Source organism: Priestia sp. 179-F W1.4 NHS, assembly GCF_045369295.1.
Taxonomy (GTDB): Bacteria; Bacillota; Bacilli; order Bacillales; family Bacillaceae_H; genus Priestia; species Priestia zanthoxyli.
Genome location: NZ_JBIQFF010000003.1, coordinates 115343 through 576715 on the forward strand (window position 1 = coordinate 115343; position 461373 = coordinate 576715).

At 37.8% G+C, this 461373-nt stretch carries 457 protein-coding genes, 3 tRNA genes, 1 other RNA gene, 8 pseudogenes, 5 riboswitches and 1 other annotated feature (1 of these 475 running past the window's edge); of the genes and pseudogenes, 349 read left to right on the plus strand and 120 right to left on the minus strand.

From position 1 onward, the window contains the following. Positions 1 to 95 precede the first annotated feature (95 nt). From ACH0CI_RS15790 to ACH0CI_RS15815, 6 genes and pseudogenes are all read left to right on the plus strand, one after another. A pseudogene (locus ACH0CI_RS15790) lies at positions 96 to 590 on the plus strand (toprim domain-containing protein); the annotation flags it as partial. Between the two features lie 216 nt (positions 591 to 806). Then, a complete protein-coding gene (locus tag ACH0CI_RS15795; protein ID WP_406901846.1) occupies positions 807 to 2159 on the plus strand; it encodes a site-specific integrase in 1353 nt (450 codons plus the stop codon). After that, complete coding sequence (locus tag ACH0CI_RS15800; RefSeq protein ID WP_406901848.1) at positions 2134 to 4647, plus strand: hypothetical protein; 2514 nt, start codon at positions 2134 to 2136, stop codon at positions 4645 to 4647. Before ACH0CI_RS15795 ends, ACH0CI_RS15800 begins: the two co-directional genes overlap by 26 nt. A gap of 10 nt (positions 4648 to 4657) precedes the next feature. Next, positions 4658 to 6346: a site-specific integrase gene (locus ACH0CI_RS15805; RefSeq protein ID WP_406901850.1), complete on the plus strand. Its 1689-nt coding sequence runs from the start codon at positions 4658 to 4660 to the stop codon at positions 6344 to 6346. After that, positions 6339 to 7049, plus strand: coding sequence for a hypothetical protein (locus ACH0CI_RS15810; RefSeq protein WP_406901852.1), 711 nt, complete (start codon positions 6339 to 6341; stop codon positions 7047 to 7049). Before ACH0CI_RS15805 ends, ACH0CI_RS15810 begins: the two co-directional genes overlap by 8 nt. 221 nt (positions 7050 to 7270) lie before the next feature. After that, positions 7271 to 9781 (plus strand): DEAD/DEAH box helicase family protein, encoded by a 2511-nt coding sequence (locus ACH0CI_RS15815; protein ID WP_406901853.1) that lies wholly within the window; start codon positions 7271 to 7273, stop codon positions 9779 to 9781. Between the two features lie 139 nt (positions 9782 to 9920). Here ACH0CI_RS15815 and ACH0CI_RS15820 read toward each other — a convergent pair whose 3' ends face one another. From ACH0CI_RS15820 to ACH0CI_RS15830, 3 genes are all read right to left on the minus strand, one after another. Continuing rightward, complete coding sequence (locus ACH0CI_RS15820; RefSeq protein ID WP_406901855.1) at positions 9921 to 10901, minus strand: hypothetical protein; 981 nt, start codon at positions 10899 to 10901, stop codon at positions 9921 to 9923. 214 nt (positions 10902 to 11115) lie between these two features. Beyond that, positions 11116 to 12858, minus strand: a complete 1743-nt coding sequence (locus ACH0CI_RS15825) for an ATP-dependent nuclease (RefSeq protein ID WP_406901856.1) — start codon at positions 12856 to 12858, stop codon at positions 11116 to 11118. A 364-nt stretch (positions 12859 to 13222) separates the two neighbouring features. Further along, positions 13223 to 13453, minus strand: coding sequence for a helix-turn-helix domain-containing protein (locus ACH0CI_RS15830; RefSeq protein ID WP_406901857.1), 231 nt, complete (start codon positions 13451 to 13453; stop codon positions 13223 to 13225). 122 nt (positions 13454 to 13575) lie between these two features. On the opposite strand from ACH0CI_RS15830, the gene ACH0CI_RS15835 reads away from it, so the two are divergent. The 9 genes and pseudogenes from ACH0CI_RS15835 to ACH0CI_RS15875 all read left to right on the plus strand — a co-directional run bounded on the left by ACH0CI_RS15835 (position 13576) and on the right by ACH0CI_RS15875 (position 25469). Continuing rightward, the gene (locus ACH0CI_RS15835; protein WP_406901858.1) at positions 13576 to 14868 is read left to right on the plus strand and encodes a GIY-YIG nuclease family protein; all 1293 of its coding nucleotides are present in this window, start codon (positions 13576 to 13578) and stop codon (positions 14866 to 14868) included. 116 nt (positions 14869 to 14984) lie between these two features. After that, positions 14985 to 17141 (plus strand): type IA DNA topoisomerase, encoded by a 2157-nt coding sequence (locus ACH0CI_RS15840; protein WP_406901859.1) that lies wholly within the window; start codon positions 14985 to 14987, stop codon positions 17139 to 17141. A gap of 720 nt (positions 17142 to 17861) precedes the next feature. After that, complete coding sequence (locus tag ACH0CI_RS15845) at positions 17862 to 18716, plus strand: ParA family protein (RefSeq protein WP_406901861.1); 855 nt, start codon at positions 17862 to 17864, stop codon at positions 18714 to 18716. 33 nt (positions 18717 to 18749) lie between these two features. Further along, a complete protein-coding gene (locus ACH0CI_RS15850) occupies positions 18750 to 20201 on the plus strand; it encodes a diadenylate cyclase (protein ID WP_406901863.1) in 1452 nt (483 codons plus the stop codon). A 720-nt stretch (positions 20202 to 20921) separates the two neighbouring features. Then, the gene (locus ACH0CI_RS15855) at positions 20922 to 21782 is read left to right on the plus strand and encodes a ParA family protein (RefSeq protein WP_406901865.1); all 861 of its coding nucleotides are present in this window, start codon (positions 20922 to 20924) and stop codon (positions 21780 to 21782) included. After that, complete coding sequence (locus ACH0CI_RS15860) at positions 21779 to 22327, plus strand: hypothetical protein (RefSeq protein ID WP_406901867.1); 549 nt, start codon at positions 21779 to 21781, stop codon at positions 22325 to 22327. The genes ACH0CI_RS15855 and ACH0CI_RS15860 overlap by 4 nt, the downstream gene beginning before the upstream one ends. After that, on the plus strand, positions 22328 to 23053 hold the full coding sequence (locus ACH0CI_RS15865; protein ID WP_406901868.1) for a hypothetical protein: 726 nt from the start codon (positions 22328 to 22330) through the stop codon (positions 23051 to 23053). It begins immediately after the preceding gene. Between the two features lie 236 nt (positions 23054 to 23289). Then, a pseudogene (locus ACH0CI_RS15870) lies at positions 23290 to 24957 on the plus strand (type IA DNA topoisomerase); the annotation flags it as partial. A gap of 113 nt (positions 24958 to 25070) precedes the next feature. Further along, positions 25071 to 25469, plus strand: a complete 399-nt coding sequence (locus tag ACH0CI_RS15875; protein ID WP_098626762.1) for a PaaI family thioesterase — start codon at positions 25071 to 25073, stop codon at positions 25467 to 25469. A gap of 4 nt (positions 25470 to 25473) precedes the next feature. Here the strand turns inward: ACH0CI_RS15875 and ACH0CI_RS15880 are convergent, their stop codons facing one another. Continuing rightward, positions 25474 to 26103: an NUDIX hydrolase gene (locus ACH0CI_RS15880; protein ID WP_406901870.1), complete on the minus strand. Its 630-nt coding sequence runs from the start codon at positions 26101 to 26103 to the stop codon at positions 25474 to 25476. A gap of 136 nt (positions 26104 to 26239) precedes the next feature. Between ACH0CI_RS15880 and ACH0CI_RS15885 the strand changes: the two genes are divergently transcribed. Then, positions 26240 to 26929, plus strand: coding sequence for a DUF421 domain-containing protein (locus ACH0CI_RS15885; RefSeq protein ID WP_228123063.1), 690 nt, complete (start codon positions 26240 to 26242; stop codon positions 26927 to 26929). Between the two features lie 119 nt (positions 26930 to 27048). Next, positions 27049 to 27228 (plus strand): hypothetical protein, encoded by a 180-nt coding sequence (locus ACH0CI_RS15890; RefSeq protein WP_081732878.1) that lies wholly within the window; start codon positions 27049 to 27051, stop codon positions 27226 to 27228. Between the two features lie 23 nt (positions 27229 to 27251). On the opposite strand, the gene ACH0CI_RS15895 is transcribed toward ACH0CI_RS15890, so the two are convergent. Next, a complete protein-coding gene (locus tag ACH0CI_RS15895) occupies positions 27252 to 28769 on the minus strand; it encodes an alpha/beta hydrolase (RefSeq protein WP_406901872.1) in 1518 nt (505 codons plus the stop codon). 256 nt (positions 28770 to 29025) lie between these two features. Between ACH0CI_RS15895 and ACH0CI_RS15900 the strand changes: the two genes are divergently transcribed. The 4 genes from ACH0CI_RS15900 (at position 29026) to ACH0CI_RS15915 (ending at position 34252) form a co-directional block, all read left to right on the plus strand. Next, complete coding sequence (locus ACH0CI_RS15900) at positions 29026 to 29937, plus strand: AEC family transporter (protein WP_028413669.1); 912 nt, start codon at positions 29026 to 29028, stop codon at positions 29935 to 29937. A gap of 125 nt (positions 29938 to 30062) precedes the next feature. Further along, complete coding sequence (gene zwf, locus ACH0CI_RS15905) at positions 30063 to 31562, plus strand: glucose-6-phosphate dehydrogenase (protein ID WP_335708022.1); 1500 nt, start codon at positions 30063 to 30065, stop codon at positions 31560 to 31562. 149 nt (positions 31563 to 31711) lie between these two features. Further along, on the plus strand, positions 31712 to 32767 hold the full coding sequence (locus ACH0CI_RS15910; protein ID WP_028413668.1) for a tartrate dehydrogenase: 1056 nt from the start codon (positions 31712 to 31714) through the stop codon (positions 32765 to 32767). A gap of 273 nt (positions 32768 to 33040) precedes the next feature. Further along, positions 33041 to 34252, plus strand: coding sequence for an MFS transporter (locus ACH0CI_RS15915; RefSeq protein WP_098626766.1), 1212 nt, complete (start codon positions 33041 to 33043; stop codon positions 34250 to 34252). A gap of 118 nt (positions 34253 to 34370) precedes the next feature. Here the strand turns inward: ACH0CI_RS15915 and ACH0CI_RS15920 are convergent, their stop codons facing one another. After that, entirely contained in the window at positions 34371 to 34694 is a 324-nt protein-coding gene (locus ACH0CI_RS15920) for a winged helix-turn-helix transcriptional regulator (protein WP_014460492.1), read from the minus strand. A 356-nt stretch (positions 34695 to 35050) separates the two neighbouring features. Here ACH0CI_RS15920 and ACH0CI_RS15925 point away from each other — a divergent pair, with 356 nt between their 5' ends. From ACH0CI_RS15925 to ACH0CI_RS15935, 3 genes are all read left to right on the plus strand, one after another. Next, on the plus strand, positions 35051 to 35800 hold the full coding sequence (locus ACH0CI_RS15925; RefSeq protein WP_028413666.1) for a GTP cyclohydrolase II: 750 nt from the start codon (positions 35051 to 35053) through the stop codon (positions 35798 to 35800). After that, positions 35797 to 36888: a bifunctional diaminohydroxyphosphoribosylaminopyrimidine deaminase/5-amino-6-(5-phosphoribosylamino)uracil reductase RibD gene (gene ribD / locus ACH0CI_RS15930; RefSeq protein ID WP_406901876.1), complete on the plus strand. Its 1092-nt coding sequence runs from the start codon at positions 35797 to 35799 to the stop codon at positions 36886 to 36888. The genes ACH0CI_RS15925 and ribD overlap by 4 nt, the downstream gene beginning before the upstream one ends. Positions 36889 to 37136: 248 nt before the next feature. Continuing rightward, positions 37137 to 38012 carry a helix-turn-helix domain-containing protein gene (locus ACH0CI_RS15935; protein ID WP_014460489.1) on the plus strand — a complete coding sequence of 292 codons (876 nt, stop codon included), beginning with the start codon at positions 37137 to 37139 and terminating at the stop codon, positions 38010 to 38012. A 302-nt stretch (positions 38013 to 38314) separates the two neighbouring features. On the opposite strand, the gene ACH0CI_RS15940 is transcribed toward ACH0CI_RS15935, so the two are convergent. Next, positions 38315 to 38461: a hypothetical protein gene (locus tag ACH0CI_RS15940; RefSeq protein ID WP_013056671.1), complete on the minus strand. Its 147-nt coding sequence runs from the start codon at positions 38459 to 38461 to the stop codon at positions 38315 to 38317. Positions 38462 to 38473: 12 nt separating this feature from the next. Beyond that, positions 38474 to 38698: a DUF3892 domain-containing protein gene (locus ACH0CI_RS15945; RefSeq protein WP_013056672.1), complete on the minus strand. Its 225-nt coding sequence runs from the start codon at positions 38696 to 38698 to the stop codon at positions 38474 to 38476. Between the two features lie 104 nt (positions 38699 to 38802). Here ACH0CI_RS15945 and ACH0CI_RS15950 point away from each other — a divergent pair, with 104 nt between their 5' ends. The 4 genes from ACH0CI_RS15950 to ACH0CI_RS15965 all read left to right on the plus strand — a co-directional run bounded on the left by ACH0CI_RS15950 (position 38803) and on the right by ACH0CI_RS15965 (position 41102). Beyond that, positions 38803 to 39483 (plus strand): class I SAM-dependent methyltransferase, encoded by a 681-nt coding sequence (locus ACH0CI_RS15950; protein WP_029714870.1) that lies wholly within the window; start codon positions 38803 to 38805, stop codon positions 39481 to 39483. Positions 39484 to 39548: 65 nt separating this feature from the next. Then, a complete protein-coding gene (locus ACH0CI_RS15955) occupies positions 39549 to 39677 on the plus strand; it encodes a YuzL family protein (protein WP_013056674.1) in 129 nt (42 codons plus the stop codon). Between the two features lie 366 nt (positions 39678 to 40043). Further along, positions 40044 to 40322, plus strand: coding sequence for a CD3324 family protein (locus tag ACH0CI_RS15960; protein WP_285843091.1), 279 nt, complete (start codon positions 40044 to 40046; stop codon positions 40320 to 40322). A 135-nt stretch (positions 40323 to 40457) separates the two neighbouring features. Then, entirely contained in the window at positions 40458 to 41102 is a 645-nt protein-coding gene (locus ACH0CI_RS15965) for a FusB/FusC family EF-G-binding protein (RefSeq protein ID WP_406901878.1), read from the plus strand. Positions 41103 to 41177: 75 nt separating this feature from the next. Here ACH0CI_RS15965 and ACH0CI_RS15970 read toward each other — a convergent pair whose 3' ends face one another. Continuing rightward, positions 41178 to 42020, minus strand: coding sequence for a sulfurtransferase (locus tag ACH0CI_RS15970; protein ID WP_335706694.1), 843 nt, complete (start codon positions 42018 to 42020; stop codon positions 41178 to 41180). A 245-nt stretch (positions 42021 to 42265) separates the two neighbouring features. Here ACH0CI_RS15970 and ACH0CI_RS15975 point away from each other — a divergent pair, with 245 nt between their 5' ends. Together ACH0CI_RS15975 and ACH0CI_RS15980 are read left to right on the plus strand one after the other, a co-directional pair. After that, entirely contained in the window at positions 42266 to 43015 is a 750-nt protein-coding gene (locus ACH0CI_RS15975; RefSeq protein ID WP_335706695.1) for a Cof-type HAD-IIB family hydrolase, read from the plus strand. A 135-nt stretch (positions 43016 to 43150) separates the two neighbouring features. After that, positions 43151 to 43846: a peptidoglycan-binding protein gene (locus tag ACH0CI_RS15980; RefSeq protein WP_335706696.1), complete on the plus strand. Its 696-nt coding sequence runs from the start codon at positions 43151 to 43153 to the stop codon at positions 43844 to 43846. A gap of 123 nt (positions 43847 to 43969) precedes the next feature. Here ACH0CI_RS15980 and ACH0CI_RS15985 read toward each other — a convergent pair whose 3' ends face one another. Further along, the gene (locus ACH0CI_RS15985) at positions 43970 to 44134 is read right to left on the minus strand and encodes a hypothetical protein (protein ID WP_165802501.1); all 165 of its coding nucleotides are present in this window, start codon (positions 44132 to 44134) and stop codon (positions 43970 to 43972) included. A gap of 465 nt (positions 44135 to 44599) precedes the next feature. Beyond that, on the minus strand, positions 44600 to 45331 hold the full coding sequence (locus ACH0CI_RS15990) for a polysaccharide deacetylase family protein (RefSeq protein WP_033578758.1): 732 nt from the start codon (positions 45329 to 45331) through the stop codon (positions 44600 to 44602). A gap of 160 nt (positions 45332 to 45491) precedes the next feature. Between ACH0CI_RS15990 and ACH0CI_RS15995 the strand changes: the two genes are divergently transcribed. From ACH0CI_RS15995 to ACH0CI_RS16010, 4 genes are all read left to right on the plus strand, one after another. After that, positions 45492 to 45902, plus strand: coding sequence for a hypothetical protein (locus tag ACH0CI_RS15995; protein WP_028408813.1), 411 nt, complete (start codon positions 45492 to 45494; stop codon positions 45900 to 45902). Positions 45903 to 45986: 84 nt separating this feature from the next. Next, positions 45987 to 46175: a hypothetical protein gene (locus ACH0CI_RS16000; protein ID WP_014460480.1), complete on the plus strand. Its 189-nt coding sequence runs from the start codon at positions 45987 to 45989 to the stop codon at positions 46173 to 46175. 634 nt (positions 46176 to 46809) lie between these two features. After that, positions 46810 to 47010 carry a hypothetical protein gene (locus tag ACH0CI_RS16005; protein WP_223260161.1) on the plus strand — a complete coding sequence of 67 codons (201 nt, stop codon included), beginning with the start codon at positions 46810 to 46812 and terminating at the stop codon, positions 47008 to 47010. A gap of 575 nt (positions 47011 to 47585) precedes the next feature. Continuing rightward, complete coding sequence (locus ACH0CI_RS16010; protein ID WP_034268305.1) at positions 47586 to 47783, plus strand: hypothetical protein; 198 nt, start codon at positions 47586 to 47588, stop codon at positions 47781 to 47783. Positions 47784 to 47793: 10 nt separating this feature from the next. On the opposite strand, the gene ACH0CI_RS16015 is transcribed toward ACH0CI_RS16010, so the two are convergent. Further along, positions 47794 to 48039, minus strand: coding sequence for a hypothetical protein (locus ACH0CI_RS16015; RefSeq protein ID WP_335706697.1), 246 nt, complete (start codon positions 48037 to 48039; stop codon positions 47794 to 47796). Positions 48040 to 48142: 103 nt separating this feature from the next. On the opposite strand from ACH0CI_RS16015, the gene ACH0CI_RS16020 reads away from it, so the two are divergent. Beyond that, complete coding sequence (locus ACH0CI_RS16020; RefSeq protein ID WP_335706698.1) at positions 48143 to 48868, plus strand: hypothetical protein; 726 nt, start codon at positions 48143 to 48145, stop codon at positions 48866 to 48868. 205 nt (positions 48869 to 49073) lie between these two features. Here the strand turns inward: ACH0CI_RS16020 and metA are convergent, their stop codons facing one another. Next, complete coding sequence (gene metA / locus ACH0CI_RS16025) at positions 49074 to 49985, minus strand: homoserine O-acetyltransferase MetA (protein WP_013056685.1); 912 nt, start codon at positions 49983 to 49985, stop codon at positions 49074 to 49076. 351 nt (positions 49986 to 50336) lie between these two features. Here metA and ACH0CI_RS16030 point away from each other — a divergent pair, with 351 nt between their 5' ends. The 6 genes from ACH0CI_RS16030 to ACH0CI_RS16055 all read left to right on the plus strand — a co-directional run bounded on the left by ACH0CI_RS16030 (position 50337) and on the right by ACH0CI_RS16055 (position 57057). Next, positions 50337 to 52025 carry a formate--tetrahydrofolate ligase gene (locus ACH0CI_RS16030; protein WP_406901879.1) on the plus strand — a complete coding sequence of 563 codons (1689 nt, stop codon included), beginning with the start codon at positions 50337 to 50339 and terminating at the stop codon, positions 52023 to 52025. A 130-nt stretch (positions 52026 to 52155) separates the two neighbouring features. Beyond that, on the plus strand, positions 52156 to 52674 hold the full coding sequence (locus ACH0CI_RS16035) for a hypothetical protein (RefSeq protein ID WP_033578762.1): 519 nt from the start codon (positions 52156 to 52158) through the stop codon (positions 52672 to 52674). Positions 52675 to 52735: 61 nt separating this feature from the next. Next, a complete protein-coding gene (locus tag ACH0CI_RS16040) occupies positions 52736 to 53212 on the plus strand; it encodes a glutathione peroxidase (RefSeq protein ID WP_014460472.1) in 477 nt (158 codons plus the stop codon). Positions 53213 to 53336: 124 nt separating this feature from the next. Further along, the gene (locus tag ACH0CI_RS16045; protein ID WP_406901880.1) at positions 53337 to 53990 is read left to right on the plus strand and encodes an HD domain-containing protein; all 654 of its coding nucleotides are present in this window, start codon (positions 53337 to 53339) and stop codon (positions 53988 to 53990) included. After that, positions 53971 to 55869: an ABC-F family ATP-binding cassette domain-containing protein gene (locus ACH0CI_RS16050; protein ID WP_033578764.1), complete on the plus strand. Its 1899-nt coding sequence runs from the start codon at positions 53971 to 53973 to the stop codon at positions 55867 to 55869. Before ACH0CI_RS16045 ends, ACH0CI_RS16050 begins: the two co-directional genes overlap by 20 nt. Positions 55870 to 55932: 63 nt before the next feature. After that, positions 55933 to 57057, plus strand: a complete 1125-nt coding sequence (locus ACH0CI_RS16055; protein ID WP_406901881.1) for a conserved virulence factor C family protein — start codon at positions 55933 to 55935, stop codon at positions 57055 to 57057. 30 nt (positions 57058 to 57087) lie between these two features. On the opposite strand, the gene ACH0CI_RS16060 is transcribed toward ACH0CI_RS16055, so the two are convergent. Next, the gene (locus ACH0CI_RS16060) at positions 57088 to 57972 is read right to left on the minus strand and encodes a polysaccharide deacetylase family protein (RefSeq protein WP_335706701.1); all 885 of its coding nucleotides are present in this window, start codon (positions 57970 to 57972) and stop codon (positions 57088 to 57090) included. Between the two features lie 240 nt (positions 57973 to 58212). On the opposite strand from ACH0CI_RS16060, the gene ACH0CI_RS16065 reads away from it, so the two are divergent. The 14 genes from ACH0CI_RS16065 to rarD all read left to right on the plus strand — a co-directional run bounded on the left by ACH0CI_RS16065 (position 58213) and on the right by rarD (position 69152). Then, the gene (locus ACH0CI_RS16065; RefSeq protein WP_013056693.1) at positions 58213 to 58650 is read left to right on the plus strand and encodes a BrxA/BrxB family bacilliredoxin; all 438 of its coding nucleotides are present in this window, start codon (positions 58213 to 58215) and stop codon (positions 58648 to 58650) included. Positions 58651 to 58778: 128 nt separating this feature from the next. Continuing rightward, positions 58779 to 59564 carry a class I SAM-dependent methyltransferase gene (locus ACH0CI_RS16070; RefSeq protein WP_335706702.1) on the plus strand — a complete coding sequence of 262 codons (786 nt, stop codon included), beginning with the start codon at positions 58779 to 58781 and terminating at the stop codon, positions 59562 to 59564. 380 nt (positions 59565 to 59944) lie between these two features. After that, the gene (locus tag ACH0CI_RS16075; RefSeq protein WP_028413645.1) at positions 59945 to 60547 is read left to right on the plus strand and encodes a YpjP family protein; all 603 of its coding nucleotides are present in this window, start codon (positions 59945 to 59947) and stop codon (positions 60545 to 60547) included. Positions 60548 to 60735: 188 nt separating this feature from the next. After that, positions 60736 to 61050 (plus strand): thioredoxin family protein, encoded by a 315-nt coding sequence (locus ACH0CI_RS16080; protein WP_406901882.1) that lies wholly within the window; start codon positions 60736 to 60738, stop codon positions 61048 to 61050. A 90-nt stretch (positions 61051 to 61140) separates the two neighbouring features. Next, positions 61141 to 61273: riboswitch (cobalamin riboswitch) on the plus strand. Positions 61274 to 61532: 259 nt separating this feature from the next. Next, positions 61533 to 62492 (plus strand): ABC transporter substrate-binding protein, encoded by a 960-nt coding sequence (locus tag ACH0CI_RS16085; RefSeq protein ID WP_406901883.1) that lies wholly within the window; start codon positions 61533 to 61535, stop codon positions 62490 to 62492. An 88-nt stretch (positions 62493 to 62580) separates the two neighbouring features. Further along, positions 62581 to 63189 carry an adenosylcobinamide amidohydrolase gene (locus ACH0CI_RS16090; RefSeq protein ID WP_028413643.1) on the plus strand — a complete coding sequence of 203 codons (609 nt, stop codon included), beginning with the start codon at positions 62581 to 62583 and terminating at the stop codon, positions 63187 to 63189. Positions 63190 to 63193: 4 nt separating this feature from the next. Further along, complete coding sequence (gene cbiB / locus ACH0CI_RS16095) at positions 63194 to 64180, plus strand: adenosylcobinamide-phosphate synthase CbiB (protein ID WP_406901884.1); 987 nt, start codon at positions 63194 to 63196, stop codon at positions 64178 to 64180. After that, positions 64155 to 65234 (plus strand): threonine-phosphate decarboxylase CobD, encoded by a 1080-nt coding sequence (cobD, locus tag ACH0CI_RS16100; protein ID WP_028413641.1) that lies wholly within the window; start codon positions 64155 to 64157, stop codon positions 65232 to 65234. The genes cbiB and cobD overlap by 26 nt, the downstream gene beginning before the upstream one ends. Further along, the gene (locus ACH0CI_RS16105) at positions 65231 to 65791 is read left to right on the plus strand and encodes a bifunctional adenosylcobinamide kinase/adenosylcobinamide-phosphate guanylyltransferase (RefSeq protein ID WP_028413640.1); all 561 of its coding nucleotides are present in this window, start codon (positions 65231 to 65233) and stop codon (positions 65789 to 65791) included. Before cobD ends, ACH0CI_RS16105 begins: the two co-directional genes overlap by 4 nt. Next, entirely contained in the window at positions 65788 to 66561 is a 774-nt protein-coding gene (gene cobS / locus ACH0CI_RS16110) for an adenosylcobinamide-GDP ribazoletransferase (RefSeq protein WP_028413639.1), read from the plus strand. Before ACH0CI_RS16105 ends, cobS begins: the two co-directional genes overlap by 4 nt. Further along, positions 66519 to 67133: a histidine phosphatase family protein gene (locus ACH0CI_RS16115; RefSeq protein WP_406901885.1), complete on the plus strand. Its 615-nt coding sequence runs from the start codon at positions 66519 to 66521 to the stop codon at positions 67131 to 67133. The genes cobS and ACH0CI_RS16115 overlap by 43 nt, the downstream gene beginning before the upstream one ends. Further along, on the plus strand, positions 67085 to 67510 hold the full coding sequence (locus tag ACH0CI_RS16120) for a bifunctional adenosylcobinamide kinase/adenosylcobinamide-phosphate guanylyltransferase (RefSeq protein ID WP_328174802.1): 426 nt from the start codon (positions 67085 to 67087) through the stop codon (positions 67508 to 67510). The genes ACH0CI_RS16115 and ACH0CI_RS16120 overlap by 49 nt, the downstream gene beginning before the upstream one ends. Next, positions 67507 to 68076: a cob(I)yrinic acid a,c-diamide adenosyltransferase gene (locus tag ACH0CI_RS16125; protein WP_406901886.1), complete on the plus strand. Its 570-nt coding sequence runs from the start codon at positions 67507 to 67509 to the stop codon at positions 68074 to 68076. The genes ACH0CI_RS16120 and ACH0CI_RS16125 overlap by 4 nt, the downstream gene beginning before the upstream one ends. 149 nt (positions 68077 to 68225) lie before the next feature. Next, positions 68226 to 69152: an EamA family transporter RarD gene (gene rarD / locus ACH0CI_RS16130; protein WP_028413635.1), complete on the plus strand. Its 927-nt coding sequence runs from the start codon at positions 68226 to 68228 to the stop codon at positions 69150 to 69152. Positions 69153 to 69243: 91 nt separating this feature from the next. Here the strand turns inward: rarD and ACH0CI_RS16135 are convergent, their stop codons facing one another. Continuing rightward, complete coding sequence (locus ACH0CI_RS16135) at positions 69244 to 69570, minus strand: MerR family transcriptional regulator (RefSeq protein ID WP_013082852.1); 327 nt, start codon at positions 69568 to 69570, stop codon at positions 69244 to 69246. Between the two features lie 294 nt (positions 69571 to 69864). On the opposite strand from ACH0CI_RS16135, the gene ACH0CI_RS16140 reads away from it, so the two are divergent. Then, a complete protein-coding gene (locus ACH0CI_RS16140; protein ID WP_013056708.1) occupies positions 69865 to 70023 on the plus strand; it encodes a hypothetical protein in 159 nt (52 codons plus the stop codon). Positions 70024 to 70055: 32 nt separating this feature from the next. Here the strand turns inward: ACH0CI_RS16140 and ACH0CI_RS16145 are convergent, their stop codons facing one another. Beyond that, positions 70056 to 70976: a CobW family GTP-binding protein gene (locus tag ACH0CI_RS16145; RefSeq protein ID WP_406901887.1), complete on the minus strand. Its 921-nt coding sequence runs from the start codon at positions 70974 to 70976 to the stop codon at positions 70056 to 70058. A gap of 251 nt (positions 70977 to 71227) precedes the next feature. Here ACH0CI_RS16145 and panE point away from each other — a divergent pair, with 251 nt between their 5' ends. Beyond that, a complete protein-coding gene (gene panE / locus ACH0CI_RS16150; protein ID WP_028413634.1) occupies positions 71228 to 72157 on the plus strand; it encodes a 2-dehydropantoate 2-reductase in 930 nt (309 codons plus the stop codon). Beyond that, positions 72157 to 72957: a GIY-YIG nuclease family protein gene (locus ACH0CI_RS16155; protein WP_335706708.1), complete on the plus strand. Its 801-nt coding sequence runs from the start codon at positions 72157 to 72159 to the stop codon at positions 72955 to 72957. The genes panE and ACH0CI_RS16155 overlap by 1 nt, the downstream gene beginning before the upstream one ends. A gap of 50 nt (positions 72958 to 73007) precedes the next feature. On the opposite strand, the gene ACH0CI_RS16160 is transcribed toward ACH0CI_RS16155, so the two are convergent. Continuing rightward, complete coding sequence (locus ACH0CI_RS16160; protein ID WP_016763842.1) at positions 73008 to 73319, minus strand: hypothetical protein; 312 nt, start codon at positions 73317 to 73319, stop codon at positions 73008 to 73010. Between the two features lie 243 nt (positions 73320 to 73562). On the opposite strand from ACH0CI_RS16160, the gene ACH0CI_RS16165 reads away from it, so the two are divergent. Genes ACH0CI_RS16165 through proC (ACH0CI_RS16180) form a run of 4 tightly spaced genes read left to right on the plus strand, consistent with a single transcriptional unit; the run spans position 73563 to position 76337 of the window. Beyond that, positions 73563 to 74450, plus strand: coding sequence for a 5'-3' exonuclease (locus ACH0CI_RS16165; RefSeq protein WP_049164233.1), 888 nt, complete (start codon positions 73563 to 73565; stop codon positions 74448 to 74450). A 46-nt stretch (positions 74451 to 74496) separates the two neighbouring features. Next, positions 74497 to 74844: a YojF family protein gene (locus ACH0CI_RS16170; protein ID WP_013056714.1), complete on the plus strand. Its 348-nt coding sequence runs from the start codon at positions 74497 to 74499 to the stop codon at positions 74842 to 74844. Positions 74845 to 74867: 23 nt separating this feature from the next. Further along, positions 74868 to 75530, plus strand: coding sequence for a bacillithiol biosynthesis deacetylase BshB2 (bshB2, locus tag ACH0CI_RS16175; protein ID WP_013056715.1), 663 nt, complete (start codon positions 74868 to 74870; stop codon positions 75528 to 75530). A gap of 3 nt (positions 75531 to 75533) precedes the next feature. Next, positions 75534 to 76337, plus strand: coding sequence for a pyrroline-5-carboxylate reductase (proC, locus tag ACH0CI_RS16180; protein ID WP_335706709.1), 804 nt, complete (start codon positions 75534 to 75536; stop codon positions 76335 to 76337). A 170-nt stretch (positions 76338 to 76507) separates the two neighbouring features. On the opposite strand, the gene ACH0CI_RS16185 is transcribed toward proC (ACH0CI_RS16180), so the two are convergent. Beyond that, complete coding sequence (locus ACH0CI_RS16185) at positions 76508 to 76906, minus strand: thiol-disulfide oxidoreductase DCC family protein (protein WP_406901888.1); 399 nt, start codon at positions 76904 to 76906, stop codon at positions 76508 to 76510. 149 nt (positions 76907 to 77055) lie between these two features. On the opposite strand from ACH0CI_RS16185, the gene ACH0CI_RS16190 reads away from it, so the two are divergent. Together ACH0CI_RS16190 and ACH0CI_RS16195 are read left to right on the plus strand one after the other, a co-directional pair. Next, on the plus strand, positions 77056 to 77622 hold the full coding sequence (locus tag ACH0CI_RS16190; protein ID WP_025752052.1) for an RNA polymerase sigma factor: 567 nt from the start codon (positions 77056 to 77058) through the stop codon (positions 77620 to 77622). Then, on the plus strand, positions 77619 to 78380 hold the full coding sequence (locus tag ACH0CI_RS16195) for an anti-sigma factor (RefSeq protein ID WP_406901889.1): 762 nt from the start codon (positions 77619 to 77621) through the stop codon (positions 78378 to 78380). Before ACH0CI_RS16190 ends, ACH0CI_RS16195 begins: the two co-directional genes overlap by 4 nt. A gap of 42 nt (positions 78381 to 78422) precedes the next feature. Here the strand turns inward: ACH0CI_RS16195 and ACH0CI_RS16200 are convergent, their stop codons facing one another. Continuing rightward, positions 78423 to 78857 (minus strand): Hsp20/alpha crystallin family protein, encoded by a 435-nt coding sequence (locus ACH0CI_RS16200; RefSeq protein WP_013082862.1) that lies wholly within the window; start codon positions 78855 to 78857, stop codon positions 78423 to 78425. A gap of 229 nt (positions 78858 to 79086) precedes the next feature. On the opposite strand from ACH0CI_RS16200, the gene ACH0CI_RS16205 reads away from it, so the two are divergent. Both ACH0CI_RS16205 and ACH0CI_RS16210 read left to right on the plus strand, forming a co-directional pair. Further along, positions 79087 to 79467: a replication termination protein gene (locus ACH0CI_RS16205; protein ID WP_013056721.1), complete on the plus strand. Its 381-nt coding sequence runs from the start codon at positions 79087 to 79089 to the stop codon at positions 79465 to 79467. A 374-nt stretch (positions 79468 to 79841) separates the two neighbouring features. Next, positions 79842 to 80120, plus strand: coding sequence for an AbrB/MazE/SpoVT family DNA-binding domain-containing protein (locus tag ACH0CI_RS16210; protein ID WP_025752053.1), 279 nt, complete (start codon positions 79842 to 79844; stop codon positions 80118 to 80120). An 86-nt stretch (positions 80121 to 80206) separates the two neighbouring features. Here the strand turns inward: ACH0CI_RS16210 and ACH0CI_RS16215 are convergent, their stop codons facing one another. Further along, the gene (locus tag ACH0CI_RS16215) at positions 80207 to 81580 is read right to left on the minus strand and encodes an MATE family efflux transporter (protein WP_028413627.1); all 1374 of its coding nucleotides are present in this window, start codon (positions 81578 to 81580) and stop codon (positions 80207 to 80209) included. 219 nt (positions 81581 to 81799) lie between these two features. Here ACH0CI_RS16215 and ACH0CI_RS16220 point away from each other — a divergent pair, with 219 nt between their 5' ends. Continuing rightward, complete coding sequence (locus ACH0CI_RS16220) at positions 81800 to 82552, plus strand: SDR family NAD(P)-dependent oxidoreductase (RefSeq protein WP_028413626.1); 753 nt, start codon at positions 81800 to 81802, stop codon at positions 82550 to 82552. 31 nt (positions 82553 to 82583) lie between these two features. On the opposite strand, the gene ACH0CI_RS16225 is transcribed toward ACH0CI_RS16220, so the two are convergent. Continuing rightward, a complete protein-coding gene (locus ACH0CI_RS16225; protein ID WP_028413625.1) occupies positions 82584 to 84095 on the minus strand; it encodes a phytoene desaturase family protein in 1512 nt (503 codons plus the stop codon). Between the two features lie 136 nt (positions 84096 to 84231). Here ACH0CI_RS16225 and ACH0CI_RS16230 point away from each other — a divergent pair, with 136 nt between their 5' ends. Together ACH0CI_RS16230 and ACH0CI_RS16235 are read left to right on the plus strand one after the other, a co-directional pair. Beyond that, complete coding sequence (locus ACH0CI_RS16230) at positions 84232 to 85335, plus strand: glycosyltransferase family 2 protein (protein WP_034269311.1); 1104 nt, start codon at positions 84232 to 84234, stop codon at positions 85333 to 85335. Beyond that, positions 85278 to 85796 (plus strand): glycosyl-4,4'-diaponeurosporenoate acyltransferase CrtO family protein, encoded by a 519-nt coding sequence (locus ACH0CI_RS16235; RefSeq protein ID WP_335706712.1) that lies wholly within the window; start codon positions 85278 to 85280, stop codon positions 85794 to 85796. Before ACH0CI_RS16230 ends, ACH0CI_RS16235 begins: the two co-directional genes overlap by 58 nt. Here ACH0CI_RS16235 and ACH0CI_RS16240 read toward each other — a convergent pair. Further along, positions 85793 to 86245 (minus strand): hypothetical protein, encoded by a 453-nt coding sequence (locus ACH0CI_RS16240; protein ID WP_013056728.1) that lies wholly within the window; start codon positions 86243 to 86245, stop codon positions 85793 to 85795. The genes ACH0CI_RS16235 and ACH0CI_RS16240 overlap by 4 nt on opposite strands. A gap of 669 nt (positions 86246 to 86914) precedes the next feature. Between ACH0CI_RS16240 and ltaS the strand changes: the two genes are divergently transcribed. The 3 genes from ltaS (at position 86915) to ACH0CI_RS16255 (ending at position 90832) form a co-directional block, all read left to right on the plus strand. Further along, entirely contained in the window at positions 86915 to 88852 is a 1938-nt protein-coding gene (gene ltaS, locus ACH0CI_RS16245) for a lipoteichoic acid synthase (protein WP_406901890.1), read from the plus strand. A 165-nt stretch (positions 88853 to 89017) separates the two neighbouring features. Then, positions 89018 to 89662 (plus strand): 5-bromo-4-chloroindolyl phosphate hydrolysis family protein, encoded by a 645-nt coding sequence (locus ACH0CI_RS16250; protein ID WP_028413622.1) that lies wholly within the window; start codon positions 89018 to 89020, stop codon positions 89660 to 89662. A 24-nt stretch (positions 89663 to 89686) separates the two neighbouring features. After that, positions 89687 to 90832 carry a toxic anion resistance protein gene (locus tag ACH0CI_RS16255; protein ID WP_098626775.1) on the plus strand — a complete coding sequence of 382 codons (1146 nt, stop codon included), beginning with the start codon at positions 89687 to 89689 and terminating at the stop codon, positions 90830 to 90832. Positions 90833 to 90878: 46 nt separating this feature from the next. Here ACH0CI_RS16255 and ACH0CI_RS16260 read toward each other — a convergent pair whose 3' ends face one another. Together ACH0CI_RS16260 and ACH0CI_RS16265 are read right to left on the minus strand one after the other, a co-directional pair. After that, positions 90879 to 91454, minus strand: a complete 576-nt coding sequence (locus ACH0CI_RS16260; RefSeq protein ID WP_406901891.1) for a hypothetical protein — start codon at positions 91452 to 91454, stop codon at positions 90879 to 90881. A 21-nt stretch (positions 91455 to 91475) separates the two neighbouring features. Further along, positions 91476 to 91985, minus strand: coding sequence for a hypothetical protein (locus ACH0CI_RS16265; protein WP_406901892.1), 510 nt, complete (start codon positions 91983 to 91985; stop codon positions 91476 to 91478). Positions 91986 to 92124: 139 nt separating this feature from the next. On the opposite strand from ACH0CI_RS16265, the gene ACH0CI_RS16270 reads away from it, so the two are divergent. Together ACH0CI_RS16270 and ACH0CI_RS16275 are read left to right on the plus strand one after the other, a co-directional pair. Beyond that, the gene (locus ACH0CI_RS16270; RefSeq protein ID WP_013056734.1) at positions 92125 to 92268 is read left to right on the plus strand and encodes a hypothetical protein; all 144 of its coding nucleotides are present in this window, start codon (positions 92125 to 92127) and stop codon (positions 92266 to 92268) included. Beyond that, positions 92269 to 93036: a polysaccharide deacetylase family protein gene (locus tag ACH0CI_RS16275; protein WP_033578783.1), complete on the plus strand. Its 768-nt coding sequence runs from the start codon at positions 92269 to 92271 to the stop codon at positions 93034 to 93036. A 39-nt stretch (positions 93037 to 93075) separates the two neighbouring features. On the opposite strand, the gene ACH0CI_RS16280 is transcribed toward ACH0CI_RS16275, so the two are convergent. After that, on the minus strand, positions 93076 to 94554 hold the full coding sequence (locus ACH0CI_RS16280) for a potassium/proton antiporter (protein ID WP_335707385.1): 1479 nt from the start codon (positions 94552 to 94554) through the stop codon (positions 93076 to 93078). Positions 94555 to 94718: 164 nt separating this feature from the next. Further along, positions 94719 to 96095 carry a M28 family peptidase gene (locus ACH0CI_RS16285; RefSeq protein WP_406901893.1) on the minus strand — a complete coding sequence of 459 codons (1377 nt, stop codon included), beginning with the start codon at positions 96093 to 96095 and terminating at the stop codon, positions 94719 to 94721. Positions 96096 to 96420: 325 nt separating this feature from the next. Here ACH0CI_RS16285 and ACH0CI_RS16290 point away from each other — a divergent pair, with 325 nt between their 5' ends. From ACH0CI_RS16290 to ACH0CI_RS16320, 7 genes are all read left to right on the plus strand, one after another. Then, a complete protein-coding gene (locus ACH0CI_RS16290) occupies positions 96421 to 97713 on the plus strand; it encodes an ATP-binding protein (protein WP_406901894.1) in 1293 nt (430 codons plus the stop codon). 104 nt (positions 97714 to 97817) lie between these two features. Then, complete coding sequence (locus ACH0CI_RS16295) at positions 97818 to 98186, plus strand: hypothetical protein (RefSeq protein WP_013056739.1); 369 nt, start codon at positions 97818 to 97820, stop codon at positions 98184 to 98186. Positions 98187 to 98438: 252 nt separating this feature from the next. Next, positions 98439 to 99833, plus strand: a complete 1395-nt coding sequence (locus tag ACH0CI_RS16300) for an L-cystine transporter (RefSeq protein WP_335708248.1) — start codon at positions 98439 to 98441, stop codon at positions 99831 to 99833. A 175-nt stretch (positions 99834 to 100008) separates the two neighbouring features. Then, positions 100009 to 102894, plus strand: a complete 2886-nt coding sequence (gene pulA / locus ACH0CI_RS16305; RefSeq protein WP_406902067.1) for a type I pullulanase — start codon at positions 100009 to 100011, stop codon at positions 102892 to 102894. A 128-nt stretch (positions 102895 to 103022) separates the two neighbouring features. After that, entirely contained in the window at positions 103023 to 104516 is a 1494-nt protein-coding gene (locus ACH0CI_RS16310; RefSeq protein WP_013082880.1) for an aldehyde dehydrogenase family protein, read from the plus strand. 107 nt (positions 104517 to 104623) lie between these two features. After that, positions 104624 to 105910, plus strand: a complete 1287-nt coding sequence (locus ACH0CI_RS16315; RefSeq protein WP_080963438.1) for a cytochrome P450 — start codon at positions 104624 to 104626, stop codon at positions 105908 to 105910. Between the two features lie 119 nt (positions 105911 to 106029). After that, complete coding sequence (locus tag ACH0CI_RS16320; protein WP_028413611.1) at positions 106030 to 106689, plus strand: serine/threonine-protein kinase; 660 nt, start codon at positions 106030 to 106032, stop codon at positions 106687 to 106689. A gap of 13 nt (positions 106690 to 106702) precedes the next feature. Here ACH0CI_RS16320 and ACH0CI_RS16325 read toward each other — a convergent pair whose 3' ends face one another. Next, the gene (locus tag ACH0CI_RS16325; RefSeq protein WP_014460422.1) at positions 106703 to 106981 is read right to left on the minus strand and encodes a hypothetical protein; all 279 of its coding nucleotides are present in this window, start codon (positions 106979 to 106981) and stop codon (positions 106703 to 106705) included. A 140-nt stretch (positions 106982 to 107121) separates the two neighbouring features. On the opposite strand from ACH0CI_RS16325, the gene ACH0CI_RS16330 reads away from it, so the two are divergent. The 3 genes from ACH0CI_RS16330 (at position 107122) to motB (ending at position 109015) form a co-directional block, all read left to right on the plus strand. Further along, on the plus strand, positions 107122 to 107265 hold the full coding sequence (locus tag ACH0CI_RS16330) for a hypothetical protein (protein WP_014460421.1): 144 nt from the start codon (positions 107122 to 107124) through the stop codon (positions 107263 to 107265). A gap of 129 nt (positions 107266 to 107394) precedes the next feature. Continuing rightward, positions 107395 to 108189 carry a flagellar motor stator protein MotA gene (gene motA, locus ACH0CI_RS16335; protein WP_033578789.1) on the plus strand — a complete coding sequence of 265 codons (795 nt, stop codon included), beginning with the start codon at positions 107395 to 107397 and terminating at the stop codon, positions 108187 to 108189. Then, positions 108182 to 109015, plus strand: a complete 834-nt coding sequence (gene motB / locus ACH0CI_RS16340) for a flagellar motor protein MotB (RefSeq protein ID WP_025752068.1) — start codon at positions 108182 to 108184, stop codon at positions 109013 to 109015. The genes motA and motB overlap by 8 nt, the downstream gene beginning before the upstream one ends. A gap of 35 nt (positions 109016 to 109050) precedes the next feature. Here motB and ACH0CI_RS16345 read toward each other — a convergent pair whose 3' ends face one another. Next, positions 109051 to 109383 carry a hypothetical protein gene (locus ACH0CI_RS16345; RefSeq protein WP_033578790.1) on the minus strand — a complete coding sequence of 111 codons (333 nt, stop codon included), beginning with the start codon at positions 109381 to 109383 and terminating at the stop codon, positions 109051 to 109053. Positions 109384 to 109582: 199 nt separating this feature from the next. Between ACH0CI_RS16345 and ACH0CI_RS16350 the strand changes: the two genes are divergently transcribed. Both ACH0CI_RS16350 and ACH0CI_RS16355 read left to right on the plus strand, forming a co-directional pair. Continuing rightward, positions 109583 to 110536, plus strand: coding sequence for an NAD(P)/FAD-dependent oxidoreductase (locus ACH0CI_RS16350; RefSeq protein ID WP_176344157.1), 954 nt, complete (start codon positions 109583 to 109585; stop codon positions 110534 to 110536). Positions 110537 to 110555: 19 nt separating this feature from the next. Beyond that, positions 110556 to 111251, plus strand: a complete 696-nt coding sequence (locus ACH0CI_RS16355; RefSeq protein ID WP_028413608.1) for a YqjF family protein — start codon at positions 110556 to 110558, stop codon at positions 111249 to 111251. A gap of 3 nt (positions 111252 to 111254) precedes the next feature. Here the strand turns inward: ACH0CI_RS16355 and msrA are convergent, their stop codons facing one another. Then, a complete protein-coding gene (gene msrA, locus ACH0CI_RS16360; RefSeq protein WP_406901896.1) occupies positions 111255 to 112160 on the minus strand; it encodes a peptide-methionine (S)-S-oxide reductase MsrA in 906 nt (301 codons plus the stop codon). 323 nt (positions 112161 to 112483) lie between these two features. Between msrA and nhaC the strand changes: the two genes are divergently transcribed. After that, positions 112484 to 113890: a Na+/H+ antiporter NhaC gene (nhaC, locus tag ACH0CI_RS16365; RefSeq protein ID WP_406901897.1), complete on the plus strand. Its 1407-nt coding sequence runs from the start codon at positions 112484 to 112486 to the stop codon at positions 113888 to 113890. Between the two features lie 164 nt (positions 113891 to 114054). Here nhaC and ACH0CI_RS16370 read toward each other — a convergent pair whose 3' ends face one another. After that, entirely contained in the window at positions 114055 to 114708 is a 654-nt protein-coding gene (locus ACH0CI_RS16370) for a GntR family transcriptional regulator (RefSeq protein ID WP_335706900.1), read from the minus strand. A gap of 363 nt (positions 114709 to 115071) precedes the next feature. Here ACH0CI_RS16370 and ACH0CI_RS16375 point away from each other — a divergent pair, with 363 nt between their 5' ends. From ACH0CI_RS16375 to ACH0CI_RS16410, 8 genes are all read left to right on the plus strand, one after another. Then, positions 115072 to 116484, plus strand: coding sequence for an amino acid permease (locus ACH0CI_RS16375; RefSeq protein ID WP_034269273.1), 1413 nt, complete (start codon positions 115072 to 115074; stop codon positions 116482 to 116484). 297 nt (positions 116485 to 116781) lie between these two features. After that, the gene (locus ACH0CI_RS16380) at positions 116782 to 117783 is read left to right on the plus strand and encodes an acyltransferase family protein (protein ID WP_033578795.1); all 1002 of its coding nucleotides are present in this window, start codon (positions 116782 to 116784) and stop codon (positions 117781 to 117783) included. A gap of 25 nt (positions 117784 to 117808) precedes the next feature. Next, entirely contained in the window at positions 117809 to 118684 is an 876-nt protein-coding gene (locus ACH0CI_RS16385) for a peptidylprolyl isomerase (RefSeq protein WP_048021256.1), read from the plus strand. Positions 118685 to 118714: 30 nt separating this feature from the next. After that, positions 118715 to 118873: a hypothetical protein gene (locus ACH0CI_RS16390; RefSeq protein ID WP_155017217.1), complete on the plus strand. Its 159-nt coding sequence runs from the start codon at positions 118715 to 118717 to the stop codon at positions 118871 to 118873. A 178-nt stretch (positions 118874 to 119051) separates the two neighbouring features. Then, positions 119052 to 119726: a response regulator transcription factor gene (locus tag ACH0CI_RS16395; RefSeq protein ID WP_028413601.1), complete on the plus strand. Its 675-nt coding sequence runs from the start codon at positions 119052 to 119054 to the stop codon at positions 119724 to 119726. Then, entirely contained in the window at positions 119716 to 121143 is a 1428-nt protein-coding gene (locus ACH0CI_RS16400; RefSeq protein ID WP_028413600.1) for a sensor histidine kinase, read from the plus strand. The genes ACH0CI_RS16395 and ACH0CI_RS16400 overlap by 11 nt, the downstream gene beginning before the upstream one ends. 376 nt (positions 121144 to 121519) lie before the next feature. Continuing rightward, positions 121520 to 122884, plus strand: a complete 1365-nt coding sequence (locus ACH0CI_RS16405; RefSeq protein WP_406901901.1) for an allantoinase — start codon at positions 121520 to 121522, stop codon at positions 122882 to 122884. A gap of 528 nt (positions 122885 to 123412) precedes the next feature. Further along, on the plus strand, positions 123413 to 124903 hold the full coding sequence (locus ACH0CI_RS16410; RefSeq protein WP_048021250.1) for a peptide MFS transporter: 1491 nt from the start codon (positions 123413 to 123415) through the stop codon (positions 124901 to 124903). Positions 124904 to 124930: 27 nt separating this feature from the next. Here the strand turns inward: ACH0CI_RS16410 and ACH0CI_RS16415 are convergent, their stop codons facing one another. Then, positions 124931 to 125335 carry a hypothetical protein gene (locus tag ACH0CI_RS16415; protein ID WP_047751106.1) on the minus strand — a complete coding sequence of 135 codons (405 nt, stop codon included), beginning with the start codon at positions 125333 to 125335 and terminating at the stop codon, positions 124931 to 124933. A gap of 498 nt (positions 125336 to 125833) precedes the next feature. Here ACH0CI_RS16415 and ACH0CI_RS16420 point away from each other — a divergent pair, with 498 nt between their 5' ends. Together ACH0CI_RS16420 and ACH0CI_RS16425 are read left to right on the plus strand one after the other, a co-directional pair. Next, on the plus strand, positions 125834 to 127543 hold the full coding sequence (locus ACH0CI_RS16420) for an NAD-dependent malic enzyme (RefSeq protein ID WP_034269256.1): 1710 nt from the start codon (positions 125834 to 125836) through the stop codon (positions 127541 to 127543). 143 nt (positions 127544 to 127686) lie between these two features. Continuing rightward, positions 127687 to 129030 (plus strand): 2-hydroxycarboxylate transporter family protein, encoded by a 1344-nt coding sequence (locus tag ACH0CI_RS16425; protein WP_028413595.1) that lies wholly within the window; start codon positions 127687 to 127689, stop codon positions 129028 to 129030. Positions 129031 to 129078: 48 nt separating this feature from the next. Here the strand turns inward: ACH0CI_RS16425 and ACH0CI_RS16430 are convergent, their stop codons facing one another. Together ACH0CI_RS16430 and ACH0CI_RS16435 are read right to left on the minus strand one after the other, a co-directional pair. Continuing rightward, positions 129079 to 129900: a Cof-type HAD-IIB family hydrolase gene (locus ACH0CI_RS16430; protein ID WP_013082899.1), complete on the minus strand. Its 822-nt coding sequence runs from the start codon at positions 129898 to 129900 to the stop codon at positions 129079 to 129081. 305 nt (positions 129901 to 130205) lie between these two features. Next, entirely contained in the window at positions 130206 to 131231 is a 1026-nt protein-coding gene (locus ACH0CI_RS16435) for an LLM class flavin-dependent oxidoreductase (RefSeq protein WP_034265631.1), read from the minus strand. A gap of 327 nt (positions 131232 to 131558) precedes the next feature. Between ACH0CI_RS16435 and ACH0CI_RS16440 the strand changes: the two genes are divergently transcribed. From ACH0CI_RS16440 to ACH0CI_RS16495, 12 genes are all read left to right on the plus strand, one after another. Next, a complete protein-coding gene (locus tag ACH0CI_RS16440; RefSeq protein WP_406901904.1) occupies positions 131559 to 132089 on the plus strand; it encodes a hypothetical protein in 531 nt (176 codons plus the stop codon). Between the two features lie 10 nt (positions 132090 to 132099). After that, complete coding sequence (locus ACH0CI_RS16445; protein ID WP_033578802.1) at positions 132100 to 132624, plus strand: GNAT family N-acetyltransferase; 525 nt, start codon at positions 132100 to 132102, stop codon at positions 132622 to 132624. A gap of 26 nt (positions 132625 to 132650) precedes the next feature. Then, entirely contained in the window at positions 132651 to 132917 is a 267-nt protein-coding gene (locus ACH0CI_RS16450) for a glutaredoxin family protein (protein WP_028413591.1), read from the plus strand. A 69-nt stretch (positions 132918 to 132986) separates the two neighbouring features. Next, on the plus strand, positions 132987 to 133808 hold the full coding sequence (locus tag ACH0CI_RS16455; RefSeq protein WP_406901905.1) for an amino acid ABC transporter substrate-binding protein: 822 nt from the start codon (positions 132987 to 132989) through the stop codon (positions 133806 to 133808). Between the two features lie 74 nt (positions 133809 to 133882). After that, positions 133883 to 134581: an amino acid ABC transporter permease gene (locus tag ACH0CI_RS16460; RefSeq protein ID WP_335706581.1), complete on the plus strand. Its 699-nt coding sequence runs from the start codon at positions 133883 to 133885 to the stop codon at positions 134579 to 134581. 27 nt (positions 134582 to 134608) lie between these two features. Beyond that, the gene (locus ACH0CI_RS16465; RefSeq protein ID WP_014460395.1) at positions 134609 to 135319 is read left to right on the plus strand and encodes an amino acid ABC transporter permease; all 711 of its coding nucleotides are present in this window, start codon (positions 134609 to 134611) and stop codon (positions 135317 to 135319) included. Then, the gene (locus ACH0CI_RS16470; protein ID WP_034265635.1) at positions 135316 to 136089 is read left to right on the plus strand and encodes an amino acid ABC transporter ATP-binding protein; all 774 of its coding nucleotides are present in this window, start codon (positions 135316 to 135318) and stop codon (positions 136087 to 136089) included. Before ACH0CI_RS16465 ends, ACH0CI_RS16470 begins: the two co-directional genes overlap by 4 nt. Before the next feature lie 165 nt (positions 136090 to 136254). Further along, on the plus strand, positions 136255 to 136977 hold the full coding sequence (locus tag ACH0CI_RS16475; RefSeq protein WP_047751101.1) for a riboflavin kinase: 723 nt from the start codon (positions 136255 to 136257) through the stop codon (positions 136975 to 136977). A gap of 1 nt (position 136978) precedes the next feature. After that, complete coding sequence (locus ACH0CI_RS16480) at positions 136979 to 138301, plus strand: LLM class flavin-dependent oxidoreductase (RefSeq protein WP_406901906.1); 1323 nt, start codon at positions 136979 to 136981, stop codon at positions 138299 to 138301. Positions 138302 to 138469: 168 nt separating this feature from the next. Then, on the plus strand, positions 138470 to 138973 hold the full coding sequence (locus tag ACH0CI_RS16485) for a hypothetical protein (RefSeq protein WP_230624621.1): 504 nt from the start codon (positions 138470 to 138472) through the stop codon (positions 138971 to 138973). Positions 138974 to 139069: 96 nt separating this feature from the next. Next, positions 139070 to 140071, plus strand: a complete 1002-nt coding sequence (locus tag ACH0CI_RS16490) for an N-acetylmuramoyl-L-alanine amidase family protein (protein ID WP_406901908.1) — start codon at positions 139070 to 139072, stop codon at positions 140069 to 140071. Positions 140072 to 140168: 97 nt separating this feature from the next. After that, positions 140169 to 140348 carry a DUF8096 family protein gene (locus ACH0CI_RS16495; RefSeq protein WP_025752091.1) on the plus strand — a complete coding sequence of 60 codons (180 nt, stop codon included), beginning with the start codon at positions 140169 to 140171 and terminating at the stop codon, positions 140346 to 140348. Between the two features lie 56 nt (positions 140349 to 140404). Here the strand turns inward: ACH0CI_RS16495 and ACH0CI_RS16500 are convergent, their stop codons facing one another. Continuing rightward, entirely contained in the window at positions 140405 to 140785 is a 381-nt protein-coding gene (locus tag ACH0CI_RS16500) for a plasmid mobilization protein (protein WP_406901909.1), read from the minus strand. A gap of 471 nt (positions 140786 to 141256) precedes the next feature. On the opposite strand from ACH0CI_RS16500, the gene ACH0CI_RS16505 reads away from it, so the two are divergent. Together ACH0CI_RS16505 and ACH0CI_RS16510 are read left to right on the plus strand one after the other, a co-directional pair. Beyond that, positions 141257 to 143116, plus strand: a complete 1860-nt coding sequence (locus ACH0CI_RS16505) for an N-acetylmuramoyl-L-alanine amidase (RefSeq protein WP_406901910.1) — start codon at positions 141257 to 141259, stop codon at positions 143114 to 143116. A gap of 155 nt (positions 143117 to 143271) precedes the next feature. After that, positions 143272 to 144174 (plus strand): GNAT family N-acetyltransferase, encoded by a 903-nt coding sequence (locus tag ACH0CI_RS16510; protein ID WP_406901911.1) that lies wholly within the window; start codon positions 143272 to 143274, stop codon positions 144172 to 144174. A 20-nt stretch (positions 144175 to 144194) separates the two neighbouring features. On the opposite strand, the gene ACH0CI_RS16515 is transcribed toward ACH0CI_RS16510, so the two are convergent. Together ACH0CI_RS16515 and ACH0CI_RS16520 are read right to left on the minus strand one after the other, a co-directional pair. Continuing rightward, positions 144195 to 144740 (minus strand): DUF4825 domain-containing protein, encoded by a 546-nt coding sequence (locus tag ACH0CI_RS16515; protein ID WP_406901912.1) that lies wholly within the window; start codon positions 144738 to 144740, stop codon positions 144195 to 144197. Positions 144741 to 144823: 83 nt separating this feature from the next. Continuing rightward, on the minus strand, positions 144824 to 145555 hold the full coding sequence (locus ACH0CI_RS16520) for a ZIP family metal transporter (protein ID WP_406901913.1): 732 nt from the start codon (positions 145553 to 145555) through the stop codon (positions 144824 to 144826). Between the two features lie 285 nt (positions 145556 to 145840). Here ACH0CI_RS16520 and ACH0CI_RS16525 point away from each other — a divergent pair, with 285 nt between their 5' ends. Further along, on the plus strand, positions 145841 to 147052 hold the full coding sequence (locus ACH0CI_RS16525; RefSeq protein WP_033578821.1) for a cytochrome P450: 1212 nt from the start codon (positions 145841 to 145843) through the stop codon (positions 147050 to 147052). A gap of 29 nt (positions 147053 to 147081) precedes the next feature. On the opposite strand, the gene ACH0CI_RS16530 is transcribed toward ACH0CI_RS16525, so the two are convergent. Continuing rightward, positions 147082 to 147660, minus strand: coding sequence for an LOG family protein (locus tag ACH0CI_RS16530; RefSeq protein ID WP_028413576.1), 579 nt, complete (start codon positions 147658 to 147660; stop codon positions 147082 to 147084). Positions 147661 to 147968: 308 nt separating this feature from the next. Between ACH0CI_RS16530 and ACH0CI_RS16535 the strand changes: the two genes are divergently transcribed. The 3 genes from ACH0CI_RS16535 (at position 147969) to ACH0CI_RS16545 (ending at position 151300) form a co-directional block, all read left to right on the plus strand. Beyond that, entirely contained in the window at positions 147969 to 149300 is a 1332-nt protein-coding gene (locus ACH0CI_RS16535; protein WP_406901914.1) for an NAD-dependent malic enzyme, read from the plus strand. Between the two features lie 142 nt (positions 149301 to 149442). Then, on the plus strand, positions 149443 to 149925 hold the full coding sequence (locus ACH0CI_RS16540; RefSeq protein ID WP_013056785.1) for a PH domain-containing protein: 483 nt from the start codon (positions 149443 to 149445) through the stop codon (positions 149923 to 149925). Beyond that, positions 149918 to 151300 (plus strand): PH domain-containing protein, encoded by a 1383-nt coding sequence (locus ACH0CI_RS16545; protein ID WP_224357898.1) that lies wholly within the window; start codon positions 149918 to 149920, stop codon positions 151298 to 151300. The genes ACH0CI_RS16540 and ACH0CI_RS16545 overlap by 8 nt, the downstream gene beginning before the upstream one ends. Positions 151301 to 151331: 31 nt before the next feature. Here ACH0CI_RS16545 and ACH0CI_RS16550 read toward each other — a convergent pair whose 3' ends face one another. After that, positions 151332 to 152690, minus strand: a complete 1359-nt coding sequence (locus tag ACH0CI_RS16550) for a D-serine ammonia-lyase (RefSeq protein WP_335708281.1) — start codon at positions 152688 to 152690, stop codon at positions 151332 to 151334. Positions 152691 to 152852: 162 nt separating this feature from the next. Here ACH0CI_RS16550 and ACH0CI_RS16555 point away from each other — a divergent pair, with 162 nt between their 5' ends. Together ACH0CI_RS16555 and ACH0CI_RS16560 are read left to right on the plus strand one after the other, a co-directional pair. Further along, positions 152853 to 153062 (plus strand): cysteine-rich CWC family protein, encoded by a 210-nt coding sequence (locus tag ACH0CI_RS16555; protein ID WP_335708280.1) that lies wholly within the window; start codon positions 152853 to 152855, stop codon positions 153060 to 153062. A 1-nt stretch (position 153063) separates the two neighbouring features. Next, complete coding sequence (locus tag ACH0CI_RS16560) at positions 153064 to 154002, plus strand: carbohydrate kinase family protein (protein ID WP_335708279.1); 939 nt, start codon at positions 153064 to 153066, stop codon at positions 154000 to 154002. Between the two features lie 24 nt (positions 154003 to 154026). On the opposite strand, the gene cyoE is transcribed toward ACH0CI_RS16560, so the two are convergent. Beyond that, positions 154027 to 154944 (minus strand): heme o synthase, encoded by a 918-nt coding sequence (gene cyoE, locus ACH0CI_RS16565; RefSeq protein ID WP_013056789.1) that lies wholly within the window; start codon positions 154942 to 154944, stop codon positions 154027 to 154029. Positions 154945 to 155335: 391 nt separating this feature from the next. Between cyoE and ACH0CI_RS16570 the strand changes: the two genes are divergently transcribed. From ACH0CI_RS16570 to ACH0CI_RS16585, 4 genes are all read left to right on the plus strand, one after another. Continuing rightward, positions 155336 to 155950 carry a poly-gamma-glutamate hydrolase family protein gene (locus ACH0CI_RS16570; RefSeq protein ID WP_228123050.1) on the plus strand — a complete coding sequence of 205 codons (615 nt, stop codon included), beginning with the start codon at positions 155336 to 155338 and terminating at the stop codon, positions 155948 to 155950. A gap of 95 nt (positions 155951 to 156045) precedes the next feature. Next, complete coding sequence (locus ACH0CI_RS16575) at positions 156046 to 156222, plus strand: hypothetical protein (protein WP_165573411.1); 177 nt, start codon at positions 156046 to 156048, stop codon at positions 156220 to 156222. Positions 156223 to 156290: 68 nt separating this feature from the next. Continuing rightward, a complete protein-coding gene (locus tag ACH0CI_RS16580) occupies positions 156291 to 156899 on the plus strand; it encodes a methyltransferase (protein ID WP_335707391.1) in 609 nt (202 codons plus the stop codon). 524 nt (positions 156900 to 157423) lie between these two features. After that, positions 157424 to 157858 carry a MerR family transcriptional regulator gene (locus tag ACH0CI_RS16585; RefSeq protein ID WP_033578828.1) on the plus strand — a complete coding sequence of 145 codons (435 nt, stop codon included), beginning with the start codon at positions 157424 to 157426 and terminating at the stop codon, positions 157856 to 157858. Positions 157859 to 157918: 60 nt separating this feature from the next. Here ACH0CI_RS16585 and ACH0CI_RS16590 read toward each other — a convergent pair whose 3' ends face one another. The 3 genes from ACH0CI_RS16590 to ACH0CI_RS16600 form a co-directional block, all read right to left on the minus strand. Further along, positions 157919 to 158131, minus strand: a complete 213-nt coding sequence (locus ACH0CI_RS16590) for a hypothetical protein (protein WP_028413567.1) — start codon at positions 158129 to 158131, stop codon at positions 157919 to 157921. A gap of 129 nt (positions 158132 to 158260) precedes the next feature. Beyond that, on the minus strand, positions 158261 to 158407 hold the full coding sequence (locus tag ACH0CI_RS16595) for a hypothetical protein (protein WP_335707390.1): 147 nt from the start codon (positions 158405 to 158407) through the stop codon (positions 158261 to 158263). A 140-nt stretch (positions 158408 to 158547) separates the two neighbouring features. Next, the gene (locus ACH0CI_RS16600) at positions 158548 to 158856 is read right to left on the minus strand and encodes a flagellar hook-associated protein FlgK (RefSeq protein ID WP_013056797.1); all 309 of its coding nucleotides are present in this window, start codon (positions 158854 to 158856) and stop codon (positions 158548 to 158550) included. Positions 158857 to 159077: 221 nt separating this feature from the next. On the opposite strand from ACH0CI_RS16600, the gene ACH0CI_RS16605 reads away from it, so the two are divergent. Further along, on the plus strand, positions 159078 to 159437 hold the full coding sequence (locus ACH0CI_RS16605) for a hypothetical protein (RefSeq protein ID WP_028413565.1): 360 nt from the start codon (positions 159078 to 159080) through the stop codon (positions 159435 to 159437). 77 nt (positions 159438 to 159514) lie between these two features. Further along, on the plus strand, positions 159515 to 159694 hold the full coding sequence (locus ACH0CI_RS16610) for a small acid-soluble spore protein H (RefSeq protein WP_028413564.1): 180 nt from the start codon (positions 159515 to 159517) through the stop codon (positions 159692 to 159694). A 72-nt stretch (positions 159695 to 159766) separates the two neighbouring features. On the opposite strand, the gene ACH0CI_RS16615 is transcribed toward ACH0CI_RS16610, so the two are convergent. Next, positions 159767 to 160837 carry a DUF3900 domain-containing protein gene (locus ACH0CI_RS16615; RefSeq protein ID WP_033578829.1) on the minus strand — a complete coding sequence of 357 codons (1071 nt, stop codon included), beginning with the start codon at positions 160835 to 160837 and terminating at the stop codon, positions 159767 to 159769. A gap of 160 nt (positions 160838 to 160997) precedes the next feature. Further along, positions 160998 to 161900 (minus strand): glutamate biosynthesis transcriptional regulator GltC, encoded by a 903-nt coding sequence (gene gltC, locus ACH0CI_RS16620; RefSeq protein ID WP_013056801.1) that lies wholly within the window; start codon positions 161898 to 161900, stop codon positions 160998 to 161000. 134 nt (positions 161901 to 162034) lie between these two features. Between gltC and gltB the strand changes: the two genes are divergently transcribed. Together gltB and gltD are read left to right on the plus strand one after the other, a co-directional pair. Next, positions 162035 to 166588, plus strand: a complete 4554-nt coding sequence (gltB, locus tag ACH0CI_RS16625; RefSeq protein ID WP_033578830.1) for a glutamate synthase large subunit — start codon at positions 162035 to 162037, stop codon at positions 166586 to 166588. A gap of 16 nt (positions 166589 to 166604) precedes the next feature. After that, positions 166605 to 168086: a glutamate synthase small subunit gene (gene gltD / locus ACH0CI_RS16630; RefSeq protein ID WP_013082931.1), complete on the plus strand. Its 1482-nt coding sequence runs from the start codon at positions 166605 to 166607 to the stop codon at positions 168084 to 168086. A gap of 33 nt (positions 168087 to 168119) precedes the next feature. Here the strand turns inward: gltD and ACH0CI_RS16635 are convergent, their stop codons facing one another. Both ACH0CI_RS16635 and ACH0CI_RS16640 read right to left on the minus strand, forming a co-directional pair. Further along, positions 168120 to 168599, minus strand: a complete 480-nt coding sequence (locus ACH0CI_RS16635; RefSeq protein ID WP_034265689.1) for a hypothetical protein — start codon at positions 168597 to 168599, stop codon at positions 168120 to 168122. Between the two features lie 52 nt (positions 168600 to 168651). Then, entirely contained in the window at positions 168652 to 169122 is a 471-nt protein-coding gene (locus tag ACH0CI_RS16640; protein ID WP_028413560.1) for a staygreen family protein, read from the minus strand. 202 nt (positions 169123 to 169324) lie between these two features. Here ACH0CI_RS16640 and ACH0CI_RS16645 point away from each other — a divergent pair, with 202 nt between their 5' ends. From ACH0CI_RS16645 to ACH0CI_RS16655, 3 genes are all read left to right on the plus strand, one after another. Then, positions 169325 to 170725: an alpha/beta hydrolase gene (locus ACH0CI_RS16645; protein WP_335707387.1), complete on the plus strand. Its 1401-nt coding sequence runs from the start codon at positions 169325 to 169327 to the stop codon at positions 170723 to 170725. Positions 170726 to 170973: 248 nt separating this feature from the next. Next, positions 170974 to 171828 carry a bifunctional methylenetetrahydrofolate dehydrogenase/methenyltetrahydrofolate cyclohydrolase FolD gene (folD, locus tag ACH0CI_RS16650; protein ID WP_028408722.1) on the plus strand — a complete coding sequence of 285 codons (855 nt, stop codon included), beginning with the start codon at positions 170974 to 170976 and terminating at the stop codon, positions 171826 to 171828. Between the two features lie 110 nt (positions 171829 to 171938). Next, positions 171939 to 172538: a DUF3298 and DUF4163 domain-containing protein gene (locus tag ACH0CI_RS16655; protein ID WP_406901915.1), complete on the plus strand. Its 600-nt coding sequence runs from the start codon at positions 171939 to 171941 to the stop codon at positions 172536 to 172538. 2 nt (positions 172539 to 172540) lie between these two features. Here ACH0CI_RS16655 and ACH0CI_RS16660 read toward each other — a convergent pair whose 3' ends face one another. Continuing rightward, the gene (locus tag ACH0CI_RS16660) at positions 172541 to 172807 is read right to left on the minus strand and encodes a hypothetical protein (protein WP_028413557.1); all 267 of its coding nucleotides are present in this window, start codon (positions 172805 to 172807) and stop codon (positions 172541 to 172543) included. Positions 172808 to 172979: 172 nt separating this feature from the next. Here ACH0CI_RS16660 and ACH0CI_RS16665 point away from each other — a divergent pair, with 172 nt between their 5' ends. Together ACH0CI_RS16665 and ACH0CI_RS16670 are read left to right on the plus strand one after the other, a co-directional pair. Then, on the plus strand, positions 172980 to 174404 hold the full coding sequence (locus ACH0CI_RS16665; protein WP_406901917.1) for a phospholipase D-like domain-containing protein: 1425 nt from the start codon (positions 172980 to 172982) through the stop codon (positions 174402 to 174404). Between the two features lie 218 nt (positions 174405 to 174622). Further along, the gene (locus ACH0CI_RS16670) at positions 174623 to 175102 is read left to right on the plus strand and encodes a GNAT family N-acetyltransferase (RefSeq protein WP_335706724.1); all 480 of its coding nucleotides are present in this window, start codon (positions 174623 to 174625) and stop codon (positions 175100 to 175102) included. 36 nt (positions 175103 to 175138) lie between these two features. Here ACH0CI_RS16670 and ACH0CI_RS16675 read toward each other — a convergent pair whose 3' ends face one another. Both ACH0CI_RS16675 and ACH0CI_RS16680 read right to left on the minus strand, forming a co-directional pair. After that, positions 175139 to 175426, minus strand: coding sequence for a phospholipase (locus tag ACH0CI_RS16675; RefSeq protein WP_328264046.1), 288 nt, complete (start codon positions 175424 to 175426; stop codon positions 175139 to 175141). A 99-nt stretch (positions 175427 to 175525) separates the two neighbouring features. After that, positions 175526 to 175957 (minus strand): MarR family winged helix-turn-helix transcriptional regulator, encoded by a 432-nt coding sequence (locus ACH0CI_RS16680; protein WP_028413554.1) that lies wholly within the window; start codon positions 175955 to 175957, stop codon positions 175526 to 175528. 190 nt (positions 175958 to 176147) lie between these two features. Between ACH0CI_RS16680 and ACH0CI_RS16685 the strand changes: the two genes are divergently transcribed. From ACH0CI_RS16685 to ACH0CI_RS16695, 3 genes are all read left to right on the plus strand, one after another. Beyond that, on the plus strand, positions 176148 to 176552 hold the full coding sequence (locus ACH0CI_RS16685) for a CidA/LrgA family holin-like protein (protein ID WP_406901919.1): 405 nt from the start codon (positions 176148 to 176150) through the stop codon (positions 176550 to 176552). 29 nt (positions 176553 to 176581) lie between these two features. Then, positions 176582 to 177214 (plus strand): LrgB family protein, encoded by a 633-nt coding sequence (locus ACH0CI_RS16690; protein ID WP_240962161.1) that lies wholly within the window; start codon positions 176582 to 176584, stop codon positions 177212 to 177214. 393 nt (positions 177215 to 177607) lie between these two features. Then, complete coding sequence (locus tag ACH0CI_RS16695) at positions 177608 to 178480, plus strand: STAS domain-containing protein (protein ID WP_033578835.1); 873 nt, start codon at positions 177608 to 177610, stop codon at positions 178478 to 178480. A gap of 82 nt (positions 178481 to 178562) precedes the next feature. Here ACH0CI_RS16695 and ACH0CI_RS16700 read toward each other — a convergent pair whose 3' ends face one another. After that, positions 178563 to 178745 (minus strand): hypothetical protein, encoded by a 183-nt coding sequence (locus ACH0CI_RS16700; protein ID WP_335706715.1) that lies wholly within the window; start codon positions 178743 to 178745, stop codon positions 178563 to 178565. Positions 178746 to 178816: 71 nt separating this feature from the next. Next, positions 178817 to 179389 carry a GNAT family N-acetyltransferase gene (locus ACH0CI_RS16705; RefSeq protein WP_406901920.1) on the minus strand — a complete coding sequence of 191 codons (573 nt, stop codon included), beginning with the start codon at positions 179387 to 179389 and terminating at the stop codon, positions 178817 to 178819. Between the two features lie 241 nt (positions 179390 to 179630). Between ACH0CI_RS16705 and ACH0CI_RS16710 the strand changes: the two genes are divergently transcribed. The 13 genes from ACH0CI_RS16710 to ACH0CI_RS16770 all read left to right on the plus strand — a co-directional run bounded on the left by ACH0CI_RS16710 (position 179631) and on the right by ACH0CI_RS16770 (position 192698). Beyond that, entirely contained in the window at positions 179631 to 181877 is a 2247-nt protein-coding gene (locus ACH0CI_RS16710) for a glycosyltransferase family 39 protein (protein ID WP_406901921.1), read from the plus strand. Between the two features lie 13 nt (positions 181878 to 181890). Further along, positions 181891 to 182856, plus strand: coding sequence for a glycosyltransferase family 2 protein (locus ACH0CI_RS16715; RefSeq protein WP_033578836.1), 966 nt, complete (start codon positions 181891 to 181893; stop codon positions 182854 to 182856). Continuing rightward, positions 182849 to 183253: a GtrA family protein gene (locus ACH0CI_RS16720; protein ID WP_406901922.1), complete on the plus strand. Its 405-nt coding sequence runs from the start codon at positions 182849 to 182851 to the stop codon at positions 183251 to 183253. The genes ACH0CI_RS16715 and ACH0CI_RS16720 overlap by 8 nt, the downstream gene beginning before the upstream one ends. Then, on the plus strand, positions 183250 to 184137 hold the full coding sequence (gene galU / locus ACH0CI_RS16725; RefSeq protein ID WP_335706719.1) for a UTP--glucose-1-phosphate uridylyltransferase GalU: 888 nt from the start codon (positions 183250 to 183252) through the stop codon (positions 184135 to 184137). The genes ACH0CI_RS16720 and galU overlap by 4 nt, the downstream gene beginning before the upstream one ends. Before the next feature lie 144 nt (positions 184138 to 184281). Beyond that, positions 184282 to 184956: a response regulator transcription factor gene (locus ACH0CI_RS16730; protein ID WP_013056822.1), complete on the plus strand. Its 675-nt coding sequence runs from the start codon at positions 184282 to 184284 to the stop codon at positions 184954 to 184956. A 1-nt stretch (position 184957) separates the two neighbouring features. Further along, complete coding sequence (locus ACH0CI_RS16735; protein ID WP_335706720.1) at positions 184958 to 186337, plus strand: sensor histidine kinase; 1380 nt, start codon at positions 184958 to 184960, stop codon at positions 186335 to 186337. 372 nt (positions 186338 to 186709) lie between these two features. Then, positions 186710 to 186874, plus strand: coding sequence for a YezD family protein (locus ACH0CI_RS16740; RefSeq protein ID WP_013056824.1), 165 nt, complete (start codon positions 186710 to 186712; stop codon positions 186872 to 186874). A 347-nt stretch (positions 186875 to 187221) separates the two neighbouring features. Continuing rightward, positions 187222 to 187374, plus strand: a complete 153-nt coding sequence (locus ACH0CI_RS16745) for a Fur-regulated basic protein FbpA (RefSeq protein WP_335706721.1) — start codon at positions 187222 to 187224, stop codon at positions 187372 to 187374. Positions 187375 to 187626: 252 nt separating this feature from the next. Continuing rightward, positions 187627 to 188691, plus strand: a complete 1065-nt coding sequence (locus ACH0CI_RS16750) for a sulfate ABC transporter substrate-binding protein (protein ID WP_115653740.1) — start codon at positions 187627 to 187629, stop codon at positions 188689 to 188691. A 94-nt stretch (positions 188692 to 188785) separates the two neighbouring features. Further along, complete coding sequence (gene cysT / locus ACH0CI_RS16755; protein ID WP_033578840.1) at positions 188786 to 189622, plus strand: sulfate ABC transporter permease subunit CysT; 837 nt, start codon at positions 188786 to 188788, stop codon at positions 189620 to 189622. A 12-nt stretch (positions 189623 to 189634) separates the two neighbouring features. Then, positions 189635 to 190501 (plus strand): sulfate ABC transporter permease subunit CysW, encoded by an 867-nt coding sequence (gene cysW / locus ACH0CI_RS16760; RefSeq protein WP_108674642.1) that lies wholly within the window; start codon positions 189635 to 189637, stop codon positions 190499 to 190501. 19 nt (positions 190502 to 190520) lie between these two features. Then, complete coding sequence (locus ACH0CI_RS16765; protein ID WP_335706722.1) at positions 190521 to 191594, plus strand: sulfate/molybdate ABC transporter ATP-binding protein; 1074 nt, start codon at positions 190521 to 190523, stop codon at positions 191592 to 191594. Positions 191595 to 191702: 108 nt separating this feature from the next. After that, positions 191703 to 192698: a ketoacyl-ACP synthase III gene (locus ACH0CI_RS16770; protein WP_335706723.1), complete on the plus strand. Its 996-nt coding sequence runs from the start codon at positions 191703 to 191705 to the stop codon at positions 192696 to 192698. Positions 192699 to 192847: 149 nt separating this feature from the next. Here ACH0CI_RS16770 and ACH0CI_RS16775 read toward each other — a convergent pair whose 3' ends face one another. Further along, positions 192848 to 193687 (minus strand): YitT family protein, encoded by an 840-nt coding sequence (locus tag ACH0CI_RS16775; protein WP_028413534.1) that lies wholly within the window; start codon positions 193685 to 193687, stop codon positions 192848 to 192850. A 248-nt stretch (positions 193688 to 193935) separates the two neighbouring features. Between ACH0CI_RS16775 and ACH0CI_RS16780 the strand changes: the two genes are divergently transcribed. From ACH0CI_RS16780 to ACH0CI_RS16820, 9 genes are all read left to right on the plus strand, one after another. Beyond that, positions 193936 to 194289: a YolD-like family protein gene (locus tag ACH0CI_RS16780; protein ID WP_033578844.1), complete on the plus strand. Its 354-nt coding sequence runs from the start codon at positions 193936 to 193938 to the stop codon at positions 194287 to 194289. A 121-nt stretch (positions 194290 to 194410) separates the two neighbouring features. After that, on the plus strand, positions 194411 to 194551 hold the full coding sequence (locus tag ACH0CI_RS16785; RefSeq protein WP_013056833.1) for a hypothetical protein: 141 nt from the start codon (positions 194411 to 194413) through the stop codon (positions 194549 to 194551). A 382-nt stretch (positions 194552 to 194933) separates the two neighbouring features. Beyond that, a complete protein-coding gene (locus tag ACH0CI_RS16790; RefSeq protein WP_028413532.1) occupies positions 194934 to 195686 on the plus strand; it encodes a DeoR/GlpR family DNA-binding transcription regulator in 753 nt (250 codons plus the stop codon). After that, a complete protein-coding gene (pfkB, locus tag ACH0CI_RS16795; RefSeq protein ID WP_028413531.1) occupies positions 195683 to 196597 on the plus strand; it encodes a 1-phosphofructokinase in 915 nt (304 codons plus the stop codon). Before ACH0CI_RS16790 ends, pfkB begins: the two co-directional genes overlap by 4 nt. Before the next feature lie 12 nt (positions 196598 to 196609). Further along, positions 196610 to 198481, plus strand: a complete 1872-nt coding sequence (locus ACH0CI_RS16800; RefSeq protein WP_028413530.1) for a PTS fructose transporter subunit IIABC — start codon at positions 196610 to 196612, stop codon at positions 198479 to 198481. A 196-nt stretch (positions 198482 to 198677) separates the two neighbouring features. Further along, the gene (locus ACH0CI_RS16805) at positions 198678 to 200060 is read left to right on the plus strand and encodes an aspartate kinase (RefSeq protein WP_406901923.1); all 1383 of its coding nucleotides are present in this window, start codon (positions 198678 to 198680) and stop codon (positions 200058 to 200060) included. A gap of 116 nt (positions 200061 to 200176) precedes the next feature. Then, positions 200177 to 200662, plus strand: a complete 486-nt coding sequence (locus tag ACH0CI_RS16810; RefSeq protein ID WP_028413528.1) for a YusW family protein — start codon at positions 200177 to 200179, stop codon at positions 200660 to 200662. Positions 200663 to 200850: 188 nt separating this feature from the next. Then, the gene (locus ACH0CI_RS16815) at positions 200851 to 201441 is read left to right on the plus strand and encodes a superoxide dismutase family protein (RefSeq protein WP_406901924.1); all 591 of its coding nucleotides are present in this window, start codon (positions 200851 to 200853) and stop codon (positions 201439 to 201441) included. Positions 201442 to 201557: 116 nt separating this feature from the next. Further along, a complete protein-coding gene (locus ACH0CI_RS16820; RefSeq protein WP_063248091.1) occupies positions 201558 to 203045 on the plus strand; it encodes a phytoene desaturase family protein in 1488 nt (495 codons plus the stop codon). 74 nt (positions 203046 to 203119) lie between these two features. Here ACH0CI_RS16820 and ACH0CI_RS16825 read toward each other — a convergent pair whose 3' ends face one another. Next, on the minus strand, positions 203120 to 204385 hold the full coding sequence (locus tag ACH0CI_RS16825; protein ID WP_406901925.1) for a helix-turn-helix domain-containing protein: 1266 nt from the start codon (positions 204383 to 204385) through the stop codon (positions 203120 to 203122). Between the two features lie 308 nt (positions 204386 to 204693). On the opposite strand from ACH0CI_RS16825, the gene ACH0CI_RS16830 reads away from it, so the two are divergent. Genes ACH0CI_RS16830 through ACH0CI_RS16840 form a run of 3 tightly spaced genes read left to right on the plus strand, consistent with a single transcriptional unit; the run spans position 204694 to position 207202 of the window. After that, positions 204694 to 205473: an SDR family NAD(P)-dependent oxidoreductase gene (locus tag ACH0CI_RS16830; RefSeq protein ID WP_335707282.1), complete on the plus strand. Its 780-nt coding sequence runs from the start codon at positions 204694 to 204696 to the stop codon at positions 205471 to 205473. Between the two features lie 12 nt (positions 205474 to 205485). Beyond that, positions 205486 to 205788 carry an ArsR/SmtB family transcription factor gene (locus ACH0CI_RS16835; RefSeq protein WP_033578848.1) on the plus strand — a complete coding sequence of 101 codons (303 nt, stop codon included), beginning with the start codon at positions 205486 to 205488 and terminating at the stop codon, positions 205786 to 205788. 13 nt (positions 205789 to 205801) lie between these two features. Further along, a complete protein-coding gene (locus tag ACH0CI_RS16840; protein WP_108674647.1) occupies positions 205802 to 207202 on the plus strand; it encodes an aldehyde dehydrogenase in 1401 nt (466 codons plus the stop codon). Between the two features lie 63 nt (positions 207203 to 207265). On the opposite strand, the gene tenA is transcribed toward ACH0CI_RS16840, so the two are convergent. Beyond that, entirely contained in the window at positions 207266 to 207919 is a 654-nt protein-coding gene (gene tenA / locus ACH0CI_RS16845; protein WP_406901926.1) for a thiaminase II, read from the minus strand. Between the two features lie 95 nt (positions 207920 to 208014). Next, a riboswitch (TPP riboswitch) is annotated at positions 208015 to 208113 on the minus strand. 226 nt (positions 208114 to 208339) lie between these two features. Here tenA and ACH0CI_RS16850 point away from each other — a divergent pair. The 3 genes from ACH0CI_RS16850 (at position 208340) to ACH0CI_RS16860 (ending at position 211081) form a co-directional block, all read left to right on the plus strand. Continuing rightward, positions 208340 to 209086 carry a TspO/MBR family protein gene (locus tag ACH0CI_RS16850; RefSeq protein WP_335707283.1) on the plus strand — a complete coding sequence of 249 codons (747 nt, stop codon included), beginning with the start codon at positions 208340 to 208342 and terminating at the stop codon, positions 209084 to 209086. A gap of 301 nt (positions 209087 to 209387) precedes the next feature. Further along, a complete protein-coding gene (locus ACH0CI_RS16855) occupies positions 209388 to 209570 on the plus strand; it encodes a hypothetical protein (protein ID WP_335707284.1) in 183 nt (60 codons plus the stop codon). 176 nt (positions 209571 to 209746) lie between these two features. Beyond that, positions 209747 to 211081 carry a sodium-dependent transporter gene (locus tag ACH0CI_RS16860; protein WP_071274965.1) on the plus strand — a complete coding sequence of 445 codons (1335 nt, stop codon included), beginning with the start codon at positions 209747 to 209749 and terminating at the stop codon, positions 211079 to 211081. A 29-nt stretch (positions 211082 to 211110) separates the two neighbouring features. Here ACH0CI_RS16860 and ACH0CI_RS16865 read toward each other — a convergent pair whose 3' ends face one another. Then, positions 211111 to 211686 carry a cell wall hydrolase gene (locus ACH0CI_RS16865; protein ID WP_406901927.1) on the minus strand — a complete coding sequence of 192 codons (576 nt, stop codon included), beginning with the start codon at positions 211684 to 211686 and terminating at the stop codon, positions 211111 to 211113. Positions 211687 to 211936: 250 nt separating this feature from the next. On the opposite strand from ACH0CI_RS16865, the gene ACH0CI_RS16870 reads away from it, so the two are divergent. The 5 genes from ACH0CI_RS16870 to ACH0CI_RS16890 all read left to right on the plus strand — a co-directional run bounded on the left by ACH0CI_RS16870 (position 211937) and on the right by ACH0CI_RS16890 (position 216828). Beyond that, positions 211937 to 212968, plus strand: a complete 1032-nt coding sequence (locus ACH0CI_RS16870) for a LacI family DNA-binding transcriptional regulator (protein WP_406901928.1) — start codon at positions 211937 to 211939, stop codon at positions 212966 to 212968. A gap of 89 nt (positions 212969 to 213057) precedes the next feature. Further along, on the plus strand, positions 213058 to 213783 hold the full coding sequence (locus ACH0CI_RS16875) for a ThuA domain-containing protein (protein ID WP_406901929.1): 726 nt from the start codon (positions 213058 to 213060) through the stop codon (positions 213781 to 213783). 32 nt (positions 213784 to 213815) lie between these two features. Then, a complete protein-coding gene (locus ACH0CI_RS16880) occupies positions 213816 to 214841 on the plus strand; it encodes a Gfo/Idh/MocA family protein (protein ID WP_033578851.1) in 1026 nt (341 codons plus the stop codon). A gap of 12 nt (positions 214842 to 214853) precedes the next feature. Further along, a complete protein-coding gene (locus ACH0CI_RS16885) occupies positions 214854 to 215858 on the plus strand; it encodes a Gfo/Idh/MocA family protein (RefSeq protein WP_098626801.1) in 1005 nt (334 codons plus the stop codon). Position 215859: 1 nt separating this feature from the next. Continuing rightward, positions 215860 to 216828 (plus strand): sugar phosphate isomerase/epimerase family protein, encoded by a 969-nt coding sequence (locus ACH0CI_RS16890; protein WP_335707287.1) that lies wholly within the window; start codon positions 215860 to 215862, stop codon positions 216826 to 216828. A 67-nt stretch (positions 216829 to 216895) separates the two neighbouring features. Here ACH0CI_RS16890 and ACH0CI_RS16895 read toward each other — a convergent pair whose 3' ends face one another. Then, positions 216896 to 217504 carry a DNA-3-methyladenine glycosylase gene (locus tag ACH0CI_RS16895; RefSeq protein ID WP_335707288.1) on the minus strand — a complete coding sequence of 203 codons (609 nt, stop codon included), beginning with the start codon at positions 217502 to 217504 and terminating at the stop codon, positions 216896 to 216898. Positions 217505 to 217961: 457 nt separating this feature from the next. Here ACH0CI_RS16895 and ACH0CI_RS16900 point away from each other — a divergent pair, with 457 nt between their 5' ends. After that, positions 217962 to 219461, plus strand: coding sequence for a UDP-N-acetylmuramoyl-L-alanyl-D-glutamate--2,6-diaminopimelate ligase (locus tag ACH0CI_RS16900; RefSeq protein WP_335707289.1), 1500 nt, complete (start codon positions 217962 to 217964; stop codon positions 219459 to 219461). A gap of 97 nt (positions 219462 to 219558) precedes the next feature. On the opposite strand, the gene ACH0CI_RS16905 is transcribed toward ACH0CI_RS16900, so the two are convergent. After that, positions 219559 to 220065 carry a hypothetical protein gene (locus ACH0CI_RS16905; RefSeq protein WP_013082979.1) on the minus strand — a complete coding sequence of 169 codons (507 nt, stop codon included), beginning with the start codon at positions 220063 to 220065 and terminating at the stop codon, positions 219559 to 219561. A gap of 170 nt (positions 220066 to 220235) precedes the next feature. Here ACH0CI_RS16905 and ACH0CI_RS16910 point away from each other — a divergent pair. The 5 genes and pseudogenes from ACH0CI_RS16910 (at position 220236) to thiE (ending at position 224714) form a co-directional block, all read left to right on the plus strand. Beyond that, positions 220236 to 220699: pseudogene (locus ACH0CI_RS16910) on the plus strand (GNAT family N-acetyltransferase). 261 nt (positions 220700 to 220960) lie between these two features. Further along, the gene (locus ACH0CI_RS16915) at positions 220961 to 221560 is read left to right on the plus strand and encodes a TetR/AcrR family transcriptional regulator (protein WP_335707290.1); all 600 of its coding nucleotides are present in this window, start codon (positions 220961 to 220963) and stop codon (positions 221558 to 221560) included. Positions 221561 to 221656: 96 nt separating this feature from the next. Beyond that, the gene (locus ACH0CI_RS16920) at positions 221657 to 222874 is read left to right on the plus strand and encodes an MFS transporter (protein WP_406901930.1); all 1218 of its coding nucleotides are present in this window, start codon (positions 221657 to 221659) and stop codon (positions 222872 to 222874) included. A 191-nt stretch (positions 222875 to 223065) separates the two neighbouring features. After that, positions 223066 to 223174: riboswitch (TPP riboswitch) on the plus strand. A 75-nt stretch (positions 223175 to 223249) separates the two neighbouring features. Then, positions 223250 to 224056, plus strand: coding sequence for a hydroxyethylthiazole kinase (gene thiM / locus ACH0CI_RS16925; RefSeq protein WP_335707291.1), 807 nt, complete (start codon positions 223250 to 223252; stop codon positions 224054 to 224056). A 13-nt stretch (positions 224057 to 224069) separates the two neighbouring features. Beyond that, complete coding sequence (thiE, locus tag ACH0CI_RS16930; RefSeq protein WP_335707292.1) at positions 224070 to 224714, plus strand: thiamine phosphate synthase; 645 nt, start codon at positions 224070 to 224072, stop codon at positions 224712 to 224714. 28 nt (positions 224715 to 224742) lie between these two features. Here the strand turns inward: thiE and ACH0CI_RS16935 are convergent, their stop codons facing one another. The 3 genes from ACH0CI_RS16935 to ACH0CI_RS16945 form a co-directional block, all read right to left on the minus strand. Then, the gene (locus ACH0CI_RS16935) at positions 224743 to 225171 is read right to left on the minus strand and encodes a pyridoxamine 5'-phosphate oxidase family protein (protein WP_013082985.1); all 429 of its coding nucleotides are present in this window, start codon (positions 225169 to 225171) and stop codon (positions 224743 to 224745) included. A gap of 147 nt (positions 225172 to 225318) precedes the next feature. Continuing rightward, positions 225319 to 225496, minus strand: a non-coding RNA gene (ssrS, locus tag ACH0CI_RS16940) — 6S RNA. Between the two features lie 109 nt (positions 225497 to 225605). Beyond that, the gene (locus tag ACH0CI_RS16945; RefSeq protein ID WP_406901931.1) at positions 225606 to 226226 is read right to left on the minus strand and encodes a hypothetical protein; all 621 of its coding nucleotides are present in this window, start codon (positions 226224 to 226226) and stop codon (positions 225606 to 225608) included. Positions 226227 to 226379: 153 nt separating this feature from the next. Here ACH0CI_RS16945 and ACH0CI_RS16950 point away from each other — a divergent pair, with 153 nt between their 5' ends. Next, entirely contained in the window at positions 226380 to 226832 is a 453-nt protein-coding gene (locus ACH0CI_RS16950; protein ID WP_014460286.1) for a helix-turn-helix transcriptional regulator, read from the plus strand. A gap of 27 nt (positions 226833 to 226859) precedes the next feature. On the opposite strand, the gene ACH0CI_RS16955 is transcribed toward ACH0CI_RS16950, so the two are convergent. Both ACH0CI_RS16955 and ACH0CI_RS16960 read right to left on the minus strand, forming a co-directional pair. Next, a complete protein-coding gene (locus tag ACH0CI_RS16955) occupies positions 226860 to 228050 on the minus strand; it encodes an anti-sigma factor (RefSeq protein ID WP_406901932.1) in 1191 nt (396 codons plus the stop codon). Continuing rightward, positions 228047 to 228541, minus strand: coding sequence for an RNA polymerase sigma factor (locus tag ACH0CI_RS16960; RefSeq protein ID WP_013056868.1), 495 nt, complete (start codon positions 228539 to 228541; stop codon positions 228047 to 228049). The genes ACH0CI_RS16955 and ACH0CI_RS16960 overlap by 4 nt, the downstream gene beginning before the upstream one ends. Positions 228542 to 228963: 422 nt before the next feature. On the opposite strand from ACH0CI_RS16960, the gene ACH0CI_RS16965 reads away from it, so the two are divergent. From ACH0CI_RS16965 to ACH0CI_RS16980, 4 genes are all read left to right on the plus strand, one after another. After that, a complete protein-coding gene (locus ACH0CI_RS16965; RefSeq protein ID WP_013056869.1) occupies positions 228964 to 229194 on the plus strand; it encodes a YkvS family protein in 231 nt (76 codons plus the stop codon). A gap of 156 nt (positions 229195 to 229350) precedes the next feature. After that, the gene (locus ACH0CI_RS16970; protein ID WP_014460283.1) at positions 229351 to 230241 is read left to right on the plus strand and encodes an ATP-binding protein; all 891 of its coding nucleotides are present in this window, start codon (positions 229351 to 229353) and stop codon (positions 230239 to 230241) included. Positions 230242 to 230252: 11 nt separating this feature from the next. Further along, entirely contained in the window at positions 230253 to 232169 is a 1917-nt protein-coding gene (locus ACH0CI_RS16975; RefSeq protein ID WP_034265743.1) for a vWA domain-containing protein, read from the plus strand. A gap of 98 nt (positions 232170 to 232267) precedes the next feature. Then, a complete protein-coding gene (locus tag ACH0CI_RS16980; protein WP_033578861.1) occupies positions 232268 to 233179 on the plus strand; it encodes an EamA family transporter in 912 nt (303 codons plus the stop codon). A 36-nt stretch (positions 233180 to 233215) separates the two neighbouring features. On the opposite strand, the gene lacZ is transcribed toward ACH0CI_RS16980, so the two are convergent. Then, positions 233216 to 236320, minus strand: coding sequence for a beta-galactosidase, LacZ type (lacZ, locus tag ACH0CI_RS16985; protein WP_406901933.1), 3105 nt, complete (start codon positions 236318 to 236320; stop codon positions 233216 to 233218). A gap of 138 nt (positions 236321 to 236458) precedes the next feature. Between lacZ and ACH0CI_RS16990 the strand changes: the two genes are divergently transcribed. The 4 genes from ACH0CI_RS16990 (at position 236459) to ACH0CI_RS17005 (ending at position 239345) form a co-directional block, all read left to right on the plus strand. Then, on the plus strand, positions 236459 to 237277 hold the full coding sequence (locus ACH0CI_RS16990) for an AraC family transcriptional regulator (RefSeq protein ID WP_224980575.1): 819 nt from the start codon (positions 236459 to 236461) through the stop codon (positions 237275 to 237277). A 147-nt stretch (positions 237278 to 237424) separates the two neighbouring features. Beyond that, positions 237425 to 237901 carry a site-2 protease family protein gene (locus ACH0CI_RS16995; RefSeq protein WP_028413498.1) on the plus strand — a complete coding sequence of 159 codons (477 nt, stop codon included), beginning with the start codon at positions 237425 to 237427 and terminating at the stop codon, positions 237899 to 237901. Between the two features lie 157 nt (positions 237902 to 238058). Beyond that, complete coding sequence (locus tag ACH0CI_RS17000; RefSeq protein WP_047751057.1) at positions 238059 to 238541, plus strand: GNAT family N-acetyltransferase; 483 nt, start codon at positions 238059 to 238061, stop codon at positions 238539 to 238541. A gap of 18 nt (positions 238542 to 238559) precedes the next feature. Beyond that, positions 238560 to 239345 (plus strand): ABC transporter ATP-binding protein, encoded by a 786-nt coding sequence (locus ACH0CI_RS17005; protein WP_335707296.1) that lies wholly within the window; start codon positions 238560 to 238562, stop codon positions 239343 to 239345. A 1-nt stretch (position 239346) separates the two neighbouring features. On the opposite strand, the gene ACH0CI_RS17010 is transcribed toward ACH0CI_RS17005, so the two are convergent. The 3 genes from ACH0CI_RS17010 to ACH0CI_RS17020 form a co-directional block, all read right to left on the minus strand. Further along, positions 239347 to 239541 (minus strand): hypothetical protein, encoded by a 195-nt coding sequence (locus ACH0CI_RS17010; RefSeq protein ID WP_013056879.1) that lies wholly within the window; start codon positions 239539 to 239541, stop codon positions 239347 to 239349. Positions 239542 to 239642: 101 nt separating this feature from the next. After that, positions 239643 to 240185 (minus strand): GNAT family N-acetyltransferase, encoded by a 543-nt coding sequence (locus tag ACH0CI_RS17015; RefSeq protein WP_028413495.1) that lies wholly within the window; start codon positions 240183 to 240185, stop codon positions 239643 to 239645. A gap of 347 nt (positions 240186 to 240532) precedes the next feature. Next, the gene (locus ACH0CI_RS17020; protein WP_116738227.1) at positions 240533 to 242410 is read right to left on the minus strand and encodes a terpene cyclase/mutase family protein; all 1878 of its coding nucleotides are present in this window, start codon (positions 242408 to 242410) and stop codon (positions 240533 to 240535) included. Positions 242411 to 242552: 142 nt separating this feature from the next. Here ACH0CI_RS17020 and ACH0CI_RS17025 point away from each other — a divergent pair, with 142 nt between their 5' ends. From ACH0CI_RS17025 to ACH0CI_RS17035, 3 genes are all read left to right on the plus strand, one after another. Next, the gene (locus ACH0CI_RS17025; protein ID WP_335707297.1) at positions 242553 to 243593 is read left to right on the plus strand and encodes a C45 family autoproteolytic acyltransferase/hydrolase; all 1041 of its coding nucleotides are present in this window, start codon (positions 242553 to 242555) and stop codon (positions 243591 to 243593) included. Between the two features lie 11 nt (positions 243594 to 243604). Next, positions 243605 to 245107 carry an NAD(P)H-hydrate dehydratase gene (locus tag ACH0CI_RS17030; protein WP_335707298.1) on the plus strand — a complete coding sequence of 501 codons (1503 nt, stop codon included), beginning with the start codon at positions 243605 to 243607 and terminating at the stop codon, positions 245105 to 245107. Positions 245108 to 245220: 113 nt separating this feature from the next. Further along, positions 245221 to 245499, plus strand: a complete 279-nt coding sequence (locus ACH0CI_RS17035) for a hypothetical protein (RefSeq protein WP_223260155.1) — start codon at positions 245221 to 245223, stop codon at positions 245497 to 245499. A 67-nt stretch (positions 245500 to 245566) separates the two neighbouring features. Here ACH0CI_RS17035 and ACH0CI_RS17040 read toward each other — a convergent pair whose 3' ends face one another. Both ACH0CI_RS17040 and ACH0CI_RS17045 read right to left on the minus strand, forming a co-directional pair. Beyond that, on the minus strand, positions 245567 to 246232 hold the full coding sequence (locus ACH0CI_RS17040) for a hypothetical protein (RefSeq protein WP_228307703.1): 666 nt from the start codon (positions 246230 to 246232) through the stop codon (positions 245567 to 245569). 163 nt (positions 246233 to 246395) lie between these two features. Then, on the minus strand, positions 246396 to 247169 hold the full coding sequence (locus ACH0CI_RS17045; protein WP_013056888.1) for a sulfite exporter TauE/SafE family protein: 774 nt from the start codon (positions 247167 to 247169) through the stop codon (positions 246396 to 246398). Between the two features lie 126 nt (positions 247170 to 247295). Between ACH0CI_RS17045 and ACH0CI_RS17050 the strand changes: the two genes are divergently transcribed. Then, positions 247296 to 248063: a TrmB family transcriptional regulator gene (locus ACH0CI_RS17050; RefSeq protein ID WP_034265773.1), complete on the plus strand. Its 768-nt coding sequence runs from the start codon at positions 247296 to 247298 to the stop codon at positions 248061 to 248063. A gap of 79 nt (positions 248064 to 248142) precedes the next feature. Here ACH0CI_RS17050 and ACH0CI_RS17055 read toward each other — a convergent pair whose 3' ends face one another. Together ACH0CI_RS17055 and ACH0CI_RS17060 are read right to left on the minus strand one after the other, a co-directional pair. Next, entirely contained in the window at positions 248143 to 248355 is a 213-nt protein-coding gene (locus tag ACH0CI_RS17055; protein WP_335707311.1) for a hypothetical protein, read from the minus strand. 66 nt (positions 248356 to 248421) lie between these two features. Beyond that, positions 248422 to 249048 (minus strand): FMN-dependent NADH-azoreductase, encoded by a 627-nt coding sequence (locus ACH0CI_RS17060; RefSeq protein ID WP_406901935.1) that lies wholly within the window; start codon positions 249046 to 249048, stop codon positions 248422 to 248424. A 197-nt stretch (positions 249049 to 249245) separates the two neighbouring features. On the opposite strand from ACH0CI_RS17060, the gene ACH0CI_RS17065 reads away from it, so the two are divergent. From ACH0CI_RS17065 to ACH0CI_RS17085, 5 genes and pseudogenes are all read left to right on the plus strand, one after another. Continuing rightward, positions 249246 to 249971: an SDR family NAD(P)-dependent oxidoreductase gene (locus tag ACH0CI_RS17065; RefSeq protein WP_406901936.1), complete on the plus strand. Its 726-nt coding sequence runs from the start codon at positions 249246 to 249248 to the stop codon at positions 249969 to 249971. Between the two features lie 139 nt (positions 249972 to 250110). Continuing rightward, positions 250111 to 250290: a hypothetical protein gene (locus ACH0CI_RS17070; protein ID WP_080963388.1), complete on the plus strand. Its 180-nt coding sequence runs from the start codon at positions 250111 to 250113 to the stop codon at positions 250288 to 250290. 127 nt (positions 250291 to 250417) lie between these two features. Then, positions 250418 to 250981: pseudogene (locus tag ACH0CI_RS17075) on the plus strand (class I SAM-dependent methyltransferase). 11 nt (positions 250982 to 250992) lie between these two features. After that, positions 250993 to 251673 (plus strand): response regulator transcription factor, encoded by a 681-nt coding sequence (locus ACH0CI_RS17080; RefSeq protein WP_116738221.1) that lies wholly within the window; start codon positions 250993 to 250995, stop codon positions 251671 to 251673. Continuing rightward, positions 251670 to 252747, plus strand: a pseudogene (locus ACH0CI_RS17085) (HAMP domain-containing sensor histidine kinase). The gene ACH0CI_RS17080 and the pseudogene ACH0CI_RS17085 overlap by 4 nt, the downstream one beginning before the upstream one ends. On the opposite strand, the gene ACH0CI_RS17090 reads toward ACH0CI_RS17085, so the two are convergent. Continuing rightward, positions 252738 to 254180 carry an aminotransferase-like domain-containing protein gene (locus ACH0CI_RS17090; protein WP_335707306.1) on the minus strand — a complete coding sequence of 481 codons (1443 nt, stop codon included), beginning with the start codon at positions 254178 to 254180 and terminating at the stop codon, positions 252738 to 252740. The pseudogene ACH0CI_RS17085 and the gene ACH0CI_RS17090 overlap by 10 nt on opposite strands. 103 nt (positions 254181 to 254283) lie before the next feature. On the opposite strand from ACH0CI_RS17090, the gene ACH0CI_RS17095 reads away from it, so the two are divergent. From ACH0CI_RS17095 to ACH0CI_RS17110, 4 genes are all read left to right on the plus strand, one after another. Further along, positions 254284 to 254895, plus strand: a complete 612-nt coding sequence (locus ACH0CI_RS17095; RefSeq protein WP_034265797.1) for a LysE/ArgO family amino acid transporter — start codon at positions 254284 to 254286, stop codon at positions 254893 to 254895. 47 nt (positions 254896 to 254942) lie between these two features. Then, a complete protein-coding gene (gene fosB / locus ACH0CI_RS17100) occupies positions 254943 to 255371 on the plus strand; it encodes a metallothiol transferase FosB (protein WP_335707308.1) in 429 nt (142 codons plus the stop codon). Between the two features lie 115 nt (positions 255372 to 255486). Then, a complete protein-coding gene (locus ACH0CI_RS17105) occupies positions 255487 to 255684 on the plus strand; it encodes a hypothetical protein (protein WP_335707309.1) in 198 nt (65 codons plus the stop codon). Between the two features lie 468 nt (positions 255685 to 256152). Then, on the plus strand, positions 256153 to 256995 hold the full coding sequence (locus tag ACH0CI_RS17110; RefSeq protein WP_406901937.1) for a hypothetical protein: 843 nt from the start codon (positions 256153 to 256155) through the stop codon (positions 256993 to 256995). Between the two features lie 70 nt (positions 256996 to 257065). Here the strand turns inward: ACH0CI_RS17110 and ACH0CI_RS17115 are convergent, their stop codons facing one another. Further along, entirely contained in the window at positions 257066 to 257221 is a 156-nt protein-coding gene (locus tag ACH0CI_RS17115; RefSeq protein WP_406901938.1) for a hypothetical protein, read from the minus strand. Between the two features lie 421 nt (positions 257222 to 257642). On the opposite strand from ACH0CI_RS17115, the gene ACH0CI_RS17120 reads away from it, so the two are divergent. Continuing rightward, the gene (locus tag ACH0CI_RS17120; protein ID WP_406901939.1) at positions 257643 to 257840 is read left to right on the plus strand and encodes a hypothetical protein; all 198 of its coding nucleotides are present in this window, start codon (positions 257643 to 257645) and stop codon (positions 257838 to 257840) included. Between the two features lie 64 nt (positions 257841 to 257904). On the opposite strand, the gene ACH0CI_RS17125 is transcribed toward ACH0CI_RS17120, so the two are convergent. The 3 genes from ACH0CI_RS17125 to ACH0CI_RS17135 form a co-directional block, all read right to left on the minus strand. Beyond that, positions 257905 to 258690: a nucleotidyltransferase domain-containing protein gene (locus ACH0CI_RS17125; RefSeq protein WP_406901940.1), complete on the minus strand. Its 786-nt coding sequence runs from the start codon at positions 258688 to 258690 to the stop codon at positions 257905 to 257907. A 292-nt stretch (positions 258691 to 258982) separates the two neighbouring features. Next, entirely contained in the window at positions 258983 to 259297 is a 315-nt protein-coding gene (locus ACH0CI_RS17130; protein ID WP_406901941.1) for a hypothetical protein, read from the minus strand. A gap of 15 nt (positions 259298 to 259312) precedes the next feature. Beyond that, on the minus strand, positions 259313 to 260866 hold the full coding sequence (locus ACH0CI_RS17135; protein WP_406901942.1) for an alpha/beta hydrolase: 1554 nt from the start codon (positions 260864 to 260866) through the stop codon (positions 259313 to 259315). Between the two features lie 232 nt (positions 260867 to 261098). On the opposite strand from ACH0CI_RS17135, the gene ACH0CI_RS17140 reads away from it, so the two are divergent. Together ACH0CI_RS17140 and ACH0CI_RS17145 are read left to right on the plus strand one after the other, a co-directional pair. Beyond that, a complete protein-coding gene (locus ACH0CI_RS17140; RefSeq protein ID WP_335708147.1) occupies positions 261099 to 261224 on the plus strand; it encodes an anti-repressor SinI family protein in 126 nt (41 codons plus the stop codon). A 203-nt stretch (positions 261225 to 261427) separates the two neighbouring features. Further along, entirely contained in the window at positions 261428 to 261763 is a 336-nt protein-coding gene (locus ACH0CI_RS17145) for a helix-turn-helix domain-containing protein (RefSeq protein ID WP_335708146.1), read from the plus strand. Between the two features lie 105 nt (positions 261764 to 261868). On the opposite strand, the gene ACH0CI_RS17150 is transcribed toward ACH0CI_RS17145, so the two are convergent. Then, on the minus strand, positions 261869 to 262957 hold the full coding sequence (locus ACH0CI_RS17150) for an FAD-dependent monooxygenase (RefSeq protein WP_335708145.1): 1089 nt from the start codon (positions 262955 to 262957) through the stop codon (positions 261869 to 261871). A 331-nt stretch (positions 262958 to 263288) separates the two neighbouring features. Here ACH0CI_RS17150 and ACH0CI_RS17155 point away from each other — a divergent pair, with 331 nt between their 5' ends. The 8 genes from ACH0CI_RS17155 to ACH0CI_RS17190 all read left to right on the plus strand — a co-directional run bounded on the left by ACH0CI_RS17155 (position 263289) and on the right by ACH0CI_RS17190 (position 272121). Next, on the plus strand, positions 263289 to 263684 hold the full coding sequence (locus ACH0CI_RS17155) for a CDI toxin immunity protein (protein ID WP_014460246.1): 396 nt from the start codon (positions 263289 to 263291) through the stop codon (positions 263682 to 263684). A gap of 222 nt (positions 263685 to 263906) precedes the next feature. Continuing rightward, positions 263907 to 264683: an NUDIX domain-containing protein gene (locus ACH0CI_RS17160; RefSeq protein WP_028413475.1), complete on the plus strand. Its 777-nt coding sequence runs from the start codon at positions 263907 to 263909 to the stop codon at positions 264681 to 264683. Between the two features lie 72 nt (positions 264684 to 264755). Next, the gene (locus tag ACH0CI_RS17165) at positions 264756 to 265304 is read left to right on the plus strand and encodes a cysteine hydrolase family protein (RefSeq protein ID WP_406901943.1); all 549 of its coding nucleotides are present in this window, start codon (positions 264756 to 264758) and stop codon (positions 265302 to 265304) included. Positions 265305 to 265327: 23 nt separating this feature from the next. Beyond that, a complete protein-coding gene (locus tag ACH0CI_RS17170) occupies positions 265328 to 266797 on the plus strand; it encodes a nicotinate phosphoribosyltransferase (RefSeq protein WP_028413473.1) in 1470 nt (489 codons plus the stop codon). Between the two features lie 15 nt (positions 266798 to 266812). Further along, a complete protein-coding gene (nadD, locus tag ACH0CI_RS17175) occupies positions 266813 to 267493 on the plus strand; it encodes a nicotinate (nicotinamide) nucleotide adenylyltransferase (RefSeq protein WP_098627175.1) in 681 nt (226 codons plus the stop codon). Between the two features lie 34 nt (positions 267494 to 267527). Continuing rightward, entirely contained in the window at positions 267528 to 268352 is an 825-nt protein-coding gene (nadE, locus tag ACH0CI_RS17180) for an ammonia-dependent NAD(+) synthetase (RefSeq protein ID WP_406901944.1), read from the plus strand. A gap of 179 nt (positions 268353 to 268531) precedes the next feature. Continuing rightward, on the plus strand, positions 268532 to 268969 hold the full coding sequence (locus tag ACH0CI_RS17185) for a S1 domain-containing RNA-binding protein (protein ID WP_013056909.1): 438 nt from the start codon (positions 268532 to 268534) through the stop codon (positions 268967 to 268969). Between the two features lie 740 nt (positions 268970 to 269709). Continuing rightward, a complete protein-coding gene (locus tag ACH0CI_RS17190) occupies positions 269710 to 272121 on the plus strand; it encodes a S8 family serine peptidase (RefSeq protein WP_406901945.1) in 2412 nt (803 codons plus the stop codon). 37 nt (positions 272122 to 272158) lie between these two features. Here ACH0CI_RS17190 and ACH0CI_RS17195 read toward each other — a convergent pair whose 3' ends face one another. Together ACH0CI_RS17195 and ACH0CI_RS17200 are read right to left on the minus strand one after the other, a co-directional pair. Continuing rightward, positions 272159 to 272935: a 3-hydroxybutyrate dehydrogenase gene (locus ACH0CI_RS17195; RefSeq protein ID WP_013056911.1), complete on the minus strand. Its 777-nt coding sequence runs from the start codon at positions 272933 to 272935 to the stop codon at positions 272159 to 272161. Between the two features lie 83 nt (positions 272936 to 273018). After that, on the minus strand, positions 273019 to 273300 hold the full coding sequence (locus ACH0CI_RS17200; protein WP_013083031.1) for an acylphosphatase: 282 nt from the start codon (positions 273298 to 273300) through the stop codon (positions 273019 to 273021). A 140-nt stretch (positions 273301 to 273440) separates the two neighbouring features. Between ACH0CI_RS17200 and ACH0CI_RS17205 the strand changes: the two genes are divergently transcribed. The 5 genes from ACH0CI_RS17205 to ACH0CI_RS17225 all read left to right on the plus strand — a co-directional run bounded on the left by ACH0CI_RS17205 (position 273441) and on the right by ACH0CI_RS17225 (position 278183). Further along, positions 273441 to 274658, plus strand: coding sequence for an MFS transporter (locus ACH0CI_RS17205; protein ID WP_406901946.1), 1218 nt, complete (start codon positions 273441 to 273443; stop codon positions 274656 to 274658). A 131-nt stretch (positions 274659 to 274789) separates the two neighbouring features. Next, complete coding sequence (locus ACH0CI_RS17210; protein WP_406901947.1) at positions 274790 to 275800, plus strand: LLM class flavin-dependent oxidoreductase; 1011 nt, start codon at positions 274790 to 274792, stop codon at positions 275798 to 275800. A 60-nt stretch (positions 275801 to 275860) separates the two neighbouring features. Beyond that, entirely contained in the window at positions 275861 to 276490 is a 630-nt protein-coding gene (locus ACH0CI_RS17215) for an alpha/beta hydrolase (RefSeq protein WP_406901948.1), read from the plus strand. 27 nt (positions 276491 to 276517) lie between these two features. After that, positions 276518 to 277234: a helix-turn-helix transcriptional regulator gene (locus ACH0CI_RS17220; RefSeq protein WP_406901949.1), complete on the plus strand. Its 717-nt coding sequence runs from the start codon at positions 276518 to 276520 to the stop codon at positions 277232 to 277234. A 64-nt stretch (positions 277235 to 277298) separates the two neighbouring features. After that, positions 277299 to 278183 (plus strand): DMT family transporter, encoded by an 885-nt coding sequence (locus tag ACH0CI_RS17225; RefSeq protein WP_406901950.1) that lies wholly within the window; start codon positions 277299 to 277301, stop codon positions 278181 to 278183. A gap of 39 nt (positions 278184 to 278222) precedes the next feature. Here the strand turns inward: ACH0CI_RS17225 and ACH0CI_RS17230 are convergent, their stop codons facing one another. Both ACH0CI_RS17230 and ACH0CI_RS17235 read right to left on the minus strand, forming a co-directional pair. After that, entirely contained in the window at positions 278223 to 279842 is a 1620-nt protein-coding gene (locus tag ACH0CI_RS17230) for an ABC-F family ATP-binding cassette domain-containing protein (RefSeq protein ID WP_013083037.1), read from the minus strand. A gap of 364 nt (positions 279843 to 280206) precedes the next feature. Then, a complete protein-coding gene (locus ACH0CI_RS17235) occupies positions 280207 to 280647 on the minus strand; it encodes a YtoQ family protein (protein WP_025752263.1) in 441 nt (146 codons plus the stop codon). Positions 280648 to 280817: 170 nt separating this feature from the next. On the opposite strand from ACH0CI_RS17235, the gene ACH0CI_RS17240 reads away from it, so the two are divergent. The 3 genes from ACH0CI_RS17240 to ACH0CI_RS17250 all read left to right on the plus strand — a co-directional run bounded on the left by ACH0CI_RS17240 (position 280818) and on the right by ACH0CI_RS17250 (position 284093). Continuing rightward, positions 280818 to 281729 carry an ABC transporter ATP-binding protein gene (locus tag ACH0CI_RS17240; protein ID WP_034265850.1) on the plus strand — a complete coding sequence of 304 codons (912 nt, stop codon included), beginning with the start codon at positions 280818 to 280820 and terminating at the stop codon, positions 281727 to 281729. Next, positions 281722 to 282489: an ABC transporter permease gene (locus ACH0CI_RS17245; protein WP_335387716.1), complete on the plus strand. Its 768-nt coding sequence runs from the start codon at positions 281722 to 281724 to the stop codon at positions 282487 to 282489. The genes ACH0CI_RS17240 and ACH0CI_RS17245 overlap by 8 nt, the downstream gene beginning before the upstream one ends. Before the next feature lie 101 nt (positions 282490 to 282590). Then, positions 282591 to 282697, plus strand: a riboswitch (SAM riboswitch). Positions 282698 to 282782: 85 nt separating this feature from the next. Beyond that, positions 282783 to 284093, plus strand: coding sequence for a Na+/H+ antiporter NhaC family protein (locus ACH0CI_RS17250; RefSeq protein ID WP_257042513.1), 1311 nt, complete (start codon positions 282783 to 282785; stop codon positions 284091 to 284093). Positions 284094 to 284132: 39 nt separating this feature from the next. Here the strand turns inward: ACH0CI_RS17250 and ACH0CI_RS17255 are convergent, their stop codons facing one another. Further along, positions 284133 to 284261 carry a hypothetical protein gene (locus ACH0CI_RS17255; RefSeq protein ID WP_255219815.1) on the minus strand — a complete coding sequence of 43 codons (129 nt, stop codon included), beginning with the start codon at positions 284259 to 284261 and terminating at the stop codon, positions 284133 to 284135. Positions 284262 to 284385: 124 nt separating this feature from the next. Here ACH0CI_RS17255 and ACH0CI_RS17260 point away from each other — a divergent pair, with 124 nt between their 5' ends. The 9 genes from ACH0CI_RS17260 (at position 284386) to ACH0CI_RS17300 (ending at position 293887) form a co-directional block, all read left to right on the plus strand. Further along, positions 284386 to 285345: a LacI family DNA-binding transcriptional regulator gene (locus tag ACH0CI_RS17260; RefSeq protein WP_033578898.1), complete on the plus strand. Its 960-nt coding sequence runs from the start codon at positions 284386 to 284388 to the stop codon at positions 285343 to 285345. Positions 285346 to 285430: 85 nt separating this feature from the next. Further along, complete coding sequence (locus tag ACH0CI_RS17265; RefSeq protein ID WP_033578899.1) at positions 285431 to 285679, plus strand: transcriptional regulator SplA domain-containing protein; 249 nt, start codon at positions 285431 to 285433, stop codon at positions 285677 to 285679. A gap of 112 nt (positions 285680 to 285791) precedes the next feature. Next, a complete protein-coding gene (gene splB / locus ACH0CI_RS17270) occupies positions 285792 to 286820 on the plus strand; it encodes a spore photoproduct lyase (protein WP_025752275.1) in 1029 nt (342 codons plus the stop codon). Between the two features lie 151 nt (positions 286821 to 286971). Then, a complete protein-coding gene (locus ACH0CI_RS17275) occupies positions 286972 to 287415 on the plus strand; it encodes a hypothetical protein (protein WP_033578900.1) in 444 nt (147 codons plus the stop codon). 101 nt (positions 287416 to 287516) lie between these two features. Then, on the plus strand, positions 287517 to 287753 hold the full coding sequence (locus ACH0CI_RS17280; RefSeq protein ID WP_013056931.1) for a hypothetical protein: 237 nt from the start codon (positions 287517 to 287519) through the stop codon (positions 287751 to 287753). A gap of 173 nt (positions 287754 to 287926) precedes the next feature. Further along, a complete protein-coding gene (locus ACH0CI_RS17285) occupies positions 287927 to 289582 on the plus strand; it encodes a DUF2339 domain-containing protein (protein WP_335387721.1) in 1656 nt (551 codons plus the stop codon). 127 nt (positions 289583 to 289709) lie between these two features. After that, on the plus strand, positions 289710 to 291791 hold the full coding sequence (locus ACH0CI_RS17290; protein WP_406901951.1) for a DNA topoisomerase III: 2082 nt from the start codon (positions 289710 to 289712) through the stop codon (positions 291789 to 291791). Positions 291792 to 291874: 83 nt separating this feature from the next. Next, complete coding sequence (locus ACH0CI_RS17295) at positions 291875 to 292312, plus strand: YrvL family regulatory protein (protein WP_335387723.1); 438 nt, start codon at positions 291875 to 291877, stop codon at positions 292310 to 292312. 240 nt (positions 292313 to 292552) lie between these two features. Next, on the plus strand, positions 292553 to 293887 hold the full coding sequence (locus tag ACH0CI_RS17300; protein WP_406901952.1) for an FAD-dependent oxidoreductase: 1335 nt from the start codon (positions 292553 to 292555) through the stop codon (positions 293885 to 293887). Positions 293888 to 293912: 25 nt separating this feature from the next. On the opposite strand, the gene ACH0CI_RS17305 is transcribed toward ACH0CI_RS17300, so the two are convergent. The 4 genes from ACH0CI_RS17305 to ACH0CI_RS17320 form a co-directional block, all read right to left on the minus strand. Then, positions 293913 to 295040 (minus strand): GerAB/ArcD/ProY family transporter, encoded by a 1128-nt coding sequence (locus ACH0CI_RS17305; RefSeq protein ID WP_335387727.1) that lies wholly within the window; start codon positions 295038 to 295040, stop codon positions 293913 to 293915. A gap of 25 nt (positions 295041 to 295065) precedes the next feature. Further along, the gene (locus ACH0CI_RS17310; RefSeq protein ID WP_033578905.1) at positions 295066 to 295299 is read right to left on the minus strand and encodes a hypothetical protein; all 234 of its coding nucleotides are present in this window, start codon (positions 295297 to 295299) and stop codon (positions 295066 to 295068) included. 96 nt (positions 295300 to 295395) lie between these two features. Next, positions 295396 to 296517 (minus strand): GerAB/ArcD/ProY family transporter, encoded by a 1122-nt coding sequence (locus ACH0CI_RS17315; RefSeq protein ID WP_335387730.1) that lies wholly within the window; start codon positions 296515 to 296517, stop codon positions 295396 to 295398. A 22-nt stretch (positions 296518 to 296539) separates the two neighbouring features. Further along, positions 296540 to 296725 carry a hypothetical protein gene (locus ACH0CI_RS17320; RefSeq protein ID WP_335387732.1) on the minus strand — a complete coding sequence of 62 codons (186 nt, stop codon included), beginning with the start codon at positions 296723 to 296725 and terminating at the stop codon, positions 296540 to 296542. Between the two features lie 296 nt (positions 296726 to 297021). On the opposite strand from ACH0CI_RS17320, the gene ACH0CI_RS17325 reads away from it, so the two are divergent. From ACH0CI_RS17325 to ACH0CI_RS17350, 6 genes are all read left to right on the plus strand, one after another. Next, positions 297022 to 297291: a hypothetical protein gene (locus tag ACH0CI_RS17325; RefSeq protein ID WP_335387735.1), complete on the plus strand. Its 270-nt coding sequence runs from the start codon at positions 297022 to 297024 to the stop codon at positions 297289 to 297291. Between the two features lie 315 nt (positions 297292 to 297606). Continuing rightward, on the plus strand, positions 297607 to 299001 hold the full coding sequence (locus tag ACH0CI_RS17330; protein ID WP_406902068.1) for a phospholipase D-like domain-containing protein: 1395 nt from the start codon (positions 297607 to 297609) through the stop codon (positions 298999 to 299001). A 239-nt stretch (positions 299002 to 299240) separates the two neighbouring features. Continuing rightward, positions 299241 to 299314, plus strand: a tRNA-Trp gene (locus ACH0CI_RS17335). Positions 299315 to 299340: 26 nt separating this feature from the next. Beyond that, a tRNA-Leu gene (locus ACH0CI_RS17340) sits at positions 299341 to 299422 on the plus strand. A gap of 20 nt (positions 299423 to 299442) precedes the next feature. Next, positions 299443 to 299514, plus strand: a tRNA-Gly gene (locus ACH0CI_RS17345). A 216-nt stretch (positions 299515 to 299730) separates the two neighbouring features. Beyond that, the gene (locus tag ACH0CI_RS17350; RefSeq protein WP_028413444.1) at positions 299731 to 301131 is read left to right on the plus strand and encodes a Na+/H+ antiporter NhaC family protein; all 1401 of its coding nucleotides are present in this window, start codon (positions 299731 to 299733) and stop codon (positions 301129 to 301131) included. Positions 301132 to 301329: 198 nt separating this feature from the next. Here the strand turns inward: ACH0CI_RS17350 and ACH0CI_RS17355 are convergent, their stop codons facing one another. The 3 genes from ACH0CI_RS17355 to ACH0CI_RS17365 are packed head-to-tail and all read right to left on the minus strand — an operon-like array spanning position 301330 to position 305286. Next, a complete protein-coding gene (locus tag ACH0CI_RS17355) occupies positions 301330 to 302430 on the minus strand; it encodes a GerAB/ArcD/ProY family transporter (protein ID WP_335387739.1) in 1101 nt (366 codons plus the stop codon). Positions 302431 to 302450: 20 nt separating this feature from the next. Then, positions 302451 to 303674 carry a Ger(x)C family spore germination protein gene (locus tag ACH0CI_RS17360; protein WP_406901953.1) on the minus strand — a complete coding sequence of 408 codons (1224 nt, stop codon included), beginning with the start codon at positions 303672 to 303674 and terminating at the stop codon, positions 302451 to 302453. After that, positions 303664 to 305286 carry a spore germination protein gene (locus ACH0CI_RS17365; RefSeq protein WP_406901954.1) on the minus strand — a complete coding sequence of 541 codons (1623 nt, stop codon included), beginning with the start codon at positions 305284 to 305286 and terminating at the stop codon, positions 303664 to 303666. The genes ACH0CI_RS17360 and ACH0CI_RS17365 overlap by 11 nt, the downstream gene beginning before the upstream one ends. Positions 305287 to 305431: 145 nt before the next feature. Here ACH0CI_RS17365 and ACH0CI_RS17370 point away from each other — a divergent pair, with 145 nt between their 5' ends. From ACH0CI_RS17370 to ACH0CI_RS17380, 3 genes are all read left to right on the plus strand, one after another. Beyond that, a complete protein-coding gene (locus tag ACH0CI_RS17370) occupies positions 305432 to 305656 on the plus strand; it encodes a YczF family membrane protein (protein ID WP_335387747.1) in 225 nt (74 codons plus the stop codon). Between the two features lie 82 nt (positions 305657 to 305738). After that, a complete protein-coding gene (locus tag ACH0CI_RS17375; protein WP_335387749.1) occupies positions 305739 to 306251 on the plus strand; it encodes a GNAT family N-acetyltransferase in 513 nt (170 codons plus the stop codon). A gap of 188 nt (positions 306252 to 306439) precedes the next feature. Next, positions 306440 to 306562, plus strand: coding sequence for a YjcZ family sporulation protein (locus ACH0CI_RS17380; RefSeq protein ID WP_013056948.1), 123 nt, complete (start codon positions 306440 to 306442; stop codon positions 306560 to 306562). Between the two features lie 73 nt (positions 306563 to 306635). Here ACH0CI_RS17380 and ACH0CI_RS17385 read toward each other — a convergent pair whose 3' ends face one another. Beyond that, the gene (locus ACH0CI_RS17385) at positions 306636 to 307574 is read right to left on the minus strand and encodes a VanW family protein (RefSeq protein WP_406901955.1); all 939 of its coding nucleotides are present in this window, start codon (positions 307572 to 307574) and stop codon (positions 306636 to 306638) included. Positions 307575 to 307752: 178 nt separating this feature from the next. Here ACH0CI_RS17385 and ACH0CI_RS17390 point away from each other — a divergent pair, with 178 nt between their 5' ends. Further along, the gene (locus ACH0CI_RS17390; RefSeq protein ID WP_034265927.1) at positions 307753 to 308568 is read left to right on the plus strand and encodes a hypothetical protein; all 816 of its coding nucleotides are present in this window, start codon (positions 307753 to 307755) and stop codon (positions 308566 to 308568) included. A 298-nt stretch (positions 308569 to 308866) separates the two neighbouring features. After that, the gene (locus tag ACH0CI_RS17395; RefSeq protein WP_406901956.1) at positions 308867 to 310933 is read left to right on the plus strand and encodes an FUSC family protein; all 2067 of its coding nucleotides are present in this window, start codon (positions 308867 to 308869) and stop codon (positions 310931 to 310933) included. Between the two features lie 26 nt (positions 310934 to 310959). Here ACH0CI_RS17395 and ACH0CI_RS17400 read toward each other — a convergent pair whose 3' ends face one another. The 5 genes from ACH0CI_RS17400 to ACH0CI_RS17420 all read right to left on the minus strand — a co-directional run bounded on the left by ACH0CI_RS17400 (position 310960) and on the right by ACH0CI_RS17420 (position 313598). Beyond that, entirely contained in the window at positions 310960 to 311253 is a 294-nt protein-coding gene (locus ACH0CI_RS17400) for a hypothetical protein (RefSeq protein WP_406901957.1), read from the minus strand. Between the two features lie 64 nt (positions 311254 to 311317). After that, positions 311318 to 311872: a DUF3231 family protein gene (locus ACH0CI_RS17405; protein WP_335387758.1), complete on the minus strand. Its 555-nt coding sequence runs from the start codon at positions 311870 to 311872 to the stop codon at positions 311318 to 311320. A gap of 265 nt (positions 311873 to 312137) precedes the next feature. Next, positions 312138 to 312395 carry a hypothetical protein gene (locus tag ACH0CI_RS17410; RefSeq protein ID WP_335387760.1) on the minus strand — a complete coding sequence of 86 codons (258 nt, stop codon included), beginning with the start codon at positions 312393 to 312395 and terminating at the stop codon, positions 312138 to 312140. Between the two features lie 120 nt (positions 312396 to 312515). Further along, on the minus strand, positions 312516 to 312842 hold the full coding sequence (locus tag ACH0CI_RS17415) for a YflT domain-containing protein (protein ID WP_013056955.1): 327 nt from the start codon (positions 312840 to 312842) through the stop codon (positions 312516 to 312518). A 336-nt stretch (positions 312843 to 313178) separates the two neighbouring features. Further along, positions 313179 to 313598, minus strand: coding sequence for a hypothetical protein (locus tag ACH0CI_RS17420; protein ID WP_033578925.1), 420 nt, complete (start codon positions 313596 to 313598; stop codon positions 313179 to 313181). A gap of 270 nt (positions 313599 to 313868) precedes the next feature. Here ACH0CI_RS17420 and recQ point away from each other — a divergent pair, with 270 nt between their 5' ends. The 6 genes from recQ to ACH0CI_RS17450 all read left to right on the plus strand — a co-directional run bounded on the left by recQ (position 313869) and on the right by ACH0CI_RS17450 (position 323057). Beyond that, positions 313869 to 316004, plus strand: coding sequence for a DNA helicase RecQ (gene recQ, locus ACH0CI_RS17425; protein ID WP_335387761.1), 2136 nt, complete (start codon positions 313869 to 313871; stop codon positions 316002 to 316004). A 108-nt stretch (positions 316005 to 316112) separates the two neighbouring features. Continuing rightward, positions 316113 to 317495: a sigma-54 interaction domain-containing protein gene (locus tag ACH0CI_RS17430; RefSeq protein WP_406901958.1), complete on the plus strand. Its 1383-nt coding sequence runs from the start codon at positions 316113 to 316115 to the stop codon at positions 317493 to 317495. 217 nt (positions 317496 to 317712) lie between these two features. Further along, entirely contained in the window at positions 317713 to 318696 is a 984-nt protein-coding gene (gene speB / locus ACH0CI_RS17435) for an agmatinase (RefSeq protein WP_406901959.1), read from the plus strand. A 208-nt stretch (positions 318697 to 318904) separates the two neighbouring features. Then, positions 318905 to 321517, plus strand: a complete 2613-nt coding sequence (locus tag ACH0CI_RS17440; protein ID WP_406901960.1) for a helicase-related protein — start codon at positions 318905 to 318907, stop codon at positions 321515 to 321517. Positions 321518 to 321662: 145 nt separating this feature from the next. Continuing rightward, complete coding sequence (locus tag ACH0CI_RS17445; RefSeq protein WP_034265993.1) at positions 321663 to 321878, plus strand: hypothetical protein; 216 nt, start codon at positions 321663 to 321665, stop codon at positions 321876 to 321878. Positions 321879 to 322136: 258 nt separating this feature from the next. Further along, positions 322137 to 323057, plus strand: a complete 921-nt coding sequence (locus ACH0CI_RS17450) for a 1,4-dihydroxy-2-naphthoate polyprenyltransferase (protein ID WP_025752322.1) — start codon at positions 322137 to 322139, stop codon at positions 323055 to 323057. A gap of 41 nt (positions 323058 to 323098) precedes the next feature. Here the strand turns inward: ACH0CI_RS17450 and ACH0CI_RS17455 are convergent, their stop codons facing one another. Further along, positions 323099 to 324274, minus strand: coding sequence for an alanyl-tRNA editing protein (locus ACH0CI_RS17455; protein WP_406901961.1), 1176 nt, complete (start codon positions 324272 to 324274; stop codon positions 323099 to 323101). Between the two features lie 110 nt (positions 324275 to 324384). On the opposite strand from ACH0CI_RS17455, the gene ACH0CI_RS17460 reads away from it, so the two are divergent. The 4 genes from ACH0CI_RS17460 to ACH0CI_RS17475 all read left to right on the plus strand — a co-directional run bounded on the left by ACH0CI_RS17460 (position 324385) and on the right by ACH0CI_RS17475 (position 328720). Next, positions 324385 to 326532 (plus strand): YhgE/Pip domain-containing protein, encoded by a 2148-nt coding sequence (locus ACH0CI_RS17460; protein ID WP_406901962.1) that lies wholly within the window; start codon positions 324385 to 324387, stop codon positions 326530 to 326532. 64 nt (positions 326533 to 326596) lie between these two features. After that, entirely contained in the window at positions 326597 to 326974 is a 378-nt protein-coding gene (locus ACH0CI_RS17465) for a PH domain-containing protein (protein ID WP_014460184.1), read from the plus strand. A 219-nt stretch (positions 326975 to 327193) separates the two neighbouring features. Next, positions 327194 to 328393: an MFS transporter gene (locus tag ACH0CI_RS17470; RefSeq protein WP_047751009.1), complete on the plus strand. Its 1200-nt coding sequence runs from the start codon at positions 327194 to 327196 to the stop codon at positions 328391 to 328393. Positions 328394 to 328513: 120 nt separating this feature from the next. Continuing rightward, positions 328514 to 328720, plus strand: coding sequence for a hypothetical protein (locus ACH0CI_RS17475; RefSeq protein ID WP_406902073.1), 207 nt, complete (start codon positions 328514 to 328516; stop codon positions 328718 to 328720). A gap of 35 nt (positions 328721 to 328755) precedes the next feature. Here ACH0CI_RS17475 and ACH0CI_RS17480 read toward each other — a convergent pair whose 3' ends face one another. Then, positions 328756 to 329628 carry a selenium metabolism-associated LysR family transcriptional regulator gene (locus ACH0CI_RS17480; RefSeq protein ID WP_013083080.1) on the minus strand — a complete coding sequence of 291 codons (873 nt, stop codon included), beginning with the start codon at positions 329626 to 329628 and terminating at the stop codon, positions 328756 to 328758. A 345-nt stretch (positions 329629 to 329973) separates the two neighbouring features. On the opposite strand from ACH0CI_RS17480, the gene ACH0CI_RS17485 reads away from it, so the two are divergent. Genes ACH0CI_RS17485 through ACH0CI_RS17500 form a run of 4 tightly spaced genes read left to right on the plus strand, consistent with a single transcriptional unit; the run spans position 329974 to position 333735 of the window. Then, positions 329974 to 330363: a GntR family transcriptional regulator gene (locus ACH0CI_RS17485; RefSeq protein WP_335387778.1), complete on the plus strand. Its 390-nt coding sequence runs from the start codon at positions 329974 to 329976 to the stop codon at positions 330361 to 330363. Continuing rightward, positions 330356 to 331255 (plus strand): ABC transporter ATP-binding protein, encoded by a 900-nt coding sequence (locus tag ACH0CI_RS17490; RefSeq protein ID WP_335387780.1) that lies wholly within the window; start codon positions 330356 to 330358, stop codon positions 331253 to 331255. Before ACH0CI_RS17485 ends, ACH0CI_RS17490 begins: the two co-directional genes overlap by 8 nt. Continuing rightward, positions 331230 to 333239, plus strand: a complete 2010-nt coding sequence (locus ACH0CI_RS17495) for a DUF6449 domain-containing protein (RefSeq protein ID WP_335387782.1) — start codon at positions 331230 to 331232, stop codon at positions 333237 to 333239. The genes ACH0CI_RS17490 and ACH0CI_RS17495 overlap by 26 nt, the downstream gene beginning before the upstream one ends. A 16-nt stretch (positions 333240 to 333255) precedes the next feature. Beyond that, positions 333256 to 333735: an RNA polymerase sigma factor gene (locus tag ACH0CI_RS17500; RefSeq protein ID WP_028413409.1), complete on the plus strand. Its 480-nt coding sequence runs from the start codon at positions 333256 to 333258 to the stop codon at positions 333733 to 333735. A gap of 48 nt (positions 333736 to 333783) precedes the next feature. On the opposite strand, the gene ACH0CI_RS17505 is transcribed toward ACH0CI_RS17500, so the two are convergent. Beyond that, on the minus strand, positions 333784 to 334362 hold the full coding sequence (locus ACH0CI_RS17505; protein WP_098626391.1) for a DedA family protein: 579 nt from the start codon (positions 334360 to 334362) through the stop codon (positions 333784 to 333786). Between the two features lie 164 nt (positions 334363 to 334526). Between ACH0CI_RS17505 and ACH0CI_RS17510 the strand changes: the two genes are divergently transcribed. Both ACH0CI_RS17510 and ACH0CI_RS17515 read left to right on the plus strand, forming a co-directional pair. Further along, on the plus strand, positions 334527 to 335735 hold the full coding sequence (locus ACH0CI_RS17510; protein WP_406901964.1) for a DNA polymerase IV: 1209 nt from the start codon (positions 334527 to 334529) through the stop codon (positions 335733 to 335735). A gap of 156 nt (positions 335736 to 335891) precedes the next feature. After that, positions 335892 to 336311 carry an organic hydroperoxide resistance protein gene (locus ACH0CI_RS17515; RefSeq protein WP_016764045.1) on the plus strand — a complete coding sequence of 140 codons (420 nt, stop codon included), beginning with the start codon at positions 335892 to 335894 and terminating at the stop codon, positions 336309 to 336311. A 63-nt stretch (positions 336312 to 336374) separates the two neighbouring features. On the opposite strand, the gene ACH0CI_RS17520 is transcribed toward ACH0CI_RS17515, so the two are convergent. Continuing rightward, positions 336375 to 336824, minus strand: coding sequence for a MarR family winged helix-turn-helix transcriptional regulator (locus tag ACH0CI_RS17520; protein ID WP_014460175.1), 450 nt, complete (start codon positions 336822 to 336824; stop codon positions 336375 to 336377). Positions 336825 to 336968: 144 nt separating this feature from the next. Here ACH0CI_RS17520 and ACH0CI_RS17525 point away from each other — a divergent pair, with 144 nt between their 5' ends. The 4 genes and pseudogenes from ACH0CI_RS17525 (at position 336969) to ACH0CI_RS17540 (ending at position 339151) form a co-directional block, all read left to right on the plus strand. Then, positions 336969 to 337178, plus strand: coding sequence for a cold-inducible protein YdjO-related protein (locus ACH0CI_RS17525; RefSeq protein WP_014460174.1), 210 nt, complete (start codon positions 336969 to 336971; stop codon positions 337176 to 337178). Between the two features lie 290 nt (positions 337179 to 337468). Further along, on the plus strand, positions 337469 to 338290 hold the full coding sequence (locus ACH0CI_RS17530) for an MBL fold metallo-hydrolase (protein ID WP_335387784.1): 822 nt from the start codon (positions 337469 to 337471) through the stop codon (positions 338288 to 338290). A 175-nt stretch (positions 338291 to 338465) separates the two neighbouring features. Continuing rightward, positions 338466 to 338672: pseudogene (locus tag ACH0CI_RS17535) on the plus strand (zinc ribbon domain-containing protein). A 2-nt stretch (positions 338673 to 338674) separates the two neighbouring features. Then, positions 338675 to 339151, plus strand: a complete 477-nt coding sequence (locus tag ACH0CI_RS17540) for a GNAT family N-acetyltransferase (RefSeq protein ID WP_034266012.1) — start codon at positions 338675 to 338677, stop codon at positions 339149 to 339151. Positions 339152 to 339171: 20 nt separating this feature from the next. On the opposite strand, the gene ACH0CI_RS17545 is transcribed toward ACH0CI_RS17540, so the two are convergent. Further along, a complete protein-coding gene (locus ACH0CI_RS17545) occupies positions 339172 to 340209 on the minus strand; it encodes a LysM peptidoglycan-binding and 3D domain-containing protein (protein WP_406901965.1) in 1038 nt (345 codons plus the stop codon). A 301-nt stretch (positions 340210 to 340510) separates the two neighbouring features. On the opposite strand from ACH0CI_RS17545, the gene ACH0CI_RS17550 reads away from it, so the two are divergent. Genes ACH0CI_RS17550 through ACH0CI_RS17560 form a run of 3 tightly spaced genes read left to right on the plus strand, consistent with a single transcriptional unit; the run spans position 340511 to position 344363 of the window. Continuing rightward, positions 340511 to 343045 (plus strand): AAA domain-containing protein, encoded by a 2535-nt coding sequence (locus ACH0CI_RS17550; RefSeq protein WP_406901966.1) that lies wholly within the window; start codon positions 340511 to 340513, stop codon positions 343043 to 343045. A 23-nt stretch (positions 343046 to 343068) separates the two neighbouring features. Beyond that, positions 343069 to 343746: a cobalamin B12-binding domain-containing protein gene (locus tag ACH0CI_RS17555; protein ID WP_335387802.1), complete on the plus strand. Its 678-nt coding sequence runs from the start codon at positions 343069 to 343071 to the stop codon at positions 343744 to 343746. Then, positions 343743 to 344363 carry a hypothetical protein gene (locus tag ACH0CI_RS17560; RefSeq protein ID WP_335387797.1) on the plus strand — a complete coding sequence of 207 codons (621 nt, stop codon included), beginning with the start codon at positions 343743 to 343745 and terminating at the stop codon, positions 344361 to 344363. The genes ACH0CI_RS17555 and ACH0CI_RS17560 overlap by 4 nt, the downstream gene beginning before the upstream one ends. Here ACH0CI_RS17560 and ACH0CI_RS17565 read toward each other — a convergent pair. Beyond that, positions 344360 to 347920, minus strand: a complete 3561-nt coding sequence (locus ACH0CI_RS17565; RefSeq protein WP_335387800.1) for a CheR family methyltransferase — start codon at positions 347918 to 347920, stop codon at positions 344360 to 344362. The two genes, ACH0CI_RS17560 and ACH0CI_RS17565, sit on opposite strands and share 4 nt — an antisense overlap. 451 nt (positions 347921 to 348371) lie before the next feature. Between ACH0CI_RS17565 and proC (ACH0CI_RS17570) the strand changes: the two genes are divergently transcribed. The 5 genes from proC (ACH0CI_RS17570) to ACH0CI_RS17590 all read left to right on the plus strand — a co-directional run bounded on the left by proC (ACH0CI_RS17570) (position 348372) and on the right by ACH0CI_RS17590 (position 352740). Further along, entirely contained in the window at positions 348372 to 349214 is an 843-nt protein-coding gene (proC, locus tag ACH0CI_RS17570; RefSeq protein ID WP_028413399.1) for a pyrroline-5-carboxylate reductase, read from the plus strand. Positions 349215 to 349301: 87 nt separating this feature from the next. Continuing rightward, positions 349302 to 350408, plus strand: coding sequence for a glutamate 5-kinase (proB, locus tag ACH0CI_RS17575; protein ID WP_028413398.1), 1107 nt, complete (start codon positions 349302 to 349304; stop codon positions 350406 to 350408). A gap of 114 nt (positions 350409 to 350522) precedes the next feature. After that, a complete protein-coding gene (locus ACH0CI_RS17580) occupies positions 350523 to 351785 on the plus strand; it encodes a glutamate-5-semialdehyde dehydrogenase (protein WP_335707059.1) in 1263 nt (420 codons plus the stop codon). A 357-nt stretch (positions 351786 to 352142) separates the two neighbouring features. Then, on the plus strand, positions 352143 to 352340 hold the full coding sequence (locus ACH0CI_RS17585; RefSeq protein ID WP_013056990.1) for a cold-shock protein: 198 nt from the start codon (positions 352143 to 352145) through the stop codon (positions 352338 to 352340). A gap of 37 nt (positions 352341 to 352377) precedes the next feature. Next, positions 352378 to 352740 carry a VOC family protein gene (locus ACH0CI_RS17590; protein WP_013056991.1) on the plus strand — a complete coding sequence of 121 codons (363 nt, stop codon included), beginning with the start codon at positions 352378 to 352380 and terminating at the stop codon, positions 352738 to 352740. 22 nt (positions 352741 to 352762) lie between these two features. Here ACH0CI_RS17590 and ACH0CI_RS17595 read toward each other — a convergent pair whose 3' ends face one another. Next, the gene (locus ACH0CI_RS17595; RefSeq protein ID WP_335707060.1) at positions 352763 to 353368 is read right to left on the minus strand and encodes an RraA family protein; all 606 of its coding nucleotides are present in this window, start codon (positions 353366 to 353368) and stop codon (positions 352763 to 352765) included. A gap of 550 nt (positions 353369 to 353918) precedes the next feature. Here ACH0CI_RS17595 and ACH0CI_RS17600 point away from each other — a divergent pair. Both ACH0CI_RS17600 and ACH0CI_RS17605 read left to right on the plus strand, forming a co-directional pair. Continuing rightward, a complete protein-coding gene (locus ACH0CI_RS17600) occupies positions 353919 to 354374 on the plus strand; it encodes a hypothetical protein (RefSeq protein ID WP_335707061.1) in 456 nt (151 codons plus the stop codon). Then, complete coding sequence (locus ACH0CI_RS17605) at positions 354362 to 354661, plus strand: YxcD family protein (RefSeq protein WP_014460159.1); 300 nt, start codon at positions 354362 to 354364, stop codon at positions 354659 to 354661. The genes ACH0CI_RS17600 and ACH0CI_RS17605 overlap by 13 nt, the downstream gene beginning before the upstream one ends. 45 nt (positions 354662 to 354706) lie before the next feature. On the opposite strand, the gene ACH0CI_RS17610 is transcribed toward ACH0CI_RS17605, so the two are convergent. After that, the gene (locus tag ACH0CI_RS17610) at positions 354707 to 356878 is read right to left on the minus strand and encodes an MMPL family transporter (RefSeq protein ID WP_406901967.1); all 2172 of its coding nucleotides are present in this window, start codon (positions 356876 to 356878) and stop codon (positions 354707 to 354709) included. Positions 356879 to 357085: 207 nt separating this feature from the next. On the opposite strand from ACH0CI_RS17610, the gene ACH0CI_RS17615 reads away from it, so the two are divergent. From ACH0CI_RS17615 to ACH0CI_RS17625, 3 genes are all read left to right on the plus strand, one after another. Continuing rightward, positions 357086 to 357946: a dimethylarginine dimethylaminohydrolase family protein gene (locus ACH0CI_RS17615; RefSeq protein ID WP_406901968.1), complete on the plus strand. Its 861-nt coding sequence runs from the start codon at positions 357086 to 357088 to the stop codon at positions 357944 to 357946. A gap of 127 nt (positions 357947 to 358073) precedes the next feature. Further along, positions 358074 to 358277: an alpha/beta-type small acid-soluble spore protein gene (locus ACH0CI_RS17620; RefSeq protein ID WP_013056997.1), complete on the plus strand. Its 204-nt coding sequence runs from the start codon at positions 358074 to 358076 to the stop codon at positions 358275 to 358277. A 189-nt stretch (positions 358278 to 358466) separates the two neighbouring features. After that, positions 358467 to 359315 (plus strand): YihY/virulence factor BrkB family protein, encoded by an 849-nt coding sequence (locus tag ACH0CI_RS17625; RefSeq protein ID WP_033578946.1) that lies wholly within the window; start codon positions 358467 to 358469, stop codon positions 359313 to 359315. A gap of 33 nt (positions 359316 to 359348) precedes the next feature. Here the strand turns inward: ACH0CI_RS17625 and ACH0CI_RS17630 are convergent, their stop codons facing one another. Further along, positions 359349 to 359624, minus strand: coding sequence for a hypothetical protein (locus ACH0CI_RS17630; RefSeq protein WP_406901969.1), 276 nt, complete (start codon positions 359622 to 359624; stop codon positions 359349 to 359351). Positions 359625 to 359824: 200 nt separating this feature from the next. Between ACH0CI_RS17630 and ACH0CI_RS17635 the strand changes: the two genes are divergently transcribed. Further along, positions 359825 to 360757: an alpha/beta hydrolase gene (locus tag ACH0CI_RS17635; RefSeq protein WP_274863875.1), complete on the plus strand. Its 933-nt coding sequence runs from the start codon at positions 359825 to 359827 to the stop codon at positions 360755 to 360757. 194 nt (positions 360758 to 360951) lie between these two features. After that, positions 360952 to 361845 (plus strand): helix-turn-helix domain-containing protein, encoded by an 894-nt coding sequence (locus tag ACH0CI_RS17640; protein WP_406901970.1) that lies wholly within the window; start codon positions 360952 to 360954, stop codon positions 361843 to 361845. A 369-nt stretch (positions 361846 to 362214) separates the two neighbouring features. Here the strand turns inward: ACH0CI_RS17640 and ACH0CI_RS17645 are convergent, their stop codons facing one another. Continuing rightward, positions 362215 to 362748 carry a PIN domain-containing protein gene (locus ACH0CI_RS17645; RefSeq protein ID WP_047750993.1) on the minus strand — a complete coding sequence of 178 codons (534 nt, stop codon included), beginning with the start codon at positions 362746 to 362748 and terminating at the stop codon, positions 362215 to 362217. 7 nt (positions 362749 to 362755) lie between these two features. Then, the gene (locus tag ACH0CI_RS17650; protein WP_335707064.1) at positions 362756 to 363112 is read right to left on the minus strand and encodes a hypothetical protein; all 357 of its coding nucleotides are present in this window, start codon (positions 363110 to 363112) and stop codon (positions 362756 to 362758) included. 430 nt (positions 363113 to 363542) lie between these two features. Here ACH0CI_RS17650 and ACH0CI_RS17655 point away from each other — a divergent pair, with 430 nt between their 5' ends. Further along, positions 363543 to 364520, plus strand: coding sequence for a ring-cleaving dioxygenase (locus ACH0CI_RS17655; protein ID WP_335707065.1), 978 nt, complete (start codon positions 363543 to 363545; stop codon positions 364518 to 364520). A 98-nt stretch (positions 364521 to 364618) separates the two neighbouring features. Here the strand turns inward: ACH0CI_RS17655 and ACH0CI_RS17660 are convergent, their stop codons facing one another. Beyond that, the gene (locus ACH0CI_RS17660) at positions 364619 to 365125 is read right to left on the minus strand and encodes a PCYCGC motif-containing (lipo)protein (protein ID WP_335707066.1); all 507 of its coding nucleotides are present in this window, start codon (positions 365123 to 365125) and stop codon (positions 364619 to 364621) included. Between the two features lie 234 nt (positions 365126 to 365359). Between ACH0CI_RS17660 and ACH0CI_RS17665 the strand changes: the two genes are divergently transcribed. The 4 genes from ACH0CI_RS17665 (at position 365360) to ACH0CI_RS17680 (ending at position 368620) form a co-directional block, all read left to right on the plus strand. Further along, complete coding sequence (locus ACH0CI_RS17665) at positions 365360 to 366214, plus strand: STAS domain-containing protein (RefSeq protein ID WP_335707067.1); 855 nt, start codon at positions 365360 to 365362, stop codon at positions 366212 to 366214. Between the two features lie 321 nt (positions 366215 to 366535). Then, entirely contained in the window at positions 366536 to 366736 is a 201-nt protein-coding gene (locus ACH0CI_RS17670) for a DUF3311 domain-containing protein (protein WP_033578956.1), read from the plus strand. Beyond that, positions 366733 to 368226, plus strand: a complete 1494-nt coding sequence (locus ACH0CI_RS17675) for a sodium:solute symporter family transporter (RefSeq protein ID WP_028413379.1) — start codon at positions 366733 to 366735, stop codon at positions 368224 to 368226. Before ACH0CI_RS17670 ends, ACH0CI_RS17675 begins: the two co-directional genes overlap by 4 nt. A gap of 226 nt (positions 368227 to 368452) precedes the next feature. Continuing rightward, positions 368453 to 368620, plus strand: a complete 168-nt coding sequence (locus ACH0CI_RS17680; protein ID WP_080754423.1) for a Fur-regulated basic protein FbpA — start codon at positions 368453 to 368455, stop codon at positions 368618 to 368620. A gap of 220 nt (positions 368621 to 368840) precedes the next feature. On the opposite strand, the gene ACH0CI_RS17685 is transcribed toward ACH0CI_RS17680, so the two are convergent. Beyond that, positions 368841 to 369434 (minus strand): exonuclease domain-containing protein, encoded by a 594-nt coding sequence (locus tag ACH0CI_RS17685; RefSeq protein ID WP_195693981.1) that lies wholly within the window; start codon positions 369432 to 369434, stop codon positions 368841 to 368843. 233 nt (positions 369435 to 369667) lie between these two features. Between ACH0CI_RS17685 and ACH0CI_RS17690 the strand changes: the two genes are divergently transcribed. The 14 genes and pseudogenes from ACH0CI_RS17690 (at position 369668) to ACH0CI_RS17755 (ending at position 383864) form a co-directional block, all read left to right on the plus strand. After that, positions 369668 to 369964: a hypothetical protein gene (locus ACH0CI_RS17690; RefSeq protein WP_028413377.1), complete on the plus strand. Its 297-nt coding sequence runs from the start codon at positions 369668 to 369670 to the stop codon at positions 369962 to 369964. A 381-nt stretch (positions 369965 to 370345) separates the two neighbouring features. After that, positions 370346 to 372697: an immune inhibitor A domain-containing protein gene (locus tag ACH0CI_RS17695; RefSeq protein ID WP_406901971.1), complete on the plus strand. Its 2352-nt coding sequence runs from the start codon at positions 370346 to 370348 to the stop codon at positions 372695 to 372697. Positions 372698 to 372918: 221 nt separating this feature from the next. After that, positions 372919 to 374298, plus strand: a complete 1380-nt coding sequence (fumC, locus tag ACH0CI_RS17700; RefSeq protein WP_034266080.1) for a class II fumarate hydratase — start codon at positions 372919 to 372921, stop codon at positions 374296 to 374298. 175 nt (positions 374299 to 374473) lie between these two features. Beyond that, positions 374474 to 374692 (plus strand): hypothetical protein, encoded by a 219-nt coding sequence (locus tag ACH0CI_RS17705; protein WP_108674720.1) that lies wholly within the window; start codon positions 374474 to 374476, stop codon positions 374690 to 374692. A 46-nt stretch (positions 374693 to 374738) separates the two neighbouring features. After that, a complete protein-coding gene (locus tag ACH0CI_RS17710; RefSeq protein WP_406901972.1) occupies positions 374739 to 375635 on the plus strand; it encodes a GH25 family lysozyme in 897 nt (298 codons plus the stop codon). Between the two features lie 61 nt (positions 375636 to 375696). Next, positions 375697 to 375963, plus strand: a complete 267-nt coding sequence (locus ACH0CI_RS17715; RefSeq protein ID WP_028413373.1) for a hypothetical protein — start codon at positions 375697 to 375699, stop codon at positions 375961 to 375963. 136 nt (positions 375964 to 376099) lie between these two features. After that, positions 376100 to 378187 (plus strand): PAS domain S-box protein, encoded by a 2088-nt coding sequence (locus ACH0CI_RS17720; protein WP_406901973.1) that lies wholly within the window; start codon positions 376100 to 376102, stop codon positions 378185 to 378187. A gap of 89 nt (positions 378188 to 378276) precedes the next feature. Next, positions 378277 to 378489: a hypothetical protein gene (locus tag ACH0CI_RS17725; RefSeq protein ID WP_013083131.1), complete on the plus strand. Its 213-nt coding sequence runs from the start codon at positions 378277 to 378279 to the stop codon at positions 378487 to 378489. A gap of 260 nt (positions 378490 to 378749) precedes the next feature. Then, the gene (locus ACH0CI_RS17730; RefSeq protein ID WP_033578960.1) at positions 378750 to 378881 is read left to right on the plus strand and encodes a YjcZ family sporulation protein; all 132 of its coding nucleotides are present in this window, start codon (positions 378750 to 378752) and stop codon (positions 378879 to 378881) included. A 606-nt stretch (positions 378882 to 379487) separates the two neighbouring features. Further along, a pseudogene (locus ACH0CI_RS17735) lies at positions 379488 to 381086 on the plus strand (M4 family metallopeptidase); the annotation flags it as partial. 307 nt (positions 381087 to 381393) lie between these two features. After that, positions 381394 to 382134 carry a metallophosphoesterase family protein gene (locus tag ACH0CI_RS17740; protein WP_028413369.1) on the plus strand — a complete coding sequence of 247 codons (741 nt, stop codon included), beginning with the start codon at positions 381394 to 381396 and terminating at the stop codon, positions 382132 to 382134. Positions 382135 to 382409: 275 nt separating this feature from the next. Further along, on the plus strand, positions 382410 to 383078 hold the full coding sequence (gene fsa / locus ACH0CI_RS17745; protein ID WP_028413368.1) for a fructose-6-phosphate aldolase: 669 nt from the start codon (positions 382410 to 382412) through the stop codon (positions 383076 to 383078). A 164-nt stretch (positions 383079 to 383242) separates the two neighbouring features. After that, positions 383243 to 383461 (plus strand): spore germination protein, encoded by a 219-nt coding sequence (locus tag ACH0CI_RS17750; RefSeq protein WP_033578963.1) that lies wholly within the window; start codon positions 383243 to 383245, stop codon positions 383459 to 383461. Between the two features lie 115 nt (positions 383462 to 383576). After that, a complete protein-coding gene (locus ACH0CI_RS17755; RefSeq protein WP_028413366.1) occupies positions 383577 to 383864 on the plus strand; it encodes a hypothetical protein in 288 nt (95 codons plus the stop codon). Between the two features lie 29 nt (positions 383865 to 383893). Here ACH0CI_RS17755 and ACH0CI_RS17760 read toward each other — a convergent pair whose 3' ends face one another. The 3 genes from ACH0CI_RS17760 to ACH0CI_RS17770 all read right to left on the minus strand — a co-directional run bounded on the left by ACH0CI_RS17760 (position 383894) and on the right by ACH0CI_RS17770 (position 385951). Next, positions 383894 to 384565 (minus strand): NAD(P)H-dependent oxidoreductase, encoded by a 672-nt coding sequence (locus ACH0CI_RS17760; protein ID WP_406901974.1) that lies wholly within the window; start codon positions 384563 to 384565, stop codon positions 383894 to 383896. Positions 384566 to 384864: 299 nt separating this feature from the next. Continuing rightward, positions 384865 to 385005 (minus strand): small, acid-soluble spore protein L, encoded by a 141-nt coding sequence (sspL, locus tag ACH0CI_RS17765; RefSeq protein WP_406901975.1) that lies wholly within the window; start codon positions 385003 to 385005, stop codon positions 384865 to 384867. Between the two features lie 175 nt (positions 385006 to 385180). Next, positions 385181 to 385951, minus strand: coding sequence for an SDR family NAD(P)-dependent oxidoreductase (locus ACH0CI_RS17770; RefSeq protein ID WP_335707816.1), 771 nt, complete (start codon positions 385949 to 385951; stop codon positions 385181 to 385183). A 359-nt stretch (positions 385952 to 386310) separates the two neighbouring features. Here ACH0CI_RS17770 and ACH0CI_RS17775 point away from each other — a divergent pair, with 359 nt between their 5' ends. The 3 genes from ACH0CI_RS17775 to ACH0CI_RS17785 all read left to right on the plus strand — a co-directional run bounded on the left by ACH0CI_RS17775 (position 386311) and on the right by ACH0CI_RS17785 (position 389981). After that, positions 386311 to 387771 carry a sensor histidine kinase gene (locus tag ACH0CI_RS17775; protein ID WP_328156951.1) on the plus strand — a complete coding sequence of 487 codons (1461 nt, stop codon included), beginning with the start codon at positions 386311 to 386313 and terminating at the stop codon, positions 387769 to 387771. Then, positions 387768 to 388475, plus strand: a complete 708-nt coding sequence (locus ACH0CI_RS17780; RefSeq protein ID WP_034266104.1) for a response regulator — start codon at positions 387768 to 387770, stop codon at positions 388473 to 388475. Before ACH0CI_RS17775 ends, ACH0CI_RS17780 begins: the two co-directional genes overlap by 4 nt. Positions 388476 to 388673: 198 nt before the next feature. After that, a complete protein-coding gene (locus tag ACH0CI_RS17785; RefSeq protein WP_034266108.1) occupies positions 388674 to 389981 on the plus strand; it encodes a CitMHS family transporter in 1308 nt (435 codons plus the stop codon). Positions 389982 to 390022: 41 nt separating this feature from the next. Here ACH0CI_RS17785 and ACH0CI_RS17790 read toward each other — a convergent pair whose 3' ends face one another. Continuing rightward, complete coding sequence (locus tag ACH0CI_RS17790; protein WP_014460120.1) at positions 390023 to 390622, minus strand: DedA family protein; 600 nt, start codon at positions 390620 to 390622, stop codon at positions 390023 to 390025. A gap of 337 nt (positions 390623 to 390959) precedes the next feature. Here ACH0CI_RS17790 and ACH0CI_RS17795 point away from each other — a divergent pair, with 337 nt between their 5' ends. The 6 genes from ACH0CI_RS17795 to ACH0CI_RS17820 all read left to right on the plus strand — a co-directional run bounded on the left by ACH0CI_RS17795 (position 390960) and on the right by ACH0CI_RS17820 (position 397100). Continuing rightward, on the plus strand, positions 390960 to 392240 hold the full coding sequence (locus ACH0CI_RS17795; RefSeq protein ID WP_014460118.1) for a GntP family permease: 1281 nt from the start codon (positions 390960 to 390962) through the stop codon (positions 392238 to 392240). Positions 392241 to 392259: 19 nt separating this feature from the next. After that, a complete protein-coding gene (locus tag ACH0CI_RS17800) occupies positions 392260 to 393036 on the plus strand; it encodes a 3-hydroxybutyrate dehydrogenase (protein ID WP_028413363.1) in 777 nt (258 codons plus the stop codon). 196 nt (positions 393037 to 393232) lie between these two features. Beyond that, a complete protein-coding gene (locus ACH0CI_RS17805) occupies positions 393233 to 394693 on the plus strand; it encodes an aminoacyl-histidine dipeptidase (protein ID WP_406901976.1) in 1461 nt (486 codons plus the stop codon). A 244-nt stretch (positions 394694 to 394937) separates the two neighbouring features. Beyond that, positions 394938 to 395411 (plus strand): hypothetical protein, encoded by a 474-nt coding sequence (locus ACH0CI_RS17810; protein ID WP_033578967.1) that lies wholly within the window; start codon positions 394938 to 394940, stop codon positions 395409 to 395411. Between the two features lie 175 nt (positions 395412 to 395586). Beyond that, positions 395587 to 396162: a GNAT family N-acetyltransferase gene (locus ACH0CI_RS17815; RefSeq protein ID WP_335707812.1), complete on the plus strand. Its 576-nt coding sequence runs from the start codon at positions 395587 to 395589 to the stop codon at positions 396160 to 396162. A gap of 251 nt (positions 396163 to 396413) precedes the next feature. Then, positions 396414 to 397100: an O-methyltransferase gene (locus ACH0CI_RS17820; RefSeq protein WP_335707811.1), complete on the plus strand. Its 687-nt coding sequence runs from the start codon at positions 396414 to 396416 to the stop codon at positions 397098 to 397100. A gap of 200 nt (positions 397101 to 397300) precedes the next feature. Here ACH0CI_RS17820 and ACH0CI_RS17825 read toward each other — a convergent pair whose 3' ends face one another. The 6 genes from ACH0CI_RS17825 to ACH0CI_RS17850 all read right to left on the minus strand — a co-directional run bounded on the left by ACH0CI_RS17825 (position 397301) and on the right by ACH0CI_RS17850 (position 402500). Further along, positions 397301 to 398212 (minus strand): LysR family transcriptional regulator, encoded by a 912-nt coding sequence (locus tag ACH0CI_RS17825; RefSeq protein ID WP_028413358.1) that lies wholly within the window; start codon positions 398210 to 398212, stop codon positions 397301 to 397303. Positions 398213 to 398344: 132 nt separating this feature from the next. Continuing rightward, on the minus strand, positions 398345 to 398530 hold the full coding sequence (locus tag ACH0CI_RS17830) for a hypothetical protein (RefSeq protein ID WP_028413357.1): 186 nt from the start codon (positions 398528 to 398530) through the stop codon (positions 398345 to 398347). A gap of 155 nt (positions 398531 to 398685) precedes the next feature. After that, a complete protein-coding gene (locus ACH0CI_RS17835; RefSeq protein WP_013057043.1) occupies positions 398686 to 398820 on the minus strand; it encodes a hypothetical protein in 135 nt (44 codons plus the stop codon). A gap of 138 nt (positions 398821 to 398958) precedes the next feature. Next, a complete protein-coding gene (locus ACH0CI_RS17840) occupies positions 398959 to 400221 on the minus strand; it encodes a dicarboxylate/amino acid:cation symporter (protein WP_033578970.1) in 1263 nt (420 codons plus the stop codon). A 50-nt stretch (positions 400222 to 400271) separates the two neighbouring features. Next, on the minus strand, positions 400272 to 401600 hold the full coding sequence (lysA, locus tag ACH0CI_RS17845; protein WP_014460106.1) for a diaminopimelate decarboxylase: 1329 nt from the start codon (positions 401598 to 401600) through the stop codon (positions 400272 to 400274). A gap of 138 nt (positions 401601 to 401738) precedes the next feature. Then, positions 401739 to 401921: riboswitch (Lysine riboswitch) on the minus strand. Between the two features lie 66 nt (positions 401922 to 401987). Beyond that, positions 401988 to 402500 carry a CBO0543 family protein gene (locus ACH0CI_RS17850; RefSeq protein ID WP_335577010.1) on the minus strand — a complete coding sequence of 171 codons (513 nt, stop codon included), beginning with the start codon at positions 402498 to 402500 and terminating at the stop codon, positions 401988 to 401990. A 338-nt stretch (positions 402501 to 402838) separates the two neighbouring features. On the opposite strand from ACH0CI_RS17850, the gene ACH0CI_RS17855 reads away from it, so the two are divergent. From ACH0CI_RS17855 to thrS, 42 genes and pseudogenes are all read left to right on the plus strand, one after another. Beyond that, a complete protein-coding gene (locus ACH0CI_RS17855; protein ID WP_406901978.1) occupies positions 402839 to 403957 on the plus strand; it encodes an NAD(P)/FAD-dependent oxidoreductase in 1119 nt (372 codons plus the stop codon). A gap of 73 nt (positions 403958 to 404030) precedes the next feature. Next, positions 404031 to 404345, plus strand: a complete 315-nt coding sequence (locus tag ACH0CI_RS17860) for a YckD family protein (RefSeq protein ID WP_028413353.1) — start codon at positions 404031 to 404033, stop codon at positions 404343 to 404345. A 161-nt stretch (positions 404346 to 404506) separates the two neighbouring features. Further along, positions 404507 to 406231, plus strand: a complete 1725-nt coding sequence (locus ACH0CI_RS17865; RefSeq protein WP_335707808.1) for a PAS domain-containing sensor histidine kinase — start codon at positions 404507 to 404509, stop codon at positions 406229 to 406231. An 86-nt stretch (positions 406232 to 406317) separates the two neighbouring features. Continuing rightward, entirely contained in the window at positions 406318 to 406581 is a 264-nt protein-coding gene (locus tag ACH0CI_RS17870) for a DUF1292 domain-containing protein (protein ID WP_013057050.1), read from the plus strand. A gap of 151 nt (positions 406582 to 406732) precedes the next feature. Then, positions 406733 to 407977: an acyl-CoA dehydrogenase gene (locus ACH0CI_RS17875; RefSeq protein WP_406901979.1), complete on the plus strand. Its 1245-nt coding sequence runs from the start codon at positions 406733 to 406735 to the stop codon at positions 407975 to 407977. Beyond that, positions 407955 to 408728, plus strand: a complete 774-nt coding sequence (locus ACH0CI_RS17880; protein ID WP_033578975.1) for an SDR family oxidoreductase — start codon at positions 407955 to 407957, stop codon at positions 408726 to 408728. The genes ACH0CI_RS17875 and ACH0CI_RS17880 overlap by 23 nt, the downstream gene beginning before the upstream one ends. 19 nt (positions 408729 to 408747) lie before the next feature. Continuing rightward, positions 408748 to 410364 (plus strand): long-chain-fatty-acid--CoA ligase, encoded by a 1617-nt coding sequence (locus ACH0CI_RS17885; RefSeq protein ID WP_406901982.1) that lies wholly within the window; start codon positions 408748 to 408750, stop codon positions 410362 to 410364. Positions 410365 to 410454: 90 nt separating this feature from the next. Beyond that, a complete protein-coding gene (locus ACH0CI_RS17890; RefSeq protein WP_028413348.1) occupies positions 410455 to 411021 on the plus strand; it encodes a TetR/AcrR family transcriptional regulator in 567 nt (188 codons plus the stop codon). Between the two features lie 80 nt (positions 411022 to 411101). Next, complete coding sequence (locus ACH0CI_RS17895; RefSeq protein ID WP_406901984.1) at positions 411102 to 411986, plus strand: 3-hydroxyacyl-CoA dehydrogenase family protein; 885 nt, start codon at positions 411102 to 411104, stop codon at positions 411984 to 411986. Further along, the gene (locus ACH0CI_RS17900; protein ID WP_335707912.1) at positions 411983 to 412765 is read left to right on the plus strand and encodes an enoyl-CoA hydratase; all 783 of its coding nucleotides are present in this window, start codon (positions 411983 to 411985) and stop codon (positions 412763 to 412765) included. Before ACH0CI_RS17895 ends, ACH0CI_RS17900 begins: the two co-directional genes overlap by 4 nt. A gap of 14 nt (positions 412766 to 412779) precedes the next feature. After that, positions 412780 to 413181: an acyl-CoA thioesterase gene (locus tag ACH0CI_RS17905; protein WP_013057057.1), complete on the plus strand. Its 402-nt coding sequence runs from the start codon at positions 412780 to 412782 to the stop codon at positions 413179 to 413181. A gap of 25 nt (positions 413182 to 413206) precedes the next feature. Then, positions 413207 to 414265: a phosphotransferase family protein gene (locus ACH0CI_RS17910; protein WP_406901987.1), complete on the plus strand. Its 1059-nt coding sequence runs from the start codon at positions 413207 to 413209 to the stop codon at positions 414263 to 414265. Next, a complete protein-coding gene (locus ACH0CI_RS17915) occupies positions 414262 to 415005 on the plus strand; it encodes a 2-phosphosulfolactate phosphatase (protein WP_406901988.1) in 744 nt (247 codons plus the stop codon). Before ACH0CI_RS17910 ends, ACH0CI_RS17915 begins: the two co-directional genes overlap by 4 nt. After that, positions 414993 to 416771: an acyl-CoA dehydrogenase family protein gene (locus ACH0CI_RS17920; protein WP_335707909.1), complete on the plus strand. Its 1779-nt coding sequence runs from the start codon at positions 414993 to 414995 to the stop codon at positions 416769 to 416771. The genes ACH0CI_RS17915 and ACH0CI_RS17920 overlap by 13 nt, the downstream gene beginning before the upstream one ends. Positions 416772 to 416785: 14 nt before the next feature. Beyond that, positions 416786 to 417547, plus strand: a complete 762-nt coding sequence (locus ACH0CI_RS17925; RefSeq protein ID WP_335707915.1) for an SDR family NAD(P)-dependent oxidoreductase — start codon at positions 416786 to 416788, stop codon at positions 417545 to 417547. A gap of 29 nt (positions 417548 to 417576) precedes the next feature. Then, entirely contained in the window at positions 417577 to 418350 is a 774-nt protein-coding gene (locus ACH0CI_RS17930; protein ID WP_028413341.1) for an enoyl-CoA hydratase/isomerase family protein, read from the plus strand. Between the two features lie 16 nt (positions 418351 to 418366). Beyond that, complete coding sequence (locus tag ACH0CI_RS17935; RefSeq protein WP_335707908.1) at positions 418367 to 419350, plus strand: quinone oxidoreductase family protein; 984 nt, start codon at positions 418367 to 418369, stop codon at positions 419348 to 419350. A gap of 193 nt (positions 419351 to 419543) precedes the next feature. Beyond that, on the plus strand, positions 419544 to 420428 hold the full coding sequence (gene pdxS / locus ACH0CI_RS17940) for a pyridoxal 5'-phosphate synthase lyase subunit PdxS (protein ID WP_014460089.1): 885 nt from the start codon (positions 419544 to 419546) through the stop codon (positions 420426 to 420428). A 44-nt stretch (positions 420429 to 420472) separates the two neighbouring features. After that, positions 420473 to 420721 carry a ferredoxin gene (locus tag ACH0CI_RS17945; protein ID WP_013057065.1) on the plus strand — a complete coding sequence of 83 codons (249 nt, stop codon included), beginning with the start codon at positions 420473 to 420475 and terminating at the stop codon, positions 420719 to 420721. 214 nt (positions 420722 to 420935) lie between these two features. After that, positions 420936 to 421265, plus strand: coding sequence for a DUF3870 domain-containing protein (locus ACH0CI_RS17950; RefSeq protein ID WP_013057066.1), 330 nt, complete (start codon positions 420936 to 420938; stop codon positions 421263 to 421265). A gap of 179 nt (positions 421266 to 421444) precedes the next feature. Then, the gene (locus tag ACH0CI_RS17955; protein ID WP_406901991.1) at positions 421445 to 422101 is read left to right on the plus strand and encodes a CoA transferase subunit A; all 657 of its coding nucleotides are present in this window, start codon (positions 421445 to 421447) and stop codon (positions 422099 to 422101) included. 1 nt (position 422102) lies between these two features. Continuing rightward, on the plus strand, positions 422103 to 422765 hold the full coding sequence (locus tag ACH0CI_RS17960; protein ID WP_047750963.1) for a CoA transferase subunit B: 663 nt from the start codon (positions 422103 to 422105) through the stop codon (positions 422763 to 422765). After that, a complete protein-coding gene (locus ACH0CI_RS17965; RefSeq protein ID WP_221817446.1) occupies positions 422765 to 423946 on the plus strand; it encodes a thiolase family protein in 1182 nt (393 codons plus the stop codon). The genes ACH0CI_RS17960 and ACH0CI_RS17965 overlap by 1 nt, the downstream gene beginning before the upstream one ends. Further along, the gene (locus ACH0CI_RS17970) at positions 423934 to 425319 is read left to right on the plus strand and encodes an aminotransferase class III-fold pyridoxal phosphate-dependent enzyme (RefSeq protein WP_034266163.1); all 1386 of its coding nucleotides are present in this window, start codon (positions 423934 to 423936) and stop codon (positions 425317 to 425319) included. The genes ACH0CI_RS17965 and ACH0CI_RS17970 overlap by 13 nt, the downstream gene beginning before the upstream one ends. Beyond that, on the plus strand, positions 425303 to 426598 hold the full coding sequence (locus ACH0CI_RS17975; RefSeq protein WP_034266166.1) for an aminotransferase class III-fold pyridoxal phosphate-dependent enzyme: 1296 nt from the start codon (positions 425303 to 425305) through the stop codon (positions 426596 to 426598). The genes ACH0CI_RS17970 and ACH0CI_RS17975 overlap by 17 nt, the downstream gene beginning before the upstream one ends. Before the next feature lie 28 nt (positions 426599 to 426626). Then, the gene (locus ACH0CI_RS17980; protein WP_154991337.1) at positions 426627 to 428084 is read left to right on the plus strand and encodes an aldehyde dehydrogenase family protein; all 1458 of its coding nucleotides are present in this window, start codon (positions 426627 to 426629) and stop codon (positions 428082 to 428084) included. Between the two features lie 29 nt (positions 428085 to 428113). Then, positions 428114 to 429634, plus strand: a complete 1521-nt coding sequence (locus tag ACH0CI_RS17985; protein WP_406901994.1) for a M81 family metallopeptidase — start codon at positions 428114 to 428116, stop codon at positions 429632 to 429634. Further along, a complete protein-coding gene (locus ACH0CI_RS17990) occupies positions 429622 to 430101 on the plus strand; it encodes a GNAT family N-acetyltransferase (RefSeq protein WP_406901996.1) in 480 nt (159 codons plus the stop codon). Before ACH0CI_RS17985 ends, ACH0CI_RS17990 begins: the two co-directional genes overlap by 13 nt. Positions 430102 to 430143: 42 nt before the next feature. Continuing rightward, positions 430144 to 431553, plus strand: coding sequence for a lysine 2,3-aminomutase (kamA, locus tag ACH0CI_RS17995; RefSeq protein ID WP_028408513.1), 1410 nt, complete (start codon positions 430144 to 430146; stop codon positions 431551 to 431553). Between the two features lie 2 nt (positions 431554 to 431555). Then, a complete protein-coding gene (locus ACH0CI_RS18000) occupies positions 431556 to 431834 on the plus strand; it encodes a YokU family protein (RefSeq protein ID WP_013057076.1) in 279 nt (92 codons plus the stop codon). 101 nt (positions 431835 to 431935) lie between these two features. Then, a complete protein-coding gene (locus tag ACH0CI_RS18005) occupies positions 431936 to 433417 on the plus strand; it encodes an amino acid permease (protein ID WP_098525049.1) in 1482 nt (493 codons plus the stop codon). A gap of 239 nt (positions 433418 to 433656) precedes the next feature. Next, a complete protein-coding gene (locus ACH0CI_RS18010) occupies positions 433657 to 434403 on the plus strand; it encodes an MBL fold metallo-hydrolase (protein WP_028408511.1) in 747 nt (248 codons plus the stop codon). An 18-nt stretch (positions 434404 to 434421) separates the two neighbouring features. After that, a complete protein-coding gene (locus ACH0CI_RS18015) occupies positions 434422 to 434679 on the plus strand; it encodes a SunI/YnzG family protein (RefSeq protein WP_335707901.1) in 258 nt (85 codons plus the stop codon). 39 nt (positions 434680 to 434718) lie between these two features. Further along, complete coding sequence (locus tag ACH0CI_RS18020; RefSeq protein WP_335707900.1) at positions 434719 to 435180, plus strand: GNAT family N-acetyltransferase; 462 nt, start codon at positions 434719 to 434721, stop codon at positions 435178 to 435180. A 190-nt stretch (positions 435181 to 435370) separates the two neighbouring features. Next, the gene (locus tag ACH0CI_RS18025) at positions 435371 to 436543 is read left to right on the plus strand and encodes an iron-containing alcohol dehydrogenase (protein ID WP_335707899.1); all 1173 of its coding nucleotides are present in this window, start codon (positions 435371 to 435373) and stop codon (positions 436541 to 436543) included. A gap of 178 nt (positions 436544 to 436721) precedes the next feature. Next, entirely contained in the window at positions 436722 to 437927 is a 1206-nt protein-coding gene (locus ACH0CI_RS18030; protein WP_406902000.1) for an MFS transporter, read from the plus strand. Positions 437928 to 438069: 142 nt separating this feature from the next. Beyond that, the gene (locus tag ACH0CI_RS18035; protein ID WP_335707897.1) at positions 438070 to 438918 is read left to right on the plus strand and encodes a helix-turn-helix domain-containing protein; all 849 of its coding nucleotides are present in this window, start codon (positions 438070 to 438072) and stop codon (positions 438916 to 438918) included. Positions 438919 to 439047: 129 nt separating this feature from the next. Then, a complete protein-coding gene (locus tag ACH0CI_RS18040; protein WP_335707896.1) occupies positions 439048 to 439632 on the plus strand; it encodes an NAD(P)H-dependent oxidoreductase in 585 nt (194 codons plus the stop codon). A gap of 311 nt (positions 439633 to 439943) precedes the next feature. Continuing rightward, complete coding sequence (locus tag ACH0CI_RS18045) at positions 439944 to 441206, plus strand: ATP-grasp domain-containing protein (protein ID WP_335707895.1); 1263 nt, start codon at positions 439944 to 439946, stop codon at positions 441204 to 441206. A 200-nt stretch (positions 441207 to 441406) separates the two neighbouring features. Then, the gene (locus tag ACH0CI_RS18050) at positions 441407 to 441865 is read left to right on the plus strand and encodes a cell wall hydrolase (RefSeq protein WP_033579000.1); all 459 of its coding nucleotides are present in this window, start codon (positions 441407 to 441409) and stop codon (positions 441863 to 441865) included. Positions 441866 to 442371: 506 nt separating this feature from the next. Continuing rightward, positions 442372 to 444114 (plus strand): annotated as a pseudogene (locus ACH0CI_RS18055) (sulfatase family protein). Positions 444115 to 444779: 665 nt separating this feature from the next. Then, positions 444780 to 445008 (plus strand) — a binding site (T-box leader). A gap of 53 nt (positions 445009 to 445061) precedes the next feature. Then, on the plus strand, positions 445062 to 446279 hold the full coding sequence (gene thrS / locus ACH0CI_RS18060) for a threonine--tRNA ligase (protein ID WP_155008113.1): 1218 nt from the start codon (positions 445062 to 445064) through the stop codon (positions 446277 to 446279). A gap of 171 nt (positions 446280 to 446450) precedes the next feature. Here the strand turns inward: thrS and ACH0CI_RS18065 are convergent, their stop codons facing one another. Next, a complete protein-coding gene (locus ACH0CI_RS18065; RefSeq protein WP_240962068.1) occupies positions 446451 to 446654 on the minus strand; it encodes a hypothetical protein in 204 nt (67 codons plus the stop codon). A gap of 386 nt (positions 446655 to 447040) precedes the next feature. Between ACH0CI_RS18065 and ACH0CI_RS18070 the strand changes: the two genes are divergently transcribed. Continuing rightward, positions 447041 to 448441: an amino acid permease gene (locus tag ACH0CI_RS18070; protein WP_406902005.1), complete on the plus strand. Its 1401-nt coding sequence runs from the start codon at positions 447041 to 447043 to the stop codon at positions 448439 to 448441. Positions 448442 to 448507: 66 nt separating this feature from the next. Here ACH0CI_RS18070 and ACH0CI_RS18075 read toward each other — a convergent pair whose 3' ends face one another. Further along, positions 448508 to 449716 (minus strand): MFS transporter, encoded by a 1209-nt coding sequence (locus tag ACH0CI_RS18075; protein ID WP_274863909.1) that lies wholly within the window; start codon positions 449714 to 449716, stop codon positions 448508 to 448510. 256 nt (positions 449717 to 449972) lie between these two features. Between ACH0CI_RS18075 and ACH0CI_RS18080 the strand changes: the two genes are divergently transcribed. The 8 genes from ACH0CI_RS18080 to ACH0CI_RS18115 all read left to right on the plus strand — a co-directional run bounded on the left by ACH0CI_RS18080 (position 449973) and on the right by ACH0CI_RS18115 (position 458813). After that, positions 449973 to 450434 (plus strand): MarR family winged helix-turn-helix transcriptional regulator, encoded by a 462-nt coding sequence (locus ACH0CI_RS18080; protein WP_033579007.1) that lies wholly within the window; start codon positions 449973 to 449975, stop codon positions 450432 to 450434. After that, positions 450431 to 453097 carry an MMPL family transporter gene (locus tag ACH0CI_RS18085; RefSeq protein WP_406902008.1) on the plus strand — a complete coding sequence of 889 codons (2667 nt, stop codon included), beginning with the start codon at positions 450431 to 450433 and terminating at the stop codon, positions 453095 to 453097. The genes ACH0CI_RS18080 and ACH0CI_RS18085 overlap by 4 nt, the downstream gene beginning before the upstream one ends. Positions 453098 to 453358: 261 nt before the next feature. Then, entirely contained in the window at positions 453359 to 453523 is a 165-nt protein-coding gene (locus tag ACH0CI_RS18090; protein WP_170836768.1) for a hypothetical protein, read from the plus strand. Positions 453524 to 453784: 261 nt separating this feature from the next. Continuing rightward, entirely contained in the window at positions 453785 to 454771 is a 987-nt protein-coding gene (locus tag ACH0CI_RS18095; protein ID WP_071274445.1) for an SIS domain-containing protein, read from the plus strand. 116 nt (positions 454772 to 454887) lie between these two features. Beyond that, complete coding sequence (locus ACH0CI_RS18100; protein ID WP_335708001.1) at positions 454888 to 456174, plus strand: ABC transporter substrate-binding protein; 1287 nt, start codon at positions 454888 to 454890, stop codon at positions 456172 to 456174. A gap of 15 nt (positions 456175 to 456189) precedes the next feature. Beyond that, complete coding sequence (locus ACH0CI_RS18105; protein WP_406902011.1) at positions 456190 to 457071, plus strand: carbohydrate ABC transporter permease; 882 nt, start codon at positions 456190 to 456192, stop codon at positions 457069 to 457071. Then, a complete protein-coding gene (locus tag ACH0CI_RS18110; RefSeq protein ID WP_071274436.1) occupies positions 457071 to 457955 on the plus strand; it encodes a carbohydrate ABC transporter permease in 885 nt (294 codons plus the stop codon). The genes ACH0CI_RS18105 and ACH0CI_RS18110 overlap by 1 nt, the downstream gene beginning before the upstream one ends. Before the next feature lie 15 nt (positions 457956 to 457970). After that, positions 457971 to 458813 carry a PfkB family carbohydrate kinase gene (locus ACH0CI_RS18115; protein ID WP_406902013.1) on the plus strand — a complete coding sequence of 281 codons (843 nt, stop codon included), beginning with the start codon at positions 457971 to 457973 and terminating at the stop codon, positions 458811 to 458813. 42 nt (positions 458814 to 458855) lie between these two features. Here ACH0CI_RS18115 and ACH0CI_RS18120 read toward each other — a convergent pair whose 3' ends face one another. Continuing rightward, a complete protein-coding gene (locus ACH0CI_RS18120; RefSeq protein WP_406902015.1) occupies positions 458856 to 459587 on the minus strand; it encodes a GntR family transcriptional regulator in 732 nt (243 codons plus the stop codon). A gap of 294 nt (positions 459588 to 459881) precedes the next feature. Here ACH0CI_RS18120 and ACH0CI_RS18125 point away from each other — a divergent pair, with 294 nt between their 5' ends. Together ACH0CI_RS18125 and ACH0CI_RS18130 are read left to right on the plus strand one after the other, a co-directional pair. After that, positions 459882 to 460901, plus strand: coding sequence for an STAS domain-containing protein (locus ACH0CI_RS18125; protein WP_045294104.1), 1020 nt, complete (start codon positions 459882 to 459884; stop codon positions 460899 to 460901). Positions 460902 to 461089: 188 nt separating this feature from the next. Further along, positions 461090 to 461373, plus strand: partial view of an SRPBCC family protein gene (locus ACH0CI_RS18130; protein ID WP_406902017.1) — the 5' portion only. 145 nt of this gene lie beyond the right edge of the window; only the first 284 of its 429 coding nucleotides appear in the window; the start codon lies at positions 461090 to 461092; its stop codon lies off the right edge, out of view.

The following is a 461373-nucleotide window of genomic DNA, read 5'->3' on the forward strand; positions in this document are numbered from 1 at the left end:
TCTCCCCATTCATACTCCAACAGCTCTTTCTATGATAAAATAATAAAACTGACTAAGTTTCACATGGAAATTTGAAATGTAAGGTGATTAAATACATGAAGTTAATTATTGCAGAAAAGCCGGATCAAGGATCGACGCTCGCTTCACAGTTCAAGCCGAAGCGTCACGACGGCTATTTAGAGATTCCACCGAATGAAGTGTTTACAGACGGAGCATATGTAACGTGGGCAGTGGGGCATTTATGTCAGCTTGTGAGCCCGGAAGATTATAAGCCGGAGTGGAAAAAGTGGTCAATTGACACGCTGCCGATGATTCCAGACCGTTTTCAATATGAAGTGACGCGCTCAAAAGAAAAGCAGTTTCAAGTGGTAAAAAAATTGCTTAAAAAGCCGACGGTCACAGAAATTATACATGCGGGAGATGCGGGACGCGAAGGAGAATTAATCGTCCGCAATATCATTCAGCTGTCAGGTGTGCATAAGCCGATGAAACGATTGTGGATTTCTTCGTTAACGCCAAAAGCCATTTATGATGGGTTTCAACAGTTAAAAGACGAAAGCGACACGCGCAACCTTTATTATTATGCGTACGATATTGGGTTTATAGTTCAATATGTGATTTTTTTGCTCAAGAAACCTTTACATATAAGGATTTTTGGGTTATTTTATTTGCCCAAATAATAAGTAGTGTGGTAAAAATAAAAAATTTGGAAAATTATTTATAATCTGATTTAATAGAAAGGACAATAGTAAATAACCTCTGAAAATATAATCTGCTTTGAGAATAAGGGTGGGAGCTGAAGAAAAGTGAGAAAACTAATTAATTATAGATTTAAGGTAAAGGAGACCGAAGTTTTAGAAGATTATAATGGAATGCTTAAACCTAGCCGAGTAATTACAATTGTAATAGAAGATGAAAATACAGGTATCGAGATACCACATCCTTTAACAGATTTTATTAAACTTTACTTTGAAAACAACGGGGTAAGTTTAAATACTCAAAAAGCTCCAGCACGTGTAATGTGTAACTTTTTGAATTTTATATATACACAAATTGATGAAGGAAATAGTGATTTTATAAACCTTCGCTATGAGGGGATTAAAGGAATAAATCTCATTCATGGTAGTAAATATTTATCTTATTTGACGGCAAAAAATTTGAAGAGAAAAACAGTAAAGTATCATGATTTCTATCTAACTAAATTTTATAAGTTTTTAAAAGATCAGTCTTTACTTAAGGAAAGCATAGAGATAAAAGAGTTAAATAACAATTATGGTAGAGAAACAACGGAATCAATATTTAATAAAGCCTCTTTAGGCACAGTATATCCATCTAGAAGGAAAAGTGGTACTCATAACTACAAAATAAAAGATTTTGGAGAAAATCGATACCTTCTAGTCTCGGAGTTCTTGGAAGAAGTTAAACAAATAGCTCCTGAAATTGCATTTGGGGTAGCTTTGCAGTTCTTTGGAGGATTACGTAGAGGAGAAGTAGTTAACCTTTCAAGAGCAGACTTAAAAGTTAAATATCGACAATCCTTACATGTGCATATAAGGGATAATAGGGAATTGTTATTTTCTAGGTTAAGGGATACAAGTAAAGAATACGCTAAAAGATTAAATTACTTAGGGTTACATTTAACACAACAAGTAATTTTGGACAATGATTTTTTGTGGGACCTATATGATAATCATATGAAGGATTTAGATATTAAAATAAGGGATCGACGAATTAAGACTTCTGCCTTAATCTTTTATGATAGAGATGGCTACCCTATGTCCGGGACAGTATATGAGAGGAGGTTTAATAAAGTAAAGAGAGTCTTCCTAAATAAATTAAAAAATACAAAGGGACGTTATGAAGACTATGAACATTTAAGTTCAGGTAGTTGGGGGACTCATATCGGTAGAGGTATCTTTACAAATTTTCTAATTGATATGAACCTAAGTTTATTACAAATAGCTATTGCTCGAGGTGATAGGAATGTCGACTCGGCCTTAGCGTACATTGATGAAAAAATGACAAAAAAAACACTAAGACATGTAATAGATGAACTTCATAAAACCGAGGATGAACGATTGGGGAATATTGAAAGAACAATAATTAATAATCGATGGAAAGGAGAGGGGATGAGTGGGAGATCACGTTATCGATATTAGGGAGATTGAAGATAATTTTTATGAATTAGCTGAAGCAGTTAAGGTTTTAACAGCTCATAGGGCTGTAGTTACAAAACCACGTAGGTACAAAGAAAATATACTTAACTTAGCAAAAGAAGCACAGTTTAAAGTAATTGTATTTCAGGAACAATATTATTTTTATAAACAAGATATAGACGTTTTTTTGGAGGAACACATATCCTACTGTAAAGCTACTGAAATGTTAAAGACGTCTGATTCTTCATTTTACTATTTAATTAAAAGTCATAATATTAAGAAGTACCAATTGAGTCATAAACATAAATTTTATGCACGTAAAGAGTTAATTCCACTAATTGAACAAGTTAATCAAAGGGTACTAATAGATTCAAAAAAAAATAATGAAAAAAGTCTTAGGTTTAATACCGAAGGTTACTATCCTACACCAGAAGCTCAAAAAAAATTGAATTTGTATTTAAAACAATGGGACAAATTACGAGAAGAATATAATTTAAAAGAAGTAAGGTTCGGGGGAAGGTCTTTTTACTCTAAAAAAGAAATAGACGGACTCATTAAAAAACAGATTGAAGATAAAGATAAATACTATTGTCTAGAAGATTTAGAAAAACTATTAAATTTAAATAAAGAAACCATTACAAAAAGGTTTAAAGGTTTTAAAAGAAACGTGCCTTCTTATCTTCGAAATCGATTTCCACGTTCATTCTGCCTTTTTGTAAAAAGTGAAGTAGAACCAATGATAAATGAACACTGTCAGAGTGAAGTATTTGCAACCTTGACTGACCCATTGGATATGTTCAATTACAAATATAATTTGTATTTTCGAGATGTTGAATTTAATTATAATTCAAATACTGTAAACTTATGGTTAGAGTTCGCTAAGAATAACTTAATTAATGCGAGGGGAAGTTCACCAAAGTATATCTCTGATGCAGTTAATAATTATATCCAATGCACTAAGCACGTATACAAGTTCACCTCTACGAAAGAGATTTATGAATTTACTTCAAACGAAATTAATTTTAATCTCTTGCACACTTCTATTCCTAGGCTTCAAAGACTCCACATGCATAAATTTATATGTAAAATTTATGATTTCTACTTATCAAACTATAATAAAAAAATCTTTAAATTGGAAAGAATAATTAGACCTAAAAACCTTAGCACACAAGTTTTAAAAAAAGAGATATATTCCTTTGATGAATATAAAACACTTTTTGATTTTTGCAATCAAACCATCTTTCACAAAACAAAAGCAATTGAGGACGTCAAATCTTTATTTCTAGATAAAGAGTATTTCAATTACGATTCTTCTTGGCTCTATAACATAATTCATTTAAATAATGCTTGGAGACATAGTGATGTAGTCAAATTTCCACGAATAGAATTTGAAGGCACCAAAATAGAGGGGCTTGAATGGTTAGAAAATCACGATATAAATTTTGAAGATGCTCAAAAAATAGTTAGACAAGTTATGAGAAAAGATTTAAAAGTCTCCAAAACTAATGCTACAAACAACTTTTTCTGTTCACAGGATTTGTGTATTTCGTTCGCTACGGCTGCGGTTATATGTGAACTTAGAACACGTAGGGTAGCTCCTCTTAGTGATTTTATAATTGATTTTGGAGTCAGAAATAATAATTTTTCTCAGAAATCTAAAACTCTATTTTATAAATGTTTACCTATTAAATTTAAATTTCAAAGTTTAAAAATGAATAGATCACTTCTATCCTACACATATTCACTTCTAGTTCAGAAAGGGAAATATAACGCTGCTTTAGAAGTAGCACAAAGGTTAAGAGCACATTATGATTACGAAACAACCAATATTTATATAGTCATACCAGATGAAGAGCTGGACTATCTAACCAAACAATTATTTAGCAGAGAACATTTTGGCTTTATACCAAATTTATTAGCAGAAGTTTTATTTGGGGAGAGTAATGTTAATGAAAAGAAACAGCGTACTTCAGAAATAATCAAATTAAAAGAAATATTTGGTGGAGTTTACGGGATTGAACATTTAGCAGCATTTTTAAATAAAGTCCAGACAGAGCGCAAAACTGTAGCAGAAATAATTCTAGCTTCAAGCTTTGAGGAGGTTCAAGAATTATTATTTAATATTTATGCTAATTTACTTCCTAGTAAACAAGAGAATTATCAGTGCCTTTACGGTAGATGTGTTCGACCTAATTTGAAATGTTCAGATAATTGCTCCTTTGCAATACCAAATTTTTATGCGATTGCTTCATTGGCAAAGGACGTAGAAGAACGATTAGATGCCTTTATAGACTCTTTTTATAAAACGACTTTAGAGGCTGAAAAAATTAAAATGGTTAATCGCCTATTGACTGCTTTAAACTGCTGGGGAGAAGCTATTAAAAAATTTGGTAAAGAAGAGGTATATAAGTTTTTGAACAGAGACGAACTAAAGGAGAAGTTACAATTGATTAATGTAGAAGAGATTAGTAATTATATAGCGCATCCATAGGGGGTCCTAGATGAATGAATTAAGGGAAGAAGAGTTTCTTTCAATTTCTGAAGAAAAATTTTCAAGGGAAGAAAGCTTTAGAAATGTTTTGAGGATACTAGAGAGATTTGAAGAACAGTTTATTGCTCATTTTGATGATAATATATGGATTTTTGTAGGTTGGGCAAAGTATAGAAAGATATTTGATTTTAATAAACTTAAACATTATACAGCACTTGAGTACGCCTTAGGAGAAAGCTTAATTGTGACGGTAAAATGCTGGGTGGGAGAGATGCTGCAAGATTTCTCTCTAAGTACAGTAAAATCTAATTATAGTCTTTTATTAGAGGGGTTAGAAAAGACACAAGGGTTTAAAAAAGACAATGTAGATTCTTTTATTGATTATCTAACTAAAGACTCAAGAGATAATACAACAAAGGCCTCTCTAATAAGATCTCTGCTAAATTTCTTTGACTATAGCGATATTGAGTATGGAGAATATTATATAAAACCTTTGATTACCTATAGAAGTAAACTACCTTATATTAAAAAATCAATTTCTTTGCCGCCTTCAAAAGATGTTTTAACTCTCTCTTGGTGTATTGAAAATTACTTTGCAGAACTTTTAAAACAGGAATTAAGTGAAAAAAATTTAGCTATGAGAATCTTATATTATCCTATATTAATATGGTGGAAGTTAAGCAATGTAATTCCTTTACGGGCTGGGGAATTTTGCTGCATTAGTAGAAACTGCTTGTTTAAAAATAATAAAGGGAAACCTTATATCAAATTACCTAGACAGAAGCTTCCACATAACAGCACTGCAGTAGTGGATAAAATAGAAATTAGCGACGATTTATATACTTTAATTTTTAATTATATAAGTATGACAGAAGGTTTCGGTAAAACCCAAGTTCTTTTTTCTTATAGAGCAATCATATGGGCAGATAGTCAAAATAGAATAAATAGAAAATATGATATAAATACGTTTACAAAACAGACTTTAGCAGTGCTGATTAAAAGGTTTTATAAGGATATTGTCAAAAAGAAATATGGGTTAAATATAGAAAAAGAAAATCAAGTTAAACCCAATCAAACTAGACACTTTGCAATTATCTCTTTAGTTATGCAAGGCATCTCTCCAGTAGAAATTGCGAGATTAGCTAACCATAAAACTGTTTCAATGCAATATCATTATGCTCATCATATTGAACATTGGATTGATTGTGAAGTCTTTAATCTAATGAATAAATTTAAGTTTATATCCCAGGCAACTCCATTCTTTATTAATCAAGACAATAACAGTAAAAAAGAGGTGAATATATTACAACATATTCCTGATGAAATTAGGTTGAAAGCATTCCAACCCCCCACTTCTGATGGATGTTATAAACCATTACAGGATATAGGATATTGCTCTGATCAATTACAAAGGTGTGAAACGGATCAGTGTATATTCTGTAGCCATTGGAGAATTGAGCCCCATGAATTAATAGAAAATAACAACGTAATAAAAGAGAAAATAAAAGAAAGAAAGCGTAATATTGGAGAGCTTGCAAATTTCATAGAACAAATACATGAACAAATCTTTGCTGATGAACTATATTCTCAAAATCCATTATCTTTTAACCAACTTCAGACTGCTTCCAATCAAATTAAAGAAGAAATTAATCAAATAGCTGAGTTGAAAATTTTAGAAGGAGTGGGATACCGTGTCTAGAAGGGCTAAATTAAATGAAGAACAAGTGAAAGAGATTATCTATCTTTTTAAAACTAAGAAAAATGTAGCTGGACTGATAAGCTACAGAGATATTTATCTTTTTAATAAAGAGCTTGTTAAAAATAAAGAATTTCCAGTTGCAATGGGTGAAGATTTTTGGCGAAAAAAAGGAAGACTAGGTAGGGAATATATAGACGAAGCAAACAAAGTTTTGTCTAATCAATTAATTACTCTGGAGGAAAAAGAAATAACAATCCCGAATGTAACAGATTTGACCCATAAGTATTATAGCAATAAGGAAAAATTGATTAGTTATTTAATTCCACTAGAGCGTCAACTGTACAGTAGTATGGAGAAAGAATTACACTTGAAGAAAAAAGTCACGGATATGAAAATGGATGTAGAAAATAAAAAAGAGAAAATAAAAGAACTTGAAAATAAAGTAATAACTTTACAAGATACACTTTTTAAAATGCTTCGTTACAGTAACGATAAAGATACACCCATTAAGGATCAATTAAGTACGGGAGTAGACAAAACAAAAAGAGTGAAAAAAGCCATGGAGGAAATCTTTGATACACCTATAGATTTCTATACTTGGTATGAAGATAAAAAGATTGAGGAGTTGAATATAGCTAATCAAAGAATAGTTAGTATCAAAGAAAGGAAAACGCTAGGAGATAAATATGATAAGTTTATATAAATTATTAATACAAAGCCCCCCTAAAAGAGGCTTCTCTATTAGGGGGGCTTTGTGTTGTAGTAATTAACATAAGAACATTATCGTATGTGTTTTATGGTTATAAGAAACTATTTGAAAATCTATTTCTACGCTACAATAAGTTAAATAGCACAATTTAATAGATATAAATGTTAAAATAAAGAAGAAATGTAACTAATTAAAGGTAAGGGAGTGTGTTGTTTATGAACATTTTTGAAAGGAAATTAAAGCAAAGTACCTCTATTGAACAGCCTTTAGACCCAGTTGAGCTTTTCCAAACGTTATTTCACAAGCAAGGTTATGAGTATTTAAGAGGAGTTCAGGAAGAAATCTTAACAGAATGGCACCGACAAAGGGATAAAAGAGATGTTATAGGGAAAATGAATACAGGAGCTGGAAAAACTTTAACGGGGTTACTAATGTTATATTCTAAACTTGTTGAAAAAGTAGGTCCATGTGCTTATTTGTGCCCTGATAATCAATTGGTTGCACAAACTATAAAGCAGGCTCAATTGTATGGAATACCTGTATGTTACTTTGAAAAAAATGGAGACTTTCCCTTGGAGTTTTTGAATAAGCAACATATTCTTATTTGTACATTTGATAAACTTTTTAATGGCAAATCTATTTTTGTTCGTGATGATATACAGATGGGCGCAATATTATTAGACGATGCACATGCTTGTGTGGTTAAAGCCCGCGAAAATGCTTCTATTAAGGTTGGCAGTGATCATGATTTATATAAACGTTTGCTCGCACTTTTTAGTGAAGAGTTAAAGCGTCAGGCACCTGGTACATTTTCTCAGTTAGCTGATGGAGATCCAACCATATATATGAGAGTACCTTATTGGGAATGGATGAGTAAAAACTCTGAAGTGTTAAAAATAATTAGTGAGTATAGGAAAGAAGAAGTTGTAACTTTTACTTGGAACTTCATATCAAATGAGTTGTTACAATACGATTGCTTTTTTACTGGTAAAAGCCTTGAGATTTCACCAATTCATGTACCATACTATCTAAATCCGTCTCTCAATGAGGCAAAACATCGCTACGTTTTATCAGCTACATTTGAAGATGATACAGTCTTACTAAAAGATTTAGGAATAAACGAAGATAGTATTAGGCAGCCTTTGGTACCAAAAGACCGAAAAGACATTGGTGAACGACTTATCTTAGCCCCTAGTAGATATAGTTCTGAGTTACATGATGAAAAGATGCGTCAATATATTACGGCTGTTGCAAAAAAACATAATGTAAATGCAGTAGTTCTAGTACCTTCTGATTATCAAGCAAAACCTTGGTCTGAGCTTGGTGCTGAAGTTGTAAATAGAAAAAATATTGATGTTGCATTGAATAAATTAAAAATTACTAAGGGTAATCTTATGGTTTTTGTTAATCGTTATGATGGTATAGATTTACTAGGGGATATGTGTAGGATTTTAGTTTTAGATGGGAAGCCTTCATTACATTCTTTACGTGATAGATATATGGGATCAGTTAGAAATGGTTCTTCTATTATTAATTCAAAATTAGGTCAAACAATAGAACAGGGGCTAGGGAGGGCAGTACGTTCGGGTAGTGATGATTCTGTTGTATTCGTTCTGAATCCTGAGTTAGTTAGGTTTTTAGGCGTAGATAAGAATCTTCAATACTTTACTACTATCACTAGAGCTCAAATAAATTTAGGATTACAATTACTTGATGGTGAGGATGGTAAGAAACCTTTATCTACAATTAATGATGTAGTAAATCTTTGTTTAAACAAAGACTTGGCTTGGAGAAAATTTCATCAACAAACTATTAATGAATTAAAAAGTGAACCGATTAACAGTATTCAGGAAGAGAAATTAGAGCTGGCAGAAATAGAAAAGGAAGCAGCAAGACTATTTCGTCTTCGCCAATATACCAATGCTGCTCAAGTAATAAGGGAATATATTAACAAAAATCCCAAATGGTTCACAGACAAAGATACAGCTTGGTATTTACAGTTTGCTGCTCAACTTTTATATTTAGGAAACCAAGTTGAGGCTAATGATCTTCAAATTAAATCAGCAGAGATGGCAACGGGAATGTTTCATCCACCTTTAGGAACTGTTTATACAAAAATTACTAAACCTGGTAAACAAGCAGCTTTAGTTAGGCAAAGAATTGCTTCTTTTTCTCGGCCACAAGATGTTGCAGTGCATATAGAGAGTATTTTGGAGTCAGTAAATTTTAATCCTGACATTTCATCAGAAAGGTTTGAAGGAATGATGAATGAAATGGGTGATTTTTTAGGTTTCTCATCTCAACGCCCCGAAAACGAATTAGGAAATGGCCCAGATTTATTGTGGTGTATGACAGATACACATTATTTATTGAAAGAAGCAAAGTCTCAAAAGAAAGGGAAAAATAAAATTAGTCGCTCTGACATTGAGCAATTATACCACTCAGAAAAATGGTTTCAAAAGCAATATGGAGAAGGCACTGTATATTCTTTAGTTACCCTACAACCATCGAATGAAAAGGAAAGAGATGTAACTATCAGTAATAATACATTTGTTATGGACACTGAAGCACTGACAAAACTAAAAAGAAATGTCCGTGGCTTTATTACTGCCTTGTCTCATAAACAAACAGATGCTCATACGGAACGTGAAATAGCCCAACTGTTACGTGAGTATAAACTAACGGCATCTAGTTACAGGTCAGAGTACTTAAAGAAAATAAGATAATCTCTTGGAAATATGTTTTTTATTTAGCAGAAGGAACATTCTTAATAAAATCATTTACTAAGACTGGAGAGAAGAAGAGTGAGTCAAAATAAGAGAACGCATTTATTTACAATAAATGCGTTCTCTTATTTTTAGCTTTTTATTTTTTATGATTTGTTTTTGAAGTCTTGTTTTCTTTCGAAAAACTTTTTCTTTTCGTTTCAATATGTTTCATACTTTGGTTGTATAGATTTCTTGGTTCTTCAAGAATCGCATCTATAATATTAGATAGAGAAGGAGTTACATCCTCAAAAAAACATGAATCTGGGTAATCGTTTATGGTTATAAGCTTGGGCTCAGAAACCATAGGCCATTTTTTGAAATCTACTTTAGGTGTTTTATCCTTTAAATTATAAAAAGGTACTTTGAAGTAAGAAATAAAATATCTTTCTAGAAATATTTGTATATCAATAACTAACTCTCTATTGCTTATTGATTCAATAGGTATAAATTCGAGAATTTTTCGTATACGATTATCAGGCAAAGAAGGAGTAAATTCAAATATATCAAATATATCAATTTCTGCTATGTAGATTCTCTTTTTCACTTCATTATACTTCGAATGGCTTAAAGCCTGAGTAACTTTATGTCCATCTCTAAAACGGTTAACAATGTCATAAGTTCTTCCAATATACAGTAGTTTTTCAACTCTTAGAATATCGTTACCTTTTCTGCAAATATTGTACAGTTTCTCATCTCGAATTTCATCACCCAAAAATTTTATTATATAATCATCGCTTTCTTCCCCATCTTCAAAGTCTTTATAGACAGTTATGAAGTAAAGCGATGGGAAATTCCAAGTGCTTTCTATATTAGAGAGAAGATTTTCTTTATTAAGAACATTATCATAAATATCTGTAAAGTTTTTATGAGCTGATGGATAGCTTAGAAATTCCATTGCATCTAAGTTACCCATTTCATCCGGGAATTTATGGCTAGTAATCCTAGTGCGATAACCTTCAAGTTTAAACTTTGATGAATGATCTGTTGTAGGTGGTTTTAAATCAATTTGTAAGCTTGGATCTAATTCATTAAGCTTCTTTTTGAAATTTTCCAGTTCTAACCAATCCGTGACTGCCATTTGAGTAGCCTCCTAGAAAGTAATATATAAATAACAATTACTTGTTTAATATGACTATATTACCATTTAATTAGTAAAAAAAGAACATTTATATCCAGTAAAGTAATGAAAATTATCTATAAATTGTATTTGGATATACTTTCTATTTTCTATCTTCTAAACAGGCTACTCCAGTATATTGTTAAAGAAAGTATGTAACTTATATCACATGTTATTATTCCTTCCACCAACTCAGTATTTCTTTTATGAGAGGAAATTGTTCAGCTTGTTCTTTAGTCATTTTCGTTGCAACTTCTTTACCAATTGTTACTTTGTTTCGAGTAGATATCTCGGTAATTTCTCCAAAGCCATCATATTCTAACAAATTTTCTTTACCTAATAATTCAAAAAGAATTTCTCTTGGATACATATTCTCAATAGTTCTATATTCTCTTATTAATACACAGTTTAAATCAGCTTGTTTACAAGCTTTCTCATAATTAAGTTTAACTTTTTTTATGTTTCCTCCTTGCTTTTCACTTTTGCTCAAATCACTATCAATTATAACCATACTTTTTTCATGTATTTTTTTGATGTCGACTGGATCAATACCAAATAAATTCTCACCACCAAGTGGAATTAGGAGTATATTTTCTCTATCCATACCGATTCCCACTTTATCTAGTAGAATTGAAAGTACATTTACTTCTGTTTGCCCTTCAACGAATATTATTGCGTTTGCTGCAAGTGTTAATGGTAAGTAAGCACCTAATGCATAAAAAACCTCATCTTTCTTGTGGAGATTTACAGATCTTCCAATAGTGCTTGTTCCATTATGTTCCAATAAATATAACTTATCTTTATCTTTTAATTTTTGCATTATAAAAGGAGAATGTGTAGAGATTATCCATTGTGCGTTAAACTCTTCTGACAATCTTCTTAACAACTTTATGAACCTCAATTGCAATTTAGGGTGTAATCCGTTTTCAGGTTCATCAATAAAAATTACATTCATATGCGTATAACTTCTCAAAAGTTTAGATATTATATAAATAGCATTAGTTATACCAGTTCCACTTCTATGCAAAGGTTGGCGGTGCGCTCTTCCGTTTTTCACCCAAGTTATAAATACATCCTCTTCCATAAAGCTATCCACTGGATTACCTACATCGATACTCTGTAACTCTGGAAATATAATTTTACAATAACTTATAAATTTACTATAGTCTCCGTTTCTTCTTCTTTTCTCTGTTCCAAGATCCTTAAAAAAAGTAACTAATTCAGATACGATGACGGTGTCATTGTTAGGTTTTTCTAAATGATAATTAAACAATTTGTCTCTTGTTTGGCTTGGTATAAATAGAGTAGTAACTTCCCTGGATAATGTTGTTATTTTAATTTCTTTCTCTATTAATTCCCATATATATGTTACAAAGCCATTTAATTCAGCTGTTTTATTAAATTTAAAAAAATTAAAGATGGATGATTCAAAATGATCAAAGTTATGAATTTCATAGAAACGATAAGGGAAATGTGAATCCAAGGAAACCTTAAATATAAGACCAGTATCCATAAAGAATTGTTTAACAGTTTCTTTAGAAAAACTTATTTCTCCACTTTGAAGTGAAGCAAAGTTCTTTTGTACATTACTATCTTTAAAGATATTTTCAACAAACTTATTAATTTCGTAATCGTTAAAGTTTAGTTTTATTGTTGCAAGTTGCTCAGCCTGTAGTTCACCTTTTTCTATATCAAAAAATTTACTTCCTTCAAGTGAACCTAACTTTTGTAGATAGCTGTTTCGATTTAAAGAACCTTCACCTAGGAAGAGTGTAGCTATGTGAGCAGCGATTAGGAAAGAAGTCTTTCCTGAATCGTTTGCGCCTGAAACTATCGTTAAATTTCCTAATTCTATTCTTAAAGGGGGGGTGTCACTAATGGATCGATAATTTTCTACGCTAATACTTTCAATATACATGCTGTAATGCCTCCATTGTTATTTCTTACTAATAAGTTTAATTATAAGATAGTTTGACTTCTATTTACAAAATAAAGAGAATTGAGGGTAAAGATATAAACTTAGTTATTACTATAAAGATATATGAAGTTATTAACTAATTGTTTTATCTTATAGGTTTTAATACAGGGTTTTTAACAACTAGATCAGGTTGAGGAATAAAATAAATTTTGTTGTAAACTAAAATAATTCACAAATAAAAAATCATTCAAAAAAACACCCCAGTGTAATAAGGGGTGTTCTTTTTTTGAAAATTGGTGTTCTGCAAGTTTAATTATATAGAAAAAAGTTTCATAAATAAAATCATTACAATTAATATATTTTTCTATTTTGTATATATAAACACTTCTATATCTTCAATTATTTTATGTGGCTTAACACCTAGTGCTTTTGAAACAGCAAAAAGCGTATTGATTGTTGGTTTTCTTTGTCCTCTTTCTAAAAGGCTTATGAATGTACGATCCAAACCTGCTCCAAAAGCCAATTTCTCCTGACTTATGGAACGCTCTAAACGATATTTCTTTATTACTATCCCAAATGCTTGCTCAATATCCAAGAAACCACGCTCCCGAAAGTCTATAAGACTATTTTTAAAGAGCAGCAAGGTTTATTCTACAGACTATAGTCTACAGCCGTATTTTTTTATAAAATATTCTAAAGTAGAAGGGGGTTAGGATATTGCATCTTTATAGAAAAATGAAAGAAACTATTAAACATTTTCAAGAGAGATATTTAAATGAAAAAAAAAAGAGAGAATTAATTGATAGTGAATTAAGCATTACTCAGAATAGACTTATGAAAATGGAACAAGAGAATAAATGTCTACAGGATTATGCCCATGATATAACTAGAAATTATGAAATTGTAAATAGCAAATTATCTATGTATGAAGTAGAGAAAAAAAAAGTTGTTGATGAAGTACACCGTCTTCAACAACAAAATAACTACTTAAGGAATTTACAACGTTCACAAATAGAGAGAATTAATAATCAAGTTAAAGACTTATCAAGATTAAAAATTCTTACTGAATATTACAGTTCGAGTAAACATGACTTCAAATATGAGCATAGAAGACACATATTAACTATCGCAGAGAAGGTCCTCTTATTAATTAAAAAATTGCTTGTTATGGGAAATCAAAAGGTTAGAAGAATAAAAGTCATTTATGAAATTAAAGAGCACCTAGCTCAATATGAGAGTTGTTTCTATAGGAATAACTTTAAGCTAGACTCAGATGCGAGAAGGATTCTAGAAAAGCTTGACGTTTACCTTGAGCAGTGGCAAAACTTTTATAAGGGATACAAGTGGAATGCAAGGCCTGTTGAAGCGCGAGATGTAAAGTATATTGAAGAGCTTTTACAAGAATTACTTTATCTTAGTCTGTATAAGCGTTTTGAAAAGTATAACGAAAAAATTGTAGAAGTTAATGTTCTTTATCAAATTTTAAAAAATAAAAGAAAACTTCAAAATAACTATTCACTAAAGAGATTTAACAGTGAAATAAAAGTATTAGCTACCCAAAGACATATTAATCTAGAGAAGTATATAATTAATCGAGTTTTTCCAGGCGAAATATATACAGTGCTTAAGTCATTTAATGAAATAAAATATAGTTTTAAAATGATAAAGACTTACGGCATGTACTATTTTCTATATGTGTACGGAGATAGTAATACAGTTAAAGTAGGAGTTACAAAACGAAATTTAAAAAACAGATACATGAAAGCTGAAGAAAGTTTTAAGGAGCATTTCCCTACACATACGCTGCAAGAAATAACAATTATCAAGAGCTTAAACGCTCTTAACCTGGAATCGTATCTAAAAAGGAAATTCAAACAGCAACGTCATCCACTTTTTAATTCTACAGAATGGTTTCTACTTACAAAATCTGAATTGAAGTATTTCACAAATGATGAATATAAAAAAGATGCTGATTTTATGAAGATACTTAATTATAAATTAGATGTGTAACTACCTCACCTAGAGTGCTTTTCTACCCATTTATATTGCTATATGCTTTTATATGATAAAATAATAAAACTGAGTAAGTTTATTTTGGAAATTTTAAACGTAAGGTGATTAATTAAATGAAGTTAATTATTGCAGAAAAGCCATCTGTTTCAAAAAACATTGCAGATGCACTAAAGATAAAAGGTCGACAAGACGGCTACTTTGAGGGAAATGGCTACATTGTTACATGGGCATTCGGACATTTACTTCAATTATATGATGCAAAAGATTATGACGATAAGATGTCCACATGGAAAATGGAAAACTTCCCATTTATCCCGCAAGTATTTAAGTATAAAGTGAAAAGCAATCCTCGTGATAGAGAAAAGCCTGATACAGGTGCTAAAAAACAGCTTAAAATTATCCAAAGTTTGATGAGAAGACCTGATGTTGATGGAATTATTTCCGCTTGTGACTATGATCGTGAAGGCCAAGTCATAGGAGATAGTATTATCTATAATCTGAAGACCGACAAGACTGTTTATAGACTTTTATTAAACGAATGGACACCGGCTGAGGTTATGAATGGGTTAGAAAATATTAAGCTAAATACAGAATTAAGACCTTTGCAGGATGCTGGTGTTAGCCGTCAATGGGCTGATTGGGTTATTGGAATTAATCTGACATCTGTGGCTACTCTTAAATACCAAAAAGGTAAAGGGAAAGCCCTGAACATTGGTCGAGTTTTATTACCAACTTTAAAAATTATTTATGATCGAGATAAAGAAATTGAAAAGTTTGTTCCAGAGAACTATTACAAACTTCAAGCAATTTTTAAAACGAAAGATGAACAAGAGTATGAAGGAACGTATATTGAAGGTAAAGAAGAGAAATTTAAAAGCAAAGAAACTCTAGAAGAGGTCCAGCAAAAACTGATTGACAAATCAGGAATTATAAGCGATAAGCAGGTACAAAAAAAGAAGGAATACCCGCCATTTTTATTCAATCTATCCAATTTGCAAGGGTATATTACGAATAAATACAAGGGGTGGACTTCTGATAAAGTTTTAAAAGTAGCGCAATCTCTGTATGAGAAAAAATTCATCACATATCCACGTACGGCTAGCGTAGCTCTGGAAGAAAGTTTAGTGGGTAAGACGGCAAAGGTTCTAGAAGTTCTAACAGAAAATTTACCATACAAAGACGAAGTGAAATTTGTTAAAACAAAAAGAGTTTTTGATAACTCTAAAGTAGAGAGCCATAGTGCAATTGTACCTACTTATTTAAAACCTAAAAAGCTATCAACTGATGAAGAACAAGTTTATCAAGCCATTAAAAATAGATTCATTATGCAGTTCATGCCTGTAGCTGAGTATGAGGAAACAAGAATTGAAACGAAAATTATTGGTGCAGATTTAAAAGGATTATTTATCTCTAAAGGAAAAGTTCAGCTCGTAGAAGGGTGGAAGAAAGTAGAGAAAGTTCAATCTAAGGATACGATTCTACCTCTTGTACAAGTTAATGATGACGTAGATTTAGTAAAGCATGAAATCACTAAACACGTGACAAAGCCACCTAAGCAGCATACAGAAAGAACGCTGCTTCGAGTTATGGAGACATGTGGAAAGAACTACGATGGAGAAGGTACGGATGAAGAAAGCCTAAATGCGATTTTAAGTGGATTTAGTATCGGTACACCTGCAACAAGAGCTGAAACGATAAAAAAATTGAAAGATGTTGGTTATATAACAACGCAAAATAAGAATTTACTTTGTACGGAGCTTGGAAGAAAGTTAATAGAAACATTCCCTATAAAGGATTTATTTAATCTTGAGTTTACAGGTCGTCTTGAAAAATCATTGAATGATATTGAGAAAAAAAGTTTTACAAAAGATGAGTTCTTACATTTGATTTTTGATTTTACTGCCAAGGCGGTAGAAACAATCAAAAATGAGAAAGAAGTTACAATTAACGAAGTAGCTTCTCAGCGTAAATCGAACGAAATAATGGGTAAATGCCCAGTTTGTGGTCATGCTGTAATTGAGGGTCAAAAAGGATTTGGCTGTAGCAATTGGAAAAATGGCTGCAAGTTTGTTATTTGGAAAAATGACAAGTTCTTAGCAACAATGAAAAAGAAGCCTACTAAGACTATGGTAAAGGCTTTATTAAAGAATGGTACTGCTCCTGTAAAAGGTTTAACTAGTAAAAAAGGTAATAAGTTCGATGCTAATTTAAGATATGAGAAGAATGCTGATAATGAGTATTTCAGTTGGAAGATGGAATTTGAGAAATAGTAAAGTTGGTAGAGAATTTTAATTCAGTTAAATAAATTGGAAGGGTTTCACATCAAGTTCACAGAGGGAGAGGTGCAACTTTTCTGATTTATTTCGTGTCTTTTTATATTTTAACGGGACTATATATTTAGAGCTAAACAACTATAAAGAGTGATTAAATGATAAAATATATTTAGGACTTAAATTTTGAAATGTTCATAACTAGCTAGAGATATTCGAGAGGGGACTCAAATTTTTAAAAAATAAAACTTTTTTAAAGCTCATAAAATCTCTATTATTATAAATAATATAATTTCATTTGCAATTCAAGATAAAAAGATAAGTTTAAATAAAAATTCAAATTCTGTTAATGTTTCTTTGAATAGTACCATTTACGCAGCGTTGAGCAATTTAGCTAATATTAGAGGAGTGATAAGAGAGCAATTAGTAAAGTAAAAGCCAGCTCTCTTAAAATGGTAAAATCACTTGAAATTAAAAACATTAAATCAATTCTGTTGGAACAAATTGATAAAAGGTGCACTCCCATACAGAATTTCAATAATTGTAAATAAGGAGATTTGGTTAAGGATGATTTAGATAATTTATATTGTACTGTATAACTGTAACAATTAATTTTATAGTTGAAGTTAATTGTTACAGTTATACTATTACTATGTGAATTTTTTATTGTTTTTTGGAGAAACTTAACCCTTTAAAATAGTGCTAATAGGATGGTGTTTCATGAGAGTAATTTCATTTCTTAGTTTTAAAGGCGGAGTGGGTAGGACAACGGTAGTATCTAACTTGGCGATGGAACTAGCAATAATGGGGAAAAAGGTATTGATAATTGATTTAGATCCTCAGGCAAATCTAAGTTTAGGGTTTTTAGGAACCGATGAATATATTAAACAAGTTAATAATAAGAATACAATCCTTGAATTTTTGACTAATACTGATTTTGACGCTGTAGAAGCATTAAATGGCGATAAAATTAAAGATATTATATTACATCCTAAGTCAATAAATGAAGATATACAAAATTTTTCAACTTCTTCAAGAATAGACTTAATTATTTCTAGCCTTGAAATGATTTCAACTTCTTTAGAGGAACAGCATATCTTAAAATTATCTAATTTAATGGATAAATTAAAAGGCAGTTACGATGTTATACTAATAGATTGCTCGGCAGTTCTAAACTTTATTAACAAATTAGCAATTTTGGTTAGTGATTGTTACGTCATACCTTCTCATCCTAGCTATATTTCTACTTTAGGGATACCTATTACTATAGACTATATCAGATCTACTTGTACTGATTACTTTAGAGAGCCACCAGTTTTGCTAGGAGTATTATTCAACAGAGTAAACATGTATGGTGGTGAACCTATAGAAAGAGATAAGAAATATATAAAAGATATTCAACAAATGGAAATTCCGATTTTTGATAGTTTTTTACCATCTAGTTTGAAGCTACTTACAGATTTGTATGATACAGGTATACCTCTATTCTTTGATACAAATTCAATGAGATATAGTATGAAGACAACACCAATAAGGGCAGCAGCCCTAGAGATTATTAATAAATCTAAAATATAGTTATCTTGAATAATAGTGGAAAGGTAGAATTGTATGGAGGAAACTAGGACTAGCTTAGCACTAGACGAAAATGAAAAAAAGACTTTTTTGGCTATTGAAACGATGGCTTACAAAATATTCGAGGAGCTGGATTTTAGGCTGGCTCCAAATTTGAATATTGTTAAAGTCTATAAAAACACTAACGAAATCTACATATATCCAGAAAATATTAAAATAGACATGGATTTCATGCAGATTAAACAATTTTCTGAACAGCTTATGGAAGTTACTCAAAGAAGTGAACAAGAATCGTTTTCTAAAGATGAGACAAAGGCAATTTTAAATGCCTTTAACACTAAATTCACAATAATGGACCTTCATAGAGTATACTTTTATTCTTCCCTTGTAGAGGTTAAAAATACATATTTTTTTCTGAGTTTATCATTTGAAAAAGAAATCTATGAATCAAAATATAAGCTCATAAAAACCTATAATAGAGGAGTAATTAATGATAATAACTCCCTATTAAATGCAATAACAAATGAATACTTAAAACAGTGTGTTTACACATTGAAAGATATTCTCAAAGGAGAAGATGAAGATTTCCAAATAGATTTAAACTTAGTTTTTAGAAGAGCATGTGAAAATTTAGTGAAAAGAGTCACTTATTCATTTGTACAAAATAAAGTCCCTTTAAATCTTTTTGAGTCTTTAAATTCTATTTCTGCTTTAAGGTACGAAGGAAATGAAGGAGTAGGAGAATTGGTTCTAACGCCAAAGAATCACCCCAACGTAGAGAGTATTCTATATTTAGATTCGCCTGTAAAATTAACTGATAGTAAGGCTGTAAGGAAGTTGTTAGAAATCTCTAATGAAGATGAATTCCAACTGCTAAGTGATGGTATAGTAGTGTATGGATTTGGAAAGTCAAAAGGTTTGTATAATCCTAATCATGAAGATAGGTTTCTTATAAAATTTAAAACTCATTATACTTGGGAATTGCACCACACAATCCCTATGTTAAAAGTTGTTAATGGGCAACCTAGTATAAAAGATGTACCTATTGAACGCGAGGAATTTATTCAGGTTATTAAACAAGTATTTGAAGAAATCGAAGATGATGTTATCCCTAGATTGTATGCTTTAGTGGAGGCTGCAAAAGGGCAAAAGAAAGGTACTATATTAGTGATATCAGGTGAGGCAGCCGAAGAAGCTAATCGACTTTCTGCACAATGCACCAAGGTGAAGCCAATAGAATTAACACAAGAAATGATGGAAATGGTATCTGTAATAGATGGAGCCGTATTAGTTGATTGTGAAGCACGGGTCCATGCAATAGGCACTATATTAGATGGGATTGCAACATCAAATGGGGATTCAACTAGAGGTTCTCGGTATAATTCAGCAGTAAAATATTCAGACACTCGTAAGGGAAATTGCTTGCTAGTAGTGGTGTCTGAGGACAAGTATGCTAACCTAGTTTTTTATGATGACCAAGTAAATTAAGGCAGTTTATATGGGAGAATAATTTAATTGATACTTTAAACTTATGCTATTACAAAGTTAATAATTTTGATTATAGTAAGTTAAAGTATAACATGTCAAAGGACTTTAAAGTCAAATTCATAAACTAGTTATCAAAAATGAAAAAAGAATAATTCAAAAGATTTACATTTAACGTTATGAATAGCCAAGCTTCGGAACACTACACTATAATTTTAAAAATACTATAACTCCAAAACGGGAAGATAAAACTTGAAAATATATAACTTTTTAGGAGCTGTTAAAATAGTATTACCTTAAGCAAGAAAAAAAGATTCACATCGATAAGTTGATGTGAATCTTTTTTTCTTATTAAGTAGCTTTGTTTCTTAATATAAATGTTAACTTAATTATAGAACTAAAAATATTAAGCAACATGCGAAATTGTAAAAGGGGGTTTTGGGATATTATATTAAATTTAATAATTTTAAAAATACTCTAATTTGGGTTCAGAGTGAAACAAAATTCCAAAAAAATATTAAGAGCACATGTTTATATAATTGTAATCATTAGATGAAGAAGCATTAATAATAGGTTAAAAGAATTATTTTTAGAGAATTTTTATAGTATGTTAGTAAAAAAGATTTATTGTTATGGATTATTTAGTAATTTAAATGCTAAAATAAGTTAAAAAGAATTTTATAAAAAATAAAAATATTTTCTATAATATGAGGAGGAATTTAGATGGATACCAAAGTAATTTCAATACTAAATATGAAGGGCGGAGTGGGGAAGTCAACAGTTACTATTAATTTGGCACATACCCTTTCTTCTTTACATAACAAAAAGGTTTTAGTAGTAGATTTTGATCCACAGGCTAACGCATCTGGTGGACTAGTAAATTATGAAAAATATGCCGATCACCGGAAAACTAAACGGGTAATTTCTGATATATTTACAGATATTAGAAGTATTGTTGGCCCAATCCCTCCCAATTCTAAGGAGAAGAAGTTGTTAGAACTTGAAGACATGACTTGTAGTGTTAAATCGTATGAAACTGGTGCCTTCTTGGATTTAGTTCCATCAGAATTGGAATTATCCTCTGTGTTAGAGAGAACGGGCGGGAGTAATATTGAAGATAGATTAAAGTTAATATTAAAAAATAAGAAAAATAAGTACGATATTATCCTAGTTGATTGTAGTCCAACATATTCTGTATTAACAAATAATGCACTTAAAGCTAGTGATTATGTATTAATTCCAGTTAAACCAGACCCTTTCTCAGCGAGAGGCATCCCAATGCTATTAAATAAAATTGCATCACATAATAATGCCAATTCAGATGAGGATAAAGTACAACCTTTAGGAATTGTCTTTACAATGGTTGATGATAGTATTCAATACGTAACAAGTGTAAAAGCCGAAATTATAAGAGAACATCGGAATGTTTTTAGAAATCAAATATTATATAATGAATATTACTCTAGAGGTATTTTTGGTAATAGTTATATATTGGAAACTGGTGCCACAGCAAAATTCAAAAATAATTTCAAAAATTTCACTGTTGAATTCTTATCAAAACTAAATACGGCGGTGAGTATATGATAGATAATCATAAAAATCACTTAAAAAATATAGTATATGATTTGGAAAAACTAGATAAAAAAATCAATAACCTATCTGTACAAGAAAGGAAGGAATTGAATGAAATACTAGAAAAGGAAAGTATAAAGTATTTTTTAAATGTTAGTTATGTAAAAAATAATAAATCAAAAATAAAGAAAAATGTAATAGAAGATTTTAGTTTCGATGTATTAATGCCGAAATTAAGACATACCATTCTCTACGATGTAAAAGATACTGATAATTTAGTTGAAATTGATTGGTTACTAAAAATAATGATGCTCTCAAAGTCATTATTTAAAACGACAAAAGAGGTTGATATATTTTTATCAAATATTACTGGGTTTATGCATGATACCAAAAGTACTGGAAGAGATAGAATAGTTGATTGGTACTTTAATAAAATTAGGGAATTAAGCTTAAAAGAGCAGAACAAAGTCTATTATGACATTTCCAAATATTTGTTTATAAATATTCCTTCAAATTATAAAGAGTGGAAAAAAATACTTTATAAAGGAGGAAGATAATTGAGTGCGCTTCATAGTCAAAAAATTAAAGATGAAAGAAATGCATTTATTGAAGAAATGTATAATAATTTAGTAAATAAAGAGTTATTAATAAGTGGTGATTTGGAAGTAAATAGTCGTAGGCTACATAAAACTATGCTACCGGTATATATAATGAAACACTATTGTGAAAGTGAATTTAACTCAACTTATATTAATTACATCATGACAAATTTAATTGAATGTGAAATGTTATTAATTCTAGGATTTAAAAATGCTGGAATGACATCATTGCGCGCTGCAATGGAATCTAGTTTTAAGTTCTTATATTATGAATTCCACCCTATTGAGAACACGTTGCATAATAATAATGAGCATAACTTAAATGGTTTACAATATAGGGAATTTCTGTATTCTTTTCCTGGTTTAAAAGAAATAAGTTTTATGCAGAAAGATAGTGTTGAAAGGACATGGAGTGATTTATGTAAATATGTTCACTCAGACATACATTCAGTAGAAACAATAACGTACGTTTCAGAAATATCTTCAGTATTAGAGTTAGAGAGCTCAAAATTTAATACTTTTTTGAGAAACCAAAAAAATATTTTAAAAATAATAATTTCTATATTTTTTGCTGTAGACAAAAATTGGGTTGAAAAGGTTGAAAAAACCTACTTTGATGCAATCTTTGAAATTTTTGAGATTGACGAAAGAAATGAAGTAAAGCAAAGACTTCAAATCTCGTGATAAAATAAGAGTTAAAGGCTATAACTGTTGTTTTTTAAAAATTAGTTTGTTTATATTGAAGTATTGGCCTAAAGTTAGTGAAGATAAGCTAAGATATTTATAAATATCTTAGCTTATCTTTATGAGAAACTTTATACATAATAATGCCCAAGTATAACTGGGCATTATTATGTATAAGATTTCAGTACATACATTTATTGATAAAGCCCGTAAAAAAACGTACCTATAAAGCAGATGAAGCCTATACAAGAGCATGCGCGGATTGGGTCGTTGGGATGAATGCTTCACGCGTGTATAGCATCTTATTGAAAAAGCATGGCATGTCAGATGTTTTTTCTGCAGGGCGCGTGCAGACACCAACGCTTGCTTTAATTGTAAAACGTGAAAAGGAAATTGATAATTTTAAATCAGAGCCTTTTTGGGAAGTGCTTGCTAAGTTTGATATTGAAGGAAAAAAGTATGAAGGCAAATGGCATCAAGACGGAGAGTCGCGTCTTAAAGAAAAAGAAATGGCGTATAAAATTGCTCAGTTTTGCGAAGGAAAAGACGCACAAGTTCATGAACTCGTAACGGAGCGAAAAGAGTTCCAGCCGCCTTTATTATTTAACTTATCATCACTTCAAGCAACGGCGAATAAAGCGTTTAAGTTTTCACCTAAAAAGACGCTTGATGTGCTGCAAGGGCTGTACCAGAAAGGAATTGTTTCTTATCCACGATCAGACTCAAACTACGTAACAGAAGGCGAAGCGGAAACGTTTCCTGAGATTTTAGAAAAGCTGAGTGCTTTTTCTGAATATGAACATTTATTTCCGCTTCCGTATGCTTCAATTTTAGGAAATAAACGCTACGTAAATGCAAAAAAAGTGAGCGATCACTATGCGATCATTCCAACGGAACAAGTGAAGGACCCGAGCAAACTGTCAGGAGACGAACAGAAAATTTACGACTTAGTCGTAAGACGGCTAATTGCGGCACACTACGAAAAAGCGATTTTCGACTACACAACGATTACGACACTTGTGGAAAAGCGAGCAGCTTTTATTTCAAAAGGAAAGCAGCAAATTCAAGAAGGCTGGCGCAAGGTAATTTTTCAAAATGAGAAAGACGACGATGTCATTCTTCCGAATGTTCAAGAAGGCGAAGAAGGTAAAGTTATTAAGGTAGACGTAAAAGAGGGCAAAACACAGCCTCCAAAACGCTACACCGAAGGTCAGTTGATTACACTGATGAAGACAGCGGGTAAGCATTTAGATAACGATGAGCTGGAGAAAATTCTAGCAAAGTCAGAAGGGTTAGGCACAGAAGCTACGCGCGCTGGAATCATTACAATGCTTAAAGATCGTAAATATATTGATGTGAAAAAAAACCAAGTGTTTGCGACTGATAAAGGAAAGGTATTGATTGACGCGATTGGAGATAAAATTTTAGCTTCACCAGAAATGACGGCTAAGTGGGAGCAGCGTTTAGCTGAAATTGGGCAAGGAGCAGCATCGGCCGCTACTTTTATGGAACAAACAAAGAAACTTTCAGCTAAAATTATCGAAGACGCTGTCGAAGCAGAAAGCAAGTGGAATTTCAGCGGATACGACACTGAATCCATTCAGCGAAAAGGTAAGGGAAAAGGTAAAAGTTTTTCCTCTAAATCGTTTGGTCCATGTAAGCTTTGCGACGGAAAAGTAGTCGATAAAGGTTCATTTTACGGATGCTCAAACTATGCAAAAACAAAATGTACATTTACCGTATCGAAAAAGATTTTGGGTAAAACAGTCACGCAGGCTAATTTAAAAAAACTGTTAAGCGAAGGGCAGACAGACTTGATTGAAGACTTTAAAAAAGGTGATAAGACCTTTAATGCGAAGTTAGAATGGAAAGAAAACAAAGTGCAGTTTTTATTTGAAAAGTAGAGAAATAAAAAGCGCTTGCTAAAGAGCAAGCGCTTTTTGCATGCGAAGAAACAGGAATTCTCCAGCTTTTCTAGAAGCTCTTACATAGCTTATTTATGTAAAGGATGAGATTAATGAAACGAACGAGTAAAGGGATGATTCCGTTTTGGGATTATATTGGCATTGAAGAAACGCTGCTTGAAAAAGGATATGCAGAGTTGAAAATTACGATTCAACCGCAGCTTCTGCAAGGAAGAGGAACGGTTCATGGAGGCGTTATTGCCACGCTTATCGACGCGGCTGTTGGTTCGGCTGTGCGTTCTTCTCTTTCTGAGGAGGAAAGTGCCAGTACAGTTGAGTTAAAAGTAAATTACACAAGGCCGGGTATAGGCGAATATTTAGTTGCAAAGTCTACATTGTCTCACCGCGGCAAAACGCTTGCTGTTGGAGAAGTGAAAATTGAAGACAGCAGCGGCAAGCTTGTTGCGCTTGGCAGTGCAACATATATGATTTTTTCAGCAAAAAAAGCTTAGGATTCTAAGCTTTTTCTGCTGAATTCAGCTGCTGACTAATACATGCAATAATTGTTTTATAGTAAGCTTTGGGATGGGGAGCAAATTCACTTTTATGTGCTGTACGGTGAATTGACTCTTTTTCATTTGTTATCCCTTCAATGATCAGTTCTGTTTGATTTCCAAGCCACAGTTCGCAAAAGTGAGAAAACTGAGCTTTTACAAGGCCTGATACTTCTTCTTGCTGCAACGTAAACGCACTAAGAGGGTGAGAGCTGTAGTATAAAAATACATGTGCAAATTCTTTATCAACATAGTGCGGCTGAGATACTTCGTATTTAAAGACATCTAAAGGAAGCAATTCATCAAATGAAATGTTGACGCCGAGCTCTTCGTGAATTTCTCTTACACCGTCCTCAGCGGTTTCTGTATGAAGCAAATGTCCGGCAGCTGTGATATCGAGTGCACCGGGGTAATCTTGCTTTTGCTCGCTGCGAATTTGGAAATAAATATAGTCTATATCATTTTCGCGGCTGACAAACCAGCAGTGAAACGCTTCGTGCCAATAGCCTTTTTCATGAACTTCTTTGCGAGACGCTGTTCCTATGCGCTGCTGTTGGTTGTTAAATATGGTTAACACTTCATCGTTCATCATAAGTCCCCCAATTTGTTTCCTACTTCTTTCTACTCTAACCTGCCGTGAAAGGTATGTAAATAATGGAAGATGAAAATCTGCTTTGATACATACAAATATGCACAAAATAAAAGATACATCAATTTTAGTAAAGAAGGTGCATGCGTTGAATCATTGGATGGAAGTAGTACTTCGTTCGGTGCTGATTTTACTTGGCTTGTTTTTTATTACAAAGCTGTTAGGAAAAAAACAGTTATCCAAACTTTCTTTTTTTGAATATATCGTTGGCATTACGATTGGAGATATTGCGGGAACCATTTCAATGGACGTAGATTTACAGGCAAGTCATGGGGTAGTCGCGATTTTAGTGTGGGCATCGTTTCTTATTTTTGTCTCAAACGTATCGTTAAAAAGTATTAGCTTTCGAAAAGCGGTGGAAGGGACGACGACGATCCTCATTAAAGAAGGAAAAATTCTTGAGGAAAATGTAAAAAAAGAAAAATATACCGTAGATGAGCTCATGGAACAGCTTCGGAAAAAAGACATCTTTTATGTGGAAGACGTAGCTTTTGCCATGCTCGAAACAAACGGCGAATTAAGCGTGCTGTTAAAAAAAGAAAAGCAGAACGTTACGCGTGAAGATTTAGTACTGAAAGAAGAACATACAAGATTACCTCAAACGATTATCATGGATGGAAATATAATGAAAGAAGCGGTTCATGAGCTGGGGTATAGCGTAGCGTGGGTTAAAGAACAGCTCAAAGAGAAAGGTGCTGCAGTCGACAAAGTATTTTTAGGGCAAGCAGACTCAGCGGGTCATCTCTATCTTGATTATTATGAAGACTGAGGCTAGGACAAACGTATTTTAGCCCAAGTGAAAAACGAACCACTAATCAACATGTTGAATAGTGGTTCGTTTTTTTGTGATGGTACATATCGTTTTATCTGTTTCGTTCCCTCTAGCAGTTGATTGGAGGGCAAGGTAAAGGCTCCTGCGGAAAAAGCGGATCAGGTGAGACCCCGCAGGAGCGCAAGCGACGAGGAGGCTCAGCGGCCGCCCGCAGAAAGCGAAGTCTTGCACGGAAATCAACTTCGGTGTCACAAGCAGTCCAGCTCATGTATCTCATTTGTTCGCCTTTAGGCTGAATTCATTTCGTTATGTCTCAGCCTCAGCGGGGATCTACTTCTCGTCCAGATTTTATGTCGATGACTTTAAGGCTGTCTTTTGGTGCTTTAATATCTTTACTTGCAGGCGCTGCTTTTTTATTTTCTACCCAGTCTACTAACAAATCAAAAGATTGATGAGCATATGGAAGCAGGGGCTGAAGCTCTTGATTTGGATCCGTTTGTTTATTCCACACTAAGCTATCAACGTGATTTCCGTTTTTCACAGTATAAAGGCGATGAAGATTTGCCTTGCCAGCTTTTTTAACGAGTTTTTCATAGCCTTCGGCGTGAATAGACGGGAAGATAAGTGAATCGAGAGAGCCAGTCATACTGATAAGAGGCACATCGATATCGCCCGTATTTTCTACTTTTGCTACATTTTCTTTTACGCTTTTTGGACGGGTTTGATAGCGATAGTTTTCAAAGATGTAGTCCCATGAACGGTCGCGCAGGCCTGATGAAGTAAAGTTTAAATAGTTGTGCCAGTTTGTTCTTCCTGGAGCTGTCGGATCAAAGTGGTCACGGTAAATGTTTAAAGTGACCGCCCAGTACACTTGATCATGATAACTCCACAATTTTTCTGATCCTTTCGGAAGGCCGGCTTTATACATTTGTTTAATCGCTTTTTTCTGCTCTTTTCCCGTTCCGTACAGCGCTTCCTCCGCGTTGTTGACAACAGGTGTTAGTGAACTGATTAAATTTGGCGCTTTTGAACTCCACAATACGCCTTCCCAATCGACGCCTCCATCAAATAAACGAGGCTCTTTTGTTTGTTTTGGATCATCGTGCTCAAGTGCGTATCTGACGACGTATCCGCCGTTTGAAATGCCAATTGCATACGTGGGTACTTTATGGTCGTTTCGAATCAAATCGCTTGCAGGATTTTTTCGATTAGCCGGGTTGATTAGCTTGTCTGAATAATGAGTAGTCAAGTATTGCTGAGCTGCTTTTGTCATTTGACGATAGCGCATATTCCATTCTGCCACGCTGTCGTCATCGTTAGCAAGTGCATTTTTTACTTTAGCAAAAGGATCGGTAGGGTCACTTTCTCCTTGTGTTCCTTTATCAATTGCAGCAAACGCATAGCCTTTTTTAAGAACGTAATCGCTGAATAATAAATCGGTGGACGTTTCGTTGCGCGTAGCAGGAATGCCGGCTACCACAAGTTTTCCATTCCAGTTATCAGGAACCCGGATGACGAACTGAGCGTCTTCAAAAATTCCATTTACTTGCGTTCCTTTAACCGCAGCGGGCTGATTGATTCGATACCAGCCTGATTCATTTTCAGCTTTTCCCCAGTTATAAGGAGTAAGCCCGATGTTTCCATAGAGCGTAGCCTGCTGATATTGAGCCGGGTTTTTAGTCGTCAGCCAGTTCCCGTTCGCTCCGTCAAAATAGGTTTCTGCTGACTGATCAGCATTTGGAATGACATCTGTTTTGTTAGCAGCTTCAGCAAGAGATGCTGAAGCGGAAAAACAAAGAGCAGCAGAAAAAGTAAGCGCTATCATTTTTCGTTTCACGTTTCTTCCTCCTCATGAAAATACTCATACCTTTTAAGTAAATTCCATAAAAAAGAAAAATGTCCTGTTTTAAAATTAATTTAGAAGAAAGTTTTTGCGTTTGTTTCTAAGCTGTTTTTGTCTGACAAATAGGTAAACTGCATCCAATTCTCTAGTTTCTTTTTAGGCTGCTTATATTATAATGAAACAAGGATTAAAAAAGACAGGGTAAAACAATCGATTAAATAAGTATAAAAGAAGGTAAGGGAGTAGGTCCATGAGTAGCTTTAACAGTCAGTTTTTGTATTCCATTACAATTATTCTATTAGGATACATACTAAAACGAACAAACCTCCTTCAGCAAAAAGACGGGGAAGCTTTAGCAAGAATTATTTTTAATATTACAATGCCTTGCTTGATTATTGTTACATTCAGCAGTATTAAAATTGATGGATCGCTTATTTTACTATTAGTTATTGGGATTGTCTATGGCTTGCTGTTAGCTGCAGTTGGAATTTTTGTTTTTCGAAAAGATGAGCGAAAGGTGAAAGGCATGCTGACGATGATGATTCCAGGGTTTAATATTGGAATGTTTGCTTATCCGTTAGTAGAAGGCATTTGGGGAAAAGAAGGGCTTAAATACTTTGGTATGTTTGATGTCGGAAATGCTTTTGTTATTTTTGTTTTATGCTATGTAATTGGCAGCTACTATTCAGGGGACGATATTGATATTGAATTTAAAAAGATTTTATACAAAGTATTAAAATCGATGCCGCTTCTGACCTATGTAATCATTTGTCTTCTTGCGATTATAGGCCTTCATTTACCAGCATATGTATTAGACGTCTCAGGTATTATCTCTAAAGCGAATATGCCGCTTTCTCTTTTGCTTTTAGGCGTATATTTAAATTTTTCGTTCCAAAAAAGCTACTTGAAAAAAATCATCATGTTTTTAAGCATTCGCTACGTGATCGGACTTGGCGTAGGAATTGCGCTGTTTTTCTTACTTCCATTCGAAGATATGTTCCGGTACACAATCTTGGTTTGTTTCATTCTACCCGTAGCGGGATCCGTTTTACCTTACGCAGTAGAATTCAAATACGATCAGAAATTTGTCGGAACCGTTTCAAATATGACGATTCTGCTGAGCTTTTTGCTGCTGTGGGGAATGACAAATATTTTAATGTGAATAACAAAGGACGCTCGCACTTGTGAGCGTCCTTTTTGATGAAAAAAGGATATTCACAAATAAACAGAGGTAAGCTAGGAGAAGAGAAAATCCATCATACATACAACCTGACGGGAGGAAAAAAAGTGGAGTCCTTAACTTTTGTTTTATTTGGCGCAACGGGTGATTTAGCAAAAAGAAAAATCTTTCCTGCTCTTTATAATTTATTTACAGACAAAAAGCTCCCTGATGCTATTTCTATTATTGGATCAGGATACGAGCAGCTATCTCATGAGGATTTTAAAGAACGTGTAAAGCAATCTATAAACGATTTTTCAAGACGGAAAATGGAAAGTAACGAGGAAGATTTTTTGTCGCTCTTCCATTACCAAGCAGTAGACGCAAGCAAAACAGAAGATTACAAACAGCTGCTAAAGCTTGTGAATGAGCAAGAAACAACTCATAGAAGTAAAGGAAATCGTTTGTTTTATTTGTCCGTAGCACCAGAATACTTCGATGTAATTGCGCTGCATATAAAAAAAAGCGGCTTAGACCAAACGAGCGGCTGGAAGCGTCTTATGATTGAAAAGCCGTTTGGACATGATCTTGCTTCTGCAAGAAAGCTTAATGAAAAGCTAAGCAGTACGTTTAAAGAAGAAGAAATTTATCGAATTGATCATTATTTAGGTAAACCGATGGTGCAAAATTTAGAAGCGCTTGAATTTACGAATCCCGTACTGCAATCATTGTGGAATAACAAACACATTGCGAATGTCCAAATTACGGCAAGTGAAACAGTCGGTGTTGAAAATCGTGCAGGGTATTATGATCATACGGGAGCCATACGCGACATGATTCAAAATCATATGCTGCAGGTTCTCATGATGACAGCCATGCATCTTCCAAAACGAATTTGCTCAGAAAACATTTTAGAAGAAAAGCAAAAAGTAATGGAGTCACTGAGGAAAATTCCAGCACAAGAAGTAGCTCGCGATGTTGTACGAGGACAATACGGAAGCGGAGAAATTGATCACAAATCTGTTAAAGGATACAAAGAAGAGCCCGGCGTAGAAGCAAACTCTAAAAATGACACGTTTGTAGCCGCTCGCTTATGGATTGATAATCCATTTTGGAAAGGTGTTCCTTTTTATATTCGAACGGGTAAACGAATGAAAGAAAAATCAACTCGTATCGTCATTGAATTTAAAGATTCGTTAAAAGGTCTGTATGAAACTCCTTATGATAAAGTAGCGCCAAACTTATTTATTATTGAAATTAGCCCAAGCGAAAACGTCGCTTTGCAGCTTAATAGCAAAAATCCATTAAAAAATGGTGTGATTGAGCCGGTTCGTATTACGTTTTCAAGAGAAGAAGAAAGTGTGCCGGAGGCATATGAACGAATTATTTACGACGCATTAATCGGCGACTCCACATTTTTTGCCCATTGGAAAGAAGTAGAGCTATCTTGGCAGTGGGTACAGCCAGTATTAGATGCATTTGAAGCTGATATGCTGCCGCTTTATGAATATCCATCTGGTTCACAAGGCCCTGAAGAAGCACAAAAATTAGTTGCACAGGAAGGCTTTAAATGGTGGCTCGATGACGATGAACATGGGGAAGCACCTGGAGTGTTTTTGCCGATTTGAAAAAGACATCTCTTTGAGGGATGTCTTTTTTACAGTTTGTATATTCTGAATTTTCTTGAGATGATTATTTTCCCTGCGTATAATCAAAAGAGTATAATGCATGAAGTATTGTGTATAGATCTATATAAAAAGACGCAGGGGGACTTTTGATGAAAACGTTAAAAATAGCGAATATACCAGGAGATGGAGTAGGGAAAGAAGTTGTTCCAGAGGCAGTTAGAGTTCTTCATACGATTGCAGAGCTTCACGGGGGATTAAAATTTGAATTTACAGAATTTCCTTGGAGCTGTGATTATTATTTGAAGTACGGACAAATGATGCCGGAAGATGGGCTACAGCAGCTTCAAGACTTTGACGGAATTTTTTTAGGAGCCGTAGGAAATTTAAATCTTGTGCCAGACCACGTGTCGTTATGGGGTCTGCTTATTAAGATTCGTCGAGAATTTCAGCAGGTAATTAATATTCGTCCGGCCAAGAGGCTAAAAGGCATCGCATCTCCACTAACGAACCCAAAAGACTTTGATTTAATTGTTGTTCGTGAAAATAGTGAAGGGGAATACAGTGAAGTAGGAGGCCGGATATATCAAGGAGAAGATCAAATTTCGATTCAAAATGCGGTTTTTTCTCGAAAAGGAACAGAACGAGCGATGCGCTATGCTTTTGAATTAGCTTCTAAAAGAAAAGCCAAAGTTACAAGCGCCACGAAGTCAAACGGAATTGTTCATTCCATGCCGTTTTGGGACGAAGTGTTTCAAGATGTTGCAAAGAGTTATCCTCATATTGAAACAGATTCCCAGCACATCGATGCGCTGGCGGCTTTCTTCGTAACAAATCCAAGTCGTTTTGATGTCATTGTGGCAAGCAATTTATTTGGAGATATTTTAACAGATATCGGAGCTGCTATTATGGGGAGTATTGGCGTTGCTCCTGCTGCGAATATTAATGTGAACGGAAAATATCCTTCGATGTTTGAACCGGTGCACGGGTCTGCACCTGATATTGTCGGAAAAGGAATTGCAAATCCAATCGGACAGATTTGGACGGCTAAAATGATGTTGGATCATTTCGGTGAACAAGAATTAGGCAGTCATTTGTTAGAGGTTATTGAGCAAGTGACGGAATCGGGTATCATTACACCAGATGTTGGAGGTAGTGCAACTACTGGTGAAGTAACGGATCAAATTATTTCTCATTTAAAAAAGTGACGCTTCTAAAAGAGGCTGGGATAAAAGTAATGTAGTTGAAGGGAAATCCGAACGATTAATCGTTCGGATTTTTTCATTGTGATGGTGAATGTAGGTTTCATTTATCGATTTGTTTCTATAGAAAAATGAAATCGATAAATACATGTTGACACTTACATATATGAACCCTATAATAGTTTGAGTTGAGATAATTCGTATACATATTATTTATGGACTATGCTTTAGTTTGTTTTAATAAATAGGTACGAATGAAAAGATAAAAGGAGGAAAATCATGCAGAAATCGAAATTATGGACAAAAGATTTTTTAGCGGTTTCACTGACTAGCTTTTTTGTTTTTGTCATTTTTTATATGTTAACTGTCACATTGCCGCTGTTTGCAACGGATGAACTTCATGCAAGTAAGCAAAGCTTAGGGTTAATTGTGACAATTTTTTTAGTCTCCGGCATTGTGTTCAGACCGCTAGCCGGTAAGTGGATGACAACATTAGGACAAAAGAAAGTCCTATTAATAGGTGTCTTCATCTTTTTAATTGGTTCTATTTTATATATGAATATCCACTCATTATCAGCGCTGCTGCTGCTGCGTGTGCTTCATGGTATTGGTTTTGGAATGAGCACAACTGCTACAGGAGCAATTGTTGCAAATGTAATCCCTGAACAGAGAAAAGGAGAAGGGATGGGATACTATGCGACGTTCATGAATTTAGCGATGGTAGTGGGTCCGTTTGTAGGCTTAACGTTAACAAATACTTTGGGTCATACAGTGGTCTTTACCGTTGCGATTGTATCTTCTGTTTTAGCAGCATTATGCAGTTTAGTACTTCGTGTACCTGAGGTGGAGCCAGCTTCTTCTGCAACAAATAAAATACAGCCAGCTAAAGGTCTTGCGGCGTTTTTTGAATACCGTTCGCTGCCTATTTCTGTTGCTGGCCTTGTGGTAGCTTTTTCATATGCAAGTGTTATTTCGTTTGTGTCTATGTATGCAAAAGAAATGGGCTTTACGCAAGCTTCAAGCTTTTTCTTTGTTGTATACGCGGTGTGCTTATTAGCTTCTAGACCTTTTACTGGAAAATGGTTTGATCAATACGGAGAAAACAGCGTGGTATATCCGTCCATTTTATCTCTAGCTATCGGTATCTTTTTGCTTAGCCAAGCGACAACAAGCTGGGTGTTTTTATTAGCTGGAGCATTGATTGGATTAGGATTTGGAACGATTACATCAAGTTTTCAATCCATTGCTGTAAAAAAAGCTTCTCCTCATCGCCGAGGTGTCGCCACGGCTACGTTTTTTGTGTTTTTTGACTCTGGAATGGGGTTAGGGTCCTTTTTATTAGGTATTTTATCTACAGCAGCCGGATATAAAGGAATGTATGTATTCTGTTCCATTGTTGCTCTTTTAGCTATAGCAGTATACCTTGTATTGCACGGCCGAAAAAGCCAGAAACAGCGTATTATTTCTCAAAATGAATCATTAGGAAAATAATATAAATAAAAAAAGGCGTGCTCAAGGGGAGCATGCCTTTTTTATTTATGGAGCTCTAAAGAAAACGACTGTGAGCACATCGATATTGAAGCCTTCCTGATTTCTTTAGAGATTTCTTTTATTCCACTTCTTCTTTTGTAATCCACTCACTGGACCATGTCTGAATTTCCTGAATTACCGGCGCCAGTGCTAATCCTTTGTCGGATAGCGAATACTCGATTCGAACAGGAGTTTCCGGAATAACCGTACGAATGACGATTCCTTCATGCTCTAATTCTTTTAAGCGCTCGGATAAGAGCCTTCCGCTTACTGGAAGTGCTTCTTGCATTTGAGAAAACCGCTGTGAGCCGGAAAGTAGCTGAAAAATGATCAAACTCGTCCAACGTTTCGTTAGTATAGTAACAGCCTTTTCAAAACGCGGGCAGAGTGCTAAACCGTCCATGTTATTACCTCCATTCTCTTCCTATATTATAAAACAAAGTCAGCATTTTATCTAGTGTTGTGTAATTTAATTACTTAAAGAACATAAATTACTTTACGTTTTTATGTTTTAATTATATAATTTATATAATTAAATAAGTTAATTACTAAAAGTAACAAAGAGAACATAAAAGCTTTACAAGATAAATGTATCGTCATATAATACTTTAAGCAAGTAAAGTTACTTACTTTTAGTAATCTAATACATCAATTAAAAAAGATAAATGTAGTGAAGTGCTAGAAAAAATATTTGTTCATGTGAGAGATTGAGCAAAATGTGAAAAGAGTAGATAAGTGAAAGACACATAAGAGGAGGAAATGACTGTGATTAACGAAAAAGTTGTTTCAATTTTAAAAGATAAAATTAATGTAGTAAAAAATGATGATCATTTTATTTATATAGTAGGACCTATCACGCTTCCGGTGAATCTAGATGGAGAGACACAAGTATTTAGTTGGTATTCATGGTTGCGTTCTGATAATGTAAAAGAAGGATCTTTAAGTACGGAAGAGCTTATTGAAAAAATGCAAGGAGCTAATTTAGCTGACATGCAGCAATCGAGTGTTCTTGTGTACGGAGATTTTCAAGAATCGCATGAGGCACTCATTCGTATGCACAGTATCTGCCATACGGGAGACATATTCGGAAGCAAACGCTGCGACTGTGGTTTTCAATTAAAACAATCGATGAAAATGATTGTCGAAAATGGAAGCGGAGCGCTATTTTATTTAGCAAATCATGAAGGACGCGGCATTGGCCTATTCAGCAAAGCAATGGCATACGTTCTTCAAGAAAACGGATTTGATACGGTAGAGGCGAATGAAGGGTTAGGATTTGAAGATGATACTCGCAGCTATAGCGAGGCCATCAGTGTGTTAAAAGTGCTGCGTCAAAAACCTGTTACGCTGATTACGAATAATCCGAAAAAGCTAATCGCACTTGAGAAAAACGGTGCACTTTTATCAGGGCGCGTTCCACTTTGGGGAGATGTATCTCAGTTTAATGAAAAGTATCTAGACACCAAAGTTAAACGTTCAGGACACTTAAAAGAGGAGGTTCTTCTTTGATCAATCACGAATTTTATATGAATATAGCTTTACAAAACGCAAAAGCAACAAAAGGACAAACAGATCCAAATCCGCTTGTAGGATCTGTCATTGTAAACGATAATCGAATCGTTGGAATCGGTACGCATTTAAAAGCGGGAGAGCCTCACGCTGAAATTCATGCGCTGCGAATGGCTGGCGAACAAGCACAAGGAGCGACTGCTTATGTAACGCTAGAGCCTTGTTCACACCACGGACGTACAGGTCCTTGTGCTGAAGCGCTGGTTGAAGCCGGTATAAAAAAAGTGGTCATAGCAACTTTAGACCCCAACCCTTTAGTAGCAGGTAATGGAGTTGAAATTTTAGAAAAAGCAGGCATTGAGGTCATAACAGGTGTATGTGAAGAAGAGTCACGTCAAATGAACGAAGTCTTTAATAAGTATATTGTAACGAAGAAGCCGTTTGTTTCGTTAAAGTCAGCGATTACGTTAGACGGTAAAATAGCTACTGCTTTTTCTCACAGCAAGTGGATTACGTCTGAGGCAGCTCGTTTGGATGTACATCAGCTTCGTCATGAAACGGCGGGTATCTTAGTAGGGGTGAACACGGTCATTAAGGACAACCCCGAGCTGACAACTCGCATCGAAGGCGGCCGAAGCCCGATTCGTATTGTGATGGATTCGAAGTTGCGTATGCCCCTTGATTCCAAGCTAGCAACGGATTCTTTAGCCCCAACATGGGTATTTACAAGTCAGGGCTATTCAAAAGAAAAAAAAGAACAGCTTGAGAAACAAGGCGTCGAAGTATTTGTCACAAGCGGTGAGGACAAAGTAAATCTTGAAGATATGCTTTCTATACTAGGTGAGAAATTTGTGTCGTCTCTTTTAATTGAAGGAGGCGGCGAAGTGAATGCCGCATTTCTAGAAAATCGTTTAATTGATAAATTGGTGCTGTATATGGCTCCAAAGCTTTCAGGAGGAAAAGAAGCTCCTACTTTTCTAGAAGGAAAAGGCGTAGAAAAGATGTGGGATGCAGTGAACGTGGAGCGTCTTTCTGTTATTTCAATCGGTAAAGACTTTAAATTTGTTGGATATCCTGTTTATAAATGAAAATGTAAATGAGGCTGGAACAAAAATATGTTAGTTGAAGGAAAATCCGAACGATTTATCGTTCGGATTTTTTAGAGAAGAAAAATAATACACTATTTTACTCTTATAGATTAATTTGCTATTATAGGGAATGGTCAATTTCGGAACAGTGTATAAATTTTTAACGTGTTTACAGTTGACTATCTAAATAAAAGCACTATATGTTTATAGAGAGAATATATTATGTGAAAGTAAGGGTGAGAAAAGAGATGAGAGAGTATAGAATTGGGAGTGTTATGAGAGATCTTCGCAAAATGGCAGGGTTGACACAACAAGAATTATCAAGAGACATTTGTACACAAGCGCAGATCAGCAAAATTGAAAACGGTGAAGAATATCCATCAAGCATTACCCTCTATAAAATTTCTAAGCGCCTTGGCGTAGATGTTAACTACTTTTTTGATAGTGTAGAATCACCTCGGCTTGATTACGTAGATGCGGTTCAATCGTTAATTCGTCAATATATTCGTCAGAGAGATTATGATGCTATTCATAATATCATTGTAAAAGAAAAAGAAAGTCCCCTGTTTCAAAACCCGCTGAACAAGCAGTTTTTAATGTGGCACGAGGGTATTTGCGTGTATTACATTCATCACAACAAAGAAGATGCGCTGTCTAAAATGTACCAAGCGATCGAGCTTACTAAGCAATCAGCAACGTTTTATAAAGAAAGAGAAATTGAAATTTTAAATAGCATTGGGATTATTCTTTATGAAGAGAAAGAGTATGAACAGGCTCTAGATACATATCAAACAGCACTCAAAAGCTTAAATGAGCTGCCCCAAACAAAAGACGAAAATATAAAAATTAGAATTTTAAATGCACTTGCCAAAACGCTTGGAGATATGAGTAACTATGATGAATCATTGATATATAGCAACCGAGGAATCGATTTGTGCATTAGTAATGAATCAATGTATTTATTTGGAGAACTTCATTACCAAGCAGGAGAGAGCTTAATCAAATTAGGAAAAATTGAACAAGGTAAAGAATATATGGAAAAGTCTATGACCATTTTCACCTTGCAGCGAAACGAGCGATTCGTCAAGCTAGTAGAAAAAGAACTTGAAGCTCTATTTGTTTAAAATATTCCTATCATTATAATTTTTGAGAAATTTCTATCAAAATGGAGGAAATCCATGGTTTTAAGGTGATAAATGCTGATAGAAAGGAATTCATCTACTTTTATCCTGTGATACACTAGAGTCAAATCAAAGAAAGAGGAGGAAAAAATTATGAAAAAAGTATTAGTCGGTATGGCATTAGCGTTTACATTAGTAGCAGGTGTTGCTTCAGTTGGAACAAGCGTCGCAACAGGAGATTTTTCAACATTAGGTCTTCCTAGCCAACATTAATAAAAAAGCCGTGCTAAAAAGCACGGCTTTTTTTATTGTGTTTTACTTGACTGATCTTTGTTGCGTTTGTTTCCCTTTGAATTATCCCCGCTTGAAATTTCTTCACCCATTTCTACAAGGTGGTGCTGTGTTTTTGGATTACTTTGATTAGCGCTTCCTTTGTTATTCTTTTTTGTCATATCCATTCTCCTTTAAAACGATGGCAATGCATCGAGATTATTTGTTTTGTCATGATCAGGAATGCTGCGAATATACGTACCGCCGTCTTTCCCTACAAAGGTACTCACATGCTCAACGTCCCCGGCTTCTACTTTCTTTAACGCTTCTTCATAGGTTAAAACGTCTCCTGAAGCCGTTTGGAATTCTAAGAGGTCACCGTCTGCATTTTTACGTACTGCAACGAAACGTTCTTTCATACACATAAACACCTTCCTTTATATCTATATGGTTGCTGAAATAGTCGTTTTTATTCATTATAAAAAGTGATAAGGTAAAGAAAAGAGTGCAAAGGGGATAAAAAATGACAACATTTAATTGGCATGATCAAGCTCAAGACGAGTGGAATCAAAAAGTATCATTTTGGAATAGCCGAAGTGAAGAAATGTGGAAAAACGGAAGTCGGAAAACAGTGATTCCATTTATTCAAAAACATCTTAAAAAAGGCGCTTTGCTAGCAGACGTCGGCTGTGGTGATGGGTTTGGAACTTCTCTTCTAGCAGCTTCTGGATATAAAGCAATCGGTCTTGATTTATCAGAAGAAATGGTTCAAAAAGCATCTGAGCTGCATAAAAGTGAAAACTTGTCGTTTGCTCAAGCTGATATTATGAAGCTCCCGCTGTCTTCTGAATCAGTAGAAGGGGTTATGGTAATCAACGCTTTAGAATGGACTGAGCACCCGCGATTAGCTCTGAAGGAATTGCACCGAGTTGTAAAACGAGGAGGATATGCATGTGTAGGTATTCTTGGGCCAACTGCTCAGCCACGTACCAATAGTTATCAAAGACTATATGGGGAAGACGTTATTTGCAATACGATGATGCCGTGGGAGTTTGAACAGCTTGCAAAAGAAAATGGATGGGAAGTAATTGATGGCGAAGGTGTATATAAGCGAAATGTTACAGATAAGTTGATTGGACAGCTCCCACAGGAATTAAAACAAGCCTTAACGTTTCTATGGTTATTTATGCTCAAGAAACAATAAAAACAGCATGCGTCTCCTTATATGTAGCTGTACAAAGGGTACACTACAAACTGGAGGTGAGTGACATGAGTAAAATTAAAAAAGACCGCTCAAAATCAGAGCTAGGTTCACCAAATGTAGAAGGACAAGGGACGACCACTTCTGAACAAGGTGTTCAAAGCAGTTCAGCTAACAAAAAACAGAAGCGTTCATAACAAAAATAAAACGAACTTGCAGGGAGAACAACGAGCTCACTGCAAGTTCGTTTTATTTATGGTGTCATCTTTATAAGTAAGAAGGTGTTGTGTGCAAGATTATAGATAGCTTATAATAAAATTTGAGCCAATAATTGTAATTTTCTACAAGCTTGGTTTACATTCGATGTAAAGCGGAGGTGTAATAAATGGTAAATAAAAGATATTTACCGGATACTGCAGCGTCTCATGCAAAGCCTGATATTAGAAAGGCGATACTTTGCATGGGGTGGACGGTTTAGTAAGATACATCGCCTAACCGAGCATATCTCATTTCTAATATATACGGCTTTGCCCCTTATTGTATAAGCAAAATCACATAAGGAGCTGGCAGAAATGACGTATGTAAAAGCAACAAATATTTTACCTGAAGAGCTGATTAGTGAAATTCAAAAATACATTCAAGGAGAAACCATTTATATTCCAAAGCCGCAGAAGGCAAAAAGAAAATGGGGAACTTGCTCTGGTGGAAGAAAGTTGATCGATGAACGAAACGAACGTATTAAGAAGTTGTTTAAAAAAGGAACTTCAATTGAAGAACTAGCCCGTGAATACTTCTTATCAACCGAAACCATCAAAAAAATTGTATACAAAAAGCAACGGTAAAAATCAAGCGCTGGCGGCTGAATGCCCGCGCTTTTTTAGGTAGAGTTTAATTCTGATTTATTTTTTACATTTCGTAAGAGGAGTCCATACGGTAAAGTAAAAAGTAGCTGATTAAATGAAGAAGGAGTGAAGAACGTGGAAACGTTTATAAGAAATGATCAATATAACTTTATCAAAAGCCAAACGCAAATCCTTATCAATGGGCATGGAACAGTGAATAATTCCGATGTACTGCTGGCCTTAAAAGCTCTTGCAAAAGAAAAAGTCTTACATGCGTTTGATGTTCTTAGCGAGGAACAGGAAGAATTGCTGCTACCAGTTGCTGAAGTTAGAACTAAGGAACAAGCAGAAGTGTTTTTAGAAACGATAAAGCCTTACGTGATTCCATTTAAATCGTTTACAGAAGCTGGCGTGAAAAAATTGTTTCCGAAAGTGAAAAAGTTAAAGGTTCCTTCTGCTGATAGCATTGATCTAACGAGCATTTCCTATATTAGCTGGATTGATAAAGGCTCAAACAGAAAGTTGATCGTAGCGCAGGATCTCTATACTCAAAAGCTAAAAGGTATTCAAGGAACGTTTAAGCCTATCAACCAGAAGGGAATATGCACACTTTGTCACAGCTACGAAGAAGTCGGTATGTTCACTGCTGAAATCAAAGGAACTGTTCAAGGAACATTTACCCAACGAGGAAATTATATTTGTCAAGATAGCGAAGCATGTAATCAAAATTTACTTACCTTAGATCGGCTTCATGACTTTATGTTGAGGCTCAGTAAATAGCATGCGGCTAATAAGAAAAATACAAAAAAAGAAGGTTCAGTCTCTATACTTTTGGTGAGACTGAGCCTTCTTTGTCTAGCTGTTTTTCTCAATGGGATTGTCACGATAGCTAATCCAATCGCTCCAGCTGCCGGCATATAATTTTACATTTGGAAAACCGGCTGATTTTAAAGCCAAAACGTTAGGGCAGGCAGATACACCCGATCCGCAGTATACAATGATTTCAGCGTGAGAATCAATAGCTGAAAACATCTCCTTCCACTCTTTATCTGTTTTCCATAAACCTTCTGAAGTTAAGACATCTTGCCAAAAAGAATGAATGGCGCCTGGAATATGTCCTGCTACAAAATCAATGGGTTCTTCTAAGCCGAGATATCTCTTTTTTTCACGAGAGTCGACAAGAACAACATTAGGGTTATGAAGATTTTCTTTTACGTATTCAACTCCTACAAGTCCCCAATCTTGTTGAATGAAAGGTACAAAAGTTTGAGGAGAAGCTGCTGGAACGCTCTTCGTTGTTTCATATCCTGATTGTTTCCAGTTATTAAAACCTCCATTTAGAATTTGGACGTATTTAATTCCTATATATCGCAGTAGCCACCATGCTCTTGAAGCCATCATTCCGTTTTGTTCATCATAAACGACGACTTTTGAATCAGCATTAATTCCTAAGCTGCCGAGCTTCTGAGCTAGCTTTTGAACATCGGGCAGCGGGTGTCTGCCTCCGTGAGAAGTAGCCACAGAGGACAAATCTTTTTCTAAATCCAAATAATGAGCATCCGGGAGGTGCTCATTCTGATAAGCATCTGCGCCTGCCTCAGGCTTTCCAAGGGTAAATCGGCAGTCAAGCAACACAACGGAGTGTTGAGGTTGTTGTAATGCAGTATGTAAGTCAGCCGGTGAAATAATAGTGTTCATAACATTCACATCCTTTTACCAAAATTCTAGTTGAAATAAATAAAAATGAAAAGCGTTAAATATAAATTACGGCAAAGGTATGCTGCTTTCCTTCAATTATTCCCCATAGAATAATTGACCATTTTAGCGCTTATCTGATGCAGAGTGAAATGCTCCTGTGCTACAGTTATAGTAAGAGTTACATAGTATAAGCCAAATGCTCAGGGTAATGTCATACTTACTACTGATGAGAAGGAGAGAGAAAGATGCAAACAAATGAAAAGAAAGAATTTAAACTGATTGCACTAGATATGGATGGAACCCTGCTGAACAATCAGCAAGAAATTTCTGAAGAAAATCGTGCGGCCATTGCTAAAGCTCAAGAACAGGGTGTTCATGTGGTATTAAGCACGGGGCGATCTCTTTTAACATGCCGTGAATACGCGCAATCTCTTCAGCTGTCTTCTTACCTTATTACAGTAAACGGAAGTGAAATTTGGGATGAATCTGGACAGCTTGTAGAACGAAAGTTAATTGATGCTTCACACATTGAGAAAATGTGGAATTTAACGCAAGAGCATAAGCTTAACTTTTGGGCTGTGACTACGGATAAAGTATGGAGAGATGAATTTCCAGAAGATATTGCTTCACAGGAATGGCTGAAGTTTGGCTATGATATTCCAGATGATGCTTTACGAGAAGAAGTGCTGAAACAAATAGCAGGCATTTCAGATTTTGAAATCAGCAACTCTAGTTTAACGAATTTAGAAATTAATGCACTGGGTATTAACAAAGCAAAAGGGATCATGACTGTATGTGACCGTTTGGGCATTTCAATGGATGAAGTCATTGCAATGGGAGACAGCTTAAATGATATGGCTATGATTGAAGCGGCAGGTTGTGGAATAGCCATGGGGAATGCTCAGGAAGCTGTAAAAGAAGCAGCGGACTGGGTGACAGATACAAACGTCAATAATGGAGTAGCGAAGGCTATTAGCCACTGGGTACTGAAATAACAGCAGCTCTACACAGCAGGCGGCACTGTTGCACCACTTAACTACTTTCCGCATAAACTGATACTGGATGCCTCCCTTAGAGTTCGTCTTATACGTATATATAAGGAGAAGCCATCTAGTTAAGGAGTGGGGAGTATGAGCGATTTATCATTAGACAAGCTATTAAAAAAAGCAGAAAATAAGCTGCAGAATGTACATGAAATAGTGCAAGAAAAAGCGTACGAACTCATTAGGCAAGCATATAAAGAAAGTATATTTGTTGTGATCACTGAAGGATTTAGATCGATAGAGCAGCAGCATAAACTATATTCACAAGGCCGAACAACACCAGGAAGTATCGTGACTAATGCCAAAGGCGGCTATTCTTATCATAATTATGGACTAGCTATTGATATTGCGATGCTTGATAACAACGGAGAAGTTGACTGGACCATTGATCGAAGATGGAACAAAGCGGGAGAGGTAGGAAAAAGGATCGGGTTGGAATGGGGAGGAGATTGGAAAAGCTTAAAAGATTATCCTCATTTTCAATATACATTCGGTTTATCTTTGTCGGAGCTTCGAAGTGGAAAAAAACCTGAGAAACAGACGGAAAAAGTTTCAAGAGTGCTAATTGAATACGGAGATCGAGGAAATCAAGTACAGTTAATTCAACGTATGCTTATTCACTTAGGCTATTCTCTTTTTGGAGGAGCAGACGGTATATTCGGGTATTCCACTCTCAAAGCGGTAAAAGCTTTTCAACAAGCGCTTTATCTGCAGGTAGATGGAATAGTTGGACTAAAGACACTCGAAAAACTCTATATCAATTTTAATAAAACTATGTTCTAAATAACCATAAAAATATGAGAACGAGAAAAGGAAGAAAAGAGATGGATGGAAATCGTCTCTTTTCTTCCTTTTCTGTAGTTATGGTAGAAAAACTGAAATTTATAAAGAAATAAAAAGGATTTTCTAAGCGTAAGAAACGTTCATGTGATCTAACTGGATAACATTGCTCAACAACACGATATCTTTATATATTTCACTTTTTACAGAGGCGTTTGAACAGTTTTGATAGTCTTTCAACAAGCGGCCAAGTTCTTTAATAAATAACAACGTCTCTTGTTCATTAATCATAGTCAAAACTCCTTGTTTAGAAATGAATCCAGGTCATTATATAGGAATTCTATCATATCTATACGCACCTGTTGACAAAAAAAGTTCGTCAATTTTTTTGTGAGAAGAAGAAATTTAGGGATATGTGGAATGCGTTCGACTCTCTCATTTTATACATATGCAGCTTGTCTAAAAATATGAGAGTAGTTATAGTAATATTTACTCCTAATCATGCAACTTAAAACCTATTTTAGAGGTTATCCGTAAATTCCCTTTATTGTAGAGTAATGGAACAAAAAAAGAATGCCTCTTTTTGTATCTTTAGTATGACAATGTTTTGAAGAAATAAGGCATATTTTTGAGTTTTAAGATGGATTTGAATTAGATCTTTTGACACGCTCTTTTTGTAGGGGGAGGCATATTTACTTTCTATTAAAGAAAATTGTAAAGCTCCAACGAGTTTCTAAATCAGAAACTCGTTGGAGCTTAATTTTTTGGATAAGGGATGTGCAAAAGTTCTGGGACGGTCACAAAATGATATCCTTCTTGTTTAAGTCTAGGAATGATGGTATCCAGCGACTTTGGGGTGTTGGAAAGATCCATGGTCCAATGGCCGCCGTCGTGCATCAAAACAATTGTTCCAGCGTGCATGTTCTTAAATACATTCTTGGTGATTTCTGCTTCTGGGATTTGCTTCCAGTCTAATGAATCAGAAGACCAGTTAATCGCATAGACATTTTCATTTGGCAGCTCGCTGATCATTTCTTGCGTTAAATTTCCATAGGGAGGACGAAACAGCTGTGTTTCAAACCCGGTAATGTTTTTAATAATAGCCTGAGTTTTGGCAATTTCCCAGTGAAACTTTTCAGTCGATTCTTTTAGTAAGTTGGGGTGCCAATAGGTATGAATCCCAACAGCATGACCTTCAGCTACCATTCTCTTCACCAGCTCAGGATGTTCATGAGCTTTTGCCCCAATAAGAAAAAAGGTTGCTTTAATACCATGCTTTTTCAATTGATCCAATACATGTGGAGTAAAGCGCGGATCCGGTCCATCATCAAATGTTAGGGCGGTTTGCTTTAGGTGGTTATTACCTTGATAAAGCAAACGGTCACGCACAGCTACATTTTTTACTTGTTCCGCTTTACATAGTGCAGGAAGGGCTCCATTAAATAAGAAGCACAGTGTGAACAGCAGTATACTAATTCTCCGTATCATGTACATGCACGCTCCTTTCTAGGGCAAAGTATAACGTTATAATACCCGATTAAAAATTTTGTATGAAGCTGAATTGCCCTTTTGTGTCAAAACGTATGATATGCATGAAACAGCGCACTATAATAAACAGTTACTATTAGGTGAAGAAAGGAAAAAGCAGATGAAAAAAATAATGATTGCCGTAGCATTGATTTTTTCGCTAAGTTTATCTCCCTTAGCTGAATATATTTCCTATCACGACGACTATAACGTAAGTGCAAGGTCGTATCGTTCGGGGAAGCGGTCGTTTAATAGACAGCCAAGCGTTAGACAAAATGAGCCGAGATCTAATTTTTCAAATCGCAGAAATGGAACTGTAAATCGAGGCGTTACCCGTTCAAAACGAGGAGGATTCGCTCGTGGACTGCTGTACGGCGGTCTGGCAGGGATGTTATTTGGCGGTTTGCTTGGTCATATGGGTGCACTGGGCGGGATTTTTGGGTTATTAATTAACATTTTGGCTATTGTGCTTATAATTAATTTAATTCTGCGTTTATTCCGCCCTTCTCGTCGCGACAATAATTGGAGATAGACCGTAATTGCTGTCATAAACTAATAAGAAAGCTCCATATAAATAAGAAAACGCTTTCTATAGTTAATCGAAAGGATGAAACGTATGTCAGCAAACAGACAGCGCAGCAAATACCTGGCGTTTTGCACAGAATGCGGTCTCCCAAACAGGTTAACATTGTTTCTTTTAAGACAGTACGTTGCGACAGACGAATATAGCGGATTTTATTGTGGGAATTGCGGAATTCGAAACGAATTTCCAGATTCGGTCATTGAATATATTAAAGAACTTTAAAGAGGCTGAGACAAACGTATATTAGTTGAAGAAAAATCCGAACGGTGAATCGTTCGGTTTTTTTCATGGATAGGCTGAACGTAGACCTTATGTATGTAGCTGATTCTAGCGATTGGTTGAAGGACAAGATCTAGAAAAGCTAAATAGATAAGAACTCGCCGCAGGAGCGCAAACGGCGAGGAAGCTCAACATCATCCTACAAAAAGTAAGGTATTGCACCGAAATCAACAGCAGTGTCATAGGCGATTCATACTCGATTTTTTATCCCGTTCGTTTCTTCTGGGATTGGATTGATCTCGTGATGTCTCAATCTCTTTTCTTTATTTGATAAAACTATGTTCTAAATACAAACTACAAGACCTGGCCGCTTACAAAGAAGAAGTGATGCCTGAATGCTTCACCTTATTCAGGACGATTAAAAAACTCCCGTTTTAAACTTACTAGGTAGGGGAGTACAAAGGGGTTACGAGAAGAACATATATGAATTTAGTGGCGATAGATTTAACATGTTAATTGCAGAAAATCAATTGAACCATACTTTAAACGGACGCATATACTACATTAAAATTTTAGAAAGCGGAGGAATGGACTAATGCCTGTTTCCGTCATTTTCAACCAAATAAACGTGGTAAGTATGGTGTCCAATTCAGTAATTGCTTCAGGTCAAAATAGCCAGCCAGATTGGAATTCCCAAGGTAAATTTAACTTAGGAAACGGTTTTGCTATAAATTCAGCTATATTGGGCAGCACGAATATCATTAATGATCAGGATGTTTGTGATACGCCAATTACTCAGCCGGAAAATATTAATCCTCAGCCAGTTTCTCAGTTCTAGGAAAAAGAAGATGAAAGAAGTTGAGAAAAGTTGATTATAAAATTTACTAATCTTAATGTTACGTATATTTCTAATAACTCTGGTATTTTCACAGGAGAAAATACTCAATCAGATTGGGAAGTGAATTGGAAAAGTAATACGGGGTTTGGTGAAATAATTGGCTATAATAACTTTGCCTCTCAAATGGTAAATGTTATTAACGATAATGACGTCGTTGATTCCAATTTTTCTGAACACATAGATTTCAACAATGCTCCTGTTACACAAAGTTAAAGAAGTAAAAGTAATTAGGCATTCTATCAATCGGTTATTTTGGCAGAGTGGAGAGGATATATGAGTAACAGGCTTAAACCATCTTTTATACAGATGGTTTTTTTGCTAGCTTATTTTAGAGGAATAACACTCAAGAGTAATGAGAGGAATACTTTTATAGTAAATGGAGTAAATATCATAGAAAAGGCGTAAAAGCTTAAATGATTAAAGAGACGAAGCAGATAAGAATTTAAACATAAGATCATGTATTTGAGTTTTATATGGTATTAACTGAAATAAATTGCTGTCTGTGAGGTGTTTTTATGGCCAATATTCATTATCATTCCATCAAAGTAAATAAAATTCAAAACAGTTCAGGCCTATTTTATGGCGTTAATATTCAATATAAATGGAGTCATAAAAGTCAAATTTCTGACGGTTTTGGAAAAATAGTTGGTCATTCTAATAAAATTTTAAATAATACCACCGTGGCGAAAACTCCTAAAAAAAATGATGAGTAAAATCGTAGAGTTAAGCTTCTTTTGCGGCCTGCTTAAAAGAGTCATTTACATCATCTTCACCAAGAACAAGATGTGTATTGTAGGATAGTTGATTATCATCTCCCGAAATTGTGCCAAAACCTGAATTGCTGCTGCTGATTGTAGTTTCCCAATTTTTTTGTATATTTTTTCCTATAAATACTCCTGCGTTGTTTTTAACGGTATTTACGGTGAGGTCATCAAAAATGATTTGCGGAGAACGGAGATCTATTTTCATAATTCCTCCTGATACATATGAGACATTAATTAAAGTTATCTAATACACTACTATATGTTGTAAATGGGCTAAAAGTGTTAAAACAAATGAGGGGTCAAACTCTATGGATGAAAAGGTGTTGAATATACTCAAAAACATTGAAAAAAGGCTCGCAAGCTTAGAAAAAAACGTAAATGAACTTTCCAATAAAACGGTACATTCTCTGCATGTAGATATAAGGAACGTTCAAACATTGAACTTGGACGAACTATCATATTATTTAGATCATGTTGACGTAAAGGAACTTAGTGGAACTTTGAATATTGGTAATACTTTTCCTGCGCAAACGAATCAATATCAAGCGCGGAGAAAGAAAGGTAAAAAAACAACAAATGACTCTGATGTTAATAGGAAATCGGGTAGTCAGAATAATAAAGCAAAAAATAAAGAAAAGGGTCCTTCTGAAATATCAGTTAAAATTAATGAAAGAAGTGTCCCTTACAAACTAATCCATACAGAAAAAATGAGGGAGTCTAATCAGGCTCTAGAATCAATCTTTAGCATAGGTGACATTCATATTGGTACAATCGAAGATGCTTCAGCTGTAAACTTTGGTAATAACTTTCCGACAAATTTTAGAAGTCATAAAAAAGTGAGTCAGGGATTTGGCAATATTTTGGGAAATCAAAATGATATACATGACATCTTATCCTCTTTAGAGGAAAAAGATGCTTCAGAAGTATACAATGAAAACCAAGGTGAAAAGCCGCCTGAATGGCTGGACACAATGATAGAAGAACAAAAGAAGGAAATGGATGAAACAAAGCTAGACGAGGATGAAGAAGGATGAGGAAGAGAGTAAAAACTTTGGATTCTCAAATCATTGTTGTCGAAGCTGGATTTCTGAAAAAAAGCTTTAATTAGGAAATAAATAAAATAGAAAACCTGCGCTCTAAACGAGCGGCAGGTTTTCTATTTTATTTCTAGGCCGCTGCAGTTTCAACATGAAAAAGAGCATGCGTAATTTAATTGAACACTGGGATAGATCGGTTCTTTCATTCCCACAGATAAGGAGTCTCTTGGTAAACATAATAGTTTAACCAATTCATAAACAGCAGGTTGGCATGAGAACGCCATGTTTTTAAAGGGTTTTTGTCAGGATCATTGTTTGGGAAATAGTGTTCCGGAAGCTTTGGTTCTAGTCCTTTTTCTGTATCTCGAAGAAATTCTTCTTGCAGTGTTTGAACGTCGTACTCTGGGTGGCCTGTCACGAAAACAAACTTTTCGTCTTTAGACATCGCCATATAAACACCAGCTTCTTCAGAGTAGGAAAGAAGCTCAAGGTCAGGATGATTTTTCACTTCATTCATGTCTACATCAGTGTGACGGGAATGAGGAGAATAAAAGACATCATCAAATCCTCGCAGCAGCTTAATGGGCTCTTCACTCGATACAACATGTGTAAATACACCCGTACATTTATCAGAAAGAGGTCGCTTGTCAATCCCAAAGTGATGATAAAGTCCGGCTTGAGCTCCCCAACAGATATGAAGGGTAGAAGTCACATTTGTTTTACACCAATCCATAATTTCTTGAAGTTCTTTCCAGTAGTTTACTTCTTCAAATGGTATATGTTCTACAGGTGCTCCTGTAATAATCATTCCGTCATATTTTCGTTCTTTAATTTGTTCAAACGTTTTATAAAACTGATCTAGGTGATTTTTACTCGTTGTTTTTGCTTTATGGCTTGCCGTGTAAAGAAGTGTAATATGCACTTGCAGCGGTGAGTTCCCGAGTAAACGTAATAATTGCGTTTCAGCTTTTTCTTTTTCCGGCATTAAGTTTAGGATAACAATATTAAGCGGGCGAATTTCTTGGTTAACCGCGCGCACGTCGTCCATGATGAAAATTCTCTCTTTTTCTAAAATTTCTTTTGCCGGAAGATCACGTGGAATATTAATAGGCAATAAAATTCCTCCTATTCGATTTCGAAGTAATGACGCGTATAAATGTTCTTTCTCACGTGAAGATGAGGTTCAACATTTATGTACAATATACTATTATAGGAATATACAGAATATTAAGCAATTGAATTTTGAAAAAAAAGAGCATTAATATGCGTAATGGCTAAAATGAAATGGTACAATAAGGTTAAATTGGAGCATTGCTATGCTTTTTTAGCATGACTGAAACTCAGTAAAATTTATAGAGCAGTCGTGCCTGTATTTATTAAACTTCATATCTCCCCCAGAAAACGGATTTTATCCTTTTTTGATGAAGTGTTTAAAAAGAATTCTCAGCAGAAAAGGGGTTTTTATATGACAACTAAGAAGCAAATAAAAAGTGATTTGCAAATTGCACAAGAGGCAACGATTAAACCGATTAAAGAGATTGCCGAGCAGCTCGATATTTTAGAGGACGAGCTAGAGCCATATGGACATTATAAAGCCAAGCTTTCTTTGTCCGTTATGGAACGTTTACACACAAAACAAGATGGAAAAGTGATTTTAGTTACAGCTATTAATCCAACTCCAGCAGGAGAAGGGAAGTCGACAGTGACGGTTGGCTTAGCTCAGGCATTACATAGATTAGGTAAAAAAGCGATTGTCGCCATGCGTGAACCTTCTCTTGGTCCGGTAATGGGAATTAAAGGAGGTGCCGCTGGAGGTGGCTATGCTCAAGTGCTACCAATGGAGGATATTAATTTACACTTTACTGGAGACCTGCATGCCATCACAACAGCTAATAACGCGCTGGCAGCCATTTTAGATAACCATATACATCAAGGTAATGAACTGCGTATTGATACACGTAAAATTACGTGGAAACGAGTGGTGGATTTAAACGACCGCGCGCTGCGTCAGGTTGTCGTTGGATTAGGTGGTCCGATGCAAGGTGTTCCTCGAGAAGATGGATTTGATATTACGGTTGCGTCAGAAATTATGGCTATTTTCTGCTTAGCGTCAGATTTACAAGACTTAAAGCGTCGCTTAGCGTCCATTGTGGTAGCTTATAACATAGACAATGAGCCTGTAACGGTTGCAGACTTAGGTGCACAAGGAGCGCTTACTCTTCTTTTAAAAGATGCGATTAAACCAAACCTTGTACAGACGTTGGAACATACTCCAGCCCTCATTCACGGAGGTCCTTTTGCTAATATTGCCCACGGCTGCAATAGCGTCATTGCAACAAAAATGGCTGCAAAACTAGGCGACTATGTAGTAACAGAAGCGGGATTTGGGGCAGATTTAGGCGCAGAAAAATTCCTGAATATTAAAGCTCGTATGGCAGATATTAAACCAGAAACGGTGGTAATCGTTGCCACAATTCGCGCTCTGAAAATGCATGGGGGTGTTCCTAAAGAGCGTTTAAATGAAGAAAACATTGAGGCTTTAGAAGCGGGAAGTGAAAATCTTGAAAAACATATTGAAACGATTCAGGCATTCGGCGTTCCTTATGTGGTAGCCGTGAACCGTTTTGTAACAGATTCAAAAGGTGAAGTAGAAGCGCTTATGAATTGGTGCGCTTCAAAGAATGTTCCAGTTGCTTTAACAGAAGTATGGGAAAAAGGTGGAGAAGGCGGCGTCATGCTTGCTGAAAAAATTCTTGAGGTCATGAACGAGACAGAAAGTCAGTTTTCTCCTCTTTATGATGTGTCAGCTTCGATTCCAGAAAAAGTAGAAGCTATTGCTAAAACCGTATACGGAGCACAAGGCATAGATTTTGCTCCAAAAGCGTTAAAGCAAATACAGCAATTTGAAGCAAACGGATGGGATCACCTGCCGATCTGTATGGCCAAAACGCAGTATTCGTTAAGTGACGATCAGACGAAGCTTGGACGACCAACGGATTTTAAGATTACGGTAAGGGAATTCCGTCCTTCACTCGGAGCTGGGTTTCTCGTTGCGCTAACAGGTTCAATTATGACAATGCCTGGACTTCCAAAAAAACCTGCTGCGCTCAATATGGATATTGACGAGAATGGACATGCACTAGGTATTTTTTAAGAGAAAAGCGATGCCTTGGCATCGCTTTTCTTATGAGATAAAACAAAATAACAGGTATGTTATGAATTAATTTGGCAAGAAAGAAGAAGAGCTGACTGTTCGTATTTTATAAAAAAAGGAAGTAGTTGAAATGTTTGATCCAATTGTATTTGATAATTTAAAAGTGGTTGTAGAAGGAGAGATCTATGATCTTGACTTATCTGGGCAAGTATCTGTTACGAATCGCGAAGATTTTGTAGACTTAGCTCAGTTTACTCGAACGTACCGCATTTCTTTTCAACAGCATTTTTGCTGTACCGCGTCGCTAACTTTATCAACCGACTTAGATAATATTCATGCGGAATTAACGCCTTCCCGTGTAGAAAAACCAGGTTGTACAGTTTATATTCATTTTCAGCTGAAAAAACAAAAACCGTTTGAAGAAGCTGAGTTTAGAAACATACAGGAAATGTGTGAAAGGATCTGGGGAACAACAAGAGTGGTTAAGCAGCGTATTACTCATGAAGTTGGAGGAAACGAATATGAAAACAATATTGCGGTAACCTTTAACCGATTCATTTACGAAGATCAAGTAGGAGATTTAATCGAAATGATTGATTATATGCTGCAAACGACTGATCAGCTAAAGGTTCTTTACGACAAATCATAAGAGCGTTTCAGTTGTACTTCAGAAATAAAGTGAATTACAATAGGGAAAAGGAGGCGTTTTAATGAGCGTGTATGAATACTCTGCAAAAACAATTAAAGACGAAGACGTATCACTATCTAACTATCAAGGTGACGTACTGTTGATTGTGAATACAGCTAGCAAATGCGGCTTCACCCCTCAATATAAAGATTTACAGGCGCTGTATGAAGAAGAAAAAGAAAACGGTCTAACGGTTCTAGGTTTTCCTTGCAATCAATTTGGTGGTCAAGAGCCAGGAAGTTCAAATGATATTGAACAATTTTGCGAGTTAAACTACGGCGTTTCGTTTCCGATGTTTGCAAAAGTAGATGTAAAAGGCGAGCATGCACACCCGTTATTTACATACTTAACAGAACAAGCACCGGGTCTGCTAGGTTCCAAAGCGATAAAGTGGAATTTCACAAAGTTTTTAGTGAATCGTCAAGGTGAAGTCGTGAAGCGATACGCACCTCAAACTGCACCAAAAGATATTCAAAAAGATATAAAAGAATTGCTGTAAAAGCAGGTGGATCTCCATCTGTTTTTTATTTTTCAGCAAGGGTTTTCGAAGGGTGCTCAGCTGTCAGTGAGACGAGCGTCTTACTTTGTGCTAAAATAATGGTGGATATAATTGAGGTGAGCAAATGAATAAAATAGCGGAAACGGAAAAGTGGGTTCAAGCAAAGCTTGCGCATGACACGACGGGTCATGACTGGCAGCATATCGATCGCGTGCGTCGAAATGCAGTGCTTTTATATAAAAAAGAAGGCGGCAACCGGGAAGTTATTGAACTAGCCGCGCTTTTACACGATGTGGTAGATGATAAGCTAGTGGAAGATGTTGAAAAAGCGTATGAAGAAGTGCGGGAGTGGCTGAAGAGTCAGCGCGTAGAAGAAGAGAACTGCAGGCATATCGTTCATATTTTACAAACGATGTCATTTAAAGGCGGAAACCGTCCGGCTATGGCCACGCTTGAAGGTCAAGTTGTTCAAGATGCAGATCGCTTAGATGCAATTGGTGCGATTGGTATCGCACGTACATTTATGTATGCAGGTTCTAAAGGCACGGCTCTGTATGACGAAAACATTGCTGTACGAAGTGAGATGACAGAGGAAGAATACAGACAGGGAAAATCAACGGCTATTGCTCATTTTTATGAAAAGTTGTTAAAGCTGACTGCGTTAATGAATACTCAAACAGCACGGTCTCTAGCGCAAGAGCGACATACATATATGAAAGAATTTTTAGTTCAATTTAAGAAAGAGTGGAATTATCATTATGAAAATGCTGACTGTTGAAAACTTAACAAAAACATATGGAGAAAAAGAGCTGTTTCATCAGCTAACGTTTACAATTACGGAAAATGAGCGAATCGGCTTAATTGGTGTAAACGGAACAGGAAAATCGACGCTTCTTAAAATTATCGCAGGTCTAGAGCTGGGAGATGAAGGGGATATTGTTCATGCTAAAGACTACAGCGTGACATATTTACCTCAGCATCCGGATTTTGATGAAGACTTAACGGTTTTAGAGCAAGTTTTCAGCGGAGATACGCCCCTTCTTAATTTATTAAAAAACTATGAGCTGGCTCTATATGCGTTAGAGCAAGATTCTGCAAACGAGAAGAACCAGCAGACACTGTATGATTTACAGCAGAAAATGGATGCGATGAACGCGTGGGAAGCCAATTCTAACGCACAGTCGATCTTAACGAAGCTGGGAATTTCAAATATGAGTGCGAAAATCGGCGAACTTTCAGGTGGACAGAAAAAGCGCGTGTCAATTGCCCAAAGCCTAATTCAAACACCTGATTTATTAATTTTAGATGAGCCCACTAACCACTTGGATTATGAGACGGTTAAATGGCTCGAAGAATATTTATCCAAATATCAAGGAGCCGTATTGCTTGTTACTCATGATCGCTATTTCTTGGATGCTGTTACAAACCGAATTTTTGAATTAGACGGTGGAAATTTATATAGCTATAAAGGAAACTATGCTGCTTTTCTAGAAGGAAAAGCGATTCGAGAAGAGCAGGAAAAAGCAACTCAAGCAAAATTAAGCAACTTATATCGCAATGAATTGGCTTGGATTCGCCGAGGAGCAAAAGCGCGTACGACTAAACAAAAAGCGCGTATTCAGCGATTTGATGAATTAGAAGGAAAACTCGATTCTTCTGAAAAAGAATCATTGGATTTAAGTTTAGCAGGCAGCCGCCTTGGGAAAAAAGTGTTTGAATTAAAAGATGTGTCTAAGACGTATGAAAATAAAATCATTCTTTCAGACTTTACGCACATCGTGAAAAAACAAGACCGAATTGGAATTGTCGGTAAGAACGGAAGCGGAAAGTCTACCCTGCTGAATATGATTGCAGGACGCATTGAGCCGGACAGCGGTGAAATTGACAGAGGACAAACGGTTAAAATTGCTTACTATACTCAAGAAAGCGATGATATGGACTTGAATCAACGCATGCTTGATTATATTAAAGAATCGGCAGAAGTTGTGCATACGACGGATGGGAAAATGATCTCTGCATCGCAAATGCTTGAGAGATTTCTATTTCCTTCACATACGCACGGAACACCGATTCAAAAGTTGTCCGGAGGAGAGCGCCGTCGTTTATATTTATTGAAATTGTTGATGACATCGCCAAATGTTTTACTGCTAGATGAGCCGACTAATGATTTGGATACTCAAACGCTAACGGTGCTTGAAGACTACCTCGAAGAATTTCCAGGCGTTGTTATCACGGTATCACATGATCGCTATTTCTTAGATAAAGTAGCAGATTACTTACTTGTCTTTGAAGGAGAAGGAAACATTTCGACTTATTTTGGCGCTTATACAGATCAATTAGAAGAAGCGGTGAAAAAGAAGCAGGCAATGGCTCAGCAGGCTAAAGTGAAAGAAGAAAAGCCAAAACAGCCGGAGAAAACGAAAAAGCGTCGCTTAACGTATAAAGAACAAAAAGAATGGGAAGAAATCGAAGATCATATTGCAGCAAAAGAAGAAGAAATTGAACGCTTAACAAGTGAAATTGAACAGGTGGGCAGCGATTATACAAAAGCGCATAACCTATCGTTAGAACAAGAAAAAGCAAATGAAGAATTAAATGCACTGCTTGATCGCTGGGCAGAGCTTTCAGAGCTGATTGAAGAAATTGAAAACGCGTAAACAAGTCGTTAGACTGAGTATAAGCCACATGCTACAATTTTAATGAGAGGAGTACGATACGATATGAACATTAAATCAATTGAGCCAACGCCAAGTCCGAATACAATGAAAATTAATTTAGACGAAGTGCTATCAGGCGGAAAAAGCAATAACTATACGGAAAAAAATGCTGAAGCAGCGCCTGAAGTTGTTCAAGACATCTTGAAAGTAGAAGGGGTAAAAGGAGTCTATCACGTAGCGGACTTCTTAGCCGTAGAGCGAAATGCTAAATATGACTGGAAGCAAATTTTGCCGCAAGTTCGTGCAGCGTTTGGTGAAAATTTGCAGAGCAGCAGCGAACAGCACAAAATGAATGAGCATTTTGGTGAGGTCAATGTGTCCGTTCAAATGTTCAAAAACGTACCAATGCAAGTTAAGCTAACGGACGGAAATGAAGAAAAGCGATTTGGTCTGCCTGAACGATTCGCAAAAGCGGTAGCAGAGCTTCAAAGCTTTTCAGATAATGTAGTGTTAGAACGGAAATGGAAAGAACAAGGCGTTCGTTACGGAGAGTTAGCGGCTATCGGAGACGAAGTAGTGGAAGAATTAGCAGCAGCATATCCGCAAGAAAGATTAACTCGCCTTGTAGCCAATGCACAAGAAGAAAAAGAAGGCGGAAAAACGGTACAGCCGCGTAAAACCTATAAAGTTACAGAAGAGATGCTAGAAGACAACGATTGGTCAGTGCGCTATGCCCATTTAGAACAAATGGATCCAACAGAAGCTGATTTAGACGTTTTAAATAAAGCGCTTGATGATGAAAAAGCATCTATTCGCCGCTTAGCTACGGTCTACTTAGGAATGATTGAATCAAAAGCGGTACTGCCTTATTTATACAAAGCATTAAAAGATAAATCAGTCACTGTGCGCCGTACTGCTGGAGACTGCATGTCAGATTTAGGTTTTGAAGAAGGTATTCCGGCAATGTGTGAAGCCCTTGGTGATAAAAACAAGCTTGTGCGCTGGCGTGCAGCGATGTATTTATACGAGGTAGGGGATGAGACGGCTCTTCCTGCATTAAAAGCAGCAGAGAATGACAAAGAATTTGAGGTGGATTTACAAATCAAGCTAGCGATTGAACGTATCGAAGGCGGAGAAGAAGCAAAAGGTTCTGTTTGGAAACAAATGACGGAAAGCAGAAAAGCATAAAAAAAGATCATTCACTTGAATGATCTTTTTTTATGACTGTTTTGCAGCGGGAGTTGGAAACTGCATAGGCTGCATCGTGTTATCAATTTTAATAGGCTGATAACCGGACTGTTTTAAGTAAGTCAAAATAGTCGGCAGAGACTGTGCCGTAAAGGATTTGTCATGAAATAAAATGACGGGTGTTCTTCCGTTGGAGTTAACCCCTTGAATATGAGGTTCAAGGCCCTGAATAATTCTAGGTGCAGAACGAAGTGCCCAGTCTTCACTGTCTACATTCCAGTCCCATAATTTAAAGTGGCTTAGCAACTCTGTACGGTGCGGCTCTTTTAAATAAGGAACGCTGCCGTAAGGAACGCGGATTAACTTACTGTCAACACCGGTTACTTTCTTAACTGTCGCTTGACACTCCTGCATTTCTTTTAACGCGGCGCCGTCTTCACTATACATGACATGAATATCATGAGAGACGCCGTGACAGCCGATGGCATGTCCTTCCTGTGCTACTTTTTTAGCAATTTCAGGGTGAGCGTCAATTTGATGCTTTAACATAAAGAAAGTTGCTTTTACGTTATATTGACGCAAAGCATCTAAAATGTGAAGGGTATCAGGCGTTGGGCCATCGTCAAACGTAAGGTAAACAGGCTGTGTAAGAGCTTGATTTTGATCGTTCACGGTATTTCCTACATACATATTATGGTGAAGTGTATTAAGCAGCTTCTCAGGTTGTGCTGAAGATGCAGCTTCTTTCAGCGGCAATGCAGTAGATGCTAAGACTTGCTGAGATGCAGCGGATTCACTTCCTTTGGCTCCTGTAATAAAAAATAAAGAAGCGACGATCACTAACACTAAAGACAAAAATGCATAAAATCGTTTGTTTGGCTTAAATCGTTTGTTCGGTTTAAATCGCTGGTTCAATTTGAAAATCCTTTCTACTAAACTACTATTTACTACTATAGTACAAAAAATGGAATATTAATAGTAAAAATCGACATTTTTATGGAAAAAAATTAGATGATATGACCCGGTTTTAATCTTTTTTGTCAAATGAAAAAGGAGAACGGGACAGCGATAAGGATTTGAAGAGTGAGTAGCTAGATTTTTCCTGGTTTTTATAGTATGCTTTTAGCGTGAATGATTGTTAGGAGGAATGTTAATATGTCAATGGCATATGAAGAATATATGCGTCAGTTAGTTAAACCAATGCGTCAAGAATTAACTCAAGCTGGTTATGAAGAATTAACAACAGAGGAAGCCGTAGTTGATTTTATGGAAAACGTAGAAGGAACGACTTTTGTTGTCGTTAATTCAGTTTGTGGATGCGCTGCTGGTTTAGCACGTCCTGCAGCAACGCAAGCGTACTTACAGTCTGAGCAAAAACCAGATCAAGTGGTAACTGTTTTTGCCGGTCAAGATAAGGAAGCAACAGCTAAAATGCGTGAATATTTTGGGGACATTGAGCCTTCATCACCGTCTATGGCACTTTTAAAAGGAAAAGAAGTTGTTCATTTTATTCCTCGACATGAAATTGAAGGTCAGCCGTTAGAAGTTATTTTTGAAAACATTTTAAATGGCTTTAAGCAGCACTGTTCATAAAATGTCCTGCTTTTGTCACATCTAGTATATAGATTTTTAAAGAAAAATCGCATATACTTTATAAGAAAAAGGATGTCTATCGGCATCCTTTTTCTTTATGTAAATAGCCAAACAGTGTAGGGGGAGTTATGAAAGTGATTGTTACGACTGCTGGTCGAACAAATGAACAGATGATTGTAAAAGCCAAACAAGTAGCCGCTGATTTAAGTATACCTTTTGTAACAAGAGAGAAGAAATCTGTTGCAGATCTTCAAAATCTTGAAGCGGCAGACGTGCTGGTTGTCGGTAAAAATAGAGTAGAGTTGCACGTTCAAAATGAAGAAGAACCTATTTTTTTTCATCCAAATTCCGCTATGTTTAGAGTGAAGAGATGGCTGCGCGGAGAACGAGATCCGTTTATTGAAGCTGCTGGTTTAGAAAAAGGAATGAGCGTGCTTGACTGTACACTTGGTCTTGCATCGGATAGTATGATGGCGAGCGCAGCGGTAGGGAAAAACGGGAAAGTTGTCGGACTAGAAGGCAACCGCTATGTAGCTTATTTAGTCAAACAAGGACTTTTAAATTGGGAAAGTGACGTACAAGAGTTGAATGATGCAATGAAGCGTATAAACGTGGTTCATCAAAATTTTGAATCGTTTTTGGCGTGTTGTGAAGATAATTCTTTTGATGTTGTCTACTTTGATCCTATGTTTCAAGAACAAATTGAGGAATCGAATGGAATTAACGGTATTAAAGCAATAGCACTGTATACCACGCTGACGCCAATGGCTATACAAGAAGCAAAAAGAGTAGCCAAACAAAAGGTCGTGCTAAAAGATCATTGGAAAAGCAGTCGTTTTAAAGAGCATGGATTTACTGTGCAAAAACGAAAAACATCAAAATTTCATTACGGGACAATTTATATACAAAAATAACCAAAAAAGTAAAATTAATTACGATAATTGAAAATACTTCCAAAACCTTTTAGGAATTAAAAAGTTTTGGAAGTTTTTTTTATGAATTTCATCTAAAGTTCATAAAAGTATGATATATTTTTGAACATAAAAATACTTTTGTGTTTAAGCATCCAGCAAAAAAGGAATATCTTGTATAGGTTTCCGCTCGGTGTGACAACCTCAAACAGAAGAAGGAAGGTGCTAACTGAAAAGTCGTCAAATGCCCGTAGACAGCATAAATGAATAAGCAAATATAGGTAAAAAATTAATAAGTATGTTACAATACCTAGTGAGTTATGATAATGAATTTTACAATATGAAAAGACCATATGGGAAAAGATGAGAAAGGAAAGATACGAATGCCTAGATGGATAAAAAGAATGCTAATTGTATTTATTACAGTATTTACATTTGGGCTTGTCACTCCACCAGAATATTTATACGTTGATGATGCAAAAGCGGACAAGCAACATAAAGCAGGGTATGTAAGAGAAACAACTCCTGTCACAGCTGTTATAGAAGATATTCATTTGCCATATGAAGAACCAAAATATGAAGACGTTTCATCATTTGTTACGTATGCAATGGAATCAGCTGAAAAACAGTCAGTGGAAAAATTCGGAACAAAAATTGGTCCTGTCATTGAAGATGAATTTCGTCAAGCAGTGTTACCTAAAATTGAAGAAGTGCTGACCGACATTGGCACTGAACGTGAACAGTCAATTCAGAATCTCGAGATAAGCGAGCACCCTGCTGCTGGCTACGGTGAAAAGATTTTCCATGTATATGACCGGGAAACCGGTCAGGACTTAATACGGTTTCATGTACGGCGTGAAAATCCTCCAAAAGATGGATACTGGTTTAATTTTCACTATCATGCGGCCGCAGATAATTTTCAAAAGCATTATGATTTAGGGAAAATTTATTGGAACCGAAACATGCCGCCTAAGTGGTTCAGCTGATAATAGACACAACATTCTACAATTTCGAAATGTTAGCTTTTTTAAGCTAGCATTTTTTTACGTCTAAAACCGTTATGGTCTAAATAAGCTGAAACATTAGCACAACGATAAAAAAATCGTTTATAATGAAGTCAGACTTCTTACTATAGAATTGTAGGAAGGAACGAATAGACGCTGGAGGTAACACAATGAAACAATTTACGGAAGAAAAACAATTTCGCCAACAAATTAAGAATGAAACACTAAGCGTTGGGATTTTTACGACAACGTGGTGTCCTGATTGCAAACGTTTGGATATGTTTATTGATGAAATCGTTGACGAAAATACAGATAAAGCATGGTTTAAAATTGACAAGGATGAGTTTGAAGAACTTTCTGCTGAAAACAATGTAATGGGTATTCCTTCTCTTCTTGTATATAAAAACGGTGAAAAAATTGCGCACCTGCACAGTGCAAATGCTAAAACGCCTGAAGCGGTCCGTGAATTTTTAGAAACTCTTTAATTCCCTAAGCTGCGAGAGCATTCTCGCAGCTTTTTTTGTGAGAATGGCTATTTCCATTTTTCGATGAGTGGGGTATACTAGGACAAGTGAATAATCGTAAAGCAATAAGGTCTCAATTTAAAGATTGAGTGAAAAGGGAAGTCTGGTGAAAAACCAGCGCGGTCCCGCCACTGTAAGCGCTTTGTGCGTAAGTCAGGAGACCTGCCTTATTGTTAGCTGTGAAACCTTCGAGGAAGGGTGAAGCAGGGTAATGAACATACATATCAAGTATAGTTAACGGATTCTTTTCCTGCTTATCTTGACGTTACCTGCTTTGCTTTCAATTGAAAGTAAAGCTTTTTTATTTTGAAGCTGCTGCCGAGCAGTATACATAGTCAAAGCGGAAAAAACGGGATAGCGCTGCTTTTTGCATGATCATTTGCTTTTTCTTTAACGTGGAGGTTTCGTATTCACAATGAACAATATATAGGGGGAGTATTTAGATGAAAAAATGGCTTTCGTATTCCATTATTGCGCTGTTAGTCATCGTACTTGCTGCATGCGGTGCAGGCAGCAAAAGCAACAGTGATAAAAAAACGAAGCAAGATACAGAACAAACGTCACAAGCTGCGTTTCCAGTGAAGGTAAAAGACGCGCGTGATAAAGAAATTACGTTGAAAAAACAGCCTAAGAAAATTGTTTCATTAATGCCAAGTAATACGGAGATTGTATATGCCCTTGGCCTTGAAAAAGAGTTAGTCGGTGTCACAAGCAACGATGATTATCCTAAAAGCGTAAAGAAAAAAGCGCAGGTGGGAGATATGAACGTTAATGCAGAAAAAGTTATTGCTTTAAATCCTGATTTAGTACTGGCACACGCTTCAAGTATGGGCGTTTCAGATGAAGTATTTAAACAAATTGAAAGTGCGGGTATTCCGGTATTTGTTGTAAAAGATTCAACAACGTTTGATACGGTTTATGATTCTATTACGCAAATTGGTAAATTAACGGGTAAAACAAAAGAAGCTAATCAAACAATTAAAGACATGAAAGAAAAAGTAGCTTCAATTGAGAAAAAAGCAAAAACGATTTCAAAAGAAGATCGTAAAAAAGTATGGATAGAGGTATCGGGAGCTCCTGAGATTTATACAACAGGAAAAGGTACGTTCATGAACGAAATGCTTACTATGATCGGTGCTGATAACGTAGCGGCTAGTGAAAAGGGTTGGGTTAAGTTTTCTGAAGAGCAAGTTGTTAAGTTAAACCCTGACGTTATTATCGCAACGTATGATGCAGACAAAAATGAGATTATGAAGCGTCCCGCTTGGAGCAGCATGACTGCTGTAAAAGAGGGGAATATTGAAAAGGTTGATCAAAACAAAATCAACCGCTTAGGACCTCGTATTGTAGATGGCTTAGAGGACTTAGCAAAAGCAGTATACCCTGAGGTGTACAATAAATAAAAAGAGGGACCATATTCCAGTTCGAATTGAAAAGGGGATTGGTCCCTTTTCACATCTTAAAATTGAAGAACGGCCTGAGCTTTTAATCATGAAAACCGAGACTTCTTATAAAACATACAGCTCAGGCGTTTTAGGAACAGGCATCACGGAAACGGACACCTTTTACAATCGATTTGTTCATAAAGACTATTATTCAGATACCCCTTCTTTAGAGTATGAGCAATATTTGATGAAAGAAAATGTGCGCCATGAGCAAATCGTAGGGTTGATGACAGCGGTTTGGTTAAAAGAAAGAGCGATTTACTGTTATGAAGGCTACGGAGTAAGAGTAGCTTCCGTGATAACGGCTGGAGTAGGAAACGCAGTGGATATTACAGCTGACGAAGCTGTCCCTTTCTATTCCTCTCCCGGTACAATTAATATGTTTTTTTTCGTGGAAGGCAGGCTTACGGATGCGGCGTTTTTACAGCTTTTTATTGCCGCTACAGAAGCCAAAACAAAAACGCTGTCACAGCTGGGTGTCATAGATCCAGCTACAAAGACGATTGCTACGGGAACATCTACGGACAGTATCTCAGTTGCAGCGTCTCAGCAAGGACCATTATATGAATATGCAGGCTCTATGACCGCTTTAGGTCAAGCGGTAGCCAAGCTGGTAAAAATAAGCTTAGAGCAGGCACTTAAGGAAAAGAGGTGAAGAAATGAGTATTGCACAAGCGATGATTGCACACCTGACAGCCATGACGATTGCTCTACTCATTGACCGAATCATAGGTGACCCAGAAAATTGGCCGCATCCCGTTCGCTGGTTTGGCAAGTGGATTTATTGGATGGATTCCAGATTAAATAAAGGCGCAGGAAAACGATTCAAAGGAGTGCTTCTTGTGATAAGTATGGTGGTGCTCGCAGGAGTTATTCCTTTTTTATTCCTTCATGCTTTGTACGGAGTTCATTTTATGCTAGGTGTTTTAGTAGAGGGCGTAATGATTGCGACTACTATATCCACTCGTTCCTTAAGCGAAGCTGCTTATAAGGTGCAAAAGCCGCTTCAGCTAGGAGATATGGAGAAAGCTAGATATGAAGTAAGCATGATTGTGGGACGAGATACGGATCGTTTATCAGAAGGAGAAATTGCCAGAGCGACGGTAGAGACCGTGGCTGAAAATACAAGTGATGGTATTACAGCTCCGCTTTTTTATGCATTTATAGGAGGAGGAGCCCTAGCCTTTTTTTACCGAGCTATTAACACATGTGATTCAATGGTTGGGTATAAAAATGACCGCTACTTTCTGTTCGGCTATTTTAGTGCAAAAACCGATGACGTATTAAACTATATTCCAAGTCGGTTAACTGCAGTGGTAATGACCGCTGTTAATGTAGCAAAAAGCCAATATTCTCTTTGGCATGTAACGAGTTTGATTAAGCGCGATGCTAAGAAGCATCCAAGTCCAAATAGCGGATACGGGGAAAGTGCAGTGGCTGCCCTTTTAGGTATTCAACTCGGCGGGCTTAATACATATAAAGGCATAGAATCTAATCGTGCAAAAATGGGCGAACCACTGATTCCCCTGCAAGCCGGTCATATTGAACAAGCTGTTTTCATTATGAAAAGGACGGTCTATGCTACGTGGTTATTCTATCTTTTGTTAGGAGGAGTTATTAGTGCTATTACCTACACATGGAGCTAACCCCAATGTCTTTTTAAAAGCAATAGGGGCCGAGAATTTGTCGCATCTAAAAGACTTTAGCGTAAACACAAATCCTTTAGGGGCTCCCCTTGTTCTTCACGAAAAGTGGAACGAATTCAAGGAAGCTGCGTTTAGTTACCCTGATCCTGAAGTAACAGAACTAAAAAATAAACTTGCAGCTCATCATCATGTTTCCGCTGCCCAAGTGCTGCCCACAAATGGGGCCGCTGAAGCGTTTTTCCTTATTGCTTCTTTATTTTCAGGAGAGAAAGCGGGGATTGTACAGCCGACGTTTGTCGAATACGAACAGGCAAGTAAAGCGTATGGATGTGAAGTGACGTACGTTCCTTTAGCTGAAGAAAATGGCTGGAGCTGGGATATAGAGTTGATTATGAGTATTCTTCCGGATATAAAAGTACTATGGATTTGTCACCCAAATAATCCAACGGGCGTTATGTATAGTCACGAGGAATGGATGAAAGTAGTAAAAGCTGCTGCTCATCATGGTACATACTTAATAATTGATGAAGCATTTATTGATTTTGTCGAACATCAGCCTTCATTTGATTCTCTTATTCTAAACTATGAACATCTCATTGTTGTGCGTTCGATGACAAAGATGTTTAATATTGCGGGGCTTCGCCTTGGCTATATTTTGGCAAATGAAAAAATCATTAGCAAGATGTCTAAAAAACAACCTCCTTGGAGTGTAAACGGATTGTCGCAGCAAGTAGGGATGATATGTGTAGATGAAAAAGATTTTGTGAAAAAAACCGTACATTATATTAAACAAGAACGAAAACGGATCTTGAGTCAACTAGAAGAATGGGGGCTTTTGGTTTCTCCGTCTCAAACAAACTATTATCTTTGCAGCGTTCCGTCTTCTATTAAAACGCGCGACTGGCTTATCTATTTAGCAAGCCGCGGTGTGGTAGCTCGGCATACTGAAAACTTCCCATTTTTAAATGGACGCTATATCCGTTTGGCTGTGAAAACGAAAGAAGAAAATGACTATTTACTTAACGTAATCAAACAAGGACTCGATGAAATATGATCATCTTTATTAGCGGAGGGGTTCGAAGCGGCAAATCACGTGCAGCGGAGAACATGGTTCAAACTTTTTGTACAAAGCGCGCTGTTTATATTGCCACAAGCCGGCAAACAGATAGTGAAATGCAAAAACGTATCCAGCTTCATCAAACAGAACGTCAAGCGGCGAACACGCCTTGGGCAACGATCGAGCAGTCTGTAGATTTACAACAAATTCTTCCAAACCTTCGAAGTGATGATACTATACTCTTGGACTGTGTCACAAACTGGCTTGCTAATGAGCTTTTTTTAACCGAAAAAAGGTGGCAAACAAAAGAAGGGAAACAAGAGGTTTTTCGTCAGATGATAGAAGCGCTCGATAAGCTGTTTGCGCAGTCTCAGACGGTCGTGCTAGTATCTAATGAACTGTTTGAAGCGGGCGTGTTAGAGGAGCCGACATATAGCTATATGCATATGTTAGGGAAATTACATCAGTATATTGTAGAAAAAGCAGATGTGGCTATTTGTGTAGAAGCGGGACTTTCCCGTTTTAAAAAAGGAAAGGAATGTGTAAGCAAATGAAAGAATGGATAGCCATACTACGAATCTCTCTTCAGTTTTTTACGATCTTACCACTGGCTAAAACCGTTCAATGGACTGAAAAAAGAACGGCACGCTCACTTTTTGTCCTGCCTTGGATTGGCATATTACTAGGTTTAATGTTTTATAGCTTTTTACAGCTGCTTCACTATTCACCTATCACTGCTATTGTTAGCAGTATTTTAGTTTTGCTTTTGCCCCTTGTTTTAACGGGTGGTCTTCATGTAGACGGGTGGATGGATGTAAGTGATGCGTATTTTTCCCATCAGTCAAAGGAAAAGAAACTGCAGATTTTAAGCGATCCGCACGTTGGGTCTTTTGCTATTCTTTCTCTTATTGTTCTGCTTCTGCTGCGCTTTAGTGCAATCTATGAATTAACGTCTCTTTCTTCTTTATCGGTTTGGGCATGTATAACCGTCTTTACACTTCCGAGAATCGGAGCCGCTTTCTTAGTTATGAGAGATAAGCCCGCTAAAGATACGGGGCTTGCTGCTTATTTTCAAAAAGGAGTCACCAAATGGTCTATTTATGCATTTATCGTCATGAGCCTATTCTTAGTTGCTATTTTCATTGTTTTTATAGACAATAAATTCATTATCTTTTTCTTTGCCGGTTTTTTATGGCTCTGGATACGGTTTTATCGTTCGCAGTTTGGTGGCGTAACAGGAGATGTTATAGGTGCAACCATTGAAGGAGGAGAAACGTTTTTATGGATAATTCTTTGGTTATCACATGTATTCGCCATGGCATGACGCTTGAAAATCAACAAAAAAAATATATAGGGTGGAGTAATCCGCCTTTAAGTATAGAAGGGAAAAATGAATTAAAAGAGCTTTCTCTAGAGCCGGAGCTCGTTATTTCCAGTGACTTAAAAAGAGCGCTAGAAACAAGTTCAATTGTTTTTCCTAAATCTCAGGTGATTAAAAGGGAAAGTTGGCGTGAGCTGCATTTTGGAGATTGGGAAGAGAAGACGTATGAAGATTTAAAAAACATACGGGCATATAGAAATTGGATCGATCACTGGGCAGAACATACGCCTCCGAATGGTGAAAGCTTCTCAGGATTTTCAAACCGAGTTTGGGAAGCTTGGGAAGAAGCGGTCGATTTGGCGGCTAGTCAGCAATTGCATCACATTGCTATTGTTTCACACGGCGGACCACTGCGTTTACTTGCGTCCCATTTTAAACAGACAGCGTCGCTTTGGGATGTTTCTTTTTCTTATGGAGAAGGTTTTTCAGTAACGTGCACATACAAACAGGCAAAGGAGAGAAGAGCATGCATTTCGTATTCGGCGGTGCATTTACCGGCAAAAGAAAATGGGTGAAGCAGCAGTATGCCAGTGAGTCGATAAAATGGCATTGTTTGTATGAAGACTCCGTTTTACCGGCCATTGAGTTTGAAGAAAGTTACATTGTGCTAGAAGGATTTGAGCACTATGTTAAGGAATTAATACATAGCGAGCTGGAGGCTCCGCATCTTGTTGTTAAAAAGGTCATACAGAAGTGGAGAGACAGCGGTGTATGGGAACAGTTAATAGTGATTGGAACTGAAGTCGGCAAAGGCATTGTTCCTTTAGATCCAATAGAGCGGCAGTGGAGAGATGAATGCGGGTATGCGTATCAGCATTTGGCGGCACATGCCCAGAAAGTAGATCACATTTGGTACGGAATTGCTAATCGATTGAAGGAGGAAATACAATGAACATTTACACAAAAACAGGGGACAAAGGGCAGACAAGCTTAATTGGAGGAAGAGTAAATAAAGATGATATTCGAGTGGAAGCATACGGGACGATTGATGAGCTAAATGGCTTTGTAGGTCAAGCGATTTATCAGCTGGATGAAGCAACATTAAAAGATGTAAAAGAAGAGCTAATTACGATTCAGCATGAGCTTTTTGACTGTGGAAGTGATTTAGCATTTGCAAAAGATGATCATCCGTACAAAGTAACGAATGACATGATAGCAGTACTTGAAAAGCGCATTGATGTCTATATGTCAGAAGCGCCGGCCATTGAGCGTTTTATTTTACCTGGAGGCACACCTGCAGCGACAACGCTTCATATTTGTCGGACGATTACACGCCGCGCAGAACGGCTTGTTGTTGGCGTGCAGCGTGAGCATAAAATTAATGTGGCGGTGCTTCAGTATTTAAATCGTTTATCCGATTATTTCTTTGCTGCGGCTCGAATCGCTAACGCGCGAGAAAATGTACAAGACTTAGAGTATATTCGCAGTGCCAAAGTATTTAAACAACCTAAAAAATAATGTATAAAAAACGGTCGAGCTAAAAGCGATCGTTTTTTTTTTTTTTTTTTTTTTTTGAGCTATTTCGATAGGCAAAATAAAGCTATAAAAAAGAGGTAAATGCATCTATAATGATAAGAGACAGAGAGATAAAGAAAAGAGGTTGAGAAATGAATCAAGATTCTAAACGAGCAGGTATTGTTTATACAGCCAGCGCTTACGTTATGTGGGGGCTTTTTCCGCTTTACTGGAAGCTTCTTGGCGAGGTGAATGCGAATGAAATACTCGCTCACCGCGTTATATGGTCATTTATTTTTATGCTTTTACTTTTGCTTGTGACAAAGCAAATGAGTTCTTTAAAGAAGACGCTTGGTTTATTATTTCGTAATACGAAACAAGCGGTCATTTTATTTGTGGCTTCAGTGCTAATCAGCATCAACTGGTTCGTTTACATTTGGGCGGTTAACCATAATCATATTATTGAAACAAGTTTAGGTTACTACATCAATCCGCTCGTTAGTATTTTGCTTGGCATAGTCGTTTTAAAAGAGAAGCTTAATTTTTGGCAAGGTGCTTCTGTTGGATTGGCTGCTATAGGTGTTATCGTTATGACAGTTACATACGGACATATCCCATGGGTATCATTAAGCTTAGCGTTTAGCTTTGGTTTGTACGGTCTTGTAAAAAAGACTATTCAGTTAGAAGCAAAAGTAGGATTAACGATTGAAACGATGATGGTTGCACCTATTGCAGTTATTTATTTTATTTTTCTTTTAGTGAAAGGATCTTCAAGTTTTTCCCTTCAGTCGCTTGATGTGAGTGCTCTTTTAATTGGAGGCGGTGTTGCTACAGCTATGCCACTATTGTATTTCGCTAAAGGAGCCCCGCTTATTCCGCTATCAATGGTCGGTTTTTTGCAGTACATTGCTCCTACCATGACGCTTTTATTAGGGGTATTCGTGTATCACGAACCGTTTTCTAGCGTGGAAATGATTGCCTTTTTGTTCATTTGGGGCGGGTCGGTTATGTTCATTTTATCTAAAACTAAGTTCATGAGCTCTCATCAGCCGAAATTCTTTAAAGGGCGTTCAGCTTAACGGACAAAAAAGCGGATATCTTTAGATATGCGCTTTTTTGTCTGCTGTAAAGAAATAAAAACGGAGACGGAAAAGTCACCGTATGTATACTTTATAGCTTCCGCTTGAAATGAGCGTTCAACTGACCTTGAAGCATTTGGTTTTTTACTTCTTTCATTTTTCTCGCTTCATCTTTTTTAGCCAGTTCTGTGCGTATTTCACTCGTTTGAACTCCTTCTTCTATACGATCGGCAATATCCATTAATCGTTCGACGTCTGAAAACGAATATTTCCGGATACCCGTATTGGTTCGGTCCGGAAAGAGCAGGCTTCTTTTCTCATAGTAGCGAATTTGTCTTTCTGATAAACCGGTTAATTCTTTTACAATCCCAATAGACATGACTTTTTTATCTCGATATGACGCTTCATTCGTAGACAATCTCCCTCACCCCTGAGTACGTAGTAGTATGTTATTATAAAGGAAAAAAATACAAAAAATTATAACATGTAATACATTCTAACATATATATGTTATATTTTTGAATTACTATGTGAGAAAAAGTGACATAAATAATGAAATAGGGAAAAGAGTCCTATAAACTAATGATTAACTCGATCCCAAGTGGTTAACCATACAGGATAAAGCCTTGTGGTTAATCACTTGCTTTCAAAATGATGAATAGAAAATAAATGTGAGAATATACATAAATTCTAAAAGGGAAGGACGTTTTACATGGCTGTGCAACAATTGAAAAAAGAAGAGATTATTGAGCTGGCAAAAGAAATTATTGAACTCGATTTGAAAAGAGATGAAAAATTTGAAGAATTGACAGAGTTAGCCGGAAATCGTGCATATGAAATTTTGCGCAGAGTACAAAATGCCTGTTTATAAGTAATAAAAAAATCCCGCCTAGAGCGGGATTTTTAATGAGATTGTTGTTCAAGATTAAATAATTCTTGTTTCATCTTAGCGTGATCGAGGTTTTCACCTATAAAGACAAGAGTGGTGGGCAGCTTCATCATTTCTTTCATATATAGAGGCATGCCGTATGAATATTGAAACGAATACGTATCATTCGAATGAGTGAAGCGCATATAGCCTTTAATGCGATAAATGGTATCTGGCATTTGGCGAAGCCAATTTTCAAATAATTCAAGATCCACTTTTTTTGTAAACTCATATACAAATGTTTTCAAATGAAGATGATCTTCAACATGAGCCTTATGGTGCGGCTGTTTTTGAGACAGCTGAGCTTTTTGAATCACATCAAGCTTCACGCGGGAAAATGTCGTTAATAATGTCCTTGCACTAGCGTTAATGGATTGAATCTCAAAAAGCAGGGAAGACTTTTCTGACTCAGACAGCATGTCCGTTTTATTTAATAAAATTACATCCCCATGTTTTACTTGTTCTTGAAGAAGTTTTTGAAGTTGAATGCTTAAGGAACCACGTTCTTTCCATCTTGTCGCATCCAGTGTGGTGATAATACTTTTAATCGTAACTTGATGCGCAAAAAGAGGAGACATACAAGCATCTAATACTTCAATGGGATGGGCAACTCCCGTTGTTTCTATATAGATAGCATCCAATGTGTTCTCCTGTAAAAGTGAATGAAGCTGCGTTTCAAATTGACCTTGAATCGTACAGCACACGCAGCCATTTAGCAATTCTTTTAACGGCGTGTCTTCTTCTACTTCATTTGAGTCAATCGAAACTTTGCCAAGCTCATTCATCACAACAGCAATATTGCGATTACGATCTTTTTCTTGCTGAAGCAGCTGTTTAAGCAACGTTGTTTTTCCGCTGCCTAAAAATCCAGATAAAATGTAGATTTCTGTTTTCATTTCAGTCTCTCCTATGTAAATAACATTATTTAAATCGGAATTTTTCCAATTACGGGTTGGTAAATCGTATATCCAAGAGGGGATAAATGTCTAAACGTAAATTTTTATGCTTTTTTGTATTCATTATAACAACTTTAAAAGCGCTATGGCTATCTTTTGTAGAAAACTCAAAATACAATGAAATAAGAATATTATAAAATTTCAAACTAGCTGTGCTACAATAAAAGAAAAAGAAAAGGGGAGCAAAAGTTATGCGAATATTAGTTTTAGGCGCAGGCGGCGTTGGCGGTTATTTTGGAGGCAGGCTTGTGGAAAAAGGAGAAGATGTTACTTTCCTTGTCAGAGAACGCAGAAAAAAAGAGCTGGAACAAAACGGACTTGTGATTAAAAGTGCACACGGTGACTTCACTTCACCTGTACAAGCTATTACAAAATCTGAGGTAAAAGGACCTTATGATGTTATTTTGTTCACAACGAAGGCTTATCATCTTACACAAGCAATTGAAGATGTCCGTCCTTTTGTAGGGAATCAGACCGTTGTAATACCTTTGTTAAACGGTATGGCTCACGTCGCTCCATTGCAGGAAGCTTTTGGGGAAGAGAAAGTCATTGGAGGGCTGTGCTTTATTGAAACTACTTTAAACCAAGATGGAGAGGTCGTCCAGACGAGTCCTGCTCACAGACTTGTATTTGGTGAATTTAAGCAGAAGGACACAGAACGATTACAACTGATTGAGCAAGCGTTCAGTGGTACAAAAGCTTCGTTTGTGAAAAGTTCATATATTGAACAGGATATGTGGCATAAGTATTTGTTTATTACGGTTATGTCAGGCATGACTACTCTTATGCGCGCACCTGTTGGACCAGTGCTAGCGGCAAAAGGCGGGCGTCAATTTGTGCAAGAACTTTTTAAAGAAGTGGAAAATATTATGATGGCCTACGATGCACCATTAGCCGAAGGAATCATTGAACAGCATATGAATACGATGGACAAAATGACGTATGACATGAAGTCATCGATGCAGCGCGACATGGAAAAAAGCTCTCAAATTGAAGGAGACCACCTTCAAGGATATTTGCTGAAGTTAGCTGAAAAATCGTCTATACACGTACCGCTTCTTCAAACTGTACATACGCATCTAAAAGTATATGAAGAAATGTTAAAAGGTTATCAAAAATAATGACAGCAAAAATTGATTTAGCAGTCATGCAAGTATTGCAAAAGCTGCTAAGTACAGCAGAAATGGGACAATTGCCTTCCGCTCCTGGCATTTATTTTTTCTTTGATGAACCAGGCCGGCTTTTGTATATCGGAACCACGACGGGCTCTCTATCAGAAAGAGTAAGAGCTCACGTTGCAGGAAAAGGTGTTAGCAATACAAAAAAATTCCACAAAGAAATTCATGCGGTTGGATATATTGAAGTTCATGGATTAAAAAAAGAATTAGATATGTTGAGAACGATGCTTGTGAATGGTTATTTTCCAAAATACAATAAACAAGATGTAAAAAGAGAAAATGAATACGACATTTACACCGTTCACGGCAGAGTCCTCAGGGATACAGGAGTTAACAAGAAAAAAGTCTCTAAGCGAAAAACGGTGCTAAAGCCAACGTTAAAAGAGATAGAGATTCGTCAAGAAAACAGCGATATTACATATGCACGAGTCGCAAATATGAATGCTGAAGATCGAGTGAAAAAATTGTGGTCTTGTCAAGAAGCAGGAGCGCAGCTACATCTTCCGGAGTCGAAAGTGTTAGCAATAAGTGACCGGCTCTTAAAAGAACAGTATACATTTCAGCGAGATATGAAAAAGAATATGATGTTTACGATGCGGGATTTAGTTGTTATTCAAGTGTTGTTAAATTTAAATCCGACTCATGATTTGAAAAATAGAGAAATAAAGGAAGCCATCAGTTTAGTGCGTAAATTTGGCATAGAAGAAGCTCTTCGCATCTCTGAAAAATTACTCAAAACGTAATAAAATCCATGATCATTGTGATCATGGATTTTATCATTTATCATTCGCGCTTAAGCTAATTCGTCAATAACTTTTGGTAGAGCCATAATGGAAATAACGCAAAGTGAACTGACAACTTGATGCATTTCAAAAATGGCAATGATGAATAACATCAGTGATATATATAATTGAAGGCCTTTTAATCCCCACGGCTTGCGATCGAAAAAAAAGTCGCTAAGTACAAATACAAAGAAAATGAGCGAACTGAACAAAATAATCATGGATGTAGACATGGAACGATCATAAGCAATGATAAATAACAAAGCGAGAAGCGACACAACAGATATAACTTTTAATGTTTTAATCATCGTGTTTTTATTCACTTTTTTCACCTTCATTTGTAGGGTTGATCTTTCATCCTCATTTTATAGGATAGTCAAAAGTTCTAAAAGTCAAACGAATAAATCATAACAACAATTTAACATCTTTATACTACATTTACATTGAGAGAAAAAAATGGGCGGGTTTTGAGCTTTGTGTACTTCATTGACGCGTGCAAAGAACAAGTGCTATAGTATGTTTGCTCTAAAAGCTAAAGGAGCAAAGTTTTCAAAGGACGTGACTATGTGAACGAAACACTATTAGTAATTGATGGATTTAATTTATTAAGCCGCTGTTATTTTGCTACTTCTTATGGAAGAGATGAAGCAGCGTTGACAAGAAACAGTAAGGGCCAATTTACGAATGCCCTGAGAGTAACGATTCAAAAAATGCATACATTGATTCACCAATATGAGCCAAGCCATATTTTCGTCGCTTGGGATGTTAAACGCGAGGATACAAAACGTAAAGATACATACGCTTTATATAAGCAAACAAGAGCAGAGCTGCCTGATCCGCTGATTCAGCAGTACGAAACGTTAAAGCAATTTTTTGATACAGTAGGCATTTATCAAATGTCATTGTCTTCTTATGAAGCAGATGATTTAATTGGAGCACTTGCAAGCAAGTGGAGTAAGGAAAAGCAAAGTCCAGGGTACATCTATAGCAACGACCGAGACTTGCTTCAGCTCCTAGATCAACATATTTCGCAAATTATTGCTAAAAAGCAGGTTGGCGATCTTGTTTATGGCTTTAAGCACTTTCAAGAAGAATATAATATTCATCCTCGTCAATGGGTGGACGTAAAAGCATTGCTTGGTGACAAATCTGATAATATTCCGGGCGTTCCAGGTGTAGGAGAAAAAGCCGCACTGCCTCTTATTCAACAATATGGCTCTATCCATGAAATTTATGCACAAATTGAACAATTAGATCCAGCTTTTAATCGTTACAAAAAAAAGCTAGCAGAAGGAAAAGAACTAGGTATGCTTAGCCGTGAACTCGCTGAGATTATTATAGACATTCAAGAAATCAGTATGTTGAATTGGGAAGAATTAACATTTATGTATGATTATGAACGATGGAATAAAGAAATTCAAAGTCTAGAACTAAACATTAGGATTCGCTCCTGATTTTTAGTACAATACAATTTATGAACATGAGAAAGGAGTAACAAGCGTGCAACCAATTCATAAAGAAACAGTTCAAAAAAAAATACAAACATTTTTAAATAAAGACGTATATGTACACCTTGAAACGACAAACGGTGCATATGCTTCACACGTAAATGAAAAAGTAATGACAGTTGGGGCTTTTATTCGCAATGGTAAAGTCACTATTTCAAACGGAAAGATAACTGGAGAAGGTCCTTATCGTGTAGGTCTTCAAATTGATTTAGGATGGATTTATGCAGAGGGATTAACAGATTGGGAAATTGATGAAGAAGGCAGACTTCTTTTAGCAGGGCATGACTTTGAAGGTCGTTTAGCAGTTGCCCTTCAATTAAGTGAACATCCGTTTTCATAACAGAAAAGAGAGGAGAATAGAACATGGAAGAAAGATTATTAATTGTATTTCCGCATCCTGACGATGAAGCATATGGAGCAGCAGGAATGATCACGCAAGCTAGACAAAAAGGAACGCCCGTTACATATGCTTGTGTTACGCTAGGTGAAATGGGACGAAACATGGGTAGACCGCTGTTTGCTAACCGTGAAACTCTACCTCAAATCCGAAAAAAAGAACTTTTAGATTTAGCAAACGTTTTAGACATTCAAGACTTGCGTATGCTAGGGCTTCGTGATAAAACGCTAGAATTTCTTGATATTGATGTTTTTGCAGATAAAATTGAAGAAATTATTAACGATGTAAAGCCGACTCACATTTTAACGCATTACCCTGGCTTTGCAGTACACCCTGATCACAATGCCACGGGAGCAGCTACGATCCAAGCGGTAAAACGTATGCCAAAAGAAAAGCGTCCGGTTGTTTGGTGTCATGCGTTTTCAAAAGATCGTATTGAACATATTGGAGAACCAGATGTTATTTTTGATGTAACAGCGATGAAAGATAAAAAAATTGAAGCGTTAAAAGCCCATCGTTCTCAAACAGAAGGAATGATGAACGCAATTGACTTCGATCGCTTATCTGACTATCCGCAAATGGAACGTCTATTAACAAGAGAAGAATTCTGGACATATAACTGGGAGTAACAGATGAAAAAACAGCGAATTTTATTTATTGGAGCAGGACGAATGGCTGAAGCCGTAGCGGCTGGCTTGGTTACGAGCAGCGCTGATAGTATTGAGGCAGTGGTGATGTCAAACAACGGAGATATCGGTCGATTACAGCGAGTTGAAAAAACGTACGGCGTACAAACGACGCAAAATTGGCGCCAGGAAGTTGACAATTCGGACGTTATTATTTTAGCGATGCCTCCCGAGGCGCATCCTTCCGTTCTCAAGGAACTTTCGACTCATTTAAATCAGCAATTTGTTGTAACGTTAGCTGCAGGAATTGGTCCGAGTTATTTAGAAAACTACCTTCCTCAGGAAACGCCTGTCGCTTGGATTATGCCAAATACAGCTGCTATGATTGGGCAATCGATGTCCCTGTATACACTTGGAACTTCTGCAACAAAAGAGCATAAAGAAGTGCTTCAAATGATTTTAAAAGGAATTGGTGAAGTACATGAGTGTTCAGAAAAAGAAGTACATGAGCTAACGGCTGTAACTGGCAGTGCACCTGCGTTTTTATATTATTTTGCAGAATCGTTAATTGATGCAACGACTGCTTACGGTGTGGACGAAAAAACAGCCAAAGATTTAGTTATTCAAATGATGTATGGCTCTGTACAAATGCTGCATGAAACCAAAGATCCTGCGTCTTTAAGAGAGCAAGTAACAACTCCAGGCGGCGCTACTGCCGAAGGATTAAAAGTGATGAAAGAACAAGACTTTTTCTTAACAATGAAGCAGGCAATTGAAGCAACGAATAAAAAAGCAATGGGTGGAAGCTAAAAAAGCTCATACAACCATATGTTAGATAAAAAATCCGAACTATAGTTCAGCATTCTTTCATTAGAATGTTGAATCAGTTCGGATTTTTTTATGAATAGACTTTCTTAACATAAAAATATCCCTCTTTGGACCCTCTTTGGAATCGTTTTTTCTCTATGTGCCGAGCTTTTTTAGTCATCGACAAATCGCTTTTTTGTATCAGAAGTTGGGAGCATGCAGTGCTGCTGTTTGCCAAACCACTTATATCGGTTGCGAGCGATCCAGTTGTATACTATATCTCGAATAGGTGCAGGAATGATAATAAGTGCATATAAAAATTTAACGGGTCCATCTAAGCGCTTGGCGATTTTTAAAGCAGCCGTTGATTTTACATATCTTTGGTTTCCATGAATATATACAATGCTGTCTAATTGCTCAGGAAGTAAGCCGTGAGAGACTAGCTGCTGCTTTCCGAAATCTGATTGAAGAGAAGCGAAAGAAAACAAAGCTTGTTCATCATGTTTAATAATATATTGAACACTGCTATTACATAAATTACATATACCATCAAAAAGAATTAAATGTTTCATTGGACGATTTCGCTCCTATTCCATAAAAAAAGTATAATTACTTGTCATTTTTGAAAAATAAAGGTACGTTTAAAAGATGTGAAAGTGATCCAAATTCAAAGGTAATTCGATTATATAATAAGGACTCATAAGAGTTAAAGGAGAAGGGTATGAAAGAGCAAAACGACGTTGTCTTATACAATAGAATAAAAGAACGAGACAAAAAAGCCCTTGAACTGCTGTATGACAAGTATGAGCGAATTCTTTATTCGTTTATATACCGGTTAACAAATAGCTCTGATATTGCTGAAGAAGCTGTTCAAGAAGTGTTTATTAAGCTGTGGAGAGGAAAAGGAGTTTACAGCGATGAAAAAGGGAAGTTTTCATCATGGCTGTTTACGATTACAAGAAACACCGCGATTGATATTGTAAGAAAAAGAAAAAACGATCCTATTTTCTCAGAAGAAATTTTTGATTTTATTGAAGATGATCATCCTCAGATTGACGAGCAGCTTCAGTGGAAAGAAGAACAGCAGAGAGTGCGGCACGCTGTATCAAAATTGTCTGAAGACCAAAAAAAGATTATTCAATCCGTTTATTTTAAGGGATTAACGCAGCAAAAAGTAGCAGAAGAGCAGCAAATCCCATTAGGAACAGTAAAGGGTAGGGTGCGATTAGCGTTGCGGAAATTAAAAACATATTTAGGTACTGATGCAGAAGGGAGAGCTGATTCATGAGTATGTGCAATAAACTAATTGATTACTATAATGATCAGTTGACTTCCCATGAGAGAAAAGAGTTTGAAATGCACTTGAAAAACTGTCAAAGCTGTCAAGAAGAACTAAGAGAGCTGGAGGAAGTTCTTGGAGATCTAACGTATTTGACACCAGAACAATCTCCTCCGCCAGAAATGAAACAGCGAATACTTGCGAATGTATTCGAAGAAGAACAAGGTGAGACAAAGAGAGAACCAATCGCTTTAAAAAATGAAAAACAACATGCTGCGTCTAAGAAATCAAATAAAAAGTCCATCATTATTGGATTAGCTGCGGCACTTCTTTTATCCCTTGCAGGAAACAGCTACTTTCTGTTGAAAGATGGAGACAAAGGCAAACAAGAGCCAAATGTTTCGGTTGCTCCTCAAAATGAACCTCTTACATCTGAGAAAACGATGAAGCTGCAGGCAGAGCCGAATGTTTCTGGTGAAGCAACAGCATCTCTGACGAAAAAAGGTGGAAATTTAAATGTGGTCATTCAAGCGAATAACTTGAAAAATGTAAAAGGGAATGAAGTCTATCAGGTATGGCTCATAAAAGGTGATAAGCCTCACCCGGCAGGTGCTTTTGTAACAGATAAAAATGGAAATGGGACAGTGGTCTATACGATGAGCCAAAAAGAACAGAGTGAAAAGTGGGATGTTATGGCCATTACTTTAGAACCGAACGCGAATAATAAGACGCCAAAAGGAAACGTTGTGTTAAGTTCAGCGCTCTAACAAAAACCCTTCTGCTAGCAGAAGGGTTTTTGTTACGTGCAGTTAATCATCTTCAAACTGTATAGCAATGGTTTGATCATTTTCTATCTTATTCAGTCGAATTTCCAATAAACCATTTTTGTACTTAGCGCGAACTGGTTCGTCCGTGTAGTGAAAAGGAAGTTTGACCGTGCGAGAAAATACGCCTGTATGGCGTTCGTTCAGCTTTAGCTTTTGTTTAGATGCTTCATAAGCATAAGGAACGTTCCCTTCAACTGTTAATATATTTGCGTCCAACTTAATTTGAATGTCGTTAGTGGAATGTAGTCCAGGAACTTCAACGACGATAATGCCTTCTTTATCGGTTTCATATAAATCGACGTTTGGAAATCGCTTTGGCAAGATGTGATTTAAATCGCTCCAAAAGTGATTTCCAAGCATATCTTCTACCTTATGCTGAATTGAACCCCAATCAATCTCTTCATATTTTTTACTCAAAGGAACCCCTCCTTATATTCACGTAAATTCCTTCTATATATATGAAAAAAAGAAAATTCAATGCCTGCTTACAAAGAATGAGAAAAATGCGTAAATAAGTGAAAAAATGTGAGGAAAAAAAGAGATTTTGAGTGAAAAAGAAGGATTATGTAGAATAAAAAAAGTATAATTACGTATAGAGCTTTCTATTATTCTAAATGAAAGCAAGTATGTGAAGGGGGAAGTTGAGATGAGAGAAAAGCGTACATCCAGTGGTTTTCTATTAAAACAACGTGCTTTCTTAAAATTATATATGATTACAATGACGGAGCAAGAGCGTCTGTATGGCCTTCGGTTATTAGATGTGTTGAGAGATGAATTTCGACCTTTTGGATTCAAACCTAATCATTCTGAGGTATACAAAGCTCTTCATGACTTGATTGAAGACGGTGTCCTCAAACAGGTGAAGCGTAAAAAAGAAGGAATGAAGCTTCAAGAAGTGGTTTATTATACATTTACAAATGAGGGAGAAGAGAAAGCTAAATTATATAAAAAACAATTAAAAGTAGAGCTGGAGCGGTGTGAAGCTATGATTCAAAAAGCTATTCGTGACAACTTCGGGTCCAAATGAACGTGTCTTTAGTTAGAAAAGACACGTTTTTTCTATAGCTGATTTTGTCGTCTTATGTCGGAATAAAAGTTATAAAATGGGTACAAAGTAGTGTAAAAGATGGATATATAGTTATATTATGGATAAAATACACACTTTTAACATATATGGATGAATTCGATTTTAAAGATTATGCACTATTCATAAATAGTGTACGAATTGATATGATACAAAGTGTATATAAATCTATTTAATACGTTATTTGCCATATTTTAAGAACTTATAAACCGTTATCAGACCATCATTCAAGCATTTTGGTTTTAGCAACTCTGACGAATTTGACTAGATTTGTATCGAGAAGATATTATTTGTTTACTATGAAAGGAATGGATTTTATGAAGTCTACAGGAATTGTAAGAAAAGTAGATGAATTGGGTCGCGTAGTAATTCCTATTGAATTGCGCCGTATTTTAAATATCAACACAGGTGATCCAGTAGAAATATATGTTGATGAAGATATTATTATTTTACAAAAGTATAGCCCGTATGGTGCTTGCTTAGTAACTGGGGAAATTACGCGTGAAAACTTAACCTTTGGTAATGGAAACGTTGTGTTAAGTAAAAAAGGTGCGGAACAGCTTTTACAAGAGTTAGAGCGTACCTTAAATAAATAAGAAGTTTTAGGTCTTAGTATAAGGAAGAATATCCATCCATCTTTAAACCAAAAAAGAACGTTCTTTTGAGAACGTTCTTTTTTGATTTAAGCCGTTCGAGAAGATTTATCCTCCTCTAGCAGCTGCTTTTTTTGTATTTTTATCAAACGATACGCAAGTCCTGTTGCTCCTGCAGCGAGCCCAGCAATTAGTCCAACCCAATAGCCAAACGCCTGCAAATCGGTGTATTTTGCTAACACAATGCCTAAAGGTAGACCAATTACCCAATAAGATACCAAGGACATTAAAAAGGTTACATTTACATCCTTATATCCTCGCAGCGCACCTTGAATAGGAGCTTGAAGAGCATCAGAAAGCTGAAAGAAAATTGCATAAATCAAAAAGTGAGAAGTTAATGCCAGTACCTCTGCATCTTTTGTATATAAAGATGCTACGGATTCTCGAAGAGTAAATAAAAGACCTGCGCAAACAAAAGCCATGCCAACAGCAATTGTTATACCAATTCTGCTATAGCTTCGTGCATCTTGATTCCGTTTAGCACCCGCTTCAAATCCTACAACGATTGTTAAAGCCATCGAAATACTCAGTGGAATCATATAGAGAAATGAGGCAAAATTAATAGCTGCTTGGTGAGAAGCGATTGTAATGGTATTATATGAGCTCATAAACAGCGTGACAGCTGAAAAAATACTTGTTTCGAAAAATACGGAAAAACCGATAGGTAAACCAATTTTTAATATTTCTTTCCAGGCAGAAAATGAGATACGGTGAAATTTTTTAAATAAACCGAAGCTAGAAAAAGGCTCTTTTTTATGAATAATTAAAATCGATATGACAAGTATGCACCAATATGTGATGGCCGTTGCATAACCAGAGCCTACGCCACCCAAGTGAGGGAAGCCCAGCTTACCGAAGATTAATACATAGTTTAAAGCCACATTAATCGGAAGCCCTAAAATGGTGACCAGCATAGACGTACGAGTTTGCCCTAAAGCATCAATAAAGTTTCGTAAAACCGTATAAATAAAAAGCGGAATAATACCAAAAGATAAAGCGATTAAATACTGTTTGGCAATGCGCATCACGTTTGCTTCTAAATTCATTCCTTTTAAGATAGGACTAACAACAAAAAAGCCGATTAAAATGATAACAGCGGCCATTAAAATGGAGACATAAAGCCCTTGAATGACAGAGAACGGAACTTTTTTCTTTTGATTAGCTCCCACCAGCTGTGCAACAATTGGTGTAATAGACATTAAAATTCCGCTTAGCCCTGTAAAAACAGGCACCCATAAGCTCGAACCAATTGCTACCCCTGCCAAGTCATCTGCACTAACTCTTCCTGACATCATCGTATCAAAGAAAGTCATTGAAAACATTCCAAACTGGGTGACCAATATCGGAAATAAAATAAAAACGAACTGCTTAACTTTTTGAGACGTTGAAAACGTTTGTTGCATTAAAAAACCCCCAATTTGAAAACATTTACACCAAAAAGCATTATATCACGCAAAGGCTTGTTTTTGCTAAGAGTTCTGACAATAAATTCAAAGAATGTATCCATAAAGAACACACTTTGAAAGGAAGTAAAAGGTAAAGTAGTATATGATTTTAATTTTGAGACGCGGTGGGATATGATAGAAAGTATAGTAGTTATCATTTAACGTGGAGGGATACGTGTGGATTTACAGTTGCAAAGTAAAAATGTACTCATTACCGGTGGATCAAAAGGGATTGGGAAAGCTATAGCTGCTTTGTTTATTCAAGAAGGAGCAAACGTTGGAATTGCTGCAAGAGGAGAGGAAGCATTACAGCATGCACAGTCAGAATTAGAAAACGTACGTACATATACAGCAGATCTAACAAACGAAGCGGATAGAGTTGCGTTAATTAAGAAATTCATTAACGACTTTGGGAGTATTGATATTTTAATTAATAACGCTGGAGGAAGTAATGGAAGCACGGCAATGGAAACAGATTTATCTCTTTTTCAGGAAGCAATGGAGCTAAACTACTTTTCAGCTGTCCACTTGAGCAAGCTAGCAGCAGCTCGTATGACAAAAGATGCGGCAATCGTTAATGTTACGTCTATTTTTGGGAGAGAAAGTGGAGGGAAAGTCACGTACAATAACGCAAAAGCAGCGCTTATCAGCTTTACAAAGTCGTTTGCAGATGAAATGATTTCTAAAGGAATTCGTGTAAATGGAGTAGCGCCTGGAAGCATCTTGCATGAAACGGGTAATTGGAAAAAAAGAATGGATGAAAATCCGGAAAAGATTAAGCAGTTTGTTGAAAATGAAATACCCGCAGGGCGCTTTGGAGAGCCAGAAGAAGTGGCAAACGCCGTTGTTTTTTTAGCATCTTCTCAAGCTTCATGGATAGTAGGTGCGACATTAAACGTAGACGGTGGACAGTCAAAAATGAACTTTTAAAAAAAGTGCAGGAATTTCCTGCACTTTTTCATTATCCAATATCTTTTTGCATACGAGGAATTTGAAAATCTTCATTAATCGCGTCCGCTGTAAGCTGACCTGATAATGTCACCATCGGCACGCCGCCTCCAGGGTGTGTAGAGCCTCCTACAAAATAAAGGTTAGAAAGAAGCTGACTTCTTGCCGGAATTTTAAACCCTCCATTTTTCTTACGGTCAGTTGCTACGCCATAAATGGACCCACCGTTAGCGCCGTAAAGCTCTTGGATATCGTTAGGAGTAAACGTATATTCAAACTCAATGCTGGAACGTAAGTCTTCTAATCCCATTGCCTCGAGCTTTTTTAGTACGACATCACGGTAGCGGTCTTTTAATGCAGCCCAGTCGTCGCCTTCTTTTAAAGGAGGTACATGAGTAAGAACGAACAGGTTTTCTTTTCCTTCAGGAGCTTGCGTAGGGTCTGATTTAGACGATACGCCAATGTAAATTGTCGGATCCATGGCTACTTGACCTTTGTTAAAGATTGTATCAAACTCTTCTTTCTGATCCTTTGAGAAGAAGAAATTATGATGTTGAAGCTGTTTGTACTGTTTGTTAACCCCTAATAAAAGAACAAGGCCAGAAACAGTAGGTTCAAATTTTGCAAGCTGCTGAGTTTGCTTAGCTGCTTGCGCATGATTTTTTAATAAATAGCGGTAAGTTGGAATGGCTTCTAGATTAGATACCACAACATCTGCTGATAGGCTTTCACCGTTTTCTAGTGTAATTCCAGTTGCCTTTGCTCCGCTTGTTGTGATTTCTTTTACCGGCGTATTTAGATGCACAGTGACGCCAAGTTCTTGAAGGAGCTTATCCATCGCTTCAGCAATTTTGTACATTCCGCCTTTTACGTAATAAATACCTAATCCTAGCTGAACGTGAGCAAGCTGTGTTAATACAGCCGGTGCATGATAAGGAGAAGAGCCGATGTACATAATTAAAAAATTAAACAATTGACGCAAATGTTTGTTTGAAAAATATTTGCGTGTAGTAGCATCCATAGATCTCATTGGATCCATTTGAAGCAGTTCTTTTACCGTGTGCATCGTTCGTAAATCGTGCAGTCCAGATAAACTTTTTTTATAAAAACTTTTTAAGTTCGATTCGTACATTTTATTTGCATAAGATAAATAGTCAAAAAAACCTTCAATGTCTTCTGGAGCAAGTTCTTGAAGCTGCTGAAGCATGCGAGGAAGGTCACTGGTCAAATCAATTTGTGTTCCATCTTGGAAAAAAGTTCTCCACTGAGGCTCAATTCGTTCTATTGTCAAGTAGTCGTGGATATTGCGGCCTGCACTGTCAAACAGCTGCTCTAGCACCCACGGCATTGTTAAAATAGAAGGTCCCGTATCGAAAGAAAACCCTTTGCCGCTGCGAATATTTAACTTACCGCCAATTCGCTCGCTTTTTTCAACGACTGTTACATCATATCCATCAGCTGACAGACGAATAGCAGCTGACAGACCACCTAAACCTGCGCCTACAACAATTACTTTCTTTTTCATCTTTTTCCTCCTTATAAAACAAAAGCGAGTTGTCAACAATGTGTATAAAATGACTTCACGCAAAATAAAAATAGGTCTACAACTTTTTATTTTGTCCAGTTCGCTAATTTTCATACGTGAAGGAAAGGAGAAAGAGATGTCTTTTTTACTGGTTGCTCTTGTCTTGACAGGTACGCTTGTCATCACTATCCCTACATTTAAACGTGTAAAAATAGTAAGAAACGATATGTCATGTTTATCCATTATTATTCCAGCTAGAAATGAAGAAAAAAACCTTACCTTTTTATTGCAGTCACTCCAGTTACAGAACGCTGACTTTGAAGTGATTGTTGTAGATGACAACTCAACAGATCATACTGAGCGGGTAGCCAAAGCATTTGGCGTGAAAGTAGTGCACCCGGGGACACTTCCAGCTGGATGGTTAGGAAAGTCATGGGCATGCTGGAATGGAGCAAGAGAAGCAAAAGGCTCGGTGCTTTTGTTTTTAGATGCTGATCTTACAGTAGAGAAAGACGGAATTGAAAAAGTATTTTTCTACTATCAACAGCAAGGGGGGGTGCTGTCAGTTCATCCTTATCATCTTGTTAAGAGGCCTTATGAAATGTTTTCTGCTTTATTTCACTATGTTACGTTTGCATCGATTGGCGCTTTTCACCCCTTTAAAAATTGGAAAAGTCCTTCCGTCGGTTTCGGGCAGTGCTTGCTTTGCAGCGCAGCCTCCTACTTTCAAAGCGGAGGCCACGAAGGGATAAAAAAAGAAGTGGTTGAAAATATGGCACTGGTTGAGAAAATGAGCAAACAAGGTGAATTTATTACGTGTATGAGTGGACAAGGAGCTCTTTCCATGCGCATGTATCCAGATGGTATGAAAAGCCTGATAAGAGGGTGGAGTAAAAGCTTTGCTTCAGGTGCGGGGAAAACGGAAGCCATTTATTTATTTCTAGTAAGTTTATGGCTTACTAGCATGATTAATTATGTTCTTTTTTTACCTACTCTATGGAATCAACATGCAGGCTTGGCAATTAGCAGTTATGTTTGCTATGTCAGTCTCTTATTTAATAGCTTAAGAAAAATAGGTTCGTTTACTTTTTTTTCTTTGTGCTTATTTCCTATTCACGTGCTGTTTTTTCTGGGCCTATTCGTATGGTCTTTCATCCAAACAGCGGTGAGAAAGCAAGTTAAATGGAAAGAACGCAGCATATCTATAGAAGAAGAAAAAAAGAAGAAAGTGATAAAATGACAGGCGCTCAGCTCTTAATTAATATCATGGCATGGTTTGTGATTCACATGTTCATCGCCTACAGGTGCACAAAAATTTCTGCCTTTTATTTAAAAAAAGACTTTGCGCTGTTTAAGGTTCACAGCTGGGAAACAGTTGGAATATATAAAAAATTCGGGGTACACCGATGGAAAACGTGGCTTCCTGATGCAGGAAAGCTATTTAAACGAGGGTTTTATAAAAAGAAATGGGAGAGTAGAACGAAGGAATATGCACAGCTTTTTTTAATGGAAACAAATCGAGCAGAGTTAACTCACTGGATCAGCATACTTCCTTCTATTCTTTTTTTTATATGGAACTCTCCTTCTATAGGTGTTTGGATGGTTATTTATGCGATTATTGCAAACGTACCGTTTATTTTGGTTCAACGATATAATCGAATACGGATTCATCAAGTCGCTTTAAAACTCAAACGAAATTAATTAACATGCCTTTGGCTCCGAGTAGGGGCCTCGGTTTTTATCTTTTTCTCCTTATTTGAAGACAATAATTTCTTGGATAAAAGAAAAAAAGAAGCAAAGGCGATATAAATACTAAAAAACACTAAAAATCCCCATAAGCCTGCTATGGCATCATCAAATTCCATGTTGCCTCGAGTGGTAATTCCTTGCTGAATTTCAATAGCAAAAACTAAGACAAGCATAACGGTAAGAGTGTAGATAAAAGAAATAGCTGTAATACTAAATTTCCATTTTGACAATAATTTAAAGATCATATAAACGCTTAAAAACGTGAGCAGTCCAATAATGCCAATAATCCAGAAGTGAAGTTCTTTATCTGAAAGAGAAAATCCTAGTAAATAAAAAATATAAATTAATCCATCGTGCAATACATTAATAATATTTGTAATGAAAACAATACATTCTTTCATTTTTTCTCCTTTATAAAAATGTAAGACGTTTAAACTTCTAGGTATACAAGTATACGTAGCCCGTACTCATTCCAATTTTATATAAAAAATGCACTTTCTAGATCAAATATTAAAGAGATCTGAAATTTCAAATAATATTTATAATTTATATTATAAACAAAAAGGTAAAAAAATAAAAATTTTCGATGCAAACTGACACATTTTTTTCATATTTAAAGAAAGAAATAACTCAGAATATGTGGTTTACTGTAGAAAGAAAAGAAAATAAGAGGCATTGATATAACAAATATTCACAAGTGCTTTTATGCATTCTCTTGTAAAGCAGAAGGAAAACTAAGGCAAGTGTTAAATTTATATGTATAGTGGACAAAATAAAAAATAAATATAAAATAGTGAAACCTAAAGAGAAGCTGTCCGTATTAAATAGTGAGAAGAAAAAAGCGCAGGATATATTTGTGTTTGAAAGCCGATAGAGCTGGGAATAAGAAAGTAGTTATTTTCTCACGTTTGGTGAAAATTATACGTAGCGGTGTTGACAATTTTTTTTAAAGAGTTAAAATGTGAAAGAACAGATTAGCTCTCTTACATTTTTTGTAAGGGAGATTTCTTTTTACATTTACTATAAAAATAAAAGTGAGCTTAAATTTCAATAGAGACAGAGGTGGGAATATGAAACAGCTCATGACAAACGGTAAAAATATTTTTTCGAAACAGCTGCCGTTATTTCTAATTGCAGTTTTGTTGTTTTGGATTAAAACGTATACCGTTTATCGTATCGAATTTAACTTAGGGCTAGATAATTTTATGCAAAAGTTCTTACTTTTCATAAACCCAATTGGTTCGGCAATTTTCTTTTTTGCCATTGCATTACTATTTAAAGGGCGCGGAAAAGTACGAGCACTGCTTGGAATGAATTTTTTACTTTCATTCATCCTGTACGCAAATGTAGTATACTATCGCTTCTTTAATGATTTTATTACTGTTCCTGTATTGACTCAGTCAAACAACTTTGGTCAATTAGGCGGCAGTGCTATGGCTTTAATTAGCCCAACTGATATTTTATACTTCACAGATTTCTTTATTCTTTTAGTTTTAGTATTATGGAAAAAAGTTGACTTACCAGCAACAATTAGTCGACGTACTGTGACAGGTGTATTTTTATCAGGGATTTTATTCTTAAGTGCCAACATCGCACTAGCGGAAATGGATCGTCCTCAACTATTAACAAGAACATTTGACCGCAACTATTTAGTAAAATATTTAGGAACGTATAACTATACGATCTATGACATCATCCAGAGCTCGAAATCTTCAGCACAGCGCGCGCTAGCAGATAGCAGTGATGTGGCTGAGGTAGAGAACTATGCAAAAGCAACGTATGCTGAACCGAACAAAGAATATTTCGGTCAAGCAAAAGGCAAAAACGTTATCTATATTTCATTAGAATCACTTCAGTCATTTATGATTGGTTATAAGTTAAATGGTGAAGAAGTAACGCCATTCTTAAATTCACTATTAAAAGATCAGAACACAATGTATTTCGATAACTTCTTCCATCAAACAGGGCAAGGTAAAACGTCAGATGCTGAATTCATGATGGAGAACTCATTATTCGGCTTACCTCAAGGTTCTGTATTTACAACAAAAGCAAATAACACCTATCAGTCGCTATCTGGTATTCTAGATCAGCAAGGCTATACAACATCTGTGTTCCACGGAAATGGAAAATCGTTCTGGAACCGTGATGAGATGTATAAATCAATGGGTGTAGAAAAATTCTTTGATTCAGCTTATTACAATATGTCAGACGAAGATACGCTGAACTATGGTTTAAAAGATAAACCTTTCTTTAAAGAATCAATGCCGTACCTAAAAGGCTTAAAGCAGCCATTTAGCGCGAAGTTCATTACGTTATCAAACCACTTCCCTTATCCATTAGATAAGGAAGACCAAACGATTGGACCTCATAATACGGGAGATAAGTCAGTTGACCAATACTTCCAAACGGCTCGTTATTTAGATGAATCAATTAAGCAATTCTTTGAGGACTTACAGGCCTCTGGCTTAGCAGACAACACGATGGTTGTGATGTACGGTGACCACTATGGTATTTCTGAAAACCATAAGCGTGCAATGGGCAAAGTAATGGGTAAAAACATCAATGATTTTGAACAAGCTCAACTGCAGCGCGTACCATTATTTATTACTTCACCAGGCCTTAAAGGCGGCGTAAATCATACGTATGGTGGAGATGTAGATGTTCGTCCAACAGTGATGCATTTATTAGGTCTTGATACAAAAGACTATATTGACTTTGGTACAGACTTATTATCAAAAGAACATCAGCAAGTTGTACCTTTCCGTAACGGTGACTTTGTTACACCGAAGGTAACAAAAGTTGATCAGAAAGTGTATGACAACGTAACGGGCAAGCAGCTTTCAGATAAGGAAGCGAAACAGTATGATAAGTATGATGAACTAGTTAAGAAAAAGCTAGAACTATCAGATAAACTTGTTTACGGAGACTTACTCCGCTTTCATACACCAGAAGGGTTCAAACCAATTGAACGTTCGAAGTATGATTACAACAAGCGCGAAGATCAATAAAAAACAGGCAGCTATAAAAGCTGCCTGTTTTTTTGTTTTGTGAAACTTTTAAGGGATTTATCCGTATATAAATTATAACAGTAATCGTTTTAAGAGATGAGAAGACAATGGTATAATATGTATACGTTTAAAAGTTCGGTCACATTTAAGATAGGAGTGAAAGCGATGAAAGTCGTTCGAATCATAAAAAAGATTCTTGCCATTTGGGTAACAGGAGCAGTAGCCGTTCCGGTCAGCTATTTTGGATTCAGTACCACGATGATTCAATCCGTTGGCATTAGTATAGGAGTAATGGTCGTGATGAGCCTGTTTTTTATTATGAGCAGTGCTCGACGTCATTATCAAAATCCATATAGAGAAGAAATTGCATACGTGCGTCATCAAGTAAAAGAGGCAAGAAAGCAATTAAGAACCATTGGAAGCTATCGTTTTAAAATTCGGTCTGTTCATATGTGGACAGAACTTTCTAAACTATACAAAGTAGGCAAAAGCATCATTGAAATGGTAGAAAAAGAGCCCGCACGATATAAAGATGTTCAGCCCTTTTTTACGAACTACTTACAATCAACGGTTACCGTCATTGAAAGGTATATGTTTTTATTATCAAAACCAACGAAAAGCATAGAAGTAAAAGAAAGTCTTCATGAAGCGGAAGACATGCTGCGCGGGTTATCAGGGAAGTATGAGCATTTATTAACAAATGCTCTTTCACAAGATAAGCTGACATTAGATGTAGAGCTTAAAGTGCTAAAGCAAGCATTTGAAGAAGAGCAGCCGTATATACCGACAGCTACTAATCGCACAAAGTAATGTAAATGCAAAGGATGGGATTTTATGATGAAAGAATATGATCAAAATAAATCGTTAGATGCGCTGCTTGATGATCCTTTTGCTTCGCCTACCCCGCAGTTACAACCGGATACTCGCGCTGCAAAAAGAAGCACATACGATGATTTGACACCGGAATATCAGGAAAAAGCACAGAAAATCGCAAATCAAATTGATTATAAAAATCAGCAGGCTATCTTACAGTACGGGGTAGCAGCTCAGTCAGAACTATCTCAGTTTTCCCAATCTGTACTACAGCATGTTCAAACGAAAGATACAGGACCAGTAGGAGACGTTATAGGAGATTTGATGAGTAAGATTCGCCAAGTAAATCCCGATGACTTTTCTTCAAAGAAAAAAGGAGTCATCGGTCGATTGTTTTCAGGAGTCTCTAGACCTATTCAAAATTTATTAACAAAATATCAAAGCATTAATGTTGAAATTGATAAAATTGCAGATAAGTTAGAGCGCTCAAAACAAATGCTGTATCGAGACATTACAATGTTAGATAGCTTATATGATAAAAATAAACAGTTTTATGAGGCGCTTAACGTTTACATTGCAGCGGCAGAATACAAGTTAGTGGGGCTGCAGAATGAAACGCTGCCCCAGCTGCAGCAAACAGCCTCTCAAAAAAATGACTACTTAATGGCTCAGGAGGTCAATGATTTAAATCAATTTATCAATAGGCTAGAAAAACGAGTGCACGATTTAAAGCTGAGCCGTCAAATTGCCATTCAAAGTGCACCGCAGATTCGATTAATTCAAGAAGTCAATCAGACCCTTGTGGAAAAAATTCAAAGCTCTATTTTAACAGCTATTCCACTTTGGAAAAATCAAGTAGTCATCGCAACCACTTTATTGCGCCAAAAGAAAGCAATGGAAGCCCAAAAACAAGTATCTAAGACAACAAACGACTTGCTTACTAAAAATTCAGAGCTGCTCAAGCAGAATACAATTGAAGTAGCTCGTGAAAACGAGGCGGGGATTGTCGATATCGAAACATTGAAAAAAACGCAGTCCGACTTGATTACTACGTTAGAAGAAGTATTAAAGATACAAGAAGAAGGGCGTACGAAGCGTACCGAGGCAGAATCAGAGCTGTATCAAATGGAAAAAGATTTAAAAACTAAACTGTTAGATATGAAATAAAGAAAAAGTCGGTTTACACACTTTGTAAACCGACTTTTTTTCTGTTTTATGCATTTTGAAGTGTTTTCGCCATTTCCAAAAACGGAGTTAAACCCCTTTCGGATTTAGGAGCAAAGATCGTTAATCGGAAAGTAGGGTGTTGATTTTGCTTTCGAACAAGAAAGCCGTATGCATTACTTTTATCATCGGACGCTTTGTACGCAGCTTCTATCTCTAAGCTAGATTGAATGAGGTGCGTGTCAAGGGAAGCCACTTCCGAAAAGCCAGCTCTTAAAATTTCTTTTGTTTCTTTCTTCAGCTCCTCTACACTTTTATTTGAGGGAAACACTTCAATCCGCATCCACAAAGCATCATTTTTTTTATTGTAAATGACATCTTTTCGGGGCTCTTCTTCTGTAAACTCGTATCCTTCTAGTACGTAAAGCGTATAGTTTTGATTACTGCTTCTTTTAAGATAACCTACATCTGTTCTGCTGCTTCCTTTGTAAGGATAGGTGAAGTTTTGCTGGGGCAAGCGTTCTCTTGGAATTTCTTTTTGTGTGTTGATAAGCTCTTCGCGAAAAGCAGTTGAACAGCCACTCATCAAACATATAAAACAAACAAGAAATATCTTTTTTTTCATAGCTGGGTTCCTTATCTATTTTCATTCATGCGTTTTTACTGAGTTAACAATTGAAATTAACTTTTTTTCATCATCGGAATTTTTAGCCGTAACCATCGTGATTTTTAAAGCAGGGTGCCCCTTTGTTTCTCTTAATACATATAGTTTTGCTGTTTCTTTTTTACTCCCAGACATAGATGCAAACACAACGGGTTGAATAAATGGGGATGTAGAAGAAATTTTTAACGATTTTCCAAACTGGTCATCAAACAATTCTTTTGAACGATCTAGATATGGTGTGCTTGTACTTTCTTTCCCGGAAAGGACTTCAATTCGCATCCACGTATAGGGAGTCTTGGTTGAAAAAAGAATATCTTTTCCATCTTCTTCTTTTTGAAGCGTATATTCACCGGGCAATGAAAGAGAATATCCTTGTTCGCTTACGGTGAGCTGGTGATGTTTCTCGTTGCTTTCACTGATTGCTTTAACAGAAGGCAGTATAACCATGGTTCCGCTTATCATTAACAGAAGCGCTAAATAAAATTTTCGCATGTATATATCTCCTATTCAAAACGCTAGACAGCGTGTAATTACTATATAAAAATGTTTTCGCCATGTTAGAACCCGTAGGTTTATTTTTGACTTTTTGGTAAAGCTAAAAACACAATCAATTAGTAATGGAGAGAAGACTATGAAAAACCGTAAATCAACTTCTGCAGCTAATCGCCGTCAACAGCGCGTGTGTTTGGGTGATGAACGATTATTTGCAGTTGGTATTAAAGCGTTTATTGACAATACGCATGAATCACACCTAGACAAAAAAGGAGGTCATTGAGTGAAATGGTGCTTGTCAATTATTATTATTGTTTCCATTAATTTCTACGGTATTCAGGTGGATGCTGCAAAGAAGAGCAGATTTTATTATGAAAGAAAAGGAGATATCGTGTGGGAAGTTCCCATGAAAGATGAGAAGTTAATTGCGCTTACATTTGATGATGGACCAGATCCTAAATATACGCCGACTATTTTAAATTTATTGCAAAAATACGGTGCCAAAGCAACTTTTTTTGTAGTCGGCGATCGAATAACGTCATTTCCCAAGCTTGCTCAAAGAGAAGTTCGTGAAGGTCATGAACTTGCTAATCATACATATAGCCATTTGAAAGTAAGGGGCCAGGAAGTAGAGAGAATTGAACAAGAAATTGAAAAAGCCGATGAACGTATACAAGCTATTACAGGAATAAAACCTTACCTGTTTCGTCCACCTACTGGTTATTATGACGATCGGGTAGTAAAAGCTGCTAAAAATCAGCAGTATACGATTATTCTTTGGTCTTGGCATCAAGATACATTTGATTGGAGAAATCCAGGCGTCGGTAAAATTGTAAGTCAAGTGCTTAACCATGCCAGGTCAGGAGATATTGTATTGTTTCATGATACGGGAGGAGATCGAACTCAAACCATTGAAGCATTAAAACAAATTTTACCGAAGTTAAAGGAAGAGGGGTATAAATTTGTAACGGTCTCAGAACTTTTAAAACATCATCCCAATTATAAATCTCTTTATTTGATGCAACAGCAAAAACAGCACTCCGTTCAATAAGCGGGTGCTGTTTTTCTAGTAAAAGCTTTAGCTAATCTTTTAACTGGTTTTTCCTTCTCTTTCGTCCCCATCAGACGTATTTTTTTGGAAAAATGCTTTTACTTTATCTCGTTTTTTCTTCGAAATAAGAATATATAATGTATCACCTGCAAAAATTTGTGTATTTCCTCTAGGTGTAAGTAATTTATCATCTCGAATAACAGCAGTCACTAAAATGTCTTCAGGGAGGTGAAGTTCTTCAAGCGATTTACCTGATATATCTGCATGTTCCACGAGCTTCAACTCAATCATTTCATTTTTGGTTTTGCCCATCGAAACAAGCTCGAGACTGTGAGGAACCGTCTCTTTTTCACCCTGAGAAAGGTTTAGAAATTTGGCTAAAGGAGCGATTGTTGCTCCTTGAAGAAGAGCGGAAGTTAAGACCACAAAGAAAACGACGTTAAAAATGAGCGTGCTGTTCTCCAAACCTGCCATCATAGGATAAGTAGCCAATACAATTGGAACAGCTCCTTTTAAACCGGCCCAAGAAATAAACAGTTTTTCTTTGGATGAGTATTTAGCAAATATCATCGAAAGAAATACGCCGAGTGGACGAGCGACAAACATAAGTAAAAGAGATAACAGTATACCCTGCCAAATGATATCTAGCAGTTGATTAGGAAAGACAAGAAGGCCGAGTAAAATAAACATTAAAATTTGCATCATCCATGCAAAACCTTCGTTAAAGCGGACAATTGTGTGACGATAAGTTAGATCTGCATTTCCTACTACCACTGCCATTACGTATACAGCAAGTAGACCGCTTGCTTCTACAAATGTGGAAATTCCATAGGTTAAGGCGGCCAATGACAATGTAAGCACAGGGTAAAGCCCTGAAGAATCCAAATTAATTCGATTAATAATCCAAACGGATGCTTTTCCAAGTACTAAACCAAGTACCAGCCCGATTCCCATTTGCCAAAAGAAATTAAGGATTAATGAGAGGATAGGAGAGTCTGGATGTTGAATTAATTCAATAATAGAAACGGTTAAGAAAATGGCCATCGGATCGTTGGAACCAGATTCTGCTTCTAGCGTGGAGTTTAGTTTTTGGCGGATGTTCTGTGTCCCTAGTACAGAGAACACGGCTGCAGCATCTGTAGAGCCAACGATTGCCCCAAATAAAAAGCCTTCAAGCCAAGTAACGCCCAAAATATATTTGGCAAGCACACCCGTTAAAACTGTCGTAATGAGGACTCCGAAAGTAGCTAATGAAACGGAAGGGCGAACAACGCGTTTAACATCTTTCCATTTGGTCTGCACGCCTCCATCAAAAAGAATAATGATAAGCGCTAATATTCCGAATCCTTGTGTTAGAAGAGCATTGTCAAAGTAGATGTAGTGGCTAACAACCATTCCTACAATAATAAAGAGTACAAGCGAAGGGACTCCAAGGCGAGTAGAGAACTTTGCAGTAAGTACCCCTATGACAAGGAGAATAGATAATAAGAGAATTGAATGGTCTACCGTAAAATCCAAAAAATACACCTCTTTTGTTCAAAGTTTTTATGTAAGCAATAAATGAGGTTCCTCTACAGTAATTGTAGCATAATGGATTTAAAATCTTGAGAAATCTGCTTATCAAAAAAAGAGATGCATAAACATCTCTTTTTTGGTCATGTATGAATAACAGGGACAGATTCTTATTTAACATCTTGCTCGTGATAAAGATGAGGAGCTTTAAATGTTGCTTTCTTTTTAACGGAAGAACCTTGTTGGTCTGGACGGGAACGATCGTAAATAGCTGTTCCAACAATCTCAGCCACATCTTGAAGTTTTTCTTTGCTTATTTTATCAAGGGTATCTTCAGGCGTATGATACCAAGGTTCAGACGGACTGTGAATAAATAGAGCAGCCGGTATTCCTGCCTCTGCAAAAGGAACGTGATCACTGCGGCCGCCAGCTTGGAATGGCGTAGGTGATCCATTTAATCTTGTACTTGAAGCTTGAGCTAATTCTGTGACAAGATTTGGTGTTCCATCAGCTGTATTCATCACCAAATCTCCCGCATCTCGACTTCCTACCATGTCTAAATTAAACATTCCAACAATACGATTTATCTCATTTTCAGATAGCTCACTAACATAATGCTCGGATCCTAGTAAGCCTACTTCTTCAGCTCCGAATGTAACAAATCGCAGTTCTGTATCAGTAGGAAGAGTTTTAAATACGCGAGCTAATTCAAGCACCATTGCTGTTCCAGAAGCATCGTCATTTGCCCCAGGTGCTCCGGCCACAGAATCATGATGAGCGCCTACTACAATAATATCATTTGTTCCTTTTTTCTTAAAAGTAGAAGGTTTAGCAGCGGTTACATTATAAGATGTTCGCTCACTTACGACAGCTCCTTCAATTTTTACTGTACCTGAAGGCTTTTCGCCTTTTTGAATAGAAGTAAGAATCTTTTCACCTTCTTCTTTGGTAACAGCAAGAGACGGAATGTAGTTATCATTAGCGCCGCCAAGCGTTCCGTTTAGCTCACCGTCTGTATTATTAAAAATAATGACGGCTGCAGCCCCTTTTTCAGCAGCATTTAATACTTTTTCACCAAAAGTAATAGTGCCTCGCTGAACTAATACAATTTTACCTGTCACATCTTTGTTTGCTAAATTATCTTTTGTACCCAGCCCTCCATCGACAATTTCAGCTGTGACATTTCCATTGGTGCTATAAGTAAAAGTTGTTGGAGAGTAGCCGGTACCGTTTACGCTTAGTGAAAAACTAGCTGCTGGTGTGTAACCGGTAAAGGTAAAAGGTTCCACTTCGCTCTCATAGCCTAGTTTAGACAAACGCTTTTGAACAAATGTAGCAGCTTCGCGTTCAGCTTCAGTTCCTGCCACACGGGGTTTTTTTGAGAGATACGCAATGTCTTGATAAATTTTCTCAGCATTGATTTTTTTAAATATTTTTTGTTCAGAACTTTGATGGTGAGAAGCATTTGCAGAAGTAGAAGCTTGTACACTTGTAAAAGATAAAGTCAAACTTGTTGCTACAGCCAAAGAAATCACGGTTTTTTTCATTGAAATCCCCCTAAATTTATCGATATAGTTGGCACTATTCGAATTTACAATATTAAGAAAATACAAAAAAGAGTATTATTACCTAAATGTTCCAGGATATTCCGTATCTAAATTCCTATTTTAATAGAGAAAATAATTCAAATAAAATGAAAATGCGGAAACAAATAAAGAGGATAAAAGAAACTGTGTCAAAAGTAATAAGAAAAGGTATTAGATAAGAATAAAAAAATAAGGTAAACTAGTTTAAAAGTAAGAAGAATATTCAGAACTTAATTGATGAAACATAGAGAGTATTCACATAAAAAACAAAGGCTGGTGGGAAATATTGATAAAAAATAGGGAGGGTGTACGAAAAGCAGCGGCGGTAGCGGGTCTTCTGCTTTTAGGGGTGTACACCGTCTTTCAAACAATGGCATTTTTTAAAGGAGCATATGCTCTTAGCAGTTTGATAAAAGATAGTTTACTAGTGGGCATAACGGCTGGCACGTTTTATTTACTTCATAAGCGTTCGGTTTATACCCAGGTGTCTGATGAACAGTATCAGCTTGCTACATTAATAAACTCAATGCCAGATTTTATTTGTTTTAAAGATGGAGCTGGCAAATGGGTGGCGGTGAACGATTTTGGAAGAGAACTTTATCATTTAAAGGGTATTGATTACAGGGGTAAAACCGATGCAGAGCTTGGGGAGCTTGTGCCTTTCTTTCAGGCGGCTTTCTTACACTGTATTTCATCGGATGAAGAAGCTTGGAGAAAAAAGGAAAAGGTACGCATGGAAGAAGCATTTGAAATACCAAACGGCGAGGTCAAAACATTTGACGTCATTAAAGTACCTGTGTTTTTTGATGATGGCTCAAGAAAAGCTCTTATTACGATTGGACGAGATATCACTCAGCAAAAGCTTGCAGAAGCGCTTCTGATAAAAAAGGAAAAGCTTTCTGTAGTAGGCGAATTAGCTGCTGGAATTGCCCATGAAATTAGAAATCCGCTTACGAGTATTAAAGGGTTTGTTCAGCTCATGAAAGAAACAGACCGATCCGCGGTAGGGTATGCTAATATCATGCTTGATGAGCTGGAACGAATTAATGGTATTGTTAGTGAAATGCTCCTGTTGTCAAAACCTGAAAGTGAACATTTTCGCGTGTTTTCTCTTACAGAAGCGGCTAAGTATGTAATGAGTCTAACTTCCCATGAAGCTTTATTGAAAAATATTGACTTCTTATACGATGAACAAACAAATAACGCTAGTGTATCTAGTGTATATGGAAATAAAAATCACCTTATCCAAGTATTACTTAATGTTTTTAAAAACGCAATTGAAGCCATGGATAAGCCTGGAAATATTTATATCACAATCAAAACAGCGCAGGATGAACATATTTTTATAGAAGTTAGAGATGAAGGAGTAGGAATTTCTAAAGACCGTCTAGAACATATAGGAGAACCGTTTTTTACTTTAAAAGAAAAAGGAATGGGGCTTGGATTAACAATCAGCTCTAAAATTATTCATGATCATCACGGTACCCTGCAGATTGAGAGTGAACAGAAAAAAGGGACGATTGTTAAAATCCGGCTGCCTCTGTATGTCGAAGATACGGCGGTTTTTGCAAGCAAATGAAATGTTGTAAACGAAAAGTAATGAAAACGTCATCCATTTCTTATTGCTAAACGCAGCTGTACATGATGTAATAAAAGAAACGAACATGTCAGGAAGGTAGCAAAATGAGACGTGCAGATCAAAAAATTATATTACCGTATACACCGGAAAATTTAAGAATGCTATTGCTTCAAGTATGTGATGGAGAAAATCCGTTTTCCCATCAAGACCTTGCGTATTGGTGTGATAAATATACTCTCCATTATTATGAGTATGAAGCGGATGAAACGCAGTGGATGAATGATATGCAGCAGACAGATAATAGGCAAGATCTAGCTAAATCCTATGCCATTGCTAAAGATATTGGCTGGCAGTGGTACTTTTATATGGCTAGAGGAACGACGCTATCTGATATTCAATATGTCGAGCTTCACGAACTAGAATTACCCAGACATTTGTTTGTAAAATGGCTAAATGAATTATATGAAATGTAATCCTATATATGAATTGTAGTACATCCGGTCTGATGAAAGAAAGGCCATATCTGGTAACGGAGCAAAAGACCACTGAAGTACATACAAGCGTAAAATAGAAAGCTAAGGAAAATCCTTAGCTTTTTTATTTTGTCAAAATTATTCAAAAAAACTGTCTTTAGGAAAAAACATAAAACCTAGTTGACTTATTGGTATTGTTGTATTATAAGTAATAGAGACATAAATTATGGAAAAATTACAGGGGGAACATCTATGAATAACTTATTAGTCATTCTAAACATCCTTATTATGCTGGCACTGCTTGCGGGGCTGTTTATGATGCAGAAAAAACATGTATCATTTTCAAAGCGTGTGTTCACGGCGCTTGGCCTAGGGATTATTTTTGGCTTTGCTCTTCAGTGGGTGTATGGTCCGACTCATGAAGTAACGATAGCGACCGCCGATTGGTTTAGCATTGTAGGAAGCGGATATGTGAAGTTTCTTCAAATGATTGTCATGCCGCTTGTATTTGTATCGATTGTAGCGGCATTCACTCGTTTGAAATTGACGAGCAACATTGGAAAGATTAGTAGTTTAATTATTGGGATTTTGCTTGTCACAACAGCGATAGCAGCTGCAATTGGTATTTTTACAACAACGAGCTTTAATTTAGAATCTGTCCAAATCACAAAAGGGGAAGCGGAACTTCAGCGCGGAGAGGACTTGGAAAACAATTTATCTAGTTTAGAAGCAAAAACAATTCCGCAGCAAGTAGTAGAATTATTACCTGCTAACCCGTTTCTTGATTTAACAGGCGCACGATCAACTTCCACGATTGGCGTTGTCATCTTTTCCGCATTTGTTGGAATTGCGTATTTAGGCGTGAAGCGTAAAAAAGCTGAGGAAGCGGCGTTATTTTCAAAAATTATTGATACGCTTTATGCAATTGTCATGCGTGTAGTGACGCTAATTCTTCGTTTAACTCCTTATGGGGTACTTGCAATTATGACCAAAACAGTAGCAACGAGTGATATTGATGCAATTGTTAAACTTGGAAAATTTGTTGTAGCATCATATGTCGCATTGGCAGCTATGTTTATCGTTCACTTAGTTATTCTAACAATCATCGGTGTAAATCCGGTCACATATGTTAAGAAAGTATTTCCTGTATTGGCGTTTGCCTTTACTTCTCGTACGAGTGCTGGAGCATTGCCTTTGAATGTTAACACACAAACAAGACAGTTAGGGGTTCCAGAAGGAATTGCGAATTTTGCAGGTTCATTTGGTCTTACAATCGGTCAAAACGGATGCGCTGGAATATATCCAGCTATGTTAGCCGTTATGATTGCACCAACGGTAGGTATTGATCCTTTAACGCCTTCATTTATTTTCACGTTGATTGCCATTGTAGCCATTAGTTCGTTTGGCGTAGCAGGGGTTGGCGGAGGAGCGACATTTGCGGCTTTACTTGTATTATCTTCTATGAATTTGCCCGTAGCGCTAGCAGGCTTATTAATTTCAGTAGAACCACTGATTGATATGGGACGTACGGCACTTAATGTAAGTGGAAGCATGACAGCCGGAGTCGTAACTAGTAAACTAACAAAAGAGTTAGATACAAACGTATACAACGATCAAACCATCTCACCTGAAACAGCAGAAGTGTAAAAGAGATACGGTATCCATAGTTAACATTGTTAACTATGGATTTTTTTTCTTTATCCGCATAAAATAGGAAAAAATACTTATGATAACGCTTTCAAAAAAGGTTATAGTGAAAAATGTGTACGTACTTTATTTTACGGGAGGGTTTTAATTGAAACGTAGTTGGACTAAATATGCAATGGTACTGACGGCTTTACTCTTACTAGTAAGCTCTTTTTTTAGCCCGTTTATGCAATCGTTTGCATCTGCAGCGGATACCACAAAACTCACGATTCACTATCAGCCTGCTTCAAACGATACAAAAGAATGGGGATTATGGGTTTTTCCTGAAGGAGGAGAAGGGAAGCCTTACGCATTTACAGGGGAAGATCAATTTGGAAAAGTAGCGGAAGTTGAACTACCCGGTACTTATGACAAAGTAGGTTTTATTGTACGAACAGAGTCGTGGGAAAAAGATGGAGGAGACCGCTTCGTTTCAGTGGAGAACGGTGAAGGAGAAGTATGGGTAAAAAGTGGAGATGAACATACATATACGTCTCCTCCTGACGGTGAATATCGAGATTTACCGAAATTTGATAAAGTAAACGTTACCTTAAACTATCATCGGTACGATGGAGATTATAGCGGGTGGAACATTTGGACATGGCCAGGTGATGAAAAAGAAGGCAAGCAAATCGAATTTACGGAAGACACGAATTTTGGGAAGAAAGCAACTTACACAATTAACGGTGGAAGTGGTAATTTATTTGACAAAATTGGTTTTATTGTACGCCATTCTACTAGTGACAGCGATTGGGAAAATAAAGACGGAGGAAACCGCTTTATTACCAAGGTTGGTAAAGATGGGAATGTAGAAGTATGGATTGTTCAAGGGCAAAATCGAATTTATTACGATAGAGCTGGAGTAGATCTCACTCGGAAAATCATGAAGGCGACGATGGATACATTTAATCAAATCACCTTAGAAACAAACGTGCCGTTTGACTCTTCTAAGAGTTTAGGAGACATTGAAATTGACGGAGCTCAAATTGAGAAAGTGACACCTTATAAAGAGGGAGGAGACGCTGTTACTACTAAAATTAAAATCATAACAAAACGGCCTTTGGACGTTACACAAACGTATAGAGTTAAGCAAAAAGGATACGGATCAGCTGATGTAGTCAATGGAAATGTCGTGCGTACGAAAGAATTTGACGAAAAGTATGCATATAGCGGAAACGATTTAGGAAACACATATTCTAAGAAACAAACAAATTTTCGCGTATGGGCTCCAACTGCAAGCGAAGCCAAGCTAGTGACTTATTCGTCATGGAACTTGAAAGCTTTAAAAGAAATTTCTATGACTAAAAGTGAAAAAGGAACGTGGAAAGCGGAGTTAAAAGGAAATCAAGATGAACTAATTTATACGTACAAAGTAAAAATTGGGAACGTCTGGAATGAAGCGGTTGATCCATATGTACGAGCAACAACGGTCAATGGAGATCGCGGAGTCGTCGTAGATTTGGCTAAAACAAATCCGAAAAAGTGGAGTACAAATAAGCCGAAATTTAAAAATCCAGAAGATGCCATTATCTATGAACTGCACGTACGAGATTTATCGTCTCAAAAAGAGAGCGGTATCAAAAACAAAGGAAAATATTTAGGCGTAGCGGAGTGGAATACGAAAGGACCAAATGGAGTAAAAACAGGACTCAGTCATATTAAAGATTTAGGTGTAACGCACGTCCAGTTCCTGCCTATTTACGATTATCGTACGGTGGATGAAACGAAATTAAACGAGCCGCAGTTTAACTGGGGATATGATCCGAAAAATTATAACGTCCCAGAAGGCTCCTATTCAACAAACCCATATAATCCTAAGACTAGAATTATTGAGCTCAAACAAATGATTCAAACGCTTCATGACAAGCAGCTTCGCATGGTAATGGACGTTGTTTATAATCACGTGTATGCAGTGAGTGAGCATAGTTTTGATAAACTAGTTCCAGGCTACTACTTCCGTTATAAAGAAGATGGAACTCTATCCAACGGAACAGGTGTTGGAAACGACACGGCGTCTGAACGGAAAATGGTTCGGAAGTTTATCGTAGATTCTGTTGCGTATTGGGCAAAAGAGTACCACATTGACGGGTTTCGGTTTGATTTAATGGGGATTCACGATACAAAGACAATGAATGAAGTGAGAAAGAAGTTAGATGAACTTGATCCTTCCATTATCGTCTTAGGAGAGGGCTGGGATCTAGGAACCGAGCTTGACGCTAAGCTCAAAGCTAACCAGAAAAACGCTCAGGATATGAAGCGCATCGCTCACTTTAATGACGGTATGCGGGATGGTCTTAAAGGCAGCGTATTTTTTGATCATGACAACGGATTTGTGAATGGAAAGCAAGGACAAGAAAAGCTCATACAGCAAAGTATAGCAGCTGGAATTGATTATGATCGTTCAACTGCCACGTATGAAGATCCAGATCAAGTTGTTACGTATGTAGAAGCGCACGATAACCATACGTTATGGGATAAGCTTCAGCTGACGAACCCTGCTGACACCGAGCAAACGAAAAAGCAAATGCACAAGCTTGCTTCTTCTATTATTTTAACATCTCAAGGAATGAACTTTATACATGCAGGTCAAGAGTTTATGAGAACAAAAGGCGGAGACCATAACAGCTATCAGTCACCCGATTCTGTCAATCAGCTAGATTGGAAGCGCCGAGCAGCTTTCAGACAAGAAGTAAATTACATGAAGGGACTTATTGCGCTTCGAAAGCAATATTCGTCATTTAGAATGACGAGTGCACAGGCTATTCATCAAAATTTACGCTTTGTTGATGCACCAGCAAACGTAGTAGGTTATACGTTAAATGCTAAAGCTAATAAAGATAAAGCAAACGAAATAATGGTGATTCATAATGCAAATAAACAAGCTCAAACGGTTCATTTGCCTTCTAACAGAACGTGGAGATTACTTGTTGACGGCGAGCGGTCCGGAACAAAAACGCTCCGTACGGTGAAAGGAAATACAATAAACGTTTCGCCTCTTTCGACATTTGTACTAGTAAGATAAGTTTTAGATAGCTAGAATGCATGTAGAAAAATTCAGAATATTGTATGCAAAATTGTTGATTTTACTAGATAACATGGTAAAATATTCATTGTTAGCGTTTTCAAAATTCGTGGGGAGGTATGTATTTGATGCAAAATCTTGGAGCGAAAAAAGTTGAAATGAGTCCGAAAGTAGTGGAGTTTTTAAAAGGAGTTAAACAGCTATACATTAATGGCGAATGGGTAGACTCTGTTTCAGGAAAAACGTTTGAAACAGTAAATCCAGCAACGGGTGAAAAGTTGGCAGATGTAGCTGAAGCAAATCCAGAGGATATTGATCGCGCCGTCAGAGCGGCTAGAGAAGCCTTTGATCATGGACCTTGGACAAAGATGTCAGCAGCTGAAAGAAGTCGACTTATTTATAAATTAGCTGATTTAATGGAAACACATCAATTGGAACTTGCGCAGCTTGAAACGCTTGATAACGGAAAACCAATTCGTGAAACATCAAATGCAGACATTCCATTAGCCATCGAACATTTCCGCTACTTTGCAGGGTGGTCAACTAAAATGGTTGGACAAACTATTCCTGTGCAAGGAGCGTATTTTAACTATACGAGATATGAACCAGTAGGAGTTGTTGGCCAAATTATTCCGTGGAACTTCCCGCTTTTAATGGCCGCTTGGAAGCTCGGAGCCGCTTTGGCAACTGGATGTACAATTGTGCTCAAGCCAGCCGAGCAAACGCCTCTTTCTGCACTTTACTTAGCTCGACTAGCCGATGAAGCAGGATTCCCAAAAGGCGTGCTAAACATTGTGCCAGGCTACGGGAAAACAGCAGGTGAACCGCTCGTTCATCATGATCTTGTCGATAAAATTGCTTTTACAGGATCTACTGCTGTCGGAAAAGCAATTATGAAACAAGCTAGCGACTCTTTAAAGCGTGTGACGTTAGAGCTTGGAGGAAAATCACCAAACATTATCCTCCCGGATGCAGACTTAACAAAAGCTGTTCCTGGTGCGCTTTCAGGTATTATGTTTAACCAGGGACAAGTATGTTGTGCTGGAAGTCGTCTGTATGTCCAAAAAAGCTTATATGATAATGTCGTAGCTGATTTAGTTTCTCAAACGAAATCTATTAAACAAGGAAATGGATTAGCTGATGAGACAACAATGGGTCCGCTTGTATCTGCGCAGCAGCAAAAACGAGTGAAAACCTATATTGATAAAGGAATTGAAGAAGGAGCGGAAGTACTCGCAGGAGGAAACATACCGTTTGATCAAGGCTATTTCGTAGAACCAACTATCTTTGCAGATGTCGATCATTCGATGACGATTGCTCGTGAAGAAATCTTTGGTCCGGTTGTAGCTGCTATGCCGTTTGACGATCTTGATGATTTGATTGCCAAAGCAAATGATACAGCATATGGTCTAGCAGCAGGCGTCTGGACACAGGATTTAAAGAAAGCACACTATATTGCTCATGGTATTAAAGCGGGTACAGTTTGGGTGAACTGTTACAACGTATTTGATGCAGCAAGCCCGTTTGGAGGTTATAAGCAGTCGGGAATTGGTCGTGAAATGGGAAGCTATGCGCTTGATAATTACACTGAAGTGAAAAGCGTATGGATCAATATGGAATAATAAGTAAGATTTTTTGTGAAAATCAATAGCATATCTTTGTGTGAAAAAGAGTAGTCTTTAGTGGACTACTCTTTTATTCGTTTAAGTCCCGCATTTTTAGAAAAGGAGTGATAACATTGCCGGTTATACAGGGCCCCTCGTCGTATAAGCTTACCGGTCACCTGCAAAAGTTTAGAGAGAACCCATTGGGTTTTTTGGAAAACTTGACTCAGTATGGAGAAATTGCAACATTTAGAGTTGCGCACAAACGCTTTTATGTAACGAGAGACCCTCAACTTATTAAAGATGTAGTCATTACAAACAGCAAGGCGTTTCAAAAAATTAAACTAACGCATATGTTTAAAACGCTGCTGGGTGAAGAAATGTTATGGACAGATGAAGCATTATACATGAGCCCCATTCAACCCTCACAACTTAAACAACATCTAACTTATAATAAGGAAGCAATCGCAAAAATAATTGAAAAGCATACGGAAACGTGGGAAGAAGGGCAGCTTCGAACGATAGTAAAAGACATAAGACAGATAGTCGTAGCTGTACTCCTTCAACTTGTATTTGGCATTTCGATTGAGGATAAAGACAAAATTCACTATGTTCAAGCGCTTATGAGAAAAAAAGAAAAGTTAGGAAAAATTTATATTCGTCTACCCTTGCACCAGCCTGACTCAGATGAGCAGCTAGAACAACTCCTTTTTGAACGCGTTCAAATGCGTGTTCAAAACAAAACCGAAGGAAATGACTTACTGCAGTGTGTATTAAATTCTCACGGGGAAGACATCGATGAAAGAGAAATATACGAACAGCTAAATTCTATATTCCTTTCGATGTATGAAATGATTACGCACGTATGCAGCTGGTCTATTCATTTACTGTCTCAAAATATTAGGGAGCACCTTCAGCTGCATAAAGAAATTCAAGCCTATGCTAGCGGTGAATCACTTTCAACCAAAAATTTGACCTATATGCGCAAAATAATTGCTGAAAGCATGAGGCTGTATCCGCCTCTTTGGCTATTTGGGCGTCAAGCACGTGAAGATATACAAATAGATGGTTACAGCATTAAAAAAGGGGAGATTATGTTAATTAGCCCTTATATGATGCATCGCCATGAAGATTACTTTTTAGAGCCCAGTGAATTTTTACCTGACCGTTTTGAAAAAGGAGGGTCCATTGATGTCCCAAGCTATATGTATATGCCGCTTGGGATTGAGCATCAAGCGGAAAGAGGCATGGACTATATCACTGAAATAGTAACTATTTTTCTGTCAGAAATGACAAAGCGCTTTTTATTTCAACTGACTAAGCCCGAGCCTATTGCTCCGATGGCGGGCGTTATGCTGAATATGAAAGAAGAACTGGATGTGAATGTTCACAAAGTTCACACGCAGTCTTGAATGAACGGGAATCCTTTCCCTCTTTATATCAGGCTGTCAATTTATTGACACATCCTGCATTGAGATTTATCATAGGATAATATTTGATAGAGATTACTGAAGGATTTTTAGAGGGGACTATGGATAAAACAATTAAACAGTTAGTGTCGCTAGTTGAAACATCATTACTAACGCAAGTTAAGATTCAAAGTGAAAGTGACTATGATCCAGTTGAAGTTACGAACAAAACAAAAGAGTGGGTACTTATTGGTAAAGGAAACTATGCCGGTGTGTTTACGCACGAGAATTATCCTGAATTTGTCGTAAAAGTATACGGAAGAGACGTTTATGGTGTAAAAAAAGAAGCGCAAGTGTATAGAAAGCTGGGCGTTCACCCAGCTTATTCTCAACTTTTTCATGAGGGAAAGACGTACTTGATTTTAAAAAGACTTACAGGTGTTACTTTGTATGATGCTGTACAGCGGGGAATAAAGATTCCAGAACAAGTCATAAAAGATGTGAACAAAGCTTTGGACTATGCAAGAAGCCAGGGGTTAAACCCGTATGATGTGCATGGCAAAAATGTCATGATGAAAGATGGAAGAGGATATGTGGTGGATATTTCTGACTTTTATAAGGAGGGTATTGATAAAAAATGGACAGACCTTGTAAAAGCTTATTACACCTTTTATCCGTTTATTGATAAATACCATATCCGCTTGCCGTATCCGCTTTTAAACGTTATCAGAAAAGCATATCGTCTATATCGTAGAATCAAATCAAAAAGGAGTTTCCGCTAAAGGGAACTCCTTTTTAAGATGAAATACAGCGCAGTACGTGCTGCTGTTCAAAAGTTGGTTTTAATTTGAATAGAATGGTTTGTAGTATTTCAGATTGATAGACAAATTTTAGCGTATGTTTAAGGGAAAGAGGATGTAAGAAAGAACGTATTCTTTTTTCAGCATAACGTATCACCTGTTCTTCATAAAATAAAGTACGTGCGGAGATTTTAGCGTGAATATCTTTTGTTAGTTCGATTGTAAACTGGATAATCATTAAATCAGTGTCTTTACAGTATTTTTCTAGTAGCATAATATCACCTCCATTTTGTCAACTTATTTACATAATCTTAATATAAAATTTACAAATGTCAATAAAACACGGAAAAATAAATGGTAAGACTGCTCTTTTTATATGTTGAATAAACAACAACGTTACAGAGGTGAGTAAAGTTGAATATTAACGTCGGGTTTGCAATTTTAGCTGATATTGATAATAAGATGACGGCTGCTATTTATGTGGAAAATCAAATTGTAGCGATTATAGCTGGACCTTCAGATATTCTGTATGAAAAGTTGAAAAAAGTGTTTTTATAATAGAGAAAAGATGTAATTGTAAATATGATTCATAAAAAGCTTAAAAATTCTATGAAATAGTCGAAATAAAAGATGAGGATAAAATACACAAAAAGAAAGAACAGGAAGTTAAGGATAGGAGAATTACATATGGATAAAACATCTTTTATTGGACTGATTTTAGGAATAGCCTCTCTTATTGTAGGCATGTTTTTCAAAGGGGTTAATCCATCTGTGTTAGGAAATCCGGCTGCTATTTTAATTATTATTGTCGGAACCGTCGGAGCAGTAGTGATTGCATTTCCTTCAAATGAAATCAAAAGAGTCCCAAAACTGTTTGGTGTCCTGTTTAAAGAACAAAAAATGCTGCAGCCCGTTGATTTAGTATCCATGTTTTCAGAATGGGGACAAGTTGTTCGAAAAGAAGGGTTACTATCACTTGAAGCCCAAATTATTGATGTAGATGACCCTTTCTTAAAAAATGGTTTGAATTTAGCTATTGATGGTCAAAGTGCGGATTATATACGAGACGTGTTGTCTGAAGAAATTGATGCTATGGAAGAGAGACATCAAACGGGTGCAAGTATTTTCGCTTTAGCAGGTACATATGCTCCAACTCTGGGTGTACTTGGAGCTGTTATAGGGTTAATTGCTGCGCTTGGGAACATGGAAGATACGGATACGCTAGGACATGCGATCAGCGCGGCGTTTGTTGCTACGCTTCTTGGTATTTTTACTGGGTATGTACTATGGCATCCGTTTGCAAATAAACTGAAGCGTAAATCGAAACATGAAGTAAAGGTAAAGTATATGATGATCGAAGGAGTGCTTTCACTTCTAGAAGGAGAAACACCGAAAGTAATTGAGCAAAAGCTGGCTTCCTATTTGCCAACAGCGGAACGTAAAAAGCTTCTTCAAGAAAGCGAAGTGGGCACAAATGAGTAGACGCAGAAAACGAAAGCATGAAGAGGACCATGTTGACGAAAGCTGGCTGCTTCCTTACTCAGATTTGCTTACACTTTTACTTGCTTTATTCATTGTATTGTTTGCAATGAGCTCAGTGGATGCGCAAAAATTTAAGAACCTTTCCCGCGCATTTAATGAAGCGTTCGTTGGAGGAACGGGCGTGATGGAATTTCAATCTCTGCAGGAATCTGAAGAAGCGGTTCAGCCTTCAAATACTCCTGCAGCTAAAAGTACGGAAAAAACAAATGAAGTAGAGACAGCTCCCAATCAGTCTCCTGCTTCTTCACAATCGTTAACGAGCGAACAAAAGGAGCAAACCATTCGAGAAGCTGATCAAGAAGAGCTTCAGCAAATTCAATCTAAAATTAATGCGTATATTCAAAAGAAAAACTTAACAAATCAATTACAGACTTCGCTAACCGAGGAAGGTCTCTTAATTTCCATTCGAGACAATGTATTGTTTGATTCGGGAAGAGCACAAGTGCGGAGTGAAGATACAAAAATCGCAAATGATATTTCAGAGCTTTTGGTGATTGATCCTCCTCGTAATATTATTATTAGCGGCCACACCGATAACGTACCTATTCGCAACGCTGGTTTTGAATCCAACTGGGAGTTAAGCGTGATGAGAGCAGTTAACTTTATGAAAGTTATCTTAAAAAACGATAAGCTTAATCCAAGCATGTTCAGTGCAAAAGGATTTGGAGAGTTCAAACCGGTGACATCTAACAATACAGCAGAGGGGCAAGCGAAAAATAGAAGGGTTGAAATATTGATTACTCCTCGTACAATTAAACAGCCGTAAAAGCAGTCCTGCTTTTACGGCTGTTTTTCTATGTGTTATAAAGCTAAGAGTCTTCTCTTTTCAAAGTTTCCTCGTACTAACTTGAGGTCCATTCCATCTAAAATCAAATCAATGAGAGCGCCTTTAAAGACATCTGCTGTTTTTTTCTTATCATTGGACTGCAAATATTGCACGCGATACCACTTGCCTTCAACTTGAAAGTACATAAAACGTCCGTGCGTAAAGTCAATCCAAAACTTGGTAGGTTGTCCATTGAGATTTTTATAAACATATCCCCAGCTTCGTCCTTGGTGAGCGTCCTTCATTTTAGGGCGAGCTGTATTAAATACTTCGTAATATACTTTGTGCTTAATATCATAGAGCATCATGTGACAGTCCTCCTATTTATAGACGTGCTAGCAGGTAAAGATATATTTGTATACGACAAGTATACTCAGATGAAAGGAATCGTAGACTATTTTTTTGAGACAAGCAGGAGCAAAGGTAAATGAAAAAGACAGTTTAAATTAGCTCAATCATTCCGCTTTTTTTATACTGTAAATAAATGCGTTAAATAAGGAGGAAAAAATGAGACGAGTAGGCATAGTAGGTGCTGGAATGACGGGCCTTACAGCAGCGGCTGAATTGCAAAAAGAGGGAATAGAGGTCTTTCTTCTTGATAAGGGCAAAAGTGTAGGGGGACGAATGGCTACCCGACGAGTAGGGGATGGAAAAGCAGATCACGGAGCTCAATTTTTTACAGTGAGATCCGATGAATTTCAACAAGACGTAAATAAATGGATAGGTGATAGAAAGGTTAAGAAGTGGTTTGGTGACCATCACCCTCGGTATCAAAGTCCGAATGGCATGAATGCGCTAGCTAAATATTTAGCTGAAGATCTACGCGTATATGTAAATCGAAAAGTTCAAGCCATTGATTTTCAAAACGGAAGGTATCAGTTATATACAGAAGAAAATGAGATTTTTGAAGCTACTGATATCATTCTTACACCGCCGTCTCCTCAGGTTATTGAGATGCTTAATAACAGCAGGTTACAGGTGGACCAATCTATTCTTAAAACACTGAAATTCAGTCCTTGCTTGGTTGCTATCGTGGAGCTTTACACAGAGACGCTGTTTGGTGATCATGGTCAACTCACGAATCCATCTGGCACAATCCAAAGAATCATTAATCATGAGCAAAAAGGAATATCAAAGACGCCCGTTCTTAGCATATATATGAATAAAGACTGGTCAGAAAAACATGTTGATGAACATGAACGTGAGTTGCTGCCGATGATAAAAAATGAAATAAAAGAATGGATAGGTGCAAATCATATTAAAAGCATCCAGATAAAGAAATGGCGCTATGCAGAGGTTGAACAAGTTCTTCATCAGCCCTTTGCTAAAATTATGCCGTCGCTACTGGTGGCAGGAGATGCTTTTTTAAGAAGGGAAGACGAGACGAATCACTCACGGTTAGAGAGCGCATATTTGTCAGGCAAATCGGCAGCCGCTGAATTAATGGAAAAGAACATCTAGAAAAAGGAGGGACCAAGAAGTGAAAAATAATTGGATAATGAAACAAACGTGGAAAGATTTACTGTTTATTCATTGGCCTGTAGATCCGGCATTTTTGGCTTCTTTATTGCCGAGTCAGTTAGAGCCTGACACCTATAATGGTCAAGCGTGGATTGCGCTTGTGCCTTTTACGATGACAGACATTCGATTCAAAGGAACGCCCGCCGTGCCCATCTTTTCACGGCTATATGAGCTAAATGTGCGTACCTATGTTACATATAAAGGGGAAAAAGGCGTTTATTTTTTTAGTTTAGACGCAAGCAATCCACTAGGAGTATGGATTGCTCGTCAGTTTTTTCACTTGCCTTATTACCACGCTGCTATGACATTCAACAAAACTCAGAACTATATTTCTTTTCAGTCAGTTCGAACGCACAGAGACTCAAAAAAAGAGCGAGTAAAGCTTACATATAGAGGTACTTCTCCGTCCTATCGCAGTAGAAAAGGAGAATTAGCTCATTGGCTTACAGAGCGCTATTGCTTATTTACCACTCATCAAGGAAATGTCTACAGAGGAGACCTTTATCATGATCCTTGGGAGCTGCAAAAAGGAGAGTGTGAAATAAGAGATGATTCTATCACTCAGCCTTTTTTGCGTCCGGCGGACTATCATAATTTAACTGTACACTATGCAAAGAAAGTAACTGCTTATTTTTACCCGTTTAAGAAAGTATAGGCATCAAAACAAAATTAAAAAATCTTCATAACCTTCTTCTTTAAGCTTCTCTTTTGGAATAAAGCGAAGAGCCGCAGAATTTACTTGATAGTATTCGCTGTTTTCTTCTGTTAAAAGTAAACCAAGATAGTTATCTCCTTCTTTGCTTTTTAGCGCTGTTGAATGCTGAGCCGGCACTTTTTTTATGTTTCCGTATAAGATAGGACGCTTAAAAATGGGCCAGCCTGTATGAGAAGGAAGCTGATCTGACGTTTTGAACAGTGCTTCTCCAGTTAGAAGGTCAACGTAAATTCCTTTTTTTTTGTTATTCCAATATAAATTTGTAAAAGGGGGTTCGGTTCCGTTTTCCTGCGTAACAAAATATTGCATAGGCGTTAGGAACTTTTTAAGGTAAGAGCGGTCCTTGGGCCAATGCTGCGTCAGAAAATCAGTTCGCCCCGAGCCTTCTTTGTATAATTTATAGTGAAATGCATTTTTTCGATAATAATCCTGCTGCTGTTCTTCTGCTTCGTAAAAAGAAGAAAAAGGTAAAATAGGTGTGACGATAGGGTTCTTAAAACGTCCGCTTTGGGCGAGCTTTCTTTTAGAATCGAGAGCCACTTCTTTTTGCTTTTCGTTATGATAAAAAATAATGGCTCGATACGATGGTCCGCGGTCTGAAAACTGTCTGGCGGAATCCGTAGGGTCAATTTGCTGCCAATACAGGTTAAGCAGCTCTTCAAACGTAATTTGAGAAGGATCCCATACAATTTGCACGGCCTCTACGTACTCGCTTTCCTGTTTAGCTTCAGAAGCGATTTGTTCATCTCTAGCGTAGCCCGAGCGGATACTAATGATGCCTGTAAGCTGATCAAAAGGAGCGACCATGCACCAAAAGCATCCTCCTGCAAACGTTGCATATTCTTTCATGTTACTTTCCTCTTTTCGTTGAATAAAATAAATGAAAATATATTTATATATTAAAATGTATAAACAAACAGAAAGCGCTTTATAACGAGTCTTGTAAGAAAGCACACTCTTATGGTATTATGACCACTGGATAAAAGAAAGATGGCTTATTGTTTACGCGAGTATCCTTATTTTATGTTCTTAAAAAGATGCAGTTTATTGTTTAAGTACTCATAGAAATACATACGTTGGAGCAGTAAGAGGAACAATTAAAAAATAAGGACGTTTTGCTCTTAAACGATACCACATTCCAGAATCTACATACCAGTTTAGGAGGAGCTAGTTTGAACACAACCCGTTTACCATCTATGTGGGAAATAATGATTGTGCTTGCTTTATTTTTAGCTGTTGTTATTTCGTTTGCAACTGTTTTTGATTTACCTATTCAGCTCGCTTTATTTATTTCATGGTTTATTGTTATGGCGCTAGGAGTACGACTTGGGTATATGTATAATCAGCTGCAAGGGGCCATTACAAGAGGAATATCAAACGGCTTAGAAGCTATTTTAATTTTATTAGCCGTCGGTACGTTAATTGGAACATGGATTGCCGGAGGAGTTGTTCCTTCTCTTATTTATTTTGGATTAGAGTTTATTAATCCAACATTCTTTTTACTTGCTACACTGATCATTTGCTCTATTACCTCGATTTCAACAGGAACATCTTGGGGAACGGTTGGTACAGCCGGAATCGCGATGATGGGAATCGGACAAGGCTTAGGTATGCCGCTTCCTTTAGTAGCTGGAGCCGTGATTTCAGGAGCTTATTTTGGAGACAAGCTTTCTCCTCTTTCTGATAGTACCATTTTATCTGCGTCAATGGCCCGAGTGAACGTTATCGATCACGTAAAAGCAATGTTAGTATTGGATATTCCTGCTTATCTCATTACGGCAGTATTATTTACGGTAACAGGGTTTATGTATGGGGGAAAAGATTTTGATGCTGGACGGGTAGAAGAATTAAAATCTTCGCTGTTGGATACATTTCACATCAGCGGGTGGATGCTGATTCCGGCTTTGGCTGTCATTGTCCTTTTAGCATTAAAGAAACCTTCTCTTCCAGCAATTGCGGTTGGTTCATTATTAGGAATTATATGGGCAGTTGTCTTTCAACATATGGATGTGGCGAGCGCATTTAATACGGCTTATGAAGGATTTAAAATTAATACCGACAACACATTTTTAAGTGAGCTATTAAATCGTGGCGGAATTTTAAGCATGGTCGGTTCTATTATTGTCATTATTTTTGGACTAGGATTTGGCGGGTTATTAGATGAGCTCGGCGTCTTAGAAGTCCTGCTATCTAAATTTGAAAAAATTCTTGTCAATTCAGGAAACGTTACGGCTTCTACTATTTTCGTTGGATTATTAGGAAATATATTTGGTTGTGCGATGTATGTTTCATTAATTTTAACACCGAAAATTATGGAGAAAAGTTACGATAAGTTAAGAATACAGCGTCTAGTGCTTGCCCGTAACTCAGAAGTAGGGGGAACCTTAACTTCTGGAATGGTTCCGTGGACGGATAACGGTGTATTTCTAGCTACAACGCTTGGGATTTCTACATTCGCTTATCTGCCGTTTATGTGGCTCAGTTTTGTCTCTATTATTTTGGCGATTGTTTACGGATATACAGGGAAATTCATTTGGTACGTAAAAGAAGAAAAACAGCGTTCTGCTATAGCAAAATAAAAGAGTTTTAGTTGAAGAAAAATCCGAACGATGAATTGAGATTCTTAATGAAGAATCAACTTCGTTCGGATTTTTTCACTGGTATGATAAACGTAGGTTTCATGTATTTCGTTTCTTCTAGCTGTTGATCGAATTGATTTAGTCATGTCTCGAGTTCTTTTTGATCAAATCATTTCTGGGTATTCGATTTTCCAGTGAACATTTTGAAGGTAAAGCTGAACATCCGCCTTTTTTTTCTGCTGCAGAAGTTTTAGAATATGGCGGTGATGTTCATTCATTACGCGTAAAATGGCGTATAGCTCTTTTTTGTCATCGCTAAAGTACGTTTGTCTGATGAATCCATCTTGTAAAGACATAAGCTGTTCTTTTAAGGTCACATTATCGCATCGGTTCAAATATACTCGATGAAAATACGTTTGATATTTTTGATAATCCTGATAATTTTCTGATTCAATCGAAACATCGATTTTTTTAATAAGCTCATCCATCTTCGTAAAATCTTCTTCAGTTAAGTGATCAATCGACAAGGCAGCTGCCAGACCATCTAAAGCACCGACGATTTCAAACACTTCTAGTTTTTTGTGTGTATCAATTTCCTTTACAGTAAACCCTCTGCGCGGTCTGTATTCTAATAGGTTGTCTGAAGCTAATTTAATAAGCGCTTCTCTTACAGGCGTTCGGCTGACATTCAGCTGAGAACAAATACTGGCTTCATTTATTTTGTCGTTAGGCAGCAGTTTACCTTCTTGAATTTGACTTGCTATGTAGTTATATACATGATCTTTTAATGAATGATAAATCATAGGCCCCTTGTTCATTGTTTCCCCCTAAAATAAATATCGCATCAGCCGTTCTTTCTCTTCATGTCATGGTGATGAAAGAGTATAAAAATAGCAAGAAAGAACGTACAGGTGTAAAAATAATCATATCATATCACTTCATTTAATCTTAGTTAGAATATAAAAAAATAGAATTATTGAAATATTTTTTACTATTCATTGTTGTAAAAAATCTGAAAAATGATATAATCGTAAAAAGATTTAAGAAGTGTATATTGTATACAATATACAAAATTCGTACATATCGAAGAAATAGAGCCTATTCCTGAAGAGAAGAGACTATAGAGAATATGTAAAAAAACCAAGTTTTTGGATAGGTTTACTATAAAAAGGAGGTACATAATGGGTGAGAATACAACATCTATGAATCAGTTACAAAGAAAAATGAAAAGCCGTCATTTATTTATGATTTCCCTTGGCGGTGTTATCGGTACGGGGTTGTTTCTTAATTCTGGCTATACAATTAATGCAGCAGGTCCTGGGGGAACGCTCCTTGCTTATTTAATCGGTGGATTAATTATGTATTTAGTCATGATATGTCTAGGGGAACTAAGCGTAGCAATGCCTGTGTCAGGATCATTTCAAGTATACGCTACAAAGTTTATAGGGCCGGGAACTGGTTTTGCGGTGGGTTGGCTCTACTGGCTGACTTGGGTAGTATCTGTCGGTTCGGAGTTTACAGCGTCTGGGCTGCTTATGCAAAGATGGTTTCCTGACGTTTCGGTTTGGATATGGAGCGCGCTGTTTGCTCTTTTATTATTTGGTTTAAATGCAACATCTGTACGTTTTTTCGGCGAAACAGAATTTTGGTTTTCAAGTATTAAAGTATTAACGATTATTGTATTTATTATTTTAGGCGCAGCAGCGATGTTTGGATTCATTCCCCTTAGCGGTCATGAAAAAGCGCCGATGCTTTCTCATTTTACAGGAGAGGGCGGTTTATTTCCAAATGGACTTATGCCTGTATTAATTACGATGGTTTCCGTAAGTTTTGCTTTTTCAGGAACAGAATTAATTGGTATTACGGCGGGAGAAACAGAAGATCCAGAAAAGAACATACCTCGAGCCATTAAAAATATCATTTGGCGTACATTCTTCTTCTTTATCGGCGCCATGTTTGTACTATCTGGGTTGATCTCATGGAAACAAGCAGGAGTGTTAGAAAGTCCTTTTGTGACGGTGTTTGATCAAATAGGTATTCCTTATGCAGCAGATATTATGAACTTGGTTATTTTAACAGCTTTACTATCAAACGCTAATGCAGGCTTATATGCATGCTCGAGAATGCTCTGGTCATTATCCGATCAAAAAATGGTTAGCAGCTGGTTAGGGAAAGTAACGTCTAAAGGAGTTCCATTTAATTCGTTGCTTATCAGCATGGGAGTGGCTTGTCTGTCCTTGCTGTCAAGCGTGGTTGCACCAACTACTGTTTACTTAGTATTAGTTTCTATTTCTGGATTTGCAGTGGTAGCCGTATGGATGGCTATTGCAGCTTCTCATTTTATGTTCAGAAGACGCTATATTAAAGAAGGAAATGATGTATCAAAGCTTGTTTACAAAGCTCCTTTATATCCTCTCGTTCCTATCTTAGCATTCGTTTTATGCTTTGCTGCTTGTGTAGGACTTGCTTTTGATAAGAGTCAGCGTATCGCATTATACTGCGGTATCCCGTTTGTCCTTTTTTGTTATCTGTTTTATTATTTAAAAAGTAAAAAAGAAAACGGAAAAGATGACAGTCAGCCTATAGCAAAATAAAAAGCAGAAGACCTAGGTCTTCTGCTTTTTTTTGCATACAAAAACACCCTATCCATCCGTACTGGTTAAGTGTCCCGCAACAAGCGAAATTGAATTGGATAGGGTGCGTATCTATATAGTAGAGAAAGAGGCGCCATTTGTCAAACTTATTTAGCGGCGCCTTATTTAAAAATAGAAAAAAGAAAAGTTTTCACTGTTTTTTCATTTTCACTATGTATAGTAAGGGATGTAAAGAAAAGATATTCGCAGCAGCACGTCATACAAATCCATAGAACGTAAAAGAAAGGAGGAAGTCAAATGGCTAAGCGGGATGCGTATTTTGATAACGTGAAATTTATCTTAATTGTACTGGTAGTGTTTGGCCATTTGTTAACTCCCTTCATTAATGATGAACAGTGGTTACGAACACTCTACATATTTATTTATACTTTTCATATGCCAGCGTTTATTTTAATAAGCGGATATTTTGCAAAGGGATACCGAAAGAAAGGATATATGTGGAAGATGGCGAAGAAAGTATTACTTCCTTATATTATCTTTCAACTTATCTATGCGGTATATGATTATAAACTGTATGATGAATCGTCATTTGAAGTTTCAGTATTTCAGCCAGCTTGGTCACTGTGGTTTTTACTAAGTTTATTTTGTTGGAATGCGATGCTGTTCATTTTTACAAAGATCAAATATCCTTTAGCCGTCGCGGCAGTTTTAGGAATTATGATTGGCTTATGCGAACCGCTAGAAACAACGTTAAGTCTTTCTAGAACATTTGTATTCTTCCCCTTCTTCTTAGCAGGGTTTTATATGAAAAAAGAACATTTTAAAAAGTTGACGTCTGTTTCTTGTAAGAAAATAGCTGGAGGCACATTGCTCATTATTGCTCTGTGGATCCAGTACGTAGCACCGGATTTTGAGAAGGAGTGGCTATTTGGTTCAAAATCTTATGCCTCCTTAGGTGTAAATCAAGTAGAGGGAATGATCATTCGTACACTATTTTATAGCATCAGCTTAGCAATGACGGTTTCCTTTTTAGCTTTGATCCCTACACAGACGATGTCTTTTACATCTCGAGGTGCTCAAACCTTTTATGTGTATTTGCTACATGGATTTCTGATTAAATATATTCGCTTATCTTCTTTTGGAGACTGGATAGAAAGTGTACAAGGATACAGCATTCTTTTGATTGGAGCTTGTGGAGTGGCGTGGCTGTTGTCGAGTAAATACGTATCTACGATTGCAAGGCCTTTAATTGAGCTTAAACCGTTACCAACGCGCAAAAGTTTAAGTTTAGGTAAGTAATGAGAAATGGAAAAGGAGTTTAATGATGTCTAAAAACAAAATAATTATGATTATCGCAGCCGTTGTCATTATTGCTGCAGTAGCTATTGGTGCCGTAGCAATGAATAAATCAAAGGTAGTTGCTACCGTTGGTGATGAAAAGATCACAAAAGATCAGCTGTATGATGCTCTTCTTGCTCAAGGAGGATCAAGCGTCCTTGATTCACTAATCGAACAAAAAGTCATTTCAAAAGAAGCAGCTAAACAAAATATTAAAGTAACCGATAAAGAAATTAATGCTGAATTAGAAAACCTTAAAAGTCAGTACGGTGGAGAAGATGCACTAAATCAAGCATTAGCATCTAGCGGTGTAAAATTGTCAGAGCTGAAAAAAGATTTAAAGACGAATATTGAAGCAAAAAAAATGGTCGAGTCGACTATTAATATTAAAGATAGTGAAATGAAATCGTACTTTAATCAAAATAAAGATTCACTAGCTACAGAAGCACAGGTAAAAGCTAGTCATATCTTAGTAGCAGACGAAAAAACAGCAAAAGAAGTAAAGGAAAAGCTTGATAAAGGAGAAGATTTTGCAAAGCTAGCAAAAGAATATTCAACGGATACAGCTTCTAAATCAGATGGCGGAAACCTTGGATACTTCAAAAAAGGCGATATGGTCGAAGCTTTTGCCAACAAAGCATTTTCAATGAAGGTAAATGAAGTAAGTGATCCTGTTAAAACAGAATACGGTTACCATATTATTAAAGTAACAGGCAAAAAAGAAGCGCAAAAAGCAACATATGAAAACAGCAAAGCAAAAATCAAGCAAACGCTGCTTGATCAAAAATACCAAACAGAGTATCCAACATGGTTACAAAAGCTAAAGAAAAAGTATGATATTACAAACAAACTTGATTCATAAATAATACCTTAACGAAATGAGGGGATGGATATGAAACAAACAGCGTCTTATAGCAAATTAGAAAAAATCGTCGAACAATTGAAGCACAGAGGTGTACGAGCTGAAATATGCCGGCGTGTTGTAAAGGTCACAGAAACTGTTAATGGATCAAATCCTTCATATTCAAATCAAATCGTTAGTCATTCATAAAAGTACAAAAGACGCGAACGGCTGAACAGCAGTTTGCTCTCGTTCTTAATACAGGTAGGGAAAATTAAAATGAAAAGAGATCAGTAGAGGCAGCTTGTTTCTGCTGATTCTTTTTGTATAATAAAGTAAACAAAAGGATGCAGGGAAATGTATCAAACGAAGGAAGGAGTTACGCAGAATGAACGTACTGCTAGCAGAAGATGATTTGCAGCTAGGTGAATTAGTTAGTTATATGCTGAAGAAAAAAGGAGGCTATAACGTCGAATGGGTGACGGAAGGGAATGATGCATATGACTATGCATCTGAAGCACATTATGATGTGTTAATTCTTGACTGGATGATGCCCAATGGAGACGGAATCGATGTATGTAAACGTCTAAGAAAAGAAGGATACGCCGGGGCCATTCTTATGTTAACAGCAAAAGATGCGGTTCAAGATCGTATACAAGGCTTAGATGCGGGAGCGGATGATTACGTTATTAAGCCATTTGAAATTGACGAGCTGCTTGCAAGGCTTCGCGCTTTGGCTCGTCGTAATTATGCACCAATTTTAGAAGAAGAAGTAGAGATTGCCAGCATGATATTAAAAAGAGCAAGTCAAACCGTGCAGTTTGACGAGGAGTTTATTCAATTAAGTCCTCGTGAATTTCAACTGCTAGATTTTTTAGTAAAAAACAAAGGACAAGTTCTTTCACGGGATATTATTTTAGACAGGGTATGGGGATATGAATCAGATGTTTCGATTAAAACGATTGATGCGACGGTTAAACTTTTGCGAAAAAAACTAGAGAAATTTAACAAACAAGATCTTATTCAAAGCATTCGCGGAGTAGGCTACAAAATTGAAAGCTAAACTTCTTACGAGGGCTAAACAGAAAGTAAAACAAAAAGTAAAGCAAGATTTATTCAGCCAGACGCAAAATCGTTTAACATTCCGATACAGCGCATTGCTAATGCTGTTTCTGCTTTTATTCGTATTTATTGTTTATGCATTGGTATATGTGGTTGTATCCAATAGTCAGCAGCAAAACTTAAATAGCATGTTAAAACAAGAGTCTCGAATTGTCCAAAGCATCTTAATTAAACAAGCGGTAAACAGTTCGAATCAACAGTCGAAAGAAGAGTATAAAAACATTGTCGTAGCCGGTGAAGACCAGTTTTTTTATTATGTCATCAGTCCTGAAGGGGACCTTATTATGGGCAACGAAGCGAGTGAGCGTCTTCGCTCTAACTTGTTAGATTTAATTGATGGATGGATCCCTATTGAAAACGAAGTGCGAAAAGAACGAATAAAAGCCCCGCGTCCTAGTTTTGAGCACATCGAAGGAGTAAAAGGGCAAAACGGAGAAGGCAAAATAGATATTGATTTAATGATGGCGGGGGAACCTATTTTTTATAAAGGCCAATTTTTAGGGATGCTTTATATTGGAAAAGACGTTTCGTTTCTTTATCAGCTGTTAAAGTGGCTCCTCATTATTATGCTGAGCCTTACGGTACTGTTTGTAGGAGTAGCCATTTATATCAGCCGCTTAATGTCAAAACGTGCCATGGTCCCAATTGAAACAGCTTTCCAAAAGCAAAAAGAATTTGTGGCGGATGCATCCCATGAGCTAAGGACACCGCTTAGCGTTATGCTTTCTTCTATCAACGCTTTAGAAATGCAGGAGGAAGTAACAGAAGATCCCTTCTCTAAAAAATTAATTAATAATATGAAAGCTGAAGTGAAGCGGATGACGAGTCTCGTCAGTGATTTACTTACGCTTGCACGCTCAGACTCTAATAAAGTAGAAAAAGCAATGATGCCATTTGATATTACAGATGCGGTACAAAAGGTAATGGAATCGGTTGAAACTCTAGCGATTTCTAAACATATTGATTTGCAGCTGGATACGCCTGAAAAATTAGTTGTAACTGGAGATCAAGAGCGTCTCACTCAGCTGATTTACATTTTGTTAGACAATGCGATTAAATATACGACTCCTCATGGAAGTGTAAACATTCAAGTGGTTCAGCACGGGAGTGAATGTACATTAAAAGTACGTGATACAGGGGTTGGAATTCATCCCGACGAAAAGGATCGAATCTTCGACCGCTTTTATCGTGCTGATAAATCCCGATCCCGTCAAATGGGAGGTCACGGGCTAGGCCTAGCAATCGCTAAATGGATCGTAGAAACACATAAAGGCAAAATTGATGTAGAAAGTGAACAAGAAAAAGGAAGTACATTTACAGTAAGGTTGCCAATGTCACAAAAAGTAAAAAAGAGTTAAAAGAGACTGTGACAAAATTAGTTGAAGGAAGATCCGAACGAGTTTGATTCTTGATGGAGAATCAAACTCGTTCGGATCTTTTTATGGTTAGAGTGGAGGTAGGTTTCATTTATCCAATTTGTTCGTCCGTTGATTTAGTTATGTCTCCATCTCTTTTCAGTTAGTGAAAGTGACCAAATGAAAAAGAAAAGTTTAGACAAAATGGCGAATGAAAAAATCGGATAATTCAGTTACATTAACTGACGTAATAATCAGTCTGTGTGTCAGGGTTCTTTACAATGATAAAGACTTTTTAAAGGAAACAGTGCATGATAGAACAATAGCAGACTACGTCGTTTAACAAAAAGATGAAGTAAGTAAAGGGGAGTTTGATAATATGTATGATTTAATTATTCGGGATGGTTCGGTCGTATTAGAAGACGAAATAGTAAAAGCGGACATAGGTATTAAAAAAGGAAAGATTGCAGAAATAGCGCAAGGTGTTAGCATACCAGCAAAAAAATACGTAGATGCTAAAGGCAAATATGTTCTGCCTGGAATGATTGATATTCATGTGCATTTTGATGAACCGAGCCGAGACCATTGGGAAGGGTTTGACTACGGTTCAGCATCTATGGCCGCAGGAGGCTGCACTACATATTTTGATATGCCTTTAAACGGCGTTCCTCCTACCGTAACAGAAGCAGCGCTGTGGGAAAAGAAAAAGCTGGCTGATCAAAAGTCAGTAGTAGATTACGGTCTATGGGGAGGGTTGGTTCCTGGTAATAAAGAAGAATTAGCCAAAATGGCTCATTCGGGTGTAATAGGTTTTAAAGCATTTATGTCAGAAGCAGGTTCTGAATTTGATTTCTCAGATGACCTCACATTATACGAAGGAATGAAAGAGATTGCAAAACTAAATAAAGTGCTTGCCCTGCATGCTGAAAGAAATGACTTAATACAAAAGCTTGAACAGGCTAAACAGAAGCAAAAGCAAACGGCTATTAAAGATTATTTAGAAACGCGACCGGTTGTAGCAGAAGTAAACGCAGTAAAGCAAGCGCTTGAGTACGGTGAAGAAACGGGATGTCCGCTTCACTTTGTACACATTAGCAGCTATGAAGCAGTGCAGCTTATTACGGAAGCAAAGAAGAATGGAATGAACGTTACGCTGGAAACTTGTCCGCATTATTTACTTTTTACAGAGGAAGACTTTGAAGAAATTGGCGTAACGGCTAAGTGTGCACCTCCTCTTCGCAGCAGGAGTCAAAAAGAAAAATTATGGGCATGTATTCAATCAGAAGAAGTAGATATGATTTCTTCGGATCATTCTCCTTGCCCGATTGAGTTAAAAACAGCTCATCAGAATGATTTATTTAAAGTTTGGGGTGGAATATCAGGCGGTCAGTACTCTTTGCAAGCAATGATTAGTGAAGGAGCGATCACTAGAGGGATTTCTCTTTCTCACATTTCAAAGCTTGTATCAACCAATCCAGCTAAACGATTCGGCTTATATCCCAAAAAAGGAAGCATTTTGCTAGGAGCCGATGCGGATTTGGTTATCGTTGATCTGGATCAAACTGAAAAAGTGACAAAAGAAGGAATGGTTTTCAAACATAAGCACAGTATATATGAAGGAACGGTATTTAATAGCGTTATTTTAACTACCATTAATAGAGGAACGATTGTATACACTAAAGAAGAAGGTGTGTTTCCTCTTCACAAAGGACAAATGGTAAATGGTGAATACGTAAAATTGTAGGCACAGTGAAAAAAGAGATGAAAAATAAACCTTTTATCTCTTTTTTTACATAAAAAAATGAGGATGACTTATATTAAAAGTATTACATAGGTGAAAAAAGAGTATCTACTATAACAAAAGAGACATTTTTAAAGAAGGTTTTATTATTTTAAAAAAGTATATTTTTGATTGAGGGAAGCATAATTTAAAAAGAATAAAGCTTCTTTTTAAATATAAAGAAAAATTTCCCAAAAAGAAAAATATTATCTGGTTGTATGAAAAGTAGATAATCAGATGCTTTGTAATCAAGGGTTTTGTATAAAAAAATTTTCAGAAAGATATTTTAAGAAAGGAAATCTTGATTTAAAGCTTTTTATAGGTGCAATTTTATAATGAAAAACCGTATATTATGCACTCATTGTAAAATTCTGATATTGACAGAATCATTTTATAAGAATAAAATTTTCTTGTTTCTATTTTTTTATATCATCATAATTTTTTGACAGTTTTGTCTATGGTGGTTTACGGTTGAAAGAGAGGTTAAGGAATATGTCGGTAGAGAGAGAAAAAGTGTATGAAACAGTTCCTCAAAAAGGATTCTTCGGACATCCTAAAGGTTTATTTACCTTGTTCTTTACAGAATTCTGGGAGCGTTTTTCATACTATGGAATGCGTGCGCTACTTGTATTGTACATGTACGATACAATTGCAAACGGTGGATTAGGAATGGAACAAGGAACCGCTTTAGCGATCTTTTCTATTTATGGTTCTCTTGTTTATATGTCTGGAATTATTGGCGGTTGGATTGCAGACCGCATTTTAGGTACGTCTAATACGGTGTTTTACGGCGGTATATTTATTATGCTGGGGCATTTAGTGCTTGCATTGCCAGCAGGTGTAACAGCGCTGTTTATTTCAATGTTCTTGATTATCATCGGAACAGGTTTATTAAAACCAAACGTTTCAAGCGTTGTGGGCGATATGTATAGCCCGACTGATAACCGTCGAGATGCTGGATTTAGTATCTTCTATATGGGTGTAAATGCAGGTGCATTTATCGCACCTCTAGTTGTTTCAACAGTAGGGGAAAAATATAATTACCACTTAGGTTTTGGAATCGCAGCAGTAGGAATGCTTTTAGGTCTAATTGTATTTATGGCTACACGAGGTAAAACCTTAGGTCGTGCAGGCAGACAAGTTCCAAACCCTTTAAAACCAGAAGAACGCAAAAAAGTATTTGGTACTATTGCACTTGCTGTAGTTGTACTTGCTATCTTTATTGTACTGACTTCTTTAGCAGGTATTTTAACAGTTGAAGGCGTTATTTTATTTGTAAGTATTTTAGCGATTGTTATTCCTATTATTTACTTTGTGGTTATGTATAAAAGTCCCAAGACAACAGCTGATGAGCGTTCACGCGTATTAGCTTATATCCCTCTTTTTGTTTCTGGAGTAATGTTCTGGGCAATTCAAGAGCAGGGGTCAACAATTTTAGCAACGTATGCAAAAGATCATACACAGCTAACGTATGGCGGCTTTAAAATTCCAGTTGGCTGGTTCCAATCGTTAAATCCGTTATTTATTATTATATTTGCTCCAGTTTTTGCAGCAATTTGGGTGAAATTAGGAAACAGACAGCCTTCTACACCAAAGAAATTTTCATTAGGACTATTATTTGCAGGGCTTTCTTTCCTTGTCATGGTTATCCCGGCTAGTATTCATGGAAACGAAACGTTAGCGAGCCCGCTATGGCTAGTATTAAGCTTCTTCTTAGTTGTAGTTGGAGAGCTTTGTTTATCACCAGTAGGGCTATCAACTACAACAAAACTAGCACCTGCAGCGTTTTCTGCTCAGACAATGAGTTTATGGTTCTTAACAAGCGCAGCGGCGCAGGCAATCAATGCTCAGCTTGTTCAATACTATGAAAACATTTCGCAAGTTGTTTATTTTGCTGCATTGGGCGGAGTGTCGGTCATTTTAGGTGTAATTGTACTAATGATTTCGCCAAAAATTCAGCGTTTAATGAAAGGTGTTCAATAAAAAAAACCGTCCTTAAGGGCGGTTTTTTTATGATTTATTTGAAAAAATATTCATGAAGGAGGCGTATGTCTGATCGTCCTCACCCTCATAGAACGCAAGATTTAAAAGTCTGTTAAGTTCGTTTGTTGATTTTTCAGTTTCTGCAATAATTTGATGCATATGAGCAATCTTAGACATGGATCCGTTGCCATAAGCATTTTTAATTTGATTTAATGTTAAATGAAGCGATAAGACCTCTCGGCGAAGAGCTTGTCTTAATTCAGAGGAAGCAGGGATAAAAAAGCGTTTATAAAAATAACTGGCTTCTTCAAACACCAATTCTCCATTCTCTAGCTCTTTAGCCGCAATTTCTTTAATCTCTTTATCGTCTAATCGACTGGCCGCTTCTTCGATAAGAAATCCAAAAATAATAGCTGTATCTGGTTTTAACATATAATAACCTCCATTATTATAAAAAAGAACTATGTAGTTTATATGTATAGATAGAAAGGAAAGAATATTCATAGTAATTCACTAATCAGCATAGACAAAAAAATAAAAAATATTCTTTTATAGGCAAACTAAAATTATTTCAAAATAAATTTTTTATAATTAAACATTTTTTCCATATTAAAGGATTATTTTGACTTTCCAAAAGAGATGAATAGAATAAAGAGGGTTCTTAGTACCTATATAAAAAGAAAATTGATAAAAGATATTAAATTCAGAAATTTCTACCTCTTTATAACTAAAAAATTGCTCTACTAAAATAGTTGACAGCAGAAATAGATAGGCATAAAATATACTATTGTCAAATGAATTAGCAAGCTATTCATAAAAAGTTAACGGACATTTGAATAATATGAGTAATATCCATATAAGGTATCAATTACTTAAATCTAACCAACTTGTATGCTTGTCATACAAGTCTACAGAAAGGAAGATAGTCGTATGCGCAACGTATTTTTTACAGATAATGAAACAATTGAAACGACTTTACGTGGGAAAGAAATTTTAGGAGCTCCAATGTTAAACAAAGGAGTAGCTTTTACAAAAGAAGAGCGTAAAACGTTAGGATTAGAAGGTTTGCTTCCTCCAATGACTTTAAGTTTAGATGAGCAGGCAAAACGTGCATATGAGCAATTTTTAGCTCAGGCAGATAACCTTGGTAAGAATGTGTATTTAAACGATTTACAGAACCGTAATGCTGTATTATTTTATCGTTTATTGCAAGATCACTTAAAAGAAATGCTTCCGGTTGTTTATACACCAACAGTTGGACAAGCAATCCAAGAATACAGCCACGAATATCGCCGTCCGGGTGGCGTATACTTGTCAATCGATAATGTAGAAGGCATTGAAGAAGCTCTTAAAAATATCGATGCAAATAGTGAAGACATTGATTTAATGGTTATTACAGATTCAGAAAGTATTTTAGGAATTGGTGACTGGGGCGTTGGTGGTATTAATATTGCTATCGGTAAATTAGCCGTGTACACAGCTGCAGCAGGAATCGATCCAAGCAGAGTACTTCCAGTTGTTCTTGATGTAGGAACAAACAATGAAAAATTATTAAATGATCCTTTATATATCGGAAACCGCCATGAACGTATCCGCGGTGAGCGCTATGATCATTTCGTAGATCAATTTATTTCAAAATCTCTTGAAATATTCCCTAATGCACTGTTACACTGGGAAGATTTCGGTAATGTAAATGCTCGTAATATTATTAACAAGTACGGAAAAGAAATTCTAACGTTTAATGATGATATTCAAGGCACAGGTGCCGTAACGCTTGCCGCTATTTTCTCAGCAGTTCAAGTGTCTAAAATGCCACTTCGTGACCACCGTGTTTTAATCTTTGGACCAGGTACAGCAGGTATCGGTATTGCAGATCAAGTACGTGATGCAATGGTATTAGACGGGATCACAGAAGATGAAGCATACAAAAACTTCTGGGCAGTCGATTTCCGAGGCCTTTTAACAGATGACATGGACGACTTATTAGGTTTCCAAACGCCTTATGCACGAAAAGCAGAAGAAGTGAAGGACTGGAACCGTGAAGAAGACAAAATTTCTCTTTTAGAAGTTGTCAGACAAGTTAAGCCAACAATCTTAATTGGTACGTCTGGTGTAGCAGGCGCATTCTCAGAAGAAATCGTAAAAGAAATGGCGAAGCATGTAGAACGCCCAGCTATTTTACCAATGTCAAATCCAACTCCGCTTGCGGAAGCTACTCCTGAAAACCTATTAAATTGGACAGAAGGAAAAGCACTTGTAGCGACTGGAAGTCCGTTTGAACCAGTTAACTACGACGGTGTGGAATATGAAATTGGTCAATCTAATAATGCTTTTGTTTTCCCTGGTCTTGGTCTTGGATCAATTGTGGTAAAAGCAGAAGTTATTACAGACAGCATGTTCGCAGCATGTGCACACGCTGTAGCTCAAATGGTAGACAGCAGCAAACCAGGAGCTTCATTACTACCACGCGTAGAAGAATTACGTGAAGTATCATATAACGTTGCTTTAGCGGTTGCTAACGCAGCAATTAAAGATGGCGTTGCAAAAGAAGTTCCAACAGATGTAAAAGCGGCAGTAAAAGCAGCAATGTGGGAACCAACATACAAAGAAATTAAAGCTTTAGAAACGGTAAATGCTTAATTTTTAGATAGAAAAAGCACAGCTTCTGAAAAAAGAAGCTGTGCTTTTTTTAGTTACAAAAAGAATTCTTAAGTTACATAACGTATATAGTTTTTTTAAACTTGTGTATGATTCTCTATATTAGAACCACAGGGGGTTATGAGATGAATACAGCACGTAAATTGGAAACGTTTACTCAAGATTCACAGCCTGAAAATAAGGGTTTTTGGAACCGAATTAACAATATTAAAGTAGGAGTTATTCCTCTACCGCTATACGTTTTACTTGCATTAATTGTATATGGCGCGGCCGTTTACAACGAACTTCCTCCAGATATGATTGGCGGATTTGCGATTATTATGGTAATGGGAATGCTACTTGGTGATTTAGGATTAAAAATTCCGATTTTAAAAGATATTGGCGGACCAGCTATTTTATCACTGCTTGTACCTTCCGTATTAGTTTTTTATAATGTTTTAAATCCCGCGTCTATGGAAGCGGTAACAACTTTGATGAAAACATCAAACTTTTTATACCTTTATATTTCTTGTTTAGTAGCCGGAAGTATTCTGGGCATGAACCGTAAAGTTTTAATTCAAGGCTTTACACGTATGTTCGTACCGCTTGTGTTAGGTACGCTAGCCGCTGTAGCTGCAGGCGTAGCCGTTGGGATGTTATTTGGTTACGGAGCAAAACATACATTTTTCTATATTGTTGTACCAATCATTGGAGGAGGAATTGGTGAAGGTATTTTACCGCTTTCACTTGCTTATTCTCAAATTTTAGGTAGTTCAGCAGAATCTTTTGTGTCGCAAATGATTCCAGCTGCTGTTATTGGAAACATCGTTGCTATCGTATGTGCTGGCTTAATGAAACGTCTAGGAGAGAAAAAGCCAGAATTAACAGGTAATGGAGTTCTTGTGAAGACAAAAGGCGGAGATGGCATCTCAGAAGATACAAATATCAAGAAACCAGTAGATTTTTCGTTAATGGGCGCAGGTCTTTTAATTGCATGTAGTTTCTTTATTTTTGGAGGCTTAGCACATAAGTTTTTAGGAATTCCAGGTCCAGTTTTAATGATCGTAGCGGCAACGCTAGTCAAATGTTTACAAGTAATGCCTGCTAAGATGGAGCAAGGTGCTTACCATATGTACAAATTCATTTCTACGAGCTTGACATGGCCGTTAATGGTAGGCCTAGGAATTTTGTATATTCCTCTTGAAGATGTAGTGAAAATTGTGACACCAGGTTATGTAGTCGTATGTGCAGCAGTTGTTATGGCTATGGTAGCAACCGGTTATTTTGTAGGTAAAATGATGAAAATGCATCCGGTGGATGCAGCAATTGTAACCGGCTGTCACAGCGGTTTAGGAGGTACGGGAGACGTAGCGATTTTATCAGCTTCCAACCGTATGTCACTTATGCCATTTGCTCAAGTAGCAACAAGACTTGGAGGCGCTTCCACTGTTATTTTAGCTACGCTTCTTATGAAACTTTTAGGAGTATAAAATCAAAACAAAAAAGCAGCTCGGTTCGTACGAGCTGCTTTTTTTGTCTTATGAAACACTAACAGGTTTTAAGATGAATTCTTCCACAACTTTTGCCACACCGTCGTTCATGTTTGTATCTGTTACGTGGTTGGCTTTTTCTTTAATATCTTCAGGAGCATTTCCCATTGCTACGCCAAGTCCAGCAAATTCAATCATGGCAAGATCATTATAACTGTCGCCAATAGCAATCACTTCATCGCGTGTAATGCCAAGCTGCTGAATTAATAAATGTAAGCTTGTCCCTTTTGTGACACCTTCTTCTGTGAATTCAAGGAAGTATGGTTTAGAGCGCATTACGCTTAGCTCTCCTTGAAGCTGCTTTTGAAGTTTCTTTTCAACGTGAACCAGCATTTCCGGTTCTGCAAGCATGAGTACTTTTACAACAGGTTCTGTAACGGCATCAGTAAAAGATGAAACAACACGGATCGGCAGACCTGTAATGTCACTTTCAATATCCGTAAATTTATTTTCTACTTCTGTTATAATTTCATCTCCAACGTACGTATGAATTAAAACTCCTTCTTCGCGGCTAATATCGTCGAGACGTGCAACAGTACGCGGAGATAAGGTGCTGCTAAATAGCTCTTCATTTGTTAAGCAATTAATAATTTTCGCCCCGTTAAACGATAAAATAAAGCTTCCGTACTTTTCTAATTCTAGTTCTTTGGCGATGTGAACCATTCCGTAAGTTGGTCGGCCAGAAGCAAGTACAACTTTTACTCCCGATTCTTGCGCCTTCATTAATGCTTCTTTTGTGCGCGGAGAAATAGTGTGATCATCGCATAATAGTGTATCATCCAAATCTAAAACAATCATTTTGTAAGGCATAATTTTAAATTCCCTTCTTCTACTAGACTCATATCTTCATATGGTACTATAAAAAAACGTTTGATTCAATTTAATGATTTTTTGAAAAAAAGAAGCATGCGTATACTTTGTTTGAACGCCTCGTAAGTAGATGAAACAAAGAACTTGAGACATAGCTAAAACAGCCCAATCAATAGCTAAAAGCAATTAAACACATGAAAGCTACGTTTACCATGACAACGAAAAAATACGAAGTAATAATCAATCATTTTGATTATTACTTCGTATTTTACTTCGACTAAAATTCTTTTATTTCAGCCTCTTGATTAGTAAGCTGCTAGAGTTTGATTCGTTTTCTGAGCATCTCCTTCACTGAAAGCTTCTTTTAAGAGCGTATAAGACCGCTTTTTTTGTTCAAAATCTTGAAGAGCAGTAAGAATAATAAATTCATCAATAGAAAATGCCTGTTTCAAAGCTTGGAGCTTTTGACGAACGGTTTCTTTTGTGCCGTATATGACGTTTGCTTCTTTTTCTTCAATTCGATAGCTTTCTTTAGACTGCTGACCAAATTCTTCCGCTTTTTCTTTGGAGCCTAATGTAGCGGATTTCCCATTTTGTAAGTATACTTTAAATATTTTTGTGCTGGATGCTAATGCTTTTGCTTCTTCTACGGTATCCGCTACGATGACGGAAAGGGCAACGACAAGCGAGCGTGCATGGGATGAAACGTGCTGATTATAGACGGAAATCGCTTCTTCTAGCACTTTTTGATCACCATTAATGAATTGAGCAAATACATAAGGAAGATTTAGAGATGCCGCTAGCTCTGCGCTTGAAGCACTTGCTCCCAGTAAAAACATATCTGCTGCTTTTTGGGGCCTTGGATAGGCTTTTAAACCGTAAAGAGGGTGATCTTCCGGCAGCGTATCGTTTAGGTATTGTTTAAGTTCTATCAGTTTGTCTGTTAAGGACTTAGTGGGCTGAGAGTTTTGTTGCAAGGCTTGAGTAGAATGAGGTAGTCCTCCTGGTGCTCTGCCGATTCCAAGATCGATGCGATTTGGAGATAATGAGGCTAAAACGTTAAAATTTTCTGCTACTTTATAAGGGCTGTAGTGTTGAAGCATAACACCGCCTGAGCCGATACGGATATGATGTGTTTTGGCGAGCAGGTGAGAAATTAACACTTCGGGTGATGATCCTACAACATGTTCAGAGTCATGATGCTCCGCTACCCAAAAACGGTGGTAGCCAAGTTCTTCTGCTAGCTGAGCTAATTGAATGGTATGCTGAAATGCATCTTCAGCACGCTCACCTTCATAACGCGGGCTTTGATCTAAAATACTTAATTTCACTGAAAACACTCCTTAAAGTTGATAAAAAAGGTAAGAATAATTGGAATTAATTTTAGCAAAGGATTTTCCAGATGAAAAGAGTTTTTTAAAAGAAAAATATTTTTTGAAAAATAAGTTGACTTTGCCATTTTGAGGCTATATAGTTGAATCATCAAATAGAAAAGCCGATAAAACAACTTGGATAAATAAGAATTGAGTGAGTATGTTTCAAAGACACTTCACTTCATTCTCCGGTTTTATCAAAAAAACAGTTAAAGCTGATTGGTCTACCAAAGGCTCCTGAGGAAACTCTAGGAGCCTTTTTGCTGTAAAAAGGAGGGGGAAAAGGTGAGCGATGTATGTATTTTATATAACGGAAGCTCTCATAATTATCAACAAATAGCCTCAGTGAAAGATGAGCTAGAAGCTTGCTTAACCTCAAAAGGAGTGCACGCCGAAGCTATCTCGTATCATGATGTACACGCTTTGAAGCAGGAAGCGCAGAAAGAAGTAAAGGCATTTATTTCGAAAATGAACCAAGCTAAAAGCATTGTCGTTCTGTTATCGGGAGTACATGAAACATACGTAGAATCTTTTGAACGGCTAACAAAAATATTGCCAGAAGATTTATTGTATAAAAAAATACTTCTGCCAATTCTTATTGGTGAAAATGTGAATTCTTTACTAAAAGCTAAGTATGATTTAAAACTTTTAGCGTCTTTTTTAGGTAGACCTTACTGGCTCAGCAGTCTTTTTCTACTGCATGAATACGTCTCTTTTACAGGTATTAACAATGCGAATGCCAAAAGTCGTTTAAAGGAAGCGGTGGATGAGCTGATTTACAAAGGTAATCTACCCCTTCAAACATTTATAAAATGAGGTGAAGAAAATGAGTGAATTATTTCGATTAGCTACCGTAGAAGATGCTGAAGAACTGTTGGATTTAACGCTTCGAGCATATGAGCCGATTCGAAAGCTAGGAATTAAATTTCCTGCTGCGACGGCAACGATTCAACTTGTAAAAGAAAACATTCAAAACAGCCGCTGCTTCGTGCTGGAAAGTGATGAAAAAATCGTAGCTACGATTACAGCAAGAACGTATAAAGAAATAACGAACTGGCCTTTCTTATGGTGGTTTGCGGTAGATCCTTTGCTTAAAAAGAAAGGAGTAGGTTCTAAACTCTTAACGTGGGTTGAAGAAACGGTTATTCGAGATCAACTGGGGGCTCCTGCTGTTACATTAGCTACTTCTGATCGACACCCATGGCTGATTCCTATGTATGAAAGAAAAGGGTATGAACGCTTTTTTGAAGTCGATCAAGGAGAAGAAGGAAAAGGCGTATTCTTAAGGAAGATCTTACATCCCGAAAGATATGAGTTAGAAAAACACAAGGAGTTACAACAAGCTAATTAATCATTTAAAAGAAAAGAGGAGAAACCATGTCAGTGAAAATTTTATTATGGAATCGAAAAGGTTGTCATCATTGTGAAGAACTAAAAGCATATTTTCATGAAAAAGGCCATCAATATGAAAGTATCGATGTAGAAGGAAAAGATTATTTGCGAGATCTACTTGAAATTAAATACGGTATTCGTCATGTACCGGTCGTTGAAATTGGAGATAAGGGGCAGTTTAAAGGAGTTATTGAAAAAGATTATGAACAAATAGAAAAGTTGATTGAAGACTATTCACCAATCGTTAAATAGCTGCAACATCCATTTTATTAACTCGTTAAAACAATAAATTATTTTGAGACATAGTGAGGGACCAAACACATGAAAAAACTACAGCTGACAGCTATCTTTTTATCACTTCTTTTATTATTAGCCGCTTGCGGAACACCCAATAAAGAAACAGCAGCTAACGCAAGCAAAGACAAAGTGCAAAAAATTATTGTGGGAACGGGTACGCAATTTCCCAACATTTGCTTTCTTGACAATAAAGGAAATCTAACGGGGTATGACGTAGAGCTTGTTAAAGAAATAGACAAACGTCTTCCAAACTATAAGTTTGAATTCAAAACGATGGATTTTTCTAATTTACTTTTGAGCTTGGAATCCAACAAAATTGATTTAGTCGCCCATCAGATGGAAGTGAATGAAGAAAGAAAACAAAAGTTCCTGTTTAATAAAGAACCTTATAATATCTTTCCGCTACATGTAGTTGTAAATGAAAAAAATACGTCAATTAAATCAATTAAAGATTTGAGCGGTAAAAAGGTAATTGTAGGAGCAACGAGTAACTCTGCTAACTTAATCGATAAGTACAACAAAGAACATGGAAATAAAATTGATATCGTTTATTCAGGTCAAGGATCTGATGATACAAAAACGCAGCTAAAAACAGGACGTGCGGACGCTACAATTAGTACGCCGTTTGCAGTTGACTTTGTCAATAAGCAAGCGGACGCAGAGCAAAAAGTTGTGGGATCTGCTATTTCAAATTCAAAAGTATATTTTATGCTTCGAAAAAATGAAACAGGTTTACAAAAAGATGTTGATAAAGCGCTAAAAGAAATAAAAGAAGACGGAACATTGACAAAATTAAGCAAAAAATGGCTAGGAGAAGATTATACAAAAGCAGCTGGAAATAACTAAATCACTTACTGTGACCCAAGCCTTGAACTTGGGTCCTTTCGCTACCTGTAGAGGGAAACAAAGGAGAGAAAAAGATGGGAAAAGCATTTGATATAGAGCTGATTTTCACCTCTATTCCTCAATTATTATCTTATTTGCATATTACAATTTGGATTTTGGTTGCTTCACTTTTGATTGGCAGTACCTTGGGATTGTTTATTGCCCTGCCTCGTATTTATAAAGTACCGGTGTTAAGTCAATTAGCAGCAGTTTATATTTCTTTTATGAGGGGGACGCCTATTTTAATTCAATTATTTTTAGTTTTTTACGGGGTACCTGCCCTCTTACAATTGATTCATATTGACGTTTCTAGAATGGCTCCGCTCGTATTTGTGATTATCACATATTCACTGAGCACGGCGGCGTCTTTTTCTGAAATGATGCGCGGTGCCATTAATAGTGTAGATAAAGGGCAAACTGAAGCAGCGTATAGTGTAGGAATGACCGGAAAACAAACGTTCACTCGAATTGTGCTGCCGCAAGCTCTCGTTGTAGCATTTCCTAACTTTGGAAACCTTGTGATTGGTTCCTTAAAAGATACGTCTTTAGCCTTTACCATTGGTGTCATGGATATGATGGGAAGAGGAGATACCATTATCGCAGCAACGGCTCATGCAGTTGAAGTATATATTGCACTTGCCATTATTTATTATTTGGTAGCCATTATATTAGAGAAATTTTTTATGAAATCCGAACAGAAGCTGCAAAAACACAATCAGCCTGTTCATGTATAAAACGAGCTTACTAAAAGAGGTGTAAACATGATTATTGACGTACCGTTTATATGGACAGCATTTGTAGAAATTTTGAAGGCATTACCTTTAACACTCCTTATTACCATCGGTCCATTACTAGGCGGATTGCTTATTGGTATTGCTGTTGCGGCTGTGAGAATTAATTCAGTAAAAATAATAACGCCTATTGCCAACGTATACGTATCATTTTTTCGAGGAACGCCTGCCATTCTTCATATTATGGTTATTTACCTAGGGTTCCCGCTATTGATTAATAAACTATCAAGCTACTATGGATGGGGCTTCAATGCAAACAGCATTCCTATTGTCGTATTTGTATTAATCGCTTTGTCTTTTACAGCGGGGGCTTATATGTCAGAGATCATTCGCTCTGGTTTGTTAGCGGTAGAAAAAGGACAAATTGAGGCTGCGTATTCCATTGGAATGAATCGTTTTCAATCGATGAAACGAATTGTTTTCCCTCAGGCGTTTGCTTTATCTTTACCAAATTTATGCAATATCTTCATCGGCTTTTTGCATACGTCTTCTATCGCATTCATCGTCTCACAAAAAGAGTTAAACGGTGCAGCTAATATCGTAGCTTCAAATAATCTTAAGTTTTTAGAAGCCTATATTGCTGCTGCCCTTATTTATTGGATGCTGACGATGTTAATAGAAGGAATAACAGCGCTGCTTGAACGAAAATTAACGGTTTATAATCGAGGAGGGGTTGTATGATTACATTAACAAATATTAAAAAAACATTTGGTCAACATACAGTATTGGACGGTATTGATTTAATTGTTAAAAAAGGGGACGTTGTGACCATTTTAGGGCCGAGTGGCTCTGGAAAGACTACGTTTTTACGCTGCATTAATTTCTTAGAAAAAGCAGATGAAGGAGAAGTTTCGATCGATCAATTTACGGTTCAGTGCCAAAAGCCAAACCGCAAAGATATTTTAACTCTTCGACAAAAAACAACGATGGTTTTTCAGCAATACAATTTGTTTAAACACAAAACCGTTATTGAAAATATTATGGAGGGGCTAGTTATTGTTCAAAAGCTGCCAAAGGAAGAAGCAAAACAACGAAGTTTAGACGTCCTTGAAAAAGTTGGGCTTGCTGAAAAAGCAAATGCGTATCCAAGTCAGTTATCAGGAGGTCAACAGCAGCGAGTGGGTATCGCTAGAGCGCTTGCTTTAAATCCTGAAGTCATTTTATTTGATGAGCCAACGTCTGCTTTGGACCCTGAACTGGTGGGTGAAGTACTGTCTGTTATTCGTAAAATTGCTGAAGAAGGAATTACGATGATTATTGTTACGCACGAAATGAGTTTTGCCCGTGAAGTCTCTAATCACGTGGTGTTTATGGACGGAGGAAAGATTGTCGAACAAGGTCATCCTGAAGAAATATTTTTAAATCCAAAAGAAGATCGAACAAAGCAATTTTTCAAGCGTATTAACCCAACGCATTCGCCTTACTCTTATGTTTATGAAAAAACAATCTAATATTTTAATTTAAAACCCACTTGACTCATATGAATAATAAGTATATGATAAAATCATCAAATTAAACAAACCGACTAGATCACTAGAGGTTCTTTGCACAATGTCACGCATTGTGCAAAGAACCTTTTATTTTTTACTAGACTTAAGGGAAGAAGGGTGAACGTAGTGAATCGAGGAGCATTAAAAGCTAAAACAAGCAAAAAACTTATTATAAAAGGCCAGGTTGTACCTGGAAGGCAGCAAGGAAGACATTTGGGTTTTCCGACAGCTAATATAGATACTCAGCATGAGGAATTAAAAAATGGCGTGTATGGTGTCCTCGTTCATCTGCGGGGACTTGAACATATAGGAGTTATGAATGTAGGCGTTAAGCCGACATTTGGATCGGAACTATCTAAAACATTTGAGGTTCATATTTTGGATTTTAACGACGTTATTTATGGAGAGACAGTTCAATGCGACGTTATCTTTCGGGTGCGAGGTGAGAAAAAGTTCCCTTCCATTGAGTTTTTAAAACATCAAATTAAAGCCGATACACTACAAGTTAAGCAAAGATTTCAACATATGGGCTATGTATCTAGTGAACATACAGCTTCCAAGCTAGGGCAAGCGAGATATTTAAATCTGCCTGATCTACAGTTTTTTAATTGGTGCCACAGCCAATTCAGAGTCAATAAAGGGATTTACAATACAATTGATCAATGGTTTTATGACGAAGGAATTGAAAATATTCACCCTAGAAGAGTTCACGTTATCGCTTTTTTGCAATTTGCACAGGAAGGAAATGAAAGAAAGACAGAAAAAGAAGGAGTCCTTCGCTTTGGAGCAGGCGGTTTGACCAATCAACTACGAGAATTTATGAATGGATATGAAAAAGGAGAATGGTAATATGACAATAAAAAGACAATTAAAGCTAGGGGCTATTATTCATGGAGTGGGAGGAAACATGGGGGCATGGAGACACCCTGAAATTTTGTCAGATGCCAGCGTTAATTTCGGTTTTTACAAGCAGCAGGCTCAAAAAGCGGAAGAAGGAAAATTTGATTTAGTGTTCATTGCCGATGGGTTATATATTAATGAAAAATCGCTTCCGCATTTTTTGAATCGTTTTGAACCTCTCACTATTCTATCAGCACTTGCTTCTGTCACTTCTCATATTGGTTTAGTTGGCACTCTATCGACTTCGTATAGCGAGCCGTTTACGGTGGCTAGACAATTTGCTTCACTTGATCATATTAGCAGCGGCCGAGCGGGATGGAATGTTGTAACATCTCCATTGGAAGGATCTGCGCTTAACTATGGAAAAGAGCACCCCACTCATGATAAACGCTATAGAATAGCTGAAGAGTTTCTAGAAGTAACGAAGGGATTATGGGATTCTTGGGAAGATGATGCATTTATTCGAAATAAAGAAACCGGACAATTTTTTGAAGAGAAAAAGCTGCATCGCTTGCACCACAAAGGGGAATTTTTTTCTGTAGAAGGTCCGTTAAACATTGGCCGCTCAGCTCAGGGGCAGCCCGTAGTGTTTCAAGCAGGCTCCTCTGAAAGCGGAAAAGATTTAGCAGCGAAAACGGCTGACGCAGTGTTTACGGGACAAGGTAATTTAGAAGAGGCGAAAGCTTTTTACCAAGATGTAAAATCAAGAGCCGTAGCGCAAGGACGCAATGAAAACGAACTTTTAATTTTCCCGGGAATAGGTCCTATCATTGGCAGTACAACCGAAGAAGCCGAAAGAAAATATGAAGAACTTGCTCAATTGGTAACAATTGAACATGCGCTCAACTATTTAGGACGTTTTTTCGATCATTTTGATTTTTCACAGTTTCCATTAGATGAGGCGTTTCCTGATTTAGGGGATATCGGAAGTAATAGTTTCCGCAGTACAACTGATAAAATCAAAGAAAACGCTAAAAAACATAAGCGGACACTGCGAGAAGTGGCGCTGCGAATTGCTACACCTAAAACACAATTTATTGGGACGCCAGAGCATATCGCTAATTTGATGCAACAGTGGTTTGAAGAAAAAGGAGCTGACGGCTTTATTATTCATTCAAGCGTTCCGCATGGCTTAGATGACTTTGTTGAACACGTCGTACCGATACTGCAAGAAAGAGGCCTGTATCGTACAGAATACGAAGGGAGTACGTTAAGAAGTAACTTGCAATTGAATGTTCCTAAAAATCGTTACACACAGGTGAAAGTTAACTGAAGTGGATTAAAAGAGACTCGAAGGAGTCTCTTTTTTAATATTTTTAATATTAAAAATATGGTAAAATTATTTTTGTAGGTTATTCGTTTCAGTTCATAAGGCCTAAAGGGTTTTGAATACCCGGAAAGGAGTCAAATGGAAAAAAGACATAAAAGTAAGAAGAAGCGTATGATTATGTGGATATCTTTATCCGTTCTTTTAGTCGGGGGAGGAGCGACAGGATGGATATTGTACCAAAACGGAAAAATTCCTTTTTTATCACAGCAAAGTATAAAGGCAAGTGCCATTAAAGTGAATCAACAAAAAGTTGATAAGCTGGAAAGCAACGATCAGCAGGCAAAAGATTTTATAGCTGAACATCATGACGTACTAAATGATTTGACGGGGTGGAGTGCCATTGAGCACCCAGACTGGCCTGCCGTACAAGAAGAAGCGGCAGCCATTAAAAATACCATTGGCACGATTGAAGTAAAAGATTCTGTTTTAAAGAAAGACTTTCAGCATATGGAGAAGCTTGCTGGACAGCTAGAGCAGACGAAAGATCAAGCACTGTTAAAAGAACTTCATCGTTATTTTCATGACTTAGATGTTGTGATCAATGAAGACGATGGATCAAATACATATTTTAATGTTACCAGCTATGGTAAATCAGTTGTAAAGACTTCTAAATGAGCTATAGCAAAAAGCTTTATACATAAAAGTAGTTTTGTATAACAAACGTCTTCGCTTATTCATGCATATGCTACGGATAAGGAGGAGACAGGTTATATGAAAAAAATTTATTTAGATGCAGGTCACGGAGGGGCAGATCTAGGGGCTGACGCCAGCGGGTTATATGAAAAAGACGTAGTGTTAGCTGTGCAGCAGTACATCATCTCTTTTCTTTCTACTCAATATCAAGGATTTTCTCTTTGGACAACGCGTACAACCGATGTGTTTTTGTCATTAAATGAACGGGTCAACAAAGCCAATGTGTGGGGGGCTGATGTATACTTATCTATTCATATAAATTCAGGTGGCGAAACGGGATATGAAGATTTTATTTATAGCAAAAATATAAATAACCAAACCATTGTGTTACGAAACGATATTCACGATCATGTGAAATTTGTTCTCGCTAAATACAATCACTCTAACCGAGGCAGGAAATTAGCTAATTATAGTGTGTTAAGGCGTTCATATATGCCGTCTGTATTAACTGAAATTGGGTTTATTGATACAGAACACGATGCAAAGCTCTTAAAAAATCCTCAATTCCTAAAAGATATGGGGGTGGCATATGCAAAAGGGATTGCGCAGTTTTTAAACTTGGAGCCTAAATCTACAGATTCTGTGGGAGATCCTGACGAGGAAGGGTTTCTAAAGCCTACTTTTTTATATAAACCTTTATGGATAAAAACAACCGAGGATACGGAGACGTATAAGTATACCAATATGTCAGAGAGAACAGGTTATTTAAAAAAGAATACCCTCTTTCAAGTTGATAGTGAAACGCATGCAGCCTGGATAATTGATGGAGAACATTTTATTGAAAAAAAAGATACAATCATTGAAGGAGAAACTATCACAACTGCGGAATTAACAAAAGAGAATATGGAAACATTAAAAGTGTTTGTGACGAAAGAAAAGTTAGAAACAGCGGTAACCTTTTCTGAAGAAGGAGCTGCGGTAGCCATCTTTACACTTCACGATAAAAAAATATTGAATGTAAAAGCATTTTTAGATAGAGAAAAATGGTGGTACAAAGCTGAACGGATAAAAACATCGTGAAGAAACCTGCTTGTTTTTTTGAAGCTTTCACCCTAGTAATTTTACTTATTTTTGATAGAATATAAAGAGCTGAATCGTAAAGATGCATAAAGGTGTGATGGAAATGGAAGAGCAACAAGAAGCGATTGATTTAACAAAAGTATATGTATATGAGGAGTTTCCGGATAAAGTTGCAGGCAGATGCGATAACTGTGGACATGTGAAATTTAAAAGCTTAGTAAAAGACTTTATTTTTATCCGTACATGCGCAAAGTGCGGCATGAAAAAAAGTATTTAAATCCCTACTTCTTTATAAAAAACGCTCTTTTCTAAAATGAAAAGAGCGTTTTTTCTCTATTTAACGTATAAATGATCGCTAAGCTGCTCTGAAATAGTTTCTACATCTTCTTGCACATGTTTTTGTTTTTTCATCATTTCTAACAGGATTTGTTCAAGGTTCTGTGAATGATTTTGCTTATCTTTTGGTTTATGTAAATACTTTGCGATTTGATGCATATTATTGCTTAGCCGGCTTAGCTCAGACTCAATTTTTCGCAGTTTAACTAATAGTTCCACACCTGCTTCTTTGCCGATTAAAGGCGGCTTAACTTTTCCGTCCATAATAAATTTTCGAATGAGAGACGTTCGTTTTAAATTATAGTGTTCAATAAGTTCCTCTAATTTTTCTTTTTCTTCTTCATTCAACTTAATTGCTGGAATGCTGTGTCCTCTCATAAGGTATCTCCTTTCAAGAGCAGTTCTTGCTGCGTTCAATCATATGTAAACATTCTCTTGTCTTTAATAATAGCAACCTTTTCCATGGTTAACTATGGTGAAAAGTTACTAAAATGTCGAACGTACAGTCTGTTAAAAAACTGGTAAATTAAGAAATTTGGTTTAGTAATAGTTGAATTATAGAAGTAATGTCATTATCTACAATATTGCTGCTTTATTAAAAAGGCAGCCAAAGGGATGAATATACCGCCTTTGTACTCACCATTTTTGAAAGCGCAGTTTTAAAGAAGAGGGATGGTTTTTATCGTTTTTTCCTCCTACCACATCTTTCCTCCTAGTAACTCTGTCGAATCTTCTAGACTATTGTCTCAAGGGAATAGAAAGAAAGAAGACGAAATGGTTGAGAACGAGGTAAAGTCATATTATGTCTTTATTTACCTCATTTACATACTTTACGGGGGAGGAATACGTTTGAAACTAAAAAAACGATTAAAACTAAACAAGATGGGGGCAGCCATGCTTGCGGCTGGGGTTATATGTACAGGTTATACGCCTATTCATATGCTACAAGCGCCTCTAGTCGCTCAGGCTGCAGAGAATCAGTCGGACTCTTTGGAGCTAGCATTTGCACAAGCATCTAAAGAATTTGGTGTGCCAGCTTCGCTTTTAAAAGCAATTTCCTACAACAAGTCGCGCTGGGAAAGTCATAATGGGAAACCTAGCGCAGCCGGGGGATACGGCCTCATGCATTTAACAGACATCCCTTTTTTAGAAGATGGAAAAGGAAACGGAACTGCGTCTTCACAACCAGCATATGACAAACAGCAAACGCTCTCCTTAGCTGCTAAGCTGCTTAAGTCAGATAAAGAAAGATTAAAAAATGACCCTGTGCAAAATATTCGTGGTGGCGCTGCTGTACTAGCTTTTATTGCAAAAGACAAAAATGGAAACGTACCGTCTACTGATCAGAAATGGTACAACGCAGTCGCCGCTTACAGTTCTTCTCAAGATAAAGAAAACGCTCAAGTATTTGCCGATGATGTATATGAAACGCTGGAAAAAGGGGCAGAGCGTACAACATCAGATGGACAGCATCTTAAAATTTCTCCTCAACATATAGATATGTCGATTCCTCGTGCTGAAAATTCCAATACGAATAAAGCGGATTGTCCGGGATCTTTAAAATGTGAATACATTCCTGCTTTTTACGGGAAATTCAGCGAAAGTCCTTCAGATTACGGAAACTATGATATTGCAAATCGTCAAAAATCAGATGTTCGCTATATTGTTATTCACGATACAGAAGTAAGTTATGACGGAACCATTGATTTGTTTGCTAACCCTAACAGAGCAGCTGCAAACTATGTCATACGTTCAAGTGATGGCCACATTGCACAGATGATTGATAACAAAGATGTAGCATGGCATGCAGGAAACTGGTATTTTAATACGCACAGTATTGGAATCGAACATGAAGGGTTCGCCCTTGAAGGATCCACGTGGTTTACAGAAGAAATGTACCGTTCTTCAGCAAGACTCGTACGCCACCTTGCCAAAGAATATCATATTCCATTAGACCGAGCTCATATTATCGGTCATGACGAGGTACCGGGTTTGTCTCCTAAGGCTCAATCAGGTATGCATTCGGATCCCGGGCCGTTTTGGGATTGGGGGCACTATATGGATTTAGTAGGAAGCCCAGTCGAGCGCCAGCATACAAGCAAACTAGCCGTTACAATTAATCCCGTCTTTGAAAACAATCAGCCAGAGGTATCAGATGCACCAAAGCAGCCGGCCAACTTTGTGTATTTGCATCAAGCTCCTAGCAATGATTCACCGCTACTGAATGAGCCTGCAGCTTCAGGGCCAGGAACGAAACAAACGTTAGACTGGGGAAGCAAAGCTGTAACGGGCCAAACGTACGCAGTGGCTGAGACAAAAGGAGAATGGACAGCGATTTGGTACGGAGGACAAAAAGCGTGGTTTTATAATCCACATATTCAAAATACGAGTAAAGGTACGGGCATATTATTAACGCCAAAAGCAGGAAAAGAAAGCATTCAAGTGTACGGAGGAGCTTTCCCGGAAGCTTCAGCCTATCCTTCTGATATCCCGGTTAAAGACATGGTTCCACTTCAGTATACAATCTCTCCGGATCAGGTGTACGTAGGGGTAGAAAAAGTAAAGAGTGACTATTACTATGCACCCACTTTTACAACAAATCCAAACGATCACAAAATGATTGTGGGAAAAGATGAATATTATCAAATTTATTTTAATCACCGCTATGCGTTTGTGAAAGCTTCGGATGTAGAGATTAAAAAACAATAGAATAGAGTGTTAAAAGAAAGGAAGAGACAGGGTGTATAAAGGGTTTGTCTCTTCCTTTCTTTTTTAAAACCACAAAAATTCAGAATGTTATTGATGATTTTTCCTTATAATGGTTTTTTAGCTTATTATCTTTTAAAAAAAGGAAGGAATGTCCTGTGATTATAATTAAGCCTTTAAGTCAGTGTTCTTTTTCTGATGCGCTAGAAGCATTTAATAAGGGTTTTGAAGATTATTACATTCCGGTTGAGATGTCACTAGATCAATTCATTTGTAGGTTTGGTGTGGATCGTTTATCTGTCGAGCATTCTTTTGTCGCTTTTTATAATGACACACCGGCTGGAATTATGTTAAATGGAATAAAAAAGGTCAAGGGAAAAAAACATGCTTGGAATGGAGGTACAAGCGTAGTCTTACCTTACCGGAAAATGGGAATTGGAGAAGCCTTACTAAAAGCTACACTTGAGAGATACGAGCAGCAAGGAGTAGTGGAAGCCAGTCTGGAAGCATTTACAGTCAATAAAAAAGCCATTCACCTTTATGAGAAATATGGATATGAAATTGTAGATACGCTTTTCTTTCTAAAGCATAGAGGTAGTTTTCCCGCTTCTTTACTTAAAAAGAAGAATCAGCTTGCGTATTCGTTAAAGCGAAGGCTTGCAAAAGATATTCAGAACCTACCCTTTTATACATACGACGTTCCGTGGAAAAATCAATTTGACTGTATTTGTGATGGAGAATCGTTTATTGCGTTGAATGAAAGAAACGAAGAAGTTGGCTATCTATTATTTCAAAAGAATTTTTCTTCCATAGGGATCGTGAATTCCGTTACTTTTTATCAAGGAAGCGTTAAGGAACATATCTCAAATTCAGAGGACGTTCTGGACTTTTTATTAGCAACCATTTTTAATATGTATGGACCAATTGCTTACAATACACATAATGTACCTGAAAAAGGAAATAGCTTACTCGTGAAAATGTTAAAATCATTTGGTTTTCAAGATTTATATACAGATGAAGGAATCAAACTTGAGCAGGTGTTTATGAAAAAACAACTTTAAAAAGCGGCCATGGGCCGCTTTTACTGCATTTCCGTAATTGGATGTGCATCATAAAATTCCTCGATTTTTTCTTGCTGCCCTTCGTATTTTGCTTTCCATGCTTGAGTCCCGTCCTTATAATTGCGCAGATCTGTTCCGTAGAAGTCGGTTAACTCTTTTCGAGTAATCGTGATTGTCTGAGGAACAGTCGTATTAATAGTAAAGTGAACGCTGTCAGCATTTTGTACGGCAGAAAGTAAAATGGTTGCGTTATGTAAAAGTGTACGTTTAGTTTTAACAGACGTCCAGCTTTTTTCAAACGCATGCTGATTATCTGTTGCAGCGTAGTTAATTGCTAAGTAGTAAGGTTTTTGCGCATTTTGAAAAGTTATACCTTTTAAATAAACGTGTCCTGGAAGTTTATTTGTTATTTCTTCTATTGAAGTATCACGTTCTAAAGAAGAAGTATGATGAATAGAAGAAGCAGAGACTCTTTCAGCAGACAGATTATTATGAGGTGCATAGGCACACCCTGATAGGCAAGTGAGCACTATACAAAGCGTAAGAGAAGCATCTATTTTTTTCATAATGGTAACTCCTTTTGTTTATATCTACTTGTAAAGACGAAAGACCTACACTTTTTGTTTCATACAAAATATAAGTTTATTCATTAAAAAGACAGATAATCCAAAATAATAGAAGTTAATAACCCTAATGAAGCAATAAAACCAATAACAGGACCACCTTCTTCAAAAGCTTCCGGCAACATCGTAGAAGCAACCATGGCCACAATTCCACCACCGGCAAATGAGGCAATAAAGCCCATCATGTTTGGGGTAGCGTCTTGAAGAAATAGATATCCAATCCAAGAGCAAAGAGCTGATATAAACAAGACCGAAAGCCATAATGAAAAAATTTTCTTTCGCTTATATTGGCTTTTTAGTAGTCCGCTTGTCCCGGAGATTCCTTCCGGTATATTGCTGATAAAAATAGAAACAACAAGCAGCCAGCTAACGTGGTGCTGTTCAATCAAACTTGCGCCAATCATCAGTGATTCAGGTATAGCATCCATAATGGTACCAATAAAAATGGCTAGTCCTGAGCTAGCTGGGACAAGGTGGTTTGAACGTTTTCTTTTGTGAGCACCTTTTTTAGCTAAAGACATATCAAGAAGAGTAAAAAGTGCTGCGCCTGTTAAGAAGCCTAAAGAAGAAGCAATAATTCCCGCTTCTTTTACCGAATCTTGAATGAGCTCGTAAGCAGCAGCTCCTAACAAAACGCCCGTGCCAAAAGCCATAATATAAGCAGTCAACTGTTTTTTTAAAGGTACAAAAATAGCTATAATAGCTCCAATTAATACAGCTGAGCCTGAGACACCACCCCACATAAGGGCATCTATCACATGAGATCCCTACTTTCTTGCGTACTTATTTGTAGTGTAACCATCTATGTGATTATTATGAAACAAGATAAAAGAACTAAAAAAATGGAAAAGAATCACTGATTTAGACCTTAAATAAAATAAGTCTTCTGTATAATTGACAAAATTTTCTGATTATGTCCGTTGAAAGTGAAAAAAACTTGTGATAGTCTGATCAAAAGATATAAAAATGGAAAAAAATTCTTTCATCTGTAGAAGGTCAAAAAACTTAATGAGGTCACTTTTAAACGAAAGAAGGAAGACGAGATGAATCCAAAAGCAGTGAAAAGAGAAAATCGTTATGCTAACTTAATTCCTATGCAAGAAATTAAATCCGTTGAACAGCAGCTTTACCCATTTGATATTTATAACAGTCTGCGTCAAGAAGCACCTATTCGTTACGATGAAAGCCGAAACTGCTGGGATGTATTTGATTATGAAACAGTAAAGTATATTTTAAAAAACCCGTCGCTTTTTTCATCCAAACGAGCAATGGAAGAACGCCAAGAAAGTATCTTAATGATGGATCCTCCAAAACACACAAAATTACGAAACTTAGTGAATAAAGCTTTTACACCAAGAGCTATTCAGCACTTGGAGGGTCATATTGAAGAGATTGCAGATTATTTATTAGATGAAGTAAGCAGCAAAAAAAAGTTTGATATAGTAGAAGATTTTGCTGGACCACTGCCGATTATTGTAATAGCAGAGCTGCTAGGAGTACCTATACAAGATCGAGCACTGTTTAAAAAGTACTCCGATGACTTAGTGAGCGGTGCTGAAAATAATTCAGACGAAGCTTTTGCGAAAATGATGCAAAAGCGTAATGAAGGGGTGCTTTTTTTACAAGGGTATTTTAAAGAAATTATCGCTGAGCGTCAGAGAAAGAAACAAGAAGATCTGATTTCGCTGCTTTTAGAAGCAGAAATTGACGGCGAACATTTAACAGAAGAGGAAGTACTAGGGTTTTGTATTCTATTGCTAGTAGCAGGCAATGAAACAACAACAAACTTAATTACGAACGGAGTCCGGTATATGACAGAAGACATAGACATACAGAATGAAGTTCGTCAAGACATATCCCTAGTTCCGAATCTCGTGGAAGAAACGCTCCGCTATTATCCTCCTATTCAAGCGATTGGACGCATAGCCGCTGAAGATGTAGAACTTGGAGAGTGTAAAATTAAAAAAGGGCAGCAGGTAATTAGCTGGGCAGCAAGTGCAAATAGAGATTCAGCTAAGTTTGAACGGTCTAACACTTTTGTCGTGCGTCGTAAAACGAATCCTCACGTAAGCTTTGGTTTTGGTATCCATTTTTGCTTAGGAGCACCGTTAGCAAGAATGGAAGGGAAAATTGCCTTTGCTAAATTACTAGAAAAAGGGGAATTTTCCAAAGTTGAGAATCAGTCTTTAAAGCCAATAGATAGCCCTTTTGTTTTTGGGGTAAAAAAATATGAAATTACTTTTGATAACGCCTGAAAAGCGAGCGCAAATGATGCGCTTGCTTTTTAGCGTTCAGTCTTCCATTTTTGGTCCTCTGAAGGAGACGTATAGGTGTCCATTGAAGAGATAAGCTGTTCGGGAGTATCAGAAATATTGATGAGACGAATAGCAGAATCCGTAGAAAATCCTTCATCTACTGCATGCTGAACCATTTGCATAAGCGGGTTGTAGTAGCCGTTTACATTTAATAACCCCACTGGTTTTTTATGTATGCCAATTTGAGCCCAGCAAAGAGCTTCAAACAGCTCTTCAAATGTCCCGAAACCTCCAGGAAGGGCAATATAAGCATCTGCTAACTCGTGCATAGTTGCTTTTCGCTCGTGCATGCTCTCTACTTCGATGAGTTCTGTCAGCGCGGTATGAACAATTTCACCGCTAAACAAACCGCGGGGCATAATACCAATGACTTCGCCCCCGTGTTCAAGCATTTCATTTGCGACTTCTCCCATCAGGCCCATTCGTGAGCCTCCGTAAATCAGCCGGTAGTTTTCTTGGGCCATGTAGCGTCCTAGCGAGACGGCGGCCTCTTTATATTCTGTTTTTATTCCTGCGCTTGATCCTGCAAACACACAAATTGATTTCAATTTCTTCACTCCTTTGTTTCTTCTCTATATAAGTCTTTTCTGTTTATGAACAACAAAATCCTTCTTAATAATTTATGAATTTTCACAATGTCATCGCTTGATTATTCTAAAAACTTTGCTTATAATCAAAGCGAAACATCTGTTTGAAAGCGTTATCTATTTCTTTTCTTTTGATGAAAAAGAGAGTACGCATAGATCTACTTGTAAGATAAGTAGATAATATGAACTTATGGGAAATTGAACCGTTTTAAACGCTTCATTAGTAAGTATACGTACTTGCAGGATTAGGACAAGGGGGATATGGGGATATGATGAATAATTTAATACGCACATTAATGGTACAAACACCGACTGTACCAGGAAACTTAGGAAGAGTAGCAACAGCCATTGGAAATGTAGGAGGAGACATTGGCGAGGTTGAAACCGTTAAAGTAGGACATAACTACACGATGAGAAGTATTACGGTTCAAGTAGAAAGTGAAGACCAGCTTGAGGAATTGCTTGAAGCGGTTCGCAGTTTAGAAGGCATTACTTTACATACAGTATCAGATGAAGTTCTTCATGCACATGAAGGCGGTAAAATTCAAATGAAAAGCAAAATGAAAATTGAGTCGATCGCTGACTTAAGAAGAGTATATACACCAGGTGTAGCAAACGTTTGCCGTGCTATTCAAGAACAGCCCGACAAAGCTAAAATTTATACGAGCATTGGAAACACGGTTGCGATTGTAACGGATGGTACCGCTATACTAGGACTAGGGAATATTGGTCCAGTTGCAGGAATGCCTGTTATGGAAGGAAAAGCTGCGTTATTTGATCAGCTTGCCAGTATAAACGCTATCCCTATTTTGTTGAATGTAAATGAGCCGGAAGAAATCATTCAAACGGTTAAAAATATTTCACCAGGATTTGGCGGTATTTTACTAGAAGATATAGGGTCGCCTCACTGCTTTGAAATTGAAGAACGTTTAAAAGAAGAGCTAGATATTCCAGTTATGCATGATGATCAACACGGAACAGCAGTTGTGACGCTAGCAGCAGCTATCTCAGCTTGTCGCAGCACAGGTGTGAATTTGAAAGAAGCAAAAGTAGGGCAGATTGGTTTAGGAGCTGCTGGTATCGCTACTTGCAGAATGTTCATGGCTTACGGTGTCAAACAAGTGATAGGAGCTGATAAGTCTCCTGAAGCGAATGAGCGCTTGGTCAGCTACGGTGGAAAAGTAGCGGATTCATTAGAAGAGCTTATGGAGAACTGTGATATTGTTATTGCGACAACAGGTGTACCTGGCTTAATACAGAAAGAATGGATTCGAAAAGGGCAAATCATTTTAGCACTTTCTAATCCAAAACCAGAAATTGAACCTGAAGATGCTCTTGAAGCAGGAGCTATTTATGCTACTGACGGAAGGTCAGTGAATAATGTGCTTGGCTTCCCAGGTATTTTCAGAGGAGTATTAAATGCGGGAGTGCGTGATATTACGCATACGATGCTTGTAGCTGCAGCTGAAGCCATTGCAAATTCAACGCGTCCAGGCGATTTAGTTCCTCACCCTCTTAATCTAGCTGTACACGAAGCAGTATCTGAAGCAGTTGAAAGAGCGGCTGTTGCACACGGAGAGAAAGACGGCGTTTATCGATAACAAACAAGGCTGCCTCGAAATAGGCAGCCTTGTTTGTTTTTTATCAAAAAATAATAAGAAAATAGTAAACGATGAAACTTTTTTCCTTTTTTAACGTAATATAGTAATAGAAATAGTAAAAAAGGTAGAGAAAGGAGTTTTTATGGAGTTTGAACATTTAAAGGGCAAATTGCCCCTCGAGGCTAAAAAAGCGATGCGCTGGCAATCCATTTTTACACATAGCCTGTGGCTTCTGGCAACAGCGGGTTATTTTCTACTCGTTCATTTTTTTGATTGGTGGTCAATTATTGGATGGATATCAGCTGGACTATTAGTCGTGAGCTTTATCATATATACAATTATAGCTCCAAATGTATATATGAATGTATATTCATATGAAGTAACAGATACTCAAATTGATGTGCAAAGAGGGCTCTTCATCTGGTATCATACGAAAATTCCCCTTGTGAAAGTACAGCACGTTGAAACGTTGACAGGGCCGATTTTTCGAAAATTTGACTTGGCATCTGTTAAAATCATCACAGCAGCTGGAAGCGTCGAAATTCCTGCACTCGTACAAAGAGATGCTGAAGCACTGCGAGAGTATATTGCTAGACTAGCAGAGGTAGATGATGAAGATGAGTAAGCGGCTGCATCCGCTATATATTGCAATAGCATTTATTGAACATATAAAAAATAATATCCTGCCTTTTGTGTTTGTATTTATCGTCAATCGGCACCTGTTGTTTACATATTGGTGGGCAACGCTATTAGCGGGAGGCGTAGTCGCTTTATTTGCTTTTTTTACCTGGAGGGAATTTCGTTATGAAGTAACGGAAACGGAAGTGCGTCTGTATAAAGGGATTTTTAAAAAAGAAAAACGATTTATTCAACGAAATCGCATTCAATCGATTCAGTTAGATCAGCCGTTTGTCTTTAGAATTCTTCGCTTAGCTCGGCTTCGTATTGACACGGCCAGCAGCGGTACGGATGCTGAAATTGATTTATCTGGTATTTCACTAAAAGAAGCGCACCATCTTAAAGATACGTTAAAGCTGTCAGGGAGTCAGCCGGAAATAACAGAAAAAAGTCCTGAACGTATGATGAAAGTGTCGGTGAAACAGCTGGCGTTAGCTGCTGCGTTTTCCGGGAATTTTGGCTATATATTTGCTGCTCTTGGTTTTCTCTATCAGTATATTGATACGTATATCAACCGCTGGGTGAAGACAGCTTACGAAGAAGTGATTCATCAATCGATGCTTGGTTTATTTGTATTAGTGGCTGCAATTGTGGTGCTTGCTTATTTGTTGTCTATCGTTTTATATGTGATACGATTTGGCGGTTTTACAGTGGAACGCTACGATCATTATCTACATATTAAATACGGACTATTAAATAAGAAATCCCTTACGATTCCTTTTCATAAAATACAGGCTGTTACGATAGAGGAAGGGTTGGTTCGACGCTTATTTGGATGGTCTTCCGTTTCGTTAAATGTCGTAACCTCTGATTTAAAAGAAAAGGTCTATTTACACCCGTTTATCCAGCAAAAAGAGATTTCAGCGTTAATGAACGTATATGTCCCGCACTACGAATATATAAAGTGTCCAAGAAATACAGCTATTCAATATGCATGGTACCCATTACTATTACCGCTCTTGTTATTTGCGGCGGCAGGGATTGGCATCAGCTTTTGGAAATCAATGTTCGTGTGGGTTATTGCTGTGCTATGCCTTGCATATGTACTTATTCACTGGTTGGGCTATCGCCAAGGCGGCTTAATGATGAACGAGGTATTTGTCGCTATTCGCTCACAGTTTTTAACACGAAAAACAACGATTATTAGAAGGAAGAAAGTGGAGCAAATTGAGGTGTTTGCAGGCACCTTTTTATGGAAAAAAGGATACAGGAAAATAAAAATTTCAACTATGGGTACAAGCGGCAGCTATAAATCGGGATATTTTCCATTTGAAATTTGGCATCCTATCTTTCTGCAAGCTACTTCTTCTAAAAAGGCATGAAGAACATCATTGTTCTTCATGCCTTTTGACGTTATCTATTCATTAACTTTTTTCCTTGCTCGTAATAGCTATTCATCACGTCAATGGGCACCATACTGCCTCCAGTTGACCATACAAGGTGAGTAGCTTTTGACATATCGTTTTCTAGTGCTTGCGCTTGTATATAGGAAGACCCGCTTTCCATCAGGTGAAGAGGCCCTTGTAAACCAGCCGCTGCTGAAGGTTCTATATACATATTTTCACGATTGGCTAGCTCATAAATAAATCGGAAAAGCTGATCATCTTCTACAGTATAAATTCCGCTAATAAGCGATTTTATCGTTTCGCCTACAAAGCTAGATGGCCTTCCTACAGCTAGTCCATCGGCAGCTGTTATGTTATCAAGTCCAATATCGGTAACGGAAATGCCATCATGCAGCTCGGTCATTAATCCAAGCAGCATGCAAGGAGAGTGAGTAGGTTCAGCAAAAAAGCAGTGAACATGATCACCGTATATTGCTTTTAATCCAAACGTAATACCGCCAGGACCTCCGCCTACTCCGCAAGGTAAATAGACAAATAAAGGATGTTCAGCGTCTACTTGAATTTGCAGCTCGGCTAGCTGCTTTTCCAAGCGTAAGGCAGCGACGGAATAACCAAGAAATAAATCTCTAGACTGCTCATCGTCAATAAAATGACAGGCGGGGTCTGCTTCGGCTTGCTTTCGTCCTTCCTCCACGGCTTTTCCGTAGTCAGACTGATATTCAATAACGGTTACGCCTTTTGAACGAAGCAAATCTTTTTTCCATTTCTTCGCATCGGCTGACATATGGACGGTGACGTTAAAGCCGAGAGCGGCGCTTATAATACCAATGCTTAAACCTAAATTACCGGTAGATCCTACTGCAATAGAATAAGAAGAAAATAACTTTCTACATCGTTCTTCAGCTAGAAGAGCGTAGCTGTCTTCTTCGGTAAGCAGCCCTTCTTTGATAGCAAGACTTTCAGCAAATTTTAATACTTCATAAATGCCGCCTCTTGCTTTAATAGAACCTGATATGGGAAGATCGTGATCGCATTTCATCAATAATTTTCCTTGCAGCTCGTTATTCATTTGTTGATTTAAATAGTCTTTCATGTATGCAATTTCTTGAAGAGGTGATTCAATGATTCCTTTTGATGCTTTTAGCTCCTGAAAAGCGATTTGAAGAAAAGAAGAAAAGCGAGAAAGTCGCTCTTTTGCATCTTTTATATCTTTGGTATGTAAAGAAAGAGACGAAAGTGCTTCTTGAGCAGGTTTTAAATAAGGATTTCTCCAAAGTATTTCCTGTTTATTGATTAAAGGTGTTAATAAAGGATATTCACGCATCCATGTAGCAAGGGGTTTTTGGTGAAATAAATGTGTAGTCATAAAGGCTCCTTTCTCAATATGTTATTTCCTTTATATGTATAGTATCAAGAATAGAAGAAGTTGAAAACGAAAATATCAAAAAGCAGAAAGCGCATTTTAACTGCCTCTTGTATACTAATAAAGATAACTTATACAACTGCATAGAAAAAAGGAGAGGAATTTATGGCATTTTCAGGTGATGATAGCAGATGTCCTATCTGCGGAGAGAAAAATAACTGTGCTTCTGTACAAGGCAGAGAAATAGAAAAGTGTTGGTGCATGCAGAAAGTTTTTATTCCTGATCTGTTTAAACAAATTCCTTTAGAAAGCAGAGGGAAAGCGTGTGTATGCGTCAAATGCGTTGCGAGACAGAAGGAAGAAGGTGGGGATTAACGTGAAAAAAGGAATTATTTCATACGGTGAGGCATTTATTGATTTTATCGCCAAAAATGAATCTAACACTGACTTTGACCCTTTTTTAGGAGGCACAACCGTTAATGTAGCAGTTGGAGTTCAGAAGTTAGGAGCAAAAGCATCTTATATCTGCAAGTTAGGGAGTGATGAAACAAGTGATTTTGTAAGAAAGAAGCTTTTAATTGAAGGAGTAAACCAAAGCGGCTGTGTAACTTCGGTGACGAAAAAAATTTGTGAAGTGTATGTACATAAAAGTAAAGAAGGAGATCGTTACTTTCATTCCTACATAGATTCTACCCCTCATGAGCAAGTGTATAAATATGAGCTGCAGGAAGCTCTATTTGAGAAGGCAGCGATTTTTTATTTTGGATCAGGCACTTTGTTTCATCCGATTTCCCAGGAAACTACAAGAGAAGCTGTGAGGCTCGCAAAAAAATATCGTATGCTGGTAGCTTTTGATCCGAATATTCGAATGAAAAGATGGGAAAGTGAAGCAGCATGTAGAAATATCGTAACATCGTTGTTGTACGAAACAGATATTTTGAAAATCTCTCAAGATGAGCTCCTATTTTTGATGAATTCAACAGATCTGGCAGAAAGCCTAGAAAAACTGAGAGCGTATCATATTCCGTTCGTATGGGTCACTCAAGGAGAAAATGGCGCAGTAGCCGTTACTGCAAATCAAACGCTTCATGTGAGTGCAAAAAAAGTACAGGCGATAGACACAACGGGAGCGGGGGATGCATTTATGGCAGGAATTCTCTGGTGTATTCACGAAAAAGGTTTGCCTGAACGTGAGGAGTCATGTAAGCAGTACACAATGTTTGCCAACGCGTTAGGTGGAGCAGTTTCGGCGAGGTACGGAGGAATAATTTCACTGAAAGCAAAAGAAGTATCTAGTATAAAAGCAGGTAGCTAATAGCTACCTGCTTTTGAACGTTTATTATTTAAAAAATGACAGTATAATCATAAGGGCAAAAATAATCGTAAGGTGGTTCAATGAGAACACAAACATTAAAGTAGCCCATTTTGTATCTTCTAATTTTTTAAATCCAACAATCCCAAGAAGCATCCACACGAGTGTTAAACCGAACATTGTAAATGCGATAATTTTACTAAACGATAAAAATAAGAACGATGCCGCTAGTAAAATAACTAGGTATACAAGCGTTTGGACTTTGGAACGACGGATACCTTTTACTACAGGAAGCATTGGTACACCTGCGGCTTTATATTCCTCAAGTCTTCTAATCGCAATAGCGTAGAAGTGAGGAGGCTGCCATAAAAACATAAATACAAACAATCCAATTGCTACCGGATGAAATAAGTCTGGTGAAATAGCGGCCCAGCCAATGATTGGAGGCATAGCTCCAGAAATACTTCCGACTTCGGTATTATAAATGGTTGTACGTTTTGTAAGCATAGTATAAGGCACTACATAAAAGAAAAATCCTAAAATACCCATAATGGCGGCCATGTTAGAAACTAAAAATAAAATACCCACACCAATAACAAATAAAGCCAGTCCTAACCATAGAGCAAATTTAGGGTTGACCGCTCCTGTTACCGTCGGTCTGTCTTTTGTACGTTTCATGATTGCATCGATATCACGGTCATAGAAGTTATTAACTGCCCCAGCTCCTCCTACGACAAAGGATGTCCCAATTAAAGCCAAAATAATGATAGGAATTTGTGTCACAAAGCTTAAGTCATTAACAGCAATTGCGAGACAAAGCCCAGCAACCATTCCTAGTGAGTTCGATTTAATAATCCCAGTTTTTATAATAGCACTGATTACTTCCCGGGAAAAATACTGATTGATAGGAAGTGATTCCTTTGTGATAACTTCGGTATTTTTCACAGCAATTCTCCTTTTTGAGCTTATTCTTACATGAATAAACCTAATCTTTATTAATCAACTAAACTATTTTAACAAAAAAATATCGTAATTACATCAAGGTTGCTCGTAAAATTTGTTAACATTCCTTGAACTTTTTTAAAAAACAAAGAAAAATGTCGAATTTCCGACTGAAAATAAGTACATCCTTTATTATAAGATAAAAATGGAATGCTTAAAAACGAAAATTTTGACTATCTGGTGAACTTTTAACGAGCAAGAAACTCGAACTTAATCGTACCATATTTATTGGTAATTGCAATCACATAGTATGTGATGAAAGAAAAGATGTGGTACATTAAAGAAAGAACTAATAAGTTTATTTACTATGTCTTATTCACAAGGAGGATATATGATGCCAGATAAATATGCTAGCTTCTCTGAACTTGCCTCTTATGAAGTATACAACCAAGACTACAAAATTCAATTTGAAATCAGACCTTCTAATATTATTATGCTCGCGATACACGGCGGAGGTATCGAAACTGGAACATCCGAACTTGCTGTTGGCCTAGCGGGCAACGAATACTCGTACTATATATTTGAAGGGTTAAAGAAATCAGGAAATGCCGATCTTCATATCACATCCACTCATTTTGATGAACCTCATGCGTTAACGATTATATCAAAAGAAGACTATGCAGTATCTTTTCATGGATACAACGACAAAAGTGAAAAGCATACTAAAATCGGCGGTGCTGACAAAGCGTTAAGGTCCAAAGTACATGAAGCGCTTGTTTCTAAAGGCTTTAGTACAGAAATTTTATCAGATCAAGATCCTGTTTCCGGTACAAGCCCTAGAAATATAACCAATAAAACAGCTAGGCGGATGGGTGTGCAAATTGAGATAAGTAAAGCGCAAAGAGAAGCTTTTTTTTCAACTAACACGAGAAATGAACGTAAAAATTCTAAAACCCAGGAATTTTTTGAGTATATATCAGCTATTAGAAGTGCATTTCCTCTTAGATAAATCAGATACGTTTAGTATTTATTAAACAGGTTAGATTTATTACGGACATGTTTGTGGTATACATATAGTAACTACATAAACTGGAGGAGATAATCATGAAAAAGTTTGACCAAGAAGATACCCTAGAACGACTTAAAGCCTCTTATCGATATTTAAAAAGCATAGACATACCAGAAATCAGCACATTAGATGATCAAAAACGAGCGGAAGCTGTGCAGTTAATCGAAGAGATTGGTCTTAAAATATCAGAAATGCGCGTAAAAGTAGAGTGAGTAAAAAGAGAAAGAAGGACATCTGTCCTTCTTTCTCTTTTTCGACAACTATAAACAGGAGATTGGCCATGAATGAACAATATTATGACGCTTTATTAAATATAAAAACAACGGGAGAACAAAAGGGATTTAATGATTCATTTCATTACCATCGTTATGAACCCACGCCTTATAGTGCATTAGAAGCACTTTTCAATCAGTATGAGCTAACAAGCAGCGATAGAATTGTCGACTTCGGGTGTGGGAAAGGAAGGCTGAATTTTTATGTGAACTATCTATGTAATGCCACCGCTGTAGGGATAGAAATGAATGAGCACTTCTATGAGCAGGCCATAGATAATCAGAGGCGCTATTTTAAAAAAGCCAAGGGCCGAAAAAGTCATATTTATTTTCAATGTTGTTTAGCCCAGGAATATAAGATTCACCCACTAGACAACTGCTTTTATTTTTTTAATCCTTTTTCAGTTCAAATTTTTATCCAAGTAGTGAACAATATTTTGCTTTCGTGGGAAGAGAATAAGCGCGAGATTGATTTAATTTTGTATTATAGTTCAGAGGATTATCTTCATCATCTCGAAAAACACCCTTCTTTCATTTTAAAAGAAGAGGTAATGCTGCCAGAGTTGAATCGTAAAAATCCATATGAACGGTTTTTGATTTATAAAGTAGCTTATTAAGACGACTTATTTACTATTTCATAAAGGTGTATCGTCGCTAGTTCTATTTAACAAATCAGCAGGGGGTAGAAAAAGACCTGCTGATTTTATTTATAACTTTTTAGAAATTAAAGCATAACACTTTATTATGTAAGCGCTTTCTGTTATAATGAAACTAGGTTGGATAGCATGCGTGGCTATCGGTGTACTCAGCGCAGGCGGGGCTAGTACAGAAAGAGAAGGCTACATACAAGTTAATAAACATTTAGTCGATAGAAATAAGAAGTCTCAAAAACAAATTTATTAATTTGTATGCTAAATCGTAAATTAACAGAAACGGCATTTATGGTAAGGTTTTAGAGAAAAGAACCCAGCATATACTGTATAAGCAATTTTTTTACTCTAAAAAAGGGTAAAGAAATTGCTTATTTATTTTTAAATAAGTGCACAGCTGTTCAGATTTGTTTTGAGATATCTAGCGTTAGTGTATAATAGTAAAAAGTACGAAAAGTTGACATTGTTAATTGATTAAAGGGGATTTAAAAATGAGTGAACTAAAAATAGATGATGTAGCGAAGCAAAGCGGTTTAACAAAACGTACGATTCGTTATTATGAACAAATTGGACTGATGCCAGCACCTCCAAGAAGTGAAGGTGGATTTCGTCTGTACACGGAAGAACATGTAGAATTTTTAAAGAAAATTACGAATGCCAAAGAAGTCATGGGTTTTTCACTTCAAGAATTACAGGAATTTCTTGCTTTAAGTGATACTCTTGAAATACAAAAGATGGATTATAGGCAAGTGAAAGGAACAAGTCAACAAAAAGAAAAGTTAGAGCAAGTGTTACATACGGTAGAAGAGCAGCTCAAGCTGATTGAACAGAAAAAGAAAAACATCTTAAAAGTAGAGTCTGACCTTCTGTCACTGAGAGATCGTGCTAAGGCTGCAATTGTAAAATTCGAGCAGGAAGAATCATAAAAAGCAGGCGCATTCACCAGAAGAGTGCGTCTGCTTTTATGTGTTTTATAGGGAATTTATTTATGATTGTGAAGAGTTTTCTTCTAGCTGTACCCCTAAAAGAAGTAGAATAGCCTGTATCCCGTCGGCTTTTCCGCTGTGAAAGCTTCTTGTTTCAGCATCCAAAGCTTCATTTACAGATTCCATCATATTTGATTCGTATAAGTCTAAAATCAATTGTTTTCCTTCCGGACTCAAATGCAGCTGCCCGCGTTCCTTCATTTTAAACTTCAACTTCTTCAACTCCCTTTCCCATAATACTATCAGTATACAAAATTAATAACATTTACGTAAACGTTAATTTTTGTATGTGGACAGAAGAACGTATTAAGTATAGGTACTAAGTGAGGGGAGAGATACTGGTTATCCTTTGCATGTTTTAATGTTTGTCAGCTTATAGCCGCAAGCTGAGCATATATAGATAACGTTTTGATTGGACTGAGCAGTTAAAACGGTAGCGAGCTCTTTTTGAGAATGACAGTTAGGACAAATAACAACAGGGGATTTCATGTGATTTTCTCCTTTTCTTTTTTATAGTCGAATTTTATTTTATGTAAAGTTTAATCAAATATCCTTCGTGCTATCAAAAACGACGGAAGATATGTAAAAAGCATTCTCGCTCAAAAGAAACGGGAATGCTTAAGGTAAGTTTAAAATCCGTCCTGGCTTGCTGTAAATGGAATGTTAAGTCTTCTTTCTACATTGCGTAAGCGCTGATTTAATCTGTTTATACGGTCAGTATGTCGCTCCACAACTCGATTTAAACGAGTAATTTCTCTGACTTGCTCCTCATTTTGTCTCTCAAGAGCACGAATTCTTCGTTCAAATCCTCCAAGATTTTGAAGCTGCTGTCTTTCATCGTATTCTTCATGCTGTGGTACGTAAGGGGGATAGTATTGTTGAACTGAGTAATCAACTTGCTGAGGAATATATCCAGGGTTGAAATAATAAGGGTTCATTAGGGCACCGCTCCTTTTAAATAGTAACTTCAAATCAAACACGATATAACGTATGCGAAGATAAGAAAAATGCTATAGGCACATACCTAAAGACATTCTGTATTTTAAAAAAGGAAAATATTTTTAAGAGGAAAAAGGAGATAGCAAACCCTTTCTTGAATATGCAAAATAGAAAAGCTTCTTTTTTAGACACTTTATTTAAGAAAGAGGGAAAGTGACCGATGGCTCAAGGGAAACAAAAACCAGCACCTAAAATAGAAGAATCAAAAGCTCCGCCTGCAAAGAAACAAAAGCCGAAGAGCCGCAGCACCAAAAAAGCTCCGCCTCCTACATCGCCCTGGGTAAAAGCTGCTTCCATTTTATCTAACATTGATTTCATTCGTTTGTTTCGCGTGCTGTTTCTTGCTTTGGCGGTTGGTTTTATTGTGTATCAATATATTTTACTTACAAAAGGGGTCTTCATCAAAACATACGTAGACCTTTGGCATCATCACAAAATGATCTTGCTAGCTGGAGCTGCATTTATTATCTATACTTCTTTCATCTTTTACCTTGGCTACCGCACCGCTAAAAAGCGCTAGAACGATTATAAACGGCGAATATCATCCATTTTTTAAGCAAACCTTATATGTATATCAGCATAGAGGGGGGGAGAAATGTGGACAAGCAGCGAGCAAAGCAAATTGCTGATTCACCCGTTATGGCTAACGTTACGTATAACGATACGGCCGTTTATATTCAACATGTAAGCGAAGAAAATGATACGGCAAGAATTTATCCGCTAGGTCAGCCGGAAAATGAACAAAATGTTGCGGTGAGTCAATTAGTAGAGAATTAAGGTGGATAAATACAGCTGCTAGTTCAGTTAAATAAAAGGAAGAGAGCAAATACACAGCTCTCTTCCTTTTATTTATTCTTCCCATTTCTTACTGTTGATTTTCTCAATAATCCCGTGCAAATCACCTGGCTTATGAAACTCAATCGGAGACGCGCCTTTTTCAAACAGAATCGATTCCGCTTCAATTAACGCCACGTAGCGTCCGTTCACTTTTGCTAAATGAATATTTTCACCAAAATCAGCTAGCAGCCCTTTAATCTCTGTTTCGCCAAGCTTCATTTTAAGCTCTGCATCAGGGGTATGCTCGACGATATGAGCAGCGGCTTCCATGACTTGATGCGTATCTAAACGTTCTTGAAGCTCACGCTTTTCACTTGTTGCCCACAGTTCCATGTCCGATTCAAACTGTTCGAGTTCTACGCTTTCTGCTTCAAACGTTTCGCTGACGTGTTCACGCACCATATCCATTACTTGTGTTTTCATAATCTCAGGCATTGGCTCGTTGTAGTCAATAAATTTCAAGAAGTCTTCAAAGTAACGAGCGTGAGACGCTTGGTGGATGACAAGTTCACTTTCTTCGACCATGCCTTCTTCAGGCATGTATGGGTATTGAATGGATTTCATGTTTTTAGTAGTAATCGCCATTTCTACGTGACGAATAAGGGTTGATTCATCTGAAATTGAAGCCACTTTTGGTTCGAAGTCACATTTTAAAATAAACACAAAAGCATGATCAAAATATTTTCTTGGAACAGCAGATACCACTAAAAATGCTCCTCCTCGAACGGCTGCAGTATCAAGGTATGCATTGATAAACTGTTCGCTGTTTTCTTCAAATTCTTCTTTGGTTGTGGCAAAACGAGTGCGGTGAAATAAATTATAATTAGGGTTTGAGTCGAGAGCGTGTCCCGGTTCAACTATAAAATACCCGAGCTTTGTAGGCACTTGTTCTGCTTTGGGGTGTCGCTCTACTTTGCGCTTTACAATTTTTTTAAATTCACCGTCTAAAAAATCTTTAATGGAACTTTCTTCATATTCTTCCGTATCAAGCGTTTGAAAATGCTTATATTGTTTAGAGGCCTGTTCTTCTTTTCCTTCTACTTGTATTACGTAAAATGATAAAAAATTAATTTTAAAATCCATAGCAGTCACCTTGTTTCTTTTTAGTCAGTTACTTCAGTATAAGAAAGAGTCCGGTAAGCGTCAATGCCTGTTAGCTTTAGGGGAAAAAGATCTATTTATACAATTGATCAGCTGAGGAATAGTGTATAAAGCAAAGAATAGGAGAGGCAGGGGGCCTCTCTTATTTATATTGCTCCAAACGTTCAAAAAAGGTTTTGACAAACTTATAAAAAATTTTATCAGAAGGTGCTAAATCACGATTTCTAGGAATAATCATTCCGACTGTCCGCTGAAGCTGCGGCGTATGAATAGGAAGTTTAGTCGTAAAACGAGGAGTCGTTTCAGACACTGTACTTTCAGGAAGAAGCGTCACGCCAATTCCTGCGGATACAAGACCTTTAATCGCATCTAAATCTTCTCCTTCAGATGAAATATTGGGCATGAATCCTGCTTGTTTGCAAGCGTCAAAGGCCATTTTATGTAAAATGAATCCTTTTGGAAATAGCACAAAATCTTCATTTCTTAAATCCCGCAGCCGAATGTTATCCCGTTCAGCGAGCGGGTGATGAGAAGGAACAAGGGCTAAAAGATTTTCAGTGAATAGAATATGCCCTTCAATACTCTGATCTTCTACAGGTACAGGGCCTAAAAAAGCGATATTGATATCTCTTTTTTTAACCGATTCAATTAAAAATTTGTACGAACCTTGTCTAAGATGAAAAGCAACATTTGGGTGCTCTTCTTTAAAGGCTGATATAATAGTAGGAAGAAGATGACTAGCAAGGCTTGTTGGAAATCCGATTTTAATCGTTCCTCTTTCGGGATCCAAGTATTCATCAATTTGTTCTTTCGCATAGTCAATAGCTTTCATAGCCGTCTCCGTATGCTCAAGAAAGACTTTTCCTATTGCTGTTAACTTGACATTTCTTCCTTCACGTTTGAATAAACTAACACCTAGCTCAGATTCCAGGTTCGCGATTTGACGGCTGATTGCTGATTGAGCTACATGCAGATATTCTGCCGCCTCAGATACATGTTCTCTTTTTGCAACTTCCATAAAATAGCGTAATTGACGCAGTTCCATAAGCATCCTCCATCTATATATATCAAAATTAGATTAGTTTTATCTAAATTATATATTGTTTATATTGATTTGAAAACTTACAATGTAAACAGGTGATCTTAAAAAGATAAAGAAAACGAACGGGGGAGAAGAAGATGACATACAATCAAATGCCAAAAGCTCAAGGTCTCTACCGTCCTGAATTTGAGCACGATGCATGTGGAATCGGACTATACGCTCAATTGAAAGGCGTAGCGTCACATGATATCGTTAAAAAAGGACTAAACATGCTTTGCCAGCTTGACCATCGAGGCGGACAGGGAAGTGATCCGCTAACAGGAGATGGAGCTGGATTAATGGTACAAATTCCACACGCGTTCTTTAAAAAGACATGCGTTGAACTGAACTTGCCAGAAAACGGTCGTTATGGAGTTGGAATGATCTTTTTCTCAAATAATGAAGACGAGCGTCGAGAAATTGAAGCTTATATTAATAAATTAATTGAAGAAGAGGGACAAACGTTATTAGGTTGGAGAACTGTGCCTGTAAATGTCGGAAAAATCGGAAAAGTTGCAAAAGAAAGCTGTCCATACGTACGACAAGTATTTATTGGGGCAAATGACAGTATTCAAGATGACTTAGCGTTTGAACGCAAGCTATATGTTATTCGTAAGCAAGCGGAAAATTGGGCGCAGGCACGTCAAAACCGTTTTTATTTTACAAGTCTTTCAAGCAGAACAATTGTGTACAAAGGGTTGTTAACACCTGAACAAGTGGATGCTTTTTATCTTGACCTACAAGATGAAGACTTTACTTCAGCGTTTGCTTTAGTGCATTCTCGCTTTAGCACAAACACGTTCCCAAGCTGGGAAAGAGCACATCCAAACCGTTATTTAATTCACAACGGTGAAATCAATACGCTTCGCGGTAATCAAAACTGGATGAGAGCGCGTGAACAGCAGTTTGTTTCGGACGCATTTGGTAAGGATTTGCCGAAGGTTCTTCCAATTTTAGATGCTGAAGGAAGCGACTCATCCATGTTAGATAATGCGCTAGAGTTCTTTGTATTGGCCGGCCGCAAGCCAGCCCATGCAGCGATGATGCTTATTCCAGAGCCTTGGTCTGAGAATCCGCACATGTCAAAAGAAAAACGTGCTTTCTATGAGTATCATAGCGCATTAATGGAGCCATGGGATGGTCCGACTGCTATTTCGTTTACGGATGGAAAGCAAATCGGTGCTATTTTAGACCGTAACGGTTTACGTCCAGCTCGCTATTATGTTACAAAAGATGATTACATCATACTTTCATCAGAAGTAGGCGTCATTGATGTTGAAGATGAAAATGTGTTATATAAAGATCGTTTAAGCCCAGGTAAAATGCTTCTAATCGATTTAGAAGAAGGCCGAATTATTTCAGATGAAGAAATTAAATCTGAAATGGCACAGGCTGAGCCTTATCAAGAATGGTTAGATGAACAGCTGGTAACGTTGCCAGAAGTGCAGGAAGAAAAATCTGAATACTTCGATGATTTGGTCATTCGCCAGAAGTCATTTGGCTACACGTATGAAGATATTCATAAATATTTAGTTCCAGTTATTACAGAAGGAAAAGATCCGCTTGGTTCAATGGGTAATGATACTCCATTAGCCGTGTTGTCTGATCGTCCTCAATCGCTGTTCAATTACTTTAAGCAGCTGTTTGCTCAAGTAACGAACCCACCGATTGACGCTATTCGTGAACAGTTGGTTACATCAACAATGACGTTGCTTGGTGCAGAAGGGAATTTACTGCATCCAACCAAAGAAAACATTCATCGAATTCAGCTTGAGACGCCGGTTTTAACAAACGATCAAACTCATCAGCTGAAGTCTGCCATTCATCCAGATTTCAAAAGTGCTGTTATTTCTGCGGTGTTCACAAATGATTTAAAAGCAGATCTTGATCGCGTATTTGCTGAAGCTGAAGCGGCAATTAACGCAGGCGCTAGCATTCTTGTTCTGACAGACCGTGAAGCGGGAGCTCACTCTGTAGCCATTCCAGCTTTATTAGCGGTCAGCGGGCTGCACCAGCACCTAGTGCGAAAAGGAAACCGTACAAAGGCGAGCATTGTAGTGGAGACAGGAGAAGCGCGCGAAGTGCACCATTTTGCAGCACTGATTGGTTACGGAGCAGACGCAATTAATCCATATCTTACTTTTGCAACATATCAAAATGAAATTAACGCAGGTACGTTGAACGTATCGTATGACTATGCTGTTGAGAAATATGTAAAAGCCGTTACTGAAGGTGTTGTAAAAGTAATGTCTAAAATGGGCATTTCAACGGTGCAAAGTTATCGGGGTGCACAAATTTTTGAAGCAGTTGGAATCAGTGCAGAGGTTATCGAGCAATATTTTACAGGTACTGCCTCGCAGCTTGGCGGTATCGGTTTAGATGTTATTGCAAAAGAAGCGAAAACGCGTCACGACAATGCTTATGTTGAAACAATTGAGCAAACGTTAGAGTCAGGAAGCGACTTCCAGTGGAGACACACGGGCGAGCATCATGCGTTTAATCCAAAAACAATTCACACGCTGCAGTGGGCTTGTCGTAAGGGAGATTACAGCTTATTTAAAAAATTCTCTGAATCGGCTAATGAAGAACGCATCGGTTTCTTGCGCAACCTATTCTCGTTTAATGGAACGCGTTCATCTATCTCCATTGATGAAGTGGAATCAGTTGATTCGATTGTAAAACGTTTTAAATCAGGTGCTATGTCGTTTGGATCTTTAAGTCAAGAAGCTCATGAAACATTAGCGATTGCGATGAACCGTTTAGGCGCACGCAGTAACAGTGGAGAAGGTGGCGAGCACCCTAGCCGCTACACTGTGGATGAAAATGGAGATAATCGCCGCAGTGCGATTAAACAGATTGCTTCTGGCCGTTTTGGAGTGAAAAGTCATTACCTTGTGAATGCGGATGAGCTTCAAATTAAAATGGCACAAGGTGCAAAACCCGGAGAAGGCGGTCAGCTTCCAGGAAACAAAGTATATCCATGGGTAGCAGATGTGCGTGGATCAACGCCAGGAGTAGGCTTAATTTCACCTCCTCCACACCATGATATTTACTCGATTGAAGATTTAGCACAGCTTATTCATGACTTAAAAAATATAAACCGTGATGCACGAATCAGCGTCAAACTCGTTTCAAAAGCAGGAGTAGGAACGATTGCTGCCGGAGTAGCAAAAGGAGTAGCGGACGTTATCGTTATTAGCGGCTACGACGGAGGTACGGGAGCATCTCCAAAAACAAGTATTAAACATACGGGACTACCGTGGGAACTGGGCTTAGCAGAAGCTCATCAAACGCTTATGTTAAACGGTCTTCGCGAAAAGGTAGTGCTTGAAACAGACGGGAAATTAATGACGGGTAAAGATGTAGTCATGGCAGCACTTTTAGGAGCAGAAGAGTTTGGTTTTGCTACGGCACCTTTAATTGTTTTAGGCTGTATCATGATGCGTGCGTGTCACTTAGATACATGTCCAGTTGGAGTGGCGACGCAAAACCCAGAGCTTCGTAAAAAGTTCCTAGGAGAAGCGGATCACATCGTTAACTATATGAAATTTGTTGCACAAGAAGTACGCGAAATTATGGCTGAACTTGGATTTAAAACAGTAGATGAAATGGTTGGACGTACAGACGTATTAAGCGTTAGCGAACGTGCAAAAAATCACTGGAAGGCGCAGCACTTAGACTTAACAACTCTTTTATATCAAGCTGAAGGTGTACGTACTTTTAAAACACCTCAAAACCATAAAATTGACGAATCTCTTGATATGCAAAAAATCTTGCCAGCGGTACAGCAAGCAATCGAGCATAAGTATCAAGTCGAGTTAGAACTGCCAATTTCTAATATTAACCGTGTAGCTGGAACAATTGTAGGAAGTGAAGTTACAAAACGTTACGGTGAGAAAGGTCTGCCAGAAGATACGATTACTCTTCGATTCACTGGCTCTGCAGGACAAAGTTTTGGTGCATTTGTTCCAAAAGGAATGTCTATGTATCTAACTGGAGATGCAAATGATTATATCGGAAAAGGGTTATCAGGAGGTAAAATCATCGTTGCTCCACCTAAGGAAACAACAGCTGTGTCAGGTGAAAATGTTATCGTCGGGAACGTGGCATTTTACGGTGCAACAAGCGGTGAAGCTTATGTTAGCGGGCTAGCAGGAGAACGTTTTGCGGTTCGTAACAGCGGTGTGAACGTAGTGGTTGAAGGAATTGGCGATCATGGCTGTGAATATATGACTGGCGGACGCGTTGTTGTATTAGGTGATGTAGGTAAAAACTTCGGTGCGGGAATGTCTGGCGGTATTGCTTACGTATTTGCTGATGATCAAGAAGCATTCAAAAACCTTTGTAATAAAGACATGATTGGGTTTGAGAGCTTAAAAGGAGAAGAAGCAGAAGAAGTAAAAGAGATGATTGCAAATCACCTAAAATATACTGACAGTCATAAAGCAGCATTTGTATTAGAAAATTGGGAAGAATCGCTTTCGAAATTTGTAAAAGTGATTCCGAATGATTATAAACGCATGATGAATCGCATTGAAGAGCAAAAAGCAGCTGGGTTAACGGAAGAAGAAGCAGCTATGAGTGCGTTTGAGGAAAATGCAAAACAAGAAAAGAAAGCATCGGCAAAACAACAAGAAGCGGTAGCTCAGTAAGAAAGGGGAGAGTACGATGGGAAAACCAACAGGATTTATGGAAATCAAACGTGAAAAAGGGAAGGAACGTGACCCGTTAAAACGTTTAGGTGATTGGAAAGAGTATGCTGCTCCTTTATCTGATGAAGCGCTAAGCCGTCAAGGAGCACGATGTATGGATTGTGGCACACCTTTTTGCCACATGGGAATGGATATTAATGCTTTTACTTCTGGATGTCCAATCTATAACTTAATTCCAGAGTGGAATGATTTAGTTTATAAAGGACGCTGGAAAGAAGCTTTAGAGCGTTTAATGAAAACCAACAACTTCCCGGAGTTTACAGGGCGCGTTTGTCCTGCTCCGTGTGAAGGTTCCTGTACGCTTGCTATTTCAGACCCAGCGGTTTCGATCAAGAATATCGAACGCGCTATTATTGATAAAGGCTTTGAGAATGGGTGGATTACTCCGCGTATTCCGGAGAAAAGAACAGGCAAAAAAATTGCTGTTATTGGCTCTGGGCCAGCAGGCTTAGCGAGCGCAGATCAGCTGAATCAAGCGGGTCATTCAGTAACGGTATATGAAAGAGCAGATCGTGCCGGTGGTTTATTAACATATGGAATTCCAAATATGAAGCTAGATAAAGAAGTAGTGGAAAGACGTGTTCGCTTATTGACACAAGAAGGTATTGATTTTGTAACGAATACCGAAGTTGGAAAAGACATTACTGCTGAAGAGTTAAAAGAACAATATGATGCTGTCATTTTGTGTACAGGAGCTCAGAAGCAAAGAGATCTAGTATTAGAAGGTCGTGAAGCAAAAGGAGTTCACTTTGCAATGGACTACTTAACAACTTCAACAAAAAGCCTTTTAGATTCTAACTTCAAAGATGGTCAATTTATTGATGCTGAAGGAAAAGACGTTATTGTTATTGGAGGCGGAGACACGGGAGCTGACTGTGTAGCTACTGCTCTTCGTCAAAAATGCCGCAGTGTTGTTCAGTTTGGTAAACATCCCCAGCTTCCTGCTGAGCGTACGGCAGATAATATGTGGCCTGAATATCCACATGTATTTAATCTTGAATATGCTTATGAAGAAGCACAGGCGAAATTTGGGGACGATCCACGTGAATATTCAATTCAAACGAAAAAAATCGTGGCAGATGAGCAAGGTAATCTAAAAGAACTTCATACGGTTCAAATGGAAAAAGTAAAAGGTGAAAATGGACAGTACATCTTTACCGAAATTCCAGGAACAGAAAAAGTATGGCCAGCTCAGCTTGTCTTTATTGCGATTGGGTTTGAAGGTCCAGAGCATCCGGTTCTATCAGCGTTTGGTGTTGAAACGAAAAATCGTCGCGTAGATGCAGCGTATGGAAATTACAAAACAAATGTTGAAGGTGTTTTTGCTGCTGGTGATGCTCGTCGTGGGCAAAGTTTAATCGTATGGGCTATTCATGAAGGTCGTGAAGTAGCTAAACAAGTTGATAGCCATCTAATGGGAGCAACTGTATTACCATAACAAAAAACCGTCACAATTGTGGCGGTTTTTTGTTTATCTAGTATTTGGCACTTCATTTCCTCTACGTAAATTTTCAAATGAAACGGTTAAAATCGTGTTAGTAATTCGAACTTGTGAAACAGGGGAAACGCTGTATAAGTTAAAAAGTTCAAATATCCAGGGATCACGTTTTTTCAGCTGTCGCGCGGCTTTTTCGACGCGTTCGTTAATAGATCCGCTGTAATTGTTATAGTTATCATCAACAAATCTTACAATGGAACGAAATAAGTATTCTGTTAGTTTGCTATCCATCCCACCTCGTTGAGCATCTCTGTAGATGGACTGATACTGGCGTTTTAAAATTTTCATCACTCTGTCTACATCGCGTGTAGATCTAACTTCCTCTTCTTCATGCAGGATATAAGAAAATAAGTCTTCATTGTATCTATAAGGTTCTAAATAATTTTCATTCGTAGTAGGAACCACTGGATGGTAGTAGCGCGGCATATAGGGGTAAACCCATTGACTGTACATGAGACATTCACACCTTCCTCGTTCATTTTCCATTAGTTTATGCACTAGCGTGCTAGCTGCTGCATGTTTGTTTTAAATAAAATTTAGGGGTTTGATAATAGGACCACCCTCTAAATTCTTGATAAGTCGATACAAAATAAATGTAAATCGGTGTATTTAGCAAGTCTGGATAATGTTGAAAAAACGCTTGGTCTCCGTAAAATATTGCTTCTAAAGCAAGCGGAAGCTCCCGGCGGAAAATGTGATAACGAAGCTGTGCTTGCTCGCGGCTGAACTCACCTCCGCTAACAAAAACTTCGCCTTGAATAACTGCTTGTCGGTCTGTTACGTGAAGAGCAGCTAGTACTTCATCACGCATATTTTTATCTATCGCCTTGTTGTTATATGAGCATCCGATGCTTAAAAAAAGCTGACCGGTTGTATCAGAATGAGTAAGAGTATATTTTCTTCCAGAAACCGGATAGGAGGAAGTAGCAGGGGGAATGAGAGTCGTAGAGAGTTTTGAAGAATTAAACGAACTCATAGTCATTGACACTCCTTTTTTTGAATAAATTTCAATATTATACGGCGCTATGGGCTCAGATGTGATAAATGTCTACTTTCTTTCTGCAACAAAGGCGTTTTGATGTACTTTTTGAGAAATTAATGGTAATATTTAACTAAAATTATGCGTGTACAGTCCCCGAAGATTGTCTTCAAAAGCAAATGTGAATGGAGGTTATCACTTGAATATCACAACGTTTGACGGTAAGTATGGAAACTGGTTAACGACTAAAAACCCTCTTCAATTTCAAGCAGCGACTGCCTATGGGAACATTGGGCTGGCTCCTATCTATTGGGGAACAAAAGAAGAAAAAAATGGATGGTATTACATGTATCAGCCTGAAGAAATAACGGGCGTTCAAGTAGAAGGTGAAGTTGATGGTGGTAAATTTCTCATTCGAATTCCTGATGACTGGAATGGAAAGTTAGTTATGTCGGGAGTTCCAGCTACCAGAGATGAGAAATCAACGGATTTACTGTTCAGCGACTATGTGTTGGCAAAAGGGTTTGCGTTTGCTGCTTCTGATAAAGGGACACAGGGAGAAGAAGTGAGAGATGATCCATTTGCTAAAGCAAAAAACGCTCTAGTCAAAGAAGAAGACTCCATTAGAAAATGGCATATTCAATACCGAGAAGTGACAAAAATTGCTCAGAGATTTTTGTTTGAAAATTATCGTCACAAACTTCAGAAAGAAGTGACAGAATATTTTGATATAAAAACGTATGCTTTAGGTATTTCTAATGGGGGTTATGTTGTTCGCTATGCTTTAGAAAACGATGGGAAAAATGGAGAGCCTCAGCTTTTTAATGGAGGGGTTGAATGGGAAGGGGTTATGTGGCGAGCTGATCACGATAACTTGATCACTTCCCTAACACCTGTTGTAAATCATGCCGAAGAAGCACTGTATACGGTAGGTGAATCGCAAAAAGAAGCTTTGCACCGGTTGTATCAAGCAGGGTTGCCAAAAGGATCTGAGTTTTTATGGCCATATCATGACCAGTATTATTGGTTTTTAACACTTAATATATATAGAGATGAGTTTGACAGTCAAGCACCTGGAAGCATTCCGTGGCAAAAATACTTGACGCTTTTTGAAAACGGAGTTAGAGATCGTTCGTTAGATTCTATTTTTAAAAAGTATGATTATCAAGAAAGACCACAAGATGTTAAGCAAAAAGTTCGTGAAATTGAAAATACAGGTGATATTTCCGTTCCGTTGATAAGCATTACAGGGTCGTTAGATGCTCTTATTTTTCCGGATATTCATGCTTATCCTTATGAACAACTGGTAAAAGATTCTGGTAAGCAGCACCTTCATCGTCACTACGTAATTGAAAATGGAAACCATATTGATAGCTTAGTATGGAATCATCAAATTGATCCAGATCAAAAGCTTCAGCCTCTCCTTCCTTATGTGTATCAAGGATTTGAACTGCTATGTGATTGGGTGGAGAATTTTGAAGAACCTCCGAAAAATAAGAAAATAAGTGTGCCTCTCAAGGAAATGCATGTAAAGGATCTAAAAACAGAGGAAGACGTGCTGCCGTTGACTACAAAGAAAAGCATATCAACAAAAAAATAAATCGTCGAAAACCGTGCCGAAGGCGCGGTTTTTAATTTAGAAAAGCAACATTTGAATAAAAACAGCTTCTATGAATACAAAATATTATAGTGCGATAAGAATGGAATATACGTTATTTGTTATTTATTTTTATCTATTTAAAATAAAAATAATAAAAACATTGAACAAAACCGAACTTTTGTGTTAGATTAATAACTATAATTCGTACATTTATTAAATGGCTACAGTTGAAAGGAGCAAAAAACATCATGACAGCGAAAGTAATTAAAGGAAAAGAAGTAGCGCAAGAACTGCGCGCCGCATTAAAAGAAGAGGTAGCTCAATTAAAAACAAAAGGTATTGTTCCTGGTTTAACCGTAATTTTAGTAGGAGAAAATCCTGCTTCCCAATCATATGTAAAAGCAAAAGCAAAGGCTTGTGAAGAAATCGGTGTTGCGTCTGAAATTATCAAACGTGACGTAACGATTACGGAAGAAGAGCTTTTAAACGAAATCCATCACTTGAATGGAAATCCATCTGTTCATGGTATTCTTATTCAACTTCCATTACCAAAACATATTGATGAAAAAGCAGTATTAAATGCTGTATCTCCTAAAAAAGATGTAGATGGCTTCCACCCAGTAAGCGTAGGGAATATGGTCATTGGCGATGAGTGCTATTTACCATGTACACCACACGGTATCGTTGAGTTAATTAAACGTTCAGGTGAAGAAATTTCAGGTAAACATGCGGTAGTAATTGGACGAAGCAATATTGTTGGTAAACCAGTATCCATGCTGTTACTTCAAGAAAGTGCAACGGTAACAATTGCTCACTCTCGCACAAAAGATTTATCTGCTTTAACAAAACAAGCTGATATTCTTGTGTCAGCTGTAGGACAACCTAGACTTATCAAAGCAGATGATATTAAGCCGGGTGCCATTGTAATTGATGTAGGTAACACAATGGAAAATGGTAAACTCGTTGGTGATGTTGATTACGAAGCGGCTTTAGAAGTTGCAGGTTATATTACACCAGTACCAGGCGGCGTTGGTCCGATGACCATCACAATGCTATTAAAAAATACGGTAGACGCTGCTAAAACAATTAACAACGTAAAATAATAGAAAGTTAAAAATCCCGTGCGTATATGCACGGGATTTTTTTGCTTCAGTAATGGAATGAAAGCTAAAAGAATAGAATGTAACATTCTGTATAGAAAGAGGAGGAAGCGATGGTTACGTTACCTGCAACGGTATATTCTCAACAAATAGTGAAGAAAAAGTTAAACGTTTACTATCCAGCTGTTCATTTGACTAATCCAGCTGTTCAGCACAGCATTAACAGTAAGATCTTGCAGCGTACGAATGAATTAATTCGTCAGCAGGGATATGGAGAAAATCCGGATACAGAAGAAACGGGTTATTATGAGTTGAAAACAAACGAGCGAAATGTGCTCAGCTTAACGCTTGTCAATTTTGCTTATTCCGGGGGAGCGCACGGATTGACCGTGGTAGTTCCGTTAACGTTTAATGTGCTGACTGGAAAAACGTATCAATTAAAAGATTTGTTTAAAAAAGACAGTAACTACGTAAGTGTTCTTTCTAAAATAGTAGGAGCGCAAATAAAAGAGCGCGATATTATGGTTCTTGGAGAATATAAAGGAATTAAACCAGATCAGGATTTTTATATCGCCGATAAATCACTTGTACTATTTTATCAGCTGTATGACCTGGCTCCTTACGCATATGGAATTCCTTACTTTCCAATTTCTATCTATGCTATTCAAGATATTATTGCAGATGAAACTCCACTTGGACAAATGTTTGGATAAAGTTATAAAAAATTGCGGTGCGGCCGTACGTATCTTTTTAATTCGGCCGCTAACTGCTGACGAAGCGAACGAACCCCAATCGCTTCAGCAATATCTTTTGCTACAGGAAACACCCCGATTTTAGTGATATGAACACGAAGATAACCCTCGTACAAGCATCCTCGCTCCGCATGCTTGATTTTGGTGCGTACAACAGCTTCTATTTTATCGTTTTCATTTTGCAAAGGGTAAGAATCTGTAATATGAAAACGAAAAGAATATTCCTCCATCACCATCATCCTTTTTTCTATGATATGTACTAGCATACTATACAAATAGTGAATCAGAAAAAATAAATGTGTCAAAAGAACAAAGCGCAAAGTAATCAAGGAAGCAGTTTCTTGCATGTAATGATCATTATTTGTGAACGATAACAGAAAAAGACAAAAAGCTGGAGTTGCGATGATAAAAATAGCATTCAAAGGATTACTTATTATTTTATCTTTATATATTCTGTATGTGGTTATAACGGCGGTGGTTCTCTTTTATGTACCTTTAAAAATAGGAGAGGAAACGACCTCAATTAAACCGGCTAGCTTTTTTGGTCACAGTGAGTCTACGGACCGAGTGAGACTTCTTGAAGATGGTTATGAGGCAGGAAGAGTTCGTATTCAAATGATTCAACAAGCTGAGAAATCGATTGATATTGCTTATTACTCAATAGGAAAAGGAGAGTCAACTGATTTAATTATGGCCGCTCTTTTTAAAGCAGCTGATCGAGGCGTCCATACTCGCGTTCTTTTGGATGGGATAGCTAACGGCTTACGGGGAAACCGAAGGGGCGTGCTCTATGCATTAGCTTCACATCCTAATATTGAAGTGAAGTATTACGAACCGTTTCAATTGTTTAAACCTTGGGCGTGGCAAAATCGTATGCATGACAAAATAATGGTTGTAGACGGACAGCTAGGCATAATAGGGGGACGGAATATAGGGGACAAATATTTGGCTAAAAAGCCTCCTCCAGACTTCGTCTATGATCGTGATGTCTTTATTACAAACAGTAAACATAAACAAGATAGCGTCATCACTCAAATGCAAAATTATATAAATGAATTATGGGCTCATCCCTACACTAAAAAAGCTTTTCATCATCTCACACAGTACCAGGTTGATCAGGGGAAGAGGATGAAAGCTTTGCTGCTGCAGCAATATGATAAAGTTAAGCAAGTAGGAGAAACGTTTGCGACCCCCAAGATTAATTGGAATGCTTCCACCGTTTCTACAAAGCGTGTTTCTTTTATTCATAATCCAATTGAACGCTTTAATAAACGACCTTTTATGTGGAAAACGTTTATTAACCTAGCAGAAGAAGCTAACCGCTCTGTTCTTATTCAAAGTCCTTATGTGGTGCCCACCAATGCGATGAGAAAGTATACAGCCATGAAAAAGAAGCCAGACGTTCAATGGACGCTACTCACAAATTCAGTTACATCTACGCCCAATGTGTTGGCTTTTTCCGGATATATTAGTATGCGTGATACGATTATGAAGACAGGTGTAAAGCTTTACGAATACGAAGGACCTTATTCGATCCATGCAAAGTCTGTGATTTATGATCAAAGACTTAGCGCCGTAGGCTCTTTTAATTTAGATTCTCGTTCTACATTTTTGAATAACGAATCAATGGTCATTATCGATAGTCAAAAATTTGCAAAAGAGTTGACGATGGCGATGGAAAACAAAATGGATAAAAGTATTCTTATTGCCAATCACAAGCGCTGGGTTAAACCTCCTGAAATCCAAAAGAAAGAAGAGCCTGTTATGAAGCGTACCTTACTGTATACCCTTGCAAAAGTAACGAGGTTTTTTAAGGAGTTTATTTAAATAACCGGCAGTAGAACAAAAAGCACTCAATGAACATTCATTGAGCGCTTTTTGTTACATACCTTATAAATAAGCTCATACAACGATCACATCACGTAAATTATCCTCTTTTATTTATTGGGAAAAATAGGTAGTATAAACATAATAAACAAAAAGGAGGAAGGTACGTGGAAACCGCTGTTTTAATTAAACCAGATGCAGCTTATAAAAAGGCTTATATGAGCTTTTATCATGAATGGAAAGCAAGCGGAGAAAAAATGATTCCGTGGGTCATTGCTAAAGATCCTGCTCACTTTGAAAAAATGGTTCAAGAGTTATTAGATGCAGAAAAAGGGATCGGATTAAAAAAAGGATTTGTACCCGACTCCACCTACTGGCTAATGCATCACGAAAGAGTAATAGGCGTAGTTAATATCCGCCATGAGCTAAGTGAAATACTTCGAAACAGCGGAGGACATATAGGGTATGGTATTCGGCCAAGTGAAAGACAAAAAGGATATGCCAAGCTGCTACTGAGGTTATCTCTTCAAGAAATTAAAAAGCTGGGAGTTCAACGGGCATTAGTTGTGTGTGATGATTGGAACACTGCTTCTCGTCGAACTATTCTGGCAAACGGTGGTATACAAGACGAGGATTATATAGAAGAGGACGGGGCTATTGTTCAACGCTTTTGGATTCATACGGATAAAATGGCATAAAAAAGAGATGAATTTTTTAATTCACCTCTTTTCTGCTTAGTTATATTGTTTTAAAGCTAACTTCAGCCGCATATAGGTATACATAGCGTATGCCTGTCTTCCTTTTAAACTGTACGGATTTGCTTTGGAGCAAAGACACTCAAGAAATTGCTCATCACATGAGCGGCATGATCCGTAATCTTCATAGCATAAATCATGGTATTTACAGCAGCAGTCTACATCATTTACAGGACATCCCGGACCACTGCATCCGGGGCCACACCATTTATAGCCGGGGAAGAGGCAGGGCGTGGCTTTCCGTTTATTCGGAACAGACATAATCATACATCCTTTTCAATAGTCTCTTTACATTAAATGCAAAAAAGAGAAAAGAGAAAGGGACAAACACCTTGCAGCAGTAGCCTAATTTTCATGAATTTCTATTTAATCGATAAATGCGTCATTCATCCGCATTAATAGTTTGCCAAATAGCTCCTTTTCTTCACTTGACCATTTTTTTAACATACTATGATAGCGTTCAAGGCGCATTTGCTTATCAGTTTGCAGCATTTGTTTCCCGCGTGTTGTGATGTCAAATAGGCTGACTCGTCCATCCGAAGGATCAGAGGAGCGAGAAATAAGCTTTTTATTTTCTAAAGCAGCAGCCTGTCTAGAAAGAGTTGAAATGTCGAGTTTAAATGCTTCTGCCAGTTCTTTTACACGAGCTGGTCCAAATTCATCTAATTGCCGCAGCAATAAATAAGCTGATCTTTCTAGGTTTCCTATTTTATTTTCGGAATTATCAAGATAGACCGCTCGTCTAATAAAGGTAGTAAGTTCATATTCAATCAATTCAATTGAATTCTTTTCTTGCATTATAATCGCCCCTTACAAAATCATTCATTGACAAAGAAATATATACTTGTATAATACAAATGTATATATAGTTGTATAGTACAAGTAAAAGTAGGTAAAGTAAAGGTGTTTATATAGTTAAATGTTAGACAACATGACAAAATAAAGAGAGGAGGGCAGCTGTTCTTTATTTATAGGACAGTGACCTATAATGAAAGTGATACGAATCATTTTACAAATTGTGATTCTTTATGCTTTTTCTATGATTGGCGAAGCTGTTCACCATATGCTTCATCTACCTATTCCAGGCAGTATTATAGGCTTAATTTTAATGCTCATTTGCTTAACGTGCAAAGTTGTTCCCATCAAAATAATTGAAGACGGAGCAAGTTTCTTGTTATCTTTTTTACCGCTATTATTCATACCAGCTATGGCAGGTGTGATGAATTATCCTTCGCTTCTTTCAAGCAGCGGAGCGGTTTTATTTTTAATTATTGTGCTTAGTACGATTGTTACGATGGCCGCCGCAGGGACTGCTAGCCAACTTTTGGAAAAGAAAGCGAACAAACGAAAGGAGAAACAACAGTGCAAGAATTCTTTATCGCGGTCTTTATAATCGTAGCTACAGTTGCTTTGTATCTAGTCATGGCAAAAGTATACGTGCGGTTCTCCTATCCGATTCTTATTCCTGTTTTAACTACAACCATATTCGTTATTCTTCTTTTGCTTGCTTTTCATGTTTCCTATGATGAGTATATGATTGGAGGCAAATGGATTAATTCACTTCTAGGACCAGCGGTTGTTGCATTAGCGTATCCACTCTATAAACAGCGTGAGATGCTAGTAAAATACAGCGTTCCTATTATTGGAGGGGTATTTGTAGGGTTATTCGCAGGCATGATCAGCGGACTTGTGTTTGCTGAAGTATTTGGTGTTGATCGAAGCCTGATTTTATCCATTATTCCTAAGTCTATTACTACTCCGGTAGCGATTCAGATCGCCACAGGACTAGGGGGCGTTCCATCGATGACCGTGGTATTTGTTATGATCGCAGGTTTTTCTGGAGTAATCCTTGGACCGCTACTTTTAAAATGGATTCGGATCAAGAGTTCTTTAGGAAAAGGAATTGCATTAGGCAGTGCTTCTCATGCGCTAGGAACTTCTAAAGCATTTGAATACGGTGAGCTAACGGTATCGATGAGTTCAGTATCAATGACGTTAAGTGCTGTATTAGGATCCGTTTTTGGGCCAATTGTTGTCTGGCTATTCCAAGTGTAAGGCGAGATAAAAGAAAGTGAATATAAAAAACGAGGCTGAGACAAAAGTATGTTAGTTAAAGTTGAACACGAACAATCTATTGAAAAGTGATGGATAGTTCGTGTTTTTTTATGCTCATCGTAAACGTAGATTTAATGTATGTACTGGCTTCTAACTGTTGATTTCGTTATGCCCCCATCTCGCTTTTTATATAAAAGCATAAATTTTTTCCGAAGCAAATTTTAAGTTGTGCGGCTCTTACTCTGGTACTATAATAAAAAGAAAGAAAATTCATAAAATAACCGCTTTTTTGTTATTTTTAGGAAGGCTAGTCAATTTTCGGATGGATAAGTAGGCTTAGTCAAGGTTATATACGCAGTAAAAATAGCAGAAAAGAGGAGCTGAACGTATTTTATGAAAGAGGAGCTCGTGTATATAGGAAAAAAGATTCTTGAACATAAATATAGCTTGTCAGAAAAATTAGCCGAACGTTTAGATGCTACACATACGCTAAGTCTAGAGGAATTGAAAGAAAAGAAAATTCTGAAGTGGCGAGTGTCAATTATGGAATACTTTGGGAGAGCTCTATTTGAAGAACAGGAGGCTGTACTTAAACTTGTTAAAGAATGGGCACTTGATACGGGTAAATATGCAGTGGAAAAAAATATTCCTTTAGAAAAAGCACTAGGTATCCTTCCAATCTATCGCAGCGTTATTTGGGATGTATTTACAAGAGAACTAGAGGAGCATCAGTTTGCTGCAATTACCATGCTGCATGTCAGTGAACGGATTGATCCACTTTTAGATACGGTAACATGTGTTTTTGGTCAAATTTATGACGAGCATAATCGATATATGATGAATTTAGCTTATACGTCACTAGAAGAACTTTCAGTTCCGCTCGTACCTGTCACAAAAGGGATTGCTATTATGCCGATTATTGGAGAAATTGATACCCACCGCTCGCAAGTTATTATGGAAACCTGCTTGAAAAAAGGGACAAGCCTTCAATTATCTTATCTTATTTTAGATATTTCAGGTGTCGTGATTATTGATACAATGGTAGCAGACAATCTTTTTAAAATTCATCGATCGCTTAAATTGGTGGGAGTGGAAGCTATTATAACGGGGATACGACCGGAAATTGCTCAAACGGTAGTGAAACTAGGAATTGATTTTAATCAAATTAAAACAGAAGCAAATTTAGAAGCGGCGCTTTTAAAAATTGGGTTTACACGTCCTGAAGAGCATAGCCGCACGCATGTGTCATCGCGGCGCATAAAATGACCGGCCATAAATATGGATTTCAGCATGTAGAAAATAAGTGCATAGTAAAAAAGCGGATGTTAATCAACATCCGCTTTTTTACTTAATAAATGCGATATGCCATGGCAGCACAAAAGCATAAACGAGGAAGTATACCGCTATTGAATAGATAAAAAAACAGCCGTTTAAATAAAACAAGGGAAAGAATAAATAAGCATAAACTAACGGTAATCGGAAACCACAAACCGTGTGCAGATAAGTCTAAATGCTGAATTGCTTGCTCCAACATTGTTCACCTCAAAAGGAAGAGTTAGTGTTGAAGTTAGCCTATGTTATGGAAAGTATTTTATACATTTTCTACGCGTTGCGCGTGTATTCTTCTCGCAAGATTGAATATAACTTTAAGTCTTGATGAGCTCCTTTAATAAACATGGCTTTTCGAATTGTTCCTTCATAAGACATACCGATTTTTTTCATCACTTTCTCAGAAGCGGCATTTTCAACAAAGCACCTGGCCTGAATGCGCACTAAATCCATTTCTTCAAATCCAAACGCAATTACTTTTTCAGCTGCTTCCGTAACAAATCCCTTATTCCAATATGCTTCAGAAATCGCATAGCCAATTTCCGCAATGCGATGAGTAGGGGTCCAAGTGACAAAGTCAATGGTGCCAATACATTTTTTCAGGGTTTTGATTTCCATAGCCCAAGGAGAAATGGATTGGTTGCTGTACTGCTTTAAAACGAAGGAAACAAACTCTTTTGTATCTTGAAGCTTTCGGTGCTTTTCCCAATTTACATATCTGCTTACCTTTTCATTTGAGGCATATTCAAACATGTCACGCACATCTTTTTTGGTAACTTTCCGCAAGCGGAGTCTTTCTGTTTCTAGTGTGGGTAAATTTCCGTATATATCTTTTACTTGAATCATAAAGTTGTCTCCTTTCTCAGCAAGAAGTGGATGAAGTGTTGATAAGAATGTTTCATAGAAGCTGCAGCATCCAAGAAAGATCCTTTTCATTTCATGTACTTGATTCTTTAATTGTAAAATATTTCATTGCTGAGCGTAAGAGGTCAAATAGCTTTTTAAAAAATAAAAACATTATTTTCACTGTTCATAATCAGTTCACATAAGCTTGTTAGACTAAAGTCAGAAATTACGAAGGAGTGAAATGAAACACATGAACAGTGAAGTGAAAGAAGAACGGACTTCAAACAAAAAAAGAATAGACTTATTTTTAGTTCCAATTGTTTTAATTGCAGCGTTTTTGAACTTATTTAAAATTTGGACAGATGAATACGCCAACGCTTATTACACGGCAGCTGTCAAAAGTATGCTTCAAAGTTTTCATAATTTCTTTTACGCATCTTTTGATCCAGGAGGCTATGTAACCATTGATAAGCCGCCGGTTGTGTTTTGGATTCAGACAATTAGCGCCAAAATATTTGGATTTCACGGGTGGAGCGTCATTTTACCGCAAGCATTAGCAGGCATCGGTTCAGTTCTTTTACTATACGTACTCGTGAAACGTACGTTTGGCGTATGGGCTGGGAGGTTTGCTGCTCTTGCGATGGCTCTGACGCCAATTGTGCCCGCGGTAAGCCGAACAAATAATATTGATAGTATGCTTGTGTTTACATTATTAGTAGCAACGTGGATGTTGTTTCGTGCTGTGCGTACAGCTAAATTTGGCTGGGTGTTAGCGGCTTTTGCGATGATTGGTGTTGCATTTAACATGAAAATGCTTCAAGCATACATGGTTTTACCAGCATTCTATGTTTTCTATGTAGTGGCAACCAAAATTACGTGGAAAAAGAAAATTGCTTTTTTAACAACAGCAACTGCACTGATGCTTGCTGTTTCTGTCTCATGGGCAGTTGTAGTAGATTCAACTTCGGCTGATAAGCGTCCTTATATGGGAAGCAGTCAAACAAATTCAGTTCTAGAGCTTGCTTTTGGATATAACGGTATCAATCGTTTAACTGGAAATACAAGCGTGACGGGAAGCAGTCATAAACAGCCTGCTCAAGCTCAGCAGCAAACAGCAAGCAGTGAAACAAAACAAACGAGTAATTCAAATGCTGAGTCTTCACAAAGCTCAAATCAAAGCAAGAGCAGCTCTTCTCAAAAGATGCAGGCTCCAGGCGGAGGAAATCAAAACGGAATGTTCAACACGGGGAACCCTGGTCCATTCCGACTGTTCCAAAAAGGGTTATCAGATCAAATCAGCTGGTTATTGCCATTTGTAATTTTTTCAATCGTGGGTCTATTTGCTGGAGTGAAATTTAAAGGGCCTTACACGGCAAAACAAAAAGAAAGTTTATTTTGGTTAGCTTGGCTGCTGCCGGTAGCTGTTTTCTTTAGTATCGCAGGATTTTTCCATCAGTATTATTTAATTATGCTGGCACCTCCAATCGCAGCATTTGCAGGAGCGGGAGCAGTAGCTTTATGGAGTATGTACAAACAGCATAATGGCTGGAAATCATGGCTGCTGCCGAGTGGTATTTTAACAACAGCAGCGCTTCAAGTATATATCATGTCTCCTTATGTCAGCTCAATCGGCGTAGCGCCAATTGCAGGTGTAGGGGCACTGGGCGTCATTTTAGCTCTTGTTTTAGCTATTCGTAAAGAGCGTAAAAATTCTGTAACGAATTATTTAGGAGTAGCAGCAATGGTTGTCTTGCTTGCAATGCCGGCGTACTGGGCGATGACACCAATTATTTATGGTGGAAATAGCATGCTTCCAGCAGCAGGTCCTGATTCTTCAAGCGGTATGGGAGGACCTCCAAGCACAGCTACAAATAGCAAACAGTCTGGCTTTAACGGCATGCAGCCTCCAGGAAGCTCTGACAGCAATTCATCTTCAAACAATCAAATGCAGCCGCCAAGCGGTTCATCGAACGGCGGTCAAATGCAGCCGCCAAGCGGATCGTCAAACAGCGGTCAAATGCCAGGAGGCTCGTCCAAAAATAATGGTCAAATGCAAATGCCAAGTAGCTCTTCAAGCAAATTATCATCTTCAAAACGAAAAAGTGGAGGGATGAACGCAGAAGTAAACACAAAGCTACTAAACTATTTAACAAAAAATAATACAGGCGAAAAATATTTATTTGCCACAACGGATTCAACTTCAGCTGCGCCTTACATTATCAAAACGGGCAAGCCAGTCATGGCAATGGGAGGATTTAGCGGTTCAGATCCAATTCTAACGGTGAGTAAATTAAAATCTATGATTAAAAAAGGTGAAGTTAAATATTTCTACCTGTCTGGAATGGGTAAGGGAGGCCAATCTGACGTTATCACGTGGATTAAAGAAAATAGTAAGGAGATCCCTTCTTCCAAATGGCAGTCTACTTCATCAAGTTCTCAGCAAGGACCATCTGGAAACGGAACATTATACGAAATAACGCTTAAATAAGGAGGACATGAACATGAGTTCAATTATTAAATATTCTATTGTTGTTCCTGTCTACAACGAAGAAGAAGTGATTCATGAAACCTATCGCCGTCTAACAGAAGTGATGCGTTCAACGAAAGAAGCTTACGAGCTTCTTTTCGTGAACGACGGCAGTAGAGACCGAACGGCAGAAATTATTAAAGAGTACAGTGAACAAGACCCAGCGGTTGTTTTATTAGATTTTGCCCGTAACTTTGGTCATCAAATTGCTATTACAGCTGGTATGGATTATGCACGAGGAGAGGCGGTCGTTGTGATTGATGCTGATTTGCAAGACCCGCCCGAATTAATTTTAGAGATGATTGAAAAATGGAAGCAAGGATTTGACGTTGTATACGCTAAGCGTACAAAGCGAAAAGGAGAAACATATTTTAAAAAGCAAACAGCGGCTATGTTTTATCGTTTCTTACGTGCGATGACCGATATTGATATTCCGCTCGATACAGGGGATTTTCGTTTGCTAGATCGTAAAGTGTGCAATCAAATGAATAGCATTCAAGAAAAAAATCGCTTTGTTCGCGGATTAGTAAGCTGGGTTGGCTTTAAGCAAATAGCAGTAGAATATGAGCGAGACGAGCGTTTGGCCGGGGAGTCAAAATATCCTTTGAAAAAGATGCTGAAGCTTTCAATGGATGGCATTACGTCTTTCTCCTATAAACCGCTGAAACTAGCTAGCTATGCTGGTGTAACGCTATCAGGTGTTGGTTTTATTTATCTTTTGGTGGTGCTGTATTTGAAGTTATTTACAGACAGCACCATCACAGGGTGGTCGTCATTAATTGTCATTCAGCTATTCTTTAGCGGCATCATTTTAATCATTCTTGGTATGATCGGAGAATATATTGGCCGCATCTACGATGAAACAAAAAATCGTCCACTCTATATCGTCCGTGAAAAGTATCAGCTTGAAACACGCAAGGAAGTATCACTTCGTGACTAACAAATGGATACCCTTTATTAAATTTGCGTTAGTAGGAGTTGTAAATACACTGATTGATTTTGCAGTATACGCACTTTTAACAACAATCGGTGTGAACTACATACTAGCGCAGTGGATTTCATACAGTGCGGGCATTTTAAACAGTTATGTCATGAATCGTAAATGGACGTTTGAGAAAAAAGAAAAAAGCAGTAAGCATGAAGTGATTTCATTCGTGATCGTGAATTTAATCACTTTATCCCTAACATCTTTTCTGTTGACTGTTCTATATAATAAATGGGGTATACCACTGCTAATCAGTAAACTTTTAATTACAATCGTAAGTGTTGGTATCAATTTTATTGGCACCAAATTATTTGTATTTACTACTAAAAAAGAAAGAGGGATTCATATATGACGATAAAAAAAGCAGTTATTCCAGTAGGCGGTTTAGGAACTCGATTTTTGCCAGCGACAAAAGCGCAGCCCAAAGAAATGCTGCCAATTGTCGATAAGCCTGCTGTACAATACATTGTAGAAGAAGCTGTGAAATCAGGTATTGAAAGTATTATTTTTATTACAGGTCGAAATAAAAAATCAATTGAAGATCATTTTGACAAATCAATTGAACTAGAGCAAATGCTTGAAGAAAAGCACAAGTTCGAAATGTTAAAAGAAGTACAAACGATTTCATCAATGGCCAGTATTCACTATATTCGTCAAAAAGAGCCGTTAGGACTTGGTCATGCTATTCTTTGTGCTGAGCAGTTTATTGGAGATGAGCCGTTTGCCGTTCTTCTTGGAGACGATATTATGACTTCTGAAGAACCTGCGCTCAAACAGATGATTCAAGCGTATGAAACGACTAATCAATCAGTTATTGGAGTTCAAAAAGTGCATGTGGAAGAAGTATCAAAATACGGCATTATTCAGCCGAGAAATAAATCTGGCAGCCTTCATGAAGTGAATGACTTGATTGAAAAACCATCAATAGAACAAGCTCCGTCAACGATTGCCGTTATGGGCCGCTATATTTTAAACCCTTCTATTTTTTCTTATCTAAAAACGATTGAAAGAGGGGTAGGAAATGAATTACAATTAACAGATGCACTGCGCGTGGTATGTGAAAAAGAGCGATTGTTTGCTGTTGAACTTGAAGGGCAGCGCTTTGACATTGGAGATAAGGTAGGCTATATGAAAGCAATGGTAGAAGTGGGGTTAAAGCGTAAAGATTTACGTCAAACGTTTTTATCGTATTTGGAAGGAATTGTAGAAAAAGAACGAGCAAACAACTTCAGCTAATAAGAGTTAATCAGTTTGTTCATATTCAGTTCATATTTGAAGTATAAAATCATTGTATGATCTTATGTGGCTCTCTGTTTGGTATAAACAGAGAGCTTACTGTGCGTAAAAGCTGGACAAACTTAGGAATAGGGAGAGACATGTATGATTCAAATATTAGTTGCAGATGATGATCAACACATTCGAGAGCTGATATCATTATATTTAGAAAATCAAGGATTTAAAATTATAAAAGCAGCAGATGGTGAAGAAGCGTGGGCGAAAATGGAAGAGTTTCGAATTGATCTAGCGGTCGTTGATATCATGATGCCATTTAAAGACGGATGGGAACTAACAAAGGAAATTAAGGAGTATTTTGATATACCGGTTTTGATGGTAACAGCTAGAGGCGAATCACATGATAAACTAAAAGGATTTGATATCGGAACAGACGACTATGTCGTGAAGCCTTTTGATCCTCAGGAAATGGTTGCTCGTGTAAAGGCCCTTTTACGCAGGTACCGAGTAGAAGCTAACAATGTAATTTATATGGGGAATATAAAATTGGACCGTACCAAATTAGAGATGAGTGCAGGAGAAACAAGCGAACAGCTACCGTTAAAAGAGTTTGAATTACTGTTCACATTAGTTAGTTCTCCAGGAAAGATTTTTACTCGTGATCAGCTTATTCAATTAATTTGGGGATATGATTATGAAGGTGATGAGCGCACGGTAGACGTTCACATAAAACGTCTGCGAGAGAGGCTTAATCATATGAAAAACGTCGGTATGGAAATCAAAACAATTCGCGGACTAGGCTATAGAGCAGAAGGGTGTTAACGTGAAATCAATTTATGTAAAGCTGGTTCTGTCGTTCATCATTACAATTTTATTGAGCGTTGTGATTACCGTTGTTGTCACGACATTTCTTAGCAAGCAGAAGCTCGAAATGCGATTAGGTCAGGATATGGTGAAGATGGGAGAAGATTTTATCGATTTGTACGGAGCAGAAGACTCCGATAAAGCTGCAAGGTTTTTATCTAATTCATCATTCATTCATTTTTCGTTTATTATTATTGATGATCAGCATAAAGAGAAAGTATTAGGACAGCCGGGACCGCCTATTCCAATTACACCGAAAGAAGTAGGTCAAGTATTAGACGGGAAGCGTTATTCTAATTTAAACGAGGAAAAAGGGGATCGTCCACAGCCCAACGTAGTGGGTCTTCCTTTTAAAGAAAATGGGCGGTCGTATGCTCTATTTATTCAGTCTCATCCACAGCGGCAATTTTCAGTTATTCAAGATGTTCAAAATATCCAGCTTATTACGATTTTATTAGTAGGTATTGTATTGTTTGCATATGTTTCAACGATTATTATTAAACCGATTAAGCGTCTCAGTACAGCGATGAAAGTTGTCGGACAAGGCGAATACAATGTGCAAGTCGAGCACGCAGCGAATGATGAAATTGGTCTGTTAACTAAAAACTTTAATCAAATGACTAAAGAATTAAACAAAATAGAAACGATGAGGCAAGAGTTTATTGCTAGCGTTTCGCATGAAATTCAATCACCGCTGACCTCTATTCGCGGTTTTTCAGCGGCACTTAAAGATGATATCGTCAGTGAAGATAAAAAGATACAATATTTAACGATTATCGAAAAAGAAAGTACAAGACTATCTCAGCTTAGTTCCAATTTGTTAAAGCTTGCTTCTCTTGACTCTGAACATCAAACGCTAATGCTGCAGCAATACCGGTTAGATGAACAAATCAGGCATGTGGTCATGGCTTTAGAACCTCAGTGGATAAAAAAGAGCATAGAAATTGACCTTGATTTATCCAATGTTCAAATAGAAGCAGATAAAGATTTGTTAGAGCAAGTTTGGCTAAATTTAGTAACAAATGCTGTTAAATATACGCCTGAAAATGGATTTGTGAAAATATCCATTCATCAAAAAAACGAAGAAATAGACGTGAAAATAAAGGATAATGGAATTGGTATTATCGAAGAAGATCAAAAATATATTTTTGAAAGCTTTTATAAAGTAGATAAATCCAGAACGTTAAAAGGAAGCGGCCTCGGTCTAGCTATTACAAAAAAAATTGTGCGACTGCATGAGGGCGCAATACGTGTTGAAAGCAAAAAAGAACAAGGAAGCATCTTTACGGTAACTTTGCCTATCCAAAAAAATAGGAATAAAAAAGACTCGTCTGTGTAAGTTCATGCAGATGAGTCTTTTTTATTAGGTCAAAGATATAAAAAAAATTAATAATATCTATTTATTTTTTTAATCCCTACTTGACATATAGGTAAAGTGTAAATAATATAGATAGTATAAATCTTTTGAAAAAATTGGGATGCTAAAGAAGCTGATCGGTCAACCGAAGGCTCATACTTGTTCGCTACTGGTGTGGGCCTTTTCTGTACATTGGTTGTGGTCATTAAAATCTCAATCTTCAACTGAACATATGGGGAGGATTACGATGTATTTATCTTCTGCACATTATACAAGTACTTATAGATGTTGTTCGCTTTGTTTATTCAACTGCAACTAAAATATAAATTTATCTATGAATAGGAGAATGATAAAATGGCTTCAATTACACAAGAAAAATTAGATTATATTGTTAAATTACTAACTGAAATCAACTATGGATCTGTACTAATTACTCTTCACGACGGACAAATTACTCAAGTGGACAGCACGGAAAAAAACCGCTTTTTAGCTAAAAGCAAAGTAGCAAGCCACAAATAAGCCTATTTCAATAAGTATTTAGAGAAACTGAAGGGCCTGTCTAGATAGCGAACGCTTGACGGCGGGGCAAGCAAGTACTGTATTAAATATAGAAAACGTGCGCATTCGAAGAAGAATTGACTTTCTTTTTGGTCGAAGATTTAGAATTTTTCGAATTAAGATTGAGTTATAGGTTGTATGAGTATGACGATGAAAAGTGTAAAGCTGCTAAAGCAGCAGCTTTATACGTTTTAAAATTATGAAGATCTGACAGTTTCATTCCTGTGCTGATCGGATTACCGAAGGCTCCTGACCTCTGTTAGGAGTCTTTTTTTTATTCTTAAATTAATATAATAGGAGGAGAAAAGATGGAAAATTTATTACGAGCAGCGGTGCGCCAAAGAAAACAATACCTCATTGAAGAGTTACTGAAAAAAGGGATTTATAAAAAAGAAAATCATCATCTTTTTGAACTCACACTCTCTGACTTAGAAAAAGAGTATCAGACACGCAGTAAGTAAGGAAAATACGTAAAAAGAACTAAAATAAGTGTAAAAAAGATTCAAAACCTAGTTGACTAATGGGTAAAGTGTGTTTATTATAAAAACAAGAATAAATTGTCTTTTCAGAAAGTATCTTCTTTTTATTCTTACGAATGAATTTAATAAGAATAATTTAAGAGCATATACGCTGATCAGACTAACTGAAGGCTGCTTCTCTTTTTTAAGAGATAGCGGCCTTTTTGTATTTTTTTATAAAAAGGGGAGTAAAACATGAAGAAAAAAGCAGTTCAGTTTTTAATGGTGCTGACAGCACTGCTCGTGGTGCTAGCAGGTTGCGGCAATGGAAAATCTACTGAAACAGCAGGGAAAGATAGTTCTGCGAGTAAAAACGATTCAAAAAAACCAGTAGAACTTTTAAACGTTTCATATGATCCTACACGTGAGCTTTATCAGGAGTTCAATAAGAGCTTTGCGTCTTATTGGAAAGATAAAACAGGGCAAGACGTCACTATTCAGCAATCACACGGTGGCTCTGGTAAGCAAGGCCGAGCAGTTATTGACGGTTTAGAAGCGGATGTAGTAACGCTGGCGCTTGCTTACGATATTGATGAAATCGCTCAAACTCGTCAATTATTAAACAAAGACTGGGAAAAAGAATTGGCTCATAATTCTACACCATACACATCAACGATTGTTTTTTTAGTTCGTAAAGGAAATCCAAAAGGAATTAAAGATTGGGATGATTTAACGAAAAAAGGTACATCTGTTATTACGCCAAATCCAAAAACTTCTGGAGGCGCGCGCTGGAATTATTTAGCTGCATGGGCATATGCGAAGGATAAATATAACGGCGATAACAAAAAGATTGAAGACTTCATGAGTAAGCTTTATGGAAATGTCGAAGTGTTAGACTCAGGCGCACGCGGAGCTACAACTACCTTTGTAGAGCGAGGCATTGGAGACGTGTTAATTGCATGGGAAAACGAAGCTTACTTATCGTTAAATGAGCTAGGAAAAGATAAATTTGAAATTGTAACACCGTCATTAAGTATTTTAGCAGAGCCACCTGTTGCTGTAGTAGATAAAGTAGCTGAAAAGAAAGGCACGACAAAGGTAGCAAAAGCATACTTAAAATACCTATATACAGAAAAAGGTCAGGAAATCGCAGCAGAAAACTACTATCGCCCTCGAAATGAAAAAGTATTAGAGAAACATAAAGATCAATTTCCTTCTCTTAACCTAGTCACCATTAAGGATTTTGGCGGCTGGAAAAAAGCTCAAGAAACGCATTTTAATGATGGGGGAACATTCGATCAGATTTATCAGCCAAAATAATATGATTCATTAAAAAAGTAGAACGAGGAAGATACGAATGGTGATTCGTATCTTCTGTGTACATGTATCTTGAAAGCAGAGAGAGGTGTAAGACGTGAGCGTGTTACAACGACAGAAAAAAAAGAAAAGCATCTTACCTGGATTTGGGCTTTCTTTAGGTTTTACGATGTTTTATGCAAGTATCCTTGTGCTTTTTCCGTTAGCTATGATTTTTTTAAATACGGCATCTATGGGATGGAGCGACTTTATTAAAACTGTTACAGAACCTAGAGTAGTAGCGTCGTATAAATTAAGTTTTGGAGCAGCATTTGCAGCCGGCATCATTAATGTTATTTTTGGAACCATTATTGCGTGGGTATTAGTGAGGTATCATTTTCCTGGAAAGAGGTTTATTGACGGACTTGTGGATTTGCCGTTTGCCTTGCCAACGGCTGTTGCCGGCATTGCCTTGACCACTCTTTACGTTCCGAAAGGATGGATTGGTCAATTATTTACGTTTAAAATCGCATTTACGCCTATCGGAATTATTATCGCTCTTACGTTTATCGGTCTGCCGTTTGTCGTCCGAATGGTGCAGCCGGTATTGCAAAACTTTAATGCAGAGATCGAAGAAGCATCTGCTAGTTTAGGAGCCAGCCGAATGCAAACGTTCAGAAAAGTTATTTTTCCGGAGCTGGTGCCGGCTGTTTTAACAGGTTTTTCTCTTTCATTCGCAAGAGCGCTTGGAGAATATGGGTCCGTTGTTTTTATTGCTGGAAATATGCCGATGAAAACTGAAATTACGCCGCTTATTATTATGACAAAACTCGAGCAGTACGATTATGCGGGAGCTACTGCTATTGCATCAGTCATGCTCGTTGTATCATTTTTTCTGTTATTACTTATTAATATTATTCAATGGTGGACAAATCGTAAATTTATACATAGTTAAGGAGGGATGACATTGGCAGGACATGTTCCAATGCAGCACGCAAAAACGACTGTTGAAATCACTCATTCTAGTTTAAAAGAGCCCAAAGTCGTCCGGTGGCTGCTTACATTTATTGCACTGGCTTTTTTAGCTCTATTCTTAGTGCTTCCGCTTATCACGATTTTTATAACAGCCTTTCAAAAAGGGTGGGAAACATATCTCGCTGCGATTACAAATCCAGATGCCCTGGCTGCTATTAAACTAACGTTAATCGTTGTGCTGATTACCGTTCCGTTAAATGCCGTTTTTGGCGTGGTAGCTGCATGGTTAATTACGAAGTTTGATTTTAAAGGAAAGAATATTTTAATTACGCTTATTGATTTACCATTTGCCGTTTCGCCTGTTATTGCTGGATTGATTTTTATTTTATTATTTGGTGCACAAGGGTTGTTCGGAGAATGGCTGTTTAATCACGACATCAAAATTGTCTTTGCTATTCCCGGTATTATATTAGCTACCCTTTTTGTAACGCTTCCGTTTGTTGCCAAAGAATTGATTCCACTCATGCAAGCTCAAGGGTCAGCCGAAGAAGAGGCATCGTTAACGTTAGGAGCCAGCGGTTTCAAAACTTTTTTTCTAGTGACATTACCTAATATTAAATGGGGCTTATTATATGGAATCATTTTATGTAATGCGAGGGCGATTGGAGAGTTTGGAGCTGTTTCCGTTGTGTCGGGGCACATTCGAGGAATGACAAATACGATGCCTCTTCATATTGAAATTCTCTACAATGAATATCAATTTGCAGCAGCGTTTGCGGTAGCATCTTTAATGTCAGTTTTAGCTATATTTACATTAATTATAAAAAACATTATTGAGTGGAAAGCCAAACATATTTAAAAAGGAAGGAGCTTATGAGATGAGTATCCATATTAAGCACGTATCAAAGAACTTTGGTGATTTTAAAGCGCTGGATTCTATTAACATTGATATTCAAACGGGTGAATTAGTAGCTTTACTCGGTCCGTCCGGTTCTGGAAAAACATCTTTGCTTCGCATCATTGCCGGTCTTGAACATCTTGACCAGGGAGCTATTTTATTTGATGGAAAGGAAATTACGAACGTAAATCCAAAAGAGCGGAATGTAGGGTTTGTTTTTCAACACTATGCTTTGTTCAGGCATATGACTGTGTTTGATAACATTGCGTATGGTTTAAAAGTACGACCTAAAAAAACAAGACCTTCTAAAATGGACATTAACAAGAAAGTAACCGAGCTGCTGCAGCTTGTGAAACTAGAGCCGCTTGCAAATCGCTATCCTTCTCAATTATCGGGAGGACAGCGCCAGCGAGTAGCGCTTGCTCGAGCGTTAGCAGTGGAACCGAAAGTACTGCTATTAGATGAACCTTTTGGCGCTTTGGATGCGAAAGTTCGTAAAGATTTACGCAGATGGCTGCGTAAATTGCATAATGACTTTCATATTACGAGTATATTCGTTACGCATGATCAAGAAGAAGCTTTAGATGTAGCTGATCGTATTGTTGTAATGAACAACGGGAAAATTGAGCAGATTGGAAGTCCTGAGGAAGTATATGATCATCCTAACAGTCCATTTGTGTACGATTTTTTAGGAAACGTCAATTTATTTAAGGGTCGCATTCATAAAGGCAGGCTAAAACAAGGAAGCTTTGAAATGGATGTTCCAGAATTTAGTGGAAGAAATGAAGAAGCAGCTGTTGGATATGTGCGACCTCATGATATTCACCTTGAAAAAGTAAAAACAAGCGCAGATGCCGTTTCTGCAACCGTTAGCCATATTCATGTGATAGGACCTATCGTGCAAATTGAATTAAAAAGAGAAGATGCAGAAGAATTTTTAGAAGCTGAATTAAGCAAAGAGCATTATAAAACACTCAGCCTTCAAGTAGGAGAGCAGGTGTATGTAAAGCCTAAGCAGCTAAAAGTATTTATTCCAGAAGATTATTCTATTTGATAAAAAGCGTGAAGGGTATACCTTTGCGCTTTTTATCTATTAATAAATTAGTACCAGATATTAAAAGTAGGTGTTATAATTAAGTATCAACTGATTTGAGGTGGAGAAATGATGCAATCAAAAGCTAGAATCACAGGAATGGGGATATATACACCAAAGCAAAAATTAACGAACGACCATTTAAAAGAAATGGTTGATACAAGTGACGAATGGATTGTACAGCGCACGGGAATGAAAGAACGGCGAATTGCTGGTGAAGGCGAATACACGTCTACGCTTGCCATTCGAGCTGTTAAAAATTTGCTTAACCGCTATAATGTAAAAATAGAAGATGTAGATGCAATTATTGTTTCGACAACAACACCGGATCACTTTTTTCCTAGCGTAGCATGTCAGGTTCAAGATTACTTTCATATTGATCAAGCTGCTGCATTTGATTTAAGTGCCGCATGCGCCGGTTTTACATATGGACTTCACGTGGCGAACGGCTTAGTGACGTCCGGATTGCATAAAAAGATTTTAGTTATTGGTGCTGAAGTCATGTCGAAAATTACAGATTATAAGGACCGGGCTACCTGCGTGCTGTTCGGTGACGGAGCGGGAGCTATGCTTGTAGAATACGATGAGCATAATCCAAGTTTCTTAGGATGTCACTACGGAACGGACGGAAGCGGAGGGGTGAATTTATATCGTTCTAATTTATCTGATACTCTTTCAGGAAAAGAAATTAACGCGAGCGGAAATTTAGTTCAAAATGGGCGTGAAGTATACCGCTTTGCTGTCCGAACGATTCCAAAAGGAGTAGAAGCATTGTTAAAGGGTACTTCCATTTCTCTTTCTGATGTAAATTGGTTTATTCCGCACAGTGCAAACCTTCGGATGATTGAAGCTATTTGTGCTAAAACAGGTGTTTCAATGGATAAAACGTTAACGAGTGTACAATACTGCGGAAATACATCTTCAGCTTCTATTCCACTTGCCTTGAACGAAGGAATAATGACAGGAAAAGTACGGGATAATGACCTTCTTATTCTCTATGGGTTTGGAGGAGGATTAACGCATTGCGGTTTGTTAATTAAATGGACGTGTAAAGAAAAAAGCTAAAAGGCATCGCCTTTTAGCTTTTTAGGCTTTCATTGAAGCGCTTTTTTATTATCGTTACAAGAAAGTTTTTCTTTTTATAACAGCAGGTTTACTGTATTTCCAGCGCAAACATATATAATAGAAAAAACCCGCTTTTTTACAGCGGGTTTTTAGCTGGCTTTTGGAATAGTAAAACCTACTCCAAAGACGTCTCGCACATCGTGGACAACCACAAAAGCCTGTTCATCGACTTTATGAATAATGCGCTTTAACTCTAATAGTTCTTGTTTGTTCACAACTACGTACAATACGTCTTTTGCTTCTTTTGTATAGCTTCCATGAGCAGAAAAGACAGTGACGCCTCGCTGCATCTTTTTGTTAACTTGTTCGGCTACTTCAGCTGAACGGTGTGAAATAATAGTGATTGCTTTGCGGGGGTTGAGTCCTTCAATAATATAATCAAGCACCTTTGTTCCGATATAAAGAGAAATAACCGTGTACATCGTCTTTTCTCCACCGATGACAAAATAGGCGCTTGCTACAACTAATAGATCAATTGCTAGCATCGTTTTGCTAATATTCCAGTCTAGATATTGATTAGCTAAGCGGGCGATAACTGCCGAGCCTCCGGAAGTTCCGCCACCTCTAAACACAAGCCCGAGTCCTACACCGGCTAAAATACCAGCAAAAATAGCCCCCAGTAGCGTATCGTCAAGAGGATTTCCCAGTCCTTCAGTTATATGTAGGAATAGAGATGTGAAAATAATACATATAATTGTGTAAGCAATCACACGTTTGTGAAGCAATTTGTATCCGATCAGTACCAGCAAACCGTTTAATATAAAGTTTGTGATACCAGGAGACCAGCCTAGTACATAATAGGTAATCATTGTTACACCGGTTACGCCGCCTTCTGCTAATTCATTTGGAATAGCAAAATAATTAATGGCCAGTGCGAAAATGAGGCTTCCTAGAATAATGAGGATAATTTCTTTTATTTTATTGATCATGAACGTTACCTCCAATCATCAAAAACTCCGAAAACACAGTCATGACAATGTATTATACCAACTCTAGAGGCTGAATTAAAGATGGGATATTATTATTTTTTAAAAAATCAATTTCTGCTATCAACATAAAATCTTTTGACAGTTTTTATGGAGTATGAAAAAATGAATTGTTTGCTTTTATTTTGATTAAAAAGTTTTGCAATGAGAATGTTCGTTCGGTAAAATAGAAGCAAGAGTCAAGGGGGAGAATGAACGTGTATCAAGATGAATTAAAACAGTATGCGAAGTTAGTAATGCCTGAGCATTTAGAGAAAATGAAGAAAATGTACAGTCCTGAGGCGCATAAGCAGTCTTTAGGGTTGAAAAAAGAAAAGATTGAGCATATTGAAAATGTCATTATGAACAGTTACTCGGAGCATCATCCAGTAACCCTTCACGTCTATGAAGCAGGACATATTCAAAGATATGAACGAGTGACAATCGATAAAGTTTCTCTGCAGTCGAATACGCTGATGGTGACAGGGCCTTGTTATACATATTCGATTCGAGCGGATGCAGTAATTGAAGCAGATGTATGGAAAGATGAAAGCTACTCTAGCTAAGAGTAGCTTTTTTGTTGAATTTGTATCTTTTTTTTAACGCTTGCATACAATACATAAAAGCATATTCTGCGAGTAGTCACTTTTAGCTACTAGGAAATTTTGATTAAAGAAGGGATATTGTATGCAAAATGAAAAAACTCAAGTAAGAGAAATTGAATTAACGCAGTTCATTAAGAAAAGACTCGTTCGTTTTATCTCAAGTTTGGCTATTTCTTCTGCCCTTGCTTCTATATTATATATGCTTCTGTTTTTATTTAAATGATGGGTCACTTTGAGTTGTCCAAAAAGGTGGACAACTTTTTTGATGTATAGGCTCTCATTAAAACAGGACAAGCTAAACATAATTCAGTCAAGAGAAATTAAATCGGTCAAGAAATAGTCAAAAACAGTCATAGCTAATTAGTTACAAGAAAACCTTTACATATAATGAGAAAAGTAGACAAATTCTTGAATTACCAGCTTATTTCCTTTTGTATAAACTATTATCAAAACAAATGCAAATCTAATTGTTCGTTCAAAAAACTTTATTTTGTAATTAAAAAAATGAATGTTTTTGATTTTTTATGATTGATTTTGAATGTAAACCGTGATAAAGTAAGTACATGAAATAAATGAAAACGCTTTTTTGAAAAAGGAGCTAGAACATGTTAACGCCGGAGAGACATCAACTAATCTTAAAACTTTTAAAAGAGAAAGAACTTGTAAAAGTGCAAGAGTTTATCGAAGTTACAGGCGCTTCGGAATCCACAATTAGAAGAGACTTAAGTCAACTAGAAGAAGAGCAAATGCTCAAACGTGTTCACGGTGGCGCTTCGCTTATTCGCAGTAAACGAATCGAACTGAGCGTTATCGAAAAATCTGCTAAAAATATTCAAGATAAACGAAACATTGCAGAGTATGCGGCTTCCATTATAAATGAAGGTGACTGTATTTTTTTAGATGCAGGAACTACAACGTATGAAATGATTCCTTTTTTGAAGCAAAAAGATGTAGTTGTCGTGACAAATGGTTTAATGCATTTAAACCCGATGCTAGAACAAGGTATCACCCTCTATTTAATTGGAGGATCTGTTAAACATAAAACGGGCGCTTTAATTGGCAATGGAGCTCTTTTAAGTCTTGAGCAGTATCGTTTTGATAAGTGCTTTATGGGAGCGAATGGGATTCATCATCAATATGGATATACAACTCCTGATCCAGAAGAAGCATTGATCAAGCAAACGGCAATGAAGCTTTCTAGAGAATCTTATATTTTATCAGATTCTACTAAGTTTTTTGAAACAAGTTTTGCGAAAATAGCCGATTTACATGAAGCAAAAATTATAACAAATGACGTACCTAGTGATGTACTTATACAGTATGCAAACAAAACAGACATAAAGGTTGTGAAATCATGATTTATACATGTACGTTGAACCCATCCGTTGATTACGTAGTACATGTTTCAGCATTCGAAGAAGGCGGACTTAACCGCACAACGAATGAAGCCAAGTTTCCAGGAGGGAAAGGTATTAACGTCTCTCGCGTTTTAAAGCGATTAGATGTTGATAATAAAGCTCTCGGTTTTGTAGCCGGCTTTACAGGAACCTATATCGAAGACTACTTAAAAGCAGAGAATATTGAAACAGCTTTTACAAGAGTTGATGGAGATACCCGCATTAACGTAAAGTTAAAAACGGAAAAAGAAACAGAAATTAACGGTCAAGGACCTGCTATTACAGACGAAGCGCTTCAGTCTTTATTGACTCAAGTAAAGCAAATGACTGAAGGCGATATCTTCGTATTAGCAGGAAGTATACCGAAAACGCTTCCAAGTTCTGTGTATGAAACGTTAACGGAACTAGCAGCAGCGAACGGAGTAAAAGTAGTAGTAGATGCAAGTGGAAAAACCTTGCTAGACGTCGTGTCTCACAAGCCGTTTTTTATCAAACCAAATCATCATGAACTTGCAGAATTGTTTGATGTAGAAGTAAACAGTGCAGAAGATGCGCTAGTATACGGTAAAAAACTCGTGGAACAAGGAGCGCAAAACGTCGTTGTATCCATGGCAGGCGATGGAGCACTTCTTATTAACGAAAGCGGTGTCTACAGTGCCACAGTCCCTAAAGGAACAGTGAAAAATTCTGTTGGAGCTGGCGATTCACTTGTAGCTGGATTTATTGCTTCTTATGTAAAGCAAGGGGATTTATTAGAAGCCTTTCAAACAGGAGTTGCTTCAGGAAGTGCCACAGCATTCTCACTTGAATTATGTACAGCAGAAGATGTAAAGACGCTTCGTGAACAAGTGTCAATCACAAAGGTAGAGTAGGGGGAACCGAGAATGAGAATTACAGAACTATTAAAAAAAGATACAATCATTCTTGATTTAAAAAGCACGTCAAAAGCTGATGTTATTGATGAGTTAGTTGGAAAATTAGACGAAGCTGGTCGCTTAAGCGACCGAGCTGGCTATAAAGAAGCAATTTTAAATCGTGAATCTCAAAGTACAACGGGAATTGGGGAAGGCATTGCCATTCCGCATGCAAAAACAAGCTCGGTAAAAACACCGGCCATTGCATTTGGACGCTCAACAGAAGGTATTGATTATGAATCATTAGACGGACAGCCTGCACATTTATTCTTCATGATTGCAGCGAGTGAAGGCGCGAATAATGCTCACTTAGAAACATTATCTCGTTTGTCTACGTTATTAATGGATGAATCGTTCCGAAAAACGTTGCTAACAGCATCATCAATTGATGAAGTCATTAAAGCAATTGATGATAAAGAAACTGAAAATGAAGCGCCGGAAGAAGAAGTGGATACAGCTTCAGATCAATTAGTGCTTGCTGTAACGGCTTGTCCAACGGGAATTGCCCACACGTATATGGCAGCGGATAGCCTAAAAGCAAAAGCGAAAGACATGAACGTGACGCTCAAAGTTGAAACAAATGGTTCCAGTGGTGTTAAAAACGCGTTGACGAAGGAAGAAATTGAAAACGCTACCGCTATTATTGTTGCAGCGGACAAGCAAGTAGAAATGGAACGTTTTGCAGGTAAAAAAGTTATTCAAGTTCCAGTAGCTGAAGGAATTCGTAAGCCCGAAGAATTAATTAACCGCGCGTTAAAAGGAGACGCTCCTGTATACAGCGGCGGCGGTGGCAGCAAAGAAGGCGGAGAAAGTAAAGGATCAGAGCGTACAGGGTTTTACAAACACCTAATGAGCGGTGTATCAGCAATGCTTCCGTTTGTTGTAGGGGGCGGGATCTTAATCGCCATTTCATTTATGTTTGGTATTCACTCAGCAGAACCGAAAGATCCAACGTACAATGCGTTTGCAGCGGCGCTAAAAACAATTGGCGGAGATAATGCATTCTTTTTACTAGTACCGGTACTAGCAGGGTTCATTGCAATGAGTATTGCTGATCGTCCTGGTTTAGCTCCTGGTATGGTTGCAGGTCTTTTAGCAGCTTCTGGCGGAGGCGGTTTCTTAGGTGGTTTAATCGCTGGTTTCTTAGCGGGTTATGTAGTAGTGGGATTAAAGAAATTGTTCAGCGTCCTGCCGCAAGCTCTTGATGGAATTAAGCCAGTTCTTCTTTATCCGCTATTTGGGATTTTTATCTCAGGATTGATTATGCTTTATGTTGTAAATGAGCCAGTTAGTGCAATTAACAAAGGGTTAACGCACTGGTTAAGTGGATTTGGCACGGGTAACTTAGTATTATTAGGTATTATCTTAGGCGGTATGATGGCTATTGATATGGGTGGTCCTATTAATAAGGCAGCCTTTACATTTGGTATCGCAATGATTGATGCTGGAAACTATGCTCCACACGCAGCGATTATGGCAGGCGGTATGGTTCCGCCACTAGGTATGGCTATTGCGACAACTTTGTTCAAAAACAAATTTACTCGCCAAGAGCGTGAAACAGGTAAAACGTGTTATGTAATGGGTCTTTCATTTATCACAGAAGGTGCGATTCCATTCGCAGCAGCTGACCCAGGCCGTGTTATTCCCGCATCGGTTATCGGTGCTGCAGTAGCCGGTGCTTTAACAATGATGTTCCACATCGGTTTACCAGCACCACACGGCGGTGTATTCGTTATCGGAATTGTACAAGGAAATCCTCTTTTATATGCACTAGCAATTTTAATTGGTGCCATTGTGACAGCGGTCCTTGTAGGTGTATTAAAAAAACCAAAAGCAGAATAACAAATAAAGACTGATTTTACATCATGTAAAATCAGTCTTTTTTGTGTTTTTGTGGTAGACATTTGTTCTTTATGAGAGTACAATTACGGTAGTATTCCTTTAATTTTTAGAAAAGTTAGATAGATAAGCTTTTCTACTTGATAAAATATGGTACAATAATCGAATATTAAAAACAAAGTAAGGAAGTGTCTCAAACATGAAGGTTGCGAAGTTTGGCGGGAGTTCAGTTGCAAGCGCAGAGAAATTTAAACAGGTTGCGCATATTGTAACGTCTGATAAAGAGAGAAAGCTGGTAGTTGTATCAGCTCCGGGCAAGCGATACGGAGAAGATACAAAAATGACAGATTTGTTAATCGCACTTTCTGCCAAAATACAGCTTGGAGAAGATTACGTCGATGAGTTTGGGCAAGTAATCGATCGCTATCGTGAAATCGTGGTTGACTTGTCTATGCCAGAAACGATTATTACTGATATTATTGCGAATTTACAATCACTTATTGATTTACATAAAAACGATCCGTTTCGCTTATTAGATTGTCTCAAAGCAAGTGGAGAAGATAATAACGCAAAGGTAATGTCTGCTTATTTAAACCATTTAGGGTTTGAAGCTCATTATGTAAATCCAAAAGAAGCAGGTATTTTTGTTTCTGATGAACCAGGAAGAGCAAGAGTGCTTCCACTGTCTTATGAAAAACTGCCGCAGCTAAGAGAGCGTTCGGGCATTTTGGTGATTCCAGGATTTTTTGGCTACTCTGAAGAAGGGAACATGGTTACGTTCTCGCGCGGTGGGTCAGATATTACAGGTTCAATTGTAGCAGCAGGAGTAAAAGCTGACTTGTATGAAAACTTTACTGACGTAGATGCTATTTACAGCGTAGATCCAAGACTTGTGGAAAAGCCTCATGAAATGAAAGAAGTCACATACAGAGAAATGCGTGAACTATCCTATGCAGGTTTTTCTGTCTTCCATGATGAAGCGCTAGAGCCGGTTTATAAACTAGGCATTCCTGTATGTGTTAAGAATACAAATAATCCTGAAGCAAAAGGTACATTCATTGTAGCTGAGCGCCCTCACGGCGATACGCCAGTAGTTGGAATCGCTGGTGACAAAGGTTTTTGCAATATTCATGTGAGCAAATACTTATTAAACCGTGAAATTGGTTTTGGCAGAAGATTGCTTGAAATTTTAGAAGATGAAGGTATTTCATACGAACATACTCCTTCAGGAATTGATAATATCTCTGTCATCATGCGCGAGCATCAGCTTACGCCAGATGTGGAAAAACGCGTATTTGCTCGAATTGAAAAAGAACTTGAAGTAGATGAAATCTTTATTGAACGTGATCTTGCTATGGTTATGGTAGTAGGAGAGGGAATGAATAGTACAGTAGGAATTGCTGCGAAAGCTACAGACGCTTTTGCTCGTGCTGAAGTGAATCTTGAAATGATTAACCAAGGTTCTTCTGAGGTAAGCATGATGTTTGGTGTGAAAGCAGACGCTTTAGACCGTGCTGTTCAAGCTCTTTATAATACGTATTTTAACAGCATGTACAGTATTTCTTATTCTAATGTAAAATAAACAAGACGAAAAACCCCGCTTTCTTTTTAGAGAGCGGGGTTTTCTAGTGAAGGCGTATATAAATTGAATTTGTGGACATAAAGGGAAGGAAGAGTGAAGTCAAAGGAGGAAATACAGTGAAGAAAAGACCCTTTTTCATATTCTTTTCCCTTATAGGTATGAGCGTACTTTCAGCATGCCACAATGATGATGCGGCACCCGCAAGAGAAGCTCAAAATAAACAAGGCGTGACAAATGGCGGAACGCCGATGAGCTATGATAATCAAAGTGAAAACACATCTTTTAACTTTTCAAAATTTGATTTAGAAGTAGACTACAAGGGGCTTAATAATGATTATGAAGCCGACTATGAAAATGAAAACGATGAGATAGAAGCCAAAGTGGATGATAATATTAACGATGAGCACTTGAACGGAGACAAAGCGTTTAATAAATTATCTTCAACATTTAAAAAGTTAAATTTTGATCAGCGCACCCCCGATGAAGATGTAAAAAAGGAAGTAATCGATGCGTTTGGCCTAAAAAAAGATTTTCAGTCGTTTGAATTAGAAGTTCGTTTTTCAAACGGAACGGAAAAAGAATACAACTTTAAACAAAAGTAAGACGTTAAAACAAAGTATTTTAGTTGAAGGAAAATCCGAACGATGAATTGAGGTTCTTCATTAAGAATCCAACTCGTTCGGATTTTTTCTTTGGTAAGGTGAACGTATGTCTCAATCTTATTTTTGATGTCTAAAAAAAGGAAAATAGTGAAAGGATGGTGATAAATAAGCAAAAGGAGGAATCACGGATGCAAAAGTTGATAATGAACGGATGCGTAGTCTTTGTTCTGTTATTGTTAGGAGCATGCAGCATGGTAAAAGAGCAAAATAACGCTCATGAAAACCACCTGAAAACCGAGGAAGCGAAAGAAACGAGCGAGGTATCGGTAGGACCTGTTAAAGTAGATTTAACGAATACGTCAGGCAAAAAAGTAGGAGAGGCTACGCTGACAGAAGCAAAGAACGGTGTGCAAATTAAATTAACTGCTCAAGGTCTTTCACCCGGGAGACATGGATTTCATATTCATGAAATAGGAAAATGTGAGGTGCCGGATTTCAAAACAGCAGGGGCCCATTTTAATTCTTTTAAACGTGAACACGGCTTTAAAAATACAAAAGGCCCGCATGCGGGTGACTTGCCCAACTTAGAAGTTGCGCCAAATGGAAAAGTAGATACCGAAATTTTTGCTTCTCTTGTGACGTTGCAAGAAGGAAAGCCGAATTCTCTTATAGATATGGATGGGTCGGCATTAGTGATACATGATAAAGTAGACGATTACACAACAGATCCTTCAGGAAACTCAGGAGATCGAATTGTTTGTGGAGTGATTACGAAATAAGCCAAAAAGCTGTGAGATCATTCACAGCTTTTTTATTGCCGTAACGAGCCGCTTCTAAATTGCGGTGAGCTTCTTTTTTTTGCACAATAGAAGAAAGAGTTAAAGAAGGTGAAAACATGCATAAGCAAGTTGTTGTAATAGGTGGAGGAATAGGTGGGTTAACAGCGGGAGCGCTTTTAGCTAAACATGGCTATGAAGTGACGGTTTTAGAAGCTTCTCGAGAGTGGGGAGGCTGTGCCGGGAAATTCCAGCGCCATCTCTATACATTTCCTGTCGGAGCGACGCTTGGAATGGGGTTTGAGCGCGGAGGGATCCATGAGCGAATCAGCACATACCTGGGCCTAGAAATTGAAAAGATTTCTCTTGAGAAAATCATGAAAGTTCATCTTCCACATCGTACACTAATTTATTATCAAGACCGGTATCAGCATATTTCGTATCTTCAAAAACAATTTCCTCATAAAGCGAAGAATATTAGGAGCTTCTATGAAAGTATTTTTAGAGTTGCAAAAGAAATTCGCAAGCTCATGCGGCCGCTGCCGGTTCTTCCTCCTCTCACAATCGGTGAGTGGAGTAGGCTGGTAAGTTCGTTAAATCTTGGGTCTGTGAAGTTATTACCTTATTTTCATCAATCGTTTAGTCATTTACTAAAAAAACACAGGTTGCTAGACGAAACGGACTTTATTCATTTTATTGATGGTCAATTAATAGACAGCATGCAGACAACGAGTGAGAACTGTTCAATGCTTATCGGATGTCTAGCGTTGGATATTTATCACGAAGGAGCTTTCTATGTGAACGGTGGCTTATACAAAGTCGCAGAAGCCCTGCAAAAATCTATTAAAGCCAACGGAGGAAAAACGACTCTAGGAAGGAAAGTAGTAAAGATAGAGCGTGATAACGACGAGTGGATCGTGCATGATCATAGAGGTAACCGCTACCGCGCTTCAGACGTTGTATGCAACGCGCCAATTCAAAGCTTAAAGTCTTTACTGCATGATGAAGATTACCAACATATCCATAAGAGGGCCAAAGAAAAAAGCGAGCTTCCGCAGTGGGGAACGTTTTCGATGTATGTTGCGATTGATGAAAGAGATCTTCCGCAGAAGGTAGAGTTGTTTCAGCAAGTGCTTCAATCCGAACAAGGCGAGATGACGGAAGGAAATCATTTATTTATCTCCGTGTCTCATCCTGACGATCGTTTTCGTGCGCCGGAAGGCAAACGTACAATTACAGCATCTACTCACATTGAGCTTAGCAAGTGGAGTAACAAGGAAACCTATGATGTTCAAAAACAAGTTCTTGAGAAAAAAATGATAGCAGGAATTAAAACTATCATTCCTAACATTGAAGAAGCAGAGCATCAAATTTCAGGAGCTCCTAAAGCATGGGAAAGGTTCACTTCTCGCCCAAACGGCGGAGTGGGAGGCTTTCCGCAAACATTAGATCATGCCTTGTTCAACAGCATTTCGCATCGATCTGGCTTACAAGGGCTGTGGTTATGCGGAGATACAGTGTTTCCGGGAGCGGGGACTATAGGCGTATCGGTAAGCGGTTATCATGCTTTTCAAAGTATAACGTCTCATCAGCATAGGTTACCTTAACGTTTCGTACAGACAAACTACTAGTGCTTATACCATCAAAAAACACCGGCCCTATTATCATAGGGCCGGTGTTTTCAGGAGAGAAACAGCTTCCACCACTTCCGTTTTCGCTTCATATCAGCAGCGGCGGTTTGTCTGAAGGTTTGGACAAAATCACTAAACATTTCTTCGCGTTCAGCTACGCTTTGACGATGAAGCTTACGCTCTTTCTCCATTTCTTTCAAATAATAGACTCGTTCTTCATTCATCGAATCAATTAAATCACGAAGCTCTTCTGTCGTATTAGTTGAAGAATTGTTTAGTTTTTCAACCATAAATTTCACTTGATTCATCGCAACGGTAGAATTGCTTGAGAATCGGTCTAATAAATACTGCATTTCTTTAGAGGATTCATCCGCATTCTCCATGACATCTTTCATGAACAGGCGCATATCCTCTGTTTTTTCTTCCGCAATTGTTGAATAATCTTCAATCAAAGAAGTGACTTCATCAAACGATTTTTCGTTAGAACGGATAATTTTTTTAGACATATTTTCTACATCTCTTGCGCTGCGTTCTGAAGACTCAGAGATATATGCCCCGACCGACTCCACCATTTCTACAGTTTGAGTAGCACTTTTTTCAAGCTCTTTTTTTACTTCCCCGACAATTTCTTCCCGAACTTCATTTCGCATTCCTTCTCGCATTTCTTTTAACAAATCAGCTTTAAACGTATCAAGTACTTCAAACACATCTTCATAGCGGCGAACAGCTTCTACTAGTTCCCCTTGAAGCAGCTCTTTTTCATTCACGACAAGGTCGTTTGGTTTTGGTTCTTCAATAGAAGCAGAAATAGCCTGCTTTTCTTCTTCAATAGAAGCAGAAATAGCCTGCTTTTCTTCTTCAGTAGCTAATCGTGCTTCAGGTATAGGAGGGGTCTTCTCTTGCTTATTCTCTGAAATGCTTTCCTGCTTTTCAGCAGCTTTTTTCTTTTCTTGCTTCATTTGTTTATTGGAGTGTTCTTGAAAATCAATGACGTTTTCTTTTTTAGCAGTTTTCAACTTTGCTGGTTCTTCTTCTTTTGAAACCGCTGCCTCTGATTCCATCACTAAATGCTCCTGCTCTTCTTGTTCCTTTATCAGCAGCTGAACATATTCTTTGACTTCATCTAACGTACATTGTTCATCAAACAGCTGTTTAATATCATTAAATAATTCAATTTGTTCCTCTGTATAGACACGGGCCCCATCTACTCGTTCAATTGTTAAATAGCTGCCCAATAATTTTTCCCATTGTTTTAACGTTTTCTTTTCTACCTCTAATTGATCACTTACTTTTTTAATTGTATACGTCTCCATCATTTTTCATTTCCTCCCTTATCTATTTTCATCCAACTATGTAATGGATTATTTGTTGTATGTTGTATTCACCATATCTTCACTTGTTTTCCTGCTAGGTGACAAAGGTTGTCAAAACTAGACGACATTAGCCTTCTATGTAAAGAAAACGCATATTTTGTAAAAAAATGTACAGAAATGCGCAAATGGCAAAAATGGAAAACATAAAAGAAAAGGAGAGTATAGAAAACAGTTGACGGGAAAAAATGAATCCTATAAGATAAGTTTAAATGTTTAAGTTCTTGAACATATAAACATAAGGAGTGAACACTATGTCACAGCATTATGCGCTCATCACCGGTGCGTCCGGAGGAATAGGAAAAGAGTTAGCTTATCAATTCGCAAAGGATGGCCATTCTTTAATTTTAGTTGCTAGAAGTGCTGATAAACTAACAGCGATTAGAGAGAATTTAAAATCTACTTATAATATTGACGTGATAACGGTTGTAAAGGATTTATCAAGAGAAGAAGAGATACAGTCACTGTATGAAGAACTTAAAAATAAAGAAATGCACGTTGATTATTTAGTGAACAATGCAGGTTTTGGACTATACGGTAAATTTATTGAAACAGCTTTAGATGAAGAGTTAAACATGATTGACTTAAATATCCGAGCATTAACTCATTTAACAAAATTATTTTTACCCGATATGGTCAAAAGAAATTACGGGAAAATTTTAAACATTGCGTCCGTTGCTGCATTTATGCCGGGTCCGCTTATGACAGTGTATTACGCAACGAAAGCGTACGTATTATCTTTTACAGAGGCCCTTGAAAATGAATTAAGAGGTACCAATGTAACGGTAAGTGCTCTATGCCCGGGTCCAACTAAAACGGGTTTTAGCGACCGGGCCCAGCTGAGCAATTCCAAGCTTTTTCAAAGCGGTGCAATGGATGTAGAAGCAGTTGCTAAAGCGGGCTATAAAAAATTTATGAAAGGTCAGACGGTTATCGTACCAGGAGTACAGTTTCGTCTCGCCACCTTCATCCCGCGCTTTGTACCAAGAAAGTGGCTTTCATCCGTTGTCCGCAGAACACAAGAAATTAAATAAAGGAGAATATTTATGAGTGAAAAAGCAGTGGAGTTATTTCGTGCCAGCATTCCTATTTTTCAGGCTCTAAGTGATTCAGCAAGACAAGATATTATTTTGCTGCTCGCGGAAAAAGAGCCTTTAACCGTTAATGAAATTGCAAACGAGTCTACTTTATCACGACCGGCAATTTCTCATCATTTAAAAATTTTACGTGATCAAAAGCTTGTGCAAATTGAGCAAAAAGGAACGCAGAGATATTATTCATTGGCTTTAAACGAGGCAGTTGAGCTGTTAAAAAGCTTGCTTGCTACAGTTGAAGCTGAATGTTTATAGGGAGATGAAAGAGATGAACCACGAGCAATTCTATATCACAGATGAAACGGTCATTGAACATATTGTCTCTACACAAAAGCAGTATTTCTATGCACAAAAGACAAAGAGCATCAGCAGCCGCATTCAAGCGCTGAATAAGCTCAGAGACGCAGTCAAACAAAACGAGCAGAGAATTATGGATGCTTTAAAACAAGACTTGAATAAATCTGAAGTAGAGGCGTACACGTCGGAAATTGGGATTTTACTAGAGGAAATTCGGTTTACGCTTAAGCATTTAGCAAAATGGATGAAGCCTAAAAAAGTAAAAACCGCTTTAACACACGTGGGCTCTAAAGGGAAAATTGTTCCTGAACCGTATGGAGTCGCGTTAATTATTGCTCCGTGGAACTATCCGTTTCAATTAGCGCTGTCTCCTTTAGTAGGAGCGATTGCCGCTGGAAACACGGCGATTATAAAGCCTTCTGAATTAACGCCTAGCGTATCTCGGGTTATACAAGAATTACTAGCTGAGGCTTTTGATCCCGCATTTGTGACGGTGATTGAAGGCGCTGTAGACACGACGAGCCTGCTTTTAAAACAGCCCCTCGATTATATTTTCTTTACGGGAAGTGTAAATGTAGGGAAAATTATTATGCAAGAAGCAGGGAAGCAGCTTATTCCCGTCACGCTGGAGCTAGGAGGAAAAAGTCCGTGCATTGTACATGAAGATGCAAACCTAGATCTTGCAGCGAAGCGAATTATGTTTGGCAAAGGAATGAATGCAGGCCAAACGTGCGTTGCTCCCGATTATTTGCTCGTGCATAAAAAGGTAAAAGCGCAGCTAGTGGAGAAACTTCGCGAAGCGATTTATCAATTTTACGGTAGTAATCCGCTTGAAAGTGAGCGCTACGGCCGTATTGTCAGTGAGCGCCATTTTATTCGGCTAGTTGAGTTTTTAAAAGACGGAAACGCTATAGTTGGAGGCGGGTATAATAAAAGTACGCTCACAATAGAACCTACGGTGTTAAGTGAAGTAAGCTGGACATCAGACGTTATGCAAGAAGAAATTTTTGGACCTATTCTTCCTATGATTGAATACGAAACGCTAGACGAAGTTATTCATAAAGTTCAAGAAAAAGCTAAGCCGTTAGCTCTTTACTTGTTTACGGAAAGTGCAAATGTACAAAACGTCATAACGGAGCGTCTTTCATTTGGAGGAGGCTGTATAAATGATACGCTTATGCATATCGCTACGCCATATTTACCCTTTGGCGGAGTTGGAGAAAGCGGTACGGGCCAATATCATGGAAAAGACAGCTTTCAGACATTTTCTCATTTTAAAAGCATGCTGTCTCAAACAACCAAGTTTGATTTGTCATTCCGCTATCCTTCAGAGAAACAAAACTTGAAAATGATTAAAAAATTATTGAAATAAAAAGCCTCCTGATAGGAGGCTTTTTCGTTATTTTGAAAGTGAAAGCTGAGAAAGCGGCCATTTTTATTGTGTATACGCCATTTCCCAAAATAAATACTCCAGCTCACAGCTTTTGATAAAGTGATCTTTCATACGATTACGTTCTTCTTCAGTCGCTTGTTCGGCGAGTTCATCAAGCTTGTTACAAAACCATTGTGTTGTGCCATTCATTTCTTCATTATTATAAAACTGAATCCATTCATAAAAAGGATGAGAAGGAGATGGATTTACTTGTTCTGTAATGCGCTGGCCAATTTCAACGTACGTCCACGGACATGGAAGAAGCACGGCAATGATTTCCGCTAAGCTGCCTGTATGCGCAACGCTTGTCATATGGTTAATATAGTGGCTGGCCGTTGGTGAAAGAGCCTCAGTGTGGAGGTCTTCATAGCGTACGCCTGCTACTTCACAAAAATTATTATGAGGGTGTACTTCACTATGTAATACCGTAGAAATGCCGGCATTAAAGGCTTCCATTTCGGTACGCGTGCGGCATTTTGTTAAAGCAGCGCCGTAAATGCGGACAAATGCTGTTAAGTATTCGTAGTCTTGAGAAACGTAGTGAATAAGCGCCTCTTTTGGCACGTCTCCTTCAGCAATTCCTTTAATAAAAGGGTGGTTAAAAATGGCTTCGTAAATATAGTTTGCTTCTTGTCTTAATTGAGATGAAAATGACATCAAAATCCTCCTTTAATATGAGGAAGTCACAAACAAGCACATAAAGGAAATAAAAAACACTCCGTTTATAAACGGAGTGGCAAAGGACAGTACAAAACTGAACATTGCCACTTTCCTACGCTGGTATGAGCCAGATCAGGTTCAAAGGGATCAAGAAAACTTGTCTCAGCCGGTCGGCACCCCTAGTGGACTTCCTATTAGTCTATGTTTAACTTACCATATATTCTGAAAAATAGAAAGCGTTATGGGAAATTGTTCCCTAACGGTTTTTATCTCTTAAAGAGGTAGCTTCTTGAAGCTATTTTTAATCATCTTTGTTTAAAAATGCATATTTTTAGGGAAGAAGAGGTATTAATGAAGGGAAGAGCCGTTTTCGTCTCCGAAACATTCCCATATAAATAGAAGAAAGGAGAGAACAAAATGGCAAAATTTCGTTTGTATGCTGTATTAAATGCAGTAGGCTTGGCTATTACACTTCTTGTGAATTATTTAGCAAATGCCATTCCAATAGGAGGCAAAACAACGGCAGAGGCTTCTGCGCAAGTTCCTACGTTGTTTACACCAGCCGGTTATGCCTTTGCTATCTGGGGCGTTATTTATTTGTTATTAACCATTTGGGTTATACGCCAATTTTTTGCAAGAGAAGATCAAAAGGAAATATATGCACGTATCGGCATTTGGTTTTTTCTAAACTGTTTGTTAAATAGTGCGTGGATCTTTATTTTCCAAAACGATTACTATAAGTTATCCCTTTTAGTTATGCTCTTTATTTTAGGCACATTAATGATTGTATATTCCATTATTCAGCATTCTCGGATGACGACATGGTTTATGCGTCTGCCGATTTCGCTTTATCTTGGATGGATTTCTGTTGCGACTATTGTTAATGTATTTGTCGTATTTCAAGCAAATGGAATACAGCACTTGCTTGGCCTAAATGAGTTAGCATGGACGATTATTATGCTGCTGGTAGGGGCTGCGCTGGGCATTATATTTACATTAAAAAACCGAGACGCTGTTTATCCGCTTGTTTTTATTTGGGCTTATATTGCCATTGCGGTGAAACAAAGTGGAAATCAGCCAATTGTCATTACTGTTATCATCTCGATTGTTTTATTAGCAATTGCTATTATTGTGGGACTGATTAAACGCTATAGACGTTTTTAAAAAGAAGCTCTAGCTTTTGTAAGCTAGAGCTTTTTATGATGCTCTTTTGATTGTAAAAAAGCAGCTGTAAAAGCAATTAAGCTAATTAAAATACCAAAAGGAACAACAATTGGTACGAATGATAAAATAAATGTCATAAGCGTAACCTCCATGTTGCATCGGTGCATAATGAAAAATTCAACTTTTTAAATTGAAGTTCCGCTATTATAGTATGCTAGGCTTTATGTTTGGAGCCTATATGTTTAGAAATAAACGAAAAAGGCAACATACGTTACATATAGTTTATATAGGAGGAGTTAAAATGGAAACATATTTAGTGGCTTACACAGATAAAGACGATATGGAATATAAACAAGTGACGTGCGAGAGTTATGAAGATGCAGAGCGTACGGTTCTTCGTTTAGAGAGAGAAGGGCATATGCATATTGAAGAAATGTCAAATCAAGAAGCCTACCGTGGAGACGAATCATCGTACAGAGAATAATTTTTGAATAGAAACATCAAACTCAAAATGAAGAGGCAGCTGCTTCTTCATTTTTTCTATTCTATATAGATATCGTTTTATAGAAAAAAGTAAAACGGGAATGATTTTCTTCTACATTTATGGTACAGTACTAATCAGGTGAGTTTTGAGTTTAGAAGAGGAGAGAGTAACATTATATGAGTAAAGGAAATCAGTGGTCTTCACGCCTCGGTTTTATTTTAGCATCTGCTGGGGCAGCAATTGGTCTAGGAGCGATATGGAAATTTCCATACGTAACCGGAACCAGTGGCGGTGGAGCATTTTTTGCGTTGTTTATTTTATTTACAATTTTTATTGGATTGCCGCTTCTGTTGGCAGAATTTATCATTGGAAGACATACGGGAAAAGAAGCGATTAGTGCTTATAAAGCAATTGCTCCAAAGTCCGCTTGGGTATGGATTGGCAGGCTGGGAGTACTCAGCTGTGTCGTTTTGCTTTCCTTTTACAGCGTCGTTGGCGGCTGGGTGATTTTATATACGATTATGAGCGTAACCGGTATGCTAAGCGGAAAAGAGTACGGTCCGTTGTTCAATGCCGTCATTAGCCAACCTTATGTGGTATTAGGTGCACAGGCGCTGTTTTTATTAATTACAGTGTTTGTTATTTCAAAAGGCGTACAAAAAGGAATAGAGCGTGCTAATAAATACATGATGCCGCTGTTATTTATTTGTTTTATCATTATCGTGGTGCGTTCTTTAACATTAGACGGAGCTATGGACGGAGTAAAGTTTTTTTTGAAACCGGATTTTTCAGCCATTACAGGGTCATCTGTTCTCTATGCGCTCGGTCAGTCGTTTTTCTCGCTTTGCGTGGGATTATCTTGCATGGTGACATATAGCTCTTATTTAGGGAAAAAAGTAAGCTTGACGCGTTCAGCTGGGACTATTGCTATTTTGAACTTGTTTGTTTCGCTGCTGGCGGGCTTGGCTATTTTCCCAGCCGTTTTTTCATTTGGATTAAAGCCAACTGAAGGACCTGGACTTTTGTTTGTGGTCTTGCCAACAGTATTTGAGAAAATGCCGTTTGGTACCGTCTTTTTAGCACTGTTTTTAATTTTATTTCTATTTGCTACGCTTACGTCTGCTTTCTCACTGCTGGAAATTATCGTAGCTGCTTTAACCAAAGACGATCAGACAAAACGAACTCGCTACGCTTCTTTATCAGGGATTCTTGTGTTTGTGGTAGGTATCCCATCAGCGCTTTCGTTTGGTGTACTAAAACATGTCTCACTTTTTGGCAGAAGTATATTTGACGTAGCTGACTTTTTTGTGAGCAATTTAATGCTGCCTCTTGGAAGTTTAGCCATTGCAATTTTTGTGACATTTAAAATGAAAAAAGAAGCCGTGTATGAAGAGTTTATTTCAGGAAGTACAAAAGGCGCTAAATTATTCAACGCATGGTTCTTTCTAGTTAAATATGTATTACCTATTATTATTATAGCTGTTCTGTTAAGCTTACTTGTTGCATATTAAAAAAAGCACTCATCTGAGTGCTTTTTTGTTTATTTTGCAAAAACGTGATTTCCGATTGTAATCGTAACCTGTTTTTGGCGAAGCCATTGATCGCTTGTTTTATCTGGGTTAAAGAAGAATAACGAACCTTTTCCTTGACCTCTAAACGCTAGTGCTTCATTTACAGCTTTTTTTGCTTCAGCATCAGCTGCTTTATTAATTTCACCGTTTTGTACAGGTGTAAACTGTGTACCTTGATAAATGACATCATGAATAGAGTTTGGGAAAGAATCGCTATCCACGCGGTTTAAGACAACTGTTGCTACAGCCACTTTGCCAGCGTAAGGTTCACCTTTTGCTTCAGCTTGTACAAGGCGAGCTAACAATTCTTTATCGCTTTCGCTAATAGAGTTAGGGATTGTTAATGTTTCACTTGCATTAATAGAGTCGGTAGATTTGTGATTCGCTTCTTTTAACTGTTTAACCGTAACGCCGTATTCAGCGCCAATCTTGTAAAGAGTCTCTCCGGCTTTTACGCGATGGGTTGTTTCAGCGGCATTTGCCCCGTGACTCATGCCGAACATAGGAACTGCTAGTGCTCCAATAATTGCTAGTTTCTTAAACATAAAGTAAGTACCTCCTGAAATCCTTTTGAACGCCCCTTTTATCACGGATCGGTGCGTGCTGTGCACCGAACTTTATATGTACGTTTCAAAGATTAACAGGTGTCAATACATCTTGTCACTGCTTAAAACATACCAATCTAGGAAGATATTATAATAGTTAACAGATAATTTGAAAAATACGTTGACTGATAATAAAGGAGTGAATTATAATGAACGAGTAAATAGTTAACCGTTTAACTGGAGAGATTTTATGGGAGAAAAGATAACGATTCGTGATGTAGCAAAGCATGCAGGGGTGTCTGCAGCTTCAGTATCTTACGTCTTGAACGGAATTAACAAAGTATCCGATGAAACAAAAGAGCGAATTTTAACAGCGGTAAAAGAATTAAACTACGAACCAAATTTAACCGCCGTTAGTCTTTCGAAACAAAAGTCAAATATGATTGGCGTGATATTCCCGCTTACAGATGATTCACTTTCTACTATATTTAAAGATAACCATTATTACAGTGAAATGATTAGTGGAATTGAATATGTAATCCGTAAGCATGGTTATGATCTAGTCATATCTGGAGTGAGTAGCCCAGCTGATTGCCTAAAATGGATTCGAACGAGAAATATTGATGGTCTTCTGTTTTTAGGAGCCTTCCCGCATCGATTGTATGAGAAAATGAAAGCGTTATCGAATCCAATTGTGCTAGTTGATACATACGAAAGGTACGAACGTGATTATCATCATATTTCTGTAGACGATGAGTATGGAGGATATCTCGCTACAACACATTTAGTGAGTTTGGGGCATAAAGAAATTGCCTTTGTTGCTCATCACCTCGTCAATAGTCCAGTGGATAAAAAGAGGTATATAGGCTACGAGAAAGCATTAAAAGAAGCGGGCATTACACCATCAAAGACGTTTGTTTTTGAAGTGAACGAAAGTTCATTTGATAACGGTTACAAATTAGGGAACAAGCTGCTGCAAGATCATAAGGATATTCGGGCGGTTTTTGCATCCTCTGATACGCTGGCTCTTGGAATTATGAAAGCACTGCAAGAAAAGGGGAAAAAAATTCCGCAGGACTATTCGATCGTAGGGTTTGACGACATCACGTTTAGCAGCTATGCATCTCCAAGTCTAACAACCATTCGTCAAGATGTATTTAACAAAGGAGTCGTCGCCGCGACGTCTGTTATTCAAGCAATCGAACACCGTTTCAGCACGCTGCAGCATGTAAAATTATCGGTTGAACTTGTTATTCGAGATTCGACTGCTAAGCGCGAGTGAACCACAGTAAGTTAACCGGTTAACCAAAGTTTAGCATTGATAAAAAAAGGGGATATAAGTTAGCATTCACAAAAAAAGGGGATATGAAAATGATTAATGTTACAGTATGGAACGAAAATCGTCATGAACAGAAAAATCCGGTTGTAAGAGAAATTTACTCTGAAGGCATTCACGGTGCCATCGCTTCTTTCTTAGAAGAAGGAGGATTTCGTACGCACACAGCAACATTAGACGAAGTAGAACACGGGTTGACTGAAGAAGTATTAAATCAAACGGATGTTTTAGTATGGTGGGGTCATTTAGCACATGACGAAGTAAAAAATGACATCGTTGAGAAAGTAAAGCAGCGCGTGCTAGACGGTATGGGGCTTATTGTCTTACACTCAGGTCACTTTTCCAAGATCTTTAAAACGTTAATGGGCACAAGCTGCGACTTAAAATGGCGTGAAGCAGATGAAAAAGAGCGCTTGTGGGTAGTAGAGCCGAGCCATCCGATTGTGGAAGGTATTGGTGAATTTATCGAGCTTGAGCGCGAAGAAATGTACGGAGAGCACTTTGATATTCCAGCACCTGATGAACTGATTTTCACGAGCTGGTTTGAAGGCGGAGAAATTTTCAGAAGCGGCTGCACGTACAAACGCGGAAACGGAAAAGTATTTTATTTCAGACCTGGACATGAAACATATCCAACATACCATAACAAAGACATTCAGCGTGTCATTATGAATGCTATTAAATGGGCGAAGCCGGCAGAGAGAAAACGTCCTGTTTACGGCAATGCGCAACCGCTTGAATCAATCGCTGTTAAAAACTAATGAATAATGCTTAAGCAAAGGGGATAGGAAAGATGGCAAAAGTAAAAATTGGCGTTATTGGGTGCGGAAGCATTGCGCAACACCGTCACTTACCAGAATATAAGATGAATGAACAAGTAGAATTAGTAGCCGTTTGCGATATAAACACAGAACGTGCAAACAGCGTAGCACAGCAATACGGTGTAAAAGCGTACACAAACTACGAAGAGCTTTTAGCAAGCGGTACAGTGGAAGCAGTGAGCGTATGTACGCCCAATTATCTTCATGCGCCTATTTCGGTTGCAGCGTTAAACAGCGGAGTTCATGTTCTGTGTGAAAAGCCGATGGCAACATCAGAAGAAGAAGCGAAAGCGATGATTGAAGCAGCAAAAACAAACGGTAAAAAACTAATGATCGGACATAATCAGCGCTTTGTAGCTTCTCATCAAAAAGCTCGTGAACTTATTGAAAAAGGGGAAATCGGTAAAATTTATAGTTTCCGTACGGCTTTTGGCCACGGTGGTCCTGAAGGCTGGAGCGTGGACGGAAAAGAAAGCTGGTTCTTCAAAAAAGACGAAGCGTTTATTGGTGCTATGGGGGATTTAGGCGTTCATAAAACCGATATGCTCCGCTACATATTAAATGAAGAAATTGTAGAAGTCGGTGCATTCGTGGAAAGCAATGCAAAAGACTTTGCAAATGTAGACGACAATGCTGTGTGCGTATTAAAAACGGAAAGCGGGATTATCGGGACGCTTGCGGCAAGCTGGGCTTACAATGGAAAAGAAGATAACTCCACGATTGTTTACGGCGAGAAAGGGATTCTTCGTTTAGAGGACGATCCGACGTATTCATTAGTTGCACAATATGCAACGGGTGAAGTGGTGAACTATGAATTAGGAAAAATCCAGTCGAACGATGAAGGCGGACAAAGTAATTCTCACGTCATTGAACAATTTGTAGATGCAGTTGCAGAAGATAAAGAATCTCCGGTTCCTGGTGAAGAAGGATTAAAATCACTTGCTGTTATTTTAGCAGCTTTAAAATCAAGTCAAACGAAACAAATTACGCGCGTGTAAGAGGTGAAAAACGTGAGAATTGGCATAATCGGAGCAGGAGGGATTGCTGTAAGCAGGCATATCCCGGCATTCAAACAACTGGGTGATGAATGTGTGATTTGGGGGCTTAGCGATATTAATAGTGAAAGAGCCACAGAGGTAGCCAATGAACATAATATCCCTCACGTATTTGTTGATTACAAAGATATGTTTAAAGAAGTAGATGCTGTATGTATTTGTACACCTAATAAATTTCACGCCGAGTTTGCAGTAGAAGCGCTAAAAGCAGGCGTTCACGTTCTATGTGAAAAGCCGATGGCGATGTCTAAAGAGCAAGGTGAAGAAATGCTTGCTGCTGCTAGAGAATCAGGTAAGCAGTTAGCGATTGCGTATCACTACCGATTCATGAAAGAAGCGCAGGCTGCGAAAAAAATGATGACAGAGGTAGGGCGTCCATTAGTTGCACGTGTCAGAGCGATGCGTCGCCGAAAGGTTCCCGGTTGGGGCGTATTTACGAACAAAGATCTTCAAGGAGGAGGCAGTTTAATTGATTACGGCTGCCATTTGCTTGATTTAACGCTTTGGCTAATGGGAAACCCAAAGCATACTGAAGTACTGGGAAGTACATATAATGACCTGAGTAAAACGCCTAACCAATTAAATCAATGGGGAACATTTGATCATGAATCATTCAGCGTGGATGATCATGTAACGGCCTATATTAAATTTGAAAATGGAGCGTCGCTTCTTTTAGAAACTTCTTGGGCTGCTAATATCGAAGATGATGAAGAGCACGTAAGCATATCAGGGGTAGAGGGCGGTTTAAGCGTGTTTCCGTTTGAACTATACACGTCCAAAAACGGTATGCTCATGAACAGTACGTCACCTTGGATAGATGGAGAAGATGATTACAGCTTAAGTCAGGCTAAAAATTTCGTTGAAGCGTGTAAAGGAAATGCTGAATTAGTAGTAAAGCCACAAGAAGCGCTTCAAGTCTCAGCTATTATTGATGAAATATATCGCACAGGGGGAAATTAAAATGAAACTTGGAGTATTCACGGTCTTATTTGCGGATCTTTCTTTTGAAGAGATGTTAGATAAAGTAAAATCAGCAGGTCTTCATGCTGTTGAAATCGGAACGGGAGGCTATCCGGGAAACAGCCATTGTCCGCTAGATGAGCTGCTTGAAGATGAGGGAAAAAGAGAAGCATATATGAAGCAAATAAAAGACCGCGGACTTACAATCAGCGCATTTAGCTGCCACGGCAATCCTATTTCACCTGAGGCAAGTTTTGCAAAAGAATCTGACGAAACGCTTCGCAAGACCATCCAACTAGCATCATTAGTAGATGTTCCAGTGGTTAACTGCTTTTCTGGAACAGCAGGAGATCACGAAGAAGCGAAGTACCCAAACTGGCCTGTTACTCCTTGGCCTAACGAGTATGGAGACGTATTGAATTGGCAGTGGGAAAATAAGCTTGTTCCTTATTGGAAAGAAATTGGAGAACTAGCGGAGGAGCATAACGTAAAAATTGGTTTAGAACTTCACGGTGGATTTTTAGTTCATACTCCGTATACGATCCTAAAGCTTCGCGAAAAAACAAGTCCAGCGATTGGCGCTAACCTTGATCCAAGTCATTTATGGTGGCAAGGAATTGATCCGGTAGGAGCTATTAAAATTTTAGCAAAAGAAAATGCGATTCATCATTTCCATGCAAAGGATACGTACTTGGACCAGGATAATATTAACATGTATGGACTGACGGATATGCAGCCATACGGAGAAGTCCAAACGCGTGCATGGACGTTTAGATCCGTAGGATGCGGACATGATGTAAAAGAGTGGTCTGATATGATGAGTGCCCTTCGCACATACGGATACGATTATGTAGTCAGCATTGAGCATGAAGATCCAATCATGTCGATTGAAGAAGGATTTAAACGCGCGGTTACAAACTTACAAAGTGTATTAATTGAAGAAACTCCGTCACAAATGTGGTGGGCGTAAGCAAAAAGAAGCATCTCTAAAAAGAGGTGCTTCTTTTATTTTCGTTGATAAATTATTTGACTTTTGTTCACCTGAATTTCGATACAAACGGGTGATTGGTAACCCAAAAGCGCCAAGGGTAATCCTTCGCTTCACCAGAATTATCAATGCCAACGCGAGGTCCGGCGGAAATCGCTGAAGGAGTGAAGCCACGAGCAATATAAAGAGGAGGGGTGGTTAAATCATGACCGTACAAATCCATTGAAACCCCTAGTGCTTTTGTTAGTTTCCCAGGACCGTTTGTCCAATTTATTTCATTTTCCATCCCTCGACGTCTAGTTTTCATCAAATCTTTTCTGCTAAATGGCTCAATAGCTCGAATGAGGACGCCTTCTGGACAATCGATGTCGCTGCTTACAACATTGAGTAAACAATGTGTATGCATTGTATGCGTATAGGCATGACCAGGAGGACCGAACATTACCTCTGTTCTTTTTGTGCGCCGGTTATTAAAGCTATGAGCTGCTCGGTCGAAAGGCCCTTTATAAGCCTCTGTTTCCACAATAAAACCAGATGCAGCTCCTTCTGCCGTTTCGTGAACAAGAAGACATCCTAACAGCGACTGAGCTAGTTCAAGCGTAGGCTGTTGATAAAACGAAAGAGGAAGTGGTTCAATCGCTAAAAGAGAACGCGTCATTTGCTGTAGTCCATCCTTTCAAAGCAAAGTCATTCACGCTGTTATTGCGCATCTTTTATTATGATGTTTTCTTTGTTATTTTGCAAAGGGAGGGACTGATTCATACAGTAGTCTTTCTTACCCACGTTCAAGTATTTATCATGATTCAACTTACTCTATGAAATTATTTTAAAGAAGGGTTTCGTTTTGCACGTGTAGGGGGAATATTTTACTACAATACTTTGCTTTTGCTGCTGGTATGATATACACAGTTCATCCATATTTTACATGCTTTTAGTTTTTAAAAATAGTGATCCGTCTTTTCTTTATTTTCGTTCTACACATGAAAGCAAAATAAAAAGATTGAATTGTAGAAAGTTCTTTATAAATGGAAATAAAGAAAAAATATCCTTCAAAGAGTATTTAAGGGATTTTAGAACATATTAAAAATAAAATTTATACACTGTGAGGAATAGCTATGAACATCCACTTTGATACATTAACGAATTTATCAATTAAACATATTTTTGGACCTGCATCTCAAACGATCACCCATCTCACATATCATTCAAAACAAGTTCACGACGGATCCGTATTTTTTAGTATAAAAGGTGAAAATGAAGATGGACATCAATATATTAAAGAAGCTATAGCTAGAGGAGCCGTAGCAGTCTTTGGGACAAGCATCGAGGAGCTTCGTCTTTTGAGCACTCAGTATTCTCACTGTACGTTTTTAGCTGTTGACGACGTTCGCAAAGTAATGGCGTCTTTTTCTAAAATGTATTTTGATTATACGGATGAAAAAATTGAGACAATTGGCGTTACAGGTACAAATGGCAAAACAACCGTAGCAGCTTACGTAAGGTCGCTTTTAACTCTTTTAAAATTGCCAACAGGATCGATTGGAACGACCGGCATTTGGTCATCAAAGCAGAAGTTAGTTTATAAAAAAAGTACGCCTACAACACCTGAGTCGGTAGACTTGCATAAAATTTTTTATGACTTGTATACAAGAGGTGATGAAGCGGCAGTGATGGAAGTATCTTCGATTGCGATTGATCAGCAGCGAGTAGAAAATATTTATTTTGATGTAGCCATTCATACAAACTTATCGGAAGAACATTTAGAGTATCATAAAACGTTTGAGCACTATAAAAAATGCAAGATGAAATTATTTCAACAGGCCAAACATGCCGTTATTAATATAGATGATCAGGACATGGGCAAAGACTTAAGCAGGGTATTTGAAGGACCTAAAGTCACGTATAGTTTATTAAATAACAAGGAGGCAACTCTGCAAGCAACAAACATCACCGTCAAAGAAGGAGGCTCTTTCTTTGATTTACTTTATAAAGGACAGTCATACAAAGTAGCAGTGCCTGTATATGGTGATTACAACATTGCTAACGTGCTAGCGGCCATTGGTACAGCTCTTCACTTTGAATACCACATTGAAGATATTATTAGCGTGCTTCCTCAATTGGAAAGTCCAGAAGGGCGATTTCAGGTGATAGAAGGTCCTAATAACCAAAAAGTGATTTTAGACTATGCCCATACGCCTGTTGCCCTTACGCGTTTGGTAGAAGAAGTAAAAAAGATGGAGTATAACCAGCTGATTGTCATGATTGCAGGGATCGGCATTCGAGATTTTAATAAAATGCCTAAAATGGCGCGTACGATTGAAGGAAAAGCTGATGAAATTATCGTAACGGTTGACCACCCAGGTTATCATGATCCTAACGTAATTGTAGATCAAGTGATGACAGGTTTTTCGAATCCGAGCGCAAGCAATATTCACCGCGCCCCTACTCGAACAGAAGGAGTATTAAAGTCGCTTTCTTTAGGAAAGCCGAATGATATTATTTTACTTACAAGCGGCTGTATTAACGGCGCTCAGCTTGTAAAAGGAAACGAAATTCCGCATTCAGATGAAGAAATTATTGCCTCTTATTATGCATCGTTAAGCAATATTTCCTGATATTCTTCTTCGTTTATTGAACGAACGTGGAGAAAATGAAACATCATACGAAAGAAGGTCTCTTACTGTTTTTAGAGACCTTCTTTTTGCATGGGAACTATAGGCTGTTTTCGCGCTGTGTTTTTGGTTCTTCAATTTTTACATCATGTTCTTTAGCCAGCTTTTTAATAGCTGCATTGTAATCGCGTATACCTTTTCGTGCTTCATCAAGCATAGCGTTTGCCTCAGCAATAAGGTTGCGGTCCTGCTTTTCCAAAGCACTGACAATTTTAATAAAAGCATTATACTGGGTATTGGCAGCCTTTATATAGCCTTCATGAACCTTTCGAAGATCGTCGGTTTCTACATCGATGTTTTCCAGTTCGTCAACAAATTTACGATAGGTAGGAATGACTTCACTCGTCATCGTATCGTACATAACAGCGTCACTTGTGTAGTTAGCGCCTGTAACGGAATCGTATGCGTCAATCGCCTCTTTTTCAAGCTGAGCGGCTTTCTTTAAATCTTGATTGTTATAATCGATTAAATCATCTTGAACAGGATCACTAAAGCAGGCGGATAATAAAAACAAAAGAGGGACAAGACAAAATAAAACTTTCTTCAACGAATTTCACCTCCGTTTAACAATGTATGAAACATCTGCTTGGCAAAGTCTGTTTTAATAACTAGAGAAAAAGAAGGGAGTGTATAAAAGGATTTTTAAAGGTCGACAGTGAATGTATTCATAAGTCGGTTTGTAGTTGACCACCCTTTAGTAGCAGGAAGGAAGAGAAGATGATTAAAATAAAAAGAGACCACTTAACGAACAATGAAGTTATTGAACTAGTAAGTTCTCATCTCCAAGGAATGAACTTACATTCCCCCCTGAAAGTATTCATGCTCTAGATATTGAAAGTTTAAAACAACGTGATATTACGTTTTGGAGCGTGTGGGAAGGAAGTCAGCTAGCAGGGTGCGGAGCTGTAAAAGAGTTAGATGAGCACCACGGAGAAATTAAATCGATGCGAACAGCTACCGCTCATTTGCGGAAAGGAATTGCTAGAGAGCTGCTGCAGTACATAATAAATGAAGCGCAAAAACGAGGGTACCGACGCTTAAGCTTAGAAACAGGATCTGCACCCGCTTTTGAACCGGCTAGAAAGCTATACGCCAGTTTTGGATTTTACGAGTGCGAACCGTTTTCTACCTACAAAGAAGATCCATACAGTGTGTTTATGACAAAGAAATTGAATGATTAAAAGACAGGAAAGAAGGCGCAGATGATTTGTTTATTTGTATGCAAACTGTGCGGGCAAGCAGCTGTCATTTATCCTGTTAGCAAGTAAGCTTTTTAGGCAAAGCCTTTTTAGGAGGCTTTGTTTTGGTCATGATTTATATAAAAAGGTATAAACTAGGTTTTCTCACTAGACAAAAAGGTTTTTCCTATGTAGTATAGGTGTCAGATAATACAAAACGAATGTTCAGTATAAATAATAAATGTACGGGGCGGTGGAAATAGCTTGAATAAAAAAAAGCTTCAAAGTGAACAAACCAAAAGAAAAGTGGCAGATGCCGCTAAAGCATTGTTTTCTCAAAAAGGCTATAAAGCTACATCTATTGAGGAAATTGTAGAAGCTACGGGAAGCAGTAAAGGGAATATTTATTATCACTTTAAAAGTAAAGAAGGGCTTTTTCTTTATTTAATAGACGAATGGGATCTTGAGTGGGAACGAAACTGGAAAGAAAGAGAGTCTCTTTACAAAACAACAAGAGATAAGCTTTTTGGAATAGCGGAGCAAATCATTTTAGATGATTTGAATCATCCTCTTACGAAAGCTGCGGATGAGTTTTTTAACAACGAGGAGAAGGGCAGCGACATCGAAGAGCGAATTGATGAGATGGTGAAACGACACGTGGAGTTTAACCGGGAACTTTTGCAACAGGGCATCGATGAAGGCGAGTTTTCTCATAAAAATGCAGAGCAACTTGCAGTAATTTTAGAAGGGTTGTTTGTTGGAATGAGCCGCGTGTCTCGAAAAACGAGTACGGAAAATGCCCTGCAGCTTTACCATTCAGCAATCGATGTATTTTTAAACGGAATTATAGCAAGGTCTTCTTAAATAAGCGGGGATGCTTATTGCGGCAATGAGTAATCCCTCATTATTTTGTATTTTTATAGACCGAACGTTCAGTATTTTTGTAATCAGGAGGTTTATATGTCATTATTGTTAAGAAATCGAGCGGCGATTTTGCTGCTCATGCTAAATATTTTTATTATCTTTACGGGAATCGGTCTCGTTATTCCAATTATGCCAACCTACATGACGGAGCTTCATATCAACGGCAGCGTGATGGGGCTTTTAGTAGCGGTATTTTCACTAACTCAATTTCTGTTTTCGCCTTTAGCTGGGCGATTATCAGACTCGTTAGGGAGAAAGAAAATTATTGTAGCGGGAATGATTGTTTTTGCCCTGTCTGAATGGTTCTTTGGTTCAGTGAGTACACCTCTTTTATTATTTGTATCCAGAATGCTAGGCGGGGTCGGGGCCGCGCTTATTATGCCTGCTGTTATGGCCTATACAGCGGACGTGACGTCTGCTAAAGAACGGGCTAAAGGAATGGGCTATGTGACGGCAGCGATTACAACAGGATTTATTATCGGGCCCGGTATTGGAGGCTTTTTAGCTGAATACGGCATGCGCGTGCCATTTTACATGGCCGCAGTAGCAGGAGGCTTGGCTGCAGTGATTACGCTTTTTGTTTTGCCGGAGTCTCGTCCTGTACAAGGTCATGCTGTTTCAAACAATGAGAATCCAAAAGAAGATCGGCTGCTGCTGCAGCTTATGAATTCCTACAAAGAACCTTATTTTTTAAGTTTAATTATCGTTTTTGTGACATCGTTTGGATTATCCAATTATGAAACGATCTTTTCACTATTTGTTGATCATAAATTTAGCTTTACGCCAAAAGATATTGCGTTTGTTATTACGTTTGGCTCTATTGCAGGGGCTGTTGTGCAGGTTACGATTTTTGGCTGGATTTTAAATAAGTTCGGTGAAAAAAGAGTGATTTCGTTTTGCTTGATGATGACGGGACTTTTTATTTTACTTACACTATTTGTGCACACGTACTGGCTTATTATTGTTGTGACATTTATCGTCTTTTTAGCAACAGATATTTTACGTCCGGCAATCAGCACGCAAATGTCGATGATGGCACAAGACGACCAAGGGTATGTAGCCGGACTAAATTCTGCTTATACAAGTCTTGGTAATATTATTGGACCTGTTGTAGCAGGCTTTCTTTTTGATATAAACATTAATTACCCGTACGTATCAGCTGCACTTGTACTGCAGCTTTGTTTTCTTTTATCTTTAAGAGCAGGGAAGGACCGAAAAACAGCTGTGAGAAATCAAGCGATTCAAGAGAAATAACGAGAAGGAAAAATGATAGAATTTTTAGGGAATAGAAGACCTCCAGTAGTTTACTGGAGGTCTTTTAATGATGCTTTTAGTAAAGCTGTAAGATTTACAACACCACTCAGCCTATAGCGAAGCTTTATTTTATGGGCAAAACAGTGAAATGGTTGCAAATAAAAAAGGTTAATAGTAAACTTTAAACGTAACAAGAATAGTATGGGAGCTTGCGCGGGGCAGGCTGAGAGTACAGGGGCGCCTGTTGACCATTTGAACCTGTTGGATAATGCCAGCGCAGGGAATGTGAGTACATACCAAAGCACTTTGCGCATGCAAGGTGCTTTTTTGTCTTTTTTTTGCAGTGTTAAAACTAAATGAAAAGAGTGAGAGAACATGGATATTAGTAAAATTTCAGCTCAATTAGAAAAAGTAAGAGATACAAGTCCGCTTGTTCATAATATTACGAATGTTGTGGTAACCAATTTTACAGCAAATGGACTGCTTGCCCTAGGAGCGTCACCTGTTATGGCTTATGCGAAGGAAGAAGTGGCTGACATGGCTCGAATCGCCGGAGCGCTTGTCTTAAATATGGGTACACTGACGGCTCAAGAAGTAGAAGCGATGAGAATAGCAGGAAAATCAGCAAATGAAAACGGCGTGCCGGTTATTTTCGATCCTGTAGGAGCCGGAGCGACAACGTTTCGTACAGAAGTGGCACGTCAGCTTGTAGAAGAATTAAATATTGCCGTTATTCGCGGTAACGCTGCTGAAGTTGCGAATGTAGTAGGCGAGTCATGGCTCATTAAAGGCGTTGATTCATTAGAAGGGCAAGGAGACGTCATTGAACTTGCTGAGAAAGCAGCGAACAAATTAGATACAGTGATTGTTATTACGGGGAAACAAGATGTGATCACCGATGGAAACACAACGTATACAGTAGACAACGGTCACCCGTTATTTACGAAGGTGACGGGTACTGGATGTCTGCTGACATCAATTATAGGAGCTTTCGCGGCTGTAGAAAAAGAATATGTCGAGGCAAGCGTTGCTGCTTTAAGTTTTTACGGAGTGGCAGGTGAAATCGCCGCAGCGAAAAAAGGTGAAGAAGGGCCGGGGAGCTTTCAAATTGAGCTGTTAAATCAGCTTCATCTTTTATCTGGACAGGATATTGAATCATATGCAAGAGTACATCAACGTTAAAAGGAGCGGGAAAATGACAAACGAAGAAATTAAAAAGCTGCTGAAAGTTTATTTTATAATGGGCAGCAATAACTGTACAAAAGATCCGAAAGAAGTGTTGAAAGAAGCAATTGAAGGCGGGGTTACCGTGTTTCAGTTCCGTGAAAAAGGCGAAGGTGCCCTAAAAGGAGAAGCGAAATATCAGCTGGCGAAGGAACTTCAGCAAATTTGTCAGCAGCACAACGTTCCTTTTGTTGTGAACGATGACCTTGACTTAGCGATCCGTTTACAAGCGGATGGCGTTCATATTGGACAAGAAGATGAAAAAGCTCATATTGTTCGAGAAAAAATAGGAAAAGGAATTGTTGGCGTCTCTGTTCATAATATACAAGAGCTGCAGCAAGCGATAAAAGATGGGGCGGATTATGTAGGAATGGGACCTGTTTTTCCTACTTCTACAAAAAAAGACGCAAAAGCAGTGCAAGGTACAAAATTAATTGAAGAAGTGCGAAACCAGAATATTGACTTTCCAATTGTAGGAATCGGTGGCATCACGCCTGAAAATGCCAAACAAGTAGTAGCAGCAGGTGCAGATGGTGTTTCTATTATTACCGCTATTAGCTTAGCAGCGTCTCCAAAAGAAAAAGCAGCTCAATTGAAAGAAGCGGTAGGAAAATAAAAAAAGCGCACAGTGTGCGCTTTTTTTATTATAGCTGAACGGTTTGAGGAGTTTCTTCGCCTTCATTCATAAAGCGAATTTCGTTTGGCGTAATTTCCAGAACAACATACTCAGGGTCATTTGGACCGTCAAACCATTCTTTCATGTGATCGTTCCATATACGTCCTTTTAATTGATCACCAGTACGAAGAACAGCTGTCCCGGATAATTCTAAGTATTGATCGCCATATCCTTCGCCGCTGTAGCCTAATAGTACGTGCACGTTTGGATTAGCTTCGATTTCTTCTGCCTTATGTGTATTGATATTTGTTGGTGTGTAAAGAGCGATACCATCTTCATCGCTGAAAAATGTCATATAGCGAGAGTGGGGTTTGTTGTTTACAACTGTGGCTAATGTTCCTACACGATTTCCTTCTAATACTTCATTTACTTTTTTAGCAATTTTTTGTTCATTCATTTTATCCATCTCCTTTATTACTTTTTATGTTCCTCAATCGAAGATAAATAAAACATACATGTCTAAAAAAAATACAAGTTAACAATAAAATAATTATGTAAACTAATAAATAGAAAAATAAAAAAAGCTAGCTACAGCTAACTAAAAAATAAGCCCGCACTGCCGTAACCCTAAGTGTCTTAAATACCCAGATCTACTAGGTGGGTGCCCTCATAGCCGGGTTTAGCGTCCCAAGGAGGGCGTGCTATCTGCAGCTAAATTTTGAGCTCCCTTTTAACACTCAAAGGTTTAAGACAACATGAGTATACGCACAGCGCAGGTATGTATAACAAATGTAAATAAAATGCCGATATATAAATGTTTTCTAATTAATCAACTTTCATCGTACAAGAAATGATTATAACGGAATAATGAATGGAACGCAAGCCTTTTATTTAAAGTTTTTCTTCTCTAACATCTTGGCGGTTATGCCGTAATAAAATAAAAAAAGGGCCCGCAACTGGAATGAAACATAAGAGAAGGTAAGGTCGGGATGCTATCCTTTCTTTTGTCATAACGGAATAAGAAAGCCACGTTAAAACAAAAAAATCAGCGGTCATCACGCTAACAAGCTGTGACTGCATAAAAGCATCTCCATAAGCTCTTATTGAACCTATGGATAGTCCGTATACGTAACCTGCAATCGTGAGCGCTAAGCATAGTCCAATCCATAGACGAGAAGAAATGATGGCAATGAAGCGTGAAGAAATACGCGAACGTGTTCGAACTTTTTGTCCTTTCCAATGATAATAGAACAAAAGAGAAAAAGCTCCGAGCCCAAATGATAGAAGAGAAAATGGCCATCCAGGCAGTTTGTACGTATCTTTTTTACAAATCATTACCATAAACAATATTGGGAAAAGTCCTAAAAAAGAGAATACCATAACCACGAGCGGATCTACCTGTTGAAAATTTCCTGTGATAAGATTTTTAAACAGTAAATCATTAGCGGCGCTTGCTCCCGGAGCTAGCAAAAAGGCGTATAGTACAAGCATAGCCCATACAATGATATACATATTCTCAACTCCTTTTAATTGTTTTAGTATACAAAAACCATTTTAGTATATTTCCCCGTCTTGTGATGAAGGGAAACGCTTGAAACTCTTCTTTAATTAGGTGTAATATTACACTAAAGACATGTGCGTGTATAGAAAGAAAGGGCTGTAAAAATGAATAAACAAGAAGTGATTAAATCAGTATCGGATAAAATACGATTAATTCGTTTAGAAAGAAACTATTCACAAGATAGAATGGCTGAAGTCATTGGTATTTCCAAAAAAACATTGGTTCAAATTGAAAAAGGGCGCACGGAAGCAGGGTGGACGACTACTGTTGCAGTATGCGGTTTGTTTGGTGACAGTGAAATCCTTCAATCGGTTTTAGGAGACGTCCCCTTAGAAGTAGTAGAAATCATTGCTCATAACGGCGTATCTTCTCCAAAAGATAAAACGCTCGGAGGAAGAGTATGGTGGAAAGAGATTCAAAAAGAAGGTTCTTTTCGTCTGCAGCAAAATATGATTAGTCAGCACTATCGTATTTTAGATGACCAAGACTATCGATGGTTTAGTTCATTTGATAAAAGCGAAGCTGTAGAAAGATTTGAAGAATTAACAAAGAAATAAAAACAAGCACTTGCTTTCAAGTGCTTGTTACTGATTCATTAACGTGCCGGATGAAGGACGGTTGAACCAATTCCATAGCTCTACATCTCCAAGTGACGCATAGGTGATAGACGGATCATTTTTTAATTTCAGAAGCTTTTTGGTAGGTCCTGTAATCACAACGCCGTACACACCGACTCCATGTTTTTTTACATAAGAATATCGCTGCTTTAGCAACAAATCGGAATGGTCTAGCTGACGAACTTTTTGGACTGTTTCTTCATTATCGGCTAATAGTTTCATCATATTTAAAACGTTCGACTTGCTAGTAGAGTGCGTTTGATTTCCTTTGTGCTCGTAAGGCAAGTCTAAAAACTCTGGAAAGCCAAATGTTGATGTTAAGTCAATTAAGGGCTCATCTTTTGTGCTTGTTTTTTGTTCGTTCCCTGTATTAAGCGCGTACCAAGAGGTAGAAAAATCATGGCTGTCGATGGCATTCATTTTTTGCTGAACTTCTCTTAGCGAATACGTATCATCAAAAGAAATAGCCACTTCGCTTACCGTTCCTTTTGGTAGGTTTTCTAATGCATTCCATGTTTCATTCGTCCATTCCTTATACTCTTTTGCATGTAGCTTTAGTTTTTTTTGATCAGGATAGACAAAGGAAAGGTTAAGGTCGTATTTACCGCCGGAAAATTCTTTTTCTACACCGCTCGTTTTATCAAACAGCTGATGAAATGTAAACGTCCCAATGGCCTGCTCTTCACGTCCAATTTGCTTATAAGCTTCCATTTGCGACTGCATTCGGAAAAAGGACTGTGTATCAGAAGTGGTTTCACGTATATGAACGTTCGGAAAAGCAGATTCGATAGCCGCTTGATTGACGCTATTTATGTATTCGGTTTTTGATTGATGATAATATACAATGGATAAAAAGCTGCCGATCATCCATAGCAGAACGACAGAGCTAATGACAGTTGTCACATTTGAAAGGCGCTGCTTCCATTTGGCCATATAAATGGACTTTTTAACTTTTTTATTATCCAACATCGTATCGTCATTTAGTGAAGTAGTTGATGGAGTTGGCGATAACGGTTCATCTTCAGTTAGCAAGTGCTCTAAATGAGCTGAGCATGCTTCACAATTTTCCGTATGTTGTTCAAGTGTTTCTGCTTCTTTGTCTGTCAAAGTGCCGTTTTTATATTTTTCCCATTGATGCTTCATATCTTGACAGCTCATCCGTCCTCTTCCTTTCTTTTTTTCAATTGTTGACGACCACGATACAAGTCCATTTTCACTTTTGACAGAGTAAAGCCAGTCATTTCTGCAATCTCTTCATATGTGAAGCCATGATAATCTCGTAACAGTACAATATTCTGCTTAGCCGGAGGCAAAGCAGATACATCAGAAAGCCAGCCGTCGATTTCACTTTGAATCATCACTTGTTCTTCAGCACTTGGCTGAGGAGTAAAGTGCCATTCTTCTATTTCGACAGTAGGGCGTTTTTTTTCTTTTCGATACCAGTCAATAAAGGCGTGATAAGCAATTTTGAACAGCCAAGGCTTTACTTCCTCGCCTTTATACGTTTCTAAGTGTAAAAGTGCCCGGTAAAAGGTCTCCTGCATTAAATCTTCCGCTGATTCTTTTCTGCGAGTAAGAGAGAGAAGATAGCGCAGCAAATCATGCATGTGCTGTTTATAAATGTGTTCAAAGTTATGCTGTTGTGCCATTTTCTCCCCCTTCCATTTAATCAACGCAATTTGTGGATAAAAGTTTCGGTTTTTTTATCAAAAATCGTATGTAATAGATAAAAGATGCTTAAAATACGATATATAGCTTATCATACTAAAAAGAAAATCATATGAAATTCGACATAATTCCGTGTAATTTGTCATTTTTTTAAAAAACTAAAGGGTAATTGGTGTTCGAAGGAAACAGAAAATGTTATGATAGAACAAGGATGTGCTCTTACAAAAAACAGCTACATACATAATAAAAAATACAGCGTTTGTTTGCAGAATGAAAATGGACAAACACATGGTGTTTAACCATCGATGTTTGTGGGAAAATAAACTAAGTATTTTCAACAAAAAGTAAATTAAATTGTGTTTTCACTTATAAAAAAACACGGTAAATTGGAAAAGGTGGGGTCATGATGGACGTAGAAAATACACAAGGTACAGAAGAACAAGCACCTAAAGTCAAGGCAGCTAAAGTTGGCGATACGATTCAGCCTAAAAAAGGCGACTATAAAGGATTTAAAGGAATTGTTATGGTAGTGCGAGACAATTCGGTTATCGTAGATTTTGGAAAAGATGCTGAAACAGGCGAATCCATGAAAACAGTCGTTAATCATAAAAACTATAAAATCGTAAAAAAGTAGGTGAATAACCTACTTTTTTTTACTGAATATATGTTTAAATACGGCGATTTTTCTACCGGAAACTTTAGAGAAACGCATAGGTAAAGCAATTCTTTGAGAAGAAGAATGTTTTTTAGTAAACTATAGAAAGTATGTAGAAAGAAAGGATTTTTTGCTATGTCAATTCAATTATCACAATTATCATTACCAAAAGAGGTTCTTTCGCTTTTAGCGAATCGTAAATATGAAAATCTGTCTCATGCTGATCAGCTATTAATCGGAAAAGGCGGCTATACAGCAGAAGAAGCAGATATTTTAGAAGATGCCATTATTGCCTTATCACTAGGGAAAAACGTACTTTTAAAAGGGCCAACAGGTTCAGGTAAAACAAAGCTTGCTGAAACGCTGTCGCATTTATTTTCTCAGCCGATGCATAGCGTTAACTGCTCGGTGGATTTAGATGCAGAAGCGCTGCTTGGCTTTAAAACAATTTCTGAACAAGAAGGGAAAACAGGTATCGAGTTTGTAGAAGGACCTGTTATTCAGGCAATGAAAAAAGGCCATTTATTATATATTGATGAAATTAACATGGCGAAACCTGAAACGCTTCCTATTTTAAACGGGGTACTTGACTACCGGAAAATGATTACAAACCCATTCACTGGAGATGTAGTGCGCGGTCAGCAAACATTCGGCGTAGTAGCGGCTATTAACGAAGGGTATGTTGGGACTGTTCCATTAAACGAAGCGTTAAAAAATCGTTTTGTTGTCATTGAAGTGCCATATATTCAAGGGAGCAGCTTAAAGCAAGTTCTAATGTCTCAGTCTCAGTTAAAAGACGAAAAATTAATTGATAAATTTGTCACGCTCTCTGCAGATTTAATTACTCAAGTTCAAAGCGGCCATGTATCAGAAGAAGCTGCGTCTATTCGTGCGCTTATTGATACGTGTGATTTAGCTCTTTATATGCCGCCTCTTCGCGCGATTAAACGCGGTATTATTGAAAAGCTAGAAGATGAAAGGGAAAAAGCCGCCATTCAAAATATTGCTGAAACATTATTTGAGTAAGGAGTGGCGCTATGCGATTTATTAAATTTAACGACAAAAATGTAGATTCCTTTCTCTATATGGAGCTGGCAGATTTAACGAAAACATTAACAAAAAATGATGAAATTGAAGTAGAGTATCGCGTTTCATCTTATTATGATCCTGTACACGGCATTATTTATCTCAGTCACTTTTGGGATAACCGTCCAGAAGAAGACAAAGTGTACGGCTTAAAAAGTGATGTATTTTTAAGAAGTATTGGAAGCTATAAGCATTCAAACTTCAAAGAAATTAATGCATATTTAAAGAAAATAAATAAAACGTCGGTACCTAGCTTAGCTAAGCAGCTGTTTATGCTGTTTGAAGATATTCGTTTAGAAGAAGTATGCAAACGCGAACGTCCTGGAACGAAAAAAGCCTTTGCCCTCAGAAGGCAGCTCTATAGAAAATATTTTGCTACACAAATGAGCGCAAATTTAACAAAAAGCGTGTACACGGATGCACTTTTTAACGGCATTTACTTGCTATTAACGGCTGAAAATCCGTTTGAAGAAATTCCTTCAATGAGTGAATCGATTAACTTAGCGATGCCTTTTATTCGCAGACAGCTAACAAATGTATATGAAGCGAAAACAACAAAAGACGTATCGCGCATCTGCCTTGAACTCGTAGATGTTTTTGATGATATTATCGAAAAAGATATGCTTAATACTTATTTCTTCTTGGCTGAACTTCAGTATGATCAGTTAGAAGAAGGGTTAACATTTGAAGATTTAAAACGCAAAGATTCATTAGTGAACGATGATATTTTAGAACATGAAAAAGACGGAGATGAAGACATTCACGAAGAGAAAATGGAAATGTGGCATCGAGAGACAAGCGAAGCGACGCAAAGTTTTCTGCAGTTTGATATGGATCAAGGTTCAAAAACAGATATGTTAGGCGATGGGGTTCGTGAAGGCGACGATGGAGATCAAGCAATGGGCATGGTGCAAGGATCTTCTCAAAAGACATCCCGGAACGATTATTCTCAAATCGAAGCCATGGAGCAAACGCATCCGGAAAAAGACGGGGAAGCGGATTATGAGTATGGGAAAGAAAATAAGCATGCCTATGCTGTGTTTGTAGATTCTAAACTTCCAAGCGACGATCACGTTGTTCAGTATGATGAGAATAAAAAAATCATTGCATCGTATCAAAAGAAATTAAAGCAAATGATTGAAAAAACGCTTGAACATAAAAAAACGCTTCCTAGAAGCGAGCTGCACTTTGGCCGATTAAATAAAAAACTTCTAAAACTATGGACGGATGATAATCCTCGTTTGTTTTATAAAAAAGACGAAGATTCTGCCCAAATTGATGCTGTGTTTTCTCTTCTAGTTGACTGTTCGGCATCGATGTACGACAAAATGGATGAAACGAAGCTCGGGATTACGCTATTTCACGAAGCGTTAAAGTCTGTTATGGTGCCTCATCAAATTGTTGGATTTTGGGAAGATACAAATGATGCTACTGAAACAAGCCAGCCTAACTACCTGCAGACGGTGATGGACTTTCAAGCATCATTAAAGCGTAAAAGCGGTCCTGAAATTATGCAGCTTGAGCCTGAAGAAGACAACCGTGATGGATTTGCCATTCGCCATATGACACGTCGCTTGCTTCAGCGTTCTGAGCAGCAAAAGTTTTTACTTGTGTTTTCAGACGGGGAACCAGCCGCTATGGGATATGAACAAAATGGTATTGTAGATACGCACGAAGCGGTATTAGAAGCACGCAAACACGGAATTGAAGTCATCAACGTCTTTTTATCCAACGGGGAAATTGATGAAGGACAGAAGAAAACCATTCAAAATATGTACGGGAAATATAGTATTCTAGTACCAAACATCGAAGAACTTCCCGATGTGCTATTTCCTTTACTCAAGAAATTACTTCATAAAAGCATTTAAAAAAGTCGAAGCATATTGCTTCGACTTTTTTTGCTATTGACCGTTAATGCGGAGGGAGGTAAATTAAATATATATGAAAAAGAGAGAAGGAATGGTAAGTGGAAGGAGTTCAAACTTCATCTAAAAGAGCGTGGGGGCTGCTGCTTGTAATCATTGGTGCCACGATGTGGGGAGTGTCTGGCACGGTAGCTCAATATTTATTTCAGCATAAGAGTTTTAACGCAGAGTGGCTGGTCGTCGTTCGTATGCTAGTATCCGGATTGCTGCTTTTGGCAATAGCCTCTAAGCAGCGCAATATTTTTGCAATTTGGAAAACAAAAGAAGAGAGGACTTCGCTGCTTTTGTTTGGTGTAATCGGTATGCTCGGCGTGCAGTATACATATTTTGCAGCTATTGAAGCAGGAAACGCTGCTACAGCTACAGTGCTTCAATATACGTCGCCAATATTTATTATTGGCTATTTAGCCGTGCAAGCAAGAAAGTGGCCGGTGAAAGTAGAAATGATTTCTGTTGCGCTCGTCATAACGGGGACATTTTTTCTTGCAACAAGCGGAAATTTTAACGAGCTGTCTATTACAGGATGGGGGTTGTTTTGGGGGATTGGAGCAGCCGTGACGTCTGCTTTTTATACGCTTCAGCCTAAACGTCTTCTTGCAAAATGGAGCTCAGTTGAAGTAGTAGGCTGGGGAATGGTAATAGGCGGCGTAAGTTTTTCATTTATTCATCCGCCGTGGCATATAGCCGGTGAGTGGTCGCTATTGTCGCTGTGTGCGGTGCTATTTGTGATTATCTTTGGAACGCTCATTGCCTTTTATTGCTACTTGGAAAGTTTGAAGCACATTAGCGCTTCTGAAGCCATTGTTCTTGCGTCAGCAGAGCCTTTGTCAGCAGCCGCGCTATCTGTTCTATGGCTTCATGTGACTTTTGGGTGGACGGAGTGGCTAGGTACAATTCTTATTATCGCTACGGTATTTTTGCTTTCTCAGCGAAAGCCAGAGGTGACATCATAAGTAAAAAGGACTTTCAAATGAAAGTCCTTTTTATTTTTATAGAGGTTTTAGCGTAAACGTGTTTGTATACGAGCGGTTGGCGTATAGTGTGTAATCAGGATGTGTTTTAGCTCCCCAGCTGTCGTCTCCGCCAACGCCCATTTGCTTGTAGTTAACCCGCACGGTTACGGAATCGCTTAACGGCAATTTGTAAAAATGATCGTAAGCCTCCAGTTCAAAAGGTGAGTAAGGTAAAGCATTCAGCTCGACTGTTGGCAAACCTTTTAGTAAAAAGCCGCGTCCTTGATCGTTTGTAATAGTTGCCCATCTAACGTCCGTTTTGTTTCCGCATTCTTGAGGGCGTAAATACGGTGTAACTTGCTCTTTTACACTGCCTTTATGAAGGCCAAGCTTAGCGCCAGTTTTACGATCCCAATAATTTTCATGAGGGCCTCTGCCGTACCATGTTAAAGAATCAAAAGCCGCATCCATCGTAAACAGCATCCCAATTTCAGGAATTTCAGGCATTGCCTCAGAAGGTGCTAAAGATTGTTCAATCTTCATTTCACCATCGTTATATAGCGTATACGTTACATAGCAAGAAGCAAGAGAGCTATCTAAAGCTAGCTCAACCGAAATGATAACAAAGTCAATTTGCGGTTGAACACTTACTTTTTTCACGTGCTGCTCTAAACTTGCTTGACGCCACGTTTGACATCTTTCATGCAATTTATTGCCGAGGTCATTATCGGTGACTGCGCGCCAAAAGTTCGGACGGAAACCCGATGCAAGCAGCTCGGTATGCTCATAGTTGTAAGAGATAAACTGCCCTTTTTGCTTGTCAAAAATAGCCGTGAAGTTAGTTCCTGTAACCGTCAGCGTTTGTTCGTTTTGGTCAACTGATAAAGCAGGATAAACAGTTTTTACTGAAGGTACAGCGGTTTTGGCAGGCAGCACAAACTGTTCGTACGCCACTTCATATCCAGCTGAAGCCCAAGCTGTATCTTTGGATAATCTGAGAGAAAGAGTCAAAACAAATTCATCAGTTTCGTTTTCCTGCTCGTAAAGAGGATAAGAAAGCGTCAGTTCGTTTGTACCATCAGGAGCTACATTTAAAAGAGACGCATGTTTTTCAAGTAGTTCACCGTTTTTTTCAATCGTCCAAACAAAATCAAAGGCGTTCAAGTTTGTAAACAGGTGTTTGTTTTGAACGGCAAATTTTCCTTTAGCACCGTCGACTGCTGTCCACTTTACGGGCTGGTAGCATTTTTTTACTTCTGCAATTTTCGGGCTAGCTGTCCCATCAGCAAAGATTAAGCCGTTTCCGCAGAAGTTGCCGTCGTTAGGCGTATCACCAAAATCTCCGCCGTAAGCTAAGTAAGAAGTACCGTCTACTGCTGTTGTTTGAAGAGCTTGATCTTTCCAGTCCCATATAAAACCGCCTTGCAAGATTGGATATTGATCGAACAGCTCCCAGTATTTGTATAGATTTCCGCAAGAATTACCCATCGCATGACTGTATTCACACAGAATATAAGGTTTTTTCGGATTCATTAATGCATAGCGCTCTACATCTGCTGGCTTAATGTACATCGTGCTTTCTATATCAGAAGCATCATAGTCGCGGTGATGGAAGATTCCTTCATAATGAACAAGTCTCGTGGAATCTTTCTCTTTAAAAAAGGTATACATATGCTTAAAGTTTTCTCCGCCAAATGATTCATTGCCAAGCGACCAAATAATGATAGAAGGGTGGTTTTTGTCACGTTCGTACATCGAACGACAGCGATCTAGTACGTTTTCTTTCCATTCTGGCTTGCTTGCTGGAACGGCTTTTTGTTCGCCTTCTTGTAAATAAGTCCACGTTCCGTGCGTTTCTAAATTGGTTTCGTCAATCACGTACAGTCCGTATTCATCACACAGTTCATACCATACTGAATCGTTAGGATAATGGGATGTACGCACCGCGTTAATATTATGCTGTTTCATCAGCAAAATATCGTGAATCATGTCTTCGCGTGTGATGCCTGCACGGCCTTTTACTGAATCAAATTCGTGGCGATTTACTCCTCGAAGTACAATACGCTTGCCGTTAATTGTCATAAGGTCATTCTTTAGTTCAAACGTACGGAAGCCGACTTTACAGCTTTCCGTTTCGATAATAGAACCAGCAGCATTCTTTAAGCTGAGTACAAGGGTATACAAATTAGGACTTTCTGCGCTCCATTTTGCAGGGCTTTTAATGTGTGTACGTAAGGACGCTGTATATTGATTGCTCACACTTACATTTGTTTGCAGCGGAGCTTGTAGTACTTCTTGGCCATTCGCGTCATACAGCATGACTTCAAATGTTAGATCTTGAGTATTGTGCTGAAAGTAATTTAAAATATCAGCTGAAACGCTAAGTTCACCATCTTCGTAGTTGTTATCAAGCGACGAACGAACGCTAAAGTCATAGATGTGAACCGGTGGAGTAGAGTACAGATACACATCTCGGAAGATGCCGCTCATTCGCCAAAAATCTTGGTCTTCAAGCCAGCTTGCGTCACTCCAGCGATATACTTCTACTGCTATCGTATTTTCACCATCTTGAAGATAAGAAGTTATATCAAATTCAGCTGGAGTAAAGCTGTCTTCGCTGTATCCAACAAACTCACCGTTAACCCAGACGTAAAAAGCAGATTCGACGCCTTGGAAGCTGACGTACACCGGCTGATTTTCCCATTCTGATTTAGGTGTAAAAGTACGGACGTACTGACCGACAGGGTTATATTTAGTCGGTGCAAAAGGAGGTTCGAGGTTTTCGTTTTCAACCCAAGGGTATGTCACGTTTGTATATTGAGGATAGTCATATCCTTGCAGCTGCCAGTGTGAAGGAACTGAAATAGAGTCCCATTTCTTATATGAAAATTCAGGAGCGAAAAAGTTTTTGACGCGGCCATCCGCATTTTCAGCAAAATGAAAGTACCAGCTTCCATTTAAGCTGTGGTAGTAAACAGAAGATTTTCTATCATTTTTTAAGGCCTCTTCGACCGTTTGATAAGGCATTAGTAAAGCGTGTGCTTTCGAACGGTTCAATTGAAAAATTTCAGGGTTGTTATTCCATTCAGGGTATCCGTTTGCAGGTGCTGTATAATTAAATTTTTTGCCGGTTTTTAACATGTCGATCCCTCATTTCTAGATTACTAGGTTATTAGTTTATATGAAAATGATAACGTTTTCTGAAAACCTTATCAATCTAATTATTTTCATGATAATATAACTATATTCACATAAAAAGGAGGAAGTAATGTGGACCGTATGTACTTTCCGGCTCTTTCAGATGAAGATATGAAACTGCCATTCTATGTTACAAGCGCTGGAAGCTGGAGACATCAAACGCATATTAAACGTCAGGGAGAGTTTCCTGATTATCAATGGATTCAATGTATAAAAGGAAGAGGCGAGCTTCGTGTAAACGACGAGGTTTATATTATAAAAGAAAATGAAGGGATGTTTCTGACGCCGCATGTTCCGCACGAATACTACCCCATTACAAGCGAATGGCAAGTATGCTGGGTTTCTTTTAATGGAAGTGTAATTGATGATATCATGCTTTCTCTTCAATTTATTAATTCCGGAAAAATCGTCCTTACACATGCTGAAAGCCTTTATAGGATGCTGCAAGAGCTAATGAATTTGTTAGAAGAAAATCATACCTCTAGCACCATGAAATGCTCTGAACTACTATATAGCGTCATTTTGAAACTGCGCCAAGACAGCGTATATATAGAAAGCAAAAGTCGCTTGCAGCAAATTACTCAGCTAAACCCAGTCCTTCGCTATATTGAGGAATATTATCATCAGCCGTTAACGCTAGAAGTACTGGCGAAGCAGCTCAACGTAACAGAGCAGTATACGTGTTTGCTTTTTCAACAATCTCTTGGTATCCGGCCGTTTGAATACGTAACGCGCGTCCGAATTCAAAAAGCAAAGAAACTGCTGCTTAAAAACAACCAAATCTCTGTACAAGATATAGCAAGACAAGTAGGGTATGAACATCCAAGCTATTTTATCAAGCGCTTCAAAGAACAAGAAAACGTGACTCCAACTGTTTTTCGGAAAATGTATTTTTCATAAGTTACATACATTGGGTTTTATCTAGGTTATAAGAAATGATGTGGATGCTAGTTATTTCGTATGAGTTTTAAAAAAAGAATTTAAATGTAGTTTTAAGTAAAAACGGGGAGGAAAAGTAGAGAGAAGAAACAAAAAGGAGGGATAAACGTGTTTGGGTTAAATGATCTTCCAAAGTTTGTGTGGTCATTCTGTCTTGTATTGCCACTTGTATCATTTGTTCATCAGCTGGGGCATTCCGTCATGGCAATTATTTTCGGAGGGAAGGTCGATTTTACTATTGGGCGGGGGAAAACGATTCTTAAAATGGGGAAGTTTAAAATTAAGTCAGTCTATTTTTTAGACTCGTTTTGTAAATATGAAAATCTTAAGAACGACAGTCGCTTTTCCCATGCAGTGGTGTATGCGGGCGGTGTACTGTTTAATTTACTTACTATTTTTATAATAAATGGATTAATTATGGCTAATATTCTGCCTGAAGATATATTTTGCTATCAATTTGTTTATTTTTCAGTCTATTATGTTATTTTTTCACTGCTGCCAATTCAATATACAGAAACATCTGCAAGTGATGGACGTGCTATATATAACGTATTACGGTACGGGAAAACGTGTGATCCAGATTAAAGGGCTGTGTGTAGCAGCCTTTTTTGGTGCCTTTTTCTGTTTCATTTAAATAAAAAAAGGAAAACTTTACGAAAAGAAAATAGTAGCGGATAATAAAGATAGTAGATGTTGGAATGGAAGAAAGGAGAGGATTTATACGATTATTGAGACAGAGCGAATGACGCTGCGAGCTATGGCTGAAAGCGATGCAGGCAATTTAATGAAAATATTTGAAGATGCTGAAGCCATGAAGTATTATTCTTCTACTAAAAATGAACAAGACACATATCGCTGGATTCAATGGATGAAGCAGCATTATCAAACATATGGCATTAGCATGTGGATCGCTGAAGATAAACAGAATCGAGAGTTTCTAGGGCAGTGCGGCATGGTTCTTCAAAAAGTAGACGGCAAGGTAGATCCAGAGCTTGGCTATTTATTTTTACGCAGCCGCTGGGGAAAAGGCTATGCGAGTGAAGCAGCAAAAGCTTGTTTAGATTATGGCCTTCATACGCTGAAATTTCAGAAGATTATATCATTGATAGATCCTCACAATTATCCATCGATTAAAGTGGCTGAAAGAATTGGCATGAAAAAAGAAAAGCAAGTTAACAAATGGGATAAATCATTATTCTTTTATAGTATATATAATGAAAAATGAGAGTAAAGGAGTGTTAGCATGATCAACATTAACAACGTTTCGGTAAAACGAGGAGAAAAAGAAATTTTAAAAAGCGTGTCGTGGTCAGTGGAAAAAGGGGAACATTGGTGTTTGCTTGGGTTAAATGGTTCCGGAAAAACGACGCTTTTAAATATCATCAACGGATATATTTGGCCTACAAAAGGGGAAGTAGAAGTTCTTTCAAGGAAATTTGGAGAAACAAATCTGTCTGAGCTCAGAAAAGAAATTGGATGGGTAAGCTCTTCGCTTCAACAGCGGTTTCGAGATGACGATACGGTTGTAGAAATGATTTTAAGCGGAAAATTTGCATCTATTGGGTTATATGAAAAAGTGGAGCAAAAAGATATGAACCAAGCCATAGAATTAATGAAGCTGCTAAATTGCGAAGATTTACAAAATCAGGCCTACGGAACACTTTCTCAAGGAGAGCGCCAGCGAGTGCTAATTGCTCGAGCTCTTATGGCTTCACCAAAGCTTTTAATACTTGATGAGCCATGTACAGGTCTAGATATAATGGCCCGAGAACAGCTTCTTCATCTGATTGCAAAAATGGCAGAGCAGCCAAATGCTCCTACGCTTATTTATGTTACTCACCATGTAGAAGAAATTTTGCCTTGCTTTACCCATACGCTTTGTATGCGCCAAGGAGAAGTGTTTTCTTCTGGAAAAACGAAAGACCAGCTCACTGAGCCGCATCTTTCTAAATTTTTTAATCACTCCGTAGAGATTCAGCAGCAGAAGGAACGCACTTGGCTGTCATTAAAAGAACCGGTAAAAAGCTGAGCTAGCGTCGAGAAACCTTCTTACATACCATGGGAAAAAGAGCGCTGCTTGCAATGGAAACAAGCTCATTGTGGAGATAATGTTTACATGCTACATAAATAGTGGTGCTGCAAATAATATCAATGAGTAAAAAAGCAGCAATGTCATGTTTATCAATGGTTACAAATACAAAAGAAGAGGAATCATAAGCTGTCATTGTTGGCTCCTTTGGTTATATCGTTATGTTACTTTATTCACAAAAGGCTTGGGCTATACGAACTTTTAAAGAAGTACGATGATGACAGCTGTTTCTCTCCTCTAAAGCTGATAATACTCTTGTTCGAGTATACTCATGATAATATCTGTCTGAAATGCTTCTTCAATAAAAGCACCTTCACGCTCTATTCCTTCTTTTACAAAACCGCATTTTTCATAACAAGCAATGGCTCTATGGTTGTATTCAAGCACTCGTAAATCGACTCTGTGCAAGTGAAGGTGTTCAAATGCGTAGGCCAGCACCAATTTTGTAACTTCAGTGCCGAGCCCTTGATTCCAAACGGAAGAATCGAATAAACCAATAGCATACCGTGCGCGCCGGTCGTACTCGTTAACGGTCAGCCGGGCTTCTCCAACAAACTGCTGCTGATATTCAACACACCAATTCAGCTTTTGAGACTTTATGTACTCGACGTGCCGCTTGGCATCTTGTAATGTAAGAGGTTTTAAGTTTCGGGTATCGCCTCCGTACATACGAATAAGCTCTTTTGTTTGCTTGCACGCTAGATAGTCATGTACATCGCTGTCTTTTGGTTTTCTTAGTATCACGTTTTTTCCTTTTAAAAGTGGTGAAACATTATTCATTTGATGCATCCTTTCTTTCCCAACATTAAAAAGGTATTCCACTTGTCTCCTAAAAAAACCTGCTTTTATGTACAAAAAGAGGCTGGGATAAAAGGATTTTAGACAAAGTGAAAAACGAACCATTGATCAAGATGTTTGATTCGTGGTTCGTTTTTTTTGTTAGGGTAAACATAGGTTTCATGTGTGTAAGTCTTTCTAGCAGTTGACTGGAGGGCAAGGCGAAGACTCCCGCGGAAAGCGAAGCCTTGCACGGAAATCAACTGCCGTGTCACAAGCGATCCATAGGAGCTCATGTATCCTATATGTTCGTCTTTAGATTGGATTCATTTCGTCATGTCTCAACCCCTTTATGAAGAATGTTTTTTTGCGTAGTGGGCAAGTGCAAGAAGAGGAAAAATATCATTGTAGCTGTGGTACTGAATATAAAATTGTCCAGGAAGACCAATTCCCGTGGGATAATGAATTTGCTGCTCTGTAAGATTTGGATTCAGTAAAAATTTAATTCCTTTTTCAACTGCTCGATCTTTTAATGGACATATTGTCATTAAAGCATCGAGAGCCCAAGCCGTTTGAGAAGGAGTGCTAAAGGGTAAAGGCACATATTTTTTTAAAGAAGCGCTATAGCATGATTCTCCGAATCCGCCGTCTTCTTGTTGAATGCTTTTGAGCCAATTGATGGCTTTGATGATACGCGGATCAGAAGCAGAAATTCCTACAGCACGGAGTCCAGTAATAGCGGCCCACGTTCCGTAAATGTAGCAAACACCCCACCGGCCGTACCAGCTTCCGTTATCCAATTGATGATCAAACAGCCATTTTACTGCAGCTTTAATCGAAGGGTGGGATTTATTCATACCGGCAAAGTTTCCGAGGCACTCAAGCACTCGACCGGTTAAATCGGCAGTAGCCGGATCCGTCGCTGCATCTTTTGCATTTTCAAGCGGCAGATAAGTAAATAAAATAGAGTCGGTATTTTTTTCAAATGCAGCAAAACCCCCGTCTTTGTTTTGCATGGACAACAGCCAGTTAATGCCTCTTTGCCAAGACTCCAAATAATCTGTATCGGTTTGCGCTCTTCTAGAAAGAGCTCTAATAGCAGCAGACGTATCGTCTAAGTCAGGGTTATTCGTATTAATATCGGAAAATCCCCAGCCTCCAGGCGCTGTATTGGGGTTATGAAACTGCCAGTCTCCAAGCTTTGTATGCTGTCTTTTCTTTAAGTAACGAGTTGTGCCTTTAATCATGGGATCTTGCTGCGGTACACCTGCTTCTTGTAGAGCGTAAGATAGCAGGGCGGTATCCCAAACGGTTGACGTGGAGTTTTCTACGTGCGTGTGGCCGCTGCATGTACTAAGTAGTGAACAAATACCGTCAATTGCTTTTTGAACCACAAAGGAATCTTTTTTATAGCCAAGAGCCAAAAGGCCGTAAATCATAAAAAAAGTAGAGGTTGCGTAGCTGTAGAGTGTTCCATCTTTTTCAAGTCTTTCTAGCATATAACGCTCGGCTGCTTGATAACCAAGCTTGTGGATGTAAGAAGGTAAAGAAGCCAGCTGTTTTAAATGGTCGACTAAAAAAATAGAAGCGCGTGATTCTTGAGCAGTTTCATCCGCTTCCTGTTTCTGCTCTCTTACATCTAAATGAGAAAGAGAAGGTGTATGCCTAGAAGTAAGTGAAAATTTTTTGTTTCCAGCTACCATCATCGGGACGAAGTGAATTCTGGCATAGGTGCTTAGTTCATAAAAGTTAAGCGGTACATAGGTAGGCACGAGCAAAAGAGAAAGCGGGAGGTAAAATAGCTTTGGCCACTCGTATAAGCCGTTAACACAAAGCATCCATCTTGTGAGAAAATGAGCGCGAGAAATGCCTCCTGAATCTATAATATATCTTTCTGCTTTTCGCAAAATCCGGTCATTTTTTTGGTAATATCCTGAATATAAAAGAGCTGTATAAGCTTGAATAGTAGCGGATAAGTTATGTTCTTCATCATCAAACAACGTCCAAAGACCATCTTCATTTTGAAGGGAAACGATCCGTTCGGTTAATTGTTTAATCAACACTTCTTTATCTAAATCAAAGGTGCGAAGAAGCATAATTAAAAACGCATCAGGCATAACGCCTGTTTCAAAACAGTAGCGAAATGACCCGTCATTTTTTTGTGTTGGGCGCAGATAGGCGATTCTTCGCTGAATCTCTAGCTGAACTTCCTTTAGCAATATGATCACCTCTTATGATAATGCTTTTCAATCTTTCGACCTGTTTCTTTATAACTGTATTCAAAGGAAGAGCGTTCTATGAGAGGAGAAAGTTGCAAAGAATAGAGCGCTTGCTGCACAATAAAGGTACTGGAAAATTGGAGTGATAGAAGTGAAAGAAATACAGGTAGACGTTATTCAAGGGCGAGGCTCTTACCGAGAGCTTGGTAAAATGCAAGGGGAATTACATAAAGGAACAAAGCTGTTTGAAAATCATCAAAAAAGAAGAAAACGTTCATTACGCAGCTATCAAACGATAGCAAAAGAAGCTCGTCATTATTACGACTTATTTGCTCCCGGACTGTGGGATGAGCTATTGGGCTTAGCAGAAGGCTTAGATTGGCCTCTTGAAGACGTTATACATGAGTACAGCGGATATCAGCAAGAGTGGAAGAAAACGGGATGTTCTGCTCTTATGCAGCACGGTGTGTATGTGCGGAACTACGATTATCATCCGAAAACGTACGAAGGTCGATTTTTGCTTTTTCAGCCAAAGGAAGGATATGCAAGCGTCGGGTTTGGAACAAGAATGATTGGGCGAATGGATGGAATGAACGAAAAAGGATTAGCAATTGGCTATCATTTTGTTAATCGCCGCCGTCAAACGAACGGATTTATTTGCTGTACGCTTGCTCGGTTTATTTTAGAAACATGTGAAACGACAGAAGAGGCTGTTGCTATTTTAGAAAGGGCACCGCACCGTCATGCGTTTAATTATTCCATTTACGACCGCAGCGGACAGGGAGCAGTAGTCGAAGCATCTGGACGAGGCGTTCATGTACAAAGAGGAACGATGATGGGGTGTACGAACCATTTTAATCAGCTGGTCGAAGAAAATCGTCATCATTTGGTAGAGTCAAAGGAAAGGCTCGATCATATTCGAGATCATATTGAAAAAAAGCTATTGCCTCTTGAAGCTTTTTCTTTATTTAATGAAGATGAATACGGTATTTTTAAAGAAGATTACCGGAATTCTGCTGGAACGCTTCATACAGTGGCATATGTACCGGAGACGCTGCAAGTCATTGTGGGAATTGGACGAAAAGCAAAACCTCTTATTTTCTCGTTTGAGGATTGGGTGAAAGGAGAACAATTAACTATAACGAAAATAAAAGGAACGGTAAATACAGACGAACCATTTCCGTTTCAGTAAGGAGCAGCATAATGAGAATTGTAACGAATCAAGAGATGTATCAAGTAGATGATTATATGACGAATACAATTGGGATGAGTGAAGAGTCCCTTATGGAAAATGCCGGACAGGCTGCTGCAAACGCGCTGAGTGAGCGAATTGAAAAATATGAAAAAATAGGGCTGCTTATAGGAACGGGAAACAACGGAGGAGACGGCTTTGTTATTGCCCGTGCTTTGAAGTCAAAAGGCTATGAAGTTGACGTCTGGGTAGTTCCTGCACCGGAGAAAATAAAAGGCGCAGCTAAAAAAGCCATGATCATCTATGAAAATGCTGGATTCGCGTGGCAATCGGCGGGAGACAACTTCTCTGTGAAAAAGTATACGGTCCTTATTGATTGTTTATTAGGTATAGGCGTAAAAGGCAGCATCAAATCTCCTTATGATAACATTATAAAAAAAATAAACGACTCTAAGGCTTACATATACAGCATCGATGTCCCAAGTGGAGTAATGGAACAGAAGCAAGAGCTTACGGTACGTGCAGATGCTACGATTACGCTTCAGCAGCCAAAGATCACGGCATTTACATACCCGAGCAAAGAAAGCTATGGTGAATTGATTGTAGTAGATATCGGTATCCCACCGCTAGCAATTGAAAAAAGCTCATCTCTTAAAGAGGTATGGTCAACTCAGCATATTAAGAAATCTTTTCCCATTCGGAATGCTTCGTCCAATAAAGGTACACATGGAAAAGGAATCGTAATAGGAGGTTCACTTCAAACACCCGGAGCGCCGATGCTAACGTCAAAAGCAGCGCTCACAAGCGGAGCAGGGCTCTTAACGCTTGCGCTTCCTAATGATATTCATGCGATTGCAGCTGCTCACATGTTAGAAGTGATGTATAAGCCATGCCCAAGCAAAGATGGCTTTTTTGCAGGAGAGATTCCTTTAGAAGAAGCAAAGTACGATGCAATTGCAGTTGGACCAGGGCTTGGGAGAACGGAAGAAACGAAGAAAGTTGTCGAACAAGTACTTCAACAGCCCGTTTCTGTTGTAATCGACGCAGATGCTCTTTTTCATCTGCCGGATTTGATAAAAGAACTAAAAGAAAGAGAACACGCAACGATTTTAACACCTCATCCGGGAGAAATGGCTAGACTAGTGGATACAACAATCGCAGAAGTAGAAGCAAATCGATTTTCGATATCTAGCCAATACGCAGTGGAAAATGGTGTGTATCTTGTATTAAAAGGTCCAAACACGATCGTTACAACGCCGGATGGAAAACAATACGTAAATACCACTGGAAACGCAGGACTCGCAAAAGGTGGAACGGGTGACACGTTAACCGGAATCATCCTCGCTTTTATTATGCAGCATGATTCTCTTCAAGAAGCAATCAGCAATGCGGTATATGTTCATGGAAAAGCAGCGGATGTGCTGCTCGATCAGGGGCATACAATGATAGATATGTTAGCAAGTGACGTTATTTCTGCACTTCCGGCAGTCTTCGGGCAGCTGAATGAGAAGTGATTTCTTCTGGATTATTAAAATTTGTTGACAAAATCCTTCAAAAAGTTGTCAAAACTCTGTGTAAATGATAACGTTATTTTACGTAAGATTTTACATAGAAAGAAAGTGATGTTGTGTACTACTCAATGAGACCAAGAGGCATTCATTTAGCTGTGCCTACACTTTTCTTCCTTATTACAGTCGTGTTATTTGCGATGATGCAGTTTGGTTTTTATTTGGATTCCAGCATTCTTCGTAAAATTTGGGTCATCATTATGGCTTTATTGCCCATTGCTGGACTAATCACGGCTATTAAAGGTAGAAGAGGAAGCGCAAAGCCGTGGTTAATTATAGGAAACGTGATACTTATTTTAACCGTTACAATAATGAGCGTACAGGCTATTATTTATTAAACAAAAAAACGTGTTCGCCAAACAGGCGGACACGTTTTTATTAGGAAGGAGAAAAGAGCTGTTTCGCTTATTCTTGCATCGCGGCATTTATTCCTTCTTTTCTAACTTCTAGCATATGAGTAGCTTTTTTATCAATACCTTTAGCTGTATCGGAAGAAATGACGCCTACGCTGCTTAAGTCATAGGCAAGACTTGTAACAAGCAGCTGCTCTCTTTGTGCGAGTGTGCCGTATGTAAGTGCAGCGGTTTTAGCTTGAATGCCACTCATATTTAATTCATCAGTAGAAGAAGCTGCTTCTTTTTTTGCGGCTATTGCTTCTTGATAAAGAGAATCATATCCTCCAAACCCTACTTGGGCAATTAGAAAGTTATAAATGTCATCGGCCGATTTTTTCGAAGGCTGAGAAAAAGCTCTTTGAAATTTATTGCGCGGTAAAAAGTTTAGTGCCGTCTGTCTTCCGTCTTCATAAATTTTTTCTTGTATTTCTTTAGTAGCTTTTTCGTCATTTTTTTTCTGTGCTGCATCTAGCTGTTTGCGATATTTTTGAATAATGACTCCGTCCTGCTGATTGTTTCCCTCTTTGAAAGTAGCTGCGGCTTGTGGAACATCGGACGTTGCTAGCGTCTCAGCGGCGTTCTCTGAAGAAGAAAAGAACGTATTTTTGACAAAAATAAGTGCAAAGATCAGCAAAATAAACCATAAAAACCTAAATTTCTTAAACAAAACGTTCACCTCTGTATAATATTTCTAATTATGTAAAACAACATCGATCAGTATACAACAATTTTAGTGTCTTTTTACATATTTACCCAAAAATAAGAAAATAGTAAGAGGTGGTTTTATTAATATAATAGATATATAGGTTCATTGTTATAGTTCTAAAGAAACCATTGATCTATTTGTACTGATTTACATAGTCGAATATGTTTTTGCTAATAAGGCTCAAAGTGACAAGAATAAAAAGCGTTCGGACGTACGTCACGCCTTTTGATAAAGCGACGTTTGATCCAACGAAAGAACCCACGATCATCGCAAACCCCATAATTAATCCGTAAGAAAATACAACAGAATCAAAATACAAAAATACAAGCAAAGCACCTAAATTACTGCCGAAATTTAAAAATTTTGCGCTGCCTGCTGACTGCAGGAAATCAAATCCCATAAATAAAAAAGCAAATAAAATAAATGAACCCGTGCCTGCTCCTAAAAATCCATCGTAAAAGCCAATAATAAAAATAAGTGCAGTAAAGAAAATAAGTTTCTTAATAGACAGCGGCTTATACGTGGACGTGGTGCCCCAGTTTTTTTTGAAGATTGTATAAATAGCAACTAAAACAAGGAGAATCAAAATAACAGGTTTCAAAAAAGCAGAGGATAGAAAATGAACGGTGATTGAACCTCCCAAAGAGCCAATAAATACAAAAGGAAACCATTTACCCACAACGCGAAAATCGACTTTTCCGGATTTGACAAATCGAATGGTACTCGTTAATACGCCCATCGTTCCAGCTAATTTATTTGTAGCTAAGGCAGCAGCGGGCGGCAGGCCTAAAAATAAAAGAGCGGGTGTAGAAATTAAACCGCCTCCGCCCACTACGGAGTCAATGAATGCAGCTAAAAAACCAAAGAGTAAAAGCAAAAGAACAATCTGTAAACTTAATTCTTCCATAAAGCACCTTCCTCATGTCATAATATATATATAGTGACTACTTAAATAGTAACTATATAAAAAGCAGTTGTAAATATATAAATGATGAAAATTTCAAATAACTTAAAAAACAGGGAGGTTTCCTTTATGGAAAATATTATTCAGCAGCTGCAGTCGCTTGGATTTAATCAGTATGAATCAAAAGTATACGTGACGCTTGTCAAAAAAGGATCTTCCACTGCTTATAGCATTAGTAAACATTCAGGTGTGCCAAGAGCTCGTGTATACGATATTTTACAAACACTAGAGGAAAAAGGCATGGTGTTAAAAGAAGAGAGTAATGATGGCACCCAGTACACGTCGCTGCCCGTCGATGCTTTTTTGCATTCGCTGCAGAAAAAATGGAACGAAACGTATGAAGACGTTAGCGAAACGCTTAAACGTCTTGAAGCTGCAGAGTCTATAGAAGAAAGCCGGGTTATGACGATGAGAGGTGAAACAGCCATTCTTGCTTTTTGTGAGTCGCTATTGTTAAAAGCAAAAAATAAAATTGTCATCTCGCTTTGGCCTGATATTTATAATGAGTTGAAACCTCTTTTATTACAGCTAAGGAAGAGTGTCACACTAAAAGGAATTGTGTTTGAACAAGATGAAGCGATGGAGGAATTTGACCGGCACCGCCATACAAGCTATACCGAAAATATTGGGAATCAAAACTGGTTTATTATATCTGTTGACAGCAGTGAAATGATTTATGGTCATAAAGAAATGGCTTACTATACCAATAACGGAGTTAACATTAATTTACTTGAAAACTATATTTGGCATGATATCCTCGTTAACAGACTTGTAGAAAAAAGTGATCGAGAAATGGACAGGTGGATCGAAAGGGAAAGAGAAAGCTTTTTTGCGTAGAAAAGAGACTTAGACATAACGAAATCACTTCCATCGAAAGACGAACAAACGGGATAAATGATCTAGTATGAATGGCTTGTTACATCGCAGTTAAATTCCGTGCAAGGCTTCGCTTTCCGCGGGCGGACGATGAGCCTCCTCGTCGCTTACGCGCCTGTGGGGTCTCATCTGTTCCGCTTTTCCCGCAGGAGTCTTCGCCTTGCCCTCCAATTAACTGCTGGAAGCAGTCACCATGCATGAAAGCTACGTTCACATTACCAACAGAAAAATCCGAACAAAGTTGATGCTCCATTAAGAGTCTCAAGTCCTCGTTCGGATCTTCCTTCAATCAAAATATTTTTGTTACAGCCTCTTTGTATTAAAAAGTTTGGGCAAGTTTTTTTGCTTCAGCTATTCCTTTTTCTTTAATTTCTTGGGCTTTATCTGGCATTGCATTATGCCCTTCCACAAAAATGCCGTCTAACGAAGGTACTCCGAAGAAATTCATCATAATTCCAATATAGCGATGCCCCATTTCCATATCAGCTGCAGGACCTTCAGAATAAATGCCTCCGCGTGCTTGAATATGAAGCGCTTTTTTATCCGTTAATAGTCCAACCGGACCTTCGGCCGTGTATTTAAATGACTTACCTGCTACGGCTACAGAGTCTAAATAAGCTTTCATAACCGGTGGAAACGAAAAATTCCACATAGGCGTTACAAAAATATATTTGTCCGCTCCTACAAACTGTTCGCTCAATTCTGCAAGGCGATTGACCTTTTCCTGTTCATGAGAAGAGAGTTCCGAGCCAGACTGAAGTTTGCCCCAGCCGCTAAATACATCTGCATCAATATGAGGGATATTTTCTTTATAAAGGTCAATATGTACAACTTCGTCACTTGAATTGTGCTCTTTGTAAGCATCGATAAATGCTTTTCCAGTTGCCATACTGAATGATTGAGACTCATCGTGAGGATGAGCTGTAATATAAAGTACTTTTGCCACGTCTTATCATCTCTTTCTTGTTTGAAATAATGTACTGTCTTATCGTTATCACTCCCATAAAAAACTATACGCGCTTTGTCAGGCAAGCTAAAAAAGAACGCAAGAAAGGGATGTCTATATAGAAAATAATGGTATAATAAGTGTTTGAATATTTACATAACAAGTATGTCTAACAGAAGTAAATAAGAGGTGTCGAGATGAAAGGAAAATGGATAATCGTTACGGGTGCAGGTGCTGGAATTGGCAAAGAAATTGTAAAAGAGTGTGTGTCGAAGGGCTATTCAGTTATTGCTTGTGATATTAACGATGGAGCTTTGAGACAGATGGCTGAAGATACAAAGGGCCAGGGCCATATTAAAACGTATGCAGTAGATGTTAAAAAAGGAAAGGATGTAAAAGATCTTTTTTATCAAATAAAAGATAAAAATTTGTATGGGTTAGTTAATAATGCAGGCGTGTATTTAGGGAAAAATTTATTGGATTATGAAGAAAACGAAATAGATTTTGTGATGGATATTAATATTAAAGGATATGTTTATTTCTCCAAGTACTTTGGCGAATTGTTAATGAAAAAGGAAACAGAAGGAGCAATTATTAATATATCGTCCGTGTCAGGAATGGAAGGAAGCTCTGATGCTATATATGGAATGTCTAAAGCAGCAATATTAGGATTAACCAAGAGCTGTGCGATGAATTTTTCTCCTTATATCCGGGTGAATGCGATAGCACCTACAATGGTAAATACCGATATGATGAAAAATATTCCAGAGTGGCGCAAAAATGAATACATCGCTCATCAGCTGGTTCCAAGCTTTATTACACCTCAAGACGTGGCAGATACCGTTCTTTTTTTACTGAGTCCTCAAGCAAAACATTATACAGGAGCTACCTTTGATTTAAATAGCGGATGTTATTTACGATAAATTACCTTTTAAACGAGTAATGGAGGCTGGACAAAAATATTTTAGTTAAGAATAAATTCGAATGATCAATCGGTATTATTGACTGACCATTCGGATTTTTTACTGTTATTATAAACGTTGGTTTCACCGCTTCTAGCTGTTGATTGGAGGGCAAGGTGAAGACTCCTGCGGGAAAAGCGGAACAGATGAGACCCCACAGGCGCGTAAGCGACGAGGAGGCTCATCGGCCGCCCGCGGAAAGCGAAGTCTTGCACGGAAATCAACAGCGGTGTCAAGAGCAATCCATATGAGTTTATTAATCCAATTTGCTCGTCTTTAGATTGGGTTAATTCCGTTATGTCCCATCCTCCTTTTTGTTTTCTTAAGAATTCTTAAGAAATTTACTTAACGTTTCTTTAGATTTTTTTTCTACTCTAGAAAGAAAGAGTAGAAAGAAGGAATAGAAAATGAATTTAACTTTTATGGCTCAATATTTTTATCAGCCGCGAACGGTAGGCGCACTTTTGCCAAGCTCTACGCACTTAGCGAAAAAAATGGTGAAAGGGATTGATTTTGAACATGCAGCCTGTATAGTAGAGTACGGGCCAGGAACCGGAGTTTTCACCCGTGAATTAATAAGAAGACGAAGCGCTTGTACAACTTTGCTTCTTATCGAATACAATCGGCATTTTTACGAAAAAGTAAAGGAACAAGTAAGAGATGAAAAAAATGTGTATGTGGTACACGGCTCGGCTGAACATGTTCAAAAGTACTTGATCTAGTATGATATTTCAAAAGTAGATTACATATTATCAGGTCTTCCTTTTGCTTCTTTAGAAGCTGAGGTGTCAGATTGTATTTTGCAAAACACGCGAAGCGTATTAGCTGATGAAGGGAAATTTATTACGTTTCAGTATACGAATTTAAAAAAACATTTAATTCGCACGTTTTTCCCCCACATTAAAGTTGAAAAAGAGTGGAGAAACGTGCCTCCCGCATACATTTTTTCATGCGAAAAGAATGAGGTATAAGGAGTTTGTAAATGAAAGACAGAATTTTAATTATAGATGACGATGAGCAAATTCGTAATTTAATTGCTATTTACTTAGAAAATGAAGGATTTGAAACGCTGAAAGTTTCTAATGCTGTATCTGGATTAGCGCTTTTAGAGGAACAAGAAGTAGATTTAATTATATTAGATATCATGATGCCGCAGATGAATGGAATCGACGCTGCTTTTAAAATACGTGAAGAAAAAAACATGCCCATTATTATGCTTTCGGCGAAGTCAGAAGATATGGACAAAATTTCTGGTCTAACAGCAGGCGCAGATGATTACTTAACAAAACCATTTAACCCACTCGAACTCATCGCACGAGTCAAATCACAAATTAGACGCTATAAAAAATACAATGAACGCGCTGAGCGTGACGTTATTCAAATTGGCGATTTGGAAATTAACCGAAGCACCCGCCTTGTATTTGTGCGCGGCCAAGAGATTCGTTTAACGCCAAAAGAGTTTGATATTTTAGAGCTGCTGGCACGCAACAAAGGAACAGTGATGAGCATGGGGAAAATATATGAAGCCGTGTGGCAAGAAGACGCGTTTAAATCGGATAATACTGTAATGGTCCATATCACAAAAATTCGTGAAAAAATTGAGGGTAATCCGAAAAAGCCCATTTATATTAAAACCATATGGGGCGTAGGATATAGGATATGAGAAGAATAAGTGTAAAGCTTCTTTTTGCTATCATTATAAGTTTTTTGGCTACCAATTTAATTTTTATTTTAATTGCTAGGCTTGTTTTGAGCAGGTATATACAAGAAGAGAAAATGAATGTCCCTGCATATAATGTATTAGCGTTTGGACTTTTCTTTATCGCCGTTGTGGTCTTTGTTTTTGTTTTTTTAGCACTTATTCGTTCCCATATTCGTTATCTGAAAGAAATCTCTAAACAAGTTCAAAAAATCTCAAATGGAGATTTAGGCGCAACCATCCATGTACGAGGAAAAGATGAGCTGGCTGAATTAAGTCAAAACATTAACAAGATGTCTGCGCAGCTTCGTACAAAGTTTGATCGTGAACGAGAGCTGGAGCAATTGAAAAATGAGCTAATATCAAGTGTGTCTCACGATTTGCGTACGCCTTTAACTTCCATTGTGGGGTACCTCGATTTAATCAAAAAAAGAGAAAGTATGGATGATCAAACATTAGATAACTACTTATATATTGTGGATTCAAAAGCAAATTATTTAACGGATTTAATAGATGAGTTGTTTGACTATACAAAATTAACGAGTCCGGATTTTCAGCTTCAGAGAAATGAAATTGACATGAAACGTTTGCTTCAACAGGTAATAGGAGAGTACGAGCCAATTTTAACAAGAGAAGGCATTGAAATTCAGACTAACTTTGCTTGTGAATGGCATGCATTTATTGATGTAGAAAAAATGGTAAGAGTCTTTCAAAACTTGCTCGAAAATGCCAAGAAGTACAGCGAAAAGCCTTCCGTAATAGAGGTGAATCAGGAAATTGATGAGGATTCGTTGGTAATTTCCTTTAGTAACAGCATTAACATCAGTGAAAAACTTGAGGTGGAAAAGTTATTTGATCGATTTTATCGAGGTGATGAATCAAGAACGAACGTAAATGGTTCAGGTTTAGGGCTGGCTATTGCAAAACAAATTATTCAGCTGCATCAAGGAGAAATACGAGCAGAGCGTCAGCATAATAAGCTCACTTTTTCGATAAAGCTGCCGCCTAACACAAGAAAGCCCTAAGAATCACTTGTAAAGATTCTTAAGGCTTTTTGCGACTATTTTGATGCCGTATTCAAATTCTGCAAGCGTCGCATAAGAAAAGGATATTCTGATATGCTGTGACGTTTCATGGTCATACAATGCGCCTGGATTTAAAAGAACTCCTTCGTCGAGACAGTGCTTAAATAATTTCCGCATCGAAACAGGCTTATGCAGCGTCAGCCAAAAATAAAAACCTCCGCTCGGAGTATTCCACGTAGCAAGACTTTTTAAATACTTCTCTAAAATAGCCTGCGTTTGCTGAGATTTTTCTTTTAATTTATAGCGTACGCTGGCAACGTACTTGTCATAAATTCCGGTTTTTAGAGCTTCAGCAGCGGCCCATTGAGATAAGGAACTGGCTCCGTAGTCAACTTGCATTTTAAGGTCGGCCAATCGCTCAATTACATGTTCAGGCCCTACAATCCATCCAATTCGAAATCCCGGACTAAATGTTTTAGAGAACGTTCCTAAATAAAGAACCATTCCATTTTTATCTCGAGCTTTTAATGAAAGCGGAGGCGGTGAATGGAACCAAAGCTCTCCGTAAGCATCATCTTCAATAATCGGCAAATGCATTCTTTCACACTGGCGAAGCAGCTCTTGGCGCCTTTGTTCACTCATCGTTACATTGGTGGGGTTATGAAAGTTCGGTATTGTATATAAAGCTGTGCCTTTTTCTTTTTCGTGCTGGTCTTTTAATGAAGTTAAATGCATTCCTTCTTCGTCTAATGAAACGCCCGTTAGTTTCATTTGTGCGGACTGAAATAACGGTAGAGAATAAAGATAAGAAGGCTTTTCAGCTAATATATTGGCACCTGGAGGCAGCAGGCCGATTGAAATCAACTGAAGGGCTTGAAGTGAACCGGATACTATTAAAATAGATGAAGGAGACGTTTCAATGCCTCGTTTTTTTACATGCTTCACTAACTCTTGTCGAAGTTCATCATTTCCTCTTGGGTGCTCGTAGCCCAAGTGTACGCTTCTATGGTTAATTCCGCTAAATAGTTCCGCAAGATGATGGGAAGGAAGCAGGTCAGGTGCTAACTCTCCAGTTCCTAAACGAATAATGCCCCGTTGAAATTCAGCTTCGTTAATATGGCGGATAGTCGGAGAATTTGGTTGGTATATTCCTGCTTCTACATACGAATTCCAGTTCATCTGAGAACCTGATGCTAGTAAGCTCCACGTATTGTTGATGACCTTGGTGCCGCCTCCTTTGTTTCCGCTGAGCAGTCCTTCAGCAATTAAGTTTTCGGTTGCCGTCACCACCGTGCTTCTATTTACAGAAAAGCTAGCAGCTAAATGGCGCTGAGAAGGAATTTTCGTTCCAATAGGCCACTCTCCATTTATGATTTTCTCTTTCATATACTCTTGAATTTGTTTGTGCATTGGCTTTTTATCAGCCGGATTTGGAGTCCAGTTCATGCGAGACCACCTTTTTATAATTTGGTTGGTATTATAAATCAAAATTTGGATGGAGACAACAAGGGATGTCAATTGTAGGATAAAAGAGAAAGGAGAGAATAACATGTTTACAGTGGTTATACATGCTTTATTGTTAGCATTCGGTTTAATTTTACCTTTAGGAGTACAAAATGTGTTTGTTTTTAACCAAGGAGCAAATCAACGAACGATCAAACAGGCGCTTCCTGTAGTGGTAACGGCTTCTGTTTGTGATACGATTTTAATTCTAGTAGCAGTGCTGGGAGTTTCAGCAGTAGCCGCTACTTTTTCATTTTTTCAAGCGCTTATTTTTGGGATAGGTTTTCTTTTTTTAGCGTATATGGGCTTTGTGACGTGGAAGAGCGAACCTTCAAAAACGTCAGTAAAGGAAGGGATGACGGTGAAAGCACAAATTTTATTTGCTGCTTCTGTATCTCTGCTAAATCCTCACGCGCTGATGGATATTATGGGTGTAATCGGAACAAATTCTCTACTGTACAGCGGAAAAGAAAAATGGATTTTTACGCTCGTTACGATATCCGTTTCGTGGATATGGTTTTTATCCTTAGCTTTTGCCGGAAAAGCAGTAGGGGAAATGGATTCAAATGGGAAAATAATGATTTGGGTCAATAAGGCTTCTGCATGTATGATTTGGGGAGTAGCTCTTTACATGGCAAAAAGTATGTTTTTTCAGTAAAATAGGCGCTAAAAGAAAAGTTATATAATAGAAAGCGAGGGGTAAAGATGATTCAAGGAATTAATCATATATGCTTTTCTGTGTCAAATTTAGAACGGTCCATCATATTTTATCAAAAAGTGTTAGGGGCGGAACTTTTAGTAAAAGGAAAGTCCACCGCTTACTTTAGTCTAAATGGAATGTGGCTCGCGTTAAACGAAGAAAAAGATATTCCTAGATCAGAAATTCAGTATTCGTATACTCATTTAGCATTTTCTATTTCCATTGAAAGTTTTGACGAAGCAAAAGAGCTGTTAAAACAGCATAATGTAAATATCTTACCTGGAAGAAATCGTGACGAGAGAGACAAAAAATCTATTTATTTTACGGATCCTGACGGTCATAAATTTGAATTTCATACTGGTACGCTTCAAGACCGTTTAGCGTATTACCAAGAAGAAAAGCCTCATATGACATTTTATTCGCCAAAAGAGTAATACTAAAATAGTTATATAAGGTTACAGTTTTATTACATTCGCATTCCTCGCTCAGTTATCATTAAATAAACGATACTGTTGTGATATAATGGAAAAAAAGTGAGGAGGAGGAAGAATGTATACCGCAAAACAGGTGAAGTTTGGTTCGCATATTGTGATAGGCGTACTTTTCGGCATCCTAGCTGCAATGTTAATCGGCACTTTTTATCAAAATGTACCAGGTGTATTACCGTACGGGATGATTAGCGGACTTGTAGTAGGACTCATAGCAGATACATATTATACAATTAAAACAAAAATAAAGGTTATTTAATATAGTGTAGTACTATTCTCAGGAGAAACAAAAGATTCCTTTTGAAAATAGTACTATTTTTATGAAGAAAATGGTTAATTTATATTTTTAAAAAACAAGTAAACCCGCTAAAAAGATTACAAATTTATTATTTTAAATCAGAAATAAGGGGTGAAATATCAAATTAACTCTAAGTATAGAATTAAATGTTAAAGTAAATAACCGTTTTCTAAACAGTGAAACGGTTTTTACTTTTTTTCTAATTAGTTTCGTTGCGCGTCAGATAAAAGGTCTAATAATTAAGCAATTGTTCGTAAAACTGAGGATAAGAGATTTTTTAAAGCTGCTACTAACAGATAAAATATTGTTGCTTTTAATGGTTCATCTATAGAAAACTTGATAATTTTACTAAAATCGTTCTTTTGGAGTACATAATATATGCTATCCTTGTTAGGTGAAAAAACTACATACCAAAAAAAGGAGAAACAAATGAAAAAATTAAGAAGAATCGGCCTAGGGCTTGTAGCATCTTTGCTATCTATTAGTTTAGTAGCTTGTGGATCAACGAAAGAAGAACAAAAACCAGGATCTGCTAAGCAAGAGCAGAAACAAATGGGGAAAGAGCAGAAAAAACTCGAACAAAAACTCTCTAAATTAGAGAGTGAGTATGAAGAATATACAAAAGCAAAAGGATATATGGAATCTGATGATTATCTTGTTTTTGAAGCAGACTTTAACATACTAGCAAAGTCAATTGAAAGCAAGAATATTCTTCAAGGTGACGATGGTGAACTAGACAAACGCGTAAAAGACTTAAAAACTGAGATAGACCATTTAAGTAATGACCAAGCAATGAAAGCTCAAAAGCGTTACGGTTCGGCAGCAGATGTGTACGAGGCCGCAATAGGTACTCATATGCATATTGTATTAACTAAAGCCGATATTACTCAGCACTTTAATGCAGTAAACACGATTGAGTTAGACAAAGATTTTAATGCAGATAGCTACGATTATGAAAAAATTGATGCAGACGCAACTGAGGCTATTAAGTCTATACAAGGGATGCCTATGAAAAGAATAAAGCTTATTAAGGAAGAGTTGGAGAAATATAAAGCTAGCTTTAGTACTGAAGAATATAATCAATTGAATTCCGCAATCACTAGCGTAACTTCGTCATTAAATAAGCAAGTTGAAATGCTAGAAGTTCTGCAAAAAGAAAGTGGTAAGGATAAATCAACTTTAGAAGAAAACACAAAAGCTGCTGAAACACAATTTTTAGATGCTAAAGAAAAAGTGTCTGCATTTGAATCTAAATATGATATCCAAATGTAAAATATATGCTCTAAATACAATTGTTTATTAAAATAAAAAGCCGTTTCTTAACCAAAGAAACGGCTTTTTGTTATTTCTCTCTATTAATCTTAGGTGTGAGCAAGAAGAAAGAGAGTAAAAGTGCAACCAGACCTAATAATGTAGCAAATAAGAATGCATCGTTACTACCATCTATAGTCGGAGTTGTTATTGCTTTATCGAGGTGTTCCGTAGCTTGTTGCGTCATAATTAATGCACCTGGAAATAATAGTAGATCTGATTGAAGCGGCGTAAAGCCTCGAATGCTTTGTAGATAAATTGGTAGCAGTAAATTTGTATTTTTGAAATTATTTAGGATAAAACATGAAAAATTATAATCAAATTTGTTGAAAATCAACTTGGAAATTATTGATGTGATTTTCTGAAACTTTTCTTCGTGCTATAACGTATAGTAAGTATAGGGAATGTTAATTTAAATTCCTTTTTGCGGAAAAACGTTTAACATAAAGTCGAATTATCTGTTAGCTCTGTTTTGTTTAAAAGAATGTGGAGGGGATAGTCATTAAAAAACTTGCCATTTTACTTGTTGGAGGGCTTTTATCCTGCGGAGGATATATGCTGTATTACGCGACGCTAGGTGAACTAAAGAAGAAAAAGGGGGTATTAAAATGACAATGTGGCTATGGGCAGGCGGATGTATAGTGTTTTTGTTAGCAATGGGTTACATTGCAGATCGTGTAGCAATAAGGAGAAACATTGAATTTAGTCCGGAGGAGGGAATTAAAAATGCTACAGATGCAGAACAAATATATGTGGAGAACTATTTGAATGAAACAAAAAACACGAATAATAATATACCGCTTTAATAGATATAGATAAAAGGCTTATCCGCTGCTACTTGCATTAGGGATAAGCCTTTTTATCTTATACTTAGTTCCAAACTTCGTCTAAAGTATCTCTAAACAATTGATCTAATTCATATGTAGGGTCATCTAATTCTACGGATAAAGTTCTGACGTATTTGTCTAAACGGTCAATTTCTAAGTTTAAAAATTCATTGATAACATTGATGCGTGGTTCTAAATCTAACTCATCACCACTAATTTTACGCTTTAACAGCTTACTAACCTCTTCTTTTAATTCTCCTTCTGGTAACAGTTTCTCTAAGAGAATAGGAAATTCTAGCGGAGGAAATTCATTATATTGCTCAATCCACTTAGCAGCTAACAAGGGTCTTAAAACATAAAAATATTTTTTGATTTTTACTTCGTCACCTTGTAAATACTCTCTAAAGTTATTTCTAGCCATATTTAAATAGTGGTATATACAAGAAGTAGGAGTAAAGATGTTAGAATGTAGTTCTTGCATTTTATCAAATGTTGAATACGCCTTGTAATATACAATGTTTGATTGCATCCATTCTAGTAAAGGTGGGTTTGATTTTCTAAAAAGTTTTAATGTCTTAGTTAAGTCCCAGCCGCTAACATCTAACAGGTCATTAATAGGTAGCTCTATTACATCTCGCTTTTTACCTACACCGATTGGGTCAATGCTTAAATATTTATTTCTCTTATGAACATAAATAAATCTAACATCATAATCGCTATCTTTAGATGGAAAGTCCCATGCTCTACTTCCAGATTCACAAGCGTATAATATCTTTACGTCGAAATCTTCTTCAATTTTCTTTAAAGCTGCAACAATTGTTTCTTTCATAAGCCAACCTCATTTTCTTTTAATGCTTTCTATATACAAATTATATTTCATAATGGATGAAAAATGGTAAATAAATAAAAGAAGCTTTCTTTAGGCCTCTAAAAAACTACGAAAATATAGAGAGTGAAAAATTATATCACTCAAAAAGCACTACATCGAGTCCGTTTCTGCGGTAACAGGTTAGAAGTGTATATAGTTCTGCACGGTGATGATATAAATGAGACTGAATTTCAAGCAGCCATTCAAAGTGCGTATACGTACATCCCCAATAGGATGTCTGCGGTGAAAATAGCTATCGTTCGTCAAAAGAAGAGTAGGCTGCTTTTAGCTGGTTAAAACCATCTATTAAAGCTGCTTTGAGTTCAAGCTTTGTGTAAGATGGGTGCTGCAGATAAAAGTCATTCATTTTATCTGCAGAGTAGCCTAAGGAAATATGATAGTCTGCAGTACAAATGAGACATAAATGCTGCAGCAGCTCTTGAATAGACCGTTTGTGAGGGAGGGGACGATAAGCAAGCTCTTCTTCTGTAACGTCATTAATGATTGTCGTTACAGAACGAATATTAACTTGTATTTGGTTAAACACCCTCTCACAGTAAGAATTCATACATTCACATCCTTTTTATTCAACTAAATACCGCATTTTTTGATCGAGCCAGTACTCTGATTTTTCATTGTTATCGAGCTTGATATAGCAATCGATAATTTCATCATAAATGAATTCTTTTTCTTCTACTAAATCAATAAATTTAACGAGTAAAAATACGGCTTTCGAAACTTTTCCATTCTCACAAAGCCATTCTTTCATCCAGATTAATAGATCAAGAAGAATAATCTCTATTTTCACTCGGATATCAAGGAACCAGTCGTCATAAATCGTTGTTAAATAATGAGGAACTAATTGATGCAGGCGCTGTTCAGCTTCCTTGAATTTCAGAGACGGGTCAGACTGTTCGGTTATCCACTGAAGGTCAGTTAGTAAATCTAATCCATCGCTTGACACATCGGCATTTAAAGAAATGAGCTGCCTGTTAACAAGTAAAACCGGCTCTGAATTTTCTGCGTTCAATAATTTTTTTAAATGAGACAAGTAGACGCGTAAATTCTTTTTGGCGTTGCTTAAAGGCATTTCGGGCCACAGCGCTTCGCATAGCTGTTCCCTGCTGATAGAATGATGAAAAATAAGATATAGTAAAATTTCTTGAGCAAAGCGCTTATTCCAGCCTTCTGTAATAAGCTGACCATTTACATAGACGGAAAAAGAGTATAAGAAATCTACTTTAAGAGAGGGTGTGTGGGCATGGAATTCTTTTTGTATGTCTATAGCCGTATCACTTTCCCAGTTTTTAAGTATTTTCATAGGATCATTCTTTAAAGAAGGCAGCTGAGATGTATTATTTTTAATAAAATCTATGACAATTTCTCTGAATAAAGCTGTTTTTTCTTTTATTAGAAATAAAGAGTGTGCGTTAGGTATGGTCATATGACTGTAGTTTTTTAAAAACATCGTTTTTGAAATCAGATACTGAGATGAAAACAGCAAATCATTTTGACCAGATAAAGTGAGTACAGGAAGTGAAATGCTGCTCAGCTCTTGAAATAGACTGGCTGTAGTAGAAAGTTTAACGAAACGGAAATATACATTGGGATCCATTTGTTTGAGTCTTTCAATTACCTCCTGTATGTTTGTATATTCGAGATTTTCCAGTTTGCCTAATTCAAGGATTTTATCTACCGGTATTTGATTTTTGTTTTCTTCGTTGTAACATCTCTTAATCTTTTGAATGGTGCTATCTGAATAAAAAGGAAGAGACAGTAGTATCAGTCCTTCAATAAGAAATTCATAACGGGCGGCAAATTTAACAGCGATTTGTCCTCCAAATCCTACTCCAACTAAGTAACATTTCTTTATGTGTAACGTATGTAATAAGAGAAAAAGATCTTCAATATGAGCCTCAAACGATAATTCCCCTGTAGCAGAGGCGCTATTTCCTGTCTCTCTCAAATCGTATTGAATAACACGGTAATGCTGGGTTAATTCCGCAGTAATAGAATCAAAAAGCGTATGATCAGTGACACAAGAATGAACCATCACAACGGTTTCTGTCTTGTCAGTGAACACGGGCGAATGAATTTCATAGTAAATTTTTTCTGTCGCCGTATGCAGAAAAGGCATAAAAGCAATCCTCCTAGTGTCTAACTGTAGCGTTTGTGTAACGGTAAAATCATTATGATAGAAATAGACAAAAATTTCAAAAAAATTGGTTCTTTTTAGCAAATGTAAAATTTCTAATGTTCTAGTAATATCCATTATACTGTAAAACCATAGTGAAAAATAAGGGAGAATGCCCAAAAACAGCAAAAAGAAAACGTTCTCAATTTCGGAAAAAGAAGAAAGGAAGCGAATTATGAATTTTAAAGATGAAAATGCGTTAGACTTAGAATGGGTTATGCTCATAATGGAAGCAAAAGAAACAGGTATAAGCATCGAGGAAGTTAGACAATTTTTACAAAGGATTAGTTCAAATGCTTAGCCAACACAATGATAAGGGAATAAATCGTTCTCAAGTATAGATAACCTTTATAACCAGTCTCAAGCTATTTTCACTAGATGCATAATCACCCTTTTTTAGATGTATAATCACCCCTTTATGGTAAGAACGTTTATTTATAATGCACGGTAAAGTGAAATTATGGTATTATTATCGATAAGTAAGCATTAGTAAGGGTGATTAAAATGACAATTGGTCAACGTATTCGAGATCTTAGAATGAAACAGGGAATATCGCTAACAGAACTTGCAAACCGAGCGGGTGTTGCTAAATCGTACATATCTTCAGTAGAAAGAGGAATTCAGCTCAACCCATCTATTCAATTTCTAAACAAAATTTCTACCTCATTGAACGTGAGTATTGATAGATTGATTCATGAGCCTATGGGTAAATCTGAATCGTTGGATATTGATAATGAGTGGCTTGAGTTAGCAAAAGAAGCAGCGGAGTCAGGAATAAGCAAAGAGCAGTTTAAACAATTTCTTGAATTTCAAAAATGGCAGCGGGCAAAGCAAGATTAGCTTTGCGGAATATACATAAAAGAGAACTTACATAGCACAACTGCTAAAAAATCATGATTGCAAAAAAGAGATTCCATAGATAAATGGAATCTCTTTTTTGTTGACTTAAGAAGAAATAAAATGAGACGGGAATTCTTTTTCTCGCTGAAACTGAATACGTTCAAGAGTTATTAATTTTGGCTTTCTTTTTTGTTCAAACTGTCTCAATGCTTCTGAAATCTCTTTGTTTTGATAAAAAACTTGATGCAGTAAGTCAGACAGTAAGTCAGCATCTTTTAATGACTCGTTTAATCCAAAAGCGCCAGTAGGAGTCATCGTATGAGCAGCATCACCTAACAATAGCAGGTGATGTTTTGACCACACTTCGCTTATGCTGCTTTGCACAGAAAGAAGCGTAAAGTCTGACCACGACTTAATAAACCTTTCAATTGAAAGGTTTAAGCTAGGGAAAGCCTCTATTAAACGCTGAATAAACGGTTTAAACGATTGTTTTCGAAGAGCAAGATAGCTGCCTTTTTCAATATTCCATCCGATTTGAACAAAGCCTTTTGCTTGAGAAAAAAGCGCTACCTGCTGCTGTTTCACAAGTGCAAATTTAATAGAAGGCTCCCAATTGGCAGGTGCAGGAATTTTCGCCCAAAGCAAATCGTATCCATGATTATGAATATTGTTTTTTATGTGCGCAAGTTTGCGAACAGTTGAATATCGACCATCTGCTCCAATAATGATTTTACTTTCAACTATTATTTCACCCCGGCCTTTTTGCTGAGCTTTTATTCCAGTATATTGTCCTTTTTCATTTTGCGTTAGCTCCGTTACTTTTGTGCCCAGCATAAGTTTGTAGGAGGGATGGCTGCTTGCTCGGCTATCTATAGACTGAAGAAGATGCTGCTGTGGAACATGAATTCCTGCATGTCCAAGTTCAGATTCTATCGTTTTGAATACATGTCCATCTTTCCAGTATTCGACCCTAGACATTCGAAGGAGGCCTAAGCTTTCAATTTCTTCAAATATATGATGTTTTTTAAGAATCATTTCTCCATCTTTATTTAAATGTTCGCCTCGAAATTCTTTTCCAAGCTTATCAGATCTCTCTATCAGTATAGTTGATATATTTTGTTTAGCCAGTAGATAGGCTAGTAGAGCACCGCCTGGTCCGGCTCCTATTATACACACATCTGTTTGATAGTTCATTTTCTTCACCTTGTTTGTTATATGCAATTAAGTTACTTTTAGTAAGTATATTAACTTTTATAAATGTTAATGTCAACTTTTTTATAGCTTTTCTTCTATGGAATTCGTTCTTTGGTCGAAACACAAATAAGGTTTTACATAAACAAAGTCAAAGATTAAGTTTTATGGTAAACTAAAATACACGAATTATTTTGAATAATTTGTATAAAAAGGTGGAATTTAAACATTGTTGAGAAAAAGCACGGTTGGAAAGCTGCAGGATTTTTAGCAAGAAGAGTAGAGAACGTCTCTGAAAATTCTAGCAAACTCCAATTTCGACTGGAGGATGATTATGACAAAAGTAGAACATTATATTCAAACATTGGGTAACAGTGCAGATTTGCTAACGAAAAAGCAGACAAGCATTTACTTCGAAAAACTTTCAAACACCTTTCCTTTTTTAACAATCATGCAAATTAATTGGAGAAAAGTATTAATTAAAAAGTCCGCCCGGCATATTGAAGAAATCAAAAAATGGCTTCAAGAGATGAATATAAAAGAACATCAGGTTGTTTTATTTTGGAAACGAGCAACTAAAGCCGTAAGCGTCGATTTAGCTCAGGCTCTAACGTTTTTCCAACAAACAGCTGATCTTACAGAAGAAGCGTTTATTTACTGTCCGTCTGTTGACTATGTCATTGAATATTTTAAAGACGGTAAAATGATGATTGGTTTAGCAGCACGTTAATTAAAAGGGAAAAAAGCTGAGGGAAGAGGGGGAATGAGAACTTCTTCACTCGGCTTTTTATGCATATAAACTTTAAAAAATACGAAACATAACGTTATTTACAACATAAATTACCTTCTCTTTATAATTAGTGGGAAAAGTATTGACATTTTCCATAAAACAAATATAATTAACATTAATCATATTGTTAATTGTAAAAAGAGTGATCAGGAGAAATGCTGAATGTCGAACAAAAAAGCAATGACGAATCAAATGAAAAAAGAATACCCTAAACCCTATGGCTATACCTCAGATATTGCTGTATTTACGATTGTGACGGAAGAAAAAGAACCATACAAACCACCTAAAATGAATTTAAAATTAATGCTTATCCAGCGAGCAATGCTAAACGCGGAGGGAGAAAAGAACAGCGAAGCAGGAAAGTGGGCGCTTCCCGGCGGATTTGTCCATCCTGATGAATCAGCTTTTGAAGCGGCTAAAAGAGAGCTCGAAGAAGAAACGGGCGTGAACGATATCCATTTAAAACACTATGGTGTCTATGATGAGCCCGGAAGAGACGATAGGGGATGGGTCATCACAAACGCACATTATGCAATTGTCCCAGAAGATAGTTTAATAAAACGAAAAGCGAATGATGATGCTGCTCGAGTTGAATTATTTAAAATAGATGAAATCTTTTCATTGCCTTTAGCTTTTGATCATGAAATCATCATTCGAGATGCAATCAAGGAAATTAAGAAAGATTTATTGCAAACGACTATTGCTCAGAAGTTTCTGCCTTCTCAGTTTACATACTCTGAACTGCAGGCTGTGCTGCTTACCGTAACGGATGATGCGGCAATTAAAAGTGATCAGGCGTTTGCACGAAAAATAAGAATGCTGCCATTCATTGAAGAAGTAGACGGAAAAACAACGACGAGAACGTCTAAAAAGCCAACAAAGCTCTACCGGTTTGTTGAGATGAATGTGATGAAGCCAATCTATACAGCACGCTATTAAAAGAAAAAACTTTCAATTCAAATAATTAACAATATGTTAACTGTTAATTTTTATTTATGAGGGGGAAACATAATGAAAAAAGCACTGATTAACATTGATTATACCAATGATTTTGTAGCTGAAAACGGGGCTTTGACATGCGGAGAACCAGGGCGACACATTGAAACATCTATAAGCGATATCACGCGTCAATTTATTGAGCAAGACGAGTATGTCGTGTTTGCCATTGATTTTCATAAAGAAAATGATTCCTTGCATCCAGAATCAGCGCTGTTTCCGCCTCATAACATTGAAGGTTCTGCAGGAAGGAAGCTATACGGAAAGTTAAATAATTTATATAATGTGTATCAATCAAAGGCAAATGTAGAATGGATAAATAAAACGAGATACAGCGCATTTGCTGGAACAGATCTGGAGATTAAACTGCGAGAAAGACAGATTACCGATGTCTACTTAGCAGGTGTATGTACGGATATCTGTGTACTTCATACAGCAGTAGATGCCTATAATAAAGGATTTACTATTTATATTTATGAAAAAGCCGTAGCGAGCTTTAATCAAAAAGGCCATGAGTGGGCGCTCGAACACTTTAAATCTTGCCTCGGAGCAGAAATTATTTAAGGACATAAAAGTGGAGGAAATCAATGAATATGTTTACAGATGACAGCGTAATGCTACACACCGATCTATATCAAATTAATATGGGAGAAACGTATTGGGAAGATAACATTCATCAAAAGAAGGCTGTTTTTGAAGTTTTTTTCCGCAAACTTCCTTTTGGAAATGGGTATGCTGTTTTTGCTGGATTAGAAAGAATTATTGAATATATTAAAGCATTTAAATTTAGCGAATCTGATTTAACGTACTTGCACGAAGAATTAGGTTTTAAAGAAGATTATTTAGCTTACTTAAAAGACCTTACATTCACTGGGACAATTCGATGTATGCGTGAAGGTGAGCTTGTGTTTCATAATGAACCAATTTTACGTGTAGAGGCACCGTTAATTGAAGCTCAGCTTGTAGAAACAGCGATATTAAATATTGTGAATTACCAAACGCTGATTGCAACAAAAGCGGCCCGAATCAAACATGTAGTAGGAGATCAAGTGGCAATGGAGTTTGGAACGCGACGCGCTCAAGAAATGGATGCTGCTATTTGGGGAACAAGAGCAGCCTATATTGGCGGATTTGGTGCTACTTCTAACGTGCGTGCAGGAAAGAAATTTGGAATTCCAGTTGCAGGAACGCATGCCCATGCAATGGTGCAAGCTTATAAAGATGAATATATTGCATTTCATAAATACGCTCGTCGCCATAAAAACTGTGTGTTTCTAGTTGATACGTACGACACCTTAAAATCAGGAGTTCCCAATGCGATTAAAGTAGCAAAAGAATTAGGAGACAAAATTAATTTTACGGCGATTCGTTTAGACAGCGGCGATTTAACTTATTTGTCTAAAAAAGCTCGTCAAATGTTGGATGAAGCAGGGTTTACAGAGACAAAAATTGTTGCTTCCAACGATTTAGATGAAGATACGATTATGCATTTAAAGTCGCAAGGTGCACAGATAGACATGTGGGGAATTGGTACGAAGCTCATTACTGCATATGATCAGCCAGCGCTTGGAGCAGTGTATAAACTCGTCTCTATTGAAGGAGAAAATGGCGAGATGATGGATACAATTAAAATTAGTGCGAATCCTGAAAAAGTCAGTACACCAGGGTTAAAGCGCGTATATCGTATTATTAATAATTTGAATGGGAAATCTGAAGGGGATTATATTACGATGGAAGACGAAGACCCTCAAAGCGAAGAGCGTTTAAAAATGTTCCACCCTGTTCATACGTTTATCAGTAAATTCGTCACAAATTTTGAGGCAAAAGAACTTCATCATGATATCTTTGTAAACGGAAAGCTTGTGTATGAAACAGAAGAACTTCAGGAAATTCAGCAGTACGTAAAAGATAATTTAGAGCTGCTTTGGGATGAATATAAGCGCACGCGCAATCCAGAAGAATATCCAGTAGATTTAAGCGAAAAGTGTTGGGAAAATAAAACGCGTCAAATTGCGTACGTAAAACAAAAAGTAGCGGAAGCCCTAAATAAAAAATAGTAGGGAGCTGGAGACATGTCAGATACGCTTGCTTATTTTCAACAGCTAAACCCTGATAAGAAAATAGATACGCTTTTAGAAAAAGGAGCGAAAATTGGGATTTATGGTTCTTCTTTTGATCCGGTTACCAACGTTCATCTTTGGACGGCATCAACGGTTGCGCATCGAAAGAAGTTAGATGCTATTATCTTCTTGCCTTCATCGCACAAACGGACAGATAAAAAGCTTCAAACGTCCGATGAACACCGTGTAAATATGGTTAGCTTAGCGATTAAAGACAACCCGAAATTTTTGCTCGATACGTATGAGCTAGACGTATTGCCCGGCTATCATTACACATACTACACTATGGAGCACTTTAAAAAATTGCTCCCACACGCTGACTTATTTTTTATTATGGGAGCCGACTTACTGCAAGATATTGGTGAGGGCAAGTGGAAGAAAGCAGATGAACTTATTAGTGAAAACCAGTTTATCATCATGGCAAGAGAGGGAATAGACATGTTGAAAGCTATTAGTCATTCTCCTTTGCTTCGAAATTATGACGACGGCCGGTTTCAGCTTCTTGATAAGGGGCTAGCAATGGAAATCAGCTCTACTTATATTCGTCAAGAATTTGCCAGGGGCGGAGAACCACGATATTTAATGCCTGATCTCTGTTATTTTTATAGTAAAAAACATGGATTGTATCAGTAAGAAATCTACATATAATGGAAGGAGAGCATGTATCATGTCAGACATGCAAGAAAAAATAAGAAAAGAGCTACATGTGAAATCTGAAATTGATCCAGCACAAGAAATTCGTGCCCGCGTTGATTTTTTGAAAAACTACCTAAAGTCAGCAAATGCAAAAGGCTTTGTATTAGGTATAAGCGGAGGGCAGGACTCTAGTTTAGCTGGACGATTAGCGCAGATTGCTGTAGACGAATTGCGAAAAGAAGAATATGAAGCAAAATTTATAGCCGTTCGCTTGCCTCATGGCACGCAGCATGATGAAGCGGATGCGAAGGCGTCACTAGAATTTATTAAACCTAATGAAACATATACATTTAATATTAAAAACACGGTGGAAGCATTTGAAAGTTCGTTTACAGGTTCTACAGATATAGCACTGTCTGATTTTCATAAAGGAAATGTCAAAGCACGTACGCGTATGATTGTACAGTATGCAATCGGAGGAGAAAACGGCCTTTTAGTTATCGGAACCGATCATGCAGCAGAAGCAGTAACAGGCTTTTTTACAAAATACGGAGATGGCGGAGCAGACGTGCTGCCTCTAACGGGATTAACAAAACGTCAAGGGAAAGCATTGCTAAAAGAATTAGGTGCAGATAAACGATTGTACGAAAAAGTACCAACAGCTGACTTATTAGATAATAGTCCTGGTCAATCTGATGAAACGGAACTAGGAATTTCTTATGATGAACTAGACGATTATTTGGAAGGAAAAGAAGTATCACAAGAAGCCGCTGAAAAAATTGAACAGCGCTATCGTATTACTGAACATAAGCGTCAGTTACCGGCTAGCATGTTTGATGAATGGTGGAGGAAATGAGAGAAATGCCCATATTAGAGATCTAATATGGGCATTATTTTGACTGATTTCTTTCATAAAACAAAAAAGTGGCGGAAAAAGTGTAATTTAACAAATTGTTTTCTCATACACACTTTGTTATTCTTACGCACTTTGGTATAATGAAGTGCTTTTAATATTATTGAGGAGGAACATTTTTTATGGCAGTTGAAGTAGGTAGCAAGGTACAAGGTAAAGTAACAGGTATTACTAATTTTGGAGCATTTGTAGAATTACCTGGAGGTCAAACTGGGCTTGTACATATTAGTGAGGTAGCTGACAGCTATGTAAAAGACATTAATGACCATCTTAAAGTTGGTCAAGAAATTGAAGTGAAAGTCGTTAATGAGAAAGACGGAAAAATTGGATTATCGATTAAAAAAGCGATAGATAAACCGGAAAGACCCTCATCTTCTTATTCACAACGCCCGCCACGTCAGGCAAGAAATAATGATAATCGTTCTAAAAGCAACTTCCAACCAAAGGAAAACTTCGAACAAAAAATGGCGCGTTTCTTAAAAGATAGTGAAGATAATTTATCTACACTAAAACGCAGCACTGAATCAAAACGAGGTGGCAGAGGCGGAAGACGCGGATAAATCCCTTTCACTCTAACTACTTTATTATATAGTCGAAGCAAGCCAGTAAAAATTGGCTTGCTTCTTTTTTGTGATAGCTTAAGTACATACGCTAGAAGAGTAAAGAGAAGGTTAAGCATTTACTTAGTTGTAAAGTAGATGCCAATCGTGACAAGCGATGAAAGAAGATCAAGGATGAGTAGGATGAAATTTAAATCTATCATAATCATACCTCCCTTTTTGCGAGCGTTGACGTTAGTATCTGCACGAACTACTTTTATTATTCTTAATTTTTAAAAATTTCATTTAATTAAATGTGATATTTAATATTTAATTAAACTATGTTCTAAATAATAATTAATAAAATAAAAAACGCTTATAAGAACAATTTTCTTAAAATAATAAAAAAACCTTATAAGTAAACGAAGAGAAAGTAGGAATGAGTCCCTCATCGAAATAGCTAAATTAACAGAAAATCGCCAGTATTCTTGTATATTCATCTAATTCCTTCATAATTTTAGGAATAAAAAAGTGTTGAAAAAGCAAAGAACAGACAAAATTCTTCCTTTTTTGAGCAGTAGTGCTCAGTTTGGAGAAATATATATAATGATTCCATAGACTCAAGGATTTTATAGTAATATATAGAACTTCCATACTATTCTAGTTTTTAGCTCATTAGCTAAGTAAAAGATGCGTATGTTTTGGGGATGAAGACATACATAGTCGTACGAATTATAGAGAGAAATGGAGAGGGAAAAACGATGAAAAAAGTATCAATTCGGGCTGTATTGAGTACAGTAGCATTTTCGGTTGCTTTATCTTCTTTTGCAATGGGAGCATCGGCTAATGGAAATTCAAAGCCGGCGCTGGAACCGTCACTAGTTAAAATTCAAGGAGACTATAACTTAAAATCGGCTAAAAAAGTAAAAGTTATTGTGGAGTTAAATGAAGAGTCTGTAGCGGAAGCAAAGAAAAAAGGAGTAGCGCAAAGTAAAGGAAAGATTAAAAAAGCGCGTGACGAAGTGAAAAAAGAACTTTCAAAAGCTTCTAAAACTTCAAAAGTAAAGCGAGAATACGACCAAGTGTTTTCCGGGTTTTCAGCGGAACTTCCGGCTAATGACCTTGAAAAAGTAGCAAGTTTACCTGGAGTAAAAGCTATTTATCCAAGCGTTGAATATCATACAACAGAAGTGAAATCGAAAGAAGTGAGCGCCGAAGAATACGGTTCTGAAATGGATAAAAGCATTTACTACGTGGGAGCAGATCAAGCGTGGAAATCAGGATATACGGGTAAAAATATGACCGTAGCTGTTATCGATACAGGCGTTGATTACGACCACCCGGATTTAAAGTCGGCGTTTGAGAAATATAAAGGATGGGATTTTGTTGATGATGACAAAGACCCTCAAGAAACGCCGGCTGGAGATCCAAAAGGCGAAGCGACAACGCACGGTACGCACGTAGCGGGAACAATTGCAGCGGACGGGAAAATTAAAGGGATAGCTCCTGATGCTCATTTACTTGCGTATCGTGTATTAGGTCCAGGAGGAACGGGTTCAACAGAAGACGTGATTGCCGGCATTGAACGTGCGGTAGAAGACGGGGCGGATGTAATGAACCTGTCGCTTGGAGATACGATTAATAATCCGGACTTGGCAACGAGTATTGCATTAGATTGGGCAATGGAAGAAGGAGTAGTAGCCGTTACATCAAATGGAAACAGTGGACCAGCTAACTGGACAGTAGGCTCTCCGGGAACGTCTCGTGAAGCTATTTCAGTTGGTGCGACTCAGCTTCCTTACAATTTGTATAAAACGACATTAACCGTAGATAACGCAAGCTATGCTTCAGCTGAAGTAATGGGCTTTCCAAATGACAAGGCGTTACTGGATGCAAGCGGTAAAGATTATGAATTTGTACCTGTCGGACTTGGAAAACCAGAAGACTTTGAAGGAAAGGATGTAAAAGGAAAAGTAGCGGTTATTTCCCGCGGTGACATTGCGTTTGTAGATAAAGTTGACAATGCGAAAAAAGCCGGCGCTGTTGCAACGGTCATTTACAACAACGTAGAAGGAACAATCCCTGATATTCCAGGTACATCCCTGCCGAGTATTCGCCTATCGAAAGCCGATGGACAAGCTTTGATAGCTTCTTTAGCAAAAGGATCCGTCACAGGCTCTTTTACTGCAACCTTTAATCAGACAGTCGATGAAACAATGGCTGACTTTTCATCTCGCGGACCGGTTGTGGATACGTGGATGATTAAGCCGGACATTTCGGCACCGGGAGTCGATATTATCAGCACAGTGCCAACAGATGATCCAAGCAATCCTCATGGATATGGATCAAAACAAGGAACAAGCATGGCTGCACCGCACGTAGCAGGAGCAGCAGCGTTAATTTTACAGGCGCATCCCAATTATAAAGTAGAAGACGTAAAAGCATCTTTAATGAACACAACGGAACTGCTTCGTGACCGCAATGGGCTCATTTACCCTCATAATACGCAGGGTGCAGGAAGCATGCGCGTAGTAGATGCAATTAAAGCAAAAACGCTTATTACCCCAGGAAGTCACTCGTACGGCGTCTTTTATAAAGATAAAGGGAAACAAGTAGAAAAACAAAGCTTTAAGATTAAAAATCTATCAAATCACAGTCAAAAATACTCGGTCAAAGTGAAATTTAAGAAAAGCCATCAAGCAATTGACGTTAAATCAACAAACGATTTAGTTGTTAATGCAGGAAAAACGCAAAAAGTAAATCTCAATGTAAAAGTAGATGCAGGGAAATTATCTCCTGGCTATTACGAAGGCACAATTACGGTAAGTAATAATAAAGAAACGTACGATGTTCCAACGATCTTATTTGTAAAAGAGCCGGATTATCCTCGCGTTACTTCTGCGTATGTAGATGTACTAGGAAATGGCTCGTTTGAATACGGCAGTTATTTACCAGGAGGAGCAGAGAAGCTTAGCTATTACATTTACGATGCAACGCTAGAAAAAGGGGAATTGTTAAGTTCGTATACGAATGTAGGAAAAGGATTCTCTAGCGCAACGTGGGACGGAAAAATTAATGGTGAAGCTCTTCCAGCGGGAACGTATTATTTATACGCAGAAGCAGTGAAAGCAGGTCAGACGACCGGTTCTTTAGGAGAATTTGAAATTCAATAAATAAAAAAAGAGTGCCAGTCTAACTGACACTCTTTTTTTATTGAGCCGTATATCCTCCATCGATCACAGCAGCTTGGCCGGTGACGCCTTTTGCTAAATCACTTGCTAAAAACATTGCGTAGTCTGCAATTTCATCAACTGCCAGCAAGCGTTTTTGAGGAACAAGAGGATAAATAACTTCTTCTAGTACTTTTTCAAGCGCTACATTTCGCGTACGTGCTAAATCTTTTAATTGATTTTGAACAAGTGGTGTATCAACATAACCAGGGCAAATCGCATTTACCGTAATGCCGTGCTCCGCACCTTCAAGAGCAGCCACTTTCGTTAAGCCAATCACGCCGTGCTTAGCACTGTTGTATGCCGCTTTTCCTGAGAAACCAATCAATCCGTTAATGGAAGACATGTTCAAAATGCGGCCGAATTTTTGCTTTTTCATAATGGGAAACGCATGCTTAGTCGCAACAAAAGGTGCAACAAGCATAATTTTCGTTAAAAGTTCAAATTTTTCAGTAGGAAATTCTTCGAGCGGGGAAACAAATTGCATGCCAGCATTGTTAATTAATACATCAAGGCGGCCATATGTTTCAACCGTTTGAGCAATCATTTGTTCAATGTCACTTTCATTTGTCACATCTGCTTTAATGCCTAATGCTTCGTAGCCTTTTGTCTTCAATTTGTCTGCTGCTTTCTTAACTCCGTCTTCATTCAAGTCAGTTAAGACAACAGTCGCTCCGTCTTCAGCAAAGCGCTCACCAATTTGATAACCAATACCTTGAGCTGCACCTGTAATTAACACAATTTTGTTTTCAACCATCGTTTTTTCCCCCTTATATGTAGATGATATAAAATCGCTTACTTTTCCATTTTATCAAAAATTATCTTAATTTAGCGAGTATTTTAACTGTACTTTACGCGAAAAGAATGGGTGTGGGAAGGGGTGTTTACTACCTTTACTTCCACATTGCTGACAGAAGCGAACGGCGAGGGACCTTTTTTAATTTCTTCAATAAATTTTTGGATATTACTTTCTTCACCTTCAGCATCAATTTCTACTTTTTGATCGTCTCGATTTCGTACCCATCCGTTAATGGAGCATTCCATTGCTTTTAGCTGCGTGTAGTGACGGAACCCAACCCCTTGAACGCGTCCGTCTACAATCATATGCACATGTTTTTTCACTGTTCTCACCTCACAGGCAATTTTCCCTTTTTTATAAAAAAGAAAACAACTATAATCTTACTTTTCACTGTATAATAGAAAAAGACATTGTAAGACTTTAACAGTTTTAATGTAGATTAAATAAGAAAGAAGGGTTATGAATGCAAGCAGCAGCACGAACGCAGCAAGCGCAGCCGGCGACGATTTACCGTATTTTATTTGCTATTAGTTTAGGACATTTTCTAAATGATTGTATGCAGTCTGTTATACCGGCACTTTTTCCAGTCCTTGAAAAATCGATGAATTTAAACTACACGCAAATCGGCTGGATTGCCTTTGCTTTAAACATGACGTCATCGATTATGCAGCCGGTATTCGGCGTATTTGCCGATAAGCGTCCCTCGCCGTTTTTATTGCCAATTGCAATGTGTTTAAGCATGATTGGTATGGTTGGACTCGCTTTAGCGCCAAATTTTTATTTTGTGATTATATCTGTTTTATTTGTAGGATTCGGATCTGCTATTTTTCACCCGGAAGGTTCTCGCGTAGCGTATATGGCAGCAGGAGGAAAGCGGGGGCTGGCACAGTCTATTTATCAAGTTGGCGGGAATACTGGACAGTCGATGGCTCCGCTGTTTACGGCATTTATCTTTATCGGACTTGGTCAGTTTGGAACAATTTGGTTTACGTTAATTGCAGGTATCGGCGTAGTGGTTCTATACAGCGTCTCTAAATGGTATAAATCAGAGTTAGCTACTCGTCAACGCTTGAAGAAAAAGCAGTCAGATGCTTCATTTACGATGAACAAGCAAATTATTTTTGCGATTGGACTTTTAATTTTTCTTGTTTTTGCACGTTCATGGTACGGAGCAGGCATCCTTAATTTCTTTCAGTTTTATATTATTGAAAAATTTAATTTGCCTATCAAAAGCGCTCAGCTTTACGTTTTTTTATTTATGATTGCAGGGGTGTTTGGAACATTCTTTGGAGGTCCGCTTGCCGATCGTTTCGGAAAACGAAATATTTTATTGTTTTCTATGTTAGGGTCAGTACCGTTTACTTTATTACTCCCTCACGTTTCTCTCGGAGTCGCAGCGCCTTTTTTAATACTAGTCGGCTTTATTCTTCAGTCAAGTTTCAGCGTCACGGTCGTCTATGCTCAAGAGCTGATGCCGGGAAAAATTGGCTTGGTTTCCGGCTTAATTGTAGGGCTTGCTTTTGGGATGGGAGCTTTAGGAGCTGTTGTATTCGGTAAATTAGCCGATGTCTTCAGCCTTCAGTTTATTATGCTGTTTTGCAGCTATTTACCAATCCTAGGGCTGTTAACATGGCTGTTGCCGAGCGATAAGCGTGTGAAAGAAATACACGAAGCAAAATAAGAAAAAGAAAAAGCAAACGCGCCTTAGCATTTGCTTTTTTTTATGAGCGTGAAGCAAATTTCAAGACGAATTCATATTTTTCTCCTACAATAGATACAATAGAAATTGAAAATCGAAAGGAAGAATCAGCTATGATTAAGCTAAGCGTATTGGATCAGTCTCCAGTTTCAAGCGGATCAACACCAAAGGAAGCGTTAAAACGTACGGTGGAACTGGCAAAATTAACGGAAAAGTTGGGCTACCACCGCTTTTGGGTAGCAGAACATCATAATACGAACGGTCTTGCAGGCTCATCTCCAACTCTTTTAATGACGCACTTAGCTTCTCAAACGAGCCGAATCCGAATTGGATCTGGAGGAGTCCTTCTTCCTCAATACAGTCCGTATAAAGTAGCAGAAGATGCTCAGCTGCTTGAAAATCTGTTTCCGAACCGAATCGATTTAGGTCTTGGACGCTCACCGGGAGGAGATGCGCTGACGCGGCTAGCGCTTACAGATGGAGTACGTAAAAGCCTCAATGAATTTCCGCGTCAAATTCAGGCGTTAAAAGGACATCTTGAGCATAATTTGCCGTCTGACCATCCGTATTACGGTGTGACAGCTTATCCGCTAAGTGAAACAAAACCAGAACTGTGGCATCTTGGTATCAACAAAAGAGGAGCAAGATCAGCTGCTGAGCTGGGCATTTCTTTTATGTTTGGACACTTTATTTATTCAGTTGGTGGACAAGAAGCTATTCGACATTATAAACAAGAATTTATCCCTTCTTCGTATCAATCAAAGCCTAAAACCAACGTATGTGTATTTGCTGTATGTGCAGAAACAACAGAAGAAGCCGAGGAGCACGCCAAAACGTTGGATGATTGGCTGTTGAAAGTAGCCAAAGGCGGAGACACAACGGTTTCATCGATAGAAGAAGTGCGCAATCGTTCTTATTCAGAAGAAGAACTTAAAAAAATAAGCACCAATCGTCCTCGTATGATCGTAGGAAATCCAGCTGAAGTAAAACAAGGATTAACGCAGCTGCAGCAAAAATACGATAACGACGAATTTTTAATTATTACAAATATCCATAATTATGAAGCAAAAAAGAAGTCTTATCAACTGCTTGCAGAGCTATTTCCTCAACCCTCATTTTTTTAAGAAAAAGATGGGGTTTTTTTACGGGATTAAATGTTAGAATATTTAAAAAGGAGGAGTGACATGCAAGTAGAGCAAAAAAATGTAAGCAGCCAAACTAATAAGATTACCTATACATATATTAAAACAGGAGGGCCTCGCATTTGCTTTATGTTTTCAGGGCTAGGCTATACGTACGAAAAGCCCCTGTTGTATTATGTAACGATGCTGATGATAAAACACGGAATTGACGTGGTTCAGATTCACTATACATATTCAAAAGAGCTGATGACAAAGTCTACAGATGAGATTGCAGACGTTATGATGAAAGACATTTGTTTAGTGCTGCAAGACGTTTTGCCTCAAAATAGCTATAAAGATATCATATTTGCAGGGAAATCGCTTGGGACCATTCCTCTAATTCAGCGAGTTATGAAAGATGAAGTTTACAAAGACGCAGTGATGCTTTTACTGACGCCGCTTTTAACAAGAACAGAACTGTTTGAAAGTTTACTAAAAAGCTCTCACAAAGGTCTTCTTGTAATAGGAAGTGGTGATCACTATTATACTGAAGAAGTTTATCGATTAAAAACAAATCCAATGAATATTGCGGTCATCGCAAATGCCGATCATTCATTGGATGTTTTATATGCTCCAGCAGAATCGTTAAGGGTGCTGGGAACCGTTTTGGACGGCATAGAACAGCTTCTGTGAGACAGGAAATAAGGAAAGGAGAACAAAATGGATACGCTACGTGAAATTATTTGCGAAAAAAGAGCCTACAGCTATTCACCTCATACTCATGATCATAACTACAGTCAGCTTTTGTTTCCGCTAGCAGGCGCTCTTGATATTCAAGCAAACGAGCAGCACTTAACGCTGCAAGAAGGATGTTTTTACATTCCGCCTCGTCAGCTTCATACGTATCAAGCTAAAAATACAAATGAATGTTTGGTTATTGACATTCCTTTGAAGTTTACAGAAAGTGCGCATCTTTCTCAAGAAGCAGCTTTTATTCAATGGGATTCAACGTGGAAAGCACTTCGCTACCTGTTACTTGATGGGCTTCAAAAAAGCACTGACAGGGGGGCGCTTGAAGATTTAGTCCGTTACGTTCAGCATTATTTGCCAAAGAAACAAACGTTTAAATCCATTGATTACCTTCATGCTAACTTTAATCAAGAGTTAAACATAGAAAGTCTTGCTAAGCTGGAAAATTATCATCCTGCCTATTTTTCCGCTTGGTTTAAACAAAAAACGGGTTATTCGCCTCAAAGCTATGTAGCGCGTATACGTTTAAATAAAGCAAAAGAATTGTTAAAAGAGAGCAGCTATTCGATAACGTATATTGCGCACGAAGTCGGCTATCACAGCTTGTCTTCATTCACTAAATGGTTTGCAAAACAAGAAGGAGTCTCACCGACGCAATATCGAAGTATCTTAAAAACAGACAAATAAGATCATAAAAGCGGAAAAACTTTTTTCTTTCTTTTAGCTATGATAAAAGAAAGGAGATGAAACGATGAATACTTCATTATCAAAAATACTTATTTTATGTGCCGCAGTTTTGTGGGGAACAACAGGAACCGCTCAAGCTTTAGCATCTGCTGAAGCGCATTCCGTGGCTATTGGAGCCGTACGTTTAGCGGTAGGGGGACTATCGCTTCTTACAGCTTGTCTTATACAAAGAAAGAATGTGGACGTAAGACGTCTTCCTATTTTGCCTCTTGCGGTTGCTGCAGCAAGTATGGCCGCTTATCAGCCATTATTTTTTTCCGCTGTCATTAAAACGGGTGTTGCAGTAGGCACAATGGTGGCAATTGGCAGTGCGCCTGTTTTATCAGGAGTATTAGATTACATAGTGTACCGCAAGAAACCTACAAAAAAATGGTTGCTTGCTACGGTTACTGGTATTATAGGGTGCAGCTGCTTGCTGTTAAAAAAAGATACTCAAATCGACGTGATAGGTTTGGGTATGGCGATAGGAGCAGGGGCGTCTTTTGCTTGCTATACGACTGTCAATAAAAAAATTGTTCAGCATGTTGATCCGCAAGTAGGAGCTTCGCTTGTGTTCACAGCCGCCGCCGTTTTACTGATACCATGCTGGTTTATGTACGATATGAGCTGGCTAGTCTCTTTAAATGGAATGGGGATTGCTCTTCATTTAGGAATACTTACGACGGCGATTGCTTATGTATTATTTTCTACAGCGCTTAAGTCAGTGCAAGCGTCTATCGCCGTAACGTTATCGTTAGCAGAGCCCGTTACCGCTTTTTTACTTGGCGTCTTTTTCTTAGGAGAATCTCTAACTTTGGTAAACATATGCGGAGCAGCACTAGTGTTGGCTAGCCTAGCGTTTTTAACGTATTCTCCGAAGTCATCGCTAAATCAAGAGGTGCATATATAAAAAATCCCCCCGTTCTTTAAAGAACGGGGGGATTTTTTATTAAGCGTACATGCTAGCTACTTGTTTTTGCAGGTTGCTGTCTTCTAAATACTCATCGTACGTCATTTGCTTGTCAATTACTCCGTTTGGCGTAATTTCAATTACACGATTCGCAATCGTTTCAACGAACTGATGGTCATGAGATGTGAAAATCATTGAACCTTTGTAGCTGATAAGTCCGTTGTTTAGTGCTGTGATTGATTCTAAGTCAAGGTGATTCGTAGGATCGTCTAGTAAAAGAACGTTCGAACCGCTTAGCATCATTTTAGAAAGCATACAGCGAACTTTTTCTCCTCCGGAAAGAACGTTGGCTTTTTTCAACACTTCTTCACCAGAGAATAGCATTCTGCCTAAGAAACCGCGTAAGAAGCTTTCGCTTTGATCATTAGGTGAATACTGACGCAGCCAGTCTACTAAGTTTAAATCTCCGTTTTCAAAGTACTCGGAGTTGTCTTTTGGGAAAAAGGCTTGAGACGTTGTGACACCCCATTTGTACGTACCGCTGTCTGCTTCCATTTCACCCATTAAAATCTTCATTAATGTTGAATTTGCAAGTTCGTTTCGGCCTACAAGAGCAATCTTGTCATCTTTATTCATAATAAAGCTTACGTTATCAAGTACTTTTACGCCGTCAATTGTTTTTGTTAAACCTTCAACGCGAAGTACGTCATTTCCAATTTCACGTTCCGGCGTGAAGTTCACGTATGGGTAACGACGAGAGGAAGGACGGATGTCATCTAATGAAATTTTATCAAGCAATTTTTTACGAGACGTTGCTTGTTTTGATTTCGATGCATTTGCGCTAAAGCGAGCGATAAAGGCTTGAAGCTCTTTAATTTTTTCTTCTTTTTTCTTGTTTGCATCTGACGCCATTTTTTGTGCTAATTGACTTGATTCATACCAGAAATCATAGTTACCAACGTAGACTTGGATTTTACTGAAGTCAAGGTCAGCAATGTGCGTACATACTTTGTTTAAGAAGTGACGGTCATGTGATACAACAATGACTGTGTTTTCAAAGTTAATTAAGAACTCTTCTAACCATTGAATTGCTTGGATATCCAAGTTATTCGTAGGCTCATCTAGAAGTAATACATCAGGTTTTCCGAATAAAGCTTGTGCAAGAAGCACTTTTACTTTTTCACTACCCGTTAATTCAGCCATTTTTTTGGCGTGAAGATCTTCAGAAATACCTAATCCTTTTAAAAGAATAGCCGCTTCTGATTCTGCTTCCCAACCGTTTAATTCAGCAAATTCACCTTCAAGCTCAGCTGCTTTCATTCCGTCTTCATCTGTGAAGTCTGCTTTCATATAAATAGCATCTTTTTCTTGCATTACTTCATAAAGGCGAGCGTGCCCCATAATAACGGTTTTCATAACTTCTTGATCTTCATATTCGAAGTGGTTCTGTTTTAAGACAGCAAGGCGTTCGCCAGGGCCCATATGTACATCACCAGTCTGAGATTCAATTTCACCAGATAAAATTTTTAAAAACGTTGATTTTCCAGCACCGTTTGCGCCGATTAATCCATAGCAGTTACCAGGCGTGAATTTAATATTCACATCTTCAAATAACTTTCGGTCGCCAAATCGTAAACTTACATTACTAACTGTAATCATGTATGAGCAGTCCTCCAAATTCAATATCTATAAAATTATACCATTCTTTTGAGATAAGAGCGATATGAATACAATATTTCAAACATAAAGTGTAACCGACACTTTAAGCACTCGTCAACCATTTAAGGGATTTTTTGAGCGGTAACGCTTGATTATTCTAGCATTCACCAAAACACTGAGTGACAAACTAATATATTCAGGGAAACAGAAATTGTTGAATATACATTGTTTTTCATTTTATCGAGCTATACGGATACAATCTATGAAAAACATAGACGGTTTAAAAAACGACTCTTCACGCTTCACTTTTATGTTCAAAACGAAAGAAAGCTCTGAGGAATAACCTGAGAGCTTTCTAAATTTATTATTCAAAAATATAAGCTAGTGCTTGAAGAGCTTGTTCTGGCGTTTCGACTACAACTTGCGCTTTGTTTGACAGTTCTTTAAGCGGGTGGTGCAGTTTTTCAGGGCGAACCAAAATTAGCGGTTTATCTAATGCGATGGCTGTCGCCGCATCCATTGCGCTGTTCCACTGTTTGTATTTTTCACCAAATAAAGCAATGACCACATCAGATTTTTTAAGGAGCACCTGCGTGCGTAAATTATTAATTTGAGAAGCAGCTTCATCTTTTAAAACAGCGTTAGGCTGTTTTCCTAAAATTTCTTCTCCAATGTTGTCGGAGCGGTCATGGTCTGTCATGGGACCGACAAAGGTAAGGGGAAGGTTTAATTGTTCTGCTTGGTTTTTAATTTCGTCTCGCCAGTTATCGTGAATTTGCCCGGCAAGGTATACGGTTAAGTTCATTATGTAGAAGGCCTCCTCTAACTAAGATTTGTTTTATTTTATCAAATGTAAGCGGATAATACGAATGATTTGAATGGGCTACTTTTCCAAAAATAAGGTTATAGTAGACAAATAGTTAAAAAAGAGAAACAATAGAAGGCGTATTGCTAATTAAAGAAAGGATGTACATGATGACAGAAACAGTGCTACAAGTAGATCATGTCAGTAAAGTAATTGGGAAGAAAACCATTTTGCATGATGTATCCTTATCGGTTGAGCGCGGTGAGATTTTCGGATTGCTTGGTCCAAACGGATCTGGAAAAACAACGCTCATTCGTACCGTCGTAGGACTCATTAAAGAAACAAAGGGAACAATTACCGTCAATGGGTTTCCTTTAAAAGAACAGTTTACATCAGCTATGAAATCAATTGGAGCGATTATTGAAAACCCTGAGTTTTATGATTATCTGACGGGCTATCAAAATTTAAAACACTTTGCTAATATGCATGAAGGGATCACGGCAGAACGCTTGGATGAAGTGATTGCGCTAGTAAAGCTTGAAAACAGCATTCATGCAAAAGTAAAGACGTATTCCCTTGGGATGAGACAGCGTTTAGGAGTAGCTCAAGCTATTTTACATAAGCCTGCATTGCTTTTACTAGACGAACCAACAAACGGTCTAGACCCAGCGGGAATGAGAGAATTTCGTACATATTTACAAACCCTCTGCAGGGAAGAAGGCATTTCAATTTTAATCGCGAGCCACTTATTAAAAGAAGTGGAAGCATTATGTGACCGCGTTGGTATTATTCAAAACGGCGAGTTAAAAGCTGTTCAAGATCTATCTCCAAATCGTCAAGATCAAGGGATGTATGTAGAATTTGAAGTATCTGACGTGCAACAAGCAGCAGATCTTTTATCTCAAGAATTCCAAGTAACAATAAAATCCGATAGTATTGATGTAGTGATTATGAAAGAACAAATTCCAGCTGTGAATAGAAAATTAGTGGACAGCGATATTTTAGTCTACCGAATCACTCCTGTTTATGAGACGCTTGAAGATTCGTTTATGTCCGTTACGGAAGGAGAGCACCATGCTTAAGTTAATTCAAAATGAACATATGAAATGGTTTTACAAAAGAAGTACAAAAGTCACGTTTATTACAATCGGCATCTTAACTCTTTGTATGGCTCTTTTAATGAAGAAAGTAGCAAACAGCGCAGGAACGGAAGACAACATATTGAATTTCCTGTCATTTAGTGCAGGCATGCTGATCCTCGTTCAATTTTTCGCGCTTGCTGTTGGAGGATCAATGGTTGCAAAAGAGTTTGAAGCGGGTACCATTAAGCTTCTTTTAATTCGCCCTGCTAGACGTTCAACGATTTTAACGTCCAAGTACATAACGCTCGTTTTAATTAGCTTGTATTACTTGCTGAGCTATTTGCTTTTTTCGTTTGTATGGGGAGCATTGTTCTTTGGATTTGCCAGTCTAGAAGGAGATGCGCAGCTGCTTAAAAACATTACGCTTACGTATGACAGCGCGTATATGGAAACGTTTATGATGATGACGTTCGCATTCATGCTGTCGTCTTTATTTAGAAACAGCGCGCTTGCTTCCAGTCTAGCTATTGTCGTAAGTATCGGCGCGAAAGCTGTAACAGGACTGGTATCAGAGCTAGGTTTATGGTGGGGGAAATTTTTATTATTTGCCAACACGAACTTTGTGCAGTATATGGACGGAATGAAGCCGCTGTTTGACGGCATGACGATTCCATTTTCCATTTTCATCTTAGTTGCCCATTTTGTCTTCTTTATGGGCGTAGCTTGGGCAGCGTTTTTAAAACGAGACGTAGCTAATTGATGTGAGAATTTTCGCACTATATATTTTTCTAAAATAGCATTTGACAATTAAATAAAAAGAGATTACAGTAGTGAAAGACTATTTTTAAAACAACTATAAACTTCTTATCAAGAGAGACGGAGGGACTGGCCCTATGATGTCTCGGCAACTGGCTGTACGCAGTGCGGTGCCAAATCCAGCAGACGATGTTTCGTTTGGAAGATGAGAAGGGTAATCTTATGATACAAATAAGAGACCTCTTCTTATCAATAAGAAGAGGTCTTTTTTTATTACGTAAACAAGAGGTGTTAAGAATGGAACAACAAAAAGGAAACGGCTGGGCGCTGTTACCGCTGGGCGTCTTTTTAGTCCTGTTTGTCGGATCAGGAATTATAACGGGAGATTTTTATAAGCTTCCTGTATTAGTAGCCATTATTATTGCAGCCATTGTGGCGCTGGCTATGAATCGTAAAGATTCACTTAATGTAAAAGTGGAGCGTTTTGCTAAAGGAGCAGGGCATCCTGATATCATTATTATGGTACTTATTTTTATTTTAGCAGGTGCTTTTTCAGAAGTCGCTAAAGGCATGGGAGCTGTTGATTCAACGGTAAACTTAGCTCTGTCTGTGCTTCCGCAAAGCTTAGTGGTAGTCGGAATCTTTGTTATTGGCGCATTCATTTCAATTTCGATGGGAACGTCAATGGGAACGATCGCTGCGTTAGGGCCTATCGCTGTAGGAATCAGTGAGCAGGCGCATGTATCCATTACATTGGCAATTGCAGCTGTTGTTGGTGGTGCAATGTTTGGAGATAATTTATCCGTAATCTCTGATACGACCATTGCGGCAGTTCGTACGCAAAAAACAAATATGTCAGATAAATTAAAAGTAAACTTTTTTATTGTCCTTCCTGCAGCGATTGTTACAGTGATTTTATTACTTGTAATGACGCTAGGCAATACGTCATCAGTAGAAATTAAAGATTTTAGCTGGTTTAAAATCTTGCCTTATGTCGGCGTACTCGTTGCTGCCATATTTGGTGCAAACGTATTAAGCATTTTAACCGGAGGAATTGTATTAGCCGGCGTGATTGGATTAGCTGACGGAAGCTACACGCTTTCTTCTCTTGCTAAAACTGTGACAGAAGGTATTGGCGGAATGTCGGAATTAATTATTTTATCTCTTTTAATTGGCGGAATGGTTGAACTCATTCGCTATAACGGCGGTATTCAGTTCTTATTGAACCTATTAACACGACGCATTCAAACAAAAAAAGGCGGAGAATTCAGTATCGCCGGATTAGTAAGTTTAACCAATTTAGCCACGGCTAATAACACGATTTCAATTATTACAGCAGGTCCGTTAGCGAAAGAAATCTCTGATAAGTATTCAATTGATAATCGTAAATCAGCCAGTCTGCTCGACTTGTTTTCATGCAGCGTTCAAGGGCTTATCCCTTACGGTGCACAAATGCTTCTCGCAGCAGGATTTGCTAAAGTTTCACCGGTTGAGATTATTCCATTTACATTCTATCCAATGTTAACAGCGGTTTGCGGGATCATTGCGATTGTAATTGGCTTTCCTCGTTTAAATAAAAAATCAAAATCATCTAAAGAAGCTGCGTAATATCAAACCCTTAAAAAGAACATTCTTTTTAAGGGTTTTTTACTGTTTGAAAAAATCAGTCGGCTTTTTTTCATCTAGCTCCTTCCAAAGTGTCTCATTTTGTTTAAGTGCATAAGCCGCTCCTCCGATTTCAATTCCGCATAATAAAATGAATAATAAAATACCCATGATATGACCTCCTTATATAAGTGAATAAAAACATGATTGTAACGGGTTTAGCTTATTGCTGTTTCACTTTATAATGAGAATAAAGTATGAAACGCGTTTCAGCGCAAGAGAAAAAGGTGAAAACATGACAAATATCCGAGATATCGCAAAAAAAGCTGGTGTATCTGTTTCGACCGTGTCACGGGTTTTAAATCATCATCCATATGTAAAAGAAGAAAAGCGCCGTCTGGTAGAAGAAGTAATTCAAGAACTTAATTACGAACAAAACATTAATGCCGTTCACTTATCAAAAGGGAAAACAAATATGATTGCCGTCGTCTTGCCTTTTATTAATCATCCTTATTTCAGTCTGCTTTTAGAAGGAGTTGCCTCTCAAGCGTTAGAAAAGCAGTATCAGCTTGTTATTTGTCAGACGAACTATGATGTAAAAAAAGAAGAAGAAGCGCTTCATATGCTAAAAACAAAGCAGGTTGATGGAGTGATTATTTGTTCTAGAGCAAGCAGCTGGAGCACGATTGAATATTATCAGCAGTACGGGCCGATAGCCGTGTGCGAAAACGTACAAAATCGTTCTATTCGCTCCGTATACGTTGATCATTATGCAGCTTTTAAGAAAGCGCTCATGTATTTAAAAGAAAAAGGATACACGGATATTGGCTACTGTATTGGAAGAATGACGGGTACAAATAGTCAACAGAGGCAGCAAGCATACAAAGAATATGTAGAAAGAATAAATGAGCCTTATCATCCGGAATGGGTGTTTCAAGGCTGTTTGAACGTGACAGATGGTGAAAAAGTGGTGAAAAAATTGGTGCAGATGAAAAATCGGCCTCAGGCGCTTTTAGTAACAAACGATCAAGTCGCTATTGGTATAAAAGCTCAGTGCGAACAAGCGGGTATATCAGTTCCAGGCGATTTAGCTATTATTGGTTTTGATAATCATCCGCTTTCTTCTTATTTACAAATCACAACGATCGAACTTCCTCTCAAAGAAATGGGCGAAACGCTTTTTAAACTAGTCAGGAGCAAGGATCCTCAAAAAATTGAGCTTCCTTTTCGGTTTATTGAGCGTAAAAGCGTATAAATTCTTGATGATCTCACCGCGTGTTTTTATCGGATAAAATGAGTAAAAGCGGACATCATACGAGTAAAGAAAGAAGAAAAGGATGATGATCGTGGAGAAAAAAGAATATCAAGTAGGAGATCAAGTATTTGTTATTTACCGAAATCCTCATACGGCAAACGTTGCCAATATTAATCAAGCTGAAATTGTTGAACATCCTGAAAATAAAGGTGAAAAAGCGCTGTTTCTGCATGAGTCTTATCATTTGTTAGCTGAAGATGATGCCGTGTATTCAACGTATGAAGAAGCAGAGAACATGTATAACAAGATATTTGATTATGAACAATATGATTGACGAAAGGCTCTCTTAAATAGAGAGTCTTTTTTGATCTAAAAAATAATTACCACGGATAGAGTCTTTTTATTTTTCAAACGCTATTAGTATTAGAAAAAAGGAAGTGTACATGATGATAAAACCTTTTGTACCTCAATTAGTATACATTGAGCCAGGGGCAATGGAGTACCCGCTTGGTGTTCAATTAAAAGAAAAATTTGAGAAGATGGGAATTGAGATTCGTCAAACAACTTCTCATAATCAAGTGCGTAATATACCGGGAAAAAATGATTTGCAAAAATACCGCAATGCCAAGTCTACTTTAGTAGTTGGTGTGCGTAAAACCTTGAAATTTGATACATCTAAACCGTCAGCTGAATATGCAATACCTTTTGCAACAGGGTGTATGGGGCACTGTCACTATTGTTATTTGCAGACAACAATGGGAAGCAAACCATATATTCGCACGTACGTGAATGTGGAAGAAATATTAGGTCAAGCAGAGCAATATATGCAGGAAAGAGCCCCTCAAATAACGCGATTTGAAGCGGCTTGTACATCTGATATCGTAGGAATTGATCATTTAACACATTCATTAAAGCGCGCGATTGAATATTTTGGGGAAAGTGAACTAGGTCAACTGCGCTTTGTGACTAAGTTTCATCACGTGGATCATTTATTGGATGCTAAACATAATGGTCGCACGCGCTTTCGCTTTAGCATAAACGCAGATTATGTTATAAAAAACTTTGAACCTGGTACATCTCCTCTTGATTATCGGATTGAAGCTGCTAATAAAGTTGCAAAAGCCGGATATCCACTTGGCTTTATTGTGGCGCCTATTTACATCCATGAAGGTTGGCAAGAGGGATACCGTCAGCTGTTTGAAAAGCTTGATGCTTCTATACCTGAAGAGTCAAGAGATGATATTACATTTGAAATGATTCAGCATCGCTTTACCAAGCCGGCCAAACGAGTGATTGAGAAAAACTATCCGAAAACAAAGCTTGAGATGAATGAAGAAGAGCGCCGCTACAAATGGGGGCGTTACGGGATTGGAAAGTATGTATACGCAAAAGATGAAGAACAAGAATTAAGAGAGACGTTGGAATATTACATTGATCAGTATTTTCCAAATGCGAAAATCGAGTATTTTACGTAATTATTCTACAGTAATTGAAAAGTTATTTTGACATCTTAGTCGAGATAGCTTTTCAATTTTTAATGTAAAAAATAAATTGGTTGCTAATAAGCTGAAAAAAGAGGTTATTTGTATCTCTTGTCGTATTACATACATAAGGGAGGTGACTGAGATGTTAAAAAATGAAGAGTTTGCGCTAACAAAAGAATTAACAAAAGAACAGCAAGAAGCTGCACGAAATTTTATTCAAGTGTTGTTCCAAGAAGATTTATCTGAATTTTGGAACATATTATGTGATATCGATAAGTCTCGTATTTACGGCTTGTATGAAGCAAACCACTATTACGATTCGGATGTTGAACTACATGGATTTGTACAAGAAATTAGAGATAATGTAAGAGCGGTTTATGCGCCTCTTCAAGGGCAAGGAGGTATTTCGACGAAAGTTCGATATACAAGCGAAGGAAAGATGTATGTATACATATTAGGAAGCGGCGAAAACCCGAGGGTATATCCTGTTGGATTAATGCCGGAGACCTACATTGAAGAAGAACGTTTTTCTCAGCGTCTTCAAATTAGCATTTATAACGATGAGTTTCGAAACGTTGCGCTGTAAATTATATATAAATGGAAAAATAAAGAATAATAAAATTAATTTGTTAAAATAGCAATATTTGGGGTATGTAATAGGTATAACATTAAAAAGGGGTGAAAGAAATGCATTATTATCGTATTTCAGAGGGAGACCATGAAGAGTATTGTGAAACGATTCTGCTTCATGAAAAGAAGTTTTGCAAAGAAACATTTCAATCTATGGTGCGAGAAGCAATGAACAATAAGCCAGGTAAAATTGACCGTGTGGATATTGTTAAATATTTAATTGGTCATCATAGCTTTCAAGTAGCCCACATCGAAGCGGGATTTCATAGTACATACAGCGAGAAAGTGACATAAAAATGGCAGCACATCCTATACAACGAACTTTTCTTTTGAAAAGATCGCTGTATTTTTTTTTGCTAAAAATAGAATGTTTCTAAGTGATATTCCTTTTAATGGTATAATAGTTAAGTGCTGTAAGGTATACATATAAAAATCACAAATACTTTAAAGAGAAAGGGTGAGGAAATATGGAAAACGAAAGAATAGAAGAGCTTGAACGAAAAATAAGCAGTTTAGAAGAAGACGTAGCCAAGCTAAAGTCGCTTGTATATAAAACAAATTCTCCAAGACCAAAAGCAGTTCACGCTCCTCCCAAGCTGCGCCAGGAGACGACTAAACGTCCTGCTCAAACAGCAGCTAAAAGCTCACAGGCAATAGAAGAGCCTGTTGATTGGGAAAAAGTCCTTTTTCAAACATGGCTGCCGAGAATTTTTATTTTCGTATTTATTATTGGCGTGCTATGGGGATTTAAAGCAGCCTCTGACTATGGATTAATGAATGAAAAAGCAAAAGTTGTTCTCGGTTTCGTTGTTTCAATAGGTTTTGCTGTAACAGGTCATTTCCAAATCAAAAAGGGTAGGCTGGTGCTCGGGCAAGTACTTGTAGGAGGCGCTATTCCTATTCTCATGTTAACGACGTTTGCGATGCATAGCCTATATCATTTAGCAGGACCAACGCTTGCTTTTATACTAAATACGAGCTGGATTATCTTAGGGATGATCGCGACAGTCTTTTATCGTTCACAGGCATTAGGGGTTATTAGCGCGGTTGGAGGCGTACTAGTTCCTTTTCTTATTGAAAGTAATTCGCCTAATGCTCTGGTTTTCATTGGCTATGAAACGCTTCTGTATATTGCCTTTTTATATGTGGCAATCAAACAAAAATATTCAATTTTATATGTTCTTTCCGCGGTACTATTAAATCTTACGCTACTCATTTATTACTCGTTTGTTGGTGATAATGGTGTAAAAGCGTTATTAGGTATGGCGATTCTGATTCAGCATTTATGCTTAATTTCTAGCTTTTTTCTATCACAATCCGTACTCCAAGTATATGCGTTTACCCTTCTATCGAGTTTAGCAGTTACGTACGGCTGGCTGCTTGCCGTTTTTGACGATGGCACGACCACCATGGTGCTGCTTGCGCTAGTTATTATTTACGCATTAGGTGTTTACACAGTAAGAAGTTCTAAAGAGAAATTTGAATTTTTTATTACCTATTTAATTGTTGCAGTAGCGTTTTTTATTCATCAGCTCGTCGATTTAAGAGAAGGAGTCATTTTATATGTGATTCAAGGACTTGCTGTTTACTATATCGCCATGACGTATAAAAATCTACTTCATCAACTGTTTTCTTATACGATTTATATACTGAGTGCCACGTATATCTTAGTTACACCAATCGAACAAGTGCTGTCCCTTCCGACATTAAATTGGGTTGTTGTGTTAGCTTCTATTCTAGTATTTGTATGGATCAGTATTCAAAAAACAGAAAAAGATGAGCACGATACATTCAAAATTGGAGGAAGTATTGTTTTTTCTATTCTTTCTTTAATTTTTGCAACGGAAGTGACGGTCGCTGGAACCACTGATCTTTCCGCTAATACACAAACGCTTATTATGACGGCCGTTTGGCTATGCTTGTCCATTGCTGCATTCGTAATAGGATCACTTCGAAATTTTAAAACAGCAACATATGTCGGCGTGGGCATTTTGTTCTTAACACTTTTTAAACTCGTTTTATATGATTTACCTTTTATCCCAATGGCTATACGAGCCTTGTTATTTATCGTTTTAGGAGCTATCGGTTTAATTATCTCGCGACTATTTTATAAAAAGAAGTAGCTAGAAGCTGAAGAGAAATTCTTCAGCTTTATTTATTATAATATGATTATGTAAACTTAATCTTGAAGTCGTACAAAAAGTATACAATCATGTATAATGGAACAAGTGAATTGGAGGTATACATAAAATGAAATCACTTGTATTAGCAGAAAAGCCAAGTGTAGCACGTGATCTTGCGCGCGTGCTTGGCAGCACACAAACAAAAAAAGGGTATATTGAAGGGCCAAAGTATGTCGTAACATGGGCACTCGGCCATTTAGTTGAATTACAAACACCAGAGGATTATGATAACCAATATAAAACATGGCGATTAGAAGATCTGCCAATTATGCCTGAGAAAATGAAACTAAAAGTAATTCGTAAAGTGAGCTCTCAGTTTCGTACAGTATCCGATCTAGCAAAAAGAAAGGATATTGGCGAGTTAATTATTGCGACTGATGCAGGGCGTGAAGGAGAGCTTGTAGCACGCTGGATTATGGAAAAGGTACGCTGGAACAAGCCGTTTAAACGTCTTTGGATTTCGTCTCAAACGGACAAAGCGATTCGTGACGGGTTTAAACAGCTAAAACCAGGAAAAGAGTTTAATCGTTTGTATGATTCAGCAGTTTGCCGTTCAGAAGCCGATTGGCTTATCGGTTTAAACGTAACGAGAGCGTTAACGACTAAATACGAAGAACCATTATCAGCAGGACGTGTACAAACACCGACGCTTGCGATGATAATTGAGCGTGAACAAGTAATTAACACATTCAAACCTAGTGAATATTGGACGCTTACAGCTCGGTTTTCGTCGTTTGAAGCAGCTTGGCAAAAGGGCAATGAAAAGCGCATTTTTGATGAAAAACGTGCAAAAGAGCTGCACTCAAAATTATCAGGTGAAGCAGTTGTGAAAACAATCAAGCGTAAAATGCATAAAGAAGCGCAGCCGCTTCCTTATGACTTAAATGAACTGCAGCGCGACGCTAACAAACGCTTTAACTTCTCTGCTAAGAAGACATTGAATGTACTTCAAAAGTTATATGAACAGCATAAGTTAGTCACGTATCCACGTACAGATTCTCGTTATTTAACAACAGATATGGTTTCCACTATGAAAGAGCGCTTGGAAAGCATCTCTGCTGTATATAAAGAAGAAGTTCGTCCAATTTTAAAAAATGCACAGCTGCCAAAGCGAGTGGTTAATAATGAAAAAGTAAGTGATCACCATGCGATTATCGTAACGGATCAGCCTGTGTTTTTACAGGACTTATCAGCTGATGAACGAAAGCTGTATGACTTAATTGCAAAGCGATTTATTTCATTGTTTTATCCTGCATATGAGTATGAATTGGTTAAAGCAGAGCTTGAAGTAAACGGGGAACTGTTGGTAGCGAGCGGAAAGCAAGTTGTGAATGCAGGCTTCAAAAAAGTTTCTGGTGGAGACTCAGAAGCAACGGTGAAGCTGCCTGATATGAAAGAAGGCAGCAAGCTGCTCATTCAAAATGTAACGATGAAAAGTGCATTTACAGAGCCGCCGCAGCGCTATACAGAAGCCGATCTTCTTGGACAAATGGAAAAACACAACTTAGGTACGCCGGCAACACGCGCAGATATTATTGAAAAACTTCTGCAAAACGAATCCATTGATCGCCAAAATAACCGTCTGCACGCAACAAAAAAAGGAAAGCAGCTGATTGACTTAGTAGCAGACGAGTTAAAGTCTCCTGAGCTTACGGCTAAATGGGAACGTGACTTAGAAGCAATTGCTAAAGGAAAAGGAAATGCAAAAGAGTTTTTAACGAATATTCGCGAACAAACAGAAAAGCTTGTCAAGCAAGTAAAAACAAGTAATCAAACGTACAAACCTCATAATTTAACGGGCTCTAAATGTCCGGAATGCGGTTCGTTCTTAAAAGAAAAGAAAACAAAGCAAGGAAGAGTGCTCGTTTGTTCAAGCCTTGAGTGCAGCTATAGACGCGCAAAAGACCCTAAACTATCGAACCGACGCTGTCCGCAGTGTCATAAACGAATGGAAATTCATTCAGGAAAAGCGGGTACGTATTTCCAATGCCGTTCATGTCAAGTAGTGGAAAAAGCCGAGGACAAAAAGAAAAAGATTTCAAAACGAGAAGAACGAAAGCTTCTTAACAAATACAACGATGACGGAGCATTTGGTTCAAGCTTGGGAGATGCTTTAAAACAAGCTCTTCAAGATAAAAAAGATAATTAACGTAGAAAAGTGCGATGCCATGGTATCGCACTTTTTTAGTATAATATGGATTAAGTGATGAGTAAGCAAGGTGGCGTGGAACAATGAAAAGAAAAAGAAAGGGAATGGATCGTTTAATTGCGTTCTTTATAGCAGGAACGATGGTGCTAATCATTTTAGCTATCTTAATGGGAAGCTACTTTTTTGGTTTTATAGGCTTCCTTAAAGTGATGGGAGTGAAATATGACTCTTACTGGGCTATATGTTTATTTCTATTTTTTATTTTTGTGTTTGGCTCTATCACAGAGCTTTTTTCAAAGGCGCTTATTTTTTTAATGAAGAATGCTAGGATGAACAGAGTATTATTTGTAGCATCTGCAGCTTTTGTGGACATATTTTTTACTTTTCTATCGGTTTATATAGCAGACTTGCTTATAATCGGAATCCGTGTATCTATTTTAGCGATGATTATTTTATCCGGTTTATTTTTTTTGTTAGAGAGTGCATTGGATAGTGAGTTTCTACGTGAAAAAACAAGCTGATGAAATTGTTCATCAGCAGCGCATCAACAAAAAAAGTGCATCATATCAAGCTTCAATGCTATTCAAAGAACTCTGTAACATATTTTTTTAAAAAAGTATGTGATTTTTTTCACATATCTCTTGAAAAAGAACAAACATGTTTGTATAATAAGAGTTGTAAAAGATATGTGAAACACTTCACAATATATGTGAAAAACTTCACAAATTATATTTTCTATAATCCTAAGGGGGATATCATCTATGAAAATTGCAGTAGTAGGGTGTACACATGCAGGAACAGCAGCAGTAAAAAATATGGCAGAACTTTATCCAGAAGCTAAAATTACAGTTTATGAGCGAAATGATAATGTTTCATTTTTGTCTTGTGGAATTGCGCTCTATGTAGGCGGGGTCGTAAAAGATGCAAATGGCTTATTTTACTCTTCACCGTCTGAATTGCAAGAGATGGGTGTAAATATGAAAATGAAACATGAAGTGACGAATATTGATACAGAAGACAAAAAAATAGCAGTGCGAAATTTAGAAACAAACGAAGAATTTGAAGATACATTTGATAAATTAGTGATGACAACTGGATCATGGCCGATTATTCCAAACCTTGAAGGCATCGATTTAAATAATGTTGTGCTTTGTAAAAATTATCAGCATGCCAATCATATTATTGAAAAAGCGAAACAAGCGAAGAAAATAGCCGTAATTGGTGCGGGTTATATCGGTGCAGAATTAGTGGAAGCCTTCGAAGTGTACGGAAAAGAAGTCACGTTTATTGATAGTGCTGATCGCATTTTAAATAAATATCTTGATCCAGAATTTACGAACCTAATGGAAACTGAGTTTGAAAATCGCGGAGTTACATTAGCATTAAACCAAGCGGTTACTAAATTTGCAGGCAGTGAGGGATCTGTTGAAAAAGTAGTGACAACTGAAGGCGAATATGAAGCGGATCTAGTTATTCTATGTGTTGGTTTCCGTCCAAATACAGATTTAGTAAAAGGACAGGTAGACATGCTTCCAAACGGCGCAATTGTGGTTGATGAGTATATGCAAACAAGTAAAAAAGATATATTTGCGGCCGGAGATAGCTGTGCGATTTACTACAATCCGATTAAGAAACATGCCTATATCCCGCTTGCTACAAATGCGGTTAGAATGGGAACATTAGTAGCTCAAAACCTTGTTAAGCCGACGATTAAGTATATGGGAACACAAGGAACATCAGGGTTGCATATTTATGATTACAATGTTGCATCTACCGGCATAACTGAAACAGCGGCTTCTCTTTTTGATATGAATGTGAAAAGTATCGCAATATCAGAAAATAACCGACCAGAATTCATGCCAACGTACGAAAATATTACGTTAAAAGTAGTATATGAAGAAGAAACGAGACGAATTGTAGGTGCACAGGTTATTTCTAAAATTGATGCTACTCAAGCAATTAATACATTGTCCGTATGCGTACAGCAGGAAATGACGATCGATGAGCTTGGCTTTATGGACTTTTTCTTTCAACCCCACTTTAATAAGCCTTGGCATTTCTTAAACCAAGCAGGGCTTCAAGCGCTTCAAGCATAAAAAAGCAGGTGACTACCTGCTTTTTTTATGTAGATTTTATTATCTTTTTTATTTTTATTTTAGCTGGTTTAAAACGAATCCATCCTATGATAAGAAGAATAAAAGGATATAAAGCTCCCATCAAAAAACTATAGGGAATCCACGTTTCGGCTAACCATGTTTTTTGATAGGTAATGGTTGGGTACACAATAATGGAAAAAGTCGTAACAATTAATCCCATCGGTAACGTTAGAAATCGAGTTTCATTGATGTTAAAAATATGACAAAGTCCAGCGATGGAAGCATGAAAATAAAGAGAAACTTTAAAGAAAAGAGTAAGAAACCATATAATGGCAATAATTACCTCGATTCCTTGCAAAAAATTTCCCACCTCAATTCGCTTAGCCATTTCATATACAGGAAACATGGTAGTTGAAGAATGATAAGAACCAATAACGATTATACAAGAAAAAATAACAATTACCATAATAAATCCACCTAGCAGGCTGCCGCTCATTAAAGCTTTAGCTCCTTTTTCAGGTTTTCTTAAATGAAGGGGGAAAATCATCATCAAAGGAGCAAAAGTAAAATAAGTAATGCTAAGAAAGATAAGAACCGAATGAGTCAGGGGTTTTAAGTGAATGTCCATTAAAGGCATAAGATTTTCAAGTTTCATTTGAGGAGTTAGTGAAAAAATAAAAATTCCGAGAAGGCCAACAAACCACGGGAAAAAGATTTCACAGCAGCGTGCAATTGTTTCTAGCCCGAGTCTTGCCCCGAAAACAACCACAAGCATAAAAATAATGTGAATAGCAAGCAGCGGCGTTTCCATCATAATATGGGTATTTAAAAAACTTCCGACGTAGTATACAATACGGCTGCACGTTATGACAGTAGATATGACAAATAAACAAGATATACCTTTTCCTAGATATTTTCCAAATACTACATCATTGATTTCAACCAGATTTTTATCTTTAAATAAAAGTCCGAGAGCTATATATACTTTCACTAATACAAATCCGCATGCTACTCCGAAAATAGCCGGAATCCAAGCAGTTTGCTTAGAATCAACAGTCATAGACGCTGGAGCAATAACAATTGTGCTTCCAATTGTATAAAGCATGACGAGCATGCGAAATTGAATCGTTGAAATTTTAACTACAGGTTTCACGGTATTCACTTCCTCGTCTTACGTATTAAGATAATAAATGAAGTAAAAATATGCTGATTGGTCTAAAGATAGCAGCTGATAAATCAGAAGGATTTGGAACATATAAACCCAGTGCTTTACAGATGCTTACGGACGTTCCAATTGCAAGAACTGTGTAGAATAGCCATAATTCTTTCTTCGCTTTTTTTTGCCGTAAGTTAGGTACTTCAAACCAAATGACGAGCGTGCAAACAATAAGTAACCCCAATACCCCTAGCATAGACTAGCTCCTATACATGAATAATTAATGTTATATTTTCCAGAAAAATAACTACTTATACTGAAGGTGCATTCTCTATTAAAGGTTTTTGATTTTTTAGTCGCTGTTAGAAGAATGCTGCTTTTTGTTTTGAATAAATCCTGCAATTAAAAGGAAAAGCGGATATAAGATGCCTACAAATAAGCTGTAGGGAATCCACGTTTTTGTATCCCAATCTTTTTGATAAGAAACGCTTGGATATACAATAAGGGAAAGTGTAATCATGATGAGTGCGACTGGAAAAGAAAATAGCTTGTAGTCCTTTATATGAAATACATTGGCAAACCCCAAAAGAGTAGCGTAAAAGTAAATGCAAAGCTTAAAAAAGAGAGTAATAAACCACAAAATAGCAATGACTACTTCAATTCCTTGAAGAAAGTTTCCTACATCAATTCTTCTTCCTAATTCATAGCTTGGAAACATGGTGATTTGGGAGTAATAAGGACCAAGCACTAAAATTCCGAGTAAGATTAACGTAACCATCACTAGTCCACCGGCTATATTACCTATATAAAAAGATTGAGTGGCCTTTTTTGTGTCTGGTGTATGGGAAGGAAAAATCATAAGCAGAATCGTATAAGTCAAAGAACTCATGCTTAAAAACGTTAAAACAGCTCGAATAAAAGCTTTTGGATGTATTTCAAGCACAGGCTGAATATGCTCTATTTTAATTTGCGGAATCATAGACAAAATCAGAAGTCCGAATAATCCGACAAACCAAGGGAATAAAATCTCGGCACTTCGTGCAATAACTTCTATTCCTAGGCGTACTCCTACGATAACCACACCCATAAATGCAATGTGGATGGCTGTAAGCGGCGTGTAGGGAAGAATTTGTGTAGTGAGAAAATTCCCTACATAGTAAAGAACTTGACTGCTGATAAACAAATTGGATAATACAAAAACAGCAGAAACAATCTTTCCAAACAGTTTACCTAAAATTTTTTCGTTCATTTCCATCAGCGTAAGCGTTGGAAACATTTTTCCTAGTGAGGTAAAAAGCAAAACTAAGCCAATTCCTGATGCTACACCGAAAAGTGCTGCAATCCAGGCGTCTTGATGAGCATCAGCCGTAATAGCAGCAGGCACAACAATAATTGTGCTTCCGATGCTATATAAAGTTACTAGCTTGCGAAATTGCGCAGCCGAAATATTGATTTCATTAAGCAAAATGAGCACATCCTTTTGCCATATACACGAATTAAGTGATCCAACGGAATAATAAGTGACTTAAAGGTTGAAACATTGCTTCTACCCAATCAGAAGGGTTCGGTAGAGGCAGTCGAAAGATTTTTGCAAGAGCGATCATCATACTGATTGTCATGAATACAATAAAAATTTTCCGTTCCTTTTTATGAGAGGGTTGAGGTAATCTTTTTATTTCCATCCATATAATTCCTGCACAAATGATCAAAAAGGAAAGAAACAAGTGCATGCAGTCAACCCCAATATATTTTGACGTTCAAATAAGCTATTCGTATGATGTCCGCTAAAGAAAGTGATTATACATTTATGTAAAATATAGAAAGTATTTCAAGGGATAAAAGATATCATTGGACGCTCTTAAATAATAAAGGAATTCGTTATGCAGAATATTTACGCAGCTTCAACCTATTGAAACGTCGTATGAATAAGTGGAAAAATGCCACACTATAGAGTGAACAAATGGAAAGGAGCACTATGATGAAAAAATTCCCATATAACAAAGATAAACAACAATCGTTTCAAGCAGCACAGCAGGGGCATAAAGAAGCAGTAGATGCATATGAACAGGCAAATGAAGCTAAAAATGATGCATCGTATGGACATGAAGCGAAGCAAGCGATAGGTGAAGTGAACGAAGCCTCTCAGCAAATCGAAAATGCGCTTGAAAATGCTTCTGAAACACAGCTTCAGCGTTTAACTGAGTTTCAGCAAGACATAAAAGATATGGAAAACGACCTTAATCAATAAAAGAGCCGCTGTTTTACTTAGACTTAGAGCAGGTTCATAATAGGGTATAAATTGCAAAAGCAGAAGATAATGAACTTCTGCTTTTTTTTATTGGCAGAGTGAATGTAGGTTTCGTGTATATAATGGCTTCTAGCAGTTGTTTGGAGGGCAAGGCGAAGGCTTGCACGGAAATCAACAGTAGTGTAACAAATAATCCATCGTTCCATTCTTATTTTAAAAGGTATAGAAGTTAAAAAAGTAAGAATCCTAATAAAAACAGAACGATAAGAATGGAAAGGGATTGTGACAGGAAACATGCTAATAAATATACTAATAATGATTGTCGTATTGTACTTCATATATGTATTCGTAACTGCAGTGGTACTGTTTTATGTCCCTTTGCACAAGGGAAAAGACTTAAAAGTAATGAATACTGAGAATTTTTACGGAAAGAAAGAGTCCACAGACCGCGTTATGCTTTTGGAAAACGGTTATTTTTCAGGACTTGTTCGGATGCAGATGATTCAAGAAGCGAGGCATACAATTGATATTGCTTACTTTTCCATCGGCAAAGGTCGTTCGTCGGATTTACTTATGGGTGCTTTATTCGAAGCTGCGGACCGAGGTATACGTATTCGAGTGCTGTTAGACGGGATCTCTCATGGGTTAAAAGGCAAGAGAAAAAATGTTCTTTATGCTCTAGCTTTCCACAATAATATTGAATTAAAGTACTATGAGCCCTTTACTATTCTTAAACCTTGGACATGGCATAACCGTCTTCACGATAAAATAATAGTAGTCGATGGCCAATTAGGTATTAGTGGAGGACGAAATATTGGAGATAAATACTTGGCCAGTCAACCGGATGAAAATTTTGTCTATGACCGTGATGTGCTGATTTATAATACAAAGCAAGAAAGTAATAGTGTCATTCTTTCAATGGAGAAGTATGTAGAGAAATTATGGAACCACCCGTATACGCGCAAAGCTTTTCCAAAGCTCAAGAAAACTAAACAATTTCGTGGCCTTTCAGGAAAGAAATTGTTAATAGATCAATACGAAGAGGCCAAAAAAGCAAACGACCCCTTTGTCCATCCTTATATTGTATGGAGAGAATCAACGATGCCTACAAGAAAGGTTTCTTTTATTACAAACCCTATTCAAAGAATGAATAAAAGCCCTTTTATATGGAAAACGTTTATTAAGCTTTCCGAGCAAGCTGAAAAATCCATTGTCGTTCAAAGTCCTTATATTGTACCAACAAAAGAGATGGAACAGTATATAGATAAGTCAGTAAAATCTAAAGTGCAAAGAATTATTTTAACGAATTCTATTACGTCCACTCCGAATGCTATGGCTTTTTCTGCATACTTAGGAGTGAAAAATCGCGTCATAAAAGCGGCTTCAAAGCTTTATGAATATCAACAGCCTTATTCCGTTCACGGGAAATCCGTTGTTTACGACCAGCGTTTGAGTGCAGTTGGTTCTTTTAACTTAGATTCACGTTCTGTATTTTTAAATACTGAATCTATGGTTATGATAGATAGTGAAGAATTTGCAGCCGAGCTAACAGGGGCTATTGAAACTAAAATTTCTCACAGTACGCTTGTGGGAAATGAGGGGGAACCTGTGGATTTTAATACGGATTCTCAAAAAAACGTGCCTCCCGTAAAATCTGCACTCCTCCATATTCTTTCAGTCTTCACGCGATTTTGGAGACATTTTGTATAGTTCTGCACTTTTCCTAAAAAAGTGCTTTTGCAGAAAGCTTATAAAAATAAATGGTAGAGGATAAAAGGTGCTGCAACTGGCAGTGGGAAGTGTGAAAAGCTGTGATATGCCTCACAGTTTTTTTGAAGTCGCCAGTACTAGTCATGATTCATAAAAAGACCTATTGACGAAATTCCATATATGTTTTATTATAATATAGCGTCGTCAATAAACGAGGTTCTTTTGAAGAAATCATTTCTAGGGGCATAGTTTAAAGGTAGAACTACGGTCTCCAAAACCGTCAGTGTGGGTTCGATTCCTACTGCCCCTGCCATTTTGGAGTTATTTTTCAATTCACACGCGGGTGTGGCGGAATTGGCAGACGCGCTAGACTTAGGATCTAGTGTCTTATGACGTGGGGGTTCAAGTCCCTTCACCCGCATCTTTACTTTTATATATTGCGCGGAAGTAGTTCAGTGGTAGAACACCACCTTGCCAAGGTGGGGGTCGCGAGTTCGAACCTCGTCTTCCGCTTCTTTTCAAAAGCAGTTTGCATGTGCAAACTGCTTTTTTTGTTGTAGAAATAAAGATTTTTACTATGCTGTTTTTAATTAGAAATAGTTTATTCAATCAGTGCTGCTTATACGTATTATTTTCGTGAATATACACATATTATTGGGGTTACATTAAAAGCTAATGAACGATACGTGAAGACGTCTAATATGGTTTTTAAGATAGGGGGAGAGTCCTATGGAATCTAGTTGGTTTTCAATTATACCGTTTTTAATTGTTATTCCAATAGCTATTTTCACCAAACAAGTGCTACCAGGGTTGTTTTTAGGCTTATTAGTAGGCGCTTATTTGATTGATCATTCGATTGTCGGAGGTGTTGAAAAGTTACTTCACTACGTTGTACAAGCTCTTAGAAATAAAAGTAATATAGAAATCGTTGTCTTTTTATACGCGTTTTCAGGGCTTATCGGAATGATTAAGATGGCTGGAGGAGTTAAAGGTTTTGTGGAAACAGCTGCAGAAAGAATTGATACAAGAAAAAAAGCTCTTATTTTAACCTATGTTTCAACCATTGGAACATTCAGTGCTCCCACCTTTCGTTTTGTGACGATCGCGCCCATTATGAGAGCGCTGCTGAAAAAAGTGAAAATGACGACAGCAGAGCTAGGGTTTGTTATTGAAACAACTGCTACTCCTGTTATCGTCTTAATTCCCGTGGCAACGGCATTTGTAGGATATATGGTCTCAATCATTCAAATGGCAATTGATCATCAAGGCATAAAACAAGACGCTTATTCTTTGTTTATTCAAAGCATTCCTTATAATTTCTTTTCGATTGTGATTATTTTAGTAGGGATTTATTTCAGCTTTTTTCATCATTCAACGTCTACGGCTCCTATGAAGCTCGAGGAAGAAGACGAAAAAGATTGGCATGATTGTCATCCTTGCGTATCGAAGGATTTGCCTTCTAAGCCTTGGAATTTGTTAGTACCTTTACTTGTTGTGATTTCACTTACCTTACTTTTAACATGGTGGAGTGGACATCGTAAGAGTCACACCTTTTTTGAAGCATTTATTAAAGCAGACGTGTTAGAAGCGATGGTAGTAGCTTTAATTATGACTACGTTAATTACCCTCATTTTTTTCTTGTTTCAGCGCTTTACATTACAGAATTTGCTTAATGGTTTTATCACAGGAGGCAATGACTTGATGTCCGTTATTTTGTTGTTATCGGTAGTATGGGGATTATCCGCTGTGACAGAAGACTTAGGTTTTTCAAATTTCGTGACGGCACATTCTAAGTGGATTCCTCAAATGTTTGTCACTCCGTTCATGTTTATCTTTGGAGCCGCTATTTCTTACTTTATCGGATCTGCTTGGGGAACGTGGGGGATTTTAATGCCGCTTGGCGTATCGCTTGCAAGTTCTGCAGATCTTTCTTTGCCGTTAATTATCGGTGCGGTGTTTGCGAGCGGTTCCTTTGGAGCGTTTTCTTCACCTTTAAGCGACGATACGAATACCATCGCCAAAATATTAGATTTATCTGTTATTGAATATGCCAAGTATAAATTAAAGCCAGCTTTAATTGCAGCGGGAATAACAGTTGCTTTCTATCTTGTTGTATCTTTCTTATTTTGAATGAGAAAAATAGCCGTCTAGTATCAATTTTTCATTTTTTTTAATTTAAAGTATGCATACAGTCCTAATGACAGGCACACTAGCATGATACAAGTAAGCGGAAATAAGATGGTATTAACAAAATGATCATAAAACCATATATACACGCACATCACCTCAATAATTTTAACGCCATTTTTTCTATTTAGTAGAGATACACTATCTGTGCTGCTTCTTCCTATTCTTCAAAAAGGCGATAATCAGAAGCAGTAGGGGTATGATAGAAAATAGCGGCATATGCAAAAGAAATCTCGCTACGTGCAATCCTTCGTAAAGGTGTTCTTGAAAATTACTAGCGATTGTAATCGACAAAAACAACACAATGATGCCTAAAGGATACGCTAGACGGGAAGGAGATTTAATTTTAAATAAAGTAGCTGTACCTATTATAGAAGCATAAAACAAGATGCTAACTTTGAAATAAATCCCAATCACCATAGCGAACATAAAAAATACATCTAGACGCTCTAAAAAATCAGCTACTTGGATCGTTTGGACAGTACTAAGAAGAGGGAACTGTGATCTTGTCGTCAGATCAACTCCAAGCACGCTAATGTTAATGATCATCGTAATAATTAGATTAATTCCGCTTAATCCCGTTGCGCATAGCATGGTCACACTTGCTTTTTTGGGATTGCTTAAGTAAGGAAGAAGCATAGTAAATACAATAGCTTCCGTGAAAGGAAAATACAGCGTTTCGGTCAAAGCAACTTTGGCAACAGGAAGTATTCCTTCTTTTAATACCGGCTGCAAGTTCTTAAAATCAATTAATCCTGAGCTAATAATTAAGATGAAGCCTGCAATAGCTAGAAAATACATAAAAATAAACAGAAGCTCTCCTGATCTCGCTATCGCTTCAATTCCTTTTCGGGTTATATAGATAATGACCAGCATCAATAAGGCATTGGCAATAAATAAAGGCGTATCGGGATAAGCAAAAGTAAGAAGCATTTCTCCGAAATCTCTTAGAACTCGTGATGCATCGTATAAAAAATAGACAATATATACGAATGCAAGAAGTGTTCCCAGTGCCTTACCTAAAATTTTCTGCATGTATTCTGTAGGGAGGAGGTCCGGATAGTAGGAATAGAGCTTATGATAGACTAAGAAGAAAAAAAAGCTGCACAGCATTCCAATTAAAATAGCTAGCCATGCATCTTGCTTCGCTCTCATTGCAAGAGGAACTAATAAAGCACTTCCCAGCTCGAATAAAACCATGAGAATAAATAACTGAGTGGCGCTGATTTTTGCTTTTTCCATATAGCCAGAACCTCCTTACCTCATTGTTGTTTTTCTTTTACGCTAGAGAGAAACGATTTATTGCGCAGACCTGTTCGGCGAATGTAAGCTTCTACTGTAACGTCTACATCTAATTTTGGAAAATAAACGTCATCCCATTCTGATTTGAGTTTTTCCCACTGATTAGGCCGCGTGCGTGCTAGTGCTTCTCCAAATCCAAAGATGTCAACTTTGTCTGTCTGAGCTTGTTTAATAGCTGTTTGTAATTCTTTTTTTATTTCTTCACCTGCAGCTTTTTCCATTTTTTTGATTACAGCAGGTTGACGTGTATCAACAGGGACCTCCACTTCTCCAAGATCGCCTTCTACGCGAGTGTGAACGGACGCATAAGGTTTTCCTTTTACCATTTTTACAGATACATCCGTTTTTTGACGAACTGTTTGATAAGCAAGCGCTTCTTTTTTTCCTTTCCAGTCTACATTAATGTCGGTTCCTTGTATTTTATCAAGAATCCAAACGCTGCCTCTGGCTGGACTATTGTACAACCAGTCGATTAACTTTCCATTTTTAAAAACAGCAATGCCAGAAGCACGAAGGGTAGCTTCTGGTGCGCTTTGCTGGAGGTTATCTAATTTTTCTGCTTGTTTAGGATTTCCAACTAAACGAAAACCCGAGACTAGTGCTTCTCCTCCAGGAGATTCGAGAGATCTCATCACTTCTTGAAAGGAAACCTTTAGATTTTCTCCCCATTTTCTTTGAGTGAACTCCAGCGTTTTCATAATTTTGTTTGCTGGAATTTTATCGACAGGCGTTAGTGCTTTTACCAAATCAGCAGCACTTGACTGGTTGGCGATTACTAAGGAAGTCGTAATTCGAAACTCAGGATCGCGATCAATAGAATCAATAAGAATGTTAATTCCTTCTTCACGCGCTAATTTTTCTCCGATCACGACTAAGTTGGTATGGGCATAATAAAGTCTTCGGGAAATTCTAGCTGAAGCGCGTCTGCTTGCTTCAACTAAATTATCACCGGAAGCAGCATAGATCGTAACAGGCGGATTTTGGGTACCGCCGCCCCCTTGTAAGCCAGCTACGTTTCCCGGGTTAATAATTTGAAAGGTAAGCTCATACCGTCCGTTTTTCGTTTTATCAATGCCCATTGCCGATACAAATGCAAGGTCTGTTAATTCTTTTTTACTCCAGCAGCTCGTAAGCAATACCATCATTATGGTCATTACCAGTAAAAATAAACTTTTACGTTTCATTTTGATCACCTTTTTCAAGTTCCTGGTTAATCATACCTCTTGAAGAAGGAGGCTCAGGCTTTTGATGTTTGCTTTGACGAACTTTGTTATCACTAATTAATTTAGGTCTTCTTCTCATCGTCCACCAAGGTAACCGCAGCAATGTATCTTCATTGCTTGCAGGAATAAAGGGTGCTAATGGGGTCATGTAAGGAACACCAAATGAACGTAAGCTGCATAGGTGTCCAACCCCCATTAAAAGAATAAGGATAATGCCATAGAAGCCGAATGTAGCCGCTCCCAGTATGAATAAAAAACGAATTAAACGCGCTGAAATAGCCATATCGAAAGACGGTGTGGCAAAGCTAGCAATGGCTGTAATCGATACAATAATAACCATAGCTGGTGAGACGATTCCCGCTTGAACTGCTGCTTGCCCAATAACAAGGGCTCCGACGATCGATACAGCAGAGCCGATAGCTTTTGGTAAACGAATCCCTGCTTCACGCAAAATTTCAAAGGTGACTTCCATAAAAAAAGCTTCCACGAACGCGGGAAATGGAACCGATTCTCGCTGTGCTGCAAGAGCTACAATAAGCGTTGTAGGTACCATCTCTTGATGAAATGTTGTAACCGCTACATATGTAGCAGGCGCGATAAGTGAAATCATAAACATAAACACCCGCAAAAGACGAATGGACGTCGCAATATCAAAGCGTGCGTAGTAATCTTCAGCCGATTGGAAAAATTGAATGAACAACGCTGGAGCAATAAGGACAAAAGGAGTTCCGTCCACAAAAATAGCAATTCTTCCTTCCAAAAGGTTACCTGCCACGACATCGGGTCTTTCTGTATTATAGATAGTTGGAAAAGGAGTGACCGTTTGATCTTCAATCAGCTGCTCAACATAACCTGATTCCAAAATACTATCAATATCAATGTTTTTTAATCGCTTTCGAATTTCTTTCACAACTTTATCGTTTGCGATGCCATGAATATACATAAGAGTGACATTCGTTTTAGTTACTCGACCAATCTTCATCGACTCTAGCCATAAGTCGGGTGTTTTAATAATTCGGCGCACCATGGCTAAGTTTGTGCCAATAGACTCAGTAAAGGCACCTTTTGGTCCCCGCACTACCATTTGGGTAGTAGATTCTGAAATGGCACGCTTTTCACCGCCTTGTGTACTCACGCTGAGTACGCGGTTTATGCCATCGACAATAAGAAGGCTGTCTCCTGACATCAAAGAAGACAGTAAATCATCCCAGTTTTCTGCAAATGATACGTTGCCGATTGTTACGATGTCTTCGGAAATTAACTCTAATGCATTTTTATCGTTTAGTTCGTTTTTTTCATTATCTTTCATAAGAGACTGCAGTAAGTAATCTTGAATAGCCTGATTATCTACAATCCCTTCTATGTAGACGATAGCAGCAGCTAAGCTGTTATTGACACCTAGTTTAAAATGACGAATCACAATATCTGAGCTGTTTCCAGTTTTCTCTTTAATGAGGGTAAGGTTCTCAGACAGCAAATTCTTAAGAGAAGAAGCTGCTTGTTCGCTGCTTGTTTGATTGGCCTGAGGTTGAAGCTTATTTTTAGATTTTTGATTTTTAAAAAACGAAGGCATAAATGAAAGCACCCTTACTATAGTTTTTATTAGTTTGACCAAAAACCGTATAATTATGTAATTTTTAACAAAATATCTTTTGCATGATGGTAAATGAAAATGACGAACCTATGAGGTAAGTAATGATTAGGTGAGGAGTAGACATATGAAAATTATTGGAGTTAGCCTGCTGCTATTTGGATCTGTGATTGCTCTTTCTGTAGGAATTGATCTTTTTCAAGGAACGAACGTACTGCAGGCACTATACAATGCTTTAAGCCCGTTTCGTGTAATGGAAGTAGCCGAATTATTTGTCCTTTTTTCTCTTTTGTTTTTCTTTTTCGTAGAGTCACTTTACCTTGTTTTAAAGAAGCGTCAACAAAAGCACTAGTAACTTGGTGCAAAGAGGTTTTTATCTCTTCGCTATCGAAACAAGCGTATAGAAAGATAGCTTTGAGATAGGGGAGAACCACATGAACATTGAGACTTGCAGGCTACTAATACGCAAATTTAAATATGAAGATTGGCAAGATGTCTACACATATACATCTGATGCTAATGTCATGAAGTACATACCAGAAGGTGTTTTTAGTAAGGATGATGCGAAGAAATTTGTAAATGAAAATATGAAAGAAAACGTTAAAAATTTTCCAGTTGTATTAAAAAACGAAAAAATCCTAATTGGTCATATCGTCTTTTTTACCTATTTTGGGGACCATACTTATGAAATTGGCTGGGTATTTAATTCTCTCTATCATCAGAAAGGATATGCGTCAGAAGCGGCAAAAGCAATCGTGGACTACGCCTTTAATACAATGAACCTGCATCGGATTATTGCTACTTGTCAACCTGAAAATACGTCTTCTTATCGTGTTATGGAGAAGATCGGGATGAGAAGAGAAGGGTATTTTAAAAAATGTATTCCAACTGAAAAAGGATGGTGGGATGAATATTATTATGCAATTTTAAAGGAAGAGTGGAAATGAGCTTTATTTTTGCGGAATTACGTTTTCCGAGTTGTAAAGACGAAAACAAGCCCAATTTTTAAAAAATGAGCAGGACAGCAAACCAAAACGTCTAGGCAGACATACAATAACCTATCCATGAGAAACACCCCATGTTTGAACCTTCTTTGTTTTAGCAACAGAAAATTACGTTGAAAGGGAGTGCTTGTATGTCTAATGCTGGATGTGGATTTGGTTCTGGTTTCGCTTTATTAGTTGTATTATTTATTCTATTAGTAATTATCGGATGTAGTTGTTATAGCGGTGGTTACGGTGGCGGCTACGGCTGCTAATTATATCACTGAATAGCCTAAAGGATACCCTTTAGGCTTTTTTATGCTCATTATAAAATGCTGGAAAAGATAATTAATCGGTAGGCCCAGTATCAACATGTGATTCAGCTTTTTTTTCTTTCAACAATGGGTTATTAGAAGCCCAAGGCACGCGGCGAGGCTTATATTCAATCGCATCAGTAGAGTACACGGCCACGCTTACGACTCCCCCGTGTACCTGCGCTCGAATCAACAAAGGATCACTGTATGTATTTTTAAAATGAAAGTCAGGTCCATACCAGCTGACGGTAGCGTCTCGCCCAGGAGGTACGTAGGAAACACTGCGACTGTGTGAGTAGCGCTGCGTAATCGTGACGCCAGCGTTATCGACGGCGTTAAATAAAGTAGAAGAAACTTGGCAAATTCCTCCTCCAACTCCTTCAGAATACTCTCCTTTTACAATGATTGGCGCACGCATATACCCTTTTGCTGCCGTTCTTTTTCCAACGGTTTGATTAAACGAGAAAACTTCCCCAGGAAATATGACGCTGCTGTCTAGTGATTCAGCCGCAAGAGAAATATTGTGAGAACGATTTTTATTATGAGGGTTAAATACCGTATGATAATGACCGATTTGCTTAATGCGAATCGTTGCAAGCAGCTCCTTATCCACGCGAGGAGAAACAGGAAGCGTCGGGATTTCTAAGGTTGACGTACCGCCGTTAAAAAAATAAGTATAAAATTTCTCGGCAAAATCTTTATGATATAGTTTGACACCCGCTTGCTCAGGAACAATTTGTCCGCTTTTATCAATGCGGGCATTTATGGGCTCTCTATATGTTTTTTTATCCAATTCTTTTAGAAGAAGATTGTATCGATCATGATCAACCATGGGTACAGGAAGAAGAGGTACTGCTACTTTGTCCCGTTCAATCCGTTCAATTGGTTTACCGTCATGAGTAATAGATAGGTGGTCTTGTGTAGAAAGAGGTTGAATAAGCATTAAAAGTCCAACCATCCAAGTGAAATTCATATCATATACCTCGCTTTCACCTGTTAGTATGAATAAAATGAACCGTTTAATGTATAGGATTCACAAGCTCTTTTTTGTATTATTTTCCATGAGACGAGCGTGTAAAAATTTCTATTTATAATTGTATGTGTACTTTCGCATATTACATAGAGAAACTACAAGGTAATGAGGGTAGACAATGATAAAATTAATGATTTTAGTCTTTATGCTTATTAGTTTTTTTGTTCATCCCCAAAAGATGAAAGCAGAAGAAAACCTTACGTACTTTCCGGTAAGCGACACAGGAAAAGTATTAAAGTGGAAACGTGTAGAAACCTTACTGCCAAAGGGAAAAAAATTTAAAGTAATCGATGTAGAAACCGGTTTTTACTTTTATGTGCAGCGAAGAGCAGGCTCACACCACGCAGATGTTCAGCCGCTTACACGTCAAGATACGAAAGTAATGAAGCACTTATATAATGGAAAATGGAGCTGGAACCGAAGAGCTGTTCTTATTCCATTTAAAGGCCAAATGCTTGCAGCTTCCATGAATGGAATGCCTCATGGAGCCGGTGCGCTTGACAATGGGTTCCCCGGTCATTTTTGCATTCATTTTGCAGGAAGTACGACTCACAAGTCTCAAAATGTAGATCCAGGTCATCAGTTAATGGTATTAAAAGCAGGAGGAAAGCTTGATGAATATGCATTAAAAGCTGAGCCGGCAGAAGTCGTCAATATGTTTTTAACCGGATTAAAGCAAGATGACGATGCCTTAATGCAGCCGGTTTTGCGGGTGAAGCAAGAGCATAAGCTATGGGCAAAGCTGCATAGTATCTCCACCATTTATTATAAAACGGACTTATTTCATGCAAAAAAGTATAAAACAAAAGAGAAAATCTCCGTAGATTGCCTTATTTATTACGAAAATAAAGGGGCTCACAAGACAACGATGGTTTTTACTTTAAAAAGAAATCCGTTAACAAACGGGTGGGAAATTTCTTCTCTTACACTGTAATGAACCATTATTTTTTAAAAACACATCTGACAGGAAACAGATGTGTTTTTAATCATTTGTTTAGCTCTTTAGCCGTTTGCAATGTTATAGTGAAAAACATACTTACATACGATAGAAAAGAATTAAAAAGGGTATAAGTAATAATATTACTCTTTCTACAAAGAACTTTACAGCACGAAAGGAGAGGGTTTTTATTTTTTCATATTGGTTTAGCCGCTTAGTTGCTGCAGATCCTGGACGAAAAAGGTTCAAAACAGCTTCTAAAGCTACGATCAGTGTCATTACAGCTGTCGTTATTATGCTGATTGTATTAAAAGCAGCGGGAAGCTCTCAAATTACCGCTGCTATTTTATCGGGCGTGATCGGCCTGATGGGTATATTGGTTGTAAATGATGAAACAACAAAAGCAAAAAAAGTGACAACCGTCTTAGTAGCACTTTCTAGCGCCGTTTCTCTTGGAATTGGCTCGTTTTTATCACGATATGGACAAGCAGAAAATGTTTTTCTCGTTCTATTGGTGTTTTTGTCTTTTTATTTACAGAAATTTGGTATTCGCTATTTTTCCCTGTCGATGGTAGCCTTTATGTCGTTTTATTTTGCTTCTATTTTACACGTTACATTTTCTCAGCTGCCGTGGCTGTTAGCTGGCGTTATAGTAGGAGCCTGCTGTGCATTTATCTATAATTTTGTTATTTTTAAAGACCGGCCTTCCAACGTGCTAAGGTCTTCAATGAAATCCTTTCATATTCAAGTAAATTTGGTGCTTGATTTAATTATTGAGTTAATTCAAAAGAAAAGGATTGAACCAGCTCAAATCAAACAGTATAACCGCAATATTAAAAAACTAGCGGAGTATGCCCGTGTAGCATCAGAAGAGCTTGGAAATACAGATCCTCACGACATATGGCCTGGCGTAACAGCTGAGCAAATGCGCCTTTATGTATTTGATACAGTGATGCTGCTGCAGACATATTCTCCGGCGATTCGAAAGCTCAGCGAATTAAAGGCATTTAATCATTTTGATATTCAGCAGGTGCTGTTAAAGCTAGTGGAATCGATTCGCGAAGCAGAGGTATTAAATGAAAATCCTGCTCATTCCTTAACGGATGCAGCTCAGCATTTGCAAGAGCTGCGCCAAAAATTAAGCGAACTCGAACCTCAAGACGAAAGGTATAAAGACTGGCTTTACTTAATACGCCGTATCGAAACGATATCAAATCACGTGATTGATGAAGCGTATGAGCTGCAGCAAGCAATTGTGAAGCAAGAAAAACAGCCTCAAAAAGAAGCGGAAGAACAAGAAGACGAAGAGGATAATGATGAAGAAAAAGGATTAAAACCATCTACGAAAAAGTCTATTCAAGCGGTCATCACTGCTGTTGCTACGCTAGTATTTGGCTCGTTTTTATCTCCATCGCATCAATATTGGGCGCTCTTAGCAGGCTATTTAGTGCTTCTCGGTACAGAAACGATAGGAAGTACGTTTGTAAAAGCCGTGCAGCGAAGCGTAGGCACGCTTTTAGGAGCAGCTGTCGGCTTTGTTGTCGCAAGCTACGTTTCCCCTGGAATACTTGAAGTAACGCTGCTTTTTATCTGTGTGTTTATGGCTTTTTATTTCTTTCCCATTACGTATTCGTTTATGAGTTTTTGGATTACGATGATGCTGGCCTTTATGTATGACATGCTTCTTGGCGGAATTTCAGAGAGCTTATTACTGGCTCGCGTGTTAGATACGGTCGTAGGAGTTGGAATCGGTTTAGCCGTAGCTGCTCTCGTGTTTCCTAAAAGAACAAGAGATAAAATAACCGACACTTCAGTAGAATACGTAGCGGCTTTAAAAGAATTTGTTCACACCTATTTACATCGTTTTACGAAGCAGTACGCATTTGCCAATTTAGCTGATAAAGGAATGGAATTAGAAAAAAAGCTAAAACAGCTTCATGTCGATTCAGATCCTATTATCAAAGGTTTCGTTGGCCGTTCACGTCTTCAGCAATTTTTGACCGTTTTTACCGCCATTAATTATTACGCTAAGCATTTGGTGGCATCTTCTACTAGAAACGAAGCTTTTTATAAGGAAGCAGAATTTCATGGCGTAGTAAAGGAAGTGGAAGAGAAAGTGGCAAGCAACTTCACTCAGCTTGAAAAAGCATTACGAGGAGAAAGAGGAACGTATGTATACACGCTTGAAGATGTAAGACAAAAGATTGAACAATCTTTAGATTATTTTGATACGTCCGTTCAATCAAGAAACTTACAGCATCTGCAGCTGCTGCATAACATTTATTACGTATGGAAAATCAATCAATCGGTTGTTCACTTAGCCAAAGAGCTAGGAGCAGAAGAAATAAGCAATGAAGAATAAAAAACCAGCGAATACTTCGCTGGTTTTTAGTCTGATGAATAAGGAGACGTATCTTTTCTAATCGTTCTCCACGTTGTTTTAAGACCTGCATAGCTTCCAATTGCGGCGTATCCATAAAAATATCCCATAAACAATCCGGCAATAATATGATGAGGGTGACTGATAAATACTGAAAAAAGCACGCCGACAGCTAAAGCGATAGTCGGAACAAATTGCTTTTTAGGATGAAAAAGCCATTTGATCAGCTGCGTCACGATTAATACGACAGGAACACCAATGACTGCGTCCCAAAAATTTGTATGAATTGTAGGGAAATCCATGTTCAAGCACCTCGTTAAATGTGTTGGATGTAAGATTATCTATGCTGTTTTACCTAAGAACACTTCAATTAGAGTTATGAGGGGCTCCAGGTGGATAATAATAAGGCGGAATTTTGAGCCATCCTTTTTGCTGCATTAGAATTTTTATTTTTGATCCTAATATGACCTTTTCAGTGTGGAATTTCAACCACATTAATCCAATATCGGTTCTAATAGATTGTCCCATATTCGTGCTGCACATGACGATATTAGAGGCAATTTTTATAGATATTAAGTTAGCGATTTCAGAATCCGTGGCTTTTGCTCCTAATGGAATACTGTTAGGGTCGGATTTCGGTTTGGTAGCCGGTATTTCAGGAAGGGGAATTCCTTCTTTAATCATTAATTTTTTTAGTGTATCAATCTGAGATTCAGCCAGGTTTTTTGAGTCTTGAGCAAGCTTAAGCAGTTCACTGTTGGTTGTTGTATTAAGACAAGTTTCTAAGGCAGGTATTTCTTCCGCTAAAGCAGTAAAATACAACCAGCATCCCATAGTCTCACCGATATGTGGGCGAGGAGGCGTATCATCTGTAGAAGAGTTCTTTATATAATCAAGTAGTGTCTCAATGACGTTAATCATAACTTTTCACCCTTTATATAGTTTATGCATCTTCATTATTACCTTCAGCAGAAAAGGATAAACACAGCTAAGAAATGTTGCATATAAAATTGATTATGATGGGTGGAAGGAAAAGCATCCTACTCAGTAATTTATAATGGTGATGGTACCAACATCTAAAGGTATAAAAATTGTTGAAATGCTTAATAAATAGGTTGGTGCTAGAAGATAAAGTCAATAGAAAAAAAATCTCCTTGTTCATCAAGGAGATTTTTTATCTTGAGTATTATACAGTTTTTCTCCGATACTCTCTCCATAAAGAAGTTAGCTCTTCTGACCAATATTTATAATCAAATACCGTTACATTTTTGCTGGGCATAAAAACGTTTAACAGCCAATTAACCCTTAATTTGTCTCTGGCGCCTATCGTTTTATCATTTTTACAACAGCCTTCATCACAAGGTTTATCGTGTATCTTGTAAGGAATATTTTTAACGACTAATCCATTTTTTACACGCTTTGTGTACTCAATTCCTATAATCAAATATATCACTCCTCACAGTAACTCTTATCTTCATAATCATATGTAGGGATTACTTCTTTAATGAAAGGGGAAAAAGGGCAGAAGACAAAAATAAAAAAGCCCTGCTGTAGGGCTTTTAGATTAAGCAACTTTTGATGCAACCACGATTACTTTGCCGTGATCTAATTCTTCTTCATAGCGTTCAGCTTCAGGCTGTGATAGGCCTAATGAACGCATTTTGGCACGAAGCTCGTCTCCTCGAGAACGAAATACATTCGCAATCGCATCAAAAACACCCTGTTCAGAAAGGCCGATATTGTTTGTATTTGTTGCAGCTGTTAAATCCTCGGAGCGATCTTGATGGTGTGCAAGTAAATAAACTTCGTCTTTTGTAAATCCTTCACGCAAAAATTGTTCGATTGTATCTTTTGCCTGTACGCCATTTTCAACTACTTTTACATTTACCATTTCAAAAAACCTCCTTGTATGATAGACAACTTTCTAGAATATGTTTAGTAATGAAGAGAAGTTTAAGTAACTTATCCTCTTGCTTTGTGTATACACGTTATTGGAAGAGATAAAACCTATTTCATAAAATTGAGTTAAAAAGTCTAACATAGGAGAAGAGGAAACAGCGCGGTTATCTTTGAGGAGAATCTGGCGGACAATAAGCAGAAGAAGGCTTTAGCCAGCCTTTTTCCTGCATCTTTTTTTTGACCTTTTAAGGTACAGTACAAACTGCAAAAAGCCTAGATCTTAAACAGCTAAGATCCAGGCTTTTTGCATACATAAAAATAGAGAAATTTAAGATGAAAGACGTTCTTTTTGTTTTTCATAAACAGAAGTAGACTCGTTCCATGTATATCGACCATCTTGTAATTGAATGGTTGCGCTGAATGGACAGTCTATTGACGTTTCTGCGTCATCTAAACTACTTTCAAGTAAACGTTTTTTAAATCGAAGCAAATCTTCTTTTGAAGCAACTCGAAAAACCATTTCTAACGTAAGATCATCGTCCATCGCATTGTGTAATTGACTAATACTTTTGCGGAATTCTTTATTATATTGAAGCATAATTTTAATATCTGCTACGCAAGCAACACCAAACACATCTTTCACAACAGACTCAACCGTTAACTGAGTTGTGGAAGCATATGTTGAGATATTACGCTGTGGATTTTCTAAATAATAAATCGTTTCTACAGGATGTCTCGTGATAAGCACCTCTTTCCTATTCTTAAGTATACAGGAAAAAAGAATGGAATGGGGAAAGATTTTTAGGAAAGGAGTCCTGACATACATAAAAAGATTGTTTGTGATAGGAAAGAGAGTTATAAATTGATGGCTTTTCGCTTATCATTTTTGCTATATCCTTAAATCAACGAATTCTGTGCAACTTCCCCTAGAATTTGATAAAATAAAATCCTACGTCTTAATTTCTTCCGATGAATCCCTCAACTACTATTTCTACTTATTTTAAAGGAGGACGCAATTTTGCAATTTGAACAAGCTTTAACACATTTACAGTCCTATTTTGGCTATGATTCGTTTCGAAAAGGACAGGAAGAGTCGATTCGTTATGTTTTAGAAGGGCACAATACCGCTTGTATTATGCCGACAGGAGGAGGGAAGTCACTTTGTTATCAGATTCCTTCGTTGCTATTAGAAGGAACGACACTGGTTATTTCTCCGTTGATTTCTTTGATGAAAGACCAAGTGGACACGCTGAACGCAGCTGGTATTCCGGCTACGTATATTAACAGCTCGCTGACGCATACGGAGGTGCAGCAGCGCTTAGAAGAAGTAGCACTGGGGGAATATAAGTTACTTTATGTAGCACCGGAACGACTAGAGTCTCCGCAGTTTTTAGAACAGCTTCAAATGCTTCCTATCCCGCTTGTAGCGGTAGATGAAGCGCACTGTATTTCACAGTGGGGGCATGATTTCAGACCGAGCTATTTGCGCATCAGTGACCTCATCAGCAAGCTGTCTAATGCTCCAATTGTGATGGGACTGACGGCTACTGCGACGCCTCAAGTACGTGAAGATATTTGCCGGGCTCTTCATATTAAGGAAGAGTATACGGTGATGACTGGTTTTGAACGTGAAAATTTATCGTTTGCGGTTGTGAAAGGCCAGGATCGAATCAGCTATATCGATCAGTATATCCGTAAAAATGATCAAGAAGCAGGTATCATTTATGCCGCTACGCGTAAAGATGTTGAAGAACTTCACACTAGATTGCAAAAATCAGGAGTTAACGTATCAAAATACCATGCTGGTATGAACGCAAGCAGCCGTGATGAAGAGCAGAACCGCTTTCTTCAAGATGATGTTCAGGTAATGATAGCCACGTCTGCCTTCGGAATGGGAATCGATAAATCGAATATTCGCTTTGTTCTTCACTATCAGCTTCCAAAAAATATGGAAAGCTATTATCAAGAAGCAGGACGTGCTGGTCGTGACGGACTTCCAAGTGAGTGTATCGTACTTTATTCACCTCAAGATATTCGCGTTCAGCGCTTTTTGATTGAACAGTCAACGTCGAATCCTAAAAAGCAGATTCAAGATCTTGAAAAACTGCAAAATATGGTGAACTACTGTCATACAGAAGGCTGTTTGCAGGCGTATATTCTTCATTATTTTGGAGAAAGTGAAGCGCATGAGTGCGGTCGCTGCAGCAACTGTACGGATGATCGCGTGGAAATAGAAGTAACGGTCGATACGCAAAAAGTGTTATCTTGTATGATTCGTATGGGCGAACGTTTCGGTAAAATGATGATTGCTCAAGTATTAACGGGTTCTCGAAATAAAAAAGTAGTTGATTTTGGTTTTGATAAACTGAAAACGTACGGCGTCATGAGCGATCGGTCAGCTAAAGAAGTGAGCGATTTTATTGAGTATTTGATTTCCGAACAGTTTATTTTAGTAGGACAAGGGTCATTTCCTACTTTATCCGTAGCAGCCAAAGGAAAAGGCGTGCTTCTTGGGACGGAGAAAGTAATGAGAAAAGAACAAATGGAAGTGAAGCAAATTGTCCAAGACGACGAGCTGTTTGCCCATTTGCGCTCCGTTCGAAAGCAGCTAGCAGACGAAGCCGGCGTGCCTCCTTTTGTCATTTTCTCAGACGACACTCTTCATGATATGTGTACAAAACTTCCGGTAACGCTTGAACAGTTTGCCACTGTAAAAGGAGTGGGAGAACAAAAACAAGAGCGATACGGAGAACGATTCACCGCGGAAATCAAACAGTTTTGTGAAGAACATCCAGACCGAAAGCGCGAAGTGTCAGCGCCTGCTCCGAAAAAAGCAAGAGCGTCATCAAAAGAAGGCTCTCACTTGATGACGTATGAGCTATTTCAGCAAGGAAAATCGTTAGATGAAATTGTTGAAGAACGCGAACTGAGCCGCATTACCATTGAAAACCATTTGTTTAAATGCGCAGAAGAAGAAAAAGAAATCGACTGGTCGCCTTTTCTTTCGGATGAAGACGAACAGCAAATTTTACAAGCTGCTTCGTCAGTAGGCGATGAAAAGTTAAAGCCAATCAAAGAAGAATTACCTGAAAACATCACTTATTTTATGATAAAAGTAGCCCTATTTAAACAAAAAATGAAGCAGCTATCGTAAACAAAAAGCTCCTATTAAAGGAGCTTTTTGTGTTGGATAAGCGAGTTTACTGATAAAATAAAAGTTATAAATGTTAGAAAAATCAGATTACATAAAAAGGAGGACTGAATGAAGATGATGGAAAGAGAGCTTGAAGCGATTTTGCATGCTTCTCACGACAATATCGTAATCACCGATGAAAAAGGACTTGTTTTACGAGCAAGTCAAAACTGCCGGGATATATATGGATACAATGTGCCAGAGATGGTTGGCCGAACCGTCTACGAATTGCAAAAACGCGGAATATTTTCACCTTCCGTTACGATTGAAGTGTTAAAGAAAAAGAAAGAAGTACAGCTGATGCAACAAACAGAAACGGGAAAAGTTGTAATGGCAACCGGTATTCCAGTGTATGATGAACATCAGTGTATGAAAAGAGTCATTAGCTTTTCGCATGACTTAACAGAGCTTCAGCGCTTAAAAGAAGATTATCAGCAGCTCGAAGTGAAAATGAAAACATATCAGCTCGAAGTGGAAGAGCTTCGGGAACAACAGTCAAATGAGATGGTCATACGAAGTGGATCGATGAAAAAGGTATGGTCGATTATTAATCGCGTGGCAGACAGCGATGCAACGGTTGTGTTGCTAGGTGAATCGGGTGTTGGTAAAACGGCTTTTGCCCGTGCTTTACACTATGGAAGTGATCGAAAAGAAGAGCCGTTTATTGAAATTAACTGCGGAGCCATTCCAGCTAGTTTGTTCGAATCTGAAATGTTTGGATACAAAGCAGGCTCTTTTACAGGTGCCAGTACAAAAGGGAAAATAGGAAAGTTTGAATTAGCTCATAACGGCACGCTTTTTTTAGATGAAATAGGGGAACTTCCTCTTGATATGCAAGTGAAGCTGTTAAAAGTGCTGCAAGAAAAAACAGTCACCAAAATTGGAAGTGAACGAGCCAAACACGTAAACTTCAGGCTGATTGTAGCCACAAATCAGCCGCTTGAAGAAATGGTCAAAAAAGGAACGTTTCGTGAAGATTTGTTTTATCGTTTACACGTTATTCCGATTACCATTCCGCCGCTTCGCGAGCGAAAAGAAGACATCGCGGCACTACTTTATCACGTGTTACATAAACAAAATGAAAAATATAACATGAAGAAATTTTTTCATGCAGAAGCATTAAATCTGCTTCTTGAACATCCGTGGCCCGGAAATGTGCGCGAACTTGAAAATACAATTGAACGCCTCGTGTTAACAACGGATGAAAACAGCATCTCGCCTCAAGACCTCCCGTTTTATTCAAAAAATAGCAGCAGTGAAAAAGAAGAATGGGAGCCTCTTGACACGTTAACCTCTCAGGGAATGACGCTTCAGCAAGCACTTGCAGAAGTGGAGAAAAACTGGCTGATTCGCGCTTATCGTCAGTGTCAAACAACGTATGAAATGGCAAACACATTAGGAATCAGCCAGCCTACGGTCGTAAGACGTTTACGAAAGTACAATATAAAATAATGAGACTTTAATTCAAAATGAATTAGCTGATTCAATACTGAATCAGTTTTTTTGTTTTGATTCTATTATGAATTAAAAATCGTCCATAATTGCGCGGAATAAGGCGATAAAAATTGGCATGCATTTTGCATTAATAAAAAGTATCTAAATAAAAAGCGTCAGTATTTAAAATAATGATGCGGCGCTAATGAATGAAACCCACTAGGAGGAATAAATTATGCCAAAATATCAGCCGAAAAATTCATTTGAATCTCCGCGTTTTTGCGGACCACGTACATTTATGAGACTTCCGTATGTAGAACAAGTAAATTCGGAAATGGATTTTATTGTCACAGGTATTCCATTTGATTCAGGTCAATCTTTTCGCACAGGAGCACGTTTTGGACCGGAAGCCATTCGAGATTTCTCCATTTTGCTCCGCCCGTATAACCCAGAACAAAAGATTAATATTTTTGACTACATTTCAGGCGTGGACTACGGTGATTTGTCAGTTGTTCCCGGATATATTTTAGAAACGTATAAAAAAATTGAAGAAGGGTTAACGCCGGTTGTGAATGAAGGAATTATTCCTATTTCACTAGGCGGTGATCATTCGATGACCCTTGGTGAACTTCGTGCGATTGCAAAAAAACACGGACCGGTAGCGCTTATCCAGTTTGATGCTCATTCGGATACGTGGGATAGTTATTTTGAACAAAAATACAATCACGGTACGGTATTCAGACGAGCAATTGAAGAAGGGTTAATCGACGTATCGCGTTCGATTCAAATTGGTATGCGAGGCGGTCTGTACGGCATTGAAGATTTAGAAGACGCAAAAAATTTAGGTTTAGCTCTGTATACGACAAATGAATATAAAAAGCTTGGCGTTGAAAGAATGCTAGACATTATTCATGAGCGTGTAGGGGAAGGACCCGTATTTTTATCGTTTGACATTGATTTTTTAGATCCAGTTTACGCGCCGGGAACAGGAACGCCTGAAGTCTCAGGTGCAAGTATTGACGATGCGCTTCAATTCGTTCGAGGCTTAACAAATATTGATTTTGTCGGTTTTGATTTAGTGGAAGTACTGCCAGCTTATGATCATGGCCAAATTACAGCAGCGGCGGCCGCTAATATTGTCTATGAATTTATCACGCTTATTGCGTTAAGAAAAAAAGCAAAAGAAGAAGAAGTGCTGTTAGTGAAAGCACGCGACTAAATATAAGCAAGATGGTAAAAGTGGGAAGGTACTAGTATCTTCCCATTTTTATATATAAGGGTTCTCTATAGGGAGTGTTTGACTGCGCAAGGAGGAGTAACAAAAAAACTTACTAAATCAGCCTCAAATAAAGTGACAATAATGTATTTGATTCTCTTAGGGGTCTTTTCTATAATAAATGTAGGAAAACTTTCCAAAGGAGAATTTTATGCTCGAATTAGAGGCTATTCAAAGCAGGGCCATTGAAAAAACTAAGCATACATTGCTACAGGATATAAAAAGCGTATTAGGTGAACAAGATGAATGTCCGGATTTAGAGACGTATTTAACAGACAGGCACTCTTTTATTAAAAAAGCCTGGGGGACTGCGTGGAGAAAAATAGTTGTTTCTTCTGTATCTAAGAAAAACAGAAGATCGTATTTAACAGAAAGAGGCTTTGAGATAAAAGGATATAAACCTCAAGCTATCGATAAGTTATTTGCTAAAGAAACGAGAAAAGGTATAGAATTTGATGCTTTTTCTTGGTTAGAAAAGCAGTACGGAAAGGGCAATAAAGCAGAGTGGCTATCTCTATACGGAGAAGCAAGAGTTGAATTTGCCAAAAAAGAAGAAGAAAGAAAAGAGAAAGAAAGACAGCAAAGTGTTAATGATCGAAAAGCCAGATATCAATTACAGTTAAATTTAGAAGCAGCTCCTATTTTGGAAGTAAACAAAGAGCTGTATTACCTACATATAAGAGAACAGCTTTCACATCAGCTATCAAAAGACATTAAAACAAACTCAAAGTATATTGAAAACTATGCGCCGCATACTGAGCTTGAAGATGAATTAATAGAAAACGGTGATTTAACACGTCATGATTATGAAACGGTTCATGACTTTTTTCAAGAGCTCACCGGGAACGTAAGCTCAGAATTAGACAGATATTCAACGATTATCTTGTTTGAAACGTATGAAGATGTATACGAGGTATTTATCACCGATAAGATCTATGAAATCATTCCAACTATGATTATGGATGACCTTCCTGCTTCATTTAAAGAAGAGTATAAATCTTATACAAATGATTCGGTAACACGAATGGATATTATAAAAGCACTCAGAAGTGATTTATCGGATTTGGTCTATGAATATAAAAGAATGTTTGTAGAAGAAAAGCTTTCCGATGTACTAGAAGTTTCAGATCACAACTTAACGATCGAAGAACATCAAGAGAGATACACACAGCAGCTGGAAGAAAGACGATTACAACAAGAACGTGAACGTGAAGAAAAGAAAAAGCTGATTGAAGAAGAACAGCGACAGTTAAATTATATTTTTGGGGCCGAATACGAAATGGACCCAAGAAAAGAAACGGAATACATTCTTCATCTCGGTGATACAAACACAGGAAAAACGTATACGGCATTAAAGTCATTAAAGAAAGCTGCTTCTGGTAGTTACTTAGCGCCGCTTCGCCTGTTAGCTTTAGAAGTTTTTGAAAAGCTGAACAAAGACGGAGTTGCTTGTTCGTTAAAAACAGGTGAAGAAGAAAAGATTGTTGAAGACGCTCAGCATATGGCCGGTACCGTAGAAATGTTTAGCGAATTAGAACATGGCGATGTAACGGTAATTGATGAAGCACAGATGATTCAAGACCGAGATCGGGGGTTTTCATGGTATAAAGCCATCACCCGAGCTAATGCCAAACAAGTTCATGTGATCGGAAGTTTAAGCATTCGAAGTATGCTAGAAGAGATGTTAGACGGTGTGATCTCAGAAATTCATGAGTACGAAAGAGATATACCTTTAAAAGTAGATCTTCGAAATTTCAAAATTGAACAAGTGAAACCCGCAGATGCTTTAATTGTTTTCTCGCGTAAAAAAGTGCTCCAAACAGCGGCTAAGCTAGAAAAAGATGGTCATAAAGTGAGCGTGATTTATGGAAGTATGCCGCCTGAAACAAGAAGAAAACAAATTGAGCAGTTCATTAATAGAGAAACAAATGTTATTGTGTCTACAGATGCGATCGGAATGGGGTTAAACCTTCCAATTAGACGAATTGTGCTTTTAGAAAACATGAAGTTTGACGGGCAAAAGCGGAGATTGCTGACTTCCCAAGAGTTAAAGCAAATTGCAGGTCGTGCTGGAAGGAAGGGCCTTTATAATGTTGGAGAAGTTGCGTTCGCTAAAGATGCCAAGCAAATGAGAGAACTGTTATTTTCAAAAGACGAGCAAATCAGCAAATTTTCAATTGCGCCTACTTCAGATATGCTAAGAAGATTTAAAGAATATCATCATGACCTCGGAACGTTTTTTGACATGTGGGCTAAATTTAAAAATCCAAAAGGTACACAAAAATCAAATCTGGCACAAGAACGTGAGCTTTATGAGGAAGTGAAAGACACGCTGATTGAAGCGAAAATGCCCATTGTTGATTTATATGGTTACTTGCAGCTGCCGTTTTCAGCAAAAGAAAGCTCTTTGAAAAAGCAGTGGGTGGCTAGCATGAATGCAATTGTTAACAGAGAAGAATTACCTGAACCAAGGATAATAGAAGGTTCACTGGGAAAATTAGAGCTGTCTTATAAGGCGATTGGCCTGCATCTTTTATTTTTATATCGAATGGATAGAAGACCGGAAGCTATTTACTGGGAGCGTGTCCGAGAAGAGCTTACAAACAAAATACATGACGTATTAAGAAAAGATATGAAAAAATTTAAAAGAACGTGCAGTGCGTGTTCTAAAGACCTTCCTTGGAATCATGATCATGCGATATGCGATTCGTGTTTTCATAAAAGATTTCGCAGAAGACACGGGGACGATGGTTTTAATTACTAAGATGTAGTGATAAAAAAAGAGGCTTGTACGAACGTATGTTAGTTAAAGGAAGATCCGAATGAGTTCGATTCTCGATTGAGAATCCAATTCGTTCGGCTTTTTTTATTGTGAAGGTAGCTTTCATGTGTTTCGTTCCTTCTAGCAGTTGATTGGAGGGCAAGGCAAAGACTCCTGCGGGAGAAGCGGAACAGGTGAGACCCCGCAGGAGCGTAAGCGACGAGGAGGCTCAGCGGCCGCCCGCGGAAAGCGACGTCTTGCACGGAAATCAGCTGCGGGGTCACAAGCTGTTCAGCTCGTGTATCCCATTTGTGCTTCTTTAGATGGCATTGATGTAGTTATGTCTCAATCTCATTTTTCATAAAGTTTTTTTATCTTTTTCCTATGAATTTCTGTGTCAAAGCAGATTTTTGTAGAAAAAAGCCGGAAATGTATAAGCGGTCATCTTGTAAAAAGAGCAATAAATTATTATGATATAAGATGGAACTTATATTTTAAAGGATTCCGTGATTTTTTTGTTGGGCGGACGTGTATTGTCTTAGAGTAAGTTTGCTATCATTCATTATGTTAAAAGCAGCACTTTTAAATAGAGATACGGTTCGTAATAGAAGGGAAGAGGATGATGACAAGTCATAACAAAGAAAACAAAGCTGCAGTCGAGCAGTACAGTAAAGGGAAAATTTTGTGGCAATTAACCCGTCCTCATACGTTAACGGCATCGTTTGTACCCGTTTTGATTGGAACAGTTCTAGCTATGTTTTATGGCCATGTGAACGTTTGGATGTTCCTTGCGATGCTTTTTTCATGTTTGTGGATTCAAATTGCGACGAACTTATTTAACGAGTACTATGATTTTAAACGCGGGTTAGACACAGAAGACTCTGTAGGAATCGGAGGAGCCATCGTCAGACACGGAATGAAGCCGAAAACGGTATTAAATTTAGCACTGATTTCTTACGGAATTGCTCTTATTTTAGGCGTATATATATGTGCAAACAGCAGCTGGTGGCTTGCTTTAGTTGGATTAGTCGGTATGGCGATTGGTTATTTGTATACAGGCGGACCGCTTCCGATTGCGTATACGCCGTTTGGAGAATTGTTTTCAGGTCTTTGCATGGGTGCGATGTTCGTGTTGATTTCATTTTTTATTCAAACGAATACCGTAACGTCTGAAAGCATCTTTGTATCGCTTCCGATTGCGATTTTAGTAGGCGCAATTAATTTGTCTAACAACATTCGTGATATAGAAGAAGACACAAAAGGCGGACGACGTACGCTAGCTATTTTATTAGGTTCTAAAAATGCGATTAGATTTTTAGCTGCTTTGTTCGGCATTGCGTATATTTGGACCGTTGCATTAGTGGTGTTCTTTGATATTAGCCCTTGGATTTTCTTAGTGTTTCTTAGTGCACCTAAGCCCATTCAAGCCGTACAAGCATTTGTACGCGGAGAGCTTATTGCGATGAAAGCAACTGCTCAAACCAATACGTTTTTTGGATTTACTTTATCAATTGGGTTATTAATTGGCTATTTAGTAAGCTGATTGTGTGCAAAAAGCCTGTCTTTTTAAAGACAGGCTTTTTGTTATGCTCCAGTTATTTTTTCTTTTACTGCGCTAAGAAATGCGTTCATATTTTCAGAAGATGAAAAGCTGGCTTGAGCTTGTTTTGGTCCGCCGCCGCCTTTTCCATCGTAAAGTGGAAGCAGCTCTTTATAAAGTTCTCCGCATTTTACCTCACTGCCGCTGTGAGCCAGTAAGACTTTTTGATCTCTTGAAAAAGCAAAAAGAAGCGTTGTATCAGGCGTTTGAAGAAGCTGCTTTGTCAAAGCTTGCACATCTTTTAGTGTACGATTTTCAAAGTGATGGTACAGAAATGATCCTTCTTTTTTGGCTTCTAATTCATTTGCTAAAAAAGCTGCATTTTCATTTTTTAATTCTTCTAGTTGTTTTTGCAACTCTTTTTGTTCAGTCTCCAATTTTTTAATTCGTTCTACAACTAATTCACGGCTTGTACTGAATTTGTTGCTAAGTTCTGCTACGATTTCTTGAGACTGCTGATAATCAGCTAATGCACGCATACCGCATTTAAAAAAGAGGCGTGTATTGCCGCGCTGCTTTTCTGTTTTCGTAAGTTTAATAAGACCCAGCTCTCCAATTTGGTTCACATGAGTACCGCAGCAGGCAGAAACATCAATGCCTTCAATTTCTACGATGCGTACCACTTCGTCTTCTAGCTCGGGCACTTTGCGAAGCGCAAGAGTATGTAAGTCTTCCTTTTTCACTTCGTACGTTTTAATGGGGCGGTTGCTGTAAATAGCGTCGTTTACAACTTTTTCAATGTGTAATAGCTGCTCATGAGATAACTGAGGTACATTTAAATCGATAGAGACTGCTTCGCTTCCTAAGTGAAAGCTAACGGTGTGAATATCATATGTATCGATTAATAGAGCCGAAAGTAAGTGCTGTCCGCTATGCTGCTGCATATGATCAAAGCGGCGGTGCCAATCAATTTCACACGTGACGTTCGTTTGTGCAGGCAGTGTATCAACGAGATGATAGACTTCTCCATTTTCTTCGTAAACATCTTTTACGTCGATTCCGGCAATAGTACCGTAGTCAGAAGGCTGTCCGCCGCCTTCTGGATAAAAAGCGGTTTGTTTTAACGTTAATGCGTAGCCAGTTGAAAGAGCGCGCGTCTCTGTCACTTCTGTTTCCCACGTTTTTGTGTAGGGATTGCTATAATAAAGTCTTTCTGTCATGTTCATCATCCTTTCTACTAAAACCATACCTAACTTTTTCTATAGTATCAGAAATATGTTTCTTCGAACATGGATAAGCTAACTTGTAATAATAAAACTGGGTGGGACATATGAAAAATACTGTTTATATTTATACGCGTGACTTAAAAAGGATTTTTACCAATTGGGCGATGATTATCATTGTGCTGACGCTTATGATTCTGCCGTCTTTTTACGCATGGTTTAATATAAAAGCATCTTGGGATCCATACGGGCGGACTGAAGGTATTGCCATTGCAGTAACGAGCGAAGACGAAGGTTCTACGATAAGAGGGCAGCACGTAAACGTGGGAAAAGATATTATTGCAACGTTAAAGAAAAATAAAACGCTTGGATGGACGTTTGTCTCCAAAGAAAAAGCTGATCACGGAGTAAAGCACGGAGACTATTATGCAAGTATTGTTATTCCAAAAAATTTTTCACAAAAGCTTGGTACCGTTCTTCAAGATCGTTTGGAAAAGCCGGTCATTATTTACAAAGTAAACGAAAAAATAAACGCCGTAGCGCCTAAAATTACAAGCAAAGGAGCCAGCAGCTTAACACAACAGATTAGTGAAAAATTCGTCAAAACAGCGAATGGAGCCATTTTTTCTGTTTTTAACGAACTAGGTATTACCCTGCAGCGGGATTTACCGACCATTCAACAAGTTGAACAACGGATTTTTGAGCTTGAAAATCGTCTTCCTGAAATCAAAAAAGTGATTAATGAAGCGAATGACACCACTCAAAAAGCTGGAGCTATTGTATCGAAAGCTCAGGCCGCTCTTCCTGAAGTAGAGAGATTAACAGCTGACGGCGCACAGATGACTCAGCAGCTAAACACTTTTTTAACTAAAAGCGATGAAGTGTTAAAAAACGCTGAGCCAACGATCAGCGAAACGCTGCACCGTGTTCAACAGCGAGCTCTCGGAGTTCAAGAATTGAAGAATCAGCTGATGGAAAAAGATATAGCGCCGGCTGAAGTCAGCGCAGCAGCGGAACAGCTAAAAGTACAGTTAACAAAACAAGTTGCTGACACAGGAGAGATCCTTACGCTTCTTACGGATTTAAATGCGGTGTCTCAAGGGAACGTTCTTTCACCGGTTATTAATCAAATAAAAAGTGTACATACGCTTTTACAGCAGCAGCTGTCGGATGTAAACGACTTGCAGCAGCAAACAAAAAATGGAGATGCACCAGATCCAAGTGTCCTTGAGAAATTCAGTTCTCGCACCGACCGAGCTGTTTCTAAATTAAATACGTTAACGAATTCGTATTCTTCTACGATTGTGCCGGCTATTGAACAAGCTATCAAAGAAGCGAAAGATAAAACAGCAAGCGTAAACGCACTGCTTGATGAAGCCAATAAAAGCATGCCGGATGTTTCGAACGTGCTGTCTAAAACAGCGAGTGGCATTTTGCTCGGACAGCAGGAGCTTGCGAAAATAACAAAAGACTTTCCGCGAATTGAACAAAACGTGCACAATATAGCGGATAAAATACGCGAATTTCAGCGAAAAGAAAACATTGAAGATATTATTAATTTGTTAAAAAACGATGTACAAAAAGAAAGTGATTTTTTTGCTAAGCCGGTTCTTTTAAAAGAAGAAAGACTTTATCCCATTCCGAACTACGGCTCGGCTATGTCGCCGTTTTATACAACGCTTTGCTTGTGGGTCGGAGCTTTGCTGTTAGTTTCAATTTTAAGCGTAGAAGTAGCGGATGAAGAGCGGTTTAAAAGCTATGAAGTCTATCTTGGAAGACTTTTGACGTTTTTGTCTATTGCTCTTGTGCAAGCTTTTATTGTGACGCTAGGCGATTTATTTTTAATCAAAACGTACGTCGTAGACAAAGTGCCTTTTATCTTTTTAGGCTTGCTGTGCAGCTTCGTGTTTATGACGATTGTCTATACGCTTGTAGCGATATTTGGCAATGCAGGAAAAGCGATGGCGATTGTTTTGCTTGTACTTCAGCTTTCCGCTGCAGGCGGTACATTTCCGATTCAAGTCGTGCCTGCTTTTTTCCAAGCACTCAATCCGTTTTTACCATTTACGTATGCAATAAGCATGATGAGAGAAGTTGTGGGAGGCATGTTAGCGGATATAGTAAGAAAAGACGTTACGGTTCTTCTTTGCATTTGGCTTGGCGTGCTGCTGGTGGGTATTTTCCTTCATAAGCCTCTTAGTAAAACGAGTGCAAAATTAACAAAAAAAGCGCGTGAAAGTAAATTAATTCATTAAAAAAACGTTTTGGGTTTCCAGACAGAACAAAATGCGGTAGTGTAGATAGAAAGGAGTGATAAGCATGGGTATATTAGATGGACTATTAGGAAATGCATCAGAAGCAGATATAAGAGGAACTGAAAAAGATTTACAAAACATTTTAATTGCCAACGAGCGAGTGGAACAAGCGTATAAAGTCATTCGCGATTTAATGGTGTTTACGACGAAACGTTTAATTATCGTTGATAAACAAGGAGTGACGGGAAAGAAAACAGATTATCATTCCATTCCTTATAAGACGATTACCCATTTTAGCGTAGAAACGGCTGGAACGTTCGATTTAGATGCCGAATTAAATATTTGGGTATCTGGTTCTAGCGCGCCGATTTCAAAAGAATTTCGTAAAGATAAAAGCATTTACGACGTGCAAAAAGTATTAGCATCTTATGTATTAGATTAAAAAGTTGAGCCATGAAAAATTGGCTCGATTTTTTTTGTGTGTAAAGAAAGAAAGCATAACAGTCTTGCATACAGTCGTTTGAAAATACTCCGGCTGTTGTCCATTCCTATTGCCATTTTATTCATTACTGAAATGCATGAAAACGATTTACATAATGAATTATACAGAATAAAAAAACCGTGATATGCTTTTTTTAGAGAAAAAAGGAAGTGACCAACTGTGAGTTATACCGTAATTGGAACATCGGCTTTTCGCAAAACAAATGTTGCGCTTTTTGCAGCAGGCTTCAACACATTTTCAATTTTATATTGTACACAGGCCATTTTACCTGAATTTTCTAGAGAATTTGGGATATCTCCGGCGTTTGCGAGTTTATCTCTTTCGTTAACGACCATCACGCTTGCGGTTAGTATGCTTTTTTTAGGTTCTTTATCGGAAGTGTGGGGACGAAAGAAACTGATGGGCCTATCGTTAATTTTTGCGTCATTGCTATGTATCATGACAGCATTTAGCTCTACCTTTGAAACGCTGTTAGTTTTTCGCGTTATTCAAGGAATCGTGTTAGCAGGGCTGCCTTCTGTGGCCATGGCTTACTTAGGAGAAGAAATTGAACCCGGAAGTTTAGGAAAAGCGATGGGGATTTATATAAGCGGAAACGCCTTTGGAGGCGTAGCGGGAAGGCTTATGACAGGAGTGCTCACGGAGTATTTTAACTGGTCTGTAGCTCTTGATGTTGTAAGCGCAATCAGCTTATTGGCCACATTTGTTTTTTTTATGAACTTGCCTGATTCACAGAACTTTACTTCCCGGTCATTTGAACTTCGTCAGCTTACCGGCTCTCTTCGCAGTCATCTTCAAGATAAAGGAATGCTTTGTCTTTTTGCTATTGGTTTTGCACTGCTTGGAAGTAATGTAGCTTTATACAATTATATTGGATACGCTTTATCTGCTCCTCCGTATTCTTGGAATCATACACTTGTAAGTTTTATTTTTGTCATTTTCTTTGTTGGAGTATTCAGCTCAGTCTGGATGGGGACGCTGGCGGATCGATACGGCCGGAAAAAGGTGCTGTTATGTACGATTGCTGTTACGCTTATAGGTTCAATCGTTACGCTGCATCCCGTTTTATGGATAAAAATTACCGGGCTTTTGCTGCTGACTTTTGGCTTTTTCGGAAGTCACTCCATCGCAAGCAGCTGGGTAGGAAGAAGAGCAACGCATGACAAAGCGCAGGCTTCGTCTTTGTATTTGTTTTTTTACTATGCAGGATCGAGCATTGGAGGGACTGCGGCTGGCTTATGCTGGAGCGCGTACGGCTGGAAAGGTGTGATTGCTCTAATTGGTGTGTTTCTTACAACAGCCTTTTTCTTAGCTGTTCGTTTATCAAAAATGCCGGCTCAGCAGACGCACGTTCACTAAGAAAATGTAAAGACATATAGCTATTGATTTAAAAAAAGAGGCCGGTACAAAAGGATTTTAGCCCAAGTGAAAAACGAACCATTGATCAACATGTTTGATTAGTGGTTCGTTTTTTTTGTTATGGTGAACATAGTTTCATCTGTTTCGTTCCTTCTAGCAGCTGATTGGAGGGCAAGACGGAGACTCCTGCGGGAAAGCGGAACAGGTGAGACCCAGCAGGAGCGGAAGCGACGAGGAGGCTCAACGGACGCCCGCGGAAAGCGAAGTCTTGCACGAAAATCAACTGCGGTGTCGCAAGTAATTTATACTAGCTACTTTAGTCTTTAGATTGAAGTAATTTAGTTATGTCTTAATTTCATTCCCTAGTTTAAAAGCTGAATAAAAAGTTCCGCTACTTTTTTATGAGCGCTGTTAGCAGGATAGATATAAGAAAAACGGCGCTTAAAAGGAGCGGTGTTAACATTGAGAATCGATAGGTGCTTTTGTTCTACATCTTCTTTAATAGCACAAAGCGAGAGTACAGACATTCCTAAATCGTGAACAATCGCTTCTTTAATTCCTTGATTGCTGCTGATCGTTAGCATGCTTTTCATTTTTAAACCGTTGGACATTAGAACGTGATCTAAATATTCTCTTGTTCCAGAGCCTTTTTCACGCGCTACCCACCGCTGATTTTGTAAATCATCAATTTCTACTTTTTTAAGCTGAGCTAAAGGGTGATCCACTGATGCAACGATGGCAAGCTCATCGTCCATAAAGGACTGAATATGTAAATCGGACTCTTCCGTGTGACCTTCAATAAGCCCTACATCCACTTTGAAATGACGAACAAGCTGAGCAATTTCTTTTGTATTACCGATAGTCACTTCTACATCAATATCAGGATATTGTTCACGAAGCTTTGCTAAAAAGGAAGGAAGAATATATTCGCCAATTGTAAAGCTGGCGCCAATCGTTAGCATTCCTTTGACACGGTGATGGTGTTCGTAAATATCTCGTTTTGTATGCTCATATATTTGAATCATTTGTTTAGCACGATCGTATAAAATTTCGCCGCTGGGTGTGATTTTTAACATCTTAGGTGAACGCAGGAACAGGGAAGTTTGAAATTCTTTTTCGAGATTTTTGATGTGGACGCTTACGCTTGGCTGTGAAATCATTAATTTTTCCGCAGCTTTTGTAAAGCTTTGCTCTTCTACAACAGAAACAAACGTCTTTAACGCATCATAGTACATAGAGTATGGCTCCTTTTATATTAAAAAAATTAATTATAAACATTATAAAACATTATTATGGTAATAACTAGAGGCACTTGTTTAAGAAAAGTAAAACAAGGTGCTGACTTAAAGGAGTATGTTAGCTTGCAACGAAGGCAGCCTGCGCAATTTGTTTACAGTTATTTTTGTTTCATCTATAAAGCTATTAAACACTTTTTTTGTCATCTATTTGTAACAAAAGTAAAAAAAGTACTTGTTTTTTCCAGAAAACATACTATAATATTAACTGTAATGCGATAAGTAATACAGTTAATACACCTAGTACACACATCATGATTTTGGGTAGATGAAGGGAGGCAGACTATGTTCGATTTAGATATTCGTAGTCGTAAGCCGATATACGAGCAATTAGTAGATAAATTGAAAGAGCTTATTATTCATGAAGTCTTTAAGGCCGATCAAAAGCTTCCATCTGTTCGGCTGTTAGCAAAAGAATTAACGATTAATCCAAATACAATTCAAAAAGCGTATCGTGAATTAGAACATCAAAACTATATTTATTCAGTTCCAGGCAAAGGAAGTTTTGTAACGCCTCAAGTTGCTACACTAAATAACGAGAAGGTGAAAAAGATGAAAGAAGAATTAGTAAAGCTGTTGGCAGAAGCTATGTATTTAGGAATGGACAAAGATGAAATTCTATCACTTATTTCACAGGCTGAAAAAGCAGTAAAAGGAGGAAGCGATAGTGATTGAACTGAAGACGATAAAAAAAGAGTTCGAAGAAATGGAAGCTCTAAGAGACGTCACGCTTTCTATAAAAAAAGGATCTATTTACGGACTGCTTGGCTCCAACGGGGCAGGGAAAACAACGCTATTAAAAATCATTGCAGGTATTTACAAGCAGGATCACGGAAAGATTGCCATAGACGGCGAGGAAGTATTCGAAAACGTTGGTTTAAAAGAACGTATTATTTTTATGCCAGATTCTCTTTATTTTTTCCCTCAAACAACGATTAAGCAATTAGCGTCTTTTTATAGAAGCGTCTATCCGACTTGGAACGAAGAACGGTTCCAAAAATTAAAAGAAGCTTTCCCAATTCAATTACATAAAAAGGTACATAGAATGTCCAAGGGAATGCAGCGTCAAGTAGGATTTTGGTTAGCGCTGTCTGCTATGCCTGATGTACTTATCTTAGATGAGCCGCTCGACGGTTTAGATGCGGTAATGCGTCAAAAAATCAAAAACCTTCTTGTTCAAGACGTGGCAGAACGGGAAATGACGATTTTAATTTCGTCACATAACCTGCGAGAAGTGGAAGATCTGTGTGATCATGTAGGCATCTTGCATCACGGTCAATTATTAATTGAAAAAGAGCTGGATGATTTAAAGTCTGATGTGCACAAAATTCAAGTTGCATTCGAAGGAGATGTGCCACTAGCGCTTTATGACACGCTAGACATTTTATATCAAGAAAAACGAGGAAGCGTCTTGCTTTGTATTGTTCGAGGAAAAGAAAATCACTTAGTAAACAAAGTCCGATCGTATAAGCCTTTAATTTTTGACATCTTGCCACTTACGCTGGAAGAAATCTTTATTTATGAAATGGGGGATGTGGGTTATGCAATCGAAAACATCATCGTTTAACCGCGGCATGTGGATTCAATCCATGAGAAACGTGGGATGGATTGGGCTTGTATACTTGCTAGTACTGCTGTTCGCTTTACCTTTACAACTGATTTTTACTTTCACAGGAAAGGTAGAGCCTTATATAGAAAAACCAGATACGCTATTTAACGTATTGGATGGGCTGGAATTTGTGTTTATGTTTGTTGTACCAGTGTTACTTGGTATTTTTCTATTTAGATATATCCAAACGAAGATTGCGGCTGACTATATTCATAGTTTACCAATTAAGCGTTCTACGCTGTTTCATCAAAATATGCTTCTGGGCGCGTTGGTTTTAGTTGTTCCTATTTTAATTACGGGAGTCGTTACTTTTGCCGTTAAAGGAGTTTTAACCGTTGAGAATGTTTATACAACAAGAGATGTTCTAAGCTGGGTCGGTTACAGTATTTTAATTAACTTATTTGTGCTGACTGGAACTGTTTTAGCGGGAATGTTCACTGGAATGTCTGTCCTCCAAGGAATCTTTTTATATGTTCTATTTCTTCTACCCGGTGGGATCTCTTATTTAGCTATATCCAATGTAAAGTTTTACTGGTACGGCTATGCGTATGACTATTACATGAGTAAAAATGTTGACAGCCTTGTTCCGTTTTCACACGTAGCGCAAATGGTAGCTCATAAAAGCTTTTCTACTAGTGCATTTGTTTATATTGGACTTATTGTCTTATTTTACATCATTGCTTTAATCACCTACCAAAAAAGAAAAGTAGAAGCTGCTACGCAAACCATTTCAGTTAGCTGGTTAAAACCGGTATTCGTATACGGAGTAACGGCTTGTTCACTCATGTTAGGCGGATTTTACTTTATTAGCATGAAAGGTGAATTTTCATGGATGGTCGTGGGCTATATTATTGGTTCATTAATAGGCTATACAGTTGCTCAAATCATTTTAAATAAAACGTGGCGGATCTTTACGAAATGGAAAGGGTATCTAGGCTTTGTTATAGCTGCAGCTATTGTGGGCTTTATCATTCATCTAGATGTGTTCGGCTATTCTACTAAAGTGCCAGCAGCTTCAGAGATTGAAAGTGTATATTTCGATGAAGATATATATCCATTGACTGATAAACCTGAAAACTATGCAAATGGAATGAATGGCTATTATGAAGCTCCATATTATTATACAAGTAAAGAAACGATTCAGAGTGTTCGTCAGCTGCAAAAACAAATTACAGCATCTAAAGATAAGAAGCTGGATCCTGATAAACAAAGTGAAATAGAAAGCAGAAACGGTAAAATGGCTGTATTTGCTTATAAATTAAAAAATGGAAAACAAATGGTCCGAGAATACTTTATTCCATTTTCAGACTATAAAGCTTTTTATAAAGAAATTGCAGAAACAAAAGAATACAAAGAAAATTTCCATCCGCTTTTACGAACAAAAAACACGGATAAAATTAAAAGCGTGACTTTTTCTGTTTCAGGAAAGTCAAATTCAATCAACATTACAAATCCAGATAAAGTACAAGAACTTATACACGTAGTCAAACAGTCGATGATGAACGAAACGTTTGATGAAATGTATAGCACAAAAGAAAGCTGGGCTTCAATTGAGTTTATGGATGGAAAAGGACAGTACGTACAAACTGCATCTTGGGATAAGTCTTATAGCGAAGTAGAAGCATGGCTGAAAAAAGAGGGTTTATATGAACGTGCTCGTCTCATGCCAAAGGACGTAGAAAAAACCGAAGTGTTTAAAAACTCTTCACATCTTAAAAGCGATTATCATCTTCAAGAAGAGTTTACATCTCTAATGAAGGATGAGAAAGCAATTAAAGTAAAAAACAATCAGCAGGTAGAAACACTTCTTCAACATGCGAACTTACGAGACACGGGAGATTATCTTGTTGCTTTTTATTACAAAGACCAAGTAGATACTCCTCAGATTTATATGTTGAATGAAAATGAACTGCCAACAGAACTAAAAGAAAAACTAAAATAACAAGGGAGAACTTATTATGTGCGGCGAGGAATTGCAAGATTATTTAAATCAGGTGCTGGCTTATTTATTAAAAAATGGTGTGAATAGACAAGACGCTGAAGATATTACGCAAGAAGTAGCATTAAAATATTTAGAAAAACAAGAAATGGTCGATCCTGAAAAAATAAAAGCTTGGATGTTCCGCGTCGCATTAAATAAACGCTGTGATTTAGGAAGGCGTAAAATAGTGAAAGACCGCTATACGTCTTCTTACAAAGAAGAACCCGTTATGTATACGCCTATTCAGCAGGTCCTCAGAAATGAAGAAGCGGCTGAATGTCAGGCGATTTTAAATCAATTGAATCCTAAGTATCGCAATTTGCTTCTATTAAAATATGGATTAGGATTTAAATATGAAGAAATTGCCGAGTTATTAAATATGCAGATGACTACGTTAAAATCAGCTCTTTACCGCGCGCGCAAATACTTTGTGAAGGGATATAATGAAGTCATTTAATATAAATGAAACAGCAGCAGTTTGTGAAAAAGAACTTTTTTACACAAACTACTGCTGTTTTTTTCGTATTTTTCTTCTTTGAACGGCATAGATAATCAAACTGATCGCACAAAAAGCTAAAGTGATCTCAATCACATCAGTATAAGAAGATGTCGTATTAAAAAAGGAACCGAAAATAAATAAAGCCAGCGTCCAAATGAAACCAAAAGAAAATGAGACTTTAATGTAATGACGATGCTTCATTCCGCTTGCCCCGAGAAAAAAAGGCATCACATGTCGCATTCCTGGTAAAAAGTAGCTTGCGATGATGGCGTGAGATCCATATTCTTGAATCGTTTGCTCAACTTTCATAACATTCTTTTCCCATCGCGGGCGTTTTAATAGCGCAAGCGCCTGAGCTGAAAAAAGACTGGCTATCAAAAACTTGAGGTATAAGCTAAGCATCATGCCGCTGTAGGTAAGTATAAAAGCTGGAATATACTGAACGGATGGAGACGTAGCCTGGCTGCCTGCAAGCATAATATATACTGGGTCAGGAATAGGAGTAAGGTTGGCTCCGACTAAAATGATAAAAAAGAAATATCCGTAGCCTAATTGGTTAATGGCTCCGATAAGCTGATCAATCACGTTTTCTTCCTCCTTTCTTCATTAGAATACGAGAGAGTGACACACAGTGTTCGCTCAAAATAAAAATAAAGTATAGGTACGCACAACTTAGGAAAAAAGAGTTATAATAAATAAGAATGTACGTTCTTCTTTCGGGAATTAATTATACAGAAAGAGGTGATAGTATGAAAATGATGTACCCTAAAAACGGCAAAGTTATTCTTCATATTGATGCTAATGCTTTTTATGCATCTGTTGAAACCGCACATGATCATACGCTCAAAGATAAGCCTCTTGCTATTGCTGGCAATCCAAAAGAACGAAGAGGAATTGTTGTAACCTGTAACTATATTGCTCGTAAACGCGGAGTGTATGCGCCTATGCCTCTTTGGGAAGCGAAAAGAAAATGCCCCGAGCTGGTTGTTATAAAGCCTAATTTTCCATTATATCGCCAAGTGTCCAAAAACATGTTTGATTATTTAGTAACCATTTCACCTCTTTTAGAGCCCGCTTCAATTGATGAAGGCTATTTGGATATTACAAACTGTGCTGAATTAGGCTCTCCTCTTGACATAGCAAAGTCCATTCAGCAGCATTTAATACAGACGCTGCAAATTCCGGTGTCAATTGGAATCGCACCGAATAAATTTTTAGCCAAAACGGCAAGTGATATGCAAAAACCTTTAGGAATTACCGTTCTTCGAAAAAGAGATGTCCAAACAGTTCTTTGGCCAAAAGCCGTAGAGGAAATGCACGGAATCGGTAAGAAGACAGCTGAAAAGCTAAATGCGATTAAGGTGGTGACGATCGGTGATCTAGCAAATGCCGCTCCCGGTCTTCTTAAACAAACTCTCGGAGTAAAAGGAGAAGTTATGAGAGACCGAGCGTGGGGCCAAGATGATCGACAGGTGAACCCTGATCGCCAATCACAGTTTAAATCAATTGGAAACTCTACGACGCTATCTCAAAATGCAGTAGATGAAGATGAAGTTCTGCCTATTTTAAATAAACTATCGCACTCAGTGAGTTCTCGTATGAAAGCGAAAAAAGTTGTAAGCAAAACGATTCAGTTAACGATACGATATAGTGATTTTAAAACCATTACTCGAAGCCAAACTATTTCTAAAGCAATTAGCGAGCCAAACGATCTTTTTCATTACAGTGCGGTATTATTTCAAAAGCATTGGAACGGAGAACCGATTCGTTTATTGGGCGTAGCTGCTCTTCAAGTGAGTCACCAGCTCCAAGACGAAGAACAGTTGGATTTGTTTACATACGGAGAACAAGCAAAAAAAGAGCCTTTATACAAAGCGGTCGAAAGTTTGCGTGAAAAATATGGAGATAACATTATTCAAAGCGGTTTAAAAAAACAAAGAGGAAAAGAAGAGAGGTAACTCTCTTTTTTTGTATAAAATAATAGGTTTACACTCATTATAGAAGGGGAAGTACATTACTATCACGGTAATCAAAGTGATTACAAAATGAATTTGATTGCGACTTTTTTAATTGTCTGCAATGAAATTACATAAAATAATCTATGAGGTGATCTTATGTCAGACGCACTATTTACATCTAAAGCAACAGCGGTTGGAGGCCGAGATGGTCGAGTTAAATCAGATGATGGTATTATTGATTTAACCCTTGTAAATCCTTCTCCAAATAACAAAAAAGAAGGAACAAATCCCGAGCAGCTGTTTGCAGCAGGATATTCTGCTTGTTTTGACGGCGCTTTAAATTTAATCGCTAAAAAACAAAAAAAAGACATTGATTCGTCTATTACTGCAGAAGTAAGTCTACTAAAAGACCACACTGATGATGGCTTCAAAATTGGCGTGGTGTTAAACGCTCATATTAAAGGCGTTTCACAAGAAGTAGCTGAGAAGCTAGTAGAAGATGCACATCAATTCTGCCCGTATTCTAAAGCAACGCGCGGAAATGTTAACGTAACGTTAAATACAACGGTTGAGTAAATAAAAAAACGCTTGGATTTTTCTTACATCCAGGCGTTTTTTTTATGTGCAATTTTATATGGTCTATTTTTGATTGTACGTATGCAGTGATTGCAGTAACTCCTGCAGCGTTTCTTTCAGCTTTTCTAATTCTCCCTGTGACTTATTTGTCATGCTAAAAACTTCTTCTGGAATATGACAAGCTTTATCACGTAATTTTTTTCCTTTTTCGGTTAAACTAATAAAAACAACGCGTTCATCTTCATGAGAACGCTCACGAATCACTAATTCTTGATCCTGCATTCTTTTTAGCATAGGAGTAAGGGTGCCTGAATCCAAATACAGAAGTTCGCCCATTTTTTTCACGCTGAGTGTTTCATGTTCCCATAAAACAAGAAGGGCTAAATACTGCGGATAGGTTACTCCTAATTTATCGAGCAGCGGCTTGTACACCTTTGTAATTTCTCGAGACGTGGCGTAAATTGAGAAACAAAGCTGATTTTCTAGCTGCAGCTGCTTATAAAGTTGTTCCATTCATGTTGCCTCCAGTCTATTGCTTTTTATTTAATTATACACAATTAAATAGGGGTGTCCAATAACGCTGGATGAAAAAGTGATCAAGCTGTAAATAAAAAATGGGAATTTTACATATACTAAGAAAAAAAGGGAGCTGTGCACATGTATTTTGCAAAAAAAGCCGTAGAAGAAGAAGTAGATCAAATGATGGATACGACTGTATATGCGTGTCAATCTGAATCATGTAATGGGTGGATGAGAGAAGATTTTGTTACGGTTGATTATAACTGTCCGATGTGCGGAACAGGAATGTCGCAGGAAGTACGCGAGCTGCCGAAAATTAAGTACGACCACCAATTTTATAATAAATAAAAAAGAAGCAGCTGCTTCTTTTTTATTTTTCACTAAAATTTCATTAAGCTGAGCTAGACTAAGAACCAACATATGATGAAGGTGAGGAATATCAGAATGAATCAAGGGAACTTCTTGAAAGGTTTATTTTGGGGAACCTTATTTAGTATTCCTATTTGGATTTCATTGTTTGGCTGGTTCCGCATTTTATCACATCTTGCATAGTTTCGTTTTATAAATCGTCATACGCGCCCTTATCTTTCTATTTCCGCTATAATAAGGGTGATAGAAAAAATAAGGAGCTGTTCTCTATGATTCAATACAAAACGGAGCAAATGACGGTTTTTGAAAGCGCGCTATTTCAAACAACATCTGCAGTGATTGAAACAAAAGACTGTGTGATTGTTGTTGATCCAACATGGCTTCCTCACGAAATTAATGAAATTAAACAGCATGTTCAAGAGATCTTAAATCATCGCAAGCTGTATGTATTTTTTACTCACGGAGATTTTGATCATGTCATTGGGTATGGCGCTTTCTTAGAATTAAATGCCACCTTTATCGGCAGCAAATTTTTAAAAAATCATCCGGACAAAGAAGAAAAAGTTCAAATGATTAAGCAGTTTGATCATGACTATTATATAAAAAGATCTCATGATATTATATTCCCGGAGCTGGATATTGTGGTAACCGAAAATGAACAGCACATTACCTTAGGTGAAACATCTATTACCTGTTATTTTGCAAAAGGTCATACAAACGATGGCCTATTTATGATTGTCGATAACTCAATATGGATCGCAGGGGATTATTTATCGGACTTTGAATATCCGTACATATATGAAAGTGTAAACGATTACCGCGACACGCTTGCTACTGCGCAACACATTTTAGCTAAGCACCAAAATCTAACGCTAGTTCCCGGACACGGAAAAACGACACATCACCGAGCTGAAATTCAAAGACGAGTGGAAATGGCCAGCTCTTATTTAGATGAACTGCAAGCTGCAGTGAAAGAAAACAATCAAGAAGCGCTTGATAAGCTAAACGACAAATTGGCATTTCCATCTGATTTCACGGCACAATGTCATCAAAAAAATGTTGAAATTATGAAAAGAGAATTGCTGTTATAGAAATCGAGTGTACATTCATCCCGTCGATATTAGTCGATATTAAAAGTAAGAAACCGCATCTTCTGTTGGAGATGCGGTTTCTTACTTTCCTTTATTTATCAATTAAATGAAACTTTTTCCTTTTATATCCGTTTATATAAATAAGAAATTATTTTATTTATAAAGGAGTATGACAATGGGGAAAAACGGTTGTGTAAAATGTGGACATACAGAAGCAAAAACAAAAGAAATTGCTACAACGGGAACGGGGCTGTCTAGATACTGAGACGTTCAGCACAATCAATTTACTGTGGTATATTGCACGAGCTGCGGGTATTCAGAGCTATATAATAAATCATCTTCAAGAGGCAGCAATATTATTGACTTATTTTTTGGAGGATGAAAATGAGTATCGACCTTATTGAAATTGATAAAGACCGGCACGCTTCCTATTTAAACCTGCTATTAATAGGGGATGAAGACGAAAAAGTAGTGAAGTCGTATATAAATGAAGGTTCCTTATTTACCATTGTGTATGAAAAGAAGGAGATAGGAGTTGTGCAGTGCCTCACCGATGAAGAGGAATCGGCAGTAGAAGTAAAGAATATCGGTTTAAAAGAAGCATACAGAGGAAAAGGAATCGGCAGCAAAGTCATTAAAAAGTTAGAAGTACTGTATGAACGTAACCAATATTCTAAAATGATTGTAGGAACAGCGGACTCCAGTCTTGAAAACATAGCATTTTATAAAAAGGCAGGCTTTTATCAAAGCGGTGTCAAAAAGAATTTCTTTTTGCAGTACGTTCCACCGATTTACGAGAATGGCTTGCAAGCTATCGATATGATTATGTTTGAAAAAAAATTAAAAAGCAGAAGCGACTAACACGCTTCTGCTTTTAGTGATTAATCTAAAATTTGAAGTTTTACCGTTTTGCGTCCCCAATTTAAAGCTGAGCTCTGAGATGCCATAAATAAATCAACGCGAGTACCTTTAATGGCACCGCCAGTATCTCCAGCAATTGCTTCTCCGTAACCTTCTACGTATACGCGAGAACCTAATGGAATCACGCGAGGATCAACTGCAATTACTTTTCGATTAGGATTTGACCTTAGGTCGATGCCTGTAGCAGTGATTCCGCTGCAGCCCGCACAGTAAGCAGTATAAGCTGTTGCTTCAACCGTAATCTCTTTCGAAACCGACTTACTTTCTTGCGCTGGAGCAGGTGCCGGCGTTGAAGTCGACGGTGCTGAAGTTGACGGTCTTGAAGGAGCAGCAGGTGATGGCGTTGCTGGTTTCGCCTGAGCTGCAGCTTGTCCGCCTACTTGTAGCACTTGATTAATGTAAATCGTATTAGACGATAAGTTATTCCACTGTTTTAATTGAGAAATTGAAATGCCGTGTCGCTGTGCTACGCTCCACATTGTATCTCCAGGCTGAACTTTGTAACTTTTACTGTTGCTAGGAGCCGGGGATGCCTGCGTTTCGTTTGTTTTTTCTTGTACAGGTGCTGAAGGTGATGATGAAACTGTTCCTGTTCCATTTATTTTTAATACTTGATTCACATAAATTAAATGACTAGATAAGTTATTCCACTCTTTTAGCTGCTGTACAGAAGTACCGTTGTTTTTAGCGATACGATAAAGCGTGTCACCTGATTTTACTGTATATGTATGATTTGAAGATGTTGTAGTTGGAGTTGAACTAGATGAAGAGTCAGTAGATGTAGATCCAATTTGTAATGTTTGGTTTGCATAAATTAGTGTGGAAGAAAGACCATTCCACTTTTTTAAGTCTTCAACTGTTACATTATGCTGCTGTGAGATGCTGAATAACGTTTCTCCAGCTTTTACTTTATGCGTGTCTGTGTCAGCCGATGCTGCGTCTGCAATTCCAATTGATACTAAAGCTGTGGCCCCTAATGTAAAAATGTGTTTTTTCATCTAATAATTCTCCTTTATTTCCAATAGTTGTATCTTATTCTATCAGCAATATGTAACAAACTCATGACAAAATGGTAGGTTTTATATTACAAGTTTGTAACAATACGTCTAAAAATATAGAAAAAACGCAGTTTTTTTACGATTATGATGAAAAAAGTCTTAATTTGTCTGGAGAGATAGACTAGTAAAAAAGGTATTCTGCTTTTATAAAAATGAAGAAGAAAGAAGCTATGCTATATTCAAATGACATGATAGAATAGACAAGTTAGAAATGAACGGATAAAAAGGGAGTTAGACATCTATGGAAAAACGCTCTATCTCTTCATATTTAAAAGCATGGGTGCGCGCACTTTCAATTGAGATTAATTATATGAAGAAACACGGCGGAGAAAAGTATACGGTAGGAAAAGGAGAGTACTTAGGGCAGCAGGGAGATGCGTATCTTTACCGGTTTGAACGCACAGCCGATTTATACCTTTTTGATGGAGCTCAGGTACGCCTTGTCCACCAGCATAAAGAAAATAAAGGAGAAGTTATTGGAATAGAAGGATTTGATTTGTACCTTAAAATAGATGCGTTTATTGGACAAGAAGTAGACGAACTCGATATATATAACGAACCATGGGAATTATTGCAGGCGCTCATTGATAGACTGACGGAAGCAAAAGACTACAAGCAAAAAATAGTAAGAATCAAACGTCTTATGAGAGGCGATAGTCCTGTTCGTCATAAGGAGTATACGTCTAAGAACGCTCTTCATGAAGTGTTGCTGCGAGCGCGTTATAACCGTACTACTTATATTTGGGGGCCTCCTGGAACAGGAAAAACATATACGCTGTCCAAAATCGCGGCAAGCTATTACCGGAAATCAAAGCGTATCCTTTTGTTATCTCACAGTAATGCAGCGGTGGACGGTTTGCTGCAAGAAACTTCACGTCAGTTAAAAAAGAAAGAAGCTTGGAAAAAAGGAAAACTCATTCGATACGGAGCAACAAAAAGCAGCGGCTTAGAAAATATAAAAGTAGAAGAAGTCATTGGAGAAGATGATCCGGATTTAGCTCAGGAGATGCGTGATTTGCAAGAAGAACGAGTCTACTTAAGCAGATATCCCAATAGAGCTCACCAGCTTCAGCAAGTTAACAAAAAGCTAAACGCCCTTCGTAACAAGTGGATTGAAGCGGAGAAAAATGTTTTTGATCAAGCGTATATTGTAGGCACTACTTTATCAAAAGCGGCTATTGACCGATTACTTTATCAAAGTGAATTTGATATGGTTGTGGTAGACGAAATTAGCATGGCATATGCACCACAAATTGCTTTTGCAGCTACGTTAGGAAAACGAATTGTCGTATGCGGCGATTTTAAACAGCTTCCCCCGGTATCTCAATCTTCTCATGCTGAAGTGAAGAAGTGGCTGCAGCGAGATTTATTTGAGCAGACGGGTCTTGTAGAGCAAGTAGAAAGCGGTGAGATCCATCCGCATCTTTTTATGTTGAAAAAGCAAAGAAGAATGCATAAAGATATCTCAGCTTTTACAAATCGCTATATTTACAGCAATCGAGTAGGGGATCATCCGTCTGTCACAACAAGTCGAGAAGTAGTAGCAAGCAGCCGGCCGTTTGCTCATGAAGCAGCGCTTATGCTTAACATTGGTCAGTTGCATTCTTCCGCTATGCGAGATGTCGCTTCCGGTTCACGCTATAATGTGATAACAGCTGTTTTGGCGGTAAGTTTGATGCTGCGGGCACGCAAAGCTTCTTCGGCTACTATTGGCTATGTGACTCCTTATAAGTCTCAAGCTAAATTAATCAATGCATTTCTTCAAGATATTGAACCAGCCAGCGGTATAATCGCAGCAACCGTACACAAATTTCAAGGCGCGGAACGAGATATCATGATTTTTGATATGGTCGATACAAAGCCGCAGTCAAAACCAGGTTTACTTTTAACAAATGAAAATAGCGACCGATTGGTAAATGTAGCGGTGACGCGTTCAAAAGGAAAATTTATGATGCTTTCAGACGAGTCGTTTGTCCAGCAGCGTGTACCAAAGGAGCGAGCGTTATGGAAGTTGGTCAACCACTTTAACGAAAATCAAAAAATATACCAACCTCAGCAATTTTTAAAAGAAGTCATTCAGCATCGGAAATTGATTTGGTACCATCCATCGAACAGCAGTCAGTTAAAAAAAGACTTATATCAAGCTCAGCAGCAGATTTTATTGTGTATTCCTTATGCTTCTCTTGTCCCTCAAGAAATATGGGAGATGTTACATTCATTTAAAGGTGAAGTGACCGTTCTTACTCGTGAACCAAAAGAAGTTCGAATTGACGGCGCTCATGTCATTTCATCTGCTGTTCCGATGTCACTGCTTATCATTGATGAATCCACTATATGGATCAATATGCCTTACGGCGGAAAAACAGAAGCGTTTATGGCAGCTAGAATTGAGTCAAAGCTAGGCGCTAAACAGCTTATTCGGTCAATTGACTTTACCGAAGATAAAACAAGAAATCAAGAAACAAAAATGTATATAGAAACAAATAAACCAGAATATTCTTTGAGCAATTACCTTCGCAGCTGGGATCGCTGTGAGTCCTGTCAGCATATGCGAGAAGTAGAGATAACAAAAAAAGGAAAAGTAAGGTTTATTTGCTATTATTGCGGGAAAACAAGTGGGGCAACACGTTTATTAGTGGAAAAATATTTAAATTACGTACATGCTGTATGTAGAGCATGCAAGCAGCCGATGAACGTAGAGTATGATGAAAATAAAGGCGTCTACGCATGTTGTCCATCGTGCAAAAAAGAAGTTTTGCCTAGAGATTTATTGTAACTTTAGGAAAAGGGCGTGATCTTATCGTTTACTCTCGTAATGTAGCGGCTTTAGCTGATTGTTTGTTAGAAGGAGACGTTCAAAAAAGCTGGCTGCTCATTGCTATATATATAGAAGAAGGCCATTCTTCAACTGACGTATATACGTTTCTGACAGAAGCGATGTATGAGATAGGGAAAAGGTGGCAAGAAAATAAAATTTCAGTCGCGAACGAGCATTTGGCTACTGCAACCTGTGACTATGTGTTAACTCGCTTTCAGCTATCACAGCATCAATTGCTTCAGCGTAATCGGGCACTTCTTTTTTGTATTGAAGGAGAAGAGCATTACTTAGGCATTAAAATGATTGCAGGACTTATGAGCGAACACGGATGGGAAGTTAAAAACTTAGGAGCAAACTTGCCGCTGCCGTTTGCTCTAAAAAGCATTGAAAGATGGGATCCTGATGTAGTATGTTTGTCCGTCTCACAAGTGCATTTGCTGCCTGATTTACAAAAATACATTGCTGAGATTGAAAGCATGCCGCAAAGTCCTCTTGTATTAGTAGGCAGCAGGCTTCTCAGCACGCATGATTTATCGGCTTCAGGATCTTCAAAAACTATATTCATTAATCATATTCAAGCTTTTAAAGACTGGCTTCTAATCAACAATAAAGAAAGTTCGACGCAAGATAAAATGTTAGCAATGGGGGAAGAAATATGATCAGTTTGCCGATTCAACACATTCCGGTTCCAATGTTTTTACTCAATAAAGACAACGAAATAATTGAATTTACACCAAGCGTCACGAAAAATTTCCCGCCTGTTCAGAACTTTTTAGAACTAGTTGATGAAGACAGCCAAGAAAAAGTAAAAAGAGCACTCCAGGGAAAGGAAGAAGTGCAAATCGAAGTAAATATGCGCACGTTTTCCAACCCGGTTGCTCTTTTTGATTTTCATTTTAAACCTGAAGCGTACCATTCGCTGCATGCTGTTTTCTGCTATCCTATTCATGAGCATATGATGAGTGTTCAATCAACCCTTCAACAGTTTCGCTCTATACTTATGCAAGACTCACCACAAGTGAACCAAGGTTTTTCGGTCAGAGAAACAGATGTAGAAACGGCGAAAAAAATGCAGCTAGTTGATCTTCAGCGTCATTTTCGAGAAATGAAAACAAATGTGCTAACCATTCAAGACCTCCTAAGTATTATCCGCTCCGACGTAATTGAAGCAGGAAAAGGAGAGTATATTGAATTGGTCTCTACACATTTGTTTGACATTCAAGATTTAATTAATCAGGAGCTTGACTGCTTAAGACAGAAGAACAAAGTACATTAAGAAAGCGGCAATCGTATTTCTACCGTTGTTCCTTTGCCTTCTTCACTATCATACGAAATGCTTCCTTTATGATTACTAATGATTTTATGACTCACCATCAATCCTAATCCTGTTCCTTTTTCTTTTGTTGTATAGAAAGGCTCGCCAATTCGTGTTAATCGATCTTTCGGCATGCCTTTTCCTTCATCTATCACTTGGACGACTACTTGATTTGTATCTGGATCAAATTTAGATACCACTAGAATAGACCCAGGGTCATCCATCGCTTCAATAGAATTTTTCACCATGTTGATAAATACTTGTTTCATATCTTTTTCAATACAATGAACAACAGGTAATTTTTCTTCAAAATCCGTTGAAATAGTAATGTTTTTAAGAATGGCCTGCGTATGCAGCAGTGTACATACGTCTTGAAGAATTAAATTTATCTGCTTATTTTCATATTTTACGACTTCGGGTTTGGCTAGAATGAGCAGTTCGCTAATAATCAGCTCTAAGCGGTTAAATTCGGACATCATGACATCCATATATTCTTTTTTATACGTTTCTTCTTGCATCATAAGCTGTAAAAAGCCCTTTAATGATGTAAGAGGATTTCGTATTTCATGGGCAATGCCGGCAGCCAGCTGTCCAAGTGCTGACAGCATCTCTGAATTTTTGAGCATCATTTCCGACTGTTTGCGCTGTGAAATGTCTTCACTTAAACCAATGTAATGGATGATTTCATCCTGATCATTTTTAACAGGCATTAAGGCTAACTGTTCCCAAACGGTTTCTCCGTCTTCTTGAACGTAGGAAATTTCTCCGTTCCATTTTTCTCCTCTGTATACTTCATTCCAAATTTTAGGGAATCTTTTAACGCCTAGCTTTTTTGTATATAAGTCGTAGAGGTGCAGCCCAAATACTTCTTGCGGCGCATGCTTTTGCTCCATGAATTTTTGATTAATGTACTTAATTTTACCTTGATGATCGGTAATAAAAATGCCCGTAGGACTGTGAGCTACTGCAAATGATGTAATAGCCAATTCTTCATTTGAACGTTTAATTTCTGTAATATTAATAAACGTAATAACTACACCGTTAATTAAATTCTCGTTCGTACGATAAGGCATCATTTTCATGCTATACCATTGGTTATCGTAGCTTTGAATTTCTTTTTGAAGGGTGTTATTTGTTCTTAAAACGTTCATTGCGTCCTCGATTAGATGGTCATATCTAAAGTTATGCGAAATATGAAAGAAAGGTCTTCCGATATCTTGATGAAGAACGTTGATCACTGTTTTCGTTTCCGGCGTAAATAATTTAATATTCAGTTGCTCGTCTAAAAAGATGGTAGCAATAGTTGTACTGATTAATAAATTATCAATATCGTTGTTTAAGTCCGTTAATTCTTCAATCTTTCGCTCGTACTGGTTATTAACACTAATTAACTCTTCATTAACAGACTGTAATTCCTCATTTGTGGACTGCAGCTCTTCGTTTGAAGCAATCAGTTCTTCGTTCGTGGACTTTAGCTCCTCATTTGCTGTTTCTAGCTCTTCAATCGTCGTTTGCAAATGCTGCTGTGTGTAATGAAGCTCTTGCTCTAAATCTACTACAAGCTCACTAATAGAGCTTGTTTGATTAAGAAACATGGGCTCTTCCTTATCAATAATGGCACTATCTGTCTGTTCATCAAACATAAGTAAGTAAAGAGAGTGATTTGTTGGAAGGGCAGATATCGTAATATTAAAACGGCGCTGCACGTTGTTTATGACAAATTCAATGTGCTGACAGCATACGCTCATACCTTGCTCTTTTACGCGTTTAATAGCTGCTCCAATGGCTAAAGAGACGTGAACGGGAACCATTTTGAAAATGGTATAATTAATCTTCCCCACAGGAACGTTAATAAGCTGAGTCGCTTCTTTTGAACAAAATATCACTTCGTTGTATTCATTTAATACGAGACAAGGGCTCATAAAATGATCAATCATTGACTGATACATCTCATCCAATTTAAGCGAAGGAAGAGGCTTATAAAGTTGACTTGGCAGCGGTACGCTAGAAAAATCACCTTCATGCAAGCTGGATTTTGAAAGATTAAAAGCTCCTGTAATTTGTCGGCTGGGCTGCCCCGAACGTTTAAATATTTTCCACTTACTGTTGATAGGGCGGAACAAATCAGACAAATTTCCCGTTGTTTCACTAGGGCCTAAAAAAAGTACGCCTTCTTCTGTCAAAGAAAAATGAAAAAGAGACAGAATGCGCTGCTGCAGTTCAGCTTGGAAGTAAATCATCATATTTCGACAGCTGATTAAATCAACGTTTACAAAAGGCGAGTCTTTTCCTATATTATGCGGGGCAAAAACAATCATTTTACGGATTGTTTTTTTAACTTGATAACCACCGTGTTTTGTTTGCTCAAAATATTCATTAATCTGAGCTGCTGAGAAGGAATGAACTTCCGCTTCTTCATAAATGCCTTGACTCGCTCTTTTGATTGCATGACGATCGATGTCCGTAGCAAAGATTCGGACATCGAAATAACGGTTGATTGTTGATAAATAGTCATGAAGCAAAATAGCTAATGTATATGCTTCTTGACCAGTAGAACAACCTGCTACCCAGATGCGGATTTCATCTTCTTGGCTATGAATCTTTCTTTCAACTAATTGAGGGATGACTTGTTCTTCAATAATAGAGAATGCTTCTTTATCTCTAAGAAATTGCGTCACTCCAATCAGCAGGTCTCGCTGCAGTTCGACGATTTCTTCGGCTTCCTTACATAAATAGTCCCGGTACTCTTCCATCGTTTGAGAGGGCGGATCGAGTAAAGCCATTCTTTTTTCAAGTCGTCGCAGCACCGTGTTTTTTTTGTACATAGAGAAGTCGATGCCTGTTTTCTTCTTTATTAATGAATAAATGTATTGCAGCGTTTCTTCATTATATGTAAATTCAGTTTGGCTGACATGCGTTTGCACAAGGTCAGGCATATCAGCAGGAGAAAGGATATAATCAGCAAGGTGTGCATCAATAGCGCTTAGGGGCATATCTCTGTACTTTGCTGTGCTTTCATCTTGTACAAGTACAGTTCCGCCATACTCTCTTATCGTTTTTGCTCCTCCTGTTCCATCATTTCCTTTTCCCGATAAAATAATGGCTGTGCACCGGTGTTTTTTTGCAGCGGCCAGAGAATGAAAAAAGGCGTCAATCGGATACTTTACCTGATCATTTTCTTCATAAGGACGAAGACGAAGAGTATGATCCACAACGGTCACATAATGATGGGGAGGATTTAAATAAATTGTGTCTTCTTGTAAAGTCATCCCGTCTTGTGTCAGTTTGATATTCATTCCTGTTTTTTTTGCTAAAAGTTCTGGCATAAAACTTTTATATTTAGAGGAAAGGTGCTGTACAATAATAAACGCCATTCCATTTGGTGAAGGCATATTAGCGAAAAACTGCTCAATAGCTTCTAACCCTCCGGCAGAAGCGCCAATTCCCACAACGTGTAAATCCTGTTTCTCTATTCCTTCTGAAGACGATGGAACTGTAGAAAACGAGTTGTTCTTCATAATAGAACCTCCAATAATGTTTCGACACTTCCTAGATTGTATGTCGTTTTGTTTATTTTAATGTCGACAGCACAGCGTGGTTTACATCAAAAGTAAATTTTTCAAAAAAAACCAAGATGCTGGTACATAGGTTCATTTTAGCAAACCTATTATATTGTTCAAATAACGTTTTCAAAATTCCTCTATTTTTCGCAAAAAAATTTTAAAGTCCAAACTATATAATATGCCCCGATTTTCCTTATATAAACGTATTTTTATAAAAAAATTCGTTTTTTTTTGCAGAAAAAAATATTTAAAAAAGTTTTGTTTGCGCTTACATACGCATAAGGTTATACGCTCAAGGAGGAAAAAAACGGTTAAATTCAACTTGACACTCTTTTTCAGCATGTTACTATAGGAACCGTTGAAAGAAACGAGAACAAAAATACGAACAAATGACAGGGGAGATTTGATGGATCAAAAACAAAAAGTTGCTTTTTTAGGTGCTGGATCAATGGCAGAAGCGATGATTTCTGGTATGGTCAATGCAAAGAAATTACCTGCTGAAAATATTATCGTAACAAATCGCAGCAATGATGCGCGACTGCACGAACTTGAAAATAGATATGGTATCAAAGCAGTAAAGCGCAGCGAGCTGAAAACAGATGACATTGACGTTTTTATTCTAGCGATGAAGCCAAAAGGCGCTGAAGAGGCATTAAACGAATTAAAGCCTCAAATCAACAAAGACCAGCTTGTCCTATCTGTTCTTGCAGGGATTTCATCTTCTTACATGGAAGAGTTATTGCATGATGAACAGCAGGTCATTCGAGTGATGCCGAATACATCAAGTATGATTCAGCAATCAGCAACGGCTATATCTCCAGGTCAATATGCTGCAATGGATGCTGTGCTAACAGCAAAAGAGCTGCTTTCTGCAATCGGAAAAGTGTACGTGATTGATGAGCCTCAAATGGACATTTTCACAGGAATTGCCGGAAGTGGGCCCGCTTATTTTTATTTCCTTATGGAGCATATCGAAAAAGCAGCTAAAGAAGAAGGTCTCGATCCTGAGCTAGCACGTGAAATTGGCGCCCAAACCATTTACGGTGCAGCAAGAATGATGATGGAAAGAGATGAAACGCCGACGGAGCTTCGTGAAAATGTGACGTCTCCAAACGGTACAACAGCAGCTGGTTTAGACGCCTTAGCTAAACACGGCGGCGGAGAAGCAATGATGCAAGCAGTCAAAGGAGCATCAAAGCGTTCAAAAGAAATGAGTGCTCAACTACAAAAAGTGGCAAGTACTAATTAATTCGTCACTTATCTTCTTCGTGAATTCCTCACCACAAAAAAATAATCATAAACAAGAAAACATACAGAACACACTAGGAGTGATTTGATGAGTCCCGACAATAAGAAGCGGGTTGTAATTAAAATTGGAAGTAGTTCATTAACAAGTTCACACGGTGAAATCAGCAGACGGAAGCTCGAGCGCCTTGTGGATCAAGTCGTAGACTTAAAAGATAGCGGTCATGAAGTGCTATTGGTTTCATCAGGAGCTGTAGCTGCAGGATACCGCAAGCTTGGCTGCTTAGAGCGACCTAGCTCTTTACCTGAAAAACAAGCAGCTGCCTCAATTGGTCAAGGACTGTTAATGGAGGCTTATTCAGAACTGTTTCTATCACATGGATACGTTGCTTCTCAAATCTTAATTACGAGAGACGATTTTTCAGACGAAAATCGTTACAACAATGCACGAAATACAATTAATGTGCTGTTAGAACGTGGTATCGTACCAATTGTCAATGAAAACGACACGGTAACCATCAATCGATTAAAATTTGGCGACAATGATACACTTTCAGCTAAAGTTGCTGGACTAGTGGATTCCGACTTGCTTATTATTTTATCGGATATCGATGGCTTATACAGCGCAGACCCTCGTCAGGATCCAAATGCAAAATTAGTTCCTCACGTAGGGGAAATCACGCAAGACATCGAAGAATCTGCAGGAGATTCAGGAAGTTCAGTTGGAACAGGCGGCATGCGCTCGAAAATTGACGCGTTCAAAATCGCTATGGCGTCAGGAATTCCAGCATTTTTAGGAAGAGCTGGCGTGCCAAACATTTTAACACAAGCGGTTGACGGCGATGCAACAGGAACGTATTTTGAATCTGAAGATGATTCTGCGAACCTTAATCAGAAAAAGCAGTGGATTGCGTTTAACTCTGGTCCTGAAGGGGAAATAGTAGTCGAAGATGCCGCGAAACGTGCAATTATTGAAGATAAAGAGCCTTTACTTCGCGAGCATGTTAAATATATTAAAGGCCACTTTAGTGAACGAGCAGTTGTACGTATTCTAGATAAAGATGACAATGAGCTGGCTCTTGGCGTGACAAATTATTCATCTGATGAACTTGCACTGAATGAGCCAATTGATCAACCGATTGTTGACAGCGAAGGTCTAGTGTGTCACTTAGAAATTCCAGTACCGGTCGGTTTGTAAGCAAACATGCTGTAAAGAAAAGGAGCCCTTCCTTTTCTTTGCATGATTGCATTTACCTCTTATGCCTCACACTTTAAAATCAAACAAAACTAAAACGAATCCAGGAGTGATTTGGTGTTACAAACAAATGAAACGTATTCAGTAGAAGAACAAGCTATTTCAGCAAAAAAAGCAGCTAAGAAATTAAGTTTACTAACAACAAAGCAAAAGAACGATGCTCTGTTAACGATTGCTTCTACACTTGAAAGCAACACGGAGTATATTTTAAAAGCAAATGAAGTAGACTTAAAAAACGGGAAAGAAAAAGGTTTTGACGAAGCGCTTATGGACCGCCTTGCTCTTTCAGCGGAACGTGTAAAAGAATTTGCAAACGGCCTTCGTGAAGTTGCTGAGCTAGATGATCCAACAGGCGATATTTTATCAAGCTGGACATTGGATAACGGTCTAGATGTAAAGCAAGTACGGGTGCCTCTTGGCGTGATCGGAATGATTTATGAAGCACGTCCAAACGTAACGGTGGATGCAACAGGGCTAGCGTTGAAATCTGGAAATGCTATTGTGTTAAAAGGCGGCTCTTCAGCTATTTCATCTAACCAAGCTATCGTGGACATTATTCATAAAGCTCTTGATGAAACGCCAATTCCTAAAGAAGCGGTACAGTTTATTTCAAGTACAGATCGTGCGGCTACGCAAGAATTATTTACAATGAAAGAGCATGTTGACGTGCTGATTCCGCGCGGAGGGGCTTCATTGATTCAAGCGGTCGTCAATAACGCAACCGTTCCCGTGTTAGAAACGGGAGTCGGAAACTGTCATATTTACATCGATGAAAAAGCTGACGTTAAGAAGGCCATTCCGATTTTAATTAATGCAAAAACAGATCGACCAGCGGTGTGTAACGCAGCAGAAACGGTTCTTGTACACAAAAACTGGCTCGATTCTCATAAAGATGAATTGATTCAAGCATTCAACGATCATAGTATTGAAGTATATGGTGACAAAGTGACAGTAGGTGAAATTCCTGGAGCAAAACCAGCGGCTGAAAAAGACTGGGCCGAAGAGTATTTACGCTTAGCAATTGCGATGAAAATAGTAGAGAGTGTGGATGAAGCGATTGACCATATTGAAACATATGGAACAAAACACTCCGAAGCCATCATTTCAGAAGATGAACAAGCCGTTTCACGCTTTATGTCATTAGTTGATGCAGCCGCACTGTATCATAATGCATCTACGCGCTTTACTGACGGAGGAGCTTTAGGATTTGGAGCTGAAATTGGGATTTCAACTCAAAAGCTTCATGCACGTGGTCCAATGGGACTTCCTGCACTTACGACAATTAAATATATTATGAGTGGAAACGGACAAACTCGATAAGAAATCAAAAGCGAGCCTAATCATGTGCTCGCTTTTTTTTATGAAAAGCAAAACAAGTAAATGGAAGCTGATTTGTAAAAAATTATAAACTCTGTTATAATAGTAAAATATATAATTTTTGTGATCTTCATTTTTGTTCTTTTCAGACTATCCCGTTGTTTTAAGAAAAGCAACTGCTATCTGCTTTGTTATAACTTCATTTTTATTTTAGTCTTTCAAGACGCCGTATTATTCCTCAAAGATTGATTTACGGATGTATAGTATCACTTTATCTTGCACCATTTACCGCATTTACACGCTAAGTTAATCTTCATTTATTATCCACTTAAAAAGTACTGTTTAAAGGAGACGATGTGTATGTATAATCGTAAAAATTTAGAGCCGGCTGTTATTGAAGAAACAAAAGTTTGGGAATGTACATCAGATACGTGTAATTGTTGGGTTCGAGATAACTTTAAAAGCGGAGATCAGCCAACTTGTCCAATTTGCAAAAGCGAAATGAAGCAAGCTGTAAAAGAACTCCAGGTTATTCATAATCCTAGAGTCATTGATTAATAACTTTTAGGAAGACGTTTTTGAAAGGGGTTTGTGGATGTTTCTGGGAATTGATCATGTTCAGCTTCTTGGTCCAGAAGGATGCGAGCAAGAAGCAAGAAATTTTTATGAAAATCTTTTAGGAATGAAAACTGTTCTTAAGCCGGAAAATTTAAGGCACAGAGGCGGCATATGGTTTCAATGTGGGACTCAAGAAGTGCATATCAGTATTCAAGATGACTACATACCTGCTAAAAAAGCGCATCCAGCTTTTGTCGTGGAAGATATCAAGACGCTTAGACGTAAATTGGCACATTCGGGCTGCGTTCTTTCTGAAGAAGAGCCTATTGCAGGGAGAGAGCGTTTTTTTGTCCATGACCCGTTTGGAAATCGATTAGAATTTTTACAATATGACAAATAAAAGACCTCCAAGCGGAGGTCTTTTATTTTAGAGCTTTATCTAAATAGGTATATACCGTTTCTTTGCTAATTAATACTTCGTTCTCTCGGTCTTTATCTTTTTGCCATTTTTCTCGCGCTTTTGCTAATACTTCTTCAGCTTGCTCCTTGGGAATGACAATCACTCCACCGTCATCACCTGCAATAAAGTCCCCAGGACGGATTTTTACGCCCCCGCAGGAAATGATCTCGTTTACCTTTCCTTTTTCTTTTTTGCTGCTTGCTGCGATCGTAGAGCCCTTACAAAATACGGGGAAATCGAGCTTTTCGATGTCTTCTTGATCTCGTATAACCCCATCTAGTACAATACCGCTTATTCCAACAAGCTTCGCCATGGCTACTACGAAATCTCCTGCTAAGGCACGGTTACAGTAGCTTTTACCATCAATAACGAGCACACTTCCCGGCTCCGCTAGTCGAATCGCTTCAAGCACTGAGTAATTATTGCCAGCGGGCGTATCTACGGTAAGAGCCGGCCCGAATAGTTTGTAATGATGCTGTAATGGCTTAATAGAAAAGTCTAAGTGGTTGGCACCTTCCATTGCATCTGATAAATTTGCTGTTGATAATGGGAGCTGTTCATTCAACATCATATCTCTCCTTTTTAAGTTTAGTTTATCTATACATATTCATATAAGAGAAAGCTCTTATTTATGAAAGGGGGAGTAGATAACATTTGACTACGAATCGACTACAAACGTGGAATATTAAAGGTGTTCAGAACCATTTTTCGATGCATTGTACTATACTGAGACGCTGTTTCCTGTATGGTATTCGTCATGTAAACTCATATCTCCTTTATTACCAATAGGAGCGAAGGGAGCGTATAAAGGTATTTTTAAAAGAGGGGACTTGCTACAGAACTCTGCGAAAGTAATATGCTGGGCATAGTGTAAAATAAGCGTTAACGAAGATGAAGAGTCTTTGTTAGTTTTATAAATTTCACTGATGTGTACATAAAAAGGTCTTATATCCATATGAAACGCGTCTAAATGTTTAATCCTGTGAACATTTAATGGAGCTTTATGCATTTTTATATAAAAAAGTGAAACCTTTTGGTATGATGAAACGTAGGAACATATATGGAAATCATATATGAAAAAACATATGTGACGTTAGTCATTTAGTGGAGGGAAAGCAATGGTAAAAAAATTATTGGCCGCATTTATCGCATTAGCGGTTGTGTTTTCACCAGTCGGTGGATCACTTATTCATGACGGTTCAAACGTAGCAAGTGCAAAAGGGTATAAATCAGGAAAGCGCTCTTTTGACAGCGGAAGCAATAACCAATCAAGCTTATTTAAAAACAATAACAGTAATTCGGTTAAGCAAAACAATACGTCTAAAAACTCATCATCTAAAAGTACAGCAGCTGGTTCAAAGCGCGGCGGCTTAATGAAAGGTCTTTTAATGGGAGGAATTGCGGGCTTATTATTTGGAAGCTTATTATCTAGCTTAGGACCATTAGGCCCAATTTTAGGCTTTATGGTAAATATGCTTGTGATTGTAGCTTTAATTCTTCTTGTAGTAAAGCTATTCCAAAGCATACGTAGCAACAAGCGTAAAAATGAGGAAGTGAAATCTTGGAGACAATAAAAATTTCTGAACAAGATATTATCAATGCGATGTGTTTGTATATCGCAGAAAAAAAACAAGTTCAGCCTCAAGAAGTAGAGATTGAGCTAATGTATGATGATGACTACGGTTTTTCAGCAGAGTCATACGTGCATGATCGTAAACAGGTTCATATTACTTTGAACATTATCGAAGCGCTGCGCTATTGGCTGGATACGGAAATGAACGTAGACCCATACGCAGCAGGACTAGAACTGGAATTAGACGATGAAGAAGGCATTATCGCTTTTGCTAAATTAAGTCGATAAAGAAATCTTCAATGAAAAACCCGCTCACTTGAGCGGGTTTTTTTATCATGATTTTACCTGTTCGTTGGAACTGGACTTATCGCTTTTTTTAGTGAAAAACCACCAGTTGGCATCTCCAAGCAATTTCATAAGAGAAGGGACAAGAAGCATTCTGACAATCGTTGCATCGATAAATATAGCTAAGGCAATTCCTACACCCATTTGTTTAACAGGCGTTACGTCTGTAAAAGCAAAGGCTCCTGTAATGACAATCATGATTAAAGCAGCGCTCGTAATGATTTTACTAGTGGAAGCTAGGCCTTCTACCGTTGCTACATTGTTATCCTTCGTTTGATGATACACTTCGTGAATGCGTGAAATCAAAAAGACTTCGTAGTCCATGCTAAGCCCAAATACAAGGCCGAAAACAAAGACCGGCAGCACTAAAGCGATATTGGATTGGGTAAGACCTAAATGTCCATTTTGAAACAGCCATACAAGTAAACCAAACGTAGCTGTTAAGCTTAAAATATTCATAATGATAGCTTTTAAAGGAATCAGGATGGAACGAAAAGCAATCATTAAAATGACATACGTTGAAAATAAAACAAGAGCCAGGCCATAAGGCGCCTTTTTATAAATTTCATCAAATATTTCTTGTTCGAATTTTGGATAGCCGCCAATATGAACGGTGAAAGGTGAACGTTTCTCTTTCCATTTTCGAACAAAATCTTTTGCTTGATCTGAATTTTGGTCTGTATCTAGCGTAGCTTTTATGAGCATATAATGTTCGTTAATAAACGAATCTACAGCTGGCTTTGTCTGCACGCTTATCTGCGGGTTGTTCAGCATAGCTTGAAGCTGATTACTGGATTTTACGTTTAAAGCGGTAGAAATAGAATCAACTTGCTTAACTAACGAATCTTCTTTTAATTGTTTTATAAAAGTAAAGGCATTTGTTAAAGGCTTTTCCTTCAGCATATCTTGCTTAGCTTCTAACACAAAATAAACGTCTGCCGTGTTTTTATTTATAAACGTATCGTTATACGTGTCAAAAGCTTGACGAGACTCGTATTTTGTTGGCAGTGCTTCTGAAGACGGTATTTCTAGATGCATGTCTCGAACGGGAATAAGTGCTACTAACAGAATAATAAGAGAAACAATCGTCATAGCTACAGGCTTTTTCATGACAAATGTAGCGAATGAACGCCACCTAGATTGACCGCCTTGTTCACTGATTTTTAAGATGCGTAAACGATTGATGCGTGTACCTAGTATAGCCAGTATGGAAGGAAGCAGCGTAAGAGCTGAAAACACAGCAATAAAAACAACAGCCATTCCTCCAAGAGCGACGTTTTGAAAAATATCAACTTGAATAAACAGCATTCCCGCTAATCCAATAAATACGCATAATCCTGAGAAGATGACCGAGCGTCCCGCTGTTTGAATGGTGATTTTGATTGCTTGTTCTACCGATTTCGTTTGAATTTCTTCTTTAAAGCGATTAATAAATAAAAGGGCAAAGTCAATACTAAGAGCTAATCCAATCATTGGAATCACGTTTAAAATGAAGATGGACAGCTCTGTGTACGGATGAAAGAAATAGACAACGCCCATGGTGGTAACGACGGTTACAATTCCTATCATAAGAGGAATTGCAGCGGCTACCACGCCGCCAAAAGCTAGAAGGAGCACAACTAAAGCAACAGGAATACCAATGGCTTCTGCTTTTGCTAAATCTGCTTGGCTTGCTGTATTCATATCTTTTTCAATAATAGGACCACCGGTTAATTTTACACTAACTTCTTTTTCTTCAGATGAAAGAGTTCTGATCTTTTCCACTCGTTTATCCATCGTTCCATCATCGTGATTAAAGTGGATAATTCCATACGCTGTGCTTCCTTTTATCATCTTGTTAGAAGCCGTTGGTATGTCAACTTTCGACGCGTCTGATTTGTCCTTTGCTTTTTGCATATACTGAGCGATCGTTTGCTGGAATTTCGAGTCAGAAACTCCGTCTTTTTTTTCAAACAAAACGATGATCTGAGCTTCGCTAACATCAAATTTATTAACTAAAAGCTGCTCGGTGTCTTTATACATTCCTTTCATTTCAAATCCGTTTCCTCCAAGCACAGAAGGAAGCTTAGCCGCATAAAAGCCAAATCCGACAATTAGGATGACCCACAGTAGTAATAAAATTTTTCTGCCCGCATATAATGCGTTCGCTATTTTATTCATGTTAACCTCCAATTTTTTGTACAGTTACTAGACTATTTTATACTAACAGTTATTGTAATTAGAAGAAGTATTGTGTTTTTTTGTTTTTCTTGCCTGAAAAAGCTTTTCAGATAGATGCGCAGGGGTGTTTCCTTAGCAAAATCGTGTTTATGTTTCAGGCGATTTAGGGAACACTGTACATAAATGCACGAAGGGGGATTTAAAAAAATGCAAATGAAACAGCCAGCTAAAATGACGAATAGTTATGGATGTAAAAATGAGTATGATACATTAAAACGTGTGGTTGTTTGTCCACCTACATATATGAAAATTGAAGAAATTATTAATGAAACACAAAAGCATTATGCGGACGAAAACATTGATGAGAGCTTAGCTTCAAAGCAGCACCGTCAATTTGTCGAATGTCTTCAAAAAGAAGGGATTGAGGTCATCGGACTATCTGCACAAGAGCCATTTCCAGAACAAGTATTTACACGGGATATTGGCTATACGCTCGGAGATACCGTTATTGTCACGAAAATGGGCAGCGAAATTCGAAGCGGAGAAGAACAAGAGCTAGCCGATTGGCTGCAGCAGCAAGGTATTCCTTTCCATCAGGTACCGGACCACTCCATTGAAGGTGGAGATGTGCTGATTGATGGACAAGCTATTTTTATTGCACTCAGCGACCGTACAAGTAAAGAAGGCGTAGAGCATATCCAAGAGCTGCTTCCAGCGTATGAGGTTGTTCCGATTCCTATTGATCGGTCTTATCTTCATCTTGATTGTGTGTTAAATATTTTATCACCTACAGAAGCGCTTGTATTTTCACCCGCTTTACATGAGAAAGAATTAAATTTACTTCGCATGAAATATGACTTAATTGAAGTAACAAAAGAAGAGCAGTTTACGATGGGAACCAATGTATTATCCATCGGTAATCAACGGGTGATCAGTCTGCCAATAAATACAGAAGTGAATGAAGAGTTAAGGAAACGAGGCTATAAAGTGATTGAAGTTGATATATCTGAAATTATTAAGTCCGGCGGTTCTTTCCGCTGCTGCACAATGCCTCTTGAACGAGTGTAGAAAAGCTTAAAAAGAAAAAAAGATCTCGGCGATAGCCAGGGATCTTTTTTTTGAAGGATGTTGTATAAAATTTCAAGTGAAAGGAACATTAACCTATATAAGCTGTTGAAGGAAAGGAGTGATAAACATGGCAAATCGTAATCCTATTTTAGTTCAAGGTGCTGAACAGCTTCTTGATCAGTTAAAAACGGAAATCGCGGGAAGACTTAACGTTCAGCTTGGCGCTGAGCAGACGGCTCGCGCAAATGGTTCTGTTGGTGGAGAAATGACGAAGCATCTTGTTGCAATGGCGCAGCAGCAATTAAGCGGTGCACAAGGACACATTCGCTAGTCTGCTCTACATAAATACTTTGATGAAAAGTTCTGGCTCTTTTGAGCCAGAACTTTTTTTGTGTAGGAAACATCATTCTACTTTCTCATGGTCGCTTGATTTGAGATTTTGCTCGAAATTCTCCACTTTCAAGGTTGAAAAGTGCATAAAATGGGAAAAGAACAAAAAAAGAGAAAGTAGAGGTTTATCATGAAAAAGCTATTATCATTCGGAAAAAGTCTTGGTAAAGAAATTCAAGAAGACCAAGCAACGGGACTAGCGGCTGAGCAAGCCTATTATTATATGCTATCATTATTCCCTATGCTTATTTTACTGATATCGATTGTTCCGTATCTATCGATTAAACCGGCAGAGGCAATCGATCTTCTTCAAAGCGTTATGCCGGGAGAAACGGCTGCAATCTTTAAGGATAACGTAGCTCAATTTGTAAGCCAACCAAACGGCGGGTTACTGACTGTAGGGATTTTAGGCACCATTTGGTCCGCTTCAAACGGTATGAACGCCTTTATTCGTGCAATGAACCAAGCCTACGACGTGAAAGAACAGCGCTCGTTTATTAAAGTAAGAGGCTTGTCCATTCTTTTAACAATTGGATTAATTGTAACAATTGTTGTATCGCTTCTTTTACCAGTGTTCGGAGGGGTTTTGTTAAATTGGATAAGCGAATGGTTTTCTCTTCCTTCAGGTACAACAGTGGTTTTAAATATTCTGCGCTGGATTGTTGGTGTCGGCATTATGGTACTTGTTTTATCCGTATTATACAGATTAGCGCCAAATAAAACATTTCCTTTTGCTCACGTATGGCCCGGAGCACTCGCTGCTACGCTACTATGGCAGCTGACATCTTTAGGGTTCTCATTTTACGTAAGCAACTTTGGCAATTATTCTGCTACTTATGGAAGCTTAGGAGGCGTAATTGTTCTGATGCTTTGGCTATTTTTAACGGGGTTAATTCTCGTCATTGGAGGAGAGATTAATGCTATTTATCACCGAAACAAAACGGCTGCACCTCCTAAAGATACGTCTCAGGCGATGTAATAAAAAAGGAAACCTTTATAAAGGTTTCCTTTTTTAACGTTTAAAACTATTAACAAGCTGTTTAAATGAGTTGGCTGTATATTTGACCGAATCTTTTTTGTACTGTATATCCGTTTTAATCGCTGCTTGTGTTACTTTTAAATGGTTTGTTTTTTCTTTAATATGATCAGTTTCGTTTTGAAGATGTTGAGAAGTGGCATTTACAGAGTTCACAGTTGGCTTGATTTTTTTATTAAATGATACGCCTGCGTAAATAAGATACGCAAGTGATGCCAAAACAACAGCTAAGCTTATATAAACCATAATCATCATTGTGCCTCCTTTGTACGTATTTATATTTATATAGGTGAGAATAAAATATATACGAATATCATCCTCTTTATTTAATTGTTATACCCATTTTTAATTAAAACAAACAAAAGCCTGCCGAGAAGACAATATATTGGATTTTTTCTGAAATTTCATTCATCATTACATATAGAGTTACCTTGAAAGGAGAGAGAAGAAGAATGCCGTTAGATCCGCATATTCAAATATTTCTAAATCAATATAACGAAATGCCCCGTCCTTCTTTAGAGGACGTTACACCCCTGCAGCTGAGGGAAATGGAAAAGATGTCTTTAACTCCTTCCAAAGAAGCAGTTAAAAAAGTATATAATGAAGAAATCCAATTAAATGAACGTACCCTCACTATACGAGTGTATGAGCCTGAAGGAACAGGGCCATTTCCCGCTCTTGTTTATTATCACGGAGGAGGCTGGGTATTAGGAAGCCTGGATACTCATGACTCCATATGCAGGTCGTATGCAAATGAAACAAACTGTATTGTAGTGTCTGTTGATTACCGCCTTGCTCCTGAGAGTAAATTTCCCGCTGCGGTGAACGATGCCTATGACGCCCTGGATTGGATTTCAGCTCACGCGTCTCAATTAAATATCGATTCAAACAAAATTGCCGTTGGAGGAGATAGTGCTGGTGGCAACCTTGCTGCGGTTGTAAGCATTTTAGCAAAACAAAGACAAGGTCCATCCATTGTTCATCAGCTGCTTATTTATCCGTCTGTAGGATTTAAAAATCAGCATCCTGCCTCTATGAAAGAAAACGCCGAAGGGTACCTTCTTTCAAAAGATCTCATGGATTGGTTTCGCCTTCAGTACTTAAATAATAAAGAAGAAGAACAGCATCCCTATAATGCTCCGGTATTACTAGAAGATTTATCGAGTCTACCAAGCGCTACCATTATTACAGCACAGTACGACCCTCTAAGAGATAGCGGAAAAGACTACGCGGACGCATTAAAAAATCATGGTGTTCCCGTCACCTACGAAAATTATGAAACGATGATTCACGGATTTTTAGGGTTTCATGAATTTGTCCCACTTGCTCAGCAGGCAATTAATAAAAGCGCAGCTCAACTGCGTCAAGTATTTGATTCTATTTAAGGATATATAGTGTCATAAAGCACATAAACTTGAGAAAAACAGCACATTGATGTGCTGTTTTTCTGTGTTGATAGGGAGAAAAGATTGACAAGAGTTTCAAAAAATAGCCCATTATCTCTTTTAAAGTCATTTTATTTGGAGTATAGTAGAAAAGTAGGATAAAAACATTTATTTACATTAAGTAAGGTGATTTTTTGAATGATAAAAAGCAAGTAGGTCAGCTGATTCAAGATCTGCGAAAGATTGCGGAAATGACAACTGTCGAGTTATCAGAAGGAATTTGTACAGAAGAAGAGCTACATCGATTTGAGCAAGGTGAAATTCATGCAAGCAGTGAAGTTCTCTATCATTTATCGAAACGCTTAGGGGTTCCGATGAATTATTTCTTTGAAGCAGGAGAGCTAACGCCCAACGATTATTCAAAAGAAATTAAATCGACCATTAGGCATTATATACGAAAACGCGATTATGCAACCGTGTTACATATGGTGGATAAAGAAAAAGATAATCCTATGTTTCAAGATCCTTTTCACGCACAATTTTTCCTATGGCACGAAGCCATATGTGATTATTATATTGGAAATAAATTTGAGCAAGCGCTTCGTAAATTGGAAAAAGCCATTGCGTTCACGCGTACGAGCGAACAGTTTTATTCAGAAAAGGAGATTGCTATTTTAAATAGTATTGCCATTATTTACGAAGAAGAAGGTCATTTAAAAAAAGCGTTCAGTACGTTTATGGAAGGATTGCAGCATATTGCTTTGCTTCCTAAGTTAAAAGATCCTCTTGTCAAAATTCGAATTTTATATGGATTATCACATGCGCTTTTGCAAATGGAACGTTATGAAAAGTCGGTTAAATATGCACAAGCAGGACTAGAGCTGTGTATTCAGCATGAGACGCTTTATTTATTAGGAGAACTGCACTATCAAATTGGAGAAGCACTCTGTCAGCTTGGTGAGCTTAAAGAAGGAATAGTTTACCTAGAAAAAGCTATTACTGTTTTTGAAATTGAGCAAAATGAAGCGTTTGTGACCATTATTAAAGAAGAGATGTCTAAATATCAAGAAACAAAAAAGAAGAGCTGACAGCTCTTCTTTTTTTATCTCCAATACACTGGGTGTGGGTAAAACGGACGAGGACGTGGGTAAAAGTAAGGGGGGTGGTAATAAATAGGACGTGGGTAAGGGTAAGGATAAAATGGACGTGGGCGAGGATATGGATAATAACCATAAGGAAATCTTTCTTCAGTTTCCTGGGGATTGGAATAATAATCATAGCCATATTGATACTCTTCTAAAGGTTGTTCCGGGTAATATGGGTAATTCACTCTTTTCACCGCCTAAGTTTTTATGCTTTTTACTGTATTCAATATAGAAAGAATTGGAGTATGTACCCATCAAACTTTTAATTTGAAAAAGGCGGGAGACAAGGAGTATTTTGAAAGCAGAAACAAATTAACTTTCCTTCTCGTTTTCTTGTAAGTTATCAGCACCGGGAAGGTTGGGAGGTTCAAAGCTTTTAATAAAAGAAGCGTAAGCAATCGTGTCTTTAATAGGATTTACATAAGATAATGGTTGACCTCGATAGCTGAAATTAAATGTAATCCAAGCAAAATCTTTATTATTGTTGGAAATTAGTTTTGCATTATGTATAAAAGCAGATGCGGCAATCATCGCATCCGGGCCTTTAATTTTTTTATTTGATTCTATTTTGGCTTTTCTGCGAATTTGAGCTGCTAGCTGTGCAATTTCACTTGTAACGTCTACAATCTTATCGGTCATATCGTAAATATAATGATTTTTTACTGCTTTGACTTGAGGATTTGTTTCTACTTCCCAATGCGACAGAAGTTCCATTTGTACAACGGTAGGCATTAAAAATTCCGTATTATTTGAAATAAGTTCATTAATATATTCCACAACTTCTGGATAATTAAGCGCATGTGAAGCCCAAATGTTTGTATCAATGATTACTTTTTCACCCAACACAAATCGTTCACTCCTCTCTACTAGCCATTCGCACGAGCTCTTCTAACCCAAAAGGTGAGTAAAGAGCCGCGGATTCTGAAAGCTGATTGCTTAATAGAAGCTTTTCGTATTTAGTTAATCTAGTTTTGGCAGATTTTATGAGCCTTTCTTGTGCGCCGTTTACCACTTGATCTTTTTTATCATACGTGCGCAGAACTTTATTTTGAGGTTTGTATTTAAGATTTTTCTTCTGCATAGGGGATGAGGAAGGTGATTGCGGTAAGGGTTGTGTATAAATTTTTCCATTTATTTTTAGGTTAAAGTGCTTCTGAACTTCCTTGCTGTATGTTGCTTTTTTGTTATCTACCAAGCGCTGTGCTTTCATGATATCCCTGCCTTTTATATAAATTTATATAGTATATGTGATGAAGTTTTTTCTTACTATTCCTTTTATATAAAAAGATTAAAAAAGTTAGCTGCCGGGAGTTATTGAATTAATTGATGTTTGCCTGTTGGGTGATGATCTCAGCCAATACCGGACAAAGGTTTAAAAACATGATATCGTGTAAGAGAAATAAATTAGTATAGGTTAGAGAAGGAACTAGGCAACAATACGGTATTTTATTACCAATTTGGTCCGTCCTCATTTATGAGATTTTGCTAAAATGTAAAAACCTACATATTTCCTTCCGAGATCATCCATACTTTATTGACAAAGGAAAATTAATCATGGTATATTATCTTTAATTAAAGATATTTAAATTAAAGATAAATAACGAATGATAAACTAGACGATTTACCCGGAGGAATGTAGAATGAACCACTTAAAAGGAATACACCACGTAACGGCTATTACGAGCAGTGCAGAAAAGAATTATGAATTTTTTACCTATGTGTTAGGCATGCGCTTAGTAAAAAAAACGGTCAATCAAGATGATATTCAAACGTATCATTTGTTTTTTGCAGATGATAAAGGCAGTGCCGGAACGGACATGACTTTTTTTGATTTTCCAGGCATCCCAAAAGGTTTTCACGGAACAAATGAAATTTCAAAAACATCTTTCCGCGTTCCAAATGATGAGGCTTTAGACTATTGGATAAAGCGCTTTGATCGCTTAGAAGTAAAGCATACGGGGATTCAAGAGCTATTTGGGAAAAAGACGCTTTCGTTTGTTGATTTTGATGATCAGCAGTATCAGTTAATTTCCGATGAAGGAAACCAAGGAGTTGAATCAGGCATTCCTTGGCAAAAAGGTCCTGTACCTCTTCAATACGCTATTACGGGACTCGGTCCTATCTTTATTCGTATCGCCGAGTTTAATTACTTTAAAGAAATGATAGAAAAAGTCCTTTTATTTAAAGAGATTGCTCAAGAAGGAGATTTCCACCTATTTGAAGTAGGAGAAGGAGGAAACGGAGCGCAAGTAGTAGTTGAACATAATGAAAAACTTCCGCAGGCTCAGCAAGGTTTTGGAACGGTTCATCACGTTGCTTTTCGCGTAGAAAATCGACAGGCTCTTGAAGAGTGGATTAACCGAATGCCAAGCTTCGGTTTCCATACGTCTGGTTATGTGAATCGTCACTTCTTTGAATCGTTATATGCAAGAGTGGCTCCGCAAATCTTATTTGAATTTGCGACAGATGGACCAGGATTTATGGGAGATGAACCTTACGAAACGCTCGGAGAAAAATTATCACTTCCTCCATTTTTAGAGCCGAAACGTGCAGAAATTGAGAAACTCGTGCGTCCAATTGATACAGTAAGAAGTACAAAAGAGTTTGTGAAAGAATAGTACACAAAAAACACTCAAATAGTTATTTGAGTGTTTTTTGATGTTTTCTACTTTTACATATATCTGTCGCGAATGTTTACTTGAACAATGCCAATGTTCTACAAGGAAGGAGTAGGAGTGGGTTGTGCATAGCCTTCCTTATATTTTTCATCGATGTCTTTGCGAATATCTTTTATTGATTTGCCTCGGTTATAGTCGAGCATAGCTTTAGCTGCAATTTCTATACACAATCCGCATTTTGTTCCATGATCATCCCAGACAACTGCTCCATTTCTTTTGTTTTTAAAAATAAAGCAGTCATAGCTATTTTTGTGATTCGCTTCCATTCCACATCCACAGTAGCAAGGGATTTTTTCAAGTAGTTCACGATTTTTAGCAACGGATAGATAAACTAGCTTCATGTCTTTAGGCTGGTTCTTCAAAAACTGTGGTAAAACATCTGCTCCTGGAGTTTCTTCCCGAATATCAGCAACTGCAGCTTTATGATGTTCATGACCTGAATGTGCAGAAGAGTTTGTAGCAGAAGAAGTTGTTGTATGGTTTGAACAAGCGGATAATCCAATACTTGTAGCGAGAAGCCCCAACAAAATAATTGATTTTTTCAATACAATTAACATCCTTTCATGTAAAAATAAATGATAGTTGCATCATACACGGCAGTTTATCTATGTAGATAATCAAATACCTGCTTGTTTATATCTAATTCTCTATAAGTATGCAGAGCGGTTATCGTGTATGATAGAGATGGACGAGGAAAAAATATGAAGCATGAATTTCTCATAAGGTGCGTTTTGTAAGTGATTGGACAGAAGGAGAAAGTGAACGGAGGTTAAACAGTAGTGAGTGAACAAAATCAACGTCTTTTTGAATATATTTTAGAGAATTCAGCCTCTATCAGTGAAGAATGGCTGCGCCAAAGAAGTAATATTAAAGGATCGATTTACTCAAAGGACGCAGACGCATCAGTTGAGAAAAAGCTGCGTGAGCAGCATCGTTATACGATCGAAACAATTGCGAGCGGCTTTCTTGACGATCAAGAGATTTTTAAACAACGTATGATGAAATGGACGACGGAAGTAGTAAACAGCAGAATTAAATTTGATACGCCGATTTACGAAGTAGTAGAAGCGCTAAGCAAAACAAGAAAAATTATTTGGACATATGTCAAAACATATAGCCTGATACATTCATCTATTACAAAAGAAGAGATACTGTCTTGGAGTGAAGTTTATCATACAACATTTGATAAACTCATTAATGAATTTTCCGAACAGTATTATAAAATCACAAGGCAAAAAATAAGTCTTCAGCAAGAGCTAATCGACGAAACGAGTTTTCCTGTTATTCCAATTGTAGACCACATCGCGGTCTTGCCTTTGATAGGGCTTATTGATGAAATCAAAGGTGATTCTATTATCGAGGTTGTTCCAAAAAGGTGTGCAGAAAAACATATAAGGCATTTAGTCATTGATTTATCGGGTGTAAATTATGTAGATACGTATGTCGCTCACAAATTTTTTGATTTGATTAACATTTTACAGCTGCTAGGCATCCATGCGATTATGTCAGGAGTGAGTCCTGACATGGCTCAGACGGCTGTTAATGTAGGAATCAGTTTTAATAAAATTGAAACGTTCGGATATTTAAAACAAGCGCTCTCTTCGCTTGGTGTAAAGAAAAAAGAAGAGGAATAAAGTATAGAAATGCTAGATCGAAACGGAACTGTTTGAGACCTTTACTTTCAGTTCCGTTTTTTTGTTTGTCTATATTCTGTATATAAAAATATGAAATAATATTCTGCTGCATTCAAAATTTTGTAAGCATGTCTTACAAACTCCTTTTCATATGGGGACAAATGGAAGATACTAAGGAGCAAACAAACGGCGGTTTTCTATGACAAACGTCTCGTTTAGCTCAAGAATGGAGGTGTAAAGAGAAGAATAAGAGAAGTACATAATGAGATAGTTAAAGCCTTAGATAAGTACTGATAAGCCGTGTGATTAAGGAGGAGTTCTATGAAAATCATTTATCTTCTTTGCCTGCTTCCGTTTGTAGGAATATTAGGTTTATTGCCTTTTGTTAACAAAGTGACGCCGTTTATTTTAGGGATGCCTTTTTTTCTTTTTTGGATTGTTATGTGGGTAATACTTACATCTTTTATTATGGGTATTGTGTACAAGCTCGATCCTGCTGTTAAAGGAGGAGATAAACAATGAATACCGCACTGATTATTATTTTCGGTTTTTTACTTTTAGCTATTTATCTTGGAATTCGAGCTACGCGGGGCAAAAAAATGGATTTGGAACAGTGGAGCGTAGGGGGCAGAGGTTTTGGAACTATTTTTGTCTTCTTTTTGATGGCGGGTGAAATCTATACTACTTTTACGTTTCTAGGTGGAAGCGCTTGGGCATATGGGAAAGGAGGGCCGGCGTTTTATATTTTAGCCTATATTTCTTTAGCGTACGTGTTAGGTTATTGGATTGGTCCGCAAATATGGCGATATGCGAAGCAGCATAAGCTCATGTCTCAGCCGGATTTTTTTGTTTCAAAATACAAAAGTCCGTTTCTTGGTATCGTTGTTTCATGTGCAGGGGTGCTGGCAATTGTTCCTTATATTATTTTACAATTCAAAGGCCTAGGCATTATTGTATCTGAAGCTTCTTATGGCTCTATCTCTTCAACTGCAGCCATTTGGATTGGAGCCATATCATTAACGGTTTACTTAATGATATCAGGCATACATGGTTCCGCTTGGACGGCTATTGTGAAAGATATTATGATTTTTATTGTTGTCTTATTTTTAGGAATATATATGCCGTTTCATTACTACGGAGGCTTACAGCCAATGTTTGAGGCTGTGCATCAAGCAAATCCAACGTTTCTTACTCTTCCCAAGACAGGTCTAAGTATTTCGTGGTTTATTTCTACAGTCATGCTGACTGTATTAGGATTTTACATGTGGCCGCATACGTTTAATGCAACGTATTCAGCTGAAAACGAGAATGTATTTAGAAAGAATTCTATTATAAGTCCTATTTATACGTTAATGCTGCTTTTTGTCTTTTTTGTAGGGTTTACTGCTCTTATGCAGGTACCTGGACTACAAGGCGCAGAAGCGGACTTGTCACTGCTTCGTCTTTCCATTCAAACATTTGACCCGTGGATTGTCGGCTTTATCGGCGCAGCTGGTTTATTAACAGCGCTTGTGCCTGGATCGATGCTCTTGATGGCAGCTTCTACGTCACTATCTAAGAACGTTTACGGCGTGCTTGTTCCCTCAGCGACGGGCAAACAAATTTCGATACTGGCTAAATGCTTCGTACCAGTCATTGCGCTTGTTTCAGTCTATTTTACACTTCATGGAGGGAATACAATTGTAACGCTTTTACTAATGGGCTACAGCATTGTGACGCAGCTGTTTCCTGCTTTTATTTTTAGTTTAATGAAAAACAATATCGTGACTAAATACGGGGCGTGTGCAGGTATTGTTGCCGGCATTGCGTCTGTGATGTATATAACGATTACTGAAACAACGCTTGGCACGTTGTTTCCTGCGTTGCCACAAATCATTAAAGATACAAATGTCGGCGTCATTTCTTTATTTATTAATTTAGTTGTATTAATGGTGGTTAGTTTAGCAACAAAAAAAATCGCCTCACAGCCGCATTTTGAAAGCGGGGCAGTAGATGGCAAACAGATTTTATGAAAATCTTTTTCCAATTGCGTTTTAAGAACATCATGAAGGGTATAAAAGTAGTGCATCACCAAAATGTTCAATATGGCTGCAAGACGTAAGCAGCCTTCTCGATAAAATGTAACGATTGTGTTGTTTTTAAACATAGGTAACGAGTGTGAAAAGCAACAAGACGTATGCCACAAGCGGTGTACGTCTTTTCTATGAAAGATATTCACCTAAAAAAGGAGATGATAACATGACATCTGAAAAAGCATTTGAGCAAAAGAAAGATCTTTTAATGAATCAAATTATTGAATCGGGTTACTTTAAAGCAGAAGACGGGAGACATTTGTACGAATTGAATTTAAGTGAACTAGAACAAACGCATCACGACCTTCAAAGCCAAAAGGTAAGAGAAGTATAATTTGAATCTTCTAGATTATTAGCAATTCAGCTGATTTCGTATATGTCTGTAAACACCAGCTGTTCAGTTTGTTCCTCCGCGATTTTTTGGTTTGAAAGCAGGCACTTTTCTTTTTCTTCCGGTGCGTTTACAACCATATTCCTCAAACATATAACTCAACACTTAAGAAATAGGCAAATAAAAACAAAAAAAGCGCAGAAGCTGCGCTTTTTTTATTAAGTTAAAAACGAGTGGAAGCCGCTGTTTTTTTAGGTTTGCTCATTGCTTTTTTTAATACTTCAGAAAAATAGGGCTCTCCGCTAGGATTTTGCTGTCTTAGCAAGTCAATGGTTCCTTTCACGTCATCCATAGCTCTGTGAGCGTGCTCTCTCTCAATCTTATGATGGTCAAGAAGCGTTGTTAGTTTTTTATTAGGAAAGCCGTACTCTTTCCATTTGACAGCACGCATAGAGCAGTGCCATTTTTGGTTAAATAAAGATGGATACCGTTTTAAAAGAAAACTGCGATCGAAAGAAGCATTATGAGCGATGATAGCCGAAACGCTAGTTAACAATGATTCCACTTTTTTATCGTCTAATGTTTTATTTTTGACCATCTCATTTGTAATTCCCGTTAAGTTTGTAATGTACGGGAAAATGGGAGTTGAAGGCATATTAAATTCTTCATATTCTTCTACAATGTCGATTATTTCTCCGGTAGAAGAATCATAAGAAACAACAGCAATTGCCAGTTCGATAATATCGCATGTTTGAGCACTTAATCCCGTTGTTTCAACATCTAAAACGGCTGCTAATTTCACTTGTTCAGTTGACAACTCGTCGCCCTCCCTTTCTATTTATCATTCTATTAGCTTATCATTTTTTAACAGAAAACGTTAGTAAAAAAGATGAGCAAGCATGTACACGGGTTTATTTTATACGCCCACGTGGAAAAGGAATTTACTTTTTTAAAGGAGATGACGATAGCAAAGGAGAATAGTAATATTTACTCATCTAAATTAAGTCTTCATTGAAAATAATGAAATGAAGGAAGAAGGGGATCGTTATCATGCAATTGCTGTATATGGTACTTTTTCTTGTCTTAATTTTTTGGGGAATTACATCTTTTATTCATTACAGGAATCAAACTATTAAAGTTCGTTTGAACAAACATTATACGAATGCAGTAGAATGGATTGAAGCTGTTAAACAAGAGCTGGAAAAGCAAGGGAAATCCGTGAGTTATGAAGGGGATTTCTTGTTTAAAATTGATGAAAAACCTTATGAAATCGCAGCGCGCAATATGTCTATTTGGAGCACGTCGCTCTATCATATCTTGCTGCATCGTCAAAAAGAACATTCTTAAATTTACTTGCATACAAAGGTTATCACTTCTCGTCTATCGAGAAGTGATTTTTTTATCTTTCTGTATCCATAATGGGGAATTTTTTGTTTTTATATAATAGTAATACGGAAAAGGTGGTTCTAATTCCCTAAAAAAATACGCTTCATACAGTTTTAGTTGTGGTTATCGATTTGGCATGGAATTTGCATACGCAAGAAGGGTTTATCAGACATTTTAATTGTCAGGCAAAGAAAACTAGTTACATACTATAAAACTATTTTACATTATCTACTAGAATCAAAAAATTTTAATAATATAGTAAAATGTAGTTGACCTTCCTAGTTTTAGAATATAAAATAAATCTTGCTAATAGTTTGAAAATTCTAAAATGGAGGGGTTTACTTGAAAAGCTGGAAAAAGATTTTGGGGACATCTTTTCTTGCCACAACTGTTACATTAAGCGGAGTGGGACCAGTACTTATGAATGGAAGTACTGCTTCAGCTAAAACCGCACAATCGGAGGAACTTCCGAGTTCACCAATTGATATGAATACAGTACCGGAAGAAAGATTGGCTAACGCACTGAAAAACCAAGGAGTTATTTCTCAAAGTGCAACACCGCAAGAAGTGAAGAAAGCCGTTACTTCTTACATAAACAAAAAAGATGCACATAAAGAGAGCATGAAAGGACATAAAGCTAGCAAAATTGATTTGAAAGCGAAAGAAATGCAAACAAAACAAAAAGAAAAGTTTCAACGAGGCGAATTTGCTAACATTAAGTCTCAAGGAAACAATTCGGGGAACGGGGTAAACGTTAAACCTGCAGCTCAGGCAAAATATAACGGACAAGTGAGAAAAGATAAAGTTCTTGTACTTTTAGTCGAATACGCAGACTTCAAGCACAATAATGTCGTTCAAGAACCTGGTTACATGTATGCAAAAGACTTTAACCGAAATCACTATCAGCAATTAATGTTTGGAAAGAAAGACTTTACGCTATTCAACGGAAAGAAAATTAAAACGTTTAAACAATATTATGAAGAACAGTCTGGAGGTAGTTACACAGTAGATGGAACGGTTTCTGACTGGTTAACCGTACCTGGAAACGCAAAAGAATACGGAGCAGACAATCCAGCGGGAGGAAACGATAATGCGCCTGGATCCAAAGGGCCTCGTAACCTTGTAAAAGAAGCGCTTGCTGCAGCAGCAAAAAGCGGCATTAACCTTTCAGATTATGATCAGTTCGATCAATATGATATCGATGGAGATGGCAACCGCAATGAGCCTGACGGCATAGTGGATCACTTAATGGTCATTCATGCTGGAACTGGGCAAGAAGCAGGTGGAGGTAAACTAGGAAACGATGCTATCTGGTCTCACCGCTCTACTTTGGGACAAGTATATAAAGTTCCTGGAACAAACATGGCTGCTTATGATTATACAATCGAACCAGAAGACGGAGCAGTTGGGGTTTTTGCTCATGAATTTGGCCATGATTTAGGTTTGCCGGATGAGTATGATACACAGTATACGGGTCAAGGTGAGCCGGTAGGCGTTTGGTCAATTATGAGCGGAGGGAGCTGGGCTGGTGAAGTAGCTGGAACAGAACCGACAAGTTTCTCCCCGCAAAATAAAGAGTTTTTCCAAGCAAATATGGGTGGAAACTGGGCAAATATTCAACAAATTGACAGCAAAAACATTACAAAATCGGGCTCTGTGAGCGTGGTTGATCAAAGTGTCACAAAATCTAAACGACCAGGTATTGTAAAGATTAATTTACCTAAAAAAGCTGTTCAAGGTATTAAGCCTGAGTTTGGAAGCAACTATTATTACAGTAAACGCGGAGACGATCTGCATACGACGATGACAACGCCAGAGTTTGATTTAACAACGGCCAACACAGCTAAATTCAATTACAAAGCGTTCTATGAAGTAGAGGCAGAATACGATTACTTATATGTAAATGCGATTCTTCCTGACGGTTCAAAAGTTCTGTTAGATACAATTGGTGATAAAGCGAATAATGCAGATGGTTCTGCTGAAACATCTAACGGAAACTGGGAAGATAAAAGTTATGACTTAACGCAGTTTAAAGGTAAAAAAATCAAGCTTCAATTTGAATACGTCACGGACGGCGGACTTGCTCTTCAAGGATTCGCTCTTGATAATGCTAGTTTAGTAGTAGATGGAAAAACGGTATTCACGGACGATGCTGAAGGAGCTCCAAAAGTAACGTTAGATGGATTTGAAAAGACAAACGGCATCAGCTATAAAGATAACTATTATTACCTTGAGTGGAGAAACTATGCAGGCAGTGATAAAGCACTTCAATTCGCGCGCGGTGCAAAATATAATACAGGCATGCTGCTTTGGTACGCAGATGAAAGCTATCTTGATAACTGGGTAGGGCAACATCCGGGTGAAGGATTCCTTGGTGTAGTTGATTCACATGCTCATAAAGTTCTTTACTTTAATGTGAATGGTATTAGCACTACAGCAAATTCAAGCCGATATCAAATTGCAGACGCCGCGTTCTCATTTGATAAATCACCTGCTTGGTCATATTCTCATAAAACGTGGGGAACGATTTCATCTAAAGAATCAAATGGTGTTACAAGCTTTAACGATAAAAAATCGTATTTAGATGAAAGAATTAAAGATGCAGGCCGCTTGCTTCCTCAAAACGGATTAAAATTAGACGTAATTGGTGAAGCAAAAGACAATTCAGCTGGTGCTGTATGGATTCATAAGTAAAATTGGACTTATTAAAAAGATCTGAAGAGCGTATTCTTCGGATCTTTTTTTGTAACATAAAATCAAAATAAACTATGAGCTAAATAATCAAATAAGTTAAGCCCGTTTAAAAAATAGAAAAAAGGGAATTTTCAACAGTGAATAATTGTTATTATGTCATGAAATTCATCCATATAATCAATACTAATAGGTAAAGAAAATATTGAAAAGGAGTTCTAACTATGAGCTATCGTATCGAAAGAGATTCAATTGGAGAAATCAAAGTGGCAGAAGATAAACTATGGGGAGCGCAAACGCAAAGAAGTAAAGAAAACTTTCCAATAGGGATTGAAAAAATGCCGATTGAAGTAATACGCGCTTTTGCGGTTCTGAAGAAAAGTGCGGCTATTAGCAATCATAAACTAGGCAAACTATCAGCAGGGAAATCGGAAGCCATCGTGCAAGCTGCTAACGAAATTATTGAAGGGAAATGGAATGAACATTTTCCTTTAGTAGTATGGCAGACAGGAAGCGGAACGCAATCAAACATGAATGTAAATGAAGTGATTTCCCACCGGGGAAACCAGCTAATAAACGGCGACGAAACGCTCCATCCAAATGATGATGTTAATATGTCACAAAGCTCTAACGATACTTTTCCTACAGCTCTTCATATTGCAGCTGTACTAGAAGTCGAAGATCAATTATTGCCTGCTTTAAAAACATTAAAAGAAACGTTTGCTGCGAAGCAAGAGCAGTTTAAAGATATTATTAAAATAGGAAGAACCCATTTACAAGATGCTACACCGCTAACACTAGGACAAGAAATTAGCGGATGGCATCATATGCTCGAAAAAAATGAAGAAATGATTAAACAAAGCGTAGAGTATATGAAGGAGCTAGCTATTGGCGGTACAGCTGTTGGGACGGGGATAAATGCACATCCTGACTTCGGCGATGAAGTAGCGAAAGAAATCAGCAGCACGCTTGGAAAAACATTTATCTCAGCACCTAATAAATTTCATGCATTAACAAGTCACGATCAAGTGGTTTATGCCCATGGTGCACTCAAAGCCTTAGCAGCTGACTTAATGAAAATCGCCAATGACGTACGCTGGCTGGCAAGCGGTCCTCGGAGCGGATTAGGTGAAATCACGATTCCTGCTAACGAACCAGGAAGTTCTATTATGCCTGGAAAAGTAAATCCAACTCAAAGTGAAGCTCTAACAATGGTTTCTGCACAAGTGTTAGGGAATGACGTGACGATTGGCATTGCGGCTAGTCAAGGAAACTTTGAATTAAATGTATTTAAGCCGGTTATTATTTATAATTTTTTACAATCAGTCAGACTGCTGACAGATTCCATGCAGGCTTTTAACGATAAATGCGCAGTAGGAATTGAACCCAACAAAGAGAAAATCCAGCATAATCTAGAAAATTCTCTTATGCTTGTAACAGCGTTAAATCCGCACATAGGGTATGAAAATGCGGCTAAAATCGCCAAGCTGGCTCATCAAGAAGGAACGACATTAAAAGAAGCAGCGGTAAAAACAGGCCTTCTGACAGAAGAACAATTTGAGCAATGGGTAAATCCAGCTAATATGATTCATCCATCAAAATAAAACAAGAAGCCAAGCATTCTGAGCTGCTTGGCTTCTTGTTTTATAATAAAATGAACATTGTTCTAAATAAACATATAAAAAGAGAAAGCGGATTAAAAGAAATTTTACACTACCTTGTACTAGATTCAAGTACATACGATTAGGGTATTTACATCTTTATAAAGGAGGGATTCACGTGACGTACGAAGTGAAGTTTTATTTTGGAAATGAAAAATCAATCAGTACATTGGTTGAATCAGAAAATGTAAAAGAGCTTGAGGAATCTATTATTCATACGCAAGGATGGTATCGTTATTATGACAAAAAACACGAAGCTTATTTAGCTATTCAAATGAGCAACGTTTTACACATCGTTATAAAAGAATATCAAGATCCGGAAAAACAGGGGTTTTAAAATATTCGTCGTATACATAAGGAAGCTAGCAAAAGAGGTGAAAACTATGCAAAGTCGACATTTAAATAATCCTATTATTCTCGATGTTTCTCATCATCAAGGAATCATTAATTGGAAAGAAATAAAAAACACCTCAGTGAAAGGGGTGTATATAAAGTTAACAGAAGGCGGAACTTTTGTAGACCCTAGATCTTATGAAAATTATATAGGTGCTAAAAATGCGGGCTTGAGAGTAGGATTTTATCATTATGCTCACTGTACAAATAGCCCGGAGAAAGAAGCTGCTTTTTTTATTGCTCAGCTTGGACAAATGAAACTAGACCTTCCGCCGTGTTTGGATCTAGAAGAAGATAAGAAAAAATCCAAAGAATTTGTTTCTCGCTTTGCCGTAAGCTGGCTCGAGCATGTTCACAAAACAACAGGGATTAAGCCTATCGTATATACTAATTATCATTTTGCTAAAACTTTTTTTACAACTGAAATAAGTAAGTATCCTTTGTGGGTAGCAAGATATAGTGCAAACAACAGACAAGGCGGTATGCAGCACCCTGGTGAGCTAAGTCAATGGCAGCGGTGGGCAATGTTTCAGTATACGGATTCTGGCAGAGTAAAAGGAATTTCTACAAATGTGGATATAAATGAAATGGACTGCTCATTTTTTAAAGAAGTCACAACAAATCTCTCTATGACGAATAATACAAAAGGACCATTTGGCTATTCCAAAGGTGATAGAGGGTTAGGAGTCAAACAAATTCAGCAAAACTTACTTACGCTAGGTTTTTCTCTTCCGAAGTTTGGAGCAGACGGTTTCTATGGAGATGAATTAATCGCTGCAGTGAAAAAATTCCAGAATCAGTATGGCCTTTTTTCAGATGGAATAGCAGGAGCGGACACGCTGCAGCGTCTTATTAAAGAAGTGAATAATCTGAATAATCTGGTTTGAGAGAGTACCTGAGAGGGAAAAGTTATTGTAAGATTCAAAAAGGTACAAGGAAGGAGTTATTATGAGAAAACGAAAACAAAAAGCATTGATATCAGGTATTACACTATCAACGGTAGGAGTCGGCATTACGTCTTATCTATTAAGCGATGCTGCGAAACGCCGAAAAGTAAAAGGACTTGTTCGAAGTGCCAAAGTAAAACTTTCAAGTTTATCTAAAAAACAGCAGGTAAATGCTAGCCTAAATAAAGATGCGCATTCAGATCCTACGTACGTTTCTGAAAGCAATATGATTTCAGAAGGACCTATGTATCAAGATCAGCATAGATAATAAAAAAACTAGTCTTGCCTCGGGCGAGACTAGTTTTTTTTATCAATTTTATAAATAGCAGCGCTTATTCATGTTACACTCTCTATATAAGGGAATTATTTCACGCATATTTACAAGTAAAGGAGGAATAGAAGGAGTGATTAGTAGCGGATTATTTGTTAACTTATGTATTTTTTCGTTTTTTGTCAGTATTATGATTGCGATACGAATATTTTTGCTGCAGCGTCTAGCCCATAAATACAAATGGATGAGTGGTATTTATGCAAGTATTGTTTCTGCTATTCTTATGATATATAGCGTTACGTATCAACAGATTACATATGATTTACGTTTTCTTCCTCTTATTTTGACCGTTCTATACTTTGGTTATAGAGCCGGTGCAGTTGCAGGTATCACTATGGCTGTGTGCAGTATCTATTTAGAAAGTCATTGGTTACTGACTATCTTAATTTTAATCTTTACCTTTTTATTTTCCCTTCCTCTTATTCGATATAGAAAGCAGTTTTCTTTATTAAAACAATCTCTTCTTTGTTTTTTTATTCATTTTATTGTTCATGTCTTACTGACGAATTACTTCTGGAATACACCTATTCAGTCGCCGTTTTATAGCGAAATAGAATATTTAGTGTTCGGAATTCTCGGACTGGGAGTAGCTGTAGCGACGATAGAATTTTATCGTAAATTTTACGCTGTAGCAGAAGAAGCTGCTTATGCTGGATCAGATTCATGTAAGGATGAAGAAGATTCTTTTTTTGTCAGAATAGTGAAAAAAGAACTGGAATATACGAAAGAACAGCTGGAGTCTTTTATTAATCATCACATGGATGCGGTGATCATAACTGATTTAGAAGGGCGGATCTTGCGAGTTAATGAAGCCTACGAAAAAGTATATGGCTGGAAAGCCCACGAAGTAGTTGGGAAAACATATTACGAAATAGCAGGGGCTTTTAGTGAGGACGTACATGAGAATATAAAAAAGACGGTTGCTGAAAAAGAGGCAATCAATCGAGTAGAAGTTGTAAGAGCTCGTAAAGACGGAAGTTTAGTAGATCTTCGCATCACTATTTCGCCAATTTTTAATGGGAAAGATGAGTTAATAGGTTTGTCTGGAGTATGTGTGGATATATCTGAGGCTAAAAAAGCGAGAAAAGAGCTTGACTTGCTGCATCGTAAGCTTAAGGAAAGTGAGTTGAAATATCGAACGTTATTTGAATATGCAAACGACGCAATTTATTTACTTGAAATAGGTTCTAATCATTTTCCTTCTCGTTTTATCGAAGTAAATGAAGCTGGATGTAAGCGCTTTGGATATACGAGAGAAGAGCTTTTATCCATGCCATGCCAAGATATTATACCTAGAGATTCTGACATTGTTCGAAAAACGGTTGAAGAAATTCGCCAAGGAAATCTTTCTTTCACGCTGCAATCACAGTTTACATTTAAGTCTGGAGAAGTAAAAAAACTAGAATATAGTGGGAAATTGTTCAATATAGAAAACAAAAAAGTGCTTCTTATTGTTTCAAGAGACAGGACAGAATACCTAGAAACAGAAGAGCTGTTGCAGAAATCTGAGAAATTAGCAGCGGTCGGTCAGCTTGCTACAGCTATTGCTCATGAAATTAGAAATCCTTTAACGGCCATCAAAGGGTTTATGCAGCTATTAACTGAAAAAGCGAGTAAAGAAGAGTTAACCTATATGAACATTATATCCTCTGAAATTGAGCGTATTGAAATGATTACAGATGAATTCATGTCTGTGGCAAAACCACAGGCTGTAACATTTCAGTCGATTGATTTGCAGCTATTAATTCAACAAGTGATTTTATTGCTGCAGCCTCAAGCAACCATGAAAAACATTTTTATTGAACTTCACTCATATGGAGAATTGCCTCTTGTATATTGTGAAAGCAATCAAATGAAACAGGTGTTTATAAATATTCTTAAAAATGCGATTGAAGCAATGCCTTCCGGAGGCGAAATTAAAGTTGAGCTGAGACAAAAAGACAACAATCACCTTCATATTCAAATTATTGATGAAGGTGTAGGAATTTCAAAAGATCGCATTAAACATTTAGGTGAACCATTTTACAGTATTAAAGAAGACGGTATTGGGTTAGGGTTAATGATCTGCTTTAATATTATCCAGCAGCATAAAGGAACTCTTAGTATTGAAAGTGAAGTAAACAAAGGGACGAATGTGGAAATTTGCTTACCGTTAAAATAAAAGGTAATCAGTTAAAGGCAGAAGAAATTTTGCAACAAGTTGTTTAGTAAAGTTATAATATTCTATGTTGGAGTAAAATAAGCAAAGGAGTGGTTACGATTAAACAGAAAAAGTGGATTAACATATTTCGTATTCTGTATATTATTTTTGCTATTATTGCAATTGGAGCATCTTTTGGAGACTATTCTTTCGGGCTTAATAATCCCCGCATAGTCAGTTTAACGGCTCTCGTTTTGGCGGTTATTTGTATTGTTCCGTATTACATACTTCGCTTTAAAGAACAAGCTTCTAAAAGTAAATAAGTTAATATTTGTTATCTTAAAAGAGGCTGTGACAAAAGCAGTTTAGTTGAAGGGAAATCCGAACGATGAATCGTTCGGATTTTTTCATTGGTAGGGTGAACGTAGGTTTCATCTATTTAGTTGCTTCTAGCTATTGATTGGAGTGATTTCGTTATGTCTCAATTTCTTTTTTATCGTTATAAAAGGGCGATAAATGGGCGAGCATTTTTTCTAGCCTGTACATATGCTATAGAGTAAACAGGCTACGGAGGTGAAGTGAAATGGGATTTTACAACTGGGGTTACGGCGGTGGTTATGGCTACGGCGGCTACGGTAGTTACGGTGGCGGTTTTGCATTAATCGTTGTACTATTTGTTTTATTAGTTATCGTTGGTTGTGTATGCTTGAAATAAACAGAAAAAGCACGGATTTACAAAGATTTTAGTAGATTCGTGCTTTTTTACGTTCATAAGAAGTACAGTACTATAATAAAATAATGTTGTGCACGTACATAAAAAACATATAAAAAATTTAATTAATAGATTAAAAAAATAAAAAAATGAAGAGAAAGAGTATATCTAAGCCGAAAAAATGGTCTGAAATTTATAATTTTCCTTATAAGTAATTTTTGTAAAATGCTTCATAGAACTGACAGTAAGAACGAATAACGCTACCTATCCTACTAGTTTTTATCAGCTGGCTAGAAGAATTATTTTACTTGTATGAAAATCAACATAAATGATTTTCATATAGTTTAAATAGGTAAAAAAGACTTATTGCAGAGGACTTATTTTTAATTTTCATAATAATAGGAATATTGAAATAATATATAGACGTAGTAATCTTTAGTTGCTATAATGTTGCTAATTATCTCAATTAACAGAAAAATTGAGGTAATTAAATTTACTAGGGATAGGGAGAAAAAAACTATGAAAAAGAAAAAACAGGCTTTAAAGGTATTATTATCAGTTGGTATTCTTTCTTCATCATTTGCTTTTGCACATACGAGCAGTGCTGCGCCAAACAATGTACTTTCAACTGAAAAGTATAACAAAGAAATTAAATCTCCTGAGTTTATTTCCGGAAAGCTCTCGGGCCCGTCATCGCAGAAGGCTCAAGACGTCGTATTTCACTATATGAATACAAATAAAGACAAATATAAATTAGGAAACGAAAATGCTCAAAACTCATTTAAAGTGACAGAAGTGGTGAAAGATCCTATTGAACAAGCAACCGTGGTACGCTTGCAGCAAGTATATAATAATATTCCCGTTTGGGGATCTACTCAATTAGCACACGTAGCGAAAGATGGAACCTTAAAAGTTGTATCAGGTACAGTAGCTCCTGATTTAGATAAAAAGGAAAAGCTAAAAGGCCAAAAGCAACTTGATAGCAAAAAGGCGATTCAAGTAGCTGAAAAAGACTTAGGCTTTAAGCCGACGTATGAAAAATCTCCTTCATCTGAACTGTATATTTATCAAAATGGTTCAGACACTACATATGCTTATGTAGTAAATTTAAATTTCTTAAATCCTGAGCCAGGCAACTATTATTACTTTGTTGATGCTACTAGCGGTAAAGTACTGGATAAGTACAATACAATTGATTCCGTAGCTGGTCCAAAAGCCGACGTGAAGCAAGCGGCAAAGCCGGCAGCGAAACCTGTAACAGGCACAAATGCTATTGGCTCAGGTAAAGGAGTTCTTGGAGATACTAAATCCTTAAAGACAACGTTATCTAGTTCTACTTACTACTTACAAGATAATACAAGAGGCGCTACAATCTATACGTACGATGCAAAAAACCGCACATCTCTTCCGGGTACGCTATGGGCCGATACCGATAATACGTACAATGCAACTCGCGATGCAGCTGCAGTAGATGCTCACTATTATGCAGGCGTGACATATGATTATTATAAAAACAAATTTAACCGCAACTCCTATGACAATGCAGGAGCTCCGCTAAAATCGACTGTTCATTATAGCAGCGGCTACAACAATGCGTTTTGGAATGGCTCTCAAATGGTATATGGAGATGGAGATGGAACTACTTTTGTTCCGCTATCAGGAGGATTAGATGTTATCGGACATGAATTGACGCATGCGGTGACAGAAAGAAGTTCTAATTTAATCTATCAATATGAATCAGGTGCATTAAACGAAGCGATTTCCGATATTTTCGGAACGTTGGTAGAATACTATGACAACCGAAATCCAGATTGGGAAATTGGAGAGGATATTTATACGCCTGGAACAAGCGGCGATGCACTTCGTTCAATGAGCAACCCAGCGAAATATGGAGATCCGGATCATTATTCAAAGCGCTATACAGGTTCTAGTGACAACGGCGGGGTTCATACAAATAGCGGTATTATCAACAAAGCTGCCTACTTGCTAGCTAACGGAGGAACTCATTACGGAGTTACTGTAACAGGAATCGGCGGAGATAAGCTAGGAAAAATTTATTACCGTGCCAATACGCTATACTTCACTCAGTCTACAACGTTCAGCCAAGCGCGTGCAGGTTTAGTACAAGCTGCTGCTGATCTATACGGTTCAGGCTCTCAAGAAGTAATTTCAGTAGGCAAGTCATTTGACGCAGTTGGTGTTCAATAAGCTATAAACCAAAAGTCGCAAGATAAATGAGGTATCTGGCGACTCTCTATACTACCTAACTACCAATAAAGGAGTACTCGTATAAATATATTACAGTACTCCTTTATTTTATGTTAATAAATAAGGAAGATAGATTTCTTCCCAATCCATAAAAACCCACTTCTTATTCCTCCCTTTTATATCCATTCGAATTATACCGTTGCTTGTTAAATGAAGAGGACCCGTTTTAGTAAACGGTCTTATCATAAAATGTTATAATAAAGAAAAGGCTTGAATACATACATATGAAAAAGGAGTGGAGGAATCAATGGACAAAATTGCTGTTATTTCAGATATCCACGGAAATCTCCCTGCATTAGAAGCAGTTTTAGCTGACATACAACAACGAGATATCCATCGCATCATTTGTCTAGGTGATTTAGTAGGAAAAGGACCGGATTCAAGTAAAGCAATTGATATCATAAAAGAAAAGTGCGAAGTAACAGTAATGGGGAACTGGGATGATTTCATTACAAAGCCTGCGGAATTTGAAGCGTTAAAATGGCATCAAGAGAAGTTAAGTTCAAACCAAGAAGCATACTTAAAGGAACTTCCTTTTTCTGTTGAGTTTATGATGAGCGGGAAATTAATTAGAATGTTTCACGCTTCACCTAGAAGTCTTTATGACCGAATTCAACCCTGGGATTCACTTGAAAAGCGCCTTAGTCTATTTGCTAATACGGAATATACGGAAAATATAAAAGGATCAAGAGAACCGGATGTCATCTGTTACGGAGATGTACATAATGCATTTATTCAACATATTAAAGGGAAAACGCTGTGTAATGTAGGAAGTGTAGGAAACCCGCTTGATTTACCACAAGCTTCCTATCTTATCTTAGAAGGAAAAGATCAAGGCGAAAGTCCTTCAGCATTTTCTATTCAATTTGTGCGTATTCCATACGATATTGAAAAAGCAATCGAATTGGCGAGAGCTGTAGAGATGCCGGACTTTGAACCCTACGTTCAAGAATTAAAAACAGCTCGCTATAGAGGACTAAAAAATTAAGAGTAGAATGTATCTTAACCTTCAGCATAAATGCTGGAGGTTTTTTAGTTGAGTAGATGAGAGGTTTTTCAACATCATTAGTATGATACATACAAATAGAAGTTATTCAGATGAGTTTAAAGAAGGGAAAACTTGGAGAAAAACATACAGCATTTGAAAGGAAATAAATTTTATTTTATGAAGACAATATGAAGAGGGCAATTCCATTTGAACATAAAGTTATGCAAAATGCCCCTGAAAAGCTGTTTTTAACATAACGAGTGGAGGAATACATGATGAAATTTTTTATTGATACAGCTAACCTGGAAGATATTAAAAAAGCATATAAAATCGGGGTATTATCAGGTGTTACCACAAACCCTTCGCTAGTAGCTAAAGAAGGCGTAAAGTTTGAAGATCGCATCGAAGAAATTTTAAAAACCGTCCCGGAAGTAGAATCCGTTTCAGCAGAAGTCACCCCCGACACAGTAACAGCAGAAGACATGATTGCGCAAGCAGAAAAGCTTATAAAAATTAACGGAGGAGACAAAAATATAACAATTAAACTTCCTATGACCATTGCTGGATTGGAAGCAACCCGTTATCTAGCTAAAAAAGGCGTGAAAACAAACGTAACGTTAATTTTCACAGTGAATCAAGCGCTTCTAGCAGCCCGTGCTGGTGCGACATACGTATCGCCATTTTTAGGACGCTTAGATGATATTTCAGAAGACGGTGTGTATCTGGTATCTCGAATTGCCGAGCTATTTCGAATTCAACACATTGACTCACAAATTATAGCAGCGTCAGTCAGACACCCAGATCATGTCACACGAGTAGCTCTTGCTGGGGCTCATATTGCGACCATTCCGTATGCTGTAATTGAACAATTAGTAAAACACCCGTTAACAGAACAAGGAATTGAAAAGTTTGCATCAGACTGGGAAAAAGCTGTGAAAAGTTAAATTCACTTAAGGAGAAGACATCATTTGAGTGTCTTCTCTGTTTAAAGGGTATACGAAGATTCTTTTTTTCTATTTTGCAGCAAACAACTTATCATTAATAGGCGAACATCCTATACATATATACAGAGATGACATACGTTAATAGAAACGAAAGAGGTGGTAAAATGGGATGTATTATTAACATTGAGAATATCGTGACTAACGGGTTAAAAGACAATTCGAATGTAAGCGTAGGCTGTGTTGTACAAAATAGTCACACGGCCAATACAAAATCGGTAGGAGCTTGTTTTTCGTTTGGCAATAGCTCTCCTGCTATTGCCTCTATGACAAACAGTAATATCGACTTTTGCAAAGATGAAGAAAATAAAGAGCAACAATCTTAAAAACAATTCCAGAAATACTCTTTCTGGAATTGTTTTTTGGTAAGTGATAGAGTTTTGTTAACGAGATATTTTATGCTCCAAAAGGAAAATATTCATAAAGAAGGGGAGCTGTGCTATGAGCATTATTTCTATGATTCCTTATACATACGTTGAAAGAAAAATAAAACGAACAAAAAAAGTGACGATTCAGCATTCAAAAGACATGTGCTTATATACTGATAATATTGAAACAGAGAACGAGTCCTTTCACATTAACAGCGTATTTGACATCTCTTACAAATGCGTTTCAAAAGAAAGCGGCTTTTTATACTTACATACAAATCAAGGAATGTTCGCTTATACCATACACACCGATCCTGGTGATTTTATAGCAGCATATAAAGATATAAAAAAGAAGAGGTGAGCAACGTCACCTCTTCTTTTTTTGGTTTATTATTTGATCCACTGTACAACTTGATCCATACTTCTTCTTGTTTTTTCGCGTTTAGGTTCGTGAATACGGTAGCCGAACGCAACCATAACAGAAACATCAAACTTGCCGTCTTCTAGTAATCCTTCTTCTTTTAGAATTTCATGTACTTGGTCATAGTTAAACCCTTCAATTGGGCAAGAATCAATGCCAATTTGAGCAGCTGATGTCATCATATTAGCTAGTGCAATATAAGATTGTTTGCTGGCCCAATCAAATAGTGCTCGCTTGCTTTCGAACAAGTGAAAATCATTTTCTTGGAAATCTTTGTAACGAGGCATTAATGTCTCTAATACATCCTCCGGCATTTCTTTTACGTTTTTCTGAAGATTTAACACGTATTCAGAGTCATATCTTGCGTCTGTACGAGAAAGAATAATAACAAAATGACTTGCTGTAGGAATTTGGCCTTGTGCTCCCCAAGAAACAGCTTTTAATTTTTCTTTTAAATCTTCATTTTCAACGACTAAAAATTTCCACGGCTCGTAACCTACTGAGCTTGGAGATAAGCGCCCCGTTTCTAAAATGAATTGGAAATCTTCATCGGAAATTTTCTTCGCTGGATCAAACTCTTTTGTAGCATGACGAAAGTTAAATGCGTCTAAAATTTCTTGTTTCCTATCTGTATTGTTCATGTGTAAACAACCTTTCTGTAAAAATATTTAATGATGAACTGTTCAGAGTAATCTATACCCTGTATAGCTTACAACTAACAGTCAGTTAACATACAATTTGTCGTAAAATCCGTTTGCAGATTTATCATAAATCATATAATTCATCCTAACAAGTACGCACATTTTTGTTGTATAGTATACTTTTTTATACTATTGATACAGTTTTATAAGAAGCAGAAAGAAGTAAACGACCTGGGGAATGTATGTAGGAAAGCAGTTAAGAGGGGGAGAAAGGAGAAGAGGAACCTTCTCCTTTTTAGTTAAATTTTTGTATTTGATTTTTTCGCTTTGTTTTCAAGTTCACTTTTCGGTTCTGTTGAAAATTCAACATCTTTTCCGTGCCCTTGAGGGTTAACACCAGGAGCTACTTGACCTCGGTTAACAGATTTTTTTGTACCCATTTTCGTCACCCCCGTTCGGTTAGTATGTGCAAAAAAGTGAAACAAAAATCAGGAAATAAAGAGTGCAAGTATAAGTCGAGTTTGAACACGACTATCTTTAAGCATTTTCATCACATAAACAAGATACCCATTCAAGATTCCATAAAAAAACACCCCTAAAAGGGTGCTTTTCTGTTTAAGAATCTGAACTTGTTGCTCTGTCTGCATATGGATAGATAGGATCTTTTAATTGAAATTCGTAAGTCACGCCATCTACAAGTCCTACCGTTTTATTGCTATCATAAAGGTCCAGCATAAAAGCAGCCATTTCTTTTGACGTATGAAACTTAGGTACTCGTCCTTCGTATTCAAAATCACTCATATCCATCGAACGCTGTGCAAATTCTGTTTCCGTAGCCGCTGGAGCTAGAACTTTAGCCTGCATTTTTGATCCTCTTCCTTTCAATTCTTGAGAAAGACCTTCTGTAAATGCACTTACATAGAATTTTGTTGCGCAATAAGTGACTGCATCAGCAACAATGGTGTAGCCGCCTCCAGAAGAGACATTAATAAGCTGTGTACCTTCAACATTTTCATAATCTCTTACAAATAGAGAAGAAAGAATGGTTAAGGCTTCGATATTTAAGTGAAGCATTGTTTCAATTTTAGTTAATTTTTGTTCACCGACAGAAGCAAAGTTTCCAAATCCAGCATTGTTAATCCATGTTTCTAACTCATATTCTTTAAGCGACTCATAAAACGTGTGAGCATTTTCTGCCACGGATAAATCAACCGAATGGATAATAACATTTACATCTTGGTTCAGTTTTTCAATCTTTTCTTTTAACTCATCCAGCTTGTCCTCTCTACGTGCAGCTAATATAAGGTTTTTTCCGCGCGCTGCGAAAGCTAAAGCTGTTTCATATCCAATTCCCGAACTTGCGCCAGTGATTACTGTATATTTCATGTTAATTCCTCCATTTGCGATGTTTTCGAATTGATTATAATTGTTAAAGTATACTTTAAGTCAAGCGTTTATTCGATTTATTTTTCCCTTTATCAGTCTGATTATAAACATTTGAAGTTTGGTGCTAAACTTCCTTTTTTTTATGCTAAACTTAAAACAAAAGACGGTATTTTATTTCATTATTAATTCCTTAAAAGGAGGAATGTATGCGTTCTCTTTACGTGAATAGAAGACTTAGCTTACTTGCCCAAATTACATTACTCATCACTGTAGTTATTCTTGTTAGTACCGTCCTTGTATGCATCTTATTTTCTGCAATGGTAGATGAAATTGTCGAAAAATATGTAGGTAATCAAGCTATGACAGTAGCAAAATTAGCTTCTGAAGATAAAATGATTGTAAAAGCTTTTAAGCAGAAAAATCCTTCTGAGCACATCCAACCTGTTGCTGAAAAAATAAGAAAAACCACAGGGGCAGATTATGTCACCATCGCCAATGATAAAGGAATACGCTATTCTCATCCCAATAGTAGTTACATTGGAAAACATACCAAAACAAGCAATGAAGCTTCTTTAAAGAAGCATCAATCCATTATTTATAAAGGAAAAGGAATTTCAGGATTTGCAATTAAAGCCAAAACCCCCATATGGGATAGCCAAGGAAACGTTATAGGTGTTTCTTCGGTAGGGTTTCTTGTAAGCAATATAGAAAAACAGATTAATGATTATAGAATAAAAATTATTAAATTGTCCTGTATTCCTTTTCTTATTGGAGCATTTGGGGCTTTCTTTATTGCAAGGCGGGTAAAAAGACTAATATTTGGACTGGAACCAGAGGAAATTTCCTTTCTTTTTAAAGAAAAAGAGGCTACCCTTGAATCTATTCGAGATGCTACTGTTACTGTAAATGTCGAAAAATATGTAACGTCGATGAATAGAAGGGCTAGAGAGCTCTTTGATAACCTTCATTTAGCAATAGGAGGAGAGATAAAGAACACCCGTTTAGGACAGCTAATTGATCAAGCAATAGAAGAGCAATGCGTGTATTCTAACCAATCCCTTCTACTAGATGGTCAGCAGTATATTTTAGATTTATCTCCTATTGTAAGAAAAAAAGAAGTGCAAGGTATCGTTCTTACCATAAGAACTTTATCACAAATTGAAGAATTGACTGAAGAGATTTCTAAAATTAAAATGTTCTCTGATAATTTACGCGCTCAAAATCACGAATTTTTAAATAAGCTGAACGTGATTTACGGGTTATTAAGGTTAAAGAAATATGAGCATGTCATGCAAATGATTTCATCAGAGGTAAAGGAACGCCAAGATATTCTTTCTTTTTTAATGTCTTCTGTGAAGGATCCTTTGATTGCTGCCTGCTTACTTGGGAAAATCAATCGTTCGAAAGAATTAGACGTCACTTTAGAAATTGATCAAGATAGTAACTTAACAAGTACTTTAGATATCGAAGAGGCAAAAAACGTTGTTTCCATCTTGGGGAATTTAATTGATAATGCGCTCGAGGCTGTGCGAGAACATAAAGGGAACGTGCTAGTATCTTTTACAGATGTAGGAAACGACCTGATTTTTGAAGTTGAAGACAATGGACAAGGGATATCAAAAGAAGTAGAAAATATGATTTTTATAGATGGTTACACAACGAAAAAAGGTGAAAATCACGGGATTGGATTGACCATTGTTAAAAGATCTGTAGAGTTGCTTAAAGGTGAACTATACATAAGCAAAAGTATGTTACAGGGAGCAAGATTCACATTAGTTATCCCAAAGCTATTAAATAATGAAAAGGAAGAATCGATATGACTGAAAATCAAATTAATGTCATGATTATAGAAGATGATTCTACAGCTGCACAAATTTATGAACAATTTACTAAGAAACTAGAGCATTTCACTGTTGTTGCGACAGCAGGATCTGGAGAACAGGCTTTAGAATTACTGACAATATTTACACCGCAATTAATTTTATTAGATGTCTTTTTGCCAGATATCAATGGAGTAGAACTGCTATGGGAAATTAGAAAGAAGTATCGAGGAATCGACATTATTTTAATAACGGCAGCCAATGATGTTGAAACAGTAGGAGAAGCAATAAGAGGCGGAGCGTTTGGTTATTTGGTGAAACCTGTAATTATTGATAAATTTTTATCTACTTTAAAACATTATCAGTCTACGAGAATAGAATTAACTGAAAATAAAATGATTAATCAAGACAAAATAGACCATTTATTTAGAACACATCATGGTCGCCGCAATCAATCAGCGGCTGCAGTAACAGCATTTCCTAAAGGTATTGATAAACATACTCTTCGTTTGGTAAGAGATAAAGTTTGCAAAGTTCAGGAAAGCTTGAATGTAGATGAGTTTGCTCAATTAGTCGGTATCAGTTATTCAACAATGAGAAGGTATTTAGAGTATTTAGTATCGTGTAAGGAAATGCAGGTTGAAATAGTGTATGGAAGTGTAGGGAGGCCCGAACGGAAATATCGAGTAACTAATCTTACATAAAAACGAAATAGTGGGTTTTTATCCGCTATCTCGTTTTTATGTAGAAATGATGCATGAAAAAAATGAAAAAAATTACTTTTATAAAAAATATTAAACTTATGTTGGTTATCTATGAACCAGCTTCAACAAGTGATACCTTTTTAGTAACGTGTAGCAAATAAAAATGAAAACGTTATCAAAAAAGGAGGAAAAATATCTGTGCTTTCTTTATTAGGATTTTTAATGGTTGCAGTCTTCATGTATTTAATTATGTCAAAACGACTTACCCCAATGGTTGCTCTTATCATTATCCCCATCATATTTGGTCTAATAGGCGGTTTTGCTAGTGGAATGGGACCTATGATGCTCGAGGGTGTAAAAGACATTGCGCCTACGGCTATTATGATTTTATTTGCTATTTTATATTTTGGGTTGATGATTGATTCAGGATTGTTTGACCCTCTTGTTTCATTCATTTTAAAGGTTGTAAAAGGAGATCCTCTAAAAATCGTTGTAGGAACTGCTGTGCTTTCAATGATGGTTGCTTTAGATGGGGATGGAACTACTACATATATGATAACGGTTTCTTCTTTGCTTCCGCTATATAAACGCTTAGAAATGAATCCACTTATCCTTGCAGGAGTAGCGATGCTATCTATGGGAGTTATGAATATGACTCCGTGGGGAGGTGCTTCTGCTATGGCTATGAGTTCATTAAATTTGGATTCATCTCAGTTGTTTTTGCCTTTGATACCTGTAATGGGTTTTGGGCTTCTATGGGTGCTATTTGTTTCTGTTGTACTTGGAAGAAGGGAAAGAAAAAGGTTAGGAGTTATCAATATTAAACATTCTGCAAATGAAATTGCACACGCACATGAAGTAGAGGGAACAGTGCAATATTCAGACTATCGACGTCCTAAGTTAGTATGGTTTAATTTTCTGCTTACCGTTAGTCTTATGGTGTGCTTAATTATGGACTTCATGTCGCTGATGCTTTTGTTCATGGTAGCATTCGCTATTGCATTACTAATAAATTATCCAAACATCAAAGATCAACAGCAGCGAATTTCATCTCATGCAAATAATGCGGTAGCCGTCGTTTCAATTGTTATTGCAGCAGGTATTTTTACAGGAATTATGTCTGGAACAAAGATGATTGATGCTATGGCAAATACACTTGTAGGAATAATTCCAGATGCAATGGGCCCTTTTTTGCCAGTTGTAGTAGCATTTTTAAGTGCTCCTTTTACATTTTTTATGTCTAATAATGCTTTTTATTTTGGCGTATTGCCGATTATTGCTCAAGCTGCCGAAAGTTATGGCATTAGCGCAGCTGAAATTGGAAGAGCTGCTATCTTAGGACAACCTGTTCACGTGATAAGTCCCTTGGTAGCAGCAGCTCACTTATTAATTGGAATGGTAGGAATTGAATTTAGTGATTTGCAACGATTTTTAATTAAGTGGGCGCTAGGAACTACGGCGGTGATGACACTAGCTGCATTAATCTTAGGTGTTATTTCTATTTAATAAAAAAAGACCCCTCGGGGTCTTTTTTTATATTCTTAATCTTAAGTTGAACTAGACTGTTCGCTGCAGCTGCTCTTTTTAAAATAGAACTTATAAATTAAAAATCCGCATACAGCCACTACCGCTGCAATTAGAATATAAGTTTGTGCATCTGAGATAAAAGACTGAATGGACTTAAAGTTTCCGATTTGTCCTAGCCAAAGCATGGCAATATTCAAAGGAAAGATACCAAGAAATGTGAGCAGAGCAAACGGCATAGGTTTTACTTTAGATAGCCCTGAAAGGTAAGAAATGTAGTTGCCGAGCCCTAAAGGACGAGCAATCGCAATACTCCATAATCCGCATTTTTTAAACCATTTTTGCGATTTCTCAAATGCTTTTTTCTTTTTTGATAATTTTTTCTTTACCTTATCTTCTAATTTATAGCCTATCCCATACGGTATAAAGCTAAAAGCTGTATAAACGGCGCTTCCTGCAAGAGCGATTAATAATAATTTCACTATGTGCATGTTTAATAAGTATCCGTAGGTAAGGGTGAGAAGAGAACCAGGAAACGGCAGGGAGGAAGCCTCAATGGCCAGTCCGCTTAAAAGTCCCCAAATTCCAAATTGTTTCAGTAAGTCTGTTATGAAGTGTAGCATAAGATCGCCTCTTTTTCTGTGTCATAACATTCAAATACCCATCTATATGTTCGGAAAAACTTATAAGAGAAAAGAAAATAAAGGAAGAGCGCGGGATATAACAGAAAAAAACTTAGCTTGTACAAGGAAAAAAGAAGGAAGTATATTTTATAGCTTCTACTCAAAGTGAAATTATAGGAAAAAAATAATTGAGTGTGAATTTTTAAATAAACTACGACTTTTATTCATAGTTTTGATTCCTTTTATTCATTTTACTTATAAAACTAACGGGTGTAAACTTGTTGTGTTGTGAAATAATCCATTATGTATATGTATTAAAAGGAAAGGAGGTTACCGTGTGGTTATTATTGTAGGATTGTTATTGTTGATGTTTTTTGCTTATCTAGGATGGTCTATTATCTGGGTGGCACCTGTTGTCGCTACGTTTGTTGCTTATTTTAGCGGTTTAAAAGTACTGCCTACTTATACAGATGTGTATATGGGAGGGTTTGTAGATTTCGCTGCAAAATGGTTCCCCATCTTTTTATTAGGAGCCGTCTTTGGAAAGCTAATGGAAGATACAGGCGCAGCTAAGTCGCTAGCGCAGCGCATTGCTAAATTGTTTGGAAGTAAAAGAGCCATTTTAGGGGTGCTGATTGCTTCAGCCATTTTGACATACGGCGGAGTCAGTTTATTCGTTGTTGTCTTTGCGATTTATCCTTTAGCAATCGCATTATTTCGAGAAGCTAACGTATCGCGAAATTTACTGCCAGCAACCATTGCACTCGGAGCATTTACATTTACAATGACAGCGATTCCAGGTACGCCTCAAATTCAAAATCTGATTCCGACTGCTACGTTTAAAACCAATGCAATGTCCGGTTCGATTATTGGAATTGTCTCAGGTCTTATTATGGCAGTGGGAGGCTATTTATGGTTAGCTTATCGCGATAAAAAATTAAAAGCTAAAAATCAAGGGTTTACTGAGCCTAATGAATCATCGGTTGCCGCAAGTGAAGAGCAGGACTCGATGAATGTAATGTTAGCTATTTTACCGCTGATTATCGTTGTCGTGACATTAAACGTTTTAAAATGGGAGCCTATCGTATCATTATTAATTGGTATTTTTTCTATTTTACTTATTAATTTCAAACACTATAAGACGTTTATTTCTTCTATAAATGAAGGAGCAAAAGGATCCGTAATGGCTGTTATTAACACGAGTGCAGCAGTAGGTTTTGGCTCGGTTATTACAGCAGTTCCAGAGTTTAAAGATGTCACGCACGTACTACTAAACATTTCGAGTAATCCGCTCGTTTCAGAAGCGTTAAGCGTTCAAGTGCTAGCGATGATCACAGGTTCAGCATCCGGTGGTATGGGTATTGCGCTTCAAGCATTAGGAGATACGTGGTATCACTTGTCTCAAACGACGAATTTAAGCGCCGATGCGCTTCACCGTATTGCAAGCGTTGCGTCAGGTGCATCTATTTTACCGCATAACGGTGCGTTGTTAACGCTATTAGCTGTAACTGGTCTTCGGCATAAAGAAACGTATAAAGACGTATTTGTTGTTGCATTTATCATCCCGACAATCGCTTTATTTGCAGGAGTCGCATTAGCGGCAGCCGGTATTATTTAAAAACAGGAGGAGAATACACATGGTTGAAAATCAAGTAATTGTAATCACAGGAGCAGCAAGAGGAATTGGATTTGAAATAGGTAAACGATTCGCTGAAAACGGCGGGAAAATTGTGTTATCTGATATTGATCAAACTGCCGTAGAAGCTGCAGCACAAAATCTTCGTGAAGCTGGATTCGAAGCACTTGGTGTCAAAGCGGATGTAACAAAAGAAGAAGAAATCAAACATTTAATTGAAACAGCAAACGCACATTTTGGAGCGGTTCATACGTTCATTAACAACGCTGGTTTGCAGCACGTTTCTCCAATCGAAGAGTTTCCAACTGAAAAGTATGAGTTAATGATTAAAATTATGCTAACAGCTCCATTTATGGCGATTAAGCACGCGTTTCCGATTATGAAAAAACAAGGGTTCGGACGTATTATTAACGTTTCTTCTATCAACGGTTTAATCGGTTTTGCAGGCAAAGCAGCTTATAACAGTGCCAAACACGGTGTAATTGGGCTAACAAAAGTAGCTGCTCTTGAAGGTGCAGCACACGGTATTACGGTTAATGCACTTTGTCCTGGTTATGTGGATACACCACTAGTGAGAGGTCAGTTAGATGGTTTAGCTAAAACAAGAAACGTACCATTAGAAAGCGTTCTTGAAGAAGTTATTTATCCTTTAGTCCCTCAAAAAAGATTACTAGACGTGAGCGAAATTGCTGACTACGCTATCTTCTTAGCGAGTGATAAAGCAAAAGGTGTAACTGGTCAAGCGGTAGTAATGGACGGCGGATATACAGCTCAATAAAAATAGAACAAATCATTAAAAGCATAAATGAGTCCAACGGGCTCATTTATGCTTTTTTAGGTTATATCTATTCTATTGAGTTAATCAACGTTAAAATATAACTAGGCGATACATAAAAAAAGCCTCATATGCTATTTCTACTGTCAAGATAAATAGTAGGATAAAAAAAGCGTACAGATTAGAAAGGATGATACATATGGTGCAAACAGTAAATGAATTAATTAAACATCCGGTTTTCTATTTCTTTAACGAAATCTCAGCTATTCCTAGAGAATCTGGAAATGAAAAAGAAATTAGTAACTATTTAGTTTCTTTTGCAAAAGAAAGAAGCCTTGAGGTTATCCAAGACGAAGCTTTAAATGTAATCATTAAAAAGCCCGCAACTAAAGGATATGAACATGCTCCAGCTATCATTTTGCAAGGACATATGGACATGGTATGCGAGTTAAATAAAGGAACTGTCCATGACTTTGAAAAAGATCCGCTTCAACTGCGAATTGTTGAAGATATGCTTTATGCAAATGGTACTACGCTAGGAGCTGATAACGGGATTGCCGTTGCATATGCACTAGCTTTACTAGATGCTCAAAATATAGCGCACCCCTCTCTTGAAGTAGTCATTACCACTGAAGAAGAAACGACTATGGGCGGAGCCATTGCTGTAAATCCATCTTATTTTGAAGGAAAAATCTTTATTAACCTTGATACAGAAGAGGACGGAAAGCTCCTTGTCAGCAGCGCAGGCGGGGTAAAAGGCGTGCTTCGTATTCCTATAAACTGGGAGTCGTCTTCCAATAACTCAGAAACATATAGCTTAAGCATCGGAGGGCTGCGCGGCGGACATTCCGGAATGGAAATTGACAAAGAAAGAGGAAATGCGAATAAACTGCTAGGGAGAGTTTTATATGATTTACAACAAGAACTTCCCTATTCTTTAAGCAGCATTAGCGGAGGATTAAAATCAAATGCAATTCCCCGTGAATCAGAAGCAATTCTATCAGTTGAGCCTTCTGAGGTAGGAAAGCTAGAAAATAAGATTCGTGAGTGGAACGAAATAGTAAAAAATGAATTACAAGCGGCTGATCCGAGCGTATATGTAAAAATAAACAAATTTTCTTCCGTTGAGAAATGTTTTACAAGAGAAACGACAGAACGAATTGTACAAGCTATTATGCTAACACCAAACGGCGTTCAAAGCATGAGTATGAATATTGAAGGATTAGTAGAATCTTCTACCAACTTAGGTGTGATCACGACGACAGAATCTGAGGTTGTTTTTCAAAATGAAATTCGCAGCTCAGTAAAAAGCTTAAAAGAAAAAATAGTAAGTCAAGTGCGCATACTTGCTCAGGTAGTCGGGGGAAGAGTTGAAACAAAAGGTAATTATCCTGAATGGGCGTACAATGGAGATTCAAAAATTCGCGAATTATGTAAAAAGGTTTACAAAGAAAAGTATGGTGAAGAGGCGGAGATCATCGCCATCCATGCTGGAATTGAATGCGGTATTTTCTTAGAAAAAATCCCTGGATTAGATGCCATTTCGCTCGGACCCGATATGTACGACGTTCATACACCTGATGAACACCTGAGCATTCCGTCTACTATTAAGACATGGGAATACTTATTAGCAGTATTAAAAGAGGCAAATAAGATATAAAGTTATCAGCATCCCTATAATCTTAAAAAGAGAGCTTCTGTAAAGGAGCTCTTTTTCATTCGTCATTTATCAGATAATAAATAGGGTTCCATCAACGCGTCAGGCAATTGAGAACATTTATGTAAGCGTTTTACAAATAAAGGTTTTAAAACGGTCCTAAAAGAGGTAAACAATTATTAAAACGATAGACAAATGAATTCAAAACAAGCTCTGCAACTAATAAATTAGTAGGGAGAGAATGTATATGAATGATAATAGTCTTATCAAAGATCCTTTTTTAGAAAAAGGAGAAATTGAATTTTTAGAATTAAAGAAAGACGAAATACGTTATCTAAAGTTCGATCGGTTTTTAAAAGTCATTAAAGCACTTAATCAACGCAGTGATAAAGGCTACCAGAGTCTTATGCTTTCCGTTGATGGCTTTAAAGGTACTTCAAGAGAATTATATGAGATAGAGGAGTTTCGCAGATATGTAAATTTGTTAATTAATCAAGTTCCTCAAATGTTATTTTATATTCATGATAAAAACAAAATGACTAATCAAATTTTGAAGAGTTTATCAAACAATAGCAGCCAGCCGGCCTCTATAGATCCTAAAAGAGCACGTTTAATGATTGATGCCATACAAGAGCAAGTAGCGAAAACAGAGGATAAAGAGATAAAGGAGAATCTTTCTGAATTCGTATGTAAAATCCAGAGCTTTGTGAATCAGTATTAACAGTTCCCAATAGAAAAGCAGAATCCATATTATAAAAAAGTACGAGAACTTAAAGCTTCTCGTGCTTTTTTTGTTGGGAAAACTGTAGAAAAGGAAAAGGATTATCAACATATATTGATAAATAATAAAAGTAAAGCTTCATATTTGGCAGTGAAATAATCAGGAGGGATGAACATTGAATCATATTGAAATAAGAAGACCAAAAATAGAGGACAGCGCAGAACTCCACGAGCTTTTTAATGAAGTCATCACAGATACCTTTCATAGAGAGGGTCTACCTGACATGGTGAACGATATACAAATAGAAATTGAAAGTAAAGAACAATATTTAAAAAGTGACCTTGATAGCGATGGAAAACATCGATTCTTTTGGCTCGGAATAGATACGTGCACCAATAAGATTATTGGCTGCATTGAATATGGCCCTGTTAGTGAATTAATTATGGCGTGTACAAAAGGGGAGCTGCAAGGATGGATTGAAATCGGCACAGTTTTTGTTCATCCAAAGTACCAAAGAAAAGGGGTAGGAACACTGCTTATACATATTATGCTGCTTACGCTTCAAAGCAGAGAAATTAAAAAAATTTGTTTGGATAGCGGATACAAGAATGCTCAGAAAGTATGGAAAAACATATTTGGAATTCCCGATTACTTAGTAAAAGATTACTGGAGCAAAGGATATCATCACATGATTTGGAAAATAGAAACAGAACGTACACCGATGGTATTTAAGTTCAGTCATAACGGATAATAAGATGTCTTCTAGAAAATAGCCGGTAGAAAGGTACCGGATATTTTTTACGGATTGAGCTACGATTATTTAAAGATAAAAAAGACCTTTCTGAAGGTCTTTTTTTATGGACATATAACAATTCTTTTTAAGAGCGAGCAGGATAGTTTATTAGAGAGCTAGAACACATTCATAATACGAACGATTATGGCAACAAGCTGAATATGAGAAAAACATATTCGTATCTTTGAATAATAAAGCTTTTATCACTTATGTGGAGGAGTATGGAAATGTCTATATATGAAATTTGGAATGAAGTGGATCTTTATATGAATGATAAGCTCATACAACCTGACCCTATTCTTGATGAGGTATTGAAGGCAAATCAAGAGGCTGGATTACCTGCCATCGACGTATCGCCTAGTCAAGGAAAGTTTCTGCATTTGTTAGCTTCATTAAAAGGGACTAAACGCATTTTGGAAATTGGTACTCTTGGAGGGTACAGCACGATTTGGCTAGCCAGAGCTCTTCCGAAAGACGGACAGCTGATTACGCTCGAATTAAGCGCTCAGCATGCAGAAGTAGCACGAGCTAATTTAAAAAGAGCGGGAGTAAGCCACTTAGTAGAAGTCATTGTCGGCCCCGGGCTTGATACATTAGCTGTATTAAAGGATAAGGGAACAGAGCCGTTTGATCTTATCTTTATTGATGCTGACAAGCCGAATAACCCAAATTACTTAAAGTGGGCTCTAGAATTATCGAAACGAGGAAGTACGATTATTTGTGATAATGTTGTTCGTCAAGGGCATGTGGTGAACTCAGAAAGTGAAGATGAAAATGTAAAGGGAATTCGACAATTTATGGATGCTCTGGCTCAAGAAAAACGAATCAGCGCCACGGCTATACAAACCGTTGGAAGCAAAGGCTATGATGGATTCATTGTAGGGATTGTTGAATGATAGAACTCGTGTTACATATAAAGAGGCTGGGACAAAAGTAGTTTTGTTGAAGGAAAATCCGACCGATGAATTCAAATTCTTGATGGAGAATCTCGATTCCTCGGTCGGATTTTTTCATGGTGATAGTGAACGTAAATTTCATGTGTGTAGGCGTATGTGCTTCTAGCTGTGGATTGATTTCGTTATCTCCCAGCCTCTATTTAATTTGCGTCCAACTTATTTGTTATTTGTTTTGCTGTCAGAAAATTAATCAACTCTCTTACAGCGAATGAACTGTAGCGTTCTTTTAACAGAATAATTCCAAGTTCCCACATCATTTCAGGATCTGCAATAGGTACCGTAATAATATTGGAATCTTTCACTTTGGCATAAAGCGATTCGGGTAAAATAGCAATACCTAGTTCTGCTGCTGTTAATTCAATAATTAAATCCCATTGAGAACTTTTATATGCGATAGAAGGCACAAATCCTGATTTTAAAGCATCTTGAATTAACCGGTCGTGCAGCGTAAATTCTTCACTGAACATAATGAATTTTTCATGCTCCAATTCTTTCATCCAGACGGAAGAACGTTTCGCTAAAGGATGGTTTTTATGGGCGTATAAAAGGAATCTCTCCTTAACGAACGGGTATACGTGAAAATGCTCATCATGACCGCTTGTGAGAGGAAGCATAACAATCCCCATATCTACACCAGCCTCTTCCACAAGGGCTTCAATTTTTTTTGCTCCAAATTCAATAAGCTCTAGAGATACTTTAGGGTATTGTTCATTAAATGCTTTTGCAATCTTCGGGAAAAACAAGGTCCCGATGAGCGGAGGGATTCCCATCTTGATTTGCCCTGTTTGCAAGTTCATTAAATCGCCCAACAAGTGAGGCATGTCTTTTAACACCGACAGCGCTTTAGTTGCCTGATGATACACGACTTCTCCTGCATCGGTTAGCTTTAATTCTCTTGTTGAACGGTCAAGAAGCTCAAATCCTAGTTCATTTTCTACTTTTTTGACGGCTTTACTTAAAGCCGTTTGTGACAAATGAACTTGCAGCGCTGCCTTTGTAAAATTTTTATGATTCGCTACCTCTATAAAGTATTCTAAGTCTCTGATTTCCATGTGAAACTCCATTTCTGCAAACTGCTTATCCTTTTTTTTTACTCTTTATTTTAACCATTAAATTATTTACTGTAAATGCGCTGATTAAAAAAGGGAGCTATCCAACGAATAAAAACGAAGAAAGGAAATGAACTAAAGTTTCTGTCGAAATTGATTTATAAAACCAATAATCTTTTTATAGAGAAACATAGATTTTGCTACTAGCTGATGAGGAATATAAAGATTTTTGCCTGTACGTTCGGGCAAAAATGCAAAACTTATCAAAATAACTGAAAGCCCAAAGGCTGCAGCTGTAATCTCTATCCAAGAAAACACCATATCATTCCTCCTTTTACAAACCTATTAATAGAATATGTAAAAGTTTGAAAGGAGGTTGTACGATAGACCTATAAAGAGCGTCGTCATTAAGCTCTCTCAAAATAAAATGACGTCAAAGAACGCAGGGCCTGTGCCAAACGTTCTTTGACGTCATTTTATTTTCGCTCTTCAGCTTGATGCTCTTGTTTGTTTTGCTCAGTGAGACGTTTTTGATGAGCTTTTGTTTCTGCACTTACGTGATTCGCATCATTCGGTTGATTCTTCTTTGAACCTCCTGCAGCGTTACTCATTAGACGACACCTCCAGTCCGGTTATGAAACATACCTATAGAATGTGCGTATTTACAAACTTTATACACGGCTATCGATATTACTGCACACGAAAAAAGCAAAGGGAGAGTCACTAAGACTGTTCCCTTTGCTTTTTTACTAGGCGACTTTATCGGTGGTGATAATTTTATTAATCCAGTCTTTTCCTTCTGTAAACCTTGTAACAAGCATCGCTGTTACTGTATTTCCCGTACTGTTTAAGAGCGTAGCAGGGGCGTCAATAATTGTGGAAATGACCGCAATGATGGGCAGAACTTCTGGCGAAAATCCGTAAATTGTAATGATTAACATTTCGCCAATCATACCGCCTCCAGGAATTGCTCCCATTACGGCTCCAACTAAAAAGGCTACGCCTAATATGCTCAAAATACTCGTAGCAGACGTCATATCTTTGCCGAACAAACTGAATAAGAAAACAATTTTTAGAATACCACCGATAACAGAACCATCTTTATGGGTGTTTGCTCCTAATGGAATCACTGTTTCAGCAATATCCAGCGGCACACCCATTTTCTTTGTTGCGTCTAAATTGACTGGAATAGATGCCGCGGAAGAACAGGTAGCAATAGCAGTGATAGAAGGAGCAGCTGCATTTTTCCAAAACAGCTTAATTCCTGCTTTACCGCCAGCAATCCATGCGTATAGCGTAAAGAAGCCAAAATAGTAAACGATTGCAATTAATAAATAAAGAATAAATGCTCTAGCATACCCTTGCAAGATCTTTGGTCCAAGTTCTCCTACTACAGTAGCAAAATAGCACCCTAAACCAATTGGAGCATAGTACATGACAATTTTAACGACTTTCATCGATACTTCTTGACCCGAAGTCAGAAATTTCGCCATAGGCTGTCCTTTTTCACCAGCCATCGTGGTAGCAATACCGAAGATAACGGCAAAGACAATTAATTGTAAAATATGCTCTTTCGAAAATAACTGAACAAAATCAGGTACAGTAAATGTACTAACAAGCTGATTTAAAAGCGTCATTTTTTCAGCTGTATTTTCACTGTCACCCATTAATTCTTTAATGGCAGAAGTATCTACGTTGTGCAGCGGATTGTAAAGTGATGCGCCTAAAAAGCCTAGAACGGCTGAAACAGCAGCAGTGGCGACAAACACAACGGCGATACCTAGCATAATTTTACCAAGACGTTTCATTTCGTTCATGTTTGCGATCGCCGAAGCCACACTAAAAAAGACAAGGGGAACGATAATCATGAACATTAAATTAAGAAACAAATCACCAAAGGGCTTTACGACTGCCACATCGGGCCCGATAGCATATCCTGCTATCCCGCCAATTAAAATAGCGAGAAGCAGAATAAGCGATGATCTGTACGTTTTAAATACACTTAAAACCATATAGATTTCCTCCAAACAACAATAGCTTCTTTACTACGCAAGAACAGCTATCATTTGCTCATTGCATACGTAGTAACGACTGGCTTTACATCTTTACGCACCAAATCTTCGTATGTTTCTCGCTCTACAGCAAGACGAGCTTCTCCATTTTTCACAAATACAACAGCAGGGCGCGGAATACGGTTGTAATTGCTAGCCATTGAATAGTTGTAGGCACCTGTAGAGGATACTGCTAGTAAATCTCCTTGATTAACGCGCGGTAAATCGATATCCCAAATAAGCATATCTCCTGATTCACAGCATTTCCCCGCAATTGATACTGTTTCATCTTTTTTATCCGTCACTCTATTAGCCAAGACAGCTTCATGTTTTGCATCGTAAAGAGCAGGACGGATATTATCGGTCATACCGCCATCAATTCCTACGTATTTGCGTACACCTGGAATCTCCTTCGTTGAGCCGATTGTATAAAGCGTTGTACCTGCTTCTCCTACGATGCTTCTTCCAGGCTCAATCCAGACTTCCGGAAGGGTATAATTCTGTTCAGTTAACGTGCGGCTTAGCTTTTCTGTCAGTGCATCTACATAATACTCAACTGGAAGTGGAGAGTCGCTTTCGGTATAACGAATACCAAAACCACCACCTACGTTTAAAACTTTTACTTCAAATTCCATTTTATCACGAATACTGAATAAGAAATCAGTTAAAATATCAATGGCGCGAGAAAAACCATCTACTTCAAAAATTTGCGAACCAATATGACAATGAATGCCTAAAAGATCGTAGTAAGGCTTTTCTAATGCAGAACTTACCGCTTTCATAGCCTGGTCATTGGAAAGACCAAATCCAAACTTGGAGTCTTCCTGTCCGGTCATAATATATTCATGTGTGTGGGCTTCAATCCCTGGAGTAACACGCAGAAGAATAGATGCTTTCTGTTTGCGCTCAGCTGCTAAGGCATGTAAAACTTCAAGTTCGGTAAAGTTATCCACAACAAAACAGCCAATATTCGCATCAAGAGCCATTTCAATTTCTTCAATCGTTTTGTTATTTCCGTGAAAATGAATGCGTTCAGCTGGATATCCCGCTTCAAGAGCTGTAAATAATTCGCCTCCTGAGACCACATCTAATGACATATCAAGCTTCGTTAAAAGGCTAGCCATTTCCATACAAAGAAACGCTTTCCCTGCATAGGCGATTTGATATGAAAATCCGCTTCTTTGAAAGGCTGAATGGAAGGCCTTGCATTTCGTCTCAATTAATTCTTGATCGTAGATGTATAGGGGAGTGCCGTATTGTTTTTTCAGTTCGACCGTATCGCACTGCCCAATTTCTAAATGATTGCTGCTGTTAATTTTACTCGTTCCATGTAAGTACATAATCCGTATCCCTCCATTTAAATCATTCAACTATAACTTTGATGGTCAGTAGAAAAACACAAAAAAGACCCGTGAAGTGATGTTCACGCGTCTTGGTTTCATAATAATAAAGTATTATTACATTCTAGGCATCAACATCTCTTCAATAGCTCTCCACAAACCAAGTGGTTTGTGACAGCTCAGCATTTATTCAATACTGAACCAGTATATGAACACAATGGATGTTTATATACTTCGGCACGAAATCCCTTTTACTTATCTTCACAGACTCCATTAGTCTCCAATAAGTGACTCTTGATTTCATGCACCTCTATTCTCAGAGAGGAAAATTATATTTAAATGTAACTCCTATTATATTTCCTTTTCCTCTGTCTAGTCAATGAAAAGTTAAGGCATAGGAATATCAAAGAAGATAAATAAAAAAGCTATGAAGCTTCCAGATAGAATCCAAGCAGCCAGCGCTGTCTTCTGATGAATGACTAAAAGTGAGAACGTGACAATATTGAAGAGAAAAGAACATAGCAGCGACCATCCATAATGATGAGTGATACTGTGATTAACATAAGCAATCAACTCAATCACAGTAAATAAAAGCGCCCACAAAAGAATCCACCACAGCCGGCCGCTTACATGCAGCGGCAGCCTTCCTAAAAAAACCGGTATAACAAACGGATAAATAATTAAGGTTATTCCAAGAGAAACCATTAGGTGATCGGGTAGAAAAAGATGATCAATACCAACAGGGTGAAATACCCATACGCGGTGATGAAACAGCAGCACTTCATAAAGCAAATTCCCCGTGACCCAAAACAGCAAAGTAGGGTAGTATTCTTGATACCTTCGCCATTTGCCAAATAGTAAACCAAGAATGATAAAAAATAATACAAATGAAGATTGCATACGCTCTCCTTAAAATAATGGTTATTTCTTTTTATTTACATATTATAGTGGTTTTATTCTTTCATTTTTTTATTCAGCACCTATAATAGAAAAGCCGTAAGCCACAGCGTTAAAGACGTACTACCACTATTTATGGCTTTCTTCACCCTGTTATAATCTTGGTAAAAGAACTTCTACCGCTTTTGTTTACGAGACGAAAGGAGCTATATGTCAAAGTCAGCAAGGCTTAAAAATAAGCTTAAAATAGCTTCGCCTAGTATGTGACTTCTTTTTTTGCTATGCTAAAATTGCATACATATAGCATGAGAATACTAGAAGAAAGAAAAGGGTGTTTTGGTATGAAAACATACATCGTAGTTGGAGCTGGGGTACTTGGAGCTTCTACGGCATATCATTTAGCAAAAGCAGGAGCAGATGTGACATTGATAGATCGCAAGGATGCTGGTCAAGCTACTGATGCAGCAGCAGGAATTGTTTGTCCATGGCTTTCGCAGCGTCGAAATAAAGCATGGTACCGCTTAGCAAAAGGCGGCGCCAAGTACTATCAAACATTAATTCAGCAATTAGAAGAAGATGGAGAAACAGATACGGGATATAAGCGAGTAGGAGCAATTAGCTTACATACTGATGACCAAAAGCTTCAAAAAATGGAAGAACGAGCATATAAGCGTCGTGAAGAAGCTCCCGAAATAGGCGAGATTACACGTTTATCCGCTAAAGAAACACAGTCTTTGTTTCCGGTTCTTTCAGAAGAATACAGTTCAGTTCATATTAGTGGAGCCGCTCGCGTTAACGGAAGAGCTCTTCGAAACGCACTTGTGAATGCAGCGAAGAAAAACGGTGCAAGAATAATAGAAGGAAACGCAGAACTACTTTATGAAAATAATCAAGTAACGGGCGTTGCCGTAAATGGACAAACCCTCCTAGCAAGTACAACAATCGTGACAGCAGGAGCGTGGGCAAATCAATTACTAGAGCCTCTTGGAGTGAAATTTTTAGCAAGCTTTCAAAAAGCGCAAATTGTCCACTTGCATCTTCCTGATTTAGATACAAAAGACTGGCCCGTTGTAATGCCTCCAAGCGACCAATATATTCTTTCGTTTGAACAAGGTCAAATTGTCATAGGAGCAACACATGAAAACGACACGGGTTATGACTTGAGAGTAACGGCTGGGGGGCTTCATGAAATTTTTTCAAAGGCCTTATTAATTGCTCCTGGCTTAACAGAAAGCACAGTCTTAGAAACAAGGGTAGGGTTTCGACCATTTACTCCAGGCTTCTTGCCAGTCATCGGGGCTCTTCCAGCTTACGAAGGAATACTAGTAGCGAATGGTCTCGGAGCTTCAGGCTTAACGTCGGGTCCTTATCTTGGTTCAGAGCTTGCTAAATTAGCACTTGAAATGGAAATGGAAATTGATCTTAGCGATTATGATGTAAGAGGAGCTATTGAGTCCTAAGCAAATAGAATGAATGAAAACAAATAGAAGTTCGCAAACTATAACTACTATATGATGAAAGGAAGTAGATTGTTTGCGAAAGGTTATGATAAGTGCAGCAGCAGCTTTTTTATTTATGAGCGGGACGCCTGTATTAGCGGAAAACAATCCTCAGCCAGAAACAAAAGACGTGCAGCTGACGTCTCAGCAAAAGCAGGAATTATCCGTTCTGTACAAAGAAATGTTCGAAAAAAAGAAAGAAATACTTTCAAAATATGTGGAGTACGGCGTGCTAAGCAAAACGGAGAGTCAAAACATTTCTTCACATATGGAAAATCGCTATCAGCATATGGAGAAAAATGGGTTTGTTCCGAAGCGGCACTGTCATAAAATGCATCATTCAAAGTAATTCCTATTCACATAAAAAAGCGCCTATACAGGCGCTTTTTTTATGTGAATGAATGGAAAATATCTGCTTCTTTATCTAGTAAATTTTAAACGCCTCATGTAAAATTAAGAGAATGAGAACGATTAGGAAAGATGCTAGTGAGGGGTAGGTAAATATGAACGATGAACGAAAATAAAAAAATAGTCCGATTACATGCAGAAAATCATTCAGCTGAGGATCTAGGAATCATATTTGCTTACAAACAAAAAGGTGACCATCTTGTTTACAGTATGTATCAAGGAGAAAGCGTTTCTGAGCAAAAAATACCTCTAGAAGAATGGGTCTCGTATGAGCATTTTTTCGAAGCGCTAAATAAAAAGAAAAAGCTTATGTACGAGCTTCAAATAAATGATAAACGCTATGTAGTAAACTTAACCCCTTTATCTTACACAGAAAAACCTGAAATTATGGGACATTGCGTGAACATAACTAGTTATCAGGAGAAAAAAGAACAGATTCAGCCTTTTATTTATCATAACGCAGATGCTGTTGCTATCGTTGACTTAGAGGGTAAAACGCTTCAAGTGAACCCTGCGTTTGAGAATACATTCGGCTGGACGTTTGAAGAAATTTATCAAAAGCCTCTTCCGATTATACCTTCGTTTTTAAAGGAGCCCGTGTGCGAACTTCATAAGACTATTCAATCAGGGGAATCGAAAACGGAATTTGAGACGGTCAGACAGCATAAAGACGGGCATTTAATTAATGTAAGCGTCACACTATTTCGCGTTGAAAATATGAATGATTGGCCGTTATGCATTGCGTTTGTCTATCGAGATATAACATCGCGCAAGCAGGATGAGACGGCTTTAAAAGAAAGCGAACAGCGCTACCGAAGTTTGATTGAGTTATCCCCGGAAGCAATTATCGTTCATAGTGAAGGTAAAATTGATTATATCAACCCTGCAGGAGCTAAAGCACTAGGATACAAGAATCCTCAAGATGTATTAGGAGCTTGTGTTTATCAGTTTGTTCACCCTGATTACTATGATGTTGTAAAACAGCGAATTTATCGAATGAAAACAGAAAATAAATCTGTGGATCTGCAGGAAGAAAAGTTTATTCATAAAGACGGTCATACGATTGATGCCGAAACCATTGCCTTTCCTATTCCGTATATGGGAAAGCAGGCCATTCAAGTTTTGTTTCGTGATATTACAGAACGTAAAAAAACTGAAAAATTGCTGCGTGAATCCGCTCAGCTTTCCTTAGTCGGACAGTTAGCAGCGGGTATCGCTCACGAAATCAGAAACCCTCTAACAGCGGTAAAAGGATTTATGCAGTTATTAGAAGAAACGAGCGGTCAGCCTTACTATGTAGAAATGATAAATCATGAGTTAGATAGAATCGAATTGATTGCCGACGAGTTCTTGAGTCTTGCAAAGCCTCAGGCGAAAACCTACAAAGACAAACACGTCCAAGATATCTTAGAGAACACGTTAAAGCTAGCTGAGGTGCAGGGGATTACAGAGAAAATTCACGTAAAAAAAGAGATTGATCTTCATCTTCCTCTCGTATTATGCGAAGAAAACCAGTTAAAACAGGTCTTTAGCAATATATTTAAAAATGCCGTCGAATCTATGCCAAGTGGAGGAACTGTAACGATTCAACTAAAAAGATTTAATCAGGAGAACCTTGTTGTCCGGTTTAGCGACGAGGGGCCAGGCATCACGCAGGAACGAATGCAGCATTTAGGAAAACCTTTTTATAGTACGAAAGAGAAAGGAACGGGGCTTGGACTGATGGTGTGCTATAAGATCATTCGAGAACATAGAGGAGAAATTAACTTTGTAAGTGAACTTGGAAAAGGAACTACCGTAGACATTCTTTTGCCTTTTAAAAAGTAAATTCTACTTTTATAAGCATGAAACCTTTTCTAAAGGGGAATACATGTTAGTGAACGAATAATGAGGTTAAAATAGGAGGGAATACGATGGAACGTATTGAAACGGGAGAGATTTTTACAATTTTAGATGAAAATGATCAAGAGCAAGATATTGAAGTGCTTGGAAAAATGACGATTGAAGGCCACGATTATATTGCCGTTGCGTTTGTGGAAGAAGTTTTAATTGAAACAGAAGAAGAAATTGATGTTTTCTTTTTAAAAATTGAAGATGATGGTGAATGGTCTTCAATTGAAGATGATGATGAGTTTGAAAAAGTATCAGCCGTATTTGAGGAAATGACATCCGCGTAAAAAGAGAGGTTACAACCTCTCTTTTTTTATTTATAAATAATATAATATTTAGAATTTTTCTAAAAATATCTTGCTGAATTATTTCCCTTCATTTATGATGAATATGTAACATACCAACCGGTTAGTAAGTAAATGAAAGCGAGGGACTACCGTGTATTTTTTTTACTCTGACAAAGTAGTGAAGCTGCAAAAAGAATTGAGCTCTTTTATGGAAGATCATATTTATCCAAATGAACGGCTATACGAACAACAGCTGAATGAACAGCCATCTAGATGGTCAGCTGTTCCTCCAATCATGGAAGAGTTAAAAGAAAAAGCAAAGCGAGCTGGGCTATGGAACTTATTTTTGCCAGAAAGCGAATACGGAGCAGGTCTAACAAATGTAGAATACGCTCCTCTTTGCGAAATTATGGGCCGTTCTATTATTGGACCAGAAGCTTTTAACTGCGGAGCTCCTGACACTGGCAATATGGAAGTGCTGGTTCGATACGGAACGCCTGAACAGAAAGAAAAATGGCTAAAGTCTCTGTTAAATGGAGACATTCGCTCCTGCTTTTCTATGACAGAACCGGATGTAGGTTCTTCTGATGCCACAAACATTCAGTGCAGTATTGTAAGAGAAGGCGATGAATATGTAATCAATGGAAGAAAATGGTGGTCTTCAGGTGCGGGAGATCCTCGCTGCAAAATTGCTATTGTGATGGGAAAAAGTGATTTTACCGCATCTAAATATGAACAGCAGTCTATGATTCTAGTTCCATTAAATACTCCGGGAGTTAAAATTGAACGAATGCTGCCAGTCTTTGGATACGATCACGCTCCTCATGGACACGCTGAAATTCATTATGACAATGTGCGTGTGCCAGCATCCAATATGCTTTTAGGCGAAGGAAAAGGGTTTGCTATTGCTCAAGGCAGATTAGGGCCTGGACGTATTCATCACTGCATGCGTCTAATAGGAGCAGCTGAAAGAGCGCTTGAAGAATTATGTAAGCGTATTCAAAGTCGTTCTACATTTAATAAGTTGCTTTCCCAGCAAGGGGTTATTCAAGAATGGGTGGCAGAATCGCGTATTGAAATTGAGCAAGCTCGCTTATTAACATTAAAAGCTGCTTATATGATGGACACAGTTGGGAACAAAAAAGCGCGAAAAGAAATTGCCATGATTAAAGTAATAGCTCCTGCTATGGCTTTAAAAGTCATTGATCGCGCCATTCAAGCATTTGGAGGAGCAGGTGTTTCAGAAGACACGCCGCTTGCGGCACTTTGGGCAAATGCCCGCACTTTGCGCCTTGCCGATGGTCCAGACGAAGTGCACAAAGCACAGCTTGCAAGACTTGAGCTAAAACCCTATCAAGAACAGGAGGCAACCTATGCACATAAAGGATCTGTTTGATTTAACTGGAAAGACAGCTATTATTACCGGAGGAGGCAGAGGATTAGGAGAGCAAATGGCAGAAGGGCTTGCAGAGGCAGGGGCAAATATTGTTCTATGCTCAAGAAAAAAAGAAGCATGTCAGCAAGTGGCTGATCGATTGGCCACCATGGGCGTAAAAACCCTCGCTTTAGCATGCGATATCAGTCAGCCTGAAGATATTAAAAATGTCGTGCATCAAACGATTGAAACATTTGGACGCATCGATATTTTAATTAACAACAGCGGAGCTACGTGGGGAGCTTCGGCTGAAGAAATGCCTCTTGAAGCATGGCAAAAAGTGATGAATATTAATGTGACGGGCACGTTTTTAATGTCACAAGAAGCTGGAAAAGAAATGATTAAACAAAAAGCTGGTAAGATTATTAACATTGCTTCAATTGCGGGTCTTGGAGGAACGGACCCTCAGTATATGGATACAATCGGGTACAACACGAGTAAAGGAGCGGTCATTACGTTCACGAAAGATTTAGCTGTCAAATGGGGACAGCATAATATTCAAGTTAATGCAATTGCGCCGGGATTTTTTCCTACTAAAATGTCAGGTGCGATTATGGAACAAGGAAAAGATTATTTTCTAAGTCAAACCCCTTTAAAACGCTTTGGCTCCGAAGCTGATTTAAAAGGAGCGGCTGTTTTTCTTGCTTCTGCAGCGTCTAATTACATTACCGGCGATATTCTGACGGTAGACGGTGGAGTTCATGCTATGTGAATAAGAAAGGAGTTACTCAATGGAAGACGTTAAAAAATGGTTTACACCTTATCCAGAAGCCTACACTCATGACATTCACATCGAAGATATTTCACTATTTGATATGCTGAAAGAAACAGCCGAACGTTATCCTGCTCACACGGCCACGCGCATGTATCAGCATACGTTAACGTACCAGGAGCTGTACCACTCAGTTCGCGTATTTGCAGGAGCACTGCAGAAAAAAGGGATTAAAAAAGGAGATCGTGTAGCAATTATGCTGCCAAATTGTCCGCAATATATAATAAGCTATTTTGGCATTGTAGCAGCGGGCGGCATTGTCACTCAGGTCAACCCCATGCTTGTCGAACAAGAACTAGAGCATATTTTACACGATTCCGGCGCAAAAAAAATAATTCTACTCGATGATTTTTATACGAGACTTCAAGAGATAAGGAATCGTATTGAGATAGAAGAAGCGATAACCGTCAGCTTGCAAAAACCGTTTGTTCCTACATCACCAGACCTTTCCTTCTTAGATTTTCTAACCATTAAGCATGAATTTAATCAGCCGGTCATCCATCCAGCACACGATATTGCTGTTCTTCAGTATACGGGAGGAACGACCGGACCATCTAAAGGTGCGATGCTTACACATACAAACATTTACACAAACGCAGTTCAATCATACGAAATATTTAAGCATGATATTGAATTAGGAAAAGAAAAATGCTTAACCGTTATTCCATTGTTTCACGTATTTGGCATGACTTCCTGTATGCATTTATCAATTCTTTGCGGAAATGAAATATTGCTATTGCCGCGTTTTGATTTAGAAGAAGTACTAAATACAATCAAAAAAGAGCAGCCTAGTATTTTTCCTGGAGTGCCAACTATGTATGTCGCGATTACCAATCATCCGCGGGCAGAAGAATACAATATCGAAAGTATTCGCATCTGCAACAGCGGCAGTGCGCCAATGCCTGTTGAGCTGATGAAAGAGTTCGAACGAAAAACGGATGCTAAAGTGTTAGAAGGGTACGGCTTATCAGAAGCGTCCCCCGTTACCCATTGCAACCTGCCGTTTTGTGAACGAAAGCCAGGCACAGTCGGACTTGGCGTTCCGCAAACTGCTTATAAAATTGTAGACGTGCCTACAGGAACAAAAGAACTGCCAAGAGGAGAGCTTGGAGAAATAGTGATTAAAGGCCCTCAAGTTATGAAGGGCTATTGGAATCATCCTGAAGAAACAGCTCACGCGCTTAGAAACGGCTGGCTGTACACAGGAGATATTGGACAGATAGACGAAGATGGGTATTTATCCATTGTTGATCGCAAAAAAGATATCATTATTGCGAGTGGTTTTAATGTGTATCCTCGAGATATTGAAGAAGTTTTATATGAGCACAGCCACATTAAAGAAGCCGTTGTCATTGGCGTTCCGCATCCTTACAGAGGAGAAACAATTAAAGCGATTTTGGTAGTGAAAGAAGGAAAATCTCTTTCTGAAGAAGAGCTTACTTCTTATTGTCGACATCATCTTGCAGCTTACAAAATTCCGCGAATCTTTGAGTTTCGCGCTGAGCTTCCTAAGACCAATGTAGGGAAAATTTTACGAAGAGCACTGCGAGAAGAAGTGGTGAAAGAAACGATGTAAAGAAGCTGAACATAAACAAACTTTTTCAAAAGCTCCCTCTAAGCCATGGTATAATTTGTGAAAATGAGAAAAGACAGAGAGGGTTTGACGATGAAAGATTTGATGATGGAACGAAGCATTCAGCTTTTTGCTCAAAAAGGTTTCAAAGAAACGTCTATTCAAGATATTGTAAATGAATTAAACGTCACAAAAGGAACGTTTTATTATTATTTTAAAAGCAAGCAAGAGCTTTTAATGGATATTCACCTTCAATATATTGAAAGATTAATAGAAAACCAAGAGACGATTCTTGCAGATAAGACAATATCTTATCCTGAAAAGCTGCACAGCATTATTTTTAAACTTGTTCATGATATTGAGAAAGAAGGTCTTCGAGCTAAAGTGTTTTTTCGAGAGATGCGTCATTTGAGTGAAGAACACTTACAGCAAATCATTCCAAAGCGCGATCGTTTTAAAGAAAACGTACAGGAAATTATTGAAAAAGGAATGGAAGCAGGGCAGTTCCGTTCAGATTTGCCTTCAGATATCGTGACGCTAGGCATATTAGGAATGACAAATTGGAGCTATTTTTGGTTTCAGCCGGATGGTGAAAAGTCAGATCGAGAAGTTGCGGCTATTTTTTATAAGATGTTGATGAAAGGTATTCAGTCACAGTAGCTGCTAGGCTGGACAGTGCTCGTAAAAGGTGGGAAAGTATAAGCTCTTTCTCTCCTTTTATATTAAAAGGAGGCTCTAACATGAATAGTAAAGATATACAGCGTATTGCTGTCATTGGCGCAGGACAAATGGGACATCAAATTGGTATGCTTTGTGCACTTGGAGGATATGAAACAATTATTCAAGATATGAATGAACAATCACTCATCGAGGCGAAAAATAAGCTGGAAGCAATTATAGACAAGTGGATTCACAAAGGCAAAATTTCCTCTGATGCTAAAGAAGCCGCATTTCAAAGGTTGTCTTTTACAAGCACATTAAAGGAAGCGGTTTCAAGTGCTGATTTTGTGATTGAAGCTGTTGTAGAAAAGTTAGATGTAAAACAAAGCGTCTTTAAAGAAATAGATGAGTACGCACCAAGTCACGCCATTTTAGCATCGAATAGTTCAACAATTGTTAACTCGCTTATTGCAAGTGCAACAAACCGTCCAGAGCAAATCGTTAACATGCATTTCTTTTTTCCTCCTCTTGTAATGGACTGCGTAGAAGTTGTGATGAGTGAAAAGACAAGTGAACAAACAGCTCAAACGACAATGGAAGTTTGCAAGCAAATTAATCGCACAGCAGTCCTTCTGAAAAAAGAAATCTCAGGTTTTATTGCCAATCGAATTTTAGGAGCGCTGCAAAAAGAAGCCGTTTTCCTTTACGAAAATGGATACGCAGATTTTGAAGACATTGATACGATTTGCAAAAAAGCGCTCAATCACCCGATCGGTCCTTTTGAATTGATGGATCTCTCAGGAATTGACGTCGGATATTTTGTGATGCAGCAGCGCTATAGCGAAACAGGGGACCCTGAGGACAAGCCAGCTGCGTGCATAGAAGAAAAAGTTCAAAAAGGCGAGCTTGGACGCAAAACAGGAAAAGGTTTTTACACATACCACACACAGGGAATGAAGCAATGATGAAAAAATTTGTACGTATTCAAAAAGAAGAGAAAACAGCTATTGTAACCATTGATAATCCGCCTTTAAATGTAATGAGCCAGGCTGTTGTGCAGCAGCTTGAAGAAACGTATGAAGAGCTTAGTAAAGATCCTGATGTCATTACAATCATTTTAACGGGAGCGGGCGACCGGGCGTTTATGGCTGGAGCTGATATTAAAGAGTTTCCACAGCTAATGGGACAAAGCGGTATTAAAGAAGAGTTTATGAAAACCCATCGTGTTTTGCAAAAACTTGAAAACATTGAAAAACCAACAATTGTCGTGTTAAACGGTTTAACGTTTGGGGGAGGGTGCGAACTTTCACTAACCGCTGATATACGCATTGCCGAAGAACATGCTCAAATCGGTCTTCCGGAAGTGAAGCTCGGATTGTTTCCCGGAGGAGGCGGAACTCAGCGTCTTCCGCGCGTAATCGGCGCATCTAAAGCTAAAGAATGGATGTTTGCCGGCAGTCCTGTTTCGGCGGAAGAAGCACTTCATGCAGGCTTTGCCAATCATGTAACGCCTAAAGGAAAAGGGCTCGAAAAAGCAAAAGAGCTGGCTAAGAAATTTAACCGTCACTCTCTTCCGTCACTTTCTCGAATTAAGGCAGCGGTAAACGAAGGAATGAATCGTACACTATCTGAAGGTCTTGAACTTGAGGCAGAGCTGTTTGAAGAAGTCTTTCAAACAGAAGATATTAAAGAAGGAGTATCAGCATTTATTGAAAAGCGTCCCGCTGTTTTTTCACATAAGTAAAGGAGGAGAAAACCATGTATGAAACACAGGTCAAAGTGCGTTTTTGCGAAACAGACGCACTCGGTCACATTAACAATACCAGCTATTTCATTTATTTAGAAGAGGCACGCATTGCTTTTTTTGAAGAAATGGGAGCATCCATGCATACAGAAAAGTGGGAGTATATTTTAGCGTCTACTAAATGTGATTTTGTTGCGCAAGGATATTTTAATCAAGTGTTAATGATTAAAACCTTTGTATCTAATGTCGGCAATAAAAGCTTTACAATTGGTCATGAAATTACCGACAGCAAGACGGGATCATTGATTGCCAAAGGAGAAGCTGTCATCGTGTACTTTGATTTTGATGCACAAAAAAGCGTTTCTATTCCAGCAGATATTAAGCAGTTTTTGATGAATTATAAAGTAGCTGTTTAACTACAAAAAAGCAGGTGGTAAAAGAATGTCACAAATCATTCCTGTACGAAAAGGAGAGGAATTAAACACGGAAAAACTGCATCAGTTTCTCCGTGTTTCGATTCCTGATTTACCTAAAGAGCCTCTTTTAATCAAGCAATTTGGATCGGGTGCGTCCAATTTAACCTACGCTCTTTCAGTCGGAGAGTGGGAGGCTGTGTTGAGACGCCCTCCCTTTGGGCCAGTTGCCCCAAAAGCGCATGACATGCAAAGAGAATACAAGATTTTATCTGTTTTATCGAAATCTTTCCCTCTCGCTCCTAGGCCTAATGTGTTTTGTGAAGATGAAACGGTGGTCGGGAAACCCTTTTTTTTAATGGAGCGAAAGCACGGTGTTCTCATCGACACAGCGTTTCCAGAAGACGTGAAAGGAACTAGCGAACTTTGCCGTTGTATTTCAGAACAAATGGTGGATGTCCTCGTTCAGCTTCATGATGTTCCTTATAAAGGTACGCTCCTTGAAGAAATCAGCAAGCCTGAAGGTTTTTTAGAACGTCAAGTACACGGCTGGATTCATCGTTATGAAAAATCAAAAACAAGTGACATACCGGAAGTAGAAGCACTAAAGAAATGGTTGACCACACACATCCCCACTTCACAGCATTCAACCATTATTCACTATGATTATAAGCTTAACAATACGTTATTTTCACCGGATGGAAATAAAATTGTAGGATTATTTGACTGGGAAATGACAACCGTTGGAGACCCGCTTGCTGATTTGGGAGTGGCGATGAGCTATTGGATGGAAGACAGCGACCCTGAACTTTTAAAAAGAGGATTGGGGAACCCACCTGTTACTGTGCAAAAAAGCTTTTATTCCCGTCGAGATTTTGTGGAAGCGTATGCTAAAAAAAGCGGACGAGATGTGTCACACATTGACTTTTACCTGAAGTTTGCGTACTTCAAACTTGCTGTCATTTGTCAGCAAATTTATTACCGTTATAAAAAAGGCCAAACAAATGACAAACGGTTTTCACAATTTGGAGAGTATGTAAAAACGCTGATTATTCATGCTCTGCATACAGAACGCAGGCATATATGAAAAGAAAAGTTCACGTAATACTCAAAAAAGAAGAGCTTCTTGCCAAAAAGCTAGAAGGAAAAACGGTCGTTATATTTGACATCTTATTGGCTACTTCAACAATTGCGGCTGCTTTACAACAAGGAGCAATAGAGGTTATTCCCGTAAAAAACGAAGAAGAAGCGCGCAATAAAGCAAAAACGTATAAGCCTGACGAAATTGCGCTTGTAGGCGAATATAGAGGGAAAACGATTGAAGGCTTTTTTGATCCAAGCCCCAGCACGATAAAGCAGCATGTTCAAGATAAAACGGTTATTTTGTCCACCACTAATGGAACGGTGGCCATTCATAACGCTGAAAAAGCAAAATATGTCTATGCAGCTTCACTGTTAAACGGAGAAGCGGTTGCCAGTGCTGTTTGTCAACCAAGTCAAGATGAAACTGTTTTATTGGTTTGTTCAGGTTCATCCGATCGCTTCTGTCTAGAAGATTTATATGGAGCGGGGTACTTTATAAGCTGTCTTCTGCAACTAAAAACATTTTATTTAACGGATGCTGCAAAAGCCGCACTGCTTTTGTATAAGGCTTATGAGCATTCATCTGTTGAAATATTGAAACACTCAGCCGTAGGAGAAATGCTCACTCAGTATGGCTTTCTAGACGAAATTGGCTTTGTAAGCCGGAAAAACGTCTATTCTGTAGTTCCTAAGGTAGTGAAGAAAAAGCTAGTAAACGGGGAGGAAATGATATGTCTGAAATGAAAACCGAAGCAAAAGGCGGATCATTTTTACTTAAAAAAACATCGGCGCAGCACGTCTATACACCTGAAGACTTAACGGATGAGCATCGTATGATCGCTCAGACAGCAAAGCAGTTTATTGAAAAAGAAGTCGACCCTTACCACAGTGACATTGAGCAGCAAGATTTTGATAAAGTAGTAGAATTGATGCACAAAGCAGGCAAACTCGGACTTCTTGCTCACAGTATTCCAGAAGCATATGGAGGACTAGGTCTTGATAAAGTAAGCAAAGGACTCGTCGGTGAAATCATCGGCCGGACAAGCGGATATGGAGTCGCTCATTCTAATCATACATGCATTGCGACACTTCCTATTACGTATTTTGGTACCAAAAAGCAAAAAGAAAAATACTTGCCCAAATTAGCAAGCGGTGAATATATTGGCGCCTACTGTTTGACAGAGCCAGAAGCTGGTTCTGATGCTCTTGCAGCCCAAACAAAAGCCGTATTAAATCCTGAAAAAACGCATTATGTATTAAATGGAACGAAGCAGTACATTACCAATGCTGCCTTTTCAGATACGTTCATCACATATGCAAAAGTAGACGGAGAACATTTTACCGCTTTTATTGTAGAAAAAGATTTTGAAGGACTGTCTCTCGGGCCAGAAGAAAAGAAAATGGGGATTAAAGGGTCGTCTACTCGCCCGGTTATTTATGAAGATTGTTTAGTACCCGTAGAAAACGTACTTGGACAAGTAGGAAGAGGTCACTTAATTGCGCTGAACGTCTTAAACCTTGGACGTTTTAACTTAGGTTCTGCATGTATGGGCGCAGCAAAATATGCGTTTGAACTTGCTTTAGGTTATACAAAAGAACGCAAGCAGTTTAAAACAGCTATTGCGGAATTTAACGCTTCAAAAGAAAAAATAGCAAAAATGGCGGCTCGTATTTTTGCATCTGAATCTATCCAGTACCGTACAGCTGGTTTACTAGAAGAGGCGCTTGGTGGACTATATGAAAGTGAAAATCATAAGTTAGTAGCTAAACAGCTGGCTGAATTTGCAATGGAATGTTCAGTGTGTAAAGTGTATGGATCGGAAACTCTTGATTTAATTGCCGATGAATCGCTGCAGCTTCATGGCGGAGCAGGATTTATTCAAGAATATAAAATTGAACAAGTATACCGTGACTCACGCATCAATCGTATTTTTGAAGGTACAAATGAAATCAACCGCCTTTTGCTTCCAACTCAGCTTCTAAAAAAAGCAGGCAAAGGAGAAATAGAGCTGAACAAACAAGTAGAACATGCCGTTAGTGAATTGATGAGCGGTCAGTGGGAAATATCTTCAAATGAACTTCTAGCACGAGAAAAGCAGGCTGTTATTACAACAAGGCATTTATTTCTTGCATTGCTAGGAACAGCATTCCAAACGTTTCAGACAAATCTAGCGCAAGAACAAGAAACGCTGATGAAATTAGCAGAAATTGCTATTGGGCTATTCGCTATGGAGTCATCTGTGCTGCGCGTGGAAAAAGCTGTAACCAGAAATGGAGAAGAAAAAGAAACGTTAAAAAGCAAGCTCACAGCAACAGTTGTTAGTGAAACGCTCTTTGAAATTGAAAAGCAGGCTCGACAATTAATAAACGGGATGTTAACGGATGAAAAACACCGACAGTACCGCACAATTCTTGGAAAATGGATGAATGATTTGCAAAGTGAAGGAGAGTTCATGCGCAATCGAGACATCGCCCGTGAATTTATCGACAGCGGACGATATGTTGTATAAGGAGGGGTATTATGATGCGTTTTGAAGGGCAAATAGCTGTTATTACAGGAGCTGGAAGTGGCATTGGAGAAGCGACCGCTCAAAGAATGGCGAAAGAAGGCGCTCGCGTCATTCTTGTGGGGCGAACGAAAGAAAAACTAATACAGGCTGCATCCGCTATTGACACACGGTGTGAACGAAAATGTACAGATATTTTCCCAGCTGACGTAACGAAAGAAGAAGACGTCAAAGAGCTTGCTGAGTTTATAAAAGAAAAGTACGGACAAATTCATTTATTAATTAATAACGCAGGCGGATCTGTTAATTCCACAATCAAAGAAACAACGCTTGAACAGTGGAAACAGGTGCAGGACGTCAATTTAACAAGCGTATTTCTTGTAACAAAACATTTGATTCCTTTTTTAACTGAAGAAATAGCAGAAAATCGCTCTATTGTTAACATCGCTTCTCTTTCAGGACATAAAGCAGGTGCGCAAATCCCCCACTATAGCGCTGCTAAAGCTGCTTTAATCAACTTTACAAAAGCAATGGCATTTGAATTAGCACCTCACGGAATCAGAGTAAACTCTGTGTCTCCTGGATTCGTAGAAACACCTTTAACACAGCCTGGACTTGAAAATGAGCGCTTCACTAAGGCAATCGAAAAAAATACGGCTTTAAAACGTGTAGGTAAACCAGGTGAAATTGCAAATGTTATTGCTTTTGCAGCGTCTAAAGAGGCATCGTATATGACGGGAAGTGATTTATTAGTAGACGGCGGGTGGCTTATCGTTTAATACAAAGCAAAGAGGAGGAAGTCGAAATTATGAGTGATTTAGTAGTAGAAAAGCAGGGGACTATTTTATCTTTAACGTTAAATCGACCGGATCGTTTAAATGCATTCAGTGAGGAAATGATTGAAAAGTTAACAGCTGAAATAAAACAGGCACAAAGCGATGAGTCTATTAAAGTGGTTATATTAAATGGAGCGGGGCGCTCGTTTTCTGCCGGAGGCGATGTAAAAACGATGGGCCAAGCATCGGGAGCTGATGTTTATGAACATATCGGCCGTTTAAATGAATGTATTTTAGCGATGCAAAATCTAGAGAAGCCAATTATTTCAGCAGTTCATGGGTTTGCAGCAGGAGCTGCTTTTAATTTAGCTCTCGCTTCTGACTTTATCATCGCATCACAAGAAAGCCGATTTGTATTAAGCTTTTCTCAAGTGGGATTGATTTCAGATGGAGGAGGTCTTTACTTTCTCACAAAGGTCGTTGGCCCCCACAAAGCTAAAGAACTGCTATTTTTAGCAGAGCCTCTGGATGCCGATACGGCTTACAAAGCCGGTTTTTTGAACCGTGTAGTGCCGTTAGATCAGTTGAAAGATGAGGTTACGTCTTTTGCAAGCCGTTTATCACAAGGGCCAACGAAAGCGTACGGAAAAATGAAAAAAATCGTCAACGATTCATTCCATTTAACGCTAGAACAAGTGCTTGAACAAGAAAGGCTAACGCAAGTTCTTATGGTAGAAACGAGGGATCATCAAGAAGGAATATCTGCATTTAAAGAAAAAAGAAAGCCACTATTTCAAGGGAAATAAGAGGGGGATATAAAAGATGAAAGCTATTCAATTCACGCAGTATGGAGGGCCTGATGTTCTGCAAGTTATCGATATTGCACGCCCTGTACCTAAAAAGAAAGATGTGCTCATTAAAGTTGCGGCAATTGGCGTTAATTATGCCGACGCTGCGCGGCGCGAAGGAGCATATGTAGTCGAAACGCCGCTGCCTTTTATTCCAGGCTCTGAAGTAGCAGGCGAAGTGGTTGAAGTAGGCGAGGATGTACAAGGGATAAAAGTAGGTACAAAAGTCGTGACACTGCTGGGATCTAATCGAGCAACAGGTTACGCTGAGTACACGCTGGCAGATTCAAGAGGCCTTATTCCGTTGCCGGAGAATGTGGATTTAACACAGGCCGTTGCTTTGCCTCTTCAAGGACTAACGGCTTATCATATTTTAAAAACAATGGGTCGCCTTGAAAAAGGAGAAATCGTCATCGTTCATGCAGCAGCAGGCGGCGTCGGAACCCTAGCTGTTCAGCTTGCGAAAATTTTTGGAGCTGGAAAAGTTATTGCTACAGCGAGCTCTAAAGAAAAGCTTGAGCTTGCAAAAAATCTTGGAGCCGACGAAGTGATTAACTATACAGAAACAGGCTGGGAAAAACGGATTTTAGAAGTAACAGAAGGAAAAGGAGCCGATATTATTTTAGAAATGGTAGGAGGGCATATATTCTATGAATCTCTTCAATGTCTTGCACCATTTGGGCGCCTCGTTTTTTACGGAATGGCTAGCGGAAAATCTGTAAAGTTTAACCCTGCTCGCCTGATGGAAAAAAATCAGTCGGTTCTCGGCTTTTTCTTACCTCAAATGATGGCAAAACCAGCACTTTATCAGCAAAGCCTGCATGAGCTATTAAACTACGTGAATTCCGGTCATTTAAAATTAATGCTGGGCGGTACATTTTCACTTGAAGAAGCAGCACATGTACATCGTCTGCTTCAAGGAAGAAAAACGACCGGAAAATTAGTGTTAGTTCCTTAACAAAACAGCTTCCGTCTCTAATAGGGATGGAAGCTGTTTTAGTTTAAAAAATTGGCTTTCGCCTGCCAAATTTTTAAAAACCGCTTAATAATTTGGCATAAAAATCAGTATTTTTCACTAATTTCTTCTATATTTTAACACTGGCATGGAAGTTGCATAATAAGTGTTTGAACATATAAAGGAGGAATTGAATATGGTTAGAAATGGAACGGACCGCGTGAAGCGGGGAATGGCAGAAATGCAAAAAGGCGGCGTTATCATGGACGTGATCAATGCAGAACAGGCAAAAATTGCAGAAGCAGCAGGCGCTGTTGCCGTTATGGCGTTAGAGCGTGTTCCAGCTGATATTCGTGCAGCAGGCGGCGTGTCTCGTATGGCAGACCCAACAATTGTTGAAGAAGTGATGAATGCTGTGTCCATTCCAGTTATGGCAAAAGCTCGTATCGGTCATATCGTTGAAGCACGTGTACTAGAAGCAATGGGTGTAGACTACATTGACGAAAGTGAAGTGCTGACTCCAGCGGATGAGGAATATCACCTTAACAAAAGTACATTTACGGTTCCATTTGTATGCGGATGCCGTGATTTAGGGGAAGCAGCAAGACGAATTGGTGAAGGTGCTTCGATGCTTCGTACAAAAGGCGAACCAGGAACAGGAAATATCGTGGAAGCAGTGCGTCATATGCGCCAAGTCAACGCTCAAGTACGTAAAGTGGTAGGCATGGATGAAGACGAGTTAATGACAGAAGCCAAACTATTAGGTGCCCCTTATGAGCTATTACTGCAAATTAAACGTGAAGGCCGCTTACCGGTTGTAAACTTTGCAGCAGGCGGCGTAGCAACACCCGCGGACGCAGCGTTAATGATGCAGCTTGGAGCAGACGGCGTGTTCGTGGGTTCAGGAATCTTTAAATCAGACAACCCTGAAAAATTTGCGCGAGCAATCGTGGAAGCAACAACGCATTATCAAGACTATGAACTGATTGCAAGCTTGTCAAAAGGGCTAGGAAGTGCAATGAAAGGAATTGAAATTTCATCATTATTACCAGAAAATCGTATGCAAGAACGCGGCTGGTAATAAGTAATAAGTAATAACTTTTAAACTTAGTTAGGAGAATGATCGTGGGGAAATATACAATAGTCGATAAAGAAACGTGTATTGCGTGCGGCGCATGCGGAGCTGCGGCACCTGATATTTATGATTATGATGATGAAGGAATTGCGTTCGTTATCCTTGATGATAATCAAGGCACTGTTGAAGTGCCCCAAGAGTTAGAAGACGATTTAATAGATGCGTTTGAAGGCTGTCCAACAGAGTCCATCCGTATAGCAGATGAAAAGTTTGATGGAGATTCGAATAAATTTCAATAAAGCCGAATAAATAAAAAAATAGAAAGTTTTTTTAAAAGAAAAGAAGGATTTTGTCTAGAAAAGGCGAAATATTAGTTGTGTAAGAACATATCTTTTTAAAAATGAAAGCACTTACATAACTAAAAGCATATGAGTTAGTCTCATTTGACCTTTCAGAATTATTAGTGTAAATGTGCGGAGTAATTAAATAGTTTTTAAAAGGAGACTAAGGGGCATGCAAATACTGAATACAGTCATTGTGACAGGATATGCAAAAGCTCCACAGGGAACTTCCATGTATGAAATGTATAAGCATGCGGGAATTGTACTAGAAGTGGATCTGACAGAGCATAAAATTGTAAATGCTGAGTTTACGTTTATTACGGAGCTGACACAAAATTTTTTCCGGAAGCTGCTTATTGGTTACTGCCTTGCAGATGGAATTGAACCTCTTATTGAACGTATTCAAAATTATTATTTTGCTCCATCTCAACAGGCGATTATCGTAGCGCTTCAGGCTGCAATCCAACGTTACTGGGATAATGTGAATCAAAAAATTACATAGCGTTTGGTTAGAATAAAGTGAGAAGATAACCTCTTTTCATGGTCTTATTAAAACCAAGCAGACACACACGCTTTACAAAGAATGGGGGACGTCCCTGTTTCTTTGGGGAGTCATTGTGTCCTGCTTGGTTTTTTTCGTGTAAAGCGCTGTGAAATATAAAAAGAAAAGGAGGAAACAAAATGAACAAAATTATCACGCGCGAAGAAGCAGTAGGAAAAATAACTGATGGCGCACGCATTATGGTAGGTGGATTTGGTCTTGTAGGAAGCCCGCTTAGTCTAATTGAGGCGATTGCCAAATCAAACCTTAAAGATTTAGAGATTATTAGTAATAACCTCGGTGAACCTGGAAAAGGATTGGGTATATTGGTTCAAAGAAAACAAGTAAAAAAAGCTATAGGTTCGTATTTCACTTCCAATCCTGAAGTTGTGCATGCCTATCAACAACAAGAACTTCAAGTGGAGCTTATCCCGCAAGGAACAATGTCCGAGGCTATTAGAGCAGGAGGTGCGGGCATTGGAGGATTTTACACGCCTGTGAGCGTAGGGACTCAGCTCGCTGAAGGAAAAGAAGAACGAGTATTAAAAGGAAAGAGATATGTTTTGCAAGAATCGCTGCACGCAGATGTAGCGCTTATAAAAGCTAAAAAAGCAGACCGACTCGGAAATCTTATTTACAGCAAATCAGCAAGAAACTTTAATCCAATGATGGCAACGGCCGCTGATATCGTGATTGCTGAAGTAGAAGAAGTGGTTGAAGTTGGACAAATTTCTCCTGAAGAAATTATCACTCCTCATTTATACGTTACTTATATCGTAGTGAAAGGAGAAAAATAAGATGAACGTTAAACAATATATTGCTGGGCGCGCTGCAAAAGAGCTTTGTCACGGAGATGTAGTGAACTTAGGAATAGGGATTCCTACTTTGGTTGCTAATTATATTTCACCCGATGTTCACGTTTTTTTACATTCAGAAAACGGAATTCTCGGCGTTGGCCCTACTCCTGAAGAAACCTATATAGATTCAGAGCTTGTGAATGCTGGGAAGCTTCCCGTCACGGTCTTGGAAGGTGCCTCATTTTTTAACAGCGCCGATTCTTTTGCGATGATACGCGGAGGTCATGTGAATGTATCCATTCTTGGAGTGCTTCAAGTAGATGAAGCAGGGCGAATTGCGAACTGGGCTGTCCCTGGGAAAAGTGTTCTTGGCGTAGGAGGAGCAATGGATTTATTAGAAGGATCGAAAAAAGTGATTGTGACGACTCTTCATACGAATAGTCAAGGAGAGTCAAAGCTAGTTAGGAATTTAACCTATCCGCTTACTTCAGAGCGACGAGTCGATATGATTATTACGGAATTAGCTGTCTTTTCGGTAACCGATCTTGGTCTTGAACTTCTTGAAACAGCTCCGGGTGTTTCTTTAGAGGAAGTAAAACAAAAAACAGAGGCTTCTTTTCATGTTTCTACATTGTTTAGCAAAGACAATGAGGTGACGGCATAATGGCAGTGATTGTAAATGCATTTCGAACTCCTATTGGAAAGTTTGGCGGTTCGCTTGCAGATACGCTTCCAGAAGAACTAGTCTCTCTTGTGATGAAAAACAATTTGTCTTCAGCCGGATATACATCAGAGATTGTTGATGAAATTATTGTCGGACAAACGAAACAAAGCGCTCATGCTCCTAATATAGCGAGAGTAGCCGGGCTTAAAGCTCAATTCTCTGAACGTATTCCTGCTTATACCGTGCACCGCCAGTGCGGCTCAGGCATGCAGGCTGTGATGAATGGCGCTATGTCCATTTTATCAGGTCAAGCCGAAGCGGTATTAGCTGGAGGAGTGGAAAGCATGTCTCAAGCACCGCACTATACGGTAGGCACTCGTTTTGGTTTTCACGTTGGTGATTTAACACTCTATGACTCTAACACAGAAAGTCAGCCAAAATCACAGCCTGAAACGCTATACGGAACGTTTACAATGGGACAGACGGCGGAGTGGCTTGCTGAAAAGTATAGCATTAGCCGTACGGAGCAGGACGAGTTTGCTTTTTATAGTCAGGAAAAAGCTAGGCGGGCTATAGAACTTGATTTGTTCGAAGAAGAAATTATACCGGTTCCTGTAAAAGAAGGAATGAGGCATTTTGCAACAGATGAATTCCCTCGTCTTACTAGCAAAGAAAAGCTTGGTACGCTTAAGCCCGTTTTTCAAAGAAATGGAACGGTGACAGCCGGAAATTCATCCGGAAGAAACGATGGCGCTTCGATGCTGCTGATGATGTCGGAAGAAAAAGCTGAGCATCTCGGATTAACACCTATGGCAAAGATTGTGTCGTTTGCCGCAGCCGGCGTCTCTCCAAAGGAAATGGGAATTGGCCCCGTTTCTGCTTCGCAAATTGCTTTAACTAAAGCCGGTTTAAGCTTAAATGATATGGACTTAATTGAACTAAACGAAGCATTTGCCGCCCAAAGTATTGCTTGCTTAAGAGAATGGGACATCACATCAGAGAAAGTGAATGTAAACGGAGGAGCAATTGCGCTTGGACATCCTTTAGGCTGCTCCGGGGCAAGAATCATCACAACTCTGTGTCATGAGCTCCACAAGCAAAAAAGACGATACGGCCTTGCTACTATTTGCGTTGCAGGAGGATTAGGAATGGCGATGGTGGTGGAAAGATGGACGAAATAAAAAGAGATTATGTTTTTCATAGAGATTTAACAAAAAAGTACCCTATGATTACGCACGGTCAAGGAAGCTACTTAATAGATGAACAAGGAAAAAAGTATTTAGACGGCTGCTCCGGGGCCGTAGCGGCAAACTTAGGGCACGGCATTGTAAAAATAGCCGAGGCGATGGCTGATCAGGCTAAAAAAGCGGCGTTTGTTCATACATTACGTTTTGAAACAGATGTTTTGCATAAACTTGCAGGGAAAATCGGTAAAATGGCTCCACTCCATTTAAACAAAGTCTATTTTACATCAGGAGGATCAGAAGCCAATGAAAGTGCATTAAAATTAGCAAGGCAATATCACAGAGATGCCGGAAAGACGCAAAAACACATCGTAATCGGAAGGTGGCAGTCCTATCACGGAAATACGATAGGGGCACTATCAGCTGGAGGAGATGTAAAAAGACGATATCCTTACACACCTAATCTTTTACATTTTGCGCACGTGTATTCTCCTTATTGTCATCGCTGTCCGTATAATCGCAATCAAGAAGACTGCGTGGCAAATCAAAACTGGAGCTGCATCACCGATATTGAACGCACCATTTTAGAGCTTGGTCCAGAAAATATTTCAGCTTTTATCGCAGAGCCGATTGTAGGAAGTCAGCAAGGAGCTGTCGTGCCTCCGCTTGACTATTTCAAAAAAGTACGTGAGCTTTGCAGCCGCTATGACATTCTTTTGATTGTTGATGAAGTGATGACAGGCTTTGGGAGAACAGGAACTGATTTTGCAGTGGAACAATTCGGAATCGAACCGGATATTCTAACGTTTGGTAAAGGAGTTTCAGCAGGGTACGCTCCTTTAGGGGGAATGGTTGTCCATGACCGTCTGATTCAAGGACTGTTAGAAAATAGCGGCGGAAAATTCCTTCACGGCTATACGTACAGTGGACATCCTGTTTCGATAGCGGCAGGACTTGCTGCTTTGGACATGTATGAAGAAGTAAATATCCTTCAAAATGTAGAAACTCAAGGTGCGTATTTAATGGAATGTTTAGTAGCGCTGCAGCGCAAGCATCCGTATATTTCAGATATTCGCGGCCGCGGACTTTTAATTGGATTAGAACTAATGAAAGACGCCAATCAACAGATATTTTTCGAGCCAGGCGAAGCAGCCAGCGAAAAGCTCAATGAAATTTGTATGGAGCTTGGAGGCGTATTTTATCCAGGGTCCGGATCTATAGATGGACATAAAGGAGAACATATCATTATTAGTCCTCCTTTAAATATAACGAAATCAGAAGTTGATGAAATAGTGAGATTGCTAGATCATGCGTTTTCTATTTTTCATCAGCACATAAGAAAGGATGAGTCATATGAAAGTGCAAAATAAAACAGAAGAGCTTCAAATCAAAGGCAAAAAACATTTATCACCCGTGATGACAAGAGTAACAGAGCTTGTTATTGAAAAAGCGCACGGTGCGAAATTTTGGACAGCTGATGGCACGGAATACATTGATTTTGTATCAGGAGTAGCTGTCAATGCAGTAGGTCATACACATGAAAAGATGGTAGAAGCAATTAAAAAACAAGCAGATCAGCTGCTTCACCTCGGTTTAAATTACGGATACTATGAAACAGCTGTGAATTTGGCGGAAAAACTTGCGCAAATTACGCCAGGAAACTTAGATACGGTTTTCTTTTCAAACTCAGGCGCAGAAGCTATTGATGGAGCGCTTAAGTTAGCAAAAGCGGCCACTGGCAGACCAGCGATTATTGCTTTTGAAGGTTCTTTTCATGGCCGTACATTAGGAGCTACAGCTATTACGGCTTCAAGCTCCAAGTACCGAAGCTACTACGAGCCGATTTTGGGAGAAGTGTATCACGCGCCTTATCCGTATCCAAGTCAGCTTCCTAATATTGACGAGGAAGAAGCGGAAGCATATTGCTTAAATCAACTGCAAAAGCTGTTTGAGCTGCGAGTGGATCCTTCACGCGTAGCGGCGATTGTTATTGAGCCAGTCATGGGCGAAGGAGGCTATTACCCTGCTCCTTCTAGCTTTTTACGCGCACTGAGAGACATAGCGAATGATTATGGCATTCTGCTTATCTTTGATGAAGTGCAAACGGGATTCGGGCGCACTGGAAAAATGTTTGCCGCAGAACATGCTGGAGTCACACCAGATATTTTAGTTTTAGCAAAAGCTCTTTCCGGTGGTATGCCACTAGGAGCGATTGTAGCAAGCCGAGAACTGCATGAGAAATGGCCAACAGCCGGACATGGTTCTACTTTTGGTGGGAATCCAGTATCGTGCGCAGCTGCTTTAGCTAACATTTCAATCATTGAAGAAGAAAAGCTTGTAGAGCGCAGTGAAAAAGTAGGTGCCGATATTGTGAAACGTCTTCAGCATTCTATCGGACATTTACCGGCTATTAAAGAGGTTAGAGGAATTGGCATGATGATTGGCATTGAATTTCATGTTGAAACAGCAGCTGCTTATGTTCCTGCCATTAAATCAAAAGCGCTGGAAAGAAGACTGCTTATCATGAACTGTGGAGTCAAAGGGCAAACCATTCGCTTAATGCTGCCGCTGAATATTGATAAAGACGTGCTGAATCAAGGGCTGTCTTTATTAGAAGAAGTCATCACAGAAGCAGTTTCAATTAACTAGCTTTTTAAATGAAAAGGAGGGTAACGATATGAGTCAAACTAAAACCGAACTGCTGCAAGGAGATTTATATATTAACGGCGAGTGGGTAAGTGAAGAGGAGCAAACCTATTTTAAAAGTATAAACCCTGCAACACAAGAGCTCGTCGGAATGTGCGCAGCCGCTACGGCTAGTCAAGTCGATGCTGCCGTAAACGCGGCTAGTAAAGCCTACAGCCACTGGAAAAATATATCTATTCCTGAACGTGCAGCATTTTTAACAAAAGCAGCTGGGCTTTTTGAAAACAGAAAAGAAGAGCTAGCCCAAGTAATGACAAAAGAGATGGGAAAACCGCTATCAGAATCCATAGGGGAAGTTGGTGTCGTCATTGCAACAGCTCAGTATATGGCGGGAGAAGGAAGACGTTTGTTTGGCGAAATAGTGCCCGCTGGCTTTCCTGACCGAGATATAAAAATGGTTCGCGAACCGCTTGGAGTTGTGGCATGTATTACACCTTGGAACTTTCCTGTTTCTCTCGCTTCTTATAAAATGTTTGCCGCTTTAATTGCTGGCAATACCGTTGTCTGGAAGCCGGCTTCAGAAGTGGCGCTCTCAGCGAAGATTTTTATGGAAGTATTGCACGCTGCGGGGCTTCCAAAAGGAACGATTAACTTGCTTACAGGATCGGGCAGAATCGTTGGACAAAAGCTTGCTACGCACTCTGAAGTGAAAATCATCTCATTTACAGGTTCTACGGAAGTTGGTCAGCAATTAGCAGAAATGAGCAGCAAAACCTTAAAGCGTATTTCTTTAGAGCTAGGAGGAAAAAACGCGGTTATCGTATTAAAAGATGCCAATCTGGATAAAGCAGCAGAGGGAATCGTTAAATCAGCATTCACGACAACGGGTCAGCGCTGTACCGCAGCTAGCAGAGTCATCGTGGAGCGTTCAGTAAAAGAAGAGCTGTTGAAAAAAGTAATAGCTCTTACAGAAGAAATGAAGATTGGAAATGGTCTTGATGAAGGGGTTGCAATAGGACCGCTTGTTAATGAACAGCAGTGCCGTTTAGTAGAAGATTACGTACAAAAAGCGGTAGAAGAAGGCGGGAATATTGCGCTCGGAGGTCGTGCTTTATCAGAGTTAGGAACTTGTTATTACATGCCTACAATCATCGATAATGTCCATTCAAATCACACAATTGCTCAAGAAGAGATTTTTGGTCCCGTGCTTGCTTTTATTGAAGTAGATGGCTACGAAGAAGCAATGAGCGTCAATAATGGAACGGTGTACGGACTTTCCACTTCTATTTATACAAGCAGCTTGCACTATGCCAGCCGAGCTGCCAAAGACGCTGTTAGCGGATTAGTCTATATCAATAACGGAACATCTAATGCTGAAATGGGGGTAGCATTCGGTGGAATGAAAATGTCTGGCAACGGCCACAGGGAAGTTTCTCATCATGCATTTGATGTGATGACAGAATGGAAGTCTGTCTACACCAACTATTAATCTCGCACCTTAGCAAAAAGGAGGAGCACATGTCTTCATATCGCATTGGCATTGCCTTTTTTTATCATGAATCTCACAGCTTTAGTCCATTAAAAACAGAAATAGAACAGTTTGTACAAGAAGGATATTTTGTTGGAACGGAAATATATAAAGCATACTCAGGAACCAAAACAGAAGTAGGGGGATTTTTGGATGTATTAAAGCAAGAGAAGCAAGTAGAAATCGTTCCCCTTGTTTGTGCAGCTGCAATTCCGTCTGGGGTTGTATCTTCGGCAGCTTATTACACAATTGAAAAGCAAATGCTGCATATGCTTACTCACGCCGGCCCGCTAGATGGCTTATTAATCGCCTTGCACGGCGCAATGGTAGCAGAGCATCTTTTCGATCCGGAAGCCCATTTGTTAGGTCAAATAAGAAGCTGTATAGGAAATAACGTTCCTATTGCCACTACGCTCGATATGCATGCAAATGTCAGTGAAGATATGCTTACGTACACGTCGCTTCATTTTGGTTTTAAAACATATCCTCACGTTGATATGTATGAACAAGGAGTGAACGCTGCGCGAGCGCTTTTAACACAAGTAAAAGAGAGCGCTATCTATTATGCGTCTTTAAAAAAACTGCCCATGCTTTTGCCGTCGATTAATATGCGAACAGCAGAAGGGCCGATGAAAAAAATGATCGATCTTGCTAAGCAAGCCGAGCAAGAAGACGACGTATACAATGTTTCCATTTTTGGAGGCTTTCCGTATTCTGATATTCCAATTGCGGGAGCAAGCGTGCTCGTAACAGCTTTGAATCCTGAAACAGCAGAAAAAACAGCAAATAGACTAGCTTCTCAGTTTTGGAGTATAAAAGAAGATTTTATCATGGATTTGCCTACCGTTGAAGAAGGTCTGCAAACAGCGTTAAAACGATCAAACGAACAGCCAATTGTGCTCGCTGATATAGCGGACAATCCTTTAAGCTGCGGAAGCGGCGATACAACAGAGCTTTTAGAATACATGCTGAAGCTAAATATGCCGGGGACACTGTTTGGAGGTCTTTATGACCCTGAATCTATTAAACAATGCGTGCAAGCAGGAGTTGGAAGCTACGTCTCTCTTTCCTTAGGAGGAAAAGTTTCTCCTGAGTTTGGAAAGCCCGTTGAAGTTGAAGCAAAGGTCATTGGCTTATCAGAAGGTGAGTTTTACAATTCGGGACCGTTTAATCAGCATTTAAAAGTAAATGTAAAAGGCGCAGCTCATATTCGAGTAGGAGAATTGGATATTTTGTTGATTGGAAGGCCGGTATCAGCAAACGATCCTGAACTTTTTCGCCATATCGGTATCGAGCCAGCAAGGAAAAAAATCATTGGTTTAAAAGCTAAAAATCATTTCAGAGCCGCTTTTGAACCGCTTGTAGGGTCTATCATCTATGTGGATGCTCCAGGCGTAGCGTCAAATCGCTTAACGACCTTTAATTATCAGCACCTTCCAAGTCCAATATGGCCGCTGCAAGATGCAAAATATGAAAGTGAAAAAAGGAGGAAAGAAAAATGGATGCATTAAAAGAGCAGTATTATATCGAAGTCCCAGAGTCGTTAAGTCCCGCGCAGCAAAAAATGATGATTGAACTTGAAAAAGATGCGTTTCCGGGCATGGGAGCCGTTGATGAACAGACGCTTGTACCTTTAGCGCGCTACGGAAAGCTCATTCAATATTTCCAGGAAAATGACGCAAGGCCAATTGCCATTTGCGAGCTGCTTCGAGATTACAAAGATGTCACAAAAGCTTATATCTTTGGGTTCTACGTCCGCTCTGATAAACAAGGAAGCGGAATTGGACAGCTGTTCTTAGAAGAAATATTTTCGATTCTACAAAAAGATAGTTTTGAAAGCGTTTGTTTGACTGTGAATGTAAAAAATGAAGGTGCTGTGAAGCTGTATAAAAAAATGGGCTTTACGATTAAAGAAACGCGAGCAGGAGAGTTTGGCGAAGGAGAAGATCGCTATTATATGGTGCGGTCAATTTCTTAATAGAACATCTATTCAAAAAATGAACTTTGGAGGGAATATAAAATGAAAAATACATTATATAAAGCAAGCAGACATTGGAAAGAAATTGAGCTTTGGAAAGATGTAACGGACGAGCAGTGGAACGACTGGGTATGGCAGCTGACAAACACGATTAAAACATTGGAAGATTTGAAGAAAGTGATCAATTTAACACCTCAAGAAGAAGAAGGCGTTAAAATTGCAACCAAAACGATTCCGTTAAACATCACTCCTTATTACGCATGGTTAATGGATGAGAACGATCCGAAATGTCCAATCAGAATGCAGTCCGTTCCTATTTCAGAAGAACTGCATAAGACAAGGTATGATTTAGAAGATCCGCTTCATGAAGATGAAGATTCACCGGTTCCTGGCTTAACTCACCGCTATCCAGACCGCGTGCTGTTTTTAGTTACAAATCAGTGCTCTATGTACTGCCGCTACTGTACAAGAAGACGTTTTTCAGGACAAATTGGCATGGGCGTTCCAAAAAAACAGCTGGATACAGCTATTAATTACATTGCTGCCAACCCTCAAATCCGTGATGTATTAATTTCCGGAGGAGACGGCCTATTAATCAATGATAATATTTTAGAATATATTTTGAAAAATTTGCGCGATATTCCGCACGTAGAAATTATTCGTATCGGTACAAGAGCACCTGTGGTGTTCCCGCAGCGCATTACAGAAAATCTTTGCAACATCTTAAAGAAATATCATCCGGTTTGGCTGAATACGCACTTCAACACATCAATTGAAATTACCGAAGAATCAAAGCGTGCTTGTGAAATGCTTTCCAACGCAGGAGTTCCAGTTGGAAACCAAGCGGTTATTTTAGCCGGAATTAACGACAGCGTGCCAATCATGAAGCAGCTTATGCATGATTTAGTAAAAATTCGCGTGAGACCTTACTACATTTATCAATGTGATTTATCAGAAGGAATCGGCCATTTCCGTGCGCCAATCAGTAAAGGACTAGAAATTATGGAAGGACTTCGCGGCCATACGTCCGGCTATGCAGTTCCTACGTTTATCGTGGATGCTCCTGGAGGAGGCGGTAAAATTCCGCTGCAGCCAAACTACATTATTTCTCAAAGCTCCAATAAAGTTGTGCTTCGAAACTTTGAAGGTGTTATTACGTCTTATCCGGAGCCGCAAAATTACCAAAGTGGCAGCGCAGAAGAATTTTATAAAAAAGTATATCCTGAAGTGTTTGAAAAATTTGAAAGCAACGGTGTTCTTTCGATTATTGATGATACAAAGTTCAACTTAACGCCGGAAGGTCTAAACCGTCTTGACCGCCGGAAAACGTATGACCAAAATCCAGAGCATAGCTCTTTAAAAGACAAGCGTGAAAAGCGCGATCAATTAAAAGAGAAAAAATTTGAAACGCAAATGAAAAAATACGAAACGGCGGGAGCGAAGGAGGAATAATATTGAAATGCCAATGGTGCGAATCATATGAAGCGAAAGAGACGGATGCAACGGTTTATTGGGAGCTTCCTGACGGCACAAAAGCTATAGAAATTAAAGAGACGCCTTCCATTACATGTTCAGAATGCGGGATTACGTATCAAACAGATGAAACGGTTGGGCACATTGAAGATCAACTGTTTTTAATTAACACCTCTGCCTTAGAAAAAAGTGTAACGTACGAACAGCTTATGAGCCTGCCTCGTCTATTAAAACGAAACTACTTTGATTTTTCAAAGTAAGCAATGAAGAGTCCATCTCCTGCTTTTTGTGGGAGATGGATATTCTTATACGCTTTACATTAAACATGTGCGCATAGTTCATTTATAAAGGTGGGATAAGTATGGAAGCGGTCGATATAAATCGTAATGAAGAAGAAAAGAAGCAGGACGATAAGCATATAAAACGCCATTTAAAAGCGCGTCATATGACCATGATTGCCATTGGAGGGTCAATCGGAACGGGCTTATTTCTAGCTACCGGATCATCCATCCAAACTGCTGGACCTGGAGGAGCGCTGATTGCTTACGGGGCTATTGGAATTATGGTTTACTTTCTCATGACTAGCCTTGGAGAAATGGCCACGTTTATGCCGGTATCAGGTTCTTTTTCAACGTACGCCAGTCATTATGTAGACCCAGCTCTCGGCTTTGCGCTCGGCTGGAACTACTGGTTTAACTGGGCTGTTACGCTCGCTGTAGAAATAGCTGCTTCTGCTATTATCATGAAGTTTTGGTTCCCTGATGTGCCAAGTATTATCTGGAGCGCTTTGTTTTTAGGCTTAATTTTTTTACTTAATTTCCTATCTGTAAAAAGCTATGGAGAATCTGAATATTGGTTTGCTCTCGTAAAAGTAGTAACCATCATTGTGTTTATCGGAGTGGGCCTTCTGACCATATTTGGCATTTTCGGCGGTGAATATATCGGTTTTAAAAACTTTACATTAGAAGAAGCGCCGGTCAACGGCGGATTTCTGTCCGTACTAAGCATTTTCTTTATCGCGGGATTTTCTTTTCAAGGTACAGAGCTAGTCGGCATTGCGGCGGGGGAAAGTGAAAACCCTCAAAAAAATATCCCAAAAGCCATTCGCCAAGTCTTTTGGCGCATTCTTCTATTTTATATTGCAGCCATTGCTGTAATTGGGCTTATCATTCCTTACACAAGTCCATCTCTTCTAGGAGGAGATGTGGATAACATTGCTGTTAGTCCATTTACGCTTGTTTTTGAAAAAGCAGGAATTGCTGCAGCTGCTTCAGTGATGAATGCTGTTATTCTTACGTCGGTTTTATCAGCCGGAACTTCTGGCTTATATGCTTCTACGCGAATGTTATGGTCCATGGCCAATGAAGGGCAAGCGCCTAAAGCGCTTCGAAAAATTAATCGTCGAGGAATTCCAGTAAACGCGCTTGTTTTAACCACTATCATTGGCGGTCTTGCCTTTTTAACATCAATTTTTGGCGATCAAATGTATATGTGGCTTTTAAACGCTTCAGGCATGAGCGGATTTATTGCGTGGATTGGTATTGCCGTCAGCCACTATCGTTTCCGAAAAGCATATGTTGCTTCAGGACGGGATATAAATGAACTGGCTTATAAAGCAAAATGGTTTCCTTTAGGCCCGGTTCTTGCATTTGGAATGTGTCTCGTCGTTATTTTAGGACAAAACTATCAAGCGGTACTTTCTGACAAAATTGATTGGTACGGCTTAACGGTCTCATACATCGGACTGCCTCTCTTTTTAGCGACGTGGTGGGGATATAAAATAGCAAAGAAAACCAAGGTTGTACCTTTGCATGAGTGTATCCAAAGAGAAGATAAGAAATAAAAAAGCTATACGGCTAACGATAAGCAAAAAAAGGTGAACCTCGGACAACAAGGTTCACCTTTTTATTTATAAAGATCTATCATAGTAAGCTTTATTTTATAGATATTATAGCATAAAAAGTGATTTTTTTCCAGTCTGGTTTTTATTTTGTTTATTGATAAAATTCAAGAATACCACTGCATGCTAAGCGATTGTGGAGGTTGAAAATCTTTTTACTTTAATAAGAAAAGGGGAGTGCAATGAGAATTTCTGCAGGTGTTGAAATGCTACAGTTGACTGCCAGAGCTTTTGACCAAGATATAATATTAAATCCTACGTTAGTTTGGAATAACGATGAAGCTGTTCTAATTGATACAGGAATGCCTGGGCAAACCGATCAACTGAAAGAGGCCTTGGGTGAATTGAATATATCTATTGAACAGCTAAAAGCAATTCTTCTAACACACCAAGATCTAGATCATATAGGATGTGCGACTGATATACGAAAAAAATCAAATGAAAATATCATCGTACATGCTCATGAATTTGATAAGCCGTATATTGAAGGGAAACTTCCGCTTATTAAAACGAATGCGAGTAGAATGAGTAACGAAGAACTAGCAGCTATACCTGACGAAATAAAATATTTATATAAAAATCCTCCAAAAGTTGAGGTAGATACAGTATTCAAAGAAGATCAACTGCTTCCATACTGCGGAGGTATTGAAGTTATTTTCACTCCCGGACATACGCCTGGGCATGTTAGTTTTTATTTAAGAAAATCAAAAACACTGGTTGCTGGAGATGCTTTAGTATTTGCAAATGAACAACTAATGGGACCTGTTAAACAAACGACCTTAAATATGGACCAAGCAGTTCACTCACTGGAAAAATTCTTACACTACGACATTGAGCATGTTATTTGTTACCATGGAGGGTATTTTCAAGACTGTCCGAAAGAAGCAATTTTAAGGATAAAAGAACACTTTGCACAGGGAGAAAGTTAAGGGAAGGGGATGTATAAAATGTTTACACCAACTATCAGTGTCCGAAAAATAAATGATAATCTCATTATAAAATGGCAGCTTTCACACTTTACGATTCCGTTAGAAGACATTCTTGAAGTAACGGAAGATGACACGTACGGAGGCAAAGAAGTAAGCGCCATTCGAATTGGCCCTCCGTACGGAACGACTGACCGCATCTTTATAAAAACGACCAATAAAAACTATCTGTTATTTACCTCAAATGCATCGGCTATATTAAACGAAATAAATTCATAACGACCATTACTAAATACGAGATATATAGGAGAGAAAAAATTGAAGATTAGCCGTACTTTCGATGCTGATACAATTGTCAACCTTAATCAGTCTGTTCATCAACTGCATGTAGAATTATACCCCGAGCGCTTTCAAACATATGATTTTCAGAAGATACATGAATTTTTTAAGAACCTGATGAAAGACGATAGATTTATCTTTCTTTTAGGAGAAAACGAAGGTCAGCATGTGGGATTCGCTTGGCTGGAAATAAAGCAGTATTCAGAGACAGTGTTTAAAAAGACTTACAAGTCAATTTATGTTCATCAAATAAACATCGCAGAACCCTACAAAAACAAAGGGTTTGGTTCGAGTTTGATGAGAGAAATTTATAGCATTGCTCGTGAAAAAGAGATCACTACAATTGAGTTAGATTACTGGAGTGACAATACGATTGCCGAGAGCTTTTACGAAAAAGAAGGATTTGTTACGTATAGAAAAATGGCTTATAAAGAACTTTAAAGAGAGCATTTACTTGCTCTCTTTTTTATATCTAAGAAGCCATTTTCTTCATTTTAATTACTCAATAAAATAAAGTACGCGATTTGAGAACTTAACTCTTGAAAAATTTTTGTTTTACATTTATACTTACATTCTTGTTCGCGAAATGCGACAACTCACTTTATATTCAACTAGGAGGTATACAGATAGTATGGAAAATTTCATTTATCATAATCCCACAAAATTAATCTTCGGAAAAGATCAGCTTCAAGCATTATCAGAAGAGCTCCCGAAATACGGAAAAAATATTTTGCTTGTTTACGGCGGAGGAAGCATTAAGAAAAACGGTTTATACGATCAAGTTCTTACGCTGTTAAAAGAGTTAAACGTAAATATACATGAGTTAGCGGGCGTAGAGCCAAATCCTCGACTATCTACGGTACGAAAAGGAATTGAAATTTGCCGAAATGAAAACATTGACTTCATGCTAGCAGTCGGCGGTGGAAGCGTGATTGACTGCACAAAAGCAATCGCTGCCGGAGCTGAGTATGAAGGAGACGTTTGGGATATTATTAACAAAAAAGTAACGGCTACAAAAGCACTGCCGTTTGGAACAGTATTAACATTGGCAGCAACAGGTTCTGAAATGAATCCTGATTCTGTTATTACGAATTGGGAAACAAATGAAAAATACGTTTGGGGAAGTGCCGTTACGCATCCTATATTTTCGATATTAGATCCTGTAAACACGATGTCTGTTCCTAGAGATCAAACTATCTACGGCATGGTAGACATGATGAGCCATGTGTTCGAACAATATTTCCATAACGTGAAAAACACGCCTTTACAAGATCGTATGTGCTATTCTGTATTACAAACAGTAATTGAAACAGCACCGAAATTACTAGAAGATCTGCAAAGCTACGAGCACCGCGAAACGATTTTATATTCCGGAACAATCGCATTAAATGGAACACTTCAAATGGGCTACTTTGGCGATTGGGCTTCACATACAATTGAACACGCAGTATCAGCGGTATATGATATCCCTCATGCGGGTGGTTTAGCAATCTTATTCCCAAATTGGATGCGATACGTTGTAGATCAAGATGTAACGCGTATGAAGCGTGTAATGACAAGCATGTTTGATATTGATACTGCAGGTAAAAGCGACAAAGACATTGCATTAGAAGGAATCGATAAGCTGAGCGCTTTTTGGTCGAGTCTTGGTGCACCTTCTCGCTTAGCTGATTACGATATCGGAGAAGAGCGACTAGACGAAATTGCTGGAATTGCTGCTCGTGAAATGGAGCACGGAGGTTTCGGTAACTTTAAGAAACTAAATAAAGATGATATTTTAGCTATTTTAAAAGCATCACTATAAAGTGAAAAACAAAAAGAAGGAGACATAGATCTCCTTCTTTTTGTTTTATCTTATAAATGATTGGAACTTAAGTAGCGTATGGAGAAATTTTTTTCTAGGATTTCGGTTAATAATCTAAGAAAAACCTTTATAATTGAGTACAGAAAGAACGCTTTAGAGGATATAAGGGAGTGGGAAGATGAAAAAGTTTGCGCTAGCTTCATATGCGCTTTATTTGCTGGGCGGATTAGTCATTACATCCGTAGGGTCCGTCTTACCGCAATTGTTAACACATTATCATGTGTCCTATACAGTTGGCGGACAGCTTGTATTATTAGGTTCTTTAGGATTTTTGATAGGAGTTCCTCTATCTTCTTTTCTATTAGGACGCTTTAGAGAAATGAATTTACTTACAGTTTCTGCACTAATGATAGCGCTATCACAAATAGGTATGCTTTTATTGCCTCCATTTGAGTGGATTATCGCATTCAATTTTTTAAACGGTATTGGTGTAGCCGCATTGGAAGTAGTGGTAGCTACTTTAATGATGGAAGTATTTATTGGTAGAAGAGCTATTGTTATGAGTTATTTAGAAGTATCATTTGGTCTAGGTGCGCTGTTGATGCCGTTAGTAGCTAGCTTATTGATTTCACAGAACAGCTGGAGGTTTTCATTTTTTATAACGAGTGTACTAGCTTTACTAATGGTTGTGGTCTGTAGAATGATTCCTTTTAAAAAAGAGACTGTTTTAACTTCAGAAAGCGATGCTTCAGACGCCAACTCAGAACCTGCCCCTGTGCTTGCTAAAAATCAAAGATGGAAAATACTCGCTCTTTTTAGTGTAATGATTTTTATGTACGCGGGAGTGGAAAGCAGTATGAATAATTTTCTTTCGTCTATTTTTATCGCGTATCTAGATGTAATTCCGTCACAGGCTACTTTGAGCATAAGCGTTTTTTGGGTGGCTATGCTAATAGGACGAGTGGCTACTGGATGGATTATTCGAATCGTTACATACGAACGTTATCTTTTTGGCAGCATTGGAGGAACAATTGTGAGTTTAATGCTGTTTATTGTGTTAAAAGAAGCAGTAGCAGGCTATATTTTATTAGGATTTTTAGGGCTGGCAATGTCAGGTATCTATTCGATAACGATGGTATATGCTAACCATACGTTTACTGGATCTGCTCGTCTTGTAACAAGTTTAATTACTGGTTTTTCAGGGCTTGGAGGTGCTGTTTTCCCTGCGCTTATTGGCTTTACTATGGACGCAAGCGGCATTACCTCAGCGCTTTGGTACATAACAGCTTTTGCATGTTTATATCTTCTAGCGCTCTGTATCATTTTTTTCGTTCAGCGGGGTGCAAAACAGAAATCTAATAACCATTTACAGGCTATGAAATAAAGAGTTCGTCATAAAAGAAGTGAATCTATGGTTCACTTCTTTTTCTTTTTATTCTCTCTTTCGTTATAGTAATCAAAAAGGGTTCACATAAATTCAAACTAAAAAGTAAAAAATGGATATATCTATATAAAAGGAGCGCCATATGAAAGAAGTAAAGTTTAACTCAAAGGACGTTTTGAGTCAACAACAAGAAAATGTTCAAATTATAAAAGCAGAAAACGTGCAGCCTCAGCAAGCACGTGAAACGTTGGATAAACATTTGATTCTTCTTCACCGTACGGCAAAGCCTGTTGCGATTCAAGAAACAGTAGCAGACAGCTTTCATGGAGGAGTAGCGTTTAAAAATGATATTAACTTTATTCCTGCGGGAGCTGACAGCACTTGCGAGTGGAAAGAACCGTTATCTTTTTTACGTGTTGAGTTAAATCCTCAAATCGTTAAAGAAATAGCTGATAAAGAAAGCTTATCTTCTAGCCTTGATCTAAGCTATTACCTTAGAAATCAAGATCATAAAATGCAGCAGCTTCTTTTGTGGCTTAATGAAGAGGTCGAACATGGGAATCCTCAAGGAAAACTTTACATTGACTCAGTTACAAATTTAATTATTTATCACATTTTAAAACAGCATAACGATAGTCAATCCAATTTTCTTAGTAAGACGCCGGGACTTGAGCATCTAAAAATAGCGATGGAATACATGCAAGATCACTATGCTGAATCTATTACATTAGATGAGTTAACTCGTTTATCTAATTTAAGTTCCTCTCATTTCATTAACAGCTTTAAACAAACGCTAGGCGTAACGCCCCATCAATACTTGCTTAAGATTCGAATTGAAAGAGCAAAAGAAAAATTACAAAGCTCCAGTTTGCCGCTTAGTGAAATTGCTTATGAATTAGGCTTTACAGATCAAAGCCACTTCTCAAAGCATTTTAAAAAAATAACGGGAATGTCCCCGCTTAAGTGGAAACAAAATTTCATACAAAAATAACCGAATTTTGTACAAGAAAACGACTTAAATATCTCCTAAAATAAACGTGTAAAGGAATTTAAGAGGAGATGTTTAAGTGAAAATCATCTCCGTACTATAAAAATTATACACAGTATAGGAGAGATCATAATGAAAGTATTAGTAAATATATTTCACCCTAATTTAGCAGAATCTAACGTTAATAAAGCGTGGATGAAGCGATTAGAGAAGGAAGATGTCAAAGTTAATAATATCTATGAGCGCTATCCGAATTGGGAAATTGATGTAGAAAAAGAGCAAGAGCTTTTATTAAAGCATGACCGCATCGTTTTTCAATTTCCTTTTTACTGGTATAGTACGCCTCCGCTAATGAAGAAATGGTTGGACGATGTATTAACTTTCGGCTGGGCATACGGCACGAATGGCACCAAACTGCATGGAAAAGAATTTGTATTGGCAATTTCAGTAGGAGGTCCGCAAAAGTCATATAGAGCAGGAGGTTATAACAACTATACGATTAGTGAGTTAACAAAACCACTGCAACAAACGGCTAACTTAACGGGCATGAAGTTTCTTACTCACTTTGTTCAATATAATTCGGTTGTAGTTACCGAAAAAGAGGTTAGTGAAAGTGCGAAATGCTTAACTCAGCATATAACAGATCCCGCATTAAACCCAGACGTTGCATTAAAAAGAATACTAGATGAGATGGCTGAAAAAGATGTAACTTTATAAATGGTTACTATCTATTTTAATAAAAAACATAAAAAAGAAAGGTTGAACCTAGGTCGACCTTTCTTTTTTTATAAAAATTCTCATTAAATTTTTTCTAACCATATCTTTATAATTAAATAGCAAAATTTTTGCTTTTAGTTTTGCTTTAGTATTTACCCTATAAATTATTCTTTTCTTTACCTTTTACTAATATATCAAATATTCTATATATTCCTAATGTTATATAAAATTAAATTGACAAATATATGAAGCGGTCATTAGAATTTAGTCATCGAACAGTGAAGAACTGTTTAAAAGTAGGGGGGAAGTAAATGCTGTTACAAAATAAGCATCTAGCAGTTGTGTTACAAAATACATATTTACCGTTTATTTTTGAAGAAGCAGAAGCTCTCGGAATTAAAATGACATTTTTTTATAACCAAGAGGAAGCAGAACCTACACATCTTAAACACGTACAAAAATTTATACCCATTGATCTATTTCAAGCTCCGGAGAAAGCTCTTGAGGTTATTAAAACAGAGCATAACCAAAATTCGTTTGACGGTATTATGACAATATATGAACCGGCGTTAGAGTTTGTCGCTCAATTGGCAAAAGAACTAAACTTGCCGGGCTTATCACCGTTTGTGATTAGTAACTGTCGCAACAAACAGATGATGAGGAAGATTTTAAAAGATAGTAACCTTAATACTCCTTATTTTAAAGAGATTAAAAATGAAGAGGAAGTAAAGGATCTTTTATTAACCTATCCTGTTGTAATAAAACCTTCTAACGGATTTGCCAGTCAAGGAGTGTCAAGAGCGAATAATAAAGAGGAACTGATTGACAGTATAGAAAAAGTGAGACGCGTAAATGAAGAAGATCTAGGTAAGTTCACAAAAAATAAAACAGGTATCGTAATTGAACAATTTATAGACGGACCGGAGTTTGCTATTGAGACGTTTTCTGTAGAAGATAAAGTTTATGTACTTTCTATAGGCTACAAAGGAAATTCAAAAGGGCCTTTTTTTGAAGAAGGTGTTTATATAGCTCCAGCTCACCTGGAAGAAAACGTTTGGGAATCTATTTCGCAAGAAGCAGCTAAAGCAGCAACCGCTTTAGGGATTGAAAATGGCCCCGCTCATATTGAATTACGCTTGGACCCAGCAGGAAAACCTTATGTGATTGAAATAGGAGCGCGCATCGGAGGGTCTGGTATTTCACATTATATCGTAAAAGAAAGTACAGGTATTAACTATATGGAGCTAGTTTTTTACTATGTATTAGGTTTAAAACCTCCTGCATTAAAAGACAAAGGACAACAAAAGAAAGTAGTAGGCAACTACATTATTCCTGTACAAGGTCACGGAATTTTCAAAGAAATTCAAGGCGTAGAAGACGTGCATAGAGATAGTGAAGTAAAAAGAGTTATTCAGTTCATAACTAAAGGTACAGAAATTTTTCCGTATCCGCACTTTTCAGGGTACCCTGGATTTATTTTGACGACTCATGACTCTTACTCTGACTGTGAGCAGTATTACAGATACCTAGACTATAAAATAAAAGTTGTTTATGACAATAAAGTAAACGCATAGAGGTTATTAAAGGATAAACTGCAGAGTCGTCTGAAAAAAGCTGCTTTAAAACAGAAAGTTGAACGAATTAAAAAATAGTTAAAAAAATACGAGAATATACAATTTCTTTTGGAACTGGATAATTTTTTGCAATGAAAGACTCCTATATTTCTGCTAGCATATGAACCACGTCAAGAAATAGCAAGGAGGCTTTTATTTTTATGATGAAAAAACTAGTAATTGCTATCGCAATGCTTATCCCGAGTTTTGGTGCAGGTTACTCAGCATTTGCTGCAGCACCCGCTCATGAACAGCACATTCAAGTAAATAAAAATGATAAAGAACTATTAGCTCGTCTTGTATCAGCTGAAGCCAAAGGAGAGCCGTACGCAGGCAAAGTAGCCGTGGCAACAGTTGTATTAAATAGAGTCGACAGCAGCAAATTCCCTGACACTGTAAAAGGCGTTATTTATCAAAAAGGTCAGTACAGCCCAGTCAGCAACGGTCAAATTAATAAACCTGCAGACAAAGGTTCAAAAAAAGCTGTAGAAGAAGCAATTAACTTCCAAGGTCAAGGAAAAGGTTCATTATTCTTCTTTAATCCTGATAAAACGGGAGATCAATGGCTGCGCCAAAAACAAGAAACAATTAAAATAGGGCATCATGTATTTGCAAAATAATAAAAAAGCTAATGGCTAGCTACGTGCTGTCATTAGCTTTTTTAGTTATGTACATAGCATAAACAGTAGAACAACCTTCGAAATTAGAATTTTATGGTAAAATAAAAGAAGTCATTCGTAATTAAAAATATGAGGTGATAACTTGAAAGAGAATATGATGTTTGCTTGGATAGCTTCATGGTTAGCTCTTGTTGGTCAGCTCATTTTTTTATGGGAGTAGCGCTTGTTACAGGGGATTGGCGCTACATGATGTGGAGTTTTATGATAAGCATAATTGTAGATATACCTAGTATAATGGGTACTTATAAACGAAATCAGCAGCTAAAAGCATACAAAAAATAAGGAATATCGTATTGAAACGCGTTATGAAAGACTTAGAGAAATCCTCTAAGTCTTTTTTTGTTTGGGTATAAAAAGACATGAACCTTACTCCGTTCTTCTAAAAAAAGTACTTTTTAAATAGTTTATCAATACAGAACATTTGATAAACACGCGGAGGAGTAAACATGAAAGAGCAGCCTAATTTTTTGTTGATTATGGTGGACGAAGAACGATTTCCACCCGTATATGAAAGTAAAGAAGTAAAAAAGTGGCGAAAAAAACATTTAAAAGCACGTGAATTTTTAAAACAGCATGGAATGGGGTTTACTCGTCACTACGTCGGTTCTACAGCCTGTTCACCGAGTCGAGCTACATTGTTTACAGGGCAGTACCCTTCCTTGCACGGAGTGACCCAAACGCAAGGTATCGCAAAGAAGTCACAAGATCCTGATATGTTTTGGCTGCAGCCTAATACCGTCCCAACGATGGGAGATTATTTTAAGCAGGCTGGGTATCAAACCTTTTATAAAGGAAAATGGCATATTTCTGATGAGAACATCTTAATTCCAGGAACACATAATGTTTTTTCCAGCTACCAGATGCAAACAGGAATACCGGATCCGGAAAAAGAATGCCTCTATCAACGCGCTAATAAGCTTGAAAAGTTTGGTTTTTCAGGGTGGATTGGTCCAGAACCGGAAGGGAGAAACCCGCACAATTCTGGTTCATCTGCGGCCGTTGGAGTGAGCGGACGAGACGAAATATATACAGAGGAAATCATAGAGCTTATTCAACGATTAGAACATCAAGCGACTGAGCAGCCTTGGCTCATGGTAGCTTCGTTTGTGAACCCGCATGACATTGCGCTGTTTGGAGCGATTACCAAACACCTTCCTATGTTTCAGTTTTCTATTGATGAGACGATTCCGAACATCGATCCGCCGCCTACCATTAGAGAATCTTTACAAACAAAGCCTAGTGCTCAAAGCAGCTATAAATACATCTATCCAAAAGCGCTGTAGCCAACGCCAAATTCTAGTTTCTACCGGCGCTTATATTATCAGCTTCAAAAAAATGTTGACAAACAAATTTTGAAAGTCCTTCAGACTATAGAACAATCTTCGTTCTATGACAATACCATTATTATTTTCACGTCGGATCACGGTGATTTGCTGGGGGCTCACGGAGGACTACATCAAAAATGGTACAACATGTATGAAGAGTCGATTCACGTGCCGCTTCTCATTCATAACAAGCATTTGTTTCCTAGTTATCAACGTACAGGCGTGCTGACTAGTCACGTTGACTTGATCCCGACAATGCTTAGCTTGGCTAATATCGATGCTTCCGCTGTTCAAAAGCAATTGCAAAAAAGTCATACGGAAGTACATCCATTTGTTGGGCGAGACCTCTCAGGAACGTTGCGAGGAGAAACATCGCTCTATCAAGAAAAAGCACCGATTTTCTTTATGACGGATGATGACCCGACAAAAGGACTTCACCAAACAAATTTTTTAGGAGAAAGCTATCCGTCAGTCGTTCAGCCTAATCACATTCAAGCGGTCATTGTCGAGTTTCAATCAGCCGCAGGAAAGGAAATCTGGAAATACGCTCGATACCATGATAATCCGCAATTTCGGTCAGCACCTAACGAAAAAGATGAAGTCATCCACCGAGAGCAATATGAAAGTTACCCGGTAGATCTTACTAACCTTAAAGAAACATCGGTTCCGGATCAAATTGAAATGTACAATTTGACCAAGGATCCGTTAGAAACAGTAAATTTGGCTTACCCGTATTTTTCAACAAATGAAACAAGGAAAATTCAGCGGCAGCTTGATGTTATTCTTAAAGAACAACTCAGGAAAAAACGGATTTTTCCGCAAAGTGGAAGCATGTACCAGGAGCTTCCGTCTAAAGATAGATAGAAAATAGTTTCGACGAGTTCAAGCCTAATATTGGTGTAAGTAGAAAAAGGTATATTTAATATTTTAGTATATAAATAAAAAAACTGATGATACTTGTGCTATGTTACTTATTCTGATTTGAGCAGTACTGGATTTTAATTCGTTAATAATACTTAGATAAAGCAAATAAGTGCTTGTAATATCTTTCTTTTTTACCTTTATTTTTACACAATAAAGGTAAAAACAAAATAAAATGCAGGTGTTAATATTATAATGAAAAACTTTTTAAGCCCATATATTCCTAAGTAACTTTTCGGGAATTTAAGCATAAATTAATTCTATAATATTAAAAAATAAAAATTATTTCTTGACTTCTGTAAAATTTATACACTATAATCACTTTTAACAACTAACAAACATTATTTGGCAACGAAAAGGACATGAATTAGGTGCCGTTTTCTTCGCAGAGAATAGGGTCAGCGGCTGGGAGCCCTTAAGAAATCATCTAATTTACCACCTTAGAGCTATTGCAGGGAATGTGCATAACTGAAACTGCAATCGGTAAAACCGTTATCTTTTTTGAGCGTAAAATGCATACAGGTATTTTACGGAATTAGGGTGGTACCACGACCGCATTCGTCCCTTCACTAGGGATGAGTGCGGTTTTTTATGTAGAAAAAATGAATATACAAGCATTGAAAAGGACATGAATCATTTTTAGATTTTCTTTACAGAGAGTAGGGTCACTGGCTGAGAACCCTTAGAAAACGAAATGAATTTACCACCTTGGAGCTGCGGCGGGGAATGTGTATACACTGAAACTGCAACCGGTAAAACCGTTATCTTTTTAAGCGTAAAATACGTATAGGTATTTTACGGAATTAGGGTGGTACCACGGCCGCATTCGTCCCTTTACTAGGGATGAGTGCGGTTTTTTTGTTGAATAAAAACATATTGGAGGAATGAACATGTCAAAACAAATGGAAGCAGAAAAACGAAATCATCAAAAATTAGGTCAAGAACTGGAGCTGTTTATGTCGATGGAAGAAGCTCCTGGTATGCCGTTTTTCTTACCTAACGGAATGATTGTTCGAAATGAGTTAGAAAACTACTGGAAACAAAAGCATTACAAAGCAGGCTATCAAGAGATAAAAACTCCCATCATGATGAAACAGGAGCTATGGGAACAATCAGGGCATTGGGAGCACTATCATGAAAATATGTATTTTTCAAATGTTGACAAACAAAACTATGCGATTAAACCGATGAATTGTCCGGGAGCCATTTTATTGTTTAACAGCAAGCGAAGAAGCTATCGAGAACTTCCGATTCGATACGCAGAACTTGGATTGGTTCACCGTCACGAGCTTTCGGGCTCTTTAAACGGACTGCTAAGAGTCCGGTCATTCACACAGGACGACGCGCATTTATTCGTAGAACTCAGTCAGATCGAAGCTGAGATTAGCCGCATTCTAGCGTTTATCCATGACTTTTATTCACATTTTGGCTTTGATTACAAAGTGGAACTATCCACACGTCCTGAAAAATTTATGGGAGATATTGAAACATGGAATCAAGCGGAAAAGTCGCTTCAATCTGTGCTAAATGAAAAAGGATTAGACTACCAGGTGAATGAAGGAGACGGGGCTTTTTACGGGCCGAAAATCGATTTTCATATTTTAGACTCCTTAGGCCGCAGCTGGCAGTGCGGAACAGTTCAGCTTGATTTCTTAATGCCAGAGAAGTTTGACTGTATGTATATTGGAGAAGACAATAAACCGCATCGTCCTGTAATGATTCACCGCGCTATATACGGTTCCGTTGAACGTTTTATGGCCATCTTGATTGAACATTATGAAGGTCAATTTCCTCTTTGGTTAGCTCCAGTTCAATTTAAGCTTTTGCCTATTGCACCGCCGCATGTGGAATATGCGTACAAGGTGAAACACGAGCTGGAGTCACAAGGGTATCGTGTTGAAGTGGATGATCGTATTGAAAAAATAGGTCTGAAAATTAGAGAAGCCGAAATGCTCAAAGTTCCTTATATGGCCGTAATAGGAGATAAAGAAGTAGAAAATAAATCGCTTGCTATGCGAAAGCACGGGAAGAAAAACATTGGAACAGTAAGTGTTGAAGAGGCAGCTGTACACTTGAATAAAGAAATGGATTCAAACAGAGTTTATTGAGGCCATTTACCTTGCTAAATAGAAAAATCCGATTTTTTAAGTCGGATAGTGATTCCCTTCATCTTGTCTTACACCAAAATGAAGGGAATATTGAACTAGAAGGGTATAAGATATTATATATCGGCAGTATAACTTTTGCCTTAGACAAACGCCGGTATTTTGTGAAAAAAATTATCTTATCCCATTCGAATCGTTTGCATTTGATGGAGCTGAATCTTCATTTGACAATTTGTTCATAGGTTGCTGACCTCGCTTCTTTTTAGAAGGAGAATAAAAAAGAAATTTAAACATAAAGTACACTCCTAATGCTAGTAAAATACAGCCAATAAGTAAGTTAAGCATCTCTCTCCGCCCTTCATACGCTTCAGTTTTCATCATTATAACACCCGTTAAGGTAAAACATTCATCGTTCTGTAAATAATCCCTATGTCAGGAATTTATATTTGAAGATAGGTAGCGAAAAAACTATCTGGAAATGAATCGATTTATTTTTTAGAATATTAATTTTATTCAAACTTATTATACATAATCACAACGATGATTTCTTTATTTAGTTGATAAAGCCAAAATAGAGAGATTAAGAAATCGCTTACAAAAACTCTTGAAATATATATAATGATATTAGTATACTAATAGACAAGTTAGTAATTATTTCTATATAATTACTTCTGTATCTGAAGTAAAAACGCGTAGTCAAATAGGAAAAGACGTCATTTTTAAGTTTTTTAATGGATGAGTGGCAACAGAAAGGAGAGAGTGCAATGGGAAAACTATTTAAAAAGAAGTCAATCGAGCAATTATTAGAACAAAGTCAAAACAAATCTCTAGTCAAAACATTAGGGGCATTCGATTTGACTCTTCTTGGTATTGGAGCCGTAATAGGAACGGGGGTTTTAGTGTTAACAGGCTTAGTAGCTGCTAACGATGCGGGGCCAGCCGTTATTTTTTCTTTTATACTGGCTTCTATTGTATGCGGTTTTGCAGCGCTGTGCTATGCGGAATTTGCTTCAACTATACCTGTATCTGGGAGCGTTTACACCTATACATATGCAACCATCGGCGAAGTGGTAGCACACTTAATGGGATGGACATTGCTTTCCGTCTATTTATTAACGATGTCAGCAGTAGCAAATGGATGGTCTTCTTATTTTAATAATTTTTTAGAGGGCTTTGGTTTTTCACTCCCAAAAGAATTGATTACGATCCCTGCAAATGGAGGCCTGGTGAACCTTCCTGCTATTTGTATTACCCTTCTTATTACATGGCTGCTTTCAAAGGGAACTAAAGAAAGTAAAAAAGTGAATAATTTTATGGTGCTTGTTAAATTATTTATTATCCTTCTCTTTATTATTGTAGGGGCTTTTTATGTGAAGCCGTCTAATTGGACTCCTTTTATGCCTTATGGAATTGAAGGGGTTGTGACAGGGGGAGCGGCCGTATTTTTTGCTTTCTTAGGTTTTGATGCTTTATCTACATCAGCAGAAGAAGTAAAGAACCCGCAGCGCAATTTGCCAATTGGAATTATTAGTTCACTCGTAATCTGCACGATTATTTATGTAGCGGTATGCCTTGTTATGACAGGGGTTGTTTCTTACAAGGAACTGAATGTTCCAGAAGCAATGGCCTATGTTCTTCATTCAGTAGGACAAAATGCAGTGGCAGGAGTTATTGCTGCAGGAGCTGTCATTGGAATTATGGCTGTTATTTTCGCCTACATTTATGCAGCAACACGAATTTTATTCTCAATGAGCCGCGACGGCTTGCTACCAAAAGCATTTGCTAAAACAAATGAGAAAACGGGAGTTCCGACTCTCTCCACTTGGCTAGTAGGAATTATCGGAGCGTTAATTTCAGGATTTATCGATTTAAAAGAACTTGCGAATTTAGCAAATATCGGAGCTCTTTTAACTTTCGGTATGGTGGGCGTCAGCATTATCATCTTACGCAAAACGCACCCAACTTTAAAACGTGGGTTTACAATGCCGTTTGTCCCGGTTTTACCAATTTTATCTGTATTATCTTGTTTATTTTTAATGATTAATCTTCCTAAAACAACGTGGCTATATTTTAGCATATGGATTGTGCTTGGTATATTTGTGTATATAGGTTATTCTCGTAAACACAGTCGATTAACAAGTAAAGAAATGAAAAAAGCGAGTTAGAAGCAAAAAAAGAGCCTTTCATCCAAGAAAGGCTCTTTTTTTGCTTTTTGTTCAGTTGTTAGACAGTTAGGACGATTGTTCACTATGTTTTTTGCGTGTTTCCACAATAAACAGACAAGTGCTAATAACAAAAGCCGTTCCTACAAAAATGGCGCCAACCCAAGGAAGTGAAGTAAGTCCCATATGGTTAATAATTACGCCTCCGAAAAAGGCGCCAAAAGCATTTCCTAAGTTAGCAAATGAGTGATTCGAAGTAGAAGCTAAAGCAGGTGCTTCCTGTGCTAAGTTCATAATTTTCACTTGAATACCAGGCATTACAGCAAATGCTGCTGCTCCCCAGAAAAACAGCGTGATAATCGCTGCTGTTGGGCTTTTGACAGTAAACGTAAAAATAGTCAGCACAATACAAAGAAAAGCAAAGATACCTACAACCGAAGGCATTAACTTCCAATCTGCAAGCTTTCCTCCAACAACATTTCCAAGCGTAACGCCGCATCCGTACAATACAAGTATCCACGTAACGCTGTGTTCACTTACTCCCGTAACGTCTTCAAGAAGCGGTGTAATGTACGTAAATACAGTAAATAAACTACCGCACCCTATTGCACTTAAAAGAAGCATCACAAGAAGTTTTGGTTGGCTAAAAGCAGCAAACTGCTGTTTTAGACCCGTTAATTTTTCTTGACCAAGCTTTGGGATAAACAGAATAATACCGATAAATGCAATGATTCCCATAATGGTAATAGCCCCAAACGAAGCTCTCCAACCTAAGTGTTGGCCAATAAATGTTCCTACAGGAACGCCGATGATATTTGCAATGGTTAAACCTGCCATCATCGTTGCAACAGCACTTGCTCGCTTGTGCGGTTGTACGAGCCGTGAAGCAATAACAGCGCCTACTCCAAAGAAAGTACCGTGACATAACGCCGTAACTAAACGAGCTCCCATCAAAATTCCATAGTTAGGTGCAATAATAGCAATCGCATTTCCGAGAATAAATAAAAGCATGAGTAAACAAAGCAGAAGCTTTTGAGGAAGTCGATGAGTGAAAATGGTTAAAATTGGCGCGCCAATCGCTACTCCTAAAGCATAGCTCGTAATTAGCTGACCAGCAGTCGAAATGCTAACATGAAGGTCTTCTGCAACGTTAGGCAGTATCCCCATAATAACGAATTCCGTCATTCCAATAGCAAAAGCTCCAAGAGTCAACGAGATAAGAGCAATTGGAAAGGAATCCTTCTTACTGACCTGCTCATTAGTATGCATTGTATTCATGTGTGATCACCCTTTCTGTGTATAAAATTTATATCTCCTTGAAAAGAAGTCAATTACTAATAATACTTAAGTAATTGAGCTTTGACAACCAAAAAAGCTGATGTAAGCGGTATCTTTTGGGATTCCGTTTATCTTTATCATAATATGAAGACAGTCCGACATAAATTTATTGACAGAATAAAGTTTAGTCCTATAAACTATTTTTAAAGTTGAATAGTTTATACCTATAAACTAAATGAGCAAAGGAGGGAAAGAAGTGACGAAAAGCAAGCTATATCAAGCTGTAGAACTTTTTGAGGAAGTGCTGTTTGTAGGAACAGAAGTCATTCACAGAGAGCTGAGCCATAACCTCTTCGAACATGTCTCAAGGCAGCAGTTTGATTTGTTAAATAGTTTAATGATTAAAGGTCCATCTTCACCTGGTAGTCTCGCTGTCTTGCAAGGTGTTCATAAAAGTGCCATTTCGAATCGAATTAAAAAACTGCTCGAAAAAGGGCTTGTGGAGTGGGACACTAATGAACTAGAGAGCGATAAACGTTCTAAGCTTATTAAGATTACGGCTGAAGGAGAAAAGGTAATACATGACGGAAATGCCGCGTGTTTTAGTATCATTGAGAATTTGTTTGATGATGTAGAAGAAGAAAAAATAGATACATTTATTGAAATTCTTACAATGGCAAAAGAAAAGTTAACTATAAAAGGGGAAAGCAAAAAATGAAATTTATTGTGAAATTTAAATGGGTGATTGCGGCCTTTATTTTAGCTTTAACGGTCATATTGATGCTAACGGCACCCAATTTAACAAAGCTCGCAAGTGAAAAAGGACAGTCTCAGCTTCCTGATGATGCCGTTTCATCTAGAGCCAGCCAAATTCTCAAAAATGCCGGGGAAGACAGTAACACCATCAGCATGGTGATCAAGCTAGATAACGCATTAGATAAAGATAGTGAGAAACAGATACAGAAAATCATTGATAAGACAGAGAAAATTAAAGGTGTAAAAGATGTTACAACGCCTTTAACAGATGATCAAGATGTTCGTAATCAATTAATGTCTAAAGACAAAAAAACCGTTTTAGTTCCGGTTACTGTCAGTGGATCGGATGAAAAAGTTGAAAAAATAGCGAATCAGATTTATGACAACGTGCCAAAAGACGTTACGGTATATGTAACAGGTGCATCTCTTATTAATCAGGATTTTGCACACAGTTCAGAAGAAGGGTTAAAGAAAACCGAGTTTATTACTATCTTCTTGATTTTAGGTTTGCTTCTACTCGTTTTCCGTTCAGTCGTGACGCCGTTTATTCCTATTTTAATTGTGGGAATCACATACTTAATCAGTCAATCGTTACTAGGTATTTTAGTTAAAAATGTCGATTTTCCAATCTCAACGTTCACGCAAACGTTCTTAGTAGCTATTTTGTTTGGAATAGGTACGGATTACTGCATTCTTTTACTTAACCGTTTCCGTGAAGAATTGGCTAACGGACATGATAAAGTAGAAGCCACGATCACGGCTTACCGTACAGCAGGAAGAACGTTATTCATCAGCGGAATTGCCGTATTTATTGGTTTTGCAGCCATCGGATTTGCCAAGTTTGCTATTTTCCAATCGGCCGTTGGCGTAGCAGTGGGAGTTGGTGTGCTGCTAGTGATTTTATTTACCTTGCTGCCACTTTTTATGGTTACGCTTGGAGAAAAATTATTTTGGCCGTCTAAAAAAGTGGCTTCTCATAGCGATAATAAGCTGTGGGGGTTTTTAGGAAGAAAGGCAGTGGCGCGACCGTTCGTATTTTTAGTCATTACAGCGATTATTACCGTGCCCTTTATTGTAACGTATGACTCAAAAGTATCGTTTGATTCTACTGCTGAAATAAGCAGTGATTATAAATCTATAAAAGGACTAAATGCTATCAGTGACGCACTGGGAGAAGGAAAAGCATTTCCTGTCAATGTTATTATTAAAGGAGATAAAGAGTTAACAGAGGCGGATGTTATTCCGTATTTAGGAAATATAAGCAAAGCAATTGAAAAAGTGGATCACGTGGATTCTGTTATGACGATCACACAGCCTACCGGAGAAAAGATTGATGATTTATATGTTAATTCACAGCTGGGCTCTGTATCAGACGGAATCAAAGATGCTGTTAAAGGAATCGGAGATGTACAAAAAGGATTAAGTGATATTGAAAAAGGGCTAAATCAAATAGCTGACCAAACGGGTTCTGCTTCTAAAGAATCTGGCGGGTCACTTGCACCTGCCGCAGACGGATTAGCTCAAGTTAATCAACAGCTGCAGCTTGTCAGCGCTCAGCTCTCTACAACAGGAAATGTGCAGCAAGCGGTTCCTCAGCTTGTTGCAATCAGCAAACAGCTTACTACCATTCAAACCGGTCTTCAACAAGCAAATGAGAATCTTTCAGCTCAGCAAGGCCAAGTAGGAACGCTATCAGACAGTGTCAATCAATTAGCAGAAGGTGTTGACAGTGCAAATGATGGGCTAACGAAAATCTCAGATGGCTTAACAAAAGCAACAGGTATGCTTGATAACATGAGTGACAGCTCAACAGTTAGAGATACGGGTATTTATCTTCCAACAGAAGTGATGAAAGATAAAGGGTTTAAACAATCCATCGACAACTATTCTTTTGCAGATGGAAAAGGAGTTAAGCTCAGCGTAGTGCTCGATCAAAATCCATATTCTGAGGAAGCCATTTCAACCGTAAAAAATATTGAAAAAGCGGTGGCAAGCGAAGTCGTTGATACGCCGTTTGAGCATACAGAAATTGTGTATGGAGGGGTATCGAGCTCAAATGCGGATTTAAAAGATTTATCTACAACGGATCTTTCACGCACAATGGTTATTATGATGATTGGATTGTTTATTGTTTTGACCATTTTATTCCGTTCAATGACCATGCCTGTATACATGATTGCTTCACTGTTGCTTACGTATTATACAGCAATGGGAATCTCAGAGCTTCTATTCGTGGATATAATGGGGAATGACGGAATCAGCTGGGCCGTGCCATTCTTTAGTTTTGTTATTTTAGTTGCTCTTGGAATTGACTATTCTATTTTCTTGTTAGACCGTTTTAACGAAGAAGTGAAAAGCGGCGTAGCAGAAGGCATGGTTACGTCTATGAGTAAGATGGGGTCGGTTATTATTACTGCCGCTATTATCCTAGCCGGAACGTTTGGGGCTATGATGCCATCAGGTGTATTAACGCTTGTTCATGTAGCAACAGTTGTTATCATCGGTCTTTTACTTTATGGCCTTGTTATTCTTCCGCTTCTTATGCCAGCGATTGTCGTGACGCTTGGAGAAGGAAACTGGTGGCCGTTTCTTCGAAAAAAAGAAAAATACAAAGTAGAAGAATAACTTATATATGCTAATTGTATCAAAATCAGCTATTTGTTAGGAAGTAGTGATAGACGCTTAGATAGCGTTAAACATTATATACGATAAAATGAAGGATAGATGAGCGTCATAAGACTGCTCTATCTATCCTTTTTGTATTATTGGAAAACTCGATTATAGTTTAAAAGCACAATCAAGCAGGTGCTTTTATAAATACATCTAGGCGAATAAAAGACCTCTCATTAGGAAAACCTATAGTCAAAAACATGAGGGAGGTTTTTTATGAAATTTGCAAATTTTTTCGCTAGTCAGCGAGACAAACGACGGGAACAAATCCGCGAAGCAGGAACATGTCCAGATTGCTTAGGGAAACGATTTCACCATATTGGGCTTTATTTTGTGCACGTTTATGAGTGTCCGAGCTGTCAAGGCAAAGAAGATATGTAATAAAATCTTCAGAAGTAAGCCAAAGGCAGTCTCTATGCAGATTATGATGTGAAACCTTCTTATTTTAGAGAAGGTTTTTATTTTTTTGGAGGAAATAAGAAAAAAGAGATTTGTAGCTTGCCGTACTATATTTCTACAAATATAGATAAAAAGTTAAATATTCTGATAAATATATTGACTAGTTAACGTTTGCAGTTTAATATAACAATATATAACATTACATAATGTTGTATATCATATTTTATTTGAGGAGTGGGGAAAATGAGCAAAACAGTAGTGAATGTAAAAAGTGATGTGCAAGCCGTATTAAACGAATTAAAAAGCAAGCAAATTCGTAATGTGTTTTTCGTCGCATGTGGAGGATCTTCTGCGATCATGTATCCAGCTAAATATGTACTAGATCGAGAAGCTCAACATATTACATCCGATTTGTATAGCTCAAACGAATTTATCCACCGCAATCCGCAGCAGCTAGGAAAAGACTCCTTAGTTATTTTATGTTCCATGTCAGGAACAACTCCTGAGACTACAGAAGCAGCTAAGTTCGCTAAAAGCAAAGGGGCTTATGCTGTAGCCTTAACAAATGAACCTACTTCACCTTTAGCACACAGCGCAGATATTTTTATTAAGTATGAGTGGGGCAATGATATCGATGCTTTTGAAACAAACTTAGGCGTTTTATATCAGCTTGTATTTGGTCTTTTATACGTAGCAGAAAATAACGACAAATTTGGAAAGTTAGTTACTAGCTTAGAAAATTTACAGTCTGTTTATGAAAAAGCTCTTGAATACGAAGCGAGCAATGCGAGAAAATTCGCCGAATCACATAAGTCTGAACCGGTTATTTATACAATGGCCAGCGGTTCAAACTATGGAGCAGCATATTCATTCAGCATCTGTATCTTGATGGAAATGCAGTGGATTCATTCTCACGCTATTCACGCCGGAGAGTATTTTCACGGTCCATTTGAAATTATTGATGAAAACGTACCTTTTATCATCCTAGCTGGACTAGATGAAACAAGACCTTTAGAAGAACGTGCTTTATCATTCTCTAAACGATACGGCAAGAAGTTAACTGTTCTAGATGCAAAGGCATATGACTTCAAAGGAATTGATAAAGACGTGCAAGGGTATATTGCTCCTCTTGTATTAAACCGTGTACTGCGTCAATATGCCGAAGAACTAGCTGAAGCACGCAATCATCCTTTAAGTAAAAGACGCTACATGTGGAAAGTAGAATATTAATAATCTCCTAATAAAGATAGAAATCTGTATATTTTCCTTACGAGTTATACTATAATGTTATAAAACATTATAGTATAACTTGAATATGAAAACACTTACAATAAGGGGGTTTCTATATGAAAAAGACAAATTTAATCTTAGCCTCACTTTTAAGTTGTTCTTTAATGCTCGGGGGGTGTGCTGGAAAACAAACGTCTTCAGACTCAGACACAGGAAAGACAACATTAACATTCTTTCACAGATGGCCAAAAGAACCTGAAAAAAGCTACTTTGAAGAAGTTGTAAAAGAATTTGAGAAAAAGCACCCTGATATTGATATCAAAACGGAAGCGGTCTTAAACGATTCGTATAAAGACAAAATTAAAGTTATGACAGGCACTAATACCCCTCCTGATGTTTACTTTTCTTGGAGCGATGAGTTTGCTAGACAATTTGTCAGAGGAAACAAAGCCTTAGATTTAACCTCTTATTATAAGAAGGATTCAGCGTGGTCTTCCACTCTTGTTCAATCACAAATTAAACCATATACCGTTAATAATAAAATTTATGGTGTTCCTGTTACAATGGATGGAAAAATGTTTTTTTACAACAAAGATATCTTCAATAAATTAGGATTAAAAGCACCTACAAATTGGAACGAGCTACTAAATGTTTTAAGCGTGTTAAAAAAGAAGCATTATACAGCTTTAGAGTTTGGAAGCCAGGATACGTGGACCATTTCTCACTACGTAGGAACCTTAAACCAGCGCATGGTAAAGCCTGACGTTCTTTCAAAAGACTATAACTCAAAAACTGGGACATTCACGGATAAAGGCTATGTAAAAGCTCTAGAAAAATTAGAAGAATTAGTTCCTTACTTTAATAAAAACACAAATTCGATTGATCATGAATATGCAAGACAACAATTTTCAAATGGAAAAGCAGCTATGTTTTATGCTGAAACCGCTGAAATTAAGCTTTTTGGTCCAACGAAATTTAAGATTGGCATGTTTAATTTTCCTAAAGTGGAGGACGGAAAAGGAAACGCTACTAATTTAACTGGATCACCTGAAGGGTTTATGATTTCTTCTAAAACAAAGCATCCAAAAGAAGCGATGGAATTTCTTGAATTTTTAACATCAAAGCAAATGGGTGAAAAGCTAGTAAAAGAAGTAGGGAAATACAGTGCAGTAAATGATACGGCTAACAGCAGTAATTCAACCCCGGAGCAATTAGAAGCAGTAGATAATATTTTACAAGCCAAAGAGATGGCTCCATGGTTTGATATGGCAATCGATGCTCGAATTGCAGATGCTTATTTAACAGGCGCTCAGCTTATGCTAAATGGTGATAAAACACCTAAAGAAGTAATGAAAGATGTACAAAAAGCGGCAGCGAGTGTTCGTGCTGAATCTAAAAAGTAAGGAAGTGAAAAAGCAATGTTAAAACGCAATAAGCTAACCCCTTATTTATATCTTCTTCCTGCATTTGCTTTTTTGCTACTTGTGTACATCCCTATTTTTCGGAATATTCGGGATAGTCTTTATGAGTGGAGCACATTTTCACCAGACAAGGTTTTTGTAGGAATAGATAATTATGTGCACTTATTTAAAGACCCTGTCTTTTATCAAGCACTGAAAAATAATATTCTTTATGCGGTCATTTCAATTGTTTTTCAAGTGGGTGGAGGTCTGATTGTGGCTGCCGTTTTAGAAGATAAACTTATTCGAAAGTTTTCTCCTTTTTTTCGAACGGTTTATTTTTTACCAGTAGTCGTTTCGATGACCGTTATCGCTTTGTTGTTCACTTTTTTTTACAACCCTGAAGTAGGGCTTTTAAATCAAGTGCTCAAAATGATCGGATTAGATTCGTTGGCAAAACCTTGGCTAGGAGACAGTGATACAGCTATTTATGCAGTTATTGCTGTATCTCAGTGGCAGTCTATCGGCTATATTGCCATGCTATATATTGTAGCGATACAAAAAATCTCACCTGAACTGTATGAAGCAGCTGAAATAGACGGCGCTAATAAGTTTAAAATGTTCTTTCATATTACTGTACCGCAAACTAAAGAAATGACATTTGTAGCTGTTATTTTAACACTCACTGGTGCTTTTACAGTATTTAATGAACCTTATATTTTAACTGGAGGCGGACCGGGTACATCATCTGAAGTCCTAAGTACGTATTTATACAAAACAGCCTTTTCGAAAGATATGATGGGCTACGCTTCTTCAATTGCTACTGTCATTTTAATTATTACGCTGTTGATCTCTCTTGTTCAAATGAAAGCATTTAAAACAGGAAAGGAAGACGCTTGATGCAGATGCCTAAAACAAATGTCACCTTACCTAATGTTGTCAATACAGCCGCTAAAGAAAGAAAAAAGAAGAGGTACACAGGTGTAACGATAGTATATATCGGACTGATTGTCTATTTTATCGTCATTGCGTATCCTTTGCTTTGGATGATTATAAGTTCTTTTAAAAGCACGGATGAAATCTTTACTCACAGCTGGTCTATGCCGCATACTTGGCTAATTGAAAATTACGTGACCGCGTGGAAAAGCGGAATATCTTCTTACTTTTTAAACAGTGTGATCGTTACGGGCGCGTCTTGTTTTTTGACGGTTCTGGTCAGTGCGTTAGGAGCTTATGGACTATCACGCTTTGAGTTTCAAGGAAAAGCTTTTGTCCTTATTATATGTCTGGGAGGGCTTATGCTTTCTCCTCAGGTAAGTTTAATTCCTTTGTATAGCATTATTCAAAAACTTGGAATCTATAATACACACTTGGCGCTGATTCTGCCTTATGTTGCTTATCGAATTCCTTTAACCATTTTGTTAATTCGAGCTTATTTTCTTTCGATTCCAAAAGAACTGGAGGAAGCAGCTCGGTTAGATGGATGTACAAGCTTGGGGATTTTATTTCGGATTTTTATTCCAATGAGCACCCCCATTTTATTAACAACGACAATTTTGACAGCTTACTACACATGGAATGAATTTATGTTTGCCATTATCTTTATCGACGACGACAGTTTGCGTACAATCCCAGCAGGGTTAATGCAATTTAGAGACGCTTTGCAAACAGATTGGGGAGTATTACTAGCTGGACTGACCATTTCAGCAGCACCGATTGTTATGTTGTTTTTATTTATGCAAAAATATTTTATCCGTGGCATTGCTAACGGAAGTGTTAAATAATAGGAGGATAAGCAGATGAAACTAATTGGAGTAGGGGATAATGTAGTAGATTACTATAAAGATCAAGGAAAGATCTATCCAGGCGGCAACGCGCTAAATGTGGCCGTATTTTATAATAGATTGAGCAATCAACAGTCTTCCTATATGGGAATCGTGGGGAATGACGAATCGGCAGAGCATGTAGTAAATACTCTGCAGCAAGAAAAGATGGATATTAGCAGAGTAAGAAGAGCTGTAGGAGAGAATGGAATGGCGGTTGTAACACTTGACGAACAAGGTGATCGAATTTTTGTAGGATCAAATAAAGGGGGCGTTCAATCTAGATTAAAACTAATGCTAAACGAATCGGATTTAGCCTATATTTGTCAGCACGATCTTCTTCATACGAGCGTTTTTAGTCATTTAGAATCTGACCTTCCGTTGCTACATAAAATCATTGATATTTCCTTTGATTTTTCTACGAGATACGATGAGGAATATTTACAGCAAGTATGTCCATATATCAGCTATGCATTCTTCTCAGGAAGCAGCCTGCCAGAAGAAGAGTGTATGAATTTAATAAAGCGAGTACACTTGTTAGGAACCAGTGTCGTATGCGTGACAAGAGGAGAAGAGGGAGCTTTATTATCAGTCGAAAATCAGTTATTTAAACAGCCTATAATTCCTACAAATGTAGTAGATACGCTTGGGGCTGGAGATTCTTTTATAGCTGGTTTTCTTTCTTCTTATCTACCAGAAAAAAACGTAGCCCAAGCCCTCCATAATGGATCATTGGTGGCATCACAAACTTGTCAAAATTACGGAGCATTTGGATATGGAAAAGAATATCATACAGACTGTGCGATGGTTTTAAAGTGAATAAAATAGCGCCTTTGCTTCTAAAGCAAGGGCGCTATTTTATTAAGAATTAGAACTGTCTATAGTGAACGTAACGCGATTCGCAGGGTAGTGTAGAAAAGATGAATGAATCGGTCTTTTTTGTGAATCATACGCTACTTTTTCCACTTTAAACAGAGGCTCTCCGACTTCACATTCTAAATGTTTTGCTTCATCCACATTTGCAAATACCATGTTCAATAATTTTTTATTATGAACCGGAGCAATATTGTACTTATTTTTTATAACATCGTACATTGAAACTGAATTATGGACGTGCTGATCTAAGTGCGGTAACAATTCTAAGGAGTAGTGAGAAATTTCTAAGGTAAGAGGCTGGTCGTCATAATACAGGATGCGCTGCAGTTCAAGGACTTCACTTTCTGGAGGGATTGATAACATCTTTACCACAGGAGCTTTTACAGGTTTTATACCAAAAGACAAAATTTTAGTCTGCGGTACTTTCCCTAATTCCGACATATACTCTGTATGCCCATTAACGGCAAACAGCTCTCTCTTAGCTTTTGGATATTGAACAAATGTTCCTTTTCCTTGCTGACGTATCAGAAGGCCTTCTTCTACTAAATCTAATACGGCTTTTCTTACCGTAATCCGACTTACTCCGTATATATCGCACAAATCCGTTTCAATTGGAAGTTTTTCACCCGGAGTATAAACTCCTTTATTAATATCTTCTGTAATAGCTTGTTTTAACTGCATATATAAAGGCGTAGAGCTATGAGTATTTAACTTCATCTTTTTCCTCCTCTTTCCTAAAGACTTTCTTTTGAATATAATTATATTATAACGTAATGTGATGTTATATTACAATTTGCTTTTCTCCCTTTTTATCATGTATGTTTGATACAAAAGAAAGAAAGGTTGGCGAATTCAAAGCTCTATAGCATTCACCTTTCTTTTTCATTAATTGAAAACATGAGTAATGGTTAGACAAGCAATAGAAAATATGCAACAATTTTTATTACCAGCTTCTTCAATATAAGATAAAATACAAAGAAGGTAAGAACTTTATAAAAAGGAGATTCCGCCATGGGTGAAAAAAAGAATATTGATATAGGTGGTCTTAGTTTTGCTTGGGATTTAGAAAAAGGACAATTTAGCTTTGAAGGAGAAGATGCGATCCTTTTTTGGATTTCTTCTGCGATGAAAACATTGTTTGACACAATCGAAGAAATATCTGGAGAAGAGGCAGCTTCGGTAGTACTGGAAACCACTGGTTTCCGACAAGGATTAGTAGTAGGAGAGTACTTTCAAAATATGAAAGGCGTAACGGTTTTTGAAGCGGCTGAGTTAATTACAAATACATACGCTTCGGCTGGATGGGGAAAAACAACTATCAAATATTTAAATCCTGAAAGTAAAACTCTATCTGCTGAATTAAAAGACAGTTGGGAACATAAAATTAACGTGGCGCAAAAGAAAACAAAGGGAGGAAATTTTCTTCCGGCCCATTATGCAGGGATTTTTACAGGACTATTCGGAACAAATATTTGGTACAAGGTGATTCAACATCAAATAGAAGGGCATGAATGCACCACAGTAGAATACTTCCCTTCCAACATTGATATCACTCAAAATATTCATCAATTAGCAAGAAGAAAAGAAGCGCAGAAAATAGAACATTTGGAAAACATTGTAGCAGAAAAAACAGCAGAGTTAAAAGATCTTATTAAAAAGCTGTCTTCTCCTATTATTCCGGTTTTGGAAGGCATAGTCGTCGTTCCTTTGATTGGCAAATACGACGAGGATCGAACGGAAGATTTGATTGTCAATACATTAAATAACCTCCCAAAACATCAGGCTAATTATCTTGTGCTGGATTTAACCGGATTGGATAAAGAACTTACTGAATATACGGCAAGTCTTATCGAAAAATTAGGTGCAGCAGCGTCCCTGATTGGTACAAAAACCATTTTAGTCGGAATTTCTGCTGACTTAGGCTTAGTTATATCAGAGACTCATATTGATTTATCAAAATATGATTGTTTTCAAACACTGCAGCACGGCATTCATTATGCATTGGCACAAAGCGGACGAAGCATCGTTTAAAAGATATATTTTAAATATAACAAAATGCACCCATTCAACATCATAACAAAGTTCTTTATCAAAGAACGGAGATATATTGAAGAATTTCATTTTTTTAAAGAGGAATTGACATAACACCAAAAGGTGTTATATTATTTTTATATAAAACCTTTTGGTGTTATTTTTTAAAAAGGAGAATGAAGATAACGATGAATGATAAAAGTGTATTAGAAGATGTGAAACAAACGATAATATTTAACGCGCCGATTCAAAAAGTTTGGGATAAAGTAGCAACCGCAGAAGGGCTCCAACAATGGTTCATGCCTAATGATTTTCAGCCTCTGGTAGGATATGAATTTCATTTGCAATCGCCTTTTGGACCATCTCCGTGTAAAGTATTAAAAATAGATGCACCAAACTACCTTTCTTTCTCTTGGGATACGGATGGATGGGTCGTTTCGTTTACCTTAAAAGAAATGGGTAATCAAACTGA

Bases quoted from the DNA above. Each gene is read 5' to 3' on its own strand.
- ACH0CI_RS16850 (WP_335707283.1), top strand. From the start codon at position 208,340: ATGGCAAAATTTCGTTTGTATGCTGTATTAAATGCAGTAGGCTTGGCT.
- ACH0CI_RS17005 (WP_335707296.1), top strand. From the start codon at position 238,560: ATGATCAACATTAACAACGTTTCGGTAAAACGAGGAGAAAAAGAAATT.
- ACH0CI_RS16775 (WP_028413534.1), bottom strand. From the start codon at position 193,687: ATGATCAATAAAATAAAAGAAATTATCCTCATTATTCTAGGAAGCCTC.
- ACH0CI_RS17110 (WP_406901937.1), top strand. From the start codon at position 256,153: ATGAAAAAATTAAGAAGAATCGGCCTAGGGCTTGTAGCATCTTTGCTA.
- ACH0CI_RS17930 (WP_028413341.1), top strand. From the start codon at position 417,577: ATGAGTGATTTAGTAGTAGAAAAGCAGGGGACTATTTTATCTTTAACG.
- ACH0CI_RS17050 (WP_034265773.1), top strand. From the start codon at position 247,296: ATGGAAAATATTATTCAGCAGCTGCAGTCGCTTGGATTTAATCAGTAT.
- ACH0CI_RS18115 (WP_406902013.1), top strand. From the start codon at position 457,971: ATGAAACTAATTGGAGTAGGGGATAATGTAGTAGATTACTATAAAGAT.
- ACH0CI_RS17440 (WP_406901960.1), top strand. From the start codon at position 318,905: ATGCTCGAATTAGAGGCTATTCAAAGCAGGGCCATTGAAAAAACTAAG.
- ACH0CI_RS15990 (WP_033578758.1), bottom strand. From the start codon at position 45,331: ATGATACGGAGAATTAGTATACTGCTGTTCACACTGTGCTTCTTATTT.
- ACH0CI_RS17670 (WP_033578956.1), top strand. From the start codon at position 366,536: ATGAAAATCATTTATCTTCTTTGCCTGCTTCCGTTTGTAGGAATATTA.
- ACH0CI_RS16550 (WP_335708281.1), bottom strand. From the start codon at position 152,690: ATGACTACACATTTATTTCACCAAAAACCCCTTGCTACATGGATGCGT.
- ACH0CI_RS16390 (WP_155017217.1), top strand. From the start codon at position 118,715: ATGAAACAAACAGCGTCTTATAGCAAATTAGAAAAAATCGTCGAACAA.
- ACH0CI_RS16870 (WP_406901928.1), top strand. From the start codon at position 211,937: ATGGGAGAAAAGATAACGATTCGTGATGTAGCAAAGCATGCAGGGGTG.
- ACH0CI_RS16710 (WP_406901921.1), top strand. From the start codon at position 179,631: ATGAAACACATGAACAGTGAAGTGAAAGAAGAACGGACTTCAAACAAA.
- ACH0CI_RS15935 (WP_014460489.1), top strand. From the start codon at position 37,137: ATGAGAGAGTATAGAATTGGGAGTGTTATGAGAGATCTTCGCAAAATG.
- ACH0CI_RS16240 (WP_013056728.1), bottom strand. From the start codon at position 86,245: ATGAAAGAATGTATTGTTTTCATTACAAATATTATTAATGTATTGCAC.
- ACH0CI_RS16595 (WP_335707390.1), bottom strand. From the start codon at position 158,407: ATGAAATCCCCTGTTGTTATTTGTCCTAACTGTCATTCTCAAAAAGAG.
- ACH0CI_RS18035 (WP_335707897.1), top strand. From the start codon at position 438,070: ATGAAAGAAGTAAAGTTTAACTCAAAGGACGTTTTGAGTCAACAACAA.
- msrA (WP_406901896.1), bottom strand. From the start codon at position 112,160: ATGAAAGAATATGCAACGTTTGCAGGAGGATGCTTTTGGTGCATGGTC.
- ACH0CI_RS16040 (WP_014460472.1), top strand. From the start codon at position 52,736: ATGAGCGTGTATGAATACTCTGCAAAAACAATTAAAGACGAAGACGTA.
- nadD (WP_098627175.1), top strand. From the start codon at position 266,813: ATGTCAGATACGCTTGCTTATTTTCAACAGCTAAACCCTGATAAGAAA.
- lacZ (WP_406901933.1), bottom strand. From the start codon at position 236,320: ATGTTAAAAACCGGCAAAAAATTTAATTATACAGCACCTGCAAACGGA.
- ACH0CI_RS17300 (WP_406901952.1), top strand. From the start codon at position 292,553: ATGAAAATTGCAGTAGTAGGGTGTACACATGCAGGAACAGCAGCAGTA.
- ACH0CI_RS16050 (WP_033578764.1), top strand. From the start codon at position 53,971: ATGAAAATGCTGACTGTTGAAAACTTAACAAAAACATATGGAGAAAAA.
- ACH0CI_RS15950 (WP_029714870.1), top strand. From the start codon at position 38,803: ATGACAACATTTAATTGGCATGATCAAGCTCAAGACGAGTGGAATCAA.
- ACH0CI_RS16860 (WP_071274965.1), top strand. From the start codon at position 209,747: ATGAGTAAAGGAAATCAGTGGTCTTCACGCCTCGGTTTTATTTTAGCA.
- ACH0CI_RS16785 (WP_013056833.1), top strand. From the start codon at position 194,411: ATGCAAAATGAAAAAACTCAAGTAAGAGAAATTGAATTAACGCAGTTC.
- ACH0CI_RS16500 (WP_406901909.1), bottom strand. From the start codon at position 140,785: ATGAGAGGACACAGCATTCCAGCAATTAAGTTGAATGAAGAAGAAAAA.
- tenA (WP_406901926.1), bottom strand. From the start codon at position 207,919: ATGTCATTTTCATCTCAATTAAGACAAGAAGCAAACTATATTTACGAA.
- sspL (WP_406901975.1), bottom strand. From the start codon at position 385,005: ATGGGTACAAAAAAATCTGTTAACCGAGGTCAAGTAGCTCCTGGTGTT.
- ACH0CI_RS16655 (WP_406901915.1), top strand. From the start codon at position 171,939: ATGGTTACGTTACCTGCAACGGTATATTCTCAACAAATAGTGAAGAAA.
- ACH0CI_RS17920 (WP_335707909.1), top strand. From the start codon at position 414,993: ATGTCTGAAATGAAAACCGAAGCAAAAGGCGGATCATTTTTACTTAAA.
- ACH0CI_RS16380 (WP_033578795.1), top strand. From the start codon at position 116,782: ATGGCTAAGCGGGATGCGTATTTTGATAACGTGAAATTTATCTTAATT.
- ACH0CI_RS16960 (WP_013056868.1), bottom strand. From the start codon at position 228,541: ATGGCACAACAGCATAACTTTGAACACATTTATAAACAGCACATGCAT.
- ACH0CI_RS18105 (WP_406902011.1), top strand. From the start codon at position 456,190: ATGTTAAAACGCAATAAGCTAACCCCTTATTTATATCTTCTTCCTGCA.
- ACH0CI_RS16460 (WP_335706581.1), top strand. From the start codon at position 133,883: ATGGGAAAAGCATTTGATATAGAGCTGATTTTCACCTCTATTCCTCAA.
- ACH0CI_RS17650 (WP_335707064.1), bottom strand. From the start codon at position 363,112: ATGAAAGCACAGCGCTTGGTAGATAACAAAAAAGCAACATACAGCAAG.
- ACH0CI_RS16065 (WP_013056693.1), top strand. From the start codon at position 58,213: ATGTCAATGGCATATGAAGAATATATGCGTCAGTTAGTTAAACCAATG.
- ACH0CI_RS18030 (WP_406902000.1), top strand. From the start codon at position 436,722: ATGAAAAAGTTTGCGCTAGCTTCATATGCGCTTTATTTGCTGGGCGGA.
- ACH0CI_RS17235 (WP_025752263.1), bottom strand. From the start codon at position 280,647: ATGAACTTAACCGTATACCTTGCCGGGCAAATTCACGATAACTGGCGA.
- ACH0CI_RS17600 (WP_335707061.1), top strand. From the start codon at position 353,919: ATGGTAAAAAAATTATTGGCCGCATTTATCGCATTAGCGGTTGTGTTT.
- ACH0CI_RS15975 (WP_335706695.1), top strand. From the start codon at position 42,266: ATGCAAACAAATGAAAAGAAAGAATTTAAACTGATTGCACTAGATATG.
- ACH0CI_RS17260 (WP_033578898.1), top strand. From the start codon at position 284,386: ATGACAAATATCCGAGATATCGCAAAAAAAGCTGGTGTATCTGTTTCG.
- ACH0CI_RS16660 (WP_028413557.1), bottom strand. From the start codon at position 172,807: ATGGAGGAATATTCTTTTCGTTTTCATATTACAGATTCTTACCCTTTG.
- ACH0CI_RS17970 (WP_034266163.1), top strand. From the start codon at position 423,934: ATGGACGAAATAAAAAGAGATTATGTTTTTCATAGAGATTTAACAAAA.
- ACH0CI_RS16370 (WP_335706900.1), bottom strand. From the start codon at position 114,708: ATGAACAAGGGGCCTATGATTTATCATTCATTAAAAGATCATGTATAT.
- ACH0CI_RS17895 (WP_406901984.1), top strand. From the start codon at position 411,102: ATGAATAGTAAAGATATACAGCGTATTGCTGTCATTGGCGCAGGACAA.
- ACH0CI_RS16950 (WP_014460286.1), top strand. From the start codon at position 226,380: ATGAATAAACAAGAAGTGATTAAATCAGTATCGGATAAAATACGATTA.
- bshB2 (WP_013056715.1), top strand. From the start codon at position 74,868: ATGGAAGAAAGATTATTAATTGTATTTCCGCATCCTGACGATGAAGCA.
- ACH0CI_RS17265 (WP_033578899.1), top strand. From the start codon at position 285,431: ATGATCGTGGAGAAAAAAGAATATCAAGTAGGAGATCAAGTATTTGTT.
- ACH0CI_RS17775 (WP_328156951.1), top strand. From the start codon at position 386,311: ATGACAGTAGCAAAATTAGCTTCTGAAGATAAAATGATTGTAAAAGCT.
- ACH0CI_RS17225 (WP_406901950.1), top strand. From the start codon at position 277,299: ATGAATACTTCATTATCAAAAATACTTATTTTATGTGCCGCAGTTTTG.
- cobS (WP_028413639.1), top strand. From the start codon at position 65,788: ATGAAAGAATGGATAGCCATACTACGAATCTCTCTTCAGTTTTTTACG.
- ACH0CI_RS17280 (WP_013056931.1), top strand. From the start codon at position 287,517: ATGCATTATTATCGTATTTCAGAGGGAGACCATGAAGAGTATTGTGAA.
- ACH0CI_RS17740 (WP_028413369.1), top strand. From the start codon at position 381,394: ATGGACAAAATTGCTGTTATTTCAGATATCCACGGAAATCTCCCTGCA.
- ACH0CI_RS17545 (WP_406901965.1), bottom strand. From the start codon at position 340,209: ATGAAAAAACACATTTTTACATTAGGGGCCACAGCTTTAGTATCAATT.
- ACH0CI_RS16070 (WP_335706702.1), top strand. From the start codon at position 58,779: ATGAAAGTGATTGTTACGACTGCTGGTCGAACAAATGAACAGATGATT.
- ACH0CI_RS17055 (WP_335707311.1), bottom strand. From the start codon at position 248,355: ATGGAGCATCAACTTTGTTCGGATTTTTCTGTTGGTAATGTGAACGTA.
- ACH0CI_RS17250 (WP_257042513.1), top strand. From the start codon at position 282,783: ATGGAACAACAAAAAGGAAACGGCTGGGCGCTGTTACCGCTGGGCGTC.
- thiE (WP_335707292.1), top strand. From the start codon at position 224,070: ATGACAAACGAAGAAATTAAAAAGCTGCTGAAAGTTTATTTTATAATG.
- ACH0CI_RS17170 (WP_028413473.1), top strand. From the start codon at position 265,328: ATGAATATGTTTACAGATGACAGCGTAATGCTACACACCGATCTATAT.
- ACH0CI_RS17375 (WP_335387749.1), top strand. From the start codon at position 305,739: ATGAACATTGAGACTTGCAGGCTACTAATACGCAAATTTAAATATGAA.
- ACH0CI_RS17500 (WP_028413409.1), top strand. From the start codon at position 333,256: ATGTGCGGCGAGGAATTGCAAGATTATTTAAATCAGGTGCTGGCTTAT.
- ACH0CI_RS15855 (WP_406901865.1), top strand. From the start codon at position 20,922: ATGGATACCAAAGTAATTTCAATACTAAATATGAAGGGCGGAGTGGGG.
- ACH0CI_RS16745 (WP_335706721.1), top strand. From the start codon at position 187,222: ATGGAAAATTTATTACGAGCAGCGGTGCGCCAAAGAAAACAATACCTC.
- ACH0CI_RS16800 (WP_028413530.1), top strand. From the start codon at position 196,610: ATGAGAATTACAGAACTATTAAAAAAAGATACAATCATTCTTGATTTA.
- rarD (WP_028413635.1), top strand. From the start codon at position 68,226: ATGAATCAAGATTCTAAACGAGCAGGTATTGTTTATACAGCCAGCGCT.
- ACH0CI_RS17800 (WP_028413363.1), top strand. From the start codon at position 392,260: ATGGTTGAAAATCAAGTAATTGTAATCACAGGAGCAGCAAGAGGAATT.
- ACH0CI_RS16780 (WP_033578844.1), top strand. From the start codon at position 193,936: ATGAACGTGTATCAAGATGAATTAAAACAGTATGCGAAGTTAGTAATG.
- proC (WP_335706709.1), top strand. From the start codon at position 75,534: ATGAAAAAACAGCGAATTTTATTTATTGGAGCAGGACGAATGGCTGAA.
- ACH0CI_RS18085 (WP_406902008.1), top strand. From the start codon at position 450,431: ATGAAATTTATTGTGAAATTTAAATGGGTGATTGCGGCCTTTATTTTA.
- ACH0CI_RS17975 (WP_034266166.1), top strand. From the start codon at position 425,303: ATGAAAGTGCAAAATAAAACAGAAGAGCTTCAAATCAAAGGCAAAAAA.
- thiM (WP_335707291.1), top strand. From the start codon at position 223,250: ATGGATATTAGTAAAATTTCAGCTCAATTAGAAAAAGTAAGAGATACA.
- ACH0CI_RS17125 (WP_406901940.1), bottom strand. From the start codon at position 258,690: ATGAAAGAAACAATTGTTGCAGCTTTAAAGAAAATTGAAGAAGATTTC.
- ACH0CI_RS16485 (WP_230624621.1), top strand. From the start codon at position 138,470: ATGATTATGTGGATATCTTTATCCGTTCTTTTAGTCGGGGGAGGAGCG.
- ACH0CI_RS17835 (WP_013057043.1), bottom strand. From the start codon at position 398,820: ATGAGTAACGCTGCAGGAGGTTCAAAGAAGAATCAACCGAATGATGCG.
- ACH0CI_RS16020 (WP_335706698.1), top strand. From the start codon at position 48,143: ATGGATGAAAAGGTGTTGAATATACTCAAAAACATTGAAAAAAGGCTC.
- ACH0CI_RS17205 (WP_406901946.1), top strand. From the start codon at position 273,441: ATGCAAGCAGCAGCACGAACGCAGCAAGCGCAGCCGGCGACGATTTAC.
- lysA (WP_014460106.1), bottom strand. From the start codon at position 401,600: ATGTACTTACATGGAACGAGTAAAATTAACAGCAGCAATCATTTAGAA.
- ACH0CI_RS17120 (WP_406901939.1), top strand. From the start codon at position 257,643: ATGACAATGTGGCTATGGGCAGGCGGATGTATAGTGTTTTTGTTAGCA.
- ACH0CI_RS16145 (WP_406901887.1), bottom strand. From the start codon at position 70,976: ATGAAAACAGAAATCTACATTTTATCTGGATTTTTAGGCAGCGGAAAA.
- ACH0CI_RS16975 (WP_034265743.1), top strand. From the start codon at position 230,253: ATGCGATTTATTAAATTTAACGACAAAAATGTAGATTCCTTTCTCTAT.
- ACH0CI_RS15840 (WP_406901859.1), top strand. From the start codon at position 14,985: ATGAAGTTAATTATTGCAGAAAAGCCATCTGTTTCAAAAAACATTGCA.
- ACH0CI_RS15845 (WP_406901861.1), top strand. From the start codon at position 17,862: ATGAGAGTAATTTCATTTCTTAGTTTTAAAGGCGGAGTGGGTAGGACA.
- ACH0CI_RS16155 (WP_335706708.1), top strand. From the start codon at position 72,157: ATGACAGCAAAAATTGATTTAGCAGTCATGCAAGTATTGCAAAAGCTG.
- ACH0CI_RS16075 (WP_028413645.1), top strand. From the start codon at position 59,945: ATGCCTAGATGGATAAAAAGAATGCTAATTGTATTTATTACAGTATTT.
- ACH0CI_RS16450 (WP_028413591.1), top strand. From the start codon at position 132,651: ATGTCAGTGAAAATTTTATTATGGAATCGAAAAGGTTGTCATCATTGT.
- ACH0CI_RS16945 (WP_406901931.1), bottom strand. From the start codon at position 226,226: ATGTATATCATTGTATGGGCTATGCTTGTACTATACGCCTTTTTGCTA.
- ACH0CI_RS17865 (WP_335707808.1), top strand. From the start codon at position 404,507: ATGAACGAAAATAAAAAAATAGTCCGATTACATGCAGAAAATCATTCA.
- ACH0CI_RS17190 (WP_406901945.1), top strand. From the start codon at position 269,710: ATGAAAAAAGTATCAATTCGGGCTGTATTGAGTACAGTAGCATTTTCG.
- ACH0CI_RS17520 (WP_014460175.1), bottom strand. From the start codon at position 336,824: ATGGAACAACTTTATAAGCAGCTGCAGCTAGAAAATCAGCTTTGTTTC.
- ACH0CI_RS16965 (WP_013056869.1), top strand. From the start codon at position 228,964: ATGATGGACGTAGAAAATACACAAGGTACAGAAGAACAAGCACCTAAA.
- ACH0CI_RS18015 (WP_335707901.1), top strand. From the start codon at position 434,422: ATGTTTACACCAACTATCAGTGTCCGAAAAATAAATGATAATCTCATT.
- ACH0CI_RS16410 (WP_048021250.1), top strand. From the start codon at position 123,413: ATGTCGGTAGAGAGAGAAAAAGTGTATGAAACAGTTCCTCAAAAAGGA.
- ACH0CI_RS17965 (WP_221817446.1), top strand. From the start codon at position 422,765: ATGGCAGTGATTGTAAATGCATTTCGAACTCCTATTGGAAAGTTTGGC.
- ACH0CI_RS16855 (WP_335707284.1), top strand. From the start codon at position 209,388: ATGGAAACATATTTAGTGGCTTACACAGATAAAGACGATATGGAATAT.
- ACH0CI_RS17320 (WP_335387732.1), bottom strand. From the start codon at position 296,725: ATGGAAATAAAAAGATTACCTCAACCCTCTCATAAAAAGGAACGGAAA.
- ACH0CI_RS16695 (WP_033578835.1), top strand. From the start codon at position 177,608: ATGAAAGAGGAGCTCGTGTATATAGGAAAAAAGATTCTTGAACATAAA.
- ACH0CI_RS16900 (WP_335707289.1), top strand. From the start codon at position 217,962: ATGAACATCCACTTTGATACATTAACGAATTTATCAATTAAACATATT.
- ACH0CI_RS16815 (WP_406901924.1), top strand. From the start codon at position 200,851: ATGCAAAAGTTGATAATGAACGGATGCGTAGTCTTTGTTCTGTTATTG.
- ACH0CI_RS16035 (WP_033578762.1), top strand. From the start codon at position 52,156: ATGTTTGATCCAATTGTATTTGATAATTTAAAAGTGGTTGTAGAAGGA.
- ACH0CI_RS16730 (WP_013056822.1), top strand. From the start codon at position 184,282: ATGATTCAAATATTAGTTGCAGATGATGATCAACACATTCGAGAGCTG.
- ACH0CI_RS17290 (WP_406901951.1), top strand. From the start codon at position 289,710: ATGAAATCACTTGTATTAGCAGAAAAGCCAAGTGTAGCACGTGATCTT.
- ACH0CI_RS17890 (WP_028413348.1), top strand. From the start codon at position 410,455: ATGAAAGATTTGATGATGGAACGAAGCATTCAGCTTTTTGCTCAAAAA.
- ACH0CI_RS15995 (WP_028408813.1), top strand. From the start codon at position 45,492: ATGAAAAAAATAATGATTGCCGTAGCATTGATTTTTTCGCTAAGTTTA.
- ACH0CI_RS17680 (WP_080754423.1), top strand. From the start codon at position 368,453: ATGACATCTGAAAAAGCATTTGAGCAAAAGAAAGATCTTTTAATGAAT.
- ACH0CI_RS17355 (WP_335387739.1), bottom strand. From the start codon at position 302,430: ATGGAAAAAGCAAAAATCAGCGCCACTCAGTTATTTATTCTCATGGTT.
- ACH0CI_RS17540 (WP_034266012.1), top strand. From the start codon at position 338,675: ATGAGTATCGACCTTATTGAAATTGATAAAGACCGGCACGCTTCCTAT.
- ACH0CI_RS17625 (WP_033578946.1), top strand. From the start codon at position 358,467: ATGAAAAAGCTATTATCATTCGGAAAAAGTCTTGGTAAAGAAATTCAA.
- ACH0CI_RS16260 (WP_406901891.1), bottom strand. From the start codon at position 91,454: ATGAAAAAAAAGATATTTCTTGTTTGTTTTATATGTTTGATGAGTGGC.
- ACH0CI_RS16675 (WP_328264046.1), bottom strand. From the start codon at position 175,426: ATGATTATGTCTGTTCCGAATAAACGGAAAGCCACGCCCTGCCTCTTC.
- ACH0CI_RS17585 (WP_013056990.1), top strand. From the start codon at position 352,143: ATGTATAATCGTAAAAATTTAGAGCCGGCTGTTATTGAAGAAACAAAA.
- ACH0CI_RS17010 (WP_013056879.1), bottom strand. From the start codon at position 239,541: ATGACAGCTTATGATTCCTCTTCTTTTGTATTTGTAACCATTGATAAA.
- ACH0CI_RS16185 (WP_406901888.1), bottom strand. From the start codon at position 76,906: ATGAAACATTTAATTCTTTTTGATGGTATATGTAATTTATGTAATAGC.
- ACH0CI_RS17590 (WP_013056991.1), top strand. From the start codon at position 352,378: ATGTTTCTGGGAATTGATCATGTTCAGCTTCTTGGTCCAGAAGGATGC.
- ACH0CI_RS16970 (WP_014460283.1), top strand. From the start codon at position 229,351: ATGTCAATTCAATTATCACAATTATCATTACCAAAAGAGGTTCTTTCG.
- ACH0CI_RS15955 (WP_013056674.1), top strand. From the start codon at position 39,549: ATGAGTAAAATTAAAAAAGACCGCTCAAAATCAGAGCTAGGTTCACCA.
- ACH0CI_RS16235 (WP_335706712.1), top strand. From the start codon at position 85,278: ATGGAAAGAACGCAGCATATCTATAGAAGAAGAAAAAAAGAAGAAAGT.
- ACH0CI_RS17620 (WP_013056997.1), top strand. From the start codon at position 358,074: ATGGCAAATCGTAATCCTATTTTAGTTCAAGGTGCTGAACAGCTTCTT.
- ACH0CI_RS16480 (WP_406901906.1), top strand. From the start codon at position 136,979: ATGACAATAAAAAGACAATTAAAGCTAGGGGCTATTATTCATGGAGTG.
- ACH0CI_RS16990 (WP_224980575.1), top strand. From the start codon at position 236,459: ATGTACTTTCCGGCTCTTTCAGATGAAGATATGAAACTGCCATTCTAT.
- ACH0CI_RS15920 (WP_014460492.1), bottom strand. From the start codon at position 34,694: ATGGACGGTTTAGCACTCTGCCCGCGTTTTGAAAAGGCTGTTACTATA.
- ACH0CI_RS16080 (WP_406901882.1), top strand. From the start codon at position 60,736: ATGAAACAATTTACGGAAGAAAAACAATTTCGCCAACAAATTAAGAAT.
- ACH0CI_RS16820 (WP_063248091.1), top strand. From the start codon at position 201,558: ATGCATAAGCAAGTTGTTGTAATAGGTGGAGGAATAGGTGGGTTAACA.
- speB (WP_406901959.1), top strand. From the start codon at position 317,713: ATGCCAAAATATCAGCCGAAAAATTCATTTGAATCTCCGCGTTTTTGC.
- ACH0CI_RS17885 (WP_406901982.1), top strand. From the start codon at position 408,748: ATGGAAGACGTTAAAAAATGGTTTACACCTTATCCAGAAGCCTACACT.
- ACH0CI_RS16665 (WP_406901917.1), top strand. From the start codon at position 172,980: ATGATAAAAATAGCATTCAAAGGATTACTTATTATTTTATCTTTATAT.
- ACH0CI_RS16580 (WP_335707391.1), top strand. From the start codon at position 156,291: ATGAATGAACAATATTATGACGCTTTATTAAATATAAAAACAACGGGA.
- ACH0CI_RS17390 (WP_034265927.1), top strand. From the start codon at position 307,753: ATGATAAAATTAATGATTTTAGTCTTTATGCTTATTAGTTTTTTTGTT.
- ACH0CI_RS18025 (WP_335707899.1), top strand. From the start codon at position 435,371: ATGGAAAATTTCATTTATCATAATCCCACAAAATTAATCTTCGGAAAA.
- ACH0CI_RS17905 (WP_013057057.1), top strand. From the start codon at position 412,780: ATGTATGAAACACAGGTCAAAGTGCGTTTTTGCGAAACAGACGCACTC.
- ACH0CI_RS16225 (WP_028413625.1), bottom strand. From the start codon at position 84,095: ATGAAAAAGAAAGTAATTGTTGTAGGCGCAGGTTTAGGTGGTCTGTCA.
- ACH0CI_RS16010 (WP_034268305.1), top strand. From the start codon at position 47,586: ATGGCCAATATTCATTATCATTCCATCAAAGTAAATAAAATTCAAAAC.
- ACH0CI_RS16880 (WP_033578851.1), top strand. From the start codon at position 213,816: ATGGCAAAAGTAAAAATTGGCGTTATTGGGTGCGGAAGCATTGCGCAA.
- ACH0CI_RS16605 (WP_028413565.1), top strand. From the start codon at position 159,078: ATGGCTCAAGGGAAACAAAAACCAGCACCTAAAATAGAAGAATCAAAA.
- ACH0CI_RS16030 (WP_406901879.1), top strand. From the start codon at position 50,337: ATGACAACTAAGAAGCAAATAAAAAGTGATTTGCAAATTGCACAAGAG.
- ACH0CI_RS17195 (WP_013056911.1), bottom strand. From the start codon at position 272,935: ATGGTTGAAAACAAAATTGTGTTAATTACAGGTGCAGCTCAAGGTATT.
- ACH0CI_RS16585 (WP_033578828.1), top strand. From the start codon at position 157,424: ATGAGTGAACTAAAAATAGATGATGTAGCGAAGCAAAGCGGTTTAACA.
- ACH0CI_RS18010 (WP_028408511.1), top strand. From the start codon at position 433,657: ATGAGAATTTCTGCAGGTGTTGAAATGCTACAGTTGACTGCCAGAGCT.
- ACH0CI_RS18075 (WP_274863909.1), bottom strand. From the start codon at position 449,716: ATGAATACAATGCATACTAATGAGCAGGTCAGTAAGAAGGATTCCTTT.
- ACH0CI_RS16300 (WP_335708248.1), top strand. From the start codon at position 98,439: ATGAATAACTTATTAGTCATTCTAAACATCCTTATTATGCTGGCACTG.
- ACH0CI_RS16680 (WP_028413554.1), bottom strand. From the start codon at position 175,957: ATGCAAGAAAAGAATTCAATTGAATTGATTGAATATGAACTTACTACC.
- ACH0CI_RS17955 (WP_406901991.1), top strand. From the start codon at position 421,445: ATGAACAAAATTATCACGCGCGAAGAAGCAGTAGGAAAAATAACTGAT.
- ACH0CI_RS16455 (WP_406901905.1), top strand. From the start codon at position 132,987: ATGAAAAAACTACAGCTGACAGCTATCTTTTTATCACTTCTTTTATTA.
- ACH0CI_RS17615 (WP_406901968.1), top strand. From the start codon at position 357,086: ATGCAAATGAAACAGCCAGCTAAAATGACGAATAGTTATGGATGTAAA.
- ACH0CI_RS15805 (WP_406901850.1), top strand. From the start codon at position 4,658: ATGAATGAATTAAGGGAAGAAGAGTTTCTTTCAATTTCTGAAGAAAAA.
- ACH0CI_RS15945 (WP_013056672.1), bottom strand. From the start codon at position 38,698: ATGAAAGAACGTTTCGTTGCAGTACGTAAAAATGCAGACGGTGACCTC.
- ACH0CI_RS17910 (WP_406901987.1), top strand. From the start codon at position 413,207: ATGTCACAAATCATTCCTGTACGAAAAGGAGAGGAATTAAACACGGAA.
- ACH0CI_RS17130 (WP_406901941.1), bottom strand. From the start codon at position 259,297: ATGAATTCTTACTGTGAGAGGGTGTTTAACCAAATACAAGTTAATATT.
- ACH0CI_RS18070 (WP_406902005.1), top strand. From the start codon at position 447,041: ATGGGAAAACTATTTAAAAAGAAGTCAATCGAGCAATTATTAGAACAA.
- ACH0CI_RS17255 (WP_255219815.1), bottom strand. From the start codon at position 284,261: ATGGGTATTTTATTATTCATTTTATTATGCGGAATTGAAATCGGAGGA.
- ACH0CI_RS17155 (WP_014460246.1), top strand. From the start codon at position 263,289: ATGACAAAAGTAGAACATTATATTCAAACATTGGGTAACAGTGCAGAT.
- ACH0CI_RS17080 (WP_116738221.1), top strand. From the start codon at position 250,993: ATGAAAGACAGAATTTTAATTATAGATGACGATGAGCAAATTCGTAAT.
- ACH0CI_RS15825 (WP_406901856.1), bottom strand. From the start codon at position 12,858: ATGTATATTGAAAGTATTAGCGTAGAAAATTATCGATCCATTAGTGAC.
- ACH0CI_RS16090 (WP_028413643.1), top strand. From the start codon at position 62,581: ATGAAAACCGAGACTTCTTATAAAACATACAGCTCAGGCGTTTTAGGA.
- ACH0CI_RS15940 (WP_013056671.1), bottom strand. From the start codon at position 38,461: ATGACAAAAAAGAATAACAAAGGAAGCGCTAATCAAAGTAATCCAAAA.
- ACH0CI_RS17770 (WP_335707816.1), bottom strand. From the start codon at position 385,951: ATGAAATATACAGTAATCACTGGCGCAAGTTCGGGAATTGGATATGAA.
- ACH0CI_RS17915 (WP_406901988.1), top strand. From the start codon at position 414,262: ATGAAAAGAAAAGTTCACGTAATACTCAAAAAAGAAGAGCTTCTTGCC.
- ACH0CI_RS17900 (WP_335707912.1), top strand. From the start codon at position 411,983: ATGATGAAAAAATTTGTACGTATTCAAAAAGAAGAGAAAACAGCTATT.
- ACH0CI_RS16415 (WP_047751106.1), bottom strand. From the start codon at position 125,335: ATGTTAAAACCAGATACAGCTATTATTTTTGGATTTCTTATCGAAGAA.
- ACH0CI_RS17295 (WP_335387723.1), top strand. From the start codon at position 291,875: ATGAAAAGAAAAAGAAAGGGAATGGATCGTTTAATTGCGTTCTTTATA.
- ACH0CI_RS15980 (WP_335706696.1), top strand. From the start codon at position 43,151: ATGAGCGATTTATCATTAGACAAGCTATTAAAAAAAGCAGAAAATAAG.
- ACH0CI_RS16635 (WP_034265689.1), bottom strand. From the start codon at position 168,599: ATGTACAGTCAATGGGTTTACCCCTATATGCCGCGCTACTACCATCCA.
- ACH0CI_RS16395 (WP_028413601.1), top strand. From the start codon at position 119,052: ATGAACGTACTGCTAGCAGAAGATGATTTGCAGCTAGGTGAATTAGTT.
- ACH0CI_RS17135 (WP_406901942.1), bottom strand. From the start codon at position 260,866: ATGCCTTTTCTGCATACGGCGACAGAAAAAATTTACTATGAAATTCAT.
- ACH0CI_RS16685 (WP_406901919.1), top strand. From the start codon at position 176,148: ATGAAAGTGATACGAATCATTTTACAAATTGTGATTCTTTATGCTTTT.
- splB (WP_025752275.1), top strand. From the start codon at position 285,792: ATGATAAAACCTTTTGTACCTCAATTAGTATACATTGAGCCAGGGGCA.
- ACH0CI_RS16920 (WP_406901930.1), top strand. From the start codon at position 221,657: ATGTCATTATTGTTAAGAAATCGAGCGGCGATTTTGCTGCTCATGCTA.
- ACH0CI_RS17635 (WP_274863875.1), top strand. From the start codon at position 359,825: ATGCCGTTAGATCCGCATATTCAAATATTTCTAAATCAATATAACGAA.
- ACH0CI_RS16325 (WP_014460422.1), bottom strand. From the start codon at position 106,981: ATGCTACTAGAAAAATACTGTAAAGACACTGATTTAATGATTATCCAG.
- ACH0CI_RS16865 (WP_406901927.1), bottom strand. From the start codon at position 211,686: ATGTTTAAGAAACTAGCAATTATTGGAGCACTAGCAGTTCCTATGTTC.
- ACH0CI_RS16705 (WP_406901920.1), bottom strand. From the start codon at position 179,389: ATGATTCAAGTAAAAGATATATACGGAAATTTACCCACACTAGAAACA.
- ACH0CI_RS18045 (WP_335707895.1), top strand. From the start codon at position 439,944: ATGCTGTTACAAAATAAGCATCTAGCAGTTGTGTTACAAAATACATAT.
- gltD (WP_013082931.1), top strand. From the start codon at position 166,605: ATGGGAAAACCAACAGGATTTATGGAAATCAAACGTGAAAAAGGGAAG.
- ACH0CI_RS16840 (WP_108674647.1), top strand. From the start codon at position 205,802: ATGAACCACGAGCAATTCTATATCACAGATGAAACGGTCATTGAACAT.
- ACH0CI_RS17715 (WP_028413373.1), top strand. From the start codon at position 375,697: ATGAGAAAACGAAAACAAAAAGCATTGATATCAGGTATTACACTATCA.
- ACH0CI_RS17140 (WP_335708147.1), top strand. From the start codon at position 261,099: ATGAATTTTAAAGATGAAAATGCGTTAGACTTAGAATGGGTTATGCTC.
- ACH0CI_RS18120 (WP_406902015.1), bottom strand. From the start codon at position 459,587: ATGAAGTTAAATACTCATAGCTCTACGCCTTTATATATGCAGTTAAAA.
- ACH0CI_RS17465 (WP_014460184.1), top strand. From the start codon at position 326,597: ATGGGTATATTAGATGGACTATTAGGAAATGCATCAGAAGCAGATATA.
- ACH0CI_RS16770 (WP_335706723.1), top strand. From the start codon at position 191,703: ATGATGCAATCAAAAGCTAGAATCACAGGAATGGGGATATATACACCA.
- ACH0CI_RS16210 (WP_025752053.1), top strand. From the start codon at position 79,842: ATGAAGTCTACAGGAATTGTAAGAAAAGTAGATGAATTGGGTCGCGTA.
- ACH0CI_RS16540 (WP_013056785.1), top strand. From the start codon at position 149,443: ATGGAGTTTGAACATTTAAAGGGCAAATTGCCCCTCGAGGCTAAAAAA.
- ACH0CI_RS18100 (WP_335708001.1), top strand. From the start codon at position 454,888: ATGAAAAAGACAAATTTAATCTTAGCCTCACTTTTAAGTTGTTCTTTA.
- ACH0CI_RS17595 (WP_335707060.1), bottom strand. From the start codon at position 353,368: ATGTTGAATGAACAGCTCCCATTATCAACAGCAAATTTATCAGATGCA.
- ACH0CI_RS16190 (WP_025752052.1), top strand. From the start codon at position 77,056: ATGAAAGAGCAAAACGACGTTGTCTTATACAATAGAATAAAAGAACGA.
- ACH0CI_RS15925 (WP_028413666.1), top strand. From the start codon at position 35,051: ATGACTGTGATTAACGAAAAAGTTGTTTCAATTTTAAAAGATAAAATT.
- ACH0CI_RS16375 (WP_034269273.1), top strand. From the start codon at position 115,072: ATGGGTGAGAATACAACATCTATGAATCAGTTACAAAGAAAAATGAAA.
- ACH0CI_RS16255 (WP_098626775.1), top strand. From the start codon at position 89,687: ATGATGAAAGAATATGATCAAAATAAATCGTTAGATGCGCTGCTTGAT.
- motB (WP_025752068.1), top strand. From the start codon at position 108,182: ATGAGTAGACGCAGAAAACGAAAGCATGAAGAGGACCATGTTGACGAA.
- panE (WP_028413634.1), top strand. From the start codon at position 71,228: ATGCGAATATTAGTTTTAGGCGCAGGCGGCGTTGGCGGTTATTTTGGA.
- pdxS (WP_014460089.1), top strand. From the start codon at position 419,544: ATGGTTAGAAATGGAACGGACCGCGTGAAGCGGGGAATGGCAGAAATG.
- ACH0CI_RS17285 (WP_335387721.1), top strand. From the start codon at position 287,927: ATGGAAAACGAAAGAATAGAAGAGCTTGAACGAAAAATAAGCAGTTTA.
- ACH0CI_RS17395 (WP_406901956.1), top strand. From the start codon at position 308,867: ATGCTGATTGTATTAAAAGCAGCGGGAAGCTCTCAAATTACCGCTGCT.
- ACH0CI_RS16890 (WP_335707287.1), top strand. From the start codon at position 215,860: ATGAAACTTGGAGTATTCACGGTCTTATTTGCGGATCTTTCTTTTGAA.
- ACH0CI_RS18125 (WP_045294104.1), top strand. From the start codon at position 459,882: ATGGGTGAAAAAAAGAATATTGATATAGGTGGTCTTAGTTTTGCTTGG.
- ACH0CI_RS16115 (WP_406901885.1), top strand. From the start codon at position 66,519: ATGGATAATTCTTTGGTTATCACATGTATTCGCCATGGCATGACGCTT.
- ACH0CI_RS17145 (WP_335708146.1), top strand. From the start codon at position 261,428: ATGACAATTGGTCAACGTATTCGAGATCTTAGAATGAAACAGGGAATA.
- ACH0CI_RS16140 (WP_013056708.1), top strand. From the start codon at position 69,865: ATGGCTGTGCAACAATTGAAAAAAGAAGAGATTATTGAGCTGGCAAAA.
- ACH0CI_RS17690 (WP_028413377.1), top strand. From the start codon at position 369,668: ATGCAATTGCTGTATATGGTACTTTTTCTTGTCTTAATTTTTTGGGGA.
- ACH0CI_RS15820 (WP_406901855.1), bottom strand. From the start codon at position 10,901: ATGGCAGTCACGGATTGGTTAGAACTGGAAAATTTCAAAAAGAAGCTT.
- ACH0CI_RS18005 (WP_098525049.1), top strand. From the start codon at position 431,936: ATGGAAGCGGTCGATATAAATCGTAATGAAGAAGAAAAGAAGCAGGAC.
- fumC (WP_034266080.1), top strand. From the start codon at position 372,919: ATGAGCTATCGTATCGAAAGAGATTCAATTGGAGAAATCAAAGTGGCA.
- ACH0CI_RS16825 (WP_406901925.1), bottom strand. From the start codon at position 204,385: ATGATGGAGACGTATACAATTAAAAAAGTAAGTGATCAATTAGAGGTA.
- ACH0CI_RS17530 (WP_335387784.1), top strand. From the start codon at position 337,469: ATGATTCAATACAAAACGGAGCAAATGACGGTTTTTGAAAGCGCGCTA.
- ACH0CI_RS17830 (WP_028413357.1), bottom strand. From the start codon at position 398,530: ATGGTGTTTTCTTGGATAGAGATTACAGCTGCAGCCTTTGGGCTTTCA.
- ACH0CI_RS17675 (WP_028413379.1), top strand. From the start codon at position 366,733: ATGAATACCGCACTGATTATTATTTTCGGTTTTTTACTTTTAGCTATT.
- fsa (WP_028413368.1), top strand. From the start codon at position 382,410: ATGAAATTTTTTATTGATACAGCTAACCTGGAAGATATTAAAAAAGCA.
- ACH0CI_RS17855 (WP_406901978.1), top strand. From the start codon at position 402,839: ATGAAAACATACATCGTAGTTGGAGCTGGGGTACTTGGAGCTTCTACG.
- ACH0CI_RS17230 (WP_013083037.1), bottom strand. From the start codon at position 279,842: ATGATTACAGTTAGTAATGTAAGTTTACGATTTGGCGACCGAAAGTTA.
- ACH0CI_RS17150 (WP_335708145.1), bottom strand. From the start codon at position 262,957: ATGAACTATCAAACAGATGTGTGTATAATAGGAGCCGGACCAGGCGGT.
- ACH0CI_RS16670 (WP_335706724.1), top strand. From the start codon at position 174,623: ATGAGCTTTTATCATGAATGGAAAGCAAGCGGAGAAAAAATGATTCCG.
- ACH0CI_RS15910 (WP_028413668.1), top strand. From the start codon at position 31,712: ATGAAAACGTTAAAAATAGCGAATATACCAGGAGATGGAGTAGGGAAA.
- ACH0CI_RS16350 (WP_176344157.1), top strand. From the start codon at position 109,583: ATGAGACGAGTAGGCATAGTAGGTGCTGGAATGACGGGCCTTACAGCA.
- ACH0CI_RS15985 (WP_165802501.1), bottom strand. From the start codon at position 44,134: ATGATTAATGAACAAGAGACGTTGTTATTTATTAAAGAACTTGGCCGC.
- ACH0CI_RS17550 (WP_406901966.1), top strand. From the start codon at position 340,511: ATGGAAAAACGCTCTATCTCTTCATATTTAAAAGCATGGGTGCGCGCA.
- ACH0CI_RS16345 (WP_033578790.1), bottom strand. From the start codon at position 109,383: ATGATGCTCTATGATATTAAGCACAAAGTATATTACGAAGTATTTAAT.
- ACH0CI_RS16545 (WP_224357898.1), top strand. From the start codon at position 149,918: ATGAGTAAGCGGCTGCATCCGCTATATATTGCAATAGCATTTATTGAA.
- ACH0CI_RS17325 (WP_335387735.1), top strand. From the start codon at position 297,022: ATGAAAAAATTCCCATATAACAAAGATAAACAACAATCGTTTCAAGCA.
- ACH0CI_RS17790 (WP_014460120.1), bottom strand. From the start codon at position 390,622: ATGCTACACTTCATAACAGACTTACTGAAACAATTTGGAATTTGGGGA.
- ACH0CI_RS16215 (WP_028413627.1), bottom strand. From the start codon at position 81,580: ATGCAACAAACGTTTTCAACGTCTCAAAAAGTTAAGCAGTTCGTTTTT.
- ACH0CI_RS17460 (WP_406901962.1), top strand. From the start codon at position 324,385: ATGAAAAATACTGTTTATATTTATACGCGTGACTTAAAAAGGATTTTT.
- ACH0CI_RS17515 (WP_016764045.1), top strand. From the start codon at position 335,892: ATGTCAGACGCACTATTTACATCTAAAGCAACAGCGGTTGGAGGCCGA.
- ACH0CI_RS17455 (WP_406901961.1), bottom strand. From the start codon at position 324,274: ATGACAGAAAGACTTTATTATAGCAATCCCTACACAAAAACGTGGGAA.
- ACH0CI_RS17525 (WP_014460174.1), top strand. From the start codon at position 336,969: ATGTATTTTGCAAAAAAAGCCGTAGAAGAAGAAGTAGATCAAATGATG.
- ACH0CI_RS16055 (WP_406901881.1), top strand. From the start codon at position 55,933: ATGAACATTAAATCAATTGAGCCAACGCCAAGTCCGAATACAATGAAA.
- ACH0CI_RS17095 (WP_034265797.1), top strand. From the start codon at position 254,284: ATGTTTACAGTGGTTATACATGCTTTATTGTTAGCATTCGGTTTAATT.
- ACH0CI_RS16320 (WP_028413611.1), top strand. From the start codon at position 106,030: ATGGATAAAACAATTAAACAGTTAGTGTCGCTAGTTGAAACATCATTA.
- ACH0CI_RS17960 (WP_047750963.1), top strand. From the start codon at position 422,103: ATGAACGTTAAACAATATATTGCTGGGCGCGCTGCAAAAGAGCTTTGT.
- ACH0CI_RS17510 (WP_406901964.1), top strand. From the start codon at position 334,527: ATGAAAATGATGTACCCTAAAAACGGCAAAGTTATTCTTCATATTGAT.
- ACH0CI_RS16425 (WP_028413595.1), top strand. From the start codon at position 127,687: ATGAATACAGCACGTAAATTGGAAACGTTTACTCAAGATTCACAGCCT.
- ACH0CI_RS16465 (WP_014460395.1), top strand. From the start codon at position 134,609: ATGATTATTGACGTACCGTTTATATGGACAGCATTTGTAGAAATTTTG.
- ACH0CI_RS17805 (WP_406901976.1), top strand. From the start codon at position 393,233: ATGGTGCAAACAGTAAATGAATTAATTAAACATCCGGTTTTCTATTTC.
- fosB (WP_335707308.1), top strand. From the start codon at position 254,943: ATGATTCAAGGAATTAATCATATATGCTTTTCTGTGTCAAATTTAGAA.
- ACH0CI_RS16690 (WP_240962161.1), top strand. From the start codon at position 176,582: ATGGCAAAAGTATACGTGCGGTTCTCCTATCCGATTCTTATTCCTGTT.
- ltaS (WP_406901890.1), top strand. From the start codon at position 86,915: ATGAAACAGCTCATGACAAACGGTAAAAATATTTTTTCGAAACAGCTG.
- ACH0CI_RS16295 (WP_013056739.1), top strand. From the start codon at position 97,818: ATGAGACGTGCAGATCAAAAAATTATATTACCGTATACACCGGAAAAT.
- ACH0CI_RS17220 (WP_406901949.1), top strand. From the start codon at position 276,518: ATGGATACGCTACGTGAAATTATTTGCGAAAAAAGAGCCTACAGCTAT.
- ACH0CI_RS16515 (WP_406901912.1), bottom strand. From the start codon at position 144,740: ATGAAAAAAATAGATGCTTCTCTTACGCTTTGTATAGTGCTCACTTGC.
- ACH0CI_RS16555 (WP_335708280.1), top strand. From the start codon at position 152,853: ATGGCATTTTCAGGTGATGATAGCAGATGTCCTATCTGCGGAGAGAAA.
- ACH0CI_RS16405 (WP_406901901.1), top strand. From the start codon at position 121,520: ATGTATGATTTAATTATTCGGGATGGTTCGGTCGTATTAGAAGACGAA.
- ACH0CI_RS18110 (WP_071274436.1), top strand. From the start codon at position 457,071: ATGCAGATGCCTAAAACAAATGTCACCTTACCTAATGTTGTCAATACA.
- ACH0CI_RS16805 (WP_406901923.1), top strand. From the start codon at position 198,678: ATGAAGGTTGCGAAGTTTGGCGGGAGTTCAGTTGCAAGCGCAGAGAAA.
- ACH0CI_RS17015 (WP_028413495.1), bottom strand. From the start codon at position 240,185: ATGAATAATGTTTCACCACTTTTAAAAGGAAAAAACGTGATACTAAGA.
- ACH0CI_RS17215 (WP_406901948.1), top strand. From the start codon at position 275,861: ATGCAAGTAGAGCAAAAAAATGTAAGCAGCCAAACTAATAAGATTACC.
- ACH0CI_RS17450 (WP_025752322.1), top strand. From the start codon at position 322,137: ATGACAAGTCATAACAAAGAAAACAAAGCTGCAGTCGAGCAGTACAGT.
- ACH0CI_RS17480 (WP_013083080.1), bottom strand. From the start codon at position 329,628: ATGTACTATGATGCGTTAAAGACGTTTGTTTCTGTTGTAGAAGAGCAA.
- ACH0CI_RS17475 (WP_406902073.1), top strand. From the start codon at position 328,514: ATGGTGAACATAGTTTCATCTGTTTCGTTCCTTCTAGCAGCTGATTGG.
- ACH0CI_RS16615 (WP_033578829.1), bottom strand. From the start codon at position 160,837: ATGGATTTTAAAATTAATTTTTTATCATTTTACGTAATACAAGTAGAA.
- ACH0CI_RS17730 (WP_033578960.1), top strand. From the start codon at position 378,750: ATGGGATTTTACAACTGGGGTTACGGCGGTGGTTATGGCTACGGCGGC.
- ACH0CI_RS17240 (WP_034265850.1), top strand. From the start codon at position 280,818: ATGACAGAAACAGTGCTACAAGTAGATCATGTCAGTAAAGTAATTGGG.
- pfkB (WP_028413531.1), top strand. From the start codon at position 195,683: ATGATTTATACATGTACGTTGAACCCATCCGTTGATTACGTAGTACAT.
- ACH0CI_RS16895 (WP_335707288.1), bottom strand. From the start codon at position 217,504: ATGACGCGTTCTCTTTTAGCGATTGAACCACTTCCTCTTTCGTTTTAT.
- ACH0CI_RS17870 (WP_013057050.1), top strand. From the start codon at position 406,318: ATGGAACGTATTGAAACGGGAGAGATTTTTACAATTTTAGATGAAAAT.
- ACH0CI_RS17400 (WP_406901957.1), bottom strand. From the start codon at position 311,253: ATGGATTTCCCTACAATTCATACAAATTTTTGGGACGCAGTCATTGGT.
- ACH0CI_RS16310 (WP_013082880.1), top strand. From the start codon at position 103,023: ATGCAAAATCTTGGAGCGAAAAAAGTTGAAATGAGTCCGAAAGTAGTG.
- ACH0CI_RS17185 (WP_013056909.1), top strand. From the start codon at position 268,532: ATGGCAGTTGAAGTAGGTAGCAAGGTACAAGGTAAAGTAACAGGTATT.
- cbiB (WP_406901884.1), top strand. From the start codon at position 63,194: ATGAGTATTGCACAAGCGATGATTGCACACCTGACAGCCATGACGATT.
- ACH0CI_RS17820 (WP_335707811.1), top strand. From the start codon at position 396,414: ATGTGGAGGAGTATGGAAATGTCTATATATGAAATTTGGAATGAAGTG.
- ACH0CI_RS15900 (WP_028413669.1), top strand. From the start codon at position 29,026: ATGAGTAGCTTTAACAGTCAGTTTTTGTATTCCATTACAATTATTCTA.
- thrS (WP_155008113.1), top strand. From the start codon at position 445,062: ATGTCAAAACAAATGGAAGCAGAAAAACGAAATCATCAAAAATTAGGT.
- ACH0CI_RS18090 (WP_170836768.1), top strand. From the start codon at position 453,359: ATGAAATTTGCAAATTTTTTCGCTAGTCAGCGAGACAAACGACGGGAA.
- ACH0CI_RS16445 (WP_033578802.1), top strand. From the start codon at position 132,100: ATGAGTGAATTATTTCGATTAGCTACCGTAGAAGATGCTGAAGAACTG.
- ACH0CI_RS16875 (WP_406901929.1), top strand. From the start codon at position 213,058: ATGATTAATGTTACAGTATGGAACGAAAATCGTCATGAACAGAAAAAT.
- ACH0CI_RS17850 (WP_335577010.1), bottom strand. From the start codon at position 402,500: ATGCAATCTTCATTTGTATTATTTTTTATCATTCTTGGTTTACTATTT.
- ACH0CI_RS16230 (WP_034269311.1), top strand. From the start codon at position 84,232: ATGTCTTTTTTACTGGTTGCTCTTGTCTTGACAGGTACGCTTGTCATC.
- ACH0CI_RS17370 (WP_335387747.1), top strand. From the start codon at position 305,432: ATGAAAATTATTGGAGTTAGCCTGCTGCTATTTGGATCTGTGATTGCT.
- ACH0CI_RS17750 (WP_033578963.1), top strand. From the start codon at position 383,243: ATGGGATGTATTATTAACATTGAGAATATCGTGACTAACGGGTTAAAA.
- ACH0CI_RS17350 (WP_028413444.1), top strand. From the start codon at position 299,731: ATGGAATCTAGTTGGTTTTCAATTATACCGTTTTTAATTGTTATTCCA.
- ACH0CI_RS16490 (WP_406901908.1), top strand. From the start codon at position 139,070: ATGAAAAAAATTTATTTAGATGCAGGTCACGGAGGGGCAGATCTAGGG.
- motA (WP_033578789.1), top strand. From the start codon at position 107,395: ATGGATAAAACATCTTTTATTGGACTGATTTTAGGAATAGCCTCTCTT.
- ACH0CI_RS17365 (WP_406901954.1), bottom strand. From the start codon at position 305,286: ATGCCTTCGTTTTTTAAAAATCAAAAATCTAAAAATAAGCTTCAACCT.
- ACH0CI_RS16195 (WP_406901889.1), top strand. From the start codon at position 77,619: ATGAGTATGTGCAATAAACTAATTGATTACTATAATGATCAGTTGACT.
- ACH0CI_RS17950 (WP_013057066.1), top strand. From the start codon at position 420,936: ATGCAAATACTGAATACAGTCATTGTGACAGGATATGCAAAAGCTCCA.
- ACH0CI_RS17360 (WP_406901953.1), bottom strand. From the start codon at position 303,674: ATGAAACGTAAAAGTTTATTTTTACTGGTAATGACCATAATGATGGTA.
- ACH0CI_RS16955 (WP_406901932.1), bottom strand. From the start codon at position 228,050: ATGAGCTGTCAAGATATGAAGCATCAATGGGAAAAATATAAAAACGGC.
- ACH0CI_RS18040 (WP_335707896.1), top strand. From the start codon at position 439,048: ATGAAAGTATTAGTAAATATATTTCACCCTAATTTAGCAGAATCTAAC.
- ACH0CI_RS16045 (WP_406901880.1), top strand. From the start codon at position 53,337: ATGAATAAAATAGCGGAAACGGAAAAGTGGGTTCAAGCAAAGCTTGCG.
- ACH0CI_RS17385 (WP_406901955.1), bottom strand. From the start codon at position 307,574: ATGAATTTCACTTGGATGGTTGGACTTTTAATGCTTATTCAACCTCTT.
- ACH0CI_RS16830 (WP_335707282.1), top strand. From the start codon at position 204,694: ATGTCACAGCATTATGCGCTCATCACCGGTGCGTCCGGAGGAATAGGA.
- ACH0CI_RS16790 (WP_028413532.1), top strand. From the start codon at position 194,934: ATGTTAACGCCGGAGAGACATCAACTAATCTTAAAACTTTTAAAAGAG.
- ACH0CI_RS16935 (WP_013082985.1), bottom strand. From the start codon at position 225,171: ATGAATGAACAAAAAATTGCTAAAAAAGTAAATGAAGTATTAGAAGGA.
- ACH0CI_RS16740 (WP_013056824.1), top strand. From the start codon at position 186,710: ATGGCTTCAATTACACAAGAAAAATTAGATTATATTGTTAAATTACTA.
- ACH0CI_RS15880 (WP_406901870.1), bottom strand. From the start codon at position 26,103: ATGATGAACGATGAAGTGTTAACCATATTTAACAACCAACAGCAGCGC.
- galU (WP_335706719.1), top strand. From the start codon at position 183,250: ATGACGATAAAAAAAGCAGTTATTCCAGTAGGCGGTTTAGGAACTCGA.
- ACH0CI_RS17990 (WP_406901996.1), top strand. From the start codon at position 429,622: ATGGATGCATTAAAAGAGCAGTATTATATCGAAGTCCCAGAGTCGTTA.
- ACH0CI_RS16285 (WP_406901893.1), bottom strand. From the start codon at position 96,095: ATGAAAAAAACCGTGATTTCTTTGGCTGTAGCAACAAGTTTGACTTTA.
- ACH0CI_RS17780 (WP_034266104.1), top strand. From the start codon at position 387,768: ATGACTGAAAATCAAATTAATGTCATGATTATAGAAGATGATTCTACA.
- ACH0CI_RS17310 (WP_033578905.1), bottom strand. From the start codon at position 295,299: ATGCTAGGGGTATTGGGGTTACTTATTGTTTGCACGCTCGTCATTTGG.
- ACH0CI_RS16535 (WP_406901914.1), top strand. From the start codon at position 147,969: ATGATGAATAATTTAATACGCACATTAATGGTACAAACACCGACTGTA.
- ACH0CI_RS16525 (WP_033578821.1), top strand. From the start codon at position 145,841: ATGAATCCAAAAGCAGTGAAAAGAGAAAATCGTTATGCTAACTTAATT.
- ACH0CI_RS17980 (WP_154991337.1), top strand. From the start codon at position 426,627: ATGAGTCAAACTAAAACCGAACTGCTGCAAGGAGATTTATATATTAAC.
- ACH0CI_RS17495 (WP_335387782.1), top strand. From the start codon at position 331,230: ATGCAATCGAAAACATCATCGTTTAACCGCGGCATGTGGATTCAATCC.
- nadE (WP_406901944.1), top strand. From the start codon at position 267,528: ATGTCAGACATGCAAGAAAAAATAAGAAAAGAGCTACATGTGAAATCT.
- proC (WP_028413399.1), top strand. From the start codon at position 348,372: ATGGATCAAAAACAAAAAGTTGCTTTTTTAGGTGCTGGATCAATGGCA.
- ACH0CI_RS17000 (WP_047751057.1), top strand. From the start codon at position 238,059: ATGACGCTGCGAGCTATGGCTGAAAGCGATGCAGGCAATTTAATGAAA.
- ACH0CI_RS17760 (WP_406901974.1), bottom strand. From the start codon at position 384,565: ATGAACAATACAGATAGGAAACAAGAAATTTTAGACGCATTTAACTTT.
- ACH0CI_RS15850 (WP_406901863.1), top strand. From the start codon at position 18,750: ATGGAGGAAACTAGGACTAGCTTAGCACTAGACGAAAATGAAAAAAAG.
- ACH0CI_RS17840 (WP_033578970.1), bottom strand. From the start codon at position 400,221: ATGGTTTTAAGTGTATTTAAAACGTACAGATCATCGCTTATTCTGCTT.
- ACH0CI_RS18050 (WP_033579000.1), top strand. From the start codon at position 441,407: ATGATGAAAAAACTAGTAATTGCTATCGCAATGCTTATCCCGAGTTTT.
- ACH0CI_RS17560 (WP_335387797.1), top strand. From the start codon at position 343,743: ATGATCAGTTTGCCGATTCAACACATTCCGGTTCCAATGTTTTTACTC.
- ACH0CI_RS16715 (WP_033578836.1), top strand. From the start codon at position 181,891: ATGAGTTCAATTATTAAATATTCTATTGTTGTTCCTGTCTACAACGAA.
- ACH0CI_RS16750 (WP_115653740.1), top strand. From the start codon at position 187,627: ATGAAGAAAAAAGCAGTTCAGTTTTTAATGGTGCTGACAGCACTGCTC.
- ACH0CI_RS17630 (WP_406901969.1), bottom strand. From the start codon at position 359,624: ATGATTATGGTTTATATAAGCTTAGCTGTTGTTTTGGCATCACTTGCG.
- ACH0CI_RS17755 (WP_028413366.1), top strand. From the start codon at position 383,577: ATGAGCATTATTTCTATGATTCCTTATACATACGTTGAAAGAAAAATA.
- ACH0CI_RS17115 (WP_406901938.1), bottom strand. From the start codon at position 257,221: ATGACGCAACAAGCTACGGAACACCTCGATAAAGCAATAACAACTCCG.
- ACH0CI_RS16005 (WP_223260161.1), top strand. From the start codon at position 46,810: ATGGTGTCCAATTCAGTAATTGCTTCAGGTCAAAATAGCCAGCCAGAT.
- ACH0CI_RS17065 (WP_406901936.1), top strand. From the start codon at position 249,246: ATGAAAGGAAAATGGATAATCGTTACGGGTGCAGGTGCTGGAATTGGC.
- ACH0CI_RS17925 (WP_335707915.1), top strand. From the start codon at position 416,786: ATGCGTTTTGAAGGGCAAATAGCTGTTATTACAGGAGCTGGAAGTGGC.
- ACH0CI_RS17330 (WP_406902068.1), top strand. From the start codon at position 297,607: ATGATTGTCGTATTGTACTTCATATATGTATTCGTAACTGCAGTGGTA.
- ACH0CI_RS17415 (WP_013056955.1), bottom strand. From the start codon at position 312,842: ATGGTAAATGTAAAAGTAGTTGAAAATGGCGTACAGGCAAAAGATACA.
- ACH0CI_RS17245 (WP_335387716.1), top strand. From the start codon at position 281,722: ATGCTTAAGTTAATTCAAAATGAACATATGAAATGGTTTTACAAAAGA.
- ACH0CI_RS17090 (WP_335707306.1), bottom strand. From the start codon at position 254,180: ATGAACTGGACTCCAAATCCGGCTGATAAAAAGCCAATGCACAAACAA.
- ACH0CI_RS17210 (WP_406901947.1), top strand. From the start codon at position 274,790: ATGATTAAGCTAAGCGTATTGGATCAGTCTCCAGTTTCAAGCGGATCA.
- ACH0CI_RS17710 (WP_406901972.1), top strand. From the start codon at position 374,739: ATGCAAAGTCGACATTTAAATAATCCTATTATTCTCGATGTTTCTCAT.
- ACH0CI_RS16575 (WP_165573411.1), top strand. From the start codon at position 156,046: ATGAAAAAGTTTGACCAAGAAGATACCCTAGAACGACTTAAAGCCTCT.
- ACH0CI_RS16085 (WP_406901883.1), top strand. From the start codon at position 61,533: ATGAAAAAATGGCTTTCGTATTCCATTATTGCGCTGTTAGTCATCGTA.
- ACH0CI_RS15860 (WP_406901867.1), top strand. From the start codon at position 21,779: ATGATAGATAATCATAAAAATCACTTAAAAAATATAGTATATGATTTG.
- ACH0CI_RS15815 (WP_406901853.1), top strand. From the start codon at position 7,271: ATGAACATTTTTGAAAGGAAATTAAAGCAAAGTACCTCTATTGAACAG.
- gltB (WP_033578830.1), top strand. From the start codon at position 162,035: ATGACATACAATCAAATGCCAAAAGCTCAAGGTCTCTACCGTCCTGAA.
- folD (WP_028408722.1), top strand. From the start codon at position 170,974: ATGACAGCGAAAGTAATTAAAGGAAAAGAAGTAGCGCAAGAACTGCGC.
- proB (WP_028413398.1), top strand. From the start codon at position 349,302: ATGAGTCCCGACAATAAGAAGCGGGTTGTAATTAAAATTGGAAGTAGT.
- ACH0CI_RS16570 (WP_228123050.1), top strand. From the start codon at position 155,336: ATGCCAGATAAATATGCTAGCTTCTCTGAACTTGCCTCTTATGAAGTA.
- ACH0CI_RS16470 (WP_034265635.1), top strand. From the start codon at position 135,316: ATGATTACATTAACAAATATTAAAAAAACATTTGGTCAACATACAGTA.
- ACH0CI_RS17045 (WP_013056888.1), bottom strand. From the start codon at position 247,169: ATGGAAGAATTAAGTTTACAGATTGTTCTTTTGCTTTTACTCTTTGGT.
- ACH0CI_RS17810 (WP_033578967.1), top strand. From the start codon at position 394,938: ATGAATGATAATAGTCTTATCAAAGATCCTTTTTTAGAAAAAGGAGAA.
- ACH0CI_RS16250 (WP_028413622.1), top strand. From the start codon at position 89,018: ATGAAAGTCGTTCGAATCATAAAAAAGATTCTTGCCATTTGGGTAACA.
- gltC (WP_013056801.1), bottom strand. From the start codon at position 161,900: ATGGAACTGCGTCAATTACGCTATTTTATGGAAGTTGCAAAAAGAGAA.
- ACH0CI_RS15970 (WP_335706694.1), bottom strand. From the start codon at position 42,020: ATGAACACTATTATTTCACCGGCTGACTTACATACTGCATTACAACAA.
- ACH0CI_RS15875 (WP_098626762.1), top strand. From the start codon at position 25,071: ATGAAACGAACGAGTAAAGGGATGATTCCGTTTTGGGATTATATTGGC.
- ACH0CI_RS17880 (WP_033578975.1), top strand. From the start codon at position 407,955: ATGCACATAAAGGATCTGTTTGATTTAACTGGAAAGACAGCTATTATT.
- ACH0CI_RS15915 (WP_098626766.1), top strand. From the start codon at position 33,041: ATGCAGAAATCGAAATTATGGACAAAAGATTTTTTAGCGGTTTCACTG.
- ACH0CI_RS17985 (WP_406901994.1), top strand. From the start codon at position 428,114: ATGTCTTCATATCGCATTGGCATTGCCTTTTTTTATCATGAATCTCAC.
- ACH0CI_RS16600 (WP_013056797.1), bottom strand. From the start codon at position 158,856: ATGAACCCTTATTATTTCAACCCTGGATATATTCCTCAGCAAGTTGAT.
- ACH0CI_RS16265 (WP_406901892.1), bottom strand. From the start codon at position 91,985: ATGCGAAAATTTTATTTAGCGCTTCTGTTAATGATAAGCGGAACCATG.
- ACH0CI_RS17275 (WP_033578900.1), top strand. From the start codon at position 286,972: ATGTTAAAAAATGAAGAGTTTGCGCTAACAAAAGAATTAACAAAAGAA.
- ACH0CI_RS17165 (WP_406901943.1), top strand. From the start codon at position 264,756: ATGAAAAAAGCACTGATTAACATTGATTATACCAATGATTTTGTAGCT.
- ACH0CI_RS16205 (WP_013056721.1), top strand. From the start codon at position 79,087: ATGAGAGAAAAGCGTACATCCAGTGGTTTTCTATTAAAACAACGTGCT.
- ACH0CI_RS17030 (WP_335707298.1), top strand. From the start codon at position 243,605: ATGAGAATTGTAACGAATCAAGAGATGTATCAAGTAGATGATTATATG.
- ACH0CI_RS18065 (WP_240962068.1), bottom strand. From the start codon at position 446,654: ATGAAAACTGAAGCGTATGAAGGGCGGAGAGAGATGCTTAACTTACTT.
- kamA (WP_028408513.1), top strand. From the start codon at position 430,144: ATGAAAAATACATTATATAAAGCAAGCAGACATTGGAAAGAAATTGAG.
- ACH0CI_RS16765 (WP_335706722.1), top strand. From the start codon at position 190,521: ATGAGTATCCATATTAAGCACGTATCAAAGAACTTTGGTGATTTTAAA.
- ACH0CI_RS17610 (WP_406901967.1), bottom strand. From the start codon at position 356,878: ATGAATAAAATAGCGAACGCATTATATGCGGGCAGAAAAATTTTATTA.
- pulA (WP_406902067.1), top strand. From the start codon at position 100,009: ATGGTACTGACGGCTTTACTCTTACTAGTAAGCTCTTTTTTTAGCCCG.
- ACH0CI_RS16495 (WP_025752091.1), top strand. From the start codon at position 140,169: ATGGAAATGGAAGAGCAACAAGAAGCGATTGATTTAACAAAAGTATAT.
- ACH0CI_RS17405 (WP_335387758.1), bottom strand. From the start codon at position 311,872: ATGATTAACGTCATTGAGACACTACTTGATTATATAAAGAACTCTTCT.
- ACH0CI_RS16420 (WP_034269256.1), top strand. From the start codon at position 125,834: ATGCGCAACGTATTTTTTACAGATAATGAAACAATTGAAACGACTTTA.
- ACH0CI_RS17430 (WP_406901958.1), top strand. From the start codon at position 316,113: ATGAAGATGATGGAAAGAGAGCTTGAAGCGATTTTGCATGCTTCTCAC.
- ACH0CI_RS17825 (WP_028413358.1), bottom strand. From the start codon at position 398,212: ATGGAAATCAGAGACTTAGAATACTTTATAGAGGTAGCGAATCATAAA.
- ACH0CI_RS16015 (WP_335706697.1), bottom strand. From the start codon at position 48,039: ATGAAAATAGATCTCCGTTCTCCGCAAATCATTTTTGATGACCTCACC.
- ACH0CI_RS16120 (WP_328174802.1), top strand. From the start codon at position 67,085: ATGCATTTCGTATTCGGCGGTGCATTTACCGGCAAAAGAAAATGGGTG.
- ACH0CI_RS16270 (WP_013056734.1), top strand. From the start codon at position 92,125: ATGAAAAACCGTAAATCAACTTCTGCAGCTAATCGCCGTCAACAGCGC.
- ACH0CI_RS16000 (WP_014460480.1), top strand. From the start codon at position 45,987: ATGTCAGCAAACAGACAGCGCAGCAAATACCTGGCGTTTTGCACAGAA.
- ACH0CI_RS17655 (WP_335707065.1), top strand. From the start codon at position 363,543: ATGAACCACTTAAAAGGAATACACCACGTAACGGCTATTACGAGCAGT.
- ACH0CI_RS17935 (WP_335707908.1), top strand. From the start codon at position 418,367: ATGAAAGCTATTCAATTCACGCAGTATGGAGGGCCTGATGTTCTGCAA.
- ACH0CI_RS17105 (WP_335707309.1), top strand. From the start codon at position 255,487: ATGTATACCGCAAAACAGGTGAAGTTTGGTTCGCATATTGTGATAGGC.
- ACH0CI_RS16125 (WP_406901886.1), top strand. From the start codon at position 67,507: ATGAACATTTACACAAAAACAGGGGACAAAGGGCAGACAAGCTTAATT.
- ACH0CI_RS17380 (WP_013056948.1), top strand. From the start codon at position 306,440: ATGTCTAATGCTGGATGTGGATTTGGTTCTGGTTTCGCTTTATTAGTT.
- ACH0CI_RS16430 (WP_013082899.1), bottom strand. From the start codon at position 129,900: ATGCCTTACAAAATGATTGTTTTAGATTTGGATGATACACTATTATGC.
- ACH0CI_RS17160 (WP_028413475.1), top strand. From the start codon at position 263,907: ATGTCGAACAAAAAAGCAATGACGAATCAAATGAAAAAAGAATACCCT.
- ACH0CI_RS17485 (WP_335387778.1), top strand. From the start codon at position 329,974: ATGTTCGATTTAGATATTCGTAGTCGTAAGCCGATATACGAGCAATTA.
- ACH0CI_RS16835 (WP_033578848.1), top strand. From the start codon at position 205,486: ATGAGTGAAAAAGCAGTGGAGTTATTTCGTGCCAGCATTCCTATTTTT.
- ACH0CI_RS16385 (WP_048021256.1), top strand. From the start codon at position 117,809: ATGTCTAAAAACAAAATAATTATGATTATCGCAGCCGTTGTCATTATT.
- ACH0CI_RS18095 (WP_071274445.1), top strand. From the start codon at position 453,785: ATGAGCAAAACAGTAGTGAATGTAAAAAGTGATGTGCAAGCCGTATTA.
- ACH0CI_RS17565 (WP_335387800.1), bottom strand. From the start codon at position 347,920: ATGAAGAACAACTCGTTTTCTACAGTTCCATCGTCTTCAGAAGGAATA.
- ACH0CI_RS16105 (WP_028413640.1), top strand. From the start codon at position 65,231: ATGATCATCTTTATTAGCGGAGGGGTTCGAAGCGGCAAATCACGTGCA.
- ACH0CI_RS16640 (WP_028413560.1), bottom strand. From the start codon at position 169,122: ATGAGTTCGTTTAATTCTTCAAAACTCTCTACGACTCTCATTCCCCCT.